This is a genomic window from Pseudomonas fluorescens, from assembly GCF_001708445.1.
Classification (GTDB): domain Bacteria; phylum Pseudomonadota; class Gammaproteobacteria; order Pseudomonadales; family Pseudomonadaceae; genus Aquipseudomonas; species Aquipseudomonas gorinensis.
The window spans coordinates 3,545,351-4,006,723 of record NZ_CP015637.1; the positions used below are offsets into that span (position 1 = coordinate 3,545,351).

Here is a 461,373-nt window from a genome sequence, read left to right on the forward strand (position 1 = left end):
GCCGCGATGGCACCGCTGGCACCCAGGCACAGCGCGTTGAAGAGCTGGATATCCTCGCCACACAGCACATCCACTTCGCCACTGGCCAGCAGTGCCAGGGTATTGCCGAGGTTGCCGCCACAGTCCTTGACCGCCTTGATGCGCTCATGGGCGACGATGTTCAGCAGGGTGGCCTGCTCGAAGGTCACGCCGGTGCGATAGGGGATGTCATAGAGAATGATCGGCACACTGGACGCATCGGCCACCGTACGAAAAAACGCTTCGAGGCCGGCCTGGGAAGGGCGGATATAGCTGGGCGCCGGCACCAGTAAACCGGCCACGGGGCGCTTGAGGACTTGGTCCTGGAACTGCAGCAATTCAATCTGGTTATTGCCCGCCAGGCCCATCACCACACGGTGCGCCGGCACCCACTGCAACACGGCATCGAGCACGGCCAGTTGTTCCTGGCGGCTCAGCGACGCGGCTTCACCGGTGGTGGTGCAGACCATGATCCCGGCCACGTGCTTTTCCAGCAAATGCTCAACCAAACGGCGCAGGCCGATAAAGTCGAGGGCGCCGTCGTGAAACGGCGTGACCACGGGAACCCAGATACCTTGAAACGCTGACATGCTCTTTCTCCTGATGGTTGACCGATTAAGTCACCGCCAGAAGGGCAGAGGGAATTGTGCAAGGGGAGGGTGTCCGTCGCGCTCAATGTCCTGTCAGCTCATCTGACGGGACAGCGCGCCCCGGTCACATGAGCGACTGTTTCTTCGATTTGAGGGCGTGTGCAGCGCAACCTTGCGCCTTGGCAATCAAGCCAATGACGGAAAAGTTAACCAGCGACGTTGCGCACATGAGCGGGCACACCCTGAAGAAGGCCTCCATCTTCAGGGTGTGTGAGCAAATGTGTCAACCTGATTGAAGGTGTTTTTCACCTTGTGGACGGTTACTCGAATTTATCGATGCGTGTATCGGAGTAGAAAAACTCATTCTTGTCCGTGCTCGACTCCAGGAAGTACGCATAGTCCGTCAGGTAGAACAGGTGGTTAACCCGGTTGTATTTGTCGTTGTCGTTGCGGCACGACAGGGCCTTGGCGCTGCCCAGCAGGTTGGGGTTGAGTTCACTGGCCGGCAATTGGCGCTCGACCACGCAGCGCGTGATGGTCTGTTTGTCGTAGTTGCCAATCACACTGTTGAGGGTCGAACGGGTGCTTTGGTAGACCAAGGTGTCGCCCACCGGCAGGGCTTTCCAGTTACCGGTGAAACTCAGCTGGGTCGTCGTCGTGCTTTCGGCCATGCTGCCGCCGAAGGTGCTCTTGGACACCAGGTCGATCAGGTTTCGCCAGCTTACCGATTGGGATTCGTAGCCTTCGCCACGCAGGGCGATCGACAGCTGGCCGCTGGCGGCGTCGCGGCTGATGAACTGCTCACTGGTCGAGTTACTGGTCTTGCCTTTCATGGTCGAGGTGCCCGTGAAGTGCACGTACTTCAGGCTGCGGGTCGGTTTGTCCTGGTCAAATTGCGCCAGTGCCGCCAGCACCGGTGGCTGTACCGAGCCCAAGGCGATGGTCGCCGGGGCCTTCAGGCGCGGCTTGAACAGTGGCAGCGCGGCGATCTTCTCGGGGGTGGCGCAGACGCTGTTGAACAGCAATTCATAGTCGGTATCGCTGCCGACAATGTTGCGTGGCGTCGGGAAACTGTCGACCCGGCCGTCACTGACCCGATTGCGTGCATCCAGGTCATAGCCGGCCAGCTCCTTGTAGGTGCCGTTAGCGCAGGACACGGCAAAGTGCTCGCGCTTTTGCGCGTAAGGCGCGTCGTAGGGCAGGTCGTTGAGCACCGTTGGGTTATCGAAAGCCGCCCAGAAGCGGACTTCGCCCTCCACGGTCTTGATGCTCGCGGCGTCAATCAGTACCCAATTGCCACGTTCATCCGTCTTGACCAGGCGCCAGTCTGGCTTGGGGGTCTGGGCGCACGCGCGCACGAAGGTCGGGTTGGCGGCCAGCTTCGCGTGCAGGTCGGCTGACAATTTACGGGCTTCGGTGTAGCGCCCGGCCTTGAGTGGGTAGACCCGCTGCGAACCGTCGAGGTACAGCAAGGACAGTTGCGGCGAAGAACACGCGGCCTCGAACTGCATGGTGCGGCGTGCACCCGGCGTCGACAGCGGCATCAGCAGCTCGAAACTGAGCAGATCGCCTTCGCGCACGATGCTGTTTTCCACCAGCGGCTGGGCGAGGGTGTCGGCGAGCATCTGGTCGACTTTGCTGGCCTGGGTGGCGCAGCCGGACAGGGTGGCAAGGCCGCCCACTAACAAAAGGGTAGAGAAAAAGCGCACAGGAGCCTCTTTGAGTCCATTCAGGGATGTAAGGATGACGGCAAGTGGCGCCGAATCTTTAGCGTGCAGGGTGTGGCGGGGGCAAAGTCTAGTCAGCGTGGCGCGCTCTGTACAACGCCTGTGCAGCGGCCTTTGGGCCGTAGAGTGCCCCAAGGCGCTGCCGGGTGTGTTCAGCGATTGGCGATTGCGGCCTCAATCGTGGCGATGTCGATCTTGGTCATGCTCATCATCGCCTCGAAGGCGCGCTTGGCCGTTGCCGGGTCCGAATGGGTCACGGCGGCCGACAGCACGCGCGGGGTGATCTGCCACGACAACCCCCACTTGTCCTTGCACCACCCGCAGGCACTCGGCTGGCCGCCGTTGTCGATAATGGCCTGCCACAGGCGATCGGTTTCGGCCTGGTCATCGGTGGCCACCTGAAACGAAAATGCCTCGGTGTGCGGGAACGCCGGGCCGCCGTTCAGGCCGATACACGGGATGCCCATGACAGTGAAATCGACGGTCAGGACGTCGCCCTGTTTCCCCGCAGGGTAATCGCCAGGCGCGCGGTGGATGGCATTGACCCGGCTGTCCGGGAAGGTCTTGGCATAGAAATTCGCAGCCTCCTCGGCGGTGCCGTTGTACCAGAGGCAGAGGGTGTTTTTATGCGTCATCTCAGGACTCCACGGTGGATGGGTGTGTGGAGTCTAGACAATGGGCTGAGGCGCGGCAGTCGCGCTTGTCGGCCTGGGACAGCCCTTACAGCTGGCGTTCGATCGCGGCCTTATCAATCACCGACCAGACGTGGGCGATCTTGCCGTCGACGTATTCATAAAAGACATTTTCGGAGAACGCGACCTTCCGACCGTTGATCGGCAAGCCGAAGAACTCACCCTTGGGCGTGACGTTGAAATTCAACCGGCTGGCGAGGGTGGGCGGGTCGGCGACCAGCAACTGGATGTGGAAGACCAGGTCGGGAATTTCGCGAAAGTCCCGTTCGAGCATGGCGCGGTAACCGGCGACGCCCACGAGGCGGCCATTGTAGGTCACGTCCTGGTGCAGCAGATTGGGCAAGCGTTCCCAGTCCTGCTGGTTGAGGCAGTGGATGTATTCGCGGTAAAGACTGGCCAGCGCATTTCTGTCCATCTCATTCATTTCGAACCCTCCGTCAAGCCCGTCGCGCCATCAACAACACCGTTGCCGCTGCCGACAACAACCCCGCACAGCAGCGATTGAAGACACGCTTGCCCCGCGGCTCGGCAAACCAGCGGCGCATATGCAGGCCCATATAGGCATAGACGCTGATCGCGATCCATTCCAGGGCCAGGAACAGCGCGCCCAGCACAGCGAACTGCGGCGTGATCGGCTGGCCCGGTACCACGAACTGGGGGAGGAAGGCGGTGAAGATCAGGATGGCTTTGGGGTTGCCTGCCGCCACCAGGAACTCCTGACGCGCCAGTGCCCACAGGCTGACCTTGGCGGTTGCTGACTCCGCGTGCGCCTGTGGATTCGCACCCCACAGTTGAAACGCCAGATAAAACAGATACGCCGCGCCCAGAATCTTGATCCCGTAGAACAACAACTCAGAGGTTTGCAACACCACCGCGAGGCCGGCTGAGGCAAGGGCGATCATACCGGCGAAGGCGAGCAAGCGGCCAATGCCTGCCAGGCAGGATGTGCGGTAGCCGTAGCGCGTGGAGTTGCTTACGGACAACAGGTTATTCGGGCCAGGCGCCATGTTCAGGGCGAAGCAGGCGGGGAGGAAGAGGGCGAGGGTGGCGAGGTCCATGGCGGCTCCGGGTTTGAGCGGACGGGGAGGGGCGAGGATAAGGGGGTTGGGGGCGGTTGGACAATGTGTGTACGGCCAACACGCCTGGCTTTTTTGCGGGATGGATCATCGGTCAGCCCCCCTTCAAGCTCTGTAAAAAGCTTGGGCAATACTGGGGGAAGGCTTCAACAACATTTGACGTTAGCAAACACCTCGAGAAGAAAGCATGTTTGGAACGGAGCGGCCGGCTTTTCTTCAAGTCGTCTTGAATCCCGTCCGAGAGCATCGCGCCCTTTTTGAAGCATTGTCTGATGCCCAGGTAGAACAAAGTACGCTATCGGTCTGCGGTGAATGGTTCGACGCAGCAGCCATCTGATCAGCTCGCACTGCGCTGATACGCAACTGTGGATGGGAAGACCGGTTCGCTTGGTCGTTGGCACGACGATACCTGTGTCCTGCGACTAACCAGGGGCCATTTCTCGCAGCAACGCGGCTCGCGATGAAATGGCAACAGACCCTAGAGCTGAAAGCGCGAGATGTTCTCTCGCAATGTCACGCTGGTGCGTGCCAATCCTTCGCTTTCCTGCTGAGCGCTGCGGAAGGCGGCAGCGGATTGCTCGGCGCTTTCGCTGACGGTCACGATGCCCCGGCTGATCTGCTCGGCAACGGTACTCTGCTGCTCGGCGGCCGCGGCGATTTGGTGGTTCATGCCGTTGATCCGCTCGATCATGGTTACGATCGTGCTTACCGCGTCACCGGCCTCGGAAACGCCGGACACCGACTGCGCACTGGAGCGTTTGCAGCGTTGCATATGCTGCGAGGTCTCGTCGGCAATTTTCTGCAGACTGGCGATCAGCCCCTCAATCTCTGAGGTGGCCTTCTGGGTACGCTGTGCCAGGCTGCGGACCTCGTCGGCTACCACCGCGAAGCCGCGTCCAGCCTCGCCAGCACGTGCAGCTTCGATGGCTGCGTTGAGGGCCAGCAGGTTGGTCTGGTCGGCCACCGACTTGATCACCTCAAGCACGCCGCCGATATTGCCGGTTTCATTCTTCAGCCGGCTCATGGCAATGTTGGACTGTTCGATTGTCTCGGCCAGCTCGCCGATCATGTTGACGGCATCTTTGGCCTTCTGCTGGCTGTACAGGGCCGCGCTATCGGCATCGCTGGCGGCACTGGCGGCGGATTCGGCATTGCGCGCGACATCCTGCACGGTGGCGGCCATTTGGTGAACGGCGGTGACGATCTGCTCGACCTCGCACTGTGCCATGGCCACGCTTTCGGCGTTTCTCAGGCTCGATTGGCTAAGTTCCTGGCTGGATTCGGCCACGCTCTGTGAGGACAGGTTTATGCCCTTGGTCATGTCCCGCAGGTTCTCCTGCATGCTCAGCAGGGCGGCCATGATGCTGGCTTGTGGTGGCTCAATCGTGCGCTCGCTAGCGCGCAAATCGCCCTGGGCAACTCGTTGGGCGAGCTGGTTGAGTTCACTCGGTTCGGCACCCAGCGCGCGCAGCAGGTTGCGGCTGATGACGTAGCCCAGTACCGCTGCTAGTAAGACGGCCAGCGCAGTAATGGCGAGCAACAGGTTGCGTTGTGACAGATAGTCTGCGTCATTTTCGCTGACCTGCAGGTCTGCCTTCTGGTTGGTGTAGCGCAGGAATTCGCCAATTGCCTGGGTCAGCTCGGCCAGTAAGGGTGTGCACTGCTCGCTGACCATGCGCAGGGCCTCGTCGTTTTCACCCTTGAACAGGTGTTCGGCAATGGTGTGTGCTACCGGTTTGTAGCGGCTCTCGACCTTCTCGATGGTTGAGAACAGTTCACGTGCCTTGGGCGACACATCATCATGGCTATCAATTGCCTGGCGTAGCGCGGCGAGGCTGCCGGCCACCATTTGTTCGTTGATGGCAATTGCGCCTCGCTGCTGTCCTCTCGCGGTGACATTGCTGTTCAAGGCGATGTTACGCAGGGCAATCGCGCGCTGGGCGGCGGCGTCGTTCAGTGTGTTGGCGAGGCGGGCGCGCGCATCAATGCCATTAACGTAGAGAAAAAAGTCCTTATTGCTGTTAGCCAGGGCGTACAGCGAGATAGCGGCGATCAGCAGCATAAACGCGAGCAGGCTGGCGTAGCCGGCATAAAGACTGGTCCGTGTAGAGAGCCGGGGAGTGTGCGATGGCATGATGTACCTGCATAGTGGGAGGAGCGGTTTAGGGACACCTGCAAGCGTATGTATTCGCCCTTGGTCCGCATCCTGCGCAGGTATTCTTTTGTCCGACGGCAACCAGTCGCGGTGTTATTTTCTGGCTAGTCGAAACTTGTACAGATTTTAGTATTTGTACAAGTCTTGTACAACTATATTGGTGTGATGTCGTCATGGCATCACTCAATCCCGATGAACGGTCAGTAACCTCCGATTTCTGGCAGGCGCGGGAAATAGAGGCCTGGCTATCGGGCTGATGACTGTTTGGGGGCGATACAGCCCAAGGCCATCTTTGGGCCGATAGAATCCTGCGAGCGCTGTAAAAATGCGTGGCGTAATTTCTGTACAGGTATTTTGTATGGGGATGAGCTAGGGCGCGCTAATTGTGAGCATGCGCTGCGCTAGGGGCTGTTGCCGTTTCATCGCGAGCCGCGTTGCTGTGAGAAATGGCTCCCGGTTATGGGGGACGAGTTCATTCTCGGATCTCCATGCGAGATGGCGGGGGAGGTTTGCCCAACGTGCGGCGAGGAGGTTATGCAAATGGCGAGCGATGGCGTTGACTGCCCCACTTGCGGGATATCCATGCCGGCTGGCCGAGCATGAGAGGGGCTGGCGGATTCATCGACATGAACGTCTGATTGGTCGATTTTGCCAGCGGGGTTTGAGCAGCGCCACAGCCGGCCATTTATAACAAAATAACGCCCGTCCGGAGTTCTAGGGTTCATGAACCTAGCTCCAGGTGTGCGACCCTATTTTTCATCTTATACCTGTCGATATAGAGAGCAGCCGTTCAAGCTGTGGACACGTTTAGCCGCGTCCAACCCACCCTGTTTACAAATACCTGCTGACACGAAGGATCCTGTGCATGCTCCAATCCCTGCTCGACAAAATCTTCAGTCGTCCTCTGACTCAGGAAGGATTTGCCAAAAAATTTATCGAGTCAGCCCGCAAGGCTGGCTACAGCGAGGCCATGGACTTTCAGGCTAGCGAGTTTCGCATCCGTCATAACAATGGCTCGTACTTCAATCTTCATAACGCCTTTCGCGACTATCAAAATGGAGACAAGACCCAGAAGGCCGCAATTCTGAATGGGTACGTATCGACTCTGTTGGAGTCTGGCCAGAGAACCGGGACGGTCTTTGAAAACGTGAAAGCACAATTACGTCCGGTGATTCGAAATCTTGCCATGCTTGAGGAAGTTCGACTGGAGCACGCCAGAAATGGTGGCGACAAGCCGCACGATGTCGTTTATCAGTCCTTGGGCCGCGACTGTGTGATTATGCTTGCCGTCGACTCTCCCGAGTCCACCGCCACCCTTACGAGAGGCCCTGAAGCGCAGTGGGGTGTCACAATGGATGAGGCAGTGGCGATCTCCATTGAGAACTTGCGCGATGCTACGCACGAGGCCTTCGGTGAGATCATCCCTGGGCTCTACGCCGCGCAGTGGGCGGACGGATACGACAGCAGCAGAGTCTTGTTGCCAGATGTTCTACAGCGCGCACCCGTTAAAGGTCGACCGGTGTTCATGATCCCCAGCCGTGACGTCTTGATGGTCACGGGCGACAAGGACGAGCAAGGCATCCGTCAGATGGTCGAGCTTAGCTTCAAAGCGCTTGAGAGGGGCAGGGCAGTCTCCACCGACATTTATACCTATGACGGGCGCGATATCGTCCCATTTCACCCTGATGATGAAGGGGTCAATAACCGTCTGGCCACGCTGGAACATTTGCTGCTCCAGGGTAGCTACAGTAATCAGAAAGAGTTGCTCGATAAGGTCAATCTGGAAACGAGCGTCGATGTGTTTGTTGCCTCGTACCTTCTCTACGAGCTGTCTGACCAGAACGGCAAAACCGTATCGATGAGCGCTTGGACAAAAGGTGTGCCGACCCTATTGCCCAAGAGTGATCGCATCGTGTTGGTTGAACCCGTTGAGGGTGGGGAACCTACAGTCAAAACCGTTCTATGGAGCGAGTTTGAATCCGAGCTTGGCGATCTGCTGACTACAGAAGCTGGCTATCCACCTCGCTATCGGACACTAGGATTTCCTTCGGCAGAGCAGCTGAATCGCCTGACTGCCTTGTGATCGCTGCTCAACTAATCTGGCGCTGCGATGGAGGTATGAATGCCCGACACTTACAGCACGCATGATCATGCGAACCGCAATCAGACAGAAATCCTCGCCAGCAACCATTGCGCTTGCTTTGGTTGCTATGCGGTATTTCCTGCTTCTGATGTGACACGGTTTACTGAGACCACGGCATGGTGTCCAAAATGCGAGGCTTTCAGTACGGTCGTTGGCGATGCCTCCGAGCTGCCTTTGGATCGAGAGTTTCTGGAGGTAGTTCACGATCACTGGATCGGGCCTCAAGATTGGTTGGATGAGATAGCGGCGCAGACTCATGCGATCGCAACTGCTGTTTACAGGCAGACAAGCACAACGATGGATGAGGAACGAGTTCGTCCTTGGTGGAAGTTTTGGCGATGACACTCCCAATTATCCAGCGATTGCATGTGATCAGTAGGAGTGACCGCTTTTGGCCGGTTGCCTATCTCTAAGGGCTGCAGTCGGCCAAGAGCAGACGTTCGAACCTAAGGTAATGCGATGAAGAGAACAACAAGAATGACTGCACCACTGACCAGTAACGCAGCAACCCAGCCTGGACCTGGCTGGACGTTTGACCCTGATCGCATGATCCGAATAGCCGATTGTCATTCGATCATCGAAGTTCTTCGCCACATCAAACACAGTGGGCCGGAATGGGTGCATCGTAACGTCCACATTTGCTTTCCCGGCCCATCAAATGCCTGGGCTTTGGTGTACCCGCTTCAGAATGCCAGTGCCCCGTACTTTGACTTCATGTATACCCACAAAGAGCCGCCTCAGGAAGCACTGTCCGCACTGCTAGGGAAGTATCCACAGTGTTCCGTCATCGACTGGTCGCCCGGACGCTTGGCCTGCATCGAAGCTCAGGGGGTAGATGTTGAGACGCTCGCTGAAATTATCCGGGATCTAGCTGAAGCTGCTTGGGATGAGCACATCACGTTCGTCGATGCTTCGTACGAGGAAATGGGTAAAGCGTGACCCAAGAGCGGACAGTCGACCTTAGCTTCTCAAGCGCGTGCGCAAAGACCACGTCTTGGGCAACAATCGACCAGACGGGAACGGAACGCAGGTCACCATAATCGAAGGAATGTTTGTTATGAGCCACCTTAACAACGACTTGAGGGCCGATTTCGTTGAGGCACTTGAGGAAATCTCGACGCTGATGTCCATTGCATACGACCAGCTCGGCCCTGTACCGGAAGACCATGCATTAGCTCAGGCAGGTTTAGAGAATGGTGGTGAAATAGTTCTGGATTATGTCGATCACAACGAGGCTGGAGTAGCGTTCGAACACCTGCTTTACATGATTAACGAACCACCGCTCGTTGTTTCTGAAAAATGCATAAAAATTTTAGCTCGGATCGCGAAGTCCTTGAGGATGCCATTCACGAGGTGACAAAAATTTACCCACCTGAAGGTCAGCTTTGGGTCGATTACGGCCCTCGCGACAGGCAGAGATCGGCCAAAAGCGGCGTTCGATCCACTACCTTCCAGCCGAAAAGCGGAAACTTCCCGATCTATGAAAGCTAGTCTCTAAGGGTACGCATTATTTCCTCGACCACATGCTTCGTGTATTTCTCACTGGGGTCAGTTTCCGGTGTGTCGTTACTGCGGAACCATTCACCTTGATCGAATGCCTGGTAAAGCGAGAAAGCGGGCTGAGGCATATCGTTAGTCATGCCAACTTCAACCACAGCATTTATGATCCCGTTCATAACGCCGTCGCAAAAATCATAGGGTAGAGATCCTTGTAGATAGCCTTCCGCAACCGCGACGGACAGTCCGTTCAGCACATCATGCGGTGCAACGCCGAACCTTTCGCAAATGGGGACTAGATCACTCAGCGTTAAACCCTCTGCTTCCGCTTTCATCGACAGTTCCTTGAGTTCGACCTTCGATAACACCATGATCATGAGCTTCTTCCGGTTAGGTGCGAAGGTAGCGCTTACAGAGTGGGCGCACAGCGGTGCCACACTTCAATTCCATGCTGCAATACGGATTCATGGTCGGTCAACTTCAACTACGGCAATGTCCGCTTCTGGCCGAGGCTGTGTAAAAACGTTTTTGAGCGCGTCAGGTACTCCAAACCGGACTGGAAATCGCGTTTCTACGCGAAATCCACATCTGCAGACGTGCCGATAAATTTCAGATTTGACGTATGGGGAATAGGTGGAATAGAGGTCAGACCACGTTTTCAATAATGGTGGTCTGACCCCTATTTCCTTTACATACACGCGCCGATTTATTCCCACTTGCCGGGCGCTTACAAATGCTGGCTAAACAGGAGTGTCCCGTCATGGTCGCTAGCAGCCCTCCCCGAAGGGCCGCCATGGGTCGATTCTGTTGAAAAAGTCGGCTTTGAATTCCGCGGGAGAAAAGTACGCGCCTGAGATTGAAATCTGAATTTTTGGCAGACCGTTCCAGGACTCGGAGTTCACGTTGCCGCGTGCAAATGAGGTGTTTTCATCCATCAATATTCGAGTGTTTCGGGAAAGCCGACTTTTTCAACACAATCGGCCAAAAGGTGACGCTTGCTCGATTCCCTTCCTGTTGGTAGTAGATGGAACGATAGCTCTGTCGTCCAGCAACCGTTGGACACGTGTAATACTCCAGCCAGTGAACGCATCGGAGGGACATTTCTGCAATCGAGACCTCGCCCGTGGTGCTCAGCTTCCAACGAGACCTTCGAAAGATCTGGCCTCTATTCGCAGCTATATCAGCGGGCGGATCGTGGTCAGCGCACCTCTCGTACCATTCATGATGGCGGTCTGATACTGTCTGCATTTTCAGCAGGGAGCTTTACGACGTGAATGCAGCGAGTCCTTATCAAGTAACGGTGTTGTTTCAACCAGAAAACCAGAATAAAAAATATGAATCTCTTTTTTTGGAAATTGATACGGGGCAGATTAAACTTCCAATGTTTCAGAGGGAGTTTGTTTGGGAGAAAGAGCAGTCGGCAAAATTGATTGACTCAATACTTAAAGGCTTTCCTATTGGGACCTTCATCTTTTGGAAAACTCGCGAAGAGCTTAGAAGCTATAAAGAGGTAGGGAACCATATTCTACCGGACACTCCAAAAGGAGATTATGTTCAATACATACTGGATGGGCAGCAGCGAATAACCTCGCTTTATGCTATTCGAAAGGGGCTTCGGATTAGCAAGGATGGCAAGGAAATAAATTATCAAGATATTTACATTGATCTATCTGAAAATTTAGAGCGTGAAGAGTCTATAGTCAAAATATCCCGTCTTGAGGGAGAGACGAACCTCATCTCTGTTCACAGGCTTTTGACTTGCAAGTTCACTGATTTAATGGACGAGTTTACAAAGCCTCAGCTAGAACTGATGGAGTCTTACAAAAACAGCCTTACAAATTATGATTTCCCTACGATCACCATTCGTGATTATCCGATAGAAGTGGCTTGTGAGATTTTCTCCCGAATTAACACCGGAGGAAAAGCACTGACAGTTTTCGAAATAATGGTCGCGAAAACCTATGATGAAAGTAAATCTTTCGATTTGGCAGAGCGTTACGAAATTTTGAGGGATGGTTCTGAAGACGAAAAAACATGTCTCAGGACGGCCAAGTACGAAACACTTCCTCCGTCTCTAATTATGCAGTGCGTAGCCGCTATCACGACACGCGCCGTGCGTGGGCGGGACATTTTAGGGATTAAGCGAGAAGACTTTATCGCGAGCTGGGCACCTATGAGTGCCTCTCTCTTTACAGCAGTAGATTTTCTTCGCACAGAAATAAGGGTTCCCGTTTCTCAGCTCCTACCCTATCCGGCGTTGCTGATCCCTCTGACTTATTACTTTCACGCCACCAAGAACCGTAAGCCAACAGCTCCACAAGCTAGGCTGCTTGAGCAGTTTTTTTATTGGGTTGGATTAACGGAGCGATACGGGTCGTCTTCTGACTCTGGGATCACTGAAGACTTCAATAAGATGGATATGATATTGGCCGGAAAAACGCCGGACTATCCTCAGTCAGAGCTTCGTATTGAAAGCAAGGATATAGCGCAGACTTATTTCTCTTCTGGCAATTCCTATTGTAAGTCCATATTGTGTTTATTGGCATTTAACCAGCCAAAATCTTTTGATACAGATGGCGTGGTAATACTTGATAATAGCAATCTCAAAATTGCGAGTAGCCGTAACTATCACCATTTTTTTCCTACCAGATACCTAGCCACTGCCATGCCGGATAGGGATGCAAATCTGGTGGCCAACATAACATTGATTGATGGTTACTCTAATAAGCATCGCATCAGCAAAAAGGCACCGAGTGAATATATCTCTGCTTTTTCATTGGAGAATGGAGCGATCCAGCAGACGCTCATAAGCCATTTGATTCATGATGTTGACGGCTATGGCGTGACGTCGGATGACTACGACAGATTTATTGAGCGCCGGTCTAATGCTATCGCATCTGCACTAAACGCAAAGCTGCTCGGATCTTACTAACAGTAGAGTTTAGCGTTTTCTGCGGCTTGGAGGGCCTCACTGTCTCAGCGAGGCCAAACCTTAGCTATCGACATTTGTTGAAAATCCTTGATTGCACGCGGGCTGACGTATCTACTGCTCAGTACATGCAATATGGCGATTTACCGTTCGCAATTTATGGAGCAGTAAGCAATTGCTGGGGCAAGTGGCCATAAAGCATCTGGCACCAGTCTTTAACCAACTCACCACAGCTTTCGCAGCATTTAAAGTGTCCGCTTTTGGCCCAGAGTGTGTAAAAACGCTTTCGTATCTTGATTGCGTCAAGCATACGTTCATGGGTGGTGCGATTGCCCAAGCGTTTGCCACGATAAACATTACTGACGTTCCATAGCGGTTATGGAGCGGTTTAGCGCCTTCTGGAGCAGAGAAAACCTAGGCTTTATGTCGCCATCGCCTTCAGCAGGCCTGCTGTACCGATGATGTTCATCACCCGCTTCATGTTGTAGGCGAGCACATTGAGACTCATCTCCGCGCTTCCCCCGACCAGTTTGCGCGTCAGGAAATGCGTTGAGCCCATCCATTGTTTGAGCGTCCCGAAGGGATGCTCAACCGTCCTTTTTCGGATTCGCATCATGTCCGGTGCATGGTTCAACCGACGCTGCATTTCCTCCAGCACCGCTTCATGTACCCAGCGCCTTACTCGACGATTTTTGCTCGGTGTGCACTGCGTTTTCAGTGCGCAGCCTTGGCATTTCGAACTCCAGTAACAGTGCATATTCATGCCTTTCTCAATACTGGAGAAGCGCCAAGGCAGCGACTCTCCCGCCGGACAGATGTATTCGTTTTTCGTTGCGTCATAAACGAAAACATCTTTGTCGAATCGACCATCCGCCTTGGCGCTTGAAGTCATCGGCTTTGGCACGTAGGCAGTGATGTCCGCGTCGTGACAAGCAAGGATTTCTTCACTCTTGAAGTAACCTCGGTCAGCGACCACCGCCAACGTTTCTGACGCCATGGCATCGCGAGCCTGCTTCGCCATCGAGCTGAGTTGATCGCGGTCGGAACCGTAGTTGGTGACCTCATGAGCAACGATCAAATGGTGCTGAGTATCGACCGCTGTCTGCACGTTGTAGCCGACGATTCCCGTGCCGCGCGTCATCATGGAGCGGGCGTCTGGATCGGTCAGTGAGACCTGTTTATCCGGCGATTCATTGAGCTGGATTTCGATCGCCTGAAGCTCTTTCATTTGCGTCTTCAGCTTGGTGATTTTCTCTGCCAGCCGCACGGCGCTGGGCTCGGAGGCTGTAGGTTCTTGCCGATCGGCAGCATCGAGTGCCGTCAGGTAACGGTTGATGCTCGATTCAACTTCTTCCATTCGCCGCTTCAGTTTGGCGCTGGTGAAATTGCGGTCACGATTGTTGACTGCCTTGAATTTGCTGCCGTCGATGGCGACCAGACTTTCTCCGAACAGTCCCAACTGCTGACACAGCACAACGAACTGGCGGCAGACGCCTCGGATGGCCTTGCTGTTGTCTTTTCGGAAGTTGGCGATGGTCTTGAAATCCGGCATCAAACGCCCGGTCAGCCACATCAGTTCGACGTTGCGTTGGGCTTCCCGCTCCAGGCGTCGACTCGACTGAACCCGGTTCAGATAGCCGTAGATGTAAATCTTCAACAGGATCGCGGGGTGATAAGCTGGCCGGCCCGTCTCTGCCGGTATGACACCGTCAAACCCAAGTTTGGCCAGGTCGAGTTCGTCGACGAAGACGTCGACTACGCGCACCGGGTTGGTATCGCTGACGTAGTCGTCAAGACTCTCGGGAAGTAAGGTGCTTTGACCGCGATGTTCGCCTTGGATGAAGCGCTTCATTGACGATTCCTGAGTTAAACACCCCGGAAAATCATAGCAAAGGTGTATAGCGGCATAGGCTCCCTGACAGAGGTGGACTTCAGTTACCCCCTCTTACTGGCGAACAATTTTTGAGGTGCTGACGATGGCCCGCTTACAGGTTGTAAAGATTGACTTAAGTGAGGTGACGAATTCTGACGAACTCCATTCCATCTTGAAAGATGCACTCGGATTCCCTGGCTGGTACGGCTGTAATTGGGATGCTTTCTGGGACGCAATTACGGGACTTGTGGAAATGCCCATTCACTTGAAAATCTCAGGGTGGAATACTTTATCCAGACGTTTACCGGGAGATGCGAAGCTGATGCAAAAAATCCTTGAAGACATGAAGATCGAGTATCCAGAACTCGCACCAGATGTGGAGTTCGACTAAACGATTTTTAGGCCGACATTTGGCCGGAGCCACGTAAACCGCCAGCCTTCCTCAGGAAAATTTTCAGTAGATCCCGCAGCGAGATTCTTGGCTCACTGCCGTTGGCTGGCTGCACCATCTGTTTTTACACACTCTGGGCCGCTTGCTGCCCCTCACGACAGGCAGCAATCGACCCAGGGCAGCCTTTCGGCACCGGCAGAAGTCGGCCGTTTGGCGCTGAGACTGCCTACAGTCATTAGCTGCTGCTAGTATCAAGCGCTCAACCTATCTAGCCCCTGCACCGATTCACGTTTACTATATTTCCAACTCGTATTACTGCGGCTGCTGAACCCGGTACTCACGAGGATATAACGATGAAAAGAACCCGCGCCTGGAGACGTATGCAGGCCCGTAAATGCAGAGGCGACAATACGGTTCGTCCGCTGGAGTTCAAGCCAGAAAAGAATTGGAAACTGATGTACACCCGTGCAGCCAAACTGTACAGAGCACACCAACTCGGGATGAGCTATCCCATCCGCACAACCCGCCAACTACTGGATCAAGAGTGACTAACCTCCTGTTCGTCTGTAGCCGTAACCAATGGCGTAGTCCTACTGCGGAAGCGATCTGGCGCCGTCGTCCCGGCTTTAATGCCCGTTCAGCAGGAACCAGTCCAAATGCACGTAAACCTATCAGCCCAGCGGATATTCGCTGGGCAGATGTGATCTTTGTCATGGAACGCAAACACCTTAATCGTCTTCAGGCTGAATACGCCCGCCTTCTTGAACACAAAAGGCTCCACTCTCTCGATATTCCAGATGATTACTGCTACATGGATCCTGAACTGGTGGGCATGCTTGAAGACATTGTGACGTCCTACCTCACCACGTAGGCTTCATGCGGGAACGACTGTCGCAGGAATGGTCGCGGATAAGCCGGCGGGCCGATCTAGACCTTCTATTGCGTTTAAAGATCAAGCTCACACCCATTAGCCGCCATTTGTGACGGGCCACTAACGGCCAGAAGCAGTCACTATTGGCCCTGTTAAAGTACCTCTCTGAACACAACTCACGGACGGCTTCATGGAACGACTCCATCCTCGTGGCATCGATGCAGACGGTTATATCCTCACCGTGCCCAACGTCGAGATACAGCCACAGTTTCAAGATTTACTGGTGGACGTTTGCATGACGCTCACTCGCTCGGAACCTCTGCTGGACGGGATTTATATTTATGGCAGCGTCGCTAGAGGCGACGCCGTGCTGGGGGTTTCTGACCTTGACCTAACCCTTGTTCTGCAGAGCACTCCTACGTCGCAGGATCTCGAAATGTTCGAGTCGAAAAGGCGCACGCTGGAAAATCGGCATACCGAAGTCATCAAGATCGATTTCGACATCGGTAGTCGTTCTGAAGTATTGGCGGCAAACAATCGATTGAGCTGGGGGTATTGGCTCAAGCATCACTGCCGTTGCTTATGGGGGAATGATCTGAGCAAGCGCTTCGACCGGCTCAAGCCGTCGCGTGATATCGCCATTGCCGTGAATGGTGACTTTGAATCCGAATTGACCCGGTATGCCGATCTTATCGATCAGGCGACCACACCGACGCAATCGCTACGCTTGCAACGGGAAGCCTCGCGCAAACTAATCCGGTCAACTCAAGTACTTCGCTCTGAAAAGGACCTGATGTGGCCGCAAACACTCGAAGAACATGTCGAGCTGTTTGTTCAGCATTACCCGTGTATGAGCATGCAGATCTCTTTTTTCTTGTCCCAGGCAAGGAGCCCGTATGCTAAGCCAAAGGAGTTTACGGCTCAGCTCCATTTTTTTTTGACCTGGATGGCTACAGAAACCGGTTAGGTCCATTTTTACCTACAAAAAATCAGCAATTACAAGTGGTTTCTCTGTGGCAAATATTGACTCGTAAATTGCTTCGTAGGGTGCCTCACGAGCCAACCAAGCGCCGGCGCTGTAGGCTCGAGCCTTACAGAAAAACGATAGGTGCCTCTCATCTCCGCGCTCGAAAAGTCTGAAATACTGCACCTCCATTTCAGAACAAAGGTTGTCGAAAAGCACTGGATCTAGCTTTGACAGCGTGACCATAATTTCGGCTGGATCTAGCCCGGCGTCACTCGCCGCCCATAGGACAATACGAGTAGCCACGTCCAATTTTTTGCTTGGAATGATCGCGTCCAATGCATGTTGAATATTTGGGTAGCTGGATGCCAAACGTGAAGGCATGTCTTTTTCCTGACCCGCTTTAGATGGAATGTGAAAGACCTGAGGTTGTTTGTCTAATGCTCTTTAGATTGTTCACACAACCTGGACCCCATAGCTGCCGGTGACAGCCGCCAGAAAACGGTCAGAGGAAGTGGCCGATAGATGCCAAGAACTTTCTAGGCTGTGTCCTCGCAGGAGTGTGAGCTTGCCTTCGTCCATAAGTATGTCAGTAGTTTGGTACAGTCACCATGCGTCATATAATCGGCTTATATGCATCGAAAAAAACAGAGCATTTGGGTCCGCTAGACCCAGAAGACCGAGTTACTTTTAGGTCTGACTGCTTTCATACGTTTGGATATTTTTCCCTTATAGCACCTGCTTTTGAACGATATGCACAAAGAGATGCAGGGATAGGCATTGAATCAATGAATGTAACGTTCCGCTTGAGAAATGACGATCTAGCTGACGTACTGGCAATTTTGAACGATCTCGAAACACAGCTCTGTCAGCAACCAAAGAGTTGGCAGGAGTATCTCGGTGAAATCCAACATCCAGGGCAAGAAAAGCGGCCAATCAAACCGCTGTTATTCAGACGTCGAGCCGTTCGGATTGTCGAAAGATTGCGAGCGTTAATGCTTAAAGCCCAAGCCCACGATAAATGCTTGGTATATGGAAATGGTATTTTCTACCGAACACTGTGCGGTATAAAAATGCCACCCGGTACCGTGTACTCCTAGAGCCGAGCCTACGGTTCAAGCGTTCTCTTCACTTGTCGAGGACGGGATAAACCCTATCCGTTAATCAAACGAAAGGATCCAGCCAAGTGGCAACCGCTGGCCGGTTTTCGACCGTACGAAAGCCTGAAAACAGCCAGGAGCAACCGTCTAGGATATTTCATATAGCCCACCACCAGGCTTGCCTGTCACCACCAGAAAGTCCTGACGCGCCAGTGCCCATAACCCCACAGGTCGAAGCCGGCGGGGAGGAGGAGGGCGCCGGTGGCGAGGTCCATGGCGGCTCCGGGGCGGGGTGTCGATCATGCAAGGACATGACCGATCAGGGGGCTTAACCGAGCGCCTGTTGCTTGGCAATCTCCTGGTTGCGCAGAATGAACCGTTGCAACTTGCCACTTGGGGTCTTGGGCAGATGGTCGACAAACTCCATTTCCCGCGGATAAGCATGTGCGGCTAGACGCTGGCGTACATGCAGGCGCAGTTCCTCCGCCAACTCAGGGCTTGGCAGGTAGGGTGTGTTCAGCACGACAAACGCCTTTATCAACTCGGTGCGTTGCGGATCGGGTTTGCCGATCACGGCCGCCTCGACCACCGCAGGGTGTTCGATCAGCGCGCTTTCCACATCGAACGGCCCGACGCGGTAGCCGGACGTGGTAATCAGGTCATCATTGCGGCCGACGAAGCTGATACTGCCGTCGTCATTGAGCTCCACAATATCGCCGCTCAGGTAATAGCGCCCTGCAAAGGCCTGGGTGGGCATGCCGAGGTAGCCGTCGAACCAGCACAACGGCGAGCGCTCGCGATCAACGGCCAGTACGCCCGGCTGGCCGGCTGGCAATTCCCGGTGTGCCTTATCCAACACGACGATGCGGTATCCGGGCACCGCATAACCCGCTGAGCCTTCGCGGACCGGGTGACGCAAACCGTGGTGATTGCACAGCACCATGCCGATTTCCGTTTGCCCATAGTGGTCGTGAATCACCACGCCAAGCTGTTCGGCAAACCACCGCACGACTTGCGGGTTGAGCGGTTCTCCGGCGCTGCTGACGGCCCGCAGGCGCCCACGAACGGCGTCGGCGAACTCGGCCCCCGCGGCGATCAGGAAGCGGTAGGCGGTGGGCGAACCGGCCAGGTTGTTGATTGCGTACTTGGCAATGATGTGACGGGTACTTTCCACCGTGAAGGGGCCGTCGTAGAACAGCGTTGCATACCCACAAGCCAGCGGGCCGGTCACCGCGTAATACAAACCATAGGCCCAACCCGGGTCAGCCAGGTTCCAGAAGCGGTCGTCCGCACGCAAGTCAATCGCATCACGCATATAGCCCTTGAAGGCCAGAATCGCGCTTAACGGCACCTCCAGCGGTTTGGCCGGCCCGGTGGTGCCAGAGGTACACATCAACAGGAACGGCGCACTGGCATCCAGCAGCACCGGCGCGCAATCGTCAGCCTGGCGGTTCAGTGCGCTCCAGAAGTGGTGATCAGCGGGGTTCTGTGGGGCGCCACCGGTCACAACGATGCTGGGGCAGTCAGTGACGTCGTCCAGCTTCGGACGGTTGTGCGGGTCGGTCACGATCCAGCGGGCGTTCGAGCAGTTCAAGCGTTGTTCGATGGCCTTGGGGCCGAAGGCCGTAAACAGCGGTTGGTAGACCGCGCCGATGCGCCAGGTGCCCAAAATGGCAATCAACAGTTCAACCGTGCGTGGCATCAGGCCGGCGACGCGATCGCCCGGCTTGACGCCTTGTTCACGCAAGAAATTGCCGAAGCGCGCCGCCTGGCGTTGCAGGTCGCGAAACCTGTAGCGCTCGGCATGGCCATCCTGCGCTTCGCAATACAACGCCACGGCCTCGCCGTGGGCATGCCGGTCGCAGCATTCGACGCAGGCGTTCAAAGCAGTAAGTTCGCCATGCAAATCCTGGGTGGCGCTCTGCAGATAATCGAAGGATTCAACAACGTGTTCATAATCGCGCATATCGACACCTGATTATTATTGTGGGGATCGGTCTTGCGAAAACCCCAGCAGCCTCTACATGCAGGCATGGCAACGGCTGGCTGTCGCCACCGGCTGGGGTGTGTTCATGGGGCTAGCCGTCCATCATGTCGGCTGCTTGCTGGGTGGCCTGGCTGGTTCGCGTGGCCAACTTGCGGACTTCATCGGCGACCACTGCGAAGCCGCGTCCGGCTTCGCCTGCGCGCGCCGCCTCAATGGCTGCGTTCAGCGCCAGGAGGTTGGTCTGGCTGGCGATGCCCTGGATGGTGGCAACAATCTGCGTCAGCTTGCTCAAGGTTTCCTGCATCATGCGGTGTTGCTGTTCCTGAGCCTCGCGTAGCGCACGCTCTTCATGGCTGGCATGGATATCCGTAATGGCGCCCACGACTCTTTGCGGGGAGCCATCGTCCGCGCGCCGGGTTTGGCCGCGGCCGCGAAACCAGCGGTAAGTGCCGTTGTTGTGCTTGAGTCGATAATCCACGTCAAACGGTGTTTTGCCGCTGCGGTCGTCGACATGGGCGACGAACGCAGCGATAGCCCGTTCGCTGTCGTCGGGGTGCAGGCGCGAGGTCCAGCTTTCCAATGTATTGGGAAACTCCTCGACCGTGGTGTACCCCAGCAGTCGGCGCATTTGCGATGACCACCAGATGGTATTTTTCGGGTTCGCCGGGTCGCCGGCCACGACCTCGATATCCCAGAGCCCGTCATGGAGCATTTCCCGGGAGATGTCGAAGCGTGTCGCCGCCAGTTCCAGCACCTCGTCTTGCAGGTGTTGTTGGTGAATGTCCCGCAGGCTGCCACCCATCGCCACAGGCAGGCCTTGCGCATCGCGGCGTGAATCACCGCTGATCCTGCACCAGCGATAGTCGTCGCCCGATGGGGGCTGTATTCGCACGTCCAACACAAACGGCGTACGCCCGCTGCGATCGGCCAGGTGCCTGGCAAGGGTATCCAAATGGCGTTGACGGTCGGCCGGATGGAGCTGTTCGTTCCAATGGCCAAGCTGATCAATGCCCGGAGCCAGGATCGACGCAGACCCCGTCCACCTCATTGCGCATGCCAGTGACGGTGCAGCGGTTCCATTCACCTCCAGCTCCCAGAACAGTTCACCTGCGCCGTGGCTGACCAGGGCCCAGCGAGCCTCCCATTGCCGCAAAAGCGCGTCACGGCAGGCCACGCGCTCGTCCAGTTGGGTGACTTCCTGTGTCAGCGCGCGTGCCTGTTCTTTCAGGGCGCTGCGCTCTTGCAGCAATTGTTCGACGCCGGTCAGGATGCGTCGCAACAAAGGGTTGTTCGACGACAACGGCGTGCATGCCTGGTCAGGCTGGTCCAGTCTGTCGGCAAGCGGCGCCAAGACCCAGCGGGTGGTACGGCTAAAAAAGAGCATGGTGTACCTCTACCGGGTCAAGTCGGTTGAACCGCCATGGGGGGCGTGGGGCGTGCCGATAAGGCCTCGGTGTCAAAGGCCGTCGCCGCCGGCAGTGCCTGCCAGGCCAGTGGGCCGGCGGCTATTTCCTGGGCACTCAGCAAACAATGGTCGAGTTCGCGCTGCAAGACGCGGGTGTCGAGCCCCTGGCCGATGAAGACCAGCTCCTGTCGGCAGTCGCCGACAACGCTGTCCCACTTGGCCATGATGCCCTGCAACCGATATTCGTCCCGCGGCCATTGCGATGGCTCGATGAAGTTCCACCAGCGCCCGACATAATCCCACTGGAACTGCTTGCCGCTTTGCGCCAGCAGGCCGATTTCCAGGTGGCGGCTGGCGAGCCAGAAGTAACCTTTGCTGCGCAACAAGCGACCGTTGCGCCAGGGCTTCTGTAGAAACTCGAGCAAGCGCTGGGGGTGAAAAGGCGCACGCTCCCGGTAGACCCAGGATGTCACGCCATAGGTATCCGACTCGGAGGCCGGCGTATCGGTAGCTTCCATTTTACGCATCCAGCCCGGCGAGGCTGCGAGGCTGGGTAAATCAAACAGATGGGTGTCGAGGAGGCTGGACAGCGCGACGTTCCCGTGAGCCATCGGCATGATCCGCGCGCTCGGGTTCAGGCCAGCGAGGATCGCATGCACTGCCTGGTAGCCGGGCTCGTCGATCAGGTCCCGCTTGTTGACCAGAATGACGTTGGCGTACTCCACCTGTTCGATCAGAAGATCCGCCAGGTGACGCGTGGACGTGTGCGCCTCGGTGTCGGCGCGGGCAACGGTATCCGTCGATTCCAGCAGCGCCTGAAATTGGCTGCCATCGACCACCGTCACCAGTGTATCAAGGCGTGCCAGCTCGCTGAGGCTGAAGCCTTCGGTGTCGAGGAAGGCGAAGGTCTCCGCGACCGGCATCGGTTCGGAGATCCCCGTGGATTCGATAAGCAGGTAATCGAAGCGCTGCTGACGTGCCAGGTCACTGATCTGTTCCAGCAGGTCGGCGCGCAGGGTGCAGCAAATGCAGCCATTGCTCATCTCGATCAACTCATCGCGGCCACGGTGCAGCGAGACGTCGCGCTGCACCGATTCGGCATCGAGGTTGACTTCGCTCATGTCGTTGACGATGACCGCGACCCGCAGTCCTTGGCGATTTCGCAGGATAGCGTTGAGCAGGGTGGTTTTTCCGGCGCCGAGGAAGCCGGAAAGGACCGTCACCGGCAGTCGGCCCGCCTGGGCGCCTTCAATCATGCGTTCACCGCTTGGGCACCGGGGGCCTTATCCAAGTAGCTTTCGAAAAGATCGACCACGACGTAACCGTCATCTGCCGCGTCACCCCATAGATCTTTCACGCGAAACTCGACGTGGTAGGTAGGCTGATGGGCTGCGCTCAAGCCGCCGTGGCCAATGGCGTCGGGGAAGGGCCACTGCTCTGAGGTGCGGTGCAGGACCACGCCTTCCTTACCGCGCACGTAGGCCGGCATGCGGATATGCCCCGCCACATATTCGTCTCGAACCACAACCCGATCGCCCACTTCGAAGGGCGGCCTGCCGGTGATCGCCGGGCGACCTGTCGCATGGGCGGGGTTCGCCAGCTTGAAGTGGGAACCCAATGCCTGATCGAGCTCCGCCTGGGTGATAACGCCCGTTTCCACCAGCAGCGTGGCGGTCGCGATGATGTAGCGTTCGTAGTACTGGGTGCCGACATGCTGGCGAACGTCCAGGCGTTCGACGGCGTGACGCACTTCGTCCACGCTGAACTTTTTCAATTGGTCAACGCCGACAAACATCAAGCTATAGGCCAGGTGTTCCCAGTCCTGCTTGAAAACCTGTTTGTAGCTGAGGCTGTTGATGGTGTGCGGCACTTTGCCAAAGCCTTGGAAACCGCCGAGATCGTGAAAGCCATCCATAATGAAAACTCCGCAAGTTGAACGATGATGAGTTGTTTTTTCTCAGCCAACGCGTGGCAGGGCGACGCCAATCAGCACGTCTTTGGTCACCAGCTGTTGAAGCTGTTCTTCACTCATGTGCTCAGAGCCTTCAGGCCTTTGCGGCAACACCAGGTAACGGCTTTCGGCGCTGGTATCCCAGACTTTGATGACCGTGTCGCTCGGCAACTCCGTCCCCAGCTCGCGCAGTACGGTGCGCCCCTCCCGGACCAGGCGCGCACGAAACTCAAAGCCCTTGTACCACTCGGGTGGCAGGCCGAGGACCGGCCAGTTGGTGCAGGAGCACAGGCTGCAGACAATGACGTTCTTCACCCCCGGTGTATCTTCCAGGGCGACGATGTATTCGCCTTGTGGGCCGGTGTAGCCGAACTGCGCGCAAGCGGCTGTTCCGTCCTTGAGCAGCAGCGCCCGGAACTGCGGATCGACCCATGCCTTGGCGACCACGCGAGCGCCGTTCTCCGGGCTCCAGTCATGGGCCATCAATTGAGTGAGCTGCTCGACATAGCCCTCTGGGATGAGTTCCTTGCTCTTGAGCACTTGAAACAAGGCCCATGCTCTCTCACCGGGGGTCGAAGGTGTCGCGGTCGTGGAAATCGATGTACTCATGGGGTAACTCCTATCAGTCAACGCGGTTGAAAAGTCATTGCAACTTGCCGGTCTTTCTTATCGTTCTTCAGGGGGTGGCGGCGCCTGTAAAAGGCTCAGAGCGTGCGCCAGTCCACCGAGGCTTCAAACGCCGCCGCCGCTTGGTAAATCGTGCCCTCGGCGTAGTGTTTTGCGACCAGCATCAGCCCGACGGGCAGGCCGTCCAGCAGGCCACACGGAATCGACATGGCCGGATGCCCGGTGATGTCCTGTGGCGCGGTATTGCCGATCATTTCCAACGCGCGAGCCACGTACTCCGTGATCGAGCAGTTCGCTGGCGGGTGGGGTTGGGCCGTGATGGGCGTGGTCGGCATCACCAGCAGGTCATAGGTTTGCAGCGCTTTGTCGTATCCCTGCCGGGCAAAGCGTGCAAGGTTCTGGGCCTTGGCGTAGTAGCGTCCGTTGTAGCGCGACAGGCCGTATTGGCCGACGAACATGCAGAGCTTGAGCGACGCGGATAATTGGTCTGCGTGCTCGCGCCAGCTGGCTTGTTTGTCCAGCAGGCCGACATCGTAAAGTCCTTTCCAGTTAAAGCCTGCGCCGTTGCCATGCATCATCTGCATGGTCAAGCCTTCGCAACCGATGGGGTGCCACAGCAACCCCGCCAGGTTGTGCTCGGGAATGGAGACCGGCTCGACATGAGCGCCCAACGCCTCGAGTCGGGCGATGGCGTCGCGCACTTTGTCCGCCACGCGAGGGTCCTGGTTGGCAAGCGCGAACCCCTCTTGCAGCACCCCGATTCTGAGTCCGCTCACGCCTTTTTCCAGGTAACTGCAATAGTCATCGACCTGAGGCGCCGCCTGGCGCGGGTCGAGTCCGTCTGCACCGGCCATTGCCTGCAGCATCAGCGCGTTGTCGCGTACGTTACCGGTGATGGGGCCGACATGATCGATCGTGGCTTCAATCGCCATGACGCCGGTGTAGGGCACCAGGCCGTGGGTGGGCTTCATGCCGTAGGTACCGCAGAAGGCCGACGGGATCCGAATGGAGCCGCCTTGATCGCCGCCCACGGCGATGTCCACCTCACCGGCCGCAACCAATGCCGCGCTGCCTGATGAGGAACCGCCAGAGGCATAACCGTGGCGATGTGGGTTGTGCACCGGGGCTGGATCGGAGGTGTGGCTGCCTCCTGAAAGGCAGTAGTGCTCGCAGGTGGCTTTGCCGAGAATGGTCGCCCCCGCATCGAGCAAGCGGGTGACCACCGTGGCATCGAACCCCGGGACGAAGCCTTCCAACGGCGCTGCGCCGTTCATCATGGGGACGCCTGCCAGGGAGATATTATCTTTGAGCGCGACGGTTTTACCCGCCAGCAGGCCTTCGCGGGCACCATTCACTTCTGTTCGGTAGTACCAGGCGTTCAGAGGGTTTTCCTTGGCCGATGGGCGATAGCCTGAACTGCGGTCGTAGCGTATTGGCGGAACGAAATCAGCCAGTTCGTCGACCAGGTCGTAGGCGTCGAAACTCGGTTGCATCAGTTCCAGGTAGGACGCTGCCTGTTCGTGCGTCAGTTGCATGTGCAACTGGGTCGCGATGTCTAAAACCTGGTCGAGGGTAGGGCGAGTAATGGCCATGATTTTCCTGTCTTTTGATCGATGATCGACACACCGGCTCGGGATTGTTCGACAACCGTTTCGAGCCCGTGGGACCCACTGAGTCCGGGTCGCAATGGAGATAAAATTAGGCCGCTATGGCCGTATTTGCATGGTTGAGCAGGACACTCATTTGGTTGAAAAAGACATCTGCACTCAGAAGATAAAGATCAGATCGCTGCGCGTGCCGATAATAAAAAAAGCGAGGCATTGGCCCCTGCGCGCAACGGTTCGAAACCTCCCGGCAACATTCCCAGCACCAGCACACTTCGATTCGGTTTCATGATCAAATCCCTGCCAAAAAGGTGGCCCCCACCCCATGCGCTAGAGATGAGGGACCAAAAAATAATGGGGTGAACCCGGCGTCAGGCTGGAGGGAGGAGCGACGCCCTCCAGGACAGATGGGTCAGCGTTGAGTGTCAGGTGGGCGCGACAACGGCATCCCGCAACATGCCGGTGTGCGGATGACAGTTGATGTACTCGAATACCTGGCTTTTGGCGTCCGAGACCGATACCTCGTGGTACAGCCGCAACTTTTTCAACCCCGCGGCCACCCGAAAGAACGTCACGAAAATACGCAGGTGGGTAGGGTGCGATTCCGCCCAGCGTTCGAGTTTCTCGAGCGAACGCCAGTGACCGATGTTGTAGCTCACGTCGAGGAAGTTGCCGTCCAGGTCGATATTGCGTACGAACCGGTTGCTGTAGCAGCCCAGGGGCTGGCCGTTGTCGCGCAGGAAGTCCATGCCGTCCTGCAAGGTCGGCAGGATCTCGTCGAGGTACAGGGAGCGCTCCTCAGCTTCGGCATCCGCCCAGTCCTGGCCTGAACGAATCAAGGCGATGTTGTCATGCCCCATGATCACCACCCGACCACCTTTGGCAGGGTCACCGGCGACCACTTGCAGCTCGTTCGTGGGCTTCATCCAGTCTGTCTGGGATATCGGGAAACGGTCGCGCATCGATCCCCAGTAACCGTGCTCCTCGATTTCGCCACTGGTGCTGTCCATGACTGCGCCGACACCGGGCAGGTTGTCCTGGAAGGCGTAGAGGGTCTCAAACTGCTCGGCCCGCGGCGCGCTGATCTCACGAAAATAACCAAGGCCTTCACCGAGGCGGTCCTGCGAGGTCCACCAATCGTTGACCGCGGCCGAACGCAACCAGCGGCAGTGGGCGGCCGGGTCTTTCCAGTAACCCACGACCATCAAATTATCGAAGCCGCTGCTGTCGGTGTGGTGGGTCAGGTCGTGGGTCTGCGGGCCATCCGGCAGGCTGAAGCTGCTCACAATATGCCGCATGGCCTGCAGCGCGGCCTCGCGTTGTGCCTCGCCGCGATACTGCACGCCGAGATAACCCATCACCACTTGCTGCAGTTGTTCGTCAGCGCGTGCGACCCACATTGGGAAGGGGGGCTGATACTCTTCGGGCACGCGACGAGACAGGGTGCGTGGGCATTTGAGATGTGTGTCGATCGCAGATTCCATCTTGGGCTCCTCGTTATTTTCATTCAGGCATGCGGGTAGGATTCAACGCCCCGGTGGCAGGGTGGGTCTCCCGCTGTCGGTGCAGCAGCTTCATGGCCCCCCATTCGATCAACCAGTACACCGACTCTTCAGGCACGAGGTCGCGCGTGTGCAAAGGCCAGGAAGCGTCCGGCAAGGGGTGTGAACGTTGTCGATGCATGGGGTGCCTCATCAGTGCGGGGATGAGCTGCTGTGAGGTGAAAACTAGGCGGAACGGCGATGGGTCGCTTTGTTCGTCAGGACAACCGTTTGGTTGGAAAAGACAACGCTGGCACTGCCGGGCCATGATCGGGGTTGGTGCACCCAGGCCGAAAATGTGAGGCCCTGTGCCTCTGAATGGGGATGGCGGGCGCTTCAATCTCCACCCCGGGCTGGCGCCACCTCGATGCAAACCTCGTCGTAAAGCCCTTGGGATGTCCCTGCGTGTGCTTGGCCTGTTAATTGCTAACGGTGACAAACAGTTACACATCATCGAGCTCTTTTGCATTGCCGTACCGAGGTCAGTGCCATGAACCCAAGCACTCAGTATTCGACCCTTGCCGTTGCCGCACCCCGTCGCTTTGAATATTGGAAGGAAGTGGTTTGCCGCCATTGTCTGACGGCCGATAGCAAACCCTTGTCCCAGAGCAGTTTCGATGGTGCGCTCGCCGTCAATACCTTAGGCGATCTGGACATCTGTTCATTGTCATCGCCCCTGCATTATTGGGAGCGTTCCGAGCGCCACCTGCGCAGCGGTCCGGCCGAAGAACTGTGGTTGGGTTTCTCTCGAAATGGCCATGGTCAAATTGAACAGGGCGGCCGGAAAGCCAATCTGGCGTCGGGCAATTTGTTTCTTTATGACGCAACTCAGGCGTTTCGATTCAGCTTCGGTGGTACCGAAAACCACCTGGTCCGTATTCCTCGGAGCTTGCTCGTCGAACGTCTGCCGCGCATCGCGGACTACACCGCAATGGTCCTCGACGATCGGCGCCCTGGCGTAATCCCATTGCGGGAAATGTTACGTCAGGCCGCAAGTACGCCGGCATCGTTGCAGGACGAGGCCATCTCGAACCGTTATTCCAGTGCTTTGCTCGACCTTCTCGTCATCAGCCTGGAAGTGCAGGACTTGAAGACCACCCATGAAGAACTGGATCTCTACGGTCGCATCATGAAGTACATTCAACGGCACCTGACCGAGCCGGACCTGTCGATTGAAGTCATCGCGCAGGCCCACAACGTGTCCACCAGAACCGTTACACGCGCCTTCGCACGCTATCAGAAGACTCCCGTGGCCGAGATTTGGAAGGAGCGCCTCAACGCCAGCCGCGAAGCGATTGAACGCGGCCAGGTGCGCAGTGTTTCCCAGGCGGCACTGGATTTCGGGTTTTCTGATTTTTCCCATTTCAGCCATGCGTTCCGCAAGGCATTCGGCGTTGCGCCCAATACGCTGCTGCATCGAAATTGAGAGGGGGCGAGCGATCGAGCCAGGACCGCGCTTCAATCAGTCAGAGGCTGGCCTTTATCCGCGAGGCCGGCTCGTACCGACATGTGCGCGCGCAATACGTCAGTCGAACTTGACCAGGTCCTTGAAGATCAGCGGCCCCCAGCTGTTTCCGCGCGCCTGGACCAGCAGGCCACCTTCCGAAAGCCCGCCCAGTCGCAGCGGCGAGAAACCGAGATTGTTCGCAAGCGCAGCAACCTCTTCCGCCGCGCTGTCATCGTCGCTCGCCAGGAACACGACTCGCCTGCCGCCCTGGACCGCTGGATCCTGGTCAAGGACGGCAGCGACCAGATGGTTGAAACCCTTAACCAGTCTGGCCCCCGTGAGGGCCTGCGCGATGACCTCGGAAGAGGGCTGTCCTCCCAGTGTTTCTGGGGGCACGCCGTAAGCATTGGTCACGTCGATGATGATCTTTCCCGTCCAGGTTGGCAGCGCCTGTGCAACATCCCCGTGCGACTCGTACCGGACCGCCAAAAAGAGGATGTCCGCCTTGACGGCCTCCGCCAGCGTTGTGGCCGTGATCTGGGGGCCGATCGCGGCAGCCAGGGATGCAAAGCTTTCCGGAGCGCGAGTGGTCGCAACGGATACGTCGATGCCGCTTCGGGCAAAGGCCTTGGCAAGCGCTTGGCCGAGCTTGCCGAAGCCGATAATTGCGTAGCTCATAGCGTTTCTCCTCAGGTTTACCACGCCCAGCCGCTGCGAATATCGAATCGAGTGAGCAGCCGGGCGTAGCAGGTCAGATTTGGGCCAGGCCGCCGTCGACGGCGACCTCGCTGGCGGTCATGAAGCTGCTGTCGTGCGATGCGAGAAAGGCAGCCACCGCGCCGATCTCCACTGGATCGGCCATGCGCTGGAGCGGATTCATCGAGGCGAAGACCTTCATGCCTTCCTCACCTAGCGCTGCCTTCGCGAGTTCGGTGGCCGTTGGCCCGGGCGACAGCACGTTGACTCGGATGCCGGTGTCCTTCAGGTCTTGCGCCCAGCTGCGCGCGAGGTTGCGTACGGCCGCCTTGCTCGCGCTGTAGGCACTGAACGCCGGGGCGCCGGTGGTGCCGGCGCTCGATCCGGTGAGGATGATCGAACCGCCCTGGCCCATCAGCGGCAGCGCCTTCTGCACCGTGAAGATCAAGCCCTTCACGTTGGTGTCGAAGACTTCGTCAATGTGCTCGGCGGTGATTGTGCCGAGCGCAAGCGGGCTTCCCGCCCCGGCATTGGCGAAGACGATGTCGAGGGTTCCACGCTCGGCCTTCACCGCTGCGTAGAGCCGGTCGAGGTCGGCCTGATCAGAGACCGAGCCTTTCACCGCACGGACGTTGGGGCCTAGCTCGGCCACGGCGGCGTCGAGCGCTTGCTGCCGGCGGCCGAAGATGAAGACGAACGCGCCTTCCTCGATGAAGCGTTTTGCCGCGGCGAGGCCGATGCCGGTAGCGCCGCCGGTGATCACGGCGGTCTTTCCATTCAATCTGGTCATGACGTGCATCCTTCGTTGGAGTTGTACCCAAGCAGGAAATCGCTTGCTTGAGACGAGGATGCGGTGCTAATAACCTAAGGACAAGTATGCACCTTTTGGTAAGTATCAAAAAATGACCAGGAACTCTGAAATCTGCGGTACCGGTTGCGGGCTCAACGCCACGCTGCGCATCATCTCGGGCAAGTGGAAACCGCTGGTCTTGTTTTTCCTACGCGACGGCCCGAAGCGCTACGGCGAGCTCAAGCGTTTGATCCCAGGCGTCAGCGACAAGGTGCTGATCCAGCAATTGAAGGATCTGGAAGCCGACCACGTGCTGGCGCGGACCGATTACAAAGAAGTGCCGCCGCGCGTGGACTACACGCTGACGCCGCTGGGTCGCAGCCTGGCTGAGGCGATCGTGCCGCTGTGTACCTGGGGCACTGAGAACGCGGCGGAAATGGCAGGCATCTTCGCCAAGCGCGACGCTTTGCCCGAGGTTAAAGACTGAGCGCCTATCACGCCCTTTCACGTGACTGACGGCGGGCGCTTCAGTCCGTCGAGCGTGCTCAATACCCGCCGGACTCGATCTGCCACAGACATATCCCCCTCCAGCATCAATACCGTACAGGGCAGGGCAGACAGCCACTGCTGATGCCTGGCCAAGCTACGTCCAGGGGCGTCTCCCTCGTCATACTGAGCCGCCCACGCCAGAAACTCGGGCCTTGCTTGTCCGAAACGCTTGGCTTCTCGATGTTCCAATCGCGCCAACCTGAGTTCGGCAGGAAGATAAAGAAACACCACAAGGTCAAACTCACTTTCAAGCGGCTGGCCCCAGCCCATGATGGATCCGGCCACCACGGTGCGGCCATGCGCGTGCATTGCTTGTCGCAAGCGCGCGCCTCGCTGCGTTTTGTCTGCCAGGTGCTGATAGGGCGGGTCACTGGGTAGCCACAAATAGTCATCGGCTTCCAGGTGCGTCGCGCTCAACGCCTTGCCTAACGCATCGGCTAAGGTCGTGGTGCCGGTACCTGCCGCGCCGGTGATCAAGATGTGACGTGCTGTCTCTTTTGTCATTTCGCGTTCCGCCACCCGAGGACGAGTTTGCTCGCTGCGATAAGTGAACCGTGCGCCGCTGATGAGCGGGAGGCGTCGAGGGCGGCTTTAATATCTCGCCCGCTGGCTGACCACCTCACCGGTCGCGGCATCTTCCAACCAGACTTTGATTCGATTCAGCCCAATGTACTCCGAGCGGGCGATGATCTTCTGGCCGGGTTTACCCTCAAAATCCAGTTCTGCAAACATGAAGTACCGAGGCAAGCGGTATTCCAGCTGGATCTTGTATTTGCCGGGTATAAGGATGGCGCGCTGGGGCGAGTCGTTCCTGTAGTAGTACGTGGAGAAGGGGATGTTTCCGACCTTCTTATCGTTGATCCTGATGATGTTCAGGTCGGCTTGGCCATCCAGCAGGTGCCGTTGAGGCCGCCCCGCATACGTGTCGGTTTCGACGACGGTATAGCGCGACTCATCGCTCGCGTCGCTGGCGGTGACATTCGAGTAGGCGGGCATTTCGGCACAGCCGTGCAGGCACAGCAACAGCATCAAAAACGGGAGGGCAATCTTGCGCATTTAGACAGCCTGCATTTATCTGATGGAGAAAAGTCGGTGTTCAACGGATGACGACGCGACCCCCTTGTACGGGAATGTCGCGCGCATCCAAGCGGGGATTTATGGCTGAGCGGTCCAGACGGCCAGTTCATAGCCGTCGAGATCCGTGAAGTGGAACCTGCTGCCGCCTGGGAACGAGAAGGTCGCACGGGTGATGACGGCGCCCACGGCTTCAAGCCGTCGCTGGGTGTCATCGAGGTCATCGGCGTACAAAATGATCAAGGGGCCGCCCGGGCGAACGGGCTCGCCGGTGGTGAAACCGCCCGTCAAGCGGCCATCGCTGAATTCGGTGTACGTCGGGCCGTAGTCGACGAAGGTCCAGCCGAACGCTTCGCCGTAGAACGCTTTGCTGCGGGCAATGTTGGCCACATTGAATTCGATATTGTCGATCTGTCGATCGTGACCGCGAACGCTCATGGTTGCCTCCCTGGCGGATGTTTAAGGCGGCGAGTGTAACGTATCTGATACCGAGGTAAATATTCCTGCAGCTTGATCTGTTCGCCGATTTCAACTTCGTGGTCGAAACCGGCGCCCAGTGCATTTAGAACGTGTACTTGGCTGTCAGGCCGAAGCTGCGGGGGTTACCGTAGGTGTCGGTGGAACCCCAGATAGGGCTGGTGCCGATGGCGGAGTAGTAGGTGCGGTCAAAGAGGTTGTTGACGTTCACTTGCAGGTCCAGGTGCCGGGTCACCTGGTAGCCAGCCATGACGTCTGCGACGGCATAGCTGCCTTGTTCCAGGCGGTAGCGACTGCTGTCAGCGAGGACGACGTCGTTGTACATGCGACTCTGCCAGTAGACGTTGCCGCCGATGCGCAGTTTTTCCAGTGGGCCCTGGAAGCGGTACGACGTCGTGAGCTTGAACATCCGTTCTGGGGTGTCCGTGTCGAAGCGCTGGTTTTTGTTGGCGGCGTTGGTGTCCTTGATGTAATGCACGCGGGTGTAGGTGAAACCGCCGCCGACCTGCCAGTTCTCGGTGAGTGCGCCTTGCAGTTCCAGGTCGATACCCTGGCTGCGCACCAGCCCGGAGGCGTCGTAGCAGGTGAGCTGAGGGCAACCGAGCTGGGTCGCGGCTTGGGTGGCGCGGTTCTTCTGGTCGATCTGGAACACCGCCACGCTGGCGTTGAGGGCACCGTTGAAGTACTCGCCTTTGAGGCCCACCTCGTAGTTCTCGCCAACAATCGGCTCCAGCACTTTGCCCGAGAGGTCCTTGCTGCTTTGCGGGGTGAAGATATCGGTGTAGCTGGCGTAGACCGAGTGATGCTCGTCCAGGTCATAGATCACACCGGCGTAACGCGTCAGGTTGCGGGTGACTTTGTAGTCGCCGTTACCCTGGCGATCGTCGTAGTCATACCAGTCCAGGCGCCCGCCGAGAATCACTTTGAGCGGGTCGGCCAGGTTCAGGCGGGTGGTCAGGTAGACGCCGTCCTGGCTGGTGATGGCATGGCCTTTGCCATTGCGCACGAAGTCCGGTTTTGCACCATTGAGGGGATAGTTGGTGTCATAGGGGCTGTATTCCTTGGAGGTGGCGTCGAGGATGCGCTTGCTGGTCCCGACCACTACTTCGTGGGTGCGACCGAAGGCTTCGACCGGGCCGCTGGCGAAGGTGTCGAAGGCGTACTGTTTGTCGTCCTGATGCGACTGGTAGGCGGTTCTCGCCAGTGTGGTCCGGTAGCGCGACTGGTAGGTGCCGGTGAACACGCCGTCCAGTTGCGAGGCGGAGCCGGCGAGGTTGAGTTTCCAGCCATTGTCGAAGCGATGCTGCACGTCGCCGAACACCGTATTGATCGTCAGTTTCTTGTTTTCCCAGTCGCTGCCGGGGTTGGTGGAGCGGGGCAGGTTCAGGTGATGGCCGTCGGCGCCCAGGGGCAGGCCGCCCCAGAAGTAGTTGGTCTGGTCTTCCTGTTGCGAGAACCCCAGGGTGGCGGTGGTGTTTTCGCTGAGGTCGGCCTCACCAATGGCGTAGAACAGGCCGTGGTCGCTGGTTTCCTTGTCGCGGAAACTATTGGCATCGCGGTATGAGCCAACCACCCGGCCGCGCAGGGTGCCGCTGTCGTTCAAGGCGCTGGAAGCATCGAGTTCCCCGCGGTAGTCATCCCAACTGCCGGCTGCGCCGGTAATCGACACCTGAGGGGTAAGGGTTGGGCGCTTGCGCACGAAGTTGATTGCCGCCGAGGGGTTGCCGGCACCGGTAACCAGGCCAGTGGCGCCGCGGATCACCTCCACGCGGTCGAACATCGCCAGGTTAGGTTGCACACTGTTGGCGTAGCCGGAATAGGCGCTGGGCAGGCCGTCGAACATCATGTTGTCGATGTCGAAACCGCGCGATTTGTAGGTTTGCCGGCCCGGCCCGCTGGCTTGGCTGAGGAACAGCCCCGGCGTGTTCTTGACCACGTCGTTGACGCTGGTCATGGCCTGGTCGTCCATGCGCTGACGGGTGATGACCGTCACGGCTTGGGGCGTTTCGCGCATGCTCAGGGGCAGTTTGGTGGCGGTGGCCATCTCGCCGGTGGTGTAGGACTGCGTGCCTTCGGTGGTGTCGCCAAGCTGTTGGCCGGAGATTTCGGTAGCCCCCAGTTCCAGCGGTGCTGGTTTTTCAGTGTCGGCTGCGAAGGTCGCCTGGGACGTTGCCAGGCACATCGCCATCGCCATAAAACTGGGTGAAAAAACCTTGCCGCCTGGGTGTTGAACAGACATGAACCTGACTCTCCCTGAATACCATTCCTGGCAAATAGTAAAGCTGTTGATAATTGTTCTCATCAGCTTGACAGATCAAGGCGGCCAAAAAAAGCCTTGGGGCAGAGAGGGTTAACAAGTTTTTCACATGGCAGGGGCGCGGCTTTTGCCCATGAGCCCGTCGCAGGCCGCCTATCCGGGCGGTCTGACGGCGCGCTCAACTGGATTTACGAGCGGGGTATCACCCAGGCATCAGGCCTGTTCTGATCAGCCGTAGAGCCCTGCTGATGCCCAGGTCCAATCCAGGCTGCAGGCGATCACTTCGGCGAACATATGCAGCAGGATCGGCACCCGCAGGCCACCGCTGGCGATGCGTGCAAGGGCAAGGATGCACCCAACGGCGAATATCAGCGCCAGGGTTGGCCAGTTGCCGTATTGAGTATGCAGGCTGGTGAACAGGGCGGAGGTGGCAAGAACCGAAACCCATTTCCACAGGTGGCTGCGTTCATAGGGAAACAGACGCAGTGCGTAGTGGCGCATCATCAGTTCTTCGGTGATAGGCGCCAGGATCATCAACGAAGCCAGCTTGATCAGCGTTTGCCAGGTGGTCAGGCCGGCAAACAGCTCAGCCATGAACGCTTCCCGTGGCAGCCCCAGCACCGCAACCAACAGGCCACAAAGCATATAGACGGCGAAAACGCTGATGGCGCCGACACGCAGCGGTCTGCGCAAGTCGTTGCCGCGAAACGTAGCGCCCAGATCGGCCCGATGTTGCCAGGCGAACAATGCACATAGCAGCAGCGCGACAGGACCGAGGGTGGTGATGAATGCCCCGTAAGCCTGGGTGGCGGGGGGCGCCAGCAACAATCCGGGAATCGTGCCGAAGATGAAAATGAATGCCGCCAGCACGAACATCCCGAGGCGCTTGAAGAACGGAAAATTCGCGGGGACGCCAGCGGCGAGGTGGGTGTCGGAAGGGGTGAAAACGTGGGTCACGGTCGCTCCATGCGTACGATAAAGGGTGAGGCATAATGCCATCATTCGACTGTAGGAGCATACAAAGTCGAAATGGCAGTGATCAAAACGGCGCAGATGATCCTGGGGGCGATGGGGGCCGGACAGTGTTCGGCCCCCATCGCCAGGGCACCGGCCGCGTGAACGCGGTGTCGCAGTCTTCGCGCTCACGTCACAGATGGTCTGCATCCACCACCGCCTGGGCAAACGCCTCGGGGGCTTGCAGCGACGAGTCTGCGGCGTGTGCATGGTGAGCCTCCTACGGCTTGGTGTGCGTATGGCTCACAGTTGATCGTGCTGCTGTATCCGGACTGTTTCAGCACCGACGCCGGGTTAAACCCTATGTATCGCAGTGGCTGCCGTACACACTGCGATACACAGGCGAGGTCAGAATTTCATTCTCATGCCGGCGGCGCCTTGGCGACCGTCAAAGGCGTTGCTGTCCAGGTTGCTGTTGTAGCCCAATTCGCCGTACACGCTGAAGTCCTTGGTCACTTGTAGCGTGGTGCCGACACTGAGGCCCAGGGTGGTGGACTTCTGCTCGGTGTCGATATCGGTCACCCCGTTGAAGGTGACGGTGTTCTGCCCGGCGGAGGTATGCCAGATATTGGCCCGTGCATAGGGCAGCAAGGGCATTCCACGGACCTGGTAGTCGCCGCGCAGGCGTACACCCAGGCGCGTGGTGAGGCTGGTGTCGGCGTTGTAGGACACGTCGGAAATTCCGTCATTCTGGCTGTCCAGGTGGGTTTTGCCGACGATCGCTTGGGCTTCGGGTTCCACCACCCAGTTGCGCGTCAGCGGGAACGGCCAGCCCACTTCGGCCGAGGCCGTGACGTTGTGGCCGCGGGTCTTCATCTTCACGCCACGGTCCGACTCGTTGTTGCCGTCGAAACGGGTGCCCATCAGGACCAGGTCGAGGTAGGCCTGGTTGGCGCCGATCAACGTCCAGTAAACCCCCAGGCTGTCCCCGCGCAAGGTGGTGTTGCCAGCGTCCTTGTCCTGCCAGCCGAGGTTGAAGCCCTTGATATCGCCTTTGAGCCTGCTGTGGCCGACGAAGAACCCGGCGTGCTGCACCTGGCCGTTGTCATGGGTGTGGGTATACACATCACTGCCCACCTGGAAGCCCGTCACCGAGCTGTTCAGCGTCGGGCTCACGGCACCGGCGAAACTCTGGCGGCCGCTGTTGCCATAGACCCGGCCCCAACCGGCCGTCGACGCATCGAGTTGCTGCGGGCGCTGGTCGCCCATGCGTTCGTGGAAGGTCGACAGCATGGCCTGGACGACTTGTTGCGTAGCGGGGAAGAGCGCTGCATAAATCGGCACTTCCGGACGGTAGATCGGGATGGGGGTGATACCTGGGTTGGTCGGCAGGTCCGGGGTGTCTTCCACCGGATTAGGCAAAGGCGTCACCGGGCCTTCGGGCTGCGGTTCCGGGGTCACCGGTATCGTGGAGCGCAGGTAATAGTTTTCCGCCGTGCCCGCCGTGACGCCGCCCTTGAACAGGAAGTATTCATAGGCTCCCGCCGATACCGGGGCGGCCAGGGAGAAACTGCTGGTGGTACCGGTTGCACCGTTGAGCGCCTGAACCACCTGGATACCGTCCTGCAAGGTCTCGGCGCCGGCTCCGCCGAGGTTGCTGACGCTGATGGCGGTGGAGCCCAGGATCGCTCCCTGGCTGATCACCAGCTTGTCAGCGGCCGAGCCATCACTGCCCAACTGACTTTGCAGCGCGAGCCGGCCGCCGGTGCTGTTGTAGTTGCCGTGGACTGTCAGGGTGTCGGTGGCACTGGTGCTGCCGGTGGTCATGTCGATCAGGCCGCTGTTGTTCAGGTTCGCCAGTTGGCCGGCGGCGGAAGGCGATATGGCCCCAGCGGTGGCTGACAGCGTGCTGGTAGGATCGATATTCAGGGTCCCGGTCAGGGTCAGCAGGTCACCGAGGACCAGTTCGCCAGCACCCAGGTTCAACTGCGAGGCGTTGGTGAGATTAACGTTCTCCCATTGGACGTAACGCGACGGAGTGGCTGATTGCGTTGCAACGAAATTGAGCGTGTCGTTACCTGGCCCACCGTCGATCTGCGGGGTAGGGGACAGCGTTGTTTCCGTAAGGGCCGTCAGTACCACTTTGTCGTCACCGGCGGACATCCGTATTGGACTGTGGATGATACCGGCGCGGGTCCAGAGCAGGGTGTCATCGCCGTTACCCATGCGAATCTCCGAACCGGCATTTGCACCCACCTCGCCACCTGAAACCTCGATCAAATCATCGCCGTCGCCCAGGCTGATCGTGCCACCGATGGAACCGCCACGGACGTAAATGCGGTCCAGGCCAAAGCCCGTCGTCAGGTTGTTGACGATCCTGCCGCCGTGCATATCAAACACGTTATTGTCCAGCCGCATGTTGACCGACCCGATCAGCCCGTCGGTCATCAGCGCGTCGTCGCCGTCATCGAAGATCCCGATAATGGTGCCGCCACTCATGGTAAACCGGTCATGACCGTCACCCTGGGACACGGAATCAACGGTCCCACCGCTTTGGGCGTAGCTGTCGATCCCGCCCCCCTGGCTGATCGCACCGGCCTTGCCACCGCTGATCTGTATGACATCCGTGCCTGAGCCCTGGGTTACGGAACCGACAGTTCCCAGGTTAAGCCGAAAGATATTGCTCCCGTCGCCCTGATTCAGTGCGCCGTCGATTCCTGCCGTCGCCCCATTCACATCCACGAGATCGTTACCCGCACCGAAGGTGACGTTGCCGGTGATCCTTCCGCTGTCACGGATGTCGAGGGTGTTGTTGCCCGCGTTGTCGGTGAAGCCCGGCGCGGTGCCGCTGTCGCAGGTGGAGGTGTCGTCGCCGGAGGTGATGTTGATCGTACACGCCGCCTGGGAGAGAAGCGGCCAGGTCGTCAGAACCATCAATGACAGGATGCCCGCGTACAGCCAAGCAGGAGTGGGTGTGCGCATGATTCGTCCTCGCAGCAGAGGCATGTTGTTCACGCACCTGGTATCCAGGTGCGGTCCGAACCATGGCAACAACGAACGCGATACGGATCAGGGACTGCGGCTTACCTGCATCTGAAAACACCGGCCAATGCAAAGGGTTGGCATGGCTTTCTCGACTGCACCTCAACCAGTGCAGGGCTTTTTGCACCTTAGACGCACATTGCGTAGGCCGCTACTGTCAGAAATAACAGGTATGGACGAGTGGAAGGCTAGATCAACACGATCTCATAAGGATCGCGTATACGCTCCAGCAGCACCTGGGCCAGGATTGGCGCCAGGCCAATGGCCGGGTCACCGACCAACTGGCTGGCGAAGGCATGGACGGCGTGCAATTTACGCGCGACGCTCCAGGTGTCGAGGCGCACCTTGCGTGCGCGCTGCCAGGGGATCATCGCGCTTTCCCGCGCCGGCCAGTGCCACGCCCAGATCGGCAGCTCATACAGGCACGCGCCGACCAGGCTGCACGCCTTGGCGCTGGCGCGGCCGACGGCATCGTGGTCGTCATTGCCATCGTTGCGCCAGGTGGTGAACAGCACATCACCGGGTTGCAGGTAGCGCGCAATAAATTGGCTCATCGCTTGTTCGTGAGCGGCCAGGCCAGTGTCGCGGAACCCGCCCCGAATCCACTTCAGGCTGTGCAGCGGCATGCCCAGGCGTCGTAACGCTTCGACGCTTTCCTGGGGCCGCACCACGCTCAAGCGGCTGGCGGGCCACACATGGGAACCCGGATGGCTGGCGCTGCCGTCGGTGATGGAGATCAATTGCAGGGGGTGTCCGAGGGTGCTCAGGCGTTGCAGCAAACCGCCGCAGCCCAGCACTTCATCGCCAGGGTGGGGCGCGACAATCACCACGCGCGCGCCGGCCGGCACCAATGAGTTGAGTTGAATCGCGGGGATCTGCGCCAGCTGGGGCGCGCTGTTCCAGATTTGCGCGGGACCGCGACGGATTTCGCTCAGGGAAGCGGGCTTCATGGGTGTCACATCCTTGTCGGTTGGTGCGGGTCGTGCCCGTTGTCGGTACGACTCTCGTTATTCGCCGCAGGCTCCGCCGCGACGATTGCTCGGCACTCCAACCCTGGAGTGCCGGCAAGGCTTCCTCAGCATAGTCAAGGATCGAAGGTTTTCACATCGAGTCACCCCGTTTTTTAACGCAGCCCCTCCAGGGTCGCCACCGAATGGCCTTCACGGCTCCACAGGTCGAGCAGGAAATCCTCTTCGTGGTGTTGAACCACAGAGCGCATCGCCAGGCGTTCATGGAGCAGGGCATGTACCTGTTCGGCGGTCTGCGGGCAACCCTCGATTCGCGGGCGCCAGTGGCAGGCGAGCAACTGGCCGTCGTCGGTAAGGCTGGCGAGGGCGCGCTCGATCAGGCGGCCCAGGTCGTCGGCATCGAGGTAATAGCACAGTTCGCTCAGCACAATCAGCTCGAAGCGGCCGCCGGGCCATTGCTCCGGCAGGCGGCTTTGCTCGACGTGGGCGTGGGCAAAGCCCATCAGGCGGGTCTTGGCCAGTGCCACGGCGGCGCTGGCGGTATCGCAGCACACCAGGCGATCGCAACGCGGCGCCAGTTCGGCACTCAATTCGCCATTGGCGCAGCCGGGTTCAAAGATCGAGGCGTAACGTGGGCGGGTCAACACGGCCAGGGTCAGCGCGCGTTTGCGCCGTTCATACCAGCGCTGTCGGAAGGCCCATGGGTCATCGTTGTCGGCAAATAACTGATCGAAATACGGCGTAGCCACGCTCATACAAACACCACTTCAAAGGGTTGCAGCAAACGTTCCACCACATAGGGCGCCAACACCGGTGGCAGGCCGATATGTGGGTCGCCCTCCAGTTGGCTGGCAAACGCATGGATAGCATGGCGCTTGCGCGCCACCACCTCGGGCGCCAGGGGCAGTTTGCGCGCACGGTGCCAGGGCACCTGGCTGTCTTCGGGGGTTGCCCAGTGCCAGGTCCACACGGGCAGTTCGAACAGGCTCGCCCCCACGGCCAAGGCGGCCTTGGCGCTGGCGCGGCCGACCGCTTCATGGTCGCAATGGCCGTCCTCGCGCCAGGTGGTGAACACCACATCGTTGGGCTTGAGATAGCGCTGGATGAACGCGGCGAGCGCGGCTTCCTGTGCGGCGACCCGGCTGTCGTCAAAGCCCGCGCGCAGCCATTTCAAGCGGTGCAGCGGCACGCCAAGGCGGTGCAGGGCCTGGGCCGATTCCTGCGGGCGCACCACGCTCAGCCGTTCCGCCGGCCAGCGTCGCGAGCCAGGGTGACTGGCACGGCCATCGGTGACTGAGATCAGTTGGATCGGCCGGCCCAGCGCGGCCAGGCCCTGCAGCAGGCCTCCGCAGCCGAGCACCTCATCGTCCGGGTGCGGCGCAATGATCACGGCGCGATGGCCCTCGGGCACCAGTTGCTCAACGCTGATCAGGGGCAACTGCGCCATATGGGGCGAGGCCTGCCACTGATGCAGCGGGGTGCCTTGGCCCACAATGGGATTGGGTTTCATAACTGCCACCTCCCTGGGGCGCCGCCCGCCACCTGCTCGCCGAGGGCGGCCAGGTCGCGTTCGGCATGACTTTGACGCACAAACACCGGTAAGTCCGCCATCAGCTGGGCGAAGTGCGGGTCCTTGCAATAGGGCCCGGCACCGGTCGCGCGACCGACGTGGCGCATCACCTGCTCAACCGTATCCTCGAGGGCGGCGCGCACTTGCTGGGCCAGTTGTCGGGCGTCGGCCTGCGGTTGCCGGTCGATCTGTGCGGCGCTGGCCCGCAGTACGCAGGCTGCGCTGTTCAACGCGCTGTCGACCGCGCCCAGGTGGGCCAGGGCATGGGGCTCTGGGCGTTTGCTGCACTGCGCGCGCAGCACTTCGGCCAGGCGCTGTGCGGCGCCATACCAGCACGCGGCAATACCGATGCCACCGTGCCAAAAACCCGGGCGCGCCAGGTAGTCGCCCGGTGCGCCGACGGCGATGCCCAGGGCATTGTCGAAAAGGATCTCGACACTGCCCGTGGCCGCCATCCCCACGGCGTTCCAGCCCTCATCGGTCACGGTGATGCCTGGCTGATGCATCTGCACCGCGACCAGCTGCTGGCGATCCTGTTCATTCCAAGCGGTGAGCAGCCCATGGCTGACCACCGCCGCGCCGGAGCACCAGGCTTTACGCCCCTCAAGGATCAAGCGCGAGCCATCGCGGCGCACGCGGACCTTGGCCGTCGGCGGTTCGGCTGCCCACATGCCCCATGTACTGCCCAAGGGCGGCAAGGGGCTGCGCAGTTCGGCGATAATTGCCAGGGCATCGGTATGGCCTTCGAACAACTTGCACAGGCGCAAGTCATGCCCGGCTACCTGCGCCAGGCCGCTGAGGCGCTCCAGGGTCTGGCCGCTGCCGGGCAACGGCAACTGATCCAGGCCTTCTGCCTGAAGCGCCTTCAGGGCGGCGCCGAGGGCCTGCGTGTCCGCATAGCCTGGGTAGCCTTGAAGGAATCCATGCAAGGCCATGTCACACCTCGTCGTCACGCTGCAATTCAAACAGCAACAGCGAACGGCCGGTGACCGCGTATTCATGTTCGAACTCAAAGCGCTCCTGGCCGCGTACCGCTGGCTGGTTGGTATCCAGCATGCAGGTCCAGAACTCACCTTGCGGCACCGGCGGCAGGCGGAAATTGACCATGTCATGATGGGCATTGACCACCAGCAACAAGGTGGCATCGGCGCCCGCGCGGCGAATCCCGGTTTCCTGGGCGCGACCATCCATCAACATGCCCAGGCAGCGACCATGGCTGTCTTCCCATTGCTCGGTCGTCATCTCGTTGCCATCCGGTGACAGCCAGGTGACGTCCTTCACGCCGATATCTTCGTTGTAGTCGCCCACCAGGAAGCGACCCCGACGCAGGATCGGATAAGCCATTCGCAGCTTGATCAGGCGTTTGACGAACTTGAGCAGCGCCTTGCCGTCGTCGTCCAGGTCCCAGTTGACCCAGCCGATTTCGCTGTCCTGGCAATAGGCGTTGTTATTGCCGTGCTGGGTGCGGGCGAACTCGTCCCCGGCCACCAGCATCGGCGTGCCTTGGGCCAGCAGCAGCGTGGCGAAGAAGTTGCGCATCTGGCGCAGGCGCAGTGCGTTGATTTCAGGGTCGTCGGTGGGGCCTTCGACGCCGTGGTTCCAGGACAGGTTGTTGCTGGTGCCGTCCTGGTTGTTTTCGTCGTTGTCTTCGTTGTGCTTGTCGTTGTAGGAGACCAGGTCGTGCAAGGTGAAACCGTCATGGGCGGTGATGAAGTTCACCGAGCTGTACGGGCGACGGCCGCGATGGTTGAACATCTCGCCGGAGGCGGTCATGCGCCCGGCAAAATCTGCAAGCTGGCCGTCGTCACCTTTCCAGAAGGCACGCACGGTGTCGCGGAAACGGTCGTTCCATTCCACCCAGCCTGGCGGGAAGTTACCCACCTGGTAGCCGCCGGGGCCGCAGTCCCAGGGTTCGGCGATAAGTTTCAACTGGCGCAGGACCGGGTCCTGGCGACAGGCGACGAGGAAACTGTGGCGCTCGTCGAAGCCGTCACGGTAGCGGCCGAGGATGGTCGCCAGGTCGAAGCGGAAACCGTCGACGTGCATTTCGTTGGCCCAATAACGCAGCGAGTCGGTCACCATCTGCAGGACGCACGGGTGGCTCAGGTCGAGGGTGTTGCCCGTGCCGGAGTCGTTGATATAGAAGCGCTTGTCGTCGGGCATCAGGCGATAGTAAGAGGCGTTGTCGATGCCGCGCATGGACAGGGTCGGGCCGCGCTCATTGCCTTCGGCGGTGTGGTTGTAGACCACGTCGAGGATCACTTCCAGCTTGGCTTCGTGCAGGTGCGCGACCATCTCCTTGAACTCGGCGATCTTGCCGCTGGCCAAGTAGCGTGGGTCGGGGGCGAAGAACGCGATGCTGTTGTAGCCCCAGTAGTTGGTCATGCCTTTTTCCAGCAAGTGCTGGTCGTTGACAAAGGCGTGCACGGGCAGCAGCTCGACCGAGGAAATGCCCAACTGACGGATATGCTTGAGCACGTCATCTTCCATCAGGCCGGCGCAGGTACCGCGCACCGACTCGCCCACCGATGGGTGGCGCATGCTGATGCCACGCAGGTGGGTTTCATAAATGATCGTACGGTCCCAGGGCACACGCACGGGCTGGTCGTTGCCCCAGGTGTGCGCCGGGTCGATGACTTTGCATTTGGGCACGAAGGGGGCGCTGTCGCGTTCGTCGAAACTGAGGTCGTCGTCCGGGTGGCCGATGGTGTAGCCGAACAGCGCCTCGGACCATTTGAGTTCGCCCACCAGCTGTTTGGCATAGGGGTCGATCAGCAATTTGTGGTGGTTGAAACGATGGCCGTTGGCCGGGTCATACGCACCGTACACGCGGTAGCCGTAAATCAGCCCGGGGTGGGCGTCGGGCAGATAGCCGTGGAAGATTTCGTCGGTGTATTCAGGCAGTTCGATGCGTTCGATTTCGACTTCGCCGGTATCGTCGAACAGGCACAGCTCGACTTTGGTGGCGTTGGCCGAGAACAGGGCAAAGTTGACACCCAGGCCGTCCCAGGTCGCGCCCAGGGGGAAGGGCAAACCTTCGCGGATCCGCGATGGCTCGTGGGCCGGGGCCGCTTGGTGGTTATCGGCTTTGCTCATTGTGTTGCTCCTGCAAGGGTCTTTTTTCGGGCCGAACGCGGCCGTGCTGACATGGTTCAGCTGACAATCGGGAAAGTGAAATGACCACCTGCCGACCGTATCGGCAGGTGGCTCATGAGGTCACGAGGCTTAAGGCTTGGGCTTTTTTGGCGCCGCCGGCTTTTTTGCCGCCGGGGGAGCCGGTTTGCTTGGGGCCGCTGCCGCAGGCTTGGCTTTCGCCGCTGGCTTGGGCGCGGTCTTGGGCTTGGCGGCCGGCTTGGGTTTGCTCGGCGTCAGCGCTTCGGCCTCTGCCAGCTTGCGCGCCATCTCCCAGTGGCGTGCATCTTGACCGTGGGGCTTGCCCTCGGACTCCCAGATTTGATGCGCCAATTCGCGAATGCGTTTGTCTTCAGTACTCATCACAATGCTCCTCACAGAAAATTTTCAGCTTTCTTGATCATCAGGATTGATAAAGACATTGACCGGGAAATCCCCCAGCGCAGTGCTGATCAACAGCTCCTTGTCTGGTGTGACTGCGACTGTATGAAAAAGTCCCTTCCAGTTTTCGGTTGGCGCGGCGAACGGTAATTTCACCCGTGTATCGCCCCAAACCCGCGCATTGATCTGGGGGTGCACACCCTTTTCAAGCAGGCGATGGGGCCAGCGTGGCACCACCACCAGCACGCGTTTGCCCTGGTGCTCGCGGCAAAATGCAACCACGTGTTCGGCGTGTTGGCCCACCACATCCAGGGGCGTGTAGCGGCCCTGTTGAAACACCTCGGGGTGGGCCTTGCGCAAGGCCAGCGCCTGGGCGATCACCGCCTGTTTGACCCGCCCGTCACGCCAGTTGAACAGCAACTCGCCGAGGTCGAGTGGTGCATTCAGCGCACGTTGCCGCGCGTTGAAATCCACCGGGCGACGGTTGTCCGGGTCCACCAGGCTGAAGTCCCAGAACTCATCGCCCTGGTACAGGTCCGGTACCCCAGGCACGGTAAGGCGAAGCAAGGATTGCGCCAGCCCATTGACCGCGCCGGCAGGTGCGATGGCCTGGGCGGCACTGGCGATGGCGGTGCGCAGGGGCAGGCCGTCGTCGCTGAGCAGCAGGCGCGAAAGGAACGCTTCTACCCCTTGTTCGTAGGTGTCGTTGGGGGCGCTCCAACTGCTTTGCAGCTTGGCTTCGCGCAAGGCTTTCTGTTGCCACTGCCACAGGCGCTGTTGATAGGCCTGGAGCGCTTCACGGTCGTCCAGATGCAGGTCCAAAGGCCAACTGCCGAGCAACACTTGATAGAGGATCAGCTCATCACCGGCCGACGGGCTACTGGTGTCATTGCGCAACGGCGCCGCGAGGGTGCGCCAGTGCTCCACCTGTCCGGCATACCACGGTGCGCATTCGCTCAGTACCGCGAGGCGTGCGCGGCTGTCTTCACCGCGCTTGTGGTCGTGGGTGGCAGTGGCCAGCAGGTTGTCGGGGAACGTCTGCAGCCGCTGTTGGTTGACGCGGTGGAAGTCTGTCACGGGGGCGCTGAACTGCTCGGTACTGAAGCCCACATCGTTGCGCGACAACAATACCGCCGAGCGATAGAACGCGGTGTCTTCCACGGCCTTGGCGGCCGCCGGCGAGGTCAGTTGCTGGAAGCGCACGCAGGCGTGCTTGAGTATCTTGCGCTCGCGACCGACGGGGCGGTCGCGCCAGGGTTGCCCGCCCAGCCATTTTTCCAGGTGATCGAGCACCGGCCAGTCGCCCTCGCTCAAGGTGCTGCGCGCACCGGCCAGGGCCTGCTGGAAAAAGACGTCGTCGCGCTCGCTGCGGCCTCGGGCGCTGATATAGGTGCGGTACACCGGGAAGTGCACGATCAGCTCCTGCAAGGCGCGGCGAATGGCGCCCAGGGTCAGGTCGCGGGTCATCACATCGTCACGGGCCACTTGCAACAGGGCCTGGGCCACGCTTTCAAAGTCGCCGCCCAGGGAGCCATTGAGAATCTGCTGACGCGCCAGCCGAGCCTCTTCGATAAAGGCTGAGGGCCGTTCGCTGTGTCGGGTCCACAGCTCGGCCAGCGGTTCGAAGCCCTGCGGGTCGTGTTGCAGCAGCGACAGTTGGTTCATGAATTCGTAGCCGGTGGTGCCGTCCACCTGCCAGTCTTCGCGCAGGGTTTCGCCTTCGCCGAGGATTTTTTCCACGAAGATCGGCAGATGGCGCTGTGGCGACAGTGAATCGACACGCCGGCGCAATTTGCGGCAATACCCGCGCGGGTCGGCCAGGCCGTCGATATGGTCGATGCGCACGCCGTCCACCAGGCCCTCGCTGATCAGCTCGAAGATCTTGCCGTGGGTGGCTTCGAACACCGCGCCGCGTTCCACGCGCAGGCCGCCCAGTTCGTTGACGTCGAAGAAACGCCGCCAGTTGATATCGTCGGCCGCGGTGCGCCAGCTGGCCAGGCGGTAGGCTTGTTGTTCGAGCAGGTGATGCAGGCGCTGGAAACCGTCGGGTTGGCGCCCATCGAATTCGCCCAGGCGGTGTTCGATGGCCTCGCGTACGGCGCCGTGGGTAGCACGCTCGACCAGTGCCTGCTTGAGCCAGGCGGCTTCGGCGTAGGCGTCGTCCTGATAGGCGAGGGCGCTGAAGCGGTCGGCGAGGGGTTTGAGCTGTTCATCAGCGCCGAGGATCGCCGCGTAATCCCGTGGGCAGACCGGAAAGCGATGCTCGTAGTGTTCGACGTAGAACGTGCCATGGGCGGCGTCAAAATGCAGGGTCAGGGTGCCGGTTTGCAGGGCTTCGCCGTAGTCGCTGCCCAGAAACGGCATGAGCAATTGGCCCTTGAGCAGCGGGTCGGGGGAGTGCCACTGGATGTCGAAGAACTCGCTGTAGGGGCTCAGGCGGCCCCATTCGAGCAGGTCGAGCCACCACGGGTTGTCGGCGCCACCGACGGCCATGTGGTTGGAGACGATGTCGAGGATCAGCCCCATCTTATGTTCACGCAGTGCGGCGACCAGCCGGCGCAATGCCGCTTCGCCGCCCAGTTCCGGGTTGACGCGGGTGGGGTCGACCACGTCATAGCCGTGCATCGAGCCGGCGCGGGCGGCGAGCAGCGGCGAGGCGTACAGGTGGCTGATACCCAATTGGGCAAAATACGGCACCAGTGGCACCGCGTCGTCCAGGGTGAAACCTTTATGGAATTGCAGGCGCTGGGTTGCGCGCAGGGGCAGTACGTTCATCGGTCACGCTCATAGGCTTGGTTGCGCGCGACGGCCAGCAGTTCGAGGCGGCGGGCGGCGCCGGCATTGTCGAGCAGGCTGGAGGCTTCGCCGGGCAAGCGACGGCGCCAATTCGGGTGGGTATCGGTGGTGCCGGGCAGGTTGGCTTGTTCTTCAAGGCCCAGCGCATCTTCCAGCGGCAGCAACACCAGCGGCGCGCGGGTATGCCCCAGGTAGCGCACACTGGCGTCGATCATGTGGTCGGTCTCATTGCGGATTTCATCGATGAAATTCTGCGGGTCCTGGCTCAGGGCCTGGCGCAACGCCTGGCGCTCACGCAGGCGGTGCTCGCGCCATTGCTCCACAGTGGGGGCGTCGATCAGGCCCAGTTGGACGTTCCAGTCGATATCGCGGCTGTGCCACCAGCCATTGAGGGTCGGCAAGTCGTGGGTGCTGGTGGTGGCCAGCGCGTTGTCCGGCCAGTCGAGGATCGGCTTGAACTGGCCATCGTGGCCTTGTTCGAACAACAGCACGCGCATGCCCAGGATCGAACGGCCAATGAGTTTTTCACGCAGGCCGTCGGGCACGGTGCCGAGGTCCTCACCGAGCACGATGGCCTGGTGGCGGTGGGATTCCAGGGCGAGCAAGCGCAGCAGGTCGTCCACCGGGTAATACAGGTAGGCGCCTTCACGAGGCGAGGCGTCCATGGGAATCACCCACAGGCGTTGCAGGCCCATCACATGGTCGATGCGCAAGCCGCCGGCATGCGCAAAGTTGGCCCGCAGCATTTCGATAAAGGCCCGGAAGCCGTTGCGCTTGAGGCCTTCGGGGGAAAATGCGGAAATCCCCCAGCCTTGCCCGGCGCGGTTGAGAATGTCGGGCGGCGCACCCACGGTAAGGTCGGCGAGCAACTCATCCTGGCGACTCCAGGCCTGGCTGCCACCGCCGTCGGCGCCTACGGCCAGGTCGGCGATCAACCCGACACCCATGCCGCTGCCACGTGCCGCCTGTTGCGCGCGCTCCAGGCAACGGGCGATCAGCCATTGGCTGAACGCATAAAAGCCGATATCGGCCGCGTGCTCTTCAGCGAAATGCACCAGTGCCGGGCTCTGTGGCGAACGCCATTCCTGCGGCCAGTGGCGCCAGTCGAGTGATTCGCCCGCGGCCGCGCGTACGGCCTGCACCGCTTCGAAGCGGCAATGGTTTTCCAGGGCTTCACCGCCAGCCTGTCGGAAGCTCAGGAAGTCGGCGTGTTGCGGGTGGTGGCCGTGGCGGAAGTCTTCATACAAGGCACGCAACAGGCGCTGCTTGGCCTTGGCGGCGGCCGGCCAATCGATCAGGGTGTGTTGTTCCAGGGCGTGCAGTTCCTCCGCCAGGCCGCAGGCCTCAATGGCGTTACGGACTTCACGTTCGCCGAGGACGCAGCCAGGCGATGCATACAGGCTGTTGAGAAATAACCGGCTCGAGGGCGAGTACGGGCTATAGCGCTCGGGGTCGGCACTGAACATCGCATGCATCGGGCTGATGGCCAAGGCATCGGCGCCGCGTTCGGCGGCCGAACGGGCCAGGTGTTCCAGGGCCAGGGTGTCGCCAAAGCCACCGTCGCCGAGGCGGCGCAAAGAATACAATTGGGCACTCAGGCCCCAGGCGCGGGCGGTGGCGGTGTCGACTGCTTCGGCGACGCTGTAGCAGTGAGTGGGGGCCACCGCGAGGGTGAAGGTCTGGTCGTCGATATGCACCTGGTGATAGCCGAGGGCGATCACTCCGGGCAACACGGCGTGGCTGTCCAGGCGCAGTTGCAGGGTTTCGCCGTCTTCCAGGTGGACGCGGCAGGGGGTGTCGGGCGCAAAGAAATGCCCGAGGTCCAAGCCATCGCCGCTGTCGACGGTCATCAGGGGTGGCAAGTGTTTGTCTTGTTGCACCTGCTCCAATTCAAGCAGGCTGGCATCGACCTGGGCATCGTTGTCGGCCGGGTGGCCCAGGCCTTTTAATACCGCGCGCAAGGCGTCGGCTGTCACGCGTTGCGGGCGGCCGTTGGCGTCGATCCAATCGACGGCCAACCCCGCTCGGCTGGCGAGTATTTCCAGGTTCGCTTCACTCAAAGGTGCTCTCCAACAGGGGATAAGGTGACGCGCGCGCTGAAGGGCGCCAGGTGCGGGCCTTCATGGGCGGGCGTTTGGAACAGAAGCTGCGGCGGCGCGGGGCAATCGAGGGGCGCACGGCTCAGGTTCAGATCGATCTGTAACAGGCTGCCATTGCCCAGGCGCCAGCGCGCGCTGACGGCGCCGTCTGCCAGCACGTGCGCGCCCAAGGCCACGCTGCCCGGCAGGTGCGGCACGATATGCCGGTGGCGCAGGCTCAGCAGCTGGCGGTAGAAGTGGGCGTGTTCGTTTTCCACCAGGTTCGGCGCCGATTGCACAAAGGTGGGCAGCGCGTTGGGATCTGGGATGTGTTCGCGCCGTTCGGGGTCCTTGAACGCGGCGAAATCGGCGAATTCATTGCGCCGGCCCTCACGCACCGCTTCGGCCAGTTCGCCATGGTGGTCGGTGAAAAACAGGAACGGCTCGCTCGCGTTGACTTCATCGCCCATGAACATCAGCGGGATCATCGGTGACATCAGCAACAAGGTCGTGGCGGCCTGCAACGCCTGCGGCGAGCACAGTTGATGCAAGCGTTCGCCCAAGGCGCGATTGCCGATCTGGTCATGGTTCTGCAAGAACGCCACGAAGGCCGTGGGTGGCAAGTCGCCACTGGGTTCGCCGCGCTCATGGCCGTGGCGGGTGGTGTGGCCTTGGTAGATAAAGCCTTCGCTGAGACAACGCGCCAGTTTGGCGGTGGGCTCCTGGGCAAAGTCGCTGTAATAGGCGTCGGTTTCGCCGGTCAGCAACACATGCAACACATTATGAAAGTCATCGTTCCATTGCGCGTCGAAATCGTGCTTCAACAGGTGGGCCTGGTTGAGTTCGTTTTCCAGCACCAGCCACACATGCCGGCCGGTGTCCACCTGTTGGCGCACGCGGTGGGCCAGCTCCTGCAGGAAACCGGGGTTGTCGATGGCGTGTACCGCGTCCAGGCGCAGGCCGTCGAAGCGGTATTCGAGCAGCCACATCAGCGCGTTATCGAGGAAAAAATCCCGCACTTCGCGGCGATTGAAGTCGATACCCGCGCCCCAAGGTGTGTGCACATCCTGCTGGAAGAAGCCCTTGGCGTACTGGCCCAGGTAATTGCCGTCAGGGCCGAAGTGGTTGTAAACCACGTCGAGGATCACCGCCAGGCCATGTTCATGGGCGCTGTCGATCAGGTGCTTGAGCTGTTCGGGGGAGCCGTAGGCGGCGTGCGGTGCATACGGCAGCACCCCGTCATAGCCCCAATTGCGCTCGCCGGGAAATTGCGCCAGAGGCATCAATTCGATTGCGGTGACGCCCAGCTCGGCCAGGCGTGGCAGGTGTTTCTCGACACCGGCGTACCCACCCATCGCGCCGACGTGCAGTTCGTAGATCACCGCTTCATGCCAGGGGCGGCCTTGCCACTGGCTGTGTCGCCATGGGTAGGCGAGCGGGTCGACCACCAGGCTCCAACCGTGCACGTCCGAGGCTTGCGCCCTGGACGCGGGGTCGGGAACATCCATTTCGCCATCGATGTTGTAGCGGTAGCGCGTGCCCGCCGGGCACTGGATCTCTATCTCGAACCAGCCCTCTGCCTGAGGCAACATGGCGAGGGACCGGCCGTCTTCCAATTCAACGCTGACATAAAACGCGTCTGGCGCCCACAAGGCAAAACGCGTGTGTTGCGCGTCCAACATGATTGCGCCGTGGGGCCAGGTTTCCAAAGTCCGTAACGGCATCTATGAAGACCTCCCTTGATTATTTAGTGGTTTTCCCCAGAGCCTTGGCCACCAGTTGTTCGTAGAGTTCGGCGTAGGGTTCTACCGCCTGGCACCAGTTGAAGGGTTGGGTCATGGCGCGGCTGCGCATGGCATTGAGCAGGCCTTTGTTGGCGAACACCCTGAACGCACGGCTCAGCGCTTCCTCATAGCTTTGCACCGTGGACTCATTGAACAGGAACCCGGTGACGCCATTCTCGATGGTGTCCGCCAGGCCGCCGGTATTGCGTGCCACCGGCAGCGAGCCGAAGCGTTGGGCGTACATCTGGCTGAGGCCGCAAGGCTCATAGCGTGAAGGCATCAGCAGGAAATCGCTGCCGGCGAACATGCGGCGTGCATCGGTCTCGTTGAAGCCAATGCGCACACCGACTTGGCCAGGGAAGCGCAGCGCCAGCTCACGCATGGCTTGTTCTTCCTCCGGCTCCCCGCGCCCGATAATCGCGATCTGGCCGCCGTGCTCGACGATAAAGCTGGCCACTGCTTCGGTGAGGTCCAGGCCTTTCTGGTAGACCAGGCGCGAGACCACGGCAAAGAGTGGGCCGGTGGAGTCATGCAGGCCGAACAGCTCACGCACGTGGGCAGCGTTGATTGCCTTGCCTTCCCAGTCACCGATATTGAAGTTGTGGGTCAGGTGCGTGTCGGTGGAGGTTTCCCAGCTTTCATCGATGCCGTTGGGAATACCACTGAGCAAGCCTTGCTGGGTCTTGGCGGCGAGGAAGCCGTCGAGGCCGCAGCCAAATTCCGGGGTGGTGATTTCCTGGGCGTAGGTGGCGCTCACCGTGGTGATATGGCTGGAGTACGCCATGCCGGCCTTGAGGAACGACATCTTGCCGTAGAACTCCATGCCTTCCTGTTGCAGGGCATGGGGGGGAATGCCCAGTTCCGGGGTCGAGGCCAGGCTGACCACGCCTTGATAGGCCAGGTTGTGAATGGTGAACAGCGTTGGCGTGCGTGACCCACGCCAGTGCATATAGGCCGGGGCCAGGCCAGCTGGCCAGTCGTGGGCGTGCACCAGGTCCGGGCACCAGTGGATCTGGGCGAGGTTGGCGGCCATGTCGGCGGCGGCCAGGCCCAGGCGGGCAAAGCGGATATGGTTGTCGGGCCAGTCACGGCCGTTGTTGGCGCCGTAGGGCGTGCCTTCGCGCTCGTAGAGCTCGGGGCAGATCAGCACGTAGATGACGAGGCCATCCTTGAGGTCCATGCGCCCGATCTTGCACGGCGGCAACGCGGCGTGGCCGCCGAGTTCGCCGATGATATGGATCGGGTTGTCGCTTTCCATCACCTGCGGGTAGCCCGGGATCAGCACTCGTACATCGTGCAGGTGCGCCATGGCGCGGGGCAGGGCGGCGGAAACGTCGCCCAGGCCTCCGGTTTTGACCAGGTCGGCGAATTCAGAGGTGACGAACAAGACTTTCTTTCGGTTCGGGTTCTGACTCACGATCGGCCGCACAGTGTTGGGCAGGTCGGCCAACGAGGTGGGCCCCCCTGCCGGCTTACTAAAACGCTCTCCCTGAGTCTCTACAGCGGCACTGATCATAATTCTCTCCCACGTGTTGGTCGGCTAACGGCCCGCTGCCACTAGCTCCGAAGACCGCATCCTGCGGCCAGGCGCACAAGCGTTATACAAACTGGCAAGGCTTATGCCAGATGCACGGTCAGCTGAAATAGATTGGATGGACGGGCATCGGCTGTGAACTGCGTGCGCTCGCGCCACCTTAAAACTGGACCTACGGCAGAGTTGTAAAGTTTCGATTTTTTGCGGGGTTTTTGTTTTGGAACGGACCCATCAGTCATGAGTCTAGGACAGATCCCAGAGCCTGTAGGGTTTATGTGGGAATTTTGTAGGACAAAAACTTGTAACGAGGGTTGTGGCGAGCAGGCTCGCCCTGCGCTGGCGTGCGAAGCGCTCCCAAACGGTTTTGGCGGCTTGCACCCCGTTGCCAGTTTTCAGGGCCGTTTCGCGCCCCACCGCGGGGCAAGCCTGCTCTTCACAGAGAGGGTATTCCCATCATGAGTGCAGGCCGCCCCTTATTGGTGCGTCAGCCGAGTAGGCGAATGGGCGCTCCATCAGCCCAAGCCTGGATGCTTTCGATCATCTGCTGATAAAACTGCCGGTAGTTCTGCTCACTCACATACCCCACGTGGGGCGTGGCCAGTACGTTGGGCAAGTGGCGGAACGGGTGATCGACCGGCAACGGCTCTTCGGCATACACATCCAGCGCAGCGCCTGCCAGGCGACCAGCGGTCAAGGCCTGCACCAGCGCCTGCTCATCCACGATAGGCCCGCGCGCGGTGTTCACCAGCCGTGCGCTTGGTTTCATCCAGCCCAGCGCCTGCGCATCCACCAACCCGCGACTGCGTTCGCTGAGCACCAGGTGAATGGTCAGGATGTCGGCCTGTTCGAACAGTTCGCGCTTGCTGACCCAGGTCACCCCGGCTTCGGCGGCGCGCTGCGGCGTAAGGTTTTCACTCCAGGCGATCACCCGCATGCCGAACACCTGGGCGAACTGTGCGACTTTCTGGCCGATGCTGCCTAGGCCGAGGATACCCAGGGTCTTGCCGTACAGGTCGCCGCCCAGGCCCACTTGCCAGTGGCCGGCGCGCAGGGCATTGGCTTCGGCGAGCAGGTTGCGGGTGGAGGCCATGATCAGCGCCCAGGTCAGTTCCGGCGCGGCGTGCTTGTAGCTGTCGGTGCCACATACCTGGATGCCCAGGGCCTTCGCGGCCGCAATGTCGATGGCGGCATTGCGCATGCCGCCGGTCACCAGCAGCTTGAGGTTCGGCAGGCCTTGCAGCAGGGGTTGATCGAAGGTCGAGCGTTCGCGCATTACGCAAATCACCTCGAAGCCTTTCAGGCGCTCGATCATCGTGGTGGTTTGCGCCGGATAATCGTGCAGGAAGTGCACCTGGCCGACGGTGTCCAGGACCGACCAGTCCACCACGCCTTGGGCCACATTCTGCCAATCATCAATGACTGCAATCTGTACCGACATTCACGAGTGCCTCGAAAAAGGTTGGATTAAAGGGCGCTCAGGCCCTGCAACAGTGCGGTGTGAAACTGGGCCGGTTCTTGCGTTTTCGGTGCATGGCCTAACCCCGGGAATTCCACCAGGGTTGCATGGGGAATACCGGCGGCCCGAGGTCTTTGCCGATGGCGGTGGTGGCGGACGTGCCGATCAGCAGCAGGGTTGCCATCCGCAGGTTCTTGAATGCGTAATACACTGGCCGGGTGAGGATCATGTCGCAAATCGACGCCGAGTTCCATGCCACCAGCATATGGCAGGGGCGGTCGCTCAGGCCGGCATATCACGCTCGTCCCGTTTGGCCGCACGTCATGGCTGCAGACACCAGGCCCATGTGTATGTATTTCTGTTGATACACCGCACGATATCCGGCCTCATGGAATCCCAAAACACGCCCGTGAGGAAGTCGCAGCCCTCTTCAACCCCCAGCCAGTAATATGAGTCATACGGAACGGGTAATGGCGAACCGTATACGGTCCGCATAAACGATATGCCATCGGCATAATAGATACCTACAGCGCCAGGTAGTGATTTGCGCCAGGCGACGGCCTGGCTCCAATTCATTCCTGCACGATTTTCACGCAGTTGCCATACGTTGCTGACCTCTACACGGTATGACGCGGTATTGCCTGCCCTGTCTTCTACATCGATATAGGTGCTTCCGTTAGCCATGCCCCTGACCTTGCCGTCGTTTAAGTTGACCGTCGCGATACCTGGGTTTCTTGAACGGTATGAGTAAGGAGGCGAGCCCCCTTCTGCCTCGCGTATCTGGGCATTGCCCGGGTATTCCTGGCCGTTTCGTGGCCAGCCGGGAGCGACGATGGCTCGCCCGTTCAAAATCATGGTCGAGTTGCCAATAGTCAACGGCGGCGCTTTTAAAACGGAGTAGATCACCGGTGGAAACACGATCGCATCCGCCCGTTCTGGGCTGGTGCTGAACGCGGCCGAGAACTCCATCGTCAGCGTCGAAGCGTGGTCCAATTCATTGAGGTAAGTGGCCAGGATCGGATGTTCGTAGCGACCCTGGTTTATCCAGTCGCCATTGACACGATCACCCCCGCTGCCGTTTAGGAGGGTGATCGGGTAATTCACGCCGTTCTTTTTGCCTGTCAACGTCAGCCAAACCGGCCAGAACTCGGTAATAAAGTGCCAGGTGCCAATATGGGCGGTCGCCCCGTCAATCACTTTTGCCAGGTCGAGTATTTGGGTTTGTTGATCTGCTTCGTTGATACGGATGATGGTTTTCTGCAATTCATCCAACGGAATAGGCAGCACCTTCACGGTCAATATCTCAGAGTCCGGCGACGGTTCACCCCTGCGGGTGACCACGTACTTGAACGTCATGAACTGATCGCTATTGCCTATGTTGGCCGCAATGGCCTGCCGGGGGATGTCGAACACGACCTCTCCCGCTAATTCGTTGCCGAATTTGGCCGGGATGTCCGGCGAGCCTTGCCCTTGCCTACCGAGCATGGACACTTTGATGGAGTCGGTGTCGAGCATCCCCACGTAGCGCACCACCAGGTCGCTGCCATTCAGCGCATCCAGCGGCGCCAGCGTGGCCCTGCCTGGCCCGGTGATCGTGGCTCGGACCAAGTCCGGTGGTGGCAGGTCCATCAGGCCTCGGGCAATCAGCACGGACGTGATTTCGGAGTAACGCGTCGGTTCCAGCCCACGCTTGAGGGTGTAGGAAACAATTACGTCCTGATCAAGGTTGCGTTCGACAAAGACGTACGGCACCACGAACTCAGCGAGTTCGCCATCCCGGTGGACATCGTAGTCGACTTGGGTGCTGGCCAGCGGGCCTGTCCACCACAAGATCATCTGGTCGCCTGCGCGCGTGCTGGCGAAGGGGGCAATGACTTTGGCGCCATTCTTTACATCGTCCGGGTCCAGTTGAGCGCCCGATGCCTTTTCGATCTTGGGTGGGGGCATATCGCGTTTGGGCTCGCCCACTTGATAGGTTTCGCTCAGTGAGTCCTGCCCGGTGCGCAGAAGGGTGTAGAACACCTGCACGCGCAACCCGTCAAACCGCTTGATATCTTCACCCGGTACGGTGAACGAGAGCACGCCCTTGTCATTCGGGATGCTGTCAAACCGTTTGCTCTGCTTGTACTCAGTCGTGATGTTGGGGTTGCTGACCAACAGCGTGATCTGGATGAGGTCGTCGGGTCGCCAGGTGTCCTGTTCACGAAAGCTGACGGTGGCGTTGGCAGGGCCTGGGGGGATAATGTCGCCTACCGCCTCTACCACCCAGGGGGCGGGCCATTTCAGCGCTTCACCGATAACCGACAGGAACAGATTGTGCGAGCGCTTGGTCGGCTGCCCGTTACCCTCCAGCAAGTAGTGAACGGTTGCGCTGCCACTGGCAATGGCCTTGACCAAGGCATTCGGTACGTCGAAATAGTAAGTCCTGCCCCCAGGTAACACCTGATCGTCAATATGGGGTACAGAGCCATTTTCATTGGTCCCGGCCCAAATCAGAAAGACGCGCTCGTAGATCCGGGCATTGGCGGCTGAGACATAGAGCCCGATTCTTACGTGTTGATTGCCCAACTGAGCCAAGTCGATGGTGGGGGCCGTATCGGGAAAATCCAACCAGGGAGGGTCCAAACGATCATTGCGCAGGTACACCGATATCCAGGTTATGACCGACCACAGAGCCCTTGGGTCGGGACCATTGCCGGTGGGGCCTATCACTTGGAAAGCGACTGGCAATTGCTCGCTGTCGCCGACATCGATAATCGTCGGGTACTCCACGGTGAGCTTGATGTCAGACCCGACGTCAGCGGGTTGCACTCGGTACTCTATGATCACGTTGCCCCAGGCCAGCCGAAGTAGATCATAGGGCGCCATATTCTCCCAGTGTCGGAACGTTATCTGAACACCGAGCTTGGCACGGTCATCATTGATACCGTCAATTTCTACATCGGGCGGCAGCACCAGGACCAGTTTTCGATTGCCGGGCTGGGTGGGTTCCGGCGCGATGCCTCCTGGACGACGCAGATTGACGCGCAACCGCAACGGCATGGTTTCCGAAGGGTTCCCACTGAGACGGATGACCCTGACCTGTACCGGGTCGGCCCACGACTCGCGAATGAAATTTTGGGAGATCGTAAAGGGGATACGGGTCAGGTTTTCGTCGCCGTCGCGAATCTGGTTGAACGCCACCGCGACGCCTGCCCAGTAAAACTCAAAGCTGGTGCCTTTGGGCGTTGAAGGCGGACGGGCAATATGCACCACCAGGGGAATCTCGGTATGCCGAATGCCGATGCCACCATCGGCCCGCTCGTGGTCGCCTACGATAGGGGGTTGCAAGAGCCCAATCTCGACCGGTGGCAGATCGGGTACAAACGGATTGACCGGTGCAGGGTGCTTGATCATGAGGATTTCCTCGCAGGCGTATGGCGAAATTGAACCTCTGCGCGAGGACCGCTGACTACTGTCAACTCTGACAGGTGGCGACGAATGGAACGAGAAGCGGCCGGTGTTGAGACCACTGGTCGCTACCTGTCAACTCTGACAGTAGCCATGCCCCGCCCATCATTGTTTGATAACACCAACCGCTCAATAGCGTCGCTTGAGTGTTCGCTTGATCAGTCGGAGAGAATCCATGGACATTGCCCTGGCCCCCCAATCACCCCGCCAACCCAGGCAACTCGATCGCCTCAATATTCCGGGTATGAAGCAAAACGTCATTGGCTATGACGGGGGCGTTGGCCTCTGGTTGCTGACGTATGGCTTGACGGTGGTGGTGGACAGGAACTGGCTGGCAAGCCCGGGCGATGTGATCAATATCGTGCGCATGCCCGATATGCTGCAATTGGCAACCCTGATGCTCAAGGAGGGCGATGAGGCGGCCAACCATTATTTCTTCAGCATTGAACACAAGAACCTTCCTGATGGTGAGGTGCGGCTGGGGTACGTGGTGCATTTCAAAGAGGGAGGCGAGGCCGCTTCCTACACCTTGAGCGTGTTGGTGAAGACTGACCTGCCGGGTGGAAGAAACAATAATCCACCGTTCCCTGGCGTAGGGCATTCAGAGCTCAAGTTCACCCTGTCGACCACGATTATTGACCCTCCGGATGCCATACGCGGGGTAACGGTGACAGTTGCCCCCTATCCGAACATGCATGCCCGGGACATGATCCATTTCTCTTGGGCAAGCGTCCTTATCATCCAACAAGTGGCGGGGGTTGGCCGCGAAACCGTGTTCAACATCAGTCGTGACCAACTGATGGAAGGGGGCGACGGCACCGACCTGTTGGTAGGGTTTTTACTGGTGGACCAGGTAGGCAACACGTCGACGGACAGGTCCGCAGATACCAAGGTGCAGGTGAACCTGGATAGTACGCGGCTAGAGGGCCCGGCCATTATCACCGATGGCCCCGTTGACACTATCGATATAGAGCGACTCAATGGCGAGGACCTGCTCATCGAGATGCACAACTCTGCAGCCATCGCCCCGGCGGGAAGTCTGTACGACATAGACTTCCGGTCCTACCCGCCCAACGGGGGTGTGATTGTGCATCGTGATTTTGAACGGGTCATCACGGCTGGCAGGACGGTCACGCACAATGTCCCATATGGTGTGGTGCGTGCCGCTGCAGGCGGCCGGGTGGAAATCAAGTATGTGCTGAGGAAGCAGAATCCTGCCGTCGATCTGTATTCGAGAATCACCGTTGCGAAGGTATTCGGCTCGATTGTCAGGCTTGAGGCGCCTTATTTTGCCGAATACCCCGGCCATACGGTGCATCCTATTCCCAACTCCGCGCTGGTGAGTATTCCCTATTACCCATGGCGTCAAGCGCAGGATAAATTGACCCTGATCATGCGCTATGTCCGTGGATTGAATGATGTGGTGGTGTTCAGCGAGTCGAAGCTGGTCGGCGACTCGTGGCCAGAAGGCGCCCCCGTGCAGCGTTTGATCTACCGCCAGGACCTTGAACGATTCGACGGGTACAAACCGTACCTCTATTACGTCGTGGAGCCGCGGATTGTTGAGGGTTCTACGCCGGAGTTGAATGAATCGTTGCGCCAGTTGGTACAGATTGGCCTTCCGGTCAGCGCCGACAGATGACTATGTCCAAGGCCCCGTCAGATAGGCTACGAGGCCATAGCGCGCTGTTTTGGCGATAGAGACCATAAGCAAGAAGCGCCACAGGGGTTCGCGCATCACCCCGGCCACCAAGGTCAGGGGGTCGCCTATGATCGGCACCCAACTGAGCAACAACGTCCAGTGCCCCCAACGCGCGTAATGGCCGCGCGCCTTGTCCAGTTGCCGGGCACTCACCGGGAACCAGCGTCGCGCCTTGAAGTGATCCACCCAGCGGCCCAACAGCCAATTGACCAGCGACCCCAGCACGTTGCCTAAAGTGGCGATGCCCAGCAACCACCACAAGCTGTACTGGCCGCTGAGCAGCAAGCCCACCAGCACGGCTTCCGATTGCAGCGGCAGCAGGGTCGCGGCACCAAAGGCCGCGACGAACAGCCCGAGGTAACCAACCAACACCGATCAGTGCGCCGGGTACTCGGCGACCACGACATCCTGGCCGTCACGCGTCAGGCCAATGACCTGATAGGCCTCGGCTTGACCGTCCACTTCCATCCCCGGCGACCCCATGGGCATGCCCGGTGCGGCGATGCCCAGCAGGTCGTCGCGCTTGCGCAACGCCAACACCTGTTCGGCGGGGACATGACCCTCGACGAATTTGCCGTCGATGACCGCGGTATGGCAGGAACCCAGGCGCGGGGCGACGCCCAGGCGTTGCTTGACCGCGCTCATGTTGGTTTCGACGTGGTCATTGACCTTGAAACCGTTATTTTCCAGGTGGCTGATCCATTTTTTGCAGCAGCCGCAATTAGCGTCGCGGTGTACGTCGATGGGTATCAAGTCGGCGGCTTGGGCCAGGGCGGTGGTGAACAGGGCTGACAGCAGGGCCAGGCGCAAAGGGGTTTTCATGGAAGGTCTCGTCAGCAGGAGGTGGCCATTGGGATGGTGGCGATCATGACCACGTCATCGCGGGCAAGCCAGCGCCGCCGGTGCGCGACGCCAGTGGTAATGTTTCAAAATTATACGAAGTCGGGATTTTCCAGCCGGTGCTTGAGCTGGTCCAGCGCGATCGTGGACAGCTCGATCATGCGTTCATGCAAGCTCGCCAGTTGCAACTCCGTCTCATAGGTCAACACGCGCTTGAACAGCGTGCCGCCGTTATAGGGTTGCAAGACGTAGTGTAGGGAGCCGTCGACAGCCAGGGAGGTGAACACGGTCTTGAACTCCCCAGGCTTGTGCGCGATCTGCACGCGATAACTCATGGGAACCCGTACACCCAGCAGGTCGATGACCTCGGTGAAACGCGCGCCGGCGGGGAGTGAGCCGCTGGTGCCGGTCTCGGCACCAAGGGAGGTGGGGTGCCATTCGTGCCATCGATCCGGTTGGGTCACATAGTCATAGACGGCGTCGATAGGGGCCTGGATAAAACGTTCCTGACTGATCCGCTCCAGGCGAATCGACTGCTCAGCGCGCATGGCACACCTCCTGTGTGGCGAAACTATGCACCGTGAGCTGTCAGAATAGTCCCACTCCCGCGTATTGCACGGGAGTGTTTCATCCATTTATCAGCGCACCTTGAATCGGCTCATCAACGCAATCACCCGACCGTTCGCATCCAGCAGGCTTTGTGTATTGGTTTCAGTGGCATGGCCGCTTTGTACCAGCTCTTCGACCATATGTCGGATCTGCACCATGCTGCGGTTGATCTCTTCGGTCACTGCGCTCTGTTGCTCGGCGGCCGTGGCGATCTGGGTACTGAGGTTGTTGATATGGCTGACCGAGCCAGCCATCTCATCCAGGCCGCTGTTCACCCGTGCGGTAGCGTCCGCCGCCGACTGGCAGCTGGCCTGGGTGTTTTCCATGGCCGCCACGGACGAACTCACGCCCGTGGTCAGGCGCGCGAGCATCTCATTGATCTGCGAGGTGCTGGCCTGGGTCCGCGCCGCCAGCGCACGCACTTCGTCCGCCACCACCGCAAACCCACGGCCTTGCTCGCCGGCACGCGCGGCTTCGATCGCCGCGTTGAGTGCCAGCAGGTTGGTCTGGCCGGCAATCGCGCCAATGACCCCGAGGGTTTCAGTGATGCGCGCGGCGTCCTGGCGCATGTTTTCCACGGTGTGGGTGGCACTGGCGACTTCACCGATCAACGCACTGACGCTGGTAGAGGCTTCACCCACGACCACACGGGAGCGGTCGGCGTGCTCATTGGCGCGCTGGGTGAATGCAGCGGTTTCGGCGGCGTTGTGCGCCACCGTGTCGGCGGTGGAGCTCATTTCGGTGATCGCGGTGACGGTCTGGTCGGTCTCCGAGGCATGCCGCACCAGGATACTGTTGGTCTGCGCCGAGGTTTGCTGCAATTGCGCCAGGCCAGACGACATGGCCCCGGTGGCCAGGGTCACTTCGCCGATCATGTTTTGCAGGTAGACGATAAAGCGGTTGACCGAGTGGCCGATGGCGCCGAGTTCGTCTTCGGCGCGGATGGTGATGCGTCGCGTGAGGTCGGCGTCGCCGGCGGAGAGTGCGTCGATGTTGCTTTTCAGCGTTTTCATGCGCTGGACCAACTGGCGAATCGCATAGGCCGCCAGCAGCACCAGCAGCAGTACCATGGGAATTTGCAGCAGCGCCAGGGTGCCGAGCACGTCATCGCGCTGGGCGGTGATCAGCGAGGTGGGCAGGGCGGTCGCGAGGAACCATGGCGTGCCTTCGATCGGGCGCATGTAGAAGGTGCTGGCCACGCCCTGGTTGTCGAACTCGCTGCGTTGCAACTTCTGGTCACGCTGGCCAAGGGCTTTGCTGATCATGGCGGCGAACGCCGAGGTGCCGCTCAGTTCGCTGATGTTCTTCAGCACCACCGGGCTGTTGATACGTGTGCTGTTGCTGATGATCTTGCCGTCGCCTTCGACGATCAGCATTTGCCCGCCGATGTCTTTTTCCTTGCTCGCCACCAGGTCGTTGAAGAAACCCAGGGTCACGTCGATAGTGGCAACGCCATACGCCGCGCCATCACGCTGGATGGCCATGGCGCAGTTGGTGCGCGGCTCCTGGCTGGCGTCGTCCTTGTAGGCCGCGGCCCAGGCACATTGCCCGCGTGGCGCGGCGAGGCCGCCCTTGTACCAGCTCTGGTCGTAGTAGTTGGGCGCCGGGTCGCTGTTCCAGAAGGTGTTCACGGCCAGCTTGCCCGACGCATCACGGTGCCAGAAGGTGCTGTGCTTGTTGCGCCCGGGCGTGCGCTGGTTGGGCAGCGGCCAGATACCACCGCCGAACACTTTCAGCTCGCCATACTGGTCCACCAGGCCTGGCAGGACCTTGTCGATGGCATCGCTGTCGAGCAGGGGGATGGTTTGGGTGATGGTGCGTTGCTGGGCCTGGACTTTGTTCAACTCGCCCTGGATCTGTACCGCAACCTCGGCGATGCGATTGAGTACGACCTGCTCTTCAGTCTGGCGCAGGGTGGGCGCGACCAATTGGCCAATGCCCACGACGGTCAACACCAATAGCATCAGGACGAACAGCACCAGGAACACGGTGTAGCGAGCTTGGATAGAGCGCAGTGGGGGCATGGGGGTCGTCCTTACGAAGCGTTTATTGTCGACGCGGCTTTGTTAGAGCTTCGTAGGGCTATCGGCTTGGCGCGCAATAGCTTTAGGTACGAGGGTGCAAGGAAGTGGGAGCCCCTTGATAAAGGGGCTCCCTGGCAGGGCTCGTCAGATATCCAGCATTGCCATGACTTCCTTGGGGTAGCGCAGGCCAGCTGTGGCGTCGGCAGGGAAGATGGCGTCCAACGCCGCCAGTTCGGCCGGGGTGAGGGTGATCGATACAGCCGCTACGTTCTGTTCCAGGTACCTGCGCTGCTTGGTCCCGGGGATTGGGATGATGAAGTCACCTTGCGCGAGCACCCAGGCCAAAGCCAATTGCCCGGCGGTGACGCCTTTGTCAGCCGCCAGGCGTTGTACCTGTTTCACCAGTTGCAGGTTTTTCGCAAAGTTATCGCCCTGGAAACGTGGGCTGAGACGGCGATAGTCATCGGCGCCGAAATCGTTCGGGCTTTGCAGGGCGCCGGTGAGAAAGCCCCGGCCCAACGGACTGTAGGGCACGAAGGCAATGCCCAGGCGTTGGCAGGCGGCCAGGCAGCCGTTGTCTTCCTGGTCGCGGCTCCACAAGGAATATTCGCTTTGCAGCGCGCTGATCGGGTGCACCTTGTGGGCGCGTTCCAAGGTGGCGGCGGACGCTTCGCTCAGGCCCAGGTAACGCACCTTGCCTTGCTTGACCAGTTCGGCCATGGCGCCGACGGTTTCTTCGATGGCGACCTCAGGGTCAATGCGGTGCTGGTAATACAGGTCCAGTGTCTCTATGCTCAGCCGCCGCAACGTGCCGTCGATGGCCTCGCGGATGTACTCGGGACGCCCATTGACGCCGCGCCGCGCCGGGTTCGCCGGGTCGCGCACGATGCCGAATTTGCTCGCCAGGAACACTTGCTCGCGTTTGCCGGCAATCGCCTGGCCGATCAGTTGTTCATTGGTGTGCGGGCCGTACATGTCGGCGGTGTCGAGGAAGTTGACCCCCAGTTCCAGCGCGCGATGCAGGGTGGCCGTGGCCTCGGTGGTATCGGTGTCGGGGGTGTAGAAGTCGGTCATGCCCATGCAGCCGAGGCCGATGGCGGAAACACGTGGGCCGTTTTTACCGAGTTGACGAGTGTGCATGGGTGCAGCTCCTGTTGAGGTAGGCGCCTATTGTTACCCTCGACAAAACCGGGATAAACCGGCTAAAAGCACTATCACTATTCGTAAAATCTAAATAATCCATAGAGGTGGCGAGATTTGGACCGTTTCAACGCAATGCGCGTGTTTACCCGGATTGTCGAGTTGGGCGGGTTCGCCAAGGCGGCCGACAGCCTGCAACTGCCACGCGCGTCGGTGACGATCCTGATCAAGCAACTGGAAGCACACCTGGGCGTGCAGTTGTTGCAGCGCACGACGCGTCAGGTCAGTCCGACCCTGGATGGCACGGCGTATTACCAGCGTTGCGTGCAATTGCTGACAGACCTGGAGGAAACCGAAGCGGTGTTTTCTACCCGCAGCCAGAACCCGCGCGGCACCCTGAGCATTGATATGCCGTCGGGTATCGGGCGCCTTATCGTGATCCCCGCGTTGCCGACGTTCACCTCGCGTTACCCGCAGATTGAACTGGAGATCAGCCTTAATGACCGCCCGGTGGACCTGATCCGTGAAGGTGTGGATTGCGTGCTGCGCGGTGGCCCGGCCCTGGACGAATCACTGGTGGCCAGGCCGCTGGCAATGATGGACCAACTGACCTTGGCCAGCCCCGGGTACCTGGAGCGTATGGGGGTGCCCCAAACCCTGGACGACCTGGCCCGGCATCAGATGGTTGAGTATGTGTCCAGCGCCAGCGGCAAACGCTTCGGGCTGGAATTCGCATTAGCGAACGAGTTGCGGAGCGTCAACCTGGCCAAGACTGTCGCGGTGAACAGTTCAGACGGCTATTTCTCTGCTTGCGAAGCCGGATACGGGTTGATCCAGGCCCCCCATTATCATGCGATGCAGCAACTGGCCCGGGGGACGCTGGTGGAAGTGCTGCCACACCTGCCAGTCCCGACAATGGCCCTGACGGCGCTGTACCCGCCGCACCGCCAGTTATCACGGCGGGTGCGGGGGTTGTAGGAGCGAGCTTGCTCGCGAAGAACTCACAGGCGCCGCGTTCATTCAGGCAACACGCGTTATCGTTGACGTTTTTCGCGAGCAAGCTCGCTCCTACAGAAGGCAATGTACGCTTAACTGAATGTCATTAGAGCAAGACCGCTCGCCACAAAAGTCCACTCGCTTTGCACGCTGAATCACAGATTTAGCGCCCCACACAAGCTTGATCACCGCTCACATCACACCGTGAGCGGCACCGCAATCAACAGGATCGCCGTGCCATGGGTCAATATCGCCGCCAACACGCCGTAACGCATGCGCACCAACGCACAGGCCAGCCCTTCGATCAGAGTAAACAGCAACACCGGCCAGCCCAACTGAGTGACGCTCAGGGCCAGGAATGCATGGCAGGCCGCAAAGGCCACGCCACTGATCAAGGCCGCCCGTAATGGCGTCAGTTGCTGCTCGAGATACCCCTGCAAATAACCGCGAAACAGCACTTCTTCCAAGGCGTTGGCGCCATAAGCCAACACCACCATGCCCGGCAGCCATACCCAGTAGCCAGGGATCCCATGCGCCTCGATGCCCTGATACAGCCGCAACGGCACTCCGATCAGGCAGCCCACGACAAGCCCCACCGCAAGGCCCAGCGCCCGATGCCCCCTGGACCAGACAACCCACCGCGACCATTCCGGCGCCATTTGGGCAAGCAGCGCAATCAGCAGCAGCGACAGACCACCCAGCGCCGCCAGCACAAACGTATTGGCCGTGAACGCAATCTGCACGGCGTCACTGAGCGCCCACAGCCCCAGCGGCGTCATGACATCGCGCATCAGCACAAAGGCCACCAGCAGAATCAGGATACGCATCGCCGGCAATGACCTGGGCGTCAGCACGAACCACAGGCCGAGCAGCAGCACGCCCGGCGCCACGTAAGCGGTGTAGTGGAGCAATACCGCCATACCTTGGGCGATCATCGGCGGTTCAATCGTGGGTGACGGCCGTCAGTTCGATCCATGGTCATGCCCCCTTGTGGCGACGCTGCCATTCATCCACGACATCGCCCAGGGTCTTAGGCTGCTCGTTGCGGATCCAGGCCATGAACGGCCGATCGAACCTGAACCCAGGGCCGCAGTGTTCGAGCATGAAACGGCGCACGTTCTGAGTGTTTTTATAGCGTGGGGTGACGGGGGTGCTACGGGTGATGGGGTCGCTGTGCCAATTGAAATCCATTTGCCTGTGCCTCTGATCCCTCGGGAGCACGCAGCATAGCGCCAAAATGCCACTGCGGGCGCCGCTCAACCGACGCCCACAGTGGTTTTTTCAGCGCCCGGTCAGGCGAAACTGGCGTCTCGCGTGTTGACGAATAGCGCATAGATCGAATGGCTGCCGGCCATGAACAGGCGGTTGCCTTCGCGGCCGCCAAAGCACAGGTTGGGGCAACGCTCCGGCAACGAGATGTGCCCGATCGCCTTGCCCTGCGGGTTGAATACGCGCACGCCATCGAGCTTTTCCAGGTCAGCCTTGGGGTCGCCATTCCCACCCCAGCCACACCAGAGGTTGCCGCTCTCGTCGCACTTGATACCGTCCAGCGCGGCGTAATCCAGGCCTTCGATGTGTTTGCGGCGTGCGCCGAGGGTGCCGTCGGCGTTGACGTCGATCGCCCAGATCAGCCGGTTGGGCTTGGCCCGCCCCTCCACCACGTACAGGGTCTTTTCATCCGGCGAAAAGCACAGCCCGTTCGGCCCATTGAGGTCCTCGATCACCCGTGTGACCTTGCCGCTTTCGCCGTCGATACGATAGACCCCATGGGGCTGGGTGGGTGTGATCTTGTGCCCTTCGTAGTTGTTGCCGGTCTGGAATGGCGGGTCGCTGAACCACACCGAGCCATCGCGCTTGCACACGATATCGTTGGGTGAGTTGAAAGGTTTGCCGTCATAACTGTCCGCCAGCACGGTAATGCTGCCGTTGTGCTCGGTGCGGGTGATACGCCGCCCCTCGCGGGAGGTGGTCGAGCCTTCGCACACCAGCAGCCGGCCCTGGCGATCCCGGCACATGCCGTTGGAGAAGTTGGCATTGTCGCGGTACACCGACAGGCTATCGGTCACTTCGTCCCAGCGCACGATGCGGTTGTTGGGAATATCGCTGAGCAGCAGGTAGCGGCCATCGCCGATCCAAACGGGCCCCTCGGCCCAGCGCAAACCGCTGGCAAGCCGTTCGACGCTGGCGTTGAACAGGCGCAACTCGAGGAAACTGTCGTCGAGCACCTTGATCAGTGGGTCGGGGTAACGCTGGCTCAACGGCTCCGCCGCTTGCGCTAACTCGGGCAGATTGCCCAACACAGCCACCGACGCCGAAACCGCCAGGGAGCGCTTGAGAAATACGCGGCGGCTGTGGTCGGTGCGGGCAGGCAAAGGGGGAAAATCCATGGGTATCTCCGTTATTTTATTGTTAGACGGGACACTAGTTTTAACCTGTGATGAGACATCGTACAAGATAGAAAACCTCGCCAACCCTCCACAACCCAAGCCAATGCGCAAATTGTCTAAATTTTACTTTCCAAAAGCCCTGCGACTATTGCAATGTTGTACGACAACATGACTAGCGACATGTTGCCCGTACACCTCCCCACAACAATAAGGAAACACCCATGCAAAACGTCAAAGTGCTGATCGGTTTTCTCTGCCTGTTCAGCGGGTACGTGGCCGCTGCCCCTGCCGCCGACAAAGACGTCGCCCAAGCGGTCGACCACCTGACCCAGGCCATGCTGCATAAAGACCTCAAGCAGCTCCAGAGCCTGACCGCCGAGAACCTCACCTACGGCCACTCCAGCGGCAAGATCCAGAACAAGCAGGAGTTCATCGCCGATATCGAGACCGGTCGCAGTGGCTTCAAGACCCTGGAAATGCAGAAGCAGACCATCACCTTGAGCGGCGATACCGCCCTGGTGCGCAACCACTTCTCGGCCCTGGCGGTGAACAGCGGTAAGGAAGTGCCGACCGAAATCGAGAACTTCCAGATCTGGCAGAAGCAAAAAGGCCACTGGCTGCTGATCGGTCGCCAGGCGTTTAAATTCTGATGGCTAGCGGTGAGCCATCGGGCTCACCACTGCACCACCTTGCGCACCTTCACCAACGCCTCGCGCAGCGTCGGCATGTCCACCGAACCCAAGGCCAGGCGCAATGCATGGGGCACGTGGACCGAAACGGCGAAGGGCTCGGCGGTGGAGACGGAAATGCCGTCGCGCTGCAAGGTCATGGCCACTTGATCGGCGCGGGCCTCTTCCGCCAGGGGCAACCACAGGAAATACGATGACGGGTGGCTGGTGTAGGCCACCCCCTTCAGTACCTGCGCCGCCAAGGCTTGCCGCGCCCGCGCATCCTCGCGCTTTTGTGCTTCAAGTTGCGCCACCGTGCCATCCTCGAGCCAGGCAACCGCAATCGCACTCATCACCCCCGGCACGTTCCAAGTGGTAGCCATGATGGTGCGCTCCAGTGCCTTCACCCAATCCAGAGGGGCGGCGATAAACCCCACGCGCAGGCCGGTCGCGACACTTTTCGACAACCCGCCCACGTAGACCGTGCGCTCCGGCGCCAACCTCGCCAAGGGCAGCGGCACGTCCTCGGCGAGGAACGCGTAGGCCGCGTCCTCGATGATCATCAGGTTGTACTGACGGGCAATCGCCACCAACTGCTCGCGCTGCGCCAGGCTCATCACCCAGCCCAACGGGTTATGCAGGGTCGGCATGCTGTAAACCGCGCGCACCGGGCGTTTGCGACACAAACCTTGCAGGTGGTCCAGGTCCGGGCCGTGGGCCGTGACCGGGATGGCGACGATCTCCAGGTGCAGGGTCTCGGCCAGTACTTTGAACCCCGAATACGTCAAGGCGTCGACAGCGATCACATCACCGGGCTTGAGCAAGGCCATCATCGTCACGGCCAACCCGTGCTGGGCACCGCTGACCACCAACACCTGTTCGGCCTCGACCGTCAGCCCTCGGTTCAACAGATGCCGCGCGACGGCGGCGCGCTCATGCAGGCGACCGGCGTGGGGCTGGTAACGCAGCAGCGCTTCGAGGTCGCCGGACAGCGCCAACTGGCGCAATGCGGTGCGCAGCAAGTCGGCCTGGCCCGGCAAGGACGGGTAGTTGAAATTCAGATCGAGCATGCCCGCCGCTACGTTCATCTGCCCGCTGCCCTGCCCCGGCGGCAGCGCGATTTCGCGCACAAAGGTGCCCCGGCCGGTCTCGCCACTGACCAGGCCCATGGCCTCCAGCTCGGCATATACCCGGCTGGCGGTGACCAGCGCCAGGCCATGCTCGGCGGCCAGTTGGCGGTGGGTCGGCAGCCGCGTGCCGGGTGGCATGCTGCCCGAGCGAATGGCCTCGGCGAAGCGATCGACCAACGACTTGTAACGCGCGCGCGGCATAAGCGATGTATCCATGACAATTTTTTGATTGTCTTTATCTTCGACCCTAGGATGCCTCCCACGCAACTCATCCTTTTCGGACGCCTCTCATGGAACGTACATCCCCCCTGCGCACCCTGGATGCCAGCACCCAAGGCTGGATCAACGGTTTTATCGGCGTGGTGATCTTCAGCGGCTCGTTGCCGGCCACGCGCCTGGCGGTGATGGAATTCGACCCGGTGTTCCTGACCATGATCCGCGCCGCCATCGCCGCTCTATTGGGGCTGGCCTTGCTGTGGCTGTTCAAGGAGAAACGCCCCGCGCGCCATCAATGGAGGCCCCTGGTCATCGTCGCCCTCGGCGTGGTCATCGGCTTTCCCCTGCTCACTGCGCTGGCGCTGCAATACGTCACCTCCGCGCACTCCATCGTCTTCATCGGCCTGCTGCCGCTGGCGACCGCGGTGTTTGGCGTACTGCGCGGCGGCGAGCGCCCGCGCCCGGTGTTCTGGCTGTTTTCGATCCTCGGCAGTGTGCTGGTGATGGGTTACGCCTTTGCCCAAGGCTTGAGCGCCGCACCTGCGGGTGATGTGCTGATGCTGTTGGCGGTGCTGGTGTGCGGCCTGGGGTATGCCGAAGGCGCCACATTGTCGCGCAGCCTGGGCGGCTGGCAGGTGATCTGCTGGGCGCTGGTGGTGTCGTTGCCGGTGGTGGTGCCGTTGAGCCTGGTCATGGCGCCGCCTGGCTTCAGCGGCATCAGCCTGCCGGCCTGGCTGAGCCTGGGCTATGTGTCGCTGTTCAGCATGTTGATCGGCTTCGTGTTCTGGTATCGCGGCTTGGCCCAGGGCGGCATTGCCGCGGTCGGCCAGTTGCAGCTGTTGCAACCGTTCTTCGGCCTGGCGCTGGCCGCGGGCGTGCTGCATGAACAGGTCAGCCTGGGCATGCTGCTGGTGACGGTCGCGGTGATCGGCTGCGTAGCCGGGGCCAAGCGGTTCGCGCGCTAACGCTGCGGCGCGACCATCTTGAACTTGATGTTGATATCGTCGGACACCACGCTGTTCCCGGCCCACTCACCTTCGCCGATCTTGAAGTCGCCGCGCTTGAGAATGAACTCCCCGTCGAACACACCGATGCCATCCAGCTCCTTGAGCACCACGCTGAGCAGCACCGGACGCGTGGTGCCCTTGATCGTCAGGTTGCCACTGATTTTGAAGCGGTTATCGCCCAGGGCCGTGATACCGGTGGACTCATACACGCCCACCGGATAGGCCGCGGTATCGAACCACGAGACCCGTTGCAGCTCGTTGTTCGCATCGGCGCTGCCGGCATCGATACTCGCCAGTTGGATCTTGAGCAAGGCATGTCCGGTCTCGGGCTTTTGCGTGTCAAAGCTCAGCGTGCCTTCAAAGTCGCCGAAGGTGCCATACACCCGCTGCCCCAACTGCGTATAGGTAAAACTGATCTGGCTGGCGGTGCGGTTGACGTCCGTGTACTCCGCCGCCTGGACACAGCCGATAAATCCAAGGACAACGGCCAACGACAGCATTCGACGCTTCATGCCACGCTCCGCAAAAAAATGGATGTATTCCCATCAGGTGCATGTCCTGCTAAACAGAATAGTCACCCACAACAATAAGGACGCCGCATGCACGCCCCTTCGCTACAGGACACCACCGCGCCGGAAGGCATCTGCTACGGCTGCGGCGGCAGTAACCCCCATGGCTTGCACATCAAGAGCCGCTGGGATGCCGATGGTGTCCATGTCGTCGCCGAACATCACCCCGAGGCAAAATACAGCGGCTGGCCCGACCTGGTCTACGGCGGCTTGATCGCCATGTTGGTGGACTGCCATTCCAACTGGACCGCCATGGCTTACCACTACCGCGCCGAACAGCGCGAACCCGGCAGCCTGCCGCGCATCGACTGCGTCACCGGCAACCTGGGCATCAAATTTATCAAGCCCACGCCGATGGGCGTGCCCCTTATCCTGCGCGCTCGGGTCGAGGGTGAGGTGGGGCGCAAAAGCCGTGTGGTCTGCGAGGTGTACGCCGGCGAGGTGCTCACGGCCATCGGTGATTCGCTGTTCGTGCGCGTCGATACACGCCAACTGGCCGCCGCCGCCCATGGCCGTGACAGCTGATCCTGGTCTACATTGACTGGCACCGCTAATCGAGGACCGAACCGATGACTCGTCTCACCGCGAAAGACTTTGCCCCCGAATTGCTGGAACTCTACGACGGCTATGCGCACGGCAAGATCAACCGCCGCGAATTTCTCGACCGCGCCGCGCTGTTCACCTTGGGCGGCCTCACCGCCTCGGCCCTGCTGGCCGCCCTGAGCCCCAACTATGCCCTGGCCGAACAGGTGAAATTCACCGACCCGGACATCGTCGCCGACTACATCACCTACCCCTCGCCCAAGGGCAACGGCACGGTGCGTGGCTACCTGGTGCGCCCGGCCAAGGCCGCCGGCAAGCTGCCAGCGGTGGTGGTGGTCCACGAAAACCGTGGCCTCAATCCCTACATCGAAGACGTCGCCCGACGCCTGGCCAAAGCCGGGTTTATCGCCCTCGCGCCAGACGGCCTGACCTCGGTGGGCGGCTATCCCGGCAACGATGAAAAAGGCGTGGAACTGCAACAGAAAGTTGACCCGACCAAGCTGATGAACGACTTCTTCGCCGCCATCGAATGGCTGATGCACCACGACAGCAGCACCGGCAAGGTCGGCATCACCGGCTTCTGCTATGGCGGCGGCGTGGCCAATGCCGCAGCGGTGGCCTACCCGGAGCTGGGCGCGGCGGTGTCGTTCTACGGCCGCCAACCGGAAGCCAAGGATGTGCCGCGCATCAAGGCGCCGATCATGCTGCATTACGGCGAGCTGGATACGCGGATCAACGAGGGTTGGCCGGCGTATGAAAAGGCCCTGAAGGCCGCCGGCACCACCTATGAAGCGTATATCTACAAGGGCGCCAACCATGGTTTCCATAACGATTCGACACCGCGTTATGACGAGGCAGCGGCGAATCTGGCGTGGGAAAGGACGCTGGGCTGGTTCCGTAAATACCTGGCCTGATCGCAATCCAAATGTGGGAGGGGGCTTGCCCCCGATGGGGTTGGGTCAGTCATAAGTATGGTGACTGACACACCGCAATCGGGGGCAAGCCCCCTCCCACATTGGAGCATCACCACATTCCAGTTCAGTGTTCCAAGGCATACCGGCGGCAATGGTTGAGATAGCCCTGCTCATCGCTACCCACCCACTCGGTACATCTATCAGGGCGCCAACTGGGCTGGTTCCACGGATACCTGGCCTGATCGCAATCCAAATGTGGGAGGGGGCTTGCCCCCGATGAGGCTGGGTCAGTCACAAGTATGGTGACTGACACACCGCAATCGGGGGCAAGCCCCCTCCCACATTGGAGCATCACCACATTCCGGATCAGTGTTCCAAGGCATACCGGCGGCAATGGTTGAGGTAGCCCTGCTCATCGCTACCCACCCACTCGGTACATCTACCAGGGCGCCAACTGGGCTGGTTCCACCGATACCTGGCCTGATCGCAATCCAAATGTGGGAGGGGGCTTGCCCCCGATGAGGCTGGGTCAGTCACAAGTATGGTGACTGACACACCGCAATCGGGGGCAAGCCCCCTCCCACATTGGAGCATCACCACATTCCGGATCAGTGTTCCAAGGCATACCGGCGGCAATGGTTGAGATAGCCCTGCTCATGACTGCCCACCAACTGCACCACACTGGTCCATAACCAGGACGGCGCATCCAGCTGTCTGGAGCGGTTTTGCTGCAACACCGCCATCCAGTCCTTGCGCGTCGCCCGGTCCATCTGCCGGGCATGGGCGATACCGACCACGCGCGCCAGGTAGCCGGCGGCGTGCATGGCATCGAGTTCACTCAGTTCATCCAGTTCCAGCTTCATGTCCTGGGGCAGCAGTTCGCGGATGAAGAAGCCATGATCCAGAAACCGTGTCGCCACCATGCGTTCACCCAAGCCCGGCGACAGTTGGCGCGCGCCCTCCACCACCCGGCGGCCGTTATCCCTGGGCATCTTCGCCCGCGCCGCGCGTGGTGCAGCGGCGCCGACGGCTTCCTTGATGTCGATCAGGCAGTATTCCTCATCGTCCTTGTCGCCCACCCCCAGCAATACGGCATAGCGCAACAGGCCCAGGGAACTGCAGCCCTTGACCCAATACGCCGAATCCAGCAGTTCGACCTTGGCGTCCTTGGGGCGGCCCTTGAGGGAAGTGACCAACTGATGGATTTCATCCGACGCGCAGACACTTTCCAGCGCATTTTTTTCCGCCCGCGACAGCGACCAGAAATGCTTGCCCAACGGGATGGTCGGTCGCACGTTGTCGATACGCTCGCGGGCCAGGCTTTTCCAGGTGCGCTCCACAGCGCTGCGCATTCCCGCCTTGACCTGGGACGGACGCGGCGGTGCCTCATCGGGCTTGTCCTTGAACGCCTGTTCGTAGCCCACCATCATTTCTTCGAGCATACGCGCGGTGGTCACCCCCGGCAGGTCCGAGCCGCGCGCGGCGGTGGCCAGGGACAGCGCCAGGCGCACCAGGTCGTGGGCCGGGTTGCCGATCACGGCCTGGTCAAGGTCGCGGATATGCATATCGATGCGCCCTTTGTTGTCACCGGTAGGCCCCAGGTTGCCGGCGTGGCAGTCGCCACAGATCCAGATCGCCGGGCCTTGAGGCAGGCGCCTGCCCATCTGGCTGTGCAGCCATTCGTAGAATTGCACGGTACTGCCGCGCACATACGCGTGGGCGGAGCGTGCCATCTTCAGGTTTCGCAGTTGGATCAGGTGGGGCATACGGGCGGAGGGACGCGGGATTTTCATTGATTAACTCAGTGCAGGTGTAGCGGTAGAACGCCGGCCCCGAGCAAATGTTTCATTATGTTTCAAAAATTAACTCAGACACGCCCACCCTCCTCCAGCAACCACGCCTTGAACGCCAGCATCGCCGAGGTCTCGGCCCGTGACTGCAAGCGCGTCAACCAATAGCTGCCGGTGCTGATGCCGACGTCGAACGGCTGGCGAATCACATCACTCTCCAGTTGCCGCGAGAACATCAGCGCCGGTGCCAGCGCCACGCCGATGCCTTGCAGCGCCGCTTCCATCATGGCCAGCGACGAGTCGAACACAATACTGCGCGGCACCAGCGTATCGGCGGGCAACCCGGCAGCCTGGAACCACAGGTTCCACTCATCGGCGCGGTAGGAGCGCAGCAACGTGTGCTTCAGCAGGTCGGCTGGCGCGTGCAATTGCTCGGCAAGCGTGGGCACACACAGTACGCTCAGCGGTGCTTCGAGCAACTGGCAAGCGTCGGTGCCGTGCCAGGCCCCGGCGCCGAAGCGGATCGCGTAATCGAGACCTTCGGCGGCCACGTCGACACGGTTGTTGTGGGTGGACAGGCGCAGGTCGATGAACGGGTAGCGGCTCTGGAAGTCCGGCAGGCGTGGCAACAGCCAGCCCACGGCGAAGGTGCCGACCGCTCCCACCGTGAGCACCTCACGGTAATGCCCGCCTTCGAACTGGCCCAAGGTATGGGCAATGCGGTCGAACGACTCGCGTACCACCGGCAGCAGGGTTTCGCCTTCGCGGGTCAGCATCAGGCCGCGCGGCAGGCGCTTGAACAGGGCGACATTGAGCTGCGCCTCCAGGCTTTTCACCTGATGGCTGACCGCCGCCTGGGTCACGCACAACTCGATGGCCGCGCGGGTAAAGCTCAAATGCCGGGCAGAGGCCTCGAAGGCACGCAAGGCGTTGAGGGGCAAATGGGAACGGAGCATGTTGACCCCAGATTTTCTAATGGCTGGTGCGAGATATCATCGTTTGCTCGTGACCGGCGAACTGCCTACATTGGCCTCGCCCGCGCAGGCTCTTCATTCAATCGATCATTCTCATGGAAGCCTTATCATGCCCCAACATTTATTGTCTGGCGTGCGTAATTTCACGGCCCTCGCGGTCTTTATCGCCGCCGGCAACTGCCTGGCCGCCACCGACCTGCAGGCGGTGGTGGATGCCAACGTCAAACCGCTGATGCAGCAGCAGTCGATTCCAGGCCTGGTAGTGGGTGTGGTGCGGGACGGCAAGGCGCAATACTTTAACTACGGCGTCGCAGCCACCGACACCCGCCAGCCGGTCAGCGAAAATACCTTGTTCGAAGTCGGCTCGGTGAGCAAAACCTTCACCGCCACCCTGGCCGGTTACGCCGTCGCCACCGGCGCACTCACGCTTTCAGACCCGGCCAGCCACTACCTGCCGGCACTGGGCGGCGGCCCGTTCGACCACATCAGCGTGCTCAACCTCGGCACCTACACCGCTGGCGGCTTGCCCCTGCAATTCCCCGCCAAGGCGGATAACAGCCAGCACATGATCAGCTACTTCCAGCACTGGAAACCCGACTTCGCCCCCGGCACCCAGCGCCTGTATTCCAACCCGAGCCTGGGGCTGTTCGGCTACCTGGCGGCGCAGAGCCTGAAGCAGCCGTTCGATCAGGCGATGGAGAAAACCCTGTTGCCCGCACTCGGGCTCAAGCACACCTTCGTCAAGGTGCCCCAGAGCCAGATGAGCCTGTACGCCCAAGGCTATGGCAAAGACGGCAAACCCGTGCGCGTCGGTCCCGGCGCCATGGACAGCGAAGCCTACGGCATCAAGACCAGCGCTGCGGACCTGCTGAAGTACGTTGACGTGAACATGCACCCGGCGAACCTGGATAAAACCCTGCAGCAGGCGATTACCGTCACTCACACGGGTTACTACAGCGTTGACGGCATGACCCAGGGCCTCGGCTGGGAAATGTACCCCTACCCGATCCAGCTCGATGCGTTGATTGCCGGCAACTCCACCCCCATGGCAATGGAGCCGCACAAGGTCAACTGGCTGACCCCACCACAAGCGCCCCGCGCCGACACCCTGGTGAACAAGACCGGCTCCACCAATGGGTTTGGCGCCTATGTGGCGTATGTGCCGAGCAAGGGCGTGGGCGTGGTGATATTGGCGAACAAGAACTACCCGAACGCCGAACGGGTAAAAGTTGCCCATGCAATCTTGAGTGGGATGGACCAATAGAGCCGGACGCAAAACCAATATGGGAGGGGCAAGCCCCAATGCCAGTCAGTTAAGGCACTTTGTAGGAGCGAGCTTGCTCGCGAAAAACGCCCAGGCAACGCGTTCATTCTCGATAAACGTGGTGGCCCTGAGTTCTTCGCGAGCAAGAACTAGGCGTCCCCCTCGCTCCTACAGTGAATCACCTGTGGAGTCGCGTTACATCCCCAGCCAGTGCGGCAAGGCCAGCGAGATGAACGGCAAGTACGTGACCATGATCAGGAACACCAACAGGATCATCAGCCACGGCAACGCCGCGCGGATGGTCTGCCCCAGCGTCAAGCCGGTCACCGCCGAGGTCACGAACAGGTTCAGCCCAACGGGTGGGTGCACCAGGCCGATTTCCATGTTGACCACCATCACGATGCCCAGGTGAATCGGATCGATGCCCAGCTTCATGGCGATCGGGAAGAAGATCGGCGCCAGGATCAGCACGATGGCCGAAGGCTCCATGAAGCTGCCGGCGATCAGCAGCACCACATTGACCATGATCAAAAAGCCAATCGGCGTAAGGCCCTCGGACAGCACCCACGCCGTGATTTCCTGGGGGATCTGCTCGGTGGTCAGTACGTGGGCAAAGAGCATGGCGTTGGCGATGATAAACATCAGCATGATCGCCAGGCGCCCGGACTCCAGCAGCACCTTGGGGCAGTCGCGCAGCTTCATGTCCTTGTAGACGAACAACGCCACGAACGCCGAATACACCGCCGCTACCGCCGCTGCTTCGGTGGGCGTGAACATGCCGCTGTAGATGCCACCGAGGATGATCACCAGCAACAGCAGGCCCCAGAACGCCCGGCGCGCGCAGCTCAGCCATTCGCGCAAGGTCGCACGTGGCTGGGCCGGCAGCTTCTTGATGCGCGCGACGATGTAGATCGCGACCATCAGCATCAGGCCCAGCAGCAGCCCGGGGATCACCCCGGCCATGAACAGCTTGCCCACTGAGGTTTCCGTGGCCGCCGAGTACACCACCATCACGATCGACGGCGGTATCAGGATGCCCAGGGTGCCGGCGTTGCAGATGATCCCGGCGCCGAATTCCTTCGGGTAACCCGAACGCACCATGCCTGCCACTGCAATCGAACCCACCGCCGCCACCGTCGCCGGGGATGAGCCGGACAGCGCCGCAAACAGCATGCACGCCAGTACCGCCGCAATCGCCAGGCCGCCACGGATATGCCCGACACAGGCGTTGGCAAAATCGATCAGCCGCTGTGCCACGCCGCCGGTGGTCATGAATGCACCGGACAACAGGAAGAATGGAATCGCCAGGAAGGTGTAGGCGTCGGAGGTCTCGAACAGCTTGATCGCCAGGGAGCTGACCGAGTCCGGGCTGAACATCAGGATCGATACCGCCCCCGACAAACCCAGCGCAATGGCAATCGGCACGCCCAGGAACATGAACACGAACAGCAGCAGGAACAGACAGAGCACGGCCATCAGTGACGCTCCTCATGGCTGCCGGCCAACTTACTGGCCTCACCGGCCTCATCGGCCAACCCCAACCCCACCTGACGGCGGGTAAAGATGCGGTAGAAAATTTCCAGGTAGCGGATAAACACCAGGGCAAAACCGATGGGCACGATGACCACGATGTCACCCACGTCGATGCCGAACTGGTCGAGGTCTTCGGCGCCGATATGCGCCGTCATTACCGCGCTGACCCACTTGTAGCTGGCGACCATGAACAGCCCGGCGTAGGCCAGGCAGCAGAGGCACGCGAGCATGCCGAGCACGCGCTGCACCGGGCGCGGGGTCAGCTTGACCAGCGCATCCACGCCGAGATGGCCAGCGGTGCGCACGCCGTAGGAAATACCGAAAAAGATCAGCCAGCCGAACATGGCCTTGGTCAGCGCCACGCTCCAGGTCATGTCCTGGGCCCAGGTCATGGTGGCGTCGCCCAGGGCACTGAAGACGTTGCTGCTGAAGGCCCACTTGTCGGCCAGGGCAAAGAACAGCGTGTAGATGTTGTTGAGCATGACGTAGACGAATGTCACCAGGGTCATGGCGGCCAACAGGAAGGCAATAACGCCTTCCTCCAGGTGCTCCCAGACGCGCCTTAGCGTTTGCATGGCAAAACCTCGCGAAAACAAATGAGATGTCAGGGTGGAAACCGGATCGAAATGTGGGAGGGGCGGTGCGAGGATTCGACTTGTCCCCGATGGCGGTGGGTCAGATATAGATAAGGTAACCGTCACACCGCTATCGGGGGCAAGCCCCCTCCCACAGGGGATCTCGGTACGCCCTGGCATTACTGGTTGGAGGCATCCGCCGCCTTGATCAGATCAGCCCCGATCTCCCCTTCGAACTTCTGCCACACCGGGCGCATGGCTTCGCGCCACAGCTGGCGTTGCGCGGGGGTCAGCTCGATGATTTCGCTGGTCTTGGCGTCGATGATCTTCTGCTTGGCCGACTGGTTCAGCGCTTCGGCCTGTTTGTTCACCTCGACAGTGACCTCGACCATGATCTGCTCCAGGGTGCTGCGAATATCCGGTGGCAGGCCGTTCCAGAACTTGGCGTTGGTGATGACCATGTAGTCGATCAAGCCATGGTTGGACTCGGTGAAGTACTTCTGCACTTCGTTGACCTTCTGGCTTTCATAGTTGGACCAGGTGTTCTCGGTACCGTTGACGGTGCCGGTCTGCAGGCCCTGGTACACCTCGGCAAAGCTCATCTTGCGCGGGTTGGCGCGGATCGCCTTGAACTGCTCTTCCAGCACGCTGGAAGCCTGCACGCGGAACTTCAGGCCACGGGCATCCTTGGGTTCATGCAGGGCCTTGTTGGCCGAAAGCTGCTTGAGGCCGTTGTGCCAATAGGCCAGGCCGAGGATGTTCTTGTCCTGCATCGAAGTCAGCAGTTGCTTGCCCTGGGCGGCCTGGAAGCGGTCGACGGCGGCCAGGTCGTTGAACAGGAACGGCAGGTCATAGATCTGCACTTGCTTGGTGTATTGCTCGAACTTGGCCAGGGACGGCGCCAGCATCTGCACGTCGCCCAGCAGCAGCGCTTCCATTTCCTTGCCGTCACCGAACAGCGACGAGTTGGGGTACACCTCGACCTTGACCTTGCCCGGCAAGCGTTCTTCGGCGAGCTTCTTGAACAGCAAAGCGCCCTGGCCCTTGGGGGTGTTTTCAGCGACCACGTGGGCGAACTTGATCACGATCGGGTCGGCCGCCTGGGCCAGGCCCGCGGCAAACAAGGTGGCGGCGCAGAACAGCGCCCGAGAAAGCTTGAGCATGGAAAATCACCTTCTTATTGTTGTGTTGTAGGGCAAGGTGCCTGATATGACGCGTGTAGTGAATTTCGAATTTTTGATACCTGCGTTCGGCCATGCCGAACACCAATCCCAAGAAAAAATGGAGAACCCCTGTGGGAGGGGGCTTGCCCCCGATGGCGGTGTGTCAGCTTGCACACTTGTCTCGGACCTACCGCTATCGGGGGCAAGTCGAATCGTCGCACCGCCCCTCCCACATTTGATTCGGTTTCGTCAGCTATAACTGTGCAAGCAACCGTTGCGCACGCAACAGCACCGGCGCATCCACCATCTGCCCATCAATCTGGTAAGTCCCTGCCCCATGGGCCCCGGCATCCACCACCCGTTGCGCCCAGGCCAGGTCTTCGGCGCTCGGCGCCATGGCGGCATGGATCACCGCCACCTGTCTGGGGTGGATACACAAGGCCCCGGCAAAGCCCATTTCATAGGCATGCCGGATCGAGCGGCGCAGGCCCTCGGGGTCGTCGATGGCCGGGTGGACACCGTCCAGCGGCGCGACCAGGCCCGCGGCGCGGGAGTGCACGATCAGCGCCAGGCGGGCCTGGTCGAGGGCGAACTGCGCGGCCGGGGTATGGCTGCTCAGGTTGAGGTCCAACGCCAGGTCCAGGCCGCCGAATGACAAGCGCTGCACCTGCGGCGCATGGGCGATCTCGGCCACGGCCAGCAGGCCCTTGGCACTTTCGATAATCGGCCAGATCCCTTTGCCCGTGGCGGCTACCACCGCCACCTGGGCCGCGCTTTCCACCTTCGGCAGCAGCACGCCGGCAACGTTTGCATGGGCCTTGCAAAACGCCACATCGGCAACGTGCTCGGCGTGCTCGGGCGCGTTGATACGTACCCACACCTGGGCCTCTGGATGTGCCTGCAAAAACACCCCAAGGTTATCCCGCGCCTGACGCTTGAGCGGTTCTTCCACCGCGTCTTCAAAATCTACAATCACCGCGTCGGCACCACTGGCCAACGCTTTGGAAAACCGCTCCGGGCGGCTGCCGGGCACAAACAGGGCCGAACGAGCTAGAGACTTGGGCATCATGGCTTCCTTGTTAGATAACACCGCGCGCGCGCAGGCTGTCGATGGCATCGCCCGAATACCCGAGCTGGTCGAGAATGCCCTGGCTGTGCTGCCCCAGTGCGGGTACGGCGTCCATTCGTGGGGTAAAGGCGGCATTGCGTGCCGGTGGCAGCAGCGAGGGCAAAGGCCCCGCCGGGCTGTCGACTTCACGCCAGCGGTCACGCGCCTTGAGCTGCGGGTGGTCCCACACGCCCTGCATATCGTTGACGCGGGCGCTGGCGATCTGCGCGGCCTCCAGGCGCTGGATCAGCGCTTCGGCATCCAATTGCGCAAAACGGTCGACGATGATCTGACGCAACACCTCACGGTTGGCCGAGCGCTTGAAGTTGGCGCTGAAGCGCTCATCCGTCGCCAGTTCCGGGGTAAGCAAAACCTTGTCGCAGAACGCCGCCCATTCGCGCTCGTTTTGCAAGCCGAGCATCACCGTGCCGCCGTCGCCGGTGGGGAACGGCCCATACGGGTAGATCGTCGAATGCGCCGCGCCGGCACGCGGTGGCGGCGGCGCACCGTCAAAGGCGTAGTACATCGGGTAGCCCATCCACTCCACCAGGCTTTCAAGCATGCTCACGTCGATGCGGCTGCCCTGCCCGGTCTTGCCACGCAATAGCAACGCCGAAAGGATGCCGCTGTAGGCGTACATGCCGGCGGCGATGTCGGCAATGGAGCAACCGGCCTTGGCCATCTGGTCGTCACCCGGGCCACCGGTCACCGACAGGAAGCCGCCCTCGCTCTGGATCAGCAGGTCGTAGGCTTTCTTTTTCTCGTAGGGCCCGCCTTCGCCATAGCCGGAAATATCGCAGACGATCAGGCGCGGGAAACGCGCATGCAGCGCCTCGAACGACAACCCCATGCGCGCCGCCGCGCCGGGTGCGAGGTTCTGCACCAGCACATCGGCGTCAGCCAGCAGGCTTTGCAGAATGTCGCCCGCCTCGTCGTGCTTGAGGTCCAGGGTCAGGCTTTCCTTGGAGCGGTTGGTCCACACGAAATGCGAGGCCAGGCCACGCACACGCTCGTCGTAGCCACGGGCGAAATCACCGGCACCGGGGCGTTCGACCTTGATCACGCGGGCGCCGAGGTCAGCCAGTTGACGGGTGCAGAATGGCGCGGCAATCGCGTGTTCCAGGCTGACAACGGTAATGCCGTCCAGCGGTCGTTGATTAGCAGTCATGACGGTTCCTTAAAGCCAATGGGCCATGGATGCGGCGTTGCGCAGGTTCCAGACCTTGTCGATCAATGCGTGGGCCTGGGCCGGTGAGCGCGCGCCGCTGAACTGGGTCAGGCGCTGGAATTTATCCGCCAGCTCCGCGCGGCTCAGGGTGTTGCCGGGGTCGCCCTTGGGCTCGTCGATGGCGCCGTGCAGCGAGCGGCCATCAACGGTGCTGACGAGGACCCGGCCCAGCCAGCGCTGCGGGTAGGCGCCGTCGACTTCGGCGTCGAGGGCCATGCTGACGTTGTCGCGAAAGGCCGAAACAGCAGGATCGCTCAGTGCCCACTGGTGGAACTCGGTCAAGCCGGCCTTGCCATGCACAGCGATCAGGCCGAGCACGGTGCCCATGGAGAACTTGGCCTGATGCACGCTGGTGGGCACCGTCACGCGCCCGAGCACATCGATGGCGCCTTGGTGCACGCGGGTTTCCACATGCGCGATATCGGCGGCGCCCAGGCCTTCACGCTGCATCACCTCCAACAGCGCATCGGCGGCAGGATGGGTATGGCGGCACGAGGCGTGAAACTTGAACGAGGTTTCCAGCAGCGCCCAGCGACGGCCAAGGTCGGCGGACAACTTGCTCGGCTCGGCATCCGTGGACATGCCCGCCGCCAAGCCCTGGTCGCCTTCGAGGATATTGCGCGCACCGGTCAGGCCATCGGCCGTCAGGTACGCGGCGAGCAAACCGTCGGCGGCCGCCTTGGCCGTGTGCAGTTGCTTGGAGTCGGCGGCATCGCGCAGGAACTCCCACAGCCCGGCGGCCTGGGTGCCGGCGCTGCCGAGCAGATTGATGAACTGTTCCTGGTTGAAATCCAGCAACTTGCCTACCGCCACCGCCGCCGCCAGGGTGCCCACCGTGGCCGTGGTGTGGAAGATGCGGTAGTGGGAGCGGCCCATGAATTCGCCGATGCGGATCCCGGCTTCATAACCCGCCACCGAGGCCAACAGCAGGTCGCGGCCGGATTTGCCCAGGTCTTGCGCGGCCGCCAAGGCCGCCGGAAACACCACGGTGGCCGGGTGCAGCACCGAGCTGTTGTGCAGGTCATCCTGCTCCACCAGATGGGACGAGGCGCCATTGACCAGCGCGGCAAAATACGCGCTGCTGCTGCCGCCATTGACGATCACCTGCGCCGGGCCGCTGCTCGGCCCCATCTTCTGCGCATAGCGTTCAAACAACGGGATCGGGTGCGCGCCCTGGCTGGCCAACGCGGAGGCCAGCCAATCCAGGTACAGGTCTTCGGTGCGCGCCAGCACGGGCTCGGGCAATTGCTCGTAGGCCAGGTCGGCCAGGAACCGACACAGGGCTTGGGTATGGCTCATGCTCGGGCCCTCAGAAGCTGCGTGGCAGTTCGAGCAAATGCTCGGCCACGTAGGACAGGATCAAGTTGGTGGAGATCGGTGCCACCTGGTACAGGCGGGTCTCGCGGAATTTGCGCTCCACGTCGTATTCGCAGGCAAAGCCGAAGCCACCGTGGGTTTGCAGGCAGGCATTGGCCGCTTCCCAGGACGCCTTGGCCGCCAGGTACTTGGCCATGTTCGCGCTGGCCCCGGCATTGGCGCCGCGGTCGTATTCGTCGCAGGCACGCCAGCGCATCAGGTCCGCCGCTTCGATTTCAATGTGCGCTTCGGCAATTGGGAACTGCACGCCCTGGTTCTGCCCGATGGGCCGGCCAAACACCACGCGGTCGCGAGCGTAGGCACTGGCTTTTTCGATGAACCAGCGGCCGTCACCGATGCACTCGGCGGCGATCAGCGTGCGTTCGGCATTCAGGCCATCGAGGATGTATTTGAAACCCTTGCCTTCCTCGCCAATCAGGCTGTCCAGGGGCAGTTCCAGGTTGTCGAAGAACAGCTCGTTGGTTTCGTGGTTGACCATGTTGGCGATGGGTTGCACGGTCAGGCCATTGCCGATGGCTTCGCGCAGGTCGACCAGGAAGATCGACATGCCCTCGGACTTTTTCTTCACCTCGGCCAGCGGCGTGGTGCGCGCCAGCAGGATCATCAAGTCGGAATGCTGCACCCGTGAGATCCACACCTTCTGGCCGTTGATCACATACTTGTCACCGCGTTTGATCGCAGTGGTCTTGATCTTGGTGGTATCGGTACCGGTGGTGGGCTCGGTGACACCCATCGATTGCAGGCGTAATTCGCCGCTGGCCAGCTTGGGCAGGTAGAAGCTTTTCTGCGCCGCGCTGCCGTGACGCAACAGGGTGAACATGTTGTACATCTGGCCATGCACGGTGCCGGAGTTGCCGCCACAGCGGTTGACCTCTTCAAGGATCACCGAGGCCTCGGCCAGGCCCAGGCCCGAGCCGCCATACTCTTCCGGGATCATCGCCGACAGCCAGCCGGCATCGGTCAGGGCCTTGACGAAGGCTTCGGGGAAGCCTTTTTCCTCGTCGATCCGGCGCCAATAAGCGGCATCGAATTCGGCGCACAAGGCACGCACCCCTTCGCGGATGGCATTGAGTGCTTCGTTGTCGTTCGGGTTCATCTAACGGCTCTCCGCCTGTTGTTCTTGGATTATTCGAAATGCACTTCGGCCAGCTGGGCCAGGCCGTCCGCGTTACCGGCCCACAGCGCGGCAACGCCTGGCTGCGTGACGTGCCCGCCTACCTCGAACGGCTGAGGCGCGATCAGTGGGCGCACCCCGCGATAGCTGAAACGACGCAAGGTGGCTTCAGGGTGGGCGCGGCAAAACGCGCGCAGGCTCAAGGTCGCGATCAGCGGGCCATGTACCACCAGCCCGGCGTAGCCTTCGGTGCCGGTGACATAGGGGTAGTCGTAGTGGATGCGGTGGCCGTTGAAGGTCACGGCGCTGTAGCGAAACAGCAGGGTCGGCGTGGGGGCGATCGTTTCGTGCCATTCGCCTTGGGCCAGGGCCTCGCCGCTGCCCTGCTTGGGTGGCGTGGGCTCGCGGTAGACGATGTCCTGTTCTTCGCGGATCGCCAGGCGGCCGTCCTGGGAATAGTCGTGACGCACCGTGACAAACAACAGTGAACCGCTGCGGCCGGTTTTCTCCTCGACCTGGGTGATGGTTGACACCCGGGTGGCCGCCTCGCCGGCACGCAGTGGGTGCAGGAACTCGATCCGCCCACCGGCCCACATGCGATTGCGCTTATCCGCCGGCGGCAGGAAGCCGCCACGGGCCGGGTGGCCGTCGGTGCCCAGGGCCGACTCGGGCAGCGGGTCCTGGAAGAAACACCACTGCCACAGCGGCGGCAGATCCTGGCCCTGCTCGGGGACGGCTTCGCCAAGGGTGGCGGCAATGCGTTTGAGCAGGTTATGGCTCAGGTGGTCGTGGGCGGTTTCGCTTCGGCCGATCCAATCAGTGGCGCTCATCAGGTACAGGTCCTCGGGCAGTGAGTATCTGCCCCGGATCATGCAAGCGCCTGGCCGTTCTGAGAATTTGCATTTCAATAAACCAGCGTTCGGCTATGCTGAACGCCAATCGTCCGATCTGTCCCCTCTTGTGGCGAGGCAGCAAGCCCCCGCCACAGGTGGTCGTACACCTGGAGTTTTGCATGCACTTCGATCTCGCCGACCTGCGCCTGTTCATCCATATCGCCGAATCCCCCAGCCTGACCCAGGGCGCCAAGCGCGCATTCCTCTCGCCTGCCGCCGCGAGTGCGCGGATCAAGGCCCTGGAAGGCCAACTCGATACCCGCCTGCTGTACCGTGACAGCCGTGGCGTGGAAATCACCCCGGCGGGCGAACGCCTGTTGCACCACGCCCGGCTGATCATGCGCCAGGTGGACTACCTGAAAAGTGAGTTCACCCAATATGGCGTGGATTCCGCCGGGCATATCCGCATCTTTGCCAACACCACGGCGGTGACCGAATTCCTGCCCGAGGTGCTGGCCGGTTTCCTGTCACAGCGCCCCGGCGTCACCGTCGATCTACAGGAACGCTTGTCGCGGGATATCGTGCGTGGCGTGCTCGATGGCACCAGTGATATGGGAATCATCGCCGGCCCGGTAGAAGCGGCAGGCTTGCAGGTGCTGCATTTCAGCACCGATGAGCTGGTCTTGATGGTGCCGGTGGGCCACCCCTTGGCCGGGCAACCCTCGGTCACCCTGGAACAGACCCTGGCCTACCAGCATATCGGCCTGCACGAAGGCAGCACCTTGCTCAGCTTCCTGCGCGAGCACGTGGAGCGGATCGGCAAGCACTTGTCGCTGCGCATCCAGGTCTCGAGCTTCGAGGCGATCTGCCGGATGGTCGAGGCCGGCGTGGGCATTGGCATCATCCCGGAGTCCGCCGCCGTCCGGCACAGCCGTACCATGCAACTGGTGGCGGTGAAGCTGGATGAACCCTGGGCGATTCGTGAGCGCAGCATTCTGGTGCGGGAGCTGGAGGCATTGCCGGGCACGATCCGCGCCCTGATCGCAACCCTGATGCCGAAGAGCGCCTAAGCTGAACAGTCACCCAGCCAGAGGAGACACCTTATGCAACTTGAAGGATCCTGCCACTGCGGCGCCGTCACGTTCAGCCTGAGCAGTGCCCACCCTTACCCGTACCAGCGTTGCTACTGCTCGATCTGCCGCAAGACCCAAGGGGGTGGTGGCTACGCCATCAACCTCGCGGGCGATGCCAGCAGCCTGAAAGTGCGCGGGCGCAAACTGATCTCGATCTACCATGCCCGGCTCAAGCCAGAAGGTGCCAGCCGGGCCCATGCCAGCACCGCCGAACGGCATTTCTGCTCGCAGTGCGGCAGTGCGCTATGGCTGTTCAGCCCGGAGTGGCCGGAGCTGATCCACCCGTTTGCCTCGGCCATCGACACGCCGTTGCCGGTGCCGCCGGAGCATACGCACCTGATGCTGGGCTCGAAGGCGCCGTGGGTTGAAGTCAGCGTGCGCAAGGGCGACCTGCAATTTGATGAATACCCCGAGGAATCGATTGCACAGTGGCATGAGCGACTGGGGTTGACTCGTTAACAATCTTTGACAGTTTCCCGACAAAGCTTGCAAAGATTGTTGGACGGCCCTCCCCTAGCATTCGAGCGTCCAAACAACCATCCGGGTGCTCTTCATGTTTCGCACATTGCGCGGTATTCCGTTGCTGGGTTGCCTGTTGGGCAGTATCGGTTGCCATGGCCAACCCTCTGCCCCGCCGCCGATTGCCAAGGGTGACTACAGTGCGATCATCCGTTATCTGCAAGCGCGCATTCCACGGGAAATGGCCCGGGAAAATGTGCCGGGGCTGTCCATCGCGCTGGTCAATGGCCAGGAACTGATCTGGGCCCATGGCTTCGGCCTGGCGGACAAAGCCCGTGGCGTGCCGGTAACCCCCAACACGGCATTTCGCGCAGGGGCCATTTCCAAATTGCTCACCGCCACCGCGGCCCTGCAATTGGTAGAACAGCAACGGCTGGAGCTTGATGCACCGATCCAGCACACCCTGCGCGAGTTCTATGTGCGCTCGCGCTTTCATAGCGACCAGGCGGCCGCCGACCGCGATATCACCCTGCGCCGCCTGCTCAGTCATCAGTCGGGCTTACCCAGCGAGCACCTGCGGGACCTGCGCAGTTCCTTCGCCATGAGCCAGATGCCAATGCGCGTCTCGGGGGTGTGGCTGAGCAGCCCGCCAGGATCCCAGGTGGCCTATTCCAATCTCGGTTATGCGCTGGTCGGCGCTGCGATTGAGCGCAGCACCGGCAAGGACTTCGAAACCCAGCTGCAAACCAGCCTGCTCAAGCCGTTGCGAATGAGCCAGTCGAGTTTTGTCGGCACCGGCACCCAACTGGGCTACCGCGCCCTGGGTTATCAGGACGGCAGCGCCAGCACTGACGCCCAGGTGCGTGACCTCGCCGCCGCCGGTTTATGGACCAGCCCCAAGGACCTGAGCCACTACGTGCAGATGCTGTTTGCCCAGGGTATCTACCGGGACCATCGCGTAGTGGGCAGTGCCTCCATCGAACAGATGTTCACCCAGCAAAACACCGGGAACGCCCTGGACTTCGACTGCCAGATCGGCCTCGGGTGGTTTCTCGCCCCCTGTGGCGACGAGCCGGTCGCCCCCGGTGTACGCACCTACCAGCACAGTGGCGGTGGCGACGATTTTGCCGCGCAATTGACCCTGCTGCCGGACCCGCAACTGGCGGTCATCATCATGGCCAACGACAGCAACGCCGAAGACATGGTGGTCGCGCTGTCCAACGACGCCCTGCGCCTGATGCTCCAGGCGCAGACAGGCCGCCCTGTGTGCGCCGATAACTGCGCGGCCCCCACCCATGGGCTCAAGTTGCGCCAGGTGCCGGCAGCCGTCGACCGCAAGCGCCTGGCTGGGTTTTACGCTACGGCCTGGGGCGTGTTCCGCATCCGGGACGAGCACTCGCGCCTGTCCGGTGAGCTGTCGGGGTATACCTTTGACTTGCTGCGCGATGAGGACGGCTGGCTGCGCGCGCAGAAAAAGTTCCTCGGTTTCTGGCTCGAGGATCTCGGCGAACTGGGGCGTGTGCAACTCGACGTCGTCACCGTACAGGGCCGGCAAATGCTGACTGCGCGCAGCCACGGCCAGCGCATTGCCCTGGGTGAGCGGATCGACCCGCCAACCCTGCCCCTGGCCTGGGCCGACACCATCGGCACCTACCAGGTACTCAACACCCATGAGCCTGACGCGCCGCTGAGCGGCGTCAGCGTGCGCCTGGAGGACGGCTTCCTGGTAATCCGCGGGCAACTGCACGACGAGCCGCTGACCGATTACATCCTGCTGCCCGTGGACAACGCCCATGCCGTATTGGCCGGCAACGGCTATGGCCTGGGCGACACCGTCAGCCGCCAGGTCAACGGCCTCAGCGCTTCGGGCTACGCCTTCAAACGCACGCAATCGCCGCACAAACCGCTGATTTTTTAACCCTGGAGGAACACTGTACTGTGGCGAGCGGGCTTGCCCCGCGTTGGGGCGCGAAGCGGCCCCATTACAGGCGATGTGTTTTTAACTGACACACCGCGGTGCCTGGTTTTGGGGACGCGGCGCCTGTAAGTTCTTCGCGAGCAAGCTCGCTCCTACAAAAAAGCCTTAACTGAACGGCATTAGGGCTTGCCCCCGATAGCGGTGTATCAGTCAGCTAACCTGTAACTGACACACCGCTATCAGGGGCAAGCCCCCTCCCACATTGGATCTCGGTTGCCTTCGAGGATCAGCGTCAGGCCGTGGTTGCGAGTTCTTCCAGTTGGTCCATCAACGCCTGCGGCTTGAGCACCAGCACGTCACTCTCCAGCGCATCCAGCACCACTTCGGCGGTGTTGCCGATCAGCGCTCCGGAAATCCCGGTGCGTGCGACAGTGCCGATGATCGTCACCGCGGCCTGGAGCGCGTGCGCCGTATGCGGGATCAGCACATCTGCCGGGCCTTCCTTGATATGAAGGTGCGCGTCATCCACGTCGAATTCGGCCTGGAACGCCTGGCATTGCTCGCGATAGCGCGCCTCGATGGTTTCCTTGAGCTGGAAGGTCGGATCCGCCGCCGACAGCATGGGCGACGGATGGGCGCTGATCACATGCAGTTGGGCCTTGGCCAGGCTGGCGATATCAAAACCGTGGTCAATGATCGAGTGGTGCAGTGCGCGGTGTTCGACATCGCTGTTGCCCACGTCGATGGCCGCGAGGATTACGCCGTCGGCCCACGGCGTCGAGGTCTTGACCAGCAGGACCGGCGTCGGGCAATAGCGCAGCAGCTTCCAGTCCGCAGGCGTCAGCAGGGCCTTTTTCAACGGGCTGTCGGGATAGTGCTGCTTGATCACCAGCCCACAGCCTTCGGCCTGCTGCACGTCGATGATGGTTTTGTGCAGGCTGTCATTCCAGGCTTGCTCGGTGGTGACGCTATAGCCGTCACCCTGCAAACCGGTCTTGAGCAGGCTCAAGAGCGCCGAATGCTCGTGTTTCCTGTCGCAGACCAGCAAGTGCAGGTGCGCGTCGGTGACCCCGGCGATCAGCTTGGCGCGCTTGAGGGCCAGGCTTTCCGAATGCTCGGGCTCGATGACCACCAGGATGCTGCGGATAGCTTGCATGGTCGGGATCTCCAGAAAAGGGGCGTTAGACAACTATAGTTGCTGCTCGCCAGCCGTCATGTTGATGCACATCAAGGCCAGTGGCTGGTGGTCTGCGGCGTGGTCGGTATAATCGGCGCCCTTTTGTGACCCTTTGCCCGTGAGCCCGATGAACCTGCCCGAAATCCACGAATTCCTCGGTTGCCCCACCCCCGACGCCTGGGTGCAGGCCGCGCTGGCCGATCAGGACACCCTGCTGATCGACCACAAGAACTGCGAATTCAAGGCCGCCAGCACTGCCCTGAGCCTGATCGCCAAGTACCACGGCCATGTGGACCTGATCAACATGATGTCGCGCCTGGCCCGGGAAGAGCTGGTGCACCACGAGCAAGTGATGCGCCTGATGAAGAAGCGCAAGGTCGAGTTGCGCCAGTTGCATGCCGGGCGTTACGCCTCCGGGTTGCGCAAGGTTGTGCGTAGCCATGAACCGGTCAAGCTGGTGGATACCCTGGTGGTCGGCGCGTTTATCGAGGCGCGCAGTTGCGAGCGTTTCGAAGCCCTGGTACCGCATCTGGACGAGGAACTCGGCAAGTTTTACTTCGGCTTGCTCAAGAGCGAAGCGCGGCACTACCAGGGTTACCTGAAGCTGGCCTACCAGTATGGCGACGCCAAGGACATCGCCCAGGTGATCGAGCGGGTGCGGGCGGCCGAGCAGGCACTGATCGAGTCACCCGACGTCGAGTTCCGCTTTCACAGTGGCGTGCCAGCCTGAGGCCACGGCGACGCCGATCAGCGCGGTGATCCCGGTCAACAGCAGGATCACCGTTTGCGTGCCCCAGGGCGCCGCCAGCAACGCGATCAGCAAGCCCGCCAGCGGTTGGGCCAGGTTGTTGAGCAGGGTGAGCACGCCCACCGTCTTGCCAAAGTCCTGCACCGGTATCACGCGCTGGCGGGTGCTGCGCAGGTACACGTTGAACATTTTGTCGAAACCGGTGACCAGCAAGAAGCCCACGGCATAGGTCATGAGCCCGGGGCTGAGCGCGGTGATCAGCGCCCCGAGTGCAATCATCGAATACGACAACCCACCCAGTACCTTCAACGGCAGGCTGCAGCGCGCCAGGTAAAACAGAATCGCGATGGTCACCACGGCCCCCGCGGCTTGCAGCAACGCATAGGCGTCCTTGTCGGCGGCAAAGTGCCCCGTGACCATTGCCGCCGAAGTCGCCAGCGTCACACCGATGATCAGGTTGACGCCGACCGCCAGGGTGATGATCCGCTTCAATTGCGTCAGGTTGCGGATATGCCGGAAGGCAATGCGCAGCGGTTGCAGCCAGATATCCTGGTGTTGCTCGAAGGTTTCCAGGTGCACCCGGCTATGGCGTTGCCAGATCAGCATCGCCAGGTCTGCCAGGACAAACAGCCCGGCAACCCCCAGTACCACCCAATGCCAGGCCCACACTTGCAGCATCAGCGCCGCGACCAAGGGGCCCAGCACCAGGCCGCTCTGGTCGGCAATCTGCGAATAGGACAACGTCTTGGTATAGCTGTACTGCCTGAAGATGTGCGGCATCAGCACTTCCCGCGCCATGATGCCCTGGGTGGTCAACACTCCACACAGCGCCGACAGCAGCACAATCCAGTAAATGCCGTCGAACACCCCGTACAGCGCCACCGCGACCACGCAGGCCAGTGCTCGGTAGACCTGGCTGATATGCAGGATGCGGACTGGCGAGAACTTGTCGCACAATGCCCCGCACACCGGGAACGCCAGGTAGCGCGGTAGCGACTCGAGAAAAAATGCCAGGCCCGCCCAGCTCACGCTGTTGGTGGTCTGGAACACGATGAGCGGCACGATAAACAGCAGAATCTGGTCCGCCAGCCGTGACAGGAACAGCGAAACGAAGAACGCCAGGTAATCCTTGCGCATACAACTCCCTGTGAATGGCGTTAAAGATTGCAGGCTATTTGTTAAAAACTCTTAAAAGCATGAAGCTTGGTCACCCGCTACGGGCCAAGCGCTGCTGTCGGGCAGCTTGCCACCTATAATGCCCGCACTTCAATCGGCGTCGCATATTGAGAACGTATGGAAAACCTGGGTCTGGGCAAGGTCCTGCTCGTTGAGGACGATGAGAAGCTGGCAGGGCTGATCGCGCATTTTCTGGCGCAGCATGGCTTTGAGGTGCGGGTGGTGCACCGGGGCGATTTGGCCTTGGCGGTGTTTCTCGACTTCAAGCCCAAGATTGTCGTACTCGACCTGATGCTGCCCGGCCAGAGCGGCCTGCATGTGTGTCGCGAGATTCGCACGGTGTCCGACACGCCCATCGTGATCCTCACCGCCAAGGAAGATGACCTGGACCATATCCTGGGCCTGGAATCCGGCGCCGACGATTACGTGATCAAGCCGATCAAGCCGCCGGTGCTGCTCGCACGCCTGCGCGCCCTGCAACGTCGCCAGTCACCGGAGCCAACGGTGCGCGGCGCCGTGGAGTTCGGCCGACTGTCGATTGACCGCAGTTGCCGGGTAGTCAGCCTGGGGGAGGAGCAGATCGACCTCACCACCATGGAATTCGAATTGCTGTGGTTGCTGGCCAGCAACGCCGGCAAGATCCTGTCCCGCGATGACATCCTCAACCGCATGCGCGGCATCGCCTTCGATGGCCTGAACCGCAGCGTCGACGTGTACATCAGCAAACTGCGCGGCAAACTCAATGACAACCCGCGTGAGCCGGTGTGCATCAAGACCATCTGGGGCAAGGGTTATCTGTTCAATCCATTTGCGTGGGAGGTCTAGATGCTGCGCCTGTTTCTGCGCCTGTATGTGATTCTGGCCCTGGGCCTGGCGGGGGCTATCTGGCTGGTCAACTACACCTTCGATGAGCTGATGCCCGAAGCCAACGAAACCTATAACCGCGAAGCCGTGCGGGGTCCGGCGTATGGACTGGTAGAGCAATTGCGTCCTCTGCAAAGGGACGCGCGCCAGGCCCGGCTGGCCGAGTTGCAGCCCCATTACGGGCTGCGCCTGAAGCTGGTGCAGAAGGATACCCAGGCCCTGACCGAGCGTGAACAGGCGCTTTTGGACAAGGGGCAGCTGGTGGTGCGCGGCGACTTCATGGAGTTTCTCGCGACCATCGACGGTAGCTCGCAACTGCTGGAAATCAAGTTGCCGGAAGAGCCCAAGTGGCTGTACCTGTGGGCCTATGGTTTCCTCGGGGTGTGCCTGGCCATCGTGCTGTACTTCTGGGTTCGACCCCATTGGCGCGACCTGGAACATATCCGCCTGGCCGCGCAGCGCTTCGGTGACAACGACCTCGGTTCGCGCATCCTGCTGCCGCGCCGCTCCACCGTGCGCGAGCTGGCCGGGCACTTCAACCAGATGGCCGAACGCATCGAAAGCCTGATCGCCAACCAGCGCGAACTGACCAACGCAGTCTCCCATGAGTTGCGCACGCCGATTGCGCGCCTGTCGTTCGAGCTCGACCAACTCCGGCAACAGGCCGACCCGCGCCAGAGCCGCGCGCTGATCACGGACATGTACGCCGACTTGGGCGAACTGGAAGAAATGGTCTCCGAGCTGCTGACCTACGCCAGCCTCGAGCGCGGCGCCACCCAGGTCACCCGGGAAAACATCGAAGCCCACAGCTGGCTCGACAGCGTGATTGGCAGCGTCGCCCTGGAGGCCGAGGCGGAAGGTGTGCACCTGTCACTGCGCACCTGTGAAGTCGACATTATCCAGATCGAGCCACGTTTTATGGCGCGCGCGGTGATCAACCTGCTGCGCAACGCCATCCGTTACGCCGACCGCCGCGTGGAAGTGTCACTGGTCAAGTTCGGCAGCGGCTACGAAGTGCGGGTCTGCGACGACGGCCCTGGCGTGCCCGAGGAGGGCCGGGCAAAAATCTTCCAGCCGTTCATGCGCCTCGACGCCAGCCGTGACCGCCGCACCGGCGGCTTCGGCCTGGGCCTGGCGCTTGTGCAGCGGGTATCGCAGTGGCACGGCGGCCAGGTGCAAGTGCTGGATTCGGAGTGGGGCGGGGCGTCGTTTCGGATGACGTGGGCGTACGCCGAATAAGCCTCCCGCGGGTCATCCTGTGGCGAGCAGGCTTGTTGTGGCGAACGGGCTTGTTGTGGCGAGCGGGCTTGCCCCGCGTTGGGCTGCGAAGCAGCCCCAAAACCAGGCACCGCGGTGTGTCAGTTAAAAACACATCGCCTGTAATGGGGCCGCTTCGCGCCCCAACGCGGGTCGTTGACGTTTTTCGCGAGCAAGAACTAGGCGTCCCCCTCGCTCCTACAGAAGGCGATGTACGCTTAACTGAATGGCATTAGGGCAAGCCCCCTCCCACATGTTGCTCCCCGTATGTTCGCGATTAATGCAGTGCCCGCACTCGTTCGAAAGTAGCATTCGCACCCCCATCCCAAGAGCCTGCTGGTGAGCTACGACATCAATCCGCTGGGGTTCTTCTACCCCTTTGATGCAACGCGGTCCCCTGTGGGAGGGGGCTTGCCCCCGATGGCGGTGTGTCAGTCACAGCTGTTTGAGCTGACACTCCCTCATCGGGGGCAAGCCCCCTCCCACATTTGGATTTGTGTTGTCAGTCGGCGAACGCATCCCTCAGGAACGCCGGCGCGATATAGCGCTGGTAGTGCGCCTCGGACAGGATGAAGAACTCACGGTCGATGGCATCGCGCAGCTCTGGGAGCGCCCAGTCGCGAAACTCCGGCAGCAGCACCATGCCATAAGCCTCGAGGTTGTTGATCACCCGCGCCCCACGGGCAATCAACTGGTACGCCCAGCAGTACTCGGACTGGTGCGGCACAAAGCGAATCTTGCGTTGCTCCAGTTGCCCACGCAGGGTCTTGGGGTCGAAAACCTCCAGCTTGCCGGCCATCACCTGTACCAGCAGCTGCTCAAGCCTTAGCCATACCGCGCGTTTTTGCTCTTCGTTATACCCATTCCATTGGATCACTTCGTGGTGGAAGCGCTTGCAGCCGCGGCACACGAGATCGCCGTAAACCGTTGAGCACAGGCCTACGCAGGGGGTCTTGATGGTTTGATTGGACATGGGTGGCAACACACAAATCAGCGAAACAGTGCGCCATGTTAGCCCTTTGTCTAAGGTTGATCACCCAGCAAACTTAGTCAGGCAACTTACCTTTAGAAATTTTTTGCCGTAGAATCATCCGGCCTTGTAAGGCGCCAAACAATCCGCTGGAAGCTGTTTTCAAAGCGTCACGAGCACAGTCGTTCCTTCAGAACGGTGTTGGCGATGGTGATTACCCGGTAGGTAGTCCCAGCGCCAACCCTCATCAGCTCCGTTCTGCAGGCGTAAAACTTTGAAAGCAGCTTCTGTGAGGAATGCCGGCAGCGCTGGCTTTGCGGCCCAAAAAGCCCCCGAGCGCATGCGTGCCGTTCATTTCTGGATGAGCGTCCCGTGGGACCACTGATGAGGGTAATAACTGTGCTTGAAGCCTACCGCAAACATATCGAAGAGCGTGCAGCACTGGGTATCGTTCCCCAGCCGCTTAACGCCGAACAAACCGCAGGCCTGGTCGAGCTGCTGAAGAATCCTCCGGCTGGCGAAGAAGAACTCCTCGTTGACCTGATCACCAACCGCATTCCACCAGGCGTTGACGAAGCTGCCTACGTCAAGGCCGGTTTCCTGTCTGCCCTGGCCAAGGGCGAAGCCACTTCTCCCCTGATCGACAAGAAACGCGCTGTTGAACTGCTCGGCACCATGCAAGGCGGCTACAACATCGTGACGTTGGTCGAGCTGCTGGACGACGCCGAGCTGGCACCTGTCGCCGCCGCCCAACTCAAGCACACCCTGCTGATGTTCGATGCGTTCCACGACGTGGCCGAGAAGGCCCGCAACGGCAACGAACACGCCAAAGCCGTGATCCAGTCCTGGGCCGACGGCGAGTGGTTCAAGAACCGCCCGACCCTGGCCGACAAGATCAGCCTGCGCGTATTCAAGGTCACCGGCGAAACCAACACCGACGACCTGTCCCCTGCCCCGGACGCCTGGTCCCGCCCTGATATCCCGCTGCACGCCCTGGCCATGCTGAAAATGGCGCGTGAAGGCATTGTGCCGGACGAGCAAGGCAAGACCGGCCCGATGAAGCAGATCGAAGAAATGCGCGGCCAAGGCTTCCCGATCGCCTACGTCGGTGACGTGGTCGGTACCGGTTCTTCGCGTAAATCCGCGACCAACTCGGTACTGTGGTTCTTCGGCGACGACGTTCCTTACGTGCCGAACAAGCGCGCCGGCGGCTTCTGCTTCGGCAGCAAGATCGCTCCAATCTTCTACAACACCATGGAAGATGCCGGCGCACTGCCGATCGAATTCGACGTCACCAACATGAACATGGGCGACGTGATCGACCTGTACCCGCATGCTGGCAAAGTCTGCAAACACGGCACCGACGAAGTCCTGACCACCTTCGAAATGAAGACCCCGGTCCTGTTGGACGAAGTTCGCGCCGGCGGCCGTATCCCGCTGATCATCGGCCGTGGCCTGACCGACAAGGCTCGCGCCGAGCTGGGTCTGGGCCCTACCGACCTGTTCAAGCTGCCTGAAGCACCGGTCGACACTGGCAAGGGTTTCACCCTGGCCCAGAAAATGGTCGGCAAGGCGTGCGGCCTGCCGGAAGGCAAAGGCGTTCGCCCAGGGACTTACTGCGAACCGAAGATGACCACCGTGGGTTCCCAGGACACCACCGGTCCGATGACCCGTGACGAACTGAAAGACCTGGCGTGCCTGGGCTTCTCGACCGACCTGGTGATGCAGTCCTTCTGCCACACCGCGGCTTATCCAAAGCCGATCGACGTGACCACCCACCACACCCTGCCTGACTTCATCATGACCCGTGGCGGTGTATCGCTGCGTCCAGGCGACGGCATCATCCACAGCTGGCTGAACCGCATGCTGCTGCCGGATACCGTCGGCACCGGTGGTGACTCCCACACCCGTTTCCCGATGGGCATCTCGTTCCCGGCCGGTTCCGGTCTGGTCGCGTTCGCCGCAGCCACTGGCGTTATGCCACTGGACATGCCGGAATCGATCCTGGTGCGCTTCAAAGGCAAAATGAAACCTGGCATCACCCTGCGTGACCTGGTTCATGCCATTCCTTACTACGCGATCCAGGCTGGCCTGCTGACCGTAGAGAAGAAAGGCAAGAAAAACGCCTTCTCCGGCCGCATCCTGGAAATCGAAGGCCTGAACGACCTGACGCTGGAGCAGGCTTTCGAGCTGTCCGACGCCTCGGCCGAACGTTCGGCTGCCGGTTGCACCATCAAGCTGTCGAAAGAATCCGTCACCGAATACCTGAACTCCAACATCACCCTGCTGCGCTGGATGATCGGTGAAGGCTACGGCGACGCACGCACCCTGGAACGTCGCGCCCAAGCGATGGAAGCCTGGGTTGCCAACCCGGAACTGATGGAAGCCGATGCCGACGCGGAATACGCCGAAGTCATCGAGATCGACCTGGCCGAAATCAACGAGCCGATCCTCTGCGCACCGAACGACCCGGACGACGCCCGTCTGTTGTCCAGCGTTGCCGGCGAGAAGATCGACGAAGTGTTCATCGGTTCGTGCATGACCAACATCGGTCACTTCCGTGCTGCCGGTAAGCTGCTGGAGCAGGTCAAGGGTCAGCTGCCAACTCGTCTGTGGCTGTCGCCGCCGACCAAGATGGACGCTCACCAGCTGACCGAAGAAGGCTACTACGGCATCTACGGCAAGGCTGGCGCGCGCATGGAAATGCCGGGCTGCTCGCTGTGCATGGGTAACCAGGCACGTGTAGAGCCGAACTCGACCGTCGTATCGACCTCCACCCGTAACTTCCCGAACCGTCTGGGTGATGGCGCGAACGTCTACCTGGCGTCGGCTGAGCTGGCGGCAGTGGCCTCCACCCTCGGTCGCCTGCCGACCGTCGAAGAGTACATGGGCTACGCAGCGAAACTGGACACCATGGCCAGTGACGTCTACCGCTACCTGAACTTCGACCAGATCGCCGAGTTCCGCAAAATCGCAGCAAGCGCCAACATCCCGGTGATTCAAGCCTAAGGTGTGTTGATGTAAAGGACGCCGCGTATCGCAAGGTACGCGGCGTTTTTTTGTGCCTGGAATACTGTGGGAGGGGGCTTGCCCCCTCCCACACTACGCGCAAGCCCTCCCACACCATGCCTGCGTCACGCGTTGCTCGCCTCAAGCACCAACTGCACCGCGTCGTCGACACTCAAGCCGCTGAGCAGTACATGCGGCGCCAACGCTTCAGGCAGTACCTGCAACACCTCGCGGGCATCATGCCGCACACGGGCCAGCACCAGGCGCTTGCCCTCCCCCCGCACCTGGGCAAAAAACACCGCCAGCGCTTCGATACTGGTGCCATCGAGGTCGGGCGACTCTTCCAGGCTCAGTACCACCGCCTGAACGGGTGCCTGGCGCATCAGGCGCAAGGCCGCCCCCAGGATGCGCTCGGCGTTCGCGAAAAACAGCGCTTCACTGGGCCGCACGATCAGCACGCCTGGCACTTCCACAGCATCGGCATGGTGCTGGCGATCGACAAAATCATGACTGTCACCCAGGCGCCCGAGCACCTGGATGTCCGCTGAGGACATCTGGCGCAACATCAACATCACGCTGATCGCCACGGCGAGCAACAAGCCATCCAGCACACCCAGCACCAGCACTGCCGCCACCGCGCAGACCACCAGCAAGCGATCGCGTCGCCACAGGAAATAGCGCCCCAGGGGCTGCAGGCTCAAACCACGCCCCAAGGCATAGATGACTACCGCCGCGAGCACCGGCTCCGGCGTCAGCGCCACATACGGCAGCACCGTCAGCACGATCACCAATATCACCAGCGCCGCAACGATCCCCGCGAACCGTGAATAGGCGCCGGCCGCCTCATTGGCCGATGTCGCCGAATACCCGGCCCCCGCCGGCATGCCGTGGAACAACCCCGACACCAGGTTGGCCGCCCCCAGCGCCAGCAAATCACGGTTGGATGACACTCGGTCGCCATGCTTGAGGGCGAATGAGCTGATGGAGCCGTAGGACTCTGCGTACAAAATCATCACCAAGGCAAATGCCAGTTCGCCCAGGCGCAACCAGTCGGCAAACGGCAGTACCGGCAAATGCCCGAGTTCCAGGCGCAGGTCGATCATGCCGATCAGCGCCACGCCCTGGGCCTGCAGGCCCAGTAACTGCCCGGCCACGATGCCCAGCACCACGACCACCAGGCCACCGGGCACCCGTGGCAGGCGTGCGCACAGCCGCAACACCAGCAACGCCGCCGCCGCCACCAGCGCGGCGGGCCAGTTCCAGCGTGGCAACTGTTCGAGCAGTTGCGGCAGGAAGCGGATCAGGTTGTTATCGGTGAGATGGACGCCCACCACATTGGCCACTTGCTTGAGGATGATGGTCAACGCCAGGCCGAAGGCAAAGCCGCGCAACACCGGCTTGGCGATAAACGAGGTGACGCCGCCGAGCTTGAACAGCCCGGCCAGGAGAAAAAATACCCCAATGATCAGCACCAGCCCAAAGGCCAGGGAAAGCCTCAGCGCCGGGTCGTCACCGGCCAGGCTGGCCGTGGCCGCCGCCAGCACCGCCGCCGACGATGAGGTGGCCGAGACAATCGCAAAGCGGCTGCTGCCAAACAGGCCGTAGCACACCAGCCCGGCAAACAAGGCAATCACCCCGGCCTGGGGTGGCAGTGCGGCAATGCTGGAATAGGCCACCGCTTCCGGCAGCAGCAAACCGGCAATGGATAAGCCGGCGAGAATGTCCTGGGTGCGATTCGGCGGTATGACAACGGGCGTCTCGGTTGCAGTTTTCAAGCGGCCCCACTCCTCCTGGCAAAAACGTGCTCCAGCTTAGCGCTCATTGGCGTGTCGTGGTTGAGCCCCGTCAGGTTTTGCACGCGCAAAAAAAAGCCGATTCGCGGTGTGCGCGAATCGACCTTGTGGGGTACAGCCGGGTGTCAGGACAGCAGCGAGTAAATCAGCGCGGTAATCGCCACCAGGCCGACGGCCGTGACGAATACGTTGGACGCCTGCCCACGGTACTTGGCCATGGCCGGCACCTTGCGGATCGCATACATCGGCATCAGGAACAGGATCGACGCAATGATCGGCCCCCCCAGGGTCTCGATCATGCCGAGGATGCTGGGGTTGAGCGTGGCCACCATCCAGCACACCACCAGCATGAAGGCGGCGGTCATGCGGTCCAGGGTCTTGGCTGCAGGGCGGCGGCCGCTCTTGACCACCAGGCCTTTCAAGCCTTCGCTGGCACCGATGTAGTGGCCCAGGAACGACTTGGCAATCGCCACGAACGCAATCAACGGCGCCGCGAAGGCGATGGTCGGGTTGTCGAAGTGGTTGGCCAGGTACGACAGGATCGACAGGTTTTGTGCCTTCGCTTCAGCCAGCTGTGCCGGCGACAGGGTCAGCACGCAGCTGAACACGAAAAACAGCACCATCACCACCATCAACAGGTGCGCACGGGACAGGATCTGCGAGCTGCGCTCATCGGCATGGGCGCCGTACTGGCGCTTCTGGTCCACCGCAAAGGCCGAGATGATCGGCGAGTGGTTGAACGAGAACACCATCACCGGAATCGCCAGCCACAGGGTATTGAGCAAAGCCGACGGTGCCGGGACCACGCTTGCCGTGCTGAGAATGCCGCCGGTCCAATGGGGGATCAGGTACACCGCCAGGAACAGCAAGGCGACGATAAACGGATACACCATCAGGCTCATGGCCTTGACGATCACCTGCTCACCGCAGCGAACCACTGCCAGCAGGCCGAGGATCAGCACGAATGCCAGGATCGCCCGGGGCGGCGGCATGATGTGCAACTGGTGCTCCATGAAACTGCTGACGGTGTTGGTCAACGCCACGCTGTAGATCAGCAGGATCGGGAAAATTGCGAAGAAGTACAGCAAGGTGATCAGGGCACCGGCCTTGACGCCGAAGTGCTCTTCGACCACATCGGTAATGTCGGAGCCTTCGCGGCCGGACAAGACGAAACGGGTCAGGCCACGGTGGGCAAAGAACGTCATCGGGAAGGCCAGCAGCGCCAGGATCACCAGCGGCCAGAAGCCCCCCAGGCCCGCGTTGATCGGCAAGAACAAGGTGCCGGCGCCAATGGCGGTGCCGAACAGACCGAGCATCCAAGTGGTGTCCTGGTGGCTCCAGTTTGTGAGGGTTGCAGGTGTCGTTGCATAGCGTTCGTCGACGCTATTGGCCTGATCATTCATCCGGTCGGATCTCCGCATTTCCACAGCCGGGACGAGTCAGAAAAACCTGACAGGCAGCGCCCCAGCCATAACAGGGGCGCGATTGTCCGGGATTCTCCTGAAGAAGCAAAGACTTAGCTGAGGAACGGTTATGCGACGCAGACGCGCAGGGGCGGCTACAGGCGGCGGTTTTAAAGGGCTCTGGCGTGACGCAGGATAATCCGGCCGTGCACAATTCTATTGGGGCCACATACCTGTCTTGTGAATGAGCGTCGCACGGCAGCAGCCTGGCGCACGCAATGACTGCCCGTTGACAGCCCCACGTCCATCCCAGCATGATCGGGGCATGAACCTGACTCAGCAATGCCTCACCCGTACCACCACCACGACCGCTCAAGGCGGGTCGTGCGGTTGCCGTGGGTGCTTGAACTAGCCACACACAGAATCAACCCAAGGCCCCGCCAGCAATGGACGGGGCCTTTTTATTGCTCCGTCCTCCGGCCACCACCAGGAGCACTACAATGACTGACGCCCTACTGATCATCGATATGCAAACCGGCTTGTACGATGGCCCGGACAAACCCTTCGAGCGCGAACGCGTACTGGGCACCATCAACCACCTGATCCAAGCCGCCCGCAATGCCGGCGCTCCGATCTTCGTGGCCCGCCACACCGGCCCTGCGGGTTCCCCCATCGAAGCGGGCAGCCCGCCTTGGCAGGTATGGCCCGCGCTGGATGTCGATGAAGCGCGCGACCACCTGTTCAATAAAACCCGCCCCAGTTGCTTCCTGGGCACGGACCTGGCGCAGCAACTGCACGCTGCACAGGTCAATCAACTGGTGATCGTGGGGATGAAAACCCAGTTCTGTATCGACACCACCTGCCGGGTGGCGGCAGAACTGGGGTTCTCGGTGCTACTGCCCGAAGACGGACATACCTGCATGGACACCCCGACACTGTCGGCCCAGGAAATCATCGAGCATCACAATGCAACGTTGGCGGGGGCATTTGTAAAACGGGTGAGAGCGACCGAGATAGCGTTCTGACAATACAAACCCTATAGGAGCGAGCTTGCTTGCGACAATCGTAAACGCTATCACGCGAAACCTGACGGCCCCTCCCACCAGGTTTTTCGCGAACAAGCTCGCGCCTACAGTAATTTTTCCATCCAGACAAAACGCGCCGTCCTGCAAATCCCGCATACTCATGCCCTCAAACCCTTCAGGAAGAGCCTTCCGATGACCACCACTGTTCTGGTTCTGGTTGAAACCATCAACGAATACCTGCAAATCATCGAGAGCAACGACTTTCATGTGATCCTGGCACCGACGCCCGCCGAACGCGCCCAGGCCATCAAGACCCACGGCGGGCAGATCAAGGCCGTGCTGACCCGTGGCCCGCTGGGGCTGTATGCCGAGGAAATCGCCGCGCTGCCGTTGCTGGAGATCATTTGCGTGATCGGCGCCGGCTACGAACACGTGGACCTGCAGGCGGCGAGCAACCGCGGGATTGTGGTCACCAACGGTGCCGGGGTGAACGCACCGTCGGTGGCCGACCACGCCATGGCCTTGCTGCTGTCGCTGGTGCGCGGCATTCCGCAGACGGACGCGGCGGTGCGGCGCAGTGAATGGCCCAAGGTGATGCGCCCTTCCCTGGGCGGCAAGCAACTGGGCATTCTCGGGCTCGGCGCCGTGGGCCTGGAGATCGCCAAGCGTGCCGCCCTGGGGTTCGACATGCAGGTGAGTTACCACAATCGCCAGCCGCGCGATGACGTGGACTACACCTACTGCGCCAGCGCGGTGGAACTGGCGCGCACCTCGGACTTCCTGATCCTGGCCACACCCGGTGGCGCCGGAACTCGCCATCTGATCGATCGCATCGCCCTGGATGCGCTGGGCCCCAACGGCTACCTGGTCAATGTCGGGCGTGGCAGTGTGGTGGTGACCGCCGATCTGATTGCCGCCCTTGAACAGCGCCGTATCGGCGGCGCGGCACTGGACGTCTTCGACGATGAACCCAAGGTCCCGGATGCCCTCAAGCGCCTCGGCAATACCGTGCTGACCTCCCACGTGGCCGGCCTGTCGCCGGAAGCGGCCCACGACACCGTGCAGCGGGTGGCTGACAACCTGGTGGAATTCTTCGCCGGCCGACCGGTACTGACGCCAGTGACCTTGCCGCCGCCCAATAAATGACCGATCAGGCACGCTGATCATCATCCAACACGCTAACCTATTAAGCCGCCCCGACCTTGTCGTTGGGCGGCTGTGCGCATTAGATTAGGAAATAGTCCAAGGCCTTTAGAATAAGCAGAAGGGATAAGCATGGCGCTGAACGACCAATCGACCCAGATTCGCCCAGGCGAAGAACTTGATGCCAGCCTGATCGATCCCTACCTCAAGGCCCACATCCCTGGCCTGAGCGGCACGCCCACCATCAGTCAGTTCCCCGGCGGTGCGTCCAACCTGACCTATCTGCTGGAATACCCTGGCCAGGAATTCGTCCTGCGTCGCCCGCCCTTCGGGCACAAGGCCAAGTCCGCCCACGACATGGGCCGTGAATACCGCATTCTGAACCAGCTCAAGGATGGCTTCCCGTATTGCCCCAAGGCCTATGTGCATTGCACCGACGAGTCGGTGATCGGCGCCGAGTTCTACGTGATGGAGCGTGTCAACGGCATCATCCTGCGCTCTGAGCTGCCGGCCGAGCTGGGCCTGGACGCGACCAAGACCGAAGCCTTGTGCAAAAGCTTTATCGACAAGTTCGTCGAGCTGCACCAGGTGGACTACGCCGCCTGTGGCCTGGCCGACCTGGGCAAGCCCGAAGGCTATGTGGCGCGGCAGATTCGTGGCTGGAGCGACCGCTATGAAAAAGCCCTGACCCCCGACGCTCCGCGCTGGGAGGCCGTGCGCGCCTGGCTTAACGACAAGATGCCGGCCGACCACCCGACCTCCAGCATCGTGCACAACGACTACCGCTTCGATAACGTGATCCTCGACCCGCACAACCCGATGCAGATCATCGGCGTGCTGGATTGGGAACTGACCACCCTGGGCGACCCGCTGATGGACCTGGGCAACACCCTCGCCTACTGGATCGAAGCCGCCGACCCGGCGCCCGTGCAACGGATGCGCCGCCAGCCGAGTAACGCCCCCGGCATGCTCACCCGTCGCCAGTTTGTCGACTACTACGCCGAGCGCTCGGGCCTTGAGATCGACAACTTCGACTTCTACTACACCTACGGCCTGTTCCGCCTCGCCGGCATCGTGCAGCAGATCTACTACCGTTTTTTCCACGGCCAGACCCAGGACAAACGCTTTGCGCAATTCATCCAAATGAACACGCTGCTGGAGCAGATGAGCCTGGATGTCATCGGCAAATCCGCGCTCTGATCGCCTATAACAAGGAGTCCCCATGTCCAAGACCCACCTGTTCGACCTCGATGGCAAGATTGCTTTTGTGTCCGGCGCCAGCCGTGGCATCGGTGAAGCCATCGCCAAGTTGTTGGCCCAGCAAGGCGCCCATGTGATTGTGTCCAGCCGCAAGCTCGAAGGCTGCCAGCACGTGGCGGACGCGATCATCGCCGACGGCGGCAAGGCCACCGCAGTCGCCTGCCACATTGGCGAAATGGAGCAGATCACCCAGGTGTTCGCCGGCATCCGCGAGCAGTTCGGGCGCCTGGACATCCTGGTCAACAACGCCGCGACCAACCCGCAGTTCTGCAACGTACTGGACACCGACCTCGGGGCCTTCCAGAAGACCGTTGACGTGAACATTCGCGGCTACTTCTTCATGTCGGTGGAAGCCGGCAAGCTGATGCGCGAGAACGGCGGCGGCAGCATCATCAACGTGGCGTCGATCAACGGCATTTCGCCGGGCGTGTTCCAGGGCATCTACTCGGTAACCAAGGCCGCCGTGATCAACATGACCAAGGTGTTCGCCAAGGAATGCGCCGAATTCGGCATTCGCTGCAACGCCCTGCTACCGGGCCTGACCGATACCAAGTTCGCCTCGGCGCTGGTGAAGAACGACGCGATACTGAAAATGGCCCTGGCGCAGATCCCGCTCAAGCGCGTGGCCGACCCAAGCGAGATGGCCGGCGCCGTGCTGTACCTGGCCAGCGATGCATCGAGCTACACTACGGGCGTGTCGCTGAATGTGGATGGCGGCTTCCTGTCCTGAACACGTGCCTGGGAGCAAGGGCGCTTGCTCCCAGGCATGCCGGCAGGACTAGAAGTCCACGGGACTCATATCAATCTTGAACATGACAAGTTTGCCATCCTTGGACGTCGCACCTAATAACTTGAATAACTGGCCACGCCTCAACGCGTCGGAAACGCGCTTGGCCGCCAGCGTACCGGGTTGGGATAACGCCAGCACTTGCCGCACCCAACTGTCGGTCATTTGACGTGAGCTTGTCGTCCCTCCCAGGCTGACGTTGGCAAGCTCGCCGGCGGAGGTATAACTGACATGCTTGGCTTCCAGAATGTAGATATCGCCTGCCGGGCCTTCAAACACCCGATCAAAGCCATTCTGCCCACCTCCGTAGGTTCCGCCGGGAAGTACCGTATAGCCATCTTCCGTCAACCGGGCCTCATACATGGCTTCGTTCACTTCGCCCTTGCGCTTGTTGTCCCGGGCAGCGTCTTTTTCCCGCCACGTCTCAAGTAACGCCTCTTCGGCCAACGAGCGCCTTCTATCGGGATAGTGCAGTTGCATCGTTCGGCTGATACGCGCCACATTGAAGTTACCGTCTTTTGAGCACCTGACCGTGCCCAAACCTTGAAACGCATCGAATATCGGCATCCCCGGAGGCAATGGGCGGCGGTTTTCCAATGCGCTGCAGATGGAAGCCAGACAGTCATACGGGTAACCATTGCGCCAGATATAGGCATCGATCAGCGCCCCTTTTTGCGCCGTTGGCGCACTGCGGATAGCCGGCTCGCAAAACCCGACTATTTGACGCAAGTAGCCCTGCATATAGCGATAAACCCACTGGTCGATACTGCTATTACTCAGATCGACCGCCCCCACATGCCCGGCATAACCTTTGATATTCCGGACCGATTGAAAAAGATCCGAGAGTTGATCAACAGCCAGCATCGGCACCCAGCTATCGGGCGCGCCACCCATTTCAATTAAAATCTCTGCCCTGCCATGACCGCCTGCATCTACCACCTTCCAACGCAGCCATGCGCTATCGAAGTTCACTGTGCAAAAGCCTGTGCCCACCGGCAAATAATGTCGGTTGTCGTTTAACCTGAACAAGCCATCCCGTTCGATACGCCCGGCGCTTACCAGATTGCCTCCCGCCCCCACAGAAAACAGATGGGGTCGCGCATTCGGCACAGCACCTGATGGGTTGCCAAAATTGGCATCCATAAAATATTGCTCAGCCCCGATCATGAAGGCTCTCTTGCCGGAGAACGTCAGGGTGTCGGCGGGGGCCGGACTCACCGGCAACGTGTAGAGCCCCAGATTCCATACCGGATCAATACGCAGGGTCGCCGACAAGCTCACAGGGCTCGGTGTGGCGGTAAGCGAGGAAGACGAAGCACTGTGGCTCAATGACGATGCCGATGAGCTATGACTGAGGCTCGGGGAAGAAGAAGACGAACTGGCCGCAGAATGACTGCGCCAGGTGTTCGTCTGCGGCACCCGGTGAAGTGCAGGACCTCGTGGCAAGCGTGAATCCGGCGCTCTTTCACGCCATTCCCCGGTCTGCGGATCACGCACCGCCAGAACGGTCGTCCCGTCATCCAGGTTCAGGTAACTGCGCGATTCATATTCACGCAATCCAGTCGCTGGATCAGGTGCGGGTATGGGGTCACCGTCGGGGGCAAAAATAGCGTCTCGGGTTACGGCGGGGGTCGTCGGCAGATCGGTAATGCGCTGATAAGTCGCGCTCGGAACAGCTGCGGCTGGCCTGTTGCGCACGGGTATTGCTTCAGGCGGCAGGGGCCCGCCAGCGAAGTCAACGACAGGAAACGCAGTACGCGCACTGGGTGCCGCGCCACTGGGTCGATCGACCGGGCGCCCTGCTACCGGTTGCACGGAAGGGGAAGTAAATTGCTTCATAGAATGTCCTTAGACTATGTTGTTCAGCCGCCCGGAAGAACCACCTCGGCAGCTTATGGATTCAAGTTGAAACAGCCAGCTCATCACTGGATACCTGCCGATGCCTGTCAGCGTCCAATCTCCAGCAATCAGCCATGACGTCGTAATAAACAGTGCCCGTTGTCCCATCGGCCATGCCGATGCCCGTCACGTTAACGCGTGGCGTAAACACTGCGGCTCTTTGTCGGCAGTGACGCAAGGCCTTCAACAGTTGCGCAATCGAACTATTGCCCGAAGCGGCGACCCTGGCGAGATACACCTTGCCAAGGTCCAGCCTGACGTCGAAACGTCCGCCGTCCTTTGAATGAATCCGGATGTTTTCCAAGGGAACGTCGGGGTCGTCATACTTGGGGACCCTAATCGACACGCTGCCCACCTTGATGTGGCCAGGGCTGACAACAATGCTGTCGAGCTGAATATCTTCCGCCAGCGCTGTACAAAAGAAGTCCCAGGTCGATGCATCGGACTCTTTACTCAGCGCCTGCGGTGTCGATAGTTCAACGGTCGCCCAGGACGTCAGATAGATTTCGTATACCCCGCCCCGTCCGCATAGCACACAGGTTGCCAGCTGAGGCGCCGCGCCCAGGTGCACCCGTTGTGAGTGAGCGGTCAGATTTATGCTTTTAGGCGTGCGCGGCCTCAAGAACGGGTAATGCCCGTACCTCAGGTTCAACGAAGCCATTCCGTCCTTGATTCTATAACCTGGAGTGGCGAAATCACCGACGTAAGACTGCACCGGCGGTAATAGCCGGTACGAAACACCATCACGCATCACCACGACGAACTCAGCCTTCAACTTCAAGGCTGACGCTTGCAATGAACCGCCCACACTCGTCCACGTCGCTGAGGATTGCGCCGCGTATTCGTCCAGATAAAGCGTGCGGCCATCAGCCCACTCAAACTTTATCTTCGCGCCCGTGTAATCCAGGTAGTCGAAGTTGCTCACGCGTCGCGTGGCCACATGATAGGTGGTATACACCCCTGCCAATTCCTGGTTGTCATAGTCCACATACACACAGCATCGGCCCTGCTCCTGGCTTGCATGGGCATCAATGGCCGTCATCCCGTGGCCGCGACTGACAAAGTAACTGGACGTGCCTGCCGCCAAGGCAACCGACTGACCGGGGCCCAGAATAATCGGGGAGATCCTGGGTCCGGGAGGCGCCAGCACTTCCATGCTCACTTGCGGCTCCCCGGTCGGTTCCAACGCGTCAGGCAACAAGGGCGTTATTCGATAGCCGTCCTGCGTGAGAAAGCTGAAAAGTTCGTTGACCAGATGGCGTTTACCCTCACGCAACGTGTAGACATTTTCGATCCCGACACAAGGGCCTGGCAGTTCACCGTCCAGCCCCAGGGTAGACTCCACCTTCAGAGCGTTGCCCGAGATCCACCAGCGTTGAATCCGGCTGAAGGGCCAGTTGAGCATGATGAGGCTCCGCTGCTGGCCGTCCTCCTCGATGACGACATCCTTGGCGCTCTCAAGAATCTCGAAGTAGTCGGCGCCTGGACCGCCATTCACCCTGGCACTGCCCCGCTGTATCAACAACTGGTCGTCTCCGGCCATTGCGTGGGCCTTGTCGTGCTCCCCCTTCAAGACAATACGGTTGGCCTCGTTACTGCCGGTAATCACGCTGGAAGCGCCGGCAAGGGACGCAACATTCTCAATGCTCCACAACCCCATGCACTTGAGACCGTCGCGGCCATTGTCGGTCATCAATGTCACGCTGCCCGCCCCCAGGTTGACGTTGAAGCCTGCTGCACGCGGCCATGTCGCCTCGCCGAGAAAGCTCAGGGTGTCAGCCCCGGTACCGCCCACCAGCACCGAGATCGGCACCCGCCCTTCTGCGCCAGAAAAAGTATCCGGCGGTACCTCGAACATGAATTCGTCGTCCTGGCTGCCGCCCACCAGGTACTTGCGGCCACCGCTGTAGCGAAAGTGGTTCGGGCGGGTGGGCACCCCCAACACCGTGTCATCCCCGCCACCCAGCAGCCAGAGCACACCTTTTTCGGGCCCCTTCGTCCCCCAAGTGGCCTCGGGCAATAAATCGACGGCCCCTTCCTTGGTCGCATCGAAGTGGTCATCCACCTCGTGGATGACCGGTTCACGGACCAACGTGTGGGGGGCCTCACCCGCCTGCTCATCCCATTGATGTTTCCAGTGCCGTATCGTCTGCAGGTGGACCTCGAACGTGCCATTGACGATGGCCTGCACACTGTTCTTCATCTCACCGCCAAGCAATGCCCTGGCTTGGGCCTTGAGGCTTTCTGCGTATACAGTGCGCGCGCGGCTGGTCGTGTAGCGATCGAGTACGCCTTCATCCAAGTCGATACCGGTAAACGCGAACCAGCCGCTGCGCAGGCGCTCATGGGTGCTCAACTCGATGTAATCATCGATATCATCCACCACCCGGCACGCGGCATAAATCCGGGTACCGACAATCAGCACCGCTGCGGCGATAAGGCCTACGGGCCCGGTCGCGCTGAAGCCGGCCAACGCCGAGACGCCCAGTGCAAGACTGAGGGTTGCGCTGACGAGACTGAAACCGGCCTCGACGTAGAGATCCTGCGCCTGTTTGCCTTCTGCTTTCAGCGCGTTTGAAAGCGCAATGCCCGCCTGGGCAAGGTCAAACGGCACGGTCAATACCGAGGCGATCAATCCAGCACCACGGCGTAACAGCAATCCCGCGCGTGATGCACAGAACCCGCGATAAACCGTATGGCCGGCGCTCATCATTTTCTGGCCGATACGCTCCAGCGCCAACTCCACGCCGAGGGACGTCATTTCTGCGGAAAAGGCGCTGCCCTCGAACAACAGCTCGCCCGCATCCCCCGTTCTGAGCGCTTCGCCTATTCCTCGAATGGCACTGTAAAAACCGTAGAGCTGCAGCCCGGCTCCCAAGGTTTGGGCACTCCCGCTTCTAAGCTTATCGGCCCAGCCGGGCAGGCTTTCCATGGCACCCACGTCGTTGAGGTTGACGTCCTGTACCCGCCGCAGCAGTCGATCGAGCTTGACAATCGCCCCGTCCGAAACATCAGGCGTGCTCAACATAGCGGGCGCCCAATCCGAACGTAATGACGCCAGTTCAAACAGTGCGGCGGTGGCCTGGTCACAGGTTGCACTGCTGGCGGACGCCAGATAGTCCTTAAGGTGCACAGCAGAAAACGTGATCTGATCGATCAATGCCTGATCAGCTTCCTTGACACGATACCGCGCCACGTCAAGGTCCGCGCCCTCCACGCGCGCGCCCATATTATCCAGGGCCACGCGGCCAACCGAGATCTCACCGATACGCATCGATCCCCATGCTGCATCCAGATCCATCAAGGTCTTTTGACGCAGCTGTAAGGCAGACGCGCCTTCGTCCTGCAATTCTTCCATTACGGTACTCCAGTCACTGACGAAGAACGCTTCGTCGTTATCAACGCGAACACCCTGTGCGCGCACTGCGTCGATACTGAAGTGTTGAGACATGAACCTGAGGTGTATACGTAGAGCGTTGGTGAATATCCCGATCAAGCGTTCGGCGGTTGCTGGCGAAAACTCACCGCCAGGCGGTTCCAGCCACTGATGCTGGATACCGCCATGGTCAGGTCCACCAGTTCCTGCTCGCTGAACTCCACGCGCACGGCGCTGAAGAGTTCGTCTGAAACACTGGAAGTCGGCAGCATCGCCACCGATTCGCACCAGGCCAATGCCGCCTTCTCCCGCGGCGTAAAGAACGGCGAGTCACGCCATACGCACAGCGCGAACAAACGTCGCTCCGTCTCGCCGCGCTGACGCGCCGCCATCGAATGCATATCGGTGCAAAAGCCGCAGTGGTTGAGCTGCGAAACGCGGATCTTGATGAGCTCCAGCAGCGGCCGCTCGATGGACAGGCCAAAGGTGTTCGCCTCCAGCAGCAACATGCCCTTGAGCGCTTGTGGTGACGCGGTGTAGTAGTCCAGACGGGATTCCATGGGGCAGTTCTCGGGCAATGACACCTCAGCCTAGAACCCTCACGGTATAAGCCCTATAGCCAATTCGACGGTTTACCCAGGGACCATTTTGAGCGCGCCTCGCGAGCGAGTAACCTTGGCACAGAACGAAGACCCCGGGATGAAACATGGAACTGCACGTCATCATCAATGGCCGCAAGGATCTGGCCGAACAGCTGTACCAGCAGTTGCACGAAGCCATTGTCTCCGGGCGCCTGGCCGCCGGCGCGCAACTGCCGCCCAGCCGCTTGCTCGCCGAACAACTGGGGGTATCGCGCAAGACCGTATCCGACACCTACGCCACCCTGACCTACGAAGGCCTGCTGGTCGGCAAGACTGGCCGCGGCACCTTCGTCAACGCCCGTACGCCGCAGACCGAGCGCCTGCAAACCGCTACCGACCTGGCCTGCGCCGCCAACCTGAAAAAGTGGCAGTCACTGCCTTCGCCCATGCGCCACCCCACTCGCGACAGCACGTTGCGCTGTGAATTTATCGGCGGCGCCACCAGCCGCAACCAATTCCCCCAGGATGAATGGCGGCGTTGCACCCAGGACGCGTTGCGGCGCATCGCCCAGGACAGCGGGTTCTACAGCCAGCCCGAAGGGTTGCCGGCCCTGCGCAGCGCCATTGCCGGGCATATCGCGTTTTCCCGTGGGGTCAAATGCCGCGACAGCGACATCGTGGTCACCAACGGTGCGCAACAGGCGTTGGACCTGATCGCCCGCGTGGTGCTGGAACCGGGCAGCATCGTCGCCATGGAAGACCCCGGCTACAGCCCCGCGCGTCAATTGTTCATGGCGATGGGGGCCTTGGTCATTGGCGTTCCCGTCGATGAACACGGCATCCAGGTCGACCGGATCCCCGATGGCACACGACTGATCTACGTCACGCCGTCGCACCAATTCCCACTCGGCATGCCCATGAGCCTGGCACGTCGCGAAGCCTTGCTGGCCCGCGCATTCGAGCTGGGGGCGATCATTATCGAGGATGACTACGACAGCGAGTTCCGCTACGAAGGCCGCCCCACCGATTCCCTGCAAAGCCTGGACACCCGTGGCGTGGTCACCTACGTCGGCACCTTCTCCAAAACCCTGCTGCCCGAGCTGCGCCTGGGTTATGCGGTGCTGCCCCCGGCGATCTACGGTGCGGTGCTCAAGGCAAAGCAATTGACCGACCAGCACAGCTCCACATTGCCGCAATGGGCGCTGGCCAAGTTCATCAGCGAAGGCTATTTGCTCAAGCATATTCGCCGCTGCCACACCGTGTACGCCGGGCGCCGCGAGCGCATTTTGCAACGCCTGGCGGGCGACCTTGCGCCGTGGTTCGAAGCGGTGCCCACCGTGGCCGGGTTCCATATGGCGGCGTTGTGCAAAGTACCGGTGAATATCCCGTTGCTGATGGAATTAGCGCGCCAGGTGGAAGTCGGCCTGTACCCGCTGGACGTGTTCTTCCACGACACGCCGGTGCGTCCGGGCCTGATCATCGGGTTTGGGGCCATCGAGACCCTCGACATCGACCCGGCGCTGGACAAGGTGCGCGATATTCTCCAGCAGATTGGCTAAGGGGTTTTCCACCGGATTGGTCATTGGTCGCGCGAAAAACCCGGCGTACGGTGGGCAGGTCTCGAACTTCTCGGAAACGTCGCCATGAAACGCCTGCTCGCCACCACCCTGATGCTCGCCTCGCTCAGCGCCTTTGCCCACGAGCCCGTGTACAACCAGGAATCGATCAAGGTCCTGCAAGAACACGCGCTGACCAATGTGCCCGGCAAGAAAACCCTCATGCTCACCGTGGACTACGCCCCCGGCCAAGCCACCGTGCCCCATAGCCACACGGGCACGGCCGTGGCCTACGTGCTCGAAGGCGCGATCACTTCGCGGGTCAATGATGAGAAAGCGAAAACCTACAAGGTCGGCGAATCGTTCTACGAGCCGGCCGGCTCGCGACACTTTGAATCCAGCAATGCCAGCCAGACCCAGCCGGCCAGGTTGCTGGTGGTGATAGTGCTGGACGACAAGGCCGAAGTGCTGACCCCTCTTCCAAAATAATCAGCCGCACCCCCAATCAGAAGTTTGGGTGGGGTGCTGAATGTGGGAGGGGGCTTGCCCCCGATAGCAGTGGGTCAGCCATAGATGCATCCACTGACACTCCCTCATCGGGGGCAAGCCCCCTCCCACATTTTTTACCGAGTACACCAGGCACAACTCTGGTCGGTTCCAAGGCAGCCAAAGCCAGAGCAAAAGCAGACTCAGATCGACCTGATGTATGCAGATCCAAATGTGGGAGGGGCGGTGCGACGATTCGACTTGCCCCCGATAGCGCTGGGTCAGTTAACAAATAAGTGACTGACACTCCCTCATCGGGGGCAAGTCCCTCCCACATTTTTTAACTGCGGTTTGTCTGTGGCTCACGGGCGTTTGAACTGGCGGCGCAATTCTTCGATCTTTGGGCGGCACGCACACCCATCAAGGTGATCGTTGACCATCCCCATCGCCTGCATCAGCGCATACATCGTGGTCGGCCCCACGAACGTCCAGCCGCGTTTCTTCAAGGCCTTGGATAAGCGCACCGAGGCGGGTGAAGTCGGATTGCCGGTCCAGTAGGCCAGGTCCACCACTGCCGGACGCTCTTCAGGGCCGGGTTCGAACGCCCACAACCACTGCGCCAGCGAGCCGGTCTCGTCCACCAGCTCACACGCCCGGCGTGCATTGTTGATCGTGGAAACGATCTTCGCCCGATTACGCACGATGCCCGGATCTTGCATCAACCGCTCGACATCCGCCGCGCCGTACTGCGCCACCCGGCGAAAATCAAAGCCCTCGAACGCCACCCGAAACTGCTCACGCTTGCGCAGGATGGTGATCCACGCCATGCCCGCCTGAAAGCCCTCCAGGCAAATCTTCTCGTACAGCTGAACATCATCGGCCACCGGCACGCCCCACTCGCGGTCGTGGTATCGAGGGTATTCCGGCGCCGCCGTGCGCCAGGTGCAGTAGACCTGTCCGGTCTCATCGGTGCTCAGTCCTGGTGTATCCATCCATCACCTCACATGCCAGGTCGCGGATGATAAGCGAAAAAATTTCCACGCGGCCAACCGCTCAAGCGCCGCCCTCCACGACCAACTGGTCAGACCGGGACCTGTCAACCGACGAAGAATGACTTGTTATTTCAAAAATACCTGGCCTAGACTGGCGACGCACTGGACTTACCGGTATGACCACAACAATTAAGCCCTGGAACCACCGGGGCACCGAATAGAGATCACTCCCATGCTCAGATGGTGCTCGCGTTCGATTTTCCTGCAAGTCGTGATTGGCCTGATGCTCGGCATCGCCTGCGGCCTTGCCCTTCCCGAATTCTCCTCGCAACTCAAACCCCTGGGTGACGGCTTTATCAAGCTGATCAAGATGCTGATTGGCCTGATCGTGTTCTGCGTGGTGGTCAGCGGTATCTCCGGCGCCGGTGACTTGAAGAAAGTCGGGCGCATCGGCCTCAAGTCAGTGATCTACTTTGAAGTGCTGACCACGGTTGCCCTGGTGATCGGCCTGGTCATGGCCTTCAGCACCGGCATCGGCACCGGAGCCAATATCCACCTGGAACAGCTCTCCTCCGCGGGCCTGCATGAACTGGCCGACAAGGGCCAGCACATCAAGGGCACCAGCCAGTTCCTGATGGACCTGATCCCCAACTCGGTGATCGGCGCCTTTGCCGATAACAATGTGCTGCAAGTGCTGCTGTTTTCGGTGTTGTTCGGCAGCGCGTTGAACCTGGTGGGCGAAGCGGCTTCCGGCATCACTCGGCTGATCAATGAACTGAGCCACGTGATTTTCCGCATCATGGGCATGATCGTGCGCCTGGCGCCGATCGGCGTGTTTGGCGCGATCGCCTTCACCACCAGCACCTACGGGCTGGACTCCCTGCAACACCTGGGCAGCCTGGTGGGCCTGTTCTACCTGACCTGCTTTGCGTTTGTCGCGCTGATCCTCGGCCTGGTGATGCGCCTGTCGGGCCTGCGCATGTTGCCGTTGCTCAAGTACCTGCGTGAAGAGCTGCTGATCGTGATGGGCACCGCCTCCTCCGATGCGGTGCTGCCGCAGGTCATGCGCAAACTCGAACACCTGGGCATTGGCAGCTCCACCGTGGGCCTGGTGATTCCGACCGGGTATTCGTTCAACCTCGACGGTTTCTCGATCTACCTGACCCTGGCCATCGTGTTTATCGCCAACGCCACCGGCACGCCACTGTCGATGACCGACCTGCTGACGATCTTGCTGGTGTCGCTGATCACCTCCAAGGGCGCCCATGGGATTCCCGGCTCGGCGCTGGTGATTCTGGCGGCCACCCTTACGGCCATCCCGGCGATTCCGGTGGTCGGCCTGGTGCTGGTATTGGCGGTGGACTGGTTCATGGGCATCGGCCGTGCGTTAACCAACCTGATCGGCAACTGCGTCGCCACCGTGGCCATCGCCCGCTGGGAAAAAGACATCGACATCCAGCGCGCCAACAAAGTGCTGTACGGCCAGCAGGGTTATGCCTTCCAGGCTAAAAAGCCGGTAGTGCCAGCGCATCAGGAATTCTAGAGCGCTAACGCCTTCCACTGTAGGAGCGAGCTTGCTCGCGAAGATCGTCAACGATAACGCGGGCATTCTGGATGTACGCGGTGACTTGAAGTTTTTCGCGAGCAAGCTCGCTCCTACAGTGCAGGGATTATTCATTTTTAAGGAGCGCACGACGTGATCAGCACCTCAACCGTCGTCAATTCAGTCGTAGAAAAACTCCGCGCCGCCTTGGCGCGGGGTCAGTGGCGCCGGGGCGAAATGTTGCCCGGCCAGCGTGAACTGGCCGAACAGATGGGCATCAGCCGCCCCAGCCTGCGCGAGGCCGTGATTGTGCTGGAAACCCTCGGCCTGGTGCGTTCCATGCCCGGCAAAGGCGTGGTCGTGCTGGAAACCAGCATCAGCGAACCGCAATCGAGCGACGCTGTGGCCGACGCCAGCCTGGAAGACATCCTGCAACTGCGCTACACCCTCGAACCTTTCATCGTCGGCCTGGTGGCCCAGTCCATCAGCAGCAAGGAAGTCGGCCAACTGCGCCTGACCCTGATGGACATGCGCGAAGCCCTCGACGCCGGGGATGCCGAAGCCGGCATGAACGCCTACCTCGATTTTCACGAAGAACTGTTTGCGCTCACCTCCAACCCGATCTTCCAGAACGTGGTGCAACAAACCAGCAACGCCCTCAAGCAAAGCGCCCAGGTGCTGCGCAACTCCCCCGAGCACCTGGCCGAACGCCTTCAGGAAAACGAAGCCGTAGTACGCGCCATCCGCAACAAGAACAGCGCCCTGGCCAGTGCCGAAATGCGCCGGCACATCCTCCAGGAAGGCCTGCGCATGGGCATTCGCTTGAACATCCCGGACGACCATCTGGGCAGTTGATTTTTTTGGAGACCGGCCATGACCGCCCACGCCTTGCAACGTGCCCCCCTTGTCACTGCCCTGCCCAGCATGCGCCTGGTGGGCGCTAAAAAAACCTCGGTGGATGACATCTACCCACGGCTGTTCGACGCCATCCTCGAACAACGCATCGCCCCCTCCAGCCGCTTTACCGAAGAGGGCCTGGGTGAAACCTTTGGCGTCAGCCGCAGTGTGATTCGTCGCGTGCTGGCCAAGCTTTCCCATCAACAAGTGATCATCCTGCGCCCCAACCAACGCGCCCAGGTGGCGGCGCCGGACGCGCAGCAAACACGGCAGATCCTGGAAGCGCGGCGACTGACCGAAATCACCGTGGTGCAACTGGCCTGCGCCCAAGCCACGCCGATGCAAATCCGGCAGTTGCGCGAATTGATCGCACGCGAGCGTGACGGCATCGAACGGGACCTGCGTGGGCCGGCGATTCGCTTGTCGGGGGAGTTTCATCTGAATTTGGCGGCCATTGCCGGGAATGGGCCACTGGCGCAGTTTCTCAACAGCCTGGTGCCGTTGACGTCGCTGATCATTGCCCAGTACGAAACGAAAGCCTGCACGTATTGCGCGTGGCAGGAGCATGAGGCGATTGTGGATGCGGTGGAGCAACGCGACTCAAGCACCGCAGTGGCCCTGATGACCCAGCACCTGGATCACCTGGAAGCCAAGTTGCTGAAACACCATTAATCTCCAGATAAAACGAGATCAAAATGTGGGAGGGGGCTTGCCCCCGATAGCGGTGGGCCAGTCATGAAGAGGCTGGCTGACACTCTGCTATCGGGGGCAAGCCCCCTCCCACAGTTTTTGGGGTGTTTGATAAAGGGCATTCCAACAAAAAGCCCCTGCATCTCACAATGCAGGGGCTTTTGTTTCAGGCGCTAAATCAAGCCGGTTGCAGCACCGACTGGCCACTCAACGCCAGGTCCAGCAACTCACGGTTGGCCACCGCATACATGGCGTAGTCCGTGCCGACCGCAGCACGGATTTCCACCATCATGGCGCGCCAGCGATCAGCCATGTCCTGGTGCTGCTCAAGCCACAGGGCCACGCGGGCTTCCATGTCTTGTGGCGCGTCGGCCATTTGCAGTACCGAGATGGTGATCGCCCGCTGCTGCCAGTCCACGTCGTCGCGGAACGCTTCGCGAGCCTGGGCCTGCCAGTTGTTGGCCACCGGCAGATCGCTGATCTGCTGCAGGTACCACGGCAAGTCCAAGGCGCTGCCGACAGCGAAGTAGGCCTTGGCCACTTCGGCGGCGTCATGCCCGGTGACGTCGGCGGCTTCGATGATCGGCAGCAAGGTGTACAGGTGAGTCGTGCCTGCAACCATGCGCGCCAACAATTCCGGCACACCGGCTTCGGTGTAGGCCTGGTAGCGGGTCTGCCAACCTTCACGAGTCGGGCCTTCCAGCAGTTCGTCGAGCTTGAGGCCCAGCGCGGCCAGGTGCGGACCAAAGTGCGCGGTATCGCGGCCAGCATCCTGTTCGTTGCGACGGCTGCGCAGGAACCAGCGCGTCGCGCGGCGGCCCAGGCGCATCAGTTCGTCCATCAGCTCCAGTTGCACGTCGGCGGAGACCTGGTGGTCCAGGGCTTCGATCTGACGGAACCAGTGCGGGAGATGGAAGATGTCCCGCACGATCACATAGGCGCCCGCCACGTTCGCCGGGCTCATGCCGGTCGACTCTTTGAGGCGTTGAACGAAGGTGATGCCCATGTGGTTGACCAGGTCGTTGGCGATCTGGGTGCTGACGATCTCACGCTTGAGGCGGTGGCGACGCATCGCTTCACCGAACTTGGCGACCAGGCTCGGTGGGAACGCGGTCTCCATGTCACGGGTCAGGTACTCGTCATCCGGCACCAGCGACTTGAGCAGTGCTTCCTTGAGGTCGATCTTGCTGTACGAGATCAACACCGACAGCTCCGGACGGGTCAGGCCCTTGCCGGCGGAAGCGCGCTCGGTGAGCTGCTCCTCGGTCGGCAGGTACTCGATGGCGCGGTCCAGCTTGCCACGGCTTTCCAGGTCGCTCATCAGGCGCTTGTACTCGGCGGCACGCTCGTAGGCACGGCGCGCGGCCAGGGACAGGGCCTGGGTCTGCTTGTAGTTGTTGCCCAACACCAGGCTGCCGACTTCGTCGGTCATGCTCGCCAGCAACTGGTTGCGTTGCTTGTCGGTCATGTCGCCGGCCTGCACCACTTCGTTGAGCAGGATCTTGATGTTCACTTCGTGGTCGGAGCAGTCCACACCACCGGCGTTGTCGATGAAGTCGGTGTTGGAGCCGCCGCCATTGAGGCCGAACTCCACACGACCCAGTTGGGTCATGCCGAGGTTACCGCCCTCGCCCACCACCTTGCAGCGCAGCTCGTTACCGTTGACGCGCAGCGCGTCGTTGGCCTTGTCGCCCACATCGGCATGGCTTTCGGTGCTGGCCTTGACGTAAGTGCCGATACCACCGTTCCACAACAGGTCCACCGGCGCCTTGAGCAAGGCGTTGAGCAGTTCGGTCGGGGTCAGCTTGTCGGCCTGGATGTCGAAGCGTTCTTTCATCTGGGGCGAGATGGCAATGCTCTTCGCGCTGCGCGAGAAGATACCGCCGCCTTCGGACATGATGCTGGTGTCGTAGTCGCTCCACGCCGAACGCGGCAGCTCGAACATGCGCTGGCGTTCGACAAAGCTGGTGGCCGGGTTCGGGTTTGGATCGATGAAGATATGCAGGTGGTTGAAGGCCGCGACCAGTTGCAGCTTGTCGGACATCAACAGGCCGTTACCGAATACGTCACCGGCCATGTCGCCGATGCCCACCACGGTGATGCTGTCTTCCTGCACATTGATGCCGCGCTCACGGAAGTGACGCTGCACACCGACCCACGCGCCCTTGGCGGTGATCCCCATTTTCTTGTGGTCGTAACCGGCCGAGCCACCGGAGGCGAACGCATCGCCCAGCCAGAAGCCGTAGTCGATAGCGATGCCGTTGGCGATGTCGGAGAAGGTCGCAGTGCCCTTGTCCGCCGCGACCACCAGGTACGGGTCATCGCCGTCATGCCGCACCACGTTGGCCGGCGGCACCAGGGCGCCGTCCTTCAGGTTGTCGGTGATGTCCAGCAGCCCGGAGATGAAGATGCGGTAGCAGGCAATGCCTTCGGCCGCGATCTCGTCACGGGAACCGCCCAATGGCAGGCGACGCGGCAGGAAACCGCCCTTGGCGCCCACCGGCACGATCACCGAGTTCTTCACTTGCTGGGCTTTTACCAGGCCGAGCACTTCGGTACGGAAGTCTTCTTCACGATCGGACCAGCGCAGGCCGCCACGGGCAACGTTGCCAAAGCGCAGGTGCACGCCTTCGACCCGTGGCGAGTAGACGAAGATTTCAAACTTCGGCACCGGCTTGGGCAGCTCGGGAATCGCGCGCGGGTCGAACTTGAAGCTGAAGTACGACTTGTTCTGGCCGTTGGCGTCGGTCTGGTAGAAGTTGGTGCGCAGGGTGGCCTTGATCAGGTCCAGGTAGCGACGCAGGATGCGGTCTTCGTTGAGCACCTGGACGTCGTCCAGGGCCGTGAGGATCGCCTGCTCCAGACGTTGCTGCTTGTCTTCCAGGTCGTCGGCGTTGAGCTTGCGCGCCAGGTAGAAGCGGGTCTTGAACAACCGGGTCAACTCGCGGGCGATGTCGGTGTGGTTGTTCAGGGTACTGGCGATGTAGCCCAGGTCGAAGCCCAGGCGAATCTGCTTGAGGTAACGGGCATAGGCACGCAGCAGCGCGACGTCACGCCATGGCAGGCCAGCGGTGAGCACCAGGCGGTTGAACGCATCGTTCTCGGCATCGCCATGCACGATATGCACGAACGCGTCCTGCAGGGTGTCGTTGAGCTGCTGGATGTCCAGGTTCACGCCTTCGGCGGCGATGAACGCAAAATCGTGGATCCAGAACTCGCGGCCATTGGCATGGCGCAGGCGATACGGGAATTCACCCAGCACGCGCAGGCCCAGGTTTTCCAGGATCGGCAGGACGTCGGACAGGGCCAGCGGGGTATCCGCGTGGTAGAGCTTGCAATGCAGCTCGCGCTGGCCGGACACCTGGCCCAACGGCTGGTAGAAACTCATCACCAGCGGGTTGGCTTCGGTCAGGCTGAGCAGGTGCTGCATGTCGACCACGGCCGAATGCGCCGCGAAACGCTCGCGGTAACCGGCCGGGAAGCCTTTCGGGAAGTCGGCCAGCACGTTGGTGCCGTGGGCTTCGCCGAAGCTTTCCACAACTAGGCTGGAGTAGTCGTCCTGCCAGCTGCGGCAGGCCTGCACCACTTCTTTTTCCAGTTGCAGCGGGTCGATGTCCAGGCGGTTCTTCGGGTCGACCCGCAGAATCAGTTGTACACGGGCCAACACGGATTCGGAGAAGAAGGTCCAGAATTCGCAGTCCGAGGCTTTCAGGCGATCCATCAGCACTTGCTGGATCTTCTGGCGCACTTCGGTGGAATAGATATCGCGTGGCACATAGGCCAGGCAGTAGCAGAAACGACCGTACGGGTCTTTGCGCAGGAACACGCGGATCTTGTTGCGCTCCTGGATCTGCACGATCGACATCACCGTGCTGAACAGCTCGTCGACCGGGGTCTGGAACAGGTCGTCACGGGGCAATACTTCAACGACCTGGGCCAGCTCCTTGCCCAGGTGCGCCTTGGCCTGGAAGCCCGAACGGCGTTCGATTTCCGCGACCTTGCGACGGATATAAGGGATCACCCGCACGCTTTCGCCATACACCGACGAGGTGTACAGGCCCATGAAGCGGCATTCCTTGACGACCTTGCCGTCGGCATCGATCTGGCGGATCGACACGTAGTCCGGGTACGCCGGGCGGTGTACGCGGCTCGGGTGCGCGGCCTTGGCGAACGACAGCACGGTCGGCTCGCGCAGGTAGGACACGGCGTAGTCTTCGATGCGCAGGTCGTCGGCGGTCAGGCCGGCGCGCAGCAGCTTGGTCAGGCCGAGGAACGAGCTGGCGTCATATTCGATATGACCGCCATCCGCCTCGTCACGTACCACGAATTCCTCATAGCCCAGGAACGTGAAGTGGTTGCCCACCAGCCATTCCAGGAAGTTCTTGATCTCGGCCTTTTCTTCGCCGTCGATACCGAACGGGCTGGCGTCGATGCTTTCCAGCAGCTGCTGGACCTTGGCCTTCATCGGCTCGAAATCGGCCACGGCCACGCGCACTTCGCCCAATACCTGCTCCAGCTCTTTGCTCAGCACGTTGAGTTCGGCGGCGTTGGCGCAGCGGTCGATTTCCAGGTACATCAGCGATTCTTGCTGGATGCCTTCGCCCTGGGTGCCTTTAGGCAGGATTTCCAGCAATTCGCCCTTGCTGCCACGGCGTACGCTGAGCACGGTGGTTTGCAGGGTGTGAATACTGTAGCCACGGCGGTTCAGCTCGGTGCGTACCGAGTCCACCAGAAATGGCAGGTCATGGTGCAGCACTTCGACCGCAGTGTGGGTCGACTGCCAGCCATGACGTTCATAATCGGGGTTATAGACCCGCACTTGCGATTCAGTGTGATCAAAGCGCTCAAGCAGGCGCCAGGCAGACAGGGTGCAACCGGCCAGGTCGGAAAGGCGACGCTGGGTCAGTTCGTCCAGGGAAATAATGCCGAAGAATTGCTCAGCGAACAGCGCCACTTGTGGCAGTGCCTGTTCACTGATGTGCTGCGCCAGTGCCGCTTGCAGTTGATGCTGGAAGTCGGCCTTGCTGGCTGCGGTGAAGAACGCCATCTGTGGTACTCCGCTTGGGCTTGTTATTGATGGAAGCGTCGCGTGTTATCCCCTTGCGGGGAGACCGTCAGCTCTGTTCGCAGGTAACGAGTTAAGCACCTTAAACGAATCAGGGTGACAGGTGGGTGAAGCTGGACAAGACAGTCAGGTCACATACAACGTCCATTGAACGTACACCTTGCCGGGCGACGGTACGACGGGCAGGTCAGGCTCCCGGCACAGGGCACATCCGTTGCGCAGCTTAACGAGTGTAGGAAGACCGCTGCTTGCGGTGCTGCGACATATTCGGTCATCGGTAAGCAAGCTTGCGGTTGCGACTTGGACAACCCGGATTTTCCCGCAGAAAAACCGGCTGTTTTCGCCGCAGCGAGTACCAGAAATGACCGATCTTGCCCATCAGGTCATGCACTGGGTCTGACACAGGATGCAGCACAAAATTCGCCGCAATGGCACAATTGCCCACGCAACACCCTCCCCCACACAGGATTCCCCATGCTGCAGCTGAAAACCGACGCATTGATGGCCACCCCGTGCGACGACGAAGAAGACAACATGGCCATGCTCTGCTGCCACGGTAAAAACGGCGAGATGTTCATGTTGACCCGGTATCCGGATGAAAACGAAGTCGAGCTGACCTGGGATTACGAGCCGTCGACCCTGGACGGCCTGAAGGTCACCCTGAGTGATACCACGCTGCAGGTAGAACTCGCCGCAGGCGACGCCGACGCCCTGGGCGGCAAGGACCACCTGGCAATCACCCATGCCACAGCCGCCTCGGACTTGGCCGAAGTCGAGCAAACCCTGCAAAACATCCTCAAAGGCACCGGCACTTTCATCCGGATTTAAGCTGCACCATCGATCAAATGTGGAAGGGGGCTTGCCCCCGATAGCATCGGGTCAGTTAATACATCTGTGACTGACGCGCCGCCATCGGGATGTAGCCCCCTCCCACATTGACTGTGTTCCCACACAAAAACCCTACAAGTTTTTCTGAAAATACCCGTGACGCCGTTAGTCGCCACCCCCTTCGATGCATTAAAGTAAGCCTCCCAAGCCTGGCGCTCGCGCTCGACCACCAGGCTCATCTCTCCAGGAACCGTCATCGATGGAACATCGTGAAGCGCTGCTTGCGCTGCGAACCTTTCTTTCTACGCAGATTCTCGGCCAGGAAAAACTCATCGATCGCCTGCTCATCGCCCTGCTCGCCGACGGCCACATGCTGGTGGAAGGCGCGCCGGGCCTGGCCAAGACCAAGGCGATCAAAGAGCTGGCCGAAGGCATCGAAGCGCAGTTCCATCGCATCCAGTTCACTCCCGACCTGTTGCCGGCCGATATCACCGGCACCGAGATCTATCGCCCGGAAACCGGCAGCTTCGTGTTCCAACAGGGGCCGATCTTCCACAACCTGGTGCTGGCCGACGAAATCAACCGTGCCCCGGCCAAGGTGCAATCCGCCTTGCTGGAGGCCATGGCCGAGCGCCAGGTCAGTGTCGGGCGCAGCACCTATGAGCTGTCGCCGCTGTTTCTGGTGATGGCCACGCAGAACCCCATCGAGCAGGAAGGCACCTACCCGTTGCCCGAAGCCCAGCTCGACCGCTTCCTGATGCATGTCAAGATCGGCTTCCCGGACGCCGCCGTGGAGCGGCGCATCCTGCAACAGGCGCGGGGCGAAGCGCTCAACGGCGAAACCAAGCCTGAACGCCGCGTCAGCCAGCAGGCGATCTTTGCCGCGCGCAAGGAAATCCTCGGCCTGTACATGGCCGATGCGGTGGAGGAATACCTGGTGCAGTTGGTCATGGCCACGCGCACCCCGGCCAAGTTCGACCCGGAGATGGCCGAATGGATCGCCTACGGCGCCAGCCCGCGCGGCTCCATCGCCCTCGACCGCTGCGCCCGTGCCCATGCCTGGCTGGCCGGGCGTGACTTCGTCAGCCCGGAAGATATCCAGGCGGTGCTGTTCGACGTGCTGCGCCACCGCATCATCCTGTCCTTCGAAGCCGAAGCCGCCGGGATCGACCAGGACCGCGTGGTACAACGCATTCTCGACGTCGTTGCCGTCGCTTGAAGTCGATGAACGCCAGCGATGGAATCCGCGTCACCCTCAGCGAATTGATTGAGATGCGCCACCGCGTGCGCGAAGTGCAGCTGTTTTCCACGCCGAGCCAGCGCAGCCCGCTGATCGGCCTGCACCACTCCAAACTGCGCGGGCGCGGCGTCGACTTCGACCAGGTGCGCGTGTACCAGGCCGGGGACGACGTGCGCACCATCGACTGGCGTGTGACCGCGCGCACCCAGGAACCGCATACCAAGCTGTTCCACGAAGAACGCGAACGCCCGATCTTTATCATGGTGGAGCAAAGTTGCCGGCTGTTTTTCGGTTCGGGGCAGATGTTCAAGTCGGTGCTGGCGGCCCAGGCCGCCAGCCTGATCGGCTGGGCAGCCCTGGGGCATAACGACCGCGTCGGCGGGCTGGTGTTCGGTGACAACGAGCACTACGAAATCAAACCCCGGCGCAGCAAGCAAAGCCTGCTGCAATTGCTCAACCGCCTGGTGCGGGTCAACCAGAGCCTCAACACCGAGAGCCGCCCCGAAGCCGACGCCCTGGGCATGGCCCTGCGCCGTGGGCGTGAAGTCCTGCGCCCGGGCAGCCTGGTGATCGTGATCTGTGATGAACGCGCCCTCACCGAAGGTGCAGAACAACAACTGAGCCTGCTGTCACGCCATTGCGACTTGCTGCTGATGCCGATCTCCGACCCGCTGGACCATGCCCTGCCCGCCGCCGGGCTGCTGCGTTTCGCGCAAAGAGGCGCACAGTTGGAACTGGACACATTGAATTTCGACTTGCGCCAAGCCTACAAGGCCCAGGCCGAAGCGCGCATCGCCCGCTGGGAATTGCTCGCGCAGAAACTGCGAATACTGTTGATGCCGTTGAGCACCCAGAGTGAAATGGTCGAGCAACTGCGCGAATACCTCAACCCGCAACGCCCGGTTAAAAAGCAATGAGCAGCCTCGACCAACTGCAACCTTTGATCGCCCCGCCGAGCATTGGCTTCTGGCCACCCGCGCCCGGCTGGTGGCTGTTGCTGCTGATCATCCCGCTGCTGGGCTGGGGCCTGTGGTCGTTGCGCCGCTTTGTGCCCGCGCGGCGCCCCTTGGCTCGCGCCGAACAACCGCTCGACCCGCTGCGCATCGCGGCCCTGGCGGAACTCGCCCTGATGCCCAAACCCTATGACGGCGCCCCCGCCGGCGCCTGGCTGCAGCAGCTCAATGGCCTGCTCAAGCGCTTGTGCCGCAACGACTATCCCTACAGCCAGAGCCACACCCTCAACGGCCGCAAATGGCTGGCGTTCCTCGATAACCGCTGCCCCGCCGCCGGCCTCACGCGCTGGATGGTGCTGGTGGAAGGCGCCTATAAACCCGAATGCAAACTCGATGACAAAGCCATCGCGGGCCTGACCCAAGCCGTCGACACCTGGATTCGCAAACATGTTTGAGTTCGCCTGGCCGTGGATCTTCGCCCTGTTGCCATTGCCCTGGGTGATGCGGCTTATATTGCCGGCGGCCGACAGCGGCGAGCCGGCGTTGAAAGTCAGCTACCTCAGCGACCTCGAAGGCCTCGCCCGCCGCCGCGCGCGGGTCAACCTGCCCGGCTGGCGCCAGCAGGCCCCGTTCGTGCTGCTGTGGCTGCTGCTGCTGACGGCCGCCGCCCGGCCCGAGTGGCTCGGCGAACCGCTGCCGATTGCCGCCAGTGGCCGCGATCTACTGGTGGCGGTGGACGTGTCCGGTTCCATGGACTTTCCCGACATGCACTGGCAGGACGAGGACGTCAGCCGCCTGAGCCTGGTCCAGCACCTGCTCGGCGACTTCCTAGAAGCGCGCGAAGGTGACCGCGTGGGCCTGATCCTGTTCGGCAGCCAAGCCTACCTGCAAGCGCCGCTGACCTTCGACCGCCGCACTGTACGCACCTGGCTGGATGAAGCGCGCATCGGCATCGCCGGCAAGAACACCGCCATCGGCGACGCCATCGGCCTGGCCCTGAAACGCCTGCGCCAGCGTCCAGCGCAAAGCCGCGTGCTGATCCTGGTCACCGACGGCGCCAACAATGCCGGGCAGATCGACCCGCTGACCGCCGCGCGCCTGGCGGCTGAGGAAGGCGTGAAGATCTACCCCATCGGCATCGGTGCCGACCCCGAACAAACCGGCTCCCTGGGGATCCTGGGCGTCAACCCGAGCCTGGACCTCGACGAACCGGCGCTCAAGGCAATCGCCGAGGCCACCGGCGGGCGCTACTTCCGCGCGCGCGACGGCGAGGAACTGCAAGCGATCAAGGACACCCTTGATCAACTCGAACCGGTCGAGCAACAACCCACCCAGGCCCGCCCCGCCCAGGCGCTCTACAGCGCCCCCCTGGCATTGGCGTTGATCCTAAGCCTGTTGCTGGTGATCCAGGAGCGCTGGCCCAACAACGCCTTGCAACGGCTGTTCAACAAACTCTCCACCAAGGGCCATTTCCTGCAACAACACCCTGAATGGCGCCAGCGCCTGAACCGCCTGCGTTTGCGGAGGCGTCGATGATCGACCTGTGGCCGCATTGGTTCCGTCCCTGGTGGCTGTTGCTGCTGCCGCTGCTCGGCTGGTTGCTGTGGCAACTGTGGCATCGGCAAAAACGCGCCGGGCGCTGGCAGATGATCCTGCCACCGGCCTTCCACGCCGTGCTGCTCAGCGGCGGCAACGGGCGCGAAAGCAAATCGCCCTGGGTGATCCTCGGCATCGCCTGGCTGCTCGCGCTTCTCGCCTTGCTCGGCCCGAGCTGGCAACGGGTGGAACAAACCAGCCAGAAACCGTCCGACCCGCTGGTGGTGCTGCTGGAACTGACCCCGGAGATGCTCGCCACCGACAGCCCGCCCAGCCGCCTGGAACAGGCTCGGCGCAAACTGTATGACTTGTTGCAGGCGCGCAGCGACGCGCAAACCGCCATCGTCGTGTATGCCGGCAGTGCGCACATACTGGTGCCGCTGTCGGACGACCTGGCCACCAGCCGCAACCTGCTCGAAGCCCTGCGCCCCTCGCTGATGCCCGAGCCCGGCCATCGCGCCGACCTGGCCGTGGACAAAGCCCTGGGCCTGCTCAAGCAAGGCGGTCTCGGCCAGGGGCGCCTGTTGCTGATTGGCTCCTCGCTGTCCAAACAGGAACGCCAGGGCATTCGCTTGCTGCTGCAAGGCAGCCAGGCGCCCAGCCTGTCGATCCTCGGCGTTGGCAGCCGTGAAGGCACGCCGGTGACCCAGGAAAGCGGCGAGTTCCTCAAGGACGAACAGGGCGCGATCCTGGTGCCGCGCCTCGACAGCCCGACGCTCAAGGCGTTCGCCAGCGAGATGGGCGGCCGTTACCGCGCCGCTCGCCTGGACGACAAGGACCTGCGCCAACTTGGCGTACTCGACACGCCCCAAGCCCTGCGCAACGACGGCCAACTGCTGCACCTCGACACCTGGGCCGACCAGGGCTACTGGCTGCTCCTGCCGCTGTTGCTGCTGGCCGCCTGCGCCGGGCGCCGGGGCTGGCTGTTCTGCCTGCCGTTGCTGCTGTTGGGCGCGCCGCAGCCCAGCTACGCGTTCGAATTCCAGGACCTCTGGCTGCGCCCTGACCAGCAAGGCCAGTACCTGCTGAAGAAAAAGCACCCCGCCGAAGCCGCCGAGCGTTTCGAAGACCCACAATGGCAAGGCGTGGCGCTATACGAGGCCGGTAACTACGCCGAGGCCATCAAGCGTTTCGCCGAGGGCAGCGACGCCTATTCCCACTACAATCGCGGCAATGCCCTGGCCAAGTCCGGCGAACTGGAAGCGGCTATCGACGCCTATGAACAGGCGCTGGAAGCCCAGCCCGACCTGCAACCGGCCCTGAAGAACAAAGCCCTGGTGGAGAGCCTGATCCAGCAACAGGCCCAGCCCGAGCCGACTCAGCCGGCAAAAAACGAGGATGACGAAACCACCCAACCCGGCCAAACTGCGCAACCGGGCGCCACTGGGCAAAGTGCCACAGGAGGCGAGGAGTCATCCCCAGCCCAGGGTGAAACCGGCACCCATGATACCCAGGCCGGCGCCACGCCGCAGGCCGGTGGCAATGACGTGCCGGGCAGCGAGCTGGGGGATGAGCAGACCACCACCCCGCCCTTGCGCCCCACGGACACCAGCCTTGACGGTGAACGCCGCCAGGCCCTGGAACAATGGCTGCAGGAGATCCCGGACAACCCCGGCGAACTGCTGCGGCGCAAATTCTGGTACGAACAGCAACAGCATCAGGACAAGACTCGATGAGCCGCCGCACCACCCTTCTGCTTCTGCTCGCGTTATCGGCAGGCCACGCCCAGGCGGCGAGCCTGGTCGCCAGCGTCGACCGCAGCCGCCTCAACTCCGGGGAAACGGTAGAACTGACGGTGGAATCCAGCGACGTCACCCAGTTCGGCAAGCCGGACCTGTCGCCCCTGGATGCGCAGTTCGAAGTCAGCGGCACCCGGCAGATCAACCAGCTCACCACCTTGGGTGGCGACAATCACGCCACCACGCGCTGGATCATTACCCTGCTGCCCAAGGAAAACGGCAACGTGGTGATTCCACCGTTGCAAGTGGGTGAATACAAGACCCAGCCCATTACCCTGCAAGTCGTGGAAACCAGCAGCCAGGACACCAATGCCGAACTCGCGCCGGTCTTTGTCGAAGCCAACCTCGACCAGTCCACCGTGTACGTCCAGGCCCAGGCCCTGTTAACACTGCGCGTCTACCACTCGGTGTCGCTGTACGACGACAGCAGCCTCACGCCGTTGCAGATCCCCGATGCGCGCATCGAGCAACTGGGCGAGTCACGCACCTACGAAAAGGTCATCAACAGCATTCGCCACGGTGTGATCGAAACCCGCTATGCCATCTACCCGCAGCACAGCGGCAACCTGGCGATACCCACGCAGACCTTCAGCGCCACGTTGGTGGAGTCGCGTCCGCAGCAAGAGAACAGCTTGCAAGGCACCAAGCCCGGCAAGCTGATTCACGTCAGCTCCGCGCCGCTGCAACTGACGGTCAAGCCGAAGCCGGAACTCTACCCGGCCGACGCCCCCTGGTTACCGGCACGCAGCCTGACCTTGAGCGAAAACTGGAACCCCGAGCCGACCCACGTGCAGGTCGGCGACTCCCTGACCCGCAGCCTCACGCTCAAGGCCGAAGGCTTGTCCAGCGCGCAGCTGCCGGCCCTGCCCAGCACCGACATCAACGGCCTGCGCCGCTACCCGGACCAACCGGTGCTCGCCAACCAGAACAACGACCGCGGCCTGATCGGCAGCCGCGAAGACCGCGAAGCGCTGGTGCCCACCCACGTCGGCGCCCTTGAGCTGCCACCGGTGGAAGTGGTGTGGTGGAACACCCACGAAGATCACCTGGAACGCACCAGCCTGCCGGCCCGCACCCTGCAAGTCGCGAACAACCCGAGCCTGGTGGTGGACACCCCCGCCACCCCCACCATCATCACCGCCCCCGACGATAGCCGCCTGTGGCTGTGGCAACTGAGCACCTTGATCCTGGCTTGCACCACCCTGCTCGGCTTCGGCCTGTGGTGGCGGGCACGCTGGCAGCCGGCCGTATTGCGCGCCGCCCAGACCGGCCCGAGCCCGCGCACCCTGCTCGACGACCTCAAGCGCGCCGCCCAGGCCAACGACCCCCAGGCCACCCGCCAGGCGCTGGATGCGTGGGCGCGGCAACAGCCGGAAACCCTGGCCGACATGGCGGCGCGGTTCGTGCCGCTGTCGGATGCGCTGGATGGGTTGAACGGCGCGCTCTACAGCGAGAGCGGCCACTATTGGGTCGGCGAAGACCTGTGGCGTGCGGTGAAAGCCATCCCGATGGCCGAGCGTGAGCAGGACCCAGCGACGGATACCACCAGCTTGCCGCCGCTATATCCCAAATAAGCCCCGCTGCATCCCTGACACTCCACAAATCAAAATATGGGAGGGGCCGTGCGACGATTCGACTTGCCCCTGATTGCGATGGGTTGGCTCGACGCTGAACGCCCGGCAGACAGGGCTGCTGTGGCGAGCAGGCTTGCCCTGCGTTGGGCTGCGAAGCGGCCCCAAAACCAGCCACTGAGGCGCGCCTGACACAGCGCAGGTGTCTTTGTCAGGGGCCGCTTCGCGGCCCAACGCAGGGCAAGCCTGCTCGCCACGGCTGCCCGCTTGTCACAACGGCCTGATTGCCAAAGGGGGGTTATGCGTCGTCTGAAGCAGCGTGTTCGCAATACAGGTAAACTCCCCTCCTTTTCATCTTCTCCGCGGAGTTCGCCTTGCGTCTGTTCCACACCTCCGACTGGCACCTTGGGCAAAACCTGCACGGCCAGGAACGCGACTTCGAACATGCCTGTTTCCTTGAGTGGCTGCTGCGCCAGCTCCATACCCACCAACCTGACGTGCTGTTGATCGCCGGCGACATCTTCGACACGGTCAACCCGCCGCTCAAGGCCCAGGAGCGTCTGTACGACTTCATCATCAGCGCCCACGAACAAAACCCCGACCTCACCATAGTAATGATCGCCGGCAACCACGACTCCGGCTCGCGGATCGAACTGCCCGCCCCGTTGATGCGGCGCTTGCACACCCATGCCCTGGGCCGCGTGCTATGGCTGGACGACGGCCAACTGGACGCCGAACGCCTGCTGATTCCCCTGCCGAATGCCAAGGGCAAGGTTGCCGCGTGGTGCCTGGCGCTGCCGTTCCTGCGCCCGGCGGAAGTCACCGGGGCGCACCTGGGCGACGACTACCTGCACGGCATCGGCCAGGTCCATGAATGGCTGATCGCCGCCGCCAACGCCAAACGCAAAAAAGGCCAGGCGCTGATTGCCATCAGCCATGCGCACATGGCCGGCGGCTCGGTGTCGGAAGACTCCGAGCGCAGCCTGATCATCGGCAATGCCGAGGCGCTGCCGGCCAAACTGTTCGATAAAAGTGTCGGCTATGTCGCCCTCGGCCATTTGCACAAGCCGCAAAAGGTGAATGGCGAAGAGCGCATTCGCTACAGCGGCTCGCCGATTCCACTGTCGTTTTCCGAAATTGGCTACAAGCACCAGATTCTCGACGTGACGTTCCAGGGCGAACGACTGGTCAGCGTCGAGCCGCTCCTGATCCCGCGTTCGGTCAACCTGCAACGCCTGGAAGCGGCGCCCCTGGCCGACATCCTCAAGCAACTGGCCGAGCTGCCCGACATCGACCTGTTGGCCGAAACCCAGCGCCATCCCTGGCTGGAGGTGCGGGTACGCCTGGACGAGCCGCAACCCGACCTGCGCCAGCAAATCGAAACCGCCCTGCAAGGCAAGGCCGTGCGCCTGGTGCGCATCGCTGCCGAATACGCCGGCAAACGCGGCAGCGACGACACGGACGATCAACACCTGATCGAACTCGACCAGCTCACTCCCCAGGAGCTGTTCAGTCGCGCCTGGCAGGACAGCTACGGCAGTGAAGTGGATGAACAGACCTTGAAGGATTTCGCCGTGCTGCTCCAGGAAGTACAACAGGAGGGCGAACAGCCATGAAGATCCTCGCCATCCGCCTGAAAAACCTCGCCTCCCTGGCCGGCCCGTTCGAGATCGACTTTACCGCCGAGCCCCTGGCCAGCGCCGGGCTGTTCGCCATCACCGGGCCAACCGGCGCCGGTAAAAGTACCCTGCTCGATGCCCTGTGCCTGGCGCTGTTCGGCGCGGTGCCGCGCCTGGGCGATACCGGCCAGGCCAAGATGCCCGACGCTGATACCGATATCTCCATCGGTGACCCGCGTACCCTGATCCGTCGCGGCACCGGCGGCGGTTATGCCGAGGTGGACTTCGTCGGCGTCAACGGCCGTCGCTACCGCGCGCGCTGGGAAGCCAACCGCGCACGTGACAAAGCCAGCGGCAAGCTGCAAAACAGCCGGCAAAGCCTGATCGACCTGGACAGCGACCAACTGCTGGCCAGCCAGAAAACCGAATACAAGACCCAGCTGGAACTGGCCCTGGGCCTGAATTTCGAGCAATTCACCCGCGCGGTGTTGCTGGCGCAAAGCGAGTTCAGTGCGTTCCTCAAGGCCAACGACAACGAGCGCAGCGAGCTGCTGGAAAAACTCACCGACACCGCGCTCTACACCCAGTTGGGCCGTCGGGCCTTCGACAAGGCCAAGGACGCCAAGGACGCGCACAAGCAGCTGCAAGACCAGGCCACTGGCGTGGTGCCCCTGGCGCCTGAAGCCCGCGCCGAACTCGACCAGCAACTGGCCGACGCGCAGCAACAGCTCAAAACCCAACAAAACCAGCTCAAACAGCTGGAATTGCAGCACACCTGGCTCAAGGAACTGCGCGAATGGCAGGAGCGCCAGAGCAGTGCCACCGAGCAGCTCCAGCGTGCGCAAGCGGAGTGGGACAACCAGGCCACGCAGCGCCAGGACCTGAGCCGCCTCGATCAACTGGCACCGCAACGCCATCAGTTTGCGCGCAGGGCAGAACTCCTCACCTTGCTGGCGCCGCTGGCCGCGCAGATTCAGGCGCACATCGAGCAACAGGCCGAGTTGCATACCCGCCAGGCCCAGGCCCAACAACAGCAGATATCGGCCCAGGCGGCACTGGCCGAAGCCCTCAAGGCCCAGGGCGACGCCGTGCCGTTGCTGCGCCAGGCCTTTGAAGCACAAAGCACCCTCGCCCACTTGACCAGAGACCTGGCCAAGCGCACCGAGGACAAACAGCAACACGAAACCGCCTGCGCCGAAGGCCAGGCGCTGCTCAAGGGCTTGCAGGACAAGCACACCCACGTTGCCGAGCGCTTGCAACGCCTGGCCGCCGAACTTGAACGCAGCAGCGCCCTCGCCCCGCTCAGCGAGGCCTGGGGCGCCTACCGCGACCGCCTGCAACAGCTGATGCTGATCGGTAATCGCCTGAAGAAAGGCCAGTCCGAACTGCCGCAACTGGAACAGCGCGCCACGACCGCCGCGGAAAAGTTCGCCCAACAACGTGACGCGCTCGACCTGCTGTACCAAGAAGCCGGTGCCGAGCCGCACGCCGTGGCCGAGCAGATCCAATTGCTGGCCAGCCTGCTGCAAGACAATCGCAAGCAGCAACGCGCCTTCGAAGACCTGACTCGCCTGTGGGACAGCCAACAACAGCTGGACCAGCAAGCCGCAGCCCTGACGCAAAAACTCGCAGACGCCCAGCAGCAGCGCGAACAACTGAACCAGACCGGCCTGCAAACCAAGGCCGAACTGGCCGTCGCCGAACAAACCCTGACGGTGACCAAGCAACTGCTGGAACGCCAGCGCCTGGCGCGCAGTGCCAGCGTCGAGGAATTGCGCGAGCAATTGCAGGACGGCCAGCCCTGCCCGGTGTGCGGCAGCCATGAGCATCCGTATCACCAGCCCGAGGCCCTGCTGCAAAGCCTGGGTCGCCATGATGAAAGCGAAGAGGCCACGGCGCAGAAAGCCGTCGACACCCTCAAGGAAAAACTCACCGAGCTACGTGGCGAAGTGGGCGGCCTGATCGCCCAGCAAAAAGAATTCCTGCAACAACAGGAACACCTGGCAACCCAACAGCACGCGCTCCAGCCCAGCCTGGACGCGCACCCACTGGCGGCCTCGCTGTTCAATCAGGACGAAGCCAAACGCAGCCATTGGTTGGCCCAGCAACTCAGCCAACTGACCCAAAGCATCACCCAGGACGAACAACGCCAGGGCGCCCTGCTCAACCTGCAGCAAAACGCCGGGCGCTTGCAGCAACAACTGCAAGCCGCCCAGGACGCGAGCCAGCAGGCACGCCAATTGCTGGTCGACCAGCAGCGCGAGCTGTCCAACGACCGCGAGCGCCTCGACGAAGAACTCAACGCCTTCGCCAGCCTGCTGCCCGCCGACACCCTGGAAGGCTTGCGCAGCGACCCGGCCGCGACCTTCATGCAATTGGACCAGCAGGTCAGCCAGCGCCTTGAGCAGCTTGGTCATCAACATGACGAGCTGGCCGAGCAGCAGGAACGCCAGCGGGCCATCGAGAAAGAACACACGCACCAGCAGCATCGCCAACAGCAGCTCGACGTCTTGCATCAGCAGGTCACCGAGTTGAGCGAGCAACAGCTGGCCGCCCAGGCCACGCTCACCGCGCTGCTGGGCGAGCACACCAGCGCCGAACACTGGCAGCAGCAGCTGGAACAGGTGGTGGTGCAGTCACGCCAGAGCGAGGCCGACGCCAACCAGCAGTTGCAGGACATCCGCAACCAACTGATCCAACTGGCCGCCGACCTCAAGGCCCAGCAGGAGCGCCAGCAATCCTTCGAAGCCGAACAGCACACCCTCGATGCCCGCACCCACGAATGGCGCGCCCTGCACCCCGAACTGGATGACCACGGCCTGGCCCGCCTGCTGGCGTTCGACGACAAGCAGGTCAGCGAACTGCGCCAGCAGGTGCAACACAGCGAAAAAGCCGTCGAACAAGCCAAGGTTTTGCTGCAAGAGCGCGAACAACGCCTGGCCGAACACCTGGCCTTGCACAACGGCAACCTGGAAGCCGAAGCGCTCGACAGCGCCCTGGCCGCCCTCAACCAGCAATTGGCCGAGGGCGAAAAACAGTGCGCCGAGTTGCGTGCGCGCCAAGCCGACGACCAACGTCGCCAGGACGCCAACCACGCCCTGGCCGAGCAAATCGCCAGAGCCTATGACGAGTGGCAACGCTGGGCGCGCCTGAATGCGCTGATCGGCTCGGCCACCGGTGACACGTTCCGCAAGATCGCCCAGGCCTATAACCTCGACTTGCTCGTGCACCATGCCAACGTGCAATTGCGCCAGCTGGTACGCCGCTACCGCCTCAAGCGCGGTGGCAGCATGCTCGGGCTACTGGTGATGGACACCGAAATGGGCGACGAACTGCGCTCGGTGCATTCGCTGTCCGGCGGCGAGACATTCCTGGTGTCGCTGGCACTGGCATTGGGCCTGGCGTCGATGGCGTCGAGTACGTTGAAGATCGAATCGCTGTTTATCGACGAAGGCTTCGGCAGCCTCGACCCTGAGTCGCTGCAACTGGCGATGGACGCCCTGGACGGCTTGCAGGCCCAGGGCCGCAAGGTGGCGGTGATCTCCCACGTGCAGGAAATGCACGAACGCATCCCGGTGCAGATCCAGGTCAAGCGCCAGGGCAACGGCCTGAGCACCCTGGAGGTCAAGTGAGCGAAGCGCTGCTGTATTCATTCCGGCGCTGCCCGTATGCGATGCGCGCGCGCCTGGCCTTGGGTTATTCCGGCGTGCCCGTACGCATCATCGAAGTCAGCCTGAAAGCCAAGCCCGCTGAAATGCTGGCACTGTCCCCAAAAGGCACGGTGCCAGTGTTGAGTGTGGACGCTCAGGTGATCGATGAAAGCCTGGCGATCATGCAATGGGCGTTGGCGCAGCACGACCCGGAGGACTGGTTGCTGCAGGGTGATCCTGCGGTGCTGGCACTGATTGCCGAGAACGATCAGGTATTCAAGCATCACTTGAATCGATACAAGTACGCCGAGCGCTACCCGGAGCAACCGATGGAAGCGCATCGGGCCGAGGGCGAAATGTTCTTGCAGAAACTGGAGGGGTTGCTGGCGCATCGCGCCTATTTGCTCGCAGACCATCCGAGCCTGGCGGACATGGCCTTGCTGCCGTTTGTACGGCAATTTGCGCATGTCGATCGAGAATGGTTTGCCGGCACCCCCTACAGCGGGTTGCAGCGCTGGTTGGACACGCTCCTGCAATCGCCGCTGTTTATCGGGGTGATGGCGAAGGCTTAGCCTTCCACCAAGTTCAATAATCGCTCACGGGCGATCTCCGGCTCGTTGTCCACCAGCTGCACGGAGGACAGGATCGGGGCGGAATAGAGGAACAGGATTACTGCTGCCAGTCGGAGTGCCATGCTGTCGATTCCAGGAAGAAAGGAGTCAATATTTCAGCGTCAAATTTAAACACATGTCATTGTGCCATTACCTCTATTTTTTCCTCCCGACGCACAAACGCCAAACCACTCGAACGCAAGTGGCTACGTTCCAGTGGTTTGGCGTCTGCTTGTGTGCAGGGTCAATCAGCGCTCACTGCTGGGTTTTGTGATCCAGGGCGGCATAGAAGTTGGCGCTTTGTTGCAGGTATTTCTGGGTGTAGGCGCTGGTGCTGGATTTTTTGCCGGTCAGTTCCACACTGGCGGCCGCTGGCAGGGCCACTGTGGCGGAAACGGCGGAAGCGGCGATGATCGAGAAGAGATTGAAGTTCATGTCGGTAACCCTTGTGTTCGTTTGGTTGAGTGGCCGGGGAAGGCCTTGGAACCAAACTTACGCCCGAGGGCTGAGCCTTAGAAATGCTTTGAAACAGTAGCCGCTATTAATCGAATTAATACAAAGGGTCAGGCCCCGCGGTGCGGGGCCTGTGGCTTATTGACGCACCAGGAACTTGAGGTCGCTGGGGGCATCGATCGGCAATTTCTGCACGGTTTTACCCAGCAGGCCGGTCTTGGGGTCGCGTTCAACCACCACGATTTCATTGCTTTTCTGGTTGGCGATCAGCAGGAACCTGCCGCTCGGGTCCAGGCTGAACTCACGCGGGTGGTCGCCTTCCACGGAGCGGCGCTGCAATTCCTTGAGGTGCGCGGTGGTCGGGTCGATGCTGAACACCAGCACCTGATTGGCCGTCCCCCGGTTGCTCACGTACAGGAACTTGCCGTCGCTGGACGCGTGCAGCGCGGCACCCGCTTTGTCCGACACCGGTTGCCCGGCGGCGAAATCCACCAGTTGGGTCTGGGTGAGCTTACCGTCGTTGTAATCGAATACCGCGACCTGGGCGCTCATCTCGGTGGTCAGCCAGGCGTGCTTGCCGTCCGCGCTGAACAGCAAGTGTCGCGGGCCGCTGCCGGGTGGCAGTGGCACCGACGCAGGGGTCGCCGGGGTCAATGGCAGTTCGTGGTTGGCCCTGGGGTCATAGTGGTAGGCAAACACCTTGTCGGCGCCCAGGTCCTGGACAAACACATATTTGCCATCCGGCGATGACACCACCGAATGCACATGGTTGGAGGCCTGGCGCTCGGGGTTCACACGGCTGGCCGGGTGCCCGCTCAGTTGCACCGGTGCCGACAGCTTGCCGCCCGCGTCGACCGGCAGGATCGCCAGGCTGCCGCCCGGATCTTCGAGGACCGAATAGTTGGCGACGAACAGGTAGCGGCCATCCACGGCGACGCTGGAATGCGTTGGTTCGTTGCCCAGGCTCTGCACCTGGTTGATCAGGGTCAGCTGATGGCTCTGCGGGTCGATGCTGTAGCTGCTGACGCGGCCAACCGGGTCTTTCTGGCCAGGACCGTTCTCGTTGACCACAAACAGGTGCTTCTGGTCTTTGGAGAGCGTCAACCACGACGGGTTGGCGGCCTTCGCGGCCAGCACCGGCTTGCCATTGAACTGGCCAGTACGGCTATCGAATTGCAGGCGGTAGATCCCTTCGCTGCTGCCCGCCGTGTAGCTGCCCACCAGCAGTTCATAGGTGTCGGCGGGCGCGGCCTGCACCGACATCGCACCGACACTGCCCGCCATCAGCAGGGGCCAGAATTTACGCATCATCATCCGCTTCATCCTCATCGTTATTGTTGCCGGTGACCGCGCTCATGCAGACCAGGCGGTGCTCGCCGGAGTCACCGATCAGGGTCCAGCTTTGCAAGGTCTCATCGAAGGTGGCGGTCTCCACCTGTTGCCGGCTGAAGCTCCAGCGTTTTTCCGCACGCCCGTCCATGGCGATGATCTGCAATGTCTCATCATTGAGCGTGAAGTCGAAGGCGTGCAGCCCGTCTATTTCAAGCATGTCGCTGGTGGCTAGGACGTCGGGCAGTTTTTCGGCAGTCATGGCAGGTCAATCATCTACGGGAAAACGCCAATGATAGCCCAGGGGCCCCAGGACGGTGCCGGTTTCGCTACCGGGTGCGTTACAAATACGTCGAAACAGACGCCTCTGCCCCGCACCGCTCAAGGCGTGGGCCCGAGTTCCCGCGGCCCCTGGAAACAGTTCATAACGCATTGCCGAAGCTGGGCGTGCAACGGGCGGGTATTTTTCCCAGCCTGTTTTTGTCTCCCCCAGCCAAGGAAGTGCCTGTATGCAATCGGTCAGAAACACCCCCCGCCTGTTCACGTTTTCGTTGCCGATCGAACCTGAGCCATCGGCCAGCCGTCAACCCGCCACCCCGGCGCCCGAGGCCGCGACACCCATAAGAACCGCGCGCTTATTCTCCCCAGGTCCAGGCAACGTACCCCTGGGCCTGCAAGGCAAGCTCGCAGCCGCTCATCCAGCCCCGGCACTGCCCGACACGCCCGCCAAGGTGGTGGCCAACCAGTTCGCCACGCGCCCGACCGTGCGCTCAGTGGTCGCCAAACTGCTCGACGACGCGCTGAAAATCGACAGTGCCAACACCGCCCTGGCCGGTTCATCGCCAGACCGGCCGACACCCCTGCTGGACCTCGCCCTTGAGCATCTGGCCAGCGGCGCCGAGCTGGACTTTTCCGGCCCGCGCCAGTGGGTCAAGTCCGACACCGGCAGCCCTGCCCCACTGGACAGCCATTCGCTCGAGCTGGCGATCCGCAGCCTGCGCCCCAACCTCAAGCCTGCCTACGCCGAAGCGTTGAGCCAGTACTGGGGCCAGCCGGCCTTTGGCGCCACCAGCCGCTGGCTCTGGCTCAGCGATACATTGAAAAACACCCTGCGCATCGCCGGCCTCCAGCAACCCGGCCTGGGCCCGCAGCAACGCGAAACCCTCGACCAGATCAGCCGCTACCCCGATGCGGGCGAACGCAATACCCTGTACGACGCGGGCGCCGCCAAGGTATTCCGGGTGGACACGACCCTGACGCATCAAGGCACTGCGTCTACGGTGAGCAGCCCAGACCTTTTGATCACACGCCAGGTGGGCGAACGCACCCTGGTGCTGCACGCGACGGCCCAGGGCGTTGTCACGCCTTATACCTCCCTGGAAGCCTTCGCCACAGCCTGGGAGCGCCAACTCAGCGCAACGTTCACGTTCGATCACCTGACCTGGAAACGCACCGAGTCGGATGGCACCGTGTTCGATACCCAGGCCGCCATCATGCTCGATCAACAGTTGCAGAACCTGGACGCGATACAGCTGCCGGCCAAAACCAGTGTGACCAACCTGGAGCAGGTCTTTACCCAGGCCAGCGACACCTCGCACTGGTTCAGTGACACGGCGTCGGCGGCACGGCTTGAGCAGATGCAACGCAAGATGCCGCCATGGCTGACCCAGGCCAGCGACGCCGACCGTTTCACCTACCAACACCAGACCCTTGCGCTGGCCAGCAGTGTGCAGCGCCACCAGGGGCGCACCTTCCTCACCGACATCCCCGACCTGCGCACCTATGCCGAGCAACAGCTCAACGCACATTTGGCGCCCAAGGGCTATACCGCCAAAGACCTGGAGATCACGTTCAACGTGCCGGTCGGCGACCTCGGCAGCGGTTATATCGAACCGATCAAGATGAACCTGGTGGACATGGCCCTGGAAAATCTTGCCGGCCTGCCCAAGGGCGCCATGGAGATTCGCCTGCGCGGGCAACGGGTGAACGACGCGCAGATGCCGCAGAGGCTCAAGGACCTGATCAGCAGCGTCGATATCGGCCAACACTATCCGGCCCTGCTCAATCAGCAACTGCTCAGTGATACCGAGCAGGCGCGGCAGCGCAGCGCCTTGTTTACCGAGCAGGTGCCTGTGCAACTAACCCTGCAGGCCCTGGAACTCAAGCTCAAGGGCGAAGCCGGCATGACCGACGGGGGTTACCGGCTGGTCGAAGCGGTGACGCGGCCCGGCACCGGCCCGCGTACAGTCAACGGGCAGCCCGTCACCGTACGGCCGCTGGCCTTCCTGCACAAACCTGGAGCGACGCCGGACGTGGTCGCCAACATGTTCCTCCTCGAGCCCAAGGACCCGGCACGCGGCCCGCACTTGCTGTATCGCCCGCTGCTGGCACCGCCCTTGCTGGAGTTTGCCAGCCGTGACGCTCTGCTGGCTGCGGTCCAGGCACCTGGCCCGCTGCAACACAGCATCCTGGCCTGGCTGCCCGATGACAAGACCCGTGCGATCTACGCCAACGATGGTTTCAAGACCCCGCACATTGCGCACTACAGCCTGTTCAACGAATTCGATGCACCCGACACGCCCGCGCCGACGGCGTTGGCCGTCGACGGCTATGCCGCGGCCGAGGCACTGGACAAGGCGTTGCTCGACGGCCAGCTGATGCAACACCTGTTCAGTACCAATGCGCGAAGCCTGGTCACGCTCGCCGAGGGCCAGTCCGTCTCCGACGCCCAGAGCCGCTGGGCGTCCCATAAAGAACTGGGCTGGTTGTTATTCAACACACTGCTCCCGGTGCTGCGCGGCCCAGGCGCCATGGCGGGCTGGTTGGTACAACTGGCCAGCGTTGAAAACGATATCAAGCAAGCCAGCGACCCCAGTCACCCCGACCCGGCACAAGCGCTGGTCGACCTGCTGGTAAATGTCAGCACCTTATTGAGCCACACACACCCGGCGCCGGAGCGGCCGGTAGGTCACCTGCCATTTGCGCAGCGACCGGACGTGTCGATTGCCTTACGCCGTGCCACCGGGGAGCCCTCGTCGGCACCGGCAGTGGTCACGCAGGACACCACAATGACAGGCGATGGCCTTGCCGATAGTCACCACCCCTTCGACTTTGCTTTTTCCAGCCCGCGTCAACTGAGCCCCGCCCAACGCGCATTGATCGATTCGTTCAGCGTGCCCGGCCCATCCACGCCGGTGCCCCCCATCAGCCGTGGCGAGACCGAGGGCCTGTACCTCATTGACAACAAATTGCACGCACGTATTGAAAACCGCTGGTTCCGCGTGGCGAGGGACCTGGACGGCGTCTTCGTGATCGATGAACAGGACAAGGCCCGTACCGGCCCGCCGCTGACACGCGATGCCCAGCGGCTATGGCAGTTCGATATACGTCCCAAGCTCAAGGGCGGCATGCCCAAGTCCAGTGCGAGGATGAAAGCCACGCTGGAGCGCAACAACGCACTGAGCGAGGCGAAACTCGCAACGTACGTGAACGAAGTGTTCCGCATGAAGCCTGCGGTGAGTGCCATGGAAACCGCAGGCAAGCGTGTCAAGGAAACCCAAGAGGCCCTTCAAACGTCGGACAAAACCCTCAAGACCCTATGGGGCCTGGCAAACCACGGTGAGCGCAAAGCTGACTTTACCGCGCGTTACCAGCAGGAACGCATGAAGAACCAGGGCCTGGACGCCTTGTTACGCCTTCGCCTGGAGGACTACCAAAAAAGCGTCGACACCCTGATCGCCCACCGCAAGCATGCGATTCAGGTGCTCACCGCCGAGACCCCGGCCCAGGACTTCAACGTCTTCAAGGAAAAGCGCGCCGAAGAATACCAGGCGATCGCTGAAACACTGCGCGCCAATACTACCGACTACCTGTACGTCGGCGATGAGCTCTCGCACGCCATCAGCGGCGAACCGTTGACCAGCCTGATCGAGCGCACCCGCAACAATGAACCGGGGGCCTACGCGGAGTTCATCGACAGCCTGGCCCACCGGGTTGAGCGCCTGACACGGTTGATCAAGGCCAACGAGGCGTATAACCAGGCACTCGATGAGTGGAAAAACGATTCGCCCGCGAGCAAGAAACAGGCCGAAGCCTTTATCAAGGCTACGCGCCAGCCACCGGCCGGCCAGCCATTCAACGCCAACCTGGAACGCCTCAGCGCGTTGCGCGAATTGAGCATCGACCGCAGCGTCGACACACAGTCTCCCGAGGTTGCCTTCTTCCTGGCGCGCTTCAACCGGGCAGACCTCAATAGCGTGGCGACCTCCCATATCGAACTGCAACAGCACGAAGGCTATACCACTGATGAACGTATCGCGGTCCTCAGCCACCTGATCGATCAATACCGGGCCGAATTGAGCAACACCCAGGCACTCCAGGACGTCGACCCCGTCAGCGTGCGGCCGGTGTACGGCAAGTTGTTCGTCGACTACCTGCAAGGGGTGATCGACCAGGCCCAAGCCGAGTTGGCCGATCTGATCCGCGAAGAGCAACACCTGCCGCCCGTGGCGGTGGCGCGCCAGGAACGGCCGCGCAAGTCGAACAACAAAAGGGTATTCAAGACCCGTGACAAGCAGACCCTGGTCGGCACCTTGAGGGCTGCGCAAGCCGGGCAGGACATTCCGATCATCGATGTCCTCGACAGCCGCAACGGCCAGGCGTTGACCAGTTACAGCTGGCACCCGGCCGAGGGCGAGTGGGTGCAGATCGTGCGGGCCGAACCGATAAAACCGGCGCCCGCGCCCTCGCCTAAACCGTTATCCGCCTTGATCGGCAGTGCTCGCAAGCTGATGGACGAGCAGGCCGGCATCGAGCGCTCGATCCAGTTCCAGAAAAAGAAACTCGATGACCCGACGCGCCGAGAGTCGGTCAACCCCAGCGACTGGAGCGACATGCTCGAAGCCCAGGCCCAACGCCTGGAACAAGTTGCGCAGGAAGCCCAGGCCGGCCATGGCGCCCGCAGCGAAACCGCGGCGTGGGTGCAGCAATGGCAGGACGCAGCCAAGGAGATGCGCCGGCGTGCCATTGCCCATCGCTGTGACGGCTACCTGCGCCAGGCCCCCCGCGCACAAAACGTCGAGTACCTGTGGACACATGGACGCGTCGATATCGGCCTGGTCAACCGTGGCAAAAAACTCAAGGGCGGAGACTTCCTTACCGAATATGCCGTGCGCGAGAAAAATGGGCCCAAGGTGCTCTGGTATGCGCACTTCCATTACCCCACCCCCACCACGCCACGCGCCGACCACAGCGCGGCGCACCTGAAGATCCCGGAACAGCGCTTCCTGACGCAACAAGACCTCATCAACCAGGCCGGCCAGGACAACAAACGCATCGAGAGCATCGTGCGCAGCCAGATAAAAGCCCCACTGGATGAAAAACTGTTCCTGAAGCTCTAACCCAGCCGCCCCAAGGAGCCGGTTTGCCCTGATGCCAGTCAGTTAAACGTTTATCGCCTTCTGTAGGAGCGAGGGGGACGCCTAGTTCTTGCTCGCGAAAAACTCACAGGCGCCGCGTTGATTCAGGAAACACGGGACTGTCAGATATTTTGTGTGCGGGCCGGTAACGGCCTGCCGTCAGGCAGGCCATGCTTTACCAGGTTGGCCTGATAAATCGATCTCCGTACAGAATCGCAAATTGATTCATCGCACTTTTCCAGTCATGGGCCGCGGAGCCCCAGTTTGCGGTGATATTGCGCAGTCCAAGCCAGATCAGTTTTGTCGCCGCATCGTCGGTCGGGAAGTGACCTCGGGTCTTGATGATCTTGCGCAACTGAGCGTTGATGCTCTCAATGGCGTTGGTCGTGTAGATCACTTTTCGAATCGCCGGCGGGAACACGAAAAATGGGATCACACGATCCCAAGCGCGGCGCCAGGCAGCCACTACCGTCGGATACTGCTTGCCCCATGGCCCGCTTTCAAACGCATCCAGCGCCTGCTCGGCCGCTTCGGCGGTCACCGCCTGATAGATCGGTTTGAGCGCCTTGGCCAGTTCGCGACGCTTGTCCCAGGCCGCGTAATCAAGACTGTTGCGGATCAGATGAACAATGCATGTTTGCAGTGTCGTGTCTGGAAATACGGCGTTGAGAGCCTCTGGCATGCCTTTCAGTCCATCGGTCACAGCAATCAACACGTCTTCGACGCCGCGTGTCTTGAGGTCGTTGAAAACTTTCATCCAGAACTTGGCGCCCTCGGTATTTTCTACCCAGATGCCGAGAATATCGCGTGTTCCGTCAGGCAAAACGCCCAGGGCCAAGTAAATCGCCTTGTTGCGAACCAGCCCCTCTTCGCGAATTTTGACCCGTAGAGCATCGAAGAAAATAACCGGATACATCGGCTCCAAAGGCCGCTGTTGCCATGCACCGATCTCTGCCATGACCTCGTCGGTTACAGAGCTGATGAAGTCGGGAGAAACGTCAGTACCGTACTGCTCGGAAAGAAACGCTCGGATCTCTCTGACCGTCATTCCACGGGCATACATGGCGATGATCTTGTCGTCGAAACCGGTGTAGCGGCGTTCGTGCTTGGGGATCAAAATGGGCGAAAAACTGCCGTCCCGGTCGCGGGGAATATCCAGTCGGAGCGGACCGTCGCCGGTTAGAACCGTCTTGCCGCTTTTGCCATTGCGCTGGTTGGTTTCATCCTCTGGGCGCTGCGCGCCCGGCGGATAGCCCAAGTGGTGACCTAGCTCTGCACTCAGCGCTCGCTCGATCAAAGCCTTCTTGAACGCCGCAGACGCGTCCTCGATAGCTTCAGCGGTCATCGGTCCATCGGTGAATTGCTCGAGCAGCTCTTTCGGGATTTTCGGCAGCTCTCGCAACGCGGGTTTCTTTTTGGTTGGCATACATGCACCTCTTACTCATGTTATGCCCGAACACAAAATTTCTGACACCCCCCAGGACGCCGGGTTAGCCGTCCTGGGCCAGGGATGGCCCATGACGGCGGCCCACGGATTCAAGCCTGCGTTCGGGCATACCGAGCCTAAGCGAGGTACCGAGTGGTGGGGCAAGAGCCCTTTTGGTTACTTTTGGGGCTCTTTTCCAAAAGTGACCCGCTGTAAGAGCGGAACCCTAAGCGGCCGTTACCGCAGCAACGGATATGTACTCGGTCAAACCCAACGACATGGTCGGCCCAAAGGCCGCCACGGAAGCAAGCTCCCTCGCCACAGACCGCTGAAAAAAGTTGTGTAGATACTTATGCCCCGATGGCGGAGTGTCAGCCCGTACAGTTTTAACTGATGCACCGCCATCGGGGGGCAATGTCGAATCGTCGCACCGCCCCTCCCACCTGCTCAAACCGTGCCCACTGTTACCCAGCGCTCTTCCTGGGCCGCCACGCGAATCGCCGTCGCCAACCGCTCCACTTCCCACGCCGCCTCAAAGTCAGTGCCGTCCGCCCCCTGGCCGGCCAGCGCCATCATCAACTCCTGTACCTCCAGCGTCTTCAGTTCGTTGTAGCCCAACTGATGCCCGGCAGCCGGGCTGAACGCCGCATAACCCGGCAGGGCAGGGCCTGCCAGCAAGCGCTGGAAACCGTCCTGGCCGGCACGGCACAGGCGCAGTTCATTCAAGCGCTCCTGATCGAACGCCAGGGTGCCCTTCGTGCCGCTGATCTCGAAACTCAGGTGGTTCTTGTAGCCATGCTTGAGCCAACTGCTGCTCACCGTGCCGCGTGCGCCGTTGGCGAAACGCAGCAGGGCGTGAATCTGGTCATCCACTGCGATGGCTTTCAATTCGGTACTGCCTTTGATCGCGGGGCGCCGGGTATGAACCGTCTGCGTATCGGCGCACACGCTGAGCACATCGCCGACCAGATAGCGCGCCATCGACAACAAGTGGCTACCCAGGTCCGCCAGGGCGCCACCGGCGTGTTCCACTTCGCAGCGCCATGACCAGGGTGACGCCGGGTCGGCCATGAAGTCTTCGCTGAACTCGCCCTGGAAACTGATGATCTCGCCAAGGTCGCCATTGGCGATCAACTGCCGCGCCAGGCCGATCATCGGGTTGTGCTGATAGTTGTAGCCGACCCGCGTCACCACCCCGGCCGCGCTTGCCGCACGGCGCATGGCATCGGCCTGTTGCAGGCTGACGGCCAGGGGTTTTTCGCAGTACACCGCCTTGCCTGCGGCAATCGCGGCCATGGCCATGGGGTAGTGCAGGTGGTTGGGGGTGGTGATGGCCACGACGTCCACCGACGGGTCGTTGACCAGCGTTTGCCAATCGCCATGGGCCCGGGCAAAGCCCCAGGCGCTGGCGCAACGCTGGGCGCGTTCGGTGTCGGCATCGGCCAGGGCGGCCAGTTTCAGGGTGACGGGCAGTTCAAATACCGCGCGGGCGTTGTTGAAGGCCAGGGCATGGGCACGCCCCATGAAGCCTGTGCCAATCAAGCCGATTCCGAGTTCGCGCATCGCCGTGGTCCTTTGGATTATTGTTTTCAGGAACACTATTAATGGAATAAAAATTCCCAAAATTCAAGATATGGAAAAATTAATTCATTAGGCGCGCGCTATCATTCCGGCTGATGTGGCTATATTCAGCACGTGGCCAAACGCCGTCAGTTAACAAAAGATAACGTAGCGCCGATTGTCAGACGATTCGAAAGCCCGATAGGATGGCCCCTGCTGCCTCCAGGCGCTCTAGATTGCAGGTTTCAGAGCCCAGGAAGGCAAGACGACCTAACAATAATAATGGGAGAAAGGTCTATGAGTGAGCCTGTCATGGGTTGGGTTGTTTGCCGCCCACGTGCCGCACGCAGGGTTGCGTTGCTGGCCACAGCGCTCTCGCTGTTTGGAGCCGTCGCGTTGCCGACCGCCGTCCAGGCCGCCAGCGATACCCCCGCCGCCGCGGTGTTTGCGATTGAATCCCCCAAGGCCGCCAAGGGCCTGATGATCGACGTGGTCCATGCCGGCAAGCGCCTGGTGGCGGTCGGTGATCGCGGGCATATCCTCTATTCCGATGACCAGGGCACTACCTGGACCCAAGCCAAAGTTCCCACCCGGCAACTGCTGACGGCGGTGTATTTCGTCGATGACCAGCACGGCTGGGCGGTCGGCCATGATGCGCAAGTCCTCGCCAGCACCGACGGCGGTGCCACCTGGAGCCAGCAATACCAGGACCTCAAGCGCGAAGCGCCGTTGCTCGACGTATGGTTCAAAGACGCCAGCCACGGCCTGGCCGTCGGTGCCTACGGTGCGCTGATCGAAACCACCGACGGCGGCAAGACCTGGAACGACGTCAGCGACCGCCTCGATAACGAAGACCAGTTTCACCTCAACGCCATTGCTTCTATCAAGGACGCCGGCCTGTTTATCGTGGGCGAGCAGGGCAGCATGTTCCGCTCCAGCGACGACGGCCAGACCTGGGAAAAACTCGAAGGCCCCTACGAGGGCTCGCTGTTTGGCGTGATCAGCACCGCTCAACCGCAGACCCTGCTGGCCTATGGTTTGCGCGGCAACCTGTACCGCTCCACGGATTTCGGCAGCACCTGGGAGCAGGTCGAATTGAATGCCGCGCGCGGCGCCCTGGAGTTCGGCTTGTCGGGGGCGACCTTGCTCGATGACGGCTCATTGGTGGTGGTCGGCAACGGCGGCAGCGTGGTGGTCAGCCATGACGACGGCCAGACCTTCAGCGTATTCAACCGCCCGGACCGCATTTCGTTGTCGGCCGTCACGGCGGCAGGCAACGGCAACTTGATTCTGGTCGGGCAGGGTGGTGTTCGCGTCGCCACGCCCACCGGCGCCGAACCGACAAAACAATAAGAAGGCGGGGAAAGAATGAGCAGTCATCACAACGATAAAGCGACCTTTCTTGAGCGCCTGATCTTCAACAACCGCCCGGCGGTTATCGTCATTTGCCTGCTGGTGAGTGTGTTCCTGTTCTGGCAGGCGACGTTGATTCGCCCGTCCACCAGCTTTGAAAAAATGATCCCGCTCAAGCACCCCTTCATCGAGAAGATGATGGAACACCGCAACGACCTGGCCAACCTGGGCAACACGGTGCGCATCTCGGTGGAGGCCAAGGACGGTGACATCTTCACGAAGGAGTACATGGAGACCCTGCGCCAGATCAACGACGAGGTGTTCTACATCTCCGGCGTCGACCGCTCGGGCCTCAAGTCGCTGTGGAGCCCCAGCGTGCGCTGGACCGAAGTGACCGAAGAAGGTTTTGCCGGTGGTGAAGTGATCCCGCAGAGCTACAACGGCTCGCCGCAAAGCCTCGACCAACTGCGCAACAACGTGCTCAAGTCAGGCCAGGTCGGGCGCCTGGTGTCCAACGATTTCAAGTCGAGCATTGTCGATATCCCACTGCTGGAGTCCTACCCGGACCCGCAGGACCAGGGCAAGCTACTGGCCCTGGATTACCGCAAGTTCTCCCATGAACTGGAAGACAAGATCCGCGACAAGTTCGAAGCGCAGAACCCCAACGTCAAGATCCATATCGTCGGCTTTGCCAAGAAGGTCGGCGACCTGATCGACGGCCTGGTGATGGTGGTGCTGTTCTTCGGCGTTGCGTTCGTCATCACCCTGGTTCTATTGCTGTGGTTCACCAACTGCCTGCGCAGCACGGTCGCGGTATTGAGTACCACGCTGGTGGCGGTGGTCTGGCAACTGGGCTTGATGCACTTCTTCGGCTTCGGGCTGGACCCGTATTCGATGCTGGTGCCGTTCCTGATCTTCGCCATCGGTATTTCCCATGGCGTGCAGAAGATCAACGGTATCGCCCTGCAATCCAGTGAGGCCGACAACGCGCTGACCGCCGCGCGGCGTACCTTCCGGCAACTGTTCCTGCCGGGGATGATCGCGATCCTCGCGGATGCCGTGGGCTTTATCACGCTGTTGATCATCGACATCGGGGTGATCCGTGAACTGGCCATCGGCGCGTCCATCGGCGTGGCGGTGATCGTGTTCACCAACCTGATCCTGCTGCCGGTGGCGATTTCCTATGCCGGCATCAGCCAGCGCGCCATCGCCCGCAGCAAGAAGGATGCACACCGCGACCACCCGTTCTGGCGCCTGCTGTCGAAATTTGCCAGCGCCAAAGTGGCGCCGGTCTCGATCCTGCTCGCGCTGGTCGCCTTCGGCGGCGGCCTCTGGTACAGCCAGAACCTGAAGATCGGCGACTTGGACCAAGGCGCGCCGGAGCTGCGCCCGGACTCGCGCTACAACAAGGACAACAACTTCATCATCAGCAACTACTCGACCAGTTCCGACGTGCTGGTGGTGATGGTCAAGACCAAGGCCGAAGGTTGCTCGCGCTATGAAGCCATGGCGCCGATCGACCAGTTGATGTGGAAGATGCAGAACACCGAGGGCGTGCAGTCGGCGATCTCGCTGGTGACCGTGTCCAAGCAGATGATCAAGGGCATGAACGAGGGCAACCTGAAATGGGAAACCCTGTCGCGTAACCCGGATGTCCTGAACAACTCCATCGCCCGCGCCGATGGCCTGTACAACAACAATTGCTCGCTGGCGCCGGTGCTGGTGTTCCTCAACGACCACAAGGCCGAAACCCTCGACCGCGCGGTGCATGCGGTGCAGGCGTTCGCCAAGGAGAACAACAAGGACGGCCTGGAGTTCATCCTCGCCGCCGGTAACGCCGGGATCGAAGCGGCCACCAACGAAGTGATCAAGGCGTCGGAGCTGACCATCCTGATCCTGGTGTACCTGTGCGTGGCCACCATGTGCATGATCACCTTCCGTTCCTGGGCGGCGACCCTGTGCATCGTGCTGCCGTTGGTGCTGACCTCGGTACTGGGCAACGCGCTGATGGCGTTCATGGGGATCGGCGTCAAGGTCGCGACCTTGCCGGTGGTGGCCCTGGGCGTGGGGATTGGCGTGGACTACGGCATCTACATCTACAGTCGCCTGGAAAGCTTCCTGCGCGCCGGCCTGCCACTGCAAGAGGCCTACTACCAGACGCTCAAGTCCACCGGCAAGGCCGTGCTGTTTACTGGCCTGTGCCTGGCGATCGGCGTGTGCACCTGGATCTTCTCGGCGATCAAGTTCCAGGCCGACATGGGCCTGATGCTGACCTTCATGCTGCTGTGGAACATGTTTGGCGCGCTGTGGCTGCTGCCGGCGCTGGCCCGCTTCCTGATCAAGCCCGAGAAACTGGCGGGGCAGAAGGGCAATTCGCTGTTTGCCCACTGAGCCCTGGGGTGAGGGCGTCTGGCCCTCACCCCAAGGTGGACCTTCAGGCCGGTATCACGGGTTCGCTCGCGGTAGCGGCGCGATCGCCAGGAAAATCTGGTCGACGGGAGGCGTGATCAGTACATAGACAATGTTGGTGACCGGTTCGCTGCCGGGGTCCCGGAGGTTGCGCAAGTAGGCTTGGACGTGTTCCTTGAGCAAATCCTTCTGGGTGAATTTGCGCTGTTCGGGCAGCTTCAAATGCGCCCGGGTGTAACGGGCGGGCGGGGCGTCGGCCGTGGCGTAGTGGAAGTGCGCGTACCACAACACCGCCGGCGGTTTTTTCGCCTTGTCGTAAACCGCGTATTCGGTGAAGAAGTCGCCGCTGAGGGTCGGACGTTGCGGGTCGGCCAGGCTCGTCAGGTTGATGTCGATTTCTTGATGCTCCCACAGGTAGTTGAGGCTCTCCGGTGTCGGCCATTGGCGCTTGTAGGCTTCACTGCACACGCGTTGAGCCTGCCGGTTCATATCCCGGGCCTGCGCGAGGTATTCGTCGACCAGGTCCTGGGCCGATAGCTTGTCGAGGTGATCGCGCTGTATTTCCTCGGCCAGTGCCGTGAGTTTTCTCGCATGGCCAGTGAGCAGTTCATCCCAGTCGCCCGGATTGACCTGCTGACGGGTGAGGGGCGAGTCGAGTTTTTGCTGGTCGGTCGCAATCGTGTGATCAATGCCTTTGCGCTGTTCGATCAGCGCCTGGCCAAGGCTTTTGAGGGTGGCGAGTGAGCGGCTCTGTGGTTCGGTTGGCACCGGGGCGGCAGGTTCGTCTTCGGTGGCTGCCCAGCCGTCTTCGTGTCGGCTGAAGGCGCTGACGGTTTCACCGGTCAGCGTATCGGTGATGGTGAAACGTTCCTCGGCGCCTTGTGCACCGGCAGGCTTGAGTTCGCCGATGAGGTATTGCTTCCTACGGGTTTTGAAGACACGTTTTGTCGGCAGTTTGGGGCGCAGGTTTTTTGACAGGGGCAGCTCCACGTCCAGCGCTTCCTGCTTGCGCACCACGGCTTCCAGCTCGTTTTGTGCAAGCGCCTTGGCATATTCGAGACCTTTGAGCAGGCGCTCGGACTCCGGGCGCAGTCGACGCGGGTTGATGACCTTGAGTGCGCGGATGGCCTCTTCATAGCGGTTGTACTGCTTGAGGACCGTCTCGTAGACATCCCGTTGTTCGGCCAGCGGGTATTCGGCGCTGCTGCGCACTTCAACGTGAGACAGCAGCACCTCGAACAGGTCGATGTGCTCAAGGCGCCTGATGTAGAGGTCTTCTTCGGGCGGCGGCACGGTATCGGTCATTTCCACGCTGACAGCGGCGAGATAATTCAGCGCATTGAGTTTCAGGTTGTCGGAAAAAAAATGCTGTGGGAAGGCGATTTCATCCAGCAGTTTTTGACGTACCACCCGCCCGGCCCGCGAGTCCTGTTCCAGCCGTTGAAGGGTGTTCTCCATGGCTGCCGAGACCTCGCCCATGTGCTGGCGGATGTTGGCCGACTCAATGGCGTTGCTGATGTATTCGTTGTAGACGGTGCGGTCGCCCAGCAAATTGTCGATAAACATCCGGCGCGCCATCTCTGCCATCGGCTCCCCCGCGCGGGAGAAGCGCATGGCGTTGAGCCGGCCCAATAGCAAGGTGTGAATGAACAGCTGTTGATCCCAGATGGTGTTGAGGATTTTCTCGCGGTCGCGCACGTGCGCACCCGCCCCACCGACTTTTTCCAGTTCCTGGCCCAGCGTGACCATTTCCAGGCGCGGGGGGAGCGACTGGGCAAACAAGACTTCCAGGTTTTGCAGCAGAATCTCGAATTCGCTACGCAGCGTCTGGTGCCTGAGGGTTTCCTGCTGGTGGCGTGCTTCCAGCCCCGGCCTTTGTGCATCAGTCGCCTTTTTCAGCAGCTCTGCCGTCAGTTGGACGATCTTGCGTTGATGCTTCAGGGCATCCAATGCGTTTTGTGTGGGTTTAAGCGATGCATCGAATGGCTCCAGCAGTTGCGGGATTTCTTGGCTGAGTGCCTGTACGCGCGCGAGCACCTGCTCTTTCTTGCGCCGGTTTTGCGCTTGCAGTTCGTCCTTTCTGCCGCCGCCCAACAGCTTCAGCCCAGGGTCGAGGGTCCAGCGGCCCCTCCCGTCGGTCTTGAGCTTGATACCGGGGTGGTCTGGATGCTCAGGGTGAATGATGAACACCTCGCCAAAGCCCGGAACAATACTGACCCTGAACAACAAGCCGCCGACGGAGGCATGCCATCGGCCGTCAATGCTGTACAACCCCGCGTGGGGGCCGATCTTGACCGGCTCTGGTGCGGGCGTGGGCCAGGCGATGTTGACGGATCGCAGTTTGTCCAACAGCCTGGCCGAGGCGCTGTCGCTGGCCAGGGAATGGTCAAAATCCATCAGCGTGCGGCCACCCCCCGGTGGTTCCGCGGGCAGGCCGACAATGCCGCGCGCAACCACTGCTGTTCGCGTTGTTGCCGGGCCGGGCAGCGGGTGCCTGAAGGGCTCGAGGGTCAGGGCTTGTGCATCGAACGGTGGGGTGTCGGCAACGGGAGCCGGGGTGCCGTGATGGATCATCAACAGGCTGATGTTGAGCAACAGGTCGACCCACGCCAGCTCCCTCGCGGTGGGGTTGTCACTTTCCAGCGCCGGCAGGTCTTGGGTGAGGCCTTGCGCCAGTTGCAGGAGCCAACCGACTGCCGCCAAAGGCCCGCGCACGGCCATCAACAGCGTATTGAACCCCAGTTGCATACCTTCCAGGATCAGCGCCCAGCGGCTTTCGCGGTTGGACGTCGACTCGCGCTCGGCCTGGTCCAACAGCTGTCGGGTTTCACTGCCAAACAGGTACTCCATGAGGTTGCCGTGGTTGAGTGACTGAAGCAGTTCGCCACCGCTTTCGTCGCCAGCCCCCGCCAGTTCTGCGGGCGTGGGTACCCTGGGCAGGCTGTCGAACTCCGAACCCATGCCGACACGCACGATGTGGGGTTGCGTAAAACCGCCATGGCTGTAGATCGCCCTGGCAGCGTCCGGCAACCAGGCCAGGACGCTGTCCTGCAGGGGGCCGGGCTGCACGATGGCTGCGAGCAATTGCTCGCGGCGGGCGAATTCGCGCAGTGAGTCGGGATAGGCTGGACGATAAAGCACGTGCGGCCCCAACTGGGTGTCGAGAGGCTCGATGATGAACATGTTTTGCACGACATCCGCCGTCGCCCCAGGCCTGCGCAGAAACGCCAGCGGGCGAATGACGATGGCGTTGCCGTCGATGCGACGCGCCATGGGGTCGGGATCGAGCACCGCGTTCACATATTGGACGCCTCGGGAGGTCAGGCCCGCTTCGCCTTTGATTTTGTGCTCCAACGCCCGGATTTTCAGGTGGATGGGCCGTTGCTGCTGGAACAGCCGCTGGCGTTTTTGCGCCGCCTCGGTGTCGCTCATCAGCGCCTGGCGCAGGTAGTTGGGGTAATTCTTACCGATGTCGACACGCTGGATCAGTTGGAGGATGTAGTCGGCGGTCAGCCAGGCTTCCACTTCCCGGCCCCAGCGGTGGCTTAGGGTCATGCGCCCTTTGGGTCTTCCCGAGAGGTTCTTCAGGGCCAGGTCCACCAGGGTCATGGAGACCGGCTCGATGTAACCGCCCTCCAGGCTGCCCACCGGGACATGAAAGGTCAGCTCCACGTCATCGGCGGCGTACCCGGCAGACAATGTCTCCTGGCTGCAGGTACGCACGCCGCCCAGGGCCTCGGCGCGGTCCAGGCACAGTTGGTGGTTCAAGTGCTGGGTCGCGTAGCTGCGCAGTGTTTCCAGGCTGTCGAAGTCGGCGTCACCCAAGGTCAGGCGCCGGATCCCGGCTTGTTCGATCAGGCATTGGCGATAGGCCAGGCGGTCGGCGGCGCTGGCGCGTTGCAGCCAGACGGGAAGGGCGGACTGGAGGGACGACAGGGTTGCCAGGGGCGTGGCGGCGGCGGTGAATAATCGGCCGGGGTTTACGGTGGTGGCGAACAACTGCTCGAGGGCGGTCACCGTAGACCTGGCGGGAAGTTCAATCGTGGCCAGGTCATCCAGTTGCTGGTTCAGTACCAGCGCGGCTTGTATCTCGAAGATATTGCCGTCGGGTTCATACTGCCGCCAGGTGATCTTGTCGGCCAGGAAACGTTGTTGCATGCGCTCGCCCCAGGCTTGGCCGAAGGCATCCAGGTCGGAGTATGAGTCGATCTTGCCGTCGAGGCTGCACAGCAACACCTGCGTTCGGCTGACGATCAGGATCTCGCTGGCTTGCAGCGTGAGTCGGGCGCCTGCCCGTTCCAACTCCGTCTCCAGGGTATAGGCGCGCACCGCGTTCTCGGGCCAGGGGCGTGCGGCGCGGGTGACTCTGTCGGGATAGCGGCTCAAGATGCTGAGGATGTTCAGTGGTTGGGCTGCGTCACCGGCCTGGCGCGTGGCGGATTCGAGCAGCGAGCCTTGCAGCACATCGGCCAGCCATTTCCAGCGACTAACGCCGGCGTCACTGTCCTGGCTCCAATAGGTTGCCAATGCCTGTTGAAAATCGATGAACAGAAGCGTGGGCAGTTCGTTGATGACCCCTTCGATGACCTCCAGGTCATAGTCGCGACTGCTCCCATTGATGGGATAGGTCAGGCGGTTGCCGGTGACTCCGCTCAAGTAGCTGTCCAGGCCCAGGCGTGTCGATACATCGGGAAAGCTGCCATCAGCCAGGTAGCCCAGCGTGACCTCCAGCAAGGGGAGCAGGGTGCGACCGCCACCTTCACGGGGCACGGCTAATCGAAGGTCCGCGAGTGGGTAAGTCAGCGGCGGGTATTTTTCCTTGAGGTTGGTGGCGAGCAGTTGCGCGGTGACTGAGCGCAATGTCGGGCAGGTGCGGAACTGGGCTTCAACCGCTTGTCGGATCGGCTGTGCGGCAGGTGGGGTGTTTGGGGCAGGCATGGGAGTTCCTTTTCCGTTGAATGAAGACGCGCCCATGCACGTTAATGTGCCGTGTTCGGGGGAGGTGGTAGCCCGTTAGGGGGGAGGCGGCTTGTTAAGGGGGCACGGTGGGGCGCGCATTCGGAGTGGCTGCGATGGCGACGTGTTTTGGCGGGCAAGCCGTAATGCCTTTGTAGGAGCGAGGGGGACGCCTAGTTCTTGCTCGCGAAAAACGTCAACGATAACGCGTGTTTCCGGGGGTGTCAGAAATTTTGTGTTCGGGCATAACATGAGTAAGAGGTGCATGTATGCCAACCAAAAAGAAACCCGCGTGACGTCTCGGCAGAAGGCAAGGCGTCGGAGTCTGCCGCAGCGAAAAGCGGCTGGATGAACGGTTTTGAAAATCAGAAAGGGCTCACCACAGTCAGGAAAAAGACGCGAAAAACCTACCCAAAGGGCTACACAAAAAAGCGATCCAACCGATTGCAGTACACCACTCAAATAAAAACTGCTCTCATCCTTGCCCGATTTTCCTGCGTGCCCGTCATGGTTAATAGAACCTCCATTACGCAGGATTTCCCATGTCGCGCCTTGCTCGTCCCTTGCACCCACTGGCCCTGTCCGTGGCGATTGCCTTTGCCGCCGTGCCGCTGCTGATCGTGCCGTCCGCCTTCGCTGAAGAAAGCCGCAGCGCCTTGCGCCGTTTCCAGATTCCGGCCGGCGAATTGAGCCAGGCACTCAATAGCCTGGCCGAACAGGCGGGCCTGGTGCTGGCTTTCGATGCAAGCCTGGCCCGTGGCAAACGCAGCAATGGCTTGAGCGGGCAATACGACACTGAGGTAGCGCTGAATCATGTGCTCGCCGGTAGCGGCTTGCAGGCGCTGAAGATCTCCGCCGACCGCTACCGTCTGGAAGCTATCCCGGATAACGGCGGGGCCATGGAGTTACAGGCCACGACCATCAGCGCGGCCGACCGGGCCGACAGTCCGACCGGGCCGGTGGCCGGCTACGTGGCCACGCGCAGCCTGTCAGGAACCAAGACCGACACCGCAGTGATTGAAACCCCGCAGTCGATTTCTATCGTCACTAAAGACCAGATGCGCGCACAGAACGCCGAGAGCCTTAACCAGATCCTGCGCTACAGCGCCGCTGTCGTTCCGGAAACCCGTGGCGCCACGGCCTCGCGATTGGACCAACTGACCATCCGTGGCTTCGCCCCATCCACCTACCTCGATGGCCTGCGCGTGCCTTCCAGCCGTGACGCCTTGCCGCAAAAGGATGCTTTCGACCTGGAGCGCGTCGAAGTACTGCGCGGCCCGGCGTCGGTGCTGTATGGCCAGGGCACGCCGAGCGGGGTGATCAATATGGTCACCAAGCGCCCGCTGGACACGCCGTTTCATGAAGTGGGCGTCGAATACGGCACCTTCAACAAGAAGCGCACCACCTTCGACCTCAGTGGCCCGATCGACGATCAGGGCGTGTATGCCTACCGTGTGGCGGGATTGTTCGACGAGGCCGACGGCCAGGTCGAACACACCGAGACCCGCCGCCAGTCGCTGTCCAGTGCATTCACCTGGCGCCCCGACGAGGCCACCTCGCTGACCTTGCTCGGGCATTTCCAGAAGGACCCCCAGGGCGCATCCTACGGCTCGGTGCCGGCCTGGGGCTCGGTGCTGCACAGTCCGACCGGGCGCAAGATCGACGTGGACTTCTACGACGGCGAAAAGAATTTCGAGAAGAGTGACCGTGAGTATTACTCCCTTGGCTACGCGTTCGAACATCATGTCGACGATGTCTGGACCGTGCGCCAGAACGCGCGTTACCTGCGTGCCGAAGGTGTCTATCGGAGCCTCTACAACAGCTACCTCAGGGCGGATTACCGCACGTCCAAGCGTTCGACCATTGCCACCGATGTCGACATGGACGCCTACAATCTCGACAACCAACTGCAAGCCAAATTCGACACCGGGCCATTGCAGCACACGTTGTTGATGGGCCTCGATTACCAGAACACCAGCACCGACACCAAGGCCGGTTACGGCTCGGGGCCGGACCTGGATATCTTCGACCCGGTCTACGGCGCGCCCGTGGCCACGCCAGCGTTCACCACCGATGCGACCTCGCGCAGCGAACAGACGGGGGTCTACCTGCAGGAGCAAATGAAGTGGGACCAATGGGTGCTGTTGCTCGGCGGTCGCTATGACTGGGCCAGCACCGACAGCACTACCAAGACCCTGAGCAGTGGCGCCAAGAGCAAATCCTCCCTGGACAGCAAGGCGTTTACCGGGCGTGTGGGCCTGGTCTATCTGTTTGAAAACGGTCTGGCGCCTTACGCCAGCTATGCCGAGTCGTTCAACCCGCAATCGGGCACCGGCTACGGTGGTTCGGTGTTCAAGCCGACCGAGGGCAAGCAGTATGAAATCGGTATCAAGTACCAACCGCCAGGCAGCAACAGCTTTATCACGGCGGCGATTTTCGACCTGCGCCAGAGCAACGTGCCTACCATCGACCCAGACCCGAACCACCTGTGTGGCAATGGCCGTTGCAACATCCAGGACGGCGAACAGCAATCCCGTGGCTTTGAACTGGAAGGCAAGGCCAGCCTCAACGACAACCTGGACATCACCGCCGCCTACGCGTACCTGGATAACCGTGCGAGCAAGTCCAACAGCACCGCGCAGTACGCGCCGGTCAGCGATGTGGGCGTAGGGCCGGCGATCCCGGTCAAAGGCACGACCACGTACGGCCTGCCGCGCCATACGGCCTCGGCCTGGGCTGACTACACCTTCCATGATGGCCAGTTGAAAGGATTCGGCGCCGGTGCTGGCGCACGCTATGTCGGATCGTCCTGGGGGGATACTGCCAACACCCTGAAAGTCCCGGGCTACACCTTGTTTGACGCGGCGGTGCACTACGACATTGCGAATATCGCCAACCCCAAGGACAACCTGCGCCTGGCGCTGAACGCCACCAACCTGGCGAATAAAGAATACGTGGCGTCCTGCTTGTCCTACTCCTGGTGCTGGTATGGCTCGCAACGCACCGTGCAGGCGAGCGCCACTTATCGGTGGTGAACCCATGCAGTCCCTGTAGTGCGATAGAACTCACTCCTACCGTGTGCAATAAGGCAATTTAGTGGCCCCTTTGTAACAAAATTCTCGCCAGAATCGCTTTTATTTTCAGGTGGTTAGGTGAGGGAACAAATGCGCACTGTTGGAATCATGCTGTTCGCCTGCTCCCTGGCCGGCGGCGCGGCTACCGTGCAGGCACGGGAGTTGCGCGAGGGGGACAAGTACATGTGCAGTTGGGGCGCAGGTACTGCCGCCAGGGCCCAGGAACTCAAGCTGTCAGGGGTTTCGCTGTATGCCGCGCGACAAAAGATCCAGACCATCAAGTTCAATAAATCGTGGATGCGCATGATGGCCATGGGCATCACCGAGCAGACCTATGACAGCCGCTCTCGGCTCAAGCCCGAGGCGATTCGCCAGACGTTCTATCAGGACTGCCTGCGCTACAAAGTGGCGCGTAAATAAACGACTGGCCAGCAGCGCCTGTGCTCTTGATCTGCCCCTGCGGGGCAGGCGCTTTACAAATCCACCACAATCCCATGTTTCATTTTGCATACAATTGCGTCCTGCATGGAGGAGGCAAGTATGCAAACGCTTTATGCCATTGGCACCTTGGTGGTGGCCAACGAGATGGGTGACGACGTCCGCTACGAAAAGAGCAGGGCGCTATAACCTCATGAACCCGCCAGCGGCTGAATCGTCCAACAGCTTGCGTTATTTCGCGTTCGGGGTGCTGTGTGTCGCAGGGGCACTGGGGATCTATTTCGTGCAGTTCAATGCCGAGGTCGACCGCCAACGCGAAGCGGCGGCCGAGCGCATTGCCTTGTGCCGGCAAGTGGAGCGTGTGGCCAGTGCGGCATCGTCTAACAGTGTCGAACTTCGCGAAACCTGCAAACGGTTGAACGGGCAATCCTCTAAAAGTGTCACGCCGCTTTAATTAATAACCATTGTTTATAAAGGGATATATGGGGTGGAAGTAATCGCGATACTTGCACCAAAAAGTGGCACTCATATACCCCTCTACCTTAAAAAATATGTGGTTATTGAATGACTTACGACGCTTTTAATCCGACGAAAGGATTAAAATAATCTTGTTACAGCTTTTTACACTGGGTATTATTGCCGGGCGTTCACCTCCCACGGTTTATGCATTTTTAAATCCCAAGTTTCCATCAGCTACTTGGGATTTTTTTTGCCCGCGATTTGACCTCGGTATCACACTTCTATTTCGGCAAACTCTGCACGCATCCGTCCATTGTGCTTGGCCTGGTACAGCAATTTGTCGACGCTTTCGACAAACCCCAGCATCGCACTGTTCGGCGTCACGATATGCGTGCCGACCCCCAGGCTCAGGCTCAGCAGGTTTGATACCGGTGAAAACCCATGTTCGATCTGTTGCTGGCAAATCAGATGCAGGCAACGTTGCGCCACTTGCCTGGCCGATGCGGCGTCGGTTTCCGGCAATAACCAAACGAATTCCTCGCCGCCGATGCGCGCGATGAAGTCCCGCGGTCGGTTGGCCGCCAATGACAGCGTGCGTGCCACCTGGCGCAGGCATTCATCACCCTTGATATGGCCGTAGTGGTCGTTGTACTGCTTGAAAAAATCGATATCCAGGATGATTAACGACAGCGGCAACTGGCTACGCTGGGAGCTGGCCCATTCGCGTTCCAGCACGGTATCGAACATGCGGCGGTTGGCGATACCGGTGAGGCCGTCCTGGAAGGAGTATTCCTCCAGCTGTTTTTGCAGGCGAGTGAGGTGCTCTTCGGTCTTTTTGCGCTCGCTGATATCGAACATGAAGCCGATCAGCGCTTCGACCTCGCCATCCTTGCGTACCACATGCACCACGTCGCGAATCCACACATAGTCGCCGTTGACCGTCAGCGCGCGGTAATCGGCCTCGTGGTCCACCCCGGCACGGGATTGCGAGACACAGAAATTCACAACGTATTCGCGGTCATCCGGGTGCATGCGCTCCACCCAGTCATTCACGCTGACCCAGCTTTTCGGCGCCCAACCCAGCAGCGCTTCGATCTGCGGGCCGATATAACTGAAGGTCATGGTCTGCCAGTCGATGCGCCAGGGGATGGCCTTGGTCGATTCCAGCAGCGTCTTGTACACATCGCTGTCGGGCAGGCTTGGGAGTTCGGTGCTCATGATTGGGCGGCTCGCGATGATGGCTAAACGCCAACAGCGTCATTTGATCATGGGCTGGAGTCAAGCGCTGGGTGCAGCAGCAGACGGGAGGTCGAGTGATGGGCATTCTGGCGTCAGCCGTGGGGCATTTACGCGGTGAAAAGCGGCAGGGTCGATACGTTTGCATCCCCCCGCGCTCCAGGCCGGACGCGGAGGGGTTAGCGCGCGGGATCAGCCGTTGACGGTGTCGGTCGGTGTCGCGGCGGCGCCGTAATAGCGCCAGCAGCAATGCCGATGCTCCGGCACGATCACACAGCCGCTGAGGCTGACGATCAACAAGGCGGCGACCAGCATGGATAGGCGACGAGACATGGTATTTCCTCATGGGTGTGTTGTGCGTACTGGTTAAACGCCGTCACCCGTGTAAATCCGTCGCGAAGCTTTCAAACATTTCATCAAGCCTTGCCATCCCCTGCGCAATACTGCGTTTGACCACTGCCTGAAAAAAAACGCCGCGGCCTGCGACGGATTTTCCGGCACACGCCGTTCAACCCATCAGCAGCGTGTATTCCTGCACGCCAATGAAGGAGTTGCCATGAGACCCCTGGCCCATTTGCGTTATGCCGTGCTGATCCCGCTGGCCTTCGCTGCGTTCGTCAGTACCCCGACCTTTGCCCAGACCGACATCATCATCCAGCAGGCGCCACCCCCGCAGCGCGTGGAAATGATTCCCGCCGAGCGCCCCGGTTATGCCTGGGACCCTGGCCACTGGCGCTGGGAAGGACGCGGTTACGCCTGGGTGCCGGGTCACTGGCAGCCGGTGATGCGCCATGCCCGCTGGGAGCCTGGGCACTGGGAAGCCCATGGCCCGAACTGGTATTGGCGTGAAGGGCACTGGATTCGCTGAAACCTCTTAGCCCCGGACCGAGACTTGCCCGATTGAAAGACACTGATCCGGACGTTGAGCTGCTGGCACGTATCGGCAATAACGAACCTGCGGCCGTCAACGAAATGGTGACCCGCAAGCTACCCCGGTTGCTTGCGCTCGCCGGTCGAATACTGGGCGATGCCGACGAGGCCAAGGACGTGGCCCAGGAAAGTTTCCTGCGCATCTGGCGCCAGGCTGCCAATTGGCGCAGTGGTGAGGCGCGTTTCGATACCTGGCTGCACCGGGTGGTGCTCAACTTGTGCCGTGACCGCCTGCGCCGGCGCAAGGAGCGCCCGTTGAGCGACGAAGAGGCGCTGGAGGTGGCAGACAGCTCGCCATCGCCTGAAGAGCAATTGGAAACCCAGGACCGCAGTGCACGCATGGCCGCCGCGTTGGCGGCCTTGCCCGAGCGCCAGCGCGAAGCCATCGTGTTGCAGTACTACCAGGAGCTGTCGAACATCGACGCCGCGGCCCTGATGAATATCAGCGTCGAGGCACTGGAGAGCCTGCTGTCGAGGGCCCGACGCCAGTTGCGCAGCCAACTTGCCGACACACCCGGGCTTGCCCGCCCAGGAAGGGGAACACCATGACACCCGAACGCTTTGCTTATCTGGCCGACGCCTACGGGGCGGACCTGCGGCGTTGGCCCGATGCTGAACAGGCACCGGCCCAGGCATTGCTCCGCAGCGGCAATGTGCATGCGCGCGAAACCTTGCAGCAGGCGCGTTGGCTCGACAGCCAGCTGGACAGCTATCAGCCGCTCGTCGCCGACGCGGCGTTGGTCAGGCAGATTCGCCGATCCGCAGTGGGCGGTGAGTCTTTCTGGTCGCGTTACGCCGGTTGGTTATCGCCGGCCGGCCTTGTGGGCGTAGGGATCGCAGGCGTCGTCACGGGAATGCTGGTGGCGTCCATGAGCGTGCCGCTGCCCATGCGGTCATCCGACGTGCTGCCCAGCGTCTTCGACCAGGGCGACGCGGAAGTCGTCTTCACCGTCAATGCCGAGGAAGCCGAGCAATGACAAGCAGATCCCTCAAGCCGTGGTTGCTCGTTTCGGTGTTGCTCAACGTGTTTCTTATCGGCGGCGTCGGTGGCGGCCTCTACCATTGGATGGCCAACACGCCGACCGCCGCAGCGGTGGTCAATCAGCACGGCTTGCGCCAGGCGATGTTGAAGCTGCCGGTGGAGCGACGCAGGGAGCTGCGCCAGTTGTTGCGCCACAATCGCGACGACAGCCAGCCGCTGATCATGGCGGGGCGTGAAGCGCGATTGGGTGTGATCAAGCAATTGGAAGCGCCAAGCCTGGACCGTGAGGCATTGGTGGCAGAGCTGGCCAAGGCACGGGAGGCCGATATGGCCCTTCGGGCACTGGTGGACAGCACCCTGGCGCAGTTCGCCGGTAACCTGCCCCAGGATGAGCGGCAGAAGCTGGTCGAGGCGTTGTACATGCGCGGGCAGGCAAAAAACAAATCGATGCCCCTGGAGTCGGTAGGGAGTAAGCCTCGATCCTGAGCTGTTTCATCCTGACAGACCTGCTACGGGCGCGGGTCTGTCATTGACGCAAACGATGTGGCCAGCGTCCGGTAAATCAGACGGTCATTGCTGTCTGCGTCGCCATCGCCATCGGCGTCGATGAGGTCCTTGACTTTTCGATACTTACCGTAGCGGTCGGGGGCTGTTACCGTCACGATAAAGTCAGCTGCAGAGATGATGTTGTTGCCGTCTTTGAAATGCAGGATCTCGATATCCGTTGTTGAGCCAGGTTTGAATCTTATCAATATGCGACTAAAGCGCTTCTTATCACCGATGTCGCTCAAGGTGACCAAGTCGGTTACCAGCTTGGCGGCCAGCTCATAGTAGGACGCGTCATTTTCGTCACCTTTACCGTTACCATCCACATCTTCCGGCTTGCTGATAACGTAATACTTCCCGTCATTGTTGAGTGAAGACACACGTACGGTGAAGTCTGGCTTATCAAGTTCGTTATTTTCATCGCTGAGGCGAGATATCAGGACTTCGGGTATGTCATCGTTCCCGAACACTTCTTTGAATTCGTAGAGTAGCTTCATGGCATTGCATCCTTCCTGTGGCAGCGAAACCTGCGTCTACGACCGTAAGCCGATGACGTCGATCGGTCTACTGTCAACATTGACAGGTGATTGCCCGTTCAATGTTGGCGACCGCGACGGATGCTGAGTGCGGCGCTACAGGCGCCGCAGGAAGGATTTGACGATGTGCCGGGTGGCGTCGGTGGTGTCCAGTTCGTCCACAGCGCCGTAGGCATGCCACTGGCAGTCGACGATCTCGTTGCACGGCCGTGCATCGGCGATATTCACCACTGAGGCTTCGAACACATGGTGCAGCGTGTCGCGGGCCTTCAGTTCCTGCAGGTACAGCAGGCCGTCCACGTTCAACCCGGTTTCTTCTTCCAGCTCCCGCTCGGCCGCGCCGACGGGGCGTTCATGCTGTTCGACCTTGCCACCTGGCAGTGCCCATTTCGACCTGGCCTTGCGTACGAAGAGGATATGCCCTTCGTGTTCGCAAATGACGGTTGCGCGTATTTTCATCATCTGTGCTCCCACGGCGCAATGTCTGTCACAAAAGTGTAATGCAATTGTCATGCTAGGTGGTTGTAGCGCGTCGGGTTAGGTACGTGGATACTGCCTGATTGATGAAAACGGACGAGGAAAACTGATGACGACCGTACGTTGGGGCATGATCGGCTGTGGCAGTGTCACTGAGTTAAAGAGTGGACCGGCTTTCTACAAAGCGCCAGGCTCAGCCCTGGTAGCGGTGATGGGGCGCCGCGAAGCGGTTGTGCGCGATTATGCAGCACGTCATGGCATTGCGCGCTTCTACACCGACGCCCAAGCGCTGATCAACGACCCCGAAGTGGACGCGGTGTACATCGCCACGCCGCCCGACAGCCACCTGGAGTACAGCCTGATGGTCGCGGCGGCGGGCAAGCATTGCTGCGTCGAAAAACCCATGGCCCTCAACGCCGAGCAGAGCGCGTTGATGCAGCGCACTTTCGAACGTGCTGGCTTGCACCTGTTCGTTTCCTACTACCGCCGCTCGTTGCCGCGTTTCCAGCAAGTGCGTGACTGGTTGCGGTCCGGGCGTATCGGCGAGTTGCGCCAGGTCAACTGGAGCCTCTGCAAGCCGCCAGCCGCCGAAGACGCCAGCGCCGCCAATTGGCGCACCGACCCGGCCATTGCCGGCGGTGGTTATTTTGTCGACCTGGCCAGCCACGGGTTCGATCTGTTCCAGTTCCTGGCCGGGGACATTGTCGAGGTCAGCGGGTTTACCGCGCGGCAGGCCGGGGAGTACACGGCTGAAGATGCGGTGACCGCCTGCTGGACGTTTGGCTCGGGGGCGCTGGGGATGGGCTGCTGGAACTTCGTCGCGGACCGCCGTGAAGACCGCGTCGAGCTGATCGGCAGTCGCGGCCGCATCACGTTTGCGGTGTTCGAAGACCAGCCGCTGCACCTTGAGAGCGACGTGGACGAGGTGCTGGAAGTGCCGTGCCACGAGCACATCCAGTGGCATCACGTGCTGGCGATGAACGCACACATTCGTGGCGAAGCCGAGCATCCGTCGCTGGCGATCGAGGCGTTGAAGACCGACCGCATCCTGGACAAAGTGTTGAAGCGTAATCCCTACCATCCTGAGTAGTTTTCCCCAAGGCCGCGTGGCTTCGGCGCCTATCGCCGGGGACACCCGCGGGCCGACAATGGTCGCCTCTTTTTTTCAAGGAACAGACGGATGAACTACAAGGCAGCCTGGATGGCTATGGGGTGGGTGCTGGCATGTATGGTGGCGCAAGCGGCACCGCGTGAGCAGCGGCCAGCCGGGGATTTTGATTTTTATGTGTTGTCGCTGTCGTGGTCGCCGACCTTCTGCCTGACGCACCCGGACAACGAGCAATGTTCGGGCAAGGGCTATGGGTTTGTGCTGCATGGGCTATGGCCGCAGTACGCAAAGGGCGGGTGGCCGGCATCGTGTGATCCACAATCGCGATTGTCGGTGCAAGACCTGGCCAAAGGCGCGTTGATATTCCCGACACGGGCATTGCTCAAACACGAATGGACCAAGCACGGTACCTGCAGCGGCCTCGACGCTTCGCGCTATCTGGAGGCGACCGATGAGGCCTTGGGCGCGGTACAGATTCCGCAACAGCTGCAGCCGTTCGATGCCCCGGCCTACCTGCAGGCGCGCGACATCGAAAACCTGTTTCGCCAGAGCAATCCCGCCATGGGCGACCACAGCGTGGCGGTGATCTGCAAGGGCAAGGTGTTATCGGAAGTGCGGGTGTGCCTGAGCAAGGAACTGCGGTTTGCCGGCTGCCCCCGGAGTGTGAAGACCCAGTGCCGCGACGGCGATATTCGGATTCCACTGCAGCGCTGATCAACTGCCTGGGTGCAATGCAATGGCGGCAGGTGCCAATGCGGCGTTGGCACTCGAGGCTCCGGCACGGTCGGCCAGGTAACGCGCTGGCGGCTGGCCCATTGCCTTGCGGAACATGGTGATAAACCCGCTGGCGTTTTCATAGCCCAGGTCCAGGGCGACCCGCTGCACGCTTTCACCCTTGGCCAGGCGTTGCAGGGACAGGATCACATGCAACTGCCGGCGCCAGCGGCCGAAACTCAGGCCAAACTCCTCCAGCAGCAGGCGCGTCATGCTGCGTTCGCTCATGCCGATGCGTACCGCCCACTGGGCGAGGGTGGCCTTGTCCGCGGGGTTGGCCAGCAGGCTGTCAGCCAGGCGGCGCAGCCTTGGGTCCTGGGGCATCGGCAGGTGCAGGTGTTCGATCGGGGCCATGGCCAGTTCGTCCAGCAGCGTGTTGATCAAGCGCCCCTGTGCCCCGTCCACTTCATATAACGGCGGGAAGCTCACCGCTTTGCTGATCAGCTCATGCAGCAGCCCGGACACGGCCAGGGTGCACGCCTGCGGGGGCAGGGCGTTGGCGGCGTGCGGGTCGACCAGCAGGCAATACACCTCCGCCGCCCCGGAGCCACGGGCCGCGTGGGGCATGCCACCGGGAATCCACAGCGCGCATTGCGGCGGCACGATCCAGATACCGGCCTCGATTTCACAATGAATCGCCCCGCGCAGGGTGTACATCAACTGGCCCTTGCGGTGGGTGTGTGGAGCATGCTCCCAACTCTGTGACGCGCTGCTGGCGCTCACTGCCACCACGGCACGTGGGATCAGGTCGGCATCCTTGGCGCGCGAGGGGTCATGCAGGTCGAGACGATGGCGCTTCATGGCAGTGTCGCGGCTTGGCTGAGTTGCGAAACATTCTGGCTATTCTGTGCAATGTCGTCCAGCGGTTCGGCGTCTATAGTGAGATCCACTCTCATTCAGGAGCTTTGCCATGCGACTCGACAGTTCAACCTTCCCTGTGGTGAAAATCGTCTTTGACGCGCCCAACGAAGGCGGGCCGGACGATACTTTCGTGATCTTCGAAAGCCTGTTGGCGCGTCAGCAACCCTTCCTGCTGCTGCATGAAAAAGCCGTGGATGAGAACAATCACGAACACTCCCACGAGGAGCGCAAACAAGCCTCGATCTGGATGAAGAAAAACAAACCGGCCCTGCGCGCGTTCGTCAAAGGCATGATCCAGGTGGAACCGAGCGCGGCCAAACGCCTGGCGCTCAAACCGTTCACCATCACGTTCAGCAAGGCGTGGGGCTATCCGCTGCTGGTGGTAGGGTCCCGGGAGCAGGCGTGGGCACTGGCGCGGGACGTGCTCGATGAGCGGGTTTGCGATGTGGCGCAATTTTGAAATGTGCACCGGGCGGGGGGCGTCAGTCGCTGTAGACAGTCCGCCCCGGCTGATTTCCTTCACCTTTGCCGAACCGGGGAGGGAGATTGTGTGGGGCTTGCGAGCACATTGAAGTATCCTCCGCGCCCCGCTATCACTGATTCAAAGAACGATGACCTCACACGCTATGCAGGCGATGCTATCGGCGATCCTCGACGAAGTGCGCCCACTGATCGGCCTCGGCAAAGTCGCCGACTATATCCCCGCATTGGCCGATGTACCGGCCAACCAACTCGGTATTGCGGTGTACGGCAACGACGGCTCCGCCTACTGCGCCGGCGATGCCGACACCTTGTTCTCGGTGCAAAGTATCTCCAAGGTATTCAGCCTGGTGCAGGCCATCGACCACGGTGGCGAAACCATCTGGGAACGCCTGGGCCACGAGCCTTCGGGGCAACCGTTCAACTCCATGGTGCAACTGGAATTCGAACGCGGGCGACCCCGTAACCCCTTCATCAATGCCGGCGCGCTGGTGATCTGCGACATCAACCAATCACGCTTTGCCGTGCCGATTTTGTCGATGCGTGACTTTGTGCGGCGTCTGTCGGGCAACCCGCAGATCCTGGTCAACAGCGTCGTTGCCGAATCCGAAGCCCAGCACGGCGCACGCAACGCGGCCATGGCTTACTTGATGAAGTCGTTCGGCAACTTCCATAACGATGTGGACGCGGTGCTGCACAGTTACTTCAACTACTGCGCGTTGCAGATGAGCTGCCTGGATCTGGCCCGGGCATTCAGCTTCCTGGCTAACGCGGGGGTGAGCGCCCACAGCGGCGAGCAGATCTTGACCGCGCGCCAGACCAAGCAGGTGAACTCGATCATGGCCACCAGTGGGCTGTATGACGAGGCGGGCAACTTTGCCTACCGCGTGGGCTTGCCGGGCAAGAGCGGGGTCGGCGGCGGGATTGTCGCGGTGGTGCCGGGGCAGTTCACCGTGTGCGTATGGTCGCCGGAGTTGAACGCAGCGGGGAATTCGCTGGCGGGGATGAAGGCGTTGGAGTTGTTGAGCGAGCGGATTGGGTGGTCAGTGTTTTGAGATTAACGCGACACTGTGCACGGTTAAACGAATGACTCAACAGGCTCTAAGCTCATGGAATCCGCAGATAACACTGCTAGGTCCATGAGCTTGATCCAGGTGAGTGGCTTTCACGTTAATCAATCGGGTTTCAGATTGGATTGCATTTTTCGGCGACAGCGGTCTCGTGAGACACATTCGGCCGGAAGGGTTCCAAGTTCCACTCCGCTTTGTTTTTTGCGATGGCGAGGTGACAGACAAATTGTCGACGCATGCCGCCGCCGTCGTTATTTTTCCATTGTGGGTCGTTGGCATATTTCTGAACGAGTTCTTGATAAGCCGCGTCGGTTTTATCTGGGCCAATGAGCCTGCCGCAAGCGGTCGGGATTACCGAAAGAGTCCATTGTTCTTTGTTGGTGCCAGGGTCATAACGTAACAACCAGGAAGCGGAAGCAATATAGGACGTGCAGGTCGAGGTGTTCAGTGAAAAGTTACGATCGTCGGCCCAATTTGACGTTTGACCGTTGAGGGTCTGCCTGGCAGTGATCGGATCATAACTGGCCATCGTTGCAGCAGGGATTCTCCAGGTGCCATCTGAGCCAGCAGTCGTCTTACCAAGCAAGTACGCACCCTCTTTTGGATATACCTCAATTTCGGCATACGGTGCGCTCTTACCGGAAATAGTGAAGGGGGAGGAAACCGTGGCGCCTTCCGCCGGTTCCACAATCGTAGGACGGGTAAGGGCAGTGGTGGGCGCCCCCGGGCCAGTGACGGCCTGGTTCGAGGAACTGAAACCAAACACTACCTCCTCTTGTGCCGAGGTGGGGAGTTTTAGACTGAGTATTGGAACAATAATACCGGTGTCTGTATAGAACTCTTGTTGATTGGCTTGGGCGTCAGCTAGGCTCGCGGCGGTTGTGAAAAAAAAGGCTTGAATCGGTAAAGTACTGCCACTTTTGGGGGGCCAGGCGGTAACTTGCAGATCATTCCAATCGGGGGCAAAACCCAGCAGGTTCTTCGCCTTGATCGACTCCATGAACGGGATACTGCCTCCCGGTACTGTTTTTCTCACATCGAATCCGCACTGAGATAGATAGGGGTCAGAGAATGAAGCGCTGTCATTCCAGTGTTGTAACCATTGTTGGGCGGTCGTGATTCCTTGTAGGGCGCATAAACGACTGGCTTGAAAGTATTTCCCATTCTCCAGGGTGATGCTGCCGCAAGGAACATCGCGATACCAGTCCCAGGAGTCTTTCGGGAATGAACAAAGAACATCAACCGGGATCTTGCCGGGCGGTGCCAGAAGATTGGGATAGATTATATAGCCATTCGCATCGGGCAGATTCCAGGCGAAGTTTGAGAATTTGGCGTCTGCTCTTAAAAAAGAAAATGAAATTGAGTGTCTGGCGATTGATGTTGGGCTAGGGTCCCAGACTCTATAGGCATTGGATTTTTTGGTCACCCTTAACAAGAGGCCATTGCACAAAAAAGCCGGGCGGTTAACGGTTCCGCAGTCGACGGCAGTATCGTGGTATTGATTTTGAATGGCGATCAATGTGTTTTGGCCGTCGGTAATGGAGTCAATAGGCGAACCTGAACTCCATTGCGCATTGGCATGGCTGAATAGAAAGGAGAGGCTTAAGAGTATTAGATGCCTTATGCGTTTCATGATGTGCCTCTTTTTATACCTATAAAATGGGTGGCGAGCCGATGCATTTTTGTCTTTGCATGTAAAGGCTAATCAGTGCGAGGAAAATATGTACCTGTTACTTTTCACAGGTTTTTATATTTTTTAGCTATGGCTGGAGGGGGTCTTATTATCTTGAGTTTTTTAGGTGTTGCGAGCTTTAATGAGAGGGGTGGGATGTCTGTTTAGTTAGTTGTTGGTAGTTGTAATGGCGGGCTCGATATTTTTCATGGGCGAGTGCCAGGTGTTTATTAAGCACGCAACACTTTTGGTCTAAATATCGAGAGTTGATGGGGCTTCAAAAGTGAGAGGTTGCACAGGGGCTGGAAAGCTTCTTTCAATAAACTTTTAAACGTGGGGCTATATGCATGCAGTTCGCGCATTAAACCCTTATCGGAAAAATCCTAGAAGAGCAAACCCAGAATGCGAATGCTACGCTGCCGTCGCAGCCCAGGATTTTTCCCTTTTCTCAGATGGATGTCTGTATGGCCTATGAACGCCATATCGCCCGTGTCGGTCGATCAGTGTGCCAGGCAGCTCCGGGGCTGTGTGTTGGGGCTGCTGCGCAGCCCAACGCGGGGCAAGCCCGCTCGCCACAAAGGGCTATTCAGGGTCTTTTTTGCGTGTCTTCGACCACGGCAAAATCATGCTCACTTCCTGCTGATACCGGCGATACCGCTCACCAAACAACCTCACCAGGTCCTTCTCTTCAAAGCTGGCGCCAATGAAGACATAAACCGTCATCCCTATCGCGAATAGCAGCTGCCCAGACGTCATGTACGGCGTTGCCCAAAAGGCGATCAGAAAACCGAGATACAGCGGGTGGCGCACGATCTTGTAAAGCAGCGGCGTCCTGAATACTGGCGCCTGCGGTGTGGGTTTGCGCCAACGGTCGATGACTTGCTTGAGCCCGAACAGTTCGAAGTGGTCGATCAAAAAGGTTGCCAGTAAAGCGATGCCCCAGCCCAGCCAGAACAGGCCAATCAACAGGGCCTTGGCCCACGTCGTTTCAACCTTCCAAACGGTGAACGTCATCGGTTGCCACAGCCAGAACATCAGCACAAGCACCAGGCTGCTGAGCAGTACATACGTGGAGCGCTCCACCGACGTGGGGATGATTGCCGCCAGCCATTGTTTGAAGCCTGTACGTGCCATGACCGTGTGCTGGACGCCGAATAGCAGGATCAGTGCGCAGTTGATCAGCGCAGCGACGGGCCACGCGACGAGGGGGCCATCGTTGATGTTCTTGGGCACTGCCACGTTGCCGACGAAGCCGATCAAATATAAGCACGTGATTAGGAACACCACGTAACAACAGGCGCTGTACACCAATCCGATGGCACGGGCGGTGCGGTTGTTGTCGAGGTTCATGAGCGTGTCTTTCCCACAGGATGAATGGGCAGCAAACCCGCAGGTCAGCCACTCCATGGCTAAGCCTAGCGGGTTTTGCGTGCACGGTAAGCTGTGAGAGTTGACAGTTCTCGGCGTTGCGGACAGCAGGATTCAGCTGATATTGAGCCGATCCAACAAGCTGTACCAAGCCACCCCCGCACCAATGTAAAACCGCTGCAACCCATGCATCGGCAAGCGCTGCAACGGCGTCACCGGGTAGGCAAACTCCGCCTTGCTGTCACATAACCGTCCCGCCAATTGCTGGCCCAGGCTGGTACACAGCGCAATCCCCCGCCCGTTGCAGCCCAGCGCCAACGTCAGCCCCGGCGCAGGTTCGTGTACGTGGGGCATGAAATCCCGGGTGATCGCGATTCGCCCGGCCCAGCGATACTCGAATTCCAACGGCCCCAACTGCGGAAACAGCAACGCCAATGATCGTTCCAGATGCGCGAAATCCGCAGGCGAGGAGGGATCGTTGAACAGCCCGCGCCCGCCCATCAGTAAGCGGCCGTGACTGTCTTTACGAAAGTACAACAGCAAGCGCTGCGCCGTGGACACGGTTTCCTGCCCCGGCAGGATACTCTCGGCCGCGGGCCCGCTCAGCGGCTTGGTGGCGACGATAAAACTGTTCGCTGCCAGGATGCTCTGCGCCATGCCCGGCCACAGGTTGCCACTGTAGCCATTGGTCGCCAGCACCACTTGGTCGGCGCTCACTTGCGCACCACCAGCGGTTTGCAAGTGCCAGCCAGCACCCTGGCGCTGCAATGCCGTCACTGCGCTGTGACCATGAATGCGCACACCCGCCGCCGACGCCGCGCCCACCAGCCCACGGGCATACGCCAACGGCTGAAGCGCCCCGGCGCGACCGTCCAGCCAGCCACCGGCAAACGCCTCGCTGCCCATGCGCGCAGCCACTGCCGCCGCGTTCAGGCGCTGCACGGGGACACCCCGGCTGGCCCACTGATCCGCCCGTGCGTGCAGCCCGGCGACGCCTTTTTTGCTGTATGACACCTGCATCCAGCCTTTGCGTACCGGTGCGCAATCAATCCCGTGCTTTTCGATCAGGTTGAACACCAGGTCCGCCGAGTTCGAGACGGTCGAGATCAATGGTTCGGCGCGCTCCGGCCCGAGCATCCGCACCAGTTGTTCAGGGTCGTATTTGAGCGTCGGGTTGACCTGCCCACCGTTGCGCCCGGACGCCCCCCAGCCCGGTTCGTTAGCTTCCAGTACACACACGCTGACCCCGCGCTCGGCCAGATGCAGCGCCGTCGACAGCCCGGTATAGCCAGCACCGACAATCGCCACATCGACCTTCACCGATTCACTCAGGGCAGGCGTCGGTATCACCGACGGCGCCGTCGCCGACCACAATGACTTCATGACAGGCTCCGCGTATCGCCAGTGGGGTGCAGCACCCGCCGCAGGAAATCCTGGGTACGTGGATGCTGCGGATTGCCCAGCACTTGCTCGGCCGCGCCGCTTTCGACGATGTAGCCGCCATGCAGGAAGCACACGCGGTCGGCCACTTCCCGTGCAAAGCCCATTTCGTGAGTGACGACAATCATGGTCATGCCTTCATCGGCCAGGGTGCGCATCACCGCCAGCACGTCGCCCACCAGTTCCGGGTCGAGGGCCGAGGTGGGTTCGTCGAACAGCATGGCTTCGGGTTTCATCGCCAGGGCGCGGGCGATGGCCACGCGTTGTTGCTGGCCGCCGGAGAGCTGTTCCGGGTAGGCGTCGGCCTTGGCACTCAGGCCGACTTTTTCCAGCAGCACCAGGGCTTCCTCGCGGGCCTGCTTGAGCGGTTCGCCTTTGACGTACACCGGGCCTTCCATGACGTTTTCCAGCACGGTGCGATGGGGGAACAGGTTGAAGCGCTGGAACACCATGCCCATGCGGCTGCGCAGGGCGTGAACGGTTTTACTGGCGCGCTGCACGGTTTCGCCGAACACGTTGATGTGGCCGCCGTCATAGGCTTCCAGCGCATTGATGCAGCGCAGCAGGGTGGATTTTCCTGAGCCCGACGGACCGATCAGGCACACCACTTCACCCTTGGCCACGTCCAGGTCCACGCCGTGCAGCACGCGGTGGCTGCCGTAGTGTTTTTGCAGTTGGCGTATCTCGATCATGCTTTTTTCCTCCGGCCCAGGTGCTGTTCCATTCGACGCAAGCCATACACCAGCGGCAGGCTCATCAGCAGGTAGAGCAGGGCGACCAGGGTATAGACGGTCATGTTCTGGAAGGTCGACGAGGCGATCAGTTGGCCCTGGCGGGTCATCTCGGCCACGGTGATGGTCGACACCAGCGACGAGTCCTTGAGCATCATCACCAGGGTGTTGCCGTAGGGCGGCAGCGCGATGCGAAACGCCTGGGGCAGGATCACCCGGCGCATCATCAATGCTGAGCGCATGCCCAGCGCTTCGGCGGCTTCGCGCTGGCCCTGTTCCACGGCGATGATGCCGGTGCGAAAGTTCTCGGCCTGGTACGCCGAGTAGGCGATGCCCATGCCGATCACCCCGGCATAGAACGCTGTGAGGTGCACCCCCATGTCCGGCAGCACGAAGTAGATGTAGAACAGTTGCACGATGATTGGCAGGCCACGGATCACATTGATGATGGTGCTCGCGGTCCACGACAGCACGCGGATCGGTGACAACTTGAGCAACGCCAGCACCAGGCCGATCGCGCTACTGAGCAGGAACGACAGTACGGTGATCTGGATCGTTACCCAGGCGCCCTGCAGCAAAATCGGCAGGAAGTCCTGGGCGTTCTGCAGGAATTCGGCCGGGTTCATGGGCGCACCTGGGTATCAAGCCCCCACTTCTTGAGGATGTTGTCCAGAGTGCCGTCGGCCTTGATGCTGGCGATGGCGGTGTTAAGGCGCGCGAGGGTTTCGGTGTCGCCCTTGCGCACCACCAGGCACACTTCGCCGACGTTGGCGGGCGTGTAGTCAGGGGCCAGTTTTACCCCTTTGAACAGCTTCTGGCGGATCTGGTACGCGACCACGGGTTGGTCACCGACCGCTGCCTTGATACGGCCCAGGGACAGGTCGCGGACCATCTCGCCGATCGAGTCATAGGTGCGGATTTCCTTGAAGATGCCCAGCTTGTTCAGTTGGTCATAGAAGATCGTACCGGCCTGTACGCCGACCACCTGGCCTTTGAGTGGCATCAAGTCCGGGTAGGCGGCGTTGTCCTCGGCGCTGATGATCAGGCCTTCCCCGTAGGCGTACACCGGCGCGCTGAAGTCGACGACCTTGGTGCGCTCTTGGGTCTTGAGCATGCCGGCGGAGATGAAGTCGAGCTTGCCGGACGTGAGGGAGGGGATCAGCGCGGCGAAGTTGGTCTGTTCGATCTGGCTGGTAAAGCCGCCAGCCTTGCCCACGGCCTCGGCCACATCGACCATCACGCCCTGGATGCTGTTGCTCTTGATATCGAGGAAGGTAAACGGCGAGCCGCTGGCCGTTGCACCGACTTTGTACGAGGACGCACCGGCGGCGTGCACAACGCCGACGCATAGGGTGGCGCACAGACCGAAGGCGAGGCGGCGAAACAAGGGCGAAAGACTGTTCATCGGGTTACTCCATAAGGAAAACGGATTGTCAGTAGCGCTAGCGGCTACGGATGAAACCGCAAGCTCTATGCCATTTCGATGAATAAAAATCGTATGTCGCTATAGAAAATAGAAAAAATGAACTGTTCGTATCGGTATGCGATTATTAATGGTCTATTTTGGCAATTTAGGGTAGAAATATCGCTACGTCTGACTGACCCCGCCCGTGAGTTCGCCATGTCCGAAGAACGCAACAGTTTGCACAACCAATCCCTGGAAAAAGGCCTGTCGGTGCTCAAGGCATTCAGCGCCCAGCGCCGTAGCATGAGCCTTGCAGAGGTGGCGGACGCCGCCGGCATGACCAAAAGCTCCGCCCAGCGCATGGTGTTTACCCTCGAAAGCCTGGGTTACCTTCGGAAACACTCCCGCACCCGGCATTACCAACTCACCCCGCGGGTGCTGGAGTTGGGCTTCAGTTATCTGGATGCGCATTCGCTGATCGAAGTGGCCAACCCGTTTCTGTCGGAACTCACGCGCTTGACCGGCGAGACCTCGTGCCTCACCGAGCCGGCGGGCTACGACATGACCTACATCGCGCGCTTCGTCAGTTCAGGCTTTGTGCCGGTGCATATGCCCATCGGCTCGCGGGTGCCGATGTACTGCACGGCATCGGGGCGGGCGTATTTGAGTGCGCTGCCGCAGGAGGAAGCGTTGGCGTTGATCGAGAACAGCCAGCGCATTGCGCACACCAGCCAGACATTGACTGAGGTCGACAGGATTCTGGATTCGTTGCAGCTGGTGAGAGAGCAGGGTTATGCAGTGAATGGCCAGGAGTTGTTTCTGGGCGACATGACTATCGGCGCGCCAGTGCTCGGTGCGAATGGCCGCCCGGTGGCAGCGGTGCATGTGGTGGCGCCGACCAGTCGGTGGAGCAGGGCGGATGCGGAGAAGCAATTGGCGCCGGCACTGTTGCAATGCTCAAGGGCACTGAGCAACTCAGCCCGGAACCTGGAATAACAGACACCCTGAAACCCAATGTGGGAGGGGGCTTGCCCCGATTACAGTGTGTCAGTCAATACAGCTGTGACTGATCTACCGCTATCGGGGCAAGCCCCCTCCCACATGTTGGTTCGGTCTGCTATCGCCTATCAGGCAATCGCATCCCAGGCCCGATCACCGTGCTCGTCCTTGATCCGCGTCGGCAAGCCCATCACGTCCAGCGCCTTGAGGAATGGCTCAGCTGGCAATTCCTCAACGTTGGCCATGCGCTTTACATCCCACTCACCGCGGGCAACCAACAGGGCGGCAGCCACCGGTGGAACGCCGGCGGTGTAGGAAATGCCCTGGCTGTCAGTCTCGGCAAAGGCTTCTTCGTGATCCGCCACGTTGTAGATGAACACTTCGCGCGGCTGGCCATCCTTGGTGCCTTTGACCAGGTCACCGATGCAGGTCTTGCCGGTGTAGCCGGGGGCGAGGGAGGACGGGTCGGGCAGTACGGCCTTGACCACTTTCAACGGCACCACTTCCAGGCCTTCGGCGGTTTTCACCGGCTTTTCGGAAAGCAGGCCGAGGTTGTTCAGCACGGTGAATACGTTGATGTAGTGCTCGCCGAAGCTCATCCAGAAACGCACGTTGGGCACGTCGAGGTTTTTCGACAGCGAGTGCACTTCATCGTGGCCGGTCAGGTAGAGGTTCTGCGAGCCGACCACCGGCAGGTCGTCGGTGCGCTTGACTTCGAACATGGTGTTGCTGGTCCACTGGCTGTTCTGCCAGCTCCACACCTGTCCGGTGAATTCGCGGAAGTTGATTTCCGGATCGAAATTGGTGGCGAAGTATTTGCCATGGGAGCCGGCATTGACGTCGAGAATGTCGATCGAATCAATGCGGTCGAAATGCTGTTGCTGCGCCAGCGCGGCGTACGCGTTGACGACACCCGGGTCGAAGCCCACGCCAAGGATGGCGGTGATGTTCTTCTGTTTGCACTCTTCCAGGTGGTTCCATTCGTAGTTGCCGTACCACGGCGGGGTCTCGCAGACCTTGCCCGGCTCTTCGTGGATGGCGGTGTCGAGGTACGCGACGCCCGTGTCGATGCAGGCACGCAGTACCGACATGTTGAGGAACGCGGAACCTACGTTGATGACGATCTGCGATTCGGTCTCGCGGATCAGGGCCTTGGTCGCTTCCACGTCCAGGGCGTTCAGCGCGAAGGCTTGGATATCGGCGGGTACCTTGAGGCTACCCTTGGCCTTGACGCTGTCGATGATGGCCTGGCATTTGGAGATGTTGCGCGACGCGATAGCAATACGACCGAGTTCGTCGTTGTGCTGCGCGCACTTGTGGGCCACCACCTTGGCGACACCTCCTGCACCAATGATAAGAACGTTCTTTTTCAATTGCTTTATCTCTCCTTTATCCGCCAGCTTACGAAAGGCTGGACAGGTAGTCGTCGTAACCAAATTCACGAACCACCTCGACTGTACCGTCGAGTTGTTTCACTACGATGGACGGCATTTTCAGGCCGTTGAACCAGTTTTTCTTGACCATGGTGTAGCCCGCGGTGTCGATGAACGACAGCCGATCGCCGATGGCCAGCGGACGATCGAATTGATACTCGCCAAAGATGTCCCCGGCCAGGCAGGATTTGCCGCACACCATGTAGGTGTGTTCACCCGCGCTTGGCGCCAGCTTGGCGTTGAGGCGGTAGATCAGCAGGTCCAGCAGGTGGGCTTCGATGGAGCTGTCGACCACGGCGAGGTGCTTGCCGTTGTAGAGGGTGTCGAGCACCGTGACTTCCAGCGAAGCGCTGTTAGTGATCGCGGCTTCGCCGGGCTCCAGGTAGACCTGCACGTCGTACTTCTGCGAGAACGCCTTGAGGCGCTGGCAGAAGGCGTCGATGGCATAGCCTTCACCGGTGAAGTGGATGCCGCCGCCGAGGCTGACCCAGTTGACCTTGTGCAGCAGCGCGCCGAAGCGTTCTTCGATGGTGTTCAGCATCTGGTCGAACAGGTTGAAGTCGCCGTTCTCGCAGTTGTTGTGGAACATGAAGCCGGAGATCTGCTCGATCACGCCTTCGATCTTCACCGGGTCCCATTCGCCCAGGCGGCTGAACGGGCGCGCCGGGTCGGCCAGCAGGTAGTCGGAGCTGCTCACCTGCGGGTTGACGCGCAGGCCACGGGTCTTGCCCTCGGAGCGCTCGGCAAAACGTTGCAGCTGGCTGATGGAGTTGAAGATGATCTTGTCGCAGTTGACCAGCATCTCTTCGATTTCATCGTCGGCCCAGGCCACGCTGTAGGCGTGTGCCTCACCTTCGAACTTCTGGCGACCGAGCTTCAACTCGTACAGCGACGACGAGGTGGTGCCGTCCATGTATTCCTGCATCAGGTCGAACACCGACCAGGTGGCAAAGCACTTGAGCGCCAGCAGGGCCTTGGCGCCGGACTGCTCGCGCACGTAAGCGATCTTCTGCATGTTGACCAGAAGCTTCTGTTTATCGATGAGGTAGTACGGCGTTTTGATCATTTTTGAGAGCCTGCGGCGGTGCCTGCCAAAAAAGGACACGCATTGTGCCCGCACTTGGATCGAATCGAAAGGTTAGCCGGCGGATTTCGCTGCGCCAGCTTTACGATCCTAACCACTGAGTATGACTATCTATGCATGGACACCGCGCTAATGTGGGAGGGGGCTTGCCCCCGATGGCGGTGCTTCAGCCAGCCTATTCTTCATTGATCCACCACTATCGGGGGCAAGCCCCTCCCACATGTTGGCCTATGTGACAGTGCTTCACTGCCATCAAACTGTCATCTCCCCACCACCTTCCTGCCACATTCCACCGTTACTGTCCTCGCCAATGAGATCGATCTCAAGCGAGTGAACATGACTGACCTGAAAGACGTTGCGCGGCTGGCTGGCGTATCCCGCGCGACCGCCGCCCGCACCTTTGCCTCCCCTGACCAGGTGCGCCCGGCGACCCGTGAACAAGTGTTCGCCGCCGCCCGTGAGTTGGGGTTTCGGCCCAACTTGCTGGGCCGCCAACTGCGCCTGCAAACCACCCAGTTGATCGGCGTGGTGGTGCCCAACCTGCTCAATCCGGTGTTCGCCGAACAGTTCCAGGCCATGGAACGTGCTGCGCGGTTGCGTGGCTACAGCCTGGTGCTGGCGACCACCGACTACAGCAGCGAGCGCGAATGCATTGTGGTGGAGGAGTTGCTGCGCCAGCGCGTCGATGGCCTGGTGCTGACGGTCACCGATGCCGAAAGCAACAGCGTGCTCAGCAGCCTGAATACCGAAAAAACCCCGTTCGTGCTGGCCTATCACCAACCGAGCAACCCTAACTACAGCGCCGTATCGGTGGACAACCGCGCGGGCATGGCCCTGGCCACGCGCTACCTGCTGGAGGCCGGCCATCGACGCATCAGCATGGTCGCCGGCCCCGCCTTGCAGTCCGACCGCGCACGCCTGCGCTACGCCGGGTATTGCGATGCGATGAAGGAATACGCCCTCAAAAGCCGCGCAGTGATCGAAATGCCGGCGCACACCCAGGCCGAGTTCGCCGCGATCGAGCCGTTCCTGCGCGGCCCCGAGGCGCCGACTGCGTTGGTGTGCTCCAACGATTTCCTGGCGATCAGCCTGATCGCCGAACTGCGTCGCAACGGCTGGAATGTGCCCGAGCAACTGTCCGTGATGGGGTTCGACGGCATTGCCCTCGGCACCCAGATGCACCCGACCCTGTGCAGTGTGGTGCAGCCCATCGCACTGCTGGCCAGCACCGTGATTGATCAACTGCTGGCGCAGATCGCTGGCAATGCCCCGATTTCCCATTGCCTGCCTTGCCATGTCCGGCCGGGCGAAAGCACTCAACCCCATGAGGAGACTCTTGATGCGCGCATTCAGTAAAACCCTGGCAGCTGTGCTGCTGTGCGGTGTGGCCAGCCTGGCCCAGGCCGCCGATACCGCGATTTGCTACAACTGCCCGCCGGACTGGGCCGACTGGGGCACGCAACTCAAGGCCATCGCCGCCAGTACCGGGGTGCAAGTGCCCCTGGACAACAAGAACTCCGGCCAATCCCTGGCGCAACTGGTCGCCGAAAAGGCCGCGCCGGTCGCCGACGTGGTGTATTACGGCGTGACCTTCGGCCTGCAAGCGCAAAAGGCCGAAGTGGTCGACACCTACAAGCCCAAGGGCTGGGAGCAGATTCCCGCCGGCCTGAAAGACCCCGCCGGCCACTGGTTCGCGATCCACTCCGGCACCTTGGGCATCATGGTCAACGTCGATGCATTGGGCGGCCTGCCGGTGCCGCAAAGCTGGGCAGACCTGCTCAAGCCGCAATACAAAGGCATGGTCGGTTACCTCGATCCATCCAGCGCGTTTGTCGGCTATGTATCCGCCGTGGCGATCAACCGCGCCCTGGGCGGCGACCTGGATAACTTCGCCCCGGCCATCGACTACTTCCAGAAACTGGCGAAAAACGCCCCCATCGTGCCCAAGCAAACTGCCTATGCGCGGGTGCTGTCCGGCGAGTTGCCGATCCTGGTGGACTACGACTTCAACGCCTACCGCGCCCGCTACAAGGACAAGGCCAACGTCGCCTTCGTGATCCCGCAGGAAGGCAGCATCAGCGTGCCCTATGTGATGAGCCTGGTCGCCAACGCGCCCCATCGCGCCAACGCTGAAAAGGTCCTCGACTTCGTGCTGTCTGACGAAGGCCAGGCACTCTGGGCCAAGGCTTACCTGCGCCCGGTACGGCCGATGAAGATGCCCGCCGAGGTCGCCGCCCAGTTCCTGCCTGACAGTGACTATGCGCGTGCCGGTGTGGTGGATTACCAAAAAATGGCCGCTGTGCAGGAAGCCTTTGCCGCCCGTTATCTGAACGAGGTCAAGTAAGTGGCCGCATCGGCAAAACATGCAGCCTGGGCGCTGGCCCCGGCCTTTGCAGTGCTGCTCGCGTTCTGGCTGTTGCCGTTGGCGCACTTGATGGTGCTCGGCGCCGAGAGCCGTGACAGCCATGGCAGTGGTTATTGGCAGGTACTGAGCAGTTCGCAGTATTTGGGCAGCCTGGCGCAAACCTGCGCGCTTGCTGTTTTCGTGACACTGGTGGCGTTGTTGATTGGCGGCATCAGCGGCGTCTTCCTGGCGCGCCAGCGTTTTTTCGGTCGCTCGGCGCTGGTGGCGTTGTTGACGTTTCCACTGGCGTTTCCGGGCGTGGTGGTGGGCTTCCTGGTGATCCTGTTGGCCGGGCGCCAGGGGTTGCTGGCCTCTTTGGGCCTGCAACTGGCCGGTGAACGCTGGATCTTTGCCTACTCGCTGGCCGGGCTGTTTGTCGGCTATCTGTACTTTTCGATCCCGCGGGTGATCCTCACGGTGATGGCGGCGTGCGAAAGCCTCGACCGCAGCCTGGAGGAAGCCGCACATTCCCTGGGGGCCGGGCACTGGCGCGTGGTGTGCGACGTGATCGTACCGGGCCTGGCGCCGGCGCTGGCGTCGTGTGGGGCGATCTGTTTCGCCACCTCCATGGGCGCCTTCGGCACTGCGTTCACCTTGGGCACACGCCTGAATGTCACCCCGGTGGCGATCTACAACGTGTTCACCAACTATGCCAACTTCGCCGTGGCCGCCGCGCTGTCGGTGGTGCTCGGTGCGGTGACCTGGGCGGTCCTGTTGCTGACGCGACGCCTGGTGAAAAACGCGGGGACGGTCCTGTGAAGCGCTCATCGCTGTTTGTGATTCAACTGCTGTTCACTTTGCTGGTGTGCGCCTTCATGTTGGTGCCGGTGCTGATGTCATTGCTGGCTGGGTTGACGCGCAATTTCTTTGTCGGCCTGTCCAGCGGCCTGACCTTCGACTGGTTGATCCAGGTGTGGCAGGCCTATTCGCCCACCGTATGGCTGTCGCTGCAATTGGCCGTGGCATGCGCAGTGTGCGTGTGTGTGATCGGCGTACCGGCGGCCTATGCCTTGGTACGCATGAACAACCGTTTCAGCCGCGCCTTCGAGGAACTGATGGTGCTGCCGGTGGCCATGCCGGGCCTGGCCAGTGCGTTGGCCTTGCTGCTGACCTATGGCCAGTTCGGCGGCTTTCGTAGCAGCTGGCTGTTCATCCTGGTTGGCCATGTGCTGTTTACCTTGCCGTTCCTGGTACGCCCGGTGATGGCGGTGATGCAACGCCAGCAACTGCCGGTGCTGGAAGAGGCCGCGGCCAGCCTCGGCGCCGGGCCGATCAAGCGCTTTTTCAGCGTGGTAGTGCCCAACTGCCGGGCAGGGATTCTGGCGGGCGTGCTGATGGTCGTGACCTTGTCGCTGGGCGAATTCAACCTGACCTGGATGCTCCATACACCGATGACCAAGACCCTGCCGGTGGGCCTGGCCGACAGCTACGCTTCGGCGCGCCTGGAAATCGCCAGCGCCTACACCCTTATCTTTTTGCTGATGATCGTGCCGCTGTTGATTGCGTTGCAGGCCATCAGTGCGCGTCTGTCCCGTGGAGAGCGTCGATGACTGCTATCACTATTCGTCTCAAGGGCTGCCGTAAGGCTTTCGCCGACGGCACCGTGGCGGTGCATGACTTGGACCTGACCGTCGAAGGCGGTGAAACCCTGGCGATTCTCGGCCCGTCGGGCTGTGGCAAAACCACCACCTTGCGCCTGATCGCCGGCCTGGAACGCCCGGATGTGGGCCAGGTGTTGTTCGGCGACCAGGACGTCACCCGCCTGCCCATTGAGCGCCGCGATGTGGGCATGGTGTTCCAGAATTACGCGCTGTTTCCCAACTTGGATGTGGCGGGGAATATCGTCTACGGCTTGAAGATTCGCGGCATGTCGTCACTGGCGCGCAATAAGCGCTGCGAGGAATTGCTCGAGCTGGTGGGCCTGCAAAATCACGGCAAACGCAGTATCCACGAATTGTCCGGTGGCCAGCGTCAACGCGTGGCCTTGGCCCGTGCCTTGGCGCCACGCCCCAAAGTGCTGTTGCTGGATGAACCGCTGGCGGCCCTGGATGCGCAGTTGCGCGAGCGCCTGCGCAGCGAGCTGAATGAGCTGCTGCGCGGCCTTGGTATCACCTCGGTATTTGTCACCCACGACCAGGGCGAAGCCATGGCCCTGGGCGATCGTATCCTGGTGATGGAGCACGGCCGTGTCGCGCAACTGGCCAGCCCACGGGAGATCTACCAGAAACCGGCCAATGCGTTCGTCGCCGGTTTTGTCGGCAACCTCAATGCCTTTGCCGTCACCTCGCGAACCGCCCATGGCCTGAAAGTCTGCGGCGGCGAGCTGCCGTGGCGGGCCGCCGACATGCCCAATACGGTGTACTGCCGCCCCGAACACCTACGGGTGATGGAGAGCGAAGGGCACCTGCACGGGCATCTGCTCGCGCAGTTCTTCCAGGGCGCCCAGAGCCGCCTGCTGGTGGATGTGGGTGGCCTGCAACCGCTGCTGGTGGACAGCAGCGACAACCAGCTGCATGTCGTCGGCGCGCCGATTGCCTTGGCCGTTGCGCCGCACATGTTGTTTACCCTGAATGCGTGAGAGTCGACTTTTGAAGCGTCCGTTTCTTGTTGCACAGATCAGCGATCTGCACCTTAAAGCCGGCCAGCGCCTGACCTATGGGGTTGTCGATACCCTGGGCGCACTGCGCCGTGCCGTCGACCATTTGAACGCCAGCCACCCACGGCCCGACATTGTGGTGGTCAGCGGTGACCTGGTGGACTTCGGCCGCGCCGATGAATACGCCGTGCTGCACCCTGAACTCGCGCGCCTGCACATGCCGTGCTACCTGGTGCCGGGCAACCACGACACCCGCGGGCCGTTGCTCGACGCATTCCGCGATCATGCCTATTTGCCTTTGTCGGCAGAGCAGCCGTTGGACTGGGTGGTGGACGAGCATCCGCTGCGCCTCATCGGCCTGGACTCGACTATCCCCGGTGGGCATGGCGGCCAGCTCCTGGACAGCCAATTGCAGTGGCTGGATGAGCAACTGGCGCGACGTCCTGACACGCCGACGTTGCTGATCCTGCACCATCCGCCGTTTGTCAGCGGCATCGGCCATATGGACCGCGAACCCTTTATCAACGCCGCCGCGCTGGAGCGCGTCGTGGCGCGCCACCCGCAAGTGGAACGCCTGTTGTGCGGGCACCTGCACCGGCCGATGCAGCGGCGCTTTGGCGGCAGCTTGAGTTGTGTGTGTCCCGGCACCTCCCATCAGATCGTGCTGGACCTGCAAGACGCCGCGCCCGCGCATTTCAACCTGGAACCGGCGGGGTATTTGTTGCATCGCTGGGATGCGCAACACGGCTTGATCAGCCACAACGGCGTGTTCGGGGATTACCCGGGGCCGTATCCGTTCTATGACGCTCATGGATTGATTGACTGAGGTTTACGGAGGTTTCACTTCACTCAACCAGGTAACTAACTAAGCACTAAGCAACTGAATAACCGTTAACGCCCCGGCCAATGTCACGTTTGGCCGACGGCATCCTGCTGCCCATTTTTTGCGCCCGGAACTTGGATTCCGCGCCGGAGTTCGTCCTGATGAAAGCCACGTTGAATGTATTGAGTGTATTGACCGGTGGCCTGGGTATTGCCCTGAGCCCCTTGGCGTCTGCTGACTTTTTGAGCGACAGCCAAGCCAACTTGAGTATGCGTAACTTCTACTTCAACAACGACAACCGCGACGGCACGGCGGCACCGTCGAAGACCGAAGAGTGGGGCCAGGCGTTTATCCTCAATTACCAGTCGGGTTTTACCGACGGCACCGTCGGCTTTGGCCTGGACGCCATCGGCATGCTCGGCGTGACCCTCGACAGCGGCGCCGGTCGCCATGTGGGCAGTTCGATGATCCCCAACGATGACGGCAAGGCCGCCGACAATTGGGCCCGTGGCGGTGCCACCGCGAAGGCGCGTTTCGCCAAGACCGAAGCGCGTTACGGCTACCTGCGCCCGAACCTGCCGATCCTGGTGAGCAACGACGGCCGCCTCTTACCGCAATCGTTCGAAGGCGGCCAGGTGACCAGCAAAGACATCGACAACCTGACGTTGATCGGCGGCCAGCTCCAGCACGCCACGGGGCGCGGCTCCAGCGACAGCAGTGGCCTGGCAGCAGCCGGCGGCACCCGCGAAAGCAATAAATTCACCTACGCCGGTGCGGACTACCAACTGACCAAGGACCTGATGGTCCAGTACTACTACGCCAACCTCGAAGACTATTACCAGCAACACTTCGCCGGGTTGATCCACGTGTTGCCGTTGGGTGACTACGGCTCATTGAAAACCGACCTGCGTTACTTCAAGACCACCTCGGACGGCAAAAACAGCAGCGCCGCGGGGCGTGCCGAAGGCTACAAGTTCAGCGGCTATACCAAAAACGGCAGCGGTGAAATCGACAACAACACCTGGAGTGCAGCCTTCATTTACTCCCTGGGGCCGCATGCGATTACCGCGGGTTACCAGCAAGTGTCCGATGACAGCAACTTTGCCCAACTCAACCAAGGCGGCCTGGCGAGCAAAGGGGAGGGCGGTTCGAGCCTGTACCTCTACACCGACCGTACGGTGCAGACCTTTATCCAGGCCGGCGAACGCACCGCCTTCGCCCAGTATGCCTATGACTTTACAGCGCTGGGCGTGCCGGGTTTGAAGGCGTCGATGATGTATTTGAAAGGTGACCATATCCTCACCGCCAGCGGCAATAACGCCAGCGAGTGGGAACGGGATATCGGCCTGGACTACGTGGTGCAGGGCGGCACCTTCAAGAACGTCGGGTTCGGCTGGCGCAACGGCGTGTCGCGCAGCGAGGTCGCGCGGGACCAGGATCAGAACCGGGTGTTTGTGAATTACTCGATTCCGTTGATGTAACCGGCCGAGCGGATCCCCCCTGTAGGAGCGAGCTTGCGCGCGAAAAACCTAAGTGCGCCGCGTACCGTCACGCAGCCCGCGTGATCGTTGGCGTTCTTCGCGAGCAAGCTCGCTCCTACAAGGGGGGATGTTCAGGCTGCCCGGCGCCACGAGTGTGGCATGGTCGCATTAACATGAGTGAATCTTGTGATCATCAGGAATAAAATGAGTTTGTTTCACTATCTCCGTCTACCGACAATGGCTGCCATTAATACCTACAGTGGAGTTGTAAGTCATGGCAGTCGCTCATTCCCTCGGATTTCCGCGCATTGGACGCGATCGTGAACTGAAAAAAGCGCAGGAAGCGTTCTGGAAGGGCGAACTCGACGAAGCTGGCCTGCGGGCTGTCGGCCGTGAGCTGCGCAAGACCCATTGGGCGTTGCAACAGCAGGCCGGTATTGACCTGTTGCCCGCCGGCGATTTCGCCTGGTACGACCAGGTGCTGACCCACTCGCTGATGTTCGGCGTGATCCCCGAGCGTTTCCGTCCCGCCGATGGCCAGGCCACCCTGCACACCCTGTTCGGCATGGCCCGTGGCGTCAGCGACAGCTGTTGTGGGGGTGCACACGCCCAGGAAATGACCAAGTGGTTCGACACCAATTACCACTACCTGGTACCCGAGTTCAGCGTTGACCAGCAGTTCCACCTCGGCTGGGACCAGCTGTTCGAGGAAGTGCAGGAAGCCCGTGAGCTGGGCCATACGGTCAAGCCGGTGGTGATCGGCCCGTTGACTTACCTGTGGCTGGGCAAGGCCAAGGGCGGTGACTTCGACAAGCTCGACCTGCTCGAGCGCCTGCTTCCGTTGTACGGCCAGATCTTCCAGCGCCTGGCGGAGTTGGGCGTGGAGTGGGTGCAGATCGATGAGCCGATCCTGGTCCTCGACCTGCCACAGGCCTGGAAAAACGCATTTGAGCGCGCCTATAACCTGATCCAGCGCGACCCGCTGAAAAAGCTGGTGGCCACCTATTTCGGCGGCCTGGAAGAGAACCTTGGCCTGGCGGCTAGCCTGCCGGTCGACGGTTTACATATCGACCTGGTACGTGCGCCGGACCAGTACCCGACCATCCTCGATCGCCTGCCGGCCTATAAGGTGTTGTCCCTGGGGGTGGTCAATGGCCGCAATGTCTGGCGCTGCGACCTGGAGAAAGCCCTGGCGACCTTGCAGCATGCCCATGAAAAACTCGGCGATCGCCTGTGGGTGGCGCCGTCCTGTTCGCTGTTGCACAGCCCCGTGGATGTGGGCCGCGAAGACCAATTGGATGCCGAGTTGAAAAGCTGGCTGGCCTTCGCCGTGCAGAAGTGTGCCGAAGTCGCGGTACTGGCCCGCGCGGTGAACGAACCCGAAGCCCCCGATGTGCTCGCCGCCCTGGCGCAAAGCCGCGCCGTACAGGCTGCCCGAGCGACCTCGCGGCGTATTCACAAGCCCGCCGTGCAAGCTCGCGTGGCAGCGATCACCGCCCAGGACAGCCAACGTCAGTCGCCGTTTGCCCAGCGTATCGACAAACAGCGCGCGCGCCTCAACCTGCCGCTGTTCCCCACCACCACCATCGGTTCGTTCCCGCAAACCGCGTCGATCCGCCTGGCGCGCCAGTCCTACAAGCAAGGCAAGCTGAGCGAAGCCGAATACGTCGAAGCGATGCACAGCGAGATCAAGCATGCCGTCGAGGTCCAGGAAAACCTCGGCCTGGACGTGCTGGTACACGGTGAAGCCGAGCGTAACGACATGGTCGAGTATTTCGCCGAGCAACTGGACGGCTACGTGTTCACACGCTTCGGCTGGGTCCAGAGCTACGGTTCGCGCTGCGTAAAACCGGCGGTGATCTTCGGTGACCTGAGCCGTCCGAAGGCGATGACGGTGGAGTGGATCCGCTACGCCCAGGGCCTGACCCACAAGGTGATGAAGGGCATGCTGACTGGCCCGGTGACCATGCTGATGTGGTCCTTCCCGCGCGAGGACGTGAGCCGCGAAGTGCAGGCTCGGCAACTGGCGTTGGCGATTCGTGATGAAGTGCTGGACCTGGAAGCCGCTGGCATCCAGATCGTGCAGATTGACGAAGCGGCGTTCCGTGAAGGCCTGCCGTTGCGCCGTGCGCAGTGGCAGCCTTACCTGGACTGGGCCACCGAAGTGTTCCGCCTGTGCGCCTCGGGCGTGCGCGATGAAACCCAGATCCATACCCATATGTGCTACAGCGAGTTCAACGATGTGATCGAGTCCATCGCGGCGATGGATGCCGACGTGATCACCATCGAAACCTCACGCTCGGACATGGAACTGCTGCATGCGTTCGAAGCCTTCGCCTACCCTAACGACATCGGCCCAGGCGTCTACGACATCCACTCGCCAAGGGTGCCGGATGCCTCGGAAATGGCCAACCTGCTGCGCAAGGCGGCCCAGCGCATTCCGGCCGAGCGCTTGTGGGTGAACCCGGATTGCGGGTTGAAGACACGGGGTTGGCCGGAGACGGAAGCGGCGTTGATTCATATGGTCACCGCGGCTCGCCAGCTACGGGCTGAGTTGGCTTAAAACCTTACAAAACAGAAAGGGCACAAGTAACCTGTGGCGAGCGGGCTTGCCCAAAGGCTTTTTTGTAGGAGCGAGCTTGCTCGCGAAAAACTCACAGGCGCCGCGTTGATTCAGGGAACACGCGTTATCGTTGATGTTTTTCGCGAGCGAGCTCGCTCCTACAAAAGGCCATGTACGCGTAACTGACTGGCATCACATTCAGTCTGTACTAGGTCAGAGGTATTTGAGCCACGCCAGGTCGCGGCGCCGGGCCTTGAGCCTGGCGAACCAGTGCACGGGCGGGTAGAGCGCCAGGGGCAGCACCAACGCCATCAGCCACACCGCACCGATACTGTCGAAACCGAAGTAGTTGCCATGGTTCAAGCCAAACAGCGCCACACAGGCGACATACAGCACTTTCAGCACATAAAGATGCAGCAGATAAAAGAACATCGGCACGCAACCAAACACCGCTAACACGCTGATCCAGCGTCGATGCCCTGCGCGTTCAAACGCCAGCAACAGCAACAGCCCAACCCCCAACGTCAACGCCAGGAACAGCAGCGAAGGTGGGTACTTGGTCACGTTGAAAAAGCTCATCAGCGTCTGCATGCCGCTGTCATACACCTGCCAGGGCTTTTCGCCATAGCCATTGAGCGCACGCAACAGCACGAACCCCGCCAGCGCACCCACACCGCCGAACAGCAAATGGCGCTGGCGCACGGCCGGCAATGCGGTATTGGCAAACCACGGGCCCAGGCCGTAACCCAGGGCAATCACACCGATCCACGGCAGCACCGGGTAGGTCGTGCGCAGGCGCAGGGTGTCGGACACTTCAATCCAACTGCGCTCATGCAGGATCGTCCACGGAACATGCAGCGCCGAGCCTGGATCGAAGTGCAGCCCATCCAGCAGGTTATGCCCGCCGATGATCACCAGCGCCAGCGCGATCAACAGCGGGCGCGGCAACCAGACCAGCACGGCGAGGGCGATCATGCTGATGCCGATCGCCCAGATCACCTGCAGATAGATCACGCTGGGCAGCAGTTGGAAGGTCCAGGCGAAGTTGACCAGGGTAAATTCCAGCACCACGAGGAACAGCCCACGCTTGAACAGGAACGCTGACACATCGCGACGGCCCGTGTATTTCTGACCGTACAACCAGGCGGACAGCCCGGTGAGCAGTACGAACACCGGCGCACACAGATGGGCGAGGGTGCGGCTCGCGAACAGTGCAGGCTCGGTGCTGTCGAGGCTCATCGGGTCGGTGACTTGGCGGTGCAACAGGAAGGTTTCGCGTACGTGGTCGAGGAGCATGAACAGGATCACCAGGCCGCGCAGGGCGTCTATGGAGAGCAGGCGTTGGCGCAGGGGAACAGTGTCGGTCATAAGCAGAAATCACAGGGCCGGGCGAAAAAACTGGATGTTATCCTATAACGCAAATGCCTGCGCTGCTGACGGTTAAGGTTTCAGCCACGCAGTCCTTCTGGTTCACTGTGAGGCACACAAGCAAGGGAGAGGCTGAACGTGAGTACTCGCAACAACGCGGTAATCCACACCCCGCAATCCGTCATCGCTTTCTGGCAGCAAGCCGGCCCCAAGCGCTGGTTCGCCAAGGACGCGGCCTTCGATGCCCGCTTTGGCGACACGTTCCGCGCCACCCACCTGCAAGCCGCCCGGCGCGAGCTGGAAGGCTGGCTGGACACAGCGGAGGGCGGCCTGGCCTTGCTGATCCTGCTCGATCAATACCCGCGCAATGCCTTTCGGGGAACCGCGCATATGTTCGCCACCGACCCGTTGGCGCGCCTGTATGCCCAGCGCATCGTCGACACGGGGCTGGATCAATTGATCGAACCCGCGTTGCGGGCGTTCTGCTACTTGCCGTTTGAACACTCGGAAAACCCGCAGGATCAGCAACGCTCCCTGGCCCTGAACCAGGCACTGGATGCCAACACCTATCGCTGGGCCAAGGAGCACGCCGCCATCATCGAGCGGTTCGGGCGCTTTCCCCATCGCAATGACGTGCTGGCCAGGCAGACCACCGACGCGGAGCACGCCTTCCTCAAGGCCGGTGGTTTCGCCGGCTGATCGACGGCCCGTCGCGCTGTTATTCCTGTCGGGAATGCCCCCATAAAAACCCTGCATTGTCTTTATGGCGGCGCATCTCGTAGCGTGGGGGCTCATCCAAGGAGATCGTCCCATGAGCCAAGGTCCGTTGCGTCTTTACGTTGATTCGCTGTTCACCAGCCCCTATGCGATGTCGGTGTTTGTCACCCTGCGCGAAAAAGACCTGGCCTTCGACATGGTCACCCTCGACCTGGACGCCGGGCACAACCAGGCGGAGGACTTTGCCCAGTTGTCTGTGACCCAACGGGTGCCGACCCTGGTGGAGGGCGACTTTGCCTTGTCGGAATCGTCCGCGATCAGCGAGTACCTGGAGCAGGCTTACCCCGAGACGCCGGTCTACCCGGCTGATCCCAAGCAGCGGGCGAGGGCGCGGCAGGTGCAGGCGTGGTTGCGCAGCGATTTGCTGCCGATTCGCCAGGAGCGTTCGACGCTGGTGGTGTTCTACGGGCAAGCGATGCCGCCGTTGTCAGCGCCGGCCGAAGCCGCCGCGCGCAAGTTGATCGACGCGGCGCAGGTGTTGTTGGCGGGGAACCCGCCGTACTTGTTCGGGGAGTGGTCGATTGCCGACGTAGACCTTGCAGTGATGCTCAACCGCCTGATCCTCAACGGTGACAGCGTACCTGCCGAGTTGGTGGACTATGCCCGGCGCCAGTGGCAGCGCCCCTCGGTGCAAGCCTGGGTCAATCTGCCAAGACCCGTGCTTTAGGCCATTCCTGCGCCACGCGGCGGTCCAACTCTTCCCAATCGGCCATGCCCAGGACCCGCGTGGTGTTCAAGCCGCGCAGGTAACCGCGTAGCTGCTGGGCACTGGCATAGACGTGGTCCGGGTCGGCCATCGGGTCCTGCAGCACCTGTTCATAGTCAACCAGGTAATCGGCGACCCGATCGCGAAACTCCGGCAATACGGCATCGCGGATCCGGTCGAAGGTTTTCTGGTGGGGCTTCATGGCATGGTCCTTATAAATTTTATGTTCAGCACTATCGGTTCAGATGATAGTCACCATCGAAGATCGCAAGTTCTGTTTTTTCATGAAAAGCGGAAAATCATCCCCATCGACACGCCGTTCAAGGAAATCGCGCGATGAGGACGTTTATCCAGCTGGCTATGATGACCCTGATGCTGGGGGTTGTGGGCATGACCACCCCGGCAATTGCCGATGACCTGCGTAGCAGCCATTTGCTACCTATCGACGCTAGCGTAGACTCTCTGCGCCGCACGCAGTCGGTTGGGGTGTTGTACAGCGAAAATACGCTCGACAACCTCAACTACCTTGAGCGCTACCACACGATGGCCATGAACGGTGCCAAGGGCAGCCTTGATGCACGTATCCGCGAGGCGTTCGTTAACAGCTCCGACCCTGAACTGGCGATCGACTGGTTGATGAACTCGCTGCAAGGTACCTTCCTGTCGGTGACGTTCTACGACAGCCTGGATGCCTTGGTGCAGGCTCATCCTGATGTCGTGGTGATGCTCGATACCCATAACCAGTTGCTGACCCAGCAAAACGACCAGGTCGAGGCGCGGTTTATTGCGCGGTTCTATGATGCGAACCTGCAATACATCGCCAAGGCCGAAGGTTCGGTGCACAAGCAAGTGCCGTCGGTGTGGGTGCATGACAAGGCCGCGCCGGAGATTGCGGCGCAGATCGAGCAGCAGCGAGATGTGCAACAAGATGCCTTGAAGCAGTTTGATGCATCGCTCAAGGCGCTGGTCCAAGCAGGTTGATGTAAATTTTTCCTTTTCTATTTTTCAGGATTTTGTATGCGCTCTTTTTTTGTACCGGTTCTGGCTGTCGCTTCTTTGTTGCTGGCCGGTTGTGTCTCCGCGCCGAATTCGCCGAGCTTGACCCTGCAAACCGCCAAAACCCCCGAAGGCTATGTGCAATGCGTATTGCCCAAGCTTGAAAAGCACGACATCACCTCGACCGTGACGCAGAACTCGCGCCACGCCAAGGTGGTGCTGACCAGCAAGATCGCCGCCGATGATGTGCTGGAAGCCTACAAGTCCCAGGACAGCACCAAGGTGTTCCTGTATGAGCGCAAGCCGTTGGCGTCGACCATCACCCCTTCGCGCCTCGAACTGGCCGCCAAGGAATGCCAGTAATCACTGATCACGCAAGACCTTGCGTGGGAGGGGGTTGCCCCCTCCCGCAGTCTGATTGATGTAACGCCTAGGGTTTTGCTTCGTGGCTGAAGCTGTCGACCGTCTTGACCAGCCCTTGAGCCGCCAACGCCACCAATTCTGCGCCTTTCTCCACCGTCGCCAGGGCCGGGTCGGAACCCATGCGCCCGTCGGGGAAGCGGGCGCGGAAGTCCAGGGCTTCACGGATCGGCCCGGTATTGGCGATCTGCGGCGAATACGCGGCAGTCTTGATCGACTCCGGATAAGCCCACTGCGTCACCGCAATTTCCGACGGCGTGGCATGGCTGCCATGACCTACCGGGAACTGCCGATGGGCCAGGTCGTTGACGCCTTCCAGGTCCCACCAGTTCACCAGCTTCAGCGCGAACCCGGCCGGGCGGCGGGCGTAGCTGGCTTCGGCGTACAGCTCGGAAAAGGCCGCTTCAATCGTGGCGATATTGCCGCCGTGGCCGTTGAGGAACAGGATCTTCTCGAAACCATGCCCGGCCAGCGAGCGCACCCAGTCGCCAATCGCGGCAATAAAGGTGGAAGGGCGCAGAGAGATGGTGCCGGGGAAGCCCAGGTGGTGCTGGGCCATGCCGATATTGAAGGTCGGGCCGATCAGGATGTCGGCGTTCTCTTGCGCTTGATGGGCGATGATCTCCGGGCACATCCAGTCGGTGCCGAGCAGGCCCGTGGGGCCGTGCTGCTCGTTGGAGCCGATGGGGATCACTACCGTGCGACTGCGCTCCAGGAACTGCTCGATCTCGATCCAGGTGGACTTATGTAGCAGCATGCGACGCTCTCTTTTATCGGTGGGACAGGTTAGCCGCCACGGATTGTACGACTACTTGCCACCTGTTGGGGTTTACAGTTGAGGTACGTCGAGGACTTCAACCAGCGCTGGTCGGGGTACCACGAGAACATGAACTGCCCGTCCTTGAGTTTATCCACGACCTGGCGTGCTACCTGCGGGCGCACTGCCGGGCAGCCCTGGCTGCGGCCGATACGGCCTTCGCGCTTGCTCCACAGCGGGCTTACGTAGTCGGCGGCATGAATCACCAGCGCGCGGTCGCGGGCCTGGTCATTGAAGCCCGGCTCCAGGCCATCCATGCGCAGCGAGTAGCCATGGGTGCCCAGGTAACTTTCCTGGGTGCGGAACAGCCCCAGGCTGGACTGGTGGCTGCCCTCGCGATTGGAAAATTGGGTGGCGAAGTTTTCCCCGGACTTCGCGCCATGGGCCACCAGGTCGCGCAGCACCAGGGTTTTCTTGCGCAAGTCGAAGATCCACAGCCGACGGGCGGTCGAAGGTTGGGAATAGTCAATCACAGCCAGGCGCTCGGAACGTTCCTCGCCATTATTGATCGCGCACTGCACGGCGCTCAGGGCGCTTTTCAGTACTGTGGGATTGAGTTCTGGAGCCGAGCGCGCCAGGCTGTTATACAAGGAAGGAGGGTTGCCATTGGCGGCGAGCGCAACACTGCTCAACATTGCCAGGCTCACAGTGATAAGGCCGAGACGGCACATAAAAGTCAGCATCTACAGTACATCCCCCCCGCTGTGGATTGGAGCAAAGCCATTGTTCAAAAAACACGCATATTACGTGAGCATTTGCTTGCTCGTTGCACCATTGGTCGCGACAGCCGACGCGCTGATGGTGGATTCATTGCCAGTGACGGCGCCCAGTCCGGTCAACTCGGCCCCCATACAGCAGGCCCTTGCGCAGTTGCCTGGGGTCTGCCCCGAACTTGCCCCCCGGATCGACGCCGCCGCGCAATCGCGCCTGCAGGCGTTCTACCAGCAGCAGGGTGATGTGCCACTGTGGTCCGCCGACGAACGCCGCCAGGCCCTGCAATCTCAGTTGCTGATGCTGGCCGATGACGGCCTGGACCCCACCCACTATAGCCTGCCCCCGGCGAATGCCACGGCGAACGTGCTGTGCAACGATATCGACACCAGCCGCCAGTACCTGCAAGCCTTGCAAGACCTGCACTACGGGCGCCTGCAACAATCGCGCTTCGAACCGCTGTGGCATGCCCAGCCTCCCGCCCGTGACCCCAATACCGAAGTGCTGGGGTTTGCCGCCACCGGCCTGCACGATATGGCCCAGGCGTTTGACCAGGCCCGTCCCAGCGCCGACTTGTATCGCAGCCTGCGCAATGTTTACTCCACGGCGCGCCAACAACCGTTGCCGCACTGGGAAGCGGTCGCCAGCGGCCCGTTGCTGCGCCCCGGCATGGAAGACCCACGGGTTCCAGAATTGGCGCGGCGCTTATACAGCGGCGGCTACCTGGCCCAGGCTCCCGCCGGCAACGGCAGGCAATACCGGGATGAACTGGTCACGGCCGTCAAAGCCTTCCAGCTCAGCCACTCCTTGCAATCCGATGGCGTTATTGGCGCGGGCACCGTGGCCGAACTCAATATCAGCCCAGCGATTCGTCGCGAACAATTGCGCATCAACCTGGAGCGCTTTCGCTGGCTGAGCCAGGACCTGGAACCCGAGGGCGTGCTGGTCAACGTGGCCGCCGCACAACTGAGCGTTTACCAGAGCGGCATTCCCGTGTGGCAAACCCGCCTGCAAGTCGGGCGTGCCGAGCGCCAGACACCGCTGCTCAAATCGCGCATCACCCGGCTGACCCTCAACCCCACTTGGACCATCCCGCCGACCATCATGCGTGAGGACAAACTCCCGGCGATTCGGCTCAACCCCGAGTACCTGCGCCAGCAGAACCTGCAAGTGCTCGACGCCGAAGGCCACCCGCTGGCCCCCGAACAGATCGACTGGGCACGCCCCGGCAACATCCTGCTGCGCCAGGAAGCCGGCCCGCGCAACCCGTTGGGCAAGATCGTGATGCGCTTCCCCAACCCGTATTCGGTGTACCTGCACGACACCCCCAGCCAGCCACTGTTCACCAAAGGCCCGCGCGCGTTCAGCTCCGGTTGCGTGCGGGTCGAGCAACCGCTGCTGCTGCGCGACCTGCTGGTGACGCCGGCGGAACGTGCTCGCACCGATGAATTGCTGGCCACGGGTGTGACCCATGAATTCCGACTGGCCACGCCGGTGCCGGTGTTACTGGGCTACTGGACGGTGGAGGTGGATCGCCAGGGCGGGCTGGTGTATGCGCCGGATATCTACGGGCGCGATCTGGTATTGATGAAGGCTATGGGTTCCCAAGCCCTGTAGACGCGAGGCGCGCAATCACCAGGGTGACGGCCTGGTTCACCGTCAGCAGCGCCGTGTCGAGGGTCCATGGCGCTTTATCCCAAGCCTCATACTCATGGTCCAGGACCGACTGCCAGGTGGGCGGAACCAGGCCGGCGATGTCGACTGCGCGGGTTTCCACGCGGCGTTGATGGGCCTGTGGGTCAGAGCAGATCACCTGGATGTCGAGCACGTCCACGCTAGCCTGCGTGGCCACGTTCGCCCATGCAGATCGGCTTTCCCGGACCGGATTCACGCAATCGGCTATCACCGTATGACCCAGTTGCAGATGACTCAGCGCCAGCGCATTGGCCACCCCATAGCCGCTCGTGCCCACATCTGCCGCCAGCACGCCGGCATTGCGAATCGCCTGCTCGATCACGTCGATGCGCAGGTAAACCGCGCGAGTCTGGCGCGCGAGTTCACGGGCGATGGTGGTCTTTCCGGTTCCGGGAAGGCCGCTGAAGACGATAAGCATGGTTCTATCTCGATAAGTCCGGAGGGCCGGTTCAGGGTATCCTCCTGTTCACCCACCGGTCGACCCTAGGAGCCCAGCATGACCTTGCCGTTCGTGAAAATGCATGCTCATGGCGATGATTTCATCATCATCGACCGCCGTGGCCAGGACGACCCGATCACCGCGCAGGTTGCCCGCTGCCTGGGCAATCGCCACACAGGTATCGGTTTCAACCAACTGGCCGTGGTGCTCGACTGCGCCGATGCCGCTGCGCGTATCAAGTTCTGGAACCCCAATGGCACGCCCCTGGAGGCCTGTGGCAGTGCCACTCGGGGGGTGGCCGACCGCTTGATGCAGGAAACCGGCACCGATTCGATCGTATTGCGCACTGAGCGCGGGTTGCTGACGTGCGTGCGGGTGGCGGGGCAGCGGGTGTCGGTCAATATGGGCGCGCCATCGCTGGACTGGGCCGCAGTGCCGCTCGCCGAGCCGCTGGATACCCGAACCTTGCCGATCAAAGGCAGCCCGGCCGCGTGCAGCATGGGGAATCCACACTGCACGTTCTTTGTCGAGGATATCGCTGCCGTCGACGTCGAAGCGCTGGGCCCCGCCCTGGAAGTTCACCCGTTATTCCCGGCCAGGACCAATGTTCATTTTGTCCAGGTACTGGATCGCCGCCATATCCGCTTGCGCATCTGGGAGCGGGGCGGCGGCGTACCGCTGGGGTCCGGGTCGTGCTGCTGCGGGGCGGTGGTAAATGGTATCCGCCGTGGTTTGCTGGACGATACGGTTGAAGTGCACTGCGACGGCGGCACGCTCACCGTGCAGTGGGACGGGCAGGGTGGCGTGCTGTTGACCGGGCGTGTGGAGCCGATCATGCAAGGCACGGTGTACGCGATTCCGGTGTAGGCGTGCCGAGTACCGACAGGTTCATTTGGGGCCTCAACGCCATGGGCTGCACCCGGTCTAGCGCCGATAGGGTAAAGTCGGCAGCCCAAGGAAGACACTTCAGGTAACAAAACATGATGCTGTGGTTGCGGCGATCCGCCTTGAGTCTGCTGGCCCTGCTGGCTGTCACCCTGTTGATCAGCACCGCCCAGGCCGACACGGCACCTGCGAGCCCGATCAAGGTCGCGCTGGACCAGCGCGTGATCGACCTCACCAATACCCTCGATGCGACGGCCATCCGCCGCCTGACCGACCAGCTCGCGGCCCTCGAACAACGCAAGGGCGCGCAGATAGCCGTGTTGCTGGTACCCAGCACCGGCCGCGACAGCCTCGAAGACTTCACCAACCAACTGTTCCGCGCCTGGAAGCTGGGGCGCAAGGACGTCAACGACGGCATCCTGTTGCTGGTGGCCAAGGACGATCGCAAGGTGCGCATCGAAGTGGGGTATGGCCTGGAAGGTACCGTCACCGACCTGTTGGCCCACCGCATCATCGAAGAACACATCACTCCGGCGTTTCGCCAGGGCGACTACGCGGGGGGTATCCAACAGGGTGTGGACGACCTCAGCGTGCTGGTCGAGGGTGGCGACCTGCCGAAGGTGGCCAGCCCGGGGCTGCCGCCTCCGGCAATCGCGGTATTGCTGGCGTTCATCGTGGGCGCCATCGGCGGCGTGTTGATCAGCGCCGGCAAGCTGCCCTGGCGCCGGGCGCTGGTGGTCGCGGTCGCGGTGACGGTGCTGCTGGCGGTGTTCGCCGGTGGTCAGGATTGGCCGGTGTACCTACTGTTGTTACCGCTGACCCTGCTGATCGGCGGTGCCACATTCGGTGCATTGTGGATGGCGCGCACGGTGTTTTATGGCGTGCTGGGCCTGCTGGCCTACATTGCCGGGCTGGTAGTGACGGATCGTTACGTGGATGTCGATTTCATCCACTGGCTGGCGTTTCCCCTGGGCGCATTGGTGGTGCTGGGGATGTACCTGATCCTGTTTGTCATCATGAAAGATGCCTGGAAACGCAGCCGCGTGGGATGTGTTGCGCGAGCGCTGGCGGCGGTGGCGGTGTACGTGGTGGCGGGCGTGCTGTTCGAGCGCGGGCGTGATGGCTGGCTGTTTGCGATCCCGATTGCCTCATTCGTGGCGCTGTTTATCTTTGGCAAGGCCAGCGTTGGGTCGGGATCGAGCTCGGGCAGCGGTTCCGGTTCGAGCGCCAGCAGCTCAAGTTCCAGCAGCAGTTCGTCGGGAGGTGGCGGTTCCAGCGGCGGCGGCGGGGCGTCCGGCAGTTGGTGATCGCGAGTCGCGTAGCCCATCGACCTTGGGTGAGAGCTCCGGTAGTTGCAGTGCACGTCCTTAGGTGAGCCAGCACGGCGATCAGGGCAGCACGATATAGTCGTTCTGCTGCACGATTGGCCGGTGCGGCCCCTGCACAAGGTGGACATAGCGGCCGTCCACCAGGTCGATGGGGAGGCAGTCATCGATATCCAATACCCCGTCGGTGTGAGCCTGGGACCAGTGGCGCAGCATCTGTCGCTGACCCTTGGCTTTGGCTGCCTGTTTGTTGGGCGCGACCACCAGCAGGTAGTGATGGGCTTCGCCAAAGCTGTGGGCTTCATAGCCGCCCAGGTTGATGAAATACAGATGTTGCGCCCCGGCCTGGGGTGCCAGGGGGCTGAGCTCGACTGTCCAGCCATCGACACCCTCCACGGCCATCCAGGCATCGATATGCACACCCTTGGGGCTGCCAAACCAGGCGTCGCGCAATTGCGGGTAGGTGCCTTCCAACGTATCCGCCACGGCGAATACCACATCATGGACTTCGATCCGGGCGCGGGGGTGCTTGCCCCCGAGCATCACGACAAACAGCATTGCAGGTCCTTCCTGGCAGCTTGGCAAAGGGCAACCATACTTCGATTGAACCCTTTTGTCCGGCCAATGCCACACTGTTAACCCGCGAACTCATCAGGAGATTGTCATGCGAACCATTGATCTGGCCGGCGTTCCCGTCCCTGTCATCGGCCAGGGAACCTGGCGCATGGGCGAGAACCCCGACCAGCGCCGCGCCGAAGTCGCCGCGTTGCAACTGGGGATCGACGAGGGCATGACCCTGATCGATACCGCCGAAATGTACGGCGAAGGGGGGGCCGAGGAGGTGGTCGGCGAGGCCATTCGCGGCAAGCGTGACGAGGTGTTCCTGGTGAGCAAGGTCTACCCCCATAACGCCAGCCACAAGGGTGTCCCCCGTGCTTGCGAGGCCAGCCTCCGGCGCTTGGGGACTGATTACATCGATCTGTATCTGCTGCATTGGCGCGGCCAGTATCCGCTTGAAGAAACGGTCGAGGCCTTCGAGCGGCTGCGCGAAGCCGGCAAAATCGGCCGCTGGGGCGTGTCCAATTTCGATGTCGCCGACCTGCAGGAACTTGCTTCCCCGGCCTGCGCCACCAACCAGGTGCTCTACAACATTGAAGAGCGCGGTATCGAATTCGACCTGCTGCCATGGTGGCAACAGCATCACTTGCCATTGATGGCTTATTGTCCGATTGCCCAGGGGGGTGGGCTGCTATCCAGCCAGACGCTCAAGCACATCGCTCACCTTCATGAGGTCACGCCTGCCCAGGTGGCCTTGGCGTGGGTGTTGCGCCAGGAGGGGGTGATTGCCATCCCCAAGGCCGTGACGCCCGAACACGTGCGCCTTAACGCCAGCGCCGCGAACCTGGTGCTGGATGAACACGATCTGGAAGCCATCGACCGGGTGTTCGGCGCGCCCAAGCGCAAGCACCCCCTGTCGATGGTCTGAGTGTCGCGCAGAAACGGCGCCGTCCCTGGCAGCCGTTTGCGCATCAGGCCGGGTCAGCCGGCCGCCGGGCTGCGCCAGTCGTCCGAGCCGGATGTACCGGAGACCTCATGGGTCCAAGTGATCTTGCGATAGCTGAAGTAGACGTCTTCGAGGTGGGTGAAATGCGCGTTGTCCGGGTCCTGGCAATTGGGCATGCGCGACTGGATGTCGACGATGGTCGCCCCTTCGAGTTCGATGGTGAAGTAGTGCTCCTGCGTGCCTGCCGCTGAGGTCCGCAGCCACTCCAGTCGGCACTTGACCTCTTCGCCGCTGGTGAGGGCGCTGAAGAGCAATGGCGATGACTTGTCGAAGACCTTGCTGATCATCAACGGTTTATGCACCCTCTGCCCCGTCGGTTGGCCCGATTGCGGGTCGCGGGGAATGATTACCTGGTGAGCAAACGCCTGCACGAGAATCTGGTCCTCATGACCTTCCTGGTAAATGCCACCTACCGAGTCCTGGGTAAAAGTGCCTGCCGTTATCAAACCTTGCTTGACACCGGTAATAGAAAGATACGCGGGTGTTGGCATGTCGGGTTTCCTTGCCTTATTGATAGGGAGTTCCATTCGGCGACGGGCCGGATGGGCAAAACCCCTATAACAAGAAGCGTGCCTGAAAGTTGGAACTCCAATGAAATAAGGGGTTCGATGTGGCGTGCGCTTGTATTTTATAAGTTGCGGGGAGGCGGGGGCGATATTAACGGCTGGTATTTGCGCTTAAGTGCGCAATTAGTTGCTTGTTCTGTTTGGGCCGCTCTAATCAATGAAGTGCGAGCAGTCAGGGTGTTTTGCAACGGATTAAACTGCGCAAATTGCTGCGCAGGCCAGGTTTTATGGTGATTGTAGGAAATTCCTTAAGTGGGTGCATGTTGCTTGCTGAATGTTTTTTGCGTGACTAATGTTCGCTCGCTTCGTCACGTTTTTCACGAAGCTTCATGGCTTACTGGTGCGCAGCCAATACGCAGTTAGTTCGCCGGTCCTATCTTGGATAATCGTGCGCGGTTAAAAATGATTTACTCAGACACGCTTTGCGCTTATTACCTTGAGGTCGCCCGAACGCCATGTTCAGATGCAAGTTATGCCGGCAGTGAAGTGCGCTTCTCCAGCGAATATGAAGCCCTTGAAACCGAGCTGGCCAAGGCCCAATCGATCCACGGCGGCAGCCAGCCAGACTGGCAGCTCGTCAGGGTCATCAGCGAAGGCGTGCTGCGTCAGCATTCCAAGGATTTGCGGGTCGCGGCATGGTTGACCTGGGCGTTGTACCAGCGTGAATCTTTTCCTGGTTTGCTGGCGGGCCTGGGCCTGTTGCGTCATCTTTGCGAACAGCATTGGGCGGCTGTCCACCCCGCCAAGATGCGTACCCGTGGCGCAGCTTTCGGCTGGCTGGTGCTGCGCCTTGAGCCCCTGTTTGCGCAAACCCTTGCAATCGCGGATCAGCAACCACTGTTCCAAGCCATCCTTGAACACCTTTCCAGCCTGGATGAATGCTGGAGCGCATGCCTGGGAAGCGACGCGCCACTCCTTCTGCCGATTCGCAGGCAATTATCAGAGCGCCTGGCGCGCACGGCGCAATGCGGTCCCGAGCCGGCCGGTGTGACGGCGGTCGTTGCACAGGTCAAGCAGGCAGCGACTCAATTGCTCAAGCCGGAAGCTGCAATCGATAACGAAAAAGACGCACATAAGCGACTTCGCACCCTGCAGGACCAGGCTCGCCCATTGTGTGCCTGGTGGCTGCGCCAGGACGCTACAGACCTGCGCGCGCTGCGCCTGGGCCGTACGCTGGCCTGGCTGCCCCTGGTCAGTTACCCCGACGCCGACAGTGCAGGGATCACCAGCCTGCGTGGCCCCACATCCGACAAGCTCAACCGTTACCAGGAGCGTTTTACCCAAGGTCATTACGCCGACCTGGTGCTTGAGCTTGAAGCGAGCCTGGCCAGTGCGATGTTCTGGTTCGACGGTTTGCGCATGCAGTGGGAGTGCCTCGAGGCGCTGCAGGCTCATCTGGCGATGTCCGAGGTGGAAGTCAGCCTCGCCCTGTTGTTGCAACGCCTGCCGAACCTCCTCGGGTTCTGCTTTCACGACGGCGTTCCGTTTGCGGATGCTGCGACTCGCGACTGGATTGCGCTGCAGGTGAATCGCCATCTGCAAAGAACCTCACCCTCGCAGATATCGATCGATGCCGACGCCGAGCCGTGGGAGAGGGCGTTGCAGGACGTCATGCCACGCTTGCGCAAGGACGGGCTCAAGGCCGCCGTCGGGGAACTCAGGCAGGGCCTGCATGCCGCACGCGGCGAGCGAGCGCGCTTCCATTGGCGTTTGGCCCAGGCCCGGTTGTGTGTACTGGCCGGCAAGTACGAGCTGGCGAGAATCCAGCTTGAACAGTTGGATCATGAACTGCAGCAGGCGGGGCTGGACCGTTGGGAGCCTGGCCTGGCGCTGCAGGTGGCGCAGTTGCTGTATCGCTGCTGCGACCTGTTGCCACAAAGCCATGCCGTGCGGGAGCGCAAGGAAGACACCCATCGCAGGTTGTGCCACTTCGACCTGGAAGCGGTACTTGAATAGGCTTTCGAGCCGCTCGAAAAAAAGGAGATAGACCATGGCCAAAGAAGGTTCGGTAGCACCCAAGGAACGCATCAATATCACCTTCAAACCTGCCGTTGGAGACGCACAGGAAGAAGTTGAACTGCCGTTGAAGTTATTGGTGCTGGGGGATTTCACCCAGCGTGAGGACTTGCGCAAGCTGGAAGACCGCAAGCCGATCAGTATCGACAAGAACACCCTGGACGAGGTGCTGGCCAAGCAAGCGCTGGAGTTGACGCTCAGCGTGCCCAATCGCCTCCAGGACGCGCCCGACGTTGAAGAGCTGGGCATACAGGTGCGGATCAATTCGATGCAGGACTTCAACCCCGCAAGCCTGGTGGAGCAGATTCCCGAACTGAAAAAGCTGATGACGCTGCGTGAAGCGTTGATGGCATTGAAGGGGCCACTGGGGAATACGCCGAGCTTTCGCAAGGCCATCGAGCAAGCCCTGGCCAATGATGAATCCCGTGCACGGGTATTGGCCGAGTTGGGGCTGGGCAGTTCCACCGTATGACTTTTTCAGGAAAAGGACACTGAACGATGAGCGCACAACATAAACCGCTGGCCACATCAACGGATGACAACGGCGGCATCCTTGACAACATTATTGCCCAGACGCTGCTGACGGTTGACGACGAGGCGTATGGCATCGCCAAGCGCGGGGTCTCGGCGTTTATCGAAGAGCTGGTCAAACCGCACAACAGCGGTGAGCCGGTCAAGAAACGCCTGGTCGATCGGATGATCGCCGAAATCGATGCCAAGCTCAGCCAGCAGATGGACGAAATTCTCCACCACCCGGATTTCCAGGCGCTTGAAGCCGCGTGGAAGGGCCTGCAGTTGCTGGTCGATCGCACTAATTTTCGCGAGAACATCAAGATCGAACTGCTGAATGTCGCGCGGCAGGACCTGTTGGATGATTTTGAAGACTCGCCGGAAATCAACCAGTCCGGGCTCTATAAACACATCTACAGTGCCGAATACGGTCAGTTTGGCGGCCAGCCGGTAGGCGCCATCATTGCCAACTACTTCCTCTCGCCCAGCGCGCCGGATGTCAAGCTGATGCAGTACGTTTCCAGCGTGGCCTGCATGGCCCATGCGCCGTTTATCGCGGCTGCCGGGCCGGGGTTCTTTGGCTTGGAAAGCTTTACCGGGCTGCCCGACCTGAAGGATCTCAAGGATCATTTCGAAGGCCCCCAGTTTGCCAAGTGGCAGAGCTTTCGCCAGAGCGAAGATGCCCGCTACATCGGCCTTACCGTGCCACGGTTCCTGCTGCGCACCCCCTACGACCCGTCGGAGTGCCCGGTCAAGACCTTTGCCTACCAGGAAAACGTGGTCAACAGCCACGAACACTATCTGTGGGGCAATACTGCCTACGCGTTCGCCACGCGCCTGACCGATAGCTTCGCCCGGTTTCGCTGGTGCCCGAACATTATCGGTCCGCAAAGCGGTGGCATGGTGGAGGACCTGCCGTTGCACCACTTCCACAGCATGGGCGAAATCGAAACCAAGATTCCTACCGAGGTGCTGGTTTCCGATCGTCGCGAATATGAGTTGGCCGAGGAAGGCTTTATTGCCCTGACCATGCGCAAGGGCAGTGACAATGCCGCGTTCTTCTCCGCCAGTTCCGTGCAGAAACCCAAGTACTTCGGCACCAGCGCCGAGGGCAGGGAGGCCGAGCTGAACTACCGCCTGGGTACCCAGTTGCCGTACATGATGGTGGTCAACCGGTTGGCCCATTACCTCAAGGTGCTGCAGCGCGAACAACTGGGTTCGTGGAAGGAGCGCACCGACCTTGAGCTGGAGCTCAACAAGTGGATTCGCCAATACGTGGCGGACCAGGAAAACCCCAGCGCCGAAGTGCGCGGCCGGCGTCCGCTGCGAGCCGCCCGTATTGTCGTCAGTGACGTCGACGGGGAACCTGGCTGGTACCGCGTCAACCTCAGTGTGCGACCTCACTTCAAGTACATGGGGGCGGATTTCACCTTGTCCCTGGTCGGCAAGCTCGACAAAGAATGAGCAGGCACCAGGGGATGACACATTACTGCAGCCTATTCGAGCGCCTTGACGGCCAGGCACCTGCCCAGGCGAACAGCGTGGCGTCCATCGCGACGCACCTGGGCAAGATGCTCAGCACGCGTGCGGGCAGTGTCCAGACATTGCACGACTACGGCTTGCCGGATCTCAATGACCTGCGCCTGAGCCTGCACGAATCATTGAGCCGATCGCGCCTGTCGATCGAACGGTTTATCCAGGCCTATGAGCCGCGTTTGGCGAACGTGCGCGTAAGGCTATTGCCCCGCGACCGCGATCCCCTGGTCCTGGCATTTGCCATCGAGGCCACGCTGCTCGCCAATGGAATCAGGCAACCGGTGGTGTTCAGTGCGCTTCTGGGTGATGGTGGGCAGGTCGAGGTTGCGCCGGATGACCTTTAATCGTTATTACCAAAGCGAACTCAGTGCCTTGCGTCAGCTGGGGCGACGTTTCGCCGAGCGCAATCCAGCCCTGGCACCGTTTCTCGCAGAGGCCGGCCAGGACCCGGACGTGGAGCGTTTGCTCGAAGGCTTTGCGTTTCTCACCGGCCGCCTGCGGCAGAAACTGGATGACGAATTACCCGAACTGACCCATTCGTTGATGCAGTTGTTGTGGCCCAACTACATGCGGCCTCTGCCATCGTTCAGCATCTTGCAGTTCGATCCGTTGAAACGGGCAGGGCCTGCTGTCCGGGTGGCGCGCGACACCGCAGTGGAAAGCGCGGCCATCAATGGCGAGCGCTGTCGCTTTCGGACCTGCTACAGCACCCAGGTCATGGCGCTGCAACTGAGCGCCGTGACGTATGTCTTCCAGGGTGAGCGAGCCCTGTTGGACCTGCGGTTGGACATGAGCGCCCCGGGGAATTTCAGTGAGTTGGTGTTCGACACGTTGCGGTTGCACTTGGCCGGGGATCGCCACGTCAGCCAGGGGTTGTACCTGGGCCTGCTGCGTCATCTCGACGGCATCGAGTTGTTGCTTCTCGGTGATGACGGCCAGCCCGTCAACGGGACCGATGGGCAGGCAATGTCGCTGCGGCTGTGTGCCAGCCAGGTACACCCGGTGGGGTTCTGCGAAGAACAGGCGTTGATTCCTTACCCAGTAAATACCTTCCGTGGTTATCGCCTGCTGCAGGAGTATTTTGCCTTCCCTGACAAATACCTGTTCGTGGATGTCGGCGGTTTGGATCGGTTGCATGGGGTGCCTCAGGCACTGCTCAAACGGGTGCGTGGCATGGTGATGCGTTTTGAACTGCGCACCCAGGGGCATGAGCCGCAACGCCCCAGCCTGGACAACGTGAAGCTCTATTGCACCCCCATCGTCAATCTGTTCAACCATGATGCCGTGCCCGTTCGCCTGGACGGCAAGCAGGATGAGTACCTGCTGGTGCCTGGGGAATATACCCGGGGCAACGCCGCGGTGTTTTCCGTGGACAGCGTGACGGGATGGCGCCCGGGTGGCCTGGGTTATCGGCATTACGTACCGTTCGAGTCCTTTGAACACGACAGCGCCACCCCAGCCTCGAACATGGCCCCCAGCTACAGCCTTCGCCAGCGTGCATCGGCACAGCATGCCGGTCTCGACACCTGGATCGCGTTTGAGCGTGACCAGGGGCACGAACAGGAAACACTGTCGATCGAGTTGACCTGCACCAATCAGAACCTGCCGCTGCAGCTACAGGTGGGGCAGGTCAACCAGCCCTGCGAGCAGACCCCGGAATTTCTGGCGTTTCGAAATATCACCGTGCCGACCACGAGTCTTGCTCCGCCCCTGGACCAGGACTTCCTGTGGCGACTGATCAGCAACCTGTCGCTCAACTACCTGTCGTTGACCGATATCAATGCCCTGAAAGTCATCCTCGAAACCTACGACCTGCCGCGTTATCACAGCCGCCAGGCGCAGAAAATCAGTGCAAAGCGGTTGGGAGCGCTGCGCGGCATCCGGCACGAAGCCGTCGACCGATTGCTCAATGGCCTGCCGATTCGCGGTGTGCGGGTGGACCTGTCGATCGATACCCAAGGCTTCCTCGGCCAGGGCGAAACCTTTGTATTCGCTTCGGTGCTCAACGAGTTTTTTGCGCTGTACGCCAGCTTGAATTCGTATCACGAATTGCGAGTGATCAGCACACAAGGAGATGTGTACCTATGGCCACCCCGCATGGGCGAGCAGCCCCTGCTTTAACCGAACTGTCCCGTTTCATCCGCGAGTACTCGCTGTTCCAGGCGGTGTTACAGGTGATCGAGCGCTTGCGTGATGCCCATCCACTGCTGGATGAGGACGCGTTGTATGACCAATTGGAATTCCAGGCCAATCCAGGCTTGGGCTTTCCCGGACACGACATCGATCGAGTGGAGTTTTTTGTGGAGTACGGTCAATTGCGCGCGCGGCTTCGCCTCAATGTCCTCGGACTATGTGGCGCGGGGTCACCACTGCCCGCGTTCTACGCGGAGCAGGCGTACGCAGAGGTGTCAGGCGGTAACGCCACCCGGGATTTCCTGGACGTGTTTCACCACCGCCTGCAACGGCTGATGCTGCCGATCTGGCGCAAATATCGTTATCGAGCCTGCTTCCGACGGGGCGCCAGTGATGCGTTCTCGGCGCAGATGTTTGCCTTGATCGGACTGGGAGGCCAGGACATTCGTCGGGCGGCAGCGCTGGACTGCAAACGGCTGCTGCCTTACCTGGGGCTGCTGAGCCTGCGCGCGCATTCGGCGGCAATGATTGAGACTGTGATGCGCCATTACTTCAAGCACCGCCGGTTGTTCATCGAACAGTGGGTTGAACGCAGCGTGTCAATCAACGGACAGCAGCGCAATCGGCTGGGGGCGGCCAACCACACGCTCGGCCAGGACCTGGTGCTGGGTAGTCGGGTCACCGATTGCAGCGGCAAGTTCACCGTGCATCTGCTCGGGCTCGACTGGCAACGATTTCACCAGTTCCTGCCGACCGGGGAGGACTTGCGCCCCTTATGTGCACTGCTGCGCTTAACCGCGCGCGCACCGCTGGAATATGACGTGCGCCTGGTGCTCGCTGAAGGGGAGATCCGCGCGCTGCATATCGGCGAGCGCAATGTGTGTCGCCTGGGATGGACCAGTTGGCTGGGGCATGAGCGGGCGGATGGTGTGGTCACGCTGGCTGGCAATGCGCATTAAGGACTGATGATTATGATGAATGTAGACCTGCAACAATTGATACGGACATTGGCGGCGCAAACCCGCAGCGACCTGGAACGCTCGGCTGAACGTTGTATCGCCCGGGGCGGTCGCGAAGTGCTGGTGGAGGACCTGCTGCTGGCGCTGCTGGAGCACGCCGATGGCGTGTTGGCCAAGGCGCTGGCAGAGGCCAACGTAGCGCTGCACGAACTGCAGGCGACGCTGCAGCCAAAGACCGCGCAGTGTGCAACCCACAACCCGGTGTTCGCCCAGGCTTTGGTGCAGTGGTTGCAACAGGCGTTGATGGTTGCGCACCTTGAACTGGGGCGACATGACGTTGACCAAGGTGCCCTGTTGCTCGCGCTGCTACGTCATCCCCTGGAGCACGCCGGCAGCGGTTATCAAGGTATTTTGAGCCGTTTGGACGCTGATCGCGTACGTGACTTCTTATTGAGCCAGGGCGCACAAGTCCAGGCAGTGGTGGCTGAATCATGGTTGCAGCGTTTTACCCAGGACCTGACGCGCCAGGCCCGTGAAGGCTTGATCGACCCTGTCATCTGCCGGGAGGGTGAAATCCGGCAATTGATCGACATCCTCGTGCGTCGACGCAAGAACAACCCGATCCTGGTCGGAGAAGCCGGGGTCGGGAAAACGGCGATTGTCGAAGGCTTCGCCCTGCAAGTGGTCGCATCGCAGGTACCGCCAGCCCTCCAGGATGTGCGCGTGCTGACCCTTGATATGGGGCTGCTGCAAGCGGGGGCTGGTATCAAGGGCGAATTCGAGCGCCGCCTCAAGGGGGTGATCGACGAAGTCAACGCCTCGCCCCAGGCCGTGATCCTGTTTATCGACGAGGCTCATATGCTGGTGGGGGCCGCGGGGCCGGGTGGTGCGTCGGATGCCGCCAACCTGCTCAAGCCTGCGTTGGCCCGCGGTCAACTGCGGACCATCGCCGCCACCACCTGGTCGGAGTACAAGCAATACATCGAAAAGGACCCCGCATTGGCGCGGCGTTTTCAACCGGTACGGGTGGGCGAACCGAGTGTCGAGGCCGCGGTATCGATCCTGCGTGGACTGGTGCCGGTCTATGAGGCCAGCCATGACGTGTACGTGCGCGATGATGCGGTTGTCGCGGCAGCGCACATGAGCGCGCGGTATTTGGCCGGGCGCCAGCTACCGGATAAAGCGGTGGATGTGCTGGATACGGCGTGCGCAAGGGCTCGCACGTGCTTGTCGGCGCGGCCCGAAGCCTTGCAATGCCTTGTCGCCGAGCTTGCCGAAGGGACGCGGCAACACCTGGCGCTGCGCAGGGATGCCGAGGTCGGGCTGCCGGTCGATGAGGTGGCCCTGCAAGCCTTGAGCCTGCGACTGGATGCCCTGGAGCAGGAGCGCCAGGCCCTGGAGCAGTGCTGGGTTGAACAGCGCGAGCAGCCGACGGCAAGCCCGACGGTGTGCCCGCGCCTGGTGGCCCAGGTCATCAGTGCGTGGACCGGGATTCCCGTCGAGCAAGTGGCCCTTGAACCCAGCGAAAAAGTCCTGGGGTTCGCCGATGCCTTGCGAGCACGCATTCTGGGACAGGAGCCGGTCGTGCAGGCGCTTGATCGCAGCCTGCGGGCCGTAGCTGCCGGCCTCAACGAACCCGATGCGCCGGTAGGTGTATTCCTGCTGGCCGGCCCCAGCGGTGTGGGCAAGACCGAAACCGCGCTGGCGCTGGCCGACCTGCTGTACGGAGGCCAGCGGTTCGTCACCCTCATCAATATGTCGGAGTATCAGGAAAAACACTCACTGTCTCGATTGATCGGTGCACCTCCGGGTTACGTGGGCTACGGCGAAGGCGGTGTCCTGACCGAAGCGGTGCGGCAACGCCCTTATTCGGTGGTGTTGCTCGACGAGGTCGAGAAGGCAGACCCGGAGGTGTTGAACCTGTTCTACCAAGTCTTCGACAAGGGCTTGGCCAATGATGGCGAAGGGCGGGAGATCGATTTCCGTAATACGTTGATCCTGATGACCTCCAATCTTGGCAGCGACTGCATCAGTGAGGCGTGCGCCGACGGCCTGCGCCCGGACATCGAGGTATTGCAAGCCGCGATCCTCCCCGCGCTGCGGGCACACTTCAAACCGGCGTTGCTGGCCCGGATGCGGGTGGTGCCCTATTACCCGGTGACGGGTGAGGTGCTCAATGACGTGGCACGCCTCAAGCTTGCGCGCCTTGGCCAGCGATTGCAGCAACGCCAGTTGGCGTTTACCCACACGCCCGAGCTGGTGGCGCACATGGTCCGGCTCTGCACACACGGTGACAGCGGAGCGCGCGCGATCGATCAGTGGATCGAGTCGGACCTGCTGCCGCAGATCGCTGATCGGCTGCTGACTGCAACGGTGGGCCATGCAGGTCTGTCACGGGTTCATGCACGGCTGGATAGCAGCGGTCGGCCAGTCTGCGAGTTCGGCCAATGATGAAAAGCCTGTTTACCCCATTACCCCATCCCCTGACCTATGCCGAGACCTTGCTCGGCTGGTTCTGCCGACTGGGCCATGAACACGACGAAACCACGCTGGCGGACTTGTGCGTGACCGGCGCTGCGCAACTGAGCCAGTGTGAACTCAGCCAGCTGTACCTGTTCGATGAGCCGGCGGGCAGGCTTGAGCTGATCGCCCAGCATCTCCACGGGGCACTGCCGCCGGGCGACCCAGCGTCGGGCCCTGGCTCCCAGCATGAACCTCTGTTGCACTACGTGCTGACCCAAGGGCAGCCCCTTACCCTGGATGACCTGAGCCAGTGCGTGCATGACACCGGGTTCCTGCCGGCAGTGGCGCAGCCTTGGCATTGCCTGTCCTGCATACCGCTGCTGGGGCGCAGCAAAACCATCATGGGGGTATTGCTGTGCGCCAGCCCGCGCCCAGCCCAATTGCAAGGTTATGTTGCCTCGCTGGCGCGCCTTGGCGGCTTCGCGCTGGCGCAATTGAGCCTGTTGCGACGGATGCAGCCCGCATCGGAGGTCACCCGGCTCAAATCGAGAGCGCCCGCCACTCGTGTGTACGGCTTGATCGGCAACAGTGTCGCGATGAACGAGACCTGCCGCTTGATCGGTAAGGTCCTGCACACGCCGTACACCGTGTTGCTGCGTGGCGAGACCGGTACCGGCAAGGAAGTGGTGGCGCGGGCCATCCACGCCGCCGGGCCGCGCAGCGCTAAAGCGTTCGTGGTGCAGAACTGCGCCGCGTTTCCGGAAGGCCTGTTGGAGAGCGAGCTGTTCGGCTACCGCAAGGGCGCATTTACCGGGGCCCAGCGCGACCACGTCGGGTTATTTGATGCAGCCCATGGCGGCACGCTGCTGTTGGATGAAATCGGTGACATGCCGCTCTCACTGCAGGCCAAGTTGCTGCGCGTTTTGCAGGAAGGAGAAGTGCGTCCGCTGGGGGCCAATGCTTCCCATAAGGTCGATGTCCGCATCATCGCGGCGACTCACCGTGACCTGCTTGCCATGGTGGCCCAGGGGACCTTCCGCGAAGACCTGTATTACCGGCTGGCGCAGTTTCCCATCGAGTTGCCGGCGCTGCGTGAGCGCGACGGCGACGCGCTGCAACTGGCGCGTCATTTCGCCGACGAGGCCTGTATGGCACTCGGTCGGCCAGCTGTTGGCTGGTCAAGCGCGGCCCTGGATCAACTGACGAGTCATGGCTTCCCCGGCAATGTCCGCGAACTCAAGTGCCTGGTGGAGCGCGCGGTGCTGCTGTGTGATGACGGTGTGATCCTGCCGCTGCACCTGGCGCTGTCGCCGCGAACGGAGGCCGCTGTAGAGACCACATTACGCCAGCGCCTGGAGAGGGTGGAGCGCATGGTCCTGATCGATTGCCTGCAGAAGAACCGTGGTAATCGAACACGCACCGCCCGTGAGCTGGGCGTCGCTCGCCGCACGCTGCTCTACCGGCTTGCCCGCTTGAATATTCCTGTTGGTGAAGCCAAGGGGGAGTGCTGAATGCCTTGTGTCTATGGGAGATACCCGATGCCTGATCGTCTGTGGCAAGCCATGTTGCTTGTGTTGTGTGTGCTGGGCGGCTGTAACGCCAATTATGTCTTCGATGATGCTGACTACCGTCCGTTGGGCGACCCGCAAGCGACCAGTCGCGGCCAGTGAATGGAGGACCCGAGCATGCAACTGGTATTTGAAGTGTATGACGGCGCTGGCACCGAGCCGCTGGCCGGCGCTCGCAAGACGTTTGCCGGTGTCGGCGGTGTGATCGGTCGCGGGGCCGGTTGCGACTGGGTGATCCCCGATGCCAGTCGACTGTTGTCCAGTCACCATGGGCTGGTGAGCTACCGTGAAGGTCGCTACTTTCTGACGGACATCAGCAGCAATGGCATTTGCGTGGCCGACAGTGGTGAACGCCTGAATAAAGGGCAGGCGCGACTGATCGCCGACGGTGATCTTTTTCAACTGGGGGCATTGGCGATACGCGCAAGGCTTATCGAGCCGCCGGCCCCGCCCGGCGCGCGGCGATTTACGGCACCGGGGCCGATTCCCGACGATGCTTTCCTGGCCCTGGACCCCATGCAGGCGCTGGATGATGAGGACCTCACCCATCCGTCATTGGACGGGCTGGACGCATTGAGTACTGTCGCCCAAGAACCGGGGCCGTGGATGACTCACAGCGCGGCGGACCGAGACCATCTGGTCTTGCCTCGATGGGTGGAGCCCGACCTGGAGGTGCCGCCGAGCCCGCAGGTTGTCACTGCGCCAGCGGACAACGAGTCCTTTTGGACGCAGTTTGCGGCAGCGCTGGGGATCCGCCTCGACGACGTTGACAGGCCAGCGCGAGAGGCATTGGCGATCAAGGTCGCCGGCTTGCTCAAGCTGAGTATCGAGGGGTTGCAGCACAACCTGCGCACCTGCGACGAACTGAAAAGTGAATCGAACCTGGCGCCCGCCGCTCCCGTTGTGAACAGCCCAAACCCCCTAAGGCAGTGCGCGGATGCCGAGACGGCGTTGGCCGCATTGTTGGGCATCAGCGAATTTGGCCAACTGCCCGCCGACCTGGCGATCACTCAAGTGCACCGGGATATGCAGACGCATCAGATTGCATTGCTGGCGGCATGTCGTGCCGCGGCGCGCAGCGCGCGGGAAGCGTTCGCCCCCAGCTATCTGCTGCTGTGTTTCGAGCGCCAGGACAAATCGCCCCGGTTCAACACCGACGGTGCCCAATGGCGCGCCTATCAACGTCACTACCAGCGCCTGGTCGAGGCTGAACCGCTCACGGGACACCTGTTGGGCAAGGACTTCGCCAGAGCCTATGACGAGCAGGTCCGCCTGATCTCCACCCTTCATGTGGACTACCCGGGATGATGATCATGTATCGAGCCGCCGTTGCATCCATGCTGGTGGTATTCAGCCTGTTGACCGGGTGCAGCACCCTGTCGCCTTTTTCTACCGTGACCAAGCTGGACCTGAAGCTGGTCGCCAGCGATCAGGTCAACCCCGACCTGCACGGGCGTCCCTCGCCGATCGTGGTGCACTTGCTCGAGCTGCGCCATCCCGTGGCCTTCGAGAACGCCGATTTTTTCAGCCTTTACGGGCGTGCCGAGCAAGCCTTGCCCAAGGACTGGGTAAGCAGCGAGGAGCTGGAAATGCGCCCCGGCGAACGGCTGGAGCTCAAGCTCAAGGTTGAACCGCAGAGCCGTTATGTGGGGGTGCTGGCCGCCTATCGAGACCTGCCCCATGTGCAGTGGCGAATGGTGGTGTCGCTTAATCCGCAGAAACTGACCCGGGCCAGCCTGGTGCTTGACAAGGCTGGCATCCGGGTCGCCAACCCGATTTCTGGTGCGAGGCAGGATTGATATGCTCGTTCATAAAGTCATTTGGCAGGAAGGCATGTTGTTGCGGCCCCAGCACCTGCAACACAACGATCGTTACTACAACCAGCAACTCAACCGCACCCGCCTGCTGGGCTGCGACACCTGGGGTTTCATCACCCTTGAAATCGACCTGCAGTACCTGCGCCTGGGCAAGATCGTCGTCAACCAAGCCAGTGGTGTATTACCCGACGGCAGCCTCTTCGAGTTGAGTGCCGCCATGGAGCCGCTGGTCCTGCAGGTACCTGCCAACGCGGGCAGGCAAGGGATCTATCTTGCGTTGCCGTTGACGACCCACAACCAGATCGAGGCGCGCAAGCAGGACCAGGCCGATGTCTGGGCACGCTATATCACCTGGCCGATGGACGTTGGCGACTCCAATGCCGGTATCGATTTACGTTGTCAGATTCACTGCGGCCGTCCGGACCTGCGCCTGCTGCTGGGGGAGCATCACAGTGACCAGGCGTGTGTGATGCTCAAGGTCGCCCAGGTTGTGGATTGCACGGATGAAGAGGGCGTGAGCCTGGACCCGGAGTTCAGCCCGACCTTCATGTATGTCCAGGGATCGGCTTATGTATCGTCGTGCCTCAAGGAGGTGATCAGCCTGCTGGCCTGCCGAGGCGACGCCATTGCAGAGCGTATCCAGGGCAACGGTGCCGCCGCCGGTTCGCAGATCGGCGACTTTCTGATGCTGCAACTGGTCAATCGTTGCGAGTGGGTCCTGCGTCACTATCTGGGCCAGGTTCAGGTTCGTCCGGAAACGGTGTTCCGCGAGTGCCTGTCGATGCTCGGTGAGTTATCGACGTTCGCCCATGACAGCAAGCGTGCCCCGTTGGACGTGCGGTATCGGCATAACGACCAGGGCGCCAGCTTTCGTGGGCTGATGGAGGGCATTCGCTCCATGCTGTCGATGGTGCTGGAGCAGCATGCCATGGAGCTCGCGCTGCAACAGCGTCAATACGGCGTGCTGGTATGCCAGGTGAGCGACCTCAAGCTGCTCGGCAGCGCGACCTTCATCCTGACGGCCAGCGCGCAGTGTGATTCGGATGAGCTTCGTCACCGTTTGCCGGCGCATCTGAAGATCGGCCCGGTGGAGCGTATACGCGAACTGGTCAACCTGCATCTGGCGGGCATCAAGGTCAAGCCGCTGCCGGTGGCACCGCGACAGTTGCCGTTCCATGCCGGCAAAACCTATTTCATGCTCGAACTCAGCGCCCGGGACATCACGCAACTGGAGCATTCGGGTGGGTTTGCCTTCCATGTCGGCGGCGAGTTTGCCGAGCTTGAACTCACCTTCTGGGCCATCAGGAACTGAACACTATGACCACGGACCGTGAATACCCACAGGACGAAAAAACTGTCCTGCTTGATCGTGAAGGACGGGGGCCGGCGCAGGGCGCGATCACCGATTTCCCCACGCCACCGCGCTTCGAGCAATTGGAAGACCGAATGATCTACGCGGCCCGCTTGCAGGGCGCGCAGACCTTCAATATGGGGCTTAACCCGCTGGTTGCGGTCGCTTGGGAATTACTCGCGGAGGTGGCCCGGCTCAGGAACCATGGCGGTCGGGAAAGCTTGCAAACACTGAATGATCGGCTGTCGGAAGGGGTCACCCAATTCGAGACCCGTGCCTTACATGAGGGGAGCGAAAACGGCCAGGTCATGTCGGCGCGTTATGTGTTGTGCAGCGTGATCGACGAAGCGGTGGTGACCACCGCCTGGGGCAGTCGCAGCGACTGGTCGAAGGTCAGCCTGCTGAGCCGCTTCCATAACGAAACGTTCGGCGGCGAAAAGTTTTTCCAGCTGCTGGAGCGACTGTCCCGAGACCCGGTCAAGCACATTGCGCTGCTGGAATTGATGTACCTGTGCCTGGCGATGGGGTTTGAGGGTAAATATCGGGTCATGGAGCGTGGCGTGCTGCAACTTGAAGCGGTGCGCGATGCCTTGTATCGCCAGGTCAGGCATGTCCGGGGCACGCCGCTGCCTGTCTCTGTATTACCGCCACGGGTGGAGCCCGTACGCCATAAAGCCCCGCGCAAGCTGCCGACCCTTTGGGTTGGAATCCTTTGCCTGGGCTGCATGCTGGCGATCTATTCGGGGTTTGCCTGGGTATTGGGCAAAGAGCGCACACAGGTGCTGCAACCTTTTCAAATTTCGGCGCCGGATCTGACTCGGACGCCCCTGTAACGCTGGGAGCAATGAATGAACGCATTCTTCAAGGGCGCGGGCACCGTGCTGGCTACGATTTGGGTCTGGAGCTTGTTGCTGGTGCTTTCAGTCGCGCTGTTGGTATGGTTTTTCGGACCCTTGCTCGCGGTGGACGGGTATCGGTTCTGGGCCGCACCGACATCGCGCCTGTTGACCGTCTGCGTGGTGTTTCTGTTGTGGGGGCTGGCGATGGTCCTGGCCGGCGGGCGCCGCGCCGCGCGGCTGAAAAAGCCCGGACACCAGGCGCATCATGAGCAACAGGGGCGCATCGAGGACGAGCAGAAACAAGTGCGTGGCCGCTTCAGGGAGGCGCTACATACCCTGAAAACCTCTGGCCGGTATGCTGAACGCAGCGAGCGTTGGCGTGATGAGCTGCCCTGGTACCTGTTGATCGGCGAGGCGGGCAGTGGCAAGACGCGCTTGCTGGCGGCCAGTGGGTTGCCGTTTCCGCTGGACCGTGTCGAGCCGAGTTCGACGGGCCAGACCCGCTACTGTGATTGGTACTTTGCCGACGACGCGGTGCTGGTCGATACCGCCGGACGCTACCTGACGCAACCGGACGGTGCCGTGGATGCCGCGGGCTGGTTGACCTTGCTCAGGCTGCTCAGGGCGCGACGCCAGGTCCGCCCGCTCAATGGTGTCGTGGTGACCTTGTCGATGGAAACGCTGGTTGGCAGCCACCCGCTGGATCTGGACCATCACGCCCGTCACATTCACACGCGCTTGCAGGAAATCCAGCAGACGTTGCATGTCGATGTGCCGATCTACCTGGTCCTGACCCAGGCCGATCGGTTGACGGGGTTTGCCGAATACTTCGACTCACCCCAGGCCGACGCCGCCGAAGGCGTACTGGGTGAACAGCTGATCACCGGCAAGGCCGGCACTGAAGTCACCCAGGTGCGCCAGGCGTTCGAGACGCTGCTGCAACGCCTGGGGGGTGAGTTGATTCAGCGCTTGCACGCGCAGCGCAGTGTTGAGCAGCGCGGGCTGACACTCGACTTTCCGCAACAGATGGCGCGAGTCGGCGAACGCCTGTGCGCATTTATCGAGCTGGCTTTTTCCGCGCATCGTTATCAACGTATCAACGGACTGCGCGGGTTCTATTTGACCTGCGCCGGTGAGCGCGGCTCGCACTTCATCCAGGGCTTGTTCAACCGGGTGATATTTGCCGAGGCCGGCCTCGCCGGTCTGCAGGGCCAGGAGCAGCAGCGCATACGTCGCCGGCAAATCGGCGTGGCCGTGGCCGCAACCCTGGTCATCGGTGCGGCGGGTTGGCTGTGGATGCACAGTTATTCGGTCAACCATCATCGCTTGCAGCAACTGGCCAACCTGGCGACGCCAGTTGCCTTGCCACTTGGTACGGACGCGACGCTGGCCGTGTTGCCGCTGCTGGATGCACGGCGGGCGGCGATCCAGGTTTTCCCCGCAGTGCAGGACGTGCCACTGGTGGAACGTGCAGGCTTGTATCAGGGAGAAGCGAGTCAGCCGGTGCTGGACAGCGCGTATGAGCAGGCCCTGCAACAGCAGTTATTGCCACGGGTGACCGAGTTGCTCGAAGAGCAGGTGCGTTCGAGCCTGGATGATCGCGAGCGGCTGTTGGACAACCTGCGTGCCTACCTGATGCTCACCTTGCGCGAGCGCCGTGATACGGCTTGGCTGGCGCAGCGAGTGGCTGGCCATTGGTCGGCACGTTATGCGGGCGATACGTCGACACAGCACCGCCTGAATGTGCACCTGGCGCAGTTGCTTGGGCAATCGTTCGTGGCACCGGTGGATGATCAACTGGTTGCCCTGGCGCGCCAGGCATTGCGCGGTGAGTCGTTGGCCGATGTGATCTACCGGGTGCTGCGCGAGCAGTCGCGTAACCTGGAACCCTTGCGCTTTGCCGAGGGCAAGGTATTTGCCGCCATCGATCATCCGATCCCCGGGTTCTACACAAAACGGTATTTGCAGTATTTCGAGACGCAGGGGCCGCGATTGGTGAATGCCATTGCCCAGGACAATTGGGTGCTGGGTGAAGGGACGGACTTGAGTGCCATGGATTTACGCCGGCTGATGCTTGAGCTCGAGCAGCGTTACTTCAGCGAGTACGCCGACGCCTGGAGTGAGGCATTGGGCCAGGTCAGCCTGCAGGCGACTGACGGCCTCAGGCAAGGTGCCGAGCAACTTGCCAGCTTGACGTCCGCCCAGTCGCCCGTGATCCAGCTGTTGCAGTTGGTCAGGGAAAATACCCGCTTGCTCCCTGTCAGCGAGCGACTGGATGAGGTGACGCGCCAGATCGGTGAGGTGGGCGCGGTGGCGCAGTTGGCAAGCGACGCGCTAATGGAGCAGTTGCCGCCGGATTCGGCCCGGCGTGCGTTGCAGCGCCGCTTCGAACCGTTGCACCAGATGCTGGACGAGCGGCAAAACCCCGGTGCCGAGTTAAGCCAGGCCCTGCGTCTGGCCGACGAGTTGCACCTGCAACTGACGGCCCTGAACCGTGAGAGTGCGCCGGAGCAGGCGGCCTTCCAAAAGGCTATACGGCGCATGGAGGGCCAGCAGGATGTGCTGGGCAATTTGCGTGACGCTGCTGCGCGTCTGCCACTGCCGCTGTCTGCCTGGTTCGAGGCCATTGCCGATGATGTCTGGCGCCACTGGTTGGACGAGGCCTATGTGTATGTGAACCAGCGCTATCAAAGCGAGGTATACGGTGTGTATGCCAAGGCCATTCGCCAGCGGTACCCGTTCAATGCCCACGGTACCAGCGATGTGGCGCTCAGTGATTTCACCGATTTTTTCAAGCCTCGAGGTGTGATGGCGCGGTTCTATGACAGTTACCTGCGCCCGTTTGTCAGCACCGAGGGCAGCCGCTACCGCTTGCGCGGCCTGGACGGGCGCAGCTTTCCGACATCACGTGCTTTCCTGGACCAACTGGCGAAGGCGCAAGTGATCCGGCGCGGTTTTTTTTCCGAGGAACAAGGAGGCTTGTCCGTGCGCTTTACCCTGGCCCCCTACAGCCTGGACCAGGCGGTCAGTCGCGCCATCCTGCGTATTGGCGATCAACAACTGGAATATCGCCACGGCCCCATCGTGCCCATGGCGTTTCATTGGCCCACCGAGGCCGACAACGGTCGCAGCAGCCTGGTCCTGGAGCGGGGCGCGCATCGACCCCTGGGGATCGAGAAAAACAGCGGAGATTGGTCATTGTTCCGCTTCTTCGATTTGATGCAGAGCGAGCCCGCCAATGGCCGAAACGCGCAGATACTCAAGTCTGACCTCTCGGGTTTGCGCGCCAATTACCTGTTGACCAGCCAGCGCATGCCCAACCCATTTCAAATCGCGGCCTGGCGCACGTTCCGCTTGCCGGAGCGTCTGTGAGCCGCCATCGCACCCCTTGGCGCAGTGCGGGGCGTACGCAGCGCGGCAAGGTCAGGGCGCGTAACGAGGACGCGTTCCTCGATTGCCCTCAACGCGGCTGTTGGGCGGTGGCGGACGGCATGGGCGGGCACCGGGCCGGGGATGTGGCCAGCCAATGGGTGGCCAGCAGCCTGGCGTCCTTGTCGGGGCAGGGTAGCCTCGATCAGCGCGTGGAAGCCGTTCGCCGATGCCTGCAATCGCTCAATTGGCAACTGGGCCATGGGCTGAGACGCCCCGCAGGTGATCTCGACGGCACCATGGGCAGCACCGTCGTCACGCTACTGTTGGAGGGCAGTCGTGCTGCCTGTGTGTGGGCGGGAGACAGCCGTTGCTACCTGTGGCGCGGGCAGAACCTGTATCAACTGTCCCGCGACCACTCCCTGCTTCGACAATTGATGGATGAACAACAGTTGAGCCTGGAGCAGGCCCGAGCCCACCCGGATGCGCGGGCCTTGACGCGGGCCATCGGCGCCCGTGAGCCCTTGAACCTGGAAGTGCTGGAGCTCAGCACTCGGCCAGGCGATGTGTTCCTGTTGTGCAGCGACGGTCTGTACCAGTCACTCAGTCATGGCGAGCTGGGACGTGCCTTGAGCATGGGCACGCCGCAACAGATGGTGGACCGGTTGTTCGCCGCCGTCATGCGCGGCACGGCGCGGGACGACCTGACTGCTGTGGTGGTGCAGTCATGAGCGCGACCGTGGCCCCACCCAGCCTGCTCGCCGGGCGTTATCAGCTGGAGCGGATACTCGGCAGCGGAGGCATGGGTGTGGTCTACCGCGCCCGTGACTTGCTGCACGAACAATTCGGCGAACCGTGTTCCAGTGTGGCCTTGAAGGTCCTCGGCGAAACCTTTGCCGAGTGCCCGGACGCCCATGTGCTGTTGTACAGCGAGTTTGCCCTGGCCCGCGGCCTGCGACATGAGCGGGTGGTGCGCATGTATGGATTCGACGTCGATATCAACCGGCATATCGCGTTCTTTACCATGGAGTTGATGCACGGCATGACCCTGGACCGACTGCTGCTCGAATACCCCGGTGGCATGCCTTGGCGAGAACTGCAACCGATGGCGGTGCAGTTGCTCGACGCCGTGGCGTATACCCATCGCCTGGGTGTGCTGCACGGCGATCTGAAGCCGGGCAACGTCATGGTCAGCGAGGAGGGCCTGCGGTTGTTCGATTTCGGCCTGGGGCAGTCGCTGCTCACGACCGGGTTGCCGGGCCTGAGCCGCGGCCATATCGGTGCCTGGACACCCGCTTATGCCGCGCCGGAGCTGCTGGCCGGCGATGCGCTGTCAATGGCCGCCGACCTGTACGGCGTGGCGTGCGTGCTTTACGAGATGGCGCAAGGACGGCGGCCGGGGGAGCGCTCATCCGCTGAGTCACTGCCGCGGCCACGGCAATGGCCTCGGCATTATTGGCCGGCGTTACGCACGGCGCTGGCCCTGGACCCCGAGCGTCGCACCATCAGCGTCGCTGAGTTGCGTGAGATGATGGGCTGCCCGTGGCGCCGTTGGTTTGTGTAGCGCGGTGTCAGCTGTTCACGTCGTGCAACCGGCAGTAGTCAGCCCAGCTCATGCCGGCCATCTGCGCCACTTCCTTGTGGACTTCGAGGCGTTGGGCTTCGAACGCCTGGGCTGACTCCGCTGTCAGCTTGAGTGTCAGCTCCCAGGCAAACAGCCCCTGGCGCTCGGCTTCAGCCTCGAAGGCTTCGTGCAGGTGCTCGGCGCGGTATTGCGCCAGGGTTTCGCCTTTGGCCTGGGCCGCCAGCGGGTTCAGGGTATCCAACTGCGTGACGATGTCGGGATGTTCTGCCAGGAATCGGTCCAGGGCGAGCTGGTGGTTATCGCCGGGTTGTGACAAGGCTGTGCTCCAGGTTGATAAAGGGGTCAGGGTCGAGGTGCAGTCGCGTCCAGTGTCCGGCGCCACGTTAACGGATGGCGGGTGCCGGCTGGCAGAACGGGCGGATCGTCGATCTGCGCGTCGAGGGCCAAGGATGGGCCAAGGATGGGCCAACCCAGGAAGTTCGACAAGCATAACGCCCCGAAATGAATGCCGAAAAAAACCGGGTGGCGCTGCAAAAGCCTTTCGCTCCCGCTATCAGGACGTGTAGCGTTAGCCGGTGTTTTCGGCCCTGCCTCCCAGGGACGGTAAGCGACGGACAGAGGGATGGGTCATGGCGCAAACGCTGTTCAAACTGTTCTTTACCCAGCGTCTGGCCGCCCTGGCCAGTACCGAGTCATTGCGTGCGATCCGCGAGGGGCTGTTGTGGATCCTGCCGTGCCTGCTGGTGTCGGCCGCCTTTCTGATCCTGTCCGAATGCGCTCGCGTGCTGGGGTTCGCCCCGTCGTTGGTGACCTTCCTGGCGGGGCTGCATAACCAGATCAGCTCGGTGATCCCGCTATTGGTGGCGGCCTCCATCGGTTACATGCTTGCCATTCAATATCGGCTGCCACAGTTGCCCGTCGCCTTCCTGTGCCTGGCCCACGTGGTGGTGGCGACCTTTATCCTGCGTGATTACCCGCGCACCTCGGCCACCTTCGTACTGTTTATCGCGATTGCTTCGCCGCTGCTCAATGTGCCCGCGATCGCCTGGCTGCATCGCTATCGCTGGACCCGCCTGGTCAACGAGGACCTGGTGGCCCACAACCTCAGGGGCACCATCAATATGGTGATGCCGGGCGCAATCACCTCACTGGCCTTGGTGGTGGTGCTGTCGATGCTGTTGCAGATTCCCTATGTGGCAGAGCTTCAGGGGCCGTAGGTGATCGATGCGCTGGAATCACCCTACGGCAGCGGTTTGTTCGTGACCCTGATGAATTCGCTGTTGTGGTTTTTCGGCATTCACGGTGTGTACGCGATGCAGCCGTTGTTCGATGTGCTGGACCAGGCGGTGGTGCTGAACCATGCCGCCTTGGCCGCCGGAGAGCCGATCAAGTACCTGCTCAACAGTGGCCTGCTGGGCAGTTTCGCCTTTATCGGCGGCTCGGGCGGGGCGTTGTGCCTGTTGGTGGCGATCCTGCTGTTTTCCCGGAGCCAGTCCATGCGCCTGTTGGCAATAGCCAGCTTGCCGTTGTCGTTGTTCAACGTCAGCGAAGTGCTGCTGTTTGGTTTGCCGATTATCCTCAACCCGCGCTTGTTCATTCCGTTCCTGCTGGTGCCGGCTTTCAATGCGATGGTGGCGCTGACCGTGGTGCAGCTCGGCTGGGTGTCGCCCGCCGTGGTCAGCGTGCCATTTACCGCGCCGGTGCTGTTCAATGCCTACCTCAGCACCCACGGCGATCTGGCCGCGGTGGTGCTGCAAGTCGCCCTGCTGGTGATCGGCACCCTGATCTACGCGCCCTATGTGCGCGCGATCCATCGTCAGCCCACCGAAGGCGGTACGGTGTACCTCAAGTCGTTGGACATGACCTTTCGCGGCCTCGAAGAAAAAGGCCGCCTGCTGGAGTTGGACCCGGTGCTCGCGTCCCACAAGCTGCTGGCGCGCCAGGCCAACGAACTGAGCCGCATCCAGCAGATCAGCGATTATGAGTTCTACCTCGAGTTCCAGCCCCAGGTCTCGACCCGCACCGGCCTGTGTACCGGCTGTGAAGCCTTGATGCGCGCCCGGGATGCCCAGGGTACCGTGCATTCGCCCTGGGAATTTCTGCAATGGCTGGCCCAGGCGCGACTGATGCCGGATGTGGATGTGTGGGTGGCGTCCCAGGCCGTGCGTGAGTACCAGAAGTGGCAGAAAATCGGTTTTGCCTTGCCGATGACGATCAATATTTCCAGCGCCACCCTGACGGATGCTGCCTATGGCGAACGCCTGGTGGAAATACTGGCCCAGGCCCACGGGCAGGTGTCGGTGGAAATCACCGAAGACGCGTTGGTCAGTGATATCCAGGTCACGCGCCAGACCCTCCAGAAACTGCAAGCCATCGGCGCCAAGATCTATATCGATGACTTTGGCACCGGGTATTCCGCCTTGAGTTACCTGCACCAGTTTCCGGTGGACTTCATCAAGATCGACCGCAGTTTTGTGGTCGCCCAGCACGAGCCCAAGGGCGCCCAGGTGCTGACCGGCCTGTTGCGCTTTTGCGAGGCGTTGAACCTCGGAGTGGTGGTCGAAGGCGTGGAGACCGCCGAGCAGTTGGCCTTCCTGAACTCAGGCAATGAGCTGATTATCCAGGGCTGGTATTTCAGCAAGGCGCTGCCAGGCGATCAATTGCAAGGCTTTGTGCGCAATCGCGCCAGCCTGGCCGAGGCCTAGGCCGACTCGTAGCCACCACCGGTCCGGGCGATCTCTTCGAGCAACCCGTCTATGCCCGCCAGGCGTGCGCGGTTGTCGTGGTCCCAGGGGTGAAAGCCGGGTTTGAAGTAATGCAGCCACGGTCGCAGCATCCTTGGGAACACCCCCTTGGGACCGTAGAGAAACTTGAGCATGCGCCAGACCCCCTTTAAATGCCCTCCGGCCTTGCGGTCGGCAATCAGCAAGCGTACGTGGAAATCAAACACCACCAGCCAGAAGAGCAGGGTGGTGGTGAGCATGGTCCCGGTGCGCAACAGATAGCGCAGTGGCCCGGGCTTGACCACGGTGTTCCACACATCGAACGCCACGGCCTTGTGCTCGGTTTCTTCCAGGGCGTGCCAGTACCACATCTGCTGGTAGCCCTTGTGTGAGTCGCCAAAGCGCGACGGGTCGCTGAGCAGTATTTCCGCGAGCATCGCGGTGTAGTGCTCCAGGGCGATGGTTACCGCCAGGTTGAAAGACGGCGGCAGGTGTTTTTTCTGCAGGTCGAGGATGAATTTCAGACGTCGGTCCAGGGTGTGCGCCGGCAGCCCCGCCGCTTGCAGCAAATCGTTATAGGCCACGTGTTCGCGGCTGTGCATGGCTTCCTGGCCGATAAAACCCTGGATCTCTTTCTTCAACTGCGGGTCATGGATGTGCGCGCGGTAGTGGCGCACGCTGTCCATGAAAAACAGCTCTCCTTGGGGAAACAGCAGCGACAGGGCATTGAAGAAGTGCGTGATGAACGGGCCTTGCTCATGCCAGTTCTTGATGCGTTCAGCCGGTAAGGCAAAGCGGATATCGCGACGGATAGGCAGCATGGTGCGTCCTCCTGTTCAGAGACGGGATTCGTCGTTGGTTTCAAGCATCGGCCTGCGTGGTTTGGGCGCCATGCGTCTGCTGGCGAGCACTACCAAGGCCTGATAGGCCGCCGGCAGGCAGCGCGCGAGCAGGTCGAGGCAATACGCGTCGCGGCCGATCAGCACGCGGCGCTTGTTCTTGCGCACACCTTGCAGGATCACCTTGGCGGCCTGATCGGCGTCGGTAATGAACAGCTTCTCGAAGTCGGCACGGGCCTGCTGTTCGCTGTGGATCAAAAAGCCGGTCATGTTCGCGTCGATACGGCTGCTGCGGCAGATATCGGTGCGAATGCCGCCTGGGTGTACACAGGTGGCCGAGACGCCGCACCGTTGCAAATCGAGCTCCTGGCGCAGGGCTTCGGTAAAGCCGCGCACGGCGAATTTGGTCGCGTTGTAGCCGCTCATGCCGGGCTGGGCAAACAGGCCGAAGACGCTGGAGGTGTTGATCACATGGCCGTCGCCGCTGGCCTTGAGGTAGGGCAAAAATGCCTTGGTGCCATGCACCACGCCCCAGAAGTTGATGCCGACGATCCATTCCAGGTCGGCATAGTCCACGCCTTCGACGGTGCTCGAAAGCGCCACGCCGGCATTATTGAAGATCAGGTTGACCTGGCCATGGTCGGCCGCACAGCGCGCGGCCCAGTCTTCCATGGCCTGGCGGTCGGACACATCCAGCACCTGGGTGGTGACGGTCACCGGCGACAGGGGCGAGGTCTTGATCAAGGCCAGGGTCTGCTCCAGTCCCTGGCTATTCTTGTCCGCCAGCGCCAGGTGACAGCCTTCCCTGGCCAGGGCCAGGGCCAATGCGCGGCCCATACCCGACGCCGCGCCGGTAATCGCCGCTACGCGGCCGTTGAATGACTTCATGACAGGCTCCTTTCGACACCGGCATTGGGTGCGGCTATCGCGCGCGGTGGTGCGTTGACCGGCGCCAGGCCGACGACATAGTCCTTGAGCGCAAAGTGCCGGGTGACCTGCTTGAAGCGCCAGGTCGAACCGGGCCACAGCGTGGTGTTCTTGCCGGTACGGGGATCGAGATACCAGCTGCGGCAACCGCCGGTATTCCAGATGGTGCGCTTGAGCCTGGCCTGCAGTTGCTGGTTGTAGGTGTGCTCCACGGCGGGTTTGACGTCGACCGTGGCGATGCGGTGTCGCTGCATGTGCTTGAGCGCATCGAGGATGTAGGCGACCTGGGCCTCGATCATCAGAATCATCGAGTTATGCCCCAGCCCGGTGTTGGGCCCGATGATCAGGAACAGGTTCGGATAGCCCGGCACCGTGGTGCCTTTATAGGCATGTGCGCCATCGCGCCAGGCATCCATCAGGTCGACGCCGTCGCGGCCGATGATGCAATCGCGGGGCAGCGGGTCGGTGGCCTGGAAGCCAGTGCCGAAGATCAGGCAATCGGCGGGGTGTTTTTTACCGTCGGCGGTGATCACGCCATCGGCTTCGATGCGCAGCACACTCTCGGTCACCACCTCGACATTGCTGCGTGACAGCGCCGGGTAATAGTCGTTGGAGATCAGCACGCGCTTGCAGCCGATGGTGTAGTCCGGGGTCAGGGCCTTGCGCAGGGAAGGGCGGGCCACTTGTTTGTGCAGGTGGCGCAGGGCGATTTTCTGCACCATCTTCATCAGCCGTGGGTGCAGGGCAAAGCCCACCACGCGACCTTCCAGCGCCCAGTAAAAAGCACCGCGTACCAGGCGCTGGGTGAAAGGCAGGTGCTTGAAGGCCCAGCGTTCGGCGCGAGAAATCGGTCGGTCGGGCTTGGGCATGATCCACGGCGGGGTGCGTTGGAACAGGTCCAGATGGGCCACCTGTGGCGCGATCTGCGGCACGAACTGAATGGCACTGGCGCCCGTGCCGATCACCGCCACGCGCTTGCCCTTCAAGAGGTAGTCGTGGTCCCACTGCTGGGAGTGGAAGCGCTTGCCCTTGAAACTCTCCAGCCCCGGAATATCCGGCAGCGCCGGGCGCGACAGCGCCCCCATGCCCGATATCAGCACCCGCGCGCTGACCTGGCGCCCGTCACTGAAACGCAGTTGCCAGCGTTGCTGCTGCTCATCGAACACGGCGCGTTGCAGGCCCATGTTGAAGCGCAGGTACGGCATCAGCTCGAATCGCCGGGCGCATTGCTCCAGGTAAGCGCGGATTTCCGTTTGCGGCGCGAATTGGCGCGTCCAGTCAGGGTTGGGCGCAAACGAAAACGAGTAGACATGGGACTGCACATCGCAGGCGCACCCTGGGTAGTGGTTGTCGCGCCACGTGCCGCCGAGCGTCTCGGCCTGCTCGGCGATAAAGAAGTCGGTCAGGCCGGCCTCCTTGAGCTGGATGGCCATGCACAGGCCGGCGAAGCCTGAACCGATGATGGCGATGTCGATGGATTCGCTGTGGGCATTCATAGGCAGTCCTTCATGGGCATCGAATGTGCTCCTGTTTTTTGTTTTGTCTTTTAGATAGAACACCATTGCAAAGGAAAATTGAATTATTTATTTTAAAAAAGATTTTAAATAATCTACCTGAAAATATCGCCTACGCTAGTCCCTGGCTCCTTATGTGCGACCTGTCCGACGGACGCGAGGGTATGCACGAAGTTTAGGTCCCGGGTGTGGACGATGGCTGAGGCCTTGATCAATACCGGTCGGGCGGTCGGCAGCAGGGAAGCAGAGGACCGAGCTATGGCTGTTGAATGGGTTATCGCTGCGGGTGTGCTGGTCGGTGCGAGCGCCGTGTTATGGGGGTTCAGTACCTGGATGACACGGCGCATCGAAACAGCTGTTCCAGGCAATGGGCGTTTCGTCGATGTCGAGGGCGAGCGCTTTCACTATTACGAGGAGGGCGAAGGCCCACCGCTGGTCATGATTCACGGGCTGATGGGCAGCAGTCGCAACCTGACCTATGCCTTGTCCGGCCGATTGCGTGAGCACTTCAGGGTGATCACCCTCGACCGCCCGGGGTCGGGTTATTCCACCCGTCACACCGGTACGCCCGCCGACCTGCCGGCCCAGGCCCGGCAAATCGCCGCCTTTATCAATACGCTGGGCCTGGACAAACCGCTGGTGCTGGGGCATTCCCTCGGCGGTGCGATTGCCCTGGCGCTGGCCCTTGACCACCCCCATGCGGTATCGGGGTTGATTCTGGTGGCGCCGCTGACCCATCCCCAACGTTTGTTGCCACTGGTGTTCCTGTCATTGGCGGTGCGCCCGGCGTGGTTGCGACGCTGGATGGCGCATACCCTGACCATGCCCGTCGGCCTGCTGACCAAAGGCTCGGTGGTCAAAGGCGTGTTCGCCCCTGATGCCGCTCCAGACGATTTCGCCACGCGCGGTGGCGGCTTGCTCGGCATGCGCCCTGACAACTTCTATGCCGCCTCCACCGAGATCAACCTGGTCAACCAGCACTTGCCGGACATGGTCAAGCGCTACCCGCAACTGACCCTGCCCATCGGCCTGATCTACGGCGCACAGGACAAGGTGCTGGACTTTCAAAAACACGGCCAGGCCCTGGCCAGCAAGGTGCCGGGGCTTAAGCTGCAAGTGGTGGAGGGGCGCGGACACATGTTGCCAATCACGGCCGCCGAGCGTGTGGCCGTGCTGGTGGAGCAGGTTGCCAAGCGCGTGCGACCGGCGCAAAACGCCACGCTGTTGCATCCGCCATTTGCCCTGGCTAGTAAATAATTGGTTACCCGACTTGCGGTTCAACGGCGTCAATTGCCTGGCCTAGACACCTGACTAAACAGCTGAAAAAGAGACTGATCGGTCACGGAAAAAAGCGCTCGAGAAACTAGTTGACGACCTAACGATTCCGCGCTATTTATTTAAAAAAATTATTTCAATGTCTAATTTGAAACAATTTTTGAAATGCCTAAGAGCGAATAAAATAATGAAAAAAACGTCTTTTATCGCATGGTTGGTTTTTCGGGGCAGTCAGCGCTCCGTGAACCTGTTTGTCGCCCCATTCGTTTGCCTGCCCACCGACTGCATTCGGAGGCTGCCATGAACCAGGCCCTGGCAGCTCCAAGCATCTGGACCGACGGCAAGCGCCACCTGTGGTGGCTCGGCATCATGCCGCTGGCAACCCCCTTGCTCTCCGGCGCTCTCGCCATCACCACCGGCGTACAACAATTGTGGTGGGTCGGCGTACTGGTGATTTTTGGCCTGATCCCGTTGATCGACGGCCTGCTCGGTGAAGACGTCAGCAACCCGCCCGAGTCCGCCGTCAGCCACCTTGAGTCCCAAGGCTACTACCGCTGGATCGTCTACACCGGTGTGCTGTTTGTCATCGCTTCGGTGGTCATCACCGGCTGGCTGGCCGCTGGCGGTATCGACTGGATCATCAACGGCGGCCTGCTGCACGCCACCGCCACACTGGACCCTTCGAGCTGGATGGCACAGGCCGCTGCGTATATCACCGAGCGCACCCAGCTTCACGGTCAGATCAGCGTATTCACTTACCTGGGCATGGCCATGTCCACGGGAGCTGCCACCGGCATTGCGATCAACACCGCGCATGAACTGGGGCACAAGCCCAAGCCGTTGGAAGTGTTCCTGGCCAAGGTCACGCTGGCCCCTACGTTCTATGGGCACTTCTACACCGAACACAACCGCGGCCATCACGTACGTGTCGCTACCCCGGAAGACCCCGCCAGCTCCCGCCTGGGTGAGAGCTTCTGGGCCTTTCTGCCGCGCTCGGTGTGGTTCAGCGCCCGCTCGGCGTGGAACCTGGAGCGCGAGCGCCTGCGCAAACTCGGCCTGCCGGCCTGGCATTGGAAAAATGGTGTGCTCAGTGCCTGGATGTACAGCGTGGTGCTGTGGGGCGCGATGATCGCCTGGTTGGGTTGGGCAGTGGTGCCATTCCTGATCATCCAGGGCATCTACGGCTTCTCGTTGCTGGAAGTGGTGAACTATGTCGAACACTACGGCCTTAAACGCCAGAAGTTGCCCAACGGTCGTTATGAGCGTTGCTCGCCACGGCATTCCTGGAACAGTAATCGAATTGTCACCAATATCTTTTTGTTCCAGTTGCAACGGCATTCCGATCACCATGCCAACCCCACGCGTAGTTATCAGTCGTTGCGTCACTTCGATGAATCGCCGCAACTACCCTACGGTTACGCGAGCATGATTGTCTGGGCCTATGTACCTTACTTATGGCGACGACGGATGGATCATCGTGTGCTGAATCATTATGGCGGTGATATCACGCTGACCAATCTTCAACCTTCACAGCGTTTGAAGTACTTGGAAAAGTACAGCGGCACGACCCAGTCATTTTGATCTGAAGTAGTACGTTATTTACGGCGTTCGTGATCTGTGTATTGCGCAGGTTGCTATCGCCCTGGTGTTACCGATTTTATGGCAAGCAAGTTGTTTGACCCGAACAAAAATAATTTCAAGGGAAGGACGTACACCATGCAAGCACCTGCCAAGTTCACCACGCATATCGTATTGGCTGCGTTGGGTTTGATTGTCTATCAACAGGCCCAGGCCGCACGTATCGAACCGGCCGGCAGCGCCTTTACTGCCCAGGGCCCGATCAGCTTTTCCAAGGGCGCGCTGATCAGCGCCGACTGCACCATCAAAGTCGCCGGTAAGGTTGCCGCCGATGGGACGTCGGTGAATGTCGATAAAGTTGAATTCGATGGCGGCCTCAAGTGCAGCCGGGTCGAAGCCATCAACTTGCCGTGGGTATTAATTGCCAAGGACGCAAAAAGCGGCTCGATGTCGAAGATCCGCGTAGATGTGCACGCCTTCGGCCTGGGCGGCAAGTGCGGCCCTTCCACGGCCGACGGCACCTGGGATAACGCCACCGGAAAGTTGGAAGCAGCCAATGTTCCGATTGGCGAAGACTGCAAGATCAAGACGGTGTCGATCAAGATGCCACCGAACTTCAAAGTGGTTGAGTAGTGGTTGGATGTTGTAGCGGTAATTGAATTGAGATTTGGCTGGAAAGGGAAGTTCTGCAGTTTCACCGTGACCTCTCGTTCATGGCCATTACCCCGGGCGAAATGAATTCGCCATAACATGTGAGGAAAAACAATGAAAAGCTTGAAAACCCTCGTTTGTGTAACGTCTTTTGCTCTCAGTTTCGGTGCAGCATCGATGGCCAGTGCGGCATCGATCGTTCCGAATGGACCGTTCACCAACTTGACCGGCTCCATTACCGTACTTTCGCCTTCTTCGTCCGCCCCTGTTACTTGCACCCTTACTGCGAGCGGCACTGTTGCAGGTGGTGTGGCGACTATTTCAAGCGCTAGTTTCACTGGTGGCATTCTGTGTCCACTGGCGCAACTGAAAAGTCTCCCTACCCCAGGTTGGGTGTTGACCGCTACTAGCCTCAGCGCCGGTACCCTGTCCAATGTGGGCTACGTGATCAATGGTGCTCCTCCGCTGATTCCTCGGTCGGACTGCGGCCCTACCAGCATTGCTGTGACCTGGAATCAATCCACCCACGTTCTTGGCGCAACCAATCAAACCCTGCTTGGTCAGGGAACCGGCAACTGCACTATTCAATCGCTGACTGTTAACGCACCAGGCCTGACCGTTCAATAACTCGTTGGGTTAGAACCAGGGGCTGATCACCCGCTGTAGGCAGGTGCCTCGAAAGGGGCACCTGTTTGAAGTAAATAAGGCGACACCCGTAGCATCTTAAAAACGTATCAGCGATATGACGCGCAGGTGCTTCCGCGAGTGCTTGGGTTTTTTAAGACGCTTCCGCAGAGTCGGCCGTTGATAATAATAAGGAGTGCCGCATGAACAATAAGAAACTACAAGTGCAGGTCGCACTGGGGCTGGCGTTGTTGGGTGGAATAGCGGTAACGGTGCCGGTTCAGGCCGGTGGTTTTGCTACTCCGACTGTAGGTGCCGCTGGTTGGGGGCGTGGGTTCGGTGGGGGATCGCTGTTCAAGGGTGATCCAAGTGCGGCTTACAACAACCCTGCGGCAATGGCGTTTATCGATCAAAGCGTTGCGCAGTTCACCATTGACTACGCTCGCATCAATATCAAATACAAAGGTCAGGCCTACGACCTCAATGGTAACCCTCTGGAAAAAACACCTTTGAACCCGGACGGGTCTTTTGGTACGCCTTATTCCCAAGGTGACGGCGGTGAGGGTGGTTTTACCGCCTGGCTGCCTACCGGTTTCATGGTTATACCGATCAATGATCGCTTTGCTTTCGGCCTGAGCCAAGTGGTGCCTCAGGGTATGCGCAGTACCTGGGACGAGGACTGGAAGGGGCGTGATTTTGCCGTCGACACCAAGATCGAAACGGTAGGGCTCACGGGCTCTCTATCGTTCAAGGTCACCGATCGGTTCTCTATTGGTGCAGGGGCAATCGTCCAGCACACTAAAGGCTTCGTCAGCCAGAACATTGACCTGCTGGGGGCGGCGGCCGCCTCGCCAGCGGGCATTCCTTTCCCGTCAGGCGTGGGCAACGCATTGATGCGAGTCAAGGTCGATAACACGTCCGTTGGCTGGTTCACAGGCGTCGTCTGGAAACCCACCGAACGTGACACTCTGGGTTTGAACTACCACGCGAAAATCAAGAACAAGATGGAGGGCAAATACAACATTCGGGCTGATGCTGCGTTGAAAAGCCTGATGACTGATCCCGCGTTGCCCGATGGCACGACACTGGTGGGGGTCTTGTACCCCGGCTTGAGATTGCAACCGGACGGCGCCAACGCCGAGACTCGGCTGGATATCCCGGCGAATGCTTCCTTTGACTGGGTGCATGAAGTCAATGAACGGTTGACCCTGGGCGTCAGTGCGACCTGGACCCAATGGTCATCCTTCAAGGCTCTTACGCTGACATCGGACGGTAACCTGATCGTATCGATTCCCTACAAGTATCGCGATGCCTGGCAGTACTCTTTCGGCGGCGATTACAAGCTCACTGACGACCTGACCTTGCGCAGCGGTGTGTCGTTTGACCAGACCCCCACACGCAACTCAACACGTGATCCGCGTATCCCCGACGGTGACCGGATCTTCGCTTCGCTTGGGTTCGGCTACAACGTAAGAGCCATTCCTGGTTTAAGTGTTGACGCGGCCTACTCGCGGCAGTTTGTACAGGAGGTCAACCTGAAGACACACAATCAAGACCGCCTGGGTGGCTCGCGACTTGATGGAAAATCCGAGGGCAAGGGCGAAGTGGTCAGTGTGTCAGCGACCTATCGGTTCTGACCTAAACGGTGTGACGGCGTCATGAGGTAGTTGGCGCATCCGGCTGCCTCTTCATGTTGTCACTTATCGACGGGTCGCCCATGCGACCCGTTGCGATTTCCTGATGAACAAACCTGAGAGGCTGATCCATTCATCCGCCATTTTTTTTGCCCGTACATTAAATAAAAATTTCAAAACAAAATTTGAATTTATCTTTCCGAGTTTGTAGTGTGGCGTTACGCCGCAGCTCATTTCGATCTGCACCCACGTTTGCCACGCCCTGAATCGAGTCGAGGTATCTCCATGGTTATCTGGTTATTGGTGGGTTTCGCAGCCGCGATTGCCCTGGCGTATCGACAAGCCGCCGCCACCCTGTGGTTGGGCGCTGGCCTGGTCTGGCTGGCGGCGGGTTACCTGTTCAATGTGGTCGCCGCTTTCGGCACCACCGTCGCGGCGGTGCTGGTGGTGGTGCCGGCATTCCTGATGACGATCAAACCCCTGCGCCGTACCCTGTTGACCAGCAAGGCCCTGGGCCTGTTTCGTACGATCATGCCGGCGATGTCCGACACTGAACGCGCGGCGATCGAGTCCGGCACCGTGTGGTGGGACGCCGAGCTGTTCAGCGGCAAGCCCAACTGGCAGCGCCTGTTGCAAGCCGCGCCAGCCAGCTTGAGTGCCGAGGAGCAAGCCTTCCTCGACAATGAAGTCGAAACCCTTTGCGACATCGCCAACGACTGGGAAACCACCCAGGTCTGGCAGGACATGTCCCCCGAAGGCTGGCAGTACACCAAGGACGCCGGCTTCCTCGGCATGATCATTCCCAAGCAGTACGGCGGCAAAGGTTTCTCTCACTATGCGCACTCGCAAGTGGTGATGAAGCTGTCGACGCGCTGCTCGGCGGCGGCGATTTCGGTGATGGTGCCCAACTCCCTGGGCCCGGCGGAGTTGCTGCTGCACTACGGCACCGATGCCCAACGCAATTACTACCTGCCGCGCCTGGCCCGGGGTGAAGATATCCCGTGCTTCGCGCTCACCAGCCCCTATGCCGGTTCCGACGCGGGGGCGATCCCGGACCTGGGCATTGTCTGCAAGGGCCTGCATGAGGGGGAAGAAGTACTGGGTTTCAACGTGACCTGGGACAAGCGCTACATCACCCTGGGGCCCATCGCCACTGTGCTCGGCCTGGCGTTTCGCGCCGAGGACCCGGACGGTTTGCTCGGCGCGCCCGGTTCACTCGGCATCACCTGCGCGTTGATCCCGACCTCCCATCCCGGCGTCAACAGTGGGCGCCGTCACTGGCCGTTGAATGCGGTGTTCCAGAACGGTCCTACCACCGGCAAGGATGTTTTCATTCCTTTGGAGTGGGTCATCGGCGGCCGCGAGCAAGTCGGCAACGGCTGGCGCATGTTGATGGAGTGCCTGGCCGCTGGCCGGGCGATTTCGCTGCCATCGGCCAACGTCGGCCTGGGCAAGGTCGCGGTGCGCGGTACCACCGCGTATGCGGCGATGCGTAAACAGTTCGGCCTGCCCATCGGCAAGTTCGAAGGCGTGCAGGCGCCGCTGGCGCGCATGGCCGGGCATTTGTATGCCTGCGATGCGGTGCGCAAGGTCTCGGTGGCCTCTCTGGACGCGGGCGAGAAACCCTCGGTGATCTCGGCCATCGCCAAGTACCACGTCACCGAGCGCGCGCGGATGATCGTCAACGACGGCATGGATATCGTCGCTGGCAAAGGCATTTGCATGGGCCCGAATAATTTCCTGGCGCGTGCCTACCAGCAAAGCCCCATCGCCATCACGGTGGAGGGCGCGAACATCATGACGCGTTGCCTGATCATCTTTGGCCAGGGCTTGATCCGTTGCCATCCCTACGTGTTCCGCGAGATGGAAGCGGCGCGCAACCCGGATCGGCGCAAGGCGTTGGAAGACTTTGACCGCGCGATGTTTGGCCATGTGAGTTTTGTGCTGGCTAACACGGTACGCGCGGCGGTGAATGCGCTGACGGGCGGCCGGCTGATTTCCGTGCCAGCCAAGACCGACCCGGCGCTGGCGTCCTATTACCGCCAGGCTAATCGGCTGTCGGTGGTGCTGGCATTGATTTCGGATATTTCCATGGGCGTGCTGGGCGGGGCGCTCAAGCGCAAGGAAAGTATCACCGGGCGCCTGGGCGATATCCTGTCGCAGTTGTACATCCTGTCCTGCGTGCTCAAGCGTTTTGAGGACGATGGACGGCCCCAGGCGGACCTGCCGCTGGTGCATTGGTCGGCCCAGGACGCCTTGTTGCGCGCCCATGAAGCCCTGGCCGAAGTGCTGGATAATTACCCATCGAAAGCGGCTGCTGCGGTGCTGCGAGGCTTGACGTTCCCGTTCGGTATCCCGCTGCGCAAACCCTCGGATCACTTGCTGGCCCAGGTCGCCGATGTGGTGCAGACCTCCGGCGAAACCCGCGACCGTTTGTTGGCCAATTCCTACATCCCACGTCCGGAAATCGACAAGCTGGCCTACGGCGAACTCGGCTTCCGCCTGTTGCCGCAGGTGGAATTGATCGACGCTCGACTCAAGCCGGCGATCAAGCAAGGCCTGCTCGAACCGATGCCGATTTCCGCCACGGCCTTTACCGCCTGGCGCGTCAAGGCGCGGGCGCTGGACCTGATCAGCGCTGACGAAGACGCCTTGCTGGCGCGCTATGTGGAATATGCCGACCACGCGATCCAGGTGGATGACTTCCCCCAGGACTTCGGTTTGCTGGAGGCGTTGCAGCAGCGCAGGCAGGCGTTGGAGCCGGCGCCCAAGCGGCGCAGCAGCCAAAGCGAAAACGCCTCGGTCAATTAGGGCAAACCCGGTCAATGTGGGTGGGGGCTGGGTCCAATGCCAGTCAGTTAAGGTTTTTTGTAGGAGCGAGCTTGCTCGCGAAGAACGTCTAAGCAACGCGTTCATTCTGGATAAACGTGGTGGTCCTGAGTTCTTCGCGAGCAAGCTCGCTCCTACATGACTGGCATTAGGGCTTGCCCCCTCCCACATTGGATCGGGTTTACAAGGTCAGAATGTGTTGTGAGTGAATGCGGATATGAGTGACAGCTACCTATCGTTCGTCAATTCCCCCTGGGGCCGGCGCCTGGCCCAGGCGGTGGGCTTGCCTCAGCCCGTGCCGTTGCAGCGCCATCGCAGCGGCCAGCCAGGCCTGGCCAACCCGGTGATCGTCGCCGGGGCAGGGCGGCTTTCCACGCGAGTGCAACAGGTTTTCAGCGCCACCGACACGGTCACCGCCGCGCCGGCGACGCTCAAGGCGCCGTCCACGGTCAAGGTGCAGGGCGCAGTGTTCGATGCCAGCGCTGTGGTCGACCTGAAACAGTTGGATGAGCTGTACGAATTCTTCCACGCCAACGCCAAACGCCTCGGCCAGCACGGTCGGGTGGTGGTGTTGGGCACGGCGCCCGAACACTGCGCGAATCTGCCCCAGGCCATCGCCCAGCGTGCCCTCGAAGGGCTGGTGCGGTCGCTGGCCAAGGAGCTGCGCCGCGCGATCACGGTGCAATTGCTCTATGTGGCGCCAGGTGCGGAGGACGCACTGGACAGCAGCCTGCGTTTCTTCCTGTCGCGCCGCTCGGCCTACGTCTCCGGGCAGGTGGTGCGCCTGGAAAAACCGGTGGACGGCCACCCCAGCGTCAACTGGGATAAACCCTTTGCCGGCCGACGCGCGCTGGTTACCGGGGCTTCCCGTGGCATCGGCCTGGCGATTGTCCAGGTACTGGCCCGCGACGGCGCCCACGTGGTCTGCGTGGACGTGCCCCAGGCACAGGAGTCGTTGCAGCAAGCGGCCGCCAGCGTCGGCGGTTCGGCGTTGCCGTTGGACATCACCAGTGCGGATGCAGGGGCGTTGTTGCAGGCCCATGTCAGTCAGTACGGCGCCTTCGACGTGGTCGTCCACAACGCTGGGATCACCCGCGACAAGACCATCGCCAAGATGACCGAAGCGGCCTGGCGCAGCGTGCTGGCGGTCAACCTGGAAGCGCCGCTGAACCTGAGCAACGCCTTGTTGGAAAACCAGGGGCTGAACCCCGGTGGGCGCATCGTGTGTGTGTCGTCGATCTCCGGGATTGCCGGCAATCTCGGGCAAAGCAACTACGCCACCTCCAAGGCCGGCGTGATCGGCCTGGTACAGGGCCTGGCCCCGAGAGCGGCAGCGCAGCAGATCACGGTCAACGCGGTGGCGCCCGGTTTTATCGAAACACAGATGACCGCGAAGATCCCGCTGATGATCCGCGAAGCCGGGCGGCGCATGAATTCCCTGTCTCAGGGTGGGCAGCCGGTCGATGTGGCCGAAACCATCGCCTGGCTGGCCCATCCTGCCTCGGGTGGGGTCAATGGCCAGGTCGTCCGAGTGTGCGGCCAAAGCCTGCTGGGAGCCTGAGTCCATGGACTACATCACACAGATCATTGACCCACCGCCCTCGCGCACCCAGCTGTTGCTCGACGGCGTACGCGCCTTGCGCAAGCCCAAGCTCGACGGTGCGCCGCTGTTGCCCAACGAGCGTCTGGTGCGTTCGGCGGTGGCATTGTCTGGCGCCGACATCGACGCTTATGGGCGTGCTTGTGGGTTCCGGCGCGAGCAGGGGGTGCCGCTGTCGTACCCCCATGTGCTGGCGTTCCCCCTGCACCTGATGGTGTTGACCCGTCCGAGTTTCCCGTACCCGGCCAGCGGCATGGTGCACCTGGCCAACCGCATCCGGCAGCACCAGCGCCTGCATGAAGGCCAGGCGCTGCGCCTGGAAGTCTTTTGCGAACGCTGGGTGGCCCATGCCAAGGGCCAGGCGCTGAGCATCGCCACCCGCGCCTACAGCAACGGCGCCCTGGCGTGGGAAAGCGACAGCCTGTACCTGCGCCGCGAGGTCAAAGACCCGGTGGGCGAGCCGTGGGGTGACGCCCTGCCGTTGCAGGAAGAAGGCCTGCTGCGCACCCAGCGCTGGATGCTGCCCGCCGACCTGGGGCGGCGGTTTGCCAGGGTCTCGGGGGACTTCAACCCGATCCACACCTCACTGATCGGCGCCAGGCTCTTCGGCTTTCGTCGTGCCATCGCCCATGGCATGTGGACCCTCAGCCGTGCATTGGCCGCTCAACAACCGCCCGGTGGCCTGGATCAGGCCCAGGCCCATTGCGACTTCAAGCTGCCGATCTTTCTGCCCGGCCAGGTCGCCCTATGGCAACACCCCGTGAGCGGCCCGCGCCGCGAATTCGAAGTGCGCAATTTCGCCGGCGACAAACCGCATATGCGCGGGCTATTTGTCTGGAATGAGAACCCTACATGAGTGACTACAGCTTCAACCCGGCCCCGACCCGCCGCGTGGCGATCATCGGCGGCAACCGCATCCCGTTTGCCCGTTCCAACACGGTATACGCCCACGACAGCAACCAGGATCTGCTGGTGGCTGCGCTGCAAGGCCTGGTCGACCGCTACAACCTCCACGGCCAGCGCCTGGGCGAGTTCGCTGCCGGCGCGGTGATCAAGCATTCGCGGGATTTCAACCTCGCGCGTGAGTCGCTGCTGTCGACCACCTTGTCCCCGCAGACCCCGGCCTACGACGTGCAACAAGCCTGCGGTACCGGTCTGGAAGCGGCCTTGCTGGTGGCGAATAAAATCGCCCTCGGCCAGATCGAAGTCGGCATTGCCGGCGGCGCCGATACCACTTCCGACGCGCCCATCGGCATCAATGAGTCCCTGCGCCACACCTTGCTCGCGGCCAACCGTGCCAAGGGCATGGGCGACAAGTTGAAGGCGCTGCTGAAGGTGCGCCCGTCGATGTTTTTCAAGCCGCTGCTGCCGCGCAATGGCGAGCCGCGCACCGGCTTGTCCATGGGCGAGCATTGCGAAGAAATGGCCAAGCGCTGGCAGATCAAGCGCCTGGCCCAGGATGAGCTGACCCTCACCAGTCACCAACGCCTGGATGCCGCGTACAAACGCGGTTTCTTCGACGACCTGATCAGCCCCCATCGCGGCCTGGCGCGGGACAACAACCTGCGCGCCGACGCCAGCCTGGAGAAACTCGCCGGGCTGTCCCCGGCCTACGACCGCCAGAACGGCACTCTCACGGCGGGCAACTCCACGCCACTGACGGATGGCGCCTCGGTGGTGCTGTTGGCCAGCGAAGAATGGGCGGCAGCCAATGGCTGGCCGGTGTTGGCCTACCTGCGCACGGGCGAGACGGCGGCGGTGAATTTTGTCGACGGCACCGAAGGCTTGTTGATGGCGCCGGCCTATGCGGTGCCACGCATGCTCAAGCGCGAAGGCCTGAGCTTCGCCGACTTCGATTTCTTCGAGATCCACGAAGCCTTTGCCGCCCAGGTGCTGTGTACGCTCAAGGCCTGGGAGGACGCCGAGTATTGCCGCGAGCGTCTAGGCTTGGAGGCGCCACTGGGTGCCATCGACCGCGCCAAAATGAACGTCAACGGTGGCTCCCTGGGCTGCGGCCACCCGTTTGCCGCCACCGGAGGCCGGCAATTGGCGACCTTGGCCAAGGCCATCCATGAACGCGGGGGTGGACGCGGCCTGATTTCCATCTGCGCGGCGGGCGGGCTGGGCATTACCGCCATCGTCGAAAAGTAGCTCTATCAAAAACAACAACAAGGAGACTGCCATGAACGCTATCAGCCTGGAACAGACCGAACGGGTCTGGTTGAACGCTTACCTGCCCGGCGTCCCGGCGGACATCGATGCCGGTATCGAAGACTACCCATCGTTGCGCGAGGTGTTCCTGGAGCACCTGGAAAAATTCCGCGAGCGGGTCGCCTACGTCAGTATCGGCACGGAAATGACCTACGCCGACTGGCACGTGCAGGGCGTTGCGTTTGCCGCCTGGCTGCAAGGCCAGGGCGTCAAGAAGGGCGACCGCGTGGCGTTGATGATGCCCAACTGCTTGCAGTACCCGATCTGCCTGCTGGGCACCCTCCTGGCCGGCGCGGTGGTGGTCAACGTCAACCCGTTGTACACCGCCCATGAGCTCAAGCATTTGCTCAAGGACAGCGGCGCCGAAACCGTGGTGATCTTCGAAAACTTCGCCCACACCCTGGAAAAAGTCATCGCCGGCAGCAGCGTCAAGCGCGTGGTGGTGGCGGCCATCGGCGACTTGCTCGGCACCTTCAAGGGCGCGGCGATGAACTTCATCCTGCGCCGCGTGCAAAAGCAGGTGCCGGCGTTCAACCTGCGTGGCTCGGTGCGTTTCAACCAGGTACTTAAACAGGGGCGGGCGCTCAACCACTTCCCGGTCGCCATGGCGCTCGACGACCTGGCCTTCCTGCAATACACCGGCGGCACCACGGGGGATGCCAAGGGCGTGATGCTCAGCCACCGCAATATCATCGCCAACCTGCTGCAAGCCAAGGCCTGGGTCGGTGATCAACTCGACCAGGACAAGCAGGAAACCAACGTCACCCTGCTGCCGCTGTACCACATCTTTTCCCTGACGGTGAACTGCCTGATGTTCATGTGCCTGGGCGGGCGCAACATCCTCATTGCCAACCCCCGTGATGTGAAACGGGTGCAGATGATCCTGCGCAAGGAGCGTTTCAATGGCATCGCCGGGGTCAATACGTTGTTCAACGGCCTGCTGGAGAATAAGGAGTTCTGCGCGCGGGACTTTTCCGACCTGCGCATGGTGATCGCGGGCGGCATGGCCACGCACACGGCGGTGGCCAAGCGCTGGAAGGAAGTCACCGGCCTGCCGATCATCGAAGGCTATGGCCTGACCGAATGCTCGCCGGTGGTGAGCATCAGCCCCATCGACATCTCACGCATGCGCGAGATGGAGTTCACCGGCAGCATCGGCGTGCCGCTGCCGTCGACCTGGGTACGCTTCATGCGGGAAGACGGCGAACTGGCCGATATCGGCGAACAAGGCGAACTGCAAGTGCGCGGTCCGCAGGTGATGCAGGGCTACTGGAAACGGCCGAACGAAACCGCCGAAGTGCTGGACGCCGAGGGGTGGTTGTCGACCGGTGATATCGGCGTGATGGATGAGCGCGGCTATATCCGCCTGGTGGACCGCAAGAAAGACATGATCCTGGTCTCGGGCTTCAACGTGTACCCCAATGAAATCGAGGATGTGGTGGCGCTGCACCCCGGCGTCGGCGAAGTCGCGGCGATCGGCGTGGAGGACGGCGTGACCGGCGAGAGGGTCAAGATCATCGTGGTACGCAAGGACCCGAACCTGACCCAGGAACAGCTCCTGGCCCATTGCCGGGAATACCTGACGGGCTACAAGGTGCCCAGGTATGTGGAGTTTCGCAGCACCGAGTTGCCCAAGACCACGGTGGGTAAAGTACTGCGCCGAGCGTTACGCTGATTCAAATGTGTGTACGTGATCTAGAAATGTGTAGGTGATCTAACAGGATGCAGGTGATCTAAATGTGGGAGGGGGCTTGCCCCTGATGGCCATGGGTATCTACACAATTTCCAGTGGTCTGTGGCGAGGGAGCTTGGTCCCGTGGCGGCCTTCGGGCCGACGCCACAACAAGCCCGCTCGCCACAGGAGGCCGTGGGGCCGCCCACATTTTGCTCAGCGTTGCGTCAGTTGGATCTGCGCCCTGGCCTGTTTCACCACGTTCTCTGTAGTAAACCCGAACTTCTCCTGCAACTTCGCCAGCGGTGCCGACGCGCCGAAGCTGTTCATCACCACCTTGGCGCCGGTCTGGCCGACATAGCGATCCCAGCCCAGGGGGCCGGCCTGTTCCACCACGACCCTGGCCTTCACGGCCGGCGGCAGCACGCTGTCGCGATAAGCCTGGTCCTGGTCTTCGAACAGCTCCCAACTGGGCATTGAAACCACTTGCGCGGCAATCCCTTCAGCCTTGAGTTGTTCATAAGCCTCCACGGCAAGGCTGACTTCACTGCCCGTCGCGATCAGGATGACATCCGGCGCTTCAGCCCCCGCCAACACATACGCGCCTTTGGCCGCGCCGGACGCCGCCGCATATTTACTGCGATCCAGCGTCGGCAGTGGCTGTCTCGACAACACCACGCAGCTCGGCCGATGGGTTTGCGCCAGGGCGACTTTCCACAGCTCCAGGGTTTCATTGGCGTCACCCGGGCGCAGGGTCAGCAACCCCGGCGTGGCGCGCAGTTGGGTCAGATGCTCGATGGGCTGGTGGGTCGGGCCGTCTTCACCGACGCCGATCGAGTCATGGGTAAACACGAATATCACCGGCAATTCCATGATCGCCGCCAGGCGGATCGGCGGTTTCATGTAGTCGCTGAACACCAGGAATGTCGAGGTATACGGCCGCAAATACGACAGCGCCATGCCATTGGCAATCGCGCCCATGGCGTGTTCGCGGATGCCGAAATGCAGGTTGCGCCCGCTGTAGTCGTCGGCACTGAAACGCCCGGCACCGTCGAAGGTGAGGTTGGTCTTGGTCGACGGCGACAAGTCCGCCGAGCCGCCGAGCAGCCAGGGGATTTGCTGGGCAAACGCATTCAATACTTCGCCGCCGGCGGCACGGCTGGCGATGCCCTTGGCATCGCTGTCGAAGTGGGGCAAGTGCTTCTGCCAGTGTTCCGGCATTTGCCCGGCACGCATGCGGTGCAATTCGTCGGCCAGCTCGGGCTCATACTGTTCGAGCAGCGAAAGGTGTTCGAGCCATTTTTCATACAGTGGCTCGCTGCGCTCAAGCAACGCATCACGCAACGCCGTGCAGGCTTCATCGGGTACCAGGAAGCTTGCATCCTGTGGCCAGCCATAGGCGGCCTTGGTCAGGCGGATTTCCTCCTCACCCAAGGGTTCACCATGGGCGGCGGCGGTGTTGTGCTTATGGGGCGAGCCATAGCCGATCACACTGTCGACCACGATCAGGGTCGGCGCGCCCCGGTTGCAATGGAAGGTCTCCAGGGCATTGGTCAGGGCTTGCAAGTCATTGGCATCGGTCACGTGCAGGGTATGCCAGCCATAGGCCTGGAAGCGCTTGATCACGTCTTCGCTGAATGCCAGCTCAGTGTGGCCCTCGATGCTGATGGTGTTGTTGTCATAGATCCAGCACAGCTTGTCCAGCTTCAAATGCCCGGCCATCGATGCCGCTTCGCCACTGATGCCCTCCATCATGTCGCCGTCGCCGCACAAGGTGTACACGTTGTAATCGAACAGTGTCTTTTCTTCGCGATTGAAGCGCGTGGCCAGCCAGCGCTCGGCCATTGCCATCCCGACGCTGTTGGCGCAGCCCTGGCCCAGGGGGCCGGTGGTGGTCTCGACCCCGGTGGTCATACGGTATTCCGGGTGCCCAGGGGTCTTGGAGCCCGCCTGCCGAAACTGCTTGATATCGTCCAGACTGATCGCGGCGTGCCCGGTACGCTTGCCCTCGGCGTCCATCTCCACCACGCCCGCCAAGTGCAGCAATGAATACAGCAACATCGATGCATGGCCGACGGATAACACAAAGCGGTCACGGCCAGGCCAGTCGGGGTGCTGGGGGTGATAGCGCAGGAAGCGGCTCCACAAGGTATACCCGACCGGCGCCAGGCCCATGGGCGTGCCCGGATGGCCGGAGTTGGCCTTTTGAACGGCGTCCATGGCCAGGGTACGAAGGGTGTTGATGCATTGGGTGTCGACAGCGCTGGCAGCTTGATTCATGAACCGGTCTCCCTCAAGTGGCGATCTACAGTGGAGGGCAGGGCGCGGCAAAGGTTTGATCCCATTGCCCAGGTTGCGACGAACGGGACTGGTTTGCCGGCAAACATGACAAGACCCCTTGGAATGGGCTAGCTTCAAGGGCGTAGCCATTGATCAACTTGCGGAGGTAGGCCATGCCAGTGAAACACGACCTGTATCAGGACTTGGGGTTGAGCAAGGACGAAGTCGACGGGCGCCGGGCACAAAACGCCCGTTTGAACGCGCTGTTTGATAAATACAACAATGTTGACGAATTGGTGGTGAGCGCTGAAAAGGCAGCCGGCAGCGATGACGAGATAAAGAAGCTGAAGGAAAGACGCTTGTTGGTTAAAGATGAGATCAAGGATTTGCTGAAGTAACGGGCGATCCGTTCAATGAGGGAGCGAGCCAATCGCTCCCTTGCACATTTTTTCAGAATTGACTGGAAGACATCCCGATCCCCGCTACCTATGATGCCCTCGCCCTCCCGGCTCCGGGGACCGTTGCGGCGCAGGATTGCGCTGATGGGCCGGGGGGGCGCTTAATTTCATGCCAGCAGTGCCTGGGTGCAGGCATCCATCGAACGCTGCTGCGTCTCCTCATACAACTTCAACTCATCAATCGTCTGGCGCCCCAGTGCCTTCTCGAATTCAGCCTGGTTCGAATGAGCCGCGTAGTGACTCTGCGCCGCATCCCCCAGGTTTGATTGAAAGATCCCCGCCGCACTCACCGGCAGAAAATCTTCATATACCAACGGCTCTACCGCCACGTGACCGGCGCTGGCCAATGCTTCCAGCGTGCGCGGCTGGTCGGCCTGGCCGCGTGCCGCCAGGCCCTTGTCGGTGACGAAGTAGCGGAAGTACGCGAGGCCTTGCTCGCGCATCTGCGTGTGGTCATCGGGGAAGGCCTGGAAGTGCTGTTCCATCAATTGCACATAACGCTCGGCGTTGGATTCGTTCGGGAATGCGCCGAGTTCATCGCGGGCAGCGTTCAGCAGTTGGTCGTACAGGGCGCGACCTTTGGGCGTCAGCGCGACGCCGCGTTGTTCAATTTCACCGAAACGCGCGCTGTGGCTGCCTTGGGCGTCGGTGAACGCGATGGCTTCATCGAGGGCCTTGAAGCTAGTCTGGCGCAGCAGGATCGGGCAGCGGCGGCGCGGTGGGCCTTCGATCACTGCCTTGGGGGTAATGCCCTTGCCAGGCATGGCGGCCTGGACCTGGTCGATGTCCAGGGTGCGCGGGGTCAGGTGGTTGATGTGCGGGCCCTTGAACGCCACCACGTCGGCGATCAGGCGGTGCTGGTCGCTGAGTTGCTGGTACTGCGCGGCGGTCACGGTGGCGGTGTGGTGCCAGCGGAAGGTTTCCAGGGCCTCGCGGATGAATGCGTCGGCATCCGCTGCGCCGAGGCCACCGTTCCGTTCCGCTTGCTCGATCAGGGCGAGGGCCGCGGGGGTGAAGATCGAACGCTTGGCCAGGGCGCTTTCAGCGAAGGCGCGCAGGTCGGGATTTTCGATCAGCTCCAGGCGCAGCAGCGAGGTGAACACGCGGAACGGGCTGGTTTGCAGCGCACTTTCATGCACCGCGCGAAACGCGGTGGAGTGCACCGGCACGCCGGCCGGGGTCAGGTCGTAGTAGCCCACCGGCTGCATGCCCATCACCGCGAACAGGCGGCTGATGGTGGCCAGTTCCGCGGCGGTGCCCAGGCGGATGGCACCGTGGCGCTCCATGTCCAGGCGCTGGATTTCCCCGGTGCGCTGCAATTGCTGCGCCAGGCCCGGGTCGCTGTCGAGCACGCGGGCGTTGATCTCGGCCACCAGCGTCATCAGCGCGCCGTACAGCGGAACTTCATCTCGGTACATATCGGACATGGCCTTGGAAAAGCCCTTGCGGATCTCGTCGGGGCTGACATGTGCGGTGGTGTGCATAGAAAAATTCCTGATGGCTATGGCGATGAGGGTGGCCTTTGCCTGGATTTTGTTGAGCGGCAGGCAGGCTTGCAAACGAAGATTCCTCTGGACTTCATTCTGCAAATGAATGAGATGACGTGAATATGACAAAAATCAGCAACGGATAAATTTCATTTTCCAGGGTTTTTCCTAACTAATTCTTCACGGAGTCCGCCCCGGCCGGCGTGAAAGAATCGTCACGTTTGTAAGGATGAAAACGTCATTTCGCACATCGCACATATAAAAAAACATTTAGGGGCCGCAGTTAATGAAAATTTCTACACTGGCGCTGTCGATCACCGCCGCCGTTCTTGCACAACAGGCATACGCCGATGATTTTGGACTCGGTTCCCTGGGAACCGGCAATGGTCATAGCGGCTTTCTCGAAGACAGCCATGCGTCCGTCAGTTCGCGGACCATGTACTACAGCGCGGATAACCGCTCGGGGACCAACAACGATCTGCGCGAAGCCGCGACAGCGCTGCGCTTTGACTACAAATCCGGTTTCACCCAGGGCACCGTTGGTGTGGGTTTTGACGTCATGGCCTTCGGCGCCCTGCGCCTGGACGGTGGCGACGGCCACACTGCGGGCGCCGGCCTGTCGGGTAACGGCAACAGCTTCTTCCCGACCAAGAACAACGGCACCGAGCCTGCCGACTCATTCGGTCGTGCCGCGGGTAACGTGAAATTCCGTATCTCCCAGACCGAGTTGCACGTCGGTGGTGGCTTGGCGCCGATCCTGCCTATCCTGGTGTCGAACGACAGCCGCGTTGCCCCGCAAACCTTTGACGGTGGCATCCTGACCTCGAACGACATTCCCAACGTGACCTTCACCGGTGGTGAGCTGAACCGCGTCGAAGGCCGCGCTTCCAGCAACTCCACGGGCCTGAGCGTGGCCGGTGGGACACGCGACAGTGACAGTTTCAAATTCGGTGGTGTGGACTACAAACCGTTTGGTTCGTCCGATAACGTCATCGCAAAAAACCTGACGCTTCAGTACTACTACGCCCAACTGCAAGACTTCTACAAACAGAACTACGTCGGCCTGGTCCACGTGCTGCCCTTGGGCAATGACCAGTCGTTCAAGACCGACCTGCGCTACTTCGACAGCTCCAGCGACGGCAAGAACGGCGAGACCGGCTATCAGTTCAACAACAACGGCGGCTACGCCAGGCACGCCGGCGAAGTGGACAACAAGACCTACAGTGCGGCGTTCACCTATCAATTGGGCGGCAGCAGCCTGATGCTTGGGCACATTGGTGTGGGGGATGACGGCGGCTTTGTGTGGGTCAACCAGGGCAGCCTTGCCGACCCACAGGCGCAAGGTGCCGGTGGCAGCGACTTCTATCTGTTTACCGATGCGGTGGTTGGCCAGTTCTCCCGTGCGGGCGAGCAGGTCAACTTTGGCCAGTACTCGTATGACTTCAAGGCCTACGTGCCCGGCTTGCGAGCGTCCGTGGCTTACCTGGACGGTTCGGATATCAAGTCGAAGGTTGCCGGTGGCCCTGACCAGAAAGAAAACGAAGCCGACTTCCGTCTGGACTACGTTGTACAGGAAGGTCCTCTGAAAGGCTTCGGTACCACCTTGCGTACCGGTACCTATCACGGCAAGAACACCGGCACCGCCGACCAGGACCAAACCCGCCTGATCTTCAACTACACGTACGCCATCTTCTAAGTCTTCATGTGCCCCGCACGTCGTTGGGTTCTACACTGCTGTGCACCTGGCAGGCGATGGAGGACCCAATGACGGCGACACCCGACACCCGGATACTTGAAACGATTGAAGGCCAGCGCCTGGCGACGCAGAATGCCGAGCGTTGGCGCGAGTGGGGCCCTTACCTGAGCGAACGCCAATGGGGCACGGTGCGCGAAGACTACAGCGCAGACGGCGACGCCTGGGCCTACTTCCCCCATGAACATGCCCGCAGCCGCGCCTACCGGTGGGGCGAGGATGGCCTGGCCGGTTTCAGTGACAGGGCGCAACGCTGGTGCCTGGGCCTGGCGCTGTGGAACGAGCACGACGCCATCCTCAAGGAGCGGCTGTTCGGCCTGAACAATGCCGAGGGCAACCACGGTGAAGACGTCAAGGAACTGTACTTTTTCGTCGACGGCGTACCGAGCCATGCCTATATGCGCATGCTCTACAAATACCCCCATGCTGCCTTTCCCTATGCCGACCTGATCGCCGAAAACGCGCGGCGCGGGTTGGGCGATGCCGAGTATGAAATCCTCGATACCGGCGTGTTTGAAGACAACCACTATTGCGACATCAGCGTCGAATACGCCAAGCACCAGCCCGACGATATTTTCATGCGCGTCACCGTGCACAACCGCTGCGACCAACCGACACGCCTGCACGTGCTGCCGCAGGTATGGGCACGCAATGACTGGAGCTGGACCTTGGGTGCGCCCAAGCCAAGGTTGACGCTGGACGGTGACCGTGTGCTGGCCCGTCATCATGAGCTGGATGACCGGCATCTCAGTGCCTGGGGCCGGAATGGCGTCGAATGGGTGTTTTGTGAGAACGAGACCAACGTTTCCAAGCTGGACGGACAATCGGCGGCGGGGCCATTCAAGGACGGCATCAATGATTACGTCGTGAATGCTGTGCAATCAGCGATCCGCCGCGACTCGGGCACCAAGGTGGCCGCGCGTTTCATCCTCGAACTGGCAGGGCTGGAAAGCCAGACCCTCTACCTGCGTTTTGCGCCCACGGATGCGCCCGAGGTCAACGCCCGCAAGCTGTTCGAGCTGCGTCGTCAGGAGGCCGACAACTTCTATGCCGCCTTGCAACATGGCATTACCGATGAAGACGCGCGCAACGTGCAGCGCCAGGCCCTGGCCGGGTTGCTGTGGTCCAAGCAGCTGTACTATTTCGACGTGAACCAATGGCTCGACGGCGACCCGGCCCAACCCGCGCCGCCGCCCGAGCGCTTGCATATCCGCAATACCCATTGGCGGCACCTGTCCAACTTCGACATCCTCTCCATGCCCGACACCTGGGAATACCCGTGGTACGCCTCCTGGGACCAGGGCTTTCAGGCAGTGGCCATGGCGTTGATCGATCCGGGGTATGCCAAGCAGCAGTTGTTGTTGCTGGTGAAGGACCGCTTCATGCACCCCAACGGCCAGTTGCCGGCCTACGAATGGCGCTTTGATGATGCCAACCCACCGGTGCATGCCTGGGCCAGCTGGCGCGTGTATCAGCAGGACAAGGCACTGAGCGGCGTCGGTGACATGGACTTCCTGGAACGGATCTTCCACAAGCTGCTGTTGAATTTTTCCTGGTGGGTCAACCGCAAGGATGCCGAGGGGCGCAACCTGTTCCAGGGTGGGTTCCTGGGGTTGGACAATATCGCCTTGTTCGATCGCTCGGCCACGCTGCCGCCGGGTTACCAGTTGGATCAGGCCGATGGTACGGCATGGGTGGCCGCTTATGCGCTGGACCTGATGCGGATCGCGCTGGAGCTGGCCAAGCGCAATGGGGTGTACGTAGACATCGCGGTGAAATTTTTCGAGCACTTCCTGTATATCGCCGGTGCCATCAACCGTGTCGATGACAGCGCCGAGGGCCTGTGGGATGAGCAGGACCTGTTCTTCTACGACGTGCTGCACCGCCCCGACGGCCAGAACGAACCGGTGCGCCTGCGCTCCATCGTTGGCCTGATGCCGTTGTTCGCCGTGCTGGTGCTGGAGCAGCGTGAGCATGAGGGCCTCGAAGGCTTGCGCGAGCGCTTGCTGGGTTTCATGCGCCATCGGCCGGACCTGGCCAAGCTGGTGTCGCGCTGGAATGAACCGGGGCAGGGCAATCGGCTGTTGCTGGCGTTGCTGCGCGGTGAGCGTACCAAGGACCTGCTGCGGCGCATGCTGGATGACGATGAATTTCTCTCGCCGTTTGGCGTGCGCTCCTTGTCCAAGGCGTTCGCCGAACAACCCCTGGCATTGAAGATGAATGGCAACACGCTGTGCGCCCGTTACCAGGCGGGCGAATCCGATTCACGCTTGTATGGCGGCAACTCCAACTGGCGCGGGCCGTTGTGGATGCCGGTGAACTACATGCTGATCGAATCGCTGCGCGAATTTCATCGGTACTACGCGGATAACTTCTCGGTGGAGTACCCGACGGGCAGTGGTTACCTGTCATCCCTGGAGGACGTCGCCGACAGCCTCAGCCAGCGGCTGACGCGCTTGTTTCTGCGTGACGAAAACGGTTCGCGGCCCTCGATGGTCGGGTACGCGCAGCTGGAGGCGGACCCGGCCAGCCGTGACCTGGTGTTGTTCCATGAGTATTTTCATGGCGAAACCGGGCGTGGGTTGGGCGCGTCCCATCAGACGGGGTGGAGTGCGTTGGTGGCGCTACTGCTGCAACCCAGAAACTAAATACCACCGCAGACCCAATGTGGGAGGGGGCTTGCCCCCGATAGCGGTGTGACAGTCAACTGAGAGGCGACTGACACACCGCTATCGGGAGCAAGCCCACTCCCACAGGGATTCAAGATTGCCCGTGAATCAGGAAGGGAACAGCTCGCTCAGCTTCATGGCCAGCATCATGTCGCCTTCGGTACGCAGCTTGCCGCTCATGAAGGCCTGCATGCCGTCGGTGGAGCCGTCGACGATGCCTTTCATGGTTTCTCCGTCCATGACCAGGGTCACTTGGGCCTCAGGGTTTTCGCCTTCCAGCAGTTCGCAGGTGTTGTTTTTCACCACCAGCGAGAAGTTCTGGGTGTCGTCGATACGGAAACCGAATACCAGGTCCAGGCCGTTGGCGGCGTCTGGGTTGAATTTGGCTTTCATTGCTTCTACGGCTTTAGCTACTTCAGTCATGGTTTCGATCCTTTAGGGTAGAGTCCAGTGACCTTGGGGTCACGGTGGGCCACAACTCATCGGAAGGTGATGAGCTGCGGCGCCTTCAACAGTTGCAAGTGGGTATGACTGTTGAAGGAAGCCAGTGCCACCTCGCGCCCGCGGAATTTCAGCTGGTTGAGCGAGGTGTTAACAATTTGCCAGTTCAGTTCGAACGCCTGGGCAGCAGGCATCCGGGTAATCAGGTGGAGCAGGGCGGTGATGGTGCCGCCGGAGGTGAACACGGCGATCTTCTGCGTGTTGTCCGCGGCTTCAAGAATGCGTTGCAGGCCTCCCTGGACGCGCTCCACGAAGCCCAACCAGCTTTCCAGCCCCGGCGTGTCATAGGTGCCGGCCAGCCAGCGCTCGATGATCAGGGCGAAGATGCGTTGGAACTCGCTGCGGTTCTGTGCGGCGTTGCGCAGGATTTCCAGGGCGTCGGGTTCGCTGCCGAGCAGGTCGGGCAGCAGGGCACGGATGATCGCGTCGGCGTCGAATTCGTTGAAGGCGCTGTCGGTTTCCACAGCAGGGACAGGCAGGCCGAGGGTGCTGTATTGATCGAAGGCAGCAGTGGCCGTGTGCTGTTGGCGGCGCAGGTCGCCGGCTATGCAGCGGTCGAACACCAGGCCCATGTCTGCCAGGTGGCGACCGAGTACTTGCGCCTGCTCCACGCCGACGGGCGACAGCACGTCATAGTCGTCTGCACCGAAGGAGGCTTGGCCATGTCGAATCAGATAGATGCTGCCCACGTCCGTTTTCCCGGTACGTTGAAAGTCTGGCGAGGTTATGAGGATGGCTTCGAGCTGTCAATGAAAAAACATACGCTTGTTTTAAAAGTGCGTTAGAGCACCGCGCTGCTGGCGGTTTGAGCACTGGCTCCCCGGTGGTCCCGTCGGTATGCTTGGGCAATCAGCGCCTGGCGCAGTGCATTTTTAAGGAGACACATGGATTTTCTGGCTGAATACGCAAGCTTTCTGGCGAAGACCGTCACCCTGGTGGTCGCGATCCTGGTGGTACTGATCAGCTTCGCGGCACTGCGCAGCAAAGGCCGTCGCAAGTCCGCCGGCCAGTTGCACGTCAGCAAACTGAATGATTTCTACAAGGGGTTGCGTGAGCGCCTGGAGTCGACCCTGCTCGACAAGGACCAGCTCAAAGCCCTGCGCAAGTCCGAAAGCAAAGCCGAAAAGAAGAAGGGCAAGAAGGCCCCTGAGGCCAAGCCACGGGTATTCGTGCTGGATTTCGACGGCGACATCAAGGCCTCGGCCACCGAGAGCCTGCGCCATGAAATCACCGCATTGCTGAGCCTGGCCACGCCCAAGGACGAAGTGGTACTGCGCCTGGAAAGCGGCGGCGGCATGGTACACAGCTACGGCCTGGCGTCGTCGCAACTGGCGCGGATTCGCCAGGCGGGCGTGCCGTTGACCGTGTGCATCGACAAGGTTGCGGCCAGCGGCGGCTACATGATGGCGTGCATCGGCGAGAAGATCATCAGCGCCCCCTTTGCCATCCTTGGCTCCATCGGGGTGGTGGCGCAGTTGCCCAACGTCAACCGCCTGCTGAAAAAGCACGACATAGACTTTGAAGTACTGACCGCCGGCGAATACAAGCGCACCCTCACCGTGTTTGGCGAAAACACCGAGAAGGGCCGCGAGAAGTTCCAGGAAGACCTGGACATCACCCATCAGTTGTTCAAGAACTTCGTGTCGCGCTATCGCCCGCAACTGGCGATTGATGAAGTGGCGACCGGAGAGGTGTGGCTGGGTGTTGCCGCGCTCGACAAGCAGTTGGTCGACGAGCTGCAAACCAGCGACGAATACCTGGCGACCAAGGCCAAGACGGCCGAGGTGTTCCACTTGCACTACGCCGAGCGCAAGAGCCTGCAAGAACGCGTCGGCCTGGCCGCCAGCGGCTCGGTGGACCGTGTGCTGCTGACCTGGTGGAACCGCCTGACCCAGCAACGTTTCTGGTAAGCCTCTTAGGGGATAGGTAATACCTGTGGGAGGGGGCTTGCCCCCGATGGCGGTGGTTCAGTCACAGTTGCATTTACTGACACACCCTCATCGGCGGCAAGCCCCTCCCACATTCAGTTCGGTGTGGGTATCGGCTTGCGCATCAACCTTCCTACCACCAGCGCCCCGAGCAGCCCCAATAACCCTGCCACCCACAACACCTTGCTGAACCCACCCACAAACGCCTGCCGCGCCAGCGGTTGCACCGCCGCCCGTGCCGCCTCCGGCAACCGGCCCAACGCCGCTGACATATCCCCGGCCACCACCCGTGAAGCAATGTCGGCTGCCTGGCCTTGCCACTGTTCGTCGAGGCTGGCGCGCAACAACTGTTCGCTATGGCTGTTCAACAGCGCCCCGTACACGCCGATCGCCAGCATGATCGCGCTGAACCGCATGGTGGTGCTCATGCCCGAGGCCATCCCCGCGCGATCCCTCGGTACGCAGGCCATGATGTTTTTCTGTGTGTCGCCATTGAGGAACCCTGCTCCCGCGCCGGTGACCGCAATGGCCAGGGCGAAGGGCAGGTAGCCGCCCACATTCACCGCCCACGCGCTCAACAGGTTGCCGCTGCCGACCAGCGTCAAGCCGGCCGCCATCATCGTCGCCGGCGCAAAGCGGCCTGCCAGGCGCGCACCGATGCGTGGGCAAATCAGCATGGTCAGGGCAAATGGCAACATGCCCAGGCCCGAGGCAATGGCGGAGAACCCCAGGCCGTTTTGCAGGTAAAACGGTAGCAGCGTCATCATCACCTGGGCGCAGCCGGCATAGGCGAACATGCCCAGCAAGGCGCCAATAAAGCGCGGGTGACGCAGCAGTTGCAGGTCGACCATCGGCCGCCGCTGCACGCGCTCGACCCACACAAACACGCCCAGCAACAGTGCGCCAGCGCTCAGGCGCGCAAAGGTCAGCGGATTGTCCCAGCCGATGCGGTTGGCCTCGATCAAACCCCAGATCAAGCACAGCAGGCTGGCACTGAAGGCCAGGCTGCCCCATGGGTCGAGCCGTGCCGACTGGGTGTCGCGAGATTCCGGGATGACACGCAGCACCAAGGCCATCAGCCCCAGGCCCACGGGCAGGTTCAGGTAGAAGATCCAGCGCCAGCCCAAGTACTCGGTGATCAGCCCGCCGAGGGTCGGCGCGGCGGTCATCGCCACGCCCATGCACGCCCCCCAGAACGCCCAGGCCTTGGCGCGTTCTCCTTCATCGTGGAACGTGTGGCCGATGGACGCCAGGGCCGAGGTCAGCAACAGCGCCGCGCCGACGCCTTTCAGTGCGCGGGCGATATCGAGGAACAGCGCGTTGGGTGCGGCGCCGCAGCCGAGGGAGGCCAGGATGAAAATGCCCAGGCCCCAGACCAGGGTTTTCTTGCGCCCGAAACGGTCGGCAACGCTGCCTGCCGGCAACAAGAGGGCGGCGAAAGCCAGCATATAGGCGCTGACCACCCACTCGATATCGGCAAAGTTCGCCCCCAGGTCACGGGCGATGCTCGGCAGGGTCACGGCGACGATATTGGTGTCGAGCACGATCAGCGAACAGACGCCAGAGGCGGTCAGTAACGTGAGGCGCTGGCTGGCCGGTTTCATTATGAAATTACCTTACGGGTAATATGGAAATAGCAGTTGACGGGCATCGCAAGGTCTCTCTAGTGTTGATCTGCTGCAAGATTATCTGCGCCACGCAATGGTCTTGTTAGCCGTTGTGGAGCACTTTGTTACCTTTGAGCTAATCCTGTGATGGAAATACGCCACTTTCGCTACTTCCTGGCGGTTGCCCGGCAGCGCAATTTCACCCGCGCCGCCGAGCAACTGGGCATCGCGCCACCGACGTTGAGCCGGCAGATCCAGGACATGGAAACCAGCCTGGGCACGCGCCTGTTCATTCGCCGGCAGCGCGAAGTGAGCCTGACCGAGGCCGGTTCCGCCTTGCTGGGCGAGGCCGAAGCCACCGTGCGCCAGTTCGAATTTGCCCAGCGCAACGCCCAGCGTGCCGGGCGTGGGGAGATCGGCCACCTCGAGTTGGGTTACGTCGCTTCGGCGGTGTATTCGGGGTTATTGCAGCGGCAAATGCAGGCGTTCAGCCAAACGTTTCCCGATGTGAGCGTGAATGTGCGCGAATGCCCCATGGCCACCTTGCCAAGTGCGGTGGCCGATGGACGCTATGACATTGGCTATATCCGCTCGCCGATGCCCCTGCCCGAAGGGGTCGAGGCGGTGCGCCTGGACAGTGAGGGCTTTGTGTTGGCGCTGCCCCAGGCTTCCTGGCTGCTGGGGCTCAAGGCCATCGGCTGCGAACACCTGCAAAACGAGACGTTTATCCTGCCGGAGCAGATCAGCGGCACCTTGCAAGTGGCGGCGCAAGGCGGCTACGCGCCGCGCCTGGGGCCACAGCCCGGTGGGTTGGTTGCGGTGTTGGCGTTAGTGTCGTTGGGCCAGGGTGTCGCGGTGGTGCCGACATCGGTGATGGGGCATGTGAGTTTGCCGGGCGTGGTGTACCGCAGCATCCAGGGCAGTGATGCGTCGTCGTGGCTGTCATTGATTCACCGGCGCTTTGAGCAGGCGCCGGCGGTGGCGCGGTATGTCCAGCAGGTCAAGCACTCAGTCGCGGCTGCACCGAGTCCGCCAGGCGCGTAAGGATCAGGCAGCACGACACCGCCCCGGCATCCAGCACGCCCAGTGAGCGCTCGCCCAAGCGACTGGCGCGGCCGATCTTCGCCACCAGGTCCTTGGTCGAATCGCGCCCTTGGGACGCGGCGGCTTTCATTGCCTCGAGCGCATCGTTGAAGGACGACCCCGCGGCATGCGCCTGCTCGAACGCTTCGACCGCCGGGATCAAGGTGTCCATCAGGCATTTGTCGCCCACGCCGGCTTCAGTGATGTCCTGCAACGAGGTCAGGCCGCCGCGCAGCAAGTGGGCGAAGGTGGCCGCGTCAATCTCTTCACAGCCGCGCACTTCGTCGGCCATGCCGATAAACAGGCTGCCGTACAGGGGCCCCATGGAGCCGCCAATCCCTTCCATCAGGCTCAGGGTCAATTCATCCAGTGCTTCGGCCAGGCTCAGTTGGCGACCTTCGATCGTGCGCCCGCAATGGGCAAAGCCCTTGGCCATATTGATGCCGTGGTCGCCATCGCCAATGGCGCCGTCGACTGCGCTGAGGTATTCACGGTTGGCCACGATCACACTGACCAGGTCGGTGACGATGGCGCTGCCATCGCGGGTGGAAAAATGCTGGCTCATGGTTCACTCCGCCTGGGTCATGCCGATGGAGCGGCAGGGTTGGTCGATCAGGGTTTTCAGCTCGGCGTCGAGGCCGAGCAGGGTCAGGGTCACGCCCATCATTTCCAGGGAGGTGAAGTAGTTGCCCACGTAGCAACGGTGGATCTTCAAGCCCTTGGCCGTGAGTTGGCGTTCCACCTCGGCGTAGAAAATGTACAACTCCATCACCGGCGTGGCGCCAAGACCGGAGACCAGCACCACCACACTGTCGTCCTGGCTGAAATCGCGGTCGGCGAGGATCGGCGCGAGCATGCGTTCGGCCATGGCGGCGGCGGATTCGATGGGGATCACTTCGATGCCCGGCTCACCGTGATGGCCGATGCCCAGTTCCATCTGGCCGTCGGGGATCTGGAAGTTCGGCTTGCCCACGGCGGCAATGGTGCACGGCGTGAGGCCGATGCCAATGGAGCGGCAATGGTCGACGGCTTTTTGTGCGACGCGGATCACCCCGTCCAGGTCGTAATGCTGGGCGGCTGCGGCCCCGCCGATCTTCCACATGAAGATTTCCCCGGCCACGCCGCGCCGCTTGGCAATCTCAGCCTTGGGCGCAGAGGCGACGTCGTCGTTGGCGACCACGGTACGGATGCGCATGTCTTTGCTGGCGGCCATTTTCATCGCCAGCTTCACGTTCATGTTGTCGCCGGCATAGTTGCCGTACAGGCAGGCCACGCCCGCGCCGTGGTCGGCGGCGCGGAAGGCATCGAAGAAACTTTTGGCGGTCGGTGAGGAAAAAATCTCACCGACAGCCACGGCGTCGACCAGGCCGGGCCCGACGTAGCCGAGGAAGGCCGGCTCATGGCCCGAGCCGCCGCCCGTGACAATGCCGACGCGGCCTTGCGCCGAAGGCCTGGCTTTGACGATGACCCGTGGATTGGTTTCGTATTGACGCAACTGCGGGTGCGCGACGAGGATGCCGCGCAGCATGTCCTCTACCACTTGGTCTGGATCGTTGATGACTCGATTCATAACGCGGGTTCCTGTGTTCTTGTTCTATGGATTCACAGCCATTCAGTGTGGGAGGTGTGATGTGCCTAAGGTTGCAGTACAACTTTGAGCGACTTGTCGCCACGCTCCATCACCGCAAACGCCTCCTTGAAATCCGCCAGGGCGAACGTGTGGGTCACCACGTCACGCATGTCGATCTTGCGGCTGCCGATAAAGTCGATGGCCCTCGGGTACATATACGGCCCCAGGTGCGAGCCGAGTACATCGAGTTCCTTGCGGTCGCCAATAATCGACCAATCCACCGTGGCCTCGTCGTTGAACACGCTGAACTCAACGAAGCGCCCGAGTTTGCGCAGCATCGCCAGGCCCTGGTTGACGGCCTTGTGATGACCGGTGGCCTCGATATAGATGTCGCAGCCGTAGCCCTCGGTGATCTCGCGGATCTTCGCCAGCACGTCCACCTCGGCGGGGTTCCATACTTCGTCGGCGCCCATGCGTAGGGCGAGGGCGGCGCGTTCGGGTTTCATGTCCAGCACGATCAGCTTTTTCGGGTTGCGCATGCGCACCGCGCCGATGATGCCCAGGCCCAGGGTGCCGGCGCCGGCAACCACCACCACGTCATCGAAATCCACGTTGGCGCGCTCGGCCGCATGCAGCGAGCAGGCCAGCGGTTCGATCAGGATGGCTTCGTCCGGTGCTATCGAATCCGGCACTTTATGGATGATGCCTTCCTTGGTGAAGATCATGTATTGGGCCATGGCCCCCTGCACGTTGTTCTGGAAGCCATACAGGTCATGCTTCTGGCACATCCAGTACTGGCCGTGATTACAGAAACGGCAACCCCAGCACGGCACGATCTGCTCGGAGATCACCCGGTCGCCGACCTTCACTCCGCGTTTCTCTGCGCCGGGGCCGAGGGCGACCACGCGACAGACGAACTCATGCCCGGGAATCATCGGTGGTTTCACATAGCGCGGTTGCTCGGCATCGCCCCAGAATGACGGTGCGCCGCGGTAGGTCTTGATGTCGCCCATGCAAATACCGCACAGCTCGACCTTGGTGAGGATTTCCTCGGGGCCGGGGGTGGGCACCTCGACCGTTTCCAGGCGATAGTCTTCCGGGCCATGGCAGACCACGGCCTGCATGGTTTTCGGGATGCTCGGGGAGAGTTGTTCAGGTGTGCGTTCGATGACGGTGGACATGACAAAACCTCACGACAAAAAATGAATTACTGAATGCTGTAGCCGCCGTCGATCACCATGTTCGCGCCGGTGATCATCTGGGCGGCGTCGCTGAGCAGGTACAACGCCAGCCCGGCGATTTCTTCCGGCTGGGCAAAGCGGCCCGCCGGGATCTGCAATTTGGCCCGCTCACCCACTTCTCCGGCCCACGCCTTCTTGCCCAGGGCGGTCTCGACGATGGTGGGGGAGATGGCGTTGACGGAGATGTGCGGTGCCCATTCCATGGCCAGCACCTTGGTCATGCCGACGATGGCTGCCTTGCTCGCGCAGTAGGCGACATGACGATCCAGGCCGATTACGGCGGCCTGGGAGGCGAGGTTGACGATACGCCCGCGGCCTTGGGCGAGCATGTGCCTGGCGCAGGCCTGGGCCACGAAGAAGCTGGCCTTGAGGTTGATGTCCAGGGTGGTGTCCCAGGCGCTTTCGCTGACATCGACAGCCTTGTCCAGCAGGACGACACCCGCGCTGTTGATCAGGTAGTCCAGGCGCTGGAAGCGTTCGACGACCTGGTCGATGGTGTGTTGCACCTCGCCGATCCGGCTGAGGTCGACGGCAATGCCCAGGTGCCCGGCACCGAGGCTGGCGGCGACGTCGACCACCGCCGGGTCGCGATCCAGCAATGCTACGCGGGCACCACGCTCCACCAGCAGGTTGGCACAGGCCAGGCCGATCCCGGCGGCACCACCGGTGATCACCGCGCAACGGCCGCTGAGGTCGAAGGCTTGGTTCCAGAATCCAGACATGCATGACTCCATTTTTGAATAGGGTGGAGATCAACGTGTGGGAGGGGGCTTGCTCCCGATGGCGGTGTGTCAGTCACCTGATCTACCACTGTTACACCGCCATCGGGAGCAAGCCCCCTCCCACATTTGACAGTATTTCAAGTCAATAACTACTTGCCGCCGCTGACTTGCTTGTACAGCGCATCGGCGTTGGCGTTAGTCACTGGCACCCACGGCAGGATGTAGGTCTTGGCGGTGCCATCACCCCATTTCACGTCCTTGGCATAGCGCTCCCAGATCACCGACTGCGGCTTGTAGTCCTTGCCGGCAAGCGCACGCAGGGCCACGTCCAGGGCGCCTTGGGACTGGGCCTGGGCGTCCTGCAGGAAGGTGGTGACTTCGTCTTTCTTCGCGGCCTGGATCGCATCCGGCATGCCGTCGATGGAGGTGACGGGTACGTCCTTGGAGGTCAAGCCATGGGACTTCAGGGCCTGTACGGCGCCGAGGGCCATGTCGTCGTTCTGCGCGATCACGCCGTTGATGCCTTTGGGGTGAGCGTTGAGCCAGTCTTCAGTCAGTGCCAGGGCCTGGGCGCGGTCCCAGTTGGCGGTCTTTTTCTCGATGATCTTGATGTCGGGGTGTTTGCCCAGCACTTCCAGCTCGCCTTTTTCCCGGTCGATCTGCGCCGACTGGCCAATCGGCCCCTGGATGATCACCACGTTGCCCTTGCCGTTGAGCTTGTCGACCATGGCCTGGGCCTGCAGGCGGCCGCCTTCCACATCATCGTTACCCACGTAAGGGACGGCGGCATCGGCTACTTTCGTATTGGAGGCGATGACCACTACGTCGTTGCTCATGGCCTGTTTCACCGTACCGACGCCGGCCTTGGTGTCGATCGGCACGAACAGGATGGCGTCGTAGTGCTGGGTCACCATGTTTTCGATCTGGTTGTTCTGGGTCAGGGCATCGTAGTTGCCGTCGAATACGGTCAACTGCACGGTGCCATCCTTGACGGCCGGGTGCTCCTTGAGCTCGCGGACCCAGTTCTGCATGAACTGGCCCTTGAGCCCGTAGACAGCAGCGCCGACCTTGTAGGTCTTGCCATCGGCGGCCAGGGCGATACTGCTGGCGAGCAGGGAGAGCGCCGCGACCGCGGCGAAGGGCATACCAATTTTCATGAGTTGAACTCCGTTATTGTTGTAGTGGTTCGTTCTCTAGCGTTTTTTCTTGCGCCACACGTCGATCAGTACTGCAAACACGATGATCAGGCCCTTGGCGACCTGCTGGTAATACGAGGACACGCCGAGCAGGTTGAGCCCGTTGTTGATCACGCCGATCAACAGCGCGCCGAACAGCGTGCCGACAATGCTGCCAGTGCCGCCGGACAGGCTGGTGCCACCGATCACCACTGCGGCAATCGCGTCCAGCTCATAGGAAACCCCGGCCTGGGGCAGGGCAGAGGTCGTGCGTGCCGACAGCACCACGCCGGCCAGGCCGGCGAGCAGGCCCGAGACCACGTACACCGAAAACATCACTTTGCGCACGCCAATGCCGGAGGTGCGCGCGCTCTTTTCATTGCCGCCCACGGCGTACACATAGCGGCCGTAGGTGGTGTAGCGCAGCACCATCCAGAAGATCAGCGCGACCACCGCGAAGATGATGATCGGCACGCCAATCGGGCCGATCTTGCCGATGCCCAGGGCGAGGTAGGCGTCGGGCAGGTCGGTGATCGGGCTGCCGTCATTGAGGATGAACGTCATGCCTCGCGCCACGCTGAGCATGCCGAGGGTGGCCACGAACGGCGGGATCGACAGGTTGGCGACCATGAAGCCATTCACCACGCCGAGCATCGCCCCGGCGAACATCCCGGCGCTCACCGCCGCCAGCAGGCCGTAGCCTTGGGTTGCGACCATCGCGCTGCACAGCCCGGCAAACGCCAGGATCGAGCCCACGGACAGGTCAATGCCCTTGGTCAGGATCACGTAGGTCATGCCCACGGCAAGGATGCCGTTGATGGAGGTCTGGCGCAGGATGTCCATCCAGTTGCGCCAGGTCATGAAGTATTCGCTGGAAAACGCCATCACCACGCACAGCAGGATAAACACCAGCGGCAGGCCGAAGCGGTCGAGGGTCAGGCGCAGGTGGCTGCGTGGCGCGGCAGTGATGGGGGCGGCTATGGTTTTGGCATTCATGAGGCAAGACTCAACAAGGCTTCCTGGGAAAGGGCGGTGTCGGTGCTGATGGTCACCAGCCGGCCGCCTTTGAATACAGCGATGCGATCACTCAGGTGCAGCAGTTCCGGGGCCTCCGACGACACCACGATGGCGGCGCCGCCGGCGCGCACGAACTGGTCGAGCAGGTGGTAGATCTCCTGCTTGGCGCCTTCGTCGATGCCGCGAGTGGGTTCGTCGCACAGCAGGCACACCGGTTCGGTCGACAGGCACTTGGCGAGCACCACCTTCTGCTGGTTACCGCCGCTCATGGAGGCCACCGGCAGTTCCAGGGAGGTGGTCTTGATCTGCAGGCGCTTGACCATGTCCTGGGCCAGTTGGGTTTCCTTGCGTGCGTTGATCAGTGACCAGCTCGACAGGCGCTTGTAGGCCGACAGTGCAATGTTGGAAAGAATGCTGGAACTGAGCACCAGGCCGCTGTCCTTGCGGTCTTCGGTGACTAGTGACATGCCCGCGTTGATCGTCGCCTTGGGCAGCCCGATCGGCAGGGGCTTGCCTTGCAGGGTGACGCTGCCGGAATCGGCGACCGTCAGCCCATAGATGCAATTGAGGAACTCGCTGCGCCCTGACCCCATCAGGCCATAGATGCCGAGGATTTCACCCTGGCGCAGTTGCAGGCTGATGTCATGGAATTCGCCGGCGCGGCTCAGGTTGTCGACTTGCAGGCAGGTGTCGGTGGCACATTCGCGGCCGACCTTGTGGTCGATGCGTACCAGCTCCTGGCCGACGATGCCGCGTACCAGGTGCTGTCGGTCAATATCGGCCATGCGCCCACTTTCGACAAAGGCGCCGTCGCGGAAGATGCTGTAGTCATCGGCGATCTGCGCCAGCTCGCTCAACCGGTGCGACACATACACGATGCCGGCGCCACGCGCGGTAAGGCGGCGGATCGCCTTGAACAGGGTTTCGGCTTCGCGCTCGCCGATGGCCGAGGTGGGCTCGTCCATGATCATCACCTGGCAGTCATGGCTGAACGCCTTGGCGATTTCCACCAATTGGATTTGCGCGACGCTGAGGCGATGCATGGGGCTGGTGGCCTCGACGTCGAATTCCAGGCTGTCCAGCAGTTCGCGGGTGCGCCGGTTCAGGGCCTTGCTGTCGACGATGCAGCCGGCACGGCGCGGTTCGCGGCCCAGCCAGATGTTTTCGGCAACGGTCATGTAGGGGATGGGTTCCAGCTCCTGGGTGATCATCGCGATCCCTGCCGCGAGGGCTTCACTCGGGCGATTGAACTGCACCGGGGTGCCATTGAGCAGGATGGTGCCGGCGTCGCGCGGGGTGATGCCCATCAGGATGCTCAGGAAAGTCGACTTGCCTGCGCCATTACCGCCGCACAGGGCGTGGACGCTGCCGGACCGCAGAGAGAGGCGCCCGTCACGCAGGGCGGGAACCCCGGCGTAAGCCTTGGCGACGTGTTCAGCCTGGAGCAGTAATGGCGTAGCCATCGGCGTGTCCTCGTGCTGTGAATTCTTATTAGGTCGCACAGTCATGTTTCGCTGTGATCATATGTGTATCAAATGAAATTCTGATCAGTCAATATCTTTCATGTAAAAGCGCTGATTCTCATCTTTAGCCTAAATAATGGCTTTTTAGGCGGCTTTGACTGGCGAGTCAGTTAAAACATGCTTGACAGAAAGGGTGTGATGTCAGAGAAATGGCTGAGCAAAATTTCACTGGCTGATCATATGATCGGTCATCAGTGCAATCACGGCAGCGGAGCCAGACGCCATGAACACACCTTTTCCGGTGGCTATCGGATGCGATGAAGCGGGTTTTGAACTCAAGGAGTTGTTAAAGCGCCATATCGAAGCGCTGGGTTACCCGGTGACCGACTTCGGCACCCATTCCACCGCGCCGGTGCTGTACCCGGACATCGCCCTGGCGGTGGCCACCGCGATCAATGCCGGGCAACAGCGCCTGGGCGTACTGGTGTGCGGTACCGGGATCGGCATGGCGATTTCCGCCAACAAGGTGTTGGGCATTCGTGCGGCCCAGGCCCATGACACCTATTCGGCCGAGCGTGCACGCAAGAGCAACGATGCGCAGATCCTGTCCATCGGCGCACGGGTGATCGGCGCCGAGCTGGCGAAAAGCATCGTCAAGTCGTTCCTGGAGTCGGAGTTCGAAGCGGCACGTTCCGGGGCCAAGGTCGAGCGCATCAATGCGATCGAGCGCGATGGGCATCAGTAGTGGACGTGACGGGGCAAGAGTCGGGAGAATGCGCCTTTGACGCCGAAACGGAAGCCCGTCCCCATGAGTGACAGCACCCAGCGCATTGCCAGCGATATCGATCAGATGACCGAAGTGGCGATGCTCTATTACCTCGAGAACGTCACTCAGGAAGCGATTGCCAAGCGCCTCGACCTGTCCCGCGCAAAAGTCAGTCGCTTGCTCAAGCGCGCGCGGGATGAAGGGATTGTCGAGGTGCGCGTGTTGCAGCACCCGGCGATGAACAGCGAGCTGGAGCGAGCGCTGGTGGAACGCTTCAAGCTCGACCGGGCCTTGATCGCCGTCGACCACAGCGACCCCGACACCCAGCGCTCGGCGGTTGCCAGCCTGGTGGCCAATTACCTGAACAAAACCCTGAGCGACGGCATGATCGTCGCCGTGGGCATGGGGCGCAACGTGGGAGCGGTGGCCGATAATGTATTTTTACCGGTGACGCGCAATTGCACATTTGTCTGCGCCATCGGCGGTTCGCTCAAGGCTGGCGAATATATGAACCCGGACCATATCTGCCGGCGCCTGGCCCTGCGCTTTGGCGGCGAGAGTGAAAGTCTGTATGCCCCGGCCCTGGTGGCCAACCCGGAACTGCGCGGCGTGCTGATCAATAACGACACGGTGCGCTCGACCTTGGATCGAGCGCGGCGGGCCGATATTGCATTGATTGGCATCGGCGATATGAGCGAAAACAGCAATATGGTGCGCATGGGCTGGTTCTCGCCCCAGGAGATCGCGCAGGCGCGGTTGTCCGGTACGGTGGGCGACATGATGGGCTATGACTTTATCGATATTCATGGCCAGCCGGCGGTCAACGCCATTCAAGGGCGAGTGATCGGGTTGACGGTGCAGGAGTTGTTCCGGATTCCGGATGTGGTCGCGATCGCGAGTGAGAACACCAAGGCGGCGGCGACGCTGGGCGCGTTGCGGTCGGGGGTGATCAATACGTTGGCGACTACGGTGACGAATGCCCACACCATCCTGGCGTTGGATGATGCGACCAGAAAGTCCTGATTCAACACAGGTCAAAATGTGGGAGGGGGGGAGGACAGGTTTTGTAATAGTTTTGCGTTGTGGGAAATTTGTATTTCAATTGTAGGATTCAAGTCCTTTTGTGACTTCAGGACTTGCATGAACACCCTCTCGGAGCCCCCCCAGTCGTCTTTCCCCAAGACAACCGCTGCCGCTGTTCCCTTTCAAGCACCCCGTATTTCGATTGCTAACCGTGTTCCGGTCCACCGACCGTGCTTTGCCGTGCCCGGCATCCTGACATCTAGATAGAGACTTTAATAAATGGAATGGTTAGCGGATCCAACGGCCTGGCTCGGCCTGTTGACCTTGATTGTGCTGGAACTGGTGCTGGGCATCGACAACCTGGTGTTTATCGCGATCCTGGCGGACAAGCTGCCGCCGGAGCAGCGCGACCGTGCGCGGTTGATCGGTTTGTCCTTGGCGCTACTGATGCGCCTGGGCTTGCTGGCGAGTATTTCCTGGCTGGTGACGCTCACCCAGCCGCTGTTTGAGGTGTTCGACAAGAGCTTCTCCGGGCGTGACCTGATCATGCTGTTTGGTGGTGTGTTCCTGTTGTTCAAGGCCACCATGGAATTGCATGAGCGCCTGGAAGGGCATGTGGCGCAGCGCACGGGGAATGTGGCCTATGCGATGTTCTGGCCGATCGTGGCGCAGATCGTCGTCCTCGACGCGGTGTTCTCCCTCGACGCGGTGATCACTGCAGTCGGCATGGTGGATGAGCTGGCGGTGATGATGATCGCGGTGATCATTTCCATCGGCTTGATGATCGTCGCGAGCAAACCGTTGACCCGTTTCGTCAACGCGCACCCGACGGTGATCATGCTGTGCCTGGGCTTTTTGATGATGATCGGTTTCGCCCTGACCGCCGAAGGCCTGGGCTTCCACATTCCCAAAGGCTACCTGTACGCGGCCATTGGTTTTTCGATCCTGATCGAGGTGTTCAACCAGATTGCCCGGGCCCGGCGCAAGAAGTCGGCGCAGGGTGCGTTGCCGGTGCGTGAGCGTACGGCCCATGCGGTGATGCGCTTGCTGGGCGGGCGCAGCCTGGCGGTGGAGGAGGTGGGCGAAGACGTGGCTGACCTGCTGGGCGAACCGGATGCCAGCCAAGGCCCGTTGTTTGATCGGCGCGAGCGCGTGATGATCAGTGGTGTGCTGCAGTTGGCCGAACGGCCGATCCGCACCTTGATGACGCCGCGGGCCAAGGTCGACTTTATCGACTTGGCGGATGATCCCGACACGATTCGCCTGAAATTGATGCATTCGTCCTATTCGCGGCTGCCGTTGATCCGCGACGGTGCCGTTGATGAGCCCTTAGGCTTTGTGCACAAGAAGGAATTGCTCAAGGAATACCTGGCCGGCAACGAGCCGAATCTGGAGCACCTGGCTCGCCGGGCGATCAACCTGCTGGAGAGCTTTTCGATCCTCAACGCCCTGGAGCAGATGCGTCAGGAGTCGACCCACATCGCCTTCGTGATCAACGAATTTGGTGACTTCATGGGGGTGCTGAGCATGACCGACATCCTCGAATCCATCGCCGGTGAATTGCCGGACGCGAGTGAAATCGAGGGGCCGGACATCGTCGCGCAGGGGGATGGCTTCTGCGTCAACGGTGCTTTGAACCTCAACCAGATTCGTCAGCGCACCGGCTTCAATGCTGCGGCGACCGAGGATTACCAGACCCTGGCCGGTCTGGTAATGAGTCTGCTCGACCGCCTGCCGATGGTGGGCGATAGCCTGGAGCATGCGGGCTGGCGCCTGACGGTGGCGACGGTGGAGGAGCGGCGGGTGACGCAGGTGCTCTTGCGCCCTTGCGACGGGCATAGCGCTTGAAGGTGTCCTCGAGAAACTGCGCTTGCTGGTCTTCGGGGCCAAAGCCTTTGAACTTTTCCATCAGCGTGCCGTTGAGGAAGATCAGCAGCGTCGGGGTGCCCGTAACGTCCGGGTGCCTCGGCGTCTTGGCGCAATCGAGCACCAGGCTGACAACGGAGCGGTACTTGCCAGCGATCAGCTCAAATAATGGCCCGGAGCACGCACAGGCTGGGCAGTGATCGGAAACAAACAGCATGAATACCGGGCGCGAGGTGCTCAACGCGCGCCGGTAATCCTTGGCATTGGCGATGGTTGTGGTGGCAATCCCCATGAGGGCCTCCCTTTGGATGATGCGGGTTTTTGCCAACGCTACGACCAGGAATCAGTGTCGTCTACTGTCAACCTTCACAGGTAGCCAGGGGGGGCAAGTGTCGTCCGCACGCTCCCCCCATTTGCGCGCCTGGTCGGCGGTGATGTGCCAACGCTGGCCACAGCGCGGTGGTTTTCCCATGATTGAAACGTGCCCGGTGTTGGTGCGCGGTAACACCGTTGTGGCGCATGTGCAGGGGACCGTCGCGGTCGGATGGGGCCCTGGGTAGCAAGCTGATCAGCTGCTGGCGTAACGCCGTTAGCCAGAAGGCTGTTTATCCGTCTGATTTATAAACCATTTATTCCCCGCATATTTTTCCGTTACTGCCTGTGGCACACTTTCTGCTGTCTATTCCGTTGTTACATACTAAGTTCCGGTATAGCGGAATACACAACTCCTGGAGTGCTTGTCATGCATCACCGACCTTCCGTGTTTAAAGCGTGTGTTTTTCTTTTCGCCGCATCGGCATCCCTCGCAGGCCTCGTGCAGGCGGCGGACAGCAAGCTCGATAACGTGCTCAAGCGTGGGCACCTGATCGTGGGTACAGGCAGTACCAATGCGCCGTGGCACTTCCAGGGAGCGGATGGCAAGTTGCAGGGGTTTGATATTGATATTGGCCGCATCGTGGCCAAGGGGCTGTTCAACGACCCGAGCAAGGTCGAGTTTGTGGTGCAGTCGTCCGACGCCCGGATTCCCAACCTGCTGACCGACAAGGTCGACATGAGTTGCCAGTTCATTACCGTCACCGCCAGCCGCGCGCAGCAAGTGGCCTTTACCTTGCCGTACTACCGCGAAGGCGTGGGCCTGCTGCTGCCCAACAACAGCAAGTACAAGGAAATCGAAGACCTGCAAGCCGCCGGCGATGGCGTCACCGTGGCGGTGTTGCAAAACGTCTACGCCGAAGAACTGGTGCACCAGGCACTGCCCAAGGCCAAGGTCGACCAGTACGACAGCGTCGACCTGATGTACCAGGCCGTGAACTCCGGTCGCGCCGATGCCGCCGCCACCGACCAGTCTTCGGTCAAATACCTGATGGTGCAGAACCCTGGCCGCTATCGCAGCCCGGCCTATGCCTGGAGCCCGCAGACCTATGCGTGCGCGGTCAAGCGTGGCGACCAGGACTGGCTGAACTTCGTCAACACCGCGCTGCATGAAGCCATGACCGGTGTGGAGTTCCCCACCTACAAGGCTTCGTTCAAGCAGTGGTTCGGTGTGGACCTGCCAGAACCTGCCATTGGTTTCCCCGTCGAGTTCAAGTGATTCGTGAAAACCGGGGCGCCGCGCCTGGCGCCCCCATCAGGTACCGTTGACCATGAACTATCAGTTGAACTTTGCCGCCGTGTGGCGTGATTTCGACACCTTGCTCGCGGGGTTGTGGCTGGGCCTTGAGCTGGCACTGCTGTCGATCGCCATCGGCTGCGTGATCGGCCTGTTGATGGCGTTTGCCATGCTGTCCAGGCACCGGGCGTTGCGTATCCTCGCCTCGGTGTACGTGACGGTAGTACGCAACACGCCGATCCTGGTGCTGATCCTGTTGATCTACTTCGCCTTGCCCAGCCTGGGCATCCGCTTGGACAAGATCCCCTCGTTCATCATTACCTTGTCGCTGTACGCCGGTGCTTACCTGACCGAAGTGTTCCGTGCCGGGTTGTTGAATATTCCCAAGGGGTTGCGTGAAGCCGGGCTGGCGATTGGCCTGGGCGAGTGGCGAATCCGTGCCTACATCACCGTGCCAGTGATGCTGCGCAACGTGCTGCCCGCGCTGTCCAACAACTTTATCTCGCTGTTCAAGGACACCTCCCTGGCGGCCGCGATCGCGGTGCCGGAGCTGACCTATTACGCCCGCAAGATCAACGTCGAAAGCTACCGGGTGATTGAAACCTGGCTGGTCACGACCGCGCTCTATGTGGCTGCCTGTTACCTCATTGCCATGCTGCTCCGTTACCTGGAACAGCGTCTGGCGATCCGTCGTTAAGGAAGGTTTCCATGTACGAATCCCCCAGCTGGTTGCATGAGTTGTGGATCGCCCGGGACACCCTCTGGGCGGGTTTCCAGACCAGTGTGTACGTGTCGGCGCTGGCAATTATCTTCGGCACCCTGATCGGCATCGTCGCCGGGTTGATCCTGACCTACGGCAAATTCTGGATGCGGGCGCCGTTTCGCGTGTATGTCGACTTGATCCGTGGCACGCCGGTGTTTGTGCTGGTGCTGGCGTGTTTCTACATGCTGCCGGCGCTCGGCTGGCAAATCACCGCGTTCCAGGCCGGTGCCGTCGGGTTGACGCTGTTCTGCGGTTCCCACGTCTCGGAAATCGTGCGCGGCGCGCTGCAAGCCATTCCCCGTGGGCAACTGGAAGCGGGCAAGGCGATTGGCCTGACGTTCTACCAGTCCCTGGGCTACGTGCTGTTGCCCCAGGCGCTGCGGCAGATCCTGCCGACCTGGGTCAATTCCTCCACGGAAATCGTCAAGGCCTCGACCCTGTTGTCGGTGATCGGCGTGGCCGAACTGCTGTTGAGTACCCAGCAGGTGATCGCGCGCACCTTCATGACCCTGGAGTTCTACCTGTTCGCAGGCTTTATGTTCTTTGTCATCAACTACGCCATCGAGTTATTCGGGCGCTACATTGAAAAGCGGGTGGCCTTGCCATGAACCAACCTCAAACAACCGAACCGCTGCTGAACATTCGCGGCCTGCGTAAACAATACGGGCAGGTCGAAGTGCTCAAGGGCGTCGACCTGTCCATGCAGCGCGGCAACGTGGTGACGTTGATCGGCTCCAGCGGCTCGGGCAAGACCACGTTGTTGCGTTGCGTCAACCTGCTGGAAGAATTCCAGGGCGGGCAGATTACCCTCGACGGTGAGTCCATCGGCTACAGCGAAATCGCCGGCAAGCGTGTGCGTCACCCGGAACGGGTGATTGCCCAGCACCGCGCGATGACCGGCATGGCGTTCCAGCAGTTCAACCTGTTCCCGCACCTGACCGCGTTGCAGAACGTCACCCTTGGCCTGCTCAAGGTCAAGAAGATGGGTAAGGACGAAGCGGTGGCCCTGGCCGAAAAATGGCTGGATCGCGTTGGCTTGCTGGAACGCCGCAATCACTTTCCCGGTCAGCTCTCAGGCGGCCAGCAGCAGCGTGTGGCGATCGCCCGCGCGATTGCGATGAACCCGAGCCTGATGCTGTTCGACGAAGTCACTTCGGCCCTCGACCCGGAATTGGTGGGCGAGGTGCTGAGTGTGATCAAGGGCCTGGCGGAGGAGGGCATGACCATGTTGCTGGTCACCCACGAAATGCGCTTTGCCTATGAGGTGTCGGACAAGATCGTCTTCATGAACCAGGGGCGTATTGAAGAGCAGGGCTCGGCGAAGGACATCTTCGAACGGCCGCAATCGCCGCGCCTGGCGGAATTTCTGAAAAACATTCGTTTTTAAATGGTCAGTCAGCAGGAGAAACAGTTATGAGCATTACTCGTTACGGCGCCGGCAGCACCGCCGGCGGTGGTCAGCCGCGTCCTTTCGCCCGCGCGGTGGAAGCGGACGGCTGGCTCTACGTCTCGGGCCAGGTGCCAGCGGTGGACGGTGAAATCATCACGGGCGGGATCATCGAGCAAACCCGGCAGACCATGCGCAACGTGGTGGCGATCCTTGAAGAAGCCGGCTACGAATTGAAAGACGTGGTACGGGTGGGCGTGTGGCTGGAAGACCCCCGGGACTTCTGGAGTTTCAACAAAGTGTTCGGCGAATACTTCACCCCCGAACACGCCCCGGCGCGGGCCTGTGTGCAGGCCAACATGATGGTTGATTGCAAGGTCGAGATTGATTGCGTGGCCTACAAGAAAAAAGGCTAAATTGCCCCCTTGCTCGCGAAAAACGTCAACGATAACGCGTGTTTCCTGAATCAACGCGGCGCCTGTGAGTTTTTCGCGAGCAAGCTCGCTCCTACAAAAAAGCCTTAACTGATCGGCATCAGGGCAAGCCCGCTCACCACAAAAATGCGCTCGAAGCGTCGCTCCGCCCCTCCCGCATTCAGGGCAGTTCTTTGGCAAGGAACGGCGCGGTGCGGCTCTTCTTGCTCCTGGCCACCTTCTGCGGTGCGCCGCTGGCGACTACCTTGCCACCCATGTCCCCTGCCCCCGGCCCGATATCGATCACCCAGTCACTCTGGGCCACCACGCGCATTTCATGCTCCACCACAACCACCGTATGCCCGGCGTCCACCAACTGATTGAGCTGGCTGAGCAAGCGGTCGACATCCCGTGGATGCAAGCCGGTGGTCGGCTCATCCAGCACATACAGGGTGGCGCCACGGGCATTGCGTTGCAGTTCAGTGGCGAGCTTGATGCGTTGCGCTTCACCGCCCGACAGTTCGGTCGCCGGTTGGCCCAGGCGCAAGTAACCCAGGCCGATATCACGCAGTACGTGCAGCGAACGCAGGACGCCCGGTTGTTCGGCAAACACGTCCACCGCCTGCTCCACGGTCAGCCCCAGCACTTGCGCAATGTTCAGGCCTTGCCATTGGATCGCCAGGGTTTCGGGGTTGTAGCGCGCGCCATGGCACGTCGGGCAGGGGGCATACACGCTGGGCATGAACAGTAATTCAACGCTGACAAACCCTTCGCCCTCGCAATGCGCGCAGCGGCCCTTGGCGACGTTGAACGAGAACTGCCCGGCATCGTAATGGCGCTTCTTTGCCGCCGGCGTGGCGGCGAACAGTTTGCGCACGTTGTCGAACAGCCCGGTGTAGGTCGCCAGGTTGGAACGCGGGGTACGGCCGATGGGCTTCTGGTCAACCTGCACCAGACGGCGCAGGTGTTCCAGCCCGGCGCTGATATGCCCGCCACTGGTTTGCGGCGCGTCATCTTCCAGGCTGCGTTCCTCGTCATTGTCCGGCACGCGGCCCAGGCCGCTGCCGACCAGTTCAAGCAACGCCTGGCTGACCAGGCTGGACTTGCCCGAGCCAGAAACACCGGTCACCGCCGTGAAGCAGCCCAGTGGGAACGCCACGCTCAAGTCATTGAGGTTATTGCGCGTCACGCCTTCGAGCTGCAACCAACCCTGGGGTGGACGTTGCGACGCCGTCGACGGGCGTCGCTCGGCAAACAGGTACTCGCGGGTCTGCGACGCCTCGACCGCCGCCAAGCCGGCGGGTGGCCCGCTGTACAACACTTGCCCGCCATGCTCACCCGCCGCCGGGCCGACGTCGATCAGCCAGTCAGCGCGGCGCATGGTTTCCAGGTCATGCTCCACCACAAACAATGAGTTGCCCGCCGCTTTCAAACGTTCAAGCGCGGTGAACAACGCCTCACCGTCCGCGGGATGCAGCCCGGCCGACGGCTCATCCAACACATAGATCACACCAAACAACTGTGAGCCCAATTGGGTCGCCAGGCGTAAGCGCTGCAACTCCCCGGACGACAAGGTCGGCGTGCTGCGCTCCAGGGACAGATACCCCAGGCCCAGTTCGATCAAGGTGCTGACCCGCTCCAACAGGTCCTGGGCAATGCGCTGGGCAGCCAGGCGCTTTTCCACCGACAGCTTCATTGTGTCCTGCCCCGCCGCCACCGGCCGCAGCAGCTCGGCCAGTTGTACCAGCGACAGTTGCGACAACTCACCGATATCCACCCCGGCAAACTTTACCGACAACGCTGCCTGGGTCAGCCGCTTGCCAGCGCACAACGGGCAGGCACTGCCTTGCATAAATTGCGCGACGCGCTTTTTCATCAGCGCGCTTTGGGTGTGGGTGAAGGTGTGCAGGATATAGCGCCGCGCACCACTGAAAGTGCCTTGGTAACTCGGCTCCAGCTTGCGTTTGAGCGCGTCGCGCGTCTGCTCCGGGGTGAAGCCGGCATACACCGGCACGGTCGGGGTTTCTTCGGTGAACAAAATCCAGTCGCGCTGCTTTTTCGGCAGGTCGCGCCAGGGAATGTCGACGTCATAACCCAGGGTCACCAGGATGTCGCGCAGGTTCTGGCCTTGCCATGCCAGCGGCCAGGACGCCACGGCGCGCTGGCGAATGGTCAGCGACGGATCGGGCACCATCAGCGCCTCGGTCACTTCATACACACGGCCCAGGCCATGGCATTGCGGACAGGCGCCCTGGAGCAGGTTCGGCGAAAAGTCTTCGGCATACAGCATCGCCTGGCCCGGCGGATAGTGGCCGGCGCGGGAATACAGCATGCGGATCAGGCTGGACAAGGTCGTCACGCTGCCCACCGACGAACGCGCACTCGGCGTACCGCGCTGCTGTTGCAGGGCCACAGCCGGAGGCAAGCCTTCGATGGAGTCCACATCGGGTACGCCGACCTGGTCGATCAGGCGCCGTGCATAGGGCGCCACCGACTCGAAATAGCGGCGCTGGGCCTCGGCGTACACCGTGGAAAAGGCCAGCGACGACTTGCCCGAACCCGACACCCCGGTAAACACCACCAGGGCATCCCGTGGAATGTCCACATCGACATTGCGCAGGTTATGTTCGCGGGCGCCGCGAACCCGGACAAACCCGGGCCGTTGAGCAGTGAGCGGAGGGAGGGTGCGCTGTGAAGTCATGGTCAACCTTGTCATGGGCAGGTCCTGGTTCGGAGCCTGCCGGGCGGGGGCTCGTTCAATCGGTCTGAGCCACACGGGCGGTAAGCACGCTGCGCAACCGTTGCGTCAGGGCTTCGGGGCTGTAGGGTTTGCTCAGCAGATGAATGTCGGCACTGAGCAGGTGGTTGGTGGAGAGAATGTCGCGGGTATGCCCCGAGGTGAACAGCACCGCCACCGGCGGCTGCTGGGCGCGGGCCCAGTCGGCCAGGTCGGTACTCTTGACGCGGCCGGGCATCACCACGTCGGTAAAAATAAGATCGGGGCGCATTCCGTCCAACAGCCTCTGCATCGCCCGGTCGCCGTCTTCAGCGGTCAGCACGGTATAGCCAGCCTGCTCCAGCAGCTCCACGACGGTCAATCGCACGCCCTCGTTGTCCTCCACCACCAGAATGGTCTCTTGGCCTGCGGCATGGGATACCGGCTCGGGTTCGATCTCCTGGCACTCCTCGTCCAAGCTGCGCGGGAAATACATTTGCACCACGGTGCCCTTGCCTTCCTCGCTCCACACCTCGACATGGCCGCCACTTTGCCGGACAAACCCGAACACCATGCTCAGGCCCAGGCCCGTACCGTGGCCATCGCGCTTGGTGGTAAAGAACGGCTCGAACACCCGCGACAGAATCGACGCCGGCATACCCACGCCGATATCCGTGACCGCCAGGCGCACATACTCGCCGGGCTGCAGGCTTTTACCGACGCAATCCTTGGGGTTGAGGATGATATTTTCGCCGGTGATGCGAATCACGCCCTCGCCTTTCATGGCATCCCGGGCATTGATCGCCAGGTTCAGCAGTGCGTTTTCCAGTTGGTTGCGGTCGACGTGGATGCACCAGGAATCCTGGGGCAGTTGCACATCGACATGGATGGTTTCACCCAATGCACGTTGCAACAATTCGCCCAGACCGGCGTAGATGCGCTGCGGGTTGTAGACCGCCGGTGACAGCGGTTGGCGACGCGCAAACGCGAGCAATTGCGAGGACAGCTTGGCACCGCGCTCCACCGCCGCAATGGCAGCGTTGACACGTCGCTGCACCTGGGGGTTTTCCGGCTCATGGCGGGCCAACAGGTGCAAATTGCCGGCGATCACTTGCAGCAGGTTATTGAAGTCGTGGGCCACGCCACCGGTCAGGCCGCCAATGGCTTCGAGTTTTTGCGACTGGCGCAGTTGCTCTTCGGCGACGGAGCGCGCCTGCACTTCGGCGGCAACGCGCTGCTCCAGGTTGTGGGTCAGCTCCTGGCGCAAGCGCTCGGAAATCACATGGGCGGTGGTCTCCACCACGATCGCCAAGACCCCGGCCGGCTGCTGGTCATCTCCGGCGACCGGGCTGTAATACAGGTCCAGCCATACGTTTTCCGGCTGGCCGTTGCGCAGCAACACCAGCTCCTTGTTGTGATAGGACAAAGTGCCACCCGCCAGGCAAGTGTCCACGACATGCCGATTGAAGTCGGCGACTTCCGGCCAGCCCAGCTCCACCGGCGTGCCCAGCAAATACGGATGACGGCCACCGGCAAACACGGAATAGCTGTCGTTGTAGATCATGTAGCCGGCCGGCCCCCACAGCATCACCATGGGCACGGGCGACGCCAGCATCATCTGCACGGTGCAGGCCAGGCTGGTGGACCAGCGATCCAGCGGGCCCAGGTCGGTGTGCGACCAGTCGAAGGCACGGATTCGCTGGGCCATTTCACCGCCCCAGCCTTCACAGCCGTGGGTGTTGGATAAAAAAGGCATCGATAGGCTCTTGGTGCAGAGAAACATTGATCGGTGGTGCAGTTCCACTGATAAAAACTTGGAGCCTGACTGTAATAAATCGTTTCATTGCATATAGCTCATCCGTCGTGAACTGGGCAACTCCCCTCAGTGAAAATCCCGGCTGCGCACAGGAATGCCGTCCAACAGCGGCGTCAGGTCGGTCAGGCGCCCGGCGATCAGGTGCCGTACCTCGCCCACCGCTTCCCAGCGCCCGTCCACCTTGAGTAGCCGCGAATTCACCAAGGCTGCGCGCTGGCGTTCTGCCAGATCGCGCCACACCACCACGTTCAGATTGCCGAACTCATCTTCCAGGGTGACGAAGGTCACGCCGCTGGCGGTGCCGGGGCGCTGGCGACCGGTCACCAGCCCGGCGACACTGACATTGCGCCCATGCTCCACCGCCAGCAGTTCGTTCGAGCTGCGACAGCGCCGCTTGCGCAGCTCATCACGCAACAACGCTAACGGATGGGGGCCGAGGGTGGTGCCGACCGTGACGTAATCGGCCTGCAAGTCCTCCCCCACCGTGGGCACCGGCAACGCCACCCGCGCTTCATCGGGGCTGGGCAAGCCGGCAAATAACCCAAGTTGCTTGTGCACCCCCGCCACATCCCAGCGTGCCTGGTGCCGGTTGCCGGCCAACGCGCGCAAGGCACCGGCATCCGCCAGCAAGGCCTCGGCGCGGGCGTCCAGCCCGGCGCGTTCGTCGAGATCGGCCACATCGCTGAAGGCGCGGTGCTGGCGGGCCGCTTCGATACGCCGCCCATCCTCTTCGCGAAACCCGGAAATCATACGCAAGCCCAGGCGGATCGCCGGTTGCTGGCCGTCGATGGGTTCCAGGCTGCACTCCCAGTCACTGGCCTGCACGTCTACCGGACGAATCTGCAAGCGATGGCGGCGGGCGTCCTGCAGGATTTGGTCCGGGCTGTAGAACCCCATGGGCCAGCTGTTGATCAGCGCACAGGCGAACGCCGCCGGCTCATGGCATTTGAGCCAGCAACTGGCGTAGGTCAGCAAGGCGAAACTGGCCGCGTGAGACTCGGGGAACCCGTAGCTGCCAAAGCCCTTGATCTGCTCGAAGATCTGCGCGGCAAAGGCTTCGCTGTAGCCATTTTTCAGCATGCCGTTGCGCAGGCGCACTTGATGGGGTTCCAGCCCGCCGTGACGTTTCCAGGCGGCCATGGAACGGCGCAACTGGTCGGCCTCGCCGGGGGTATAGTCGGCGGCGACGATGGCGATTTGCATCACCTGCTCCTGGAACAGCGGCACGCCCAATGTTCGTTCCAACACCGTCTTGAGCTGCGGCGACGGATAGGTGGTGGGCTCTTCTTTGTTACGCCGACGCAGATACGGATGCACCATGCCGCCCTGGATCGGCCCAGGGCGCACGATGGCAACCTCGATCACCAGGTCATAAAAGTTCTGCGGCTTGAGCCGGGGCAACATCGACATTTGCGCCCGCGACTCGATCTGGAACACACCGATGGTGTCGGCCTTGCTGATCATTGCGTAGGTGGCCGGGTCTTCCTTGGGGATCGTCGCCAACGACAGGTCGCGGTGGCGATGGCGGCGCAGCAGGTCGAAACAACGGCGGATCGCGCTGAGCATGCCCAAGGCGAGGATATCCACCTTGAGCAGGCCGACGGCGTCGAGGTCATCCTTGTCCCACTGGATGATCGTGCGATCGGCCATGGCGGCATTTTCCACCGGCACCAACGTATCCAGCGGGTGTTCGGAAATCACGAAACCACCGGGGTGCTGGGACAGGTGCCGGGGGAAGCCGATCAGTTGCCGGGTCAACGTAAGTACCCGGCGCAACGCTGGGCTTTCAGGGTCGAAACCACTTTCACGCAGGCGCTCCAGCGGCGGTGCCTCATCACTCCAGCGCCCGCAGCATTCGGCCAGGGCGTTGACCTGGTCGGGCGGCAACCCCAGGGCCTTGGCCACGTCGCGCACCGCGCCGGCTGCGTGGTAACTGCTGACCACCGCCGTGAGGGCCGCGCGCGTACGGCCATAGCGCTGGAACACGTATTGCAGCACTTCTTCGCGGCGTTCGTGTTCGAAGTCCACGTCGATGTCCGGCGGCTCATTGCGCTCCTTGGACAGGAAGCGCTCGAACAGCATGTTCATCAGGCTCGGGTTGATCTCGGTAATGCCTAAAGCAAAACACACCGCCGAGTTGGCCGCCGAGCCGCGCCCCTGGCACAGGATCGAACGGCTACGGGCGAAGCGCACGATGTCATGCACCGTGAGGAAATAGCTTTCGTAACCCAGCTCACTGATCAGCTGCAGCTCGTGGTTGATCTGCTGCAAGGTCTTGGCGTCGACACCCTCTGGCCAGCGCTGGGCAATGCCTTCTTCGGTGAGGGTGCGCAGCCAGGTTTTCGCGCTTTGGCCTTCGGGCACCAGTTCGCGCGGGTATTGGTAGCGCAACTGGCCGAGGTCGAAGGTGCAGCGGCGGGCAATCGCCTGGGTTTCGTCGAGCAAGGCTTGCGGGTACAACGCGGCCAAGGCCTCCAGGCTGCGCAAATGCCGCTCGCCATTGGGGTGCAACCGCGTACCCGCTTCGGCCACCGGCACGTGATAGCGGATGGCGGTCATGGTGTCTTGCAGGGCGCGGCGGCCGCGCGCATGCATATGCACATCGCCGCAAGCCACTGCGGGAAGTTGCAGGCTGGCGGCCAGGTGCAGGCGTTGTTCCAGGAGGCGCGCATCGTCCTGGCCACAATGCAGATGCACCGCCAGCCACAGGCGCTCGGCGAAGGTGCGGCGCAACCATTGGATCGAGGCCTGGGTGTCGCTGTCTGCGGCGACCCATAGCGCCAGTAACCCAGGCAGGGGTTGCTCGAAGTCCTCTTGCAGCAGGCGATAGCGCCCCTTTTCCGCCCGCCGTCGGGCCAGGGTGATCAAACGGCACAAGTGCTGGTAGCCGCTGAGGTTTTCCACCAGCAGCACCAGCTTCGGGCCGTTTTCAATGCGCATCTCGCTGCCGATAATCAACGGCAACTCCACCGCCTTAGCCGCCTGCCAGGCCCGCACGATACCCGCCAGGGTGCACTCGTCGGTGATCGCCAGCGCGCTGTAGCCCTGGCGCTTGGCCCGCTCGAACAACTCCAGCGCGCTGGAGGCGCCGCGTTGGAAACTGAAGTTGGACAGGCAGTGCAGTTCGGCGTAGCTCATGCTTGCAGCTCACGGTGGGAAGGTGGCGACAGCCTGCGGTGGTTCATGCGAACCAGCCTTGCAGCCACAACCCATCGTGTTGCCCCACGGTGCGGTAGGCCCAGCCTTGCTGGCCGGCGCGGGTCTGGATCAGGTAGTAGTCGCGACGGATATCGGCGCCATCCCACCAGCCGGATTCGATACGCTCCGGCCCCATCAAGACCTGCACGCCCTGCTCGGCCAGCAAGGTCGGTTCGTTGAGCAACCAGCCGGGGCGCTGCACCTTGTCCAGGCTTGGGCACGGGCGGCTGTCGGCGGCCGCTTGCCAGGCGCATTCGGGGCGGTGGTCGGCGTGAAAACGCAGGCCTTGCACCGCATCATCCCCCAGCCGTGCACGCAAGCGTTCGCGCAACTGTTCCCAGGGCAGGGTCTGCTGCGGGCGATCGTCGAACAGGTCCTTGCGCTGCGGCACGAACACCGGCAGGTCCTGGGCCACCAGGCGAAAGCCGCGCACCGGTGACGTGACCTGCACGTGCTCGAGGCGACCGCGGGCCAGTTCGAAGAGCATCGCCGGCTCACGTTCGGCGCTGAGCAGGCCAACCTTGATCACGCTGTCCGGCGCCTGGGCGTGCTCCAGGTGCAGGTCAAAACGCTGTACGCCGCTGTCGCGGCCGCAGAGGAAAGCCGACAGGTCACCGGTCAGCCGGCGCAAGGGGAATAGCAACGCCTGGTGGGATTGCACGTCGAAGTTCAGCTCGATGCGTACATCGAAGCGATCCGGTGGCTGATAGAACGCCAGGGCCAGCGGCCGGTATCCGCCAAGAGCATCCAGGTGCTTGAGCACGCTGGCCTCAAAGCGCCGCGCCAGGGTATGCCGGGGCAACGCCTGCACTTGGGCCAAGGTGCGCAGGCCCATGCGTGACAAGGCCATGGCGGCCTGCGGCTCGAGGCCGGCGCGGTCGATAGGCAACGGCGCCAGGGCCTGCATCAAGGCGTCATCGTCTACGGCCAACCCATCGTAGAGATTGGCCAGCACGCGCGCCGCCGCCGGGTTGGGCGCGGCGACGATGCGGTGACGAAAGCCCAGCTCGTTCAGTTCCTTGCGCAAGCGCGCTTCGAAACGCGGCCATGGCCCGAACAGCCCCAGGCTCGATTCGATTTCAAACAGCAGCGCGCGGGGGTAGAACACACTGACCTGGGAACTGAACTGGTAGGCCCAGGCCGCGAGAAACTGCTGCCAACGCTCGATCTCCACCGGGTCGTACTCGGCGCAGGCAAAACCCTTGGCCAGGGCCTGCGCCGCCGTCAGCGACTGGCCGGGGCGCAGGCCCAATGCACGGGCGGCCGCGTTGACGGTTTGCAACACGCGCCGCTGCGGCGTACCGGCCAGCAACGCCAAGGGCTGATCCGCCTCGGGATGCAGGCGCTGCACCCCGTCCAGCGCCAATTGCGGGAAGACAATACACACCCAGCGCATATCAACCTCAGTGCCCGGCCAGCGCAATCGGCGCCGGATGAGCAAGCCCGCCTCGACACTTGAGCACCCGCACTTGCGCGGGCTTGGCCTCCACGGCCAGGCGCAGGGCCGCAGGCGACGCATTGATCGCCTCGCCCAAGGCGCGCCAGGCAAACGCCAGGGTCTGCCCGGTTTCGGCCGCCACCTGCAAACGGCGCAATGCCCGGTCATCGGCCTTGCGCGGCCAGCACAACACGGCGCCGCAACTGCCGGAACGCAGGCACTGCTCCACCGCCCACAAGGCGTCGCGCTCTTCGGCCTGGACCACCGAAAGCTGACGCAAATCCACCCCGGCGTTCTGCCAGGCGTGGGGGTACGGCGTGTAGGGCGGCGCCACCAGCACAATGCGTTCCCCGGCGGCCGATAAGCGCGCCAGGGTGGGCAGCACCAGTTGCAACTCGCCCACACCGTCCTTGGCCATGAGGATTTCGCTCAGGGCCGACTCCGGCCAGCCGCCCGTGGGCAGCACCGCATCCAGCGCCGCCAGCCCCGTGGGGTGCACACTGGCCGGAGGCACGGCGGGCCGGCCCTTCCAGACGCGGCCGCCATTGAACAGCGAGTCCAGTGCTACGACGGCGCCCATCAGCCTTGCCTCACCAGGCCGCAGAACACCCCTTCGATAGCCAGGTCCTGGTCGGGGCCTACCACGATGGGTTGATACGCCGGGTTGCGGGGCAGCAGGCGGACATGGTCGCCGTGACGTTCGAAGCGTTTGATGGTGACTTCACCGTCCAGGCGCGCGACCACAATCTGGCCGTTCAACGCTTCGGCACTGCGGCGCACGCCGACCAGGTCACCGTCGAGGATGCCGTCTTCGATCATCGAATCGCCCTGGACCCGCAGCAGGTAATCCGGGGTTTTCGCAAAGGTGGCAGGGTCGAGTTGCAGGCGGTTGTGGACTTCGGCATCGGTGCCGATGGGCAAGCCTGCAGCGACTCGACCGAGAACGGGGACGTCCAGCCATTCGGGGCGGGCGGGTTGGTTGAGCAAGCGAATACCACGGGCCTGGTTGGGGTTGACCTCGATGAAGCCGGCTTCAGTCAGGGCCACCACATGTTTGCGTGCGACGCTGCGGGAGGCGAAGCCAAACGCCTCGGCGATCTCGGCGAGGCTGGGGGGTTGGCCTTGCTGCGCGATGCGGTCGCGGATGAAGGTCAGGATGGCGGTACGGCGGGGGGTCAGGTTTGTCATGGAGTACATTTGTACTCCTGCGGGAAATTTCTGACAATAGCCGGTAGTCGGGGGGAGTGTTAGTGGAGGCATCTGGTGGCTGACCCACCGCCATCGGGGGCAAGCCCCCTCCCACATTTTTTACCGAGTACACCAGTCATAACTCCGGTCGGCTCCAAGGCAGCCAAAGCCAGAGCAAAAGCAGACTCAGATTTACCTGATGCATGCAGATCCAAATGTGGGAGGGGGCTTGCGCCCCCGATGGCGGTGGTGAAGCCATAGATGCATCCACTGACACTCCCTCATCGGGGGCAAGCCCCCTCCCACATTTCAACCGAGTACACCAGGCACAACTCCGGTCGGCTTTCAGGCCGTCGTGCTTTGGCGCTTGATCTCAAATCGCCCCGTCAAACACGCTGGCCGAACGCATCCCCCTCACCAGCCCTCTTTCAACATCCGCAACTCCAAATGCTGCAGCAACATAATGGTCTTCCCATCCACAATCTCCCCCCTCGCCACCATCGCCAGCGCCCGCTCAAACCCCAGCTCCAGCACCTCGATATCCTCCCCCTCCTCTTCGAGCCCGCCGCCGGTCCCTACCCGATCCCCCGCCTGGTACTCACCGATAAAAAAGTGAATCCGCTCCGTCACCGACCCCGGGCTCATGAACGCTGCGTAGATCTTCTCTACGTGCCCCACCCGATACCCCGTCTCTTCCTCGGCTTCCAGGCGAATGCGCTCTTCTGGGCTGGCGTTGTCCAGCAACCCGGCCGCCGCTTCGATCAGGTAACCGTGGTAATCGTTGACGAAGGTGGGCATGCGGAACTGACGAATCAGCAACACCGTGCGCTGTGTGCGGTTGTACAGCAGGATCGTCGCGCCATTGCCCCGGTCGTACACCTCGCGGGTCTGGGCCTGCCAGCTGCCATCCCGGCGGCGCAGGTCGAAGCTGTACTTCTTCAAAACATACCAATTGTCAGAGAGGGTCTCTTCGGCAGTGATGCGAACGGGACTGTTATCCATGGTCAGGCCTTAGCTCAAAGGAGCGTGAGCATGTCGTGATGGCAACACCAGCGTCAAGCGCGTCGCATACCGCTACAATCGCGCGCGGGGGCGTAATCGGGTGCAAGTGGTCGAGACGGCCTGAGCACCATGCTGTAACACTTTGCAAGCAATCGCCCTTCGCGGCTGTCGAATTAATTCCTGTACCGACAAGCCTTCTGTTAAAAACCGTCCTTCACCTTTGCCTTGGAACCTTCGATGTCATCTCGTTTTATGTCGCGCCTGGGCCTACGCTGGTTTCCCCTGCTGTGCATGCTCCTGTTGATCGTAGGTTTACCCGTGGGCTGCTCGGTGCTGCAGCACAAGGAGCGCGAGCTGGTGTTTCGCATCGAGCCCGGTACCGCCAGTTGGTACAGCGGCTTGCCCAGGGCGGTGCAGGAATTCGAACTCAAGCCCACCCGTTTCAAATCAGGGCAGAACATTCATGGCTGGTGGTACCCGGCGGAGCACAAGGATGCTCCGGCGATCCTGTACCTGCACGGCGTGCGCTGGAACCTCACCGGGCAGTTGTTTCGCATCGAGCAATTACATGCGTTGGGCTTCTCGGTGCTGGCTATCGACTATCGCGGTTTTGGCCAGAGCCACGGTGACCTGCCTTCGGAAACCACGGTATACGAGGACGCGCGCATTGCGTGGGAACGCTTCCAGGTGTTGCAGCCCGACCCGAACAAACGCCTGATCTACGGGCACTCCCTGGGTGGCGCGGTGGCGATCGACCTGGCGGCCGAGCTGGGCAGGCAAACGCCGCTGCCGGTGCGCGGGCTGGTGGTCGAGTCCACCTTCACCTCCCTGGCGGATGTGGCCACGGCCGTGGCGAACACGTCGTTGCCCGTGCGCTGGTTGCTCTCGCAGAAATTCGACTCCATCGACAAGATTGCCGACATCCATATGCCGCTGCTGGTGGTCCATGGCCTGGACGATCGCTACGTGCCCCCGCGTTTCAGCCAGCAACTATTTGACGCGGCCCAAGAGCCCAAACGGTTGCTGCTGGTGCCCGGCGCCAGCCATAACAACAGCATGAGCCTGGCCGGCCGCAGCTATCGCCAGGCGCTGGACAACCTGATGCGGGCGAAGATGCCGGCACAGGTTGTCACCCACGCCACAGGGCGCAATAACGAGTCATAAAAAAGGTTTTCGGCACTGGGTTCGCGCGAGCCTGTCAAGCGCAAACCCTGCCCATGCTGGCCCTCGCCACAAGTTGATCAAATATTAACCTTGGGTTAAATCGCCAACCCTGCCGGGCCCCGGCAAAGTTATCCACAGAGATACCCACGGTTTTCGTGGACAACTCTTTTCACTTTTTTATGATTTTTTTGCGCAGCCTACCCCTTCGGGAAAGGACCCTGGCAGCAGAATCTCGCGATTCACATCGCGTATATCGTTATACCCGCACAGCGCCATCGACACGTCCAACTCACGGGCAATGATGTCCAGTGCCTTGGTCACCCCCGCTTCGCCCATGGCGCCCAAGCCATACAAATGCGGACGACCGATCATGGTACCCTTGGCGCCCAAGGCCATCGCCTTGAGCACGTCCTGACCGGAACGAATGCCGCCGTCGAGCCACACTTCAATGCGCTCGCCCACCGCGTCGACAATCGCCGGCAACTGGCTGATGCTCGATGGAGCCCCGTCCAGCTGGCGCCCGCCGTGGTTGCTCACCACCAGCGCATCGGCACCGGAATTGGCGGCCAGGCGCGCATCTTCCACATCGAGGATGCCCTTGATAATCAACTTGCCGCCCCAGCACTTCTTGATCCATTCCACGTCGTCCCAACTCAGGCGCGGGTCGAATTGCTGGGCGGTCCACGACGACAGCGAACTCATGTCCGCCACGCCCTTCACATGCCCCACGATATTGCCGAAGCCATGGCGCTTGGTACCGAGCATGCCCATCACCCAGCGCGGCTTGGTCATCATGTTGAGGATATTTGGCAGGGTCAGTTTGGGCGGTGCAGACAGACCGTTGACCAGGTCCTTGTGGCGTTGCCCGAGTATCTGCAGGTCCAGGGTCAACACCAGCGCATCCACGCCGGCCGCCTTGGCGCGCTCGATCAATTGCTCGATAAACCCACGGTCGCGCATCACATACAACTGGAACCAGAACGGTTGGCCGACCTGTTCGGCGATGTCTTCCAGGGAGCAGATGCTCATGGTCGACAGGGTATAGCGCAAGCCAAAAGCGGCCGCAGCGCGGGCGGTGAGAATCTCGCCATCGGCATGCTGCATGCCGGCCAGGCCAGTGGGCGCCAGGGCGACCGGCATGGCCATGTCCTGGCCGATCATGGTGGCGCGGATCGAGCGCTCATCGATGTTGCGCGCCACACGCTGGCGGAATTTGATGCGGGCAAAATCGCTTTCATTGGCCCGGTAGGTGCTCTCAGTCCAGGAGCCGGAATCGGCGTAGTCGTAAAACATCCTGGGGACACGTTTCTGCGCCAGCTTGCGTAAGTCTTCGATGGTTGTGATCAACGACATCGGGGTCACCTCTCCCTGAACTGAACGTCGAGAGTAACCGCCCATCGCCCGCGCAACCAGCCATTGCGTTTATATCGACAGGCGACTAATCTCGCACAAACACGCAAAAAGACGCACAAACATGCACAACACCCATCAAGCCGTTGACCTGCCTTCGTTGCGCAAACAAAAGATCCTGTTATTGCTGGAACGTGACGGCAAAGTCACGGCCTCCGACTTGGTGGAACACTTTGCCGTCTCCCACGACACCATCCGCCGTGACCTCGGCGAACTGGCCGCGGCCGGCCTGTTGCAACGCGTGCACGGCGGCGCCCTGCCCCGGCCCAAGGACAGCGGCAAGGACTTCTTCACCCGTGTCGGCGAGACCAACGAGGCCAAGCACCACCTGGCGCAACTGGCGGCCGATCGTGTGGAAGACGGCCAGATCGTGCTGTTCGATTCCGGCTCCACCACACTGCGCATCGCCCAGGCCTTGCCGCACTCGATCCGCCTGACCGTGGTCACCCCGTCACCGATGATCGCCATCGCCCTGGCCGATCATCCCCAGGTGAAAATCATCCTCGCCGGCGGCCAACTCAACCCTGCGACCTTGTCCACCAGCGGCCAGGAAACCGTGCGCCTGATCCAGGGCATCAAGGCCGACCTGCTGTTTACCGGGGTGTGCGCGCTACATCCGCAGGTCGGCATCAGCTCGCTGCATTTTGATGAAGTGGCGGTCAAGCAAGCGTTGCTCGACAGCGCGTCCCATGTGGTGGCGGTGACCATGGCGGACAAACTCGGTGCCGTGGAACCTTTTGTGGTGGCGCCGTGCAACCGTATCCATACGCTGATTACCGAATGGCACGTGCCGGGTATCGAGGCGTATGAGCAGCTAGGGCTGGAAGTGATACGGGTCGAGGTCGAGTAGGAACAGGGGCACCCAATAGCACGGTGGCGAACGGGCCGTTGTGGCGAGCGGGCTTGCCCCGCGTTGGGCTGCGCAGCAGCCCCAAAAAACTGCCCCGGAGCTGCCTGGCACACTGCAGCGCTCTTATTGGGGCTGCTTCGCAGCCCAACGCGGGGCAAGCCCTAATGCCGTTCAGTTAAGGCTTTTTTGTAGGAGCGAGACCCCGCCAGCCGCCGTTACCGCAGCAACGGATATGTACACGGACCCAGACCCGCCCCCCAATCAACCCCACCCCCAAAACTGCAACCACCACCCAACCCCCACCAACCCATTACTCAACACCACAAAAAACCAAGCCCCCCCACGTAACCCCCGCCCAACCCCCCGAAGCTGCCGCCACCCCAACCACAAGCACCACCCAACCGCCCCAACCAGCAACACCGCCCGCGCCGACTGCACCCAACCCAACCCCAACCCCTCATAACGCAGCAACTTCACCGTGGTCGCCGACAACCCCAGGAACAACCCCGCACCACCGAGGGGCGTCAGTGTCAGCGCCAAGGGCCGAAACAGTGCGCGATCCCCCGCCACCCAGGTAGCCAGGCGCAGCAGCAGCCAGCAGCCACCACCGAACAACAGTGCGCTGCCACACAGGTACAGCACGATGCACAGGCCATCGAGCCAGCTGAAGCTGTCATTGAGTTGCGGGTAGTGAGTGAGCAGCCACCAGGGCGCAGTGTCTTGCAGGGGCCACAGCCAGTCATGACTCACCAGCCACGTCGCCAGGGTTTGCTTGAGCGCGATAAACCATGGGCTGACCGTCCATTGAAACGCCCCCATTGCCAGGCCGATCACGCCAAACAACAACAGGCGCGCATCCCATGCCGAGCCGGGTTGGCGAGGTGCCTGAAGGATCTCCGTATTGCACGACCGGGCGATCAATTGCACGGCCCCGCGTTGTCCGCTGCAACGGCCACAGGCATGGCACTCGCTGGCCCCTTGCAAGCGGCGGATATCCAGCAGCGGCGCGCAGTTGGGCAGCGGCAGGCGCGGTGCGGTGTTGGCCTTCCAGCGTTGCTCATCCACCGCGAAATGCACCGGCGCCAGGCGGGCGAGCAGGGCGAAGACGCCGCTGACCGGGCACAGGTAACGGCACCACACGCGTTTACCGCGCACGAACAACAGGCCGACGACCATGGCCGCCAGGGTCGAGCCGCCGAGGATCAGCAAGGCGGCCTGGGCGTAGTCATACACACTGATCAACTGGCCATACAGGGTCGTCAGGCAAAAGCCCAGCGTCGGCCAGCCGCTCCAGCGCACCCAGCGCGGAATGCCCAGGCCGCGCCCGTGCTGGCTGGCCCATTCGCTCAACGAACCTTCTGGGCAAAGCACCCCGCACCACAGGCGCCCGAACAGCACCATCGACAGCAACACGAACGGCCACCAGAGGCCCCAGAAGATAAATTGCGCGAGCAGTGTCAGGTTGTTCACCAGGCGCGCCTGGCTGCCCGGCAAGGGCAGCAGCGCCGGCAACACCAACAGCACGGCGTAAACCAGCACCACCAGCCATTGCACGGTACGGATTAACCGCCCATGGCGCCGCATGCCATCGCCCAGGCGCTGCAGCCAGGTCATGCCGCTGGCCGCGAGCGACGCAGGCCGTTGCCGACCCACAGCCAATAGCCGAGCAGCACCAGCACGGTAACCAGGCTCGGCGCGGCACGGTAGCCGGCAAAATCGGCCAGCAGCGACCCCAGGCCGTGGCTGTCGCTGAGCAGGGCGCTGCTGTCCCAGCGGCTTTCACCGAAGGCGCCATACACCCATTCGGGCAGGTCCATGCCCAGCAGTTGTCCGCTGATACGGTCCACGGCGGCCACCAGCAAGGCCCCACCCAATAGCAACAGCAGTGCTTCGCTGAGGGCAAAAAACAGCGACCAGGAGATAAAGCGTCGACTGCCCCGCAGCAGCACCACCGTCAGGCCCGCCAGTACCAGGCCCAACAGGCCGCCGATGGCGAACAGGCTCAGTGCCGGACCGTTAAGGCGCGCCCCGGCGCCATACAAAAACACCACGGTTTCACTGCCTTCACGGCTGACTGCCAACAGCGCCAACAACAGCACCCCCCAACCACCCTGGCGGGCCAGGCGCTGATCGGCTTCGCGCACCAGGCTGTGTTTGAGCGTGGCGCCGTGGCGATGCATCCAGAACACCATCTGCACCATCAAGCCGCTGGCCAGTAACGTCAGCGCCGCTTGTGCCCATTCACCCTGGGAGCCGCTCATGGCTTCGCCGGCCCACAGCATCAAGCCGGCCAACCCGGCGGAGCACAGCAGCCCGAGCAACACCCCGGCCCACAGGAAACGCGCCAGGCGTGAGTGTTCGGCCTGGCGGCTGATCCACACCTGAAGAATGCCGATCACCAACAACGCCTCGACGCTTTCACGCCAGACGATAAACATCGATTGATTCATCAACGGCTCCTATTGCGCGAGGATGCTGCCTTCGGGCAACTGTGGGTTGAATTCGTCGAAGAACGGGTACAACCCCGGCTTGAGCGGATGGATGACCACAAAAGTGGTCACGCCAGGGGACAGCACCTTCTCCACCCGCAACGGCGTGCTTTCGAATTCGGCCGGGCCTTGGCCGATATTGTTGAGCACGATCTTGAAGCGCTCATCGGCCTTGACCACCAATTGCGGCGGGTCGAAATGGCCGTCTTGCAGGCTCAGTTCATACGTGGGCAACGGCGCCGCCAGGGCCGTGCCGCTCAGCAGCACGCTGCCCAGCAGCAGGGCGCGGCGCATCAGTAGCCGCCTTTTTTGCCGATACCGGCGTAGACAAATTCGTAATGCACTTCGCAGCGTTCGAACCAGGGCGCGACGCCGGTTTCCTTGTCGGTGTGGCGGCCCAGGGAGTGGTGGCCGGTGGGCGGCAATACGCTGAAGGTGAGGGTGTATTTGCCAGGGCCTTGCAGCTTGACGTTGTCGCCATAGTGCGGCCCGTCATTGGCGACCATGGCGTGGAAGTCGCCGTTGATCGGCGTCTCGCTGCCTTGTTTTTTCAGGGAGAACGACAGGTTCAGGTAGGGCACGAAACTGCCTTCCTGGAAGCCTTGGGCGTTGTCCGCCGTGGCGCGTACATCGGCCTCCAGGTGCACGTCGGAATCGGTGGTGGCGCGCATCATGCCGGCGGGGGCCATCTCGATGGGTTGCAGGTACACCGCGCCGATTTCCAGCCCTGGGCAGTGTTGCGGTTCGCCGATGGGATATTCCTTGGCGAACGCCGCAGAAGTGGACAACAGCAGGATGAGGGGCAGTGCAGAGGGGATACGCATGGAGGCTTCCTGACGGGTGAGGGGAGAGAGCCCGAGTCTAGGAAGGTCAGGGGTAAATAATAATGATTCTTGTCAAGTTTCGATGATATTTCATGTTGGCCAGGCTTGATATCGGTCAAGGCCAGGCACCTGTGATCGGCGTAGGTTGGACCTATCGTTCGCCGGTAGGGAACCTCGTCATGGCCAAGCCTTTTCCACTGCACCCCAAGCACCCCGAGCGCATCTGCTGGGGGTGCGACCGCTATTGCGCCGCCACCGACCTGGCCTGCGGCAACGGTGCCGACCGTACCATGCACCCGGCCGAGATGATCGGTGATGACTGGTACGAACATGGCGATTGGGGCGTTACCCCGGAGCCCGCCGCCGCGGACGAGCCGTCAGGGGCCACAGTGCTCAGGCTGCGAGGGGTTTAGTCTGCATCGACTTCTTGTAGGCGGCTTTCATGGCTTCCATTTCGGCGCCAAGCTCCTCGAGGACAGCTTTGCCCAACAGCTTCTTCGCTTGAGGGAACATCTCGGTTTCCTCTTCTTCGATATGGTGCTCCAGCAGCTCCTTGACCACTTTGACGCGGCCGGAAAACTCAGTGGTGGAAGGCTCGGTCTGTTTCAGGTCGGGCAATACCAGGGCATCGACTGTGCGGTGCTCTTCCTTGGCTTCGTGGTACATGATGTCCTGTTCCTTGCCACCGGCTTTGCGGAAGGCCGGGTACAGAATCTCCTCCTCCAGCTTGGTGTGCAGGCTGATTTCCATCTCCAGTTTGGCCAGCAATTCGGTGCGCTTCTTGACGCCACGCTCGGTGGATTCGCTCAGTTGAGTCAGCAGTGCTTTGACGCGTTCATGGTCAGCCTTGAGAAGGTCAATGGCATTCATGTTGAAACCTCACGGATAGCGCTCGGGCGCGTCGACATGCGCGCCTCGTCCAGTGGGATATTGCATCAGCTGTACCAACATGGCTGATTGGTAAATTTTCTTATTAATCAGTTAGTTGAGTATGTTTTATGCGTCTGCTTATCGTGCAGCTTGCATGGTCGGGCCCTCAGCGGGTTGCATTACACCGTCCTGACTTTCCGGTGTTTGAAGTTCTCGGTGGCCAGGCACTGGAAGATTGCCAACTGGGTTTACGCCTGCAGGGATACCCGGTCGTCCTGAGCGTTTGGCATTTCCAGTAAGAAGGGAGCCGAGGTTGGGTCAGGGGGGCTCCAGTGCGCCATAACCGTTGGGCGTGAGCGGCTGCACGAAATCCGATGGAACCCTCGGGGTAGATGCTTGACCTAATGCATGGACCTCAGGAGGTGAACCATGCAAATTGAATATATCTGGATCGCGTTGGCGGTGATTCTGCTGCTGTTGGAATTATGGGCGATCAATATCGTATTGCGCAGTACCAGTGGCTGGGAGACCAAGGGGCTGTGGCTGGTCATTCTGATTTTCGTGCCGCTGCTGGGGCTGATTGCCTGGGCGATGTTCGGGCCCAAGCGGGAGATGCCGGAGCAGCGCAAACAGTAACCTGTGGCGAGCGGGCTTATTGTGGCGAGGGGGCTTGCCCTAATGCCATTCAGTTAAGCGTACATCGCCTTCTGTAGGAGCGAGCTTGCTCGCGAAAAACGTCAACGACGCGGGTTTCTTTTTGGTTGGCATACATGCACCTCTTACTCATGTTATGCCCGAACACAAAATTTCTGACACCCCCCAGTCGCCGTTACCGCAGAAATGGATATGTACTCAGTCAACCAGCCCATGTACTCATCACCACAGCAACCAATATCCCCCCCACTATCACCACCCCCCACCCCACCATCGCCAAACGCCACCCCCAAGGCCCATGCCGCAATTCCATAAACCCATCCACAATCACCCAGCCCTTCACCACCGCCAACCCCAGCACCACTCCCCACAGCCCAGACGCGCCAGTCAAGACCGTACCAACACTCAGCGCCACCAGCACCGCCCAACACACCACCACTCCCAGGGAACCTCCCATCCGCACCTCACCCAATCACATAGACCAACGGAAACAACACCACCCACACCAAATCCACCATGTGCCAATACAGCACCCCAGACTCCACCCCACTCAAGCCAGTGCCCGGATAAGCCCGCCGCCAACAACCCACCGCCACCCACCCGAGAATCACCATCCCCAGCAGCACATGCAGAAAATGAAACCCGGTCAGAATCCAATACAAAGTGAAGAAGGTGCTGTGCTCCAGCCCCAGCCCGGCGGCGGCCAGGTGGGCGTACTCGCCGAGTTTGATCCCCACGTACACCAGTGCCACCAGCAACGCGCCCACCAACAACGCGCCGCCCTCGCGCGAGCGCCCCAGACGTACGCGCTGCACAGCCAACGCCGCGAGCAAGCCCGTGGTCAGCAGGCTCAAGGTCATCGCCAATCCCGTCGAGGTATCCAGCTGCGCGCGCCCGTCAGCAAACACCTCGGGCTTGAGTACCTGGGTCACGGCGAATGCCAGGATCAGAATCGCAAACACCGACAGCTCAGCGAGGATAAAAAACCACATCGCCAGGTCACCTGGCAGCCGGCGCGGTTCAGGCGAAGTGCACATCCACCACGTCCATCAGCGCAGCCACGGTGAGGGGATCATCGCTCAGCGGTTCCGCCAGGCAGGCCAGGCACGCCTCGCGCGGGTTCATGCCGGCGCCGATCAGGCGTGCGGTGAAGATCAACAGGCGTGTGGACGCGACTTCTTCCAGGTCGTGCTGATCGAGGCGACGCAATGCCTGGCCAAGACGCACGATCTGGGCGGCGAGCGCTGCGTCCACGCCTGCCTCACGGGCGACGATGCGTTCCTCGTCGGCCACTGGCGGGTAGCCGAAACGCAAAGCGACGAAGCGCTGGCGCGTGCTGGGTTTCATGCCCTTGAGCAGGTTCTGGTAACCAGGGTTGTACGACACCACCAGCATGAACGACGACGGCGCCTTGAGCACTTCGCCGGTGCGTTCCAGGTAGAGCTCGCGACGCTCGTCGGCAATCGGGTGCAGCACCACGGCGGTGTCCTGGCGCGCCTCGACCACTTCGTCGAGGTAGCAGATACCGCCTTCGCGTACGGCGCGGGTCAGCGGGCCGTCCTGCCACCAGGTGCCATTGGCGCCGATCAGGTGGCGGCCGAGCAAGTCGGCGGCGCTCAGGTCGTCGTGGCAGGCCACGGTGTACAGCGGCAGGTTCAGGCGGTGCGCCATGTGCTGTACGAAACGGGTCTTGCCACAGCCGGTCGGGCCTTTGATCAGCACCGGCATGCGGTGGCGCCAGGCGTGTTCGAACAGCGGCTGTTCGTTATGCAGCGGTTGGTAGAAGGGCTCGGTCATCACGCGTACTCACAACGGGTTCGACTGCCACGCTAAGGGCCCCTGCGACAACCTGGCAAGCACGCGCACCGGCAAACTTGATCGCCGTCAAGCGAACATTGCGACGCGACACCCTAGTCTTGCCGGGCACTAAGAACCTGCGCTCTACCCTGCCTTCGCCGGGCATCGCAAAGGTCTTGCCTGAGGAGAAATGGAATGCTGACTCGCAACAGAAAAACCTGGGTATTGAGCCTCGCCAGCTTGAGCTGCGCCCTGGCCCTGGCCCTGCCGATCACGGCCCATGGCGACGCGGCGGCAGGCGTGGTGAAAACCACCGGCGCCCCCGATATGAGCCAGGCTGACTTCGACGCCTCCAAGCAGATTTACTTCGAGCGCTGCGCCGGTTGCCATGGGGTATTGCGCAAAGGCGCCACCGGCAAGCCGCTGACACCGGATATCACCCAGGCCCGTGGCCAGGCGTACCTGGAAGCGCTGATCACCTACGGTTCTCCCGCCGGCATGCCGAACTGGGGCACCTCCAACGCGCTGACCAAGGCGCAGATCAGCACCATGGCCACCTTCATCCAGCACACTGCGCCCACCCCGCCGGAATGGGGCATGGCCGAAACCCTCAAGACCTGGAAGGTGCTGGTCAAACCGGAAGACCGTCCGAAAAAACAACTGAATAAACTCAACCTGCAAAACCTGTTTTCGGTGACCTTGCGCGACGACGGCAAGATCGCCCTGGTGGACGGTGACACCAAGCAGATCATCAAGCTGATCGACACCGGCTACGCCGTACATATCTCGCGTATCTCGGCTTCCGGTCGCTACCTGCTGGTGATCGGCCGCGATGCCAAGATCGACATGATCGACCTGTGGCCGCTGGAGCCCACCAAAGTCGCCGAGATCAAGGTGGGCATCGAGGCCCGCTCGGTGGAGACCTCCAAGTTCAAGGGCTATGAGGACAAGTACGCGATTGCCGGTTCCTACTGGCCACCGCAGTTCACCATCATGGACGGTGAAACCCTGGAGCCCAAGCAGATCGTGTCCACCCGCGGCATGACCGTGGACAAGCAGGAATATCACCCCGAGCCGCGCGTGGCGGCGATCATTGCCTCCCACGAATGGCCGGAATTCATCGTCAACATCAAGGAAACCGGCAAGGTGATGCTGGTCAATTACCAGGACATCAAGAACCTCACCATCACCACCATCGACGCTGCGCCGTTCCTGCATGACGGCGGCTGGGACAGCACGCACCGCTACTTCATGACGGCGGCGAACAACTCCAACAAGGTCGCGGTGATCGACTCCAAGGAGCGCAAGCTCACCGCCCTGGTGGACGTCGGCAAGACCCCGCACCCCGGCCGTGGCGCCAACTTCAACCACCCCAAATTCGGGCCGGTATGGGCCACCAGCCACTTGGGCGACGGCGGTATTTCGGTGATCGGCACCGACCCGGTCAAGCACCCGCAATATGCCTGGAAACAGGTGGAATCCCTCAAGGGCCAGGGCGGCGGTTCGCTGTTTATCAAGACCCACCCCAACTCCCATCACCTGTACGTCGACACCACCCTCAACCCTGACGCCAAGCTCAGCCAATCGGTCGCCGTGTTCGATATCAACCAGCTGGACAAGGGCTACACCGTGCTGCCGATTGCCGAGTATTCCGGGATCAAGCAAGGCGCCCTGCGCGTTGTGCAACCGGAATACAACAAGGCGGGCGATGAGGTGTGGTTCTCGGTATGGAACGGCCAGACCGAAGAGTCGGCGCTGGTGGTGATCGATGACAAGACCCTCAAGCTCAAGCAGGTGATCAAGGACAAGCGCCTGATCACCCCGACCGGAAAATTCAACGTCTACAACACCCAACACGACATTTATTGAGCCCCATCAACACGAGATCATCCAATGAAAAATACTCTCCTCGCACTGCTGGCGTGCACGGCGGCCATCGGCCTGCAGCCGGCGCTGGCGCAAGACGGCCACGACCTGTTCAACAGCAAGCCCTGTGTGGGTTGCCACACCATCGACAGCAAACTGGTGGGGCCGGCCTTGAAGGATGTCGCGGCCAAGAATGCCGGGGTGAAAGACGCCGCCGCGACCCTGGCCAGCCATATCAAGAACGGTACCCAGGGCAACTGGGGGCCGATTCCGATGCCGCCGAACCAGGTCACCGATGATGAAGCCAAGGTGTTGGCCGATTGGGTCCTGACCTTGAAATAACCACAAGGAGCACGTCATGCACGCATCGATAATCGGTACCGCCATGGCGTTGTTCCTGCTGATGCCCGCGCGGGCAGCGGCCACCCCGGACGCTGCCCGCCTTGAACACCTGCTGACCCAGGACTGCGGCGCCTGCCATGGCCTGCACCTGACCGGTGGCCTGGGCCCGCCCCTCACACCCCTGGCCCTCGCCGACCACAGCCGCGACAGCCTGATCGCCACTGTCACCTACGGCCGCCCTGCCCGCGCCATGCCCGGCTGGGGCCCACTGCTCAGTGCCGGCGATATCGCCTGGCTGGTCGACCGCCTCTTGCAAGGAAGCCCCGCACCATGATGCGTCCCGCCCTGTTATCCCTGTGCCTGTTGCTCGGCGCCTGCACTCAGCCCACGTTGCGCGGCAGTGGCGACCTGGGCCTGGTGATCGAACGTGCCAGCGGCAGCGTGCAGATCATCGAAAGCACCGGTATGACCGAACTGGCGCGCATCGAGGGGCTGGGCGACCTGTCCCATGCCTCGGCGGTGTTTTCCCGCGACCAGCGTTTCGCCTATGTGTTTGCCCGCGACGGCGGTTTGACCAAGGTCGACCTGCTGACCCAGCGTATCGAGCGGCGCATCGTCCAGGGCGGCAACAGCATTGGTGGCGCCATCAGCCAGGATGGCCGCCTGATCGCCGTGTCCAACTATGTGCCTGGCGGGGTCAAGGTGTTCGACGCCGACACCTTGCAACAGGTCGCGGATATCCCCGCCACCGCCCTGCCCGACGGCAAGCGCTCACGGGTGGTGGGCCTGGTGGATGCGCCCGGCCAACGCTTCGTGTTCAGCCTGTTCGACACGGGCGAAATCTGGAGCGCTGACTTCAGCCACGGCAACGCGCCGCGCATCACCCGCTTCAAGGACATCGGCGAGCAACCCTATGACGCGCTGATCACCACCGATGGCCGTTACTACATGGCCGGGCTGTTCGGTGAAGATGGCATGGCCCAGCTCGACCTGTGGCACCCCGAGCGCGGTGTACAGCGCGTGCTCAAGGACTACGGACGCGGCCAGGCCAAACTGCCGGTCTACAAGATGCCCCACCTGGAAGGCTGGGCCGTCGCCGACAACCAGGCCTTCGTACCCGCCGTGGGTCGCCACCAGGTGCTGGTGATGGACGCGCGCACCTGGCAGCAAACCGCCGCGATCGCGGTGGCCGGCCAACCGATTTTTGTCACCGCGCGCCCCGACGGGCGCCAGCTGTGGGTCAACTTCGCCTACCCGGATAACGACCGGGTGCAGGTGCTCGACAGCGAGACCCACCAGGTGGTCGCCGACCTGCGCCCTGGCCCCGGTGTGCTGCATATGGAATTCAGCGGGCGTGGCGAGCAACTGTGGCTGTCGGTGCGCGACGGCGAACAGGTGCAAGTGTGGGACCCGTACCGCCTGACCCTGCTGAAGACATTGCCGGCCCTGAGTCCCAGCGGCATTTTCTTCAGCCTCCGTGCGCAAAAAATGGGGTATTGAGATGGACCTTGATCGGCTCAGCCAACAATTGATCGAACGCTTCCAACACGGCATGCCTCTGTGTGCCGAGCCCTACCGGGAAATGGCCCAGGTGTTGGGTTGCCGCGAGGCCGAGGTGATGGCGTGCCTGCAACGCCTGGAACTGGCCGGCGCCCTGTCGCGCATCGGCCCGGTGTTCGAGCACACCCGCGCGGGGGCCAGCACCCTGGCGGCGCTGGCGGTACCCGTCGAACGCCTGGAGCAGGTGGCCCTGCGGATCAACCAATATCCGGAGGTCAACCACAACTATGCCCGCGACCATCACTACAACCTGTGGTTCGTGCTGACCGGGCCGCACCGCCAGCACCTGGAGCAAATCCTTGATGAGCTGGAGAAAGACACCGGCCTCACCCCGCTGGATTTGCCGATGCTCACCGCCTACCGCATCGACCTCGGGTTTTCCCTGGGAGAACACCCGTGATCACGCCGCTGACCCAGGAACAAATGCTCGACCTGCGCCAGTGCCTGGAGCGCGGTTTGCCTATCGTCACGCGGCCTTATGAAGACCTCGCCGAACAGATCGGCGCCCATCACGACCAGGTGCTGCAACAGATGCAGCAATGGCGCGACCAGGGCTTGTTTCGCCGCGTCGGCCTGGTGCTCAACCACCGCGCCCTGGGGTATGTGGCCAACGCGATGCTGGTGCTGGATGTGCCGGATGCGCTGGTCGATGAAGTCGGCCAGCGCCTGGGCCGCGCGCCGGGGGTGAACCTGTGTTACCAGCGCCCCCGGCGCCTGCCGCAGTGGCGCTACAACCTGTTCTGCATGGTCCACGGCCGCGAGCACCGCGCGGTCGAGGCGCAGATTCACGCGCTGCTGGAGCAGCAGCTGCTCAGCGACCTGCCCTATCAACTGCTGTTCAGCACGCGCGCCTTCAAGCAATGCGGCGGACGTTTTGCCCCACCCCCTTCGCAGGTATGGGCCCATGGATGATCTTGACCGACGCCTGATCAATCGCCTGCAACTCGGCTTGCCGCTGGTGCGCGAACCTTGGCAGCAGGTGGCCGCCGAACTGCACAGCCGCCCCGGTGAAGTGCTCGACCGCCTGCATGATTTGCTCGAAGACGGCGTGCTCACGCGCTTCGGCCCGATGTTCGATATCGAGCGCCTCGGCGGCGCCTTCACCCTGGCCGCGCTGGCCGTACCCGAGGCGCGCTTTGACGCCGTCGCCGAGCAGCTCAACGCCCTGCCCCAGGTCGCCCACAACTACCGCCGCGAGCACCGCTGGAACATGTGGTTCGTGCTCGCCTGCGCCACCGAGACGGAGTTGGCCGCCACCCTGTCGCGCATCGAGGCCCTGACCGGGTTGTCGGTGCTCAACCTGCCGAAGGAGCACACCTACCATGTCGGTCTGTATTTCCCGGTCTGATACCCCCCTGGCCCTGCGCCTGGTCGCCCTCACCCAAGGCGGCCTGCCGCTGGTGGAAGACCCGTGGGCCTGGCTCGCCGAGCAGTTGGGCATCAGCCTCGAATCGACCCTCGACCTGCTCAAGCGCCTGCAGGCCGAAGGCGCGATCCGACGTATCGCGGCGGTGCCCAACCACTATCGCCTGGGCTATCGGCATAACGGCATGACGGTCTGGGACGTACTCGACACGCAACTGCCGCGCCTGGGTCAACTGCTCGGTGCGCAGCCGTTTGTCAGCCATTGCTACCGGCGTCCGCGCCGCCCCGGCTGGCCCTACAACCTGTTCGCCATGGTGCATGGGCGCAGCCGTGAGGAAATCGACAGCTACCGCGAACACCTGCGGTTCCTGCTGGGGGATGCCTGCCGCGCCGACGAGATGCTGGTGAGCAGCCGCATCCTGAAAAAAACCGGCCTGCGCCTGCCGCCGGCCCACTCGTAGGAGCGCCCCATGCTGCGGATCAGTCAGTACTTGCGTACCCTCGCCGGCCAATGCCCGCCACCCCGTACATCGCCGCCCGGCAGCGATCGGCCGCCGGTGGTGATCTGGAACCTGCTGCGGCGCTGTAACCTCACCTGCAAACACTGTTACGCCACCAGCGCCGACAGTGTGTTCCGCAATGAACTGGACACCCCGGCGGCCCTTCAGGTCATCGATGATCTGCAGGCCGCCGGGGTGCGTGTGTTGATCCTGTCCGGCGGCGAACCCATGCTGCGCGAGGACCTGTTCCAGCTCAGCGCCTATGCCCGCGACAAAGGTTTTTTCGTGGCGCTGTCGACGAACGGCACGTTGATCGATGAGCACACTATCCAGCAGGTTGCCGACGCGCAGTTCGACTATGTGGGCATCAGCATCGATGGCCTGGAGGCGACCCACGACGCCTTTCGCCAATTGCACGGCAGTTTCCAGCGCTCGATGCACGCCATCCGCCTGTGCCGCGAGGCCGGGATTCGCGTGGGCCTGCGCACCACCCTGACCCAGGACAACCACGCGCAGTTGCCGCAGCTGCTGGCGCTGATGCGCACGTACGATGTGCAGAAGTTCTACCTGTCGCACCTCAACTACAGCGGGCGTGGCAAGCGCAGCCGCCAGTTGGACGCGCACCGGCAGATGAGCCGCGAGGCCATGCGGTTGATTTTCCAACAGGCCTGGAGCGATATCGAAAACGGTATCGACAGTGACTTCGTCAGCGGCAACAACGACGCCGACGCCGTGCTGTTGCTGCAATGGGTCCACCAGCATCTGCCCCAACACTACCCCCAGCTGGAGCACCTGCTGCACAACTGGGGCGGCAATGCCTCCGGCAGCGGCATCGCCAATATCGACAACACGGGCGAGGTGCACCCCGACACCTACTGGTGGCAGCACTCGGTGGGCAATGTGCGCAACACCACCTTCCGCCAACTCTGGCTGGACCAGCCCGATCCGTTGCTGCTGCGCCTGCGCGAACACCCGCGTGCCATCGGTGGGCGTTGTGCCAAGTGCCATTGGTTGCCGATCTGCAACGGCAATACGCGCACCCGCGCCTGGGCCGACGGCGACCTCTGGGGCCCGGACCCCGGCTGCCACCTCAGTGACGCCGAGATCGCCCAGCGGCCCTCCCCCTGATCCCTGGCGCGACCACCCGGTGACACAACCGGGGGCGCTGCCTACCTGATGAAGAACCAAGGACGTCTCATGCACACTTCAACCGCCCTACCTGCCAGTTTGCACAGCCCCTTCCACCCCGGCGAAGTCGCGTTGGTGGGCGCCGGCCCCGGTGACCCGCGCCTGTTGACCCTGCGTGCCTGGAGCTTGTTGATGCAGGCCGATGCCGTGGTGTTCGACCGCCTGGTCAGCGCCGAGCTGCTGAGCCTGATCCCGCTGACCTGCGCGCGCCACTATGTGGGCAAGGCCAGCGGCTGTCACAGCCTGCCCCAGGACCAGCTCAACGAACTGCTCGCCGACCTGGCCGACCAGGGGCAACGGGTCGTGCGCCTCAAGGGCGGCGACCCCTTTATCTTCGGGCGCGGTGCCGAAGAGCTGGAATACCTGCTGGCGCGGGGCATTCCTTGCCAGGTGGTGCCGGGTATTACCGCGGCGTCCGGGTGCAGCGCCTATGCTGGCATCCCGTTGACCCACCGCGACCTGGTCAACTCCTGCCGCTTCGTCACCGGGCACCTGCAACGCGACGGTGCCTTGAAATTGCCCTGGGCCAGCCTGGCGGAGCCGAGCCAGACGCTGGTGTTCTACATGGGCCTGTCCAATCTGGCGCTGATCGCCGAACACCTGGTTGCGGCGGGTTTACCGGGGGACACACCCGCGGCGCTGATCAGCAATGGTGCCCGCGCCGACCAGCACGTGGCCCGTGGCACCCTGCGCCAGTTACCGACCCTGGCCGCCGACTGCGAGCCCGGGGTGCCGACCCTGACCGTGATTGGCCATGTGGTCAACCTGTTCGCCGACACCGCCCTGCACTTCCCCGCCAGCCTGACCCCGGCCCGTGAAGCGGTGGCGGTATGAAACGCCTGCTGCTGGTGCCGCTGCTCTGGGCCTCGGCCGCCCACGGAACGCCGGCCGAGGACTACCAACGCCTCTGCGCAGGCTGCCACGGCCTCAACCGCATCGGCGCCAGCGGCCCGGCGTTGCTCCCGGAAAGCCTGGGGCGGATCAAGCCGGAGGAAGTGCGCAAGGTCATCGAACAAGGCCGCCCCGCCAGCCAGATGGCCGCGTTCGCGCCACAGCTGAGCGCGGCACAGATCGACGGCCTGGCGAGCTTGCTGCAACAGCCGCCCGATTCGCCGGTGAGCTGGGATGAGCAGGCTATCCGTAGCAGCCACACGGTATTGGCGGAGGTGAGCCGCTTGCCCACCACACCGCAACATCACGCCGACCCGCTCAACCTGTTCGTGGTGGTGGAGTCGGGCGACCATCACATCGACATTCTCGACGGTGACACCTTTACCGTGCTGGACCGCTTCCCCACCCATTTTGCGGTGCACGGCGGGCCAAAATTCTCCCCCGACGGGCGTTTTGTGTACTTCGCCTCGCGCGACGGCTGGATCAGCCAATATGACCTGCACAACCTCAAGCTGATCGCCGAAATCCGCGTCGGGCTCAATACCCGCAACCTGGCGGTGAGCAAGGACGGGCGCTGGGTGCTGGCGGGCAACTACCTGCCGGGCAACCTGGTGCTGCTGGATGCGCGCGACCTGTCCCTGGTCAAGACGCTGGACACAGCCTCCCGCGTCAGCGCGGTCTACACCGCGCCGCCGCGCAACAGCTTTATCGTGGCGCTCAAGGACGTGAACGAAGTCTGGGAGTTGTCCTATGCCGCCGCCCAGCCCAGCTTCGAACCCCGGCGCATCCAGGCCCAGGACGTGCTCGATGACTTTTCTTTCTCCCCGGATTACCGTCAACTGGTGGCCACCTCACGCAAAGCCGGGGGCGGCCAGGTGATTGACCTGGACAGCGGTCGGGTGGTCACCGATATCCCGCTGTCCGGCATGCCGCACCTGGGTTCGGGAACGTATTGGCAACGCAATGGCCAGTGGGTATTTGCCACGCCGAATATCAGCAAGGGGCAAATCTCGGTGATCGACCTCAAGACCTGGACGCTGATCAAACAGATCCCCACCCTGGGGCCAGGCTTTTTCATGCGCAGCCATGTGAACTCGCGCTATGTGTGGAGCGACGTGTTCTTCGGGCCGGACAACGATGCGATCCACCTGATCGACAAGCAGACCCTGGAGATCGCCCACACCCTGCGGCCGATGCCAGGCAAGACCGCGGCCCATGTGGAATTCACCCGGGATGGCCGCTACCTGCTGCTGAGTATCTGGGCCACCGACGGCGCGTTGATCGTGTATGACAGCCAGACGCTGAAGGAGATCAAGCGCATCCCCATGAACAAACCTTCGGGCAAGTACAACGTGGGGAACAAGGTGGAGTTTGCCGAAGGCACATCACATTGAGCCATGGTGTTCAAAGACTGCCTCCTCCCACACTTAACCGAGTACAGCAGGCACAACTTCGGTCGGTTCCAGGGCCGCAAAAACCAGAGCAAAAGCAGACTCAGGTCTACCTGATAGATACAGATCCAAATGTGGGAGGGGCGGTGCGACGATTCGACTTGCCCCCGATGGCGCCGGGTCAGTTAACCAATAAGTGGCTGACACTCCCTCATCGGGGGCAAGCCCCCTCCCACATTTTTTATCGAGTACACCAGGCACAACTCCGATCGCCGCGACAGCACTTAGCTCAAACCGTGCGGGAGAACTGGCCTTTGTGTGCGCCGCCGAGGTAGGCGTCGAAGGCCATGGCTACGCTGCGCACCATCAATTGGCCCTTGGGCAACAGTTGCAGTGCATCGTGCTGGATCAGCAACAGCCCATCTTCCACCTGCTCATCCAGTTGTGTCATGGCCTCGGCAAAATACTCGTTGAACCGAATGCCATGGGCGGCTTCGACCCGGGCGAAATCGACGCGGCCGTCACACATCAGGCCATTGATCACCTCGCGGCGCAGCACGTCATCGGGGTTGAGCCGATAACCGCGCTGTACCGGGAGCATGCCCGCATCGATTCGCGCGTAGTACTGGGACAGTTCCTTGACGCTCTGGCTGTAGCTGTCACCCACCTTGCCGATGGCGGATACACCCAGGCCGATCAGGTCGCAATCGGCATGGGTGGAGTAGCCCTGGAAGTTGCGTTGCAGGCTGCCATTGGCGCGGGCCAATGCCAGCTCATCGTCGGGCAAGGCAAAATGGTCCATGCCGATGTAGACGTAACCGGCCTCGGTAAGGCGGCGGATGGTCAGTTCCAACAGTTCCAGCTTGCGCGTCGGGGGTGGCATGTCTTCGGGGCGGATCATGCGCTGGGCGCGGATCTGGCTGGGCAGGTGCGCGTAGCTGTAGGCCGCCACCCGGTCAGGGCGCAGGGCGATCAGTTTGCTCAGGGTCACATCGAAACTGGCCACGGTTTGCAGGGGCAAGCCGTAGATCAGGTCGACACTCACGGACTTGAAGCGCGCCTCGCGGGCCGCCGCCACCAGTTGCACGATCTGCGCTTCGCTTTGCTGGCGATTGACCGCTGCCTGCACGTCGGGGTCGAAGTCCTGAACGCCGAAGCTCAGGCGATTGAAACCCAGGCGACGCAGGGTGTCGATCCGTTCGACGCTGATGGTGCGTGGGTCCACCTCTATGGAGAACTCATGGGCGTCACTGTCATCCAGGGTGAAATGTTGCCCCAGGCAGTCCATCAGCTCAGCCAGTTGCGCGTCGTCCAGGTAGGTCGGCGTACCGCCCCCCAGGTGCAACTGGGTCAAGCGCCGGGAGCGCTCGAACAACGCGCCTTGCATCTGGATCTCGCGCTTGAGGTAGCCCAGGTACTCCACGGCGCGGTGGGTCTTGCGCGTGATGATCTTGTGGCAGCCGCAGTAGTAGCAAAGGCTCTGGCAGAACGGGATATGGATATACACCGATAACGCCTTGGGCGCGGCCACCCGGTGGCTGGCGCGCACCGCCTGGTGATAGTCATCCAGGGCAAAGGCACTGTTGAATTGCGGTGCGGTGGGGTACGAGGTGTAGCGCGGCCCGGGTCGGTCGTATTTGTGTACCAGGGCGCGGTCGAATTCAAAGGCTGTCATGGTCGATCACCTCGTCGTTGGCACTGACCGGGGTAGCGAGCACGGCGCGTTCGAACAAGGCGCAGATGCCATCCACGTGCGGCAGGCCGGCCGGCAGCAGCCAAATGAATGTCGGCGACAGCTCGATCAGGCCGTCGCGGTGCAAGGCTTCCAGCAACGGCCACAGGTTGGCGAAATAGCGCGCGAACACCAGGCCGTAGCGATGCTCCACCGCGCGGATATCCAACTCAAGGTCACAGGCCAGGCGTTCGGCGACGTGCAGGCGCACCGGGTCGGCGGTCTCGCGAAACCAGCCGCGGTTCGTGGCGAGCTGGCCATTACCCAACTGTTCGCGGTACTGGCGAGGATCGGTGGTGTTCTGCGCACACAAGGTGTCGATCTGGCTGATGGCGCCCAGGCCGAAACCGACGTGGTCGCAATAACCGTGCAGGGTAAAACCTTCGCAGTTACGGCTCAGGCGCCCGCGCTCCTGGGCCTGCTTGAGGTCATCGTCGGCGCGGGCGAACTGGCCCAGGCCGATGTAGTGATAGCCCGCGGCGGCCAGGTGCTCAAAGCTGCTGCGGCGCATGGCGCTCTTGTCTGCCTCGCTGCAGAACGGCTGGAGGCGCTGGGCTTGATAGCGTGAAGGCGCGTGGGCGTAATCGAACACCTGCAAACGGTCCGGCTCCAGGGTGATCAGGCTGGCGAGTTTCTGCTCGAAACTCGCCGGGGTCTGCCAGGCATGCCCATAACCGAGGTCGATGTTGACCGAGCGAAAACCGAAGGTGCGCGCCGCATCGACCAACGATTCGATGGGCGCCGGGTCCTGGTATCGCGCCTGGGGCAAAGGCCCTTCGCGATTGGCGTCCGGCACGCCGATGCTGGCGTGGTTGAAGCCCAGCTCGCGCAGCAGGCCCATGGTGGCCCAGTCCATGTGCCAAGGGTCGAGGTCGATGCGGTAGTCACCCCGGTCGTGGTCGAGGAAGTTGAAGCGCTCATGCAACTGCGCCATCAACGCTTGCAACTGCACCAGCGCCGGCGTGGTGCCGCGCAGGTGAAAGTGATCAACCGGCTGGCGCGCGCCGAGCTGGCAACCCATCAGTTGGATTTCCTGGGTCAGGCTGTGCAGGTAGTCATCGCCGAGGTCGCTCGCCGGCCAGTGCAGGTTCAACGCCAGCGGCCGTTGGCGCTGGCGGCTGTCACGCAAGGCGCGCAACAGGTCCAGGGAGCCGACACCGGCATGGAAGCGCCGGGTGTCCGTCTGGCAGGCCAGGTCCAACACGCCTTGATCGTGACGAAAGCGGGAGGGATGAAGGTGGGTGCGCATGACAGACTCCGGTACGGGCGACGGTGAGCCATTGTCCGGTGCGACCTGGTTGCGCACCTTGATATGCATCAAGGTCGCAGGCCCGTACGTCTACCAGCTCAGGTAAAACATACTCTTGGCCAGCAGCACGATCGCGACCATGTGCGCGAACAGGCTCAGATGCACCCCGCGGCTATAGCGCGCACTGACGGTGCCCAGGCGCATCCGCGCCATCGTCACCAGAAAGTGCAGGAGCACACTGGCGGCCAGGATCAGCTTGAGGGTCAGCAATGTGCCAAAGGCAGACGCCAACGGTGCCGACAGCACTGGCAGGTAACGCAGCCAGACCATGCCGAGCCCGGCACCGAACAGCACCAAGAGCACCCACGGCATCAACACCCGGGCGCGCCGGGCGACACCCTGCTCCACCAGCACCATCACCCGAATCGGCAGGTGCCGGTGCAGGTGCCCCAGGATCAGCACCTCGAAAAACACCGTGCCGATAAAGATCAGCGCGGCGAACAGGTGGGCCAATAGCAACAGGAGGTAAAGCATGGAGGCCTCGCAGAGGGACCGGCCGTGGGGAGCCCAGTGTGCGCGAGGGTGAATGACCCGGCCTTGATACCGATCAAGCGTTGCGCCTGCGTGCCGCCCCCACCTACATCAGCGGGATGCTGTAGCTGACGATCAGGCGCGTCTCATCCTTGTCGGGTGTGTCATTGCCGCGCAATACCGCGCTGCGCCAGGTCAGGCCCAGGCCTTTGAACGTCCCCACGGGGATCACGTAGTCGACGCGCAAATCGCGCTCCCACTCACTGTTGTCGCGACGCGCCGCGCGGATGTTGCTGCCGTGGATATAGGTCACGCTCGACTTCAGCCCCGGAATGCCCAGGCCGGTAAAGTCGTAGGTGTAGTTGCCCACCGTGGCCTGTTCGCCGGCATTGACGAACTTCAGCGACTGGGCGTTGGTGATCAGGTACAGCGAACGGCCCTGGCCCTGGTTGATATGGGGAAAATCACTTTCGCCAGTGGTCTTTTGATAGCCCAGGCCCACGGAGTGCCCGTGCAAGCCATAGGTCACCATTGCGCTCCACAGGCGGTTGTCGACCTTGCCGGAATTGACGCCCGCCCCGTAGTACCCCGAACTGACATAGCCTTCGCCACGCCCGGCGGCGCTGGCATTCTTGCCGTCGGCCGTGCTGTAGAAATAGCGCAGGTCGGTCTTGAGCTGCCCCACCGGCAACTGCCAGTTATGGATCAGGCCCAGGAAGTGCTGCTGGTAAAAATTCTCCAGGCTGGCGTAGTAGTACTGCACTTGCAGTTGTTTGCTGACGGCGTAATCCGCCCCACCGTAGTAGAACTGGTTGCTGAACTTGCCCTTGGCCGGGTCATTGGCCCCGGCGATGGACATGCCCTGGCCGTTGCTGGAGTTGCGGTCCAGCACCTGCTCCATTTTACCGGCGACCAGGTTGAAGTCCTTGAGGTCCTTGGAGTCGACCTGATAGCCACGGAAGGTCTGCGGCAACAGCCGGCCGTCTTCGGTCGTCAGCACGGGCAACTTGGGCAGCAGCGTGCCGGCCTTGAACTGGGTCTGTGAGATACGCATCTTGCCGGTGGCGCCGGTCTTGCTGAAGTCGTTGGCGGCCTTGCCATCGGACAGTGGGAATACGCTGCCGGGGGTGTTGTCTTCACCGGCCTTGCCGGCGCGGCCCGAGGCATCCAGGCGCAGGCCGTACATGGCTTGCAGGTCAAGGCCCAAGCCTACTGGCCCGTCGGTAAAACCGGACTGGTAGTTGAACATGAACGCCTGGCCCCACTCCTTATCGGAGGGCGCCTTGGCGTTACGGGTGTCCTGGTTGTAATAGAAGTTGCGCAGGTCGAGGGTGGCTTTGCTGTCATCGATAAAACCCGATGCAGCAGCCTGTTGCGCCGCGCCGAGGGAAACGGCGAGCGCCAGGCAAGTGGTGTGTTTCATGAAGGCTCCGGGAAGTCATTGAGGCAACCCCGTCACAGCCCAACCCTGTTCTTTGTCGCTCGGGCGGTGCTGCATCCAACGGGTGCGCGCACGGTATAGCGTTGGGCGGCGGGGAAATAGCCGCTAAAACCGTCAATCACTTTTTCCGTTTACGTAACAATCCAACCCTCCCGCATTGATCGAGCCCCCGCCTGAAGCCAGTGGCGCCCTGGCAGGCCGGGCCCGCTCCTCAGGGCACCGGCAACCACGCGCTGAAACCCTTCGGCGACATCAGCGGGCACCAGGCAAAGTCCCACGGCAGGGGCGCCAGCACGGGCGCTTCGCAGCCGACGTGCGCGGAGCCTTTGCAGTCGAACACGCGCACGCCTTGCCAGCCCAGGACCACGCCCTGGGCCTGGCTGTCATCCGTGTTGATCCAGCACGCCGCAGCCGCCGCCATGAAGGTTTCGATGGGCTCTTCATCAATCTGCCCGCGGTACGCCGAACCCAGCAGCCAGCGGCAGACATTCAGGTGCCACGTCCAGTCCTGGGGAGGCTGGTTGTGATACGCCCAGGTCATGAAGCTGCGAAACAGGTTCAGCCCCTCCGGCGGGTCGAGCTTGAGCAGCGCCGGGCAGATGTCGAACACGGTGTGCCAATACGGCAACAGGCGTGCATCCAGGTGCACGAAACAGCGGGCATTGCTTGGGTATTCAGGCCGCAAGGGTTCAGCACGCAGGCGACGCGATGCCTTGCTGACCAGGCGGCTGGCGCCTGCAGGCAGGTGATGATTCATGAAACGCACTCACAGTCGTGACGATCGAACGCCCCCTGTTCACAGGAGGCCCAAGGCATACGTCAGAAGGCGGGAGAGGCGCGGGGGTTGGCCGAGGGCCAGGAATAACGCGGCGGCGCCTTGTTGCGCCGCTCATGGGCCGGGCGCGGGGCTTGCCCGAGGCCCAGCAGCCAGGCGAGGCCGATCAGGAACACCAGGGCGACGGTGACAGCGTTGTACACCGGGCAGGCAAAGTAGTTCGAGATGTTGCTGGAAGACGGCGCGCCCAGCCCTTTGTCGGAAAGTGGCGCCGGTTTGCCGTCCACCCCACAGAACGCGCCACCGATCCCATTGAGCTGCTGGCCCATCATCTGGCCATGGCCCAAACCGCACGCGAACAGGTTCATCAGCACGCAGAAGTACAGGGTCCAGACAATCAGGGAACGGTCGGGGCGGCTCAATTTCATGGCGGCGACTCTACCACCAGCGCCGCAAAAGGATGAAGCGCGGCATGCCCCTGTGGCAGAACGTCGCAGATTACGCGGGCTGGCCAGGGTTGGTAGACTTGGCGCCCTCCTCGTTTACTCCTATTCAAAGCCTGCCGAGTTGACTTAGCGCAATGCGGGCGTTTCACAGGATGCACCGTTGATGAGTACGTTATTCACCCGCCGCAAGGTCCTGACCGGCATGGGCCTGTTGGGTCTGGGCCTGCTGGCCGGTTGTGACAACAGCCCCAAGTTGAACTTCAAATACGGCAAGGACTTGAGCGACAAGATCATGGGCCGCACCTTCAAGCTCAAGAACACCGAGGGCGACACCGTCACCCTCAGTTCCTACCGTGGCCTGATGCCGGTGGTGTTCTTCGGTTTCACCCAGTGCCCGGCCGTGTGCCCGACCACCCTCGCCCGCGCCGCCCAGGCCAAGAAGCTGATGGGCCGCGACGGCGAGATCATGCAGGTGATCTTCATCACCCTCGACCCGGAACGCGACACGCCCGAGATTCTCGACAAATACGTCAAGGCCTTCGACCCCAGCTTCGAAGCGCTCTACGGCACCCCGGAAGAAATCGCCGTGGCCGCCAAGGAGTTCGGGATTTTTTATGAAAAGATCCCGGCCGGCGACACCTACACCCTGTCCCACACGGCCACCAGTTTCGTGTTCGATACCCGTGGCAACCTGCGCCTGGGCCTGCAGGCATCCCTTACCGCTAAAGAGTGCGCAGAAGACCTGCTCACCGTCATGGAGGTCTGCTAATGACTGCCGTTCAACACCTCAAGCGCTTCACCTTTGGCCTGACCCTGCTGGGCCTCGCCGCCCATGCCAGCGCCCAGGTGCAAGTCACCGACGCCTGGGTACGCGCCACCGTGCCGGGCCAACCGGCCAGCGGCGCGTTCATGACCGTGACCGCCGACAGCGACAGCAAGCTGCTCAGCGTGGCCTCGCCGGTGGCCAAGGACGTGCAGATCCATGAGATGAGCATGAAGGACGACGTGATGCGCATGGGCCCGGTGGACTCGGTGGCCCTGCCGGCGGGCCAGGCGGTCAAGCTCGACCCGGACGGTTACCACGTGATGCTGATGGGCCTGACCGGGCAGATCAAGGAAGGCGACCAGGTGCCGCTGACCTTGACGGTGCAGAATGCCAAGGGCGAGAAGCAGACCGTCGAGGTCCAGGCCAAGGCGCGTGGGCTGGATGGCATGGACCATAGCAAGATGCATTGATGGGTTCAGCGGGGTCCATCCGGCTTAGCGCACCTCGCAATCAACGTCATTCGATTTGCTGGCGCTGGCCGTGGCGCCCTGCGGCCCCATGGATTGGCTGAATACGGGCGGTGGGTTGAACGCAATGCCGGGGTTCTTCGGCAACACCGCAGGAGGTTCCCTAACGCTCGACGTGAATCCGAACTGGCCAGCCTTGAAACCCTGCGTACCGCCCTCGTTAGTCAAATTGATCAGACCGTCGAGCACGTGCACGTATAAACCGGGTGGCAGCACTGACGTAGCCTTTTGCACCACTGCCGCAAGCGATGCCTTTCCTTGCGCCGCCCATGACTCGACCGATGCCAGCACATTGGCCAGGCGATAAACATAGCGTGCCGAAACCGCAGCGACGACGGCGCTGTAAGAGTCGTCAGCGTGTCCGGCCGACGCGGCCAACCCCATGGCCAGGCTTTTCACCCGCGACGAAGCTCGCGTCGCCACCCCTGCCGTCGGCTGGTAATACACCTCCACGCTGGCCGATTGCAGGTTGATACGGCCTCGGGGCGTCATCAACGTCGAGCGATCCTGGCTGCGCTTACCGAGCAACCCACTGTCCGAGCGTAACCCGCCCTGTTTCAGGGTGAACACCGCCGCATCGGCGCCAGGCACATTCACGTCGTAGGCAAACGCGTCCACGCTGAGCACGGTACCCGGTTGCAGGGTCAACAGGCTGTCATCGCGCAGGCGCACTTGCGCATAGCCCTTGCCCTGGGTCGACAAGGTATCGCCGACTTCCACCAACGACTGCTCACCCAGTACGCGCAGGCTGCCGTCGAGCTTCTTGACGAACAACGGCCCGCTCAGATGCGTCACCACACCGGCCTGCGGGGCGGCCTGAACCCAGGTCGCTGCACTCAGCAGCGCCAGCAACAGCCACGCGTTAATTGCAGTACAGCTTTTTAGCGGGTTCATGTTTATCGCCCTGATCAGTGGAAGCGTCTGTATTGCCTTCCGCCTTGTTAGCGGGTACTGAGGGGCCCCGGCTTTTTTCAGCCGGAATACCGGAGGAGGCAGTGTCCATAACGCTGGAGGACGACCGGTTCACGGTCTTGATGACCTCATTCGTTGCCATTTGCACCGGGTTGTTCGGCTCTCTCGCCGTGGGTGGCGACAGCACCTGGCACAACGCCGAGTTCGGCGCCAACGTACAAATATCGGCGCTGGGCGGCACTGTGACAGGCTTCGGGGGCTCGACAGGCGGCCGGTCGACGTCAGTGATCGTCAAGCGCCCGCCAGCGGTGGGCACGCCCTCGGTAAACACCCGCCCGCTGCCGCTGGCCGTGCCGGCGCCGTCATGGTTGGCGGCCAGGGTGATATCTCCGCTGAACCGGATCAGCGAATTGACATGAATGTCGTTACCCGCCTGCGCCGTGAGGCCGACACCGCTGTTGGTGTTGTTGACCCCCGTGTAGAACGTGATGTCGTGGGTGGCTTGCAACAACACATTGGAGGTCGCGTTGGACAGCAGGTCGGCATCGATTTCACTGTCGGCGCCCGGTGCATTGGCGAAAGCCGACACATCGCCCAGTGAAGCCGAAGGGCCGGACAGGAACGAGGTAACCAGGATATTCGCCGGGTCCAGCTGCCAGAAGCCCGCCGTGCCGAGGGCCGCACGTGTGTCGACCCGCGCGCCGGCCACATCCAGGAAATGCCCGGACGTCTCGACAAGGCCGCCGTTGCCCGAGGCCGCGCCGCCGCGAGCCGACAGCGTGCCATAGACCCGCGTCGTGTCATTGCCCCATACGATGATCTTGCCGCCATTGCCGCTGGCCAGGGCGTCGGCGGAAATCCGCGCGTCCTGGCTCACATAACTGTGTTTGGCGTTCAGGATGGCCGGGTTCTTGCCTTGGTAGTCACCGCCAATCAGCACACGGCCACCGCCACGCTGGCCGCTGGCATCGATGCGCGCATTGCCCATCACACCGACCTGCTCGCCCAGCACGTGTATGTCACCACCCCCCTCGACGCCCGTGGCGGTGGTGCTGCTACCGGCTTCGAGCAAGGTGGTACGGCTGGACTTGAGCACCACCTTGCCGTTGGCGCCGACCACGGCACTGTTGGCGTTCAGCGTGCCGCGCTGGTTGACCAGTGCACCGTAGATACCGATGGTACCGCCTTGGGCAATCACGGTGCCCAGGTTCAGCGCCTGGTCCTTATCCGCCGACACCAGCACGTGCATGCCTGGATTAGTGGAGTCCACCAACTGCACCGAGTGCCCCGCCGCCAGCACCGTCTCGCCCTGGGGCGTGGTGATGATGCCGGTGTTGTTCACATCCGGCGCGATCAGGTACACCTGGCCCCCCGACGGCGTGGTAATCGCGCCCTGGTTGCTGACCTGGCCAGCCGGCCCGTCAGCGGAGAAACGCCGGTTGCCCGAGAGGAAGTCCGCGTTGGAAATCGCCAGGCTCGACGCCACCAGGCCGCCGACATCGATCTGCGCCCCGGCACCGAACACGATGCCGTTGGGGTTGATCAGAAACACCCGCCCGTTGGACTGCAAGGTACCGAGGATCACGCTGGGGTCCTGGCCGGTGATACGGTTGAGCACGCTGCTGTTGCTGCTCTGTTGTACAAACCGCACCAGCTCGCCCTGGGCGATGGAGAAGCTCGACCAGTTGATGATTGCATTGGGGCTGTTGGTGACGGTCAGGGTGTTGCCATCCTGGGTAAACGTCACCTGGCCGTTGACGATCACCGGGTTGACCGGGGCCGCCACCGCACTGGTGGCCATCGCCATCGCCAGGGACAGCGCCATCAAGGTAGGTTTGATTGTCATGGCACCCTCAAAAGGCCAGGCTGAGACGGACGTGCAGGCGATCATCGCCGCGCTGGGTATCACTGGCTTCGGCGTGCAAGGCATGGCCGTAATCCATTTGCAGATTGAGGTTGCGTCGGTAGATCAGGCGCACACCCAGGCCTGCGCTGCTCAGGCTGATGTGTTCGAACTCACCGGGCAGCGCGTTGTTACGCGTCAGGTAGCCGGCGTCGTAGAACGCCAGGGCGCGGCACTGCCAACTGCCCCCCAGGCACAACGGCGGCGTGTAGGCTTCGAGGTTGCCGACCACACCCGAGTCGTTGCTCACCTCGCGCTCACGGAAGCCACGCACCGACGCCGCGCCGCCGGCGCCAAACTGCTCGCCGGGCACCAGGGCATCCTTGGTGTACTGGCCGTTCAACGCCGCGCGCAACTGCCAGGCGGCCGGCAGGATCTGCGTGAGGCTCGTGGCAAAGCGCAATGCCGTGTAGTCATCCCGTGCATGGGCACGCGCCAGGTCGAAATCACTCTGTTGGCCCTTGGACCCGCCGGGGATGTTGTGCAACAGCGACAGGCCGATATTCGCGTCGCCATCCAGGCGCACCCAGGTGCCTTGGTAACCCAGGCTGAGGGGGTGCACGGTGATGTCGTTGCCCAGTTGCACATCGAACAGCTCCAGGCTGCTTTTATAGGCCTTGTAGTCGATGCCATAGACCAGCTTGGATTGGTAATTACCCACCGTCGCCAGGTTGTGGTTGTAGCGCGTGCCGAAGATCGTGCCGCGGCCGCTGACGGCCAGGTCGAAGATGCCCGCCGTCACCGTACCGCTGTCGACATCCGAGTAACTGGTGAAAAAGTCCAGGGAGTCGCCCAGCACATACAGCGGCAGGTGGTAGCCCAGGCCGTAGACACTGACACGCTCGGGCTTCTCCACGGTGGTGGTGTATTGCAGGCTCATCACCTGGTCGCGCCCGAACATATTGGCGTTCTGCAACACGGCACCGACGTAGGTGCGCCCGGTTTCCTTGGAGCCACTGTTGTCCAGGTTCAGCGCAGCGCTCCATGGCGACTCATCGCTGACTTGCACGTCGGCGTCCACCGTATCGGCGGCCGCACCAGTCTTGAGTTTCATCACGGTCTGCTTGGCCGGGTTTTCGTTGGCCAGCTTGAGGCTCTTGGACACCGCCGCCAGGTCAGGCGAGGTGCCCTCTTGCAGCGCCGACAGCGACTGGCGCACGTTGGCCGTGCTGAAATGCTGGTTGCCGGCGACCGTCACCTGGCCAATCCGCACTTGCACCACGTCCAGCACCACCACACCACCGTTCAACTCCTGCTCAGGCAGGTCGATGCGCACCAGTGGATAGCCTTGTCGGTGGAAGACGTCTTCAAGCGCCTCCTGGGCCTTGGCCACATCGCTGAAATCGCGCTGGGCCCCCACGAACGGCGCCACACTCTGCGCCAGTGCATCGGCGGGCAGCAGCGTATTACCGCGCACCTCAAAGCGGGTGATATCGAAGCGTGGCGACAACGGCTCGCTATCAGCGGCCACTGCGAACGAGGTGCACACCGCCAATGAGGCGGGCACCAGCAACAGCATGAAACGGTCAATCATGGGTTGGCCCTTAGGCAGCGTGAGGTTTAAACGTCTTACGCTGCGTTAAGTGCCAGCAGGGGGTGGGCCCCGGCGCAGAGTGTAGCCACTACATTGCCACTGCGATAGAGAGAGTCCCCATGTTTTCGAGGGGTTTGCAGGCTTAATCCACAATAAACAGCTTGGCCCCAGTGGCGGTGGATGAACGATGCCCTTCCATGTCATTGCCCACCTGGTAACTCATCCCGGCCGTCAGCGTGAACTGGCGGCCGTCTTCCAACTCCGTGTGCAACTCGCCTTCGAGGCACAGCAGCACATGCCCGCGCCAGCACCAGTGATCGGCCAGGTAGCCGGGGCTGTATTCGACCCAGCGCACGCGGGTGGTGCCGAAGTGGCGGGTGCGCCATACCGCATTGCCGGTAACACCGGGGTGAAGTTCGGGTTCGACAGTGGACCAGTCGGTGGTGCCAAACGGGACAGCAGTGAGTTCCATGGTGGGCTCGGTCGTCAGTTAACGTGGCTCGACCCTATCCAACTGACACCCGGCGCGATAGACACAGATCGCGGGCTTTTGTGGGATACAGGCGCGGGTACTTGTCATCCCGCCGCGCCGGTTTGCTTGGATGCACGCCAACTGCAACCCCGATGGCGAGTGGTAGACCGCCTGGTCCTGCCCCCACGTAACTTCATGCATTTTCATTGCCCGACCGGGTGAATGAGTAACGGTCGATATCGGTACGTAATTGCCAGCCCTGGCCTTGCCAATACTGGGCCGCAGGGGTGTTGGTCTTGAATACATCCAGGTGGCATTTGTAGATGCCCAGTGCCTCCAGTTCGTTGAGGCAGCGCTGGGTCAACGCCTGCGCGATGCCCTGGCGTCGATAGGCCGGCAGCACCAGCAGATGTTGCAGGTAACCGCGACGCCCATCATGGCCGCACATCACACAGCCGATCAACCGGCCTTCGCGTTCAGCGACAAAGCTCAGCCCGGGGTTGCGCGCCAGATAGCGCTCGGTGGCCTCGCGGGAGTCGGCCTCACGCAGGGAGATGCCGGGCGTGTCTTGCATCAGCGCAAGGACGGCGGCGTAATCGGAGGGCGTCATGGTGCGGATCGTGTGCATGGTGCGAAACCTTTTGGGATCGGGTGTACTCGTGATGGCGACAGGTGAGATAGGACGCTACCGGCTGGAATGAACCCTTTCGAGCGGATACCGCCCTCCCCGGACAACAATACCGATGGCCGGGCACGGTGCTGAAAGGTCGGCTTTCGGCCTTTTCAGCTCAGGCAGTCATGGCTCAGCATCAACCCGCACAAATCTTCTAAACGTCCTGTTCAAAAGCACGGTAATTTAGTCGCCCGCACAGTTCAACGCTGAACCCTACATCTGGAGCCTTCCGTGGATAAACGCAACTGGATTGAGCTGTCCCAGGATGCCGATACCGGGATTGAATCGATTCGTGCCCATTTTCAGGGGCATGCCTACGATCCGCACTGGCATGACAGTTTTCTGGTGGGGGTCACCGAACAAGGGGTGCAGCAGTTCAATTGCCGACGCGTGCGCCATCTTAGTACGCCGGGCAAGGTATTCATGTTGGAGCCGGGGGAAATCCACGATGGGCATGCGCCGACCGAGGAAGGGTTTACCTATTCCATGCTCTACCTTGATCCGCACTGGCTTGAACGGGAGTTGCATGGGTTGTTCGAGCACGCGCCAGCCAACAGTCAACCGGGCTTTGCCGACACCCTGAGCCAGGAACCGGGTTTGGCCACTGCCGTTTATCACGCCTTCCACGTGCTCCATGAGGGTGACTTGCGCATCGTGCGCCAGAGCGCCATTGATACCTTGTTGGGGTCGCTCACTTGCCACCTTGATTGGCGCAAGCGGCGGGCCTTCGACCCGCGTCTGCCGTTGGTGGCCCAGGTCGCGCGTGACTATCTGCATGCCCATGTCTACGAGGACATTGGGCTGGATGATCTGGCTCAAGCCTGTGGGGTTGATCGCTTTCGCCTGACGCGGGCCTTCAAGGCAGCCTTTGGGCTGGCGCCTCATGCTTATCTGATCCAGCTGCGTCTGGCCAAGGCGCGGCAGCTGCTGGCGCGGGGCGAGTCGCCGGCGCAGGTGGCCAGTGCGCTCGGATTCTCCGATCAAAGCCATATGGGGCGCTGGTTCCGCCGTGCCTACCAGCTCACGCCAGCGGACTACCGTAAGCGCTGCTCAAACCTTCCAGACTGAATCCAGCCGACCCGCGACCATGGGCTCCTATCTGATCAAGGAGTCCATGCCATGTCTTTTCCGCTGTTCTTTTCTGCGTCTTCGATGCGTCCTCAGGGAGCCTGAGCCATGGAGTCGCTGCTGCCTTTCCTGCTGTTTGCGTTCGTGGCCTCGATCACCCCGGGGCCAACCAATATTCTGGTGCTGAGCCACAGTTCGCGGTGGGGGCTGGGCGCTACGCTGCCGATCATTTTTGGCGCATGCGTGGCGGCGGCGCTGATTGTGTTTGCAGTCGGGCTTGGCGTGGGCGAGACGCTGCTGCGGTTTCCCCGCGTGCAACAGACGATGGCCTGGGCCGGGGTGCTCTGGTTGAGTTGGCTGGCCTGGCAGATCTTTCAAAGCGCGCCGCCGTCCCTGAACCCGCCCCCGCGCGACGAGGGCCTGAGCGTGTTCGGTGCCGCCACCCTGCAATTGCTCAACCCCAAAGTCTGGATGATGGCGGTGGCGGTGACGAGCGTGTTTGCCGGTGGCGGCGACAAGACCATGCGGCTGCTGGTGTTGTCGCTGGTGTTTCTGTCGGTATCCTTGCCGTGCATGACCCTGTGGGCATTGCTCGGCGTAGGCAGTGCTCGGTTTTTTGGTTCACCACAGGCGTTCAAACGCGTGAACTATGCACTGGCTTTTTTGCTGCTGGTGTCGGCCTGGTTGACGGTGCTGGTGTAGGTCCAGAAATGGGGACGGATCTGTTTTCTCTCCTTGGCTGCCTTCTCGGGAGTTGCCGAACAATCATCGCCTGGCAACCCTCCTGAAGGTACAAAACGTTTGGAGCGGGTAGAGAAAGCGCTGTATTGACAGAATGCCCACACAGCCAGATATTTGATGACTTTTGAGCACCAATAAATCATGAGTTTCGACGGTCGCATGCTCGCTAACATCAGTGTTCTGGCTGCCATCGTGCATAGCGGCAGCTTTGCGCGGGCTGCCGAAGCTTTAGGCATGTCGCCCTCAGGGGTCAGCCGTGCGGTGACTCGCCTGGAATCGAGTATTGGCATTCGCTTGTTTGACCGGACGACGCGCTCAGTCACCCTGACAGATGAAGGTCGGCAGCTCTACGCGCAAATCAGCCCCCTGCTGGCTGGCATTGGTGATGCCGTCACGCTCGCGACCGGCGCATCCACGGCGGTGCAAGGGCGTTTGCGGGTCAATGTCGATGCATTCTTTGCAGGCCGAATGCTCGCGCCTCACATCGACAAGTTTTTGCAGCGCCATCCTAACCTTGAACTCGAACTCACCGTCCGCGATCAGCTCGGCGACCTGGTCGCCGAAGGTTTCGATATCGCGGTGCGGTTCGGTCAGCCACCTTCATCATCGTTGGTGGCCCGCAGGCTACTCGACACGCGAACGGTCACCGTGGCCTCCCCTGACTACCTCAAGCGACGTGGCCGCCCAAATACACCTGGCGATCTGGCAGGACACTCATGTATCCAGATGAAAAGCGCCATGACGGGCCTGCCATTGGATTGGGAGTATGGGTCGGCAGGCGAGAAGATCACCCTGCGTACCAGCGGCCGCTTGCTGGTGAATGAGTCCAGCACACTTATCGCGGCCTGCGTTGGCGGTGCAGGCGTGGCGCGGGTCAAGGCCAGTGGGGTCAAGGACCTGCTGGCCGACAACAGCCTGGTTGAGATACTTCAAGATTGGCAGGGGGAGAGCTTTCACCTGTACGCGCTCTACCCCTCTCGCCACCTGCCTCCTGCAAAGGTCAGCGCATTCATCGATTTCGTGACAGAGGTATTGGATCTGTCCGAACCTGCGGCGCACAGCTATCGGGCTCGTTCTACAACCCGAGTCAAGGCGGTTACAGACGTCGGTTGAGAATACGGAGGCCAGCCCGCCAATTCATGACTTAAGGTCATCACTCAGTTGACTCGATGGCTATTCTGTCATCATGCAGGCTTCGATAATCTGCCCCCGTCAGATCGCTACTGCACATGGATGTACGTAGATGCAGTGGCGCATCCCCTTCGGACTCATTGATGGCAGGTCAATCATGTACGCAATCACTGGAATCACCGGCAAGGTCGGCGGCGCACTTGCCCGTGCTCTGCTGGAAAACAAGCAACCCGTTCGCGCCGTGATGCGCGACGCTCACAAAGCTGAATCGTGGGAAGCGTTCGGTTGCGAGATCGCCATTGCAGAAATGGACGACGCCGCCGCACTGACGCGGGCATTTGAAGGCGCCCAAGGTGTGTTCATCCTGCCACCGTCGGATTTTGATCCCGAACCGCACTTCCCCGAGGCCAAAGCGGTGATTGCGGCAGTGAGCGAGGCCATCGCAACGGCACAGCCACAGCGAGTCGTCTGTCTTTCGACCATCGGTGCCCAAGCCGTGAACACCAACCTGCTAACCCAACGCACGCTCATGGAACAAGCCCTTAGCAAGCTTGATGTTCCCGTGACGTTCCTGCGCCCTGGTTGGTTCATGGAGAATGCCTTGTGGGACGTGGCCACGGCACGAGATGAGGGGGTGATCCACAGCTTCCTGCAACCACTCGATAAAACAGTGCCCATGATCGCAACAGCGGACGTCGGCCGGACGGCCGCTGCACTCATCCAGCAATCCTGGCACGGCCAGCGCATTGTCGAACTGGAGGGGCAGCACGTGAGCCCTGAAGACATTGCCGCTACATTCAGCCTGATACTGGGCCGTTCTGTTCAAGCTCAGGCAGTGCCGAGAGAGACTTGGGACAACCTCTTTCGCGCACAAGGGATGCAGCACCCGCTGGCTCGAATCCGCATGCTCGATGGTTTCAATGAGGGGTGGATCTCGTTTGAGGGCGGCAATATCGAACGAATTCAGGGCAGTGTTTCGCTAGTTGCCGTGTTGACCCAGCTGGTGAACCTTGGCACTTGACCGTGACACTTATCTGATATGGCGTGGCTTACGACCTCCTGGCATCAGGTGCTTTAAGGTCGAACAACAGCTCATGGGTTGCGCGATCAAAATGCTCGATAAGGAAATCCAGCAATACACGCACGCGGGGAACCCGGTAACGACTGCCGTGCAATAACGCGTAGACGCCGGCCTCTCGGACACAAAAGTCAGGCAACAGGACTTTCAGTCGTCCCGCACGGATATCGGCTGCGGCATCCCAAATGGTCTTACGTGCGATGCCATGCCCGGCCAATGCCCATGCGCGCGCGAGTGCGCCATCATTTGTTTCCCATGCCTGGCTCATGGGTACGGTGTGGTTCCATTCTTGCCCGTCCACCACAAAGTGAAAGGTGTTCAATGGGCCTGCGGAAGTCACCAGCACGATGAACTTGTGGTCAACCAAGTCAGCAGGGGTCTGGGGTTCACCGTAGCGCGCCAGATAGTCAGGCGAAGCGCACAGTACTCGCCAGTTGGGCGCCAACTGCCTGGCGATCATCGAGCTTTCATGGGGCTGTCCAAACCGGATTGCCAGATCGACATCGTCCTGCACCAGGTTCGACACCGAATCCGACAACGTCAGCGCGATGTACAGTTCTGGGTGCAATGAACTGAATGCCTCAAGCCAGTCATTCAAAAGATTGCGGCCAAAATCGGCAGACGCGGATATCCGTACCTTGCCACGCACCTCTGTTTGACTGGCTTGAAGCCCCGCTTCCGCTTCATCGATAGCCCGCAATGCAACCCAGCACTGTTGCAAATAAAACCGACCTTCTTCCGTGAGGCGCAACTGACGCGTTGTGCGATCAAACAACTTGGTGCGCAGCGCCGCCTCAAGCTTGATAAGACGCGCGCTGGCCGCGGCTGGCGACAGCGCCAGCTTGCGTCCTGCGGCAGACAAGCTGCCGAGTGCCGCCGCCTCGACAAACAAACGCATATCACCCAATCGGTCAGTGGCCATATTCAATTCAAATTTGATAGTTCATCAAATGGTAGGCCAATTATCAAATCAGTGGCAATTCATCACACTCATGCCTCCCCTCCCGTTGAGCACAGGTCATGACCGGCAAATCACACTTTGAAAATGGCTCTTTCACGACTTCAGGTAATACCGAATACCTCACTACCGGGCGTCTCCCACTGGGGGCCCTGTTGGCGCTGACAATGGGTAGCTTTATCGCCACCGCCAACGAAACGGTACCAGCAGGACTGTTGCCGCAAATCGCCGAGGCATTTGGTGTGTCGCAAGCGTGGGCCGGTCAGATGGTGACACTCTGTGCACTGGGCTCAGGGTTGGCGGCTATTCCCTTGACGCTCGCGTTGCAGGGTTGGCGTCGGCGCTGGGTGCTATTACTGGCCGTCGGGGTGTTTTGCGCCTGTAATGCGGTGACCGCCCTGTCGCCCTGGTTTTCATTGACGCTGGCTGCTCGCTTCATGGTGGGTATTGCAACCGGTCTGGCCTGGAGCCTGCTGGCCGGCTACGCCAGACGGTTGGTTATCCCACAACTGCACGGTCGCGCTATGGCGCTGGCCATGCTCGGCATCCCTTTGGCTCTTGCCCTGGGCGTACCGCTGGGTGCCTGGCTCGGCAAACTGCTGGGATGGCGTTGCGTATTCGGCACGCTCTCAGGACTCAGCCTTTTGCTGATGGCCTGGATATATCTGAAAGTGCCTGATTATCCCGGACAACGCTCCGATCAACGCCTGCCGCTACGCAAGGTCTTGCAAACCCCGGGCGTGCGGCCCGTGCTGGCGGTGGTCATGCTCTGGATCCTGGCCCATTACACCCTCTATACCTATATTGCTGCGTTCCTGGCTTCTGTTGGATTGGCCGATCAGGTAGATCGGGGCCTCCTTTTATTCGGTATGGCAGCCTTGTTCGGTCTATGGATGATCGGCACGCTGATTGATGGCAGGCTTCGGAGCCTGGTATTGCTCAGCCTGACAGCATTCACCCTGGTTGCGTTTACCCTTGGGTTGGGTGGCCTGCCCGCGAGTGCGATCTATATCAGCATCGTCTTATGGGGGATGAGCTTCGGTGGTGCGCCAACCTTATTGCAAACTGCCTTGGCCGATGTTGCCGGTGACGGCGCGGATATTGCGCAATCAATGCTGGTCACCGTCTTTAACCTGGCGTTTGCAGGCAGTGGTGTGATCGGCGGCGTTCTCTTGGAAACCTGGGGAGCAAGCGCTATTCCCTGGGTAACGTTGGCGTTGCTGCTGCCGGGGCTGCTGATTGTCTCGATAGCCAAGAGGCATGCTTTCAGGCGTTAACTATTGCTGAAGCGTTGAGGATTTACCCAGGTAGGCAGAGATGGCCATTGAGGTTTCATTTGATTTGGCCTCGATGCTCACCTTGGTTTGAGGGCGATCCCTTCAATGAACTCCCGCGCTTACCCTCGTGATGACTGCACGTGAACGGTTTCTGCCGATTAAGGCGGTTAGCCATGGGTCGATTTCTGCACGCTGTGAAAGGCTGCCTTCCGGCCAAGAGCAGACAAAGGGCAAAAAATAAGCTGCCCGTTATTCCTATGCGTACGACAGAATGTGACCTTCCCTTATACTCTTAGGCCTTGCACTCCATGGACGACTCTCGTTTCACCCCGCAGCAGGTGGCGTCGCGATCTGGTAATGCTCAGGTGGATAAGGATGTGAGGCAATGGTTAGTGGGCCTTCCAATCGCTGAGAGACTCGATTTTTTAAAGCAACTTTGGCCACTGAACTTCCGGTATTCACTCAGACTGCTCCAAGCAGCACAGCTACCGAGGCAAGAAAACGAATACATGTTCAGGCACTGGCTGCGTGCTGGCCATCACAATACGGCGCAGGAACTCATCAAGCGGTTACAGCCGATTCTTGGGGAAAGAAAATTCTGGCAGATTGCTTCACAAGAGACGCTTTCACCGACTATGCGCGAATTCATGAATTACTACGGCCTTGGACGCCTGGACTCACAACCCGAAGGAAGATAAACCTTCAGCCTTCCAGAAAATCTGTTTTCGGCGCCCCGGATGCTACGGCCGTTGGTGGCGACTGTTATCCGCTGGGTTGATTTATGCTCTTGGTGATAGGCAAAAAAACGACCATCAGCAATCGGGGGGAAGATGAACGAAGAGTTCAGCTATGTGTGGCTATTGCCGCTGCTTGAGAAACCTTTCGAAACGGCAGCACTCGATTTGCCAGATGCGGTAAGCGCTCTTAGTAAAAAATATAAGCTACCTGCCGACATTGCGTTGCAGCCGCTGGTGATCACAGCCTTGACGTCGCATTCCGAATATTGGTCAGGACTGGCGCTTAAATGGCTGGAGGATGGCTTTCCTTTAGACATTGCGCTGACCGCGATCTTGGCTCAGTGCGCCGAGGACAAAACGCTGTCTCAATCCCGCCGTCATAGAGCGCGTAGGCTTGTTGGCCGGTAAAAATCATGGGGCTAAATCCTATGTCTGGCTGTTACCGGCCAAAAACGGTCGTCCGATATAGGTGTTTTGCTTGCCAGCAGGACGTTGGGGGCAACTCGAAAGGAACGCTGAATAGTTAGTGGGGAGTGTCTAGACGCAGAGGCGAGATTGAAGAAGTACAGCTACCACCTAGGTACGTTCAATTACCGGTGCGGAAGGGAGCGCATGTGCATGCACACGGTTTCCCACTGCCCAAACCGGAAACGGTTGTACTGGCGAACCAGGACAACTTTCCCATGATCGGTCATGGCGTATTCTCCAACTGATCTCAGCGGGCCGCTGATAGCCTTTACACGCCACGTGCAAAGCGAGCAGTTGAGTGCCAGGCAGGAAGGAGAGTCCTTTGGTGGTAGCTGCAGGCGCAACGCTATCAGCGGATGTATGGAAAGGCTACTCGTAAACCCATGATGTTCGCCCCTTCGACCATATCCCCCGAAGCACATCCAGCCTGAGTTACCTCTCTTTACGACATCATCTTGTCGAAGTGGGCTTCGAATTTCGTTTTGACGAACACATCCTTGAACCGATCTATGAAGGTCGCCGGATCAATCTCGCCAAAGTCAGTGAGGTTAACCGAGTCAGTGTGTGACTCGCGATTGATATAACGGTAAAACGCCCTGAACTCCGGCTTGTCCTCACTGAGCTCCATCAACGCTTGGCGCAGGGTGGGCGCCTGGTGCACAAAGCTAAAGTAGTACTCCAGAATGTTGCGCATCATGTTCGGCATCACATTAGGAGACGTTCTGCCTTGCAATGCATCCTTGATGGTCTGCCAGAAGGCTTGGTAGTCGTTCTGGATTTCCCGTTCCGCCATGGGCACGACGGAGCTGTATTCAGACTTGGTGATCCGGAACATAGCAACGGCTTTTTCCCCATCCTCCTTCAACAGCTTGGCCATCTCGTGGAAGAAAAACAGGTTGTGCGTCAGGATGATCACCTGCTTGAACCGATCTCTTGGGATGAGCACCTGGCGTCTGATCAGCGAAGCGATATCGTATACATAGTTATGGGAAAGGCTCGATATCGGATCGTCGATGACGATGATCCGATCACGCTTGAGCATTCCACTCGCGGTGTCCATCTCGCCATTGCAAACCTCAAGGAAGTAGAGGAACGAGATCAGTGTTTTCTCACCCTCGCTCAGCGTTCTGAACACCCCTTCGGTCTGGCCCGGGCGCTCAAGACGATACTGGGGTACCGAGCCCTCCTCCCTGATCAGCATAAACCCCTTCAGCCCCAGCACCCGCAGCCAATTGTTGATGTTCTCGACCGACTGATCGATGTTCGTAATGGCAGCTCTGGACTGAGTAACAACCCCGCGCAGCTCTTGAATTCGCTCCCGAAGCGACTGAACCTCATCTTTGGCGGTCTGGCGCTGACGGCCTTGCGCCTTGTCGACCTTCTCGAATACCTGGAAAGCTGCATTGCAGGAAGCTCTGTACCATCGCCAGAAGCGTTCCTTGATATTATCTTCATGCTGTTTTCTGTTCCTGATGCGCTCATTGATAGCGTCGATTTTCAGCTGTTCAGCCGCGATCTCGCGGTTCAACTCAGCAACCAGTGCTTCAGTGGATTCCAGCTTAGTGACAAGAGATGGACTGGCGATCTTCTCGCCAATGGCTTGCAGGTTCTTCTCGAACACCGCGTGTAGGCGAGTGATATGCAGCCTAATGGCTTGAAGCTTATAACCAGGGGCCTCGCATCGTTGCAGAAGCTGATCCATCGCACCCCGGTACTGATATTCGAGTTGCCTGAGCGCACCCAGGCGCTCCTCATAGGTCTTGTCGAAGACCTTATGGATCTCAGCGTAGAAATCTTGCGGCAAAGGTTGCTGACATAGCGGGCATTTGTCTTCCGCCTCAGCCCGATACCGGAGTGCGTGTTTAACCCAGTCCGAGTTTCCCAACTGCTGAATAAACGCAGAAAGGTAGGAGTTGCTCGATCCGGTGATGACCTCCTGCAGCATCGGATCAACTTCCAGCTTATGCGCCTGGAAAGAAATGGGCGCGATGTTTGGCACTTCCTGATCGTTAGTCTCACTAAGCGCTGCCGCTTCCCCTAGCATTCCCTGGGCGGTATCGGTGGTAGCCACAAGCGGAACCCGCCGGACAGCGTCCAGCAGCCGTTCTCTGGTGTTGAGCGACCTGAAGCAGTAAGCCAGAGCGGTGCCATCGAACTCCCGCTTGGGCTTCCAGACACTGTCCAGGAGCCCTTCATGAGCGGCGTCCTGGGCCTTCTTGCAATTAACGCCCTTCTCCATCTCAACATCGTGGGCGATCATCAGCTCAACGATTGACGCCTCTGCTGCTGCCAAGGCGGCCTCAGCCTCAATGTTGCCCTCATTGAGAGTGAAAACTCCCGGCTGAGAAGAGGCTTCATGGAAGTTCTTCTCCATGAACACATGGTTGTAAACCAGTACCTCCCGGCCAACCTTCACCGGTTCCACACCACAAACGTTATAGCAGGCCTGACCAGGAGACTGGAGGAAGTTGCCGATGGTGGTTTTGCCCGTACCATTCTGGCCGTAGAACAAGTTCACGCGCTTGAGCGGGGCAATGGACACCGCAGCGTCAGGCGAGTAGCTGGAGACGTTACGGACCAGAATTTTTTCGAGCATTGGGCAATCCTTGGCATGAGCAAATCCAGCTCAAAGATAAGCGGAACATTTCCGACTTCATAGTGCCATTACGGTTTTTGATCAATCCTACCGGTGCGGCTCCATGCGAAGGGCAGTTCTGGGTCGATAGCTGCCACTCAGTGAAGGTGGAAAAGCCTCAAGATCAAGCGTGAGGCTTTATCACCGTCGGCCTCATATAGACCGTGTAATCCGGCCTGATCGGTGAGTTTGTGTAGATTGAAGTGGTTGTAAAACGCTTGGCCCAGTCGCTGATGCTCGAAGCTTCCTTGACTCCAAAGCCGGACGAACTCCTCATAAGCGGCGCGTTCGATCTGCAACGAGGAATCATGTCCCATGTCAGGTTCCTATCATTAGAGGGACTCAAGCGTACTAGCTGCCTATCAGCCCTTCCAGCTCGGCCTTTCCAATCAGAAAGTCAGCTATCGGCCAAGAGCTGCCACTCAGCTCGCCGTTCAGACCGTTCTACACGTTAACCAGGCCCCCCAGAAAAGACTGCTGAAAAAACGGGTAGCGTCCCCAAAACCCGCATCATGCAAAAGCTTCTGAACAGCCGCCTCAGAATGTGGAGGGTCAGCGCCTTGAAGAATTTTCCCAAGTTTGACTTTCACTTCATCCGGACTGGCTCCGTGCTGCCGCCAACGTTGCCCCCAGGCGGCGAGGAGCAACGGCTGGCTGGCATAGGCATATTGATTGCCGGCGACAATCAGCGGAGCCCCCGGTTTCAGGCGAGCCCGAATGGATCGCAGAATGTCTCCCTTGGCATCATCCCCATCGAGATGATGGAGTACACCGATCAACGTGGCTGCGTCGTAGGACTCATCTGCGACCAAGTCTTCAACGTGCCCAAGGTGCACGTCCGTTCTTTCAAGCATGTTGTTGACGGCTAACTGCTGTTTCGCGGTTTCCAGCATCGATTCAGATGGATCAACGGCGGTGAAGCGCCAGCCTGGCTCAAGCCTGGCCATCGCGATGATCTCCTGCGCCGTACCGCCAGCGCCGACTACCAGTATTTTTGCCGAGCGCCTATTTCCAAGGCTTGCCGCGAGCATGCACGCCACCAGGTCCTGACAGGCGTCATAACCTGCCAGCGCGATACGGCTCTGTCGTCCGTATTCACTAGCCCGAACATGATCAAACTTTTCAACTGAGTTAATGGGTGATTTCAAGGCGGTTCTCCCTGTCCTTGAATCAACTTAGGTCATAAAGAACGATAATAAAAATTCATTAATTTTATGAGCTACATTCCCACAAGGAATGCCAGCGCGCTCAGGTATCGTCCAAGCGACGGTCAGCCAAGGGGCGGAGCAGTCGTTCGCGACAGGTAACAATCGGCCAAAAGCGGTCATCACGGCCCTACAAAAACTGGAACGACTCGCTGCACCGAACACTGTTCTTAGAAATAGAGAAATTCGAGAGCGGAGAATGGGGCGTGCAGCGGGTGATCCTCGCCCGGAATTTGCCGGGAACTCTGCGCAATCGGGAGCTGGCGCAGCCAGCCAGGGAGATTGCCATCGAAACCGGCCTGGAGCACCGCCCGAAGTCGGATGGGCTGCGCGTGGCCGGCATCTACTGGCGTCGCGTCATGCTCGGCCAGTAGGCGTGGGGTTCTCGCTGGTGTGGTGGAAGCCGGCGATCGGGCAACGGTTAGGGCAGCAGCTCGCCGAGACGGTGCGCGGCAGCAGAGTTTCATCGAAAATCGGACGCCAGCGGGGACCATCAGTGAGATGGCTTTCCATCCTTTGAGAGCAGTTCTCTTGCCATTTCGATTGCCTGCTCACGTGAAGCAGCAAGAAGCAGAGGGTAACCCCAGAACTTGGCAAAAACGACCGCAAATGCCTTGTAACCAAGACGTTTTGCGGAGTGGGTTTCAACCAGGATCATTGCCAGAACCAACTTTCGCAATTCAACCTTGTGCTTTTTCATCCAGAGCGCGGTGCGCTTCTTTTCTTCCGGCGAGTGCTCATGGTCTTCTGCAGGTACGGTATCGGTCAAAAGTACGAAGGGTTCCCCGCGCTGCAAATTGGCCTCGAATTCGTCGAAGTCCTTCTGGTGATCATGTCCGGGTTCTTGCGTAAGGTTCATCCAGACCAATGGGAAGTCAGAACTATTCATCGACATGGCCGTTTCCTTTGCTTTTGATGCAACGCCAGGTGGCCGCAATGGCGAATACACCGGGTAACGTAATGAAGAACGCTGCCGAAAAGGCAACGTGCCAACCGTCGCGCAACCCGTCGGAGATTCCCCCGAGGGTATTCAGGACGACAAGCAGACTGCCGAGGACCAGGGCAACCCCCTGAGCCTTACGCGTTCCGATCAGTGCGAGAAGCACCGTCACGATCCAAGACCCATAGAATGCCGAAAACATCCAAAGCACACCGGGCTCAAAAGTAATCGCCGGTGTCGCTCCGTGCGCTCTCACAAAGTCGTTTACGTAGAAAAATAACTGGAAGGTGACAAAAAGTACGGCACCAGCGGCTGTCGTCAACCAGAACAAGGCCACTTTGTTTGGGTTGTTCATGGCCGGGTCTTGGGCGGGTTGTAGAGTAGATTGAAGGGACATAGGAGCTTTCTCGATAATCAATGGCTGTTGTATGTCTGGGGATTTCTAACGGCTGAAGCGTTCGCCTGCGGTAAATCAATACCTATAGTCCAGCGTCACCATCAAGTTGCGCGGTGCGCCGTAACCTACGGTGTCAAAATCGCCCTTCTGCAACGCGTACTTCTTATCGAACACGTTGTTGACGTTGACTGCCGCGGTGATCTTCTTCGTGATGGCGTAGCGCCCTAAAAGTGATACCAGGGCATATGAACCCTGTTCCCCGCCCAGCGAACTGGTGCCGGTGTTGGGTGCCTGGTAGAAGCGGCTTTGCCATTTGACGCCTGCGCCTAGCGTCAACTTGCTCCACCCTCCGGGCAATTGGTAGGTGCTGAAGAGCTGGGCCGTGGTGCGCGGTATTTGTGAATTCAAGCGGACGCCATTGCCATCTTGCGCAGTGAAATGGGCGATACCCGCATAGATGTTCCAACCACGCGCCATCTCGCCCTGCAAGTCCAACTCGATCCCGCGCGACTTCGTCCCATCCGCGCCTATGTAGGCTTGCGCACCACCTGGTGTATAGGTACCTGCGACCATCTGTGCAGCGTTATCCAGCTCGGTATGGAACAAGGCTACCGACGCATTCAGACGCCCGTCCATGTAGGCGCCTTTAAGGCCGATTTCCTTGGTTTTTCCCTTTGACGGCGTGAGCACGTTGCCCTTGCTGTCGCGATAGTCGGTTTGCGGATTGAATATGCCCGTGTAGCTCACGTAGGCTGAATAGGTCTTGTCGATGTCGTAAACCAAGCCGGCATACGGGGTGAATTCACTGCTCTTCTTGTAGTGCAACGACGAGCCACCGACGACATCGTCGATTTCGTAGTTGCTGAAGCGGCCGCCGACAATGAGTTTCAGAGGCTCGGCCAGCGAGAACCGGGCTGCGCTATAGACACCACTCTGCTTGATTCGAGTGCGGGTCGGTATCGAAGCCATGGCATCGAAGTTGGGGCGGGGATAGGCTGGGCTCAGTTCATAGACATTGACCGGCGTAAAGCCTGGATAAAACGGAGCGATATCCTCCTGGCTGGCGGTGCGGCGCGAACTCGTCGCCCCCACCACCAGGTCATGCTGGCGGCCAAGCAGTTCGAAGGGGCCGCTCGCCATCACGTCGAAGGTGTTTTGACGGCTGCGACCTTCGGACGCCAGTGCCACCGGAAGAGCCCCGTTGGGAAAGGAGCCCAGTCCCGTGGCGCGATCGGGGCGGCCGACCAGGCCGAGCAGTTCGGCATCGAATTCCGTGCGGTATTGATTAGCGACGGCCCGGAGATTCCAGCCGTTGTCAAAGCGGTGCTCGATCTCGGCAAACGCCGTCTTAAGGGTGTTGTCCCAATGGCTCCAGTTCTGCGCGTAGTTTTTGGAGCGTGAATACTCCGCCTGCGTGCCGTCGCTGAACCATAGCGGTAAACCACCCCAGGTCGAGCCCTTCGGCGTGATGTCCTGGTAGTCATAGCCCAGGCTCACCGTCGTATCGGGTGTCAGATCTGCCTCGATGATGCCGTAGAACGCCTTCCTCTGTGGCTTGTACCCATCGATGTACGAGTTTCCTTCCTGGGACGTCCCGACCATGCGGGCGCGGATACGGCCATCCTCGGTCAACGGAGTCGATACGTCGGCCATTTCCCGATGGGTATCCCAGCTCCCCGCTCCAAGCGAGGCGGACGCCGAGAATTCACGGGTCGGTCGTTTGCGCACCAGGTTGATGGCGGCCGAGGGATTGCCGGTGCCGGTCAGCAATCCGGAGCCGCCCCGCACTACCTCGATACGATCATAGAACGAGGTATCGATAGAACCGATGCCGCTTCCATTGACGATGTTGCCGAGGACGGTGGGTATGCCGTCGTACTGGACGTTGTTGATCAAGAAACCACGCGAGTAGAAACTCGTCCGCTCGCTGTCGGACTGGTATGAAGAGACGCCCGTGGTGTTCTCCAGCACGCCCTGAACCGAATTCAATTGCTGGTCGTCCATGCGCTGGCGGGTGATCACCGTCACCGACTGCGGTGTTTCCCGCAGCGACAGCGGCAGGTGCGTCGCCGCCGACGTCTGGCCCGTGGTGTAGGAGCCAGTACCTTCGGTGGTCGCCGTATCCATGGGGCCCGTTATGGTGATGGCCGGCAAGGCTATCTCGTCTTGAGACGTCCCCCCTGCCCTGGTTTGAATCTGCCGTGGCTCGGCGGCAAATGCGCCCTGCGCGCTAATGAGAACTGCCGCCGCAACTGCCGAGCCCAGCACGGTGCGGGGCGCGCTCCTGATTGCGCCCTTGTACGAACCATCCAGATGAGGATGGCCAGCGGGCTCTGCGCGCCTATCAATTGGCCAACGGGACTTCCCAACAGTTGCAATGATGAACATCAACAATACTCATTTGTATTTAGATGTTTCATTTAACAATAGGCACAGAGGGGAGTGATGGCGAAACCAGGCCAGATTGTTATTCAGTTAGGCCAAGCGTGATTTCATTTTGGCGTGCGGATGGTTTTCATTGAAGACCGGGGGTTGCGTGAGCACCTACAGTCGCTGGCATCCGAGGAGGGTTTTGTTCTCGACGAGGAGTTAGCTTTCACCATCACCACGACGTTGCAAAATGTCGGCAACTCCGCAAGGAAGGACCATCGGCGACGGAAGGCGGCCGGTGGTCCCGAGTCAAGAGTCTGATGCATCAGGGAGAGATTTCATTGGGGAGCATGATGCCGGGCACGGAAGCGAGCTCTGCGCCGCCGATGCGATCCGATAGGTATCGTGCCGGAGGTTTGCCCACGGCCTTGCGGAACATGGTTACGAACCCGCTGGCGTTTTCGTACCCCAGCTCTATTGCCACCGTTTGCACGCTTTCACCCTTGGTCAAACGTTGAAGCGCAAGGATCACATGCAGTTGCCGACGCCAGCGCCCAAAGCTCATTCCAATTTCATGCAGCAAAAGACGGCTCATGCTTCGCTCGCTCATACCAATTCGAGTAGCCCAGTCGGCCTTCGACGTCTTGTCCGTGGGGTCGGCCAGCATCATTTCCACGAGGCGGCGTAATCGGGAATCACGCGGCATGGGCAGATGCAAGTCTTCCACGGGGGCCGCCACCAACTCATCGAGCAATGCGGCAATTAACCGGTCTTCTCGCCCCCCCTGCGCATATAACTCAGGAAAACCGGCCACCTTCAGTAGCAACTCACGTAGCAATGGCGATACCGAAATCGTGCAACAGGTTTTCGGAAGGTCCGGTGCTGCGTCTGGCTCAACGAACAGGCAATAGCATTCCGTTTCACCCGCCCCCCGCGCCGCGTGAGGCAAGTCTCCCGGTATCCATATGGCGCACTGCGGCGGCACGATCCAGACACCGTCTTCAATTTCGCAGTTGAGGATGCCGCGTAGGGAATAGATCAGCTGCGCCTTGCGGTGCTGATGCCTCGCATTTTCCCAGTCCTTTGTTACCGATGTGGCACTCAAGGCCACGACGGGGCGCGAAATGCTGTCGACGTCCCAAGGCACAGTTAGATCGGTGATCGCAATGCTAGACATGTTGTCTTGTAGAGCCCTAATGGAAGATGTGGATTTGGCCTAAACGGAAAATACTATGACCAACTTGCTCAATCACATCTAGCATTTCTTCCGCTTGGGGGCTTGGCTCCTCTTGGAATATGTTCGCGGGGCCTGAAAGAGTTTCAGCGACAGTGACGGTCTATTGAAGGTGCTTAACCCGTTGCTGCTTTGTCAGTGGGTTGATTTGAGGTTTTTGCTTGAGGCAGGCGCGCCTATCCTGTGGCGGGTGGCCCTTGAGGTGTAAGTTTGGCCATGTGGTCTTCACGATTGAACGAATAAAACAGCCTATCCTGCCCACTCCATAACTCTCCCATCATGCTGCGTACTCTCCCGCTGGCCGATGGGCAGATTTTGTCTCAGACCAATCAGGAGAGCTACTTTTGCAAAAGGACAGTTCAACCTCGGCCTGATGTAAAAAGCAATTCGCCGAGAGAAGTTTCGTGTGCCTTGATTCCCGAATGTGGATGAAGAAGACTCCATCCATTATCTGATGGTCGAACCAACGACCGAAGTTGTCGAAGTGGGATTACGTTTGAGCATGGGGCCGACGATGCAGGGAAAAACGTTCGAAATAGTGCGAATAGATCAAATCCACGAAATTGTTTCGCCAACCGTAGAGTCACTTTTACAGCCGTTAGGGTTCGAAGTTCAGGGCCCGCTGTCCTGGCTGCGTAGCGTCAATGCTCCCATTCGCCAACTCTTTCGCCTTGAGCAGCGCAAAGGCGGCGCGCTGGCGCCGTCATGGGCTCTGTCACTGGACTTCGTTCCCCATCTTTCCGGCAATGAAATCAAATGGCACAGGACGTCAAAATCAGCACGACCTGATCTGACTTTCGATGTGCGAGATCGAGCGTTTGATATCTCATACAGCTACGGACTTGATGTCATAGCAACCAGCGCTCCCAATATCCTCCGGGCTGCCATTCCAAAAGCTGAATCGTTTTGGAACGAGGCTCGTTCGATAGCCGACCTGCCTGGTGCTTTCGAGCGGGTCAAGCAGCATTTGTCGACGGGTGGCCTGGGTTTCTACAACTACATACAACATCCTCTTGCATACGCGTTTGTATTGGCCATGAACGGCAAGCCCGACACTGCCGAAGAAGAGTTTCAACGCTATTCACAGCGTCTTTCAGAGGCGGCTCGAAAAAAACTCCGCAAGCTATTCATTGATGCAGGCGGTCACCTTGGCTAAGCGAGTACGACTTTTTCAACAGAATCGGCCAAAAGCAGTCGGTCGAGGAGGATACAGAAAAGCCAGTTGCTCAAGCGTGTCGTTCGCCAGCGTGGACCCGCTTAGGCGCTGCGAGCCTAGCTAAAATATGCCCGCCGGCCGAAAACTGCGAAAGGTCGACGAACGTGTCTACAACTGTTCGCAGGCCCATTTTTAACAACTCGAGAGTTGAACCGTTAACGGGTTTGAATCTTTCATATAAGCCCCCTCTTTAGCGCTTGAGTCGTAAAGATATCGACAGACGCGCCGATACTTCAAAAGGACTCTCGGTCACTGCACACTGTTTTGGCGATGAGCAAGGAACACAACACATGTCTATTCGTCAGAACGCACTCAAAGCATCAGACGTGACCCTTTGCGGTATGGTGCTCCTGGCTGGGGTGGCCATTACGTTCTTGGTGCTGATACTGTTCTTAGGATCAGAGCAGCGTACAGTTAGCGTCGCTTTTCAACTTGAAATCGACGAAAGATTCAGTCGACTGCAGCGACGCTTTAATACTCAGGAATTGAAACTGGACGTGGTGAGGCGCTTCTTTGTCAACGCCGACGATGTCACTGAAAAGGAATTTATTGGGTTCGTTACGCCTCTCGTTGGAGAGGACGAAGCCTATAGCTGGGTACCCCGGATTCTTGAGAAGGATCTCCAGGCGTTTCGCGCTAAAGCGCTTCTCAACGGCACCAGTGACTTTTCATATCATGAAATCAATCCCGTCACCGGCGAAAGAGTCCCCCTCACCCGTCGGCCGGAACACTGGATATTGCTCTATTTATTGAAGCGCGATGACGTAACGATCATACCTGGCATGGACGTCATGAGTCGTCCGGGGCGCCAGGCCTTGATGAGCAAGGCACGAGAAACACGTCAAATAGTGGTGTCGGAACCGTTGAAAATGACCAATGGACAGGCGGGAATTTTCTTTGTCGCACCTGTATTCCAGGGGTCCTCTGAGGTTCCATTGAACGATGATGATTTGCAGGGTTTCGTGGTCTCCACCGTACGCCTGGCTTCTTTGATGGAACAAGGGATTCCGTTGCCAAGTCTGCAACGACTGAACGTGACGCTTTCATTAATCGACCCGCAGCATCAAGGGGAAATCATCTATCAGAGTGAGGTCACCGCTGCCCCTTCAGCGCTTTATGCGCAGCGGCTGCTGAAAGTTGCCGACCAAAATTACTTAGTCCAGTTCAGACCCAGCTCAACCTTTCTAGTCGCCAACAGCTACACACTGTCTATCAGCCTGTTTTTTGTGTTCGGAATGGGGTTGACGCTGCTATTGACCTTGATGGTGTACTTACTGATTACGCAGCGCGCCCGTGCGCTCTCGCTGGTTGATGAGCGCACGCGCGACTTGCATTTATTGAACATTACCGATCACCTGACCGGTGTCTACAACCGCCGACACTTCGAAGAGTTGATGGAGCGCCTGCTCGTCGAGGCTATCGCGCAACACCGTCCTCTGTCGCTGATCACGTTTGACGTCGATCACTTCAAACAAATTAACGACCGCTGGGGCCATCAGTGTGGTGATAACGTTCTGAAGTCGTTATGCACACAAATATGTTCAGCTACGCGCAAAACCGATCTGCTGTGCAGAACTGGCGGAGAAGAATTTGCTCTGATTTGCCCGGATACTGAGCTGAACGATACAAGGCTGCTCGCAGAAAAGCTTCGCACCCTGATAAGTACCGTGCCGTTTGAAGATATTGGACAGGTGACTTGTAGCTTCGGTGTTGCAACATGGATTCCATTAGAATCGTTTGACTCCTTCATTCGGCGGGCCGATACCGCGATGTACAGTGCTAAATCAAATGGTAGAGATCAAGTCCAACTTGCAGATATGAATTAGATGGGCTACCCGGATGTCACTGCGCAAAAGCCGAAACTCAGCAGAAAAGGAACGGTGTTGTTTGGTCATCTGACACCTCGATCTGGCGAGCATTTTCGCCTAAATGGGTGTCCGGTTTTATTAGACCACTACCGTCGACGGGTGGCCTGGGTTTCTACAATTACATACAACATCCTCTTGCATACGCGTTTGTATTGGCCATGAACGGCAAGCCCGACACAGCCGAAGAAGAGTTTCAACGCTATTCACAGCGTCCTTCAGAGGCGGCTCGAAAAAAACTCCGCAAGCTATTCATTGATGCAGGCGGTCACCTTGGCTAAGCGAGTACGACTTTTTCAACAGCATCAGCGGACATTCGTCTTCAGCATCTCGACGCCAGAATTAAAATGTTTGCCCGAGCCAAGTGCGACTTCCTCAGGAGTCATAAACCTATACCGCGTGACGCGATCCCTTCGACTATCTACACTGCCGCAGACATCAAAACCTTTGGCGCGACCGGGGCAGCACGCATGGACCTTCAACATCGCAACAACGTAAAAGTAATGGGCGATGGTCCTTCAACGCTGATCTTTTCCCATGGTTTCGGCTGCGATCAGTCCATGTGGCGTTATCTCGCCGAAGGTTTCACCGATCGCTTTACAGTTGTGCTGTATGACCTCGTCGGAGCGGGTGAGTCGGACCTCGAAGCCTATGATCGGGAAAAGTACAACTCACTGGCCGGGTACGCCCGGGACCTGAATGAAATCATCGACCATTACGCCCGTGGGCCGGTGATCGTTGTCGGCCATTCCGTCAGCAGCATGATCGGTACCCTGGCTGACCGCCAAGCGCCCGGAAGCATTGCTGCCCATATAATGATCGGCCCTTCACCCTGCTATATCGACACCGACGACTATGTCGGTGGTTTCAAGCTGGAGGACATCCACTCGCTGCTCGACATACTCGACAGCAACTACCTTGGCTGGTCCAGCACCATGGCCCCGGTGATCATGGGCACACCAGGGCAACCGGCACTGAGCGAAGAGCTGACGAACAGTTTTTGCCGCACCGAGCCCGATATCGCCAAGCAATTTGCACGAGTGACGTTCATGTCCGACAACCGCCAGGACATCGTCGGGCTGGCGACACCCACGCTGATCCTGCAATCCACCGACGACCTGATCGCCCCCCTCGCCGTGGGTGACTACCTGCACGCTGTGCTGCCCAACAGTACGCTCTGCCTGGTGGCCAACGTCGGCCATTGCCCACACATGAGCGCGCCCAGTGCATGCTCCGAAGCTATGGAGAACTTCCTGTCACCCTGGATAGGCGAACATGTCAACTGACCAGCCGTTGCTACCCGATAATCAGATGCTGTTCGATGAAGCCCCCTGCGGCTTGGTGGTAACGAAGGAAGACGGCACGATTCTTCGCAGCAACCAGACGTTTAGCCATTCGATCGGCCTGGACGCCCAGGCACTCATCGGGCGGCGTTTTCAGGACCTGCTGACCATGGGCGGGCGCATCTTCCATCAAACGCATTGGTCGCCGCTGATGCAGATGCAAGGATCCGTCGCCGAAGTAAAACTCGATCTGGTTCACCATGACAAACACATCGTGACCATGTTGCTCAACGGCGTCCGACGCGAGCACGCCAGCGGTGCGTTTTATGAGCTGGCGCTCTTTGGCACCAAAGATCGCGACAAGTACGAGCGCGAGTTGCTCAACGCACGAAAAGTCGCCGAAGACCTGCTGCGCGAAAAAACCGCCGCCGAATCGGCCCTCAGGCAGGCCCAAGCCGAGCTTAAAAGCGCCTACGAAGAAGCACAGCTTCGCGCCTCGTTCGCCGAACAAATGGTGGCCATCGTCAGTCACGATCTGAAAAATCCGCTGACGGCTATCAAAATGGCCTCTGGCATCCTTGCCCGAGAAGAACGCACCACTCGAGAAAGCAAAATGCTGGGCCACATCAGCCAGTCGGTAAACCGTGCCGAACGCATGATTGCCGACCTGCTGGACCTGGCATTGGCCAGGGTTGGGCAAGGCATCACGCTTAGCCCTTCAACCGTGGATTTGCACGCCTTCGTTGGCGCCAGCGTCGATGAATTACGTATGACATTCCCCGAAGCCACGTTGGTGCATCAGACTGTGGGGACAGGCAACGCCTGTCTGGATGCGGACCGGGTGCAGCAAATCATTGGCAATCTGGTGGCTAACAGCGTGGCTTATGGTGATTTACAACAGCCGATCACGATCACTTCACGCGTTGAACAGGATCACGCCGTTGTATCGGTAAAAAACCAGGGGCCGGTTATTCCCGACTCGTTGATGGACGTTTTGTTTGAGCCAATGATTCGGGGTGCAAAGACCGGCACCGATTCGCGCAGCGTGGGGCTTGGACTCTTTATCGTTCGAGAGATCGTCAGGGCGCATAACGGTGTCGTATCGGTGAATTCAACGCCAGAGAGTGGCACCACCTTTACCGCGACATTTCCGATGGTTTGATACAGCTCATCCGCCTCAATTTCTTCTCGTATCGCCGTTACCTTTAACGGGTGGTTTTCTGCACGTAGCGACGGGCAGAAAACGGCCAGAAGCTGCCACTCAAAGCGACTCGATAACTCCCACCCAAGCGTGCATCATCATGCTCACCACGATCCCGCCCTGGCAGCGAAGCCGTAGGCGCAGAACCTGCCCGCTCACAAAAACAAGCATTTTGAAATGGAAGTCATCTCATGTTCGAACGTAACAAACTGGTTCCGGAGTTAATGGTCACCAACCTGGATAGCAGCCTGGCTTTTTGGGTTTCTCTTCTGGGGTTCAAAGTAGCTTATCAACGTTCGGATGACGGATTTGCGTACCTTGATTTGAATGGTGCTCAAGTAATGCTTGAGCAGATTGATCCGGACGCGGGTCAATGGCTGACTGCGCCATTGACCAAACCGTTTGGAAGAGGCATCAACCTACAGATTGATGTTGAGGCTGTCGCACCCATCATCCAAAAACTTGTTCAGGCTGGATTTCCACTCTATCGAGAATGCAAAGACACCTGGTATCGGGCTGACAAAATAGAAGTAGGTCAGCGCGAATTCATCGTCCAGGATCCCGATGGTTATCTCGTAAGGTTGGTAGAGCGGTTGGGTGAGAGACCGGCTTGCTCAATCTGAACCTAAGCCAAGCCGACCGTCAGCTTTGGGTCTTTTTCAGCCGGTCGCGACAGGCAAAAATCGGCCAGGAGCAGACATTCGAGACAGGCTAGCTATGGGCTATTTTCGGAGTTTGTTGATGGGGCTGGGGGGCTCCCTTGTCTCATTCTCCAAGGTCCCTCTCTAGGAGCCCTCCAACGCCAGTCGTCGCTTCGGCGTAGCTAGGCTGGCTGATAACGCCCTTTTTTCAGCGCAAAAGGGCCAGCGTGAAAGTGGCTGCACAAACAGCGGCCATCCTATACCAGGCCCGGTCGGCTTATTGCCCAGCCTGGCTGACAGGGGTAACGCTGCGGGTGTGATAATCGCCCGACGAGTCCTGGATGCAGTAATTCGGGGACATCGGTTTTTCCTCGCCGGCTTTCAACTCAACCACCTCATTGCGGCACGTTGTCTGGAATGTTTGCGACTGGAATGCCTGCCGGACTTCATAGTCGGCGCCTGCGCGTGGCACGAAACTGACGGGTGCTGATGAGCAACTGGACCCGGATGTGACGAACGCCACAAACACGATCAGCGGCTGCCCGGCCGGGACCACACGTTCATCGAAGTACCTGCGCGTCTCATCGATCTTCGCGCTGACCGGGGAGGCCGGCATGCCGATGACATTGTTCTGGTAGTCGGAAGGCCACATGCCGAAGATATCCATGCTCTGACCGCTGGGCTCGATACGCGAAGGATTCCATCCTTGCGGCCGCTCGCGGGCGGCCAGCGCTTTTCTGTAAGTGTCGTTGAAATACTGTTCGCAACTTTGGCCGGATACGAAACCTGCGTATGCCCCTTGCCCGCTGATCAGGCGGATGCGCGCCGTACTGGCGGGGTCGTACTTGGCCATCTCGGCCGGGTTCTGGACATCGGTTTTCTTGAAGGTGCAGCCGCCGACAGCCAACGGCACGATGAGCAACAGCCCCAGGCGTGCGATGACAGTGCCCAAGCCGGTATGAATTGATGAGCGCTTGCTGGCGTCCTGCTTCATTATTTTCTCCCTGTTAGTGGCGCAACCTTGGTGATGGCGGGGTTTGGGCAGGCGTTTGCTTTCAAAGTTCGCGGGTTCGCATTGGATTGGGGCAAAGAAAGCATGGCGGCGGCCCTCTCTCTCCCGAAGTGTCGCGCGTACAGTCTACCCTGTTATGCTGATTCAGCAATCCGGCGTATAGATAAGATGCTATACGGCATTAAGTGACAGGAATGTCGGCTAATTGATAGTTAGGGAAAACTGAGTATGCGTCGCTTAATAGCCAATGGGTTTGTGTTTTTCAGCACTGCGATACTCTGTTCCGGCTGCACATCTTATTCGTCCCAGCCGACAATCAACGAACCCGCTGAACCCGAAACACAAGAAATCATCTCCAGCTTCAGTTACGCAATAAACTCCCCATGGAAAGACAGTCGCTTCGGCAAGGACGCATACTCAGCGACACTCAAAGTTATTCCCGATGCACAGGATACGGGCCCCAGCCTTGCCGCCCCGACCCTGCCGGAATTAGAAATAAAGATCTCGGAGTTCTCATCTGGCGGCGCTTGCGGACAAGATTACTTGGCGGGCCTGAGTCTGGGTTTGATCCCCAGTTGGTGTACGCGGACAAACCTTTTCAAGTTCAATTTTATATTGAATAAGGATCAGCGCTTTTGCAGGCAGAAAACCTACTCGATAAACGCCACGTCGTTTTCACATCTCACGATGATTCCGTTTGCACTATTCAATACGGACAATCAGCCATTGACGCTCTATCAGGCGGCGCTTAAAGATTTTCTTCGGATAGGTCAATGTGCGACGCGTTGAGATGCATGTTAACAGGCTTTGTTTTGCGGCTACGAGGGACTCATTCCAGGCGTTGGGACGTTCAAAATTTATCTCTGGTGAGCGGCAGCGTTTGGCCGATCTCTGCCTGTCGCAAGGGCCGTAATAGAGAGCGGGTGCCCAGACATTCAAACCATACGAGTAGATAATCGACTGCTACTTCAGCCATTTCCAGTGCGTATGAACAACGAATCTTCCCAACGCGAATCTACCGGCAGTGCAGCATATAACCTTGCGCAGGCCCACGGTGCCCGGCCCATGTCCGTTGATGGTTATCATCAAACGGTAGAACTGTGCTGTCGCGTCGCCTGCGGCTGGCTGTTCCGCTACAGGATCATTTGCAGCCTGGACATCCCAGCGCATGACCAAGAGTCATTCGCTGGCGCTGTAGGTTGCTTGGTTGCTGACGACGGAGAGATATGTGATCTCTCAGGTCCGATGTTCATGGACATGCTTCATATGCTGGCATAGCTCGCGGAACCACCTTGACCGAACTCTGACGTTCACTATGTATGGGTGGGAGTCGACCCAGAGCTGCCGGTGGCGACAGGCAGTCATCGGCCGATTCTGTTGAAAAAGTCGGCTTTTTCAGAACACAGCAGGATGGGCCCGTGAAAGCGCCTCTTCAGCACGTTTCTACGTGAAATCTCAGCCTGAAAGCTCTGCGGACATTCAAGATTTCAAACTCCGACGCGTACTTTGATGCCTCAAAAACTGCCGCCGACTTTTTCAACAGAATCGGCCAAAAGCAGTCACTCCGAATGCCTACGAAGTCAGGGGCGATTCAGGTGCCGCCGAAACATAAAAACTGTATGCCCGATAGTCACATCCCCCATGGAACCTTCCCAAAAAATGATGTCAATTTGATAGCTCGTTACAACAACAAGATCATCTTGGATCAGTCAGCGTCAGGCTATTTCCTGACACCTTATGGAGAGAGTGATGAGAGCTATCATTGCGATGTTATTGATGTTGAGTACCTACGCCCATGCTGGTTGCGGCAACATCAATGACAGCGATCAACGCGCTTATTGCGAAGCCAGAACCAATGGCCAAAGCTGCGGCAATATTCGCGACAACGACCTTCGGGCCAGTTGCTCGGCGGAAATGAACGGTCAAAGCTGCGGCAACATCCGTGACAGCGATCAACGCGCTTATTGCGAGGCCAAAACCAATGGCCAAAGCTGCGGCAATATTCGCGACAACGACCTTCGGGCCAGTTGCTCGGCGGAAATGAACGGTCAAAGCTGCGGCAACATCCGTGATAGCGATCAACGCGCTTATTGCGAGGCCAAAACCAATGGCCAAAGCTGCGGCAACATTAAAGACAGCACCTTGCGTAACGAGTGTGATGCCATAAAGCGTTGATCTCCGAGTCACGCGGGACCAGCCGCTCTTCATCGACGCTGGACCCGCGCACTTGAACTCGTCAGTTGTTAAAGCGCCTGACGATTTCTTATCCTCGTGGCCACCTCTGCCCAATCGATACCGAAGTTCAGATGTACCTCACCACCTGTACGCCTTGGGTCCAGGTTGTGTGAAAACGGGCTGGATGCCTCCCGCCATATCCTTTTCCCTGTCGTGACTTCGAAGCCTAGATTAGGCACCTCGCAATCAAGTGCCTATCGTCAATGCCTTTGGCCGAAAGCGTTTCCGGAGGATAAAAATTGGGGTCACACCACTGAGCCCGAGCCAAGATGGACGATTCGCTGCTGATCGTGGTCGTCCAGCCACAACCCTGCCCAGGATCCATCGCCCCCCGTCCTGAGGAATATTGAGAGCCGCTCGTTTACTCTGGGATCTTCGCAGGCCGTCCATCGAGCAGTATCGGCGGAGTCCGGAACGTGAAAGGCGGTGATAGCGCTGTTGTTGTATTCAGGTTCGGGATGCAAGTTCATGTCTTTCCTAATCATTGTCTTTAGCGAGCATCGTAAATGAAGCAGGATTGGCTCACGTTTCGTAAGCAATGACGTAGCGGTTACCGCAGCGCTTGATATGAGCAAAGCCAAGCGAGCCCAAGTGCATGCCAGCAACCATCAAGTTGTCTGAACTGGCAACATCCAGCACTCTCGTTCGCGTGGCCGCCGATAGCAGCGGGTCCTGGTCGAATACAATCGTGACATCGGGGCGGGCAATCTGAATCTGAGGAAAGTGAACGATATCGCCCCACACCAGCAGGTTGCCCACCCCGGACTCGAAGCAGTATCCGCAGTGCCCGACGGTATGCCCAGGCAACGGCATCGCGCTGATGCCTGGCAATACATCATTGACGGTGAACGGGCGCAGGTTTTTCCGGTACCGCTCGAACACCCTTCGTGCAAACAGGAAGTTACCACGGGCGCGTTCACTGGCCTGGCCAAGATGGCCATCGTCCTCCCAGAACATTAGCTCTCGCTCGTGCACAACCAACTCAGCATTGACGAACGCCATCTCTCCCACTGCGTTCAACAAGCCACCGATGTGGTCGGGGTGCGCGTGGGTCAGCAGAATCGTGTCTATTTCGCCGGGCTTCACGCCAGCCACTGCAAGATTGGCCAGTAACTCGCCGCCCCATTGTTTGAAGCCTCCGGCCCCGGCGTCGATCAGAATCGTACGACCACGCCCACGCACCAGATAACAATTGATATGGATTGAGGCTGGATTGCTGATCCCGGCGGCTAACTGAAGCCGGGCCGCTTCCGTTGGTGTGATGTTGGCTAGAAAATCCAGGCTAGCACCCAGGTAGCCGTCGCTGATGGCTGTGATTGAATAATCGCCAATTTGCTGGCTGGGGAGTCTCCCACGAGGTAGGTCCACGTGACTCATGACTGTAACTGCGCAGTCATTGCACGATAGACATTCAGTCCCGGCAGATCGATGGCCCTGGCCTGAGCGCAATCCAGTTTGGCCAGCCAGCGGTGTGCAGGGGTACCGTCCAAAGCGACGGCGTGTAGCGCTATAGGTGTAAGGCCTGACTCAATAAGTACTTGAGGGCCTTGTTCACTGACCAACAGGAATTCGTCCGCGCCCACGGCAACTGCCCGGTCCAGGCCGGCGTAGAGGTTGCGTCTCCAATCAGTGATGTGCGACTGCCAACGGGAAAAGTTGCCGCCCCCTTTTTGGCGGTACTCATCGCTCTGCAATACGGCCAGCGTGTCGACTGAATGCAGGGCCAAGTAGGCCGGACAATCGCCGCTCAAGGCTTTGAATCGCTGTGAGGAGCTAAAACCACTCACCGAGATCAACGCGGGCAGTTTTTCCAGGCTGTAAAACGCATTCCACTCGGCTTCGCTGGCGGGATCGGCGTAGTTGCATTCGACTGTGTAAATCATCATGGCACTTCACTTATTGATGTTTCATCATGCTAGCGGCACCCCAAGCAGCCATAAAACGACTTTTCGGCACCCATCAGTGACTAAACATCAAGGTTGGTGCTTTGACTTGAACCAGGAAAGCCCATGCGTCGAAAGCTCCCGAGTAACGCTGCCTTGATAGCCTTTGAAACAGCAGCCCGCCATGGCAGTTTTGCCCGTGCCGCAAACGAGTTGGCCCTGACCGAAGGCGCCATCAGTCGGCAGATAGGCCGCCTGGAAGCCTTTCTCGGCGTCACCCTATTCGAGCGCGTTGGCAACCGCGTACGGCTCTTACCTAATGGTGAGCGCTACGCTGCCCAAGTGCGCGAACTCCTCGACCGACTCGACAGGGACAGCCAGTACCTGATGGGACAGCCCAGCGACGGCGCAAGCCTTGATATCGCCGTCAGCCCAACGTTTGCCCTGCGCTGGCTAATTCCCAGGCTGTCTGGCTTTTGCGCGCAACACCCGAATATCTGCGTGCACCTGTCGGAACGCATGGAGCCATTCGTACTTGCCGGGAGTGGCTTTGATGCCGCCATCCATTTTGAGCATCCGGCCTGGACAGGCATGCACACGCATCGCCTGTTGAACGAAGTATTAATTCCGGTTTGTCACCCTGCTCTCCTGAATCCCGGTGAGCAGGCAACGGCTCTGGATTCACTGCCGCGATTACACCGACGACAGAACCCGGATGCGTGGCAGCGCTATGCCCAGGAAACCGGGATTGTCCTGAGCAACCCAGCGATGGGCGCACGCTACGATTTGCACGCGATGTTGATCGAGGCTGCACTGGCGGGGCTCGGCGTGGCACTCGTACCGCGTCTGTACGTGGAAGCAGAGTTGGCGCAAGGCCGGCTGGTTGCGCCATGGCCCCAGGAGAAGAACATCGCCAAGACGTTTTGCCTCGTGTTACCCGAACCCCTTGAGCTAAGCCGCGCTCCCATCCAGGCCTTTGCGCATTGGCTGTTGGAGCAAGCGCAGGTGAAATAGAGGCATACACATATCGAGTCCTTGTCTGGCGACTGCGCTTGCTTGCCGATCCGGTCGCCAAGGTGACGATTACCAATCGATAACTTTCGCAAGCAAGCGCAAGGCCTTACCAGTTGTAGCTCAACGACCCGGTCACATTTCGGCGATACCCGTATTTGCAGCTGTCGCCGGTGTAGCCACACTGAGAAACATAGGTTTCGTCGGTCAGGTTGGACGCATTGAGTGCGAGCTTCGCCCCTGCATAGGATGAAGACAGCTTGCCCAGATCGTAGCTTAGGCTGGCGTCAAACAGCGTGTAGTGGGGAATGCCTTCGCTGTTTTGCGAGTCGATATAGCTGGGGCCGACATAGCGTACCCCTCCTCCTATCGCCAAGCCCGATAGCGCACCACTCTGAACGGTGTATTGCGACCACAGCGAGGCCAGTTGTTCAGGGGTATTGCCAGGTTGATTGCCTTTTTCATCGGCGGTATTGCTGCGGGTAATTTCAAGGTGTGAATAGCTGTAGTTGGCCATCAACTCCAGAGCATCGGACAACTGCGCCTTGCTTTCCAGTTCGATACCACGCGACTGGATTTCTCCGGTCGCCACCGAGAAACGATTGTTGGCGGGATCGGCAGTCAGCACGTTTTGCCGCGTCAGGTCGAACAGCGAGACGGTCACATAGCTGTCACTCCCCTTGGGCTGGAATTTGATCCCGACTTCGTACTGGCGACCGGTTTCGGGTTCGAAGGCACTGCCGTCACGCGCCACCGCCGTGATGTTAGGGAAAAACGACTCGGAATAGCTCGCATAGGGCGCCACGCCGTTGTCTGCCAGGTACATCACCCCGGTCCGCCACGTGAAGGCGTGATCGCGCTGCTTGAGGTCTGCCGCCGTATCGGTGGCGTAATGGATCGTTTTCGAGCGTGCCCAGTCTTGGCGACCACCGAGATTGAAGACCCAGTGGTCGTCAAATTTGAGCTGTTCCGAGAGATACACACCCACCTGGTCAAGCTGGCGACGCTGGTTGATGTCGTAGAAGGCGTCCAGGTCGCTGTAGTCCTGGTGATAGACCGGCGCATAGATATCCAGTGGATCAACCACGTTGCCGCCCCCCAACTGGTTGGTGCTGGCGTGCTGCAAATCGATCCCGACCAAGGTTGTATGTTCGAAACGGCCGACGTTCCACTGGGCTTGGAAGTGGTTATCGAGCAGCGCATTCTTCACCTCTTCGTGGCCCAGATAACCGAAGCGGCCCACTGTGCGCTGGTCGTCATCCAGGCCATATTGGTAAATCGTGCGCTGTTCCTGATAGGAACGGCTGTAACGGGCGTTTTGGCGGAATGTCCAGATATCATTGAGGTGATGCTCAAACTGATACCCCAGTGACCACTGTTCTACGTCATATTTGTCGAAGTCAGGGTCGCCGACAAAACGATCCGTGGCGATCCGTCCGTAACGCGAGCTATCGAGGGTGCCTACCCGTGGCAAGGCGTAGTAGCCCAGCACATTGCGGTCTTTTTGAAATGACGCCAGAACCGTCAGCGAGGTGTCTTCCGAGGGCCGCCAACTGATTGCCGGGGCGATGAATTGACGGTCATCACGGGCGTAGTCGATTTGCGTACCGCTCTCTCGCCACAACCCGGTGAGGCGATAACTCAAGACGCCATCGTCGCTAAGCGGCCCGCCGAAGTCCGCCGCCAATTGCTTGCGATCAAAACTGCCTGCCTGCACCACCAGTTCATGAAGCGGCTCATCGGTGGGACGCTTGCTGATCACGTTGACCATGCCGCCCGGTGAGCTCTGACCGTAGAGCACCGACGATGGCCCGCGCAGGACTTCCACTCGCTCCAGTCCATAGACTTCACCCACGGCACGGCTCTGGTTGGCAAAGCTGTACTGGCGCAGGCCATCACGATAGATCCCACCGCCCGTTGTCGCGTCAAAGCCACGAATACTGATCGTGTCGCGCCGGGTATCGACGCCGTTGGCTTCACCATTGACCCCCGCCGTATAGCGCAGCACCTGCCCGATGCTTTGTGGCTGCTGGGCATCGATCTGCTTACGGGTGACCACGCTGATCGATTGAGGCGTTTCCATGATCGACGTATCGGTCTTGTTGGCACTCATGGTTCGGCTGGCGACCAGGCCATCGTTGCGGCCCAGCGAGGTGTCGTACGCAGTGCCACTGATTGCGGTCGGCGCCAACTCCAGCACGTCGCTGCTGCTCGGTACCAGCAGCAGGCTACCGTCATCCTGGCGCTGATAGGTCAGCCCCGAGCCGAGCAAGAGCTGCGTCAAGCCGGCCTCAGTACTGAAATCGCCTTGCAGCCCCTGGGTATTCTTGCCAGCCGTCAGCGTTGAGCTACCCGCCATGGTGATCCCCGCCTGTGCGCCAAACCGTGACAGCGCGGCATCCAGGGGGCCTGCGTCGATGCTGTAATGCTGCGAACTACCGGCGGCAAAGACAGGAAGGCTGCAAAGCGGTTGCACGCTGAGCAACAACAGTCCAAGCGTACGGGCACGCAGGGCGCGGGAAGGTGAAGTCATACGGGGCTCCTAAGGGGTTAAGACCCACCTCTGGCGGGTGGGTGATCCCTATAGGCCAAGCGAGTTTGAAAAAACTATCGCGCAGCGGAAAAAATAATTCAGGCGGGTACGATCGAAACCCAATAGCGGGTCATGCGCTCGATACGCACCGGCAGCGTGCGAGCGACCAGCGTCAATGCTGCATCGGTGTCATCCAGCGAAAAACTGCCGGTGAGGCGTAACCCTGACACCTGCTCATGGCAACGTAAAACACCGGGACGGTAACGCGAGAGTTCCGCCACCAGGGCATCCAGGCGCAGGCGATCCGCCGGCAGCACTCCGCGCAGCCAAGCCTGGGAGACCAGGAGATCGGCGCGGTTTGGCACGCCAATCCCGAAGCGGTCCACGCGTGCCTGCCATCCAGCCTCGAACGAGGATGGCGCTTGTTGGCCTCGTGAGTGCACCTGCACCTGGCCTTCCAGTACCGTCACCTGCGTGCCCTGCCGATCATGGCGCACCTGCAAATACGCGTCGCGACTCTGCAGGATCGCGTCCGGTGTGATCAGTTGCAGCGAGCGCGACTCTGCCCGAACACGCAAGGCCAACTCACCCTCGATCATCTGGATGCGCCGCAATTGGTCGGTAAAATCCAGGTTCACGGCGCTGGCCGTGTTCAGCCACAGCGAGCTGCCATCAACCAGGGTCCACTGGTGACGCTCGCCCGTTCCTGTGCGGTAGTTCGCCAGTGCGGCGCGCACCGGCGTGGAGCCCGCGCCTTGCCAGGCAACCCCGCCAACCGCCCCCAGGATCAACAGGCGCTTGAGTACCTGCCGACGTTTCTGCATGTCCGGCCCGGCCGATTCCAGTGCCCTGCGCGCGGTGGCATCGCGCAAAAGATTTGCGCCAGGCTGCTGCAACAACGGCAAGCTGGCGACACGTTGCCAGGCATGTTCATGCTCATCGCTCGCCTCGCGCCAACACCGCAATGCCTCCAGATCAGGCGCATTCATCAGCCCGGACTGCATCCTGACAAGCCAATCAATGGCGGTATCGCGCACCTGCGGACTAATGTCGGACCTCATTCGAAACGGCTCGCATAGCAAACGCGGAAGGCTTTTCCCATGGCCCTTTGCACTTGAGCCACGGTCAGCCCCAACTGCGCAGCGATCTGTGGATACGTCAGGCCGTCGAGCTGAGACATGAAGAAAACCTGTCGTATGCGCGCAGGCAGGCCAATCAGCAACGAGTCGAGTTGCAACAAGGTTTCGATCACCAGATAGCGGGCCTCGGGTGACGATTCCACCCCTTCGGGTCGAGCAGCCAACGCTTCAAGATAAGCCCGCTCAATCTCCTGGCGGCGCCAGCGATTGATCAGCAGTCCATTGGCAATCGCTGCGAGAAACGCCATGGGCTGGCGCAACTCGCGCACCTGCTGAGGCGCGCGCAGCACGCGGATGAACGTGTCGTGGGCCAGGTCCTCGGCATCGGCACTCTGCCCCAATCGCCGGTTCAGCCAGCCCTGCAGCCAGCCGTGATGATTCTCGTACAACTGTTCGACGGACGATATTGGGCTGGCATCCTGCATGTGAGGCTCGCGAGGCGTGAATGATAACGCTTCTCATCTTATTGGTCCGGCGGAGGGTTGTACAGCGTTTACACATGTTTCGCGGTGGAATTCTCCGCCAATCAAACTACGACCCGGTGACCTTGCGGTGCGTGTGGGCAGGAAATTCCGTGTCGTTTCGCTGACTCCCCAGCCTCAACGCCACCGCGGGCGGCTCGAAACTGTCCCGTTCGAATTGATCAACCGGGGCCCCGCCTCAGTTGTCCGAATTTGATTATATCTTGGCAGCATACTCAATATCGGCAATCCCCAGCAGTCCCTACCATCCTCATCAAGGCCATTGCCGACGGCGAGACTCAACCGATCATGCGGCGCTGGCTGGACGGGAAACGCGGATATCCGCACCCGTTTCAGTTCAAACAACCAGGGTGAGATGAAATGAAGCAACTTCTTATTTGGGCGCTTTTCGGCACGATCGTGTCGACTCCACTGGCCGCGCAGGCATCGGATGGGGCTGATGCGTTGGTGCGCTGGCATGAGCAATTCAAGCAAGAGCAAAAAAAGCTCACTGAGCGCCAGGAGTGATCATGGCTTCGGTTCCAAGCCGGCAGTTCTCAGCCATCCGGCTTGATCTATGTGCCGGGAGCTGTCGTTCAGGCGGCAACTATATGGCCATGGCCGGCACCGCGCACGTCGGTGAGTCCGCTGGTCTATACACTTGAGCAAGTACGGCTAGGCGCAGGCATGTGGGTATAGTCGATCCTATCGTCCAGCGCACATCCCGGAGTTTCCAACCCGTGTCTGACTTGCCAGGCAACGCCGCCTACACAAAACGCTTCGACGCCGTACTCGCCTATATCGACGCGAATCTTGAAGGCGACTTGTCGGTGAAGACGCTGAGCCAAGTGGCGTATTTTTCGGCGTTTCACTTCCATCGGCAGTTCACCGCGTTTGTGGGCATGCCTGTTGCGCGCTATGTGCAGCTGATGCGTCTACGACGCGCGGCGCATGACTTGTCTTCCCGCGCTGACTATTCGGTGCTGGAGGCCGCATCGGGGGCGGGCTTTGAAAGTCCAGAAGCCTTTTCCAGGGCGTTCAGGCGAGCGTTCGGCATGGCGCCGAGCGCATTCAGAAAGCGGCCGAATTGGCAGGTCTGGCGTGGGGTGTTCAGCGTCCCTCATTTTTCCAGGAGCATCATCATGCAGGTACGAATAGTTGAGTTTCATTCCGTCAGGGTTGCTGCATTAGAGCACCTCGGCGACCCAGAGCGCGTGGATGAAAGCGTGCAGTCATTCATCGCCTGGCGCATGCAGAGCGGGCAATCGCCGGTAGCTTCCAGTCGCAGCTTCGGTATTCCTTTCGGCAATCCTGATACCACCCCGGCCGATGAGTTCCGGTTTGCCATTTGCGGCGAGATCCACGCGCCGCTGGCAGCAAATGCGTTCGGCGTCACTGAACGCGTCATCCCGGGTGGCCGCTGTGTGGTGGTGCGTCATGTGGGTTCGCCGGATCACATCGCAGAGTCGATCTATCCGATCTATCGTGACTGGCTCCCTGGCAGCGGCGAAGAGCTTCGAGACCAGCCGTTGTTTTTCGAGTACCTGAGCATCTTCCCCGAAACACCGCAGGATCAATGGCAGACCGATATTTATGTGCCATTGCAATAGCAGCGCTTTACCGCCGGTAGAGTGAAGAATGCCCATCCAAGGCCGCGATGGCGGTGTTATTGGTGCACCGCTATGATGTGGCCTTTCGCTAAACGCCTCAGGAAAGACCATGCCCGCCCTCACCTTCCGCAACGCCCTGCCCGCCGACGCCGCCCGTTGCTTTGATATCGAAATCAGCGCCTATGAGGGCGACGAAGCCGCGACGCTGGAGAAGATCGCCACGCGTATTGCGCAATACCCGCAAGGTTTTTTGATCCTGGAGGCCGCTGGCGAGGTGGTGGGTTTTATCAATTGTGGCTGCGCCCATCAGGTGGTGATGTCGGACGAGGCGTTCAAGGAGCTGGTGGGCCATTCGCCCGAAGCGCCGAATGTGGTGATCATGTCGGTGGTGGTCGACCCGGCGCATCAGGGCAAGGGCTATTCCACGCTGCTGATGACCGAATTTGTGCAACGTATGCGGGCCATGGGCAAGCAGACCATTCACCTGATGTGCAAGGAGCGCCATGTGTCGTTGTACACGCGCATGGGCTACCGCTATGTGCAACCTTCGCCCTCGGATCACGGCGGGATGGCGTGGCATGAGATGGTGATGGCTTTTTAATGGAGCCCCGTGAAACCAATCCCGTTTGCAGCCTCCAGCCAGGCACCACGAGTTGACTCGGAATGCCTTGATGTCCAGGACTCGGATTAGCAGCCGGGTGTTTCTGTCTAAAGCGCTGTGATCGTCAGGGCTTTACCGAACAACCGGTTCTCATGGGTTTCGCCCTGGAAGGTATACGTCGGCGAACCGAGCAGCTCGTACCCGCGCCGAGGGTAGAACCCCAGCGCCCGCTCATTACCCACCCACACCGTCGCCCACACTAACGTCGCGCCCCCCAGCCGCCCAAGGCTGGGTAGTAAGGTTTTTACGGGTTAGAGATTAACGTCCCCGTACCGGCAGGCGGGTAGATGATTTCCTGGGTATCCAGGTTCCGGATGCTGGAATAGGTGTGGTACTGGGTACTGTAGTTGGGCCCGACCCCCTGGGTGCTTGCACTCAGGCGGTAGGTCACCACATAACGCTGCCCGGCCTTGAACTCCACGTCGTCGGCGCCTTCATTACAGAACGCACCGCCAGTGCCCAGGGCATTCATCGACACGTTGCACCAGCGCAGCGAATGTTTGCCAGGGCTGAGCTTCAGTGCCTGTTCGCCGGTCACGTTGAGGATCGAGTGACGGCCAGCGCCGGGCAAGGGCACACCATCGACTTCGAACGCCAAGGCCAGGCGGTGAAATGGCACGCCCAGTTCACGTTCGCGCCAGGTATCGAAGTACACCAGCGCGGGGTTGGGGGCGCCGTTGGACAGGTCGACGGGGTGAAGTTTTTCCGGGGCCCAGTCGCCCTGGTAGTTTTTGTAGTGGTAGTCGGAGCAGGCGCCGAGCAGTGGCAAGGTCAATACGGCGGCAAGTTTCAGCAGTTTCATCGGGTAACGGTCCTTGTGGGCGATGAGAGCCTATCGACAGCACTTTTGTTTTCTTGAATAACCATCGCGCCCAAACACTGACAACCATGGCGGTGCCTCGCCGGGCTGTGTAATCATCGCCTCTCGATCTCTCGAGGGATGGAGCCACCGCCATGTCGCTGAACACCACCACCCACCCGGCGCAAGCACCGCGCTTCTGGCGTGACGAGCGTCTGCCGTTCATCGAAGCGCGGACCATTGCCGACGGGCGCAAGGTCACCTACACCCGCCACTCCCACGAGCATTTTTCCATCGGTGCGATCACCACCGGGCGCAGCTATTACCACTATGGCGCGCAGACCTTCCAGATCAGCGCCGGCACCGTGGTATTGATGAACCCCGGCGATGTGCACGCGTGCAACCCGATCCATGACCAGCCCTGGTCGTATCACATGCTCTACCTCGACACCCCGTGGCTGACCGACCTGCAATACCAACTGGGGTTCAGTACCGACCAGGGGTATCGCCCGTTCAGTGCGCCGCACACCCGCGACCCGGTGCTGTACAAGGGCCTGATCGAGCTGTACCAGGTGCTGCTGGATGAGCAGGCCGAATTGCTGCACAAACAGAGCGTGCTGGTGAGTTACTTCACGGAAGTGCAACAGCGCCTGAACCCTTCGCCGGCCCCCGTGCGGGAGGTCAACCACAAGCTGGAGCGGGCCGCCGAGTACATCCGCACGCACTGCACCGAGGCCTTGAAACTGGAAGACATCTGCCTGGCCGCCGAGCTGTCGCCGTCTTATCTGATCCGCGCGTTCAAGCAGTATTACGGGCTGACGCCCCATGCCTTCCTGGTGAACCGGCGCATCCAGTTTGCCCGTACCCAATTGCGCAAGGGTGAGTTGATCGCCGATGTGGCCTTGGCTGCCGGCTTTGCCGACCAGGCGCATTTCCAGCGCACCTTCAAACAGCATTTCGCGGCCACGCCCGGGCAGTACCGCGACTTGCTCAAGCCATCAGCAAATAACCCACACTGGCCACCAGCAACGCGGCCATTGAGCGGTTGAACAGGCGCACGCCGTGCGGGTTGCCGAGGTAGCGGCGCAAGAACGTACCGGCATAGGCCCAGCACGCTACCGACAGGTAGCAGATCACCAGGTAGAGCCCGGCAAACAACCACACTTGCCGGGCGTCGCCATCGGCGACAAACAAGCCCATCCCCGCCACGCAGGCCAGCCAGGCTTTCGGGTTGAGCCATTGCATGATCGCGCCATAGAGCATCGACGGCGCGGTGGCCGAGCCGTCGGCGTCCAGCCGGCCATCGTCCACCGCCAGCTTCCACGCCATGTACAACAGGAAGGCTACCCCGCCCCACTGGATCAACTGAGTCAGGATCGGCCAGCGCACCAGGACTTCATGCAGCCCCAGGCCGATCAGCACCAGTAGCAACGTAAAACCTGTGGCGGCGCCGAACACGTGTTTCTGGCTGGCGGCAAACCCGAAGCGCGCGCCTGAACTGAGCGCAACCACATTGACCGGGCCCGGGGTGATGGAGGTAGCCAGAGCGAAGGCCGCCATGGAAATGATCAAGCTCATTGCAGTTCCTTTTTGTCATGCCAAGCGAAGATGACTTCACGGTAAAGGGCCAGGCCAACGCGGTATTGAACAAAATGACCCTGGCGCCTCAAATGCGCCCCGGTTGGGCTTCCTTGACGGTAAATAGACCCTGTACCCTGTCGCCGCGCCCCCACTGTGCGCCGACCGATCCCAGCCACGTCAGGATGCCAATGCCAAACCCGATTCCTCGACGGCGCGATGCCGCCGTCACCCGCGACGCCATTTTGCTGTCTGCGCGCAAGGTGTTCGCCCGCTCGGGCTATGACGCCGCTACCGTGCACGACATCGCCGTCGGCGCGGGCCTGACCACGGCGCTGGTCGACCGCTACTTCAGTTCCAAGGAGCAGTTGTTCGCCGACGTTGTCGCCGACACCCTGGCCCGCCCGCTTATTCCCGCCGACGGTCATCTGCGTGCGGACAACCTCGGGCGCACCCTGGCGACGGCACTGGTGAGCATCAGCGACGACAGCAGCGCGTCGCTGGAAGGTTGGCTGCTCCTGCTGCATTCGGCGTCGAGCCCACGCGTAGCGGCGATTGGCCGCGCGCAGCTGGAAAACAGTCAACAGCCGAGCATGGCCGCGACGCTCAAGGGCGCGCACGCGCAAGAACGCGCGGCGCTGGCGATGGCGCTGGTGGCGGGCTTTCAGGTGATGCGCCAGCAACTGGCGTTGTCGGCACTGGTCAAGGCTGACCCGCAGGTGTTGATTGACTTGCTGACACCGCTCTTTCAGCAGTTGGTAGACGCACCCTCGACGTGACGGACGTGCGGCCATTCAACTGGAGTGAGCATGGGGACCGGGCTGCACACTGGCTTACTCGCCGGTCATGCGCGCCAGGCTGTTGCTCAAATGCAGCAGCATCGCCGCGCGTGCCGCGTCAGGGTCCTGGCGGCGGATGGCGTTGAGGATCGCCTCATGTTCCAGGTTGGCCAACTGCCCCAGCTTCATCAAGTCCGCATCGCCGCGCTCCTGGGCATTGATGCGCGCGCGTGGAATCACTGAATTGCCCAGGTGCTGGATCACGTCGGTGAAGTAGGTGTTGCCGGTGGCCTGGGCGATCAATTGGTGAAAACGCACATCGGGCTCGACGCTGCTGCTGTCCTGGTTGCCGAGTGAGTCCTGGTAATCGTCGAGGGCCTGGCGCATCTGCTGCAATTGCGCGTCGCTGCGGCGCAAGGCGGCCAGGGCGGCGGCCTGGGTTTCCAGGCCCATGCGCAATTCGAGGATGCCGCGCACGCTGACGGCGGTGTCATGGGTCAGGTGCAGGCCCTGGCGCTCGTCGCGCGCCAGCACAAATGTGCCCACGCCATGCCGGGTTTCCACCAGCCCGGCCGCCTGCAGTTTCGACAATGCCTCGCGCACGACCGTGCGGCTGACGCCGTACTCGCCGACGATGGCGGATTCGGAGGGCAACCTCTCGCCCGGCAGCATTTGGCCAAGGAGGATGCGCTGGGTCAGCGCGGTGACGATGTCATGGGCCAGGCCCTGGGAGCGCTTGCGAGGGGGGTTGTTGAGCATCGGTCATTCCATGCATGGGACTCGGCCAATACTAACACCCTCGATCGCCACCAACTTGTATGACAACAAACAAACTTATCCTTTGCGATGCTGCGTTTTTTTACCGGACCGACTTGCCTGCGGGGAAAGTCCCGCAGCGCATACCTCCCGCAATATCGATGTTATTCGAGGGAAACCGGCTTCCACACAGCGTGCAGACAACTGAAATTTACGTTGCCACATCGAAAATCCAAGTTGTATGATGTCTATCAAGTTGTCAGACCTCTCCGACAACCCCTGAACCCATCCCCGCACAACAATAATCAGTGGGAGTTCTACCTCGTGACCCCTTCCAGCCCTGCGACAGCTGCGCCTGCCCTCGACCCCGTCCTGGCCCGCGCGATCAAGAAAGTGAAGAGCCATGCGCTCCCACTGTTCGTGATCATGTTCATCGTCAACTACATCGATCGCGTCAATATCGGCTTCGTGCGCACCCACATGGAACACGACCTGGGCATCGGCGCGGCCGCCTATGGTTTCGGTGCCGGCTTGTTCTTTATCGGCTATGCCTTGTTCGAAGTCCCCTCCAACCTGCTGCTGCAAAAAGTCGGCGCGCGTATCTGGCTGACCCGCATCATGTTCACCTGGGGCATCACCGCAACCCTGATGGCCTTTATCCAGAACGAAACCCACTTCTACATCCTGCGTTTTCTGCTGGGGGTGGCCGAGGCCGGGTTCTTTCCGGGGGTGATCTACTACTTCACCCGCTGGTTGCCTGGGGTTGAGCGCGGCAAGGCGATTGCGATCTTCCTCAGCGGCTCGGCCCTGGCTTCGCTGATCTCCGGCCCGCTGTCCGGCGTGCTGCTGCAAATCACCGGGCTGGGCCTGCATGGCTGGCAATGGATGTACATCATCGAAGGCATGGCCTCGGTGCTGCTGTGCTTTTTCGTGTGGTTCTGGCTCGACTCCAAGCCCCACGATGCCAAGTGGCTCGGCCGTGAGGAACAGGACGCACTGGTGGGCGAAATCGAGCGCGAACAACGCGAGCGTGACGCCGCCACCACGGTCAAGCCGAGCCTGGGCAAGCTGCTCAAGGACCGCCAGATCATGCTGTTCTGCGCGCTGTATTTCTGCATCCAGCTGACCATCTATGCCGCCACCTTCTGGCTGCCGAGCATCATCAAGAAAATGGGCGACCTGAGTGATATCCAGGTGGGCTTCTACAACTCCATCCCCTGGCTGATCTCGATCATCGCCATGTACTCATTCGCGGCGCTGGCCGGCAAGTACAAGCACCAGCAGGCGTGGGTAGCCACGGCGCTGTTGATTGCAGCGGCGGGCATGTTTTTCTCCACCACCGGCGGACCGATCTTTGCGTTTGTCGCCATCTGTTTTGCGGCGATTGGCTTCAAGTCGGCGTCGTCACTGTTCTGGCCGATCCCCCAGGGTTACCTGGATGCACGCATCGCGGCGGCAGTGATTGCGTTGATCAACTCGATTGGCAACCTTGGCGGGTTTGTCGCGCCCACGACCTTCGGTTTCCTGGAACAGACCACCGGGTCGATCCAGGGCGGTTTATATGGGCTGGCCGGCACCTCGATCCTCGCGGCGATCCTGGTGTTTTTCGCCAAGACCCTGCCAGGCGCCCACACCCCCAGCGTGCCGCACCCCGCCCCCGTCTTGAGCAAATAAGGAAGCGTTTTCATGAACACAGAACATCAGCACCACGCCCGCCACGCTCCGGTCGTCACCCACCTGGACGTGATCCCGGTGGCCGGCCATGACAGCATGCTGCTCAACCTCAGCGGCGCCCATGGGCCGTTTTTCACGCGCAACATCGTGATCCTCAAGGACAGCGCCGGGCATATCGGCGTGGGCGAAGTACCGGGGGGCGAACGCATCCGCGAAACCCTGGAAGACGCGCGCAGCCTGGTGATCGGCAAGCCGATCGGCCAGTACCAGGCTATCCTCAATGCCATGCGCCGCACCTTTGCCGCCCGCGACAGCGGTGGGCGCGGCCTGCAAACCTTTGACCTGCGCATCACCATCCATGCCGTTACCGCCATGGAAGCCGCACTGCTCGACCTGCTCGGCCAGTTCCTCGAAGTGCCGGTAGCGGCGTTGCTGGGCGAAGGCCAGCAACGCGATGCAGTGAAGATGCTCGGCTACCTGTTCTACATCGGCGACCGCCACCAGACCGACCTGGCCTACCGCAGCGAAGCCGACGCGGACGACTGGTTCCGCCTGCGTCACGAACCGGCCATGACCCCGGATGCCATCGTGCGCCTGGCCGAAGCCGCCCAGGCCCAGTACGGCTTCAACGACTTCAAGCTCAAGGGCGGCGTGCTGCGTGGCGCCGAAGAAATCGAAGCGGTCACCGCGCTGGCCGAGCGCTTCCCCGACGCACGCATCACCCTCGACCCAAATGGCGCCTGGTCCCTCAAGGAAGCCATCGCCCTGTGCCGCGACCAGCATCACGTGCTGGCCTATGCCGAAGACCCCTGCGGCGCGGAAAACGGCTACTCGGGGCGCGAAGTCATGGCCGAATTCCGCCGCGCCACCGGCCTGCCGACCGCCACCAATATGATCGCCACCGACTGGCGCGAGATGGGCCACGCGATCCAGCTGCAATCGGTGGACATCCCCCTCGCCGACCCGCACTTCTGGACGATGCAAGGCTCGGTGCGCGTGGCGCAGATGTGCCATGAATGGGGCCTGACCTGGGGCTCGCACTCCAACAATCACTTCGATATTTCCCTGGCGATGTTCACCCAGGTGGCCGCCGCCGCACCGGGCGATATCACCGCGATCGACACCCACTGGATCTGGCAGGACGGCCAACGACTGACCAAGGCGCCGCTACAGATTGTCGACGGCCATATCCAGGTGCCCGCCAAGCCGGGCCTGGGGGTGGAGATCGACATGGACGCCGTGGCCCACGCCCACGAACGCTACAAGGGCATGGGCCTGGGCGCGCGCAATGACAGCGTCGCCATGCAGTTCCTGATTCCCGGCTGGAGCTTCGATAACAAACGCCCCTGCCTGGTGCGCTGAGCCGATGCCAGCGAAAAAGTGACAGCCCGAGTGGCGTCAACCGTTGATCAACGAGAAGTGCGCGCCCACCCCGGCGCGCACGCCCTCGGCCACCGCCAACGCCACGGAACCGGCGGCCAGTGACGCATCGCCACAGGCAAACACGCCGGCCACGGAGGTCTGGCGGGTTTCGTCAGTGTGCAGGTAAGGACCGGTGGGGCCGTCGACGCGCCCGCAGCCCAGTTGTTCGGCCAACGGGCTGAGCCGGGTCCGCGACATTGTGAACACCCCATCCAACTGCACGATTCGGCCGTCAGCCAGTTCCAGGTCGGCACGCTCACCGCTGATGCGCGTCACGGCTGCGCTTTCCACGCTGACACCGCGCCGGTCCAACTGCGCCTGTTGCTCGGCATTCGGCGTGAACACGCCATTGGTGAACAAGGTGGTGCTGCCCCAGTCCGGCAACATCAGGGCATGGTGCATCGCCAGCGGCGAGGTGGCCAACACGCCGATGCGCCCTTGGCCCAGCTCATAGCCATGGCAATAAGGGCAATGGAACACCCGCTTGCCCCAGCGCTCCTGCAAGCCGTCAATGCCGGGCAATTCATCCACCACTCCGGTGGCCAGGATCAGCCGCTTGGCCTGGAACTGCCCATTGCATTGGGTGCGCACGCTGAAACCGCCCTGCTCCGCCTCCGCCTGGACCACGCTGTCCTGCACCCAGGTGACCGTCGGGTACTCCATCAACTGGCTGCGACCTTCGGCGGCGATAATCCCGGGCGCCTGGCCGTCCTGGCCGAGAAAGCCGTGGGAGGTCGCCGCAAACCGATTGCGCCGCAGCCCCGCATCAATCACCAGCACCTTGCGCCGCGCCCGCGCCAGTTGCAGGCCCGCTGACAGGCCGGCGTAGCTGCCGCCCACGATAATGACGTCGTGCATCATGGAAGTGACCCCGTGTTGGCGCGCGCGGTGGTCCGTGCGCTTTCACGACACACCATAAGTTACGTAAAAATACCGCGTCAAGTGTCTCGCAACTTTTTAGGTTACGAACGATACTCCCGAGCGAATCGACTTGAGGGTTTTTGATGAGAAATGACACCCGCCTCTCGCGCATGCTGCATGTGCTGATCCATATGGGCCGCCATGAAGCGCGCGCCACCTCGGAGACCATCGCGCAGATGCTCGGCACCAACCCGGTGGTGGTGCGACGCACGCTGGGGCTGCTCAAGGAAAAGGGTTATGTGCGTTCGGAAAAAGGCCATCAGGGTGGCTGGACCCTGGGCAAGCCCTTGAGTGAAATCACCTTGCTGGATATTCACAACGCGCTGGGCACGCCGTCGATCTTTGCCATCGGCCTATCCACCGATCACCCGCAATGCCTGGTGGAGCAGGCGGTAAACGCGGCGCTGACCGACGCGTTCGACCAGGCCCAGGCCTTGTTGCTGGCGCGCTTGGGCGATGTGACATTGGCGCAACTGGCAGATGACTTTGACGAGCGCTACCGCATCGCCATGGCGCCCTGATCGCGTTATAACCCGCGCTTGCGCAACCACTGCAGGAACCCCTTCTTCGCCGGCACCACCGGCGACTCCTGGGTCATGACCTGCGCAGCATGGATGCGGAAATCCAGCAGTGCTTTCATCGCTTCGCCGATGTCATGCCGCGCATCCAGGCACGGCTTGAGGTATTCCTTTTCGATACGGTACAGGGTGCAGAAGGTCTTGGCGGAGAAGTCCGCCGGGGTGGCCTCGTCGGACAAGATCCCGGCTTCGCCAATCACTTCCCCCGGCCCCATGCGCCCGGCCTCGAACTTGTGCCCGCCCTTGACCAGCATCACCGAGACCACGCCGGATTCCACGATAAACAAATGGTCGCTGACCTCCCCCGCCGGCAGGATCATTTCACCGGCACGGTAGCTGTGCAGGGTCATGTTCTGGCTGAAGGTGTCTTTCTCTTCCTGGCGCAACGTGGAGAAAATCGACGAGCGCTCCAGCAACGCCCGCGCACCGGACACCGCCGGCGGCGCGCTGCTTTCAGTGGCGGATAACAGCCCCACGCCCGCCGCCTGCAAATGCCGGAAGGCCAGGTCATACAGCTGGTTACGCACCTCGCGCTTGAGCGGCATGGCCGGCACGAACCCGCTGATTTCGTACTCCACGCCCCCACTGGCCGAGGTCTTGAACGCCACGCTCGGCGCGGGCTTTGCCAGCAGCGGCCGGCAACCTTGCATCGCGCGCTCCAGCGCCTCGATCACCGTTTGCGGGCGTGCATGAGGGCTGACTTGCAGGCACACCGACAAGCCGAACATATCCGCCGGGCGCGAAAAGTTAATGATCTTGGCCTTGGCCGCCAGGGAGTTGGGAATCACCGCCATGCTGCCCTGGGAGGTTTGCAGCCGCGTGGCGCGCCAATCGATGTCAGTGACACGGCCTTCGGTGCCGTCGATGGAGATCCAGTCATCCAGCTGGTAGGGCTTGGTGGTATTGAGCACGATCCCGGAAAATACATCACTCAAGGTGCTTTGCAAGGCCAGGCCGACAATGATCGCCACCGCGCCGGAAGTCGCCAGCACGCCCTTGACCGGGAGGTCGAGCACATAGGCCATGGCGGCGATGATCGCGATCAAGAAGATCACCGCGCCCATCAAGTCCTGCAACAACCGCCCGGTATGCCCGACGCGCTGCATCATCAAGGTGCCGAGCAACACCGTGAGGGTCCGCGCGGCGAACAGCCACCAGCCGATCTGCAACGCGGTGGCCGCCAGGTGCAAGGCCGTGTTGTCGGCATAAGGCGCCAACTGCATGGGGTTCATGCCGTCGTTGAACAGCACGGCGCTGAATACCGCGAAGATCACCAGCCGCGCCGCCAGCTTCCAATTGGCCAGGTTGGCGGAAATCAGGCGCCATACGGCGATGTCGATAAAGATCAGCGCCAGCGCGCATAACATCGGGTGATCAGCGATAAATGAGGGCATCCAGGCGACTCCAGGGTGAATGACGGGAAGATCGCATGAAATGGGGATGCGGGGTATAGCGCAGAACAAAATGTGAGGGCGAGCACGCTCGCTCCCACATCAGGTTTGGCGTCACCTTTGAGTCAGTGCTACATCCGCCCGAACTTACCCGATTGGAAATCGGCAAACGCCTGGTGAATCTCCTGCTCGGTGTTCATCACAAAGGGACCATGCCCAACGATCGGCTCGTCGATGGGTTCGCCACTGAGCAGCAGCACCTTGGCGTCGTCATTGGCCTCCAGGGTCAGTTGGGTACCGTCACGCTCGAACACTGCCAATTGCCCCTGGCGCGCAAGCTCTTCGCCATTGACCAGCACCGTACCGCGCAGGATCACCAGGGCGGTGTTGCGTCCGGCATGCAGGTCCAGGCTAAGCGCCTTGCCAGCATGCAGGCGCAGGTCCCACACATCGATGGGCGTGAAGGTGCGCGCCGGGCCTTGGGTGCCCGCAAACTCACCGGCGATCAGGCGCAATTGCCCGGCCTGGTTGGCCAACGGCAACAGCGGAATATCACCGTCGAGAATCGTCTGGTAGCCGGCGTCGGCCATCTTGTCCTTGGCTGGCAGGTTGACCCACAGTTGCACCATCTCCAGTGCCCCGCCGCTGCGGGCGAAGGCTTCAGAGTGGAATTCCTCGTGGAGGATGCCCTTGGCGGCGGTCATCCATTGCACGTCGCCCGGGCCGATCTTGCCCCCGGCACCGGTGGAATCACGGTGTTCGACTTCGCCGTCATACACGATGGTCACGGTTTCAAAACCGCGATGCGGGTGTTGGCCGACGCCGCGACGTTGCTCAGTGGGGGTGAAATCGGCCGGGCCGGCGTGGTCCAGTAACAGGAATGGGCTGATGTGTTTGCCCAGGGTGTCGTAGGAAAACAGCGTACGCACCGGAAAGCCATCGCCGACCCAATGGGTGCGGGGGCTGGTGTAGATGCCGATCAGTTTCTTCATGGTGGTCCTCCAAAGTGCCTACACCATAAGTCGGCATAAGCTGGAGTACTAGCCGGTGAAAGCAGCTTGGTTCGTTCTACGTATAGGACAATCCGCTGACCCGGCGCTCACGTGCCAATGGGGAAGCCCTATACGCCGCCAACACCTGGCACGCTTGGCCCCGCCCAATCGGCGCGCTACTGCCGTCACATAAATAGCTCAACGACAAGCCGCCAAACCCCATCCCCCTCTTAGCCAACCGTTGGCATTGTCACGCTCACCACCACAATCCGCCGCGTGATATTGCGCAGGGCTCAGGTGAAACCGACGGTCTGCATCGCACGTCGGGAAGGCGCCGGGGCATCCGACAGGGAAATAGTCCGAGGGCTGGTCATCCCTGGCCTATGTGCTGATTGGCGGAGTCCTGGTGGGCACCGTGTTGACCCTGTTGTTTTTGCCGGCGCTGTGCAGCCTGGTGCTGGGGCGGGAGAAGCAGATAAGTGTCGAAACCTCCCACTTGACGGCCGGATAGCCTTCCGGGACACCGCTCTCCAAGGCTATACCGCCCCCCCTGTGGCGAGCGAGCTTGCTCGCGTTGGGCCGCGAAGCGGCCCCAGTCCAGGCGATGGGGATGTTCAGGTCAATCGCGTTGTTTGCTTCAGGGCTGCTGCGCAGCCCAACGCAAGCAAGCTCACTCGCCACAAAGGGAGATGCGATTATCGGCTAAGAGGGGCTCACCCACACTGAACGGATGAGCGCCTATCCCGGTCAGCGCTTTGAAAGCTCCATGATCATCCGGCTCAGCAAGTAGACCCGCGGCGCGACACTTTCCACTTCCGCATATTCTTCAGGCGTATGAATGTTGCCGCCGACAATCCCAAAGCCATCCAACGTCGGTGTCCCGACCCCGGCCGACAAACTCGCATCCGCCGCGCCACCACTGCCTTCAATCGTCAACTGCTTGCCCAATTCCGCATAAATGCCTTGGGCAATCGCCACCAACTTGTCTGACTCCGGTGTCTGCGGCATCGGTGGCAAGCCGCGTTGCAAGCTGGTCTTCACTTGCGTCTCGGGAATCAACTTGTTGGCCGACACCCGCGCCAGATCTTTTTCGATCCGATCGAACTCTTCGGGTAACGCCGCGCGCACGTCGGCCTTGGCGATGGCTTGATCGGGGATGACATTAGTGCGATCCCCGGCCTTGATCACAGTGAAGTTGATGGTGGTTTTCTTCTCTTCATCCCCCAGCTTGCCCAGTTGCAGGATCTGGTGCGCGGCTTCCATGGCGGCGTTGCGCCCCAGTTCCGGAGCGACGCCGGCGTGGGCGGCCTTGCCTTTGACTTCGACCACCGCGGTGGCGCTGCCCTTGCGCCATACCACCAAACCGTCCGCCGGACGGCCGGGTTCCAGGTTCAGGGTGACGTCGTGGGCCTTGGCGGTATTGCGGATCAGCTCGGAGGCGGCGTCGGAGCCGGTTTCTTCGCTGGCGTCGAGCAGGAAGGTGATTTGCGCATAGTCCTTGAAGCCTTGGTTTTTCAGGACCTTGAGTGCGTAGATACCGGCGACGATGCCGCCCTTGTCATCCATCACGCCGGGGCCATAAGCGCGGCCGTCCTTGATGTGGAACGGGCGCTCGGCAGCGGAGCCTTCCTTGAATACGGTGTCCATGTGGGCCATCAGCAGGATCCTGGCCTTGCCGGTGCCCTTAAGGGTGGCAATCACATGGCTGCTGTTGGCGGCCGCATCCGGCACGCGCTCGATACTGAAGCCCAACTGCTGGAGTTCATCGACGGCAATGTCACTGACCTGGGTCAGGCCCGGCCCGTAGCCGGAGCCCGAGTCGATATTCACCAGGCGCTCGAGCAGTTTCAGGGCGTCGGCCTTGTACTGTTCGGCGTCTGCCTGGATCTGTTTATGGGGTTCGGCGCTGTAGGCCGGGAGCGTGAAGGACAAGGCCAGGGTCGCGGCCAGAAGGGTACGGGGGAAGGTAAAAAGCATGCAACGGTCCTTGTTTTTATAGGGAGGTCACGCCACACCCTACCCCACTAGACCGACCGCAACCAAGCCCCCTGCACCGCACTGACGCAGTTGCGCCCGCGGCTCTTGGCTTCGTACAACGCCAGGTCAGCATCATTGAGCCAACTGGTGGAGTCGGCATGCGTGAGTTGATAAGGGGCCAGGCCGATGCTCAAGCTGGCGCGCAAGGTCGGGTCCTGGGCGTAGGCCAGCGCGTTGAAGCGATCACGCAGGGCGTCCATCACTTCGGTGGCACGGTTGAGCGGCATGCCCGGCAGAATCACGCAGAACTCATCACCGCCGTAGCGCCCGGCCAGGTCGGCGACACGCAGGTTCTGGCGCAGCACCTTGCTGAGCTGGCGCAGGACGATATCGCCAGTGACATGGCCGTAGGTGTCGTTGATCACCTTGAAATGATCGATGTCGATCAACGCAATGGCCGCGCCCTGCTGCTCGCGCCGGCAGCGCTGAAACTCGATTTCCAGATGGTCCTTCCAGGCGCCGTGGTTGAGCAGGCCAGACAGGCTGTCGGTGCGGCTCAGGGCCAGCAGTTCGCGCTTATGCCGTGCAAGGTTCAAGGCCTGGCGGTAGCAGATCCAGCCCAGGGCCAGCGGGTAAAGCATGAGGATCGGCAGGCACGCATAGAGCTGTGCCGGCGTGGTCAAGGCAATGAACGCGGGCGTGAATATCAGCAGTGATACGCCAATCCCCAGCCCCTGTGCCACCCAGCCCATCAGCATGAAACGCGGGCCGCCGATGGCGACGTTGTTCATGGTCATCATCGACAGGGTGGTGACGCTGGGCAGCGGGTTGAAGTGCATGGCACCGACCCAGAAGCCGCCGCAAAAGGAGTCGAACAGAAGGTTGCGGCGTTCACTGCGCAGGGCCTGGGGCGCGCGCAATGTGGACTGAAAGGCCAGGTGCGGCCATACGAAGGCGTTGAGGATCATCCAGACCCACACCCATAGGGGCGGGTTCACTGGATACATGCCAAACGCCACGCACACAAAGCCGAGCGTCAGCCCCAGGGTGCGGGATTTATACAAGCGTGTAGCGAGCGGAAGTCCCTTTCCTCCGGCGGCCGGCATGCTCTGATGATCCTATATGAATGCCTGGAGTCTATCAGGGCGGCGGCAATACGCCACTACCGCTTATAAGCTTACAGCCCTGCCGGGGAAAAACCCCGCGCCAGCATCAACGCCACCCCCAGCAACAGCGCAGCCGTGACCCGTTGTAACAGCACCCGCCGCCGGGGGTTTTCCAGCACGTGCCGGATACGCTGGCCGAAATAGCAGTACAGGCAACCGCTGGCACATTGCAGCAGCAGGAAGGTCAGCCCGAGGATGGCGATGTCCGTCGTCGAGCGGTGCCCCCCTGCCCCGGCGAATTGTGGGAACACGGCGCTGAACATAATGAGGGTCTTGGGGTTGGAAAACCCCGTCAGCAAGCCCTTGCCGAACAGGCCGCGCGCGCCCTCGACACTGCCGGCGGTGTCGATTGGCAGGCCGCTGCTGGTCCACTGCTTGTAGGCCAGGTAGAGGATATAGGCCACACCGACAATCTGGATGCCCTGGGTAATCGCCAGGTTGCCCTTGATCAGTTCGGAAAACCCCACGGCAAAGATCAGGATCGAGATCAGGTACGACACGCTGGCACCGACCTGCGCCGGGATCGAATTGCGCAACCCGCCCTTCAAGCCCAGGCTCAGCAGCAACAGGGTCATGGGGCCTGGGCTGAACGTCAGGGTGGTGCAAAACAGCAGAAAGTAGAGAAACGAAGATAGCGTCAATGCGCTCGTCATGGCCCTGGCTCCTGGGATCAGACAGCCGCAGATGGGCCGGATGCCGCGCAGTCTAGGACAGCGGCATTGCGCAAGGCAGGTAAAGTAATGCCTAATTCGCCCAAACTTCACCGGTAAAATGACCGGCAAAGACAAGGAAGCCTTATGTTGGTAACCCCCATCGCTTTTGTCGACGGCACCCCCAAGGTGCAGCAGATTGTCGACGCGTTCAGCCAGTCCATCGAGCAAGGCGAATGGGCACCCGGCAGCAAATTGCCGTCGGTACGTGAGTTGACCGAGACCCTGGGCGTCAGCAAATTCACCCTCAACGAAGCGCTGGATCGCCTGCGCGGGCGCAACCTGCTGACGTCCAGCCAAGGCCGCGGTTTCTTCGTGGCGATGGACACCGCCCGCCCCGCCTCGGCGGCCTGGGTCGACCTGCTGCCCCAGGACCTGCTCAGTGTGTTGCGACGGCCCTTGGTCAGCGCCGGCAGCGACCTGCGCCCCGGCAGCGGCCACTTACCGGAAAGCTGGCTGGACAGCGAGGCGATTCGCCAGGCGATGCGCAGCGTCGTACGTGCGCCATCGCTGCGTATCGCCGGGCTGGGCACGCCGGCCGGGCTGTTGCCGTTGCGCCAGGCGCTGCAACATAAGCTGCACGGCGAGGGCTTGTCGGTACCGGTGGAGCAAATCATCACCACCCCCAACACCGTGCAAGGCCTGGACATGCTGATGCGCCTGCTCGCGCGCCCCGGCGACACGGTGCTGCTGGACGCACCGTGCTACTTCAACTTCCACGCCAACCTGGCCCTGCACGGGGTCAAGGTGTTGACGATCCAACGTCGTCCCGACGGTTTCGACTTCGCCGCCCTCGAACAGCTGCTGGCCGAGCACCGCCCCAGCCTGTACCTGACCACCAGCGTGCTGCACAACCCCACCGGGCATTCCTTCAGCCCTGGCCAGGCGTTTCGCCTGCTGCAACTGACCCAGCGCTACCACTGCCATATCATCGAGGATGACCTCTACGGCGACCTTCACCCCAACCCGCCGCCCCGCCTGGCCGCCCTCGCCGGGCTCGACCAGGTCACCTACCTGTCAGGCTTCTCCAAGATCCTCAGCGCCAACACCCGCGTCAGCTACGTGGTGGCGGCGCCACAATTGGCGGCGAACCTGACCCACATGAAGTTGATGAGCGGCGGCGTGACCTCCGAGCTGTTCGAGCAGATCGTCTACCGCATGCTCAGCGAAGGCAGCTACGCCAAACATCGCAAGCGCATGGTGCAGCGCCTGACGGAGGCCGGTGGGCGGGTGGAGCAATGGCTCAAGCGGTGTGGCTGTGAACTGCCGATGGGGTATGAAGGCGGGATGTTCATCTGGGCGCGCCTGCCCGCCGGTGTGGACGGCGAGCGCTTGGCCCAGGTCGCATTGAAGCAAGGCATGGTGCTGGCGCCCGGCGCACTGTTCGGCTACGACCCGGCCCATCGCGACTCGATGCGCTTCAATGTCGCCCACAGTGACGAAGCGCAGGTGCGGCAGCTGTTCGAGGCGCTGCTGCTCAAGGCGTGACGCGCCCCAGCCGTGCCAGGTGCAGCCGAACGCAACGCCCTGGCTTCCTCCAACAGCGTCTGGATCACCTGCTCCTGCTCGTCATAACGGCCCTCTCCCCAATGGCTGTAGCGCCTTTTGCCGGTGGCGTCGAAGAAGAAATGGGCCGGCCAGGCCTGGTTGTCGAACGCCTGCCAGATCCTGAAGTCGTTATCGATAGCCACCGGGTACCCGATCCCCAGTTTCTTCACCTGCTGACGCACGTTATCCAGCACTTTTTCGTGCTCGTACTCGGGGGTGTGCACGCCGATCACCACCAGGCCGTCCTTGGCATACTTGTTCGCCCACTGGTTCACGTACGGCAAGCTGCGCTGGCAGTTGATGCAGTCGTAGGTCCAGAAATCCACCAACACCACTTTGCCCTTCAGCGCGGCCGCATCAAGCGGCGCTGAGTTGAGCCAGGCCACGGCACCGTCCAGGGACGGCATGGTCGGGTTGGACTGGCTGAAAGGCTCGGCGTCGACGGCTTTGGGCAGCAAGTAACATAAGGCAGCGGCCAGGGCCAGGCTCGCGAATAAACAGCAGATGGTCCGGGTCTTCATCACAGCGTCCTCGGCAGGTGTTCGATGACGTCCATTGAGCCTGCGCGAGGTATCCGGATTGTGTCGAAAAAAGCCCGCGGTATCGGTATTTTAGCCTCACCGTGTATCTGCTTATCGCCAGATACACTGGCATACAAAGGGCACAAGGCAAGGCACCGGGCAGTGACTAGACTGCGCAGCAATAATGACTGCTTGAGGAAAACTGCATGGACCACGTCGATCACATCCTGATCGTGGATGACGACCGGGAGATCCGCGAACTGCTCGGTCATTACCTGAAGAAAAACGGCATGCGCACCAGCGTGGTCGGCGACGGTCGCCAGATGCGCAGCTTCCTCGACACCACCCCGGTGGACCTGATCGTGCTGGATATCATGATGCCCGGCGACGATGGCTTGCAGCTGTGCCGGGAACTGCGGGTCGGCAAGCACAAGGGCACGCCGGTGCTGATGCTCACCGCGCGCAACGATGAAACCGACCGCATCATCGGCCTGGAAATGGGCGCGGATGATTACCTGGTCAAACCCTTCGCCGCACGCGAGCTGCTGGCCCGGATCAACGCGGTGCTGCGCCGCACGCGCATGCTGCCGCCGAACCTGGTGGTCAGCGAAACCGGGCGCCTGATCCGTTTCGGGCGCTGGCGCCTGGACACCACCGCGCGCCATCTGCTCGATACCGACGACACCCAGGTGGCCCTGAGCGGCGCGGAATATCGTCTGCTGCGCGTGTTCCTGGATCACCCGCAACGGGTACTCAGCCGCGACCAGTTGCTCAACCTGACCCAGGGTCGCGACGCGGACCTATACGACCGCTCCATCGACCTGCTGGTCAGCCGCCTGCGCCAGCGCCTGCTGGATGATGCCCGCGAACCGGCCTATATCAAGACCGTGCGCAGCGAGGGTTATGTATTCTCCCTGCCGGTGGAAATCCTCGGGGCCGGACAATGAAGTGGCGCCTCGGCTGGCCACGCACGCTGGCGTCGCAGTTGTCGCTGATCTTTCTGGTCAGCCTGGTGTGTGCCCATGGCCTGTCCTTCAGTGCGCAGTTCTACGAGCGCTATATCAGCGCGCGCACCACGATGCTGGATAACCTGGAAAACGATGTGGCCACCTCGGTGGCAATCCTCGACCGCCTGCCCGCCAATGAGCGCGCCAGCTGGCTGCCGCGCCTGGACCGGCAGAACTATCGCTACCTGCTCAATGCCGGCGAAAGCGGCGAACCGATGAACAGTGATGACATACCAATGGCGGCCGCGTCGATCAGGCATGCCCTGGGCGAGCATTACCCCCTGACCTTTCGCACGATCCCCGGCCTACAGAAACACTTTCAGGCGCACCTGACGCTGGCTGATGGCAACCCGATCACCCTCGACGTACGCCCCGCCGCCCAGCCCGTTGCACACTGGCTGCCGGTGGTGCTGGTCCTGCAACTGGCGCTGCTGCTCGGCTGTACCTGGGCGGCCGTGCGCCTGGCCATCCGCCCGCTGACCCGTCTGGCCCGCGCCGTGGAAACCCTCGACCCGAACGCCCACCCGACGCCCCTGGACGAAACCGGCCCCACCGAAGTCGCCCACGCCGCGGTCGCGTTCAATGCCATGCAGCAACGCATTGCCGAGTACCTCAAGGAACGCATGCAGATCCTTGCGGCGATTTCCCACGACCTGCAAACCCCCATCACCCGCATGAAACTGCGCGCCGAACTCATGGAAGACTCCACCGACCGCGACAAACTGTGGAGCGACCTCGGCGAAATGGAGCATCTGGTGCGCGAAGGCGTGGCCTACGCACGCAGCGTGCACGGCGCCAGCGAGGCCAGTGCACGTATCAACCTCGACGCATTCCTCGACAGCCTGGTGTTTGACTATCAGGACATGAACAAGCGCGTCAGCCTGTCTGGCAGAAGCGCTCGGGTCTTCGACACCCGCCCCCACGCACTGCGCCGCGTGCTGGTCAACCTGGTGGACAACGCGCTGAAATTTGCCGGCAGTGCCGAGCTGGAAGTAGGCGTTACGGCGACGGGCGAACTGTCGATCAAGGTGCTGGACCGCGGCCCCGGGATTGCCGAGGGTGAACTGACGCAAGTGCTGCAGCCGTTTTACCGGGTGGAAAACTCACGCAATCGTGACACCGGCGGCACGGGGCTGGGGTTGGCAATTGCGCAACAACTGGTGGTGGCGATTGGCGGGGCGCTGACCTTGAGCAATCGTCTGGGCGGCGGGTTGTGTGCCGAGATTCGCCTGGGTCGGCCAGTCAGTCGGCCGCGCAAAGACTTATAGTGCGAAGGGGCTTGGTCGACACCTCACGATCCTCCACATATGACAAATACTAAACTGCCATCACGGACAAAGACCGCTTCACCTAAATTACTTATCACGCATTAAAAAACTGCACTAGCATATGTCTACAGCCGCACAAATACCCTCGCAACACCCCCCGCTCACCGCGTTCACTCCTATAGAATAAACGAACGAATGTTAAAATTTGTCACGTTTTGCCGTAATCAATTCGATTAGTATCTAAACGCTAGCAGCGATTGAACTGTCGGCCTTGCATGCCGGAAAAGGGAGTAGGTGATGCATTTTTCCAACGTCCTCGCTATTGCACGGACTCCGTCTAAAACCGAGGATTTTAGAGCGCTTATAGTTCGCACTGTACCGAATGATTTAAAAGTCGATACACGTAGCTACGGCCAACTAGTTGACTCACTGGATGACCCCGTCAATTACCGCGCCATCATTATAGAAATCGATACGCCCTCTGCCAGCCATCAAACTCTGGACATCATAAAGAAGACACGAACCCAACATCCGGGTTGCATCATATGTGTCGTGGTGACATTTGCGTCCACCCAGAGCAAGACCAAATACTATTTGGCCGGCGCCGATTACTGCATCAAAGTAGTCGAAACTTCCCCCGAGAAAAAACTCGATTTAGTCGATGCGTTTCTGAATGAAACGTATCGGTCGGATTCTTGCGAACTGATCCTCGACCAGGACCGCATGTGCATTTACGGCGGCGGCCAAAAGTTAGAGATCTCCTTCGTTGAAATGAAGGTACTCGAAGCACTGATTCATAAGCGACTGCTCAGTCATGACGAAATCGCCGCGGTCATGGGGCTCAATACCAAGTTCTACGATTCCCGCGCCCTGGAAAAATCCATCAGCCGCCTGCGCAGCAAGATCAAGGCGCAATATGGCGAAAACATCATTCAGAATATTCGAGGCTACGGCTATAAATTAAGCCGCGGGATTATTTCTGCCAACCATCTGCACCCTGTCAAGGAGAGGTCGAATCGTGAATAGCGAGAAAATATCACCTGCAGGCATTGCCGAGTTCAAGTTCCTGAGGCAGGCGATAGTTGAACGAAACTGCACGCTATGGGGAAGTGAAACTCGCGTCGACAGCACGACCAACTTGCTCACTCATGCGCATGAGCTGCATCCGATGTGCCGCGAACAACTGCAATGTGCCTATCGTGAGGCCCTGCAACTGTTGACGCCACGTTCAACGAACGCAACCCGAAAACTACCAGCGGCTTCGCGTTACCCGGCCATGCATAAGTTCCTGCGCATTGACCAATCGGCACTGATGTGCCCAGACATGCTCAAGCAGTTAATCCAAACTTCCGATACGTTGGAGCAGTACAAACAGCAACTCGTCATCAGCGTAGAAAACCCCTTGGACGCATTGCCAAGTCCAGTGGAGCGCAGGGCCATGGTGCGCCAGCTTTATACCCTGAAAGACCGCAGCGGTATCAAACTTGCCTACAACAACTACAAACTCGATACAAAGCCGGCTGACCTGCTGATAGAACTCAAGCTCTATGACTATATAAAAATGCCCTTTCCGGACACGGCCATCCGCTTGAGCCTAAATACGCACTCCGACCTGTTCAATCGGCTCTACGACCGTATGCTAGAGCTGATAAGCGTCACGCGCGTGTCATTTATCGCGGACCAGGTTGAATTTTCCGACAGTGCCATGCTCGCCAAACACCTGCCTTTTAATTACTTTCAGGGCGGTTATTACTCGCCCGCTGAAAGTTTATAGTTTTCTCCCCCCACTGATAACGGTGAACACGATGAGCTCACTCAAAAAGCACGCCTTCTCGCCCGCACCTGTGCCTATTGCGCTTCAGGATTTTGCACCCAACGTCGAGTTGACCTATCGCGACCACACTTATACTTTACGGGACAATACCGTGAGGGCCACGCTAACGTCTGCGGTGATCGACACTCCGTTGCATCACAACCACTACTTCACCCCACCGACAAGTCACTACATTGTCATTGATAAACTCAACTTCTCAACTACCCCGTCAACACCGGGCCTGCAAGCTGCTGCACAACCGTCCAGTGACAGCCACTTAAAATCTCAACTTACCAACACTAAGACACATCGCAATCTCCAGGAAAACAACGCTGACTTCACCGCGCTGCACACGCCGGACTTTTGGTTACTGACACAACAGGATCGGATACTGGTTAAAGGTGGCCTGCGTATTTCATTAACCACGATTGAATCGGCGCTGATCAAGAAGATGCTCCACCATGAAGAACGGGTGGTCAGCAAAGAGGAACTGATCCGCAACATCGGGCGCGAACCTGAACTGTATCGCGGTCTGGAAATGTGCCTTAGCCGCCTCCAGGAAAAATTCAAACGGGTTAACGACGGCGAGCGCTTGTTTCGTTCAGTGCGAAATCGAGGCTATTGTTTGACGCAGAAGATAAAAAAGTCACTGGAGCTCACCACGCAACGCCACTAAAACAAAAATAATACACTTACACAATAATCACCCTGCCACCCACCACCCTATTAAAACTGCCTTTTTATAACAACCCCCCTCCTCGTCATACAGCTACTAGATACTGCCATGACCCTGTTATAAGTCGTCAGCTACTGCTCCCTACCGTTGATTACTATCCCCTTGTGCGCCTCTGCGCGCCTGTCGTTTGGTGGTTATTAACGCCACGTGTCGCTTAACTCTGCCACCACGAGTGGTCACCACTGGGAGCAGTAGCATGCTGAATAACCAAAGAATGCATCGTCATCTAACACCTAAAGGCTTGACCTTCTGGGGGCAATGGACACTGGCCTCCAGCCTGGTCGTGGCATTACTATTTGCATTGGTTGTTTTAAAGACAGGCCAACTTGACTATTACTATCGGGCATTGGCCGCTTTTACGATACTTGCCTCTCTACCGGCGTATATGTTGTGCGATGTGTACAGCAAGAAAGATGATTATGGCGTGGGCCTGGGGCGGCTCTTCATGGGCTGGCTGCTAACACTGATTATTTTATTAGCCGTGGGCATCGCCTGTAATGCCGGGGCACTGTTCCCCCTGGAGATCCTGTTACTGTGGGCCGCCACCAGCTACGCGCTACTAGCATTATGCTATATCCCTATTCATAGTCTTTCCCGTTATTACCACAACCAACTTCACGAGCGGCATAAATCGCTGATCGTCGGTACGGGCAAGCTCGCCGCAGACCTGGCCACCACCCTGTCCCGGCGTAAACGCTCGCCCCTGGTTGGCTTGGTCGGCGCCCGCGACACCGCTGCGCCGCAGCTGCAGTCGCAGATACTCGGCGAGCTGCCGGACCTGCCGCAGTTGATTCGCCAGCACGGTATCCGTCGGCTCTACATCACCCATTCACTGCAGGAAGCCACGCATATCGAGGCGTTGTACATCAACCTGTTGGACATCAGCGTGGATGTGATCTGGGTGCCCGACCTCAATAACATGCTGCTGCTCAACCACTGCGTCGCCGAGGTGGATGGCTTGCCGGCGATTTTCCTCAATGAAAGCCCACTGACCAGCCGCCCGACCGCGGCCCTGAGCAAGTCGCTGCTGGACAAGAGCCTGGCATTGCTGGCGATCATCCTGCTAAGCCCGTTGTTGTTACTGTTCGCCGTGCTGATCAAGCTCACCTCTCCCGGCCCGGTGATTTTCAAACAGGACCGGCACGGCTGGAACGGCCAGGTGATCAAGGTGTGGAAATTCCGCTCGATGCGTGTGCATGACGACAAGGAAGTGCGCCAGGCCAGTCGCAACGATTCGCGCATCACCCCGGTGGGCCGCTTCATTCGCCGCACCTCCATCGATGAACTGCCGCAATTGTTCAACGTATTGCAGGGGCACATGGCGTTGGTCGGCCCACGCCCCCATGCGGTGGCGCACAACGACTACTACTCCGGGAAGATTCACGCGTACATGGCACGCCATCGCATCAAGCCCGGTATCACCGGCCTGGCACAGATCAATGGTTGCCGCGGGGAAACGGAGACCCTGGAGAAGATGCAAAAACGCGTCGACATCGACCTGCGCTACATCAACAACTGGTCACTGTGGCTGGACATCAAGATCCTGCTGAAAACGCCGTTTACGCTGCTGTCCAAAGACATCTACTAGATCACTGTGGCGAGCGGGCTTGCCCGTTAAGGCTTTTTGTAGGAGCGAGCTTGCTCGCGAAGAACTCACAGGCGCCGCGTTCATTCAGGAAGCACGCGTTATCGTTAACGTTTTTCGCGAGCAAGCTCGCTCCTACAGAAGCCGATTAGGGCTTGCCCTCATGCCGTTGTAGGAGCGAGCTTGCTTGTGGCGAGCGGGCTTGCCCCGCGTTGGGCTGCGAAGCGGCCCCAAAACCAGGCACCGCGGTGTGTCAGTTAAAAACACATCGCCTGTGATGGGGCCGCTTCGCGCCCCAACGCGGGGCAAGCCCGCTCGCCACAACAAGCCCTCTCCCACATGGTTGAACGGCGTCAGGCGTTAGCTAGATTCGATAGTTCGATACCTGAAACGTAGCGTTCCAGATTCGCCAGGAACGTATCGGCAATCTCGTTGCGGCTATTGGTCGAGATCGCCGAGGTGTGCGGCGATAACCGCACCCGTGGGTGGCTGTACAGCGGGTGCCCATCCGGCAGCGGCTCCGGCTCGGTCACGTCAAGCGATGCCAGGCCGACCTGGCCGTTATCCAACGCCTCCAACAACGCCTCCTGATCCAGCAACCCACCGCGTGCGATGTTGATCAGGTGCAGCCCCGGCTTGGCGCTGCCCAGCACATCACGGTTGATGATATGCCGCGTGGCCTCCGTCAGCGGCGCTGCCACCACCAAGTGGTCGGCGCGGGCGAACAGGTCATGGATATCCGCCGCCGCCTGCACACCGTCAACACCCAACGGCGTCGAACGGTGGCGCAGCGCGACCACCTTGATGCCCAGGCCCAGGGCTTTGTGCGCCAGGCTTTGGCCAATTGCGCCGAAGCCGAGGATGCCCAGGGTGGTGCCCTTGAGCGGACGCAGGGCGGTGAAGTTCCATTGCGAGTCCTTCACCCAGATGTCCGGCAAATGCTTGGAGGCGGCAAAGATCGCCGCCAGGGCGAACTCGGCCAGGTTGTCGGCGGCGCTGCCCCGGGAGGTGGTCACCGGTGGGCCGTTGAACAGCCATTGCGGGTAGAAGTCGATACCCGATGAGACCAGGTGCACCCATTGCGCACCATAGGGCCAGCCCGGCGGTGGGGTGTCCGGTGCCGTGTAGCCGTGCACGTTGATCGGGCGCAGCAGCAGGATATTCGCCTGGGGCGGCAGGTCGCCTGGCACGCCCACCGGCACGCCGATCACCTGGGCTTGAGGGTGGATCGCAGTGACGCGCGCGCGGATCACGTCGTTGTAGTCTTCGCCCAGTTGGCTGGCAATAATCACCTGACTCATGTGCGTTCCTTCTGGCGTTGGGCGAAGACGGCTTTGCCGACGCCTTGCAGCACGGCGTCGTTCTGTGGGGTATGCACGCGGCTGCACAGCACGTCGCGGTAATGCCGTTGCAGCGGGCTGTGTCGCGACAGGCCGGGGTTGCCGGAAGCCTCAATGGCCAGCTCCACCGCACGGATGGCGTTACCGGTCACCAGGTACTTCAATTGAGCCGCATTGGCTGCCGGGGTGTGGCCTTCGGCGGCAGCGTCCAACAGGCTGCGGTTGGCAAACAACAGGGTGTCGATATGCCCAACGGTTTCCTGGAAACGCGGCAGGGTGGACAGCGCCGCGCCGAGGTTGGACGGCGTGCGTTCTTCCAGCCAATTCACCAGCCAGTCCCGCGCGGCCTGGGCCACGGCGTCATACACCGAGGACAACAACACCGACATCCATAGGAAATCCTCGCTATCCAGCTCGGGCTTTGGCGCGCTCCAGGGGCTGACGCTGACGGCGTGATCCAGCGGCACCAGCACGTTGTCGAGCACCACTTCATGGCTGCAAGTGGCGCGCATGCCCAGGTGGTCCCAGGTGTCGATGATGCTCACGCCGGGGCTGTCCTTGGGCACCAGCCAGATGCCCACCAGTGGGTCTGGGTCATCGCTGCGTGCCCATACGCTGAACCAGCTCAGGCCATGGCTGCCGCTGGAGTAGATCTTGCGCCCGCTGATGCGCCAGCCATCAACGGTGCGCACCGCCGTGGTCGCCGGCAGGCCCCCGCGGGCCGGGGTGCCGAGGTCGGGTTCGACGCGCAGGGCATTGATCAGCGCGCCGTTGCGTACCGCCTCTTCGGCGACTCGCACGCGCAGGTGCCGGGGCCAGGTCTTGCTGTCTTGCAGGCGGGTGTGTTGCAGGTACTGCATGACCAGGATCAGTGCCGTGGACGGTTCACCCTTGGCAATCGCGCTGATCGCCTTGCGCGCCTGGGGCAGGCTGGCTCCGCCGCCACCGAGGGCCTTGGGCACGGTGAGGGCGAGCAGGCCGTGTTCATGCAGCAACGTGAAATTGTCGTGGGGGAAGGCACCGCTTTCGTCGTACAGGTGCGCGGTGCTGGCCAGCTCGGCGCCGAGGCGTTCGAGCAGGGCATCGAAGTGGGCGACTTCAACGGAGCGTAGAGACGGTTGGGTCATAAGAATGTACTCAGGCCAGGGCCTTTTCGGGGGCGTCGATCACGCTGTAGCGGTTGGCCGGTACGTCCAGGCCGAGATTGTCGCGCAGGGTCTGGCCGCTGTACTCGGTGCGGAACAGGCCGCGCTGTTGGAGCACCGGCACCACCAGCTCGGTGAAGTACTGCAAGCCATCCGGCAGTACCGAATTGACGATAAAACCATCGCTGGCGCCAGTCTCGAACCAGGTCTGGATCGCATCGGCGACCTGTTCCGGGGTGCCGACGAAATCACGCTTGGGCCGTGAGAACCGCAGGGCCACTTCGCGCAGGGTCAACCCTTCGTCCCTGGCCAGTTGCTTGATGCGGTCCGAGCCGCCTTTCTGGCTGTTGGAGCCCAGGTCGCCGAGTTCCGGGAAGGGGGCGTCCAGGGGGTACTGGCTGAAGTCATGGTCATTGAACGGGCGGCCCAGGGCGACGATCGCGTCTTCCACGGTGACCAGGTCCACGGCCTGCTGATAGCGGCTTTCCACTTCGGCCTCGTCGCGGCCGACAATCGGGCGGATGCCCGGCAGGATAGACAGGCTGTCGGCGTCGCGGCCAAAGCCTTTGGCGCGGCGTTTGAGGTCCTGGGTGTAGGCCAGGCCTTCTTCGATGCTCTCCACGTGCACAAAGATGGCGTCGGCGTTCTGCGCCGCAAAGTTACGCCCATCTTCGGACGTGCCCGCCTGGAAAATCACCGGTTGGCCCTGGCGCGAGCGCGCAATGTTCAGCGGGCCTTTTACCGAGAAAAACTCGCCCTTGTGGTTCAGCGCATGCAGCTTGCTCGGCGTAAAGAATTCGCCGCTTTGCTTGTTGTAGGCAAAGGCGTCGTCTTCCCAGGAATCCCACAGGCCCTTGACCACGTTGAGGTGTTCCTTGGCGATGCGATAGCGCACGGCGTGCGGCGGGTGCTCTACCTTGCCGAAGTTGTCGGCGGTGCCGCTGAGCCACGAGGTGACCACGTTCCAACCGGCACGACCGCCGCTGATATGGTCCAGCGACGCGAACTGGCGCGCGACCTGATAGGGCTCGGTGTAGCTGACGGTCACGGTGGCGACCAGGCCGATGTGCGTGGTCAGTGCCGCGAGGGCCGAGAGGATGGTCAGCGGCTCGAAACGGTTGAGGTAATGCGGGCTGGACTTGGCGTGGATGTGAAGGCTGTCGGCGATGAACACGAAGTCGAACTTGGCCGCTTCGGCGAGCTCGGTCTGCTGCTTGTAGAAGCCGAAATTCGTGCTGGCGTTGGGTTGCGCCTGCGGGTGGCGCCATTCGCCCCAGCCGTGGCCGACACCGTGGACCATGGCCCCCAATTTCAATTGACGTGGCTTGCTCATGTTTTCTGCTCCTTAGCGCGAGGCTTGATTGTTGGGGGCACGCTTGGCGTTAAAGCTCTTGTCGAAGCCCTGGGACACGTCGATGTGCCTGGTCAGCAGGCCTTCTTGTTGGTAGGTGTCGGCGGTGTCTTGCAGGCCACTGATCACGCTGTCGTCGATCAGCACCGGGCTCAGGCGGGTCTCCTTGGCCACGGCCACATGCACGGCCAGCGGCAGCCCGGTGATTTTGGCCTGGGCGGCGGCGTACTCGTTGGGGTGGGTATTGGCCCAGGCGTAGGCGCGGTCGACGCGGGCGACAAAGTCATCCAACTGCGTGCGCTTGTCGGCGATGGCCTGGCTGGTGGCGGCAAGGTACAGGTGGTTGCTCAACAGCGTGTTGCCGCTGGCCACGATCCGCGCCTGGCTTTGTGAGGTGACCACCGTGGTGTAAGGGTCCCAGGTCGACCAGGCGTCGACGGTGCCGTTATCCAGCACCAGGCGCGACTCGCTGGGCAACAGGAAAATGAACTGCACATCCTTGGTGGTCAGGCCGGCCGTGGCCAGGGCCTTGATCACCAGGTAGTGGCCGATGGACCCGCGTCCGGTCACGATTTTCTTGCCCTTGAGGTCGGCCACTGTCTTGATCGGCGAATCCTTGGGCACCAGCAGGGCGGTGGTGTTACGCCCTTCGGCGTGGATGATGCTGACCACCTTGAGCGACGCTCCGGCCCCCAAGGCAAACACGTAGGGTGCGTCACCCAAGGCGCCGATATCCACGGCCCCGGCATTCAAGGCTTCGCCCAGGGGCGAAGCGGACGGGAACTCCGACCACTGGATTTCATAAGGCACGTTTTTCGCCTCGCCCGAGACTTCCAGCAGCGTCTTGATCGTCGATTTCTGGTTGGCCACCCGCAGCGGTTGCAGGTCGGCGGCGTGGGCGCTGGTGGCCAGGCCAAGGGCCAGGGCGGTGCTCAGGAGCAGGCGCTTGAATGGGGTAGTAAAGACCATGGGATGCAGGCTCCAGGCAGATCAGAAAAAAGGTTTGGCTACCTCCGCCTGGAGAAGGGGTCGGTGAGGAGTTCACGTTATGCTCATAAAAACATGCTGTGAAGTTCTTTTTGGTTATATGTTAATTATTAAAATAACTGATTATGTGTTTATTGATTATTCTAAAATTGCATGGATTAACCCTGAGGTGGATGCGGTCCATGTGGGAGAGGCGGTGCGACGATTCGACTTGCCTCCTCCCACAGGGATCTGTGCCGGGTATGGAAAAGTGATCAGATCACATAGAACCCATGGGTGCCGTCGCGGGCCAGTTGGTCGACTAAACCGAACTCCCAGTCCAGGTAGGCCTGCATGGCTTCCTTGGGGTTGTCCGTGCCTTCGTAAGGGCGGCGGTAGCGGTCGATACGCGGTGAGGCCAGGTGGGTTTCACCTTCTTCCAGCGGCAGTTGCGCGTTGATCCAGCCAGCGGTGCCGTCTTGCAGCAGGAACACTTGCTTGCCGGTGATGGCTTCGACTTCGGCCACGGCCAGGCGCGCCAGTTGGCTGCTGCCGCAGGTCAGCACGTAGCGCTGGGCGGCCGGCACCTTGGCCAGCGCCTGGGGCAGTTGCGCGCGCAAGGCCCACCAGGCACCAGGGATATGGCGTTTGACGTAGTTGGCGCTGGCGGTGAAATCCAGTACCGCCGTGTCGCCATGGGCCAGCCACTCGGCGAGGGTGTGCGGGCTGATCAGTTCGGCCTGGGGCGGTGCGGGCACCGGCGCGACCCAGGCGCCATGTTCGCTGAAATCTGCGGCTTGCAGGCCGTCCAGCACATGCACTTCCCAGCCCAGTTGGGCCAGCCATGAAGCCGACATATTGGCGCGCACACCGTCATCATCGACCAGTACCAGGCGTGCACCGCGCACGCTGGCAACGTGATCGGTTTCCTGCACCAACTGCCCACCCGGGGTCGAGCGCGCGCCGCGCAGGTGGCCGGCTTCGAATTCCTCCGGGGTGCGCACATCGAACAGGTAGGTGGTACGGGACGCCTGCTGTTGCCAGCGGTGCAGGTCGGCGAGGGTGGCGCGGCCGACGCGGGCCTTGTCAGCCACACGCCGCGCATCCGCGGCGGCGACCTGGCGGTGGGCTTCCGAGGTCGGGGCAAAGCGTCGCGACTGACCATGGGCGAGCTTCTGCCCGGCCAACGTCCAGCCGATGGTGCCGTTGCGCAGGGCCGAGACCGGGTTGGCCACGCCGGCATTGATCAGTGACTGCGTGCCGATAATGCTGCGGGTGCGTCCGGCGCAGTTGACGATGATGCGGGTGGCCGGGTCCGGCGCCAGCTCACGGACGCGCAACACCAGTTCGGCACCCGGCACGCTGATGCCGGTGGGGATGCTCATGGTCTGGTATTCATCAAAACGGCGCGCGTCGAGCACCACCACATCGGCTTGGCTGTCGAGCAGCGCCTGCACGTCTTCAGCGGCCAGGGACGGCGTGTGACGCTCACTTTCGACCAGCTCGCCAAACGCCTTGCTCGGCACGTTGACGTCGATAAACAGCTCGCCACCGGCCTTGCGCCAACCGTCGAGCCCACCCTCGAGCAGGCTGACCTGGGTATAGCCCAGCGCGAGCAAACGTTCGGCCGCGCGGGCGGCCAGCCCTTCACCGTTGTCGTAGACGGTGACCTGGGTATCCCGGCGCGGAATGCGCGAGTACACCTCAAGCTCCAGCTTCGACAGCGGGATATTCGCGGCGAACAGGGGGTGGGATTCGGCAAACGGTGCTTCTTCGCGCACGTCTACCAGGGCGACTTCTTCACGGTCCAACAGGGCCTGGCGAATCTGGGCGTAGCTGCGGGTGGATACGGTGCTCATAGGGCGGGGCTCTTTTCTTTGGACAAATCCCAGATATTCGGGAGGAAGGCATTGGAATAGCCGGAGATAAACAGTTTCTCGCTGCCGTCGGGCTGGTACACCGCGCGGCGCACGGCACCGATATTGGCGCCGTACACATGAATGCTGATCGACACTTGGTCGCTGTGGGCATTGCTGACTTGATGGATGTCGCCGATCTTGGGCGATACCGCCTCGACCTGGCCCGGCACCAACTGGACCGGCTTGCCTTCGGCGACCAGGCGCCCGTCGGGCGCGCGCTCGAAGCCCTGGGAAAACTCCGCACCGCGCAACATGCCGATCAGCCCCCACACCCGATGGTCATGAATCGGCGTGCTTTGCCCCGGCCCCCACACAAAACTGACGATGCTGAACCGCTGGCGCGAATCGGCGTGCAGCAAAAATTGCTGATAGCGATCGGGGTCGGGTTGGGCGAATTCATCGGGGAGCCAGTCGTCATGGCTGACCAGTTGCGCCAGCAGCTTGCCGCCACGGTGCAACAGGTCGCCTTCGCGTGGATTGCCGTCGATCAATTCCGCCAGGGCGCCTATGAAGGCTCTGAGTCTCTCGGGGTGCTTGGCTTGGGTCATGACAATTCCATCGGATACGTTTGATAGGAATGGGTTGATGGGTTTATATAAGCATAATGTTTATAGTTAATATGCTATTTTTTAATGATTAGCTTATAGCTGCAGGTAATTTAGAACCGGTCTGAATAGCGTTAGACGTTATCGATCACACGCTGGGCTATCCAGATAATCGTCCTGCAACTATGCTTTGCACACATCTTAATGACTGTTCTCTATGTGCGGCCCAAATGAAAATTGACGATATCGATGCCTTTGTCGAAGTGATTCGTTGCCAGTCCATCAGCCATGCCGCCGAGTCGTTGCAACTGACCCAGCCGGCCATCACCCGCCGCGTGCAGAACTTCGAGCAGGCGCTGGGCGTGGAGTTGTTCGACCGCAACACCAAGCCGCTCAAGCCTACGTTGATCGGCACCCGCGTCTATGAACAGTGCCGGTTGATCCTGCGCGAGATGGACGCCCTGCGCGAATTGGTCGCCACCGACGCACCGCCCACCGGCCTGTTACGCCTGGGCGTGCCGCAGACTATTGGTGACGTGGTGCTGCTCGATGCACTCAAGCACCTGCGCAGCGAATACCCCGACTTGCGCGCCCAGGTCGCCACTGGCTGGGGCAGCCAACTGGTGGGCAAGATCGAGCGCGGTGAGTTGGACGCGGCGGCGGCCCTGTTTCCGGCGGGCAAGGTTTTCCCCGACAACGTGGTCGGCGAGTCCATCGGCAAGATGGAACTGGTGGTGGTCTGCGCCAAGGCCCAACTGCCGAAGAAGCCCTGCAAGCTGGCGGACGTGTACCAGAACGGTTGGATCCTCAACCCGGATGGCTGCGGTTTCCGCGCCGGTTTGCAGCGCACCTTGTCCGATCAAGGCCTGGCCCTGCGGGTCAACCTGGAGACGTTCGGCACCGAGCTGCAACTGGGCCTGGTGGCCGACGGCCTGGGCCTGGGCCTGGTGCCGCGGCCTTTGCTGGAGCGCAGTGCCCACCGCGAGCAACTGGCGGTGATGCCGCTCAAGGATTTCAAGCCGGTGATGGATTTGTGGCTGATCTACCCGCACTTCCTCGGTAACTTGCAGGGGCCGGTGGACGCGTTTGGCAAACTGGTGGCGGCGTCCCTGCATAAGATCCGCAACGCAGCCTGATCCATGTGGGAGGGGGCTTGCCCCTGATTGCGGTGTATCAGTCAGCTCGTCTGTCGCTGACCCACTGCCATCGGGGGCAAGCCCCCTCCCACATTTGGACTGTGCAAGCCTTCAAGGCATTCTTGGCATTCACTGCCTTGGGCAACAGCTCCGGTTTGACTGGGTGTATAGAGATCAAAAATGTGGGAGGGGGCTTTGTGTTGGTGGTGTGGGTGTTATGAAAAAAAATAATAATTAGCTTAGATTAAAATGTGCTTTTTATTATTTTTTTCCATCCCCTAGGCTTGCTTGGAAGTCCTTAAGGCCATCCAGGAAGTTTTGCCATGAGCAGCGTCACCCCGATTTCCAGCGTTTCCAACCATGTTCGCCAGCGTGTCACTCCGGAAGAATGGGAGGTGCGCGTCAAACTGGCCGCCGCTTACCGGCTGGCGGCCCTGTACAAGTGGACCGACCACATCTACACCCACTTCTCCGCCCGTGTACCTGGGCCACACGAGCACTTCCTGATCAACGCCTTCGGGCTATTGTTCGATGAAATCAGTGCCTCCAACCTGGTCAAGGTCGACCTCGACGGCACCATCGTCGACGACCCTACCGGCTTGGGCATCAACTACGCCGGCTATGTGATCCACAGTGCCATCCACGGCGCGCGCCACGACCTGCACGCCGTGTTGCATACCCATACCCGCGACGGCATTGCGGTGTCGGCGCAGAAGGACGGCCTGTTGCCGATCTCTCAGCACTCCATCGGCTTCTCGGGGCGGGTGGCCTACCACGGTTATGAAGGCGTGGCCCTCGACCTCGACGAACGTGAGCGCCTGGTGGCCGACCTGGGCGACAAGAGCGTGATGATCCTGCGTAACCATGGGCTGCTGACCGCGGGTGTCAGCGTTGAACATGCGTTTCAACAGCTGCAACAACTGGAGCGCGCGTGCAATATCCAGGTCGCGGCGCAGGCAGCGGGGAATGCGGAGTTGATCTTCCCGCCGGCTGAAGTGGTGGCGAAGGTCGAGCAACAGGCCAAGGCGTTTGCCAGCGGCGAGGGGCCGGGTGTGGCGCGGCATTGGAATGCGCTGATTCGGCAGTTGGAGCGCAACGATACCGACTATAAGAACTGATCCGGAGCCTGGTGAAGATCAAAGTGTGGGAGGGGCGGTGCGACGATTCGACTTGCCCCTCCCACCTTGGTTTTGTAGTGGTTGTCAGGCGACTTTCTGCTCGCGTTCAGCAATCAGCTGGCGGGTGAGGGGGATCAACCGCTTGCCATAGTCGATCGCATCGTTGAGCGGATCAAACCCACGAATCAGGAAGGTGGTGATGCCGAGGTCGTAATAATCTACCAAGGCCTCCGCAACTTGCTCGGCGGTGCCCACCAACGAGGTGGAGTTACCTTGTGCCCCCAGCAACCCAGCAATCCCGGTCCACAAACGCTTATCCAGTCGCGCCCCCTGCGCCGCCGCCGCGAGCAAGCGGCGTGAACCTTCGTTTGGCGGTTCACGCCGCACAAAACCGTTCTTCTGCGCCAGCGCCGTCGCCTGCTGCAAGATGCTCTCGGCCCGCGCCCACGCCAGTTCCTCGGTCTCGGCGAGGATCGGCCGCAACGACAGGCTGAAGCGAATCGTGCGCCCGTGCCTGGCCGCTTCAGCCCGCACCTGGGTCACGATTTCGCGCACTTGCTCATAGGTCTCGCCCCACAACGCGTACACATCGGCATGCTTGCCTGCCACTTCAATCGCGGCCTTGGAGGAGCCGCCAAAGTACAGTGGGATATGCGGCTGTTGCGGTGACTTCACCGCAGAGTGCGCGCCCTCCACCTGGTAGTAAGTGCCGGCGAAGTCGAAGGGCTGTTCGCTGGTCCATTCCTGGCGCACCACGCTCAGGTATTCGTCCGTGCGCGCGTAGCGTTCGTCCTTGCCGATATGGCTGCCGTCGGCGCGCAGTTCGCGGTCGTCACCCCCGGTGATGATATGCACGGCGGTACGCCCGCCGTTGAACACATCCAGGGTGGCGAACTGGCGCGCTGCCAGGGTCGGTTGGGCAAAACCGGGGCGGTGGGCAATCAGGAATTGCAGTTTTTTCGTCACGCTGGCCGCATGGGAGGCGATCAGCGTGCTGTCCGGGCTGTTGGAGTGGAAGGCCACCAGGGCGCGGTCGAAGCCGGCCTCTTCGTGGGCCCGGGCCACGGTCTCCACGTAGTCCGGTTGCAGGGTCGGGCCGCTGCGCGGGTGGATCTCGGATGCGTGATGGCCACCGATATAGCCGATGAATTCAATGCTCATGGTCTGTCCTTGTCGAGTACGGGGTTAACACCTCCACCGGGCAGGGGGTCGGTTATTCGCGTCCAAGGTAGGGGCAGGGGCGGGGCCTGTAAAATGCCGATTGGTTCTAACCTAATTATTAAAAAGTAGAATCATAAATTGCATGGTTTATCAGTAATTTGCATTTTTGGTGTGGGTGCCCCAGAGATTTTCCATCCATAAGCGCTTTAGTCCGACCCAAGATAACGTTGTCATTTTTCCGCGCCTCAGGTCTGATGGGCGCGGGAAATATGATGGTATAGGTCAGCTATTCATGCGGGAACAACTTGCACACTATGGCGGTATTACCGTCATGATTCCGGCTGCACTGATGATCGCTGTCTGGTTATGGTATTCGGCACCCCAGGCGTTCAAGTGGTGGATAATCACGGTGGCCTCCACGTATTCAATCGTGGCCTTCAGCAAGTTACTGTTCAAGGGCTGGGGTGTCTCGTTTCAAACCCTCGACATCGCCGTGCTCAGTGGGCATGCGATGAATACGTGCCTGATGGTGACGGTGGCATTAAGTTTGATTGCACGCCAGTTCAACTATGCCTGGCGCTGGCCAGCGACGCTGGTCGGATTGAGCCTGACCGTTGGGTTCAGTGCTTATTGTGTCGCGCCATATATTCACCCGCTGAACGAAGCACTGGCCGGTGCCTTATTGGGGGCTGTCGCTGCGGTCGCTTTTCTATGGCGAATAGACGTTGTGCGCGTCAATGTATCGCCGTCGCTGATCGGTGGTGGGTTAGTCTTCCTTTCGTTATGTGCGCTGGTGCCTAAGTACAACGCCGAGACTTTGCTCAACCATGTCGCCGTGACGGTCTCGGGGGCGCAGCAGGCGCATCAGGAGCCGGCCTGGCGCACTGTCTCCCGGCACATAAAGGCCGAATAGGCCGCCAGATCCAGCGCCAGGTTGCTTTCCACCAGCAACTGCAACAACACCGTCTGCGAGTTGAAACGTCGCTGATTGCCCTGGCGCCGGGCACCGTTCATTTGCTTGAACAGCGTATGGGTCACCGCCTGCGGCGGGCTGCCCTGCAGTTGGTCCAGCCAATGGGAAATCGTCTGCGTATTATGCGAGCGTTGTCCCGCTTCCAGTGGCTCGGTCAGGGCGATGCCGACAAATGTTTCGAATACCTGGGTCAGCTTTTTCAGCGCATAGGCACGCCTTAAATGAACGTACGGGTTCATGGGCGCTCCTCGGTGCCGGAAATATTCGCCAGTAATTCGGCGGTCTTGGCTTGCATGAAGTGACTGTCACCGCGACTTTCCACGCACAGGCACACCGACAAGGCGTTATTGACTTGCAACTTGAAACGCCAATCGGCAAATACCATCGACAATCCGGAACCGCTTTCGTCGACATCTAAAGAGTTGCTGGCGTACAACACTTGCATGCGCTCGACAACGGTGCTCGGATTATTGACGTCGACATGAATATCTCCCGAAGAAGGGAATAGGCCAATACGCTCTACCAGTAACTTTGAACTTTTCATGGCCGTCCCTCGCTGCTGTGTTCAAGTGGCACTTTATTATGAAGATGCGCAAAAGTAAGGGAATGTTATTTTTAGTCGGTTATTGCCGTGGGTGTTATTTATTGTCCTGCTCGATAGATGGTCGCACTCTGTCAGCTGTGATCATAATTACACGGTCGCAAATTGCTTGTTATTTAAAGATGGAAATAAGGTCATCCCTTTGCCGATTAATTACTGTGCGGTGCGTGGGAGGTTGCCTTGTTTAAAAAGATTTTGATCGTGTGCATCGGCAACATTTGCCGTAGCCCTACTGCGCAACAACTGCTGGGCGCCGCACTTGAGTCCTCCGGGATACAAGTGAGTTCGGCGGGCCTGGCGGCCTTGCGTGACCATCCGCTGGAGCCCACTGCAGGCCAGGTCCTGCAGGAACACGGGCATGTTCCCCTGGCGCACAAGGCGCGCCAGCTCAGTGTCGAGGCCGTGAGCGAGGCGGACCTGATCCTGGTGATGGAGCAACGACACATCGACGGTGTGCTCAGCCTCGCTCCCGAGGCCCGGGGCAAGGTGTTCCTGCTGGGCAAATGGCAGCACGAACGCGAGATCAAGGACCCCTATCGACAGGGCAAGGCCGCCTTCGTGCAGGCCTATGCCCTGATCGAGCAAGCCGCACAGGCCTGGGCACAGCGCCTGGCGCGCTAGCGCCTCCTTTTATGATTGCAAGGACGAAGACTCGATTTATGTATTCACCCCAGAACGCCTCCGCTGACAGCCCGCACCGTGACGAGATCGATGTACTCGGCATGTTGGGTACCCTGATCGATCACAAATGGCTGATTGCCGGGATCACCGGCACCTGCATGTTGATCGGCGCTGCCTACGCCATTCTGGCAACGCCGGTGTACCAGGCCAACGCCTTGATCCAGGTGGAACCGAAGAAAAACGACATGCTCGGTTTCTCCGATGTGAGCAGCCTGTTGGGCAAGGAATCGCCGGCGGTGACCGAGATCGAACTGATCAAGTCGCGCACCATCATCGGCAAGACCGTCGACACCCTGAAGCTGGACATCACCATTACCCCCCAACATTTCCCGTTGATCGGTGGCTTCATGGCCCGGCGTTATGTGCCCGACACCCCGGGCGATGTCGCGCCGCCACTGTTCGGTATCAGTCGCTACAGTGCCGGCGGCGAGCGCCTGAGCCTGGCGAAGCTGAAGCTGCCGGCCGGGTTGCTCGGTACTACCCTCGTGCTGGTGGCTGGCGAAAACCAGGGCTACCAACTGTTTGACGAGGATGACCAGCAGATCGCCGCTGGCCGCGTCGGCGAGCCGTTTGCCTCGGGCGACGTGGAGGTGCTGGTCGAAACGTTGCGGGCCAACCCCGGCGCGCGGTTCAAGATTGTGCGCAAGCCGCGCCTGGACGCGGTGGCCGATTACCAGGACCTGCTCAATGTGGTGGAGCGGGGCAAGGAGTCGGGGATCATCAGCCTGACGCTGGAGAGCACCCACCCGGCGCTGGCGGTCCGCACGCTGAATGAAATCTCCAACCTGTATGTGCGCCAGAACGTCGACCGCACCTCGGCCGAGGCGGCGCAGAGCCTGTCGTTCCTCAATGACCAATTGCCCCAGGTACGCCGCGACCTGGAGAAGGCCGAGAACGCCCTGAACCGCTTCCAGACCCGCAGCAAATCCATCGACATCAGCCTCGAAGCCAAGGCCGTGCTCGATCAGGTGGTGGCCCTGGACACCGGCATCTCCGAGCTCAAGCTGCAACAGGCGGAAATGGACCGCAAGTTCACCCGTCAGCACCCGGCTTACCGCGCGTTGCTGGCCAAGCTCGACGAGCTCAACGGCAAGCAGGCGCAATTGACCAAGCGTGTCGAAGGCCTGCCCAGCACCCAGCAGGAACTGTTGAGCCTGACCCGTGACGTGCAGGTGGGCACCGAGATCTATACCCAGTTGCTCAATCGCTCCCAGGAACTGGACGTGATGCGCGCCGGCACCGTGGGCAACGTGCGCCTGATCGACAGCGCCGACGCCAACATCAGCAAACCCGTGGAGCCGCGCAAGGTGATCGTGGTGCTGCTGGCCATGTTGCTCGGCGGCATGCTTTCGGTTGGCCTGGTGCTGGTCCGCAGCCTGCTTAACCGTGGCCTGGAAAACCCGGATGACATCGAGAAACTCGGCTTGCCGGTGTATGCCTCGATCCCGTTCAGCCCCCTGCAAAAGGCCGAGGAAACCCACGCCGCCAAGAGCCGCTCGGTCGCGCCCTCGCTGTTGGCCGTCAATCATCCCCACGACCTGGTCATGGAGGCCATGCGCAGTCTGCGTACCAGCCTGCATTTCGCGATGCTGGAGGCCAAGAACAACCGCTTGATGATTTCCGGCCCCAGCCCGGAAGTGGGCAAGACCTTTGTTTCGGCCAACCTGGCAGCGGTGGTTGCCCAGTCCGGGCAGCGCGTGTTGCTGATCGATGCGGATATGCGCAAGGGCTATTTGCACAAGATGCTCGGCAAGTCAGTGGAGATCGGTTTGTCCGACCTGCTGGTCAAGCGTTGTGAGTTGCAGGAGGCGATTAAAACCACCGATGTGGCGCAATTCGATTTCATCGGCCGTGGGCAGATCCCGCCCAACCCCTCCGAATTGCTGATGCACCCCAATTTTGCCGCGTTACTGGCCGAAGTCAGCGAGCGCTATGACCTGGTGATCATCGATACACCGCCGCTGCTGGCCGTGACCGATGCGGCTATCGTCGGCCGTCAATCCGGTACGAGCCTGCTGGTGACCCGTTTTGGGGTGAACTCGGCCAAGGAAGTCGAGCTGACGCTGCGCCGCTTTCATCAGAACGGTATCGAGCTCAAGGGCGCGATCTTCAATGGCGTGGAGAAACGTCGTTCCGCCAGTTACGGCTACGGCGATTACGGCTACTACCACTACGCCTACCAGTCCGACAAAGCCTGACGACCATGAGCAAGGTTCTGGAAAAACCGATGCGGGTACCGCGTTCATTGTCGAACCGGTTTCGCCTCAACGTCTTGAGCTATGGCTACACGCAACTGGTGACGCTGGCGGCGCAACTGGTGCTGGTGCCGTTCTTCCTGCACGCCTGGGGCACCGGGCGGTATGCCGACTGGCTGGTGCTCACCGGTATTCCGTCGATGCTCAGCCTGCTGGACCTGGGGGTCGCCCAGGCCTCGGCTACCCGTGCCACCTTGCTGGCCAGCCAGGGCGACGTGCCCGGCGCGCGCCGCAGTGTGCAGACCGCATTGGCGTTCACCTTGGCGGTGGTCGGGCTGGTGGTGGTGTTTGCCTTGACCCTCGGTCAGTGGATCGACTGGGTCGGGCTGCTCAAGCTCAAGAGCCTTGACCCCGGCCAGGCGAGCCTGGTGGTGCTGTTCATGTCCGGCTACCTGTGTACGCGCTTGCTCGGCGGGCCGATCGAGGCGTGGTTCCGGGTGATCGACAAGACTGTCGGCGGGGTTTTTATCATGGCCAACCGCAGGACCCTGGATATCGTGCTGTCGATCGTGATCCTGATGCTGGGCGGTTCCGAACTGCAATTGGCCCAGGGCATGTTCTTCAGCCAGGTGCTGTTCCTGGTGCTGGTGACCGTGTTTGTGCGGCGCATTTCGCCGTGGCCGCTGCTGGGCCTGGGGTGCGCCTCGTGGGGCGAGTTTCGCGGCATCTGGAAGCCCGCGGTGGGCAGTGCGGCGATCCCCTTGGCGCAGTTGATTACCCTGCAAGGCGGCCTGCAACTGCTCAACCAGATCGCCGGTCCGGCGGTGGTGGTCGGCTACACCATGGCGCGTACGTTGATGCGCTTGATCATCCAGTTGGGCATCACCTGCAGCAATGCCCTGACCCCGGAAATCTCGCGGCTGGCCGGGCGTGGCCAATTTGACGAAGCGCGACGGTTCACCCAGCGTGCCAGCTCCCTGGTACTGGGCGTGTGCGTGCTGGTATACGGCGCCGGCATCTGGGCCGGACCCCAGGTGATCAGCCTGTGGAGCCACGGCCTGGTGCAGGTTGACCGGCTGCCATTGGCGCTGATCGGTGCCCACACGATCTTGAACGTGGCCTGGTTCATCCTGGCGGCGATGCTGATCTCCACCAACCGCCATACCCGCACCTCGGTGATCTACGCCCTGAGCAGCCTGGCGGCGTTGCTGCTGTGGATGCTGTGCCAGGCGCGCATCGACCCGTTGCTGGGCGCCGCGTTGTTGCTGGCCCTGCCGGAGCTGGTGGTGCTGGTGTACCTGCGGCTGATCAGCAAGGTGCAGTTCGCCGGGGAGGTGCAACCATGATGTTGTCCCAGGCACGCCTGACCCTGTACCTGCCGCTGACGTTTTTCGCTTTGCCCCTGGCCCTGAGCAACAACCTGTCGCAGCCCTTGGCATTGCTGCTGCTGATGCCCTTCGTGGTGTACGCGGCGCGCGGCTTTACCCGGGCAGCGGCGTTGCTGGCGCTGGTGGTGGCCTCCAGTGTGTTGCAGGTGCTGGTCTCCAGTGGTTCGAAGATTTCCCTGTACCAGTTCCTGCGTTCCGGCATTCCGTTTTTCTATTTTGTGCTGCTGTTGGCCGGCTACAGCTATGCGCTGGCCAACGTGGAGAAAATCGCCCGTGCCCACAGCTTCAACTATCGCCGCATCATCGAACGGGCGATCTACATTTTTGCCCTGGGCCAGTTGCTGCAAGTGAGCCTGTATGGGGTCGGCATCGACCTGACCAACGCCGCCTCCAAGTCCAGCGATGAGGTGGGCCGGATCATGCTGTTCCCCACCAGCTCGGCGGTGCTGCTGTTTTTCTACGCCTGTTGCCAGCGCAAGATCGCCTTGATGCTGATCCTGGCGGTGACGCTGCTGGCGGCCGGCTCCAAGACCATCCTGGCGGCGATGGCGGTGATGATCCTGTTGTCGGCCATCACCCAGCGCAAGCTCAAGTCCCTGGCGGTGCTGGTGGTGGCCATCGGCGCCCTCGGGACGCTGACGTTTTACGCCAGCCCCCTGGCGGTATCGCGCTTTGCCACCTATCTGTTCGAGGAGAAGGGCGAGGATGTGACACGTGCCTTCGAGATCTCCCATGCCAAGGCGTCCTTCCTGGAGAACCCGGCCACGGTGTTTCTCGGCAACGGCCTGGCCAAGCAATTGACGCCCGGCGTGCCGACCAATGACGAGCGCTGGTTCGAGAACTCCAAGTTCGATATCGAGAACGGCTATTGGGGCGTACTCGCCAAGCTCGGCGTGGTCGGTGTCGTGCTGTTCGGCCTGCTGTTCAGTGCGTTGCCGCGTAACCCGGTGTCGCTGGCGGTGGGCGCGATCCTGCTGATTTTCTCGTTCAAGACCAGTTACCAGTTCTTCACCACCTTTGATGGCAGCTACTTGCTGGTGTGGTCGATGTTCATCGGCCTGCTCAACAAAGCCGCGCCAGTACGCCAGGCGGTGTCCCTGCCTGCACTTCCTACACACACCTTATTAAGACAGGCTGGATCATGAACGCACCTGCACGCCCGATCAGGGCCGGGATACTGACGTACCATTTCAGCGAGAACTTCGGCGCGGTGCTGCAAGCCTATGCGTTGCAGCGTTGGCTGCAACAGCAGGGCCTGCAGGTCAACCTGATCAACTACCACCCGGCCTACGTGGAGGACGGCAGCGAGCTCAAGCAACTGCTCAACCCGCGCAACTTCAAGGCCAATCTCAAGGCCCTGTACTTGAAGACCCTGGCCTTGAAAACCCGTGTGCTGGGGCCCAATGCGCAGTCGCGCCAGTTCGAGGCGTTCAAGACGCGCTTCCTGAATATCGAGGGGCCGCGCTATGTCCACGCCGACCAGCTCAAGCAGGCGGTGGCCGGCCGGCAGTTGTTGGTGGCCGGCAGTGACCAGATCTGGAACCCCTCGGGCCAGACCGGCCTGGACCCGGCGTACTTTCTCGCTTTCGATTGCGACAAGGCGATTCGGCGGATCTCGTACGCGGCCAGTTTTGGCAAGGAATACCTGGAGCCCGAATACCATGCCGAAGCCGAGCAACTGCTCAAGCAACTGTCGGCGGTGAGTGTGCGCGAGGAGAGCGGGGTGGCGATCGTCCAGCAGGTCTGTGGGCTGGCGGCGCAGTGTGTGCCCGACCCGACGTTGCTGCACCGCGACTACTCGGCGTTATTGGCCACCTCGACCCAGACCCGCAGCGGCCATGTGTTCTGCTATGCGTTGCGCACCGGCGTGGGTGTCAGGGACGTGGCCCAGGCGTTGTCGCGGCATGTCGACGGGCCGATCGTCTCGCCCTACAACGCGCACCGGCGCTGGCGCCAGATCGGTGAAACCGTGCAGGTCGGGCCACAGGACTGGCTCAAGCTGTTGAAAGAGTCGGCCTATGTGGTGACCAACTCGTTCCATGCCACGGTGTTCGCGATCATCTTCGAAAAACCCTTTATCGCCGTGGGCCTGCCGGGCAGCAAGGCATCGCTCAACGCCCGCGTGCGCAACCTGCTGGAGAAGCTGGAACTGTCCCAGCGCTTTTTGCCGGCCGACAATGTGGACCAGTTGCACAGCTTGATCGCCGCGCCGATTGACTGGGTGGCGGTGCGCGCCCGGCGCCAGGCGTTGCAGTTGGTGGGCGAACGCTACTTGCTCGAGCAACTGGCGGCGCTCAAGCCATGAGCGGCTTCGAACGCCTGAAGTACGTCGACACCTTGCCCCGCAGCAGCAAGGCCCGGCGCCTGCTATGGGGCGTGGTGTACCAGCTGCTGTTTCGGCCCACGCCACGCTGGATGCTGCATGGCTGGCGGCGCGTGCTGCTGCGCTGCTTCGGCGCCAAGGTCGGTGTCGGTTGTCGCATCGCACCCACGTGCAGCATCTGGGCACCGTGGAACCTGGAGATCGGTGACTTCACCGCCATCGCCGATGGGGTGGATGTGTACGCCATGGCGCGGATCACCATCGGCTCGAAAGTCGCGATCAGCCAGCGCAGTTTTTTGTGCGCCGGTACCCATGACACCCGCAGTTTGCTACGCCCGCTGGTGACACGCGAGATCGTGATCAAGGACCACGTGTGGGTTGCCGCCGAGTCATTCATTCATCCCGGTTGTGTGGTAGGCGAGGGCTGTGTGGTAGGCGCGCGCTCGGTGGTCACCAGCGACTTGCCGGCCTGGATGATTTGCGTCGGTGCTCCCTGCCGCCCCATCAAACCGAGAGACATCGCACAATGAAACAGGTAAAGCGCATGATGGATAAGACATGGAAGTTGATGTTTTTCTTCAGTGAATTCTTTCGCGACATGTTCACGTTTCTTCGCCACAACGGCTATTCGCCGTTGGCGAGCCGCAACAAGAAGCTGTTCTACAAGATCCTGATCGAGACCCATACCGTCGAGAAAGGCTTGTCGCTCAAGGAGCCCAAGCCGCTGTTCGGCAAGGAGAAGATCAACGGCATCATTCATATGCTCAACGAGTACGACCGCACCTACTCGGCGCTGCCGCTGCAAATGGCCCTGGGCGCCTTCCAGGGTTACCTCGACCTGCATCGTGCCCTGGGTGTGAGCGATGACTTCCTGTTTTACCTGGATGCCTATGTCGAGCACCTCAAGCGCGACGGCACCCTGGGCAATGGCGGTATCAAGCGCGCCACGCCATGGCTGGGCAATGATGGGATGGACGCCAAGGCGTTCCTGCAATCGCGTTCCAGTTGCCGGATGTTCCAGCCCGGCAAGCTCGACAGCCGCTTGCTCACCTCGTTGGTGGAGCTGGCGCAGTCGGCGCCGTCGCAATGCAATCGCCAGTCGTCGCGGGTACACGTCTACCAGGACCGCGCGGTGATTGCGCAATTGCTCGAGTTGCAAGGCGGCTCGCGCGGTTTTGCGCAGTCGGTGGACAACCTGTTCGTGGTCACCTCGGAAGTGACCGCCTGGGGAGGCGCCGGCCAGCGTAACCAGCTGTACGTCGACGGCGCGCTGTTTTCCATGGGCCTGCTGCTGGCATGCCACGCCAATGGCCTGGGGGCTTGCCCGCTGAACCTGGCGATCCTGAATACGGTGGAAAAGAAAATCCGCAACGTGGGCGGCATCGAAGCCAGCGAGCGGCTGATCATGATGATCGCCGTGGGCAAACCCCTGGAAAGCCACTTCCGCGCGGCGCGTTCGCCACGCCGCCTGACCACTGAAATCCTGCAACTGCACGGTGGCTGAGATGAAACGTGAAACGGTCAGTGTGATCATCCTCACCTACAACGAAAGCCTGCATATCGCCCGCGCGATCGAGTCGGTGCGCGCCTTCAGTGACGAAGTGCTGGTGGTCGACTCGTTCTCCAGCGACGACACCTGCGAGATCGCCCGGCGCCACGGCGCCCTGGTGGTCCAGCATGCGTTCGTCAACCAGGCCAAGCAGTTCCAGTGGGCGCTGGACAACTTGCCGATCACTGGCAATTGGACGATGCGCCTGGATGCCGACGAAATCATCGAGGCCGACCTGGCAGAGCAGATCAATACGCAACTGCCGACACTGGACCCGCAGATCACCGGCATCAACTTCAAGCGCAAGCATATTTTCATGGGCCGCTGGGTGCGCCATGGCGGCCGCTACCCGTTGAAGATGCTGCGGTTGTGGCGCACCGGGCAGGGGCGCATCGAAGACCGCTGGATGGACGAGCACATCTCCGTGGCCCAGGGCCGCACCATCACCCTGGAAGGCGGTTTTGCCGACCATAACCTGCATGACCTGACGTTCTTCACCCACAAGCACAACCAGTACGCGACCCGTGAAGCCATCGAGGTGATCAACTCGCGCCTGGCCTTGTTTGCGGTGCGTCATGAGTTGAATGAAGGGCAGAGTTCATTTCAGGCCCGGCTCAAGCGCGTGGTGAAGAACCGCTTATATAACCGCGTGCCGTTTACCTTGAGTTCAACGGCGTATTTCCTCTGGCGCTACCTCATTCAGCTGGGCTTTCTCGATGGTCGCAGCGGCCTGGTTTATCACTTGCTCCAGGGCTATTGGTACCGATTCCTGGTGGGCGCCAAGGTGCTCGAACTGGAAACCGCGATTGCGCATTTAAACGATAAGGAAGCGATTATCCGCGAACTTTCAAAGTTGACCGGACATAACTTGACGCTGCCCACACAGCAGTAACTGAGCGTTTTTAACAAACACCCAAGTTCGGGTGTCGGCCTTCGCTCGCCTATTAATTGGGAGATAGACATGAAAAAAGTTGCGCTGATTACCGGTGTTACCGGGCAGGATGGCTCGTACCTGGCGGAACTGCTGCTGGAGAAAGGCTATGTGGTGCATGGCTTGAAACGCCGCTCTTCGTCGTTCAATACCCAGCGTATCGACCATATTTACCAAGACCCGCAAGCCCTGCATAAAAACCTGATCCTGCACTATGGCGACCTGGCGGACTCGTCCAACCTGACGCGTATCATCCAGCAGATCCAGCCCGACGAAATCTACAACCTGGGCGCCCAGTCCCACGTGGCCGTGAGCTTCGATTCGCCGGAATACACCGCCGATGTCGATGCCCTGGGCACCTTGCGCATCCTTGAGGCCATCCGCCTGCTGGGCCTGGAAAAGAAGACCCGCTTCTACCAGGCGTCCACCTCCGAGCTGTACGGGCTGGTGCAGGAAACCCCGCAAAAGGAAACCACGCCGTTCTACCCGCGCTCGCCCTATGCGGTCGCCAAGCTCTACGCCTACTGGATCACCGTGAATTTCCGTGAGGCTTACGGGCTGTATGCCTGCAACGGCATCCTGTTCAACCACGAGTCGCCGCGGCGCGGCGAAACCTTCGTGACCCGCAAGATCACCCGGGCGCTGACCAACATCGCCCTGGGCCTGGAGCAATGCCTGTACATGGGCAACATGGACGCCTTGCGCGACTGGGGCCATGCCAGGGACTACGTGCGCATGCAGTGGATGATGCTGCAACAGGAGCACCCCGAGGACTTCGTGATCGCCACCGGCGTGCAGTATTCGGTGCGCGACTTTATTCGCTGGTCGGCGGCGGAACTGGGCCTGCGCCTGCGCTTTGTCGGCGAGGGCGTGGAAGAGGTGGCGGTGGTCGAGCACATCGACGGCGACCTGGCGCCGGGCATCCTGGTGGGGGACGTGATCGTGCGCGTCGACCCCCGCTATTTCCGCCCGGCGGAAGTCGAGACGCTGTTGGGCGACCCGTCCAAGGCCAAGCAGAAACTGGGCTGGGTGCCGGAGATCAGTGCGCAGGAAATGTGTGCGGAGATGGTCCGTGAAGACCTCAAGATCGCCCAGCGCCATGCGTTGCTGCGCCTGCACGGCCACGATGCGCCGATTGCCGTGGAGAACTGAGCATGGCACGTGATCTGAATGCGCGAATTTTTGTCGCCGGCCATCGCGGCATGGTCGGCTCGGCCATCGTGCGTCGCCTCTGGGCCTTGGGCTATACGCAGATACTCACCGCACGCCGCGATGAACTGGACCTGCTGGACCCGCTGGCGGTGCAGGCGTATTTCGCCGAGCAGCGCATCGACCAGGTGTACCTGGCGGCGGCGAGGGTCGGCGGGATACATGCCAACGCCACGTACCCGGCGGACTTCATCTACCAGAACCTGATGATCCAGGCCAATGTGATCCACGCGGCCCACACCCATGGGGTGTTCAAGCTGTTGTTCCTCGGCTCGTCATGCATCTACCCGGTGCTGGCGGCCCAGCCCATCACCGAGCAGGCGCTGCTCTCGGGTGCGCTGGAACCCACCAACGAACCCTACGCCGTGGCCAAGATCGCCGGGATCAAGCTGTGCGAAAGCTACAACCGCCAGCACGGCCGGGATTACCGCAGCGTGATGCCGACCAACCTGTACGGTCCTGGCGATAACTACCATCCGCAAAACAGCCATGTGATCGCCGGCTTGCTGCGCCGCTTCCATGAAGCGGTGCAGCATGGCGATGCCGAGGTGGTGATCTGGGGCAGCGGCGCGCCCCGTCGCGAGTTCCTGCACGTGGATGACATGGCGGCCGCCAGCGTGCATGTGATGGAGCTCAGCCATGAGCACTACCGCGAGCACACCGAGCCGATGCGTTCCCATATCAACGTCGGCACTGGCGTGGACTGCACCATTCGCGAACTGGCCGAGACGCTGGCCCGGGTCACCGGCTTCAACGGGCGCCTGCGTTTCGATACCAGCAAGCCCGACGGTGCACCGCGCAAGTTGCTCGATGTGAGCCGTATCAACGCGCTGGGCTGGGAGGCCTACGTGCCGCTGGAGGAGGGCCTGCGCGACGCCTACAACGCGTATCTGGCCGCCCTCGAGCAGCCTCGGGGCCAGTGATGAAGATCCTTTTGTACGGCATCAACTACAGCCCGGAGCTCACCGGTATCGGCAAGTACAGCGGTGAACAGGCGCGCTGGCTGGCGAGCCAGGGGCACGACGTGCGGGTGGTGACGGCGCCGCCGTATTACCCGCACTGGCAGGTCGGCGAAGGGTACTCGCCGTGGCGTTTTCGCCGTGAGCGGGTCGATGGCGTCACGGTGCTGCGTTGCCCGTTGTATGTGCCGAGCAAGCCCACGGCGCTGAAGCGTTTGCTGCACTTGATGAGTTTTTCCGCCAGTTCGTGCCTGGCGGTGCTGGGGCAACTGCGCTGGCGGCCAGACCTGGTGATCCTGGTGGTGCCCACGCTGTTTTGCGCGCCCCAGGCCCTGCTGTTGGCCAAGCTGAGTGGCGCCAAGTCGGTGCTGCACATCCAGGATTTCGAAGTCGACGCCATGTTTGGCCTGGGCATGGGCGGCAGCCCCTGGCTCAAACGCCTGGCCTGGGGCATTGAACGCTGGGTGTTGCGCCGCTTTGACCGGGTCTCGACGATTTCCAGCGGCATGCTGGACAAGGCTGCCGCCAAAGGTGTCGAGGCCCAGCGCCTGCTGTTCTTTCCCAACTGGTCGGAAACCGAACGTTTCCTCGATGTGCCGGCCGACCCCGCGCTGCTGCAACGCCTGGGCGTGCCGGCGGGCAAACAGGTGCTGTTGTACTCGGGCAATATCGGTGAGAAGCAGGGCCTTGAGTTGATCCTTGACGCCGCCCAGGCCTATGCCCAGCGTCCGGAGCTGGTGTTCCTGATCGTGGGGCAGGGCGCGGGCCAGGCCCGCTTGCTGGAGCGGGTACAGCGCGAGGGCATCCACAACGTGGTTTTCGCCCCGTTACAGGCCTACGAAGACCTGCCGGCGCTGCTCGCTTCGGCGACCGCGCACCTGGTGATCCAGAAGCGCGGCGCGGCGGACTCGGTGTTGCCGTCCAAGCTCACCAATATCCTGGCGGTCGGCGGCAACGCGATCATCACCGCCGACCCCGAGACCACCCTTGGCCGGTTGTGCGAAGCCCATCAAGGGATTGCCGTGTTGATCGAGCCTGAATCGGTCACGGCATTGAACGAGGGGATCGAGCAGGTCCTGCGGTTGCCGGTGCGCAACACCGTGGCGCTGAACTACGCCGGCGAATTTCTCGATAAAGAACGCATTCTTCAACGTTTTCTGGCACAGGTTTGACGCATATGTGGCTTGATTTACCGACCTTCAACACGGTCGTGGCGTCGACGCCGCTGGTGGCGATCGACTTGGTCGTGATGAAACCGGGTGGTGAGACGTTGCTGGGCCTGCGGGTCAACCGCCCGGCCTATGGCTTCTGGTTCGTGCCCGGTGGGCGAGTGCAGAAGAACGAAAGCCTGGACAGCGCCTTCCGGCGCCTGACCCAGGAAGAGCTGGGGCGCACGTTTGAACGCGCCACCGCGCGTCTTCTCGGGGTGTTCGAACACTTCTACGACGACAGCGTATTTGGTAACGCCGGCGCCGGGCCGAACACCCATTATGTGGTGCTCAGTTATTGCCTGACCCTGGCCGGCGACGACGACCTGCACCCGCCCACCGCGCAGCATCAGCACTACCGTTGGTGGCCGCTGGATGAGTTGCGCATCAGTCCACGTGTGCATGAAAACACCCGTGCCTATTTCTGACCCTCTATCAAAGGACGCCTTCATGTTAATACCGGTGATCTTGGCGGGCGGTTCGGGCTCGCGCCTGTGGCCGCTCTCACGGCAAATGAACCCCAAGCAGTTCCTGCGCCTGACCGATAAAAGCCTGTCGATGTTGCAGCAGACCATCGGCCGCCTGGACGGCGTGGATGTCGCCACGCCCCAAGTGATCTGCAATGAGCAGCACCGCTTCCTGGTGGCCGAGCAATTGCGCCAGTTGGACCTGGAACAGGCGACCATCCTGCTCGAACCCGTGGGGCGCAACACCGCACCGGCCATCGCCCTGGCGGCGTGCAAGGCGCTGCAAGCCGACGGTGACCCGATCCTGCTGGTGCTGGCGGCGGATCATCTGATCGATGATGTGCCGGCGTTTCATGCCAGCCTTGCAGTGGCGCTGCCCCTGGCCGAGGCGGGCAAGCTGGTGACCTTTGGCATCACGCCGACGTGTGCGCACACCGGCTATGGCTATATCGAACAGGGTGAGCCGGTGGGCGCGGGCGGTTTTGCGGTCAAGCGCTTTGTCGAGAAACCCGATGCGGCCACCGCCGCCGACTACCTGGCGCGCGGTGACTATTGCTGGAACAGCGGCATGTTCATGTTCCGCGCCAGTCGCTATCTGGACGTGTTGGCGCAGTTCCAGCCGGTGATGCTCGCTGCGTGCCGTGCGGCGCTGGCCGGTGGCAGCCAGGATCAACTGTTCACGCGGGTCGATGCCGCAGCATTTGCGGCCTGCCCGGATGACTCCATCGATTACGCGGTGATGGAAAAAACCCGCGACGCGATCATGGTGCCCTTGCAGGCCGGTTGGAGTGATATCGGTTCCTGGTCGGCATTGTGGGACGCCTGCGAGAAAACCGAGGCCGGCAATGTACTGCAAGGCGACGTGCTGCAACTGGATAGCCACAACACCTATGTGAACGCCGACAGCCGCCTGGTGGCCACCGTGGGGGTGCAGGACTTGATCATCGTCGAGACCAAGGACGCGGTGCTGGTGGCGCACAAGGATCAGGTCCAGCAGGTCAAGGCCATCGTCGACCAGCTCAAGCGCGACGGGCGTCATGAACACCTCAACCATCGCGAGGTGTACCGGCCCTGGGGCATGTACGACTCGATCGACAACGGCCACCGCTACCAGGTCAAGCGCATCACCGTGAAGCCTGGCGCCAAGCTGTCGGTGCAGATGCATCATCACCGCGCCGAACACTGGATCGTGGTCAGTGGCACGGCCAAGGTCACCAACGGCGAACAGACCTATCTGGTCTCGGAGAACCAATCGACTTATATCCCTATCGGCCAGGTGCATGCGCTGGAAAACCCAGGGGTGATCGCGTTGGAGTTGATCGAGGTGCAATCGGGCTCCTATCTGGGAGAGGACGATATCGTGCGCTTTGAAGACAAGTACGGCAGGGCATGATGCTGTCTGACAATTAATAACATTTGCGCCGGTTATAAAACGTGTCGACGTTGAGTGTGTTCGTCTCAACGTCTTGATCTACGGGCGCCTTAACTGAAAAACGTTATTTTCAAATAAACCACAGTCAAACAACGGTTAATTAACCGGTAGTTGTATGGCTGGTGCACTGTTTAGTTGAATGGCACTATCCAAGCGTACTTCAGTGGGACACGCATGTTTGCTGAATACTCACTATCGATAAGGAGTCTGATATGAGAAAACGACTGGCCATTATCGTACTCAGTGTCTTGAGTACTTCCACCCTGGCTGCCGAGTTGCCTCTAGGTCTCAGCACGACGGTGGCGGGGTCTGTGACGGTGGGTGAAACCCTGCTGATCGGTACTGCGCTGGTGGCGGGCGTTGCGGCCGCCTCCAACAGTGGCGGCAGCTCCAACGGCGGTACCACCACCGGTACCACGGGCACCACCGGTACCACCGGTACTGGTAACTGATACACCACCTTCCGCTTTTTGAGACCGCTTGGACTCCCCGCCCAAGTGGTCTTTTTTTCTTGTCGTTTATCGTGAGTGTATTAGCACTATGATGCGTATTTTTTCTGTGGCGGCTGTGGCGGCCGCTTTGTTGCAAGGCTGTATGTTTGCGCCCGGTCAATATATGGATACCGAGTCCATGACCCAGGACGGTGCAGCTGAAAACAGTCGGGTGGAGTTGATCCCGATTACCCCGAAGTTATTGGCCATGGACGCGGCGACGCAAGTGTCTTATTCGGTTCCCGACGCACTGCTCAGTTATAAACCCGGGCCGTATCTGATCGGCGCCAATGATGTGTTGTATATCACCGTGTGGGATCACCCGGAACTCACCGCGCCGTCCGGCCCGCAACAGCAGATCGATGCCAACGGCCGGCTGGTCAACCCCGACGGCAAGCTGTTTTACCCCTATGTGGGCGAAGTGGTTGCCAAGGGGCGAACCCTCGAATCCTTGCGTACGGAAATCACCAACAAGCTGCGTCAATACATCGACAGCCCACAGGTGGACATCAGTGTGCTGCGCTTTGCCAGCCAGAAAGTGGTGATCACTGGCGCCGTAATCAAGGCCGGCCCGGTGCCGATCACCACTACCTCGATGAACGTCATGGAGGCCATCGGCGCCGCGGGTATCGACCCGATCAATGCCGATCTGTCGAACCTTACGCTCACCCGTGGCAGCGAGCGCTACACCCTCGACCTGGATACGCTCAACCTGCAACAGTCGCGCTTGAACGATATCTACCTCAAGGACGGCGACCAGTTGTACCTGGCGTTCAACGATCGCAAGCGCATCTATGTGATGGGCGAAGTCATGCAGCCCCGTGCGCTGAGCTTCAAGACACGCAGCATGAACCTCTCGGACGTACTGGGCTCGGTGGGCGGGGTCAACCAGAACACCTCGAATGCCGATGCGATCTACGTGATCCGTGGCGCGCAGAACCTGGATGTGGAGCCGGCCAAGGTGTTCCAGCTGGAAGCCGCCTCACCCTCAGCCATGGCCCTGGCCACGCGCTTTGATGTGCAGCCCCAGGACGTGGTGTTTGTGGGCCCGGCCAATATCACGCGCTGGAACCGCTTTATCAGCCAGTTGGTGCCGTCCGCCTCGATCATCGGCATCGGCGCTTCCGCCCAGAACAACCTGAGCGAAGCCAGCAGCCGATAAGGGTGGAACCTGCGTGAACAGTCTGAAGATCGGTATTTACGTGGGCCTGACGTGGCTATTGTGTGGCTGCAATCCGCTGATGCAGGCCTCGCTCGACACCTTCAAGGCGGCGGTCTCGGGGCCTTCGCCCCTGGAGCTGACCCAGGCCCAGGTGGACGCCGTGCCGTTTCCCCAGATCCAGGTGAAGACGGTGTCCAGCGAAGGGGTGATGGCGATGATTCGCCAGCGCGGCGACCTGCAATTCTGGGTCGCGTCCGGCAAGCAGGTGCTGTTGCTGCGCGACGGCCTGGTGGTGCGCACCGTAGGCCTGGGCACTGACCTGGACGGCACGCACTGGGACGGCCCGTCGCCCTTCCAACAGGGCCTGCACCGCTTGCCGGATGGCTATCGCAGTACGCGGCGGATCGACCTGGTGGACGGTTATCGCGTCGGCATCAGCGTCACCAGCCGCCTGACCCGCGAGGGCCTGGAGACCGTCGATATCCTCGACAAACCCTACACCTTGCTGCGCGTGGATGAAGACATCGAAGCCGCCGCCCTGGGCTTTCGGGCGCGCAACCGTTACTGGGTCGACCCCCGTGACGGTTTTATCGTGCAGAGCGAACAACACCTCAGCCCGCGCCTCACCTTGAAAATCACCCAATTGCAACCCGCACGCAAGGAGGCCCGATGAGCTGCCGTAGACGCTGGGTGCTGGCGCTGGCGTGGAGCTGTGCCGGCGCGTGCCAGGCCGCCATGACCGTCAGCGGTCAAGTGCTTCATCCGGGGCCGATCCCCTTGGCTCCCGAGGCCCGCTTGCTCGACGTGATCATCGCGTCGCAGCCGGATGCCGAGGGCTACTGGCTGGGTGCGGCCTGGCTGCGCCGGCCGTTGCTGGAACGCCAGGCACGCCTCAAGGCCGGTGTGCTGTTTGACCTTCAGACATTGCGCAACGCCGCGTTGGACGCCGGGCGCGAGAACCGCGCCGTTCAGGCGGCGCGCCTTTATCAGCAGGTGCAGGCACTGCCGGTGACCGGCCGGCAAGTCGCGGTGCTGGACCCGGTGGCGGTGGAGGTCGGCTTTGCGCCAAACCCGCGCGTCAACGATGGCGACCAGTTGATCTATCCACCCAGGCCCGCAAGCGTGCGCATCCTCGGCGCCGTCGCGGCGTCATGCACGGTGGCCTTCCAGGCGCAGCGCCAGGCCCGTGATTACCTGGATGAATGCCCGCCCGTGGCGGGGGCCGATCGCGACTACCTGTGGCTGATCCAGCCCGACGGCCACATCACCCGCCTGGGCATTGCCCCATGGAACCGCGAGGAGGGCGCCGCGCCGGCACCGGGCAGCACCGTGCTGGTGCCGTTGCGCAGCGACGACCTGGAGCCGCCCACCCCCGAGTTGAACCAGCAACTGGCCGAGTTTCTCGCCACCCAACCCCTGGCCGAGGTCACGCCTTGAAATTATGTATTGCGGCCGTGCTGCTGGTGCCCTGTGGCGTCGCGCATGGCGAACCCCGTTACACCCAGAATGACTTCGGCGGCGTCGGGCTGCTGCAAACCCCCACCGCACGCATGGCCCCGGTTGGCGAACTCAGCGTGAATGCCAGCCGCACCGACCCCTATAGCCGCTACAGTTTTTCGGCGCAGCCGCTGGACTGGCTTGAAGGCACCTTCCGCTACACCGCGATCACCAACCGCCCCTATGGCCCTGAGTCGTTCAGTGGCGGCCAGAGCTATAAGGACAAGGCCGTCGATGCCAAAGTGCGCCTGTATGAGGAGAGCCACTGGCTGCCCCAGGTCGCGTTGGGGATGATGGACTTGGGCGGTACGGGGCTGTTTTCCAGCGAGTACCTGGTGGCCAACAAGCGCTATGGCGATGTGGATTTCAGTGCCGGTATTGCCTGGGGCTACATGGGCAGCCGTGGCGATTTGGGCAACCCGTTGGGCGCGCTGGATGATCGTTTCAACCAGCGACCCACGGCCGAAGGCTCCGGCAGTTTTTCCAACGGATATTTTCGCGGCCGGCCGGCGCTGTTTGGAGGCGTCGCCTACCAGACACCCTGGGCGCCGCTGAGCCTCAAGCTTGAATACGAGGGCAATGACTACCAGCACGAGCCGCGCGATAACAACCAGCGCCAGGACTCGCCGATCAACCTTGGCCTGGTCTTCAAGGTCGCCGACTCCATCGACCTGAGTGCCGCCTGGGAGCGGGGCAACACCGCCATGTTCGGGATTACCCTGCACACCAACTTCGTCAGCCGCAAGGCACCGGTCAAGACGTATGACCCACCGCCGCCGCCACTGCCCGCGCAGGCACCGACCACGTCCATGGACCAGGTGGATTGGGCGGCAGTGTCCAAGCGCTTGCAGGACAATGCCGGCTATAGCGTCCAACGCATCGCCCAGCGCGGGCCGGAGTTGCTGGTGTATGGCGAGCAACAGCGCTATTTCCATGGCGCCAAGGCCGTGGGCCGCGCCAGTCGTATCCTCGACAACAGTGTCAATGACCAGATCAGCTGGTTCACCCTGGTCAGCGAGCGGTACGCGATGCCGATCGAAGAAACCAGCGTGCCTCGCGAGACGTTTCGTGAGGTGGTCGCCAACCGCGAGGACTTGCAGGACCTGCACCGCCAGACCGAAGTCAATCGTGCCAGCGCGCACAACCAGACGGTGCTCTACACCCAATCCGCCAACCCCCTGAGCTACGGCGCCGGGCTGGGCTACAAGCAGAACGTCGGCGGCCCGGATGGCTTGCTCTACCAGGTTTCCGCCGACCTCGACGCCGAGTACCGTTTCACCCGCAACACCTGGTGGAGCGGCTTGCTCAGCGTCAACCTGCTGAACAACTACGATGGCTTCACCTACGACGCGCCCAGTGGCTTGCCACGGGTACGTACCGATCTGCGCAAGTACATGACCACGTCCGATGTGACCTTGCCGACCTTTCAGCTCAACCGTGCGGTGCAGTTGGACCAGGACCTCTACGGCATGGTCTACGGCGGTTTGCTGGAGTCGATGTACGCCGGTGTCGGCAGTGAAGTGCTGTACCGGCCGATGGGCCAGCGCTGGGCGCTGGGGGCTGACCTGAACTATGTGCGCCAGCGCGGGTTCGAGCAGGACTTCAGCCTGCGCGACTACCGCACGCTCACCGGCCATATCACCGGCTACACCGACTTGCCGTTCAACACCCAGGGCGCACTGAGTGTCGGCCGCTACCTGGCGCGGGATTGGGGCGCGACCCTTGACCTGTCGCGGCAATTCAACAATGGCGTGCGTATTGGCGCGTGGGTCACGCGGACCACGGCCTCCAAGGAAGCCTTCGGTGAAGGCAGTTTCGACAAGGGCCTGTACCTGTCGATTCCCTTCGATGAGTTGATGAGCCTGTCGACCCTGCGCCGCGCCAACCTGGTGTGGGCACCGCTGACGCGTGATGGCGGTGCGCGACTCAACCGCGCGTACTCACTGCATTCGATGACCGATGGGCGTGACAGTGACCTGTTCTACAAGAACTTCGAGAAGATCACTGAGTAGGCAGTAGCCCTTGTGGCGAGCGGGCTTGCCCTAATGCCGTTCAGGCAAGCGTACATCGCCCTCTGTAGGAGCGAGCTTGCTCGCGAAAAACGTCAACGATAACGCGTGCTTCCTGAATGAACGCGGCGCCTCTGAGTTCTTCGCGAGCAAGCTCGCTCCTACAACGGCATGAGGGCAAGCCCTAATCGGCTTCTGTAGGAGCGAGCTTGGACTGAGCCCTGTAGCGTACAGGACCCGGTCCGCTGTAGCCTAACCAACAGCTGTCCAGCTTTTGGGGCGCACTTCAGCACCGCTATCGGGGGCAAGCCCCCTCCCACATTTAAATTGTGGTGATGCGACTATCCAGTTATAAAACAGCCAAATGTCCACCGAGAAGCGACAATGAACCCCTTCGAAGACATGCGCCTGTTCTGCCAGGTCATGGAGTCCGGCAGCTTTACTGCCGCCGCCGAGCAACTCGGCCTGTCCAAGCAATTTGTCAGCCGCCGCCTGATCCAGCTCGAAGACCGCCTCGGCGTGCGCCTGCTCAACCGCTCCACCCGCCGCCTGGATGTCACGCCCCTGGGGCAAAGTTACTACGAATCCGCCTTGCGCCTGCTCAACGATGTCGAGCAAGTGGAGCAGGGCATCGCCGGCCAGAACAGCGAACCGCGCGGCACCCTGCGCCTGAGCGCGCCGCTGTCGTTTGCCATGGCGCACCTGGGCTGCCTGCTGCCGCAGTTCTTGCAGCGCCACCCCCAGGTGTCGGTGGAGGTCGACCTCAGCGACCGCCCTGTGGACCTGATCGGCGAAGGCTACGACCTGGTCTTGCGCATCGGCACCCTGGAAGACTCCACCCTGATCGCCCGCCGTATCGCCAGCATCCCGCGGGTGTATTGCGCCAGTCCCGACTACCTGGCCCTGCGCGGTACCCCGCAAAAACCCGAGGACCTCGCCGACCACGACTGCCTGCCCTATGGCCATGGCCGCCAGGTGCAGTGGCGCTTCAAAGGCAAGGTGCAGGCACTGCAGGTCAGTGGCCGCATACGTGTGAATAACGGCGACCTGCTGCGCGACACCGCCATCGCAGGGCTGGGTGTGACCTACTTGCCGACCTTTATCGTCGGCGATGCCTTGAAGGACGGGCGCCTGGTGAGCGTACTGGACGACTTCGCCCCCGAAGACCTGACCTTGTCGGCGGTGTATCCCCAGCATCGGCAAAGCTCACGGCCGGTGCAGGCGCTGGTGGCGTTCCTGCGCGAGCGCCTGGCTAGTGGCTGTTGAATAGCTGGCGGATCAGGCTCGGCGTGCTGCCGGTCCAGCGCTTGAATGAGCGCCGGAAGTTCGCCGCGTCGTTGAAGTTCAGGTACGCCGCCACCTCATCGTTGCTGTAGCCCTTCACCTGATACAGGTGCAACGCGACTTGCTTGCGCACCCGATCCACCTGCTCCTGGAAGCCGGTGTCGTGTTTGTGCAGCTTGCGCTTGAGGGTCGCCGGGCTCATGGCGAAGGCCTGGGCTGCCTGTTCCAGGCTCGGCGGCTGGCGCACCTGGTCGTGCAGGTAGTCGTACAGGCAGTCGAGAAAGCTGCAGGCAAAACCCAATTGTTCGATCTGCTCGCGCGCTTGCTGGCGGGCGACCTGGCCAGCGGTGGCCGAGGCGCCCGGCCAGGCGCGGGTGAGGTATTCGCGCGGGATGCTCATCATGTCCAGCGGGCGCTCGAAGCGCGTGTGTTCGCCCAGGTTGACCCAGTACTGTTCGACATAGCGCGGCTCGCCGTGGCTGAAACTGCACGCCCACGGCAGGCGCTGGCCGCTGAGCCATTGGCTCATGGCAACCAGCGAGGTCATGCTCGCTTCCAGCAGGAAGCGCCAATGCTCGCCGGCGCCGCAACTGTCCCGCCAGTACAGGTAGGCGTGGTGTTCATCCAGCTCCAGTTGCAGCGTGGCCAATGGGCTGAGCAGCACCTGTTGCTGGATCAGGATCTCCAGCGCCTGGTGCAGGTGTTGCGCATGGCCCAGAGCGTGACTGGCCGCGCCGTAGTAACCGGGCAATAGCCGCTGCCCCAACAAAAAGCTGCTGTCGTCGGCGTCCAACAGCTTGCGGCTGTTGCCGATCAAGCCGAGAAACTGCTGTGGGCTCAGGCGTGCGGTACCCGCCAGGATGTCCTCATGAAACAGCCCGGTGCCGCGCAGCAGGCGGTGGCTGTCGATGTCGCGGGACAGCGCCAGGTCGATCAGCGTGGCGGGTTGGTAATGGCCGGGGATGAAGCGGCTGTCGGCTTCATACCAGCTGGTTTTCACGGCCATCTCAGGCACTTTTCGCAAGCGGTTGCTTGGCCCTGGCCAACGCCAGGTTCAGACGCTTGAGCAAGTCCTGGGGCGGTTCTTCAAGCGCCATCACCACGGCGGTGGTCGCAGCCAGTTGCAGGCGTTCGCCCTGTTGCCGGGTCTTGTGGGCCAGGCCGCGCACCGCTTGCTGCAACTCCAGCGCCAGCTCCTTGGCCTGGCGTTCGCCGGTATTGGGCAGCAGCACGACAAAGCGGTCACCGGCCAGGCGGCACAGCAAGTCCTGGCGGCGCAGGTTGAGCAGGAGCAAATGGCTCAACGCCTGCAACACCGCATCGCCCTCGGCGTGGCCGTAGGCCTGGTTGATGGCGGCGAAATTGTCCAGGTCCAGGGCCAGCAACGACAGCGGTTGTTGTTGCTCGCGGCTGTCTTGCAGGCTGTCGGCCAACTGACGCTTGAGGTAATCGGCGCCGGCCAGCGGCGTGAGTTTGTCGAACAGGCGATGTTCGCGAAACAGCCGTTCGCGTTTCTCCATCTGCGCGCTGATCGCCAGTTGTTCGCGGTGCCAATGGTAGATGCCGATGGTCAGCAGGATCATGCCCACCGGCATCGGCCCGGACTCCAGCCAGTGGTCCCAGGTGATGCTGTCGGGCAGGCGGATGAATTCGTCGAGGCTGTCGATCCACCAGGAGAAAAAGATGCACGACAGGCCCAGCGCCAGGTAGTTGGTGACGCGGCCGGCGGGGCGGCTTTTCAGCACCAGGCCCAGCCACACCAGGGCGAGCAGGGCGGAACCGCCTTCGCCGAAGATATCCAGCCATACCCACTCACTGACGCTTTTCAACTCGCCACAGGCCAGGTGCAGGATCAGCCCGAGGTTGGCGGCGATCAGCAGCAACGAGAGTTTCCAGCGGTGGGGCTTGAGCACGGAAAACATGGCCGCGGGTCCTTGGACAAGTGAGCGAGGAGGCCAGCACAGCAGATGCATGTGACCGTTGGATGACGGTGGGGGAGGGTCGAATCAGCTCATCTCAAACACACTGGAGATCAAAAAATGTGGGAGGGGGCTTGCCCTAATGCCGTTCAGTTAAGCGTACATCGCCTTCTGTAGGAGCGAGCTTGCTCGCGAAAAACTCACAGGCGACGCGTTGATTCAGGAAACACGCGTTATCGTTGACGTTTTTCGCGAGCAAGCTCGCTCCTACAAAAAAAGCATTTGGGGCAAGCCCACTCGCCACAGCAAGCCCCCTCCCACAGGGGATCTTCACAGGTCATATCAGCTCATTCCACATCCAGAATCGGGCAAAACCCACGGTTTACGGGGCTTCGCGGCGATCCCTGTCACAGAACCGTCATCCCCCACCCCTAGCTTGCCCTCCCAGTTGCCGGGCCACTTGCCTGGCGCCAACGGACTCTTGGGGAGGATTTCATGTACAAGCGCACCGGGCTCGTCAGCTTTACGCTTACTGCCTTGGCCCTGGCCATCGCCAGTGAACGGCTCAACGCGGCGGAAGCGGCCACCACCGAACACGTTGAAGTGGTCGGCCAGGCTGCGGCCATCGACAAGGCCCTCAAGGAGCAGCGTTCCTCCGACAGCATCAAGAGCGTGGTGCATGCCGACGGTGTGGCGCAGTTGCCCGACGAAAACGTTGCCGAAGCGGCGCAGCGCCTGCCGGGGATCAGCGTCGAGCGTGACCAGGGCGAAGGGCGCTTTGTCAGCGTGCGCGGCCTGGGCCCGGACCTTAACAGCGTGACCATCAACGGTACCCTGGTGCCATCGCCCGAGAGCAAGCGGCGCGCCGTGGCCCTTGATGTGCTGCCCTCGGAACTGGTGCAGTCGCTGTCGGTGATCAAGACCCTGACCCCAGACATGGACGCCAACTCCCTGGGCGGTACCGTCGACGTGAAGAGTCTCTCGGCCTTCGACCACAACGGCCTGTTCTACACCGGCAGCACCGAAGCCAGCTACGACAAGAATACCGGGCAGACCAGCCCGAAATTCTCCGGCGCCGCCAGTAACCGTTTCAGCCTCGGCGACGGCATCGACAACTTCGGCGTGGCGGCGGCGCTGAGCTGGCAAAAGCGCGACTTCGGCTCGGACAACGTCGAAACCGGCGGCGCCTGGGACTTCAGCCGGGGCGCGCGGCTTAACGAGTTCGAACAGCGCGACTACGACATCAGCCGCGAACGCGCCGGCGGTGGCCTGAACTTCGACTACAAGCCCGACGACCTCAGCAGCTACTACCTGCGCACCCTCTACAGCCGCTACAAAGACAGCGAAACCCGCAACTCCACCAGTATTGAATTTGCCGACCCCCAGGCCGCTGGCGAACTGGGCGATGCCGAGGGCAAGCGCAAGCTGAAGAACCGTGAAGAAACCCAGGAAATCCAGTCCTACGTGTTCGGCGGCGAACGCATGCTGGGCCTTTGGACCTTGAGCGGCCAGGCCGGTTACAGCCAGTCCAGCGAAGACAGCCCGGCGCATATCGCAGGCGCCACCTTCGACGGCGGCGACTTTGCCAACAGCGGTTTCTACGACAAGGACAAGCCCCGCCCGATCATCGGCAGCGGCTTCTACGACGCCAGCAACTTCACCCTCGACAAGGTCGATTGGGAAAAGCAGAACACCCGCGACACCGAGAAAAACCTGCGCCTGGACCTGGCCCGCGACTATGACCTGAGCGGTTACGCCTCCCAGGTCAAGTTCGGCGGCAAGGTCAGTCGACGGAACAAGGACAACGACCTTGAAGCCTGGGTCTATAAAGACTTCGACACCCTGGGCTACAGCGCCGACCAGCTCAACCTCACCCAGTTCCAGAAGGGCAGCGTCGACTATCGCCTCGGCAACTACGGCCCAGGCATCAGTCCCGGCGCCATCAAGCAACTGATTGGCAGCCTCAACCCGGCGGATTTCTACGACGAGACCGAATCGCGGGTCAACGACTTCACCCTCCGCGAAGACATCAACGCCGGCTACCTGATGAACACCATCGACATCGACGACTGGCGTTTTATCGCCGGCCTGCGTTACGAAGGCACCGAGTTCGAAGCCAAGGGGACCGGCGCCACCGACGGCCAGTTCACCGCCACCGAGACCAAGCGCCGTTATCACCACTGGCTGCCGGGCCTGCATGCGCGCTACCAGATCGACAAGAACACCCAGGTGCGCGCGGCCTGGACCAAATCGGTGGTGCGCCCGACCTTTGGCCAGTTGGCACCGGGCTTTGTGATCGACGATGACGAAGCCACCTTCGGCAACCCGGACCTCAAGCCGCTGGAGTCGAGCAACCTGGACCTGGGCATCGAGCATTTCATGGGCCGCGCCGGGACCGTGTCGGCGTTCGTGTTCTACAAGGACATCAAGCATTTCGTCTACAACACCGACCTCGCCGGCACCGGCGCCTGGGCCAACTTCGCCGAGGCCCATACCTACGCCAACGGCGACAGCGCCAAGCTCTATGGCCTGGAACTGGCCTACTCACAGAAGTTCGACTGGCTGCCCGCACCGTGGAACGGTTTGCTGATCGGCGCCAACAGCACCTTCAGCCGGTCCAGCGCGGATATCGAAGGCTTCGACGCCGCCAGCGGCACGAACCGCAAGCGCACTATCAGCCTGCCCAACCAGTCGGACACCGTCGGCAACCTGATGCTCGGTTGGGAAGACGACACGCTCAGCCTGCGCCTGTCGGCCAACTACAAGTCGGCCTACCTGTATGAACTGGCGTCGATCAACGACAAGGCCCACGACCGGCACGTCGACGCGCAGACCTTCGTCGATTTCAGCGCGCGTTACTCGCTGACCAAGAACCTGCAAGTCAGCTTCGAGGCCCAGAACCTCACCGACGAGTCGTACTTCGTCTACACCGGCAACCGCAGCTACAACGGCCAATACGAAGAGTACGGCCCGACCTACAAAGTGGGCCTGACCTTCACCCATTTCTAACCCACCCCATACCCCACTGTAGGAGCGAGCTTGCTCGCGAAAAAGCCCGGAACACCGCGTGCATCCAGACAGCCCGCGACATCGTTGACGTTCTTCGCGAGCAAGCTCGCTCCTACAAGACAAGGATTTTGTTTGTTCATGAGACTTTCCAAGCTATACCTGCTGATCGCCCTGGCCACCGGCGGCAATGCATTCGCCGCCGACCTGGCGCTGACCCCTTGGGCACCTAGCCTGAAGGCCGAAGCCGTGGCCTTCCTGCCCAACGCCAGCGAGCGCGTGGCCGCCAGCACCCGTGACGGCCTGCAACTGCTCGACAGCAAAGGCGCCGAACTGGCGCGTTTCAAAGGCAACTTCAGCAGCCTCGACACCCGCGCCGCAGGCCCCCACGTGCTGGTCGCCAGCCTCGACAACGACCGCCAGCAGGCGCTGCTGATCAACCTGGACAGCGCCAGCAAAACCTGGGGCACGCCGGTCTACCTGCCGACCCGCGACTACCCGGTGAATGGCCTGTGCCTGTACCGCGACGCAGCGGCCAACCTGTTTGTGTTCCTGGTGGGCGAGGAGGGCAAGGGCGAGCAATGGCTGGTGGGCAACGGCTCGACGTTGCTCGCTGAACCCCAGCGCGTACGCGGTTTGCCGCTGCCGCCGTCGGCGCAGTTCTGCCAGGTGGACGACGCCACCCAGCAATTGGTGGTGAATGAAGAGAGTGTCGGCTGGTGGGCCTACCCGGCGCACCCGGAAGCCGATGTGAAACGCACCCCGGTGGCGCTGTTCGACAACCCCAAACGCGAAGCCGGGGCCATGGCGCTGGTACCCGGTGGCGTGGTCGCGCTGGACCCAAAGACCGCCAAGTTGCACCTGTTCCAGCAAACCGGCGAGCGCTGGGTGGAGCAATCGAGCCTGGGCCTGCCGGGCCTGAAAGAGCCGGAACAACTGGCGATCAATGGCCGCCAACTGCTGGTGCGCGATGACGACAGCGGCGCGCTCTACCAGGCCAGGCTCGACTGGCAGGCCAAGCCCGTCGCGGTGGCGCCGTGGCTGCCGGAGGTCGCGGCCTTGCGCCAGAGCGACCCGGTTGGCCGTCAGGGCGATGCGGCGGATGACCCGGCGATCTGGATTCACCCCGAAACACCGGGCAAAAGCCGTGTGCTCGGCACCAACAAAAAGCAAGGCCTGCTCGCCTACGACCTCGACGGCAAGCTGTTGCAGGAACTGGCGGTGGGCCGCCTGAATAACGTCGATGTACGCCCCCGCTTCAAGCTCGGCCAGCAAACGGTCGACCTGGCCGTGGCGAGCAACCGCGATCACAACAGCCTGAGCCTGTTCAGCATCGACCGTCAGAGCGGCGAGCTGCGTGAAGCCGGTGAAGTGCCCACGCCGCTCAAGGAAATCTACGGCATTTGCCTGTTCCAGCCAGCCAGCGGCGAGATCTACGCAATCGCCAACGGCAAGGACGGCACCTTCCTGCAATACCGCCTCAGCGCGCCGGACGGCCGGGTGCAGGGCGAGCTGGTGCGCCAGTTCAAGGTCGACAGCCAACCCGAAGGCTGTGTGGCCGACGACCAGCGCCAGCGCCTGTTTATCGGTGAAGAAGATGTGGGCGTGTGGGCGGTGGATGCGCGCGCCGATCAACCGGCGACCTTGACCAGCGTGATCAAGGTCGGCCCACAGTTGCATGCGGATGTCGAAGGCCTGGCGCTGTACCAGAGCGATAAGCATGACTACCTGGTGATCTCAAGCCAAGGCAATGACAGCTACCTGGTGGTGGATGCCGAGCCGCCGTTTGCCGTGCATGGCGGCTTCCGCGTCGGCTTGAACGCCGCTGCCGGGTTCGACGGCGCTTCGGAAACCGATGGCCTGGAAGTCACCGCCATCAACCTCGGCGGGCCGTGGAGCCAAGGCATGCTGGTGGTGCAGGACGGGCGCAAGCGCATGCCCGAGCAAACCCAGAACTTCAAGTTCGTGCCCTGGGCCGAGGTCACCCGCGCATTGAAATTGCCGTGAACCGTCATCAACCGGTCATCACTTTTTAATCGAATGGGAGATTCACTATGCACGCGACGATGGAACATATGACGATCTGGGGTTTGATCAGCGACGCCAGCCTGTTGGTCAAGGCGGTCATGGTCACCTTGCTGTTGGCGTCCTTGCTCAGCTGGTACCTGATTATCCAGCGCGGCAGTGTGCTGCGCCGCCTGGAACGGCAGTTGAACGGTTTTGTGCAACGCTTTCGCGCCGCGCCGGACTTGCAGGCGCTGTACCGCGACACGTTGCAGGCGGGCGAGGGCGGCGTGGCGCCGATCTTTATCGCCGGGGTCCAGGAATACCAGCACCTGCACAGCCATGATCCGCAGGTGCTCGAAGGCGTCGAGCGGGCCTTGCAGGTAGCGATCACCGAGCAGGAAATCGAGCTGGAAAAGGGCCTGCAATTTCTCGCCACCGTGGGGTCGGTCAGCCCGTACATCGGTCTGTTCGGCACGGTGTGGGGCATCATGAATTCCTTTATCGGCCTTTCCCAGGTGCAGCAGGCCACGTTGTCCACCGTAGCGCCGGGCATCGCCGAAGCCTTGATCGCCACGGCCATCGGCCTGTTTGCCGCCATCCCGGCGGTGATCGCCTATAACCGCTTCGCGGCGCGCGGCCAGACTCTGCTCACCCGTTACTACGCGTTTGGCAATGAGCTGCAAGTGCGCCTGCACCGCAGCCTGCGCGGTGCCGCGATCAACCTGGCCGTGGCCGCCTGAACAGGAGCGCTCCCATGTTAGTAAGGCCGCAACGCAAGCACGGGCCCAAGGCCGAGATGAACGTGGTGCCGTATATCGATGTGATGCTGGTGCTGCTGGTGATCTTCATGGTGACCGCGCCGATGTTGACCCAGGGCGTGAAGATCGAACTGCCCAAGGTCGCCGCCGAGGCGTTGGCCACCGACACCCGCCAGCAGATCCTTACGCTGTCGGTAAAGGCCGACGGTGGCTATTACTGGAACCTCGGCGGCGAACTCGATACCCAACACCAGACCGACAGCGCCGTGAGCCTGGAGGAAATGGGCGCCAAGGTTATGCAGGTGGTGGCCGTGCGCAGCGACACCCAGGTCTACATCCGCGCCGACGACAACGCCGGTTACGGCCGTGTGGTCGCGGCCATGGCGGTGTTGCAGAAGGGTGGGGTCAGCAACCTGGGGCTGGTGACCGAGGCCCCGCAATGACGGCGATGATCATGCACAGTCCGACCCTGCCGATGGCGCCCCGGGATGCTTCGGGGTTTTGCAGAAACAGCCTCGCCGCCAGCCTGGCGGTGGCGCTGCACGTGGGCGTGCTGGCCGCGTTGATGCTGGGCTGGTCGACGGAGAAGCCTGTGGTGGATGCCCCTCGGGTGATGCACACGCAGCTGGTCATGCTGCCACCGGCGCCAGCGCCCGAGCCTGAACCGGTGGTGGCCGCGCCCGCACCGTCGGAGCCGCTGGTGGTACCGGTGCCGGCCCCGGCAAAGCCCACGGTCGACCCGCAGATCCAGGCGCAAAAACTCGAGAAAGCCGCCTTGGCGCGTAAACGCGTCGAAGACAAGAAAATCGAGCAGCAGCAGGAACGCCTGGCCACCGAACAACGCCACCGCGAGCTGGAACAACAGCGCCTCGATCAGCAACGCCTGGCCGCTGAAAAAGCCCGAGCTGCTACCCCAGCCCCGGCAGCGGCCTTCGACAGCCGCCAATACCAACCCCTGAGCAAGGAGGCACCGGACTATCCCGAACGCGCCCTGGACAAGCACATCGAAGGCGACTGCTCGGTGGAATACACCGTCAACCCCCAGGGCCGGGTAGAAAACCCCAAGGTGCTGGACGGCTGCCACCCCTTGTTTATCCGGCCTTCATTGGCGGCGGCGAATACTTTCCGTTACCAGCCGCGGATCGTCGAAGGCAAGGCCGTGGCCGTACCAGCGGTGCGCAACACCTTCCACTACCGCATCAAATAAAATTTTCCAATGGACACAGGCGCCATGTGGGAGAGGGGGCAAACCCTAATTGTAGGAGCGAGCTTGCTCGCGAAAAACGTCAACGATAACGCGTGTTTCCTGAATCAACGCGGCGCCTGTGAGTTTTTCGCGAGCAAGAACTAGGCGTGATCGGACTTGTTGTGGCGAGCGGGCTTGCCCCGCGTTGGGCTGCGAAGCGGCCCCAAAACCAGGCACCGCGGTGTGTCAGTTAAAAATGAAGTGCGCCCCAAAAGCTGGACAGCTGTTGGTTAGGCTACAGCGGACCGGGTCCTGTACGCTACAGGGCTCAGTCCGCCAAGCTTCACTTTGATTCGCTTATGGTTGTAGTAATGGATGTACTCATCCAGCCCCGCTTGCAACTGCTCCACGCTTTCAAAGCTTTCCCGATAGTAGAACTCTGACTTCAGCGTGCCGAAGAAACTCTCCATTGTGGCGTTGTCATGGCAGTTTCCTTTGCGTGACATGCTTTGCTCCAGCCCTGCTTTTTCTAGCCTCTCCCGGTACTTTGGATATCGATAGTGCCAGCCTTGATCTGAATGCAGCATTGGCTTGCCGCCCTCAGGTAAGCCTTCAATAGCTTTTTCCAGCATCTCGCCCACCAAGGCATATTGGGGACGTATTGCCGTCTGATAGGCCACGATTTCTCCGTTGTACAAGTCCAAAACTGGGGACAAGTACAGCTTTTTGCCGGCCACTTTGAACTCGGTGACATCCGTCACCCATTTCTGATTCGGTTGCTCAGCCTCGAACTGACGAGCCAAGGTGTTGGGCGACACTTCGCCCATCGGCCCTTTATACGACCTGTATTTCTTAGGCCGCACCGTGCATTTCAGACCCAGCTCCCCCATCAGTCGTCGTACCGTTTTACCGTTGATCAGCGATCTTTCTTTACGTAGTTCTAGCGTCATCCGACGGTAACCAAAGCGGCCCTTATGCTCGTTTTGGATGGTCTGGATAGAAGCTTTGATCGAGGAAAGTCGGTCCGCAACGCCCATCGCCTTGAGTTGGTAGTAGTACGTACTTCGCGCAAGGCTCACTAGCTTGAGCAAGTCACGCAAGGGAAAGTGTTGCTTAAGCTCACTGACTAATCGGGCTTTTTCTTCTGTTCTTTCTCCCGCCTCATCACCGCCTCGCCTAACTCCCCAAGCTTTTTTAGATAAGCGTTCTCCATCCGTAGGTATTGGAGCTCATCAAGTAACGTCTTGTGCTCAGGCTCAGGGCTGGTGAGTGGGGCAGCGGTTTTGCGTGGTTTAGCAGGTGGTTTAGGCATAGCGGTGCTCAGTCCTCTTTTCCCTGACTCCAGGGCTTCAATACCGCCACTGTAATACTGCTGTTGCCATCTGCCCACCTGAGTGGAATCCCCCAAGTTGAAAAGCGCCGCTGCGCGGCGCAAGGAAAGGGAGTCATCCCACATGCACCGTAGAACAGAGAACTTGAACAAGGCACTGTAACGCTGGCCGGTACTGCTCAAGCTGGCCTCACCGTGTAATCGATAAGCCTCGACCCAACGACGAAGCAAGGTGGGGTCCATTTGAAATTGAGCGGCGACCCGGCGAAACCCTCGGCCTCGCTCAAGGAAAGCGGTGATGGCAGATAGCTTGAACTGCGTGGTGTACTTGCTCATGAAAACGCCCCAGAAATTGGATGGGTGTCCAACTTCTGGGGCGCACTTCATGCATCAGTCAACAATACTGAGACTGACACACCGCAATCGGGGGCAAGCCCCCTCCCACATTGATTACCTAAAGGCTTGAAAACCGCTTACTTGGCAGTGAACGCCGAGTAGCTGTTCATCAGGTTGCGGTAGTTCGGGATGCGCGGCGACAGCAGGTTGGCCAGGCCTTCCATGTCGTTACGCCAGTCCACTTGCAGCTCGCAGGCCACGGCGAACCAGTTCACCAGTTGCGCACCGGCGGCGGTCATACGCGCCCAGGCGGCTTGTTGCACGGTTTCGTTGAAGGTGCCGGAGGCGTCGGTGACCACGAATACCTCGAAGCCTTCTTCCAGGGCGCACAGGGTCGGGAACGCTACGCACACATCCGTTACCACCCCGGCAATGATGATCTGCTTGCGGCCGGTGGCCTTGACGGCCTTGACGAAATCTTCGTTGTCCCAGGCGTTGATCTGGCCAGGACGGGCGATATACGGCGCGTCCGGGAACAGTTCCTTCAGCTCGGGTACCAGTGGGCCGTTAGGACCGCCTTCAAAACTGGTGGTGAGGATGGTCGGCAGGTTGAAGAACTTCGCCACGTCGGCCAGGGCCAGTACGTTGTTCTTGAACTCATTGGGGGAGAAATCCTGCACCAGGGAGATCAGGCCGGTCTGGTGATCCACCAACAGCACCACGGCATCATCTTTATTCAGGCGTTTGTAAGTCATGGGAGTTGCTCCTGTTTGTCGAAAGAGGCGAGTTGATTAAAAGGCAAAGCAAGAACAGCCAAACGCCCCCCAGAAACCCTGGAAGTCGCTGACCGGCACGCTGGAAAGGCGCGCCTTTTCGTGGCTATGGGAATGCACGCCACAGGGGCCGCTGCACTGGTGGACCTGAGCTTGCAACGGCGAAGACGGACGCCAGTGCCCTGGCACCTTGACCACCGGCGACCAGTCCGGCAGCACCGGTACGCGCGGTGGCGCGAAACCTTCGAAGTCGCCGGCGCCGTACACCACCTTGCCGCCGACCACGGTGAGCACCGATTCGATCCATTTGATGGCTTCTTCATCGACGCTGAAAAAATCCGCCGACAGCGCGGCGACGTCCGCCAACTGGCCGACCTTGATCTGGCCCTTCTTGCCCTGCTCGGACGAGAACCAGGCGCTGCCGTGGGTGAACAGCTCCAGCGCGGTCAGGCGTGGCAAGCCTTCGGCATGCAGCTCCAGGCCGCCGACGGTACGCCCGCTGACCATCCAGTACAGCGAGGTCCACGGGTTGTAGCTCGACACCCGCGTGGCATCGGTGCCCGCGCCCACCGGCACGCCTTCGGCCAGCATGCGTTTGATCGGCGGCGTGGCTTCGGCGGCCTTGGCACCGTAGCGCTCGACAAAGTACTCACCCTGGAACGCCATGCGGTCCTGGATCGCAATGCCGCCACCCAGGGCGCGTACGCGCTCGATGTTTTTCGGGGTGATGGTTTCGGCATGGTCGAAGAACCATGGCAGGCCATTGAACGGAATATCGCGGTTGACCTTCTCGAACACGTCGAGCATGCGCGAGATCGATTCGTCATAGGTGGCGTGCAGGCGGAACGGCCAGCGCTGCTCCACCAAGTGACGCACCACCGGTTCCAACTCCTGCTCCATGGTCAGCGGCAGGTCCGGGCGCGGTTCGAGGAAGTCTTCGAAATCCGCCGCGGAGAACACCAGCATCTCGCCAGCGCCGTTGTGGCGCAGGTAGTCGTCGCCCTGGTGCAGGGTGACGCTGCCGGTCCAGTTCTTGAAATCGCTGAGCTCTTCCTTGGGCTTCTGGGTGAACAGGTTGTAGGCGATGCGCACCGTCAGCTGTTCATCCTTGGCCAGTTGCTCGATCACCGCGTAGTCATCGGGGTAGTTCTGGAAACCGCCACCGGCGTCGATCGCACTGGTGAGGCCCAGGCGATTGAGTTCACGCATGAACTGGCGGGTCGAGTTGACCTGGTATTCCAGGGGCAGTTTCGGGCCCTTGGCCAGGGTCGAATACAGAATCATCGCGTTGGGCCGCGCCACCAGCATGCCGGTGGGGTTGCCTTGGCTGTCACGCACAATCTCGCCACCCGGCGGGTTCGGCGTGTCCTTGGTGTAGCCGGCCACGCGCAGGGCGGCGCGGTTGAGCAAGGCGCGGTCATACAGGTGCAGCACGAACACCGGGGTGTCCGGCGCGGCCTGGTTGAGCTCTTCCAGGGTCGGCATGCGCTTTTCGGCGAACTGGAATTCGTTCCAGCCACCGACCACGCGCACCCATTGTGGCGTGGGGGTGCGGTCGGCCTGCTCCTTGAGCATGCGCAGGGCATCGGCCAGGGATGGCACGCCTTCCCAGCGCAGTTCGAGGTTATAGTTCAGCCCGCCCCGGATCAGGTGCAGGTGCGAGTCGTTAAGGCCGGGGATCACGGTACGCCCCTTGAGGTCGATGACCTGGGTACCGCTGCCGCGCAGGGCCATGGCCTCACCGTCAGTGCCGACGGCGACGAAGCGCCCCTCGCGAATGGCGACGGCGGTTGCGCGCGGGTTTTCACGGTCCACGGTGTGGAACTGGCCATTGAACAGAATCAGATCGGCGTTCATAGGGTTTCCTTTACAGAGGCTTCAAGCCAGGGAGCGAACAGGCGGGTAGCCGCCGGCATCAGCAGGTAGACCACCAACAGGACGATGGTCAGGGTGACCAGGAAGGTGGAGACCACGTAGTTGGACAGGAACGGGTGCAGACGCAGGATCGGCCCCCAGATAAACGGCAACAGCAAGGTCTGCGGCAAAATCACACACAGGCTGACCACCGCCTGCTTCCAGCGCGGCGGCTTGGCGGCGCTGTCGGCCAGGGGCGTGAACCAGAACTCGTTGGCCGCGCCGATTTCAGTCTGGTCGCCGTCGGCCAGCATCGGCGCAGCTTCAGCGATCAGCTGTTTGCGTTGGGGGGAGTCGAGCCACTGCTCCAGCGCAGCGGTGGTGCCATAGCGCAGTACGCAGGTGAACAGCGCCAGGCCGCCCTGCTTGCTGCGCACCACGTCTACACCGAGGTGGCCGGGGCGCTCGCCGGCGATGCGCACGATGCGCCGCAGCCAGGCTTCGTAGTCGGCTTCAAGGCCTGGCTTGATGCGGTGTTTGACGACCAGGGTGACGACTTCGTCAGGGCTGGTCTTGGGTGTCGGGTCCATGGTGTCTTCCCCCCTGGAACGTTGAGCGATGGGGGAAGTGTGGCGCTATCGCGCAGGGGAAAATTGCATGTACGTGCTGTCTATGCGGCGGCCCTGGGACCGCCCTCGTCACACCGACAGGTAGCGACTGATGGTCGCCTCGTCCACTCGATCACGGGTCTCTTCGATCACAAAGCGGCCCTTCTCGATCACCAGGAAACGGTCGGCGATCTCCAGGGTGAAGGACAGCACCTGCTCCGACACCACGATGGTCAGGTCGCGCAGGTTGCGGATTTCCTTCAGCGTGCGTGCAATGTCCTTGATGATCGACGGCTGGATGCCCTCGGTCGGTTCATCCAGCAGCAACACCTTGGGGTTGGTCGCCAAGGCCCGCGCGATCGCCAACTGCTGTTGCTGCCCGCCCGACAGGTTGCCGCCCTTGCGCGACTGCATGTCGTAGAGCACCGGGAACAGCGCATACAAGTCCTCCGGCACCTTGCCTCGGGCCGAGGCCGGCAGGCCGGTCTGGATGTTTTCCAGCACGCTCATGCTGGGGAAAATCATGCGGCCCTGGGGCACATAGGCAATGCCCTGCGCTACCCGCTCATGGGTTTCCAGCGCCGACACCTCATGGCCGTCCACACTGACCTGGCCCTGCCACTGCGGCAGGATGCCCATCAGGCTCTTGAACAGGGTGGTCTTGCCCATGCCGTTGCGGCCCATCACCGCGACGATCTCGCGCTTGACCACGTGCAGGTCCAGGTCGTGGAGGATCTGGCTCTGCCCGTAGCCGCAGGACAACTGGTCGATCTTGAACATGCGCGGCTCCTCAGTGGCCCAGATACACTTCGATGACTTTCGGATTGCTTTGCACCGACTCCATGCTGCCCTCGGCCAGGACCTTGCCCTGGTGCAGCACCGTGACCTTGTGGGCAATGCTCTTGACGAATTCCATGTCGTGCTCGATCACCAGCACCGAACGGCCCTGGCTGATGCGGTTGAGCAGCTCGGCGGTCTGCGCGCGCTCGTTGACGCTCATGCCCGCCACCGGTTCATCGAGCATCAGCAGCTCGGGGTCTTGCATCAGCAGCATGCCGATCTCCAACCACTGCTTTTGCCCGTGGGACAGCAGGTCGGCCTGTTGTTGCAACAGGTCGCCGAGGAAGATCTCCCGCGCTACCTCTTGCACCCGTGCGATCACCTGGGCGTTGCGCTTGAAGAACAGCGCGCCCCACACCTTGCGCCCGGCCGGGTAGGACATCTCGAGGTTTTCGAAGACGGTGAGGTTTTCGTAGATCGACGGGTTCTGGAACTTGCGCCCCACGCCTGCGCGCACGATGTTGTACTCGCGCATCTTGGTCAGTTCCTGCCCATCGAACTGGATGCTGCCACTGGTGGCGCGGGTCTTGCCGCAGATCAGGTCCAGTACCGTGGTCTTGCCCGCGCCATTGGGGCCGATCACCACGCGCACTTCGTTGCGGTCGATATACAGGTTGAGATTGTCGACCGCCTTGAAGCCGTCGAAGGACACCGTCAGGCCCTCGATGGCCAGCACCGGTTTGTTCATTTCAAAGCCAACGGCGGTCATGGTTGGGTCTCCAGGATCTTGCTTTCAGCCTTGGGTCTGGCCTTGGGGGCCACGGCTTTCATCGGCGGTGGGCGGCGCAGCAGCTTGGCCAGCGCCTGGCGCCCGTGGCTGTCCCACAACCCGGCCAGGCCATTGGGGAAGTACATGACCACGGCGATAAACAACCCGCCCATCAGGTACAGCCACAACTCGGGGAAGGACTCGGAGAAATAGGTCTTGCCGTAGTTCACCAGCAGCGCGCCATACACCGCGCCGAGCAGCGACATGCGCCCGCCCACCGCCGCGAAGATCACCATCTCGATCGACGGCACGATGCCGACGAACGACGGCGACATAAAGCCTACCTGCAAGGCAAACATCGCCCCGCCGATGGCCGAGAACGCCGCCGCCACACAGAACACGAAAATCTTGAAGCTGGCCACGTCATACCCGGAGAAACGCACGCGCTCTTCCTTGTCGCGCATCGCCATCAACAGCCGGCCCAGCTTGGAGGCGAGGATAAAGCGGCCAATGAAGATGCAACCGAACAGCAAGCCGGCGTTGATGAAGTACAGCAGCATTTTTGCGCTGTCGGTGCGCAGGTCCCAGCCGAGCAGGGTCTTGAGGTCGGTGATGCCGTTGACGCCACCGGTCAGGCCTTGCTGGCCGACGATCAGCACCGTGAGGATCAGCGCAATCGCCTGGGTGACGATGGAAAAGTACACATCGCCCACGCGCCGCTTGAACAGCGCCATGCCGATGATAAAGGCCAGCAGCACCGGCACCGCGATCACCGCCACCAGGGTGAAACTGAAGCTGTGGAACGGCTGCCACAGCCAGGGCAATTCGGTGATCTGGTTCCAGTCCATAAAGTCCGGAATGCCGGGGGTGGATTGAATCTTGGTGCTCTCCGGGTCCGAGGCCTCCAGCTTGAGGAACATCGCCATGCAATAGCCGCCAACGCCAAAGAACACGCCCTGCCCCAGGCTGAGAATGCCGCCATAGCCCCAGCACAGCACCAGCCCCACCGCGACGAACGCGTAGGTCAGGTACTTGCCGACCATGTTCAGCCGGAATGCATCCAGGGTCAGGGGAAACACCACCAGGATCAACAGCGCCAACAGCACGATGCCGATCAGGTTTTGCTGGCCGCCCAGCAGCTTGTCTAAAGCCTTCATCTGCTCGCCTCTACTTGCGCACTTTGATGGAGAACAACCCTTGCGGGCGCAGCATCAGGATCAGAATCACCGACGACAAGGTCAGTACCTTGGCCATCGAGCCACTCAGGAAAAACTCCGACAGCGATTGGGTCTGGGCGATCACGAACGCCGAGGCAATCGTGCCGAACAGGCTTTGCGCGCCGCCGAACACCACCACCAGGAAGGTGTCGACGATGTACTGCGAGCCCGCCGTGGGGCCAGTGGAGCCGATGGTGGTGAACGCCGCACCGGCCACCCCGGCCACGCCACAGCCGAGGGCGAAAGTCATGCGGTCGACCTTGCGTGTGTTGATCCCCACCGCGCGGCTCATCAAGCGGTTCTGCACCGTGGCGCGCACCTGCAGGCCCCAGCGCGAGCGGTACAGCATCAGGAAGATCGCACCGGTCAGCAGCAGGGTCAGGCCCATCATGAACAGGCCGTTGCGCGGGATCTCGATGGCGTCGGTGAAGTTCACCGAGCCCATCAACCAGGCCGGTGGTTCAGCGCTGACCTCACGGGCGCCGAACACCGAGCGGAAGGTTTGCTGCATCACCAGGGACAGGCCCCAGGTCGCCAGCAAGGTGTCCAGCGGGCGCTTGTACAAGCGGCTGATCATCGCCCATTCCACCAGCCAGCCAACGGCGCCGGCAACGAGGAACGACAGGGCGATGGCGAAGAAGAAGTAATAGGGCTGGAAACTCGGCGCAAAGTGCGCGGTAAGGCTGGAACACACGTAGGTGGTGTAGGCACCGATCGTCAGGAATTCACCATGGGCCATGTTGATCACGCCCATCTGCCCGAAAATGATCGCCAGCCCCAATGCCATCAACAGCAGCACGCAGAACACGGACAAGCCGTTGAACCCCTGCATCGCCGCGATGGCTCCAAATTCCGATAGCCATTCCATGATGATGGTCTCCTGAGCGGGAGGTGGTAATTAGAATGCGATCTGCTTTTGCTCTATGTGGGAGGGGGCTTGCCCCCGATGGCGGAGTGTCAGTCGACATCTCTATAACTGAACCACCGCTATCGGGGGCAAGCCGAATCGTCGCACCGCCCCTCCCACATTTGAACTGCTTGCATCAGTTACTTATTGGTAACCCTTTGGAAACGGGTTCGGCTCGATCAGATCCGATTCGTAGATCACCTTGAACTGCCCGTTCGGCTGCACTTCACCGATACGCGACTTGCTCCACAGGTGATGGTTTTCGTGGATCTTCACGTAGCCTTCCGGCGCGGTTTTCAGCTCGATGCCCGGGGAGGCGGCGACGACTTTGTCCACGTCGAAACTGCCGGCCTTCTCCACCGCCGCTTTCCACAGCCAAGGGCCGAGGTAGGCCGCCTGGGTCACGTCGCCGATCACCGCGTCCTTGCCGTACTTGGCCTTGAAAGCTTCGACGAAGGCTTTGTTGTTGGGGTTGTCCAGGCTCTGGAAGTACTTCATCGAGGCATAGAAGCCGGCCATGTTTTCGCCGCCGATGCCGAGCAGTTCGTCTTCGGTGACCGACAGGGTCAGCAGGGTTTGCTTGGACGCGTTCACACCCGCCGCGTTGAGCTGTTTGTAGAACGCCACGTTGGAACCGCCCACCACTGCGGCAAAGACCACATCCGGTTTTTTCAGCTTGACCTTGTTGATCAGCGAGCCGAACTGGGTGTTGCCCAGCGGGTAGTAGTCTTCGCCGACCACGGTACCGTGCAGCACATTTTCAATGTGCTTGCGCGCGATCTTCATCGACGTGCGCGGCCAGATGTAGTCGGAGCCGACCAGGTAGAACGTTTTGGCGCCCTTGGTCTTGGCGATCCAGTCGAGGCTGGCGAGGATTTGCTGGGTGGCTTCCTGCCCGGTGTAGATCACGTTTTTCGACTGTTCCAGGCCCTCGTAGAAGGTCGGGTAGTAGAGCAAGCCATTTTCTTTCTCGAAGATCGGCAGCACCGCTTTACGCGAGGCCGAGGTCCAGCAACCGAACACCGCAGCCACCTTGTCGTTGACCAGCAGTTTCTTGGCTTTTTCAGCGAAGGTCGGCCAGTCGGACGCGCCGTCTTCCTGGATCACTTTGATCTGCCGTCCCAGAATCCCGCCCGAGGCGTTGATCTGCTCGATGGCCAGGCGCTCGGCCTGGATCGAGCCAGTCTCGGAAATCGCCATGGTGCCGGTGGCCGAGTGCAACTGGCCGACAGTGACTTCGGTAGGCGTCACGGCCAAGCCTTCGTTATCGGCCAGCACGCCCTGGCTGAACAGCGCGGCCGCCAGCAATGACAGGGCCAACAGCGGTTTGGAGCGGATCAATCGTGGTTCCATGGGGCGACTCCTCTGCAATGAGGGCTCCAGCATGGCGGCAGCCGACCCACGCGGGTATACGCAGCCTGACGTAACGGGATACGTCATTTGACGTATGCCACTGCGCACCAATGCAGGGCAGGATCGCGTCCGCCCAGCCACCGCTGACCAATGTGGGAGGGGGCTTGCCCCCGATAGCGCCGGGTCAGCGAACAAATAAGTGACTGACACTCCCTCATCGGGGGCAAGCCCCCTCCCACATTTGACTCGCAGCGCCCGCGAGGGCATGGAACTTGCTCACTCCCTTCGTCCACCCTGCGGAGCCTCCCCACCGTGCAATCCCCTCCCGGCACCCAGCGCATCGTCAAGATCCGCCGCGACTACAACACCTGGGTCGCCGACGAGACCATGGAAGACTATGCCCTGCGCTACACGCCCAAATCCTTTCGCAAATGGTCGGAACTGCGCATTGCCAACACCGCCCTGGGCGCGGTGTCGTTCCTCGCATTGGAAGCCATCGGTGGTGTATTGGCCCTGAGCTACGGCTTCACCAACACTTTCTGGGCGATCCTTGCCATCAGCCTGGTGGTCTTCCTGACCGGCCTGCCCATCAGCTATTACGCGGCGCGCTACGGCGTGGACATGGACCTGCTGACCCGTGGAGCCGGCTTCGGTTATATCGGCTCGACCATCACCTCCCTGATCTACGCCAGCTTCACCTTCCTGTTCTTCGCCCTGGAAGCGGCGATCATGGCCCTGGCCCTGGAGTTGTATTTCCATATACCGCTGGCCTTTGCCTATGTGATCTGCTCGTTGCTGGTGATCCCGCTGGTGGCCTACGGCGTGACCCTGATCAGCCGCCTGCAACTGTGGACGCAACCGTTGTGGCTGCTGTTGCTGGTGCTGCCGTACGGCTTCGTGTGGTGGAAAAACCCCGATGCCTTCAGCGACTGGACCAGTTTTGTCGGGCGCAGCGGCGATGGCGGCGGTTTCAACCTGTTGGCGTTCTGCGCCGCCTGTACCGTGGCGCTGTCGCTGGTGACGCAGATCGGCGAACAGGTGGACTACCTGCGCTTCCTGCCGGAAAAAACCGCGGCCAACCGCAAGCGCTGGTGGGCCGCCCTGCTCTGCTCCGGCCCCGGCTGGATTATCCCGGGCGCGTTGAAGATGTTTGGCGGGGCGTTCCTGGCCTTTCTCGCCCTGCAACATGAAATCCCCATGGAGCGCGCCGCCGAGCCGACCCAGATGTACCTGGTCGCCTTCCGCTATGTGTTCAGCTCGCCGGAATGGGCCCTCGGCGCAATGGTGCTGTTCGTGTTCATTTCACAGATGAAGATCAACCTGACCAACGCCTACGCCGGCTCCCTGGCCTGGTCGAATTTCTTCGCCCGCGTGACCCACAGCCACCCTGGGCGCGTGGTGTGGCTGGTGTTCAACGTGGCGATCGCGCTGATGCTGATGGAGCTGGGCGTGTTCGATGTGATCGACCAGGTGCTGGGCTTGTACGCCAATATTGCGATTGCCTGGATCGGCACGTTGGTGGCCGACCTGGTGATCAATAAACCCTTGGGGCTGTCACCCAAACATATCGAGTTCAAGCGCGCGCATCTGTACGACATCAACCCGGTGGGCGTCGGCTCGATGCTGATTGCCTCGCTGCTGTCGATCCTCGCCCACTTCGGCCTGTTTGGCGCCCTGGCACAGGCGGCGCCGCCCTTCGTGGCGCTGGGCACGGCATTGATCATGGCGCCCCTGTTGGCCTGGCTGACGAAGGGCAAGTACTACATCGCGCGCAGCAGCGACGTGCGCTTGATTCACCCGGTTGCACCGGCGACCCATGCCGTGTGCGGGCTGTGCAGTAACCCGTTCGAGACCGCCGACATGGCGTTCTGCCCGGCCTACAGCACGCCGATCTGCTCGTTGTGTTGCTCGCTGGATGCGCGCTGTGGCGACCGCTGCAAACCCCATGCGCGATTGGTCAGCCAGTTCGAAGGCGTATTGCGCTGGTTGCTGCCCAACACGCTGATGCCGCGCCTGCATACGCGGCTGGCCCATTACCTGGGGCTGCTGTTGGTCCTGGTGTTGCTGCTCGCCGGCGCCTTGGCCTTGATCTACGTGCAGGCCGCCCAAGGGTTGCCGCATTCGGAGACGTTGTACCAGGCGTTCTTCAAGGCGTTCCTCACCCTCTCGGTGCTGGCCGCCGTGCTCGCCTGGTGGGTGGTGCTGACCCGCGAAAGCCGCCGCGTCGCCCAGCAGGAATCCGACCGCCAGACCCTGTTGCTGATGCAGGAAATCGACGCCCACAGCCTCACCGACCAGGCCTTGCAACAGGCCAAGGAAGCCTCGGAAGCGGCCAACGCCGCCAAAAGCCGCTACGTCACCGGCTTGTCCCACGAACTGCGCACGCCGCTCAACAGCATCCTCGGTTTCACCCAGATCCTGCAGCGTGACAGCGCCATGCCCGAGCAGCACCAGGACGCACTGGCGACCATCCTGCGCAGTGGCTCGCACTTGCTGTCGCTGATCGATGGCCTGCTCGATGTGGCGAAGATCGAGGCCGGCAAGCTGCGCCTGGAGCTGACGGAAATCCCCTTCCCCGAACTGATCCACGACCTGGAGCAGATGTTCACCCCCCAGGCCCAGGACAAGGGCCTGCGCTTTCGCCTGGACTGCGTGGGCAAGATCCCGGCGGTGGTGCGCGGCGATGAAAAACGCGTGCGCCAGATCCTGATCAACCTGCTGGGCAACGCGGTGAATTTCACCGACAGCGGCGAAGTGTGCCTGCGGGTCAGCTACATGCGCGAGACGGCCAATTTTGAAATCATCGACACCGGTATCGGTATTGATCCGGGGCAGATCGAGCGGATTTTCCAGCCGTTCGAGCGCGGCGACCTGATGCGCCAGGACAACGGCGTGGGCCTGGGGCTGACCATTACGCGCATGCTCACTGCCTTGATGGGTGGCGAATTACGCGTGACCAGCGAGCTGGACAAGGGCACCTGCTTCCAGGTGCGGCTGTTCCTGTCGCAGGTGCGCGCGCCGCAAGCGGTGGTGCATGTGGAACACGACATCATCGGCTATCAAGGCGAGCGCCGACGCATCCTGGTGGTGGACGACCATGTGGACCACCGCAAGGTGCTCAGCGGCATGCTCACGCCGTTGGGCTTCGAGGTGATCCAGGCGAGCAACGGCCAGGACGCCATTCGCCAGGTGGCGTTGCTGGCGCCGGACCTGATCCTGATGGACCTGTCGATGCCGACCCTGGACGGCTGGGAGACCAGCCGGCTGATCCGGCGCAATGCGCTGTCCACCGCGCCGATCATCGTGATTTCGGCCAACGCGTTTACCGACGATCGCGAACGCAGCATCGCCGCCGCCTGCAACGACTACCTGGCCAAGCCAGTGCGTACCCCGGAGCTGCTCGGGTGCCTGCAACAGCACCTGGGCTTGCAGTGGGTACGGCGCACCAAGAGCCTGGTCCCGCCGCCGCCACCCAGCGTGCTGCCCAGCGCCGACGACCTCGCGGTACTCGCCGAACTCAGCGCCATTGGCTATGTGCGTGGCCTGCACGAAAAACTCGATACGATCCTTGCCCAGCGCCCCGACGTAGAGCCGTTCATCACTCAAGTCCGCGGGCTGCTCAAGGGTTTTCGCCTGGATGAACTCAACCGAACCCTCAAGGAGGCCGAAGATGAATGCTCTCACCCGCAGCACTGAACCTGGCGTGGTGCTGATCGTCGACGACACGCCGGACAACCTGGCGATGCTCTCCGACGCCCTCGACGACGCCGGCTACATGGTGCTGGTGGCTCTCGATGGCCTCAGCGCGCTGAACCGCGTGCAACGCCGGCGCCCCGACCTGATCCTGCTGGACGCGATGATGCCGGGCCTGGACGGTTTCGAAACCTGCCGCCGGCTCAAGGCAATGCCGGCCAGCGCGGATATCCCGGTGGTGTTCATGACCGGGCTGACCGACAGCAAGCATGTTGTGCAAGGCTTCGAGGTCGGTGGCAGCGACTACGTGACCAAGCCGATCCAGACCGACGAAGTACTGGCGCGGGTGGCGGCGCACTTGCGCACCTCACGCATCCTGATGTCTGCACGGGCGGCGACGCAACCGAGTGCGTTGACCCTGGAGGATGAGCCGGCGCACCGGCTGTTGTCCGCCAGGTTCCAACTGACCGAGCGTGAGGTGGAGGTGTTGCGCTGGGTCGCGTGCGGCAAGACCAACCGGGATATCGGCGATATCCTGGGGTTGAGCCCGCGCACGGTGAACAAGCACCTGGAGCATGTGTATGTGAAGTTGGGAGTGGAGACCCGCACCGCCGCGACGTCAGTGGCGTTAGCGGCAATCTGATGTGGAAGGTCCCGCCAAATCTGCGGCCCCCCCCCTGTGGCGAGCGGGCTTGCCCCGCGTTGGGGCGCGAAGCGGCCCTGAAACCAGTCTCCCGGTTCTACCAGAAGGAATGCGGCGGCCTTATTGGGGCTGCTTCGCAGCCCAACGCGGGGCAAGCCCTAATGCCGTTCAGTTAAGGCTTTTTTGCCCACCAGCACATCCGGCCCGACGCCTGCCTCGAGCAAACGATGGGCCAGGCGATTGGCGCGGCGGTTCAGCTCGGCATAGCTCAGCGACACATCGCCGAAGTGCAACGCCGGTGCAGCCGGTGTGCGGGCGACCTGCGCTTCAATCAGCTCATGCACGCAACGCTGCAACGGGTAGTCCCGCGCGGTGGCATTCCAGTCGCCGAGCACCTGGCGGCGCGCGGCCTCCGTCAGCGACGGCAAATCCCCCAGGCGCTGCGCTGTGGTACTGGCCAAGCCTTGCAACAGGTACTGGAAGTGCGTGGCCAGTTGCTCGATCTGCGCCTCACTGAACACCTGCACATCAAAGCTGAACTCGAATTCCAGGCCCGCGCCTGCCCCCAACAATACCGTCAGTGGGTAGTGGGTCTGCTCGATGTTCTGCACATCACTGAAGGTCAACCCGGCCGGCGCGCCAGCGGCCAGCGCGGCGGAAACCGGATAGTTTTCAAACACCAGCAGCGTGTCGAACAACGCCGCGCCACTGGCGCCCGCCCAACGCTGGATATCGAACAAGGGCGTGTGCTCGTGCTCACGCAAGCTGAGGTTCTGCGCCTGTACCTGTTGCAACCACTCTCTGACCCACAAGGTCGGGTTCGGGGTGGCGATCACCGGCAAGGTATTGATGAACAGCCCGACCTGCTGCTCCACACCCGGCAAACCCGCCGGCCGCCCGGCCACCGTGGCGCCGAACACCACGGTGTCCTGGCCGGTCTGGCGTTGCAGCAGCAACAGCCAGGCGGCTTGCACCAGCGTGTTCAGGGTGATTTTGTGGGCCTGGGCAAACGCCTTGAGTGGCGCGGTCTGCGCGACGCTCAGGGCCAGGGCGTAGCTGCCCTTGGCCGAAGAATGCTCGGTCGGGGTGGCGCGCGCCAAGCGCGTCGGCGCCTGCAACGTGGCCAACTGGCCTTTCCAGAATGCCTCGCTGGTCGACGAGTCCTGGCCTTGCAACCAGCCAATGTAGTCGCGGTAATGCCCTTGCAGCGCCGGCAACGGCTGGCCGACATAGTGCTGTAAGACCTCCCCCAACAATTGCGCCCGGCTCCAACCGTCCAACAGGATGTGATGGTTGGTGAGGATCAGGTGGAAACGATCGACACCGATACGCACCAGTTTCAGGCTGAGCAACGGCGCCCGATCCAACACGAAACCTTGCGCGCGCGTGGATTCGCTCAACGCATCCAATGCCGCTTGCGGGTCTGGTTGCGCCTGCCAGTCGTACTCGACGAAGGGCAAGGCGCTCTCGCGATACACCGCTTGCAACGGCTGCGCCTGGTCCTGCTGCCAGATAAACCCGGTGCGCAACATGTCGTGCCGCGCCAGCACCTGTTCCCAGGCGCGTTTGAAGCGCGGCACGTCCAGGCCGTGGAGATTGGCGCGCAACTGGCTGACATAGATTGCGTCCTGATCCTGCTGGTACAGGCTGTGGAACAGCATGCCCTGTTGCATCGGTGACAGTGGGTACAGGTCCTGCACGTCGCGCGATGGCAGCGCCAGGTCGTCCAGTTGCCGTTGAGTCAAACGGGCCAGGCTGACATCCGCCGGCGTGAAAGCACCGTGTTGCGGATCGACGCAATGCTCGATCAGCGCCAACAGCTCGCGCTGGTAATCGTCCGCCAGGCCCTGAAGGGTCGAGGCCTGGAACATCTCGCGGCTGAAGCCCCATTGCAGCGCCAGTTCGCCACCGTACACCTGGCCCTCCACCGTCAGCCAGTTGGCCAGCGGTGCTGCCGGGTCCTGGGCCTGGCCACTGCCTTGGCTGGCGGGTACGAACAGCGCCGACTCATCGAACTGGCGGTCGAACTGGCCCAGGTAGTTGAAGGTAATGCGCGGCGCGGCCAACCCGGCGAGGGACGCGCGGGCCTCGGGCGTCCCCAGATAACGCAGCAGGCCGTAGCCCAGGCCCTTGTCGGGCACGGCACGCAGTTGCTCCTTGACCGCTTTGATCGCGCTCGACAACTCGCCATCGGCTTGCAGGCGGACCGGGAACAGGCTGGTGAACCAACCGACGGTGCGGGTCAGGTCGAGCCCATCGAACAGGTCTTCGCGGCCATGGCCTTCGAGCTGGATCAGCGCGGCAGGCTGGCCGCTCCAACGGCAGATCACGCGGACCAACGCGGTCAGCAGCAGGTCATTGACCTGGGTGCGATAGGCCAGCGGCGCGTCCTGCAACAACCGGCGGGTCTGCTCGGCATTGAGGCGGGTCTCGAGCCTGCCCTCCAGGTGGTTTTGCAGGCCGCCCTGGGGGTTGTCGCACGGCAGCTCGGTGTCGCTGGACTGGGCCTGCCAGTACGGCAATTGCGCGCTGAGGGTGCTTGCATGGGCCTGCAACTGCCGCGCCCAGTGCTGGTAGGCGCTGGTCTTGTTTGGCAAGGGCTGCTCGCGATAAGCCTGTTGCAGGTCCTCCAGCAGAATGCGCCAGGACACGCCATCGACCACCAGGTGGTGCACCACCAGCAGCAAGCGTTGTGTGCCATCGGCCAGGCTGACCAACGCGGCACGCAGCAGCGGGCCTTGCGCCAGGTCGAGGCTGCGCTGGGCTTCGTCACACAGCGCTGCCAGCTCAGCATCGGTGCTCGCGTGGGATTGCCACAACGCCGCCTCCGTCACCGGGGCGGCGTAGGCTTGCTGCCAGCCGTCGCCCTGTGGGGTAAAACGCAGGCGCAGGGCGTCGTGATGGTTGATCAAGTGCGTCAAGGCGGCGTCCAGCCGCGCAGGCTCCAGCGCCTCGCGCGGGGTCAGCAACAGTGACTGGTTCCAATGCTGGCGCGCCGGGATCGCCTGGGCGAAAAAACCCTGCTGCACCGGGGTCAGGATCACCTCCCCGCTCACCGGGCCCTGATCGATAACGATCGACGCGTCCTGGCTCGCTACCCGCGCCAGGCTGCGCACACTCTGGTACTGGAACAGGTCGCGCGGGCTCAGGCGTATGCCCGCCTGGCGCGCACGGCTGACCACCTGGATGGAGATGATCGAGTCGCCGCCCAGTTCGAAAAAGTTGTCGTCCAGGCCGACCTGCTCGACCCCGAGCACATCGCGCCAGATCGCCGCCAACGCTTTCTGTACAGGCTCCTGCGGGGCCGCGAATGCCTGCTGCGCCACGGCTTCCGGCAATGGCAAGGCCTTGCGGTCGAGCTTGCCGTTGGCGGTCACCGGCAGCTGGTCCAGGGTGATCAAATGGGTGGGGACCATGTACTCCGGCAAGCTGTCGAGCAGCCAGGCCTTGAGGTCGATTGGCGCGTCGCCATTCGGCACCAGGTACGCCACCAACTGCTTGCCGCCGTGAACCAGCACCACGGCTTCACGTACGCCGGGGTGCTGCATCAGTTGCGCTTCAATTTCGCCCAGCTCGATGCGCAGGCCGCGCAACTTGACCTGATGATCGAGGCGGCCCAGGTATTCGAGCACGCCGTCGGCCCGTTGGCGCACGCGGTCGCCGGTACGGTACAGGCGCTCCCCCGCAACGAACGGGCTCGGCACAAAGCGCTCCGCCGTCAACCCAGGGCGCCGATGGTAACTGCGCGCCAGGCCGGTGCCGCCCAGGTACAGCTCGCCGGATACGCCAGCGGGCACGGGGTTGAGCTGGGCGTCGAGCACATAGGTGGCGAGGTTGGCGATCGGGCGGCCAATGGGCACGCTATCGGCGCCTTCGTCGACGCACGTCCAGTGGGTCACGTCGATGGCGGCTTCGGTCGGGCCGTAGAGGTTGTACAGGGCGGCGTTCGGCAATTTGGCGAACACCTGGCGTTGCGCGTCGAGGGGCAATGCCTCGCCGCTGCACACGATGCGCTTGAGGCGGGTACAGCGCTGCACGCCCGGCTCATGGATAAACGCCTGGAGCATCGACGGCACAAAGTGCAAGGTGGTGATGGCGTGCTGGCCGATGGTCTCGATCAGGCGCGCGGGCTCGCGGTGTTCGCCTGGCGCGGCCACCACCAGGCGAGCGCCGGTCATCAGCGGCCAGAAGAACTCCCATACCGATACGTCAAAGCTGAACGGAGTTTTCTGCAGGACCGCGTCACTGGCATCCAACGCGTAGGCCTGCTGCATCCAGCACAGGCGGTTGACCAGTGCACGGTGGCTGTTGCCGGCGCCCTTGGGCTTGCCGGTGGAGCCGGAGGTGTAGATCACGTAGGCCAGGTTCTGCGCCTGCATGGGCACCGCCGGCGAGGCGCTGCTATAGCCCTCCAGCCACAGCGCGGGCTGGTCCAGGGCAATCACCCGCAGGCCAGCGGCAGGCAACAACGGCAATAGGCTCTGTTGGCTGAGCAGCAGCGCAATGCCACTGTCTTCGATCATGTAGGCCAGGCGTTCCTGGGGGTATTCGGGGTCCAGCGGTACATAGGCGCCACCGGCCTTGAGGATCGCCAGCAGGCCGACCACCATGTGGAGGGAGCGCTCGACACAAATCCCCACCAGCACGTCCGGGCCGACGCCCTGCTCGCGCAAGGCGTGGGCCAGTTGATTGGCGCGCGCGTCGAGTTGCGCATAGGTCAAGGTGGTGGTGCCGAACACCAGCGCCGGGGCATCCGGTGTGCGCTGCACCTGGTCTTCGATCAAGTGGTGCATGGCACGTTCAGTCGGGTACGGCGCGGCGGTCTGGTTCCAGGCCTGCACCAGCAGGTGCTGCTCGTCGGCGGCCAGCATCGGCAACTCACCGATGCGCTGCTCACCATCGGCCACCATGGCCTGCAACAGACGGATCCAGTGGCGCGCCATACGGGCGATGGAGGGCGCGTCGAACAGGTCGTTGGCGTAAGTCAGCGCGGCATGCAGGGTGCCGGACTTTTCATAGGTATCAAGGGTCAGGTCGAACTGGGTGGTGCGGCCCTGCCACTCCACCAGGGCCAGTTCCAGGCCAGAGGCAGTGCGGACCGAGGCAATGTCGGCCACCACCGGCTGGTGGTTGTACATCACCTGGAACAGCGGCGTATGGCTGAGGCTGCGCTCGACCTTCAGGGCTTCTACCAAGCGTTCGAACGGCAACTCCTGGTGGTCCTGGGCGCCCAGGGCATGCTCCTTGATGGCGTGCAGCAACTCGGCCACGCGGGTCTGCCCGGTCAGCTCGGTGCGCAGCACCTGGGTGTTGACGAAGAAGCCGATCAGCCCTTCGACTTCACTGCGATTGCGGTTGGCGATGGGCACGCCGATGCGCAGATCAACCTGCCCGGTGTAGCGATGCAACAACACGTTGAACGCGCCAAGCAGCAGCATGAACAGCGTGACATTGTGCTTTTGCGCGCAGTTGCGCAGTTGTACCGCCAGTGCCGGGTCGATTGCGAAGGTATGGCGCGTGCCCTGATAGCTGGGCATGGCCGGGCGTGGACGGTCGGTCGGCAATTCCAGTACCGGGTGCTCATCGCCCAGGCGCGCTTGCCAGTAGTCGAGCTGGCGCGCCTGCTCCCCAGCTTCCAGCCAGCAGCGCTGCCACAGGGCATAGTCGCTGTACTGGATCGGCAATGGCGGCAGTTGCGGCGTGTCGTTGCGCTCGTGGGCGTCGTAAAAGCGGATGAACTCGTCGATCAGCACGTTCATCGACCAGCCATCGGAGACGATATGGTGCAGGGTCAGCAGCAGCACGTGTTCCTGTGCATCGAGCTTGAGCAACTGCACACGCAGCAACGGCCCGTGCTCCAGGTCGAACGGCAACAGCGATTGACGGGTTGCCGCCTGGTTGACGGCCTGCTCGCGCGCCGTCGGCTCCAATGCGCTGAAATCCAGGTGTTCGATGGCCAGCGATGGCTCGACGGCCACCTGCACCAGGCGCTCATCGGCCTGGCGCTGGAACACCGTGCGCAACGTTTCATGGCGCGCCACCAGGCTGGCGAATGCCTGCTCCATGGCGCGCTGGTTCAATGCGCCCTTGAGCCGCACCGCCCCCGGCAAATTGTAGGCGCCGCTGGTCGGGTCCAGTTGCCACAGAAACCACATGCGCTGCTGCGCGTAGGACAACGCCTGGCGATCCTGCGCCTCCACCCCTGCCGGAATCGGAAACCGGGAAAAATCCACCCCTTCCTTCTGCAACGCCTGCAGGAACAGCTGGCGTTTTTCCAGGGGCAACCCGATAAACCGGCGAGCAAGTTTCAAGGAGTCTTCAGCATTCATTTCTTGGAGTCCGGAGCAATAGGCGGGAAGCACAAAGGCACGTCGTCCCTATAAAACGAACCGGAGAAGGAAAAATTAGCGGAGGGCGGGAGGCGTCGAGCAGCGCGTCATCAAGGGTTACATCAATCTCCGCTGAGTCACGCCAACTCGGGCTAGCATTGACGCACACCACTTTTTGCAACTACATTTAGTTACACGCAGGGAACGCCGTGTCCAAAAATGAAAAGCTGCTCGCCAAACTGCTCAATGAACACATGACATTCACCTGGCCCGAGCTCGTCACGCTGCTGCGTCGGCTTGGCTACACACAAATCGAGGGGGCGGGAAGCCGCGTCAAGTTCGACATCGGCGACCCCACGGCAATGATCACCTTGCACAAGCCTCACCCCGGCAACGAACTGAAACACTACATTCGTCGCCAGGTCATCGAACAATTGAGATCAGGAGACCTGATTCAGTGAACAACCAACTGAAATACAACGGTTACATCGGCTCTATCGAAGCCAGCCTCGAAGACAACTGCCTGTTCGGCAAAATCCTCTTCATCAAGGCGCTGGTCAGCTATGAAGGGAAAACCGTCGCCGAGTTGGACGCGGCCTTCCGCGAGGCCGTGGATGACTATCTCGCGACCTGCCAGACCCTGGGGCAAACCCCGGAGAAGCCATGCAAAGGCTCGTTCAATGTGCGGGTCGGCCATGACCTGCACCTGGCCGCGGCCCTGGCGGCAACCCGTAAGAAAGTCACGCTCAACGACCTGACGCGCCAGGCGTTGAACGAGTTCCTGCAACACCACGGCGCAGACCCGGCGATCGGTTGATCAACCCAGTCGCCGATAACCCAGCACCGCCGCCCCCAACACCACGGCGCCCGCCGCCAGCGACACCCAGAAGCCGCTGGCCGCGCCAAACTGGTCGATCATCCAGCCGCAGCTGGCGGCGCCGATGGCCACGCCGATACTGAGACCGGTGATCAGCCAGGTCATGCCTTCGGTGAGGCGGCTCGGCGGGACGATTTGTTCCACCAGGGCCATGGACACGATCAGCGTCGGGGCGAAGAACAGGCCGGAAACGAAGATCGCCACAGCCAACCCAGGGATGTTCGTCACCAACAGCAGTGGCAAGGTGGTCAACGCCGTGGCCATCCCGCAGCACAGAAACTGCCGGGGCAGCGGCGCCTTCAACTTGAGCGCGCCGAACGCCAACCCCGCCAGGCACGAACCGATGGCATACACCGACAGCACAATGCTCGCCGCTGCGGGTTGGCCCTGCTGCTGGGCAAAGGCGACACTGACCACATCCACCACGCCGACGATCACACCCATGGCCAACAGCAGGATCATCAGGATCAGTACCGACGGTGAAGCGATCAACCAGCGGCCGTGATGGCCCTGGTGCTCATGCACCGGCGGTTCCGTTGCGCGTTGCAACACAAAGACGGTGACGCCCACTGCCAGCAGCAGCGCCGCCACCAAAGGCCCGGCTTCCGGGAACAGCACGACGCTCAGGCCAACGGAGATCGGTGGGCCGATGATAAAACACACCTCATCGAGCACCGACTCCAGGGCAAACGCGGTCTGCAGCTTGGGTTGGCCGCGGTACAGCGCGGTCCAGCGCGCCCGTACCATCGCCGACATATTGGGCATGCAACCGGCCAGAGCGGCGAACAGGAACAACGTCCAGCTGGGTGCCTGGAAACGCGTACACAGCAACAGCAACAACAACGCCCCGCCACCGATCAGCGCGGCGATCGGCAGCACCCTGCCCTGGCTGTAGCGGTCGACCAGCCGTGACACCTGCGGCGCGCAGAATGCCGTAGCCAGGGCAAATATCGCCGCCACCGACCCGGCCAAGCCATAACCGCCGTGGACCTGCGAGAGCATGGTGATCAGGCCGATACCGGCCATGGACACGGGCATGCGTGCCAGCATCCCGGCAAGTACAAAAGCCCGGGCACCGGGCGCCTGGAACAATTCGGCGTAGGGGTTTGCCATCACTGCACTGTCTTCTTATAAGGAGGTGCGCAACCTTTTATCACACCAGCCGCTTGATCTGCTTGTGCCGCCACACCAACCGAAAGTACGTCGTCTGCAATGCCAGCATCGCCAGGTACGTCACGGGAAACGCCATCCACACCCCTTCCAGGCCGAAATGCGCGTTGAACAGATACGCCATTGGCAGTTCAACGCCCAGCACGCAGAAAATCGAGATCGCCACCGGCATCAGCACCACGCCGCTGGCACGCATGATCCCGCCGATCACCGCCTGGAAGCCGAACACCAGGATGCTCCATAGCATGATATGCAGCAGGTGTTCGGCGTTGATCCGTGCGGCGTCGTCCGTGATGAACAAGCCCAGCAACCAGTGGGATAACAGGTAGCCCAGCAGGATCAGGCCACCTGTCAGGCACAGGTTGATCAGCAACCCCGTACGCAGGATCGGCCCGATGCGTTCCAGTCGACCGGCACCAATCGCCTGGGCGCCCAGGATCGACGCGGTAATGGCAATCGACAGCGCCGGGAATTGCACATAGTTGACGATTTGGGTGACCGCGCCATAGGCCGCCGTGGCTTGTGAACCATGGCTGTTGACCAGGGCGAGGATGACCAATTCCGACAGCGACAGCACCACCATCTGCAAACCGGTAGGCAGTCCGATGCGTAGCACCTTGCCTAGAATCACCCGATCCAGACGCAAGGCCGCAAGCAGTTCACGATCCGGCGCCATCACATGGTTTTTATGACGCAGGCGCAGGATCAGAAACAGCATCGCCGACGCGTTACCCGCCAGCCCGGCATACACCGCACTCTGGATGCCCATCGGCGGCAAGCCAACCCAGCCGCGGATCAGCGCCGGGGTCAGCAGCAGGCCGACCAGGGTCGAGACCATCAGCGCCAACAACGGCGAAACCGTGTCGCTCACCCCGCGCAACAGTTGGGTGTAGAGGATAAACACCAGCAGCAGCGGCATGATCAGCATCATCATCTGGGCATAACCCACCGCGTCATCCAGCACATCGATGGGGGTGCCCAGTGCCTGCAAGGCCGGGCGCGCGAACAGGCTGCCGAGTACCGCCGCGATCAAGCCCACCAGCGCGCCGAGGGTCAAGGTGGCCCCGGTGATGGCCTTGACCATCCCGGTTTCCTGGGCGCCCCAAGCCTGGCCGATCAGCACCGAGGCCCCCGCGCCCAGGCCGATCACCAGCGCAATAAAGAAGAAGACGATGGGAAACATCCCCGACACCGCCGCCAACGCCTGGGTACCGAGCATTTGCCCGACATAGATGCCATTGAGCGTGCCGGAAAAACTCTGCAGGAAGTTGGACAGCACCATCGGTGCCAAAAAGATCAGGTAGATCTGCCACAACGGCCGTTGTTGGGTGACTTCCATGGTAGTTCGAGTCCCTGGATTTATGATCAGGCAGTAAAAGCGTTGCGCGACAGCCAGGCCAGGTACGTCTGCACGTCTACCGGCCAGTGCGCGATCTGCTTGGAAAAGTCCGCCGCATCCTGGGCAAACAGCGCCCGCGCGGCATCCTCGAAACCCGGCAGGTCGCCGCCAATGGCGCTCATGAAGCGATAGCTGGCCTCCTTGGCATGGCGCATTTGATCACGGCAGGCATGGACATTGCGCGCTTCATCGACCAATCGGCGCAACGCGGCCGAAGCGCCGCCACGCTGCTGGCCCAACCACGCCCAGTGGCGAGGCAGCAAGGTGACTTCCCGCGCGACCACGCCCAGCTTTGGGCGCCCGACCGTGGGCACCGCGGGGGGCTCGTCATCGGTGTCTGTCGGTGCGGGTCGTTCCGGCGCATAACCTGCCGGCCAGGGATAGTCGACCTGGGTGCCGGTGGCGTCGTCAAAGACCAGGAAACTGCCCGCCGACAGGCCAAGGTCAACCAGGGCGGCAGCCACCTGGGCATAGGAACCGGCCGCCACGCGTTGGTGACGAACAAAGGCGCTGCATTGGGGAGTGATGTGTGCAGGCATGGCTTATTACCCGGATATTATTTATTTTACCCGGATCATATTAGCCATAACGCTTCAACTTACAAGGCGATTCTCGTGAAACCTCCCGCCACTGAGCGCCGCCTGGACTGTGTGGCGAGCGGGCTTGCCCCGCGTTGGGCTGCGCAGCAGCCCCAGTAAGATCACCGCGTTTTTTCAGACAAAATGCAGTGCGGGATTGGGGGCTGCTGCGCAGCCCAACGCGGGGCAAGCCCGCTCGCCACACAGGCCCGCTTGCCACAACAAGCCCGCTCGCCACAGGGAGATTGGTCAGGATCTGAAGAGTGGTGTAGCTACCCATGCCACCATCGCCTGAGGCATGCGTACCGGACAACGCTCCTGGTCTAGTGACTGATCATCCAAGGCCGTGGCCCGGTCTGGGTCTTGAGGCCCAAGGGGTTGGCCTTGCTCGGCTCGACTTTTTTACCGGTGCCGCAGCAACTGCATCCGGCCGGATGGCGACGGTTCTCCCGGTATTCGCCGACGGTCTGCGGTGCGTGGGCACTGCGCTCGTTGCCGGCGATGGCCTTGCGTTGGTTGGCCGACAGCGTTTGCAGCGCCGGCGCCGACACCCTCAACGGCCCGCCAGGTCCTTCGCAGTACGGACACTGGCTGGGCTCGTTGCGCTGGGCCATCGGCCGCAGCAGCGTGAAAGTGCCACACGCCTCGCAGGCGTATTCGTAGGTCGGCATGGCTACAGGTCCGGGGCAATGGGCAGGTCGATGCTGCCGTCGAGGTATTTCGTCGGGCCGTTGGCGGTGGGGTTGATGTCGAACTCGAAGATCTCCGTGGGCAACCACAAGGTCGCGCAGGCATTCGGAATATCCACCACACCGCTGATATGCCCCTGCACCGGTGCCGAGCCGAGCAACGCATAACCCTGGGCCGGCGAATAGCCGAACTTGGTCAGGTAGTTGATCGCGTTCAAGCAGGCCTGGCGGTAGGCGATGTTGACGTCCAGGTAGTGCTGCTGGCCCTGCTCGTCCACCGAGATGCCTTCGAAGATCAGGTAGTTCTTGTAGTTCGGGGTGATCGGGCTCGGCTTGAACACCGGGTTCTTGATCCCGTACTTGGCCATGCCGCCCTTGATCAGCTCGACTTTCATATGCACCCAGCCGGCCATTTCGATAGCGCCGCAAAAGGTGATTTCACCGTCGCCCTGGCTGAAGTGCAGGTCGCCCACCGACAGCCCGGCGCCGTTGACATAGACCGGGAAGAAAATCTTCGAGCCACGGGACAAATCCTTGATATCGCAGTTGCCGCCATGCTCACGCGGTGGCACGGTGCGCGCGCCGGTCGCGGCCGCATCGTCACGGGCCTGGCCCTTGAGCTTGCCCATATGCGCGGTGGCGGCCAACGGTGCGTTGGCCAGCGGCGGCACGCGGGTGGGGTTGGTGTCGATCAGTTCCTGCTCGCGGCGGTTCCAGTCGGCAAGCATCACCGGGTCGGGCAGGCAGCCAATCAGGCCCGGGTGGATCAAGCCCGCGAAATTCACCCCTGGGATATGCCGTGAACTCGTGAACATGCCCTTGAAATCCCAGATGGCCTTTTGTGCGCTGGGAAAATGGTCAGTGAGGAACCCACCCCCGTTCTGCCGCGAGAAAAAACCGTTGAAACCCCACTGGGAGTCGGCCTTGGCGCCGATATCGAGCAAGTCCACCACCAGCAAGTCACCCGGCTCGGCGCCGTGCACCCCCACCGGGCCAGACAGGTAATGCACGGTGGACAGGTCCACATCGCGCACATCGCTGGCGTCGTCGTTGTTCTTGATCGCGCCGGCGGTCCAGTCGTAGGTCTCGAGGATGAAATCATCGCCCGGCTTCACCCAGCACGCCATCGGGATATCCGGGTGCCAGCGGTTATGGATCTGCTCGTTCTCGGTGACGGGCTGGTTGAGGTCGACTTTGATCAGCGTTTCGGTCATGGACTGGCTCCTGGACGGATGACGGGATGCGTTCAATCCAGTCTCAGGGGGCCAGAGAAATCGGGAAATACGTTGGATGACGTATGGGCGCGGTCACCCGGTGCCTCAGATCGCCCGCGCCATATGCTCGGTAATCCGCCCGCGCAACCAGCGCTCTGCCGGGTCGTTGTCATGCACTCCGCTCCACACCATTGACAACTCCGCCGCGTCGATCGCAAACGGCGGGTCTTCGGCGCGCAACGCCGTGCCCTCGGTCAATGCACAGGCGGCGTAATCCGGCACCGTCGCAATAATCTGCGTACCCGCCAGCAGTGCACGCAGGCCGCTGAACTGCGGCACCGCCAGTACCACCCGGCGCGCGCGGCCGATGCGGGCCAGGTCCAGGTCGATATTGCCGCTCAAGTCACCCGAGAACGACACCATCGCATGGGGCCGTTCACAATAGTCATCCAGGGTCAGAGGTTCTGTACCGGCATCGCCACGCAACACCTTGCAGGGGATATCCCGCAGCTTCTTGCGCTTGGCATTGGCCGGCAGATCCGTGGTGTAGCTGACCCCCACAGTGATTTCGCCACTGGCCAGCAACGACGACATCAACAGGTAATTGGCCCGGCGCACCACCACGATGATCCCCGGCGCCTCTTCGCGCAGTTGGCTGAGCAACGGCGGAAACAGGCCGAACTCAGCATCGTCGGACAGGCCAATGCGAAACACCGCGCAACTGGTGGACGGGTCGAAATCCTTGGCGCGGCTGACCGCGCTTGAAATGGTGTCCATGGCCGGTTGCAGCTCCTTGAGTATCGCCACCGCGCGTGGCGTGGGCTCCATGCCCCGCCCGTTGCGCAGCAGCAACGGGTCGTCGAACAGGTCGCGCAAACGGCCCAGGGCCGCGCTGACCGCCGGCTGGCCCATGAAGAGTTTTTCGGCGACCCGGGTCAGGTTCTTCTCAAACATCAGGGCCTCGAAAATCACCAGCAGGTTCATGTCGACGCGGCGCAGGTCGTTGCGGTTCATGGCGATATCCAAACGGTTGGCAAGCCACCAGATAAGCACGCAGGGCACGCTCTGGATTGCATGCCTGTGCTGTCTTTTCCGTGCCGGCACCTGGCGAAATTAACAACGATTAACTCGTCAGCCAGACGGTTAGGCCCCAAGAATGAAGCGGTCTAGACTGCATCCATTCACCGGGAATGCTCCCATCGACTGCGGAAATTCGTCATGGCCCGACTTGAGCACTGTGCTCCACGCTTATCCTCCATCGGTGGCCTCTGCCCCCGACGCGAGCGTATCGCCAAGCAACTGATCCTCGCCAACCTTGGCGAAAGCCTGGCAATCGCCGACCTCGCCCAAGCCTGCGCCTTGTCGCGCAGCCATTTTTCCCGCGCATTCAAGTGCACCACGGGGCTGTCGCCCCAGGAGTGGATACGCCAGCAGCGCATCCAGCGCGCCAAGGAACTGATCATCGGCTCCGCGCTGAGCCTGACGCAAATCAGCCTGGAATGTGGGTTCTGCGACCAGGCGCACTTCTGTCATATCTTCACCCGCAGCGAAGGGGTGAACCCGATGACCTGGCGAAATCACCAATTGCGCCGCAAGCAGGTGATTGCCGCCTAGTGATCCTTGCCGACGTGGAATATGCTCAGGCGATTGTCTTTTCAGGGCCTGCGCCAGCATGAATGACCTCAGCGACCAGGCCGTACATTTCGGCCCGTACCGCATTCACCCGCGCCAACGCCTGGTGCTGGAGGCCGGCCGCCCATTGCGTCTGGGACGGCGCGCGGTGGAAATTCTGCTGATCCTGCTGGAGCAGGCAGGCAATGTGGTGAGCAAGCAGGAACTGATCGCGCGGGTCTGGCCGAAAAGCGTGGTGGAAGACGGCAACCTGCGGGTGCATATGGCGGCGTTGCGCAAGGCGCTGGGCGATGGCCAGGCCGGGCAGCGCTATATCGTGACGGTAGCCCAGCGCGGCTACAGTTTTGTCGCCCCACTGAGCATCGAGCCGATGACCCTGCCCACCGACGGCCCTCCCCACAGCCAGGGCCACAACCTGCCGCTGCGGCGTACACGAATGATCGGCCGCCAGGCGCTGATCGACGCGCTGGTGCAGCAATTGCCGCAACAGCGTTTCATCACCCTGACCGGCGCCGGGGGTATCGGCAAGACCACCGTGGCGCTGCGGGTCGCGGAGCTGCTGATCGGGCACTACGCCGATGGCATTCGCCTGCTGGACCTGGCCCCCCTCAGTGCGCCGTCGATGATCCTGCCCAACCTCGCCGCCCTGCTCGACCTGACGCTTACCGAGCATGAGCCGCTGCTCGCCCTCGCGCGCAGCCTGCACCAACGTCAGTTGCTGCTGGTGATCGACAACTGCGAGCACCTGCTCGATGACATGGCCCTGATCTGCGAAACGTTGCTGCGCCATGCGCCCCACCTGCATATCCTCACCACCAGCCGCGAAGCCCTGCGCGCCGAGGGTGAGTATGTGCAACGCCTGGAGCCCCTGGCCTGCCCGCCCGCCACTGGCAACCGTGCCCAGGCCCTGGGCTACCCGGCCCTGCAACTGCTGATCGAACGGGCCATGTCCCATCAGGACAGTTTTGAACTGAGCGAAGCCGAACTGCCCCTGGCCATTGACATCTGCCAGCGCCTGGACGGCATTCCGCTGGCCATCGAGTTGGTAGCGGCGCAAATCGAACGCTTCGGCTTGCCACGCCTGCTGGTGCAAATGGAAGACAACTTCCGCCTGCTCACCCGTGGCCGGCGCAGTGCGCTGCCCCGCCAGCAAACCCTGCGCGCTACGCTGGACTGGAGCTTCGACCTGCTCACGCACTGCGAGCAGATTTGCTTGCGCCGCCTGGCGGTGTTTCGTGACGGGTTCAGCCTGGCCAGCGCGGCGGCAGTGATCGCCGGAGAGCCGATTGCCCCGGCCGAAGTGCTCGGTTCGATCAGCCAACTGGTGGCCAAGTCCCTGCTCAACGTGGAGCCCGGCGATGACGAGGTGGTGTACCGCCTGCTGGACATTACCCGCACCTATGCCCTGGAAAAACTCAGCCAGGCCGATGAACTCGACACCACCCGCGAGCGCCACGCCGCGCGCTGCCTGGTATTGATGGAGCAGGCGCGGGAGGACTGGGAGCGCACGGCGACCCAAGCCTGGATCGACCGCTACGCACCGCTACGCGAAGACGTCCGCGCCGCCCTCGATTGGGGCTTGGGCGACCAGGGCACGCAGCAGTTGGGCATTCGCCTGACGGTCAGCGCAATGCCGCTGTGGCAGGAATTATCCCTGCTGCGCGAGCACAGGTTCTATGTGGGCAAGGCGCTGGTATTGATGCAGCAGTCGAGCGCGCCCTGCACCCAGTTGATGATGCAACTGCAATTGGCCTTGGGCAGCCTGTCCTATCACGCCCTGGGTGGGGCGCCCCAGACGATCGCCGCCTTCGAGCAGGCCAGGCAGTTGGCCGAAGCGCGTCAGGACGTTGCGGGCCAATTGCGGGCCGTGTCCGGGCATATGGCGGTCAACCTGTGTGCCGGTCACTACCGCGAAGCCCTGGAACAGAGTGTGCAGTTCGATCGTCTCGACCCACGTACCGACCCGCTGCTGGACCTGAGCGCCCAGCGCTTGCGAGTACTGGCGCAGCATTTTGCAGGCAACCAGACACTGGCCCTGCACAATGCCGAACAGGTGATCCAGCGCATGGCCCACAGCGGCCATCTCAATCGGTTCACCCATGGCTTCGGCGTGCAATACGACCAGAGCGTCGCCTCACTGACCGTGCTTGCCCGCATCCAATGGCTGCGCGGGGCTCCCGAGCGCGCCTGGCGGACCGCCAGCCAGGCGCTGGAGCTGGCCTTGCAGATCAATCATGGCACCTCGATCTGCTACACCCTGGCCCTGGCCGGTGTGGTGATCGCCCGCTATAACGGCGATGGCGCGGCCGCACAGGCATTGCAGGCACTGCTGTTACAGCATGCCCAACGCCATTCGGCCCAGCTGTTCCAGACCTGGGCGGCGCACTATGCCGACGGGCCAGGCCAAGGGGATTTGAACGGCCTCGGCCTGGTCAAGGACATCATGATTACACTGGGCGTTGCGACGGTGGACGAACCCGCGGTCGAGCGGGTGCGCAGCGGTGCCGCCGGCTGGTGCGCGCCGGAATTGCTGCGGGTGCGCGCGCAGGCGTTGCTGCACCAGGACGCGCCCGACGCCGCCGAAACCCTGCTGTTGGAAGCCCTGGGCCTGGCGCAACAACAAGGCGCCCTGGCCTGGGAGATGCGCAGTGCGGAGTCGCTGGCGCGACTGTGGCAAAAACAAGGTCGCCGGCAGGCCGCTCGCGAACTGCTGGGTGGGGTTTACGCGCGATTCACCGAAGGTTTTGCCAGCCAGGACCTAATCCGCGCACGCAGCCTGCTCGACGAGTTGCAGGACCAACGGCCGGCCTGAAAACGGCCCCAGGTAATGCCCATAACCCTGCTGCAATCGCGCCACCTGCACCGGGTCGCGCAGTTGCATCAGCGCGTAGCTGCGCACGCTGTTAAGCAAGCGATAACGCTGCGCACCCGGACCGGGCTCGACCGTCAGCAACGAAGTGGCGACCAGACGCCCCAGCAGGTACGCCAGGTCGGCGTGTTCCAGCTCGGTACCCGCGACCAGCGTGACAAGGGTCGGCAAGGTCACCGCCATCTTGAACAAACCCAATTGCAGGAACAGCCAGCGCTCCGGCAGGCTCAGGCGCTGGTAGGTCCAGTCCAGGGCCGCGGCCATGGAGCGGTGCCGTTCAACCGCCGTGCGCCGGCCCCGGGTCAGCACCTGCAAGCCATTGCGCAATTGCGCCTGCACACCGTGTACCCCCAAGGCATCGACCTGGGCAGCCGCCAGTTCGAGGGCCAAGGGAATACCATCCAGACGCCGGCAGATATCACGCAGCGGTGCCAGGTCCTGGGGCCGCAGCGCAAAGCCCTGCTGACCGGCCCGAACCCGAGCGACAAACAGTTGCACGGCCGGGTACATCATTGCCTGCTCGACACTGGCCCAGGCGTACGGCATCGGCAATGCCAACCGGGGCACGCGTTGCACCCATTCGCCGGGGACCTGCAGGGCTTCGCGACTGCTCAACAACACCGTCACCCGAGGCGCCCGCTCAAGCAGCGTGCGCACCAGATGCCGACAGGCGGCGAGCAACAGGTCAGCGCCATCCAGCACCAGCAGCAATTGGTGTGAAGCCAACTGGCGCGCCAGTTCACGGGCGTTATTGCAGGCTTCAAGACCCAGCGTTCGGGTCACGTGGCGAAGCATTTCCATCGGCGCCTCGACCGTCGCCAGGTCCACCCACCATACGCCGTCGCCGTAGCGCGGCAGCACGCGCTCGGCCAGTGCCAGCGCCAAGGTGCTTTTGCCCACGCCGGCGCTTCCGGTCAACGTCATCAGGCGTTGCCCGGACAGGCGCCGCACCAGCACGCCCAGCAACTCATCGCGACCGATCACCGCGCTGAGCCGCACGGCCAGATTGTGCCTCGGTGTAGTCGCGGCCACGGTGCCCTGCCCCGGCGCCACGAAGCAATACCCGCGTTGGGGGTCGTTGAGGATATAGCGCTGGCCATCCAACGCCCGGCGCAAGGCCGCGATATGCACGCGCAGGTTGTTCTGCTCGACCACGCTGCACGGCCAGACCCGCGCGATCAGGGTGTCCTTGCTGACAAACTGCCCAGGGGTTTCCAGCAGCACCGCCAGGATATCCAGGGCCCGCCCGCCCAGCGGCACCGGCCAGCCAGACTTGCTGACCAGGCGCTGTTGTCGGTGAAACGTGTAGGGGCCGAAGCTCACCGAGTGCGGGTTGTTCATGTCCGTAACAGCGCTGAAACACCCGAGCTTGGGCGTCTGCGCCTCCTTTTCCATGGGCCTGGCGCTATCTTGCCAGCTACCCGTGACAGGACAATGCTGGCACAGGGAGCGTCACGGACATTCAGGTGCGCGAGACGGACATCCTGTCGTTAACTGAACTGTTGTCGGTATTGGGTGGGGTTGAGGCCGAGCTTTTCAGTGAACAGAAAACGCATATGCCGCACGCTGCCAAAACCGGCGTAGAAGGCCACGGTCTTGAGCGGCAGGTCGGTGGTTTCCAGCAAATGCCGCGCGCGGTCGATGCGCGCGCCTTGCAGGAAGGCCATGGGCGTCATCTGCACCTCCTTGGTAAACAGCCGCGCAAAATGCCGGGCACTCATGCCCGCCAGGGCCACCATCGACTCGATGGTGTGTGGCTGATCCAGATGGGCCAGTACCTGGTTCTGCACACGGGTAATCGCGGTTTCAAGGGGCGACACGGCGGCGGTCATCGGGCTGAACTGAGCCTGGCCGCCCTGGCGCTTCATCACCACCAGCAGCACCTTGGCGACTTCCACTGCCACCTGTTTGCCATGGTCCTGGGCTACGACCGACAGCGCCAGGTCGATACCGGCCGTGACCCCACCCGACGTAATCAAGCGGCCGTCCTGCAGGTAGATGCGGTCAGTCTCGACGATGGCCTGGGGGAAGGCTTTGATCAAGCGTTCGGTGTAGTGCCAGTGGGTGGTCACCCGGTGGCCGTCGAGCAGCCCCGCATGCCCCAGCACAAAGGCGCCGGTGCAGATCGAACCGAAACGCCGCGACCGAGGTGCAGCGGCCCGCAGCCAGGGCAGCAAGTCGGGATGGCATTCGTTATAGGCACCGGGGCCGCCGGGCACCAGCAACAGGTCGTAGGCATCGTGCGCCTGCTCCAGCAGCAGGTCGGGCTGGACGACGACGCCGTTGGACGCGCGCAGCGGGCCCGGTTCGGTGCCCAGGGTAAGGATCTGGTAGTGCTGCGCCGGCGGCAGGTAGCGGTTGGCAATCGAAAACACTTCAAGCGGCCCGGCCATGTCGAGCAGGAGGAAGTCCGGAAACAGCGCCATGGCCACGGTTTTCATCACGAGAGACGTCCATCGGAAAAGAATGCGGCCGGCATTATGGCACGTCTTTTACTGTCAACCCACATGAGACAGTTATTCAGTTTTTAGCTTCTTAATGAATATTTCGGTAACCAGTAATCTTCTTCTCAACGCAAGCGCCCTGCATGTCGCAGCCCGCGCTCACTTGAGGACACCACCATGCTGACCCTTCGCAAAGCTTCGGAACGCGGCGCCGCCAATCACGGTTGGTTGAAGTCGTTCCACACCTTCTCGTTCGCCAACTACTGGAACCCCAAGGAACAGGGTTTCTCCGACCTGCTGGTGATCAATGACGACCGCGTCGCCGCCGGCAAAGGCTTCGGCCAGCACCCGCACCGCGACATGGAGATTTTCTCCTATGTGCTCGAAGGCGCCCTGGAGCACAAGGACACCCTGGGCACCGGCTCGGTGATCCGCCCCGGCGATGTGCAACTGATGAGCGCCGGCCGCGGCGTGGCCCATAGCGAGTTCAACCACAGCCAGACCCGTGGCGTGCACTTCCTGCAGATCTGGATCGTGCCGAACGTGGCCGGTGCCGAGCCGCGCTATCAGCAGGAGCACTTCAGCGAAGCACAGAAACGTGGGCGCCTGCAGTTGATCATCTCGCCGGATGGCGCCAAGGGTTCGCTGCATGTACGCCAGGATGCGCGGGTGTATGCCGGGCTGTTCAACGGCGATGAAAGCGCCAGCCTGGACCTGGCGCCAAACCGCCACGTGTACATCCATGTGGCCCGCGGCAGCGTGGAGATCAATGGCCAGCGCTTGCAGGAAGGCGACGGTGCCCGAGTACGTGACGAGCGCCAGATCCGCATAAGCCAGGGTGAGGATGCCGAGGTGCTGGTGTTTGACCTGCGCCCTCAAGAACAGCCGCAGATGCCATGACGGCCCTTGATGGCCCGCCCATGCGGGCCATCGCCGGCGTCGATAGTCACCATCAGCCCAATGAAGTTCTCTTAAAAAATGCAACGCGTAACATCAAACCCATACCCGGCAACACCCCAACTAAAACACTTGGAGCACACCATCATGAAACGCCAACTCTTGCTTAGCCTCGCTTTCTCGGTACTCGCTGCAAACGCTTTTGCCCACCCAGTCGTCGCTGAAGGCGGCTCGGATCGCCTGAATGCCAACCGTGTCGCCGAAGGCGGGGCCGACCGCCTGAATGGCAACCGTGTCGCTGAAGGCGGTGCTGACCGTCTGCAAGAACGTGGCCTGGTCGAAGGTGGTGCTGATCGCCTGAATGGTAACCGTGTCGCTGAAGGCGGTGCTGACCGTCTGCAAGAACGCGGCCTGGTCGAAGGTGGTGCGGATCGCCTGAATGGCAACCGTGTCGCTGAAGGCGGTGCTGATCGTCTGCAAGAACGTGGCCTGGTCGAAGGTGGTGCGGATCGCCTGAATGACAACCGTGTCGCTGAAGGCGGTGCTGACCGTCTGCAAGAACGTGGCCTGGTCGAAGGTGGTGCTGATCGCCTGAATGGCAACCGTGTCGCCGAAGGCGGTGCTGATCGTCTGCAAGAACGTGGCCTGGCCGAAGGCGGCGCTGATCGCCTGCACAGCAACAACGCCTGACCCCGCGCTGTTCGCGGGGTACCCCAAACCGGCCTGATCAGCCGGTTTTTTTTTCGTCTGCATTAAACCAAGTCGCGGTCCACCCACACCACCGCCTTACCTATTTGTTGCCGCGCCTCGATGCGCGCATGCACCTGCTTCACCGTCTCCAGGCTGTAATGTCCCTCGATCTCCACCGTCAGCGATCCTTCCAACATCGCCGCAAAAACCGCATTGGCTCGCCGTTGCACGGTCGCGCCATCGGCCATGTGGTCAGCCAAGCGTGGCCGCGTCAAAAACAGTGAGCCGGCCTCCCCCAGTTCAATCGGGTCCAGGTCCGTCAGCGAGCCCGAGACATTGCCGTAATTGACGATCAAGCCTCGCGTGCGGCAAGCGCGGAAACTGTCACGCAAGGTGGTTTTGCCCAGTGAGTCGAACACCACATCCACGCCCTGCCCCGCCGTAGCCTCGCGCACGCGCTCGGCGAATCGCCCTTCGTCATACGTCCAGGCCTGGTGGGCACCGCGTTGCAGGGCAATCGCGCATTTTTCAGCGCTGCTACCGGTGGCGAATACCGTCGCGCCCAACCGCCGCGCCATCTGCACCAATAATTGGCCAATGCTGCCGGACGCCGCATGCACCAGGCAGGTACTGCCGACGTGCAAGCGCGCCACATCGTCAATCAGGTAATGGGCGGTGCAGCCCTGGAACATCGCGGCTGCCGCCTGATCGAAGGTGATTGCGCTGGGAATCTGCGCGATTTTGTCCGCCGGCACAGCGGCGTATTCGGCATAAGCCCCCCAGGCGATGCACCAGGCGACCCGATCACCGACGTGCAAATGACTGACGCCGGCGCCTACGTCAACGACCACTCCGGCGCCTTCCATGCCCAAGGTGCAAGGCAGGCGCACCGGGTACGTCACCGATTGGGCGTACTTGCCCTGGCGCGTGTGGACATCCATGAAATTGATCCCGGCACAGGCCACCTTGACCAGCACATGGCCTGGCGTGGCCTGGGGTATGGGAGCGTCATGGCGCAGCAGGGCAACCTCGGGTCCGCCATAGGTTTGCAGGGTGATGGCTTTCATCGGGGAACAACTCCGTTTGCACTGGGAAGCGGCCATGGTAAAAGGACCTTCTCAGTAGGAAAATTCCCCAAACTCTCCCAACCCCTGTGCGGAAATAACCCGATGTTCGATTGGCAGGACCTGTATTACTTCACCGTCTTGGCCCGCACCCAATCGCTGTCGGCCGCCGCCCGCGAGTTGCAGGTGGAACACGCTACCGTCGGGCGCCGGGTCGACGCCCTGGAAACAGCCCTCGGGGTGAAACTGGTCGACCGCCTGCCCCGCAGCCGACCACTCACTGCCCAGGGCCGGGCATTGGCTGAACTGGCGGCGGGCATGGGCGAGATGGCTACCGAAGTCATGCGCTTGTCACGGGTAGCGTCCATCGAGCTGGCCGGCACGGTACGGGTCAGTTGCCCGCCGTCCATTGCCAACCATTGCATCGCGCCCCACGTGGCGCGCTTGCGAGCCCAGTACCCACAGCTGAACCTGGTGCTGATGCCCTCCACCCAACTGGCCGCGCTGGATAAGGGCGAAGCCGATATCGCCCTGCGCACCGTACGCCCCGACGAGGACGCGCTGGTGCGCCGCAAGGTCGGTGTGGTGCGCTTCGGGTTGTATGCCGCGCCAGTGTTCAAGCAACTGCCCGCCGCCCACTGGACGTTCATCGCCTACGACAGCAGCCGCGACCACCTGCCCCAGCAAGCGTGGATGCACCAACTGCGCGGCCAGCGCCCGATCGTATTTGCCGCCAGTGAGTTGATCACCCAACAAATGGCGGCCCGCTCCCAGGTGGGCGCGGTGGTATTGCCGACGCTGGTGGGTGATCACGACCCGCAACTGGCGCGCTTGCCCACCGCCAGCGACGGGCCGGTGCGCGATATCTGGTTGACGGTGTACCCGGATATGCGGCGCTCACCGTCAGTGAAAGTGGTGATGGAATTCTTGGTCGATTGCATTGAAGGCGAGCCGCAACTGCGGCGTTGATTCCGCCCAGGGTGCCGAGGAATTTATTGCGATACGCCGCCGGCGGCATCCCCACCCACGTTGGGGGGCGAAGCGGCTCTGAATCCTGCCACCGAGTGTTGTCTGAAATAACGCGGTGGGCTTATTGGGGCTGCTGCGCAGCCCAACGCGGGGCAAGCCCTAATGCCGTTCAGTTAAGGCTTTTTTGTAGGAGCGAGCTTGCTCGCGAAGAACTTGACGTTTTTCGCGAGCAAGCTCGCTCCTACAGAAGGCGATGTACGCTTAACTGAACGGCATTAGGGCAAGCCCGCTCGCCACAGAAAGCGCGCTCAACAGAAATGGATCTGGCGGGATGGGGCCATGAGAGGCATGTGCATAAAAAATCTATTGTTTATATTAATGACTGGATTTTATGAAATAGCCCTATAACTACAGGGTTATGCCCGATGAGCAGCAAGCGGATAAAAGTGCCCTAAGCTCAGATCCAAAAATTATTTATCGAATGGTTTTTAGAACTTTATGCTTGGCGCAATTTCGTTGAACATCGAGCGCGCCATGTCCATACGTCGTCCCCTCGCCGCTGTATTAGGGTTACTCGCTTTTGCCGTCGCCGTAAGCGCCGAAGCCCAGGAAACCCTGCGCATCGGTTACCAGAAATCCTCGACCTTGATCACCCTGCTGAAAACCCAAGGCACCCTGGAAAAGGCCCTCAAAGCCGAGCATATCGATGTGTCCTGGCACGAGTTCCCCAGTGGCCTGCCGTTGTTGGAAGCACTGAATGTCGGCAACGTGGACATCAGCGCCGACGTGGCCGACACCGTGCCGATCTTCGCCCAGGCGGCCCAGGCCAAGCTCACCTACTTCGCCCAGGAAGCGCCCTCGCCCAACGCCCAGGCGATCGTGGTGCACAAGGATTCGTCGATCCAGCAATTGGCGGACTTGAAAGGCAAGAAGGTCGCGGTCACCAAAGCCGCCGGCACGCACTACCTGTTGATTGCCGCGTTGGCCAAGGCCGACCTGGCGTTCTCGGATATCGAACCGGCCTACCTCTCGCCGGCCGATGGTCGCGCGGCGTTCGAGAACAACAAGGTGGATGCCTGGGTGACCTGGGAACCCTTCCTCACCAGCGTGCAGCGCCAGTTACCGACGCGCACCCTGGCCGATGGCGCAGGCCTGGCCAGCTACAAGCGTTACTACCTGACCGGCACGCCGTACGCCAAGGCCCATCCCGACGTGTTGAAAGTGGTGTATGAACAGTTGGAAAAAGCCGGCCAATGGATAAAGACCCACCCCCAGGACGCAGCGAAAGTGCTTGGGCCGTTGTGGGGCAACCTGGATGTGGCCACGGTGGAAGCGGCGAACGCGCACCGCAGTTATCAGGTGCAGCCGGTGACGGTGGATCAGTTGGGTGAGCAGCAGAAGATTGCCGATGCGTTCTTCAAGGCGGGGTTATTACCCAAGGCCGTGGATGCCACGGATGTGCAGACCTGGCGCCCTTGAGGCTTGCACAGGCCAAATGTGGGAGGGGCGGTGCGACGATTCGACTTGCCCCCGATGGCAGTGGGTCAGCAACAGATGAGCTGACTGATACACCGCATCGGGGGCAGTCGAATCGTCGCACCGCCCCTACCACATTTGGATCTGCATATGACGTTAGAGGAGTGTGCGGGCCAGGGCGTTTTTCCACTCGGTGTAACGCCCTGCCATCGCCGGGTCATCCTGCGGTTCAAACCGCTCGCGCTGGCGCTCCAATGCACCCAGCGCCTCATCACTCGCCCAAATCCCCAGCGCCCTCCCCGCCAGGTGCGCTGCGCCCAGCGCCGAGACTTCCGGCGACAGGCTGCGCACCACCGGCCGTTGCAACAGGTTGGCCAGGAACTGCATCAGCCAACGGTTGCGCGTGGCGCCGCCATCCACCCACAGTTCCTTGAGCGGGCTGCCGATGTCTTGCTGCATGGCCTCGAACACATCGCGAATCTGATAGCCGATCGATTCCAGCGACGCGCGCAGGATATGCGCGCCGGACGTGGCTTCGGTCAACCCGCAGATCAGCCCACGGGCGTCGGCCTTCCAGTGCGGTGCGCCGAGGCCGGAGAGCGCCGGCACAAAATACACGCCGCCGTTATCCGGCAGTTGCGCGGCCTGTTCGGTCAAGGCGTCCAGGGACTCCCCGGCCACCAACCGCGAAGCCCACTGCACGGCGGCGCCGGTATGGACGATATTGCCTTCCATGCCGAAGGTGGGCTGGCTGCCGTCGTGCCAAGCCAAGGTGGTCGACAAGCCATGGGTGGAGGCAATCGGGCCGCTCATGGGCGTCATCAAGGACGAACCGGTGCCGAGGGTGGCCTTGACCAGCCCCGGCGCAAAACCGCCCTGCCCGTACAGCGCCGCATGGGAGTCGCCGATCATCGACATCACCGGGATACCGGCGGGCAAGCTGCCCACGGCGACCGTTTCGGCGAAGAAACCGGCGCTCGGCTGGATCGGTGCCAAGGCCGCGGCCGGAATGGCGAACAGCTGCAAAAGCTCAGGATCCCAGGCACAGGTATGCAGGTTGAACAGTTGGGTACGCGCGGCGTTGGAATAGTCGGTGGCGAACACCTGGCCGCCGCTGAGCTTCCACAACAGCCAGCTGTCGACCGTGCCCAGGCAGATCTGCCCGGCAGCGGCGCGGGCGTGGCCATCCTCAAGGTGATCGAGAATCCAGCGAAATTTACCCGCCGAGAACATCGGGTCCAATGCCAGCCCGGTCTTCTCCAGGATCAGTGCTTCATGGCCCTGCGCATGCAGCTGGGTGCACAACGCGGTGGAGCGTCGGCATTGCCAACTGATGCAAGGCGACAGCGGCTCGCCGCTACGACGATCCCACGCCACCACCGACTCACGCTGGTTGCTGATCGCCAGCGCAGTGATCGGACGATCCACCTGGGCCAGGCATTCTTCAATCGCCGCCAACGTGTTTTGCCAGATCAACAGGGGGTCCTGTTCGGAAAACCCGGCCTGGGGATGGCTGATGCTCAGTGGCCGCGAACCGCGCGCAATCACCTGGCCAAGTTCATTGACCAGCACCGCCTTGGCGTTGCTGGTGCCTTCATCCAGCGCCAGGATCAGCGGAGTGTTGTTGTTCATGGGATTCACCGCAACCGAGTGGCAGCCGCCACGATCCCAGCCGCATCAATGTTATGCAAGGCGCGCGTCGGTTCGCGGGCGCCGGCGGCGGCGTATTCACCATCGCCAATGCCCAGGCGGATCAAGGGAATACCCAATGCAGCTTCGGCCAGCACTTCGGCGACCAGGCTGCCGACGCCGCCGTTGATATTGTGCTCTTCCACACTGATCACCGCGCGCGTGCCGCGCAAGGCGCTGAGCAGTACATCGCGCTGCAAGGGCCGGATCGACGACAGGTTGATCACCTGCGCCTGGATGCCCTGTTCCGCCAGCAATGCGGCCGCATCTACCGCTTCATGCACCACCGAGCCCAAGGCCACGATGCTCACATCCGCGCCTTGGCGCAGGATATCCACCTGCCCAGGCACGAATTGGTAGTCGCCCTCGTGCACATCCGGCAGGGCCTTACCATCGAGCCGGATATACACCGGGCCGTGATAGCGCAGCGCGTAATCGACGATCTGACGGCATTCACGCGCATCCGCCGGGGCGAAAATCTGCACATTGCCAAAGCCGCGCATCACCGAGATATCGTCGAGGCTGTGGTGGGTGCTGGCCAGCGGGCCGTAACTGGTGCCGGCATTGAGGCCGAACATCTTGACGTTGGCCTGGTTGTAGCAGACGTCGACCTTGATCTGCTCATTGGCGCGGGAAATCAGGAATGGCGCCGCATTGCAGGTGGCGGCGATCTTGCCGCCCAGGGCCAGGCCCGCAGCGACGCTGACCAGGGACTGTTCGGCAATGCCGACGTTAATCAGACGCTCGGGAAAGCGCTGGGCAAACGGGCCGATCTTGGCCGTAGAGGTGGAGTCACTGACCACCGGCACCACGTCCAGCCCGGCATCGACGGCGGCAATAAACGCGTCCACCATGACGCTCGCCAAATGTTCACTCGCCATGGTTCAACTCCTCCAGTGCCGCGTTGATTTCATCACCCTTGGGCACGCGGTGGTGCCATTCGGGACGGGCTTCGATAAACGACACGCCCTTGCCTTTGATGGTGTGGGCGATCAGCACCTGGGGCGCGCCGGTCTTGGTCTGCATGGTTTCCAGGGCCTCGATCAATTGGCCCACATCGTTACCGTCGCACTCGCTGACGCTGAAGCCGAAGGCGGCCCATTTCACGTCCAGCGGGTCCAGCGGCATGATCTCGGCGGTCAACCCCGCCAGTTGCAGCTTGTTCTTGTCGACGATCACAAACAGGTTATCCAGACCGTACTTGGCCGCCGCCATCGCCGCCTCCCAGTTGGAGCCTTCGGCCAGCTCACCGTCGCCGGTCAGCACATAGATGCGTTTTTTGCTGCCGGACATTTTCGCCGCCAACGCCAGGCCCACGGCCACCGGCAGACCATGCCCAAGCGCGCCGGTATTGAGTTCGATGCCGGGGGTTTTCTGCCGTACGGGGTGGCCGGGCAAGTGGGAATTGAAGTGCTGGTAGGTCGGCAGCCACTCAGTGGGGATGTAGCCTGCCTGCGCCAGGCAGCAGTACAAACCGCCCACGCCATGGCCTTTGCTCTGGATATAGATATCCCGCTCCGGGTCTTCGGTACGTTCCGGGCCGGTGTTGAGGATGCGGAAATACAGGGTGGCCAGGATGTCGGTCTCCGACAAGTCAGCCCCGGTGTGACCGCCGGCCGGTGAGTCGGCATTCAGGCGGATCACATGGCGACGGATCAGGCGGGCCTGTTCCTTGATCTGGTGGGCGTCGTACTGGAAGGCATTCATGCAGCGGCTCCTTTGAGGCTGACCACGCGGGGTGAAAGTGTCCAAAGCTGTTTTGAATATTTATTCAGCAGTGACAATATATTTCTATTTAGACGCCGAACGCTCAGCAGGTCAAGTGAGCGACCGGCGAAAAAATGAAATAAACCCCGGAAACAGCCCTCGGACAAACGGCCAAAATCCCACGCGGGCTTATCTATCCCGTGGCTTTGTGGCGTGTGAAAGTGCCAGCCTAGAGGCACACATGAAAAATTAAGCGCTTGACTTTGACACGGTGTCACTGGAATCTGAATTAACAGTCAGGCACGCATAAATATTCAAGACGCCTGAAAGCACTCCAAAAAAAATAAATCAGGAGAACACTGTGGACGCCAAAGCTATTGTCCAGCATCCGGCCGAACTCAAGCCGCCACCCCGCCCACGTCTGGTGAAACTGCTGCCCAGCAACATCGGCGGCCCGCTGATCGGCCTGGTGCTGTTGGTGCTGGTCTTCTCCTTCAGCTCTGAATTCTTCTTTTCGTTGCGCAATGGCCTGAACATCCTCGATCAGGTCACCGTACTGGGCATCCTGGCGATTGGCATGACGGCGGTGATCGTGATCGGCGGCATCGACCTGTCGGTCGGCTCGGTGCTGGCCTTTTCAATGATGATGCTCGGCTGGCTGTATCAGGATCAGGCCGTGCCGCTGGGCTTCGCGATTCCGATCTCGATTGCCAGCGGAATGCTCGCCGGGTTGGTGTCCGGTGGGTTGATCACCTACGCCAAGCTGCCGCCCTTTATTGCCACGCTCACCATGATGTCGGTAGCCCGTGGCCTGGCAAATATCCTCACCGAAGGCCGGCAGATCGTCGGCTACCCGGACTGGTTCACCAGCCTGGCCACGGTGCGCCACTTTGGTTTCCTCTCGGCCACCGTGGGGCTGTTCCTGGTGATGCTGGTGGTGGCCTGGGTGTTCCTGCGCTTTCGTGCCGGTGGCCGCAACCTCTACGCCATGGGCGGCAGCCCGGAAGTCGCGCGGCTGTCGGGCATCAAGGTGCGTGCGATTACTTTGTGGGTGTACGCCATCAGCGGTGCCCTCGCCGGTATCGCCGCCGTGACCCTCGCCGCACGCCTTGATTCTTCGCAACCGAGTGCCGGGCTGAGCCTGGAACTGGACGCCATCGCCGCCGTGGTGATTGGCGGCGCCAGCCTCAGTGGCGGCGTCGGCAGCATCGGCGGCACCCTCGTCGGCGTGTTGATCATTGGCGTGCTGCGCAATGGCCTCAACCTGCTGGGTGTTTCGCCCTTCATTCAACAAGTGGTGATCGGTGTGGTCATTGCCCTCGCCGTCACCATCGACACCCTGCGACGCCGCTCCAGCACTGCCCGTTAAACCTGTTCGACAGTTGACACCCTCCAACAATAAAACCAGGAGTCACCGACATGTTCAGCCCCAAGAAACTGCTGTTAGCCACCGCTCTCGCCGCCGCCACCCTCACTGCCGCCGGCACCACCTGGGCCAAGGACCTGACCATCGGCCTGGCCGTGGCCAACCTGCAGGCCGACTTCTTCAACCAGATCAAGCAATCGGTGGAAGCCGAGGGCAAGGCCAAGGGGATCAAGGTGATCACCGTGGATGCCCAGGGCAACTCTTCGACCCAGGTCAGCCAGATTGAAGACTTGATCACCCGCCAGATCGATGTGCTGATCTACATCCCGGCTGGCGCCACTGCGGCCGGTGTGCCGGTGAAAGCCGCCAAGGCTGCCGGCATCCCGGTCATCGCTGTCGACCGCAACGCCCCCGACGCACCCGGAGACACCTTTATTGCCAGCGACAGCGTGGACGGGGCCAAGACCCTGGCCGAATACGTGGGCAAGATCACCGACGGCAAGGGCCGTATCGCGATCCTGCAAGGCCAGCTCGGCACCACCCCCGAGAATGATCGCGCCAAAGGTTTTGAAGAAGGGTTGAAAGCCTTCCCGAACCTGAAGGTGGTGGCCCAGCAACCCGCCGAATGGGCCCAGGACAAAGGCTTCGCCGTGGCCCAGGACCTGCTCCAGCGTGACCCGAATATCACCGTGTTCTTCGGCCGCGCCGATGCCATGGCCTTGGGCGCCGCCCAGGCGGTGAAGGTCGGCAACCTCGATCACCAGGTGGTGGTGGTCGGTTTCGACGGTGACGTGGCCGGGCTCAAGGCCGTGCAAAGCGGTGTGCTGAACGCGACCATGACCCAGCAGACGCAGAAAATGGGGCGCCTGGCCGTGGCCTCGGCCATTGACCTGAAAGCCGGCAAGGCCGTGCCCAAGGAACAACTGCTGCCCACCGTGCTGACCACTAAAGAAAACGTCGCGCCGTTCCTGCAACAGCACCCGTAAGCCGTGGAGGTCGTCATGCAAGCCGCTCTGGATACCCGTGCAGCTGAACCCGATGCCGTGCTATGCCTGCGCAATATCAGCAAGGCCTATGGCCCGGTGCAGGTGCTGTCGCAGATCAATGTGGACATTCGCCCCGGCGAAGTCCTGGCGTTGCTCGGCGAAAACGGCGCAGGCAAGTCGACCTTGTCGTCGATCATCGCCGGGCTCGTGCAACCCGAAGCCGGGGGCAGCATGACCTGGCTCGGCGAGCCCTACACCCCAGCCTCGCCGGGTGCCGCACTGGGGGCCGGGATCGGCCTGATCCACCAGGAAATCCGTCTGTTGCCGCAATTGTCGATCGCCGAAAACATCTTCGTCGGCCGCCTGCCCATGCGCCACGGGCGGGTCGACCGCGAGTACATGGAGGCCCAGGCGCAGATCCAATTGGAGCGCCTGGGGCTCAAGGTGCCGGCATCGCGTAAGGTCGAGGGCCTGAGCGTGGCGGCCCAGCAACTGGTGGAAATCGCCAAGGCACTGACACTCAGGGCCAGCCTGCTGATCCTCGATGAGCCCACCGCGGCCTTGGGCGGGGACGAAACCGAGCTGCTGTTCAAGCAGGTGGAACGGCTCAAGGCCGAGGGTGTATCATTCATCTATATCAGCCATCGCCTGGAAGAAATCGCGCGCATCGCCGACCGTGTGCTGGTGCTGCGCGACGGTCGCCAGATCGCCCTGCATGCCACGGCGCAAGTGCCGGTGCGGGAATTGGTGGAGCAGATGGTCGGGCGCAGCCTGGAGCGAATTTTCCCTGCGTTGCAGGCGCCGCAAGAGCGCGTGATGTTGCAGGTCAAGGATCTGACCTGCCGCGAGTTTGCCTTGCACGGCATCGACTTCAGCGTACGCGCCGGTGAAGTGTTCGGCATTGCCGGGGTGGTCGGCGCCGGGCGGACCGAGCTGGTGCGCACCCTTGCCGGTGCGGCACAGGACATCCAAGGGCATACGGTGCTCGATGGCGAGACATGCCAGTTGCGCTCGCCCTTCGAGGCGATCCAGGCCGGTGTGGTGCTGGTACCGGAAGACCGCAAGCAGCAAGGCGTGGTGGTGGAGCATCGCATCGAAGACAACCTGATTTATGGCAACACCGATTTGCTCGACAAACGCGGCTGGGTGTTCCCTGCCCCGCTACGCGAATTCGCGCGCACGGCGGTGGCGCGGTTGGGTGTGAAAGGTGCGCCGCAGTCGCGGATTTCCAGTCTGTCCGGCGGTAACCAGCAGAAGGTGATCATCGCCAAGTGGCTGGCGCGCAACCCCAAGGTGTTCATCCTCGATGAACCGACGCGCGGGATTGACGTGGGCGCGCGGGCAGCGATCTACGAAGTGATCGCCGACCTGGCAGCCAAGGGCATGGCGGTGATTGTGGTCAGTTCGGACCTGGATGAAGTGCTCGGGCTGTCACACCGCGTGATGGTGATGAGCCGGGGCCGGCAGATGGGGATTCTGGAGCGTGGCGAGGCCACCCCGGTGTCGGTAATGGAAATGGCCACCGCATAACCAAACACCTGCACAGATCCAATGTGGGAGGGGGCTTGCCCCCGATGAGGGAGTGTCAGTAGATGCATCTGTAACTGAACCACTGCTATCGGGGGCAAGCCCCCTCCCACAGGGGTTCCACTGTGATTTCAAGATTGGAGTAGTTCATGCAGCTTTTTAGTCTTCAAGACCAAGTGGCCTTTGTCACCGGCGCCGGCAGCGGCATTGGCCAGGCTATCGCCGTCGGGCTCGCCGAAGCGGGCGCGGATGTCGCCTGCTTTGATCTTCCGGGCAGCCCCGGCATTGCCAGCACGGTAGAACGCATCCAGGCCCTGGGCCGTCGAGCCCTGGCCCTCAGCGGCACCGTCACCGAACGCGCCGCGCTGGATGCAGCGGTCGCGCGAACCGAACAAGAACTCGGCCCACTCAGCGTGGCCGTCAACTGCGCCGGCATCGCCAACGCCCAGGCCGCCGAGGACCTGGAACTGCAACGCTGGCAAACCACCCTGGACATCAACCTCACCGGCATCTTCCTCAGTTGCCAGGCCCAGGCCGCCGTGATGTTGCCACGGGGCAAAGGCGCGATCGTCAATATCGCCTCCATGTCCGGCAGCATCGTCAATCGTGGCCTGTTGCAAGCCCACTACAACACCTCCAAGGCCGGGGTGATCCACCTGAGCAAAAGCCTGGCGATGGAGTGGGCAGACAAGGGCCTGCGGGTCAATTGCATCAGCCCGGGCTACACCGCCACGCCGATGAACTCACGCCCGGAAGTCGCCGACCAGGTGAAGATCTTTGAACAGACCACGCCCATGGGCCGCATGGCCAGCGTGGACGAAATGGTCGGCCCGGCGATCTTCCTGGTCAGCCAGGCGTCGTCTTTCTGCACCGGTGTCGACCTGTTGGTCGATGGCGGCTTTGTCTGCTGGTAAGGAGCCCCTCATGTCGCAACGATTCAGCGGTAAAACTGTGGTGATCACCGGCGCCTGCCGTGGTATCGGCGCCGGCATTGCCGAGCGCTTCGCCCAGGAGGGCGCCAACCTGGTGCTGGCCTCCAACGACCTGGAGCGCGTGACCTTCACCGCCGACCAACTGGCCCAGGAATACCAGGTCGATGTCCTCGCGCTGGGCATCGACGTCACCCGTGAAGACGATATCGAAAAGCTCTACCGCGAAGGCCACGCACGCTTTGGCAGCATCGACGTGTCGGTACAGAACGCCGGCATCATCACCATCGATCACTACGACAAAATGCCCCGTGCCGACTTCGACAAGGTCCTGCAAGTCAACACCACCGGCGTGTGGCTGGGCTGCCGGGAAGCGGCCAAGTACATGGTCAAGCAAGGCAGCGGCCGGCTGATCAACACCTCGTCCGGCCAGGGCCGCCAGGGGTTTATCTACACCCCGCACTACGCCGCGAGCAAAATGGGCGTGATCGGCATCACCCAGAGCCTGGCGCTGGAGTTGGCGCGGCATAACATCACGGTCAACGCGTTCTGCCCCGGTATCATCGAAAGCGAGATGTGGGACTACAACGACCGCGTCTGGGGCGAGATCCTCAGCACCGATGAAAAGCGCTATGGCAAGGGTGAACTGATGGCCGAGTGGGTCAAGAACATCCCCCTGCGCCGAGCCGGCAAACCCTCGGACGTGGCGGGATTGGTGGCATTCCTGGCCTCCGACGACGCGGCCTACCTGACCGGCCAGGCAATCAATATCGACGGCGGCCTGATCATGTCGTAAGGGTTTGGTATCCTCACCCGCATTGATTTCACCACCGAGGCCTTCATGAGCCAGATCGAAGAACAGCGCCTGATCACCAAGATCGCGAGCCTCTATTACGAAGAAGGGCTCAAGCAGTCCGAGATTTCCGCACAGCTGGACCTGTCCCAATCCTTTATCAGCCGCGCCCTGCGCCGGGCGCTGCAAGAAGGCGTGGTCAAGATCACGGTCATGCGCCTGCAAGGCCTGCACCTGGAGCTGGAAACCCAATTGCAGCGCCGTTATGGCGTGCGCCGGGTGATCGTGGTGGAAGCCACCGAACCGGGCAACGATGAAAGCATCAAGCAGGCCATCGGCTCGGCCGCCGCTCATTACCTGGAGACCAGCCTGTCACCCCAGGACCATATCGGTATTTCGTCGTGGAGCAGCACCATTCGCGCCATGGTCGGCCATTTGCATGCACAACCGGGCAAGCAAGGCGCCCAGGAAGTGGTACAACTGTTGGGCGGCGTCGGCAACAAAGGCGCCTTCGAAGCCACCCTGCTGACCCAACGCCTGGCCACCCTGCTCAACTGCCCGGCGTTTTTGCTGCCGTCACAGAGCATCGAGCAATCGGTGGAAAGCAAGCAGCGCATCATCGAAATGGAAGAGGTCAAGGAGGTGCTGCAACGCTTTGACAGCATCACCCTGGCGATTGTCGGCATCGGCGACCTGGAACCCTCGCAGCTGCTGCGCAACAGCGGCAACTACTACACCGAAGACATGCTGCGCCTGCTCGCCGAACGCG

General features: G+C 61.2%; 395 protein-coding genes and 9 pseudogenes (2 of these 404 only partly in view). 205 read left to right on the plus strand and 199 right to left on the minus strand.

The window, feature by feature from the left end; all coding sequences use genetic code 11:
• From dapA to A7317_RS15660, 6 genes are all read right to left on the minus strand, one after another.
• A protein-coding gene (dapA, locus tag A7317_RS15635; protein ID WP_024075780.1) for a 4-hydroxy-tetrahydrodipicolinate synthase crosses the window boundary here: on the minus strand, positions 1 to 608 show its 5' portion. It extends 256 nt beyond the left edge of the window; the window shows 608 of its 864 coding nt (coding positions 1–608); it begins with the start codon at positions 606 to 608; its stop codon lies beyond the left edge, outside the window.
• A 320-nt stretch (positions 609 to 928) separates the two neighbouring features.
• A complete protein-coding gene (locus A7317_RS15640; protein WP_024075779.1) occupies positions 929 to 2,317 on the minus strand; it encodes a hypothetical protein in 1,389 nt (462 codons plus the stop codon).
• 170 nt (positions 2,318 to 2,487) lie between these two features.
• On the minus strand, positions 2,488 to 2,970 hold the full coding sequence (locus tag A7317_RS15645) for a VOC family protein (protein ID WP_024075778.1): 483 nt from the start codon (positions 2,968 to 2,970) through the stop codon (positions 2,488 to 2,490).
• An 85-nt stretch (positions 2,971 to 3,055) separates the two neighbouring features.
• Complete coding sequence (locus A7317_RS15650) at positions 3,056 to 3,442, minus strand: ester cyclase (protein ID WP_093235662.1); 387 nt, start codon at positions 3,440 to 3,442, stop codon at positions 3,056 to 3,058.
• Positions 3,443 to 3,464: 22 nt separating this feature from the next.
• Positions 3,465 to 4,085 (minus strand): LysE family translocator, encoded by a 621-nt coding sequence (locus A7317_RS15655; protein ID WP_069076258.1) that lies wholly within the window; start codon positions 4,083 to 4,085, stop codon positions 3,465 to 3,467.
• 496 nt (positions 4,086 to 4,581) lie between these two features.
• The gene (locus A7317_RS15660) at positions 4,582 to 6,237 is read right to left on the minus strand and encodes a methyl-accepting chemotaxis protein (protein ID WP_069076259.1); all 1,656 of its coding nucleotides are present in this window, start codon (positions 6,235 to 6,237) and stop codon (positions 4,582 to 4,584) included.
• A gap of 886 nt (positions 6,238 to 7,123) precedes the next feature.
• Between A7317_RS15660 and A7317_RS15665 the strand changes: the two genes are divergently transcribed.
• The 4 genes from A7317_RS15665 (at position 7,124) to A7317_RS15675 (ending at position 9,758) form a co-directional block, all read left to right on the plus strand.
• Positions 7,124 to 8,341 carry a DUF1444 family protein gene (locus tag A7317_RS15665; RefSeq protein ID WP_069076260.1) on the plus strand — a complete coding sequence of 406 codons (1,218 nt, stop codon included), beginning with the start codon at positions 7,124 to 7,126 and terminating at the stop codon, positions 8,339 to 8,341.
• A gap of 39 nt (positions 8,342 to 8,380) precedes the next feature.
• Complete coding sequence (locus tag A7317_RS30685; RefSeq protein WP_155766407.1) at positions 8,381 to 8,743, plus strand: hypothetical protein; 363 nt, start codon at positions 8,381 to 8,383, stop codon at positions 8,741 to 8,743.
• Positions 8,744 to 8,878: 135 nt separating this feature from the next.
• A complete protein-coding gene (locus A7317_RS15670; protein WP_024075773.1) occupies positions 8,879 to 9,340 on the plus strand; it encodes a hypothetical protein in 462 nt (153 codons plus the stop codon).
• A gap of 118 nt (positions 9,341 to 9,458) precedes the next feature.
• On the plus strand, positions 9,459 to 9,758 hold the full coding sequence (locus tag A7317_RS15675) for a MafI family immunity protein (RefSeq protein WP_041160952.1): 300 nt from the start codon (positions 9,459 to 9,461) through the stop codon (positions 9,756 to 9,758).
• Positions 9,759 to 9,888: 130 nt separating this feature from the next.
• Here A7317_RS15675 and A7317_RS15680 read toward each other — a convergent pair whose 3' ends face one another.
• Positions 9,889 to 10,275 (minus strand): hypothetical protein, encoded by a 387-nt coding sequence (locus tag A7317_RS15680; RefSeq protein WP_024075771.1) that lies wholly within the window; start codon positions 10,273 to 10,275, stop codon positions 9,889 to 9,891.
• 893 nt (positions 10,276 to 11,168) lie between these two features.
• On the opposite strand from A7317_RS15680, the gene A7317_RS15685 reads away from it, so the two are divergent.
• On the plus strand, positions 11,169 to 12,830 hold the full coding sequence (locus A7317_RS15685) for a DUF262 domain-containing protein (protein ID WP_237141768.1): 1,662 nt from the start codon (positions 11,169 to 11,171) through the stop codon (positions 12,828 to 12,830).
• 418 nt (positions 12,831 to 13,248) lie between these two features.
• On the opposite strand, the gene A7317_RS15690 is transcribed toward A7317_RS15685, so the two are convergent.
• On the minus strand, positions 13,249 to 14,679 hold the full coding sequence (locus tag A7317_RS15690; protein ID WP_069076261.1) for an IS1182 family transposase: 1,431 nt from the start codon (positions 14,677 to 14,679) through the stop codon (positions 13,249 to 13,251).
• Between the two features lie 124 nt (positions 14,680 to 14,803).
• Here A7317_RS15690 and A7317_RS15695 point away from each other — a divergent pair, with 124 nt between their 5' ends.
• The 4 genes from A7317_RS15695 to A7317_RS15710 all read left to right on the plus strand — a co-directional run bounded on the left by A7317_RS15695 (position 14,804) and on the right by A7317_RS15710 (position 16,929).
• Positions 14,804 to 15,091 carry a barstar family protein gene (locus A7317_RS15695; protein WP_046053083.1) on the plus strand — a complete coding sequence of 96 codons (288 nt, stop codon included), beginning with the start codon at positions 14,804 to 14,806 and terminating at the stop codon, positions 15,089 to 15,091.
• Positions 15,092 to 15,444: 353 nt separating this feature from the next.
• Positions 15,445 to 15,639, plus strand: a complete 195-nt coding sequence (locus tag A7317_RS31100) for a hypothetical protein (RefSeq protein WP_069076262.1) — start codon at positions 15,445 to 15,447, stop codon at positions 15,637 to 15,639.
• Positions 15,636 to 15,962 carry a low molecular weight protein tyrosine phosphatase family protein gene (locus tag A7317_RS15705; protein ID WP_069076263.1) on the plus strand — a complete coding sequence of 109 codons (327 nt, stop codon included), beginning with the start codon at positions 15,636 to 15,638 and terminating at the stop codon, positions 15,960 to 15,962. Before A7317_RS31100 ends, A7317_RS15705 begins: the two co-directional genes overlap by 4 nt.
• Positions 15,963 to 16,152: 190 nt before the next feature.
• Positions 16,153 to 16,929: a nucleotidyltransferase domain-containing protein gene (locus A7317_RS15710; RefSeq protein WP_069076264.1), complete on the plus strand. Its 777-nt coding sequence runs from the start codon at positions 16,153 to 16,155 to the stop codon at positions 16,927 to 16,929.
• 12 nt (positions 16,930 to 16,941) lie between these two features.
• Here the strand turns inward: A7317_RS15710 and A7317_RS15715 are convergent, their stop codons facing one another.
• From A7317_RS15715 to A7317_RS30070, 10 genes and pseudogenes are all read right to left on the minus strand, one after another.
• Entirely contained in the window at positions 16,942 to 17,310 is a 369-nt protein-coding gene (locus A7317_RS15715) for a hypothetical protein (protein WP_024075768.1), read from the minus strand.
• Between the two features lie 1,044 nt (positions 17,311 to 18,354).
• Complete coding sequence (locus tag A7317_RS15720) at positions 18,355 to 19,992, minus strand: AMP-binding protein (RefSeq protein WP_069076265.1); 1,638 nt, start codon at positions 19,990 to 19,992, stop codon at positions 18,355 to 18,357.
• Positions 19,993 to 20,128: 136 nt separating this feature from the next.
• A pseudogene (locus A7317_RS31635) lies at positions 20,129 to 20,395 on the minus strand (methyl-accepting chemotaxis protein); the annotation flags it as partial.
• A gap of 3 nt (positions 20,396 to 20,398) precedes the next feature.
• Positions 20,399 to 21,397, minus strand: a pseudogene (locus A7317_RS31325) (PAS domain-containing protein); the annotation flags it as partial.
• 17 nt (positions 21,398 to 21,414) lie between these two features.
• Positions 21,415 to 22,674: a GTP-binding protein gene (locus A7317_RS15730; RefSeq protein ID WP_069076267.1), complete on the minus strand. Its 1,260-nt coding sequence runs from the start codon at positions 22,672 to 22,674 to the stop codon at positions 21,415 to 21,417.
• Positions 22,671 to 23,333 carry a nitrile hydratase subunit beta gene (gene nthB, locus A7317_RS15735; RefSeq protein ID WP_069076268.1) on the minus strand — a complete coding sequence of 221 codons (663 nt, stop codon included), beginning with the start codon at positions 23,331 to 23,333 and terminating at the stop codon, positions 22,671 to 22,673. The genes A7317_RS15730 and nthB overlap by 4 nt, the downstream gene beginning before the upstream one ends.
• 42 nt (positions 23,334 to 23,375) lie before the next feature.
• Positions 23,376 to 23,978, minus strand: coding sequence for a nitrile hydratase subunit alpha (nthA, locus tag A7317_RS15740; RefSeq protein WP_024075762.1), 603 nt, complete (start codon positions 23,976 to 23,978; stop codon positions 23,376 to 23,378).
• Positions 23,979 to 24,073: 95 nt separating this feature from the next.
• Positions 24,074 to 25,588, minus strand: coding sequence for an amidase (locus A7317_RS15745; protein ID WP_069076269.1), 1,515 nt, complete (start codon positions 25,586 to 25,588; stop codon positions 24,074 to 24,076).
• 437 nt (positions 25,589 to 26,025) lie between these two features.
• Positions 26,026 to 27,084: a phenylacetaldoxime dehydratase family protein gene (locus A7317_RS15750; RefSeq protein WP_069076270.1), complete on the minus strand. Its 1,059-nt coding sequence runs from the start codon at positions 27,082 to 27,084 to the stop codon at positions 26,026 to 26,028.
• Between the two features lie 19 nt (positions 27,085 to 27,103).
• Positions 27,104 to 27,283 carry a hypothetical protein gene (locus A7317_RS30070; RefSeq protein ID WP_081329218.1) on the minus strand — a complete coding sequence of 60 codons (180 nt, stop codon included), beginning with the start codon at positions 27,281 to 27,283 and terminating at the stop codon, positions 27,104 to 27,106.
• 348 nt (positions 27,284 to 27,631) lie between these two features.
• Between A7317_RS30070 and A7317_RS15755 the strand changes: the two genes are divergently transcribed.
• The gene (locus A7317_RS15755) at positions 27,632 to 28,567 is read left to right on the plus strand and encodes a helix-turn-helix domain-containing protein (protein ID WP_024075759.1); all 936 of its coding nucleotides are present in this window, start codon (positions 27,632 to 27,634) and stop codon (positions 28,565 to 28,567) included.
• Positions 28,568 to 28,666: 99 nt separating this feature from the next.
• Here A7317_RS15755 and A7317_RS15760 read toward each other — a convergent pair whose 3' ends face one another.
• Both A7317_RS15760 and A7317_RS15765 read right to left on the minus strand, forming a co-directional pair.
• A complete protein-coding gene (locus A7317_RS15760; protein WP_420492572.1) occupies positions 28,667 to 29,290 on the minus strand; it encodes an NADPH-dependent F420 reductase in 624 nt (207 codons plus the stop codon).
• Positions 29,291 to 29,339: 49 nt separating this feature from the next.
• Complete coding sequence (locus tag A7317_RS15765; RefSeq protein WP_069076272.1) at positions 29,340 to 30,074, minus strand: SDR family NAD(P)-dependent oxidoreductase; 735 nt, start codon at positions 30,072 to 30,074, stop codon at positions 29,340 to 29,342.
• A gap of 112 nt (positions 30,075 to 30,186) precedes the next feature.
• Between A7317_RS15765 and A7317_RS15770 the strand changes: the two genes are divergently transcribed.
• A complete protein-coding gene (locus tag A7317_RS15770) occupies positions 30,187 to 30,561 on the plus strand; it encodes a winged helix-turn-helix transcriptional regulator (RefSeq protein WP_024075756.1) in 375 nt (124 codons plus the stop codon).
• A gap of 17 nt (positions 30,562 to 30,578) precedes the next feature.
• Here A7317_RS15770 and A7317_RS15775 read toward each other — a convergent pair whose 3' ends face one another.
• The 19 genes and pseudogenes from A7317_RS15775 to A7317_RS15865 all read right to left on the minus strand — a co-directional run bounded on the left by A7317_RS15775 (position 30,579) and on the right by A7317_RS15865 (position 57,522).
• A complete protein-coding gene (locus A7317_RS15775) occupies positions 30,579 to 31,127 on the minus strand; it encodes an AAA family ATPase (RefSeq protein WP_069076273.1) in 549 nt (182 codons plus the stop codon).
• Between the two features lie 87 nt (positions 31,128 to 31,214).
• The gene (locus tag A7317_RS15780) at positions 31,215 to 31,679 is read right to left on the minus strand and encodes a hypothetical protein (RefSeq protein WP_069076274.1); all 465 of its coding nucleotides are present in this window, start codon (positions 31,677 to 31,679) and stop codon (positions 31,215 to 31,217) included.
• A 99-nt stretch (positions 31,680 to 31,778) separates the two neighbouring features.
• Positions 31,779 to 32,135 carry a VOC family protein gene (locus tag A7317_RS15785; RefSeq protein WP_024075753.1) on the minus strand — a complete coding sequence of 119 codons (357 nt, stop codon included), beginning with the start codon at positions 32,133 to 32,135 and terminating at the stop codon, positions 31,779 to 31,781.
• Positions 32,136 to 32,259: 124 nt separating this feature from the next.
• A complete protein-coding gene (locus A7317_RS15790; protein WP_069076275.1) occupies positions 32,260 to 34,413 on the minus strand; it encodes a TonB-dependent siderophore receptor in 2,154 nt (717 codons plus the stop codon).
• Positions 34,414 to 34,659: 246 nt separating this feature from the next.
• Positions 34,660 to 35,388 (minus strand): CPBP family intramembrane glutamic endopeptidase, encoded by a 729-nt coding sequence (locus A7317_RS15795; RefSeq protein ID WP_069076276.1) that lies wholly within the window; start codon positions 35,386 to 35,388, stop codon positions 34,660 to 34,662.
• A gap of 405 nt (positions 35,389 to 35,793) precedes the next feature.
• Positions 35,794 to 38,367: an autotransporter outer membrane beta-barrel domain-containing protein gene (locus tag A7317_RS15800; protein WP_069076277.1), complete on the minus strand. Its 2,574-nt coding sequence runs from the start codon at positions 38,365 to 38,367 to the stop codon at positions 35,794 to 35,796.
• A gap of 248 nt (positions 38,368 to 38,615) precedes the next feature.
• Positions 38,616 to 39,377, minus strand: a complete 762-nt coding sequence (locus A7317_RS15805; protein ID WP_024075749.1) for a PIG-L deacetylase family protein — start codon at positions 39,375 to 39,377, stop codon at positions 38,616 to 38,618.
• Between the two features lie 173 nt (positions 39,378 to 39,550).
• The gene (locus A7317_RS15810) at positions 39,551 to 40,150 is read right to left on the minus strand and encodes an SAM-dependent methyltransferase (protein ID WP_069076278.1); all 600 of its coding nucleotides are present in this window, start codon (positions 40,148 to 40,150) and stop codon (positions 39,551 to 39,553) included.
• Entirely contained in the window at positions 40,147 to 40,905 is a 759-nt protein-coding gene (locus A7317_RS15815) for a PIG-L deacetylase family protein (RefSeq protein WP_024075747.1), read from the minus strand. The genes A7317_RS15810 and A7317_RS15815 overlap by 4 nt, the downstream gene beginning before the upstream one ends.
• Positions 40,902 to 41,900: an acyl-CoA dehydrogenase family protein gene (locus tag A7317_RS15820; RefSeq protein WP_069076279.1), complete on the minus strand. Its 999-nt coding sequence runs from the start codon at positions 41,898 to 41,900 to the stop codon at positions 40,902 to 40,904. Before A7317_RS15820 ends, A7317_RS15815 begins: the two co-directional genes overlap by 4 nt.
• Before the next feature lies 1 nt (position 41,901).
• Entirely contained in the window at positions 41,902 to 44,061 is a 2,160-nt protein-coding gene (gene glgX, locus A7317_RS15825; protein WP_024075745.1) for a glycogen debranching protein GlgX, read from the minus strand.
• 129 nt (positions 44,062 to 44,190) lie between these two features.
• Entirely contained in the window at positions 44,191 to 44,460 is a 270-nt protein-coding gene (locus A7317_RS15830) for a DUF2934 domain-containing protein (protein ID WP_024075744.1), read from the minus strand.
• A 24-nt stretch (positions 44,461 to 44,484) separates the two neighbouring features.
• A complete protein-coding gene (locus A7317_RS15835; RefSeq protein WP_069076280.1) occupies positions 44,485 to 47,253 on the minus strand; it encodes a malto-oligosyltrehalose synthase in 2,769 nt (922 codons plus the stop codon).
• Complete coding sequence (gene malQ / locus A7317_RS15840) at positions 47,250 to 49,334, minus strand: 4-alpha-glucanotransferase (protein ID WP_069076281.1); 2,085 nt, start codon at positions 49,332 to 49,334, stop codon at positions 47,250 to 47,252. The genes A7317_RS15835 and malQ overlap by 4 nt, the downstream gene beginning before the upstream one ends.
• Positions 49,331 to 51,076 carry a malto-oligosyltrehalose trehalohydrolase gene (gene treZ / locus A7317_RS15845; RefSeq protein WP_024075741.1) on the minus strand — a complete coding sequence of 582 codons (1,746 nt, stop codon included), beginning with the start codon at positions 51,074 to 51,076 and terminating at the stop codon, positions 49,331 to 49,333. The genes malQ and treZ overlap by 4 nt, the downstream gene beginning before the upstream one ends.
• Before the next feature lie 19 nt (positions 51,077 to 51,095).
• Positions 51,096 to 52,652, minus strand: a complete 1,557-nt coding sequence (glgA, locus tag A7317_RS15850) for a glycogen synthase GlgA (RefSeq protein ID WP_024075740.1) — start codon at positions 52,650 to 52,652, stop codon at positions 51,096 to 51,098.
• A 502-nt stretch (positions 52,653 to 53,154) separates the two neighbouring features.
• Positions 53,155 to 54,108, minus strand: a complete 954-nt coding sequence (locus A7317_RS15855) for a D-2-hydroxyacid dehydrogenase family protein (protein WP_069076282.1) — start codon at positions 54,106 to 54,108, stop codon at positions 53,155 to 53,157.
• A 26-nt stretch (positions 54,109 to 54,134) separates the two neighbouring features.
• Positions 54,135 to 54,418 (minus strand): annotated as a pseudogene (locus A7317_RS15860) (alpha/beta hydrolase); the annotation flags it as partial.
• 29 nt (positions 54,419 to 54,447) lie between these two features.
• Positions 54,448 to 57,522 carry a hypothetical protein gene (locus A7317_RS15865; protein WP_069076284.1) on the minus strand — a complete coding sequence of 1,025 codons (3,075 nt, stop codon included), beginning with the start codon at positions 57,520 to 57,522 and terminating at the stop codon, positions 54,448 to 54,450.
• A gap of 229 nt (positions 57,523 to 57,751) precedes the next feature.
• Here A7317_RS15865 and A7317_RS15870 point away from each other — a divergent pair, with 229 nt between their 5' ends.
• Positions 57,752 to 59,218 carry a hypothetical protein gene (locus A7317_RS15870; protein WP_024075736.1) on the plus strand — a complete coding sequence of 489 codons (1,467 nt, stop codon included), beginning with the start codon at positions 57,752 to 57,754 and terminating at the stop codon, positions 59,216 to 59,218.
• Here A7317_RS15870 and A7317_RS15875 read toward each other — a convergent pair whose 3' ends face one another.
• From A7317_RS15875 to A7317_RS15895, 5 genes are all read right to left on the minus strand, one after another.
• The gene (locus tag A7317_RS15875) at positions 59,219 to 59,650 is read right to left on the minus strand and encodes a YqaA family protein (RefSeq protein WP_024075735.1); all 432 of its coding nucleotides are present in this window, start codon (positions 59,648 to 59,650) and stop codon (positions 59,219 to 59,221) included.
• A gap of 3 nt (positions 59,651 to 59,653) precedes the next feature.
• Positions 59,654 to 60,100, minus strand: coding sequence for a DUF411 domain-containing protein (locus A7317_RS15880; RefSeq protein ID WP_024075734.1), 447 nt, complete (start codon positions 60,098 to 60,100; stop codon positions 59,654 to 59,656).
• Between the two features lie 110 nt (positions 60,101 to 60,210).
• On the minus strand, positions 60,211 to 60,666 hold the full coding sequence (locus tag A7317_RS15885; protein WP_024075733.1) for an SRPBCC family protein: 456 nt from the start codon (positions 60,664 to 60,666) through the stop codon (positions 60,211 to 60,213).
• A 90-nt stretch (positions 60,667 to 60,756) separates the two neighbouring features.
• A complete protein-coding gene (locus A7317_RS15890; RefSeq protein ID WP_069076285.1) occupies positions 60,757 to 62,751 on the minus strand; it encodes a methyl-accepting chemotaxis protein in 1,995 nt (664 codons plus the stop codon).
• Positions 62,752 to 62,895: 144 nt separating this feature from the next.
• Positions 62,896 to 63,891: an aldo/keto reductase gene (locus A7317_RS15895; protein ID WP_069076286.1), complete on the minus strand. Its 996-nt coding sequence runs from the start codon at positions 63,889 to 63,891 to the stop codon at positions 62,896 to 62,898.
• 117 nt (positions 63,892 to 64,008) lie between these two features.
• Here A7317_RS15895 and A7317_RS15900 point away from each other — a divergent pair, with 117 nt between their 5' ends.
• Complete coding sequence (locus A7317_RS15900; protein WP_069076287.1) at positions 64,009 to 64,869, plus strand: LysR family transcriptional regulator; 861 nt, start codon at positions 64,009 to 64,011, stop codon at positions 64,867 to 64,869.
• 215 nt (positions 64,870 to 65,084) lie between these two features.
• Here A7317_RS15900 and A7317_RS15905 read toward each other — a convergent pair whose 3' ends face one another.
• The 3 genes from A7317_RS15905 to A7317_RS15915 all read right to left on the minus strand — a co-directional run bounded on the left by A7317_RS15905 (position 65,085) and on the right by A7317_RS15915 (position 67,274).
• Complete coding sequence (locus A7317_RS15905; RefSeq protein WP_069076288.1) at positions 65,085 to 65,822, minus strand: CPBP family intramembrane glutamic endopeptidase; 738 nt, start codon at positions 65,820 to 65,822, stop codon at positions 65,085 to 65,087.
• Positions 65,823 to 65,865: 43 nt separating this feature from the next.
• Positions 65,866 to 66,078: a DUF6434 domain-containing protein gene (locus tag A7317_RS15910; RefSeq protein ID WP_024075863.1), complete on the minus strand. Its 213-nt coding sequence runs from the start codon at positions 66,076 to 66,078 to the stop codon at positions 65,866 to 65,868.
• Between the two features lie 101 nt (positions 66,079 to 66,179).
• On the minus strand, positions 66,180 to 67,274 hold the full coding sequence (locus A7317_RS15915; RefSeq protein WP_069076289.1) for an SMP-30/gluconolactonase/LRE family protein: 1,095 nt from the start codon (positions 67,272 to 67,274) through the stop codon (positions 66,180 to 66,182).
• A gap of 221 nt (positions 67,275 to 67,495) precedes the next feature.
• Between A7317_RS15915 and A7317_RS15920 the strand changes: the two genes are divergently transcribed.
• Positions 67,496 to 67,924, plus strand: a complete 429-nt coding sequence (locus A7317_RS15920; protein ID WP_024075865.1) for a nuclear transport factor 2 family protein — start codon at positions 67,496 to 67,498, stop codon at positions 67,922 to 67,924.
• Positions 67,925 to 67,947: 23 nt separating this feature from the next.
• Here A7317_RS15920 and A7317_RS15925 read toward each other — a convergent pair whose 3' ends face one another.
• A complete protein-coding gene (locus A7317_RS15925; RefSeq protein WP_069076290.1) occupies positions 67,948 to 69,273 on the minus strand; it encodes a PLP-dependent aminotransferase family protein in 1,326 nt (441 codons plus the stop codon).
• 89 nt (positions 69,274 to 69,362) lie between these two features.
• On the opposite strand from A7317_RS15925, the gene A7317_RS15930 reads away from it, so the two are divergent.
• Positions 69,363 to 70,253 carry a DMT family transporter gene (locus tag A7317_RS15930; protein ID WP_069076291.1) on the plus strand — a complete coding sequence of 297 codons (891 nt, stop codon included), beginning with the start codon at positions 69,363 to 69,365 and terminating at the stop codon, positions 70,251 to 70,253.
• Here A7317_RS15930 and A7317_RS15935 read toward each other — a convergent pair.
• On the minus strand, positions 70,250 to 70,807 hold the full coding sequence (locus A7317_RS15935; RefSeq protein ID WP_041160956.1) for a YceI family protein: 558 nt from the start codon (positions 70,805 to 70,807) through the stop codon (positions 70,250 to 70,252). The two genes, A7317_RS15930 and A7317_RS15935, sit on opposite strands and share 4 nt — an antisense overlap.
• A gap of 87 nt (positions 70,808 to 70,894) precedes the next feature.
• Here A7317_RS15935 and A7317_RS15940 point away from each other — a divergent pair, with 87 nt between their 5' ends.
• Positions 70,895 to 71,389, plus strand: coding sequence for a PaaI family thioesterase (locus A7317_RS15940; protein WP_024075869.1), 495 nt, complete (start codon positions 70,895 to 70,897; stop codon positions 71,387 to 71,389).
• A gap of 44 nt (positions 71,390 to 71,433) precedes the next feature.
• Positions 71,434 to 72,321, plus strand: a complete 888-nt coding sequence (yghX, locus tag A7317_RS15945; RefSeq protein ID WP_024075870.1) for a YghX family hydrolase — start codon at positions 71,434 to 71,436, stop codon at positions 72,319 to 72,321.
• A gap of 608 nt (positions 72,322 to 72,929) precedes the next feature.
• Here the strand turns inward: yghX and A7317_RS15950 are convergent.
• Positions 72,930 to 74,114: a DUF2252 family protein gene (locus tag A7317_RS15950; protein ID WP_069076292.1), complete on the minus strand. Its 1,185-nt coding sequence runs from the start codon at positions 74,112 to 74,114 to the stop codon at positions 72,930 to 72,932.
• A gap of 74 nt (positions 74,115 to 74,188) precedes the next feature.
• Positions 74,189 to 75,067, minus strand: a complete 879-nt coding sequence (locus A7317_RS15955) for a LysR family transcriptional regulator (RefSeq protein ID WP_024075872.1) — start codon at positions 75,065 to 75,067, stop codon at positions 74,189 to 74,191.
• 127 nt (positions 75,068 to 75,194) lie between these two features.
• Between A7317_RS15955 and ampC the strand changes: the two genes are divergently transcribed.
• Positions 75,195 to 76,349 (plus strand): class C beta-lactamase, encoded by a 1,155-nt coding sequence (ampC, locus tag A7317_RS15960; RefSeq protein WP_069076293.1) that lies wholly within the window; start codon positions 75,195 to 75,197, stop codon positions 76,347 to 76,349.
• A 195-nt stretch (positions 76,350 to 76,544) separates the two neighbouring features.
• Here the strand turns inward: ampC and dctM are convergent, their stop codons facing one another.
• The 8 genes from dctM to A7317_RS16000 all read right to left on the minus strand — a co-directional run bounded on the left by dctM (position 76,545) and on the right by A7317_RS16000 (position 85,277).
• Positions 76,545 to 77,825: a C4-dicarboxylate TRAP transporter large permease protein DctM gene (gene dctM / locus A7317_RS15965; RefSeq protein ID WP_024075874.1), complete on the minus strand. Its 1,281-nt coding sequence runs from the start codon at positions 77,823 to 77,825 to the stop codon at positions 76,545 to 76,547.
• Positions 77,825 to 78,457 carry a TRAP transporter small permease gene (locus tag A7317_RS15970; RefSeq protein ID WP_069076294.1) on the minus strand — a complete coding sequence of 211 codons (633 nt, stop codon included), beginning with the start codon at positions 78,455 to 78,457 and terminating at the stop codon, positions 77,825 to 77,827. Before A7317_RS15970 ends, dctM begins: the two co-directional genes overlap by 1 nt.
• A 179-nt stretch (positions 78,458 to 78,636) precedes the next feature.
• Positions 78,637 to 79,620 carry a TRAP transporter substrate-binding protein gene (locus A7317_RS15975; protein ID WP_069076295.1) on the minus strand — a complete coding sequence of 328 codons (984 nt, stop codon included), beginning with the start codon at positions 79,618 to 79,620 and terminating at the stop codon, positions 78,637 to 78,639.
• 253 nt (positions 79,621 to 79,873) lie between these two features.
• A complete protein-coding gene (locus tag A7317_RS15980) occupies positions 79,874 to 80,686 on the minus strand; it encodes an HpcH/HpaI aldolase/citrate lyase family protein (protein WP_069076296.1) in 813 nt (270 codons plus the stop codon).
• Positions 80,687 to 80,699: 13 nt separating this feature from the next.
• Positions 80,700 to 81,896 carry a CaiB/BaiF CoA transferase family protein gene (locus A7317_RS15985; RefSeq protein WP_024075878.1) on the minus strand — a complete coding sequence of 399 codons (1,197 nt, stop codon included), beginning with the start codon at positions 81,894 to 81,896 and terminating at the stop codon, positions 80,700 to 80,702.
• A gap of 9 nt (positions 81,897 to 81,905) precedes the next feature.
• Positions 81,906 to 83,255: an MmgE/PrpD family protein gene (locus A7317_RS15990; protein ID WP_069076297.1), complete on the minus strand. Its 1,350-nt coding sequence runs from the start codon at positions 83,253 to 83,255 to the stop codon at positions 81,906 to 81,908.
• Between the two features lie 10 nt (positions 83,256 to 83,265).
• Positions 83,266 to 84,429 carry an acyl-CoA dehydrogenase family protein gene (locus A7317_RS15995; RefSeq protein WP_069076298.1) on the minus strand — a complete coding sequence of 388 codons (1,164 nt, stop codon included), beginning with the start codon at positions 84,427 to 84,429 and terminating at the stop codon, positions 83,266 to 83,268.
• Positions 84,430 to 84,458: 29 nt separating this feature from the next.
• Complete coding sequence (locus A7317_RS16000; protein WP_069077416.1) at positions 84,459 to 85,277, minus strand: FAS1-like dehydratase domain-containing protein; 819 nt, start codon at positions 85,275 to 85,277, stop codon at positions 84,459 to 84,461.
• Positions 85,278 to 85,459: 182 nt separating this feature from the next.
• Here A7317_RS16000 and A7317_RS16005 point away from each other — a divergent pair, with 182 nt between their 5' ends.
• The 3 genes from A7317_RS16005 (at position 85,460) to A7317_RS16015 (ending at position 88,790) form a co-directional block, all read left to right on the plus strand.
• Complete coding sequence (locus tag A7317_RS16005) at positions 85,460 to 86,350, plus strand: LysR family transcriptional regulator (RefSeq protein WP_024075882.1); 891 nt, start codon at positions 85,460 to 85,462, stop codon at positions 86,348 to 86,350.
• Between the two features lie 33 nt (positions 86,351 to 86,383).
• A complete protein-coding gene (locus A7317_RS16010; protein WP_069076299.1) occupies positions 86,384 to 86,872 on the plus strand; it encodes a GFA family protein in 489 nt (162 codons plus the stop codon).
• Between the two features lie 94 nt (positions 86,873 to 86,966).
• Positions 86,967 to 88,790, plus strand: coding sequence for a serine hydrolase domain-containing protein (locus A7317_RS16015; protein WP_024075884.1), 1,824 nt, complete (start codon positions 86,967 to 86,969; stop codon positions 88,788 to 88,790).
• A 292-nt stretch (positions 88,791 to 89,082) separates the two neighbouring features.
• Here A7317_RS16015 and A7317_RS16020 read toward each other — a convergent pair whose 3' ends face one another.
• Positions 89,083 to 89,946, minus strand: a complete 864-nt coding sequence (locus tag A7317_RS16020; RefSeq protein WP_024075889.1) for a universal stress protein — start codon at positions 89,944 to 89,946, stop codon at positions 89,083 to 89,085.
• A gap of 148 nt (positions 89,947 to 90,094) precedes the next feature.
• Between A7317_RS16020 and A7317_RS16025 the strand changes: the two genes are divergently transcribed.
• A complete protein-coding gene (locus A7317_RS16025; protein ID WP_024075888.1) occupies positions 90,095 to 90,697 on the plus strand; it encodes a tRNA-(ms[2]io[6]A)-hydroxylase in 603 nt (200 codons plus the stop codon).
• On the opposite strand, the gene A7317_RS16030 is transcribed toward A7317_RS16025, so the two are convergent.
• On the minus strand, positions 90,653 to 91,852 hold the full coding sequence (locus A7317_RS16030) for an MFS transporter (RefSeq protein WP_069076300.1): 1,200 nt from the start codon (positions 91,850 to 91,852) through the stop codon (positions 90,653 to 90,655). The two genes, A7317_RS16025 and A7317_RS16030, sit on opposite strands and share 45 nt — an antisense overlap.
• Before the next feature lie 156 nt (positions 91,853 to 92,008).
• On the opposite strand from A7317_RS16030, the gene A7317_RS16035 reads away from it, so the two are divergent.
• Positions 92,009 to 92,716 (plus strand): winged helix-turn-helix domain-containing protein, encoded by a 708-nt coding sequence (locus A7317_RS16035; protein WP_069076301.1) that lies wholly within the window; start codon positions 92,009 to 92,011, stop codon positions 92,714 to 92,716.
• Complete coding sequence (locus A7317_RS16040) at positions 92,717 to 93,994, plus strand: ATP-binding protein (protein ID WP_069076302.1); 1,278 nt, start codon at positions 92,717 to 92,719, stop codon at positions 93,992 to 93,994. It begins immediately after the preceding gene.
• A 520-nt stretch (positions 93,995 to 94,514) separates the two neighbouring features.
• Here A7317_RS16040 and A7317_RS16045 read toward each other — a convergent pair.
• On the minus strand, positions 94,515 to 94,985 hold the full coding sequence (locus A7317_RS16045) for a DUF1289 domain-containing protein (protein ID WP_024075890.1): 471 nt from the start codon (positions 94,983 to 94,985) through the stop codon (positions 94,515 to 94,517).
• Positions 94,986 to 95,381: 396 nt separating this feature from the next.
• Between A7317_RS16045 and acnB the strand changes: the two genes are divergently transcribed.
• Positions 95,382 to 97,991, plus strand: a complete 2,610-nt coding sequence (acnB, locus tag A7317_RS16050; RefSeq protein WP_069076303.1) for a bifunctional aconitate hydratase 2/2-methylisocitrate dehydratase — start codon at positions 95,382 to 95,384, stop codon at positions 97,989 to 97,991.
• A 125-nt stretch (positions 97,992 to 98,116) separates the two neighbouring features.
• On the opposite strand, the gene A7317_RS16055 is transcribed toward acnB, so the two are convergent.
• Positions 98,117 to 99,766, minus strand: a complete 1,650-nt coding sequence (locus A7317_RS16055) for a SulP family inorganic anion transporter (protein WP_069076304.1) — start codon at positions 99,764 to 99,766, stop codon at positions 98,117 to 98,119.
• A gap of 143 nt (positions 99,767 to 99,909) precedes the next feature.
• Positions 99,910 to 101,187, minus strand: coding sequence for a serine/threonine transporter (locus A7317_RS16060; RefSeq protein ID WP_024075893.1), 1,278 nt, complete (start codon positions 101,185 to 101,187; stop codon positions 99,910 to 99,912).
• Positions 101,188 to 101,687: 500 nt separating this feature from the next.
• Between A7317_RS16060 and A7317_RS16065 the strand changes: the two genes are divergently transcribed.
• The 4 genes from A7317_RS16065 (at position 101,688) to A7317_RS16080 (ending at position 105,345) form a co-directional block, all read left to right on the plus strand.
• Positions 101,688 to 102,212 (plus strand): cysteine hydrolase family protein, encoded by a 525-nt coding sequence (locus tag A7317_RS16065; protein ID WP_069076305.1) that lies wholly within the window; start codon positions 101,688 to 101,690, stop codon positions 102,210 to 102,212.
• 192 nt (positions 102,213 to 102,404) lie between these two features.
• On the plus strand, positions 102,405 to 103,358 hold the full coding sequence (locus A7317_RS16070) for a 2-hydroxyacid dehydrogenase (RefSeq protein ID WP_069076306.1): 954 nt from the start codon (positions 102,405 to 102,407) through the stop codon (positions 103,356 to 103,358).
• 129 nt (positions 103,359 to 103,487) lie between these two features.
• Positions 103,488 to 104,555: a phosphotransferase family protein gene (locus A7317_RS16075; RefSeq protein ID WP_069076307.1), complete on the plus strand. Its 1,068-nt coding sequence runs from the start codon at positions 103,488 to 103,490 to the stop codon at positions 104,553 to 104,555.
• Between the two features lie 22 nt (positions 104,556 to 104,577).
• Entirely contained in the window at positions 104,578 to 105,345 is a 768-nt protein-coding gene (locus tag A7317_RS16080) for an SDR family oxidoreductase (RefSeq protein WP_024075896.1), read from the plus strand.
• A gap of 48 nt (positions 105,346 to 105,393) precedes the next feature.
• Here the strand turns inward: A7317_RS16080 and A7317_RS16085 are convergent, their stop codons facing one another.
• From A7317_RS16085 to A7317_RS16095, 3 genes are all read right to left on the minus strand, one after another.
• Positions 105,394 to 106,677, minus strand: coding sequence for a hypothetical protein (locus tag A7317_RS16085; RefSeq protein WP_155766408.1), 1,284 nt, complete (start codon positions 106,675 to 106,677; stop codon positions 105,394 to 105,396).
• A 625-nt stretch (positions 106,678 to 107,302) separates the two neighbouring features.
• On the minus strand, positions 107,303 to 110,659 hold the full coding sequence (locus tag A7317_RS16090; protein ID WP_069081339.1) for a hypothetical protein: 3,357 nt from the start codon (positions 110,657 to 110,659) through the stop codon (positions 107,303 to 107,305).
• A gap of 134 nt (positions 110,660 to 110,793) precedes the next feature.
• Entirely contained in the window at positions 110,794 to 111,237 is a 444-nt protein-coding gene (locus A7317_RS16095; RefSeq protein ID WP_024075899.1) for a carboxymuconolactone decarboxylase family protein, read from the minus strand.
• Positions 111,238 to 111,383: 146 nt separating this feature from the next.
• On the opposite strand from A7317_RS16095, the gene A7317_RS16100 reads away from it, so the two are divergent.
• Both A7317_RS16100 and A7317_RS16105 read left to right on the plus strand, forming a co-directional pair.
• Positions 111,384 to 112,817 (plus strand): PLP-dependent aminotransferase family protein, encoded by a 1,434-nt coding sequence (locus A7317_RS16100; protein ID WP_024075900.1) that lies wholly within the window; start codon positions 111,384 to 111,386, stop codon positions 112,815 to 112,817.
• Positions 112,818 to 112,901: 84 nt separating this feature from the next.
• Positions 112,902 to 113,303, plus strand: coding sequence for a cupin domain-containing protein (locus tag A7317_RS16105; RefSeq protein ID WP_069076310.1), 402 nt, complete (start codon positions 112,902 to 112,904; stop codon positions 113,301 to 113,303).
• Between the two features lie 359 nt (positions 113,304 to 113,662).
• Here the strand turns inward: A7317_RS16105 and A7317_RS16110 are convergent, their stop codons facing one another.
• A complete protein-coding gene (locus tag A7317_RS16110) occupies positions 113,663 to 114,292 on the minus strand; it encodes a DNA-3-methyladenine glycosylase I (protein ID WP_024075902.1) in 630 nt (209 codons plus the stop codon).
• 232 nt (positions 114,293 to 114,524) lie between these two features.
• Between A7317_RS16110 and A7317_RS16115 the strand changes: the two genes are divergently transcribed.
• From A7317_RS16115 to A7317_RS16125, 3 genes are all read left to right on the plus strand, one after another.
• Positions 114,525 to 115,835, plus strand: a complete 1,311-nt coding sequence (locus A7317_RS16115; protein ID WP_069076311.1) for a C4-dicarboxylate transporter DctA — start codon at positions 114,525 to 114,527, stop codon at positions 115,833 to 115,835.
• A 153-nt stretch (positions 115,836 to 115,988) separates the two neighbouring features.
• A complete protein-coding gene (locus tag A7317_RS16120; RefSeq protein ID WP_024075905.1) occupies positions 115,989 to 116,690 on the plus strand; it encodes a FadR/GntR family transcriptional regulator in 702 nt (233 codons plus the stop codon).
• A gap of 18 nt (positions 116,691 to 116,708) precedes the next feature.
• Complete coding sequence (locus A7317_RS16125; protein ID WP_069076312.1) at positions 116,709 to 117,404, plus strand: GntR family transcriptional regulator; 696 nt, start codon at positions 116,709 to 116,711, stop codon at positions 117,402 to 117,404.
• 196 nt (positions 117,405 to 117,600) lie between these two features.
• On the opposite strand, the gene A7317_RS16130 is transcribed toward A7317_RS16125, so the two are convergent.
• Complete coding sequence (locus A7317_RS16130) at positions 117,601 to 122,469, minus strand: NAD-glutamate dehydrogenase (RefSeq protein ID WP_069076313.1); 4,869 nt, start codon at positions 122,467 to 122,469, stop codon at positions 117,601 to 117,603.
• Positions 122,470 to 122,961: 492 nt separating this feature from the next.
• On the opposite strand from A7317_RS16130, the gene A7317_RS16135 reads away from it, so the two are divergent.
• The 10 genes from A7317_RS16135 (at position 122,962) to A7317_RS16180 (ending at position 136,255) form a co-directional block, all read left to right on the plus strand.
• Positions 122,962 to 123,315 (plus strand): hypothetical protein, encoded by a 354-nt coding sequence (locus A7317_RS16135; protein WP_024075908.1) that lies wholly within the window; start codon positions 122,962 to 122,964, stop codon positions 123,313 to 123,315.
• A gap of 259 nt (positions 123,316 to 123,574) precedes the next feature.
• Positions 123,575 to 124,534, plus strand: a complete 960-nt coding sequence (locus A7317_RS16140) for an AAA family ATPase (protein WP_017739127.1) — start codon at positions 123,575 to 123,577, stop codon at positions 124,532 to 124,534.
• A 5-nt stretch (positions 124,535 to 124,539) separates the two neighbouring features.
• Positions 124,540 to 125,472 carry a DUF58 domain-containing protein gene (locus tag A7317_RS16145; protein WP_024075909.1) on the plus strand — a complete coding sequence of 311 codons (933 nt, stop codon included), beginning with the start codon at positions 124,540 to 124,542 and terminating at the stop codon, positions 125,470 to 125,472.
• On the plus strand, positions 125,469 to 125,963 hold the full coding sequence (locus A7317_RS16150; RefSeq protein ID WP_024075910.1) for a DUF4381 domain-containing protein: 495 nt from the start codon (positions 125,469 to 125,471) through the stop codon (positions 125,961 to 125,963). The genes A7317_RS16145 and A7317_RS16150 overlap by 4 nt, the downstream gene beginning before the upstream one ends.
• Positions 125,956 to 127,044 (plus strand): vWA domain-containing protein, encoded by a 1,089-nt coding sequence (locus A7317_RS16155; RefSeq protein ID WP_069076314.1) that lies wholly within the window; start codon positions 125,956 to 125,958, stop codon positions 127,042 to 127,044. Before A7317_RS16150 ends, A7317_RS16155 begins: the two co-directional genes overlap by 8 nt.
• The gene (locus A7317_RS16160; protein ID WP_024075912.1) at positions 127,041 to 128,780 is read left to right on the plus strand and encodes a tetratricopeptide repeat protein; all 1,740 of its coding nucleotides are present in this window, start codon (positions 127,041 to 127,043) and stop codon (positions 128,778 to 128,780) included. Before A7317_RS16155 ends, A7317_RS16160 begins: the two co-directional genes overlap by 4 nt.
• A complete protein-coding gene (locus tag A7317_RS16165; protein WP_024075913.1) occupies positions 128,777 to 130,417 on the plus strand; it encodes a BatD family protein in 1,641 nt (546 codons plus the stop codon). The genes A7317_RS16160 and A7317_RS16165 overlap by 4 nt, the downstream gene beginning before the upstream one ends.
• Positions 130,418 to 130,788: 371 nt before the next feature.
• On the plus strand, positions 130,789 to 132,030 hold the full coding sequence (locus A7317_RS16170) for an exonuclease SbcCD subunit D C-terminal domain-containing protein (protein ID WP_069076315.1): 1,242 nt from the start codon (positions 130,789 to 130,791) through the stop codon (positions 132,028 to 132,030).
• Positions 132,027 to 135,665, plus strand: a complete 3,639-nt coding sequence (locus A7317_RS16175) for an AAA family ATPase (protein WP_069076316.1) — start codon at positions 132,027 to 132,029, stop codon at positions 135,663 to 135,665. Before A7317_RS16170 ends, A7317_RS16175 begins: the two co-directional genes overlap by 4 nt.
• On the plus strand, positions 135,662 to 136,255 hold the full coding sequence (locus tag A7317_RS16180) for a glutathione S-transferase (RefSeq protein ID WP_069076317.1): 594 nt from the start codon (positions 135,662 to 135,664) through the stop codon (positions 136,253 to 136,255). The genes A7317_RS16175 and A7317_RS16180 overlap by 4 nt, the downstream gene beginning before the upstream one ends.
• On the opposite strand, the gene A7317_RS31300 is transcribed toward A7317_RS16180, so the two are convergent.
• The 4 genes from A7317_RS31300 to A7317_RS16195 form a co-directional block, all read right to left on the minus strand.
• Positions 136,252 to 136,377, minus strand: coding sequence for a hypothetical protein (locus A7317_RS31300; RefSeq protein WP_024075917.1), 126 nt, complete (start codon positions 136,375 to 136,377; stop codon positions 136,252 to 136,254). The two genes, A7317_RS16180 and A7317_RS31300, sit on opposite strands and share 4 nt — an antisense overlap.
• Positions 136,378 to 136,549: 172 nt before the next feature.
• Positions 136,550 to 136,729, minus strand: a complete 180-nt coding sequence (locus A7317_RS16185; protein ID WP_024075918.1) for a hypothetical protein — start codon at positions 136,727 to 136,729, stop codon at positions 136,550 to 136,552.
• A gap of 156 nt (positions 136,730 to 136,885) precedes the next feature.
• Entirely contained in the window at positions 136,886 to 138,061 is a 1,176-nt protein-coding gene (locus tag A7317_RS16190; RefSeq protein WP_069076318.1) for a lactonase family protein, read from the minus strand.
• Positions 138,048 to 138,338 (minus strand): DUF5629 family protein, encoded by a 291-nt coding sequence (locus A7317_RS16195; RefSeq protein WP_069076319.1) that lies wholly within the window; start codon positions 138,336 to 138,338, stop codon positions 138,048 to 138,050. Before A7317_RS16195 ends, A7317_RS16190 begins: the two co-directional genes overlap by 14 nt.
• A 247-nt stretch (positions 138,339 to 138,585) precedes the next feature.
• Here A7317_RS16195 and A7317_RS16200 point away from each other — a divergent pair, with 247 nt between their 5' ends.
• The gene (locus A7317_RS16200) at positions 138,586 to 143,475 is read left to right on the plus strand and encodes a hypothetical protein (RefSeq protein WP_237141769.1); all 4,890 of its coding nucleotides are present in this window, start codon (positions 138,586 to 138,588) and stop codon (positions 143,473 to 143,475) included.
• A 193-nt stretch (positions 143,476 to 143,668) separates the two neighbouring features.
• Here the strand turns inward: A7317_RS16200 and A7317_RS16205 are convergent, their stop codons facing one another.
• On the minus strand, positions 143,669 to 144,919 hold the full coding sequence (locus tag A7317_RS16205) for an IS256 family transposase (RefSeq protein ID WP_069074985.1): 1,251 nt from the start codon (positions 144,917 to 144,919) through the stop codon (positions 143,669 to 143,671).
• Between the two features lie 447 nt (positions 144,920 to 145,366).
• Complete coding sequence (locus A7317_RS16210; protein ID WP_024075925.1) at positions 145,367 to 146,482, minus strand: Gfo/Idh/MocA family protein; 1,116 nt, start codon at positions 146,480 to 146,482, stop codon at positions 145,367 to 145,369.
• 309 nt (positions 146,483 to 146,791) lie between these two features.
• Between A7317_RS16210 and A7317_RS16215 the strand changes: the two genes are divergently transcribed.
• Together A7317_RS16215 and A7317_RS16220 are read left to right on the plus strand one after the other, a co-directional pair.
• Positions 146,792 to 147,832 carry a WD40/YVTN/BNR-like repeat-containing protein gene (locus A7317_RS16215; protein WP_069081340.1) on the plus strand — a complete coding sequence of 347 codons (1,041 nt, stop codon included), beginning with the start codon at positions 146,792 to 146,794 and terminating at the stop codon, positions 147,830 to 147,832.
• A gap of 15 nt (positions 147,833 to 147,847) precedes the next feature.
• Positions 147,848 to 150,223, plus strand: coding sequence for an efflux RND transporter permease subunit (locus A7317_RS16220; protein WP_069076320.1), 2,376 nt, complete (start codon positions 147,848 to 147,850; stop codon positions 150,221 to 150,223).
• A gap of 54 nt (positions 150,224 to 150,277) precedes the next feature.
• Here A7317_RS16220 and A7317_RS16225 read toward each other — a convergent pair whose 3' ends face one another.
• A complete protein-coding gene (locus tag A7317_RS16225; RefSeq protein WP_069076321.1) occupies positions 150,278 to 155,179 on the minus strand; it encodes a dermonecrotic toxin domain-containing protein in 4,902 nt (1,633 codons plus the stop codon).
• Positions 155,180 to 155,739: 560 nt separating this feature from the next.
• On the opposite strand from A7317_RS16225, the gene A7317_RS16230 reads away from it, so the two are divergent.
• The 3 genes from A7317_RS16230 (at position 155,740) to A7317_RS16240 (ending at position 159,163) form a co-directional block, all read left to right on the plus strand.
• On the plus strand, positions 155,740 to 158,232 hold the full coding sequence (locus A7317_RS16230; RefSeq protein WP_069076322.1) for a TonB-dependent siderophore receptor: 2,493 nt from the start codon (positions 155,740 to 155,742) through the stop codon (positions 158,230 to 158,232).
• 129 nt (positions 158,233 to 158,361) lie between these two features.
• Positions 158,362 to 158,691 (plus strand): hypothetical protein, encoded by a 330-nt coding sequence (locus A7317_RS16235; protein WP_024076003.1) that lies wholly within the window; start codon positions 158,362 to 158,364, stop codon positions 158,689 to 158,691.
• A gap of 211 nt (positions 158,692 to 158,902) precedes the next feature.
• Positions 158,903 to 159,163, plus strand: a complete 261-nt coding sequence (locus A7317_RS16240; RefSeq protein ID WP_024076002.1) for a hypothetical protein — start codon at positions 158,903 to 158,905, stop codon at positions 159,161 to 159,163.
• A 278-nt stretch (positions 159,164 to 159,441) separates the two neighbouring features.
• Here the strand turns inward: A7317_RS16240 and A7317_RS16245 are convergent, their stop codons facing one another.
• Positions 159,442 to 160,386 (minus strand): sensor domain-containing diguanylate cyclase, encoded by a 945-nt coding sequence (locus A7317_RS16245; protein WP_069076323.1) that lies wholly within the window; start codon positions 160,384 to 160,386, stop codon positions 159,442 to 159,444.
• Positions 160,387 to 160,596: 210 nt separating this feature from the next.
• On the minus strand, positions 160,597 to 160,737 hold the full coding sequence (locus A7317_RS30875; protein WP_024076000.1) for a hypothetical protein: 141 nt from the start codon (positions 160,735 to 160,737) through the stop codon (positions 160,597 to 160,599).
• 223 nt (positions 160,738 to 160,960) lie between these two features.
• Between A7317_RS30875 and A7317_RS16250 the strand changes: the two genes are divergently transcribed.
• The 4 genes from A7317_RS16250 to A7317_RS16265 are packed head-to-tail and all read left to right on the plus strand — an operon-like array spanning position 160,961 to position 162,802.
• Positions 160,961 to 161,272: a YXWGXW repeat-containing protein gene (locus A7317_RS16250; RefSeq protein WP_024075999.1), complete on the plus strand. Its 312-nt coding sequence runs from the start codon at positions 160,961 to 160,963 to the stop codon at positions 161,270 to 161,272.
• A 32-nt stretch (positions 161,273 to 161,304) separates the two neighbouring features.
• Complete coding sequence (locus tag A7317_RS16255) at positions 161,305 to 161,883, plus strand: RNA polymerase sigma factor (RefSeq protein ID WP_024075998.1); 579 nt, start codon at positions 161,305 to 161,307, stop codon at positions 161,881 to 161,883.
• Positions 161,880 to 162,311 (plus strand): hypothetical protein, encoded by a 432-nt coding sequence (locus tag A7317_RS16260; RefSeq protein WP_024075997.1) that lies wholly within the window; start codon positions 161,880 to 161,882, stop codon positions 162,309 to 162,311. The genes A7317_RS16255 and A7317_RS16260 overlap by 4 nt, the downstream gene beginning before the upstream one ends.
• A complete protein-coding gene (locus tag A7317_RS16265) occupies positions 162,308 to 162,802 on the plus strand; it encodes a periplasmic heavy metal sensor (RefSeq protein WP_024075996.1) in 495 nt (164 codons plus the stop codon). The genes A7317_RS16260 and A7317_RS16265 overlap by 4 nt, the downstream gene beginning before the upstream one ends.
• 23 nt (positions 162,803 to 162,825) lie before the next feature.
• Here A7317_RS16265 and A7317_RS16270 read toward each other — a convergent pair whose 3' ends face one another.
• Entirely contained in the window at positions 162,826 to 163,359 is a 534-nt protein-coding gene (locus tag A7317_RS16270) for a hypothetical protein (RefSeq protein WP_069076324.1), read from the minus strand.
• 135 nt (positions 163,360 to 163,494) lie between these two features.
• Entirely contained in the window at positions 163,495 to 163,857 is a 363-nt protein-coding gene (locus A7317_RS16275; RefSeq protein ID WP_041161240.1) for an NUDIX hydrolase, read from the minus strand.
• Positions 163,858 to 163,984: 127 nt separating this feature from the next.
• Here A7317_RS16275 and A7317_RS16280 point away from each other — a divergent pair, with 127 nt between their 5' ends.
• Together A7317_RS16280 and A7317_RS16285 are read left to right on the plus strand one after the other, a co-directional pair.
• The gene (locus tag A7317_RS16280; RefSeq protein ID WP_024075993.1) at positions 163,985 to 164,965 is read left to right on the plus strand and encodes a Gfo/Idh/MocA family protein; all 981 of its coding nucleotides are present in this window, start codon (positions 163,985 to 163,987) and stop codon (positions 164,963 to 164,965) included.
• Positions 164,966 to 165,055: 90 nt separating this feature from the next.
• Positions 165,056 to 165,697 (plus strand): ribonuclease T2 family protein, encoded by a 642-nt coding sequence (locus tag A7317_RS16285; RefSeq protein ID WP_069076325.1) that lies wholly within the window; start codon positions 165,056 to 165,058, stop codon positions 165,695 to 165,697.
• Here the strand turns inward: A7317_RS16285 and A7317_RS16290 are convergent, their stop codons facing one another.
• Positions 165,698 to 166,558, minus strand: a complete 861-nt coding sequence (locus A7317_RS16290) for an AraC family transcriptional regulator (RefSeq protein WP_024075991.1) — start codon at positions 166,556 to 166,558, stop codon at positions 165,698 to 165,700. It lies immediately after the preceding gene.
• A 109-nt stretch (positions 166,559 to 166,667) separates the two neighbouring features.
• Here A7317_RS16290 and A7317_RS16295 point away from each other — a divergent pair, with 109 nt between their 5' ends.
• Positions 166,668 to 167,078 carry a hypothetical protein gene (locus tag A7317_RS16295; RefSeq protein ID WP_024075990.1) on the plus strand — a complete coding sequence of 137 codons (411 nt, stop codon included), beginning with the start codon at positions 166,668 to 166,670 and terminating at the stop codon, positions 167,076 to 167,078.
• Positions 167,079 to 167,244: 166 nt separating this feature from the next.
• The gene (glsB, locus tag A7317_RS16300) at positions 167,245 to 168,153 is read left to right on the plus strand and encodes a glutaminase B (protein WP_024075989.1); all 909 of its coding nucleotides are present in this window, start codon (positions 167,245 to 167,247) and stop codon (positions 168,151 to 168,153) included.
• Positions 168,154 to 168,283: 130 nt separating this feature from the next.
• On the opposite strand, the gene A7317_RS30080 is transcribed toward glsB, so the two are convergent.
• The 6 genes from A7317_RS30080 to A7317_RS16330 all read right to left on the minus strand — a co-directional run bounded on the left by A7317_RS30080 (position 168,284) and on the right by A7317_RS16330 (position 174,784).
• The gene (locus tag A7317_RS30080; RefSeq protein ID WP_024075988.1) at positions 168,284 to 169,801 is read right to left on the minus strand and encodes a DUF2599 domain-containing protein; all 1,518 of its coding nucleotides are present in this window, start codon (positions 169,799 to 169,801) and stop codon (positions 168,284 to 168,286) included.
• Positions 169,802 to 170,422: 621 nt separating this feature from the next.
• Positions 170,423 to 171,190, minus strand: a complete 768-nt coding sequence (mddA, locus tag A7317_RS16310; protein ID WP_069076326.1) for a methanethiol S-methyltransferase — start codon at positions 171,188 to 171,190, stop codon at positions 170,423 to 170,425.
• A gap of 132 nt (positions 171,191 to 171,322) precedes the next feature.
• Entirely contained in the window at positions 171,323 to 172,591 is a 1,269-nt protein-coding gene (locus tag A7317_RS16315) for an NAD(P)/FAD-dependent oxidoreductase (RefSeq protein WP_069076327.1), read from the minus strand.
• Positions 172,588 to 173,340, minus strand: a complete 753-nt coding sequence (locus tag A7317_RS16320) for an amino acid ABC transporter ATP-binding protein (RefSeq protein ID WP_024075985.1) — start codon at positions 173,338 to 173,340, stop codon at positions 172,588 to 172,590. Before A7317_RS16320 ends, A7317_RS16315 begins: the two co-directional genes overlap by 4 nt.
• Positions 173,337 to 174,005: an amino acid ABC transporter permease gene (locus A7317_RS16325; RefSeq protein WP_024075984.1), complete on the minus strand. Its 669-nt coding sequence runs from the start codon at positions 174,003 to 174,005 to the stop codon at positions 173,337 to 173,339. The genes A7317_RS16320 and A7317_RS16325 overlap by 4 nt, the downstream gene beginning before the upstream one ends.
• Positions 174,002 to 174,784 carry an ABC transporter substrate-binding protein gene (locus tag A7317_RS16330; RefSeq protein WP_069076328.1) on the minus strand — a complete coding sequence of 261 codons (783 nt, stop codon included), beginning with the start codon at positions 174,782 to 174,784 and terminating at the stop codon, positions 174,002 to 174,004. Before A7317_RS16330 ends, A7317_RS16325 begins: the two co-directional genes overlap by 4 nt.
• Positions 174,785 to 175,000: 216 nt before the next feature.
• On the opposite strand from A7317_RS16330, the gene A7317_RS16335 reads away from it, so the two are divergent.
• On the plus strand, positions 175,001 to 175,780 hold the full coding sequence (locus A7317_RS16335) for an IclR family transcriptional regulator (protein WP_069076329.1): 780 nt from the start codon (positions 175,001 to 175,003) through the stop codon (positions 175,778 to 175,780).
• A gap of 131 nt (positions 175,781 to 175,911) precedes the next feature.
• Here the strand turns inward: A7317_RS16335 and A7317_RS16340 are convergent, their stop codons facing one another.
• Together A7317_RS16340 and A7317_RS16345 are read right to left on the minus strand one after the other, a co-directional pair.
• Positions 175,912 to 177,156 carry a saccharopine dehydrogenase family protein gene (locus A7317_RS16340; protein ID WP_024075981.1) on the minus strand — a complete coding sequence of 415 codons (1,245 nt, stop codon included), beginning with the start codon at positions 177,154 to 177,156 and terminating at the stop codon, positions 175,912 to 175,914.
• Positions 177,157 to 177,184: 28 nt separating this feature from the next.
• On the minus strand, positions 177,185 to 178,282 hold the full coding sequence (locus A7317_RS16345) for a carboxynorspermidine decarboxylase (protein ID WP_069076330.1): 1,098 nt from the start codon (positions 178,280 to 178,282) through the stop codon (positions 177,185 to 177,187).
• A gap of 354 nt (positions 178,283 to 178,636) precedes the next feature.
• Between A7317_RS16345 and A7317_RS16350 the strand changes: the two genes are divergently transcribed.
• The 8 genes from A7317_RS16350 to metE all read left to right on the plus strand — a co-directional run bounded on the left by A7317_RS16350 (position 178,637) and on the right by metE (position 188,167).
• Entirely contained in the window at positions 178,637 to 179,656 is a 1,020-nt protein-coding gene (locus A7317_RS16350; protein WP_024075979.1) for a LacI family DNA-binding transcriptional regulator, read from the plus strand.
• Positions 179,640 to 180,644, plus strand: a complete 1,005-nt coding sequence (locus A7317_RS16355; RefSeq protein WP_069076331.1) for an ABC transporter substrate-binding protein — start codon at positions 179,640 to 179,642, stop codon at positions 180,642 to 180,644. The genes A7317_RS16350 and A7317_RS16355 overlap by 17 nt, the downstream gene beginning before the upstream one ends.
• A complete protein-coding gene (locus A7317_RS16360) occupies positions 180,645 to 181,463 on the plus strand; it encodes an ABC transporter permease (protein ID WP_069076332.1) in 819 nt (272 codons plus the stop codon).
• Positions 181,460 to 182,254 (plus strand): ABC transporter permease, encoded by a 795-nt coding sequence (locus A7317_RS16365; RefSeq protein WP_024075976.1) that lies wholly within the window; start codon positions 181,460 to 181,462, stop codon positions 182,252 to 182,254. Before A7317_RS16360 ends, A7317_RS16365 begins: the two co-directional genes overlap by 4 nt.
• Complete coding sequence (locus A7317_RS16370) at positions 182,251 to 183,282, plus strand: ABC transporter ATP-binding protein (protein ID WP_069076333.1); 1,032 nt, start codon at positions 182,251 to 182,253, stop codon at positions 183,280 to 183,282. Before A7317_RS16365 ends, A7317_RS16370 begins: the two co-directional genes overlap by 4 nt.
• Positions 183,283 to 183,292: 10 nt before the next feature.
• Positions 183,293 to 184,126: a phosphodiesterase gene (locus tag A7317_RS16375; protein ID WP_024075974.1), complete on the plus strand. Its 834-nt coding sequence runs from the start codon at positions 183,293 to 183,295 to the stop codon at positions 184,124 to 184,126.
• Between the two features lie 158 nt (positions 184,127 to 184,284).
• On the plus strand, positions 184,285 to 185,604 hold the full coding sequence (locus A7317_RS16380; RefSeq protein ID WP_069077418.1) for an OprD family porin: 1,320 nt from the start codon (positions 184,285 to 184,287) through the stop codon (positions 185,602 to 185,604).
• Positions 185,605 to 185,878: 274 nt separating this feature from the next.
• Complete coding sequence (gene metE, locus A7317_RS16385) at positions 185,879 to 188,167, plus strand: 5-methyltetrahydropteroyltriglutamate--homocysteine S-methyltransferase (protein WP_069076335.1); 2,289 nt, start codon at positions 185,879 to 185,881, stop codon at positions 188,165 to 188,167.
• A gap of 213 nt (positions 188,168 to 188,380) precedes the next feature.
• Here the strand turns inward: metE and A7317_RS16390 are convergent, their stop codons facing one another.
• Positions 188,381 to 189,535: a DUF1624 domain-containing protein gene (locus tag A7317_RS16390; RefSeq protein WP_069076336.1), complete on the minus strand. Its 1,155-nt coding sequence runs from the start codon at positions 189,533 to 189,535 to the stop codon at positions 188,381 to 188,383.
• Between the two features lie 162 nt (positions 189,536 to 189,697).
• Between A7317_RS16390 and A7317_RS16395 the strand changes: the two genes are divergently transcribed.
• Complete coding sequence (locus A7317_RS16395) at positions 189,698 to 190,234, plus strand: DUF924 family protein (RefSeq protein ID WP_069077419.1); 537 nt, start codon at positions 189,698 to 189,700, stop codon at positions 190,232 to 190,234.
• Between the two features lie 112 nt (positions 190,235 to 190,346).
• Positions 190,347 to 190,979 carry a glutathione transferase gene (yfcF, locus tag A7317_RS16400; protein ID WP_069076337.1) on the plus strand — a complete coding sequence of 211 codons (633 nt, stop codon included), beginning with the start codon at positions 190,347 to 190,349 and terminating at the stop codon, positions 190,977 to 190,979.
• Here the strand turns inward: yfcF and A7317_RS16405 are convergent.
• Positions 190,954 to 191,220, minus strand: a complete 267-nt coding sequence (locus A7317_RS16405; protein ID WP_024075968.1) for a hypothetical protein — start codon at positions 191,218 to 191,220, stop codon at positions 190,954 to 190,956. The genes yfcF and A7317_RS16405 overlap by 26 nt on opposite strands.
• A gap of 134 nt (positions 191,221 to 191,354) precedes the next feature.
• Between A7317_RS16405 and A7317_RS16410 the strand changes: the two genes are divergently transcribed.
• Both A7317_RS16410 and A7317_RS16415 read left to right on the plus strand, forming a co-directional pair.
• On the plus strand, positions 191,355 to 191,999 hold the full coding sequence (locus A7317_RS16410) for a hypothetical protein (protein ID WP_024075967.1): 645 nt from the start codon (positions 191,355 to 191,357) through the stop codon (positions 191,997 to 191,999).
• Positions 192,000 to 192,035: 36 nt separating this feature from the next.
• Positions 192,036 to 192,377: a hypothetical protein gene (locus tag A7317_RS16415; RefSeq protein ID WP_024075966.1), complete on the plus strand. Its 342-nt coding sequence runs from the start codon at positions 192,036 to 192,038 to the stop codon at positions 192,375 to 192,377.
• A gap of 67 nt (positions 192,378 to 192,444) precedes the next feature.
• On the opposite strand, the gene A7317_RS16420 is transcribed toward A7317_RS16415, so the two are convergent.
• Complete coding sequence (locus A7317_RS16420; RefSeq protein ID WP_024075965.1) at positions 192,445 to 193,191, minus strand: creatininase family protein; 747 nt, start codon at positions 193,189 to 193,191, stop codon at positions 192,445 to 192,447.
• Between the two features lie 29 nt (positions 193,192 to 193,220).
• Positions 193,221 to 193,934 (minus strand): murein L,D-transpeptidase catalytic domain family protein, encoded by a 714-nt coding sequence (locus tag A7317_RS16425; RefSeq protein WP_024075964.1) that lies wholly within the window; start codon positions 193,932 to 193,934, stop codon positions 193,221 to 193,223.
• A 40-nt stretch (positions 193,935 to 193,974) separates the two neighbouring features.
• Here A7317_RS16425 and A7317_RS16430 point away from each other — a divergent pair, with 40 nt between their 5' ends.
• A complete protein-coding gene (locus tag A7317_RS16430; RefSeq protein WP_069076338.1) occupies positions 193,975 to 195,579 on the plus strand; it encodes a L,D-transpeptidase family protein in 1,605 nt (534 codons plus the stop codon).
• Here the strand turns inward: A7317_RS16430 and A7317_RS16435 are convergent.
• The gene (locus tag A7317_RS16435) at positions 195,557 to 196,075 is read right to left on the minus strand and encodes an AAA family ATPase (RefSeq protein WP_069076339.1); all 519 of its coding nucleotides are present in this window, start codon (positions 196,073 to 196,075) and stop codon (positions 195,557 to 195,559) included. The two genes, A7317_RS16430 and A7317_RS16435, sit on opposite strands and share 23 nt — an antisense overlap.
• Before the next feature lie 78 nt (positions 196,076 to 196,153).
• Here A7317_RS16435 and dapF point away from each other — a divergent pair, with 78 nt between their 5' ends.
• Both dapF and A7317_RS16445 read left to right on the plus strand, forming a co-directional pair.
• Entirely contained in the window at positions 196,154 to 196,963 is an 810-nt protein-coding gene (dapF, locus tag A7317_RS16440) for a diaminopimelate epimerase (protein WP_069076340.1), read from the plus strand.
• A 113-nt stretch (positions 196,964 to 197,076) separates the two neighbouring features.
• Entirely contained in the window at positions 197,077 to 198,288 is a 1,212-nt protein-coding gene (locus A7317_RS16445; RefSeq protein WP_069076341.1) for a TPM domain-containing protein, read from the plus strand.
• 81 nt (positions 198,289 to 198,369) lie between these two features.
• On the opposite strand, the gene A7317_RS16450 is transcribed toward A7317_RS16445, so the two are convergent.
• Positions 198,370 to 198,864, minus strand: coding sequence for a DUF1543 domain-containing protein (locus tag A7317_RS16450; protein ID WP_024075959.1), 495 nt, complete (start codon positions 198,862 to 198,864; stop codon positions 198,370 to 198,372).
• A 106-nt stretch (positions 198,865 to 198,970) separates the two neighbouring features.
• Between A7317_RS16450 and A7317_RS16455 the strand changes: the two genes are divergently transcribed.
• On the plus strand, positions 198,971 to 199,792 hold the full coding sequence (locus A7317_RS16455) for an aldo/keto reductase (RefSeq protein WP_024075958.1): 822 nt from the start codon (positions 198,971 to 198,973) through the stop codon (positions 199,790 to 199,792).
• 53 nt (positions 199,793 to 199,845) lie between these two features.
• On the opposite strand, the gene A7317_RS16460 is transcribed toward A7317_RS16455, so the two are convergent.
• Positions 199,846 to 200,361, minus strand: a complete 516-nt coding sequence (locus A7317_RS16460) for an Hcp family type VI secretion system effector (protein ID WP_024075957.1) — start codon at positions 200,359 to 200,361, stop codon at positions 199,846 to 199,848.
• Between the two features lie 477 nt (positions 200,362 to 200,838).
• Between A7317_RS16460 and tssA the strand changes: the two genes are divergently transcribed.
• The 16 genes from tssA to A7317_RS16540 are packed head-to-tail and all read left to right on the plus strand — an operon-like array spanning position 200,839 to position 220,561.
• Complete coding sequence (tssA, locus tag A7317_RS16465; RefSeq protein WP_081329223.1) at positions 200,839 to 202,392, plus strand: type VI secretion system protein TssA; 1,554 nt, start codon at positions 200,839 to 200,841, stop codon at positions 202,390 to 202,392.
• A 34-nt stretch (positions 202,393 to 202,426) separates the two neighbouring features.
• Positions 202,427 to 202,924 (plus strand): type VI secretion system contractile sheath small subunit, encoded by a 498-nt coding sequence (gene tssB, locus A7317_RS16470; RefSeq protein ID WP_069076343.1) that lies wholly within the window; start codon positions 202,427 to 202,429, stop codon positions 202,922 to 202,924.
• A gap of 26 nt (positions 202,925 to 202,950) precedes the next feature.
• Positions 202,951 to 204,426 carry a type VI secretion system contractile sheath large subunit gene (gene tssC, locus A7317_RS16475; RefSeq protein ID WP_024075954.1) on the plus strand — a complete coding sequence of 492 codons (1,476 nt, stop codon included), beginning with the start codon at positions 202,951 to 202,953 and terminating at the stop codon, positions 204,424 to 204,426.
• 14 nt (positions 204,427 to 204,440) lie between these two features.
• Positions 204,441 to 204,842 (plus strand): type VI secretion system baseplate subunit TssE, encoded by a 402-nt coding sequence (gene tssE, locus A7317_RS16480; protein ID WP_024075953.1) that lies wholly within the window; start codon positions 204,441 to 204,443, stop codon positions 204,840 to 204,842.
• The gene (gene tssF / locus A7317_RS16485) at positions 204,832 to 206,619 is read left to right on the plus strand and encodes a type VI secretion system baseplate subunit TssF (RefSeq protein ID WP_069076344.1); all 1,788 of its coding nucleotides are present in this window, start codon (positions 204,832 to 204,834) and stop codon (positions 206,617 to 206,619) included. The genes tssE and tssF overlap by 11 nt, the downstream gene beginning before the upstream one ends.
• Positions 206,583 to 207,590: a type VI secretion system baseplate subunit TssG gene (tssG, locus tag A7317_RS16490; protein WP_024075951.1), complete on the plus strand. Its 1,008-nt coding sequence runs from the start codon at positions 206,583 to 206,585 to the stop codon at positions 207,588 to 207,590. The genes tssF and tssG overlap by 37 nt, the downstream gene beginning before the upstream one ends.
• A gap of 12 nt (positions 207,591 to 207,602) precedes the next feature.
• Positions 207,603 to 210,041 (plus strand): AAA family ATPase, encoded by a 2,439-nt coding sequence (locus A7317_RS16495; RefSeq protein WP_069076345.1) that lies wholly within the window; start codon positions 207,603 to 207,605, stop codon positions 210,039 to 210,041.
• On the plus strand, positions 210,038 to 211,564 hold the full coding sequence (locus tag A7317_RS16500; protein ID WP_069076346.1) for a sigma 54-interacting transcriptional regulator: 1,527 nt from the start codon (positions 210,038 to 210,040) through the stop codon (positions 211,562 to 211,564). The genes A7317_RS16495 and A7317_RS16500 overlap by 4 nt, the downstream gene beginning before the upstream one ends.
• Before the next feature lie 27 nt (positions 211,565 to 211,591).
• Positions 211,592 to 211,723: a hypothetical protein gene (locus tag A7317_RS16505; RefSeq protein WP_024075948.1), complete on the plus strand. Its 132-nt coding sequence runs from the start codon at positions 211,592 to 211,594 to the stop codon at positions 211,721 to 211,723.
• A gap of 15 nt (positions 211,724 to 211,738) precedes the next feature.
• Entirely contained in the window at positions 211,739 to 212,929 is a 1,191-nt protein-coding gene (tagH, locus tag A7317_RS16510; RefSeq protein ID WP_069076347.1) for a type VI secretion system-associated FHA domain protein TagH, read from the plus strand.
• Positions 212,930 to 212,934: 5 nt separating this feature from the next.
• Positions 212,935 to 213,420, plus strand: a complete 486-nt coding sequence (gene tssJ / locus A7317_RS16515) for a type VI secretion system lipoprotein TssJ (protein WP_069077420.1) — start codon at positions 212,935 to 212,937, stop codon at positions 213,418 to 213,420.
• A gap of 1 nt (position 213,421) precedes the next feature.
• Positions 213,422 to 214,750, plus strand: a complete 1,329-nt coding sequence (gene tssK, locus A7317_RS16520) for a type VI secretion system baseplate subunit TssK (RefSeq protein WP_069076348.1) — start codon at positions 213,422 to 213,424, stop codon at positions 214,748 to 214,750.
• A 5-nt stretch (positions 214,751 to 214,755) separates the two neighbouring features.
• Complete coding sequence (icmH, locus tag A7317_RS16525) at positions 214,756 to 215,622, plus strand: type IVB secretion system protein IcmH/DotU (RefSeq protein ID WP_069076349.1); 867 nt, start codon at positions 214,756 to 214,758, stop codon at positions 215,620 to 215,622.
• 15 nt (positions 215,623 to 215,637) lie between these two features.
• Positions 215,638 to 219,000, plus strand: a complete 3,363-nt coding sequence (gene tssM / locus A7317_RS16530; protein WP_069076350.1) for a type VI secretion system membrane subunit TssM — start codon at positions 215,638 to 215,640, stop codon at positions 218,998 to 219,000.
• On the plus strand, positions 218,997 to 219,728 hold the full coding sequence (locus A7317_RS16535) for a PP2C family protein-serine/threonine phosphatase (RefSeq protein WP_069076351.1): 732 nt from the start codon (positions 218,997 to 218,999) through the stop codon (positions 219,726 to 219,728). The genes tssM and A7317_RS16535 overlap by 4 nt, the downstream gene beginning before the upstream one ends.
• A complete protein-coding gene (locus tag A7317_RS16540) occupies positions 219,725 to 220,561 on the plus strand; it encodes a serine/threonine-protein kinase (protein WP_024075941.1) in 837 nt (278 codons plus the stop codon). Before A7317_RS16535 ends, A7317_RS16540 begins: the two co-directional genes overlap by 4 nt.
• Positions 220,562 to 220,568: 7 nt before the next feature.
• Here the strand turns inward: A7317_RS16540 and A7317_RS16545 are convergent, their stop codons facing one another.
• The gene (locus tag A7317_RS16545) at positions 220,569 to 220,898 is read right to left on the minus strand and encodes a DUF6388 family protein (RefSeq protein ID WP_024075940.1); all 330 of its coding nucleotides are present in this window, start codon (positions 220,896 to 220,898) and stop codon (positions 220,569 to 220,571) included.
• 313 nt (positions 220,899 to 221,211) lie between these two features.
• On the opposite strand from A7317_RS16545, the pseudogene A7317_RS16550 reads away from it, so the two are divergent.
• A pseudogene (locus A7317_RS16550) lies at positions 221,212 to 223,287 on the plus strand (PTS sugar transporter subunit IIC/EAL domain-containing protein).
• Here the strand turns inward: A7317_RS16550 and A7317_RS16555 are convergent.
• Genes A7317_RS16555 through A7317_RS16565 form a run of 3 tightly spaced genes read right to left on the minus strand, consistent with a single transcriptional unit; the run spans position 223,284 to position 226,567 of the window.
• Positions 223,284 to 224,126, minus strand: a complete 843-nt coding sequence (locus A7317_RS16555) for a metal-dependent hydrolase (protein ID WP_069076352.1) — start codon at positions 224,124 to 224,126, stop codon at positions 223,284 to 223,286. The pseudogene A7317_RS16550 and the gene A7317_RS16555 sit on opposite strands and share 4 nt — an antisense overlap.
• 15 nt (positions 224,127 to 224,141) lie before the next feature.
• Complete coding sequence (locus tag A7317_RS16560) at positions 224,142 to 225,032, minus strand: SDR family NAD(P)-dependent oxidoreductase (protein ID WP_069076353.1); 891 nt, start codon at positions 225,030 to 225,032, stop codon at positions 224,142 to 224,144.
• Positions 225,029 to 226,567 carry a flavin-containing monooxygenase gene (locus A7317_RS16565; protein WP_069076354.1) on the minus strand — a complete coding sequence of 513 codons (1,539 nt, stop codon included), beginning with the start codon at positions 226,565 to 226,567 and terminating at the stop codon, positions 225,029 to 225,031. Before A7317_RS16565 ends, A7317_RS16560 begins: the two co-directional genes overlap by 4 nt.
• Before the next feature lie 276 nt (positions 226,568 to 226,843).
• Between A7317_RS16565 and A7317_RS16570 the strand changes: the two genes are divergently transcribed.
• The 10 genes from A7317_RS16570 to A7317_RS16610 all read left to right on the plus strand — a co-directional run bounded on the left by A7317_RS16570 (position 226,844) and on the right by A7317_RS16610 (position 240,662).
• Positions 226,844 to 227,842, plus strand: coding sequence for an alpha/beta fold hydrolase (locus A7317_RS16570; protein ID WP_069076355.1), 999 nt, complete (start codon positions 226,844 to 226,846; stop codon positions 227,840 to 227,842).
• A 318-nt stretch (positions 227,843 to 228,160) separates the two neighbouring features.
• A complete protein-coding gene (locus A7317_RS16575) occupies positions 228,161 to 229,441 on the plus strand; it encodes an alkane 1-monooxygenase (protein ID WP_069076356.1) in 1,281 nt (426 codons plus the stop codon).
• Between the two features lie 135 nt (positions 229,442 to 229,576).
• Positions 229,577 to 230,071 (plus strand): alkane oxidation protein activator PraA, encoded by a 495-nt coding sequence (gene praA / locus A7317_RS16580; RefSeq protein WP_069076357.1) that lies wholly within the window; start codon positions 229,577 to 229,579, stop codon positions 230,069 to 230,071.
• Positions 230,072 to 230,203: 132 nt separating this feature from the next.
• The gene (praB, locus tag A7317_RS30085) at positions 230,204 to 230,716 is read left to right on the plus strand and encodes an alkane oxidation protein activator PraB (protein WP_081329221.1); all 513 of its coding nucleotides are present in this window, start codon (positions 230,204 to 230,206) and stop codon (positions 230,714 to 230,716) included.
• A 200-nt stretch (positions 230,717 to 230,916) separates the two neighbouring features.
• Positions 230,917 to 232,350, plus strand: a complete 1,434-nt coding sequence (locus A7317_RS16585; protein ID WP_024075931.1) for an outer membrane protein transport protein — start codon at positions 230,917 to 230,919, stop codon at positions 232,348 to 232,350.
• A 282-nt stretch (positions 232,351 to 232,632) separates the two neighbouring features.
• Positions 232,633 to 235,158, plus strand: coding sequence for an acyl-CoA dehydrogenase (locus tag A7317_RS16590; RefSeq protein ID WP_069076358.1), 2,526 nt, complete (start codon positions 232,633 to 232,635; stop codon positions 235,156 to 235,158).
• 235 nt (positions 235,159 to 235,393) lie between these two features.
• The gene (locus tag A7317_RS16595) at positions 235,394 to 236,737 is read left to right on the plus strand and encodes a 3-oxoacyl-ACP reductase (protein ID WP_069076359.1); all 1,344 of its coding nucleotides are present in this window, start codon (positions 235,394 to 235,396) and stop codon (positions 236,735 to 236,737) included.
• Positions 236,738 to 236,741: 4 nt separating this feature from the next.
• Complete coding sequence (locus A7317_RS16600) at positions 236,742 to 237,632, plus strand: MaoC/PaaZ C-terminal domain-containing protein (RefSeq protein ID WP_069076360.1); 891 nt, start codon at positions 236,742 to 236,744, stop codon at positions 237,630 to 237,632.
• Positions 237,629 to 238,927, plus strand: a complete 1,299-nt coding sequence (locus tag A7317_RS16605) for an acetyl-CoA C-acetyltransferase (RefSeq protein WP_069076361.1) — start codon at positions 237,629 to 237,631, stop codon at positions 238,925 to 238,927. The genes A7317_RS16600 and A7317_RS16605 overlap by 4 nt, the downstream gene beginning before the upstream one ends.
• A 31-nt stretch (positions 238,928 to 238,958) precedes the next feature.
• Positions 238,959 to 240,662, plus strand: a complete 1,704-nt coding sequence (locus tag A7317_RS16610; protein ID WP_024075926.1) for an AMP-binding protein — start codon at positions 238,959 to 238,961, stop codon at positions 240,660 to 240,662.
• Positions 240,663 to 240,875: 213 nt separating this feature from the next.
• Here the strand turns inward: A7317_RS16610 and tkt are convergent, their stop codons facing one another.
• Positions 240,876 to 242,939, minus strand: coding sequence for a transketolase (tkt, locus tag A7317_RS16615; protein ID WP_024075059.1), 2,064 nt, complete (start codon positions 242,937 to 242,939; stop codon positions 240,876 to 240,878).
• A 173-nt stretch (positions 242,940 to 243,112) separates the two neighbouring features.
• Between tkt and A7317_RS16620 the strand changes: the two genes are divergently transcribed.
• Entirely contained in the window at positions 243,113 to 243,337 is a 225-nt protein-coding gene (locus A7317_RS16620) for a YdcH family protein (RefSeq protein WP_069076362.1), read from the plus strand.
• 167 nt (positions 243,338 to 243,504) lie between these two features.
• Here A7317_RS16620 and A7317_RS16625 read toward each other — a convergent pair whose 3' ends face one another.
• The gene (locus A7317_RS16625) at positions 243,505 to 244,881 is read right to left on the minus strand and encodes a VOC family protein (RefSeq protein ID WP_069076363.1); all 1,377 of its coding nucleotides are present in this window, start codon (positions 244,879 to 244,881) and stop codon (positions 243,505 to 243,507) included.
• Between the two features lie 289 nt (positions 244,882 to 245,170).
• On the opposite strand from A7317_RS16625, the gene A7317_RS16630 reads away from it, so the two are divergent.
• Together A7317_RS16630 and A7317_RS16635 are read left to right on the plus strand one after the other, a co-directional pair.
• On the plus strand, positions 245,171 to 246,580 hold the full coding sequence (locus A7317_RS16630) for an OprD family outer membrane porin (RefSeq protein ID WP_069076364.1): 1,410 nt from the start codon (positions 245,171 to 245,173) through the stop codon (positions 246,578 to 246,580).
• A gap of 68 nt (positions 246,581 to 246,648) precedes the next feature.
• Complete coding sequence (locus tag A7317_RS16635; protein ID WP_069076365.1) at positions 246,649 to 249,285, plus strand: MGH1-like glycoside hydrolase domain-containing protein; 2,637 nt, start codon at positions 246,649 to 246,651, stop codon at positions 249,283 to 249,285.
• 129 nt (positions 249,286 to 249,414) lie between these two features.
• Here A7317_RS16635 and A7317_RS16640 read toward each other — a convergent pair whose 3' ends face one another.
• The gene (locus A7317_RS16640) at positions 249,415 to 249,729 is read right to left on the minus strand and encodes an SCP2 sterol-binding domain-containing protein (RefSeq protein ID WP_024075065.1); all 315 of its coding nucleotides are present in this window, start codon (positions 249,727 to 249,729) and stop codon (positions 249,415 to 249,417) included.
• A 56-nt stretch (positions 249,730 to 249,785) separates the two neighbouring features.
• Entirely contained in the window at positions 249,786 to 250,496 is a 711-nt protein-coding gene (locus A7317_RS16645) for a histidine phosphatase family protein (RefSeq protein ID WP_024075066.1), read from the minus strand.
• A 195-nt stretch (positions 250,497 to 250,691) separates the two neighbouring features.
• Here A7317_RS16645 and sohB point away from each other — a divergent pair, with 195 nt between their 5' ends.
• On the plus strand, positions 250,692 to 251,717 hold the full coding sequence (sohB, locus tag A7317_RS16650; RefSeq protein ID WP_024075067.1) for a protease SohB: 1,026 nt from the start codon (positions 250,692 to 250,694) through the stop codon (positions 251,715 to 251,717).
• A gap of 113 nt (positions 251,718 to 251,830) precedes the next feature.
• Here the strand turns inward: sohB and A7317_RS16655 are convergent, their stop codons facing one another.
• Positions 251,831 to 253,339, minus strand: a complete 1,509-nt coding sequence (locus A7317_RS16655) for an MFS transporter (RefSeq protein WP_069076366.1) — start codon at positions 253,337 to 253,339, stop codon at positions 251,831 to 251,833.
• A 150-nt stretch (positions 253,340 to 253,489) separates the two neighbouring features.
• Between A7317_RS16655 and A7317_RS16660 the strand changes: the two genes are divergently transcribed.
• Complete coding sequence (locus tag A7317_RS16660) at positions 253,490 to 254,386, plus strand: LysR family transcriptional regulator (protein ID WP_069076367.1); 897 nt, start codon at positions 253,490 to 253,492, stop codon at positions 254,384 to 254,386.
• On the opposite strand, the gene dhaL is transcribed toward A7317_RS16660, so the two are convergent.
• The 7 genes from dhaL to A7317_RS16695 form a co-directional block, all read right to left on the minus strand.
• Positions 254,343 to 254,990, minus strand: a complete 648-nt coding sequence (gene dhaL, locus A7317_RS16665; protein WP_024075070.1) for a dihydroxyacetone kinase subunit DhaL — start codon at positions 254,988 to 254,990, stop codon at positions 254,343 to 254,345. The two genes, A7317_RS16660 and dhaL, sit on opposite strands and share 44 nt — an antisense overlap.
• 3 nt (positions 254,991 to 254,993) lie before the next feature.
• Positions 254,994 to 255,995 carry a dihydroxyacetone kinase subunit DhaK gene (locus A7317_RS16670; protein WP_069076368.1) on the minus strand — a complete coding sequence of 334 codons (1,002 nt, stop codon included), beginning with the start codon at positions 255,993 to 255,995 and terminating at the stop codon, positions 254,994 to 254,996.
• Positions 255,996 to 256,060: 65 nt separating this feature from the next.
• Positions 256,061 to 257,176 (minus strand): MDR/zinc-dependent alcohol dehydrogenase-like family protein, encoded by a 1,116-nt coding sequence (locus A7317_RS16675; protein ID WP_024075072.1) that lies wholly within the window; start codon positions 257,174 to 257,176, stop codon positions 256,061 to 256,063.
• A gap of 26 nt (positions 257,177 to 257,202) precedes the next feature.
• Positions 257,203 to 257,958, minus strand: coding sequence for an SDR family oxidoreductase (locus tag A7317_RS16680; RefSeq protein WP_069076369.1), 756 nt, complete (start codon positions 257,956 to 257,958; stop codon positions 257,203 to 257,205).
• A gap of 149 nt (positions 257,959 to 258,107) precedes the next feature.
• Positions 258,108 to 259,115, minus strand: coding sequence for a substrate-binding domain-containing protein (locus A7317_RS16685; RefSeq protein ID WP_024075074.1), 1,008 nt, complete (start codon positions 259,113 to 259,115; stop codon positions 258,108 to 258,110).
• 36 nt (positions 259,116 to 259,151) lie between these two features.
• Positions 259,152 to 260,129, minus strand: coding sequence for an ABC transporter permease (locus A7317_RS16690; RefSeq protein WP_024075075.1), 978 nt, complete (start codon positions 260,127 to 260,129; stop codon positions 259,152 to 259,154).
• Complete coding sequence (locus tag A7317_RS16695; protein WP_069076370.1) at positions 260,126 to 261,613, minus strand: sugar ABC transporter ATP-binding protein; 1,488 nt, start codon at positions 261,611 to 261,613, stop codon at positions 260,126 to 260,128. Before A7317_RS16695 ends, A7317_RS16690 begins: the two co-directional genes overlap by 4 nt.
• Positions 261,614 to 261,896: 283 nt before the next feature.
• On the opposite strand from A7317_RS16695, the gene rpiB reads away from it, so the two are divergent.
• The 3 genes from rpiB (at position 261,897) to A7317_RS16710 (ending at position 265,250) form a co-directional block, all read left to right on the plus strand.
• Entirely contained in the window at positions 261,897 to 262,358 is a 462-nt protein-coding gene (gene rpiB / locus A7317_RS16700; RefSeq protein WP_016969738.1) for a ribose 5-phosphate isomerase B, read from the plus strand.
• Positions 262,359 to 262,421: 63 nt separating this feature from the next.
• A complete protein-coding gene (locus tag A7317_RS16705; RefSeq protein WP_024075078.1) occupies positions 262,422 to 263,402 on the plus strand; it encodes a sugar-binding transcriptional regulator in 981 nt (326 codons plus the stop codon).
• A 279-nt stretch (positions 263,403 to 263,681) separates the two neighbouring features.
• Entirely contained in the window at positions 263,682 to 265,250 is a 1,569-nt protein-coding gene (locus A7317_RS16710; RefSeq protein WP_069076371.1) for a TerC family protein, read from the plus strand.
• Positions 265,251 to 265,269: 19 nt separating this feature from the next.
• Here A7317_RS16710 and A7317_RS31305 read toward each other — a convergent pair.
• Positions 265,270 to 265,560, minus strand: a pseudogene (locus A7317_RS31305) (thioredoxin family protein); the annotation flags it as partial.
• A 450-nt stretch (positions 265,561 to 266,010) separates the two neighbouring features.
• Between A7317_RS31305 and A7317_RS16715 the strand changes: the two are divergent.
• Genes A7317_RS16715 through A7317_RS16735 form a run of 5 tightly spaced genes read left to right on the plus strand, consistent with a single transcriptional unit; the run spans position 266,011 to position 269,443 of the window.
• A complete protein-coding gene (locus tag A7317_RS16715) occupies positions 266,011 to 266,859 on the plus strand; it encodes a transporter substrate-binding domain-containing protein (protein WP_024075081.1) in 849 nt (282 codons plus the stop codon).
• Positions 266,860 to 266,911: 52 nt separating this feature from the next.
• Positions 266,912 to 267,574: an amino acid ABC transporter permease gene (locus tag A7317_RS16720; protein WP_010564617.1), complete on the plus strand. Its 663-nt coding sequence runs from the start codon at positions 266,912 to 266,914 to the stop codon at positions 267,572 to 267,574.
• 11 nt (positions 267,575 to 267,585) lie between these two features.
• Positions 267,586 to 268,248: an amino acid ABC transporter permease gene (locus tag A7317_RS16725; protein WP_069076372.1), complete on the plus strand. Its 663-nt coding sequence runs from the start codon at positions 267,586 to 267,588 to the stop codon at positions 268,246 to 268,248.
• Complete coding sequence (locus tag A7317_RS16730; protein WP_024075083.1) at positions 268,245 to 269,027, plus strand: amino acid ABC transporter ATP-binding protein; 783 nt, start codon at positions 268,245 to 268,247, stop codon at positions 269,025 to 269,027. The genes A7317_RS16725 and A7317_RS16730 overlap by 4 nt, the downstream gene beginning before the upstream one ends.
• A 26-nt stretch (positions 269,028 to 269,053) precedes the next feature.
• Positions 269,054 to 269,443, plus strand: a complete 390-nt coding sequence (locus tag A7317_RS16735; protein WP_010210958.1) for a RidA family protein — start codon at positions 269,054 to 269,056, stop codon at positions 269,441 to 269,443.
• Positions 269,444 to 269,621: 178 nt separating this feature from the next.
• Here A7317_RS16735 and uvrA read toward each other — a convergent pair whose 3' ends face one another.
• The 7 genes from uvrA to A7317_RS16770 form a co-directional block, all read right to left on the minus strand.
• Entirely contained in the window at positions 269,622 to 272,141 is a 2,520-nt protein-coding gene (uvrA, locus tag A7317_RS16740) for an excinuclease ABC subunit UvrA (RefSeq protein ID WP_069076373.1), read from the minus strand.
• Between the two features lie 55 nt (positions 272,142 to 272,196).
• Positions 272,197 to 273,912: an ATP-binding protein gene (locus A7317_RS16745; protein WP_069076374.1), complete on the minus strand. Its 1,716-nt coding sequence runs from the start codon at positions 273,910 to 273,912 to the stop codon at positions 272,197 to 272,199.
• 126 nt (positions 273,913 to 274,038) lie between these two features.
• Positions 274,039 to 277,110 (minus strand): error-prone DNA polymerase, encoded by a 3,072-nt coding sequence (locus A7317_RS16750; RefSeq protein ID WP_069076375.1) that lies wholly within the window; start codon positions 277,108 to 277,110, stop codon positions 274,039 to 274,041.
• Positions 277,111 to 277,153: 43 nt separating this feature from the next.
• The gene (locus A7317_RS16755) at positions 277,154 to 278,566 is read right to left on the minus strand and encodes a Y-family DNA polymerase (RefSeq protein WP_069076376.1); all 1,413 of its coding nucleotides are present in this window, start codon (positions 278,564 to 278,566) and stop codon (positions 277,154 to 277,156) included.
• Positions 278,567 to 278,573: 7 nt separating this feature from the next.
• Positions 278,574 to 279,188 carry a translesion DNA synthesis-associated protein ImuA gene (imuA, locus tag A7317_RS16760; RefSeq protein WP_069076377.1) on the minus strand — a complete coding sequence of 205 codons (615 nt, stop codon included), beginning with the start codon at positions 279,186 to 279,188 and terminating at the stop codon, positions 278,574 to 278,576.
• A complete protein-coding gene (gene lexA, locus A7317_RS16765; RefSeq protein WP_024075053.1) occupies positions 279,188 to 279,805 on the minus strand; it encodes a transcriptional repressor LexA in 618 nt (205 codons plus the stop codon). The genes imuA and lexA overlap by 1 nt, the downstream gene beginning before the upstream one ends.
• Positions 279,806 to 280,210: 405 nt before the next feature.
• Positions 280,211 to 280,798 carry an NUDIX domain-containing protein gene (locus tag A7317_RS16770; RefSeq protein WP_024075052.1) on the minus strand — a complete coding sequence of 196 codons (588 nt, stop codon included), beginning with the start codon at positions 280,796 to 280,798 and terminating at the stop codon, positions 280,211 to 280,213.
• Positions 280,799 to 281,035: 237 nt separating this feature from the next.
• On the opposite strand from A7317_RS16770, the gene A7317_RS16775 reads away from it, so the two are divergent.
• Positions 281,036 to 281,962, plus strand: coding sequence for an alpha/beta hydrolase (locus A7317_RS16775; RefSeq protein ID WP_024075050.1), 927 nt, complete (start codon positions 281,036 to 281,038; stop codon positions 281,960 to 281,962).
• Between the two features lie 177 nt (positions 281,963 to 282,139).
• Here A7317_RS16775 and A7317_RS16780 read toward each other — a convergent pair whose 3' ends face one another.
• On the minus strand, positions 282,140 to 283,315 hold the full coding sequence (locus A7317_RS16780) for an alpha-hydroxy acid oxidase (RefSeq protein WP_024075049.1): 1,176 nt from the start codon (positions 283,313 to 283,315) through the stop codon (positions 282,140 to 282,142).
• A 121-nt stretch (positions 283,316 to 283,436) separates the two neighbouring features.
• On the opposite strand from A7317_RS16780, the gene A7317_RS16785 reads away from it, so the two are divergent.
• Positions 283,437 to 284,222, plus strand: coding sequence for a DeoR/GlpR family DNA-binding transcription regulator (locus A7317_RS16785; RefSeq protein WP_069076378.1), 786 nt, complete (start codon positions 283,437 to 283,439; stop codon positions 284,220 to 284,222).
• Between the two features lie 261 nt (positions 284,223 to 284,483).
• Here A7317_RS16785 and A7317_RS16790 read toward each other — a convergent pair whose 3' ends face one another.
• The 4 genes from A7317_RS16790 to A7317_RS16805 are packed head-to-tail and all read right to left on the minus strand — an operon-like array spanning position 284,484 to position 287,535.
• Entirely contained in the window at positions 284,484 to 285,836 is a 1,353-nt protein-coding gene (locus tag A7317_RS16790; RefSeq protein WP_069076379.1) for a 4Fe-4S binding protein, read from the minus strand.
• On the minus strand, positions 285,833 to 286,672 hold the full coding sequence (locus A7317_RS16795; RefSeq protein WP_024075042.1) for an FTR1 family iron permease: 840 nt from the start codon (positions 286,670 to 286,672) through the stop codon (positions 285,833 to 285,835). Before A7317_RS16795 ends, A7317_RS16790 begins: the two co-directional genes overlap by 4 nt.
• 9 nt (positions 286,673 to 286,681) lie before the next feature.
• Positions 286,682 to 287,005, minus strand: coding sequence for a cupredoxin domain-containing protein (locus A7317_RS16800; RefSeq protein WP_024075043.1), 324 nt, complete (start codon positions 287,003 to 287,005; stop codon positions 286,682 to 286,684).
• On the minus strand, positions 287,005 to 287,535 hold the full coding sequence (locus A7317_RS16805; RefSeq protein ID WP_024075044.1) for an iron transporter: 531 nt from the start codon (positions 287,533 to 287,535) through the stop codon (positions 287,005 to 287,007). Before A7317_RS16805 ends, A7317_RS16800 begins: the two co-directional genes overlap by 1 nt.
• A gap of 179 nt (positions 287,536 to 287,714) precedes the next feature.
• Here A7317_RS16805 and A7317_RS16810 point away from each other — a divergent pair, with 179 nt between their 5' ends.
• Entirely contained in the window at positions 287,715 to 287,948 is a 234-nt protein-coding gene (locus A7317_RS16810; RefSeq protein WP_041161182.1) for a DUF3079 domain-containing protein, read from the plus strand.
• Here A7317_RS16810 and A7317_RS16815 read toward each other — a convergent pair.
• A complete protein-coding gene (locus tag A7317_RS16815) occupies positions 287,929 to 288,405 on the minus strand; it encodes a hemerythrin domain-containing protein (protein WP_024075046.1) in 477 nt (158 codons plus the stop codon). The genes A7317_RS16810 and A7317_RS16815 overlap by 20 nt on opposite strands.
• A gap of 429 nt (positions 288,406 to 288,834) precedes the next feature.
• Between A7317_RS16815 and A7317_RS16820 the strand changes: the two genes are divergently transcribed.
• Positions 288,835 to 289,041, plus strand: a complete 207-nt coding sequence (locus A7317_RS16820) for a PLD nuclease N-terminal domain-containing protein (protein WP_069076380.1) — start codon at positions 288,835 to 288,837, stop codon at positions 289,039 to 289,041.
• A 220-nt stretch (positions 289,042 to 289,261) separates the two neighbouring features.
• Here A7317_RS16820 and A7317_RS16825 read toward each other — a convergent pair whose 3' ends face one another.
• Genes A7317_RS16825 through A7317_RS16835 form a run of 3 tightly spaced genes read right to left on the minus strand, consistent with a single transcriptional unit; the run spans position 289,262 to position 290,856 of the window.
• On the minus strand, positions 289,262 to 289,516 hold the full coding sequence (locus tag A7317_RS16825) for a cytochrome C oxidase subunit IV family protein (protein WP_024075001.1): 255 nt from the start codon (positions 289,514 to 289,516) through the stop codon (positions 289,262 to 289,264).
• 7 nt (positions 289,517 to 289,523) lie between these two features.
• Entirely contained in the window at positions 289,524 to 290,096 is a 573-nt protein-coding gene (locus tag A7317_RS16830) for a cytochrome c oxidase subunit 3 (protein ID WP_069076381.1), read from the minus strand.
• Positions 290,080 to 290,856 carry a CbbQ/NirQ/NorQ/GpvN family protein gene (locus A7317_RS16835; RefSeq protein WP_069076382.1) on the minus strand — a complete coding sequence of 259 codons (777 nt, stop codon included), beginning with the start codon at positions 290,854 to 290,856 and terminating at the stop codon, positions 290,080 to 290,082. The genes A7317_RS16830 and A7317_RS16835 overlap by 17 nt, the downstream gene beginning before the upstream one ends.
• 327 nt (positions 290,857 to 291,183) lie before the next feature.
• Here A7317_RS16835 and nirS point away from each other — a divergent pair, with 327 nt between their 5' ends.
• The 11 genes from nirS to A7317_RS16890 all read left to right on the plus strand — a co-directional run bounded on the left by nirS (position 291,184) and on the right by A7317_RS16890 (position 299,962).
• A complete protein-coding gene (nirS, locus tag A7317_RS16840; protein WP_223817869.1) occupies positions 291,184 to 292,725 on the plus strand; it encodes a nitrite reductase in 1,542 nt (513 codons plus the stop codon).
• Between the two features lie 24 nt (positions 292,726 to 292,749).
• Complete coding sequence (locus A7317_RS16845; protein ID WP_024074997.1) at positions 292,750 to 293,064, plus strand: c-type cytochrome; 315 nt, start codon at positions 292,750 to 292,752, stop codon at positions 293,062 to 293,064.
• Positions 293,065 to 293,080: 16 nt separating this feature from the next.
• Positions 293,081 to 293,398: a c-type cytochrome gene (locus A7317_RS16850; RefSeq protein WP_024074996.1), complete on the plus strand. Its 318-nt coding sequence runs from the start codon at positions 293,081 to 293,083 to the stop codon at positions 293,396 to 293,398.
• Positions 293,395 to 294,564, plus strand: coding sequence for a cytochrome D1 domain-containing protein (locus A7317_RS16855; protein WP_069076384.1), 1,170 nt, complete (start codon positions 293,395 to 293,397; stop codon positions 294,562 to 294,564). Before A7317_RS16850 ends, A7317_RS16855 begins: the two co-directional genes overlap by 4 nt.
• 1 nt (position 294,565) lies before the next feature.
• A complete protein-coding gene (locus tag A7317_RS16860; protein WP_024074994.1) occupies positions 294,566 to 295,024 on the plus strand; it encodes an Lrp/AsnC family transcriptional regulator in 459 nt (152 codons plus the stop codon).
• Positions 295,021 to 295,536 carry an Lrp/AsnC family transcriptional regulator gene (locus A7317_RS16865; protein ID WP_150055272.1) on the plus strand — a complete coding sequence of 172 codons (516 nt, stop codon included), beginning with the start codon at positions 295,021 to 295,023 and terminating at the stop codon, positions 295,534 to 295,536. Before A7317_RS16860 ends, A7317_RS16865 begins: the two co-directional genes overlap by 4 nt.
• Positions 295,529 to 295,972: an Lrp/AsnC family transcriptional regulator gene (locus A7317_RS16870; protein ID WP_024074992.1), complete on the plus strand. Its 444-nt coding sequence runs from the start codon at positions 295,529 to 295,531 to the stop codon at positions 295,970 to 295,972. The genes A7317_RS16865 and A7317_RS16870 overlap by 8 nt, the downstream gene beginning before the upstream one ends.
• On the plus strand, positions 295,947 to 296,450 hold the full coding sequence (locus tag A7317_RS16875; protein WP_069076385.1) for an Lrp/AsnC family transcriptional regulator: 504 nt from the start codon (positions 295,947 to 295,949) through the stop codon (positions 296,448 to 296,450). The genes A7317_RS16870 and A7317_RS16875 overlap by 26 nt, the downstream gene beginning before the upstream one ends.
• A 9-nt stretch (positions 296,451 to 296,459) precedes the next feature.
• Positions 296,460 to 297,617 carry a heme d1 biosynthesis radical SAM protein NirJ gene (gene nirJ / locus A7317_RS16880; RefSeq protein WP_024074990.1) on the plus strand — a complete coding sequence of 386 codons (1,158 nt, stop codon included), beginning with the start codon at positions 296,460 to 296,462 and terminating at the stop codon, positions 297,615 to 297,617.
• A 69-nt stretch (positions 297,618 to 297,686) separates the two neighbouring features.
• Entirely contained in the window at positions 297,687 to 298,511 is an 825-nt protein-coding gene (gene cobA / locus A7317_RS16885; RefSeq protein ID WP_024074989.1) for a uroporphyrinogen-III C-methyltransferase, read from the plus strand.
• Positions 298,508 to 299,962 carry a nitrite reductase gene (locus tag A7317_RS16890; protein WP_069076386.1) on the plus strand — a complete coding sequence of 485 codons (1,455 nt, stop codon included), beginning with the start codon at positions 298,508 to 298,510 and terminating at the stop codon, positions 299,960 to 299,962. Before cobA ends, A7317_RS16890 begins: the two co-directional genes overlap by 4 nt.
• A 286-nt stretch (positions 299,963 to 300,248) precedes the next feature.
• Here the strand turns inward: A7317_RS16890 and hemN are convergent, their stop codons facing one another.
• The 6 genes from hemN to A7317_RS16920 form a co-directional block, all read right to left on the minus strand.
• Positions 300,249 to 301,634 (minus strand): oxygen-independent coproporphyrinogen III oxidase, encoded by a 1,386-nt coding sequence (gene hemN / locus A7317_RS16895; RefSeq protein WP_024074987.1) that lies wholly within the window; start codon positions 301,632 to 301,634, stop codon positions 300,249 to 300,251.
• Complete coding sequence (locus tag A7317_RS16900; RefSeq protein ID WP_069077422.1) at positions 301,621 to 302,940, minus strand: hypothetical protein; 1,320 nt, start codon at positions 302,938 to 302,940, stop codon at positions 301,621 to 301,623. Before A7317_RS16900 ends, hemN begins: the two co-directional genes overlap by 14 nt.
• Positions 302,941 to 303,030: 90 nt before the next feature.
• A complete protein-coding gene (locus A7317_RS16905) occupies positions 303,031 to 303,474 on the minus strand; it encodes a membrane protein (RefSeq protein ID WP_024074985.1) in 444 nt (147 codons plus the stop codon).
• A 103-nt stretch (positions 303,475 to 303,577) separates the two neighbouring features.
• Positions 303,578 to 304,894, minus strand: coding sequence for an OprD family outer membrane porin (locus A7317_RS16910; protein ID WP_069076387.1), 1,317 nt, complete (start codon positions 304,892 to 304,894; stop codon positions 303,578 to 303,580).
• Positions 304,895 to 305,123: 229 nt separating this feature from the next.
• Positions 305,124 to 305,669: a putative natural product biosynthesis protein gene (locus A7317_RS16915; RefSeq protein ID WP_069076388.1), complete on the minus strand. Its 546-nt coding sequence runs from the start codon at positions 305,667 to 305,669 to the stop codon at positions 305,124 to 305,126.
• 62 nt (positions 305,670 to 305,731) lie between these two features.
• Positions 305,732 to 306,115, minus strand: a complete 384-nt coding sequence (locus A7317_RS16920) for a DUF2946 domain-containing protein (protein WP_069076389.1) — start codon at positions 306,113 to 306,115, stop codon at positions 305,732 to 305,734.
• Positions 306,116 to 306,296: 181 nt separating this feature from the next.
• Here A7317_RS16920 and A7317_RS16925 point away from each other — a divergent pair, with 181 nt between their 5' ends.
• The gene (locus A7317_RS16925) at positions 306,297 to 306,902 is read left to right on the plus strand and encodes an SCO family protein (RefSeq protein ID WP_024074981.1); all 606 of its coding nucleotides are present in this window, start codon (positions 306,297 to 306,299) and stop codon (positions 306,900 to 306,902) included.
• Entirely contained in the window at positions 306,902 to 307,369 is a 468-nt protein-coding gene (locus A7317_RS16930) for a copper chaperone PCu(A)C (RefSeq protein ID WP_069076390.1), read from the plus strand. Before A7317_RS16925 ends, A7317_RS16930 begins: the two co-directional genes overlap by 1 nt.
• 24 nt (positions 307,370 to 307,393) lie before the next feature.
• Here A7317_RS16930 and A7317_RS16935 read toward each other — a convergent pair whose 3' ends face one another.
• The 5 genes from A7317_RS16935 to A7317_RS16955 form a co-directional block, all read right to left on the minus strand.
• On the minus strand, positions 307,394 to 308,320 hold the full coding sequence (locus tag A7317_RS16935) for a hypothetical protein (protein WP_069076391.1): 927 nt from the start codon (positions 308,318 to 308,320) through the stop codon (positions 307,394 to 307,396).
• Positions 308,289 to 310,184, minus strand: coding sequence for a filamentous hemagglutinin N-terminal domain-containing protein (locus A7317_RS16940; protein ID WP_081329226.1), 1,896 nt, complete (start codon positions 310,182 to 310,184; stop codon positions 308,289 to 308,291). The genes A7317_RS16935 and A7317_RS16940 overlap by 32 nt, the downstream gene beginning before the upstream one ends.
• 7 nt (positions 310,185 to 310,191) lie before the next feature.
• Positions 310,192 to 311,775 carry a ShlB/FhaC/HecB family hemolysin secretion/activation protein gene (locus A7317_RS16945; protein WP_069076392.1) on the minus strand — a complete coding sequence of 528 codons (1,584 nt, stop codon included), beginning with the start codon at positions 311,773 to 311,775 and terminating at the stop codon, positions 310,192 to 310,194.
• Positions 311,776 to 311,917: 142 nt separating this feature from the next.
• Positions 311,918 to 312,247 carry a DHCW motif cupin fold protein gene (locus tag A7317_RS16950; protein WP_069076393.1) on the minus strand — a complete coding sequence of 110 codons (330 nt, stop codon included), beginning with the start codon at positions 312,245 to 312,247 and terminating at the stop codon, positions 311,918 to 311,920.
• A gap of 193 nt (positions 312,248 to 312,440) precedes the next feature.
• On the minus strand, positions 312,441 to 312,875 hold the full coding sequence (locus A7317_RS16955; protein WP_069076394.1) for a GNAT family N-acetyltransferase: 435 nt from the start codon (positions 312,873 to 312,875) through the stop codon (positions 312,441 to 312,443).
• 276 nt (positions 312,876 to 313,151) lie between these two features.
• On the opposite strand from A7317_RS16955, the gene A7317_RS16960 reads away from it, so the two are divergent.
• The 4 genes from A7317_RS16960 to A7317_RS16975 all read left to right on the plus strand — a co-directional run bounded on the left by A7317_RS16960 (position 313,152) and on the right by A7317_RS16975 (position 316,881).
• The gene (locus A7317_RS16960; RefSeq protein ID WP_069076395.1) at positions 313,152 to 313,988 is read left to right on the plus strand and encodes an AraC family transcriptional regulator; all 837 of its coding nucleotides are present in this window, start codon (positions 313,152 to 313,154) and stop codon (positions 313,986 to 313,988) included.
• A 108-nt stretch (positions 313,989 to 314,096) separates the two neighbouring features.
• Entirely contained in the window at positions 314,097 to 314,690 is a 594-nt protein-coding gene (locus A7317_RS16965) for a LysE family translocator (protein WP_024074973.1), read from the plus strand.
• A 180-nt stretch (positions 314,691 to 314,870) separates the two neighbouring features.
• Complete coding sequence (locus A7317_RS16970; RefSeq protein WP_081329225.1) at positions 314,871 to 315,842, plus strand: LysR family transcriptional regulator; 972 nt, start codon at positions 314,871 to 314,873, stop codon at positions 315,840 to 315,842.
• Between the two features lie 175 nt (positions 315,843 to 316,017).
• Positions 316,018 to 316,881, plus strand: coding sequence for an NmrA family NAD(P)-binding protein (locus tag A7317_RS16975; protein WP_069077423.1), 864 nt, complete (start codon positions 316,018 to 316,020; stop codon positions 316,879 to 316,881).
• Positions 316,882 to 316,909: 28 nt separating this feature from the next.
• Here A7317_RS16975 and A7317_RS16980 read toward each other — a convergent pair whose 3' ends face one another.
• Positions 316,910 to 317,860 (minus strand): LysR family transcriptional regulator, encoded by a 951-nt coding sequence (locus A7317_RS16980; RefSeq protein ID WP_069076396.1) that lies wholly within the window; start codon positions 317,858 to 317,860, stop codon positions 316,910 to 316,912.
• Between the two features lie 98 nt (positions 317,861 to 317,958).
• Between A7317_RS16980 and A7317_RS16985 the strand changes: the two genes are divergently transcribed.
• The 3 genes from A7317_RS16985 (at position 317,959) to A7317_RS16995 (ending at position 320,318) form a co-directional block, all read left to right on the plus strand.
• Positions 317,959 to 319,173 carry an MFS transporter gene (locus A7317_RS16985; RefSeq protein WP_069076397.1) on the plus strand — a complete coding sequence of 405 codons (1,215 nt, stop codon included), beginning with the start codon at positions 317,959 to 317,961 and terminating at the stop codon, positions 319,171 to 319,173.
• A 308-nt stretch (positions 319,174 to 319,481) separates the two neighbouring features.
• Positions 319,482 to 319,871, plus strand: coding sequence for a hypothetical protein (locus tag A7317_RS16990; protein WP_069076398.1), 390 nt, complete (start codon positions 319,482 to 319,484; stop codon positions 319,869 to 319,871).
• Between the two features lie 132 nt (positions 319,872 to 320,003).
• Complete coding sequence (locus tag A7317_RS16995) at positions 320,004 to 320,318, plus strand: hypothetical protein (RefSeq protein ID WP_069076399.1); 315 nt, start codon at positions 320,004 to 320,006, stop codon at positions 320,316 to 320,318.
• 502 nt (positions 320,319 to 320,820) lie between these two features.
• On the opposite strand, the gene A7317_RS17000 is transcribed toward A7317_RS16995, so the two are convergent.
• The 3 genes from A7317_RS17000 to A7317_RS17010 all read right to left on the minus strand — a co-directional run bounded on the left by A7317_RS17000 (position 320,821) and on the right by A7317_RS17010 (position 324,161).
• Positions 320,821 to 322,974 (minus strand): AAA family ATPase, encoded by a 2,154-nt coding sequence (locus tag A7317_RS17000; RefSeq protein ID WP_069076400.1) that lies wholly within the window; start codon positions 322,972 to 322,974, stop codon positions 320,821 to 320,823.
• Between the two features lie 137 nt (positions 322,975 to 323,111).
• Positions 323,112 to 323,330 (minus strand): hypothetical protein, encoded by a 219-nt coding sequence (locus A7317_RS17005; protein ID WP_069076401.1) that lies wholly within the window; start codon positions 323,328 to 323,330, stop codon positions 323,112 to 323,114.
• A gap of 117 nt (positions 323,331 to 323,447) precedes the next feature.
• Positions 323,448 to 324,161, minus strand: a complete 714-nt coding sequence (locus A7317_RS17010) for a class I SAM-dependent methyltransferase (RefSeq protein WP_069076402.1) — start codon at positions 324,159 to 324,161, stop codon at positions 323,448 to 323,450.
• A 266-nt stretch (positions 324,162 to 324,427) separates the two neighbouring features.
• Here A7317_RS17010 and A7317_RS30095 point away from each other — a divergent pair.
• Positions 324,428 to 324,738 (plus strand): annotated as a pseudogene (locus A7317_RS30095) (DUF3363 domain-containing protein); the annotation flags it as partial.
• Here the strand turns inward: A7317_RS30095 and A7317_RS17015 are convergent.
• The 4 genes from A7317_RS17015 to A7317_RS17035 all read right to left on the minus strand — a co-directional run bounded on the left by A7317_RS17015 (position 324,712) and on the right by A7317_RS17035 (position 329,102).
• On the minus strand, positions 324,712 to 325,113 hold the full coding sequence (locus tag A7317_RS17015; RefSeq protein WP_024074966.1) for a hypothetical protein: 402 nt from the start codon (positions 325,111 to 325,113) through the stop codon (positions 324,712 to 324,714). The pseudogene A7317_RS30095 and the gene A7317_RS17015 sit on opposite strands and share 27 nt — an antisense overlap.
• Complete coding sequence (locus tag A7317_RS17020) at positions 325,100 to 325,513, minus strand: hypothetical protein (protein WP_041161173.1); 414 nt, start codon at positions 325,511 to 325,513, stop codon at positions 325,100 to 325,102. Before A7317_RS17020 ends, A7317_RS17015 begins: the two co-directional genes overlap by 14 nt.
• A gap of 117 nt (positions 325,514 to 325,630) precedes the next feature.
• A complete protein-coding gene (locus A7317_RS17025) occupies positions 325,631 to 327,943 on the minus strand; it encodes a TonB-dependent siderophore receptor (protein ID WP_024074964.1) in 2,313 nt (770 codons plus the stop codon).
• A gap of 307 nt (positions 327,944 to 328,250) precedes the next feature.
• On the minus strand, positions 328,251 to 329,102 hold the full coding sequence (locus A7317_RS17035; RefSeq protein ID WP_024074962.1) for an AraC family transcriptional regulator: 852 nt from the start codon (positions 329,100 to 329,102) through the stop codon (positions 328,251 to 328,253).
• A gap of 481 nt (positions 329,103 to 329,583) precedes the next feature.
• Here A7317_RS17035 and A7317_RS17040 point away from each other — a divergent pair, with 481 nt between their 5' ends.
• The 5 genes from A7317_RS17040 to A7317_RS17060 all read left to right on the plus strand — a co-directional run bounded on the left by A7317_RS17040 (position 329,584) and on the right by A7317_RS17060 (position 335,347).
• A complete protein-coding gene (locus tag A7317_RS17040) occupies positions 329,584 to 330,315 on the plus strand; it encodes a hypothetical protein (RefSeq protein ID WP_227496865.1) in 732 nt (243 codons plus the stop codon).
• Between the two features lie 350 nt (positions 330,316 to 330,665).
• Positions 330,666 to 332,201 carry a diguanylate cyclase gene (locus A7317_RS17045; RefSeq protein ID WP_069076403.1) on the plus strand — a complete coding sequence of 512 codons (1,536 nt, stop codon included), beginning with the start codon at positions 330,666 to 330,668 and terminating at the stop codon, positions 332,199 to 332,201.
• A gap of 509 nt (positions 332,202 to 332,710) precedes the next feature.
• Entirely contained in the window at positions 332,711 to 333,526 is an 816-nt protein-coding gene (locus A7317_RS17050) for an alpha/beta fold hydrolase (protein ID WP_041160912.1), read from the plus strand.
• Positions 333,516 to 334,685 (plus strand): PAS domain-containing sensor histidine kinase, encoded by a 1,170-nt coding sequence (locus A7317_RS17055; protein ID WP_069076404.1) that lies wholly within the window; start codon positions 333,516 to 333,518, stop codon positions 334,683 to 334,685. The genes A7317_RS17050 and A7317_RS17055 overlap by 11 nt, the downstream gene beginning before the upstream one ends.
• A 230-nt stretch (positions 334,686 to 334,915) precedes the next feature.
• Positions 334,916 to 335,347 carry a bleomycin resistance protein gene (locus A7317_RS17060; protein WP_032885277.1) on the plus strand — a complete coding sequence of 144 codons (432 nt, stop codon included), beginning with the start codon at positions 334,916 to 334,918 and terminating at the stop codon, positions 335,345 to 335,347.
• Positions 335,348 to 335,642: 295 nt separating this feature from the next.
• On the opposite strand, the gene A7317_RS17065 is transcribed toward A7317_RS17060, so the two are convergent.
• Positions 335,643 to 336,359: a hypothetical protein gene (locus tag A7317_RS17065; protein ID WP_069076405.1), complete on the minus strand. Its 717-nt coding sequence runs from the start codon at positions 336,357 to 336,359 to the stop codon at positions 335,643 to 335,645.
• A 246-nt stretch (positions 336,360 to 336,605) separates the two neighbouring features.
• Between A7317_RS17065 and A7317_RS17070 the strand changes: the two genes are divergently transcribed.
• Positions 336,606 to 337,166 carry a hypothetical protein gene (locus A7317_RS17070; RefSeq protein WP_069076406.1) on the plus strand — a complete coding sequence of 187 codons (561 nt, stop codon included), beginning with the start codon at positions 336,606 to 336,608 and terminating at the stop codon, positions 337,164 to 337,166.
• Positions 337,167 to 338,147: 981 nt separating this feature from the next.
• Here the strand turns inward: A7317_RS17070 and A7317_RS31640 are convergent.
• From A7317_RS31640 to A7317_RS17090, 3 genes are all read right to left on the minus strand, one after another.
• Positions 338,148 to 338,585, minus strand: a complete 438-nt coding sequence (locus A7317_RS31640; RefSeq protein ID WP_155766472.1) for a hypothetical protein — start codon at positions 338,583 to 338,585, stop codon at positions 338,148 to 338,150.
• Between the two features lie 549 nt (positions 338,586 to 339,134).
• Entirely contained in the window at positions 339,135 to 339,989 is an 855-nt protein-coding gene (locus A7317_RS17085) for an MBL fold metallo-hydrolase (RefSeq protein ID WP_069076409.1), read from the minus strand.
• Positions 339,986 to 340,495 carry a hypothetical protein gene (locus A7317_RS17090; protein WP_041161171.1) on the minus strand — a complete coding sequence of 170 codons (510 nt, stop codon included), beginning with the start codon at positions 340,493 to 340,495 and terminating at the stop codon, positions 339,986 to 339,988. Before A7317_RS17090 ends, A7317_RS17085 begins: the two co-directional genes overlap by 4 nt.
• Before the next feature lie 126 nt (positions 340,496 to 340,621).
• On the opposite strand from A7317_RS17090, the gene A7317_RS17095 reads away from it, so the two are divergent.
• Complete coding sequence (locus tag A7317_RS17095; protein WP_069076410.1) at positions 340,622 to 341,509, plus strand: LysR substrate-binding domain-containing protein; 888 nt, start codon at positions 340,622 to 340,624, stop codon at positions 341,507 to 341,509.
• Between the two features lie 106 nt (positions 341,510 to 341,615).
• Here A7317_RS17095 and A7317_RS17100 read toward each other — a convergent pair whose 3' ends face one another.
• The 3 genes from A7317_RS17100 to A7317_RS17110 all read right to left on the minus strand — a co-directional run bounded on the left by A7317_RS17100 (position 341,616) and on the right by A7317_RS17110 (position 345,603).
• On the minus strand, positions 341,616 to 344,039 hold the full coding sequence (locus tag A7317_RS17100) for a TonB-dependent siderophore receptor (protein ID WP_069076411.1): 2,424 nt from the start codon (positions 344,037 to 344,039) through the stop codon (positions 341,616 to 341,618).
• Positions 344,040 to 344,137: 98 nt separating this feature from the next.
• Entirely contained in the window at positions 344,138 to 345,100 is a 963-nt protein-coding gene (locus tag A7317_RS17105) for a FecR domain-containing protein (RefSeq protein WP_069076412.1), read from the minus strand.
• Positions 345,097 to 345,603 (minus strand): sigma-70 family RNA polymerase sigma factor, encoded by a 507-nt coding sequence (locus A7317_RS17110; protein ID WP_069076413.1) that lies wholly within the window; start codon positions 345,601 to 345,603, stop codon positions 345,097 to 345,099. Before A7317_RS17110 ends, A7317_RS17105 begins: the two co-directional genes overlap by 4 nt.
• Positions 345,604 to 346,020: 417 nt before the next feature.
• Between A7317_RS17110 and A7317_RS30880 the strand changes: the two genes are divergently transcribed.
• The 3 genes from A7317_RS30880 (at position 346,021) to A7317_RS17120 (ending at position 347,850) form a co-directional block, all read left to right on the plus strand.
• Positions 346,021 to 346,167 carry a hypothetical protein gene (locus tag A7317_RS30880; RefSeq protein WP_024074943.1) on the plus strand — a complete coding sequence of 49 codons (147 nt, stop codon included), beginning with the start codon at positions 346,021 to 346,023 and terminating at the stop codon, positions 346,165 to 346,167.
• A 212-nt stretch (positions 346,168 to 346,379) separates the two neighbouring features.
• Positions 346,380 to 347,249: an AraC family transcriptional regulator gene (locus tag A7317_RS17115; RefSeq protein ID WP_069076414.1), complete on the plus strand. Its 870-nt coding sequence runs from the start codon at positions 346,380 to 346,382 to the stop codon at positions 347,247 to 347,249.
• A gap of 109 nt (positions 347,250 to 347,358) precedes the next feature.
• Positions 347,359 to 347,850 (plus strand): GNAT family N-acetyltransferase, encoded by a 492-nt coding sequence (locus tag A7317_RS17120; RefSeq protein ID WP_069076415.1) that lies wholly within the window; start codon positions 347,359 to 347,361, stop codon positions 347,848 to 347,850.
• Positions 347,851 to 347,957: 107 nt separating this feature from the next.
• Here A7317_RS17120 and A7317_RS31135 read toward each other — a convergent pair.
• Positions 347,958 to 348,125, minus strand: a pseudogene (locus A7317_RS31135) (GNAT family N-acetyltransferase); the annotation flags it as partial.
• A gap of 29 nt (positions 348,126 to 348,154) precedes the next feature.
• Positions 348,155 to 348,712 carry a hypothetical protein gene (locus A7317_RS17125; protein WP_069076416.1) on the minus strand — a complete coding sequence of 186 codons (558 nt, stop codon included), beginning with the start codon at positions 348,710 to 348,712 and terminating at the stop codon, positions 348,155 to 348,157.
• Between the two features lie 152 nt (positions 348,713 to 348,864).
• Here A7317_RS17125 and A7317_RS17130 point away from each other — a divergent pair, with 152 nt between their 5' ends.
• Positions 348,865 to 349,758 (plus strand): AraC family transcriptional regulator, encoded by an 894-nt coding sequence (locus tag A7317_RS17130; RefSeq protein WP_024074938.1) that lies wholly within the window; start codon positions 348,865 to 348,867, stop codon positions 349,756 to 349,758.
• On the opposite strand, the gene A7317_RS17135 is transcribed toward A7317_RS17130, so the two are convergent.
• Positions 349,700 to 350,287: a LysE family translocator gene (locus A7317_RS17135; protein WP_024074937.1), complete on the minus strand. Its 588-nt coding sequence runs from the start codon at positions 350,285 to 350,287 to the stop codon at positions 349,700 to 349,702. The two genes, A7317_RS17130 and A7317_RS17135, sit on opposite strands and share 59 nt — an antisense overlap.
• A gap of 191 nt (positions 350,288 to 350,478) precedes the next feature.
• Between A7317_RS17135 and A7317_RS17140 the strand changes: the two genes are divergently transcribed.
• Positions 350,479 to 351,066, plus strand: coding sequence for a TetR/AcrR family transcriptional regulator (locus tag A7317_RS17140; RefSeq protein WP_237141770.1), 588 nt, complete (start codon positions 350,479 to 350,481; stop codon positions 351,064 to 351,066).
• A 54-nt stretch (positions 351,067 to 351,120) separates the two neighbouring features.
• On the opposite strand, the gene A7317_RS17145 is transcribed toward A7317_RS17140, so the two are convergent.
• The gene (locus tag A7317_RS17145) at positions 351,121 to 351,825 is read right to left on the minus strand and encodes a FadR/GntR family transcriptional regulator (RefSeq protein ID WP_024074935.1); all 705 of its coding nucleotides are present in this window, start codon (positions 351,823 to 351,825) and stop codon (positions 351,121 to 351,123) included.
• 321 nt (positions 351,826 to 352,146) lie between these two features.
• Between A7317_RS17145 and A7317_RS17150 the strand changes: the two genes are divergently transcribed.
• On the plus strand, positions 352,147 to 353,496 hold the full coding sequence (locus A7317_RS17150) for an MFS transporter (protein ID WP_069076417.1): 1,350 nt from the start codon (positions 352,147 to 352,149) through the stop codon (positions 353,494 to 353,496).
• A 12-nt stretch (positions 353,497 to 353,508) separates the two neighbouring features.
• Positions 353,509 to 354,858, plus strand: coding sequence for a glucarate dehydratase (gudD, locus tag A7317_RS17155; RefSeq protein ID WP_069076418.1), 1,350 nt, complete (start codon positions 353,509 to 353,511; stop codon positions 354,856 to 354,858).
• Between the two features lie 36 nt (positions 354,859 to 354,894).
• Here the strand turns inward: gudD and A7317_RS17160 are convergent, their stop codons facing one another.
• Complete coding sequence (locus tag A7317_RS17160; RefSeq protein WP_069076419.1) at positions 354,895 to 355,779, minus strand: NAD(P)/FAD-dependent oxidoreductase; 885 nt, start codon at positions 355,777 to 355,779, stop codon at positions 354,895 to 354,897.
• Positions 355,780 to 355,922: 143 nt separating this feature from the next.
• On the opposite strand from A7317_RS17160, the gene A7317_RS17165 reads away from it, so the two are divergent.
• Positions 355,923 to 356,360 (plus strand): Rrf2 family transcriptional regulator, encoded by a 438-nt coding sequence (locus A7317_RS17165; RefSeq protein ID WP_024074931.1) that lies wholly within the window; start codon positions 355,923 to 355,925, stop codon positions 356,358 to 356,360.
• Positions 356,361 to 356,365: 5 nt separating this feature from the next.
• Here A7317_RS17165 and A7317_RS17170 read toward each other — a convergent pair whose 3' ends face one another.
• The 5 genes from A7317_RS17170 to A7317_RS17190 form a co-directional block, all read right to left on the minus strand.
• On the minus strand, positions 356,366 to 357,811 hold the full coding sequence (locus A7317_RS17170) for a mechanosensitive ion channel family protein (RefSeq protein ID WP_024074930.1): 1,446 nt from the start codon (positions 357,809 to 357,811) through the stop codon (positions 356,366 to 356,368).
• A 128-nt stretch (positions 357,812 to 357,939) separates the two neighbouring features.
• Positions 357,940 to 358,800 (minus strand): pirin family protein, encoded by an 861-nt coding sequence (locus tag A7317_RS17175; RefSeq protein WP_069076420.1) that lies wholly within the window; start codon positions 358,798 to 358,800, stop codon positions 357,940 to 357,942.
• Positions 358,801 to 359,547: 747 nt separating this feature from the next.
• Entirely contained in the window at positions 359,548 to 360,777 is a 1,230-nt protein-coding gene (locus tag A7317_RS17180; RefSeq protein WP_024074927.1) for a M20/M25/M40 family metallo-hydrolase, read from the minus strand.
• A 47-nt stretch (positions 360,778 to 360,824) separates the two neighbouring features.
• Positions 360,825 to 361,883: a diguanylate cyclase gene (locus A7317_RS17185; RefSeq protein WP_069076421.1), complete on the minus strand. Its 1,059-nt coding sequence runs from the start codon at positions 361,881 to 361,883 to the stop codon at positions 360,825 to 360,827.
• Positions 361,884 to 361,954: 71 nt separating this feature from the next.
• Positions 361,955 to 362,596: a LysE family translocator gene (locus tag A7317_RS17190; protein ID WP_069076422.1), complete on the minus strand. Its 642-nt coding sequence runs from the start codon at positions 362,594 to 362,596 to the stop codon at positions 361,955 to 361,957.
• A 144-nt stretch (positions 362,597 to 362,740) separates the two neighbouring features.
• Here A7317_RS17190 and A7317_RS17195 point away from each other — a divergent pair, with 144 nt between their 5' ends.
• Complete coding sequence (locus tag A7317_RS17195; RefSeq protein WP_069076423.1) at positions 362,741 to 364,141, plus strand: PLP-dependent aminotransferase family protein; 1,401 nt, start codon at positions 362,741 to 362,743, stop codon at positions 364,139 to 364,141.
• A gap of 35 nt (positions 364,142 to 364,176) precedes the next feature.
• Here A7317_RS17195 and A7317_RS30105 read toward each other — a convergent pair.
• A pseudogene (locus tag A7317_RS30105) lies at positions 364,177 to 364,662 on the minus strand (thioredoxin family protein); the annotation flags it as partial.
• A 266-nt stretch (positions 364,663 to 364,928) separates the two neighbouring features.
• On the opposite strand from A7317_RS30105, the gene A7317_RS17205 reads away from it, so the two are divergent.
• The 6 genes from A7317_RS17205 (at position 364,929) to A7317_RS17230 (ending at position 371,134) form a co-directional block, all read left to right on the plus strand.
• Positions 364,929 to 365,669: a response regulator gene (locus A7317_RS17205; RefSeq protein ID WP_069076425.1), complete on the plus strand. Its 741-nt coding sequence runs from the start codon at positions 364,929 to 364,931 to the stop codon at positions 365,667 to 365,669.
• Complete coding sequence (locus A7317_RS17210) at positions 365,666 to 366,997, plus strand: sensor histidine kinase (protein WP_069076426.1); 1,332 nt, start codon at positions 365,666 to 365,668, stop codon at positions 366,995 to 366,997. The genes A7317_RS17205 and A7317_RS17210 overlap by 4 nt, the downstream gene beginning before the upstream one ends.
• 297 nt (positions 366,998 to 367,294) lie before the next feature.
• Complete coding sequence (locus tag A7317_RS17215) at positions 367,295 to 368,023, plus strand: winged helix-turn-helix domain-containing protein (RefSeq protein ID WP_024074920.1); 729 nt, start codon at positions 367,295 to 367,297, stop codon at positions 368,021 to 368,023.
• Positions 368,016 to 368,771 carry a hypothetical protein gene (locus A7317_RS17220; RefSeq protein WP_069076427.1) on the plus strand — a complete coding sequence of 252 codons (756 nt, stop codon included), beginning with the start codon at positions 368,016 to 368,018 and terminating at the stop codon, positions 368,769 to 368,771. The genes A7317_RS17215 and A7317_RS17220 overlap by 8 nt, the downstream gene beginning before the upstream one ends.
• 31 nt (positions 368,772 to 368,802) lie before the next feature.
• Positions 368,803 to 369,486 (plus strand): winged helix-turn-helix domain-containing protein, encoded by a 684-nt coding sequence (locus A7317_RS17225; protein WP_069076428.1) that lies wholly within the window; start codon positions 368,803 to 368,805, stop codon positions 369,484 to 369,486.
• 256 nt (positions 369,487 to 369,742) lie between these two features.
• The gene (locus A7317_RS17230) at positions 369,743 to 371,134 is read left to right on the plus strand and encodes an undecaprenyl-phosphate glucose phosphotransferase (RefSeq protein WP_069076429.1); all 1,392 of its coding nucleotides are present in this window, start codon (positions 369,743 to 369,745) and stop codon (positions 371,132 to 371,134) included.
• Between the two features lie 350 nt (positions 371,135 to 371,484).
• Here the strand turns inward: A7317_RS17230 and A7317_RS17235 are convergent, their stop codons facing one another.
• The 6 genes from A7317_RS17235 to A7317_RS17260 form a co-directional block, all read right to left on the minus strand.
• Positions 371,485 to 372,432: a D-isomer specific 2-hydroxyacid dehydrogenase family protein gene (locus A7317_RS17235; protein WP_069076430.1), complete on the minus strand. Its 948-nt coding sequence runs from the start codon at positions 372,430 to 372,432 to the stop codon at positions 371,485 to 371,487.
• Entirely contained in the window at positions 372,429 to 373,598 is a 1,170-nt protein-coding gene (locus tag A7317_RS17240) for an acyl-CoA dehydrogenase family protein (RefSeq protein WP_069076431.1), read from the minus strand. Before A7317_RS17240 ends, A7317_RS17235 begins: the two co-directional genes overlap by 4 nt.
• A gap of 10 nt (positions 373,599 to 373,608) precedes the next feature.
• On the minus strand, positions 373,609 to 374,949 hold the full coding sequence (locus A7317_RS17245) for an LLM class flavin-dependent oxidoreductase (protein WP_024074884.1): 1,341 nt from the start codon (positions 374,947 to 374,949) through the stop codon (positions 373,609 to 373,611).
• A gap of 12 nt (positions 374,950 to 374,961) precedes the next feature.
• Positions 374,962 to 375,936 (minus strand): ABC transporter substrate-binding protein, encoded by a 975-nt coding sequence (locus A7317_RS17250; protein ID WP_069076432.1) that lies wholly within the window; start codon positions 375,934 to 375,936, stop codon positions 374,962 to 374,964.
• Between the two features lie 272 nt (positions 375,937 to 376,208).
• Entirely contained in the window at positions 376,209 to 377,792 is a 1,584-nt protein-coding gene (locus A7317_RS17255) for a rhodanese-related sulfurtransferase (protein ID WP_069076433.1), read from the minus strand.
• Positions 377,789 to 378,400 (minus strand): cysteine dioxygenase, encoded by a 612-nt coding sequence (locus A7317_RS17260; RefSeq protein WP_069076434.1) that lies wholly within the window; start codon positions 378,398 to 378,400, stop codon positions 377,789 to 377,791. The genes A7317_RS17255 and A7317_RS17260 overlap by 4 nt, the downstream gene beginning before the upstream one ends.
• Positions 378,401 to 378,627: 227 nt before the next feature.
• On the opposite strand from A7317_RS17260, the gene A7317_RS17265 reads away from it, so the two are divergent.
• Entirely contained in the window at positions 378,628 to 379,533 is a 906-nt protein-coding gene (locus A7317_RS17265) for a LysR family transcriptional regulator (RefSeq protein WP_069076435.1), read from the plus strand.
• Between the two features lie 323 nt (positions 379,534 to 379,856).
• Positions 379,857 to 380,651, plus strand: a complete 795-nt coding sequence (locus A7317_RS17270; RefSeq protein ID WP_069076436.1) for a class II aldolase/adducin family protein — start codon at positions 379,857 to 379,859, stop codon at positions 380,649 to 380,651.
• Between the two features lie 84 nt (positions 380,652 to 380,735).
• On the opposite strand, the gene A7317_RS17275 is transcribed toward A7317_RS17270, so the two are convergent.
• Complete coding sequence (locus A7317_RS17275; protein ID WP_069076437.1) at positions 380,736 to 381,812, minus strand: LLM class flavin-dependent oxidoreductase; 1,077 nt, start codon at positions 381,810 to 381,812, stop codon at positions 380,736 to 380,738.
• A 292-nt stretch (positions 381,813 to 382,104) separates the two neighbouring features.
• On the opposite strand from A7317_RS17275, the gene A7317_RS17280 reads away from it, so the two are divergent.
• Positions 382,105 to 382,725, plus strand: coding sequence for a phosphatase PAP2 family protein (locus A7317_RS17280; RefSeq protein WP_069076438.1), 621 nt, complete (start codon positions 382,105 to 382,107; stop codon positions 382,723 to 382,725).
• Here A7317_RS17280 and A7317_RS17285 read toward each other — a convergent pair.
• Together A7317_RS17285 and A7317_RS17290 are read right to left on the minus strand one after the other, a co-directional pair.
• Complete coding sequence (locus tag A7317_RS17285) at positions 382,677 to 383,024, minus strand: hypothetical protein (protein WP_069076439.1); 348 nt, start codon at positions 383,022 to 383,024, stop codon at positions 382,677 to 382,679. The genes A7317_RS17280 and A7317_RS17285 overlap by 49 nt on opposite strands.
• The gene (locus A7317_RS17290) at positions 383,021 to 383,329 is read right to left on the minus strand and encodes a phosphomannomutase (RefSeq protein ID WP_227496863.1); all 309 of its coding nucleotides are present in this window, start codon (positions 383,327 to 383,329) and stop codon (positions 383,021 to 383,023) included. Before A7317_RS17290 ends, A7317_RS17285 begins: the two co-directional genes overlap by 4 nt.
• A gap of 237 nt (positions 383,330 to 383,566) precedes the next feature.
• On the opposite strand from A7317_RS17290, the gene A7317_RS17295 reads away from it, so the two are divergent.
• The 19 genes from A7317_RS17295 to A7317_RS17385 all read left to right on the plus strand — a co-directional run bounded on the left by A7317_RS17295 (position 383,567) and on the right by A7317_RS17385 (position 404,153).
• A complete protein-coding gene (locus A7317_RS17295) occupies positions 383,567 to 384,007 on the plus strand; it encodes a low molecular weight protein-tyrosine-phosphatase (RefSeq protein ID WP_069076441.1) in 441 nt (146 codons plus the stop codon).
• Positions 384,008 to 384,045: 38 nt separating this feature from the next.
• On the plus strand, positions 384,046 to 386,265 hold the full coding sequence (locus A7317_RS17300) for a polysaccharide biosynthesis tyrosine autokinase (RefSeq protein ID WP_069076442.1): 2,220 nt from the start codon (positions 384,046 to 384,048) through the stop codon (positions 386,263 to 386,265).
• A gap of 5 nt (positions 386,266 to 386,270) precedes the next feature.
• On the plus strand, positions 386,271 to 387,608 hold the full coding sequence (locus A7317_RS17305; protein ID WP_155766409.1) for a lipopolysaccharide biosynthesis protein: 1,338 nt from the start codon (positions 386,271 to 386,273) through the stop codon (positions 387,606 to 387,608).
• Entirely contained in the window at positions 387,605 to 388,795 is a 1,191-nt protein-coding gene (locus tag A7317_RS17310) for an O-antigen ligase family protein (RefSeq protein ID WP_069076444.1), read from the plus strand. Before A7317_RS17305 ends, A7317_RS17310 begins: the two co-directional genes overlap by 4 nt.
• On the plus strand, positions 388,792 to 389,955 hold the full coding sequence (locus A7317_RS17315; RefSeq protein WP_069076445.1) for a polysaccharide pyruvyl transferase family protein: 1,164 nt from the start codon (positions 388,792 to 388,794) through the stop codon (positions 389,953 to 389,955). Before A7317_RS17310 ends, A7317_RS17315 begins: the two co-directional genes overlap by 4 nt.
• Positions 389,952 to 390,503, plus strand: a complete 552-nt coding sequence (locus tag A7317_RS17320) for an acetyltransferase (protein ID WP_069076446.1) — start codon at positions 389,952 to 389,954, stop codon at positions 390,501 to 390,503. The genes A7317_RS17315 and A7317_RS17320 overlap by 4 nt, the downstream gene beginning before the upstream one ends.
• A gap of 14 nt (positions 390,504 to 390,517) precedes the next feature.
• Positions 390,518 to 391,477, plus strand: a complete 960-nt coding sequence (locus A7317_RS17325; RefSeq protein WP_168233558.1) for a nitroreductase family protein — start codon at positions 390,518 to 390,520, stop codon at positions 391,475 to 391,477.
• 1 nt (position 391,478) lies between these two features.
• Entirely contained in the window at positions 391,479 to 392,414 is a 936-nt protein-coding gene (locus tag A7317_RS17330; protein ID WP_069076448.1) for a glycosyltransferase family 2 protein, read from the plus strand.
• Between the two features lie 69 nt (positions 392,415 to 392,483).
• The gene (gene gmd / locus A7317_RS17335) at positions 392,484 to 393,605 is read left to right on the plus strand and encodes a GDP-mannose 4,6-dehydratase (RefSeq protein ID WP_069076449.1); all 1,122 of its coding nucleotides are present in this window, start codon (positions 392,484 to 392,486) and stop codon (positions 393,603 to 393,605) included.
• A 2-nt stretch (positions 393,606 to 393,607) separates the two neighbouring features.
• Positions 393,608 to 394,585 (plus strand): GDP-L-fucose synthase, encoded by a 978-nt coding sequence (fcl, locus tag A7317_RS17340; protein WP_069076450.1) that lies wholly within the window; start codon positions 393,608 to 393,610, stop codon positions 394,583 to 394,585.
• Positions 394,585 to 395,793 carry a glycosyltransferase WbuB gene (locus tag A7317_RS17345; RefSeq protein ID WP_069076451.1) on the plus strand — a complete coding sequence of 403 codons (1,209 nt, stop codon included), beginning with the start codon at positions 394,585 to 394,587 and terminating at the stop codon, positions 395,791 to 395,793. The genes fcl and A7317_RS17345 overlap by 1 nt, the downstream gene beginning before the upstream one ends.
• A 5-nt stretch (positions 395,794 to 395,798) precedes the next feature.
• Positions 395,799 to 396,257, plus strand: coding sequence for a GDP-mannose mannosyl hydrolase (locus tag A7317_RS17350; RefSeq protein WP_069076452.1), 459 nt, complete (start codon positions 395,799 to 395,801; stop codon positions 396,255 to 396,257).
• Between the two features lie 22 nt (positions 396,258 to 396,279).
• On the plus strand, positions 396,280 to 397,689 hold the full coding sequence (locus A7317_RS17355; RefSeq protein WP_069076453.1) for a mannose-1-phosphate guanylyltransferase/mannose-6-phosphate isomerase: 1,410 nt from the start codon (positions 396,280 to 396,282) through the stop codon (positions 397,687 to 397,689).
• Positions 397,690 to 397,940: 251 nt separating this feature from the next.
• On the plus strand, positions 397,941 to 398,180 hold the full coding sequence (locus A7317_RS17360; protein WP_069076454.1) for a hypothetical protein: 240 nt from the start codon (positions 397,941 to 397,943) through the stop codon (positions 398,178 to 398,180).
• An 88-nt stretch (positions 398,181 to 398,268) separates the two neighbouring features.
• Positions 398,269 to 399,381: a polysaccharide biosynthesis/export family protein gene (locus A7317_RS17365; RefSeq protein WP_069076455.1), complete on the plus strand. Its 1,113-nt coding sequence runs from the start codon at positions 398,269 to 398,271 to the stop codon at positions 399,379 to 399,381.
• Positions 399,382 to 399,394: 13 nt separating this feature from the next.
• Positions 399,395 to 400,054, plus strand: a complete 660-nt coding sequence (locus A7317_RS17370; RefSeq protein ID WP_081329228.1) for a YjbF family lipoprotein — start codon at positions 399,395 to 399,397, stop codon at positions 400,052 to 400,054.
• Complete coding sequence (locus tag A7317_RS17375; protein ID WP_069076456.1) at positions 400,051 to 400,818, plus strand: capsule biosynthesis GfcC family protein; 768 nt, start codon at positions 400,051 to 400,053, stop codon at positions 400,816 to 400,818. The genes A7317_RS17370 and A7317_RS17375 overlap by 4 nt, the downstream gene beginning before the upstream one ends.
• On the plus strand, positions 400,815 to 402,890 hold the full coding sequence (locus tag A7317_RS17380; protein WP_069076457.1) for a YjbH domain-containing protein: 2,076 nt from the start codon (positions 400,815 to 400,817) through the stop codon (positions 402,888 to 402,890). Before A7317_RS17375 ends, A7317_RS17380 begins: the two co-directional genes overlap by 4 nt.
• 381 nt (positions 402,891 to 403,271) lie before the next feature.
• Positions 403,272 to 404,153 (plus strand): LysR family transcriptional regulator, encoded by an 882-nt coding sequence (locus A7317_RS17385; protein WP_024074874.1) that lies wholly within the window; start codon positions 403,272 to 403,274, stop codon positions 404,151 to 404,153.
• On the opposite strand, the gene A7317_RS17390 is transcribed toward A7317_RS17385, so the two are convergent.
• Positions 404,140 to 405,177, minus strand: a complete 1,038-nt coding sequence (locus A7317_RS17390; protein WP_024074875.1) for an AraC family transcriptional regulator — start codon at positions 405,175 to 405,177, stop codon at positions 404,140 to 404,142. The genes A7317_RS17385 and A7317_RS17390 overlap by 14 nt on opposite strands.
• Before the next feature lies 1 nt (position 405,178).
• On the minus strand, positions 405,179 to 406,093 hold the full coding sequence (locus A7317_RS17395; protein WP_024074876.1) for a GGDEF domain-containing protein: 915 nt from the start codon (positions 406,091 to 406,093) through the stop codon (positions 405,179 to 405,181).
• Positions 406,094 to 406,585: 492 nt separating this feature from the next.
• Here A7317_RS17395 and A7317_RS17400 point away from each other — a divergent pair, with 492 nt between their 5' ends.
• The 5 genes from A7317_RS17400 to A7317_RS17420 all read left to right on the plus strand — a co-directional run bounded on the left by A7317_RS17400 (position 406,586) and on the right by A7317_RS17420 (position 413,068).
• Positions 406,586 to 409,099 carry a TonB-dependent receptor gene (locus tag A7317_RS17400; RefSeq protein ID WP_069076458.1) on the plus strand — a complete coding sequence of 838 codons (2,514 nt, stop codon included), beginning with the start codon at positions 406,586 to 406,588 and terminating at the stop codon, positions 409,097 to 409,099.
• A 138-nt stretch (positions 409,100 to 409,237) separates the two neighbouring features.
• A complete protein-coding gene (locus tag A7317_RS17405; RefSeq protein ID WP_069076459.1) occupies positions 409,238 to 411,103 on the plus strand; it encodes a phytase in 1,866 nt (621 codons plus the stop codon).
• A gap of 47 nt (positions 411,104 to 411,150) precedes the next feature.
• Entirely contained in the window at positions 411,151 to 411,843 is a 693-nt protein-coding gene (gene tolQ, locus A7317_RS17410) for a protein TolQ (RefSeq protein ID WP_024074879.1), read from the plus strand.
• A 14-nt stretch (positions 411,844 to 411,857) separates the two neighbouring features.
• Positions 411,858 to 412,304, plus strand: a complete 447-nt coding sequence (gene tolR / locus A7317_RS17415; RefSeq protein WP_069076460.1) for a protein TolR — start codon at positions 411,858 to 411,860, stop codon at positions 412,302 to 412,304.
• Positions 412,301 to 413,068 (plus strand): energy transducer TonB, encoded by a 768-nt coding sequence (locus A7317_RS17420; protein WP_024074881.1) that lies wholly within the window; start codon positions 412,301 to 412,303, stop codon positions 413,066 to 413,068. Before tolR ends, A7317_RS17420 begins: the two co-directional genes overlap by 4 nt.
• A gap of 269 nt (positions 413,069 to 413,337) precedes the next feature.
• Here A7317_RS17420 and A7317_RS30110 read toward each other — a convergent pair.
• The 9 genes from A7317_RS30110 to urtA form a co-directional block, all read right to left on the minus strand.
• Positions 413,338 to 414,713, minus strand: a protein-coding gene (locus A7317_RS30110) for an IS3 family transposase (RefSeq protein WP_420492573.1) whose coding sequence is annotated in 2 segments (ribosomal slippage) — positions 413,338 to 414,219 and positions 414,222 to 414,713 — 1,374 coding nt in all. Because the reading frame shifts where the segments join, the coding sequence is not laid out codon by codon here.
• A gap of 137 nt (positions 414,714 to 414,850) precedes the next feature.
• Complete coding sequence (gene ycaC / locus A7317_RS17435; RefSeq protein ID WP_024074873.1) at positions 414,851 to 415,468, minus strand: isochorismate family cysteine hydrolase YcaC; 618 nt, start codon at positions 415,466 to 415,468, stop codon at positions 414,851 to 414,853.
• A gap of 36 nt (positions 415,469 to 415,504) precedes the next feature.
• Complete coding sequence (locus A7317_RS17440; protein WP_024074872.1) at positions 415,505 to 417,343, minus strand: amidohydrolase; 1,839 nt, start codon at positions 417,341 to 417,343, stop codon at positions 415,505 to 415,507.
• The gene (locus tag A7317_RS17445; RefSeq protein ID WP_024074871.1) at positions 417,340 to 417,930 is read right to left on the minus strand and encodes an antibiotic biosynthesis monooxygenase; all 591 of its coding nucleotides are present in this window, start codon (positions 417,928 to 417,930) and stop codon (positions 417,340 to 417,342) included. Before A7317_RS17445 ends, A7317_RS17440 begins: the two co-directional genes overlap by 4 nt.
• Positions 417,931 to 418,038: 108 nt before the next feature.
• On the minus strand, positions 418,039 to 418,728 hold the full coding sequence (gene urtE, locus A7317_RS17450; RefSeq protein ID WP_069076461.1) for an urea ABC transporter ATP-binding subunit UrtE: 690 nt from the start codon (positions 418,726 to 418,728) through the stop codon (positions 418,039 to 418,041).
• A gap of 10 nt (positions 418,729 to 418,738) precedes the next feature.
• The gene (gene urtD, locus A7317_RS17455; protein ID WP_024074869.1) at positions 418,739 to 419,497 is read right to left on the minus strand and encodes an urea ABC transporter ATP-binding protein UrtD; all 759 of its coding nucleotides are present in this window, start codon (positions 419,495 to 419,497) and stop codon (positions 418,739 to 418,741) included.
• Positions 419,494 to 420,654, minus strand: a complete 1,161-nt coding sequence (gene urtC, locus A7317_RS17460; protein ID WP_069076462.1) for an urea ABC transporter permease subunit UrtC — start codon at positions 420,652 to 420,654, stop codon at positions 419,494 to 419,496. The genes urtD and urtC overlap by 4 nt, the downstream gene beginning before the upstream one ends.
• A gap of 10 nt (positions 420,655 to 420,664) precedes the next feature.
• Entirely contained in the window at positions 420,665 to 421,582 is a 918-nt protein-coding gene (gene urtB, locus A7317_RS17465) for an urea ABC transporter permease subunit UrtB (protein WP_024074867.1), read from the minus strand.
• Between the two features lie 183 nt (positions 421,583 to 421,765).
• On the minus strand, positions 421,766 to 422,974 hold the full coding sequence (urtA, locus tag A7317_RS17470; RefSeq protein WP_024074866.1) for an urea ABC transporter substrate-binding protein: 1,209 nt from the start codon (positions 422,972 to 422,974) through the stop codon (positions 421,766 to 421,768).
• Positions 422,975 to 423,286: 312 nt separating this feature from the next.
• On the opposite strand from urtA, the gene A7317_RS17475 reads away from it, so the two are divergent.
• Together A7317_RS17475 and A7317_RS17480 are read left to right on the plus strand one after the other, a co-directional pair.
• Positions 423,287 to 426,670 (plus strand): ATP-binding protein, encoded by a 3,384-nt coding sequence (locus A7317_RS17475; RefSeq protein ID WP_024074865.1) that lies wholly within the window; start codon positions 423,287 to 423,289, stop codon positions 426,668 to 426,670.
• Positions 426,645 to 427,310: a response regulator gene (locus tag A7317_RS17480; protein ID WP_024074864.1), complete on the plus strand. Its 666-nt coding sequence runs from the start codon at positions 426,645 to 426,647 to the stop codon at positions 427,308 to 427,310. Before A7317_RS17475 ends, A7317_RS17480 begins: the two co-directional genes overlap by 26 nt.
• Before the next feature lie 188 nt (positions 427,311 to 427,498).
• On the opposite strand, the pseudogene A7317_RS17485 reads toward A7317_RS17480, so the two are convergent.
• Positions 427,499 to 433,639, minus strand: a pseudogene (locus A7317_RS17485) (amino acid adenylation domain-containing protein); the annotation flags it as partial.
• A gap of 209 nt (positions 433,640 to 433,848) precedes the next feature.
• On the opposite strand from A7317_RS17485, the gene A7317_RS17490 reads away from it, so the two are divergent.
• On the plus strand, positions 433,849 to 434,100 hold the full coding sequence (locus A7317_RS17490) for a type II toxin-antitoxin system HicA family toxin (RefSeq protein WP_024076056.1): 252 nt from the start codon (positions 433,849 to 433,851) through the stop codon (positions 434,098 to 434,100).
• Positions 434,097 to 434,456, plus strand: a complete 360-nt coding sequence (locus A7317_RS17495) for a type II toxin-antitoxin system HicB family antitoxin (RefSeq protein ID WP_024076057.1) — start codon at positions 434,097 to 434,099, stop codon at positions 434,454 to 434,456. Before A7317_RS17490 ends, A7317_RS17495 begins: the two co-directional genes overlap by 4 nt.
• Here the strand turns inward: A7317_RS17495 and A7317_RS17500 are convergent, their stop codons facing one another.
• From A7317_RS17500 to A7317_RS17525, 6 genes are all read right to left on the minus strand, one after another.
• Positions 434,457 to 435,629 (minus strand): MFS transporter, encoded by a 1,173-nt coding sequence (locus tag A7317_RS17500; protein WP_069076463.1) that lies wholly within the window; start codon positions 435,627 to 435,629, stop codon positions 434,457 to 434,459.
• 40 nt (positions 435,630 to 435,669) lie between these two features.
• Positions 435,670 to 437,025 carry an MATE family efflux transporter gene (locus A7317_RS17505; RefSeq protein ID WP_069076464.1) on the minus strand — a complete coding sequence of 452 codons (1,356 nt, stop codon included), beginning with the start codon at positions 437,023 to 437,025 and terminating at the stop codon, positions 435,670 to 435,672.
• 26 nt (positions 437,026 to 437,051) lie between these two features.
• Entirely contained in the window at positions 437,052 to 437,624 is a 573-nt protein-coding gene (locus A7317_RS17510; RefSeq protein WP_069076465.1) for a DUF2239 family protein, read from the minus strand.
• A 362-nt stretch (positions 437,625 to 437,986) separates the two neighbouring features.
• The gene (locus A7317_RS17515; protein ID WP_024076061.1) at positions 437,987 to 438,334 is read right to left on the minus strand and encodes an FmdB family zinc ribbon protein; all 348 of its coding nucleotides are present in this window, start codon (positions 438,332 to 438,334) and stop codon (positions 437,987 to 437,989) included.
• Positions 438,335 to 438,336: 2 nt separating this feature from the next.
• Complete coding sequence (fmdA, locus tag A7317_RS17520; RefSeq protein WP_024076062.1) at positions 438,337 to 439,566, minus strand: formamidase; 1,230 nt, start codon at positions 439,564 to 439,566, stop codon at positions 438,337 to 438,339.
• 105 nt (positions 439,567 to 439,671) lie between these two features.
• Positions 439,672 to 440,580: a LysR family transcriptional regulator gene (locus A7317_RS17525; RefSeq protein WP_024076063.1), complete on the minus strand. Its 909-nt coding sequence runs from the start codon at positions 440,578 to 440,580 to the stop codon at positions 439,672 to 439,674.
• A 204-nt stretch (positions 440,581 to 440,784) separates the two neighbouring features.
• On the opposite strand from A7317_RS17525, the gene A7317_RS17530 reads away from it, so the two are divergent.
• A complete protein-coding gene (locus tag A7317_RS17530; RefSeq protein ID WP_024076064.1) occupies positions 440,785 to 441,180 on the plus strand; it encodes a helix-turn-helix domain-containing protein in 396 nt (131 codons plus the stop codon).
• Between the two features lie 58 nt (positions 441,181 to 441,238).
• A complete protein-coding gene (locus A7317_RS17535; RefSeq protein WP_069076466.1) occupies positions 441,239 to 444,010 on the plus strand; it encodes an ATP-binding protein in 2,772 nt (923 codons plus the stop codon).
• Here the strand turns inward: A7317_RS17535 and A7317_RS17540 are convergent.
• Both A7317_RS17540 and A7317_RS17545 read right to left on the minus strand, forming a co-directional pair.
• Entirely contained in the window at positions 443,957 to 445,462 is a 1,506-nt protein-coding gene (locus A7317_RS17540; protein WP_024076066.1) for a winged helix-turn-helix domain-containing protein, read from the minus strand. The two genes, A7317_RS17535 and A7317_RS17540, sit on opposite strands and share 54 nt — an antisense overlap.
• Positions 445,463 to 445,557: 95 nt before the next feature.
• Entirely contained in the window at positions 445,558 to 446,508 is a 951-nt protein-coding gene (locus tag A7317_RS17545) for a GlxA family transcriptional regulator (protein ID WP_069076467.1), read from the minus strand.
• A 180-nt stretch (positions 446,509 to 446,688) separates the two neighbouring features.
• Between A7317_RS17545 and A7317_RS17550 the strand changes: the two genes are divergently transcribed.
• Together A7317_RS17550 and A7317_RS31140 are read left to right on the plus strand one after the other, a co-directional pair.
• Positions 446,689 to 447,411, plus strand: coding sequence for a pirin family protein (locus A7317_RS17550; RefSeq protein ID WP_024076068.1), 723 nt, complete (start codon positions 446,689 to 446,691; stop codon positions 447,409 to 447,411).
• 144 nt (positions 447,412 to 447,555) lie between these two features.
• Entirely contained in the window at positions 447,556 to 448,098 is a 543-nt protein-coding gene (locus A7317_RS31140; RefSeq protein ID WP_081329431.1) for a phage infection protein, read from the plus strand.
• A 62-nt stretch (positions 448,099 to 448,160) separates the two neighbouring features.
• On the opposite strand, the gene A7317_RS17560 is transcribed toward A7317_RS31140, so the two are convergent.
• A complete protein-coding gene (locus tag A7317_RS17560) occupies positions 448,161 to 449,165 on the minus strand; it encodes a quinone oxidoreductase family protein (RefSeq protein WP_069076469.1) in 1,005 nt (334 codons plus the stop codon).
• Positions 449,166 to 449,267: 102 nt separating this feature from the next.
• On the opposite strand from A7317_RS17560, the gene A7317_RS17565 reads away from it, so the two are divergent.
• Together A7317_RS17565 and A7317_RS17570 are read left to right on the plus strand one after the other, a co-directional pair.
• Positions 449,268 to 450,131, plus strand: a complete 864-nt coding sequence (locus tag A7317_RS17565; RefSeq protein WP_069076470.1) for a LysR family transcriptional regulator — start codon at positions 449,268 to 449,270, stop codon at positions 450,129 to 450,131.
• Between the two features lie 534 nt (positions 450,132 to 450,665).
• Positions 450,666 to 451,610 carry an aliphatic sulfonate ABC transporter substrate-binding protein gene (locus A7317_RS17570; RefSeq protein WP_041161243.1) on the plus strand — a complete coding sequence of 315 codons (945 nt, stop codon included), beginning with the start codon at positions 450,666 to 450,668 and terminating at the stop codon, positions 451,608 to 451,610.
• Between the two features lie 153 nt (positions 451,611 to 451,763).
• Here the strand turns inward: A7317_RS17570 and A7317_RS17575 are convergent, their stop codons facing one another.
• The 3 genes from A7317_RS17575 to A7317_RS17585 are packed head-to-tail and all read right to left on the minus strand — an operon-like array spanning position 451,764 to position 455,003.
• Positions 451,764 to 453,239 (minus strand): FGGY family carbohydrate kinase, encoded by a 1,476-nt coding sequence (locus tag A7317_RS17575; protein ID WP_069076471.1) that lies wholly within the window; start codon positions 453,237 to 453,239, stop codon positions 451,764 to 451,766.
• Between the two features lie 5 nt (positions 453,240 to 453,244).
• Complete coding sequence (locus tag A7317_RS17580; RefSeq protein WP_069076472.1) at positions 453,245 to 454,177, minus strand: transketolase family protein; 933 nt, start codon at positions 454,175 to 454,177, stop codon at positions 453,245 to 453,247.
• The gene (locus A7317_RS17585) at positions 454,167 to 455,003 is read right to left on the minus strand and encodes a transketolase (protein ID WP_024076074.1); all 837 of its coding nucleotides are present in this window, start codon (positions 455,001 to 455,003) and stop codon (positions 454,167 to 454,169) included. The genes A7317_RS17580 and A7317_RS17585 overlap by 11 nt, the downstream gene beginning before the upstream one ends.
• A 361-nt stretch (positions 455,004 to 455,364) precedes the next feature.
• Here A7317_RS17585 and A7317_RS17590 point away from each other — a divergent pair, with 361 nt between their 5' ends.
• The 6 genes from A7317_RS17590 to A7317_RS17615 all read left to right on the plus strand — a co-directional run.
• On the plus strand, positions 455,365 to 456,372 hold the full coding sequence (locus tag A7317_RS17590) for an ABC transporter permease (RefSeq protein WP_024076075.1): 1,008 nt from the start codon (positions 455,365 to 455,367) through the stop codon (positions 456,370 to 456,372).
• Between the two features lie 50 nt (positions 456,373 to 456,422).
• Positions 456,423 to 457,355 (plus strand): sugar ABC transporter substrate-binding protein, encoded by a 933-nt coding sequence (locus A7317_RS17595; protein WP_069076473.1) that lies wholly within the window; start codon positions 456,423 to 456,425, stop codon positions 457,353 to 457,355.
• 15 nt (positions 457,356 to 457,370) lie between these two features.
• Entirely contained in the window at positions 457,371 to 458,885 is a 1,515-nt protein-coding gene (locus A7317_RS17600; RefSeq protein ID WP_069076474.1) for a sugar ABC transporter ATP-binding protein, read from the plus strand.
• Positions 458,886 to 459,031: 146 nt separating this feature from the next.
• The gene (locus tag A7317_RS17605; protein ID WP_024076079.1) at positions 459,032 to 459,796 is read left to right on the plus strand and encodes an SDR family oxidoreductase; all 765 of its coding nucleotides are present in this window, start codon (positions 459,032 to 459,034) and stop codon (positions 459,794 to 459,796) included.
• 10 nt (positions 459,797 to 459,806) lie between these two features.
• A complete protein-coding gene (locus tag A7317_RS17610; protein ID WP_069076475.1) occupies positions 459,807 to 460,607 on the plus strand; it encodes an SDR family oxidoreductase in 801 nt (266 codons plus the stop codon).
• Between the two features lie 45 nt (positions 460,608 to 460,652).
• On the plus strand, positions 460,653 to 461,373 hold the 5' portion of the coding sequence (locus A7317_RS17615; RefSeq protein ID WP_069076476.1) for a sugar-binding transcriptional regulator. 233 nt of this gene lie beyond the right edge of the window; only the first 721 of its 954 coding nucleotides appear in the window; its start codon is at positions 460,653 to 460,655; the stop codon falls past the right edge of the window.

Bases quoted from the DNA above. Each gene is read 5' to 3' on its own strand.
- dapF (WP_069076340.1), top strand. From the start codon at position 196,154: ATGACCTTGCCGTTCGTGAAAATGCATGCTCATGGCGATGATTTCATC.
- A7317_RS16350 (WP_024075979.1), top strand. From the start codon at position 178,637: ATGACTGACCTGAAAGACGTTGCGCGGCTGGCTGGCGTATCCCGCGCG.
- A7317_RS16750 (WP_069076375.1), bottom strand. From the start codon at position 277,110: ATGAGCTACGCCGAACTGCACTGCCTGTCCAACTTCAGTTTCCAACGC.
- A7317_RS16805 (WP_024075044.1), bottom strand. From the start codon at position 287,535: ATGCGTATCCCCTCTGCACTGCCCCTCATCCTGCTGTTGTCCACTTCT.
- A7317_RS17325 (WP_168233558.1), top strand. From the start codon at position 390,518: ATGATGGATAAGACATGGAAGTTGATGTTTTTCTTCAGTGAATTCTTT.
- A7317_RS15645 (WP_024075778.1), bottom strand. From the start codon at position 2,970: ATGACGCATAAAAACACCCTCTGCCTCTGGTACAACGGCACCGCCGAG.
- A7317_RS17120 (WP_069076415.1), top strand. From the start codon at position 347,359: ATGCCCGCCCTCACCTTCCGCAACGCCCTGCCCGCCGACGCCGCCCGT.
- A7317_RS16425 (WP_024075964.1), bottom strand. From the start codon at position 193,934: ATGCTGACTTTTATGTGCCGTCTCGGCCTTATCACTGTGAGCCTGGCA.
- A7317_RS16345 (WP_069076330.1), bottom strand. From the start codon at position 178,282: ATGATCAAAACGCCGTACTACCTCATCGATAAACAGAAGCTTCTGGTC.
- A7317_RS16030 (WP_069076300.1), bottom strand. From the start codon at position 91,852: ATGCGCAAGGATTACCTGGCGTTCTTCGTTTCGCTGTTCCTGTCACGG.
- A7317_RS16810 (WP_041161182.1), top strand. From the start codon at position 287,715: ATGGCCAAGCCTTTTCCACTGCACCCCAAGCACCCCGAGCGCATCTGC.
- A7317_RS16870 (WP_024074992.1), top strand. From the start codon at position 295,529: ATGGATGATCTTGACCGACGCCTGATCAATCGCCTGCAACTCGGCTTG.
- A7317_RS16640 (WP_024075065.1), bottom strand. From the start codon at position 249,729: ATGACTGAAGTAGCTAAAGCCGTAGAAGCAATGAAAGCCAAATTCAAC.
- A7317_RS17280 (WP_069076438.1), top strand. From the start codon at position 382,105: ATGCGGGAACAACTTGCACACTATGGCGGTATTACCGTCATGATTCCG.
- A7317_RS17015 (WP_024074966.1), bottom strand. From the start codon at position 325,113: ATGTCGATGAATAGTTCTGACTTCCCATTGGTCTGGATGAACCTTACG.
- A7317_RS17275 (WP_069076437.1), bottom strand. From the start codon at position 381,812: ATGAGCATTGAATTCATCGGCTATATCGGTGGCCATCACGCATCCGAG.
- A7317_RS17405 (WP_069076459.1), top strand. From the start codon at position 409,238: ATGAGACTTTCCAAGCTATACCTGCTGATCGCCCTGGCCACCGGCGGC.
- A7317_RS16010 (WP_069076299.1), top strand. From the start codon at position 86,384: ATGCAACTTGAAGGATCCTGCCACTGCGGCGCCGTCACGTTCAGCCTG.
- A7317_RS15665 (WP_069076260.1), top strand. From the start codon at position 7,124: ATGCTCCAATCCCTGCTCGACAAAATCTTCAGTCGTCCTCTGACTCAG.
- A7317_RS17420 (WP_024074881.1), top strand. From the start codon at position 412,301: ATGACGGCGATGATCATGCACAGTCCGACCCTGCCGATGGCGCCCCGG.
- A7317_RS17195 (WP_069076423.1), top strand. From the start codon at position 362,741: ATGTTGGTAACCCCCATCGCTTTTGTCGACGGCACCCCCAAGGTGCAG.
- A7317_RS16595 (WP_069076359.1), top strand. From the start codon at position 235,394: ATGAGTGACAGCTACCTATCGTTCGTCAATTCCCCCTGGGGCCGGCGC.
- A7317_RS17610 (WP_069076475.1), top strand. From the start codon at position 459,807: ATGTCGCAACGATTCAGCGGTAAAACTGTGGTGATCACCGGCGCCTGC.
- A7317_RS31640 (WP_155766472.1), bottom strand. From the start codon at position 338,585: ATGAAGAGCGGCTGGTCCCGCGTGACTCGGAGATCAACGCTTTATGGC.
- A7317_RS17545 (WP_069076467.1), bottom strand. From the start codon at position 446,508: ATGAAAACCGTGGCCATGGCGCTGTTTCCGGACTTCCTCCTGCTCGAC.
- A7317_RS16285 (WP_069076325.1), top strand. From the start codon at position 165,056: ATGAACTACAAGGCAGCCTGGATGGCTATGGGGTGGGTGCTGGCATGT.
- A7317_RS16590 (WP_069076358.1), top strand. From the start codon at position 232,633: ATGGTTATCTGGTTATTGGTGGGTTTCGCAGCCGCGATTGCCCTGGCG.
- A7317_RS17125 (WP_069076416.1), bottom strand. From the start codon at position 348,712: ATGAAACTGCTGAAACTTGCCGCCGTATTGACCTTGCCACTGCTCGGC.
- A7317_RS17270 (WP_069076436.1), top strand. From the start codon at position 379,857: ATGAGCAGCGTCACCCCGATTTCCAGCGTTTCCAACCATGTTCGCCAG.
- A7317_RS17305 (WP_155766409.1), top strand. From the start codon at position 386,271: ATGAGCAAGGTTCTGGAAAAACCGATGCGGGTACCGCGTTCATTGTCG.
- A7317_RS16955 (WP_069076394.1), bottom strand. From the start codon at position 312,875: ATGCACACGATCCGCACCATGACGCCCTCCGATTACGCCGCCGTCCTT.
- glsB (WP_024075989.1), top strand. From the start codon at position 167,245: ATGCAGGCGATGCTATCGGCGATCCTCGACGAAGTGCGCCCACTGATC.
- A7317_RS15995 (WP_069076298.1), bottom strand. From the start codon at position 84,429: ATGAACCCGAACGACAACGAAGCACTCAATGCCATCCGCGAAGGGGTG.
- A7317_RS16505 (WP_024075948.1), top strand. From the start codon at position 211,592: ATGCCTGATCGTCTGTGGCAAGCCATGTTGCTTGTGTTGTGTGTGCTG.
- A7317_RS17320 (WP_069076446.1), top strand. From the start codon at position 389,952: ATGAGCGGCTTCGAACGCCTGAAGTACGTCGACACCTTGCCCCGCAGC.
- A7317_RS15810 (WP_069076278.1), bottom strand. From the start codon at position 40,150: ATGAGCGTGGCTACGCCGTATTTCGATCAGTTATTTGCCGACAACGAT.
- A7317_RS16145 (WP_024075909.1), top strand. From the start codon at position 124,540: ATGAACGCCAGCGATGGAATCCGCGTCACCCTCAGCGAATTGATTGAG.
- A7317_RS16200 (WP_237141769.1), top strand. From the start codon at position 138,586: ATGCAATCGGTCAGAAACACCCCCCGCCTGTTCACGTTTTCGTTGCCG.
- tssB (WP_069076343.1), top strand. From the start codon at position 202,427: ATGGCCAAAGAAGGTTCGGTAGCACCCAAGGAACGCATCAATATCACC.
- A7317_RS17005 (WP_069076401.1), bottom strand. From the start codon at position 323,330: ATGGGACATGATTCCTCGTTGCAGATCGAACGCGCCGCTTATGAGGAG.
- A7317_RS16045 (WP_024075890.1), bottom strand. From the start codon at position 94,985: ATGTCCAATCAAACCATCAAGACCCCCTGCGTAGGCCTGTGCTCAACG.
- A7317_RS15835 (WP_069076280.1), bottom strand. From the start codon at position 47,253: ATGAACGTACTGCCCCTGCGCGCAACCCAGCGCCTGCAATTCCATAAA.
- A7317_RS16105 (WP_069076310.1), top strand. From the start codon at position 112,902: ATGAAACGCCTGCTCGCCACCACCCTGATGCTCGCCTCGCTCAGCGCC.
- A7317_RS15690 (WP_069076261.1), bottom strand. From the start codon at position 14,679: ATGAAGCGCTTCATCCAAGGCGAACATCGCGGTCAAAGCACCTTACTT.
- A7317_RS17085 (WP_069076409.1), bottom strand. From the start codon at position 339,989: ATGAGTCACGTGGACCTACCTCGTGGGAGACTCCCCAGCCAGCAAATT.
- A7317_RS15730 (WP_069076267.1), bottom strand. From the start codon at position 22,674: ATGATTGAAGGCGCCCAGGCGGGCCGACTGCCGGTGACGGTCCTTTCC.
- A7317_RS15890 (WP_069076285.1), bottom strand. From the start codon at position 62,751: ATGCCCCCACTGCGCTCTATCCAAGCTCGCTACACCGTGTTCCTGGTG.
- rpiB (WP_016969738.1), top strand. From the start codon at position 261,897: ATGAACACACCTTTTCCGGTGGCTATCGGATGCGATGAAGCGGGTTTT.
- A7317_RS30875 (WP_024076000.1), bottom strand. From the start codon at position 160,737: ATGTCTCGTCGCCTATCCATGCTGGTCGCCGCCTTGTTGATCGTCAGC.
- A7317_RS16130 (WP_069076313.1), bottom strand. From the start codon at position 122,469: ATGGCGTTCTTCACCGCAGCCAGCAAGGCCGACTTCCAGCATCAACTG.
- A7317_RS16855 (WP_069076384.1), top strand. From the start codon at position 293,395: ATGATGCGTCCCGCCCTGTTATCCCTGTGCCTGTTGCTCGGCGCCTGC.
- A7317_RS16005 (WP_024075882.1), top strand. From the start codon at position 85,460: ATGCACTTCGATCTCGCCGACCTGCGCCTGTTCATCCATATCGCCGAA.
- A7317_RS17500 (WP_069076463.1), bottom strand. From the start codon at position 435,629: ATGGCAAACCCCTACGCCGAATTGTTCCAGGCGCCCGGTGCCCGGGCT.
- A7317_RS17285 (WP_069076439.1), bottom strand. From the start codon at position 383,024: ATGAACCCGTACGTTCATTTAAGGCGTGCCTATGCGCTGAAAAAGCTG.
- A7317_RS17445 (WP_024074871.1), bottom strand. From the start codon at position 417,930: ATGGACCCGACACCCAAGACCAGCCCTGACGAAGTCGTCACCCTGGTC.
- yfcF (WP_069076337.1), top strand. From the start codon at position 190,347: ATGAGCCAAGGTCCGTTGCGTCTTTACGTTGATTCGCTGTTCACCAGC.
- nirS (WP_223817869.1), top strand. From the start codon at position 291,184: ATGAGCCAGGCTGACTTCGACGCCTCCAAGCAGATTTACTTCGAGCGC.
- tssE (WP_024075953.1), top strand. From the start codon at position 204,441: ATGACACATTACTGCAGCCTATTCGAGCGCCTTGACGGCCAGGCACCT.
- A7317_RS17575 (WP_069076471.1), bottom strand. From the start codon at position 453,239: ATGAACAACAACACTCCGCTGATCCTGGCGCTGGATGAAGGCACCAGC.
- tssK (WP_069076348.1), top strand. From the start codon at position 213,422: ATGCTCGTTCATAAAGTCATTTGGCAGGAAGGCATGTTGTTGCGGCCC.
- A7317_RS16930 (WP_069076390.1), top strand. From the start codon at position 306,902: ATGACTGCCGTTCAACACCTCAAGCGCTTCACCTTTGGCCTGACCCTG.
- A7317_RS15880 (WP_024075734.1), bottom strand. From the start codon at position 60,100: ATGAAAACCCCTTTGCGCCTGGCCCTGCTGTCAGCCCTGTTCACCACC.
- praB (WP_081329221.1), top strand. From the start codon at position 230,204: ATGAAAAGCTTGAAAACCCTCGTTTGTGTAACGTCTTTTGCTCTCAGT.
- A7317_RS15830 (WP_024075744.1), bottom strand. From the start codon at position 44,460: ATGAGTACTGAAGACAAACGCATTCGCGAATTGGCGCATCAAATCTGG.
- A7317_RS16110 (WP_024075902.1), bottom strand. From the start codon at position 114,292: ATGGATACACCAGGACTGAGCACCGATGAGACCGGACAGGTCTACTGC.
- urtC (WP_069076462.1), bottom strand. From the start codon at position 420,654: ATGAAGGCTTTAGACAAGCTGCTGGGCGGCCAGCAAAACCTGATCGGC.
- cobA (WP_024074989.1), top strand. From the start codon at position 297,687: ATGCACACTTCAACCGCCCTACCTGCCAGTTTGCACAGCCCCTTCCAC.
- A7317_RS16410 (WP_024075967.1), top strand. From the start codon at position 191,355: ATGAGGACGTTTATCCAGCTGGCTATGATGACCCTGATGCTGGGGGTT.
- A7317_RS17020 (WP_041161173.1), bottom strand. From the start codon at position 325,513: ATGAACAACCCAAACAAAGTGGCCTTGTTCTGGTTGACGACAGCCGCT.
- A7317_RS15895 (WP_069076286.1), bottom strand. From the start codon at position 63,891: ATGCACACTCGTCAACTCGGTAAAAACGGCCCACGTGTTTCCGCCATC.
- A7317_RS17375 (WP_069076456.1), top strand. From the start codon at position 400,051: ATGAGCTGCCGTAGACGCTGGGTGCTGGCGCTGGCGTGGAGCTGTGCC.
- A7317_RS15885 (WP_024075733.1), bottom strand. From the start codon at position 60,666: ATGCGCGCTGAGCAGTCGATTCGCCTGGAGCGGATCAGTCAGGAACGT.
- A7317_RS16980 (WP_069076396.1), bottom strand. From the start codon at position 317,860: ATGGCCACTGACCGATTGGGTGATATGCGTTTGTTTGTCGAGGCGGCG.
- tssM (WP_069076350.1), top strand. From the start codon at position 215,638: ATGAACGCATTCTTCAAGGGCGCGGGCACCGTGCTGGCTACGATTTGG.
- A7317_RS17090 (WP_041161171.1), bottom strand. From the start codon at position 340,495: ATGATTTACACAGTCGAATGCAACTACGCCGATCCCGCCAGCGAAGCC.
- A7317_RS15905 (WP_069076288.1), bottom strand. From the start codon at position 65,822: ATGATCGCCCAAGGTATGGCGGTATTGCTCCACTACACCGCTTACGTG.
- A7317_RS17175 (WP_069076420.1), bottom strand. From the start codon at position 358,800: ATGAAGAAACTGATCGGCATCTACACCAGCCCCCGCACCCATTGGGTC.
- A7317_RS15650 (WP_093235662.1), bottom strand. From the start codon at position 3,442: ATGGACAGAAATGCGCTGGCCAGTCTTTACCGCGAATACATCCACTGC.
- A7317_RS15870 (WP_024075736.1), top strand. From the start codon at position 57,752: ATGGACATTGCCCTGGCCCCCCAATCACCCCGCCAACCCAGGCAACTC.
- fcl (WP_069076450.1), top strand. From the start codon at position 393,608: ATGGCACGTGATCTGAATGCGCGAATTTTTGTCGCCGGCCATCGCGGC.
- A7317_RS17025 (WP_024074964.1), bottom strand. From the start codon at position 327,943: ATGTTCATCATTGCAACTGTTGGGAAGTCCCGTTGGCCAATTGATAGG.
- A7317_RS16035 (WP_069076301.1), top strand. From the start codon at position 92,009: ATGGAAAACCTGGGTCTGGGCAAGGTCCTGCTCGTTGAGGACGATGAG.
- A7317_RS17225 (WP_069076428.1), top strand. From the start codon at position 368,803: ATGAGCTCACTCAAAAAGCACGCCTTCTCGCCCGCACCTGTGCCTATT.
- A7317_RS17165 (WP_024074931.1), top strand. From the start codon at position 355,923: ATGAGAAATGACACCCGCCTCTCGCGCATGCTGCATGTGCTGATCCAT.
- A7317_RS16020 (WP_024075889.1), bottom strand. From the start codon at position 89,946: ATGCAAGCTATCCGCAGCATCCTGGTGGTCATCGAGCCCGAGCATTCG.
- A7317_RS16370 (WP_069076333.1), top strand. From the start codon at position 182,251: ATGACTGCTATCACTATTCGTCTCAAGGGCTGCCGTAAGGCTTTCGCC.
- A7317_RS17530 (WP_024076064.1), top strand. From the start codon at position 440,785: ATGGCCCGACTTGAGCACTGTGCTCCACGCTTATCCTCCATCGGTGGC.
- A7317_RS17350 (WP_069076452.1), top strand. From the start codon at position 395,799: ATGTGGCTTGATTTACCGACCTTCAACACGGTCGTGGCGTCGACGCCG.
- A7317_RS16080 (WP_024075896.1), top strand. From the start codon at position 104,578: ATGTCCAAGACCCACCTGTTCGACCTCGATGGCAAGATTGCTTTTGTG.
- dctM (WP_024075874.1), bottom strand. From the start codon at position 77,825: ATGGCCGTGCTCTGTCTGTTCCTGCTGCTGTTCGTGTTCATGTTCCTG.
- A7317_RS16575 (WP_069076356.1), top strand. From the start codon at position 228,161: ATGAACCAGGCCCTGGCAGCTCCAAGCATCTGGACCGACGGCAAGCGC.
- A7317_RS31140 (WP_081329431.1), top strand. From the start codon at position 447,556: ATGAAACGCCAACTCTTGCTTAGCCTCGCTTTCTCGGTACTCGCTGCA.
- A7317_RS15770 (WP_024075756.1), top strand. From the start codon at position 30,187: ATGACCAGGAACTCTGAAATCTGCGGTACCGGTTGCGGGCTCAACGCC.
- A7317_RS17585 (WP_024076074.1), bottom strand. From the start codon at position 455,003: ATGAATGCCTTCCAGTACGACGCCCACCAGATCAAGGAACAGGCCCGC.
- A7317_RS16730 (WP_024075083.1), top strand. From the start codon at position 268,245: ATGAACCAACCTCAAACAACCGAACCGCTGCTGAACATTCGCGGCCTG.
- A7317_RS16230 (WP_069076322.1), top strand. From the start codon at position 155,740: ATGTCGCGCCTTGCTCGTCCCTTGCACCCACTGGCCCTGTCCGTGGCG.
- A7317_RS17050 (WP_041160912.1), top strand. From the start codon at position 332,711: ATGGACCTTCAACATCGCAACAACGTAAAAGTAATGGGCGATGGTCCT.
- A7317_RS16500 (WP_069076346.1), top strand. From the start codon at position 210,038: ATGATGAAAAGCCTGTTTACCCCATTACCCCATCCCCTGACCTATGCC.
- A7317_RS16875 (WP_069076385.1), top strand. From the start codon at position 295,947: ATGTCGGTCTGTATTTCCCGGTCTGATACCCCCCTGGCCCTGCGCCTG.
- A7317_RS16445 (WP_069076341.1), top strand. From the start codon at position 197,077: ATGATGCTGTGGTTGCGGCGATCCGCCTTGAGTCTGCTGGCCCTGCTG.
- A7317_RS16150 (WP_024075910.1), top strand. From the start codon at position 125,469: ATGAGCAGCCTCGACCAACTGCAACCTTTGATCGCCCCGCCGAGCATT.
- A7317_RS15785 (WP_024075753.1), bottom strand. From the start codon at position 32,135: ATGAGCGTTCGCGGTCACGATCGACAGATCGACAATATCGAATTCAAT.
- A7317_RS16270 (WP_069076324.1), bottom strand. From the start codon at position 163,359: ATGAAGCTACTCTACGAATTCAAAGAAGTGTTCGGGAACGATGACATA.
- A7317_RS16635 (WP_069076365.1), top strand. From the start codon at position 246,649: ATGACGGCGACACCCGACACCCGGATACTTGAAACGATTGAAGGCCAG.
- tssC (WP_024075954.1), top strand. From the start codon at position 202,951: ATGAGCGCACAACATAAACCGCTGGCCACATCAACGGATGACAACGGC.
- A7317_RS16205 (WP_069074985.1), bottom strand. From the start codon at position 144,919: ATGCCAACCAAAAAGAAACCCGCGTTGCGAGAGCTGCCGAAAATCCCG.
- A7317_RS15920 (WP_024075865.1), top strand. From the start codon at position 67,496: ATGCAAAACGTCAAAGTGCTGATCGGTTTTCTCTGCCTGTTCAGCGGG.
- A7317_RS16830 (WP_069076381.1), bottom strand. From the start codon at position 290,096: ATGTGCACTTCGCCTGAACCGCGCCGGCTGCCAGGTGACCTGGCGATG.
- A7317_RS16785 (WP_069076378.1), top strand. From the start codon at position 283,437: ATGCACAACACCCATCAAGCCGTTGACCTGCCTTCGTTGCGCAAACAA.
- A7317_RS16420 (WP_024075965.1), bottom strand. From the start codon at position 193,191: ATGCTGCTACATAAGTCCACCTGGATCGAGATCGAGCAGTTCCTGGAG.
- A7317_RS17215 (WP_024074920.1), top strand. From the start codon at position 367,295: ATGCATTTTTCCAACGTCCTCGCTATTGCACGGACTCCGTCTAAAACC.
- yghX (WP_024075870.1), top strand. From the start codon at position 71,434: ATGACTCGTCTCACCGCGAAAGACTTTGCCCCCGAATTGCTGGAACTC.
- A7317_RS16450 (WP_024075959.1), bottom strand. From the start codon at position 198,864: ATGCTGTTTGTCGTGATGCTCGGGGGCAAGCACCCCCGCGCCCGGATC.
- A7317_RS15855 (WP_069076282.1), bottom strand. From the start codon at position 54,108: ATGTCGGTACAGATTGCAGTCATTGATGATTGGCAGAATGTGGCCCAA.
- A7317_RS17230 (WP_069076429.1), top strand. From the start codon at position 369,743: ATGCTGAATAACCAAAGAATGCATCGTCATCTAACACCTAAAGGCTTG.
- A7317_RS17310 (WP_069076444.1), top strand. From the start codon at position 387,605: ATGATGTTGTCCCAGGCACGCCTGACCCTGTACCTGCCGCTGACGTTT.
- tagH (WP_069076347.1), top strand. From the start codon at position 211,739: ATGCAACTGGTATTTGAAGTGTATGACGGCGCTGGCACCGAGCCGCTG.
- mddA (WP_069076326.1), bottom strand. From the start codon at position 171,190: ATGAACCTCGACAACAACCGCACCGCCCGTGCCATCGGATTGGTGTAC.
- A7317_RS16905 (WP_024074985.1), bottom strand. From the start codon at position 303,474: ATGCTTTACCTCCTGTTGCTATTGGCCCACCTGTTCGCCGCGCTGATC.
- icmH (WP_069076349.1), top strand. From the start codon at position 214,756: ATGACCACGGACCGTGAATACCCACAGGACGAAAAAACTGTCCTGCTT.
- A7317_RS17550 (WP_024076068.1), top strand. From the start codon at position 446,689: ATGCTGACCCTTCGCAAAGCTTCGGAACGCGGCGCCGCCAATCACGGT.
- imuA (WP_069076377.1), bottom strand. From the start codon at position 279,188: ATGGGCGCCGTCGTAGCACTGGACTCGCTGTTCAATGGCGGCCGCGTC.
- tssA (WP_081329223.1), top strand. From the start codon at position 200,839: ATGATTTACTCAGACACGCTTTGCGCTTATTACCTTGAGGTCGCCCGA.
- A7317_RS16155 (WP_069076314.1), top strand. From the start codon at position 125,956: ATGTTTGAGTTCGCCTGGCCGTGGATCTTCGCCCTGTTGCCATTGCCC.
- A7317_RS16705 (WP_024075078.1), top strand. From the start codon at position 262,422: ATGAGTGACAGCACCCAGCGCATTGCCAGCGATATCGATCAGATGACC.
- tolR (WP_069076460.1), top strand. From the start codon at position 411,858: ATGTTAGTAAGGCCGCAACGCAAGCACGGGCCCAAGGCCGAGATGAAC.
- A7317_RS16585 (WP_024075931.1), top strand. From the start codon at position 230,917: ATGAACAATAAGAAACTACAAGTGCAGGTCGCACTGGGGCTGGCGTTG.
- A7317_RS16970 (WP_081329225.1), top strand. From the start codon at position 314,871: ATGAGTTTCGACGGTCGCATGCTCGCTAACATCAGTGTTCTGGCTGCC.
- A7317_RS16215 (WP_069081340.1), top strand. From the start codon at position 146,792: ATGGGTTGGGTTGTTTGCCGCCCACGTGCCGCACGCAGGGTTGCGTTG.
- A7317_RS15865 (WP_069076284.1), bottom strand. From the start codon at position 57,522: ATGATCAAGCACCCTGCACCGGTCAATCCGTTTGTACCCGATCTGCCA.
- A7317_RS16065 (WP_069076305.1), top strand. From the start codon at position 101,688: ATGACTGACGCCCTACTGATCATCGATATGCAAACCGGCTTGTACGAT.
- treZ (WP_024075741.1), bottom strand. From the start codon at position 51,076: ATGCCGTTACGGACTTTGGAAACCTGGCCCCACGGCGCAATCATGTTG.
- A7317_RS17170 (WP_024074930.1), bottom strand. From the start codon at position 357,811: ATGCCCTCATTTATCGCTGATCACCCGATGTTATGCGCGCTGGCGCTG.
- A7317_RS16190 (WP_069076318.1), bottom strand. From the start codon at position 138,061: ATGATGATGCGTAAATTCTGGCCCCTGCTGATGGCGGGCAGTGTCGGT.
- A7317_RS16070 (WP_069076306.1), top strand. From the start codon at position 102,405: ATGACCACCACTGTTCTGGTTCTGGTTGAAACCATCAACGAATACCTG.
- A7317_RS16610 (WP_024075926.1), top strand. From the start codon at position 238,959: ATGAACGCTATCAGCCTGGAACAGACCGAACGGGTCTGGTTGAACGCT.
- A7317_RS16940 (WP_081329226.1), bottom strand. From the start codon at position 310,184: ATGACAATCAAACCTACCTTGATGGCGCTGTCCCTGGCGATGGCGATG.
- tolQ (WP_024074879.1), top strand. From the start codon at position 411,151: ATGCACGCGACGATGGAACATATGACGATCTGGGGTTTGATCAGCGAC.
- A7317_RS16910 (WP_069076387.1), bottom strand. From the start codon at position 304,894: ATGAAACACACCACTTGCCTGGCGCTCGCCGTTTCCCTCGGCGCGGCG.
- A7317_RS30080 (WP_024075988.1), bottom strand. From the start codon at position 169,801: ATGAAACGCATAAGGCATCTAATACTCTTAAGCCTCTCCTTTCTATTC.
- A7317_RS15790 (WP_069076275.1), bottom strand. From the start codon at position 34,413: ATGTCTGTTCAACACCCAGGCGGCAAGGTTTTTTCACCCAGTTTTATG.
- A7317_RS16900 (WP_069077422.1), bottom strand. From the start codon at position 302,940: ATGCGCACCCACCTTCATCCCTCCCGCTTTCGTCACGATCAAGGCGTG.
- A7317_RS16745 (WP_069076374.1), bottom strand. From the start codon at position 273,912: ATGCCTTTTTTATCCAACACCCACGGCTGTGAAGGCTGGGGCGGTGAA.
- gmd (WP_069076449.1), top strand. From the start codon at position 392,484: ATGAAAAAAGTTGCGCTGATTACCGGTGTTACCGGGCAGGATGGCTCG.
- A7317_RS16790 (WP_069076379.1), bottom strand. From the start codon at position 285,836: ATGACCTGGCTGCAGCGCCTGGGCGATGGCATGCGGCGCCATGGGCGG.
- A7317_RS16630 (WP_069076364.1), top strand. From the start codon at position 245,171: ATGAAAATTTCTACACTGGCGCTGTCGATCACCGCCGCCGTTCTTGCA.
- A7317_RS16985 (WP_069076397.1), top strand. From the start codon at position 317,959: ATGACCGGCAAATCACACTTTGAAAATGGCTCTTTCACGACTTCAGGT.
- A7317_RS16540 (WP_024075941.1), top strand. From the start codon at position 219,725: ATGAGCGCGACCGTGGCCCCACCCAGCCTGCTCGCCGGGCGTTATCAG.
- A7317_RS16935 (WP_069076391.1), bottom strand. From the start codon at position 308,320: ATGAACCCGCTAAAAAGCTGTACTGCAATTAACGCGTGGCTGTTGCTG.
- A7317_RS17095 (WP_069076410.1), top strand. From the start codon at position 340,622: ATGCGTCGAAAGCTCCCGAGTAACGCTGCCTTGATAGCCTTTGAAACA.
- A7317_RS15680 (WP_024075771.1), bottom strand. From the start codon at position 10,275: ATGATCATGGTGTTATCGAAGGTCGAACTCAAGGAACTGTCGATGAAA.
- A7317_RS17560 (WP_069076469.1), bottom strand. From the start codon at position 449,165: ATGAAAGCCATCACCCTGCAAACCTATGGCGGACCCGAGGTTGCCCTG.
- A7317_RS15925 (WP_069076290.1), bottom strand. From the start codon at position 69,273: ATGCCGCGCGCGCGTTACAAGTCGTTGGTCGATCGCTTCGCCGAGGCC.
- A7317_RS17535 (WP_069076466.1), top strand. From the start codon at position 441,239: ATGAATGACCTCAGCGACCAGGCCGTACATTTCGGCCCGTACCGCATT.
- A7317_RS17235 (WP_069076430.1), bottom strand. From the start codon at position 372,432: ATGAGTCAGGTGATTATTGCCAGCCAACTGGGCGAAGACTACAACGAC.
- A7317_RS16655 (WP_069076366.1), bottom strand. From the start codon at position 253,339: ATGAAACCGGCCAGCCAGCGCCTCACGTTACTGACCGCCTCTGGCGTC.
- A7317_RS16680 (WP_069076369.1), bottom strand. From the start codon at position 257,958: ATGTCTGGATTCTGGAACCAAGCCTTCGACCTCAGCGGCCGTTGCGCG.
- A7317_RS16140 (WP_017739127.1), top strand. From the start codon at position 123,575: ATGGAACATCGTGAAGCGCTGCTTGCGCTGCGAACCTTTCTTTCTACG.
- A7317_RS15980 (WP_069076296.1), bottom strand. From the start codon at position 80,686: ATGCCCAAGTCTCTAGCTCGTTCGGCCCTGTTTGTGCCCGGCAGCCGC.
- ycaC (WP_024074873.1), bottom strand. From the start codon at position 415,468: ATGACTTACAAACGCCTGAATAAAGATGATGCCGTGGTGCTGTTGGTG.
- A7317_RS17565 (WP_069076470.1), top strand. From the start codon at position 449,268: ATGTTCGATTGGCAGGACCTGTATTACTTCACCGTCTTGGCCCGCACC.
- A7317_RS31300 (WP_024075917.1), bottom strand. From the start codon at position 136,377: ATGGCACTCCGACTGGCAGCAGTAATCCTGTTCCTCTATTCCGCCCCG.
- A7317_RS15750 (WP_069076270.1), bottom strand. From the start codon at position 27,084: ATGGAATCTGCGATCGACACACATCTCAAATGCCCACGCACCCTGTCT.
- A7317_RS17290 (WP_227496863.1), bottom strand. From the start codon at position 383,329: ATGAAAAGTTCAAAGTTACTGGTAGAGCGTATTGGCCTATTCCCTTCT.
- A7317_RS16775 (WP_024075050.1), top strand. From the start codon at position 281,036: ATGTCATCTCGTTTTATGTCGCGCCTGGGCCTACGCTGGTTTCCCCTG.
- A7317_RS17250 (WP_069076432.1), bottom strand. From the start codon at position 375,936: ATGGTCTTTACTACCCCATTCAAGCGCCTGCTCCTGAGCACCGCCCTG.
- A7317_RS15765 (WP_069076272.1), bottom strand. From the start codon at position 30,074: ATGACCAGATTGAATGGAAAGACCGCCGTGATCACCGGCGGCGCTACC.
- A7317_RS30880 (WP_024074943.1), top strand. From the start codon at position 346,021: ATGAAGCAACTTCTTATTTGGGCGCTTTTCGGCACGATCGTGTCGACT.
- A7317_RS15990 (WP_069076297.1), bottom strand. From the start codon at position 83,255: ATGAGCCATACCCAAGCCCTGTGTCGGTTCCTGGCCGACCTGGCCTAC.
- A7317_RS31100 (WP_069076262.1), top strand. From the start codon at position 15,445: ATGAAAAGAACCCGCGCCTGGAGACGTATGCAGGCCCGTAAATGCAGA.
- A7317_RS16625 (WP_069076363.1), bottom strand. From the start codon at position 244,881: ATGCACACCACCGCACATGTCAGCCCCGACGAGATCCGCAAGGGCTTT.
- nirJ (WP_024074990.1), top strand. From the start codon at position 296,460: ATGCTGCGGATCAGTCAGTACTTGCGTACCCTCGCCGGCCAATGCCCG.
- A7317_RS16460 (WP_024075957.1), bottom strand. From the start codon at position 200,361: ATGCCAACACCCGCGTATCTTTCTATTACCGGTGTCAAGCAAGGTTTG.
- A7317_RS16850 (WP_024074996.1), top strand. From the start codon at position 293,081: ATGCACGCATCGATAATCGGTACCGCCATGGCGTTGTTCCTGCTGATG.
- A7317_RS17065 (WP_069076405.1), bottom strand. From the start codon at position 336,359: ATGAAGCAGGACGCCAGCAAGCGCTCATCAATTCATACCGGCTTGGGC.
- A7317_RS17265 (WP_069076435.1), top strand. From the start codon at position 378,628: ATGAAAATTGACGATATCGATGCCTTTGTCGAAGTGATTCGTTGCCAG.
- A7317_RS16165 (WP_024075913.1), top strand. From the start codon at position 128,777: ATGAGCCGCCGCACCACCCTTCTGCTTCTGCTCGCGTTATCGGCAGGC.
- A7317_RS16390 (WP_069076336.1), bottom strand. From the start codon at position 189,535: ATGACCGACACTGTTCCCCTGCGCCAACGCCTGCTCTCCATAGACGCC.
- A7317_RS15970 (WP_069076294.1), bottom strand. From the start codon at position 78,457: ATGCAAACGCTAAGGCGCGTCTGGGAGCACCTGGAGGAAGGCGTTATT.
- A7317_RS17160 (WP_069076419.1), bottom strand. From the start codon at position 355,779: ATGATGCACGACGTCATTATCGTGGGCGGCAGCTACGCCGGCCTGTCA.
- A7317_RS16245 (WP_069076323.1), bottom strand. From the start codon at position 160,386: ATGAGCACCGAACTCCCAAGCCTGCCCGACAGCGATGTGTACAAGACG.
- A7317_RS16415 (WP_024075966.1), top strand. From the start codon at position 192,036: ATGCGCTCTTTTTTTGTACCGGTTCTGGCTGTCGCTTCTTTGTTGCTG.
- A7317_RS17595 (WP_069076473.1), top strand. From the start codon at position 456,423: ATGTTCAGCCCCAAGAAACTGCTGTTAGCCACCGCTCTCGCCGCCGCC.
- A7317_RS17315 (WP_069076445.1), top strand. From the start codon at position 388,792: ATGAACGCACCTGCACGCCCGATCAGGGCCGGGATACTGACGTACCAT.
- A7317_RS16620 (WP_069076362.1), top strand. From the start codon at position 243,113: ATGCCAGTGAAACACGACCTGTATCAGGACTTGGGGTTGAGCAAGGAC.
- A7317_RS30685 (WP_155766407.1), top strand. From the start codon at position 8,381: ATGCCCGACACTTACAGCACGCATGATCATGCGAACCGCAATCAGACA.
- glgX (WP_024075745.1), bottom strand. From the start codon at position 44,061: ATGAGCAAAGCCGATAACCACCAAGCGGCCCCGGCCCACGAGCCATCG.
- A7317_RS16835 (WP_069076382.1), bottom strand. From the start codon at position 290,856: ATGACCGAGCCCTTCTACCAACCGCTGCATAACGAACAGCCGCTGTTC.
- A7317_RS16265 (WP_024075996.1), top strand. From the start codon at position 162,308: ATGACAAGCAGATCCCTCAAGCCGTGGTTGCTCGTTTCGGTGTTGCTC.
- A7317_RS17135 (WP_024074937.1), bottom strand. From the start codon at position 350,287: ATGAGCTTGATCATTTCCATGGCGGCCTTCGCTCTGGCTACCTCCATC.
- A7317_RS15985 (WP_024075878.1), bottom strand. From the start codon at position 81,896: ATGACTGCTAATCAACGACCGCTGGACGGCATTACCGTTGTCAGCCTG.
- A7317_RS16115 (WP_069076311.1), top strand. From the start codon at position 114,525: ATGCTCAGATGGTGCTCGCGTTCGATTTTCCTGCAAGTCGTGATTGGC.
- A7317_RS16890 (WP_069076386.1), top strand. From the start codon at position 298,508: ATGAAACGCCTGCTGCTGGTGCCGCTGCTCTGGGCCTCGGCCGCCCAC.
- A7317_RS16990 (WP_069076398.1), top strand. From the start codon at position 319,482: ATGGACGACTCTCGTTTCACCCCGCAGCAGGTGGCGTCGCGATCTGGT.
- A7317_RS17185 (WP_069076421.1), bottom strand. From the start codon at position 361,883: ATGCCGGCCGCCGGAGGAAAGGGACTTCCGCTCGCTACACGCTTGTAT.
- A7317_RS15660 (WP_069076259.1), bottom strand. From the start codon at position 6,237: ATGCCATCGCACACTCCCCGGCTCTCTACACGGACCAGTCTTTATGCC.
- A7317_RS15815 (WP_024075747.1), bottom strand. From the start codon at position 40,905: ATGAAACCCAATCCCATTGTGGGCCAAGGCACCCCGCTGCATCAGTGG.
- hemN (WP_024074987.1), bottom strand. From the start codon at position 301,634: ATGACAGCCTTTGAATTCGACCGCGCCCTGGTACACAAATACGACCGA.
- A7317_RS17345 (WP_069076451.1), top strand. From the start codon at position 394,585: ATGAAGATCCTTTTGTACGGCATCAACTACAGCCCGGAGCTCACCGGT.
- A7317_RS17000 (WP_069076400.1), bottom strand. From the start codon at position 322,974: ATGCTCGAAAAAATTCTGGTCCGTAACGTCTCCAGCTACTCGCCTGAC.
- A7317_RS17480 (WP_024074864.1), top strand. From the start codon at position 426,645: ATGAATGCTCTCACCCGCAGCACTGAACCTGGCGTGGTGCTGATCGTC.
- A7317_RS16160 (WP_024075912.1), top strand. From the start codon at position 127,041: ATGATCGACCTGTGGCCGCATTGGTTCCGTCCCTGGTGGCTGTTGCTG.
- A7317_RS17515 (WP_024076061.1), bottom strand. From the start codon at position 438,334: ATGCCGACCTACGAATACGCCTGCGAGGCGTGTGGCACTTTCACGCTG.
- A7317_RS16565 (WP_069076354.1), bottom strand. From the start codon at position 226,567: ATGAATGCCCACAGCGAATCCATCGACATCGCCATCATCGGTTCAGGC.
- A7317_RS16315 (WP_069076327.1), bottom strand. From the start codon at position 172,591: ATGAAGTCATTGTGGTCGGCGACGGCGCCGTCGGTGATACCGACGCCT.
- A7317_RS16725 (WP_069076372.1), top strand. From the start codon at position 267,586: ATGTACGAATCCCCCAGCTGGTTGCATGAGTTGTGGATCGCCCGGGAC.
- A7317_RS15710 (WP_069076264.1), top strand. From the start codon at position 16,153: ATGGAACGACTCCATCCTCGTGGCATCGATGCAGACGGTTATATCCTC.
- urtB (WP_024074867.1), bottom strand. From the start codon at position 421,582: ATGGAATGGCTATCGGAATTTGGAGCCATCGCGGCGATGCAGGGGTTC.
- A7317_RS16715 (WP_024075081.1), top strand. From the start codon at position 266,011: ATGCATCACCGACCTTCCGTGTTTAAAGCGTGTGTTTTTCTTTTCGCC.
- A7317_RS17605 (WP_024076079.1), top strand. From the start codon at position 459,032: ATGCAGCTTTTTAGTCTTCAAGACCAAGTGGCCTTTGTCACCGGCGCC.
- nthA (WP_024075762.1), bottom strand. From the start codon at position 23,978: ATGAGTACATCGATTTCCACGACCGCGACACCTTCGACCCCCGGTGAG.
- A7317_RS16435 (WP_069076339.1), bottom strand. From the start codon at position 196,075: ATGCTTATCGTCTTCAGCGGCCTTCCCGGAACCGGAAAGACCACCATC.
- A7317_RS16965 (WP_024074973.1), top strand. From the start codon at position 314,097: ATGGAGTCGCTGCTGCCTTTCCTGCTGTTTGCGTTCGTGGCCTCGATC.
- A7317_RS17130 (WP_024074938.1), top strand. From the start codon at position 348,865: ATGTCGCTGAACACCACCACCCACCCGGCGCAAGCACCGCGCTTCTGG.
- A7317_RS16295 (WP_024075990.1), top strand. From the start codon at position 166,668: ATGCGACTCGACAGTTCAACCTTCCCTGTGGTGAAAATCGTCTTTGAC.
- A7317_RS17400 (WP_069076458.1), top strand. From the start codon at position 406,586: ATGTACAAGCGCACCGGGCTCGTCAGCTTTACGCTTACTGCCTTGGCC.
- uvrA (WP_069076373.1), bottom strand. From the start codon at position 272,141: ATGACTTCACAGCGCACCCTCCCTCCGCTCACTGCTCAACGGCCCGGG.
- A7317_RS15720 (WP_069076265.1), bottom strand. From the start codon at position 19,992: ATGCGCGATTATGAACACGTTGTTGAATCCTTCGATTATCTGCAGAGC.
- A7317_RS16220 (WP_069076320.1), top strand. From the start codon at position 147,848: ATGAGCAGTCATCACAACGATAAAGCGACCTTTCTTGAGCGCCTGATC.
- A7317_RS16720 (WP_010564617.1), top strand. From the start codon at position 266,912: ATGAACTATCAGTTGAACTTTGCCGCCGTGTGGCGTGATTTCGACACC.
- A7317_RS15670 (WP_024075773.1), top strand. From the start codon at position 8,879: ATGACTGCACCACTGACCAGTAACGCAGCAACCCAGCCTGGACCTGGC.
- A7317_RS17300 (WP_069076442.1), top strand. From the start codon at position 384,046: ATGTATTCACCCCAGAACGCCTCCGCTGACAGCCCGCACCGTGACGAG.
- A7317_RS16290 (WP_024075991.1), bottom strand. From the start codon at position 166,558: ATGAAGCGCCATCGTCTCGACCTGCATGACCCCTCGCGCGCCAAGGAT.
- glgA (WP_024075740.1), bottom strand. From the start codon at position 52,652: ATGATCAGTGCCGCTGTAGAGACTCAGGGAGAGCGTTTTAGTAAGCCG.
- A7317_RS17505 (WP_069076464.1), bottom strand. From the start codon at position 437,025: ATGGAAGTCACCCAACAACGGCCGTTGTGGCAGATCTACCTGATCTTT.
- A7317_RS16915 (WP_069076388.1), bottom strand. From the start codon at position 305,669: ATGAATCATCACCTGCCTGCAGGCGCCAGCCGCCTGGTCAGCAAGGCA.
- A7317_RS15655 (WP_069076258.1), bottom strand. From the start codon at position 4,085: ATGGACCTCGCCACCCTCGCCCTCTTCCTCCCCGCCTGCTTCGCCCTG.
- A7317_RS15940 (WP_024075869.1), top strand. From the start codon at position 70,895: ATGCACGCCCCTTCGCTACAGGACACCACCGCGCCGGAAGGCATCTGC.
- A7317_RS15805 (WP_024075749.1), bottom strand. From the start codon at position 39,377: ATGAAGCCCGCTTCCCTGAGCGAAATCCGTCGCGGTCCCGCGCAAATC.
- dhaL (WP_024075070.1), bottom strand. From the start codon at position 254,990: ATGAGCCAGCATTTTTCCACCCGCGATGGCAGCGCCATCGTCACCGAC.
- A7317_RS16755 (WP_069076376.1), bottom strand. From the start codon at position 278,566: ATGCGCTGGGTGTGTATTGTCTTCCCGCAATTGGCGCTGGACGGGGTG.
- A7317_RS16210 (WP_024075925.1), bottom strand. From the start codon at position 146,482: ATGCGCGAACTCGGAATCGGCTTGATTGGCACAGGCTTCATGGGGCGT.
- A7317_RS16825 (WP_024075001.1), bottom strand. From the start codon at position 289,516: ATGGGAGGTTCCCTGGGAGTGGTGGTGTGTTGGGCGGTGCTGGTGGCG.
- A7317_RS16780 (WP_024075049.1), bottom strand. From the start codon at position 283,315: ATGTCGTTGATCACAACCATCGAAGACTTACGCAAGCTGGCGCAGAAA.
- A7317_RS16250 (WP_024075999.1), top strand. From the start codon at position 160,961: ATGAGACCCCTGGCCCATTTGCGTTATGCCGTGCTGATCCCGCTGGCC.
- A7317_RS17210 (WP_069076426.1), top strand. From the start codon at position 365,666: ATGAAGTGGCGCCTCGGCTGGCCACGCACGCTGGCGTCGCAGTTGTCG.
- tssJ (WP_069077420.1), top strand. From the start codon at position 212,935: ATGTATCGAGCCGCCGTTGCATCCATGCTGGTGGTATTCAGCCTGTTG.
- A7317_RS17570 (WP_041161243.1), top strand. From the start codon at position 450,666: ATGTCCATACGTCGTCCCCTCGCCGCTGTATTAGGGTTACTCGCTTTT.
- A7317_RS16685 (WP_024075074.1), bottom strand. From the start codon at position 259,115: ATGAAAATTGGTATGCCCTTCGCCGCGGTCGCGGCGCTCTCCCTGCTC.
- A7317_RS16920 (WP_069076389.1), bottom strand. From the start codon at position 306,115: ATGAAATTGAGCCGCCCCGACCGTTCCCTGATTGTCTGGACCCTGTAC.
- A7317_RS17110 (WP_069076413.1), bottom strand. From the start codon at position 345,603: ATGCAGGATGCCAGCCCAATATCGTCCGTCGAACAGTTGTACGAGAAT.
- A7317_RS16950 (WP_069076393.1), bottom strand. From the start codon at position 312,247: ATGGAACTCACTGCTGTCCCGTTTGGCACCACCGACTGGTCCACTGTC.
- A7317_RS15780 (WP_069076274.1), bottom strand. From the start codon at position 31,679: ATGCGCAAGATTGCCCTCCCGTTTTTGATGCTGTTGCTGTGCCTGCAC.
- A7317_RS17180 (WP_024074927.1), bottom strand. From the start codon at position 360,777: ATGCTTTTTACCTTCCCCCGTACCCTTCTGGCCGCGACCCTGGCCTTG.
- A7317_RS17205 (WP_069076425.1), top strand. From the start codon at position 364,929: ATGGACCACGTCGATCACATCCTGATCGTGGATGACGACCGGGAGATC.
- A7317_RS15755 (WP_024075759.1), top strand. From the start codon at position 27,632: ATGAACCCAAGCACTCAGTATTCGACCCTTGCCGTTGCCGCACCCCGT.
- A7317_RS17045 (WP_069076403.1), top strand. From the start codon at position 330,666: ATGTCTATTCGTCAGAACGCACTCAAAGCATCAGACGTGACCCTTTGC.
- A7317_RS15915 (WP_069076289.1), bottom strand. From the start codon at position 67,274: ATGGATTTTCCCCCTTTGCCTGCCCGCACCGACCACAGCCGCCGCGTA.
- A7317_RS15695 (WP_046053083.1), top strand. From the start codon at position 14,804: ATGGCCCGCTTACAGGTTGTAAAGATTGACTTAAGTGAGGTGACGAAT.
- A7317_RS17525 (WP_024076063.1), bottom strand. From the start codon at position 440,580: ATGAACCGCAACGACCTGCGCCGCGTCGACATGAACCTGCTGGTGATT.
- tssG (WP_024075951.1), top strand. From the start codon at position 206,583: ATGGCCACCCCGCATGGGCGAGCAGCCCCTGCTTTAACCGAACTGTCC.
- A7317_RS16405 (WP_024075968.1), bottom strand. From the start codon at position 191,220: ATGAAGCCCCACCAGAAAACCTTCGACCGGATCCGCGATGCCGTATTG.
- A7317_RS15745 (WP_069076269.1), bottom strand. From the start codon at position 25,588: ATGGCCATTACTCGCCCTACCCTCGACCAGGTTTTAGACATCGCGACC.
- A7317_RS16735 (WP_010210958.1), top strand. From the start codon at position 269,054: ATGAGCATTACTCGTTACGGCGCCGGCAGCACCGCCGGCGGTGGTCAG.
- A7317_RS17355 (WP_069076453.1), top strand. From the start codon at position 396,280: ATGTTAATACCGGTGATCTTGGCGGGCGGTTCGGGCTCGCGCCTGTGG.
- A7317_RS16845 (WP_024074997.1), top strand. From the start codon at position 292,750: ATGAAAAATACTCTCCTCGCACTGCTGGCGTGCACGGCGGCCATCGGC.
- A7317_RS16660 (WP_069076367.1), top strand. From the start codon at position 253,490: ATGGAAATACGCCACTTTCGCTACTTCCTGGCGGTTGCCCGGCAGCGC.
- A7317_RS17390 (WP_024074875.1), bottom strand. From the start codon at position 405,177: ATGGCCGTGAAAACCAGCTGGTATGAAGCCGACAGCCGCTTCATCCCC.
- A7317_RS16235 (WP_024076003.1), top strand. From the start codon at position 158,362: ATGCGCACTGTTGGAATCATGCTGTTCGCCTGCTCCCTGGCCGGCGGC.
- A7317_RS17385 (WP_024074874.1), top strand. From the start codon at position 403,272: ATGAACCCCTTCGAAGACATGCGCCTGTTCTGCCAGGTCATGGAGTCC.
- A7317_RS16710 (WP_069076371.1), top strand. From the start codon at position 263,682: ATGGAATGGTTAGCGGATCCAACGGCCTGGCTCGGCCTGTTGACCTTG.
- A7317_RS17255 (WP_069076433.1), bottom strand. From the start codon at position 377,792: ATGAGCACCGTATCCACCCGCAGCTACGCCCAGATTCGCCAGGCCCTG.
- A7317_RS17070 (WP_069076406.1), top strand. From the start codon at position 336,606: ATGCGTCGCTTAATAGCCAATGGGTTTGTGTTTTTCAGCACTGCGATA.
- tssF (WP_069076344.1), top strand. From the start codon at position 204,832: ATGACCTTTAATCGTTATTACCAAAGCGAACTCAGTGCCTTGCGTCAG.
- A7317_RS16225 (WP_069076321.1), bottom strand. From the start codon at position 155,179: ATGCCTGCCCCAAACACCCCACCTGCCGCACAGCCGATCCGACAAGCG.
- A7317_RS15800 (WP_069076277.1), bottom strand. From the start codon at position 38,367: ATGCGCACACCCACTCCTGCTTGGCTGTACGCGGGCATCCTGTCATTG.
- A7317_RS16800 (WP_024075043.1), bottom strand. From the start codon at position 287,005: ATGCGCCGCGCCCTGCTGCTGGGCAGCGTGCTGCTGAGCGGCACGGCC.
- A7317_RS16605 (WP_069076361.1), top strand. From the start codon at position 237,629: ATGAGTGACTACAGCTTCAACCCGGCCCCGACCCGCCGCGTGGCGATC.
- fmdA (WP_024076062.1), bottom strand. From the start codon at position 439,566: ATGACCGAAACGCTGATCAAAGTCGACCTCAACCAGCCCGTCACCGAG.
- A7317_RS17330 (WP_069076448.1), top strand. From the start codon at position 391,479: ATGAAACGTGAAACGGTCAGTGTGATCATCCTCACCTACAACGAAAGC.
- urtD (WP_024074869.1), bottom strand. From the start codon at position 419,497: ATGACCGCCGTTGGCTTTGAAATGAACAAACCGGTGCTGGCCATCGAG.
- A7317_RS16175 (WP_069076316.1), top strand. From the start codon at position 132,027: ATGAAGATCCTCGCCATCCGCCTGAAAAACCTCGCCTCCCTGGCCGGC.
- A7317_RS16025 (WP_024075888.1), top strand. From the start codon at position 90,095: ATGAACCTGCCCGAAATCCACGAATTCCTCGGTTGCCCCACCCCCGAC.
- metE (WP_069076335.1), top strand. From the start codon at position 185,879: ATGGCAGTCGCTCATTCCCTCGGATTTCCGCGCATTGGACGCGATCGT.
- A7317_RS16280 (WP_024075993.1), top strand. From the start codon at position 163,985: ATGACGACCGTACGTTGGGGCATGATCGGCTGTGGCAGTGTCACTGAG.
- A7317_RS16770 (WP_024075052.1), bottom strand. From the start codon at position 280,798: ATGGATAACAGTCCCGTTCGCATCACTGCCGAAGAGACCCTCTCTGAC.
- A7317_RS15935 (WP_041160956.1), bottom strand. From the start codon at position 70,807: ATGAAGCGTCGAATGCTGTCGTTGGCCGTTGTCCTTGGATTTATCGGC.
- A7317_RS16945 (WP_069076392.1), bottom strand. From the start codon at position 311,775: ATGATTGACCGTTTCATGCTGTTGCTGGTGCCCGCCTCATTGGCGGTG.
- A7317_RS16600 (WP_069076360.1), top strand. From the start codon at position 236,742: ATGGACTACATCACACAGATCATTGACCCACCGCCCTCGCGCACCCAG.
- A7317_RS16795 (WP_024075042.1), bottom strand. From the start codon at position 286,672: ATGAATCAATCGATGTTTATCGTCTGGCGTGAAAGCGTCGAGGCGTTG.
- A7317_RS16975 (WP_069077423.1), top strand. From the start codon at position 316,018: ATGTACGCAATCACTGGAATCACCGGCAAGGTCGGCGGCGCACTTGCC.
- A7317_RS17145 (WP_024074935.1), bottom strand. From the start codon at position 351,825: ATGCTCAACAACCCCCCTCGCAAGCGCTCCCAGGGCCTGGCCCATGAC.
- A7317_RS17190 (WP_069076422.1), bottom strand. From the start codon at position 362,596: ATGACGAGCGCATTGACGCTATCTTCGTTTCTCTACTTTCTGCTGTTT.
- A7317_RS16325 (WP_024075984.1), bottom strand. From the start codon at position 174,005: ATGAACCCGGCCGAATTCCTGCAGAACGCCCAGGACTTCCTGCCGATT.
- A7317_RS15715 (WP_024075768.1), bottom strand. From the start codon at position 17,310: ATGCCTTCACGTTTGGCATCCAGCTACCCAAATATTCAACATGCATTG.
- A7317_RS16330 (WP_069076328.1), bottom strand. From the start codon at position 174,784: ATGAACAGTCTTTCGCCCTTGTTTCGCCGCCTCGCCTTCGGTCTGTGC.
- A7317_RS17245 (WP_024074884.1), bottom strand. From the start codon at position 374,949: ATGAGCAAGCCACGTCAATTGAAATTGGGGGCCATGGTCCACGGTGTC.
- A7317_RS16675 (WP_024075072.1), bottom strand. From the start codon at position 257,176: ATGTCCACCGTCATCGAACGCACACCTGAACAACTCTCCCCGAGCATC.
- A7317_RS16695 (WP_069076370.1), bottom strand. From the start codon at position 261,613: ATGGCTACGCCATTACTGCTCCAGGCTGAACACGTCGCCAAGGCTTAC.
- tkt (WP_024075059.1), bottom strand. From the start codon at position 242,939: ATGAATCAAGCTGCCAGCGCTGTCGACACCCAATGCATCAACACCCTT.
- A7317_RS16260 (WP_024075997.1), top strand. From the start codon at position 161,880: ATGACACCCGAACGCTTTGCTTATCTGGCCGACGCCTACGGGGCGGAC.
- A7317_RS16555 (WP_069076352.1), bottom strand. From the start codon at position 224,126: ATGCTGCCTATCCGTCGCGATATCCGCTTTGCCTTACCGGCTGAACGC.
- A7317_RS16815 (WP_024075046.1), bottom strand. From the start codon at position 288,405: ATGAATGCCATTGACCTTCTCAAGGCTGACCATGAACGCGTCAAAGCA.
- A7317_RS17260 (WP_069076434.1), bottom strand. From the start codon at position 378,400: ATGACCCAAGCCAAGCACCCCGAGAGACTCAGAGCCTTCATAGGCGCC.
- A7317_RS16690 (WP_024075075.1), bottom strand. From the start codon at position 260,129: ATGAATGCCAAAACCATAGCCGCCCCCATCACTGCCGCGCCACGCAGC.
- A7317_RS15675 (WP_041160952.1), top strand. From the start codon at position 9,459: ATGAGCCACCTTAACAACGACTTGAGGGCCGATTTCGTTGAGGCACTT.
- A7317_RS17395 (WP_024074876.1), bottom strand. From the start codon at position 406,093: ATGTTTTCCGTGCTCAAGCCCCACCGCTGGAAACTCTCGTTGCTGCTG.
- A7317_RS16355 (WP_069076331.1), top strand. From the start codon at position 179,640: ATGCGCGCATTCAGTAAAACCCTGGCAGCTGTGCTGCTGTGCGGTGTG.
- A7317_RS17540 (WP_024076066.1), bottom strand. From the start codon at position 445,462: ATGGAAAAGGAGGCGCAGACGCCCAAGCTCGGGTGTTTCAGCGCTGTT.
- A7317_RS15975 (WP_069076295.1), bottom strand. From the start codon at position 79,620: ATGCTCAAGCTTTCTCGGGCGCTGTTCTGCGCCGCCACCTTGTTTGCC.
- A7317_RS17600 (WP_069076474.1), top strand. From the start codon at position 457,371: ATGCAAGCCGCTCTGGATACCCGTGCAGCTGAACCCGATGCCGTGCTA.
- A7317_RS15950 (WP_069076292.1), bottom strand. From the start codon at position 74,114: ATGAAAATCCCGCGTCCCTCCGCCCGTATGCCCCACCTGATCCAACTG.
- A7317_RS17100 (WP_069076411.1), bottom strand. From the start codon at position 344,039: ATGACTTCACCTTCCCGCGCCCTGCGTGCCCGTACGCTTGGACTGTTG.
- A7317_RS17510 (WP_069076465.1), bottom strand. From the start codon at position 437,624: ATGCCTGCACACATCACTCCCCAATGCAGCGCCTTTGTTCGTCACCAA.
- A7317_RS17035 (WP_024074962.1), bottom strand. From the start codon at position 329,102: ATGTCTAGCATTGCGATCACCGATCTAACTGTGCCTTGGGACGTCGAC.
- A7317_RS15955 (WP_024075872.1), bottom strand. From the start codon at position 75,067: ATGCTCCGTTCCCATTTGCCCCTCAACGCCTTGCGTGCCTTCGAGGCC.
- A7317_RS16240 (WP_024076002.1), top strand. From the start codon at position 158,903: ATGAACCCGCCAGCGGCTGAATCGTCCAACAGCTTGCGTTATTTCGCG.
- A7317_RS16125 (WP_069076312.1), top strand. From the start codon at position 116,709: ATGACCGCCCACGCCTTGCAACGTGCCCCCCTTGTCACTGCCCTGCCC.
- A7317_RS16095 (WP_024075899.1), bottom strand. From the start codon at position 111,237: ATGGAATCCCGTCTGGACTACTACACCGCGTCACCACAAGCGCTCAAG.
- A7317_RS17360 (WP_069076454.1), top strand. From the start codon at position 397,941: ATGAGAAAACGACTGGCCATTATCGTACTCAGTGTCTTGAGTACTTCC.
- A7317_RS17580 (WP_069076472.1), bottom strand. From the start codon at position 454,177: ATGGCGAGTGAACATTTGGCGAGCGTCATGGTGGACGCGTTTATTGCC.
- A7317_RS16000 (WP_069077416.1), bottom strand. From the start codon at position 85,277: ATGAGCGCCACTGATTGGATCGGCCGAAGCGAAACCGCCCACGACCAC.
- A7317_RS16275 (WP_041161240.1), bottom strand. From the start codon at position 163,857: ATGAAAATACGCGCAACCGTCATTTGCGAACACGAAGGGCATATCCTC.
- A7317_RS16335 (WP_069076329.1), top strand. From the start codon at position 175,001: ATGTCCGAAGAACGCAACAGTTTGCACAACCAATCCCTGGAAAAAGGC.
- A7317_RS16820 (WP_069076380.1), top strand. From the start codon at position 288,835: ATGCAAATTGAATATATCTGGATCGCGTTGGCGGTGATTCTGCTGCTG.
- A7317_RS16455 (WP_024075958.1), top strand. From the start codon at position 198,971: ATGCGAACCATTGATCTGGCCGGCGTTCCCGTCCCTGTCATCGGCCAG.
- sohB (WP_024075067.1), top strand. From the start codon at position 250,692: ATGGATTTTCTGGCTGAATACGCAAGCTTTCTGGCGAAGACCGTCACC.
- A7317_RS16195 (WP_069076319.1), bottom strand. From the start codon at position 138,338: ATGACTGCCGAAAAACTGCCCGACGTCCTAGCCACCAGCGACATGCTT.
- A7317_RS17365 (WP_069076455.1), top strand. From the start codon at position 398,269: ATGATGCGTATTTTTTCTGTGGCGGCTGTGGCGGCCGCTTTGTTGCAA.
- A7317_RS16135 (WP_024075908.1), top strand. From the start codon at position 122,962: ATGCTGCAGCTGAAAACCGACGCATTGATGGCCACCCCGTGCGACGAC.
- A7317_RS15820 (WP_069076279.1), bottom strand. From the start codon at position 41,900: ATGGCCTTGCATGGATTCCTTCAAGGCTACCCAGGCTATGCGGACACG.
- praA (WP_069076357.1), top strand. From the start codon at position 229,577: ATGCAAGCACCTGCCAAGTTCACCACGCATATCGTATTGGCTGCGTTG.
- A7317_RS16380 (WP_069077418.1), top strand. From the start codon at position 184,285: ATGAAAGCCACGTTGAATGTATTGAGTGTATTGACCGGTGGCCTGGGT.
- urtE (WP_069076461.1), bottom strand. From the start codon at position 418,728: ATGTTCAAGATCGACCAGTTGTCCTGCGGCTACGGGCAGAGCCAGATC.
- A7317_RS16040 (WP_069076302.1), top strand. From the start codon at position 92,717: ATGCTGCGCCTGTTTCTGCGCCTGTATGTGATTCTGGCCCTGGGCCTG.
- A7317_RS15775 (WP_069076273.1), bottom strand. From the start codon at position 31,127: ATGACAAAAGAGACAGCACGTCACATCTTGATCACCGGCGCGGCAGGT.
- A7317_RS16570 (WP_069076355.1), top strand. From the start codon at position 226,844: ATGGCTGTTGAATGGGTTATCGCTGCGGGTGTGCTGGTCGGTGCGAGC.
- A7317_RS16090 (WP_069081339.1), bottom strand. From the start codon at position 110,659: ATGGAAGAATTGCAGGACGAAGGCGCGTCTGCCTTACAGCTGCGTCAA.
- nthB (WP_069076268.1), bottom strand. From the start codon at position 23,333: ATGGATGGCTTTCACGATCTCGGCGGTTTCCAAGGCTTTGGCAAAGTG.
- A7317_RS16925 (WP_024074981.1), top strand. From the start codon at position 306,297: ATGAGTACGTTATTCACCCGCCGCAAGGTCCTGACCGGCATGGGCCTG.
- A7317_RS16860 (WP_024074994.1), top strand. From the start codon at position 294,566: ATGGACCTTGATCGGCTCAGCCAACAATTGATCGAACGCTTCCAACAC.
- gudD (WP_069076418.1), top strand. From the start codon at position 353,509: ATGAACACAGAACATCAGCACCACGCCCGCCACGCTCCGGTCGTCACC.
- A7317_RS16100 (WP_024075900.1), top strand. From the start codon at position 111,384: ATGGAACTGCACGTCATCATCAATGGCCGCAAGGATCTGGCCGAACAG.
- A7317_RS16995 (WP_069076399.1), top strand. From the start codon at position 320,004: ATGAACGAAGAGTTCAGCTATGTGTGGCTATTGCCGCTGCTTGAGAAA.
- A7317_RS16185 (WP_024075918.1), bottom strand. From the start codon at position 136,729: ATGAACTTCAATCTCTTCTCGATCATCGCCGCTTCCGCCGTTTCCGCC.
- urtA (WP_024074866.1), bottom strand. From the start codon at position 422,974: ATGGAACCACGATTGATCCGCTCCAAACCGCTGTTGGCCCTGTCATTG.
- A7317_RS30070 (WP_081329218.1), bottom strand. From the start codon at position 27,283: ATGCATCGACAACGTTCACACCCCTTGCCGGACGCTTCCTGGCCTTTG.
- A7317_RS16670 (WP_069076368.1), bottom strand. From the start codon at position 255,995: ATGAATCGAGTCATCAACGATCCAGACCAAGTGGTAGAGGACATGCTG.
- A7317_RS15930 (WP_069076291.1), top strand. From the start codon at position 69,363: ATGGAACGTACATCCCCCCTGCGCACCCTGGATGCCAGCACCCAAGGC.
- A7317_RS16060 (WP_024075893.1), bottom strand. From the start codon at position 101,187: ATGAATGATCAGGCCAATAGCGTCGACGAACGCTATGCAACGACACCT.
- A7317_RS16495 (WP_069076345.1), top strand. From the start codon at position 207,603: ATGATGAATGTAGACCTGCAACAATTGATACGGACATTGGCGGCGCAA.
- A7317_RS17440 (WP_024074872.1), bottom strand. From the start codon at position 417,343: ATGAACGCCGATCTGATTCTGTTCAATGGCCAGTTCCACACCGTGGAC.
- A7317_RS17240 (WP_069076431.1), bottom strand. From the start codon at position 373,598: ATGACCCAACCGTCTCTACGCTCCGTTGAAGTCGCCCACTTCGATGCC.
- A7317_RS16075 (WP_069076307.1), top strand. From the start codon at position 103,488: ATGGCGCTGAACGACCAATCGACCCAGATTCGCCCAGGCGAAGAACTT.
- A7317_RS16320 (WP_024075985.1), bottom strand. From the start codon at position 173,340: ATGATCGAGATACGCCAACTGCAAAAACACTACGGCAGCCACCGCGTG.
- A7317_RS17140 (WP_237141770.1), top strand. From the start codon at position 350,479: ATGCCAAACCCGATTCCTCGACGGCGCGATGCCGCCGTCACCCGCGAC.
- A7317_RS17060 (WP_032885277.1), top strand. From the start codon at position 334,916: ATGTTCGAACGTAACAAACTGGTTCCGGAGTTAATGGTCACCAACCTG.
- A7317_RS15910 (WP_024075863.1), bottom strand. From the start codon at position 66,078: ATGGATTTCAATTGGCACAGCGACCCCATCACCCGTAGCACCCCCGTC.
- lexA (WP_024075053.1), bottom strand. From the start codon at position 279,805: ATGTACTCCATGACAAACCTGACCCCCCGCCGTACCGCCATCCTGACC.
- ampC (WP_069076293.1), top strand. From the start codon at position 75,195: ATGCCCCAACATTTATTGTCTGGCGTGCGTAATTTCACGGCCCTCGCG.
- A7317_RS17055 (WP_069076404.1), top strand. From the start codon at position 333,516: ATGTCAACTGACCAGCCGTTGCTACCCGATAATCAGATGCTGTTCGAT.
- A7317_RS17105 (WP_069076412.1), bottom strand. From the start codon at position 345,100: ATGAGGTCCGACATTAGTCCGCAGGTGCGCGATACCGCCATTGATTGG.
- A7317_RS16560 (WP_069076353.1), bottom strand. From the start codon at position 225,032: ATGAAGTCATTCAACGGCCGCGTAGCGGCGATTACCGGCGCGGCGTCG.
- A7317_RS16015 (WP_024075884.1), top strand. From the start codon at position 86,967: ATGTTTCGCACATTGCGCGGTATTCCGTTGCTGGGTTGCCTGTTGGGC.